The sequence below is a fragment of the Candidatus Pseudomonas auctus genome, assembly GCF_048654275.1.
Classification (GTDB): domain Bacteria; phylum Pseudomonadota; class Gammaproteobacteria; order Pseudomonadales; family Pseudomonadaceae; genus Aquipseudomonas; species Aquipseudomonas pharyngis.
Genome location: NZ_JBJYZK010000003.1, coordinates 188341 through 570009 on the forward strand (window position 1 = coordinate 188341; position 381669 = coordinate 570009).

The 381669-nt window shown below is 60.2% G+C and carries 337 protein-coding genes, 3 tRNA genes, 1 other RNA gene and 6 pseudogenes (1 of these 347 only partly in view); 146 read left to right on the forward strand and 201 right to left on the reverse strand.

Translation table 11 applies throughout. The annotated features are described in order from the left end of the window. The 6 genes from ACKUG4_RS07305 to xerD all read right to left on the reverse strand — a co-directional run. A protein-coding gene (locus ACKUG4_RS07305) for a response regulator (protein WP_064593635.1) crosses the window boundary here: on the reverse strand, window positions 1-103 show its 5' end (the start). Its footprint begins 305 nt before the window's first position; 103 of the gene's 408 nt are visible here — the first part of the coding sequence; its start codon is at window positions 101-103; its stop codon lies off the left edge, out of view. 118 nt (window positions 104-221) lie between these two features. Then, window positions 222-1592 (reverse strand): transporter substrate-binding domain-containing protein, encoded by a 1371-nt coding sequence (locus ACKUG4_RS07310; RefSeq protein ID WP_445433847.1) that lies wholly within the window; start codon window positions 1590-1592, stop codon window positions 222-224. A 119-nt stretch (window positions 1593-1711) separates the two neighbouring features. Then, window positions 1712-3121 (reverse strand): threonine synthase, encoded by a 1410-nt coding sequence (thrC, locus tag ACKUG4_RS07315; RefSeq protein ID WP_221398774.1) that lies wholly within the window; start codon window positions 3119-3121, stop codon window positions 1712-1714. A 109-nt stretch (window positions 3122-3230) separates the two neighbouring features. Continuing rightward, the gene (locus ACKUG4_RS07320) at window positions 3231-4535 is read right to left on the reverse strand and encodes a homoserine dehydrogenase (RefSeq protein WP_011332618.1); all 1305 of its coding nucleotides are present in this window, start codon (window positions 4533-4535) and stop codon (window positions 3231-3233) included. Between the two features lie 132 nt (window positions 4536-4667). Further along, the gene (gene dsbC, locus ACKUG4_RS07325; protein WP_039769559.1) at window positions 4668-5399 is read right to left on the reverse strand and encodes a bifunctional protein-disulfide isomerase/oxidoreductase DsbC; all 732 of its coding nucleotides are present in this window, start codon (window positions 5397-5399) and stop codon (window positions 4668-4670) included. Between the two features lie 143 nt (window positions 5400-5542). After that, on the reverse strand, window positions 5543-6439 hold the full coding sequence (gene xerD, locus ACKUG4_RS07330; RefSeq protein WP_210711064.1) for a site-specific tyrosine recombinase XerD: 897 nt from the start codon (window positions 6437-6439) through the stop codon (window positions 5543-5545). Between the two features lie 107 nt (window positions 6440-6546). Here xerD and ACKUG4_RS07335 point away from each other — a divergent pair, with 107 nt between their 5' ends. Beyond that, window positions 6547-8358 carry a cation:proton antiporter gene (locus ACKUG4_RS07335; protein WP_445433734.1) on the forward strand — a complete coding sequence of 604 codons (1812 nt, stop codon included), beginning with the start codon at window positions 6547-6549 and terminating at the stop codon, window positions 8356-8358. Window positions 8359-8473: 115 nt separating this feature from the next. On the opposite strand, the gene ACKUG4_RS07340 is transcribed toward ACKUG4_RS07335, so the two are convergent. The 6 genes from ACKUG4_RS07340 to ffh all read right to left on the reverse strand — a co-directional run bounded on the left by ACKUG4_RS07340 (window position 8474) and on the right by ffh (window position 12550). Beyond that, window positions 8474-8887, reverse strand: coding sequence for an acyl-CoA thioesterase (locus ACKUG4_RS07340; RefSeq protein ID WP_011332614.1), 414 nt, complete (start codon window positions 8885-8887; stop codon window positions 8474-8476). A 91-nt stretch (window positions 8888-8978) separates the two neighbouring features. Next, on the reverse strand, window positions 8979-9329 hold the full coding sequence (gene rplS, locus ACKUG4_RS07345; protein ID WP_003175895.1) for a 50S ribosomal protein L19: 351 nt from the start codon (window positions 9327-9329) through the stop codon (window positions 8979-8981). 45 nt (window positions 9330-9374) lie between these two features. Next, on the reverse strand, window positions 9375-10127 hold the full coding sequence (gene trmD, locus ACKUG4_RS07350) for a tRNA (guanosine(37)-N1)-methyltransferase TrmD (RefSeq protein ID WP_039769553.1): 753 nt from the start codon (window positions 10125-10127) through the stop codon (window positions 9375-9377). Window positions 10128-10130: 3 nt separating this feature from the next. Next, complete coding sequence (gene rimM, locus ACKUG4_RS07355; protein WP_011332613.1) at window positions 10131-10667, reverse strand: ribosome maturation factor RimM; 537 nt, start codon at window positions 10665-10667, stop codon at window positions 10131-10133. A 5-nt stretch (window positions 10668-10672) separates the two neighbouring features. After that, window positions 10673-10924 carry a 30S ribosomal protein S16 gene (gene rpsP, locus ACKUG4_RS07360; protein ID WP_003185073.1) on the reverse strand — a complete coding sequence of 84 codons (252 nt, stop codon included), beginning with the start codon at window positions 10922-10924 and terminating at the stop codon, window positions 10673-10675. A 249-nt stretch (window positions 10925-11173) separates the two neighbouring features. Continuing rightward, on the reverse strand, window positions 11174-12550 hold the full coding sequence (ffh, locus tag ACKUG4_RS07365; protein ID WP_064593624.1) for a signal recognition particle protein: 1377 nt from the start codon (window positions 12548-12550) through the stop codon (window positions 11174-11176). Window positions 12551-12759: 209 nt separating this feature from the next. On the opposite strand from ffh, the gene ACKUG4_RS07370 reads away from it, so the two are divergent. The 3 genes from ACKUG4_RS07370 to ACKUG4_RS07380 all read left to right on the forward strand — a co-directional run bounded on the left by ACKUG4_RS07370 (window position 12760) and on the right by ACKUG4_RS07380 (window position 16378). Continuing rightward, window positions 12760-13572, forward strand: a complete 813-nt coding sequence (locus ACKUG4_RS07370; RefSeq protein WP_039769548.1) for a cytochrome C assembly family protein — start codon at window positions 12760-12762, stop codon at window positions 13570-13572. A 12-nt stretch (window positions 13573-13584) separates the two neighbouring features. Next, window positions 13585-14826 carry a transporter associated domain-containing protein gene (locus tag ACKUG4_RS07375; protein ID WP_445433735.1) on the forward strand — a complete coding sequence of 414 codons (1242 nt, stop codon included), beginning with the start codon at window positions 13585-13587 and terminating at the stop codon, window positions 14824-14826. Window positions 14827-15061: 235 nt separating this feature from the next. Further along, window positions 15062-16378: an MFS transporter gene (locus ACKUG4_RS07380; RefSeq protein ID WP_134334042.1), complete on the forward strand. Its 1317-nt coding sequence runs from the start codon at window positions 15062-15064 to the stop codon at window positions 16376-16378. A 46-nt stretch (window positions 16379-16424) separates the two neighbouring features. On the opposite strand, the gene purT is transcribed toward ACKUG4_RS07380, so the two are convergent. The 5 genes from purT to ACKUG4_RS07405 form a co-directional block, all read right to left on the reverse strand. Further along, window positions 16425-17606 (reverse strand): formate-dependent phosphoribosylglycinamide formyltransferase, encoded by a 1182-nt coding sequence (gene purT, locus ACKUG4_RS07385; RefSeq protein WP_039769540.1) that lies wholly within the window; start codon window positions 17604-17606, stop codon window positions 16425-16427. A 100-nt stretch (window positions 17607-17706) separates the two neighbouring features. Then, the gene (locus ACKUG4_RS07390) at window positions 17707-18174 is read right to left on the reverse strand and encodes a preQ0 transporter (RefSeq protein ID WP_085611431.1); all 468 of its coding nucleotides are present in this window, start codon (window positions 18172-18174) and stop codon (window positions 17707-17709) included. A gap of 64 nt (window positions 18175-18238) precedes the next feature. Then, on the reverse strand, window positions 18239-18454 hold the full coding sequence (locus ACKUG4_RS07395; protein WP_007954618.1) for a DUF1289 domain-containing protein: 216 nt from the start codon (window positions 18452-18454) through the stop codon (window positions 18239-18241). Next, a complete protein-coding gene (locus ACKUG4_RS07400) occupies window positions 18451-18975 on the reverse strand; it encodes a gamma carbonic anhydrase family protein (protein ID WP_025112181.1) in 525 nt (174 codons plus the stop codon). The genes ACKUG4_RS07395 and ACKUG4_RS07400 overlap by 4 nt, the downstream gene beginning before the upstream one ends. Window positions 18976-19022: 47 nt before the next feature. Continuing rightward, window positions 19023-19622 (reverse strand): CoA pyrophosphatase, encoded by a 600-nt coding sequence (locus ACKUG4_RS07405; protein ID WP_039769535.1) that lies wholly within the window; start codon window positions 19620-19622, stop codon window positions 19023-19025. A 147-nt stretch (window positions 19623-19769) separates the two neighbouring features. Here ACKUG4_RS07405 and ACKUG4_RS07410 point away from each other — a divergent pair, with 147 nt between their 5' ends. The 7 genes from ACKUG4_RS07410 (at window position 19770) to nagE (ending at window position 28429) form a co-directional block, all read left to right on the forward strand. Continuing rightward, window positions 19770-20321, forward strand: a complete 552-nt coding sequence (locus tag ACKUG4_RS07410) for an NUDIX hydrolase (protein ID WP_064593610.1) — start codon at window positions 19770-19772, stop codon at window positions 20319-20321. A gap of 102 nt (window positions 20322-20423) precedes the next feature. Next, window positions 20424-20939 carry a L,D-transpeptidase family protein gene (locus tag ACKUG4_RS07415; RefSeq protein ID WP_007954614.1) on the forward strand — a complete coding sequence of 172 codons (516 nt, stop codon included), beginning with the start codon at window positions 20424-20426 and terminating at the stop codon, window positions 20937-20939. 330 nt (window positions 20940-21269) lie between these two features. Beyond that, window positions 21270-22001 carry a GntR family transcriptional regulator gene (locus ACKUG4_RS07420; protein WP_064593607.1) on the forward strand — a complete coding sequence of 244 codons (732 nt, stop codon included), beginning with the start codon at window positions 21270-21272 and terminating at the stop codon, window positions 21999-22001. Between the two features lie 30 nt (window positions 22002-22031). Beyond that, a complete protein-coding gene (gene nagA, locus ACKUG4_RS07425) occupies window positions 22032-23138 on the forward strand; it encodes an N-acetylglucosamine-6-phosphate deacetylase (RefSeq protein ID WP_085647759.1) in 1107 nt (368 codons plus the stop codon). Continuing rightward, window positions 23119-24141 carry an SIS domain-containing protein gene (locus tag ACKUG4_RS07430; protein ID WP_236189734.1) on the forward strand — a complete coding sequence of 341 codons (1023 nt, stop codon included), beginning with the start codon at window positions 23119-23121 and terminating at the stop codon, window positions 24139-24141. Before nagA ends, ACKUG4_RS07430 begins: the two co-directional genes overlap by 20 nt. 35 nt (window positions 24142-24176) lie before the next feature. Further along, window positions 24177-26690 carry a phosphoenolpyruvate--protein phosphotransferase gene (gene ptsP / locus ACKUG4_RS07435; RefSeq protein ID WP_445433736.1) on the forward strand — a complete coding sequence of 838 codons (2514 nt, stop codon included), beginning with the start codon at window positions 24177-24179 and terminating at the stop codon, window positions 26688-26690. A gap of 23 nt (window positions 26691-26713) precedes the next feature. Further along, window positions 26714-28429 (forward strand): N-acetylglucosamine-specific PTS transporter subunit IIBC, encoded by a 1716-nt coding sequence (nagE, locus tag ACKUG4_RS07440; RefSeq protein WP_085647756.1) that lies wholly within the window; start codon window positions 26714-26716, stop codon window positions 28427-28429. A 689-nt stretch (window positions 28430-29118) separates the two neighbouring features. On the opposite strand, the gene ACKUG4_RS07445 is transcribed toward nagE, so the two are convergent. Together ACKUG4_RS07445 and purL are read right to left on the reverse strand one after the other, a co-directional pair. Continuing rightward, complete coding sequence (locus ACKUG4_RS07445) at window positions 29119-29430, reverse strand: YqfO family protein (protein ID WP_064593592.1); 312 nt, start codon at window positions 29428-29430, stop codon at window positions 29119-29121. Between the two features lie 5 nt (window positions 29431-29435). Next, window positions 29436-33332, reverse strand: coding sequence for a phosphoribosylformylglycinamidine synthase (purL, locus tag ACKUG4_RS07450; RefSeq protein WP_445433737.1), 3897 nt, complete (start codon window positions 33330-33332; stop codon window positions 29436-29438). 285 nt (window positions 33333-33617) lie between these two features. Here purL and mltF point away from each other — a divergent pair, with 285 nt between their 5' ends. Next, the gene (mltF, locus tag ACKUG4_RS07455) at window positions 33618-35078 is read left to right on the forward strand and encodes a membrane-bound lytic murein transglycosylase MltF (RefSeq protein WP_011332593.1); all 1461 of its coding nucleotides are present in this window, start codon (window positions 33618-33620) and stop codon (window positions 35076-35078) included. A gap of 124 nt (window positions 35079-35202) precedes the next feature. Here mltF and pdxJ read toward each other — a convergent pair whose 3' ends face one another. The 8 genes from pdxJ to lptF all read right to left on the reverse strand — a co-directional run bounded on the left by pdxJ (window position 35203) and on the right by lptF (window position 43625). Then, the gene (pdxJ, locus tag ACKUG4_RS07460) at window positions 35203-35946 is read right to left on the reverse strand and encodes a pyridoxine 5'-phosphate synthase (RefSeq protein ID WP_445433738.1); all 744 of its coding nucleotides are present in this window, start codon (window positions 35944-35946) and stop codon (window positions 35203-35205) included. A 47-nt stretch (window positions 35947-35993) separates the two neighbouring features. Then, window positions 35994-36683, reverse strand: a complete 690-nt coding sequence (recO, locus tag ACKUG4_RS07465; protein WP_039769514.1) for a DNA repair protein RecO — start codon at window positions 36681-36683, stop codon at window positions 35994-35996. A 166-nt stretch (window positions 36684-36849) separates the two neighbouring features. Next, the gene (gene era, locus ACKUG4_RS07470; RefSeq protein ID WP_445433739.1) at window positions 36850-37752 is read right to left on the reverse strand and encodes a GTPase Era; all 903 of its coding nucleotides are present in this window, start codon (window positions 37750-37752) and stop codon (window positions 36850-36852) included. Next, the gene (gene rnc / locus ACKUG4_RS07475; protein WP_011332589.1) at window positions 37745-38434 is read right to left on the reverse strand and encodes a ribonuclease III; all 690 of its coding nucleotides are present in this window, start codon (window positions 38432-38434) and stop codon (window positions 37745-37747) included. Before rnc ends, era begins: the two co-directional genes overlap by 8 nt. Window positions 38435-38616: 182 nt before the next feature. Then, window positions 38617-39471: a signal peptidase I gene (gene lepB, locus ACKUG4_RS07480; RefSeq protein WP_064382430.1), complete on the reverse strand. Its 855-nt coding sequence runs from the start codon at window positions 39469-39471 to the stop codon at window positions 38617-38619. 9 nt (window positions 39472-39480) lie between these two features. After that, window positions 39481-41277: a translation elongation factor 4 gene (gene lepA / locus ACKUG4_RS07485; RefSeq protein ID WP_039769508.1), complete on the reverse strand. Its 1797-nt coding sequence runs from the start codon at window positions 41275-41277 to the stop codon at window positions 39481-39483. Between the two features lie 172 nt (window positions 41278-41449). Further along, complete coding sequence (gene lptG, locus ACKUG4_RS07490; RefSeq protein WP_085688950.1) at window positions 41450-42511, reverse strand: LPS export ABC transporter permease LptG; 1062 nt, start codon at window positions 42509-42511, stop codon at window positions 41450-41452. Further along, the gene (gene lptF, locus ACKUG4_RS07495; protein WP_064593584.1) at window positions 42504-43625 is read right to left on the reverse strand and encodes an LPS export ABC transporter permease LptF; all 1122 of its coding nucleotides are present in this window, start codon (window positions 43623-43625) and stop codon (window positions 42504-42506) included. The genes lptG and lptF overlap by 8 nt, the downstream gene beginning before the upstream one ends. 307 nt (window positions 43626-43932) lie before the next feature. On the opposite strand from lptF, the gene ACKUG4_RS07500 reads away from it, so the two are divergent. The 5 genes from ACKUG4_RS07500 to rlmF all read left to right on the forward strand — a co-directional run bounded on the left by ACKUG4_RS07500 (window position 43933) and on the right by rlmF (window position 50517). After that, on the forward strand, window positions 43933-45423 hold the full coding sequence (locus ACKUG4_RS07500; protein ID WP_047292705.1) for a leucyl aminopeptidase: 1491 nt from the start codon (window positions 43933-43935) through the stop codon (window positions 45421-45423). Window positions 45424-45483: 60 nt separating this feature from the next. Next, on the forward strand, window positions 45484-45912 hold the full coding sequence (locus ACKUG4_RS07505) for a DNA polymerase III subunit chi (RefSeq protein WP_064593578.1): 429 nt from the start codon (window positions 45484-45486) through the stop codon (window positions 45910-45912). 8 nt (window positions 45913-45920) lie between these two features. Next, window positions 45921-46313 (forward strand): hypothetical protein, encoded by a 393-nt coding sequence (locus ACKUG4_RS07510; RefSeq protein WP_064593575.1) that lies wholly within the window; start codon window positions 45921-45923, stop codon window positions 46311-46313. 199 nt (window positions 46314-46512) lie between these two features. After that, the gene (locus ACKUG4_RS07515; RefSeq protein WP_445433740.1) at window positions 46513-49359 is read left to right on the forward strand and encodes a valine--tRNA ligase; all 2847 of its coding nucleotides are present in this window, start codon (window positions 46513-46515) and stop codon (window positions 49357-49359) included. A 132-nt stretch (window positions 49360-49491) separates the two neighbouring features. Beyond that, a complete protein-coding gene (rlmF, locus tag ACKUG4_RS07520) occupies window positions 49492-50517 on the forward strand; it encodes a 23S rRNA (adenine(1618)-N(6))-methyltransferase RlmF (protein ID WP_236189742.1) in 1026 nt (341 codons plus the stop codon). 92 nt (window positions 50518-50609) lie between these two features. Here the strand turns inward: rlmF and ACKUG4_RS07525 are convergent, their stop codons facing one another. After that, window positions 50610-50891, reverse strand: a complete 282-nt coding sequence (locus ACKUG4_RS07525; RefSeq protein ID WP_007957357.1) for an HU family DNA-binding protein — start codon at window positions 50889-50891, stop codon at window positions 50610-50612. Window positions 50892-51287: 396 nt separating this feature from the next. Between ACKUG4_RS07525 and yejK the strand changes: the two genes are divergently transcribed. Both yejK and ACKUG4_RS07535 read left to right on the forward strand, forming a co-directional pair. Next, on the forward strand, window positions 51288-52292 hold the full coding sequence (gene yejK / locus ACKUG4_RS07530) for a nucleoid-associated protein YejK (RefSeq protein ID WP_039769496.1): 1005 nt from the start codon (window positions 51288-51290) through the stop codon (window positions 52290-52292). Next, window positions 52292-52642, forward strand: a complete 351-nt coding sequence (locus ACKUG4_RS07535) for a glutaredoxin family protein (protein ID WP_064593565.1) — start codon at window positions 52292-52294, stop codon at window positions 52640-52642. The genes yejK and ACKUG4_RS07535 overlap by 1 nt, the downstream gene beginning before the upstream one ends. Before the next feature lie 31 nt (window positions 52643-52673). On the opposite strand, the gene ACKUG4_RS07540 is transcribed toward ACKUG4_RS07535, so the two are convergent. The 5 genes from ACKUG4_RS07540 to ACKUG4_RS07560 form a co-directional block, all read right to left on the reverse strand. Next, a complete protein-coding gene (locus ACKUG4_RS07540) occupies window positions 52674-53609 on the reverse strand; it encodes a glutathione S-transferase family protein (RefSeq protein ID WP_064593563.1) in 936 nt (311 codons plus the stop codon). Between the two features lie 275 nt (window positions 53610-53884). After that, on the reverse strand, window positions 53885-54187 hold the full coding sequence (locus ACKUG4_RS07545; RefSeq protein ID WP_085611417.1) for a GIY-YIG nuclease family protein: 303 nt from the start codon (window positions 54185-54187) through the stop codon (window positions 53885-53887). Between the two features lie 39 nt (window positions 54188-54226). Next, the gene (locus tag ACKUG4_RS07550) at window positions 54227-54700 is read right to left on the reverse strand and encodes a nuclear transport factor 2 family protein (RefSeq protein WP_064593559.1); all 474 of its coding nucleotides are present in this window, start codon (window positions 54698-54700) and stop codon (window positions 54227-54229) included. Window positions 54701-54800: 100 nt separating this feature from the next. Next, window positions 54801-56105: a CynX/NimT family MFS transporter gene (locus ACKUG4_RS07555; protein ID WP_445433741.1), complete on the reverse strand. Its 1305-nt coding sequence runs from the start codon at window positions 56103-56105 to the stop codon at window positions 54801-54803. Then, on the reverse strand, window positions 56095-56754 hold the full coding sequence (locus tag ACKUG4_RS07560; RefSeq protein WP_236189745.1) for a FadR/GntR family transcriptional regulator: 660 nt from the start codon (window positions 56752-56754) through the stop codon (window positions 56095-56097). The genes ACKUG4_RS07555 and ACKUG4_RS07560 overlap by 11 nt, the downstream gene beginning before the upstream one ends. Before the next feature lie 166 nt (window positions 56755-56920). Here ACKUG4_RS07560 and ACKUG4_RS07565 point away from each other — a divergent pair, with 166 nt between their 5' ends. Next, a complete protein-coding gene (locus ACKUG4_RS07565) occupies window positions 56921-57232 on the forward strand; it encodes a type II toxin-antitoxin system MqsR family toxin (RefSeq protein WP_074691191.1) in 312 nt (103 codons plus the stop codon). After that, window positions 57229-57720 (forward strand): type II TA system antitoxin MqsA family protein, encoded by a 492-nt coding sequence (locus ACKUG4_RS07570; protein ID WP_064593552.1) that lies wholly within the window; start codon window positions 57229-57231, stop codon window positions 57718-57720. Before ACKUG4_RS07565 ends, ACKUG4_RS07570 begins: the two co-directional genes overlap by 4 nt. A 52-nt stretch (window positions 57721-57772) precedes the next feature. Here ACKUG4_RS07570 and ACKUG4_RS07575 read toward each other — a convergent pair whose 3' ends face one another. From ACKUG4_RS07575 to ACKUG4_RS07590, 4 genes are all read right to left on the reverse strand, one after another. Further along, window positions 57773-58537: an amino acid ABC transporter ATP-binding protein gene (locus tag ACKUG4_RS07575; RefSeq protein WP_007957337.1), complete on the reverse strand. Its 765-nt coding sequence runs from the start codon at window positions 58535-58537 to the stop codon at window positions 57773-57775. A gap of 11 nt (window positions 58538-58548) precedes the next feature. Next, the gene (locus ACKUG4_RS07580) at window positions 58549-59646 is read right to left on the reverse strand and encodes an amino acid ABC transporter permease (protein ID WP_007957335.1); all 1098 of its coding nucleotides are present in this window, start codon (window positions 59644-59646) and stop codon (window positions 58549-58551) included. A 10-nt stretch (window positions 59647-59656) separates the two neighbouring features. Then, on the reverse strand, window positions 59657-60838 hold the full coding sequence (locus tag ACKUG4_RS07585) for an amino acid ABC transporter permease (protein WP_039769483.1): 1182 nt from the start codon (window positions 60836-60838) through the stop codon (window positions 59657-59659). A gap of 65 nt (window positions 60839-60903) precedes the next feature. Further along, window positions 60904-61935 (reverse strand): amino acid ABC transporter substrate-binding protein, encoded by a 1032-nt coding sequence (locus tag ACKUG4_RS07590; RefSeq protein WP_007957332.1) that lies wholly within the window; start codon window positions 61933-61935, stop codon window positions 60904-60906. Window positions 61936-62403: 468 nt separating this feature from the next. Between ACKUG4_RS07590 and ACKUG4_RS07595 the strand changes: the two genes are divergently transcribed. From ACKUG4_RS07595 to ACKUG4_RS07615, 5 genes are all read left to right on the forward strand, one after another. Further along, the gene (locus ACKUG4_RS07595) at window positions 62404-63060 is read left to right on the forward strand and encodes an alpha/beta hydrolase (RefSeq protein WP_064593550.1); all 657 of its coding nucleotides are present in this window, start codon (window positions 62404-62406) and stop codon (window positions 63058-63060) included. A gap of 96 nt (window positions 63061-63156) precedes the next feature. After that, window positions 63157-64611 (forward strand): ATP-dependent RNA helicase RhlB, encoded by a 1455-nt coding sequence (rhlB, locus tag ACKUG4_RS07600; protein ID WP_445433742.1) that lies wholly within the window; start codon window positions 63157-63159, stop codon window positions 64609-64611. Between the two features lie 124 nt (window positions 64612-64735). Continuing rightward, complete coding sequence (locus tag ACKUG4_RS07605) at window positions 64736-65680, forward strand: ornithine cyclodeaminase family protein (protein WP_445433743.1); 945 nt, start codon at window positions 64736-64738, stop codon at window positions 65678-65680. A 14-nt stretch (window positions 65681-65694) separates the two neighbouring features. Then, window positions 65695-66822: an NAD(P)/FAD-dependent oxidoreductase gene (locus ACKUG4_RS07610; protein ID WP_445433744.1), complete on the forward strand. Its 1128-nt coding sequence runs from the start codon at window positions 65695-65697 to the stop codon at window positions 66820-66822. A gap of 93 nt (window positions 66823-66915) precedes the next feature. Continuing rightward, complete coding sequence (locus ACKUG4_RS07615) at window positions 66916-67557, forward strand: helix-turn-helix transcriptional regulator (RefSeq protein WP_064593544.1); 642 nt, start codon at window positions 66916-66918, stop codon at window positions 67555-67557. 37 nt (window positions 67558-67594) lie between these two features. Here ACKUG4_RS07615 and aotJ read toward each other — a convergent pair whose 3' ends face one another. The 6 genes from aotJ to ACKUG4_RS07645 form a co-directional block, all read right to left on the reverse strand. After that, window positions 67595-68371, reverse strand: coding sequence for an L-arginine-binding protein AotJ (gene aotJ / locus ACKUG4_RS07620; RefSeq protein WP_445433745.1), 777 nt, complete (start codon window positions 68369-68371; stop codon window positions 67595-67597). Window positions 68372-68647: 276 nt separating this feature from the next. Further along, on the reverse strand, window positions 68648-69100 hold the full coding sequence (moaE, locus tag ACKUG4_RS07625; protein ID WP_011332565.1) for a molybdopterin synthase catalytic subunit MoaE: 453 nt from the start codon (window positions 69098-69100) through the stop codon (window positions 68648-68650). 3 nt (window positions 69101-69103) lie between these two features. Further along, entirely contained in the window at window positions 69104-69346 is a 243-nt protein-coding gene (gene moaD, locus ACKUG4_RS07630) for a molybdopterin converting factor subunit 1 (protein ID WP_064593540.1), read from the reverse strand. Next, the gene (gene moaC, locus ACKUG4_RS07635) at window positions 69343-69816 is read right to left on the reverse strand and encodes a cyclic pyranopterin monophosphate synthase MoaC (protein ID WP_064382454.1); all 474 of its coding nucleotides are present in this window, start codon (window positions 69814-69816) and stop codon (window positions 69343-69345) included. Before moaC ends, moaD begins: the two co-directional genes overlap by 4 nt. A gap of 101 nt (window positions 69817-69917) precedes the next feature. Further along, complete coding sequence (locus ACKUG4_RS07640) at window positions 69918-71312, reverse strand: PhoH family protein (protein WP_011332563.1); 1395 nt, start codon at window positions 71310-71312, stop codon at window positions 69918-69920. 349 nt (window positions 71313-71661) lie between these two features. Then, window positions 71662-72786: a polysaccharide deacetylase family protein gene (locus ACKUG4_RS07645; protein ID WP_445433746.1), complete on the reverse strand. Its 1125-nt coding sequence runs from the start codon at window positions 72784-72786 to the stop codon at window positions 71662-71664. Window positions 72787-72924: 138 nt separating this feature from the next. On the opposite strand from ACKUG4_RS07645, the gene yaaA reads away from it, so the two are divergent. The 17 genes from yaaA to ACKUG4_RS07730 all read left to right on the forward strand — a co-directional run bounded on the left by yaaA (window position 72925) and on the right by ACKUG4_RS07730 (window position 94888). Further along, entirely contained in the window at window positions 72925-73704 is a 780-nt protein-coding gene (yaaA, locus tag ACKUG4_RS07650; protein ID WP_064382456.1) for a peroxide stress protein YaaA, read from the forward strand. Between the two features lie 811 nt (window positions 73705-74515). Continuing rightward, complete coding sequence (locus ACKUG4_RS07655; RefSeq protein ID WP_011332560.1) at window positions 74516-75832, forward strand: nucleotide sugar dehydrogenase; 1317 nt, start codon at window positions 74516-74518, stop codon at window positions 75830-75832. 83 nt (window positions 75833-75915) lie between these two features. Beyond that, window positions 75916-77397, forward strand: a complete 1482-nt coding sequence (gene alg8, locus ACKUG4_RS07660; RefSeq protein ID WP_163974069.1) for a mannuronan synthase — start codon at window positions 75916-75918, stop codon at window positions 77395-77397. 35 nt (window positions 77398-77432) lie between these two features. Beyond that, window positions 77433-78602: an alginate biosynthesis protein Alg44 gene (locus ACKUG4_RS07665; protein WP_039769455.1), complete on the forward strand. Its 1170-nt coding sequence runs from the start codon at window positions 77433-77435 to the stop codon at window positions 78600-78602. A gap of 9 nt (window positions 78603-78611) precedes the next feature. Then, window positions 78612-80018, forward strand: coding sequence for an alginate biosynthesis TPR repeat lipoprotein AlgK (algK, locus tag ACKUG4_RS07670; RefSeq protein ID WP_445433747.1), 1407 nt, complete (start codon window positions 78612-78614; stop codon window positions 80016-80018). Further along, window positions 80015-81502, forward strand: coding sequence for an alginate export family protein (locus ACKUG4_RS07675; RefSeq protein ID WP_085608137.1), 1488 nt, complete (start codon window positions 80015-80017; stop codon window positions 81500-81502). Before algK ends, ACKUG4_RS07675 begins: the two co-directional genes overlap by 4 nt. Before the next feature lie 26 nt (window positions 81503-81528). Then, window positions 81529-83100, forward strand: a complete 1572-nt coding sequence (gene algG, locus ACKUG4_RS07680; protein ID WP_039769710.1) for a mannuronan 5-epimerase AlgG — start codon at window positions 81529-81531, stop codon at window positions 83098-83100. A 10-nt stretch (window positions 83101-83110) separates the two neighbouring features. Further along, window positions 83111-84562 (forward strand): alginate O-acetyltransferase, encoded by a 1452-nt coding sequence (locus ACKUG4_RS07685; protein WP_039769449.1) that lies wholly within the window; start codon window positions 83111-83113, stop codon window positions 84560-84562. A gap of 8 nt (window positions 84563-84570) precedes the next feature. Beyond that, on the forward strand, window positions 84571-85695 hold the full coding sequence (locus ACKUG4_RS07690; protein WP_445433748.1) for a mannuronate-specific alginate lyase: 1125 nt from the start codon (window positions 84571-84573) through the stop codon (window positions 85693-85695). A gap of 363 nt (window positions 85696-86058) precedes the next feature. Further along, complete coding sequence (locus ACKUG4_RS07695; RefSeq protein ID WP_085611402.1) at window positions 86059-87624, forward strand: MBOAT family O-acyltransferase; 1566 nt, start codon at window positions 86059-86061, stop codon at window positions 87622-87624. Window positions 87625-87634: 10 nt separating this feature from the next. Beyond that, window positions 87635-88807, forward strand: a complete 1173-nt coding sequence (locus tag ACKUG4_RS07700; RefSeq protein ID WP_039769444.1) for an alginate O-acetyltransferase — start codon at window positions 87635-87637, stop codon at window positions 88805-88807. A gap of 14 nt (window positions 88808-88821) precedes the next feature. Continuing rightward, window positions 88822-89478 (forward strand): alginate O-acetyltransferase AlgF, encoded by a 657-nt coding sequence (locus tag ACKUG4_RS07705; protein WP_085647734.1) that lies wholly within the window; start codon window positions 88822-88824, stop codon window positions 89476-89478. A 105-nt stretch (window positions 89479-89583) separates the two neighbouring features. Beyond that, on the forward strand, window positions 89584-91035 hold the full coding sequence (locus ACKUG4_RS07710; protein ID WP_064382465.1) for a mannose-1-phosphate guanylyltransferase/mannose-6-phosphate isomerase: 1452 nt from the start codon (window positions 89584-89586) through the stop codon (window positions 91033-91035). A 419-nt stretch (window positions 91036-91454) separates the two neighbouring features. Further along, window positions 91455-92087 carry a hypothetical protein gene (locus ACKUG4_RS07715; protein WP_445433749.1) on the forward strand — a complete coding sequence of 211 codons (633 nt, stop codon included), beginning with the start codon at window positions 91455-91457 and terminating at the stop codon, window positions 92085-92087. Between the two features lie 239 nt (window positions 92088-92326). Beyond that, on the forward strand, window positions 92327-92791 hold the full coding sequence (locus tag ACKUG4_RS07720) for a hypothetical protein (protein WP_007957299.1): 465 nt from the start codon (window positions 92327-92329) through the stop codon (window positions 92789-92791). 34 nt (window positions 92792-92825) lie between these two features. After that, complete coding sequence (locus tag ACKUG4_RS07725) at window positions 92826-93650, forward strand: SDR family oxidoreductase (protein WP_445433750.1); 825 nt, start codon at window positions 92826-92828, stop codon at window positions 93648-93650. A 239-nt stretch (window positions 93651-93889) separates the two neighbouring features. Further along, entirely contained in the window at window positions 93890-94888 is a 999-nt protein-coding gene (locus tag ACKUG4_RS07730; protein ID WP_445433751.1) for an SEL1-like repeat protein, read from the forward strand. Window positions 94889-94909: 21 nt separating this feature from the next. Here the strand turns inward: ACKUG4_RS07730 and ACKUG4_RS07735 are convergent, their stop codons facing one another. Next, window positions 94910-95797 (reverse strand): LysR family transcriptional regulator, encoded by an 888-nt coding sequence (locus ACKUG4_RS07735; RefSeq protein ID WP_445433752.1) that lies wholly within the window; start codon window positions 95795-95797, stop codon window positions 94910-94912. A 110-nt stretch (window positions 95798-95907) separates the two neighbouring features. Between ACKUG4_RS07735 and ACKUG4_RS07740 the strand changes: the two genes are divergently transcribed. Continuing rightward, a complete protein-coding gene (locus ACKUG4_RS07740) occupies window positions 95908-97278 on the forward strand; it encodes an MFS transporter (protein ID WP_445433753.1) in 1371 nt (456 codons plus the stop codon). Continuing rightward, window positions 97275-97673: a DUF4440 domain-containing protein gene (locus ACKUG4_RS07745; protein WP_085611395.1), complete on the forward strand. Its 399-nt coding sequence runs from the start codon at window positions 97275-97277 to the stop codon at window positions 97671-97673. The genes ACKUG4_RS07740 and ACKUG4_RS07745 overlap by 4 nt, the downstream gene beginning before the upstream one ends. 143 nt (window positions 97674-97816) lie before the next feature. Here ACKUG4_RS07745 and ACKUG4_RS07750 read toward each other — a convergent pair whose 3' ends face one another. From ACKUG4_RS07750 to ACKUG4_RS07765, 4 genes are all read right to left on the reverse strand, one after another. Next, window positions 97817-98683 carry an efflux RND transporter periplasmic adaptor subunit gene (locus ACKUG4_RS07750; protein WP_445433754.1) on the reverse strand — a complete coding sequence of 289 codons (867 nt, stop codon included), beginning with the start codon at window positions 98681-98683 and terminating at the stop codon, window positions 97817-97819. Window positions 98684-98693: 10 nt separating this feature from the next. Beyond that, complete coding sequence (locus ACKUG4_RS07755) at window positions 98694-98894, reverse strand: DUF1656 domain-containing protein (RefSeq protein WP_003221811.1); 201 nt, start codon at window positions 98892-98894, stop codon at window positions 98694-98696. Then, window positions 98884-101076, reverse strand: coding sequence for an FUSC family protein (locus ACKUG4_RS07760; protein WP_445433755.1), 2193 nt, complete (start codon window positions 101074-101076; stop codon window positions 98884-98886). The genes ACKUG4_RS07755 and ACKUG4_RS07760 overlap by 11 nt, the downstream gene beginning before the upstream one ends. Before the next feature lie 139 nt (window positions 101077-101215). Continuing rightward, complete coding sequence (locus tag ACKUG4_RS07765) at window positions 101216-102715, reverse strand: efflux transporter outer membrane subunit (protein WP_445433756.1); 1500 nt, start codon at window positions 102713-102715, stop codon at window positions 101216-101218. 181 nt (window positions 102716-102896) lie between these two features. On the opposite strand from ACKUG4_RS07765, the gene ACKUG4_RS07770 reads away from it, so the two are divergent. The 3 genes from ACKUG4_RS07770 (at window position 102897) to ACKUG4_RS07780 (ending at window position 106186) form a co-directional block, all read left to right on the forward strand. Then, window positions 102897-103865 (forward strand): LysR family transcriptional regulator, encoded by a 969-nt coding sequence (locus ACKUG4_RS07770; RefSeq protein WP_445433757.1) that lies wholly within the window; start codon window positions 102897-102899, stop codon window positions 103863-103865. Between the two features lie 684 nt (window positions 103866-104549). Next, window positions 104550-105524: a 2-hydroxyacid dehydrogenase gene (locus ACKUG4_RS07775; protein WP_236189767.1), complete on the forward strand. Its 975-nt coding sequence runs from the start codon at window positions 104550-104552 to the stop codon at window positions 105522-105524. A gap of 152 nt (window positions 105525-105676) precedes the next feature. Beyond that, the gene (locus tag ACKUG4_RS07780; RefSeq protein ID WP_082934356.1) at window positions 105677-106186 is read left to right on the forward strand and encodes a DUF2165 family protein; all 510 of its coding nucleotides are present in this window, start codon (window positions 105677-105679) and stop codon (window positions 106184-106186) included. Window positions 106187-106214: 28 nt separating this feature from the next. Here the strand turns inward: ACKUG4_RS07780 and ACKUG4_RS07785 are convergent, their stop codons facing one another. After that, a complete protein-coding gene (locus tag ACKUG4_RS07785; protein WP_064593500.1) occupies window positions 106215-107117 on the reverse strand; it encodes a DMT family transporter in 903 nt (300 codons plus the stop codon). Window positions 107118-107256: 139 nt separating this feature from the next. Here ACKUG4_RS07785 and ACKUG4_RS07790 point away from each other — a divergent pair, with 139 nt between their 5' ends. Further along, the gene (locus ACKUG4_RS07790) at window positions 107257-108132 is read left to right on the forward strand and encodes a helix-turn-helix domain-containing protein (RefSeq protein WP_445433758.1); all 876 of its coding nucleotides are present in this window, start codon (window positions 107257-107259) and stop codon (window positions 108130-108132) included. Here ACKUG4_RS07790 and ACKUG4_RS07795 read toward each other — a convergent pair whose 3' ends face one another. From ACKUG4_RS07795 to ACKUG4_RS07820, 6 genes are all read right to left on the reverse strand, one after another. Then, window positions 108133-110562, reverse strand: coding sequence for a TonB-dependent siderophore receptor (locus ACKUG4_RS07795; protein ID WP_445433759.1), 2430 nt, complete (start codon window positions 110560-110562; stop codon window positions 108133-108135). 104 nt (window positions 110563-110666) lie between these two features. After that, window positions 110667-111656: a FecR family protein gene (locus tag ACKUG4_RS07800; protein ID WP_445433760.1), complete on the reverse strand. Its 990-nt coding sequence runs from the start codon at window positions 111654-111656 to the stop codon at window positions 110667-110669. Then, window positions 111653-112219: an RNA polymerase sigma factor gene (locus ACKUG4_RS07805; protein WP_074691725.1), complete on the reverse strand. Its 567-nt coding sequence runs from the start codon at window positions 112217-112219 to the stop codon at window positions 111653-111655. The genes ACKUG4_RS07800 and ACKUG4_RS07805 overlap by 4 nt, the downstream gene beginning before the upstream one ends. A gap of 1 nt (window position 112220) precedes the next feature. Next, the gene (locus ACKUG4_RS07810; protein ID WP_064593490.1) at window positions 112221-112547 is read right to left on the reverse strand and encodes a DUF3325 domain-containing protein; all 327 of its coding nucleotides are present in this window, start codon (window positions 112545-112547) and stop codon (window positions 112221-112223) included. Further along, the gene (locus ACKUG4_RS07815) at window positions 112548-114137 is read right to left on the reverse strand and encodes a PepSY-associated TM helix domain-containing protein (protein WP_445433761.1); all 1590 of its coding nucleotides are present in this window, start codon (window positions 114135-114137) and stop codon (window positions 112548-112550) included. Continuing rightward, the gene (locus ACKUG4_RS07820; protein ID WP_039769401.1) at window positions 114134-114439 is read right to left on the reverse strand and encodes a DUF3649 domain-containing protein; all 306 of its coding nucleotides are present in this window, start codon (window positions 114437-114439) and stop codon (window positions 114134-114136) included. The genes ACKUG4_RS07815 and ACKUG4_RS07820 overlap by 4 nt, the downstream gene beginning before the upstream one ends. A gap of 175 nt (window positions 114440-114614) precedes the next feature. On the opposite strand from ACKUG4_RS07820, the gene ACKUG4_RS07825 reads away from it, so the two are divergent. From ACKUG4_RS07825 to fecA, 3 genes are all read left to right on the forward strand, one after another. Next, window positions 114615-115103, forward strand: a complete 489-nt coding sequence (locus ACKUG4_RS07825) for a sigma-70 family RNA polymerase sigma factor (RefSeq protein WP_064600677.1) — start codon at window positions 114615-114617, stop codon at window positions 115101-115103. Between the two features lie 8 nt (window positions 115104-115111). After that, complete coding sequence (locus ACKUG4_RS07830) at window positions 115112-116029, forward strand: DUF4880 domain-containing protein (protein ID WP_445433762.1); 918 nt, start codon at window positions 115112-115114, stop codon at window positions 116027-116029. A gap of 151 nt (window positions 116030-116180) precedes the next feature. Then, the gene (gene fecA / locus ACKUG4_RS07835) at window positions 116181-118514 is read left to right on the forward strand and encodes a TonB-dependent Fe(3+) dicitrate receptor FecA (protein ID WP_445433763.1); all 2334 of its coding nucleotides are present in this window, start codon (window positions 116181-116183) and stop codon (window positions 118512-118514) included. A 71-nt stretch (window positions 118515-118585) separates the two neighbouring features. Here the strand turns inward: fecA and ACKUG4_RS07840 are convergent, their stop codons facing one another. Together ACKUG4_RS07840 and ACKUG4_RS07845 are read right to left on the reverse strand one after the other, a co-directional pair. After that, window positions 118586-118993, reverse strand: a complete 408-nt coding sequence (locus ACKUG4_RS07840) for an HPF/RaiA family ribosome-associated protein (protein WP_011332524.1) — start codon at window positions 118991-118993, stop codon at window positions 118586-118588. 200 nt (window positions 118994-119193) lie between these two features. Then, on the reverse strand, window positions 119194-120141 hold the full coding sequence (locus ACKUG4_RS07845) for a LysR substrate-binding domain-containing protein (protein WP_011332523.1): 948 nt from the start codon (window positions 120139-120141) through the stop codon (window positions 119194-119196). 135 nt (window positions 120142-120276) lie between these two features. Here ACKUG4_RS07845 and ACKUG4_RS07850 point away from each other — a divergent pair, with 135 nt between their 5' ends. The 3 genes from ACKUG4_RS07850 to ACKUG4_RS07860 all read left to right on the forward strand — a co-directional run bounded on the left by ACKUG4_RS07850 (window position 120277) and on the right by ACKUG4_RS07860 (window position 123535). Then, a complete protein-coding gene (locus tag ACKUG4_RS07850) occupies window positions 120277-121653 on the forward strand; it encodes an L-serine ammonia-lyase (protein WP_236189777.1) in 1377 nt (458 codons plus the stop codon). A 63-nt stretch (window positions 121654-121716) separates the two neighbouring features. Further along, window positions 121717-123018: an HAAAP family serine/threonine permease gene (locus ACKUG4_RS07855; RefSeq protein ID WP_445433764.1), complete on the forward strand. Its 1302-nt coding sequence runs from the start codon at window positions 121717-121719 to the stop codon at window positions 123016-123018. A 199-nt stretch (window positions 123019-123217) separates the two neighbouring features. Continuing rightward, a complete protein-coding gene (locus ACKUG4_RS07860; protein WP_445433765.1) occupies window positions 123218-123535 on the forward strand; it encodes a DUF3509 domain-containing protein in 318 nt (105 codons plus the stop codon). Here the strand turns inward: ACKUG4_RS07860 and ACKUG4_RS07865 are convergent. Next, a complete protein-coding gene (locus ACKUG4_RS07865) occupies window positions 123532-124032 on the reverse strand; it encodes a phosphate-starvation-inducible protein PsiE (RefSeq protein WP_007957255.1) in 501 nt (166 codons plus the stop codon). The two genes, ACKUG4_RS07860 and ACKUG4_RS07865, sit on opposite strands and share 4 nt — an antisense overlap. A 293-nt stretch (window positions 124033-124325) precedes the next feature. Here ACKUG4_RS07865 and ACKUG4_RS07870 point away from each other — a divergent pair. Next, window positions 124326-124583 (forward strand): annotated as a pseudogene (locus tag ACKUG4_RS07870) (YebG family protein); the annotation flags it as partial. 167 nt (window positions 124584-124750) lie between these two features. Here the strand turns inward: ACKUG4_RS07870 and ACKUG4_RS07875 are convergent. Next, window positions 124751-125770 (reverse strand): Glu/Leu/Phe/Val dehydrogenase family protein, encoded by a 1020-nt coding sequence (locus ACKUG4_RS07875; protein ID WP_445433766.1) that lies wholly within the window; start codon window positions 125768-125770, stop codon window positions 124751-124753. A gap of 184 nt (window positions 125771-125954) precedes the next feature. Between ACKUG4_RS07875 and ACKUG4_RS07880 the strand changes: the two genes are divergently transcribed. Beyond that, window positions 125955-126758 carry a SirB1 family protein gene (locus ACKUG4_RS07880; RefSeq protein WP_064593470.1) on the forward strand — a complete coding sequence of 268 codons (804 nt, stop codon included), beginning with the start codon at window positions 125955-125957 and terminating at the stop codon, window positions 126756-126758. Here the strand turns inward: ACKUG4_RS07880 and ACKUG4_RS07885 are convergent. The 4 genes from ACKUG4_RS07885 to hmgA all read right to left on the reverse strand — a co-directional run bounded on the left by ACKUG4_RS07885 (window position 126682) and on the right by hmgA (window position 131415). Beyond that, on the reverse strand, window positions 126682-128079 hold the full coding sequence (locus ACKUG4_RS07885) for an MFS transporter (protein WP_445433767.1): 1398 nt from the start codon (window positions 128077-128079) through the stop codon (window positions 126682-126684). The two genes, ACKUG4_RS07880 and ACKUG4_RS07885, sit on opposite strands and share 77 nt — an antisense overlap. 81 nt (window positions 128080-128160) lie before the next feature. Next, window positions 128161-128799, reverse strand: coding sequence for a maleylacetoacetate isomerase (maiA, locus tag ACKUG4_RS07890; RefSeq protein WP_445433768.1), 639 nt, complete (start codon window positions 128797-128799; stop codon window positions 128161-128163). A gap of 12 nt (window positions 128800-128811) precedes the next feature. Then, a complete protein-coding gene (gene fahA / locus ACKUG4_RS07895; protein ID WP_445433769.1) occupies window positions 128812-130116 on the reverse strand; it encodes a fumarylacetoacetase in 1305 nt (434 codons plus the stop codon). A 3-nt stretch (window positions 130117-130119) separates the two neighbouring features. Next, on the reverse strand, window positions 130120-131415 hold the full coding sequence (gene hmgA / locus ACKUG4_RS07900) for a homogentisate 1,2-dioxygenase (protein ID WP_236189788.1): 1296 nt from the start codon (window positions 131413-131415) through the stop codon (window positions 130120-130122). A gap of 162 nt (window positions 131416-131577) precedes the next feature. Here hmgA and ACKUG4_RS07905 point away from each other — a divergent pair, with 162 nt between their 5' ends. Continuing rightward, window positions 131578-132360: an IclR family transcriptional regulator gene (locus ACKUG4_RS07905; protein ID WP_085647708.1), complete on the forward strand. Its 783-nt coding sequence runs from the start codon at window positions 131578-131580 to the stop codon at window positions 132358-132360. Window positions 132361-132372: 12 nt separating this feature from the next. On the opposite strand, the gene ACKUG4_RS07910 is transcribed toward ACKUG4_RS07905, so the two are convergent. The 9 genes from ACKUG4_RS07910 to ACKUG4_RS07950 form a co-directional block, all read right to left on the reverse strand. Next, window positions 132373-135822: a dermonecrotic toxin domain-containing protein gene (locus ACKUG4_RS07910; RefSeq protein WP_445433770.1), complete on the reverse strand. Its 3450-nt coding sequence runs from the start codon at window positions 135820-135822 to the stop codon at window positions 132373-132375. Window positions 135823-135982: 160 nt separating this feature from the next. Continuing rightward, window positions 135983-138529, reverse strand: coding sequence for a LuxR C-terminal-related transcriptional regulator (locus ACKUG4_RS07915; protein ID WP_445433771.1), 2547 nt, complete (start codon window positions 138527-138529; stop codon window positions 135983-135985). Between the two features lie 139 nt (window positions 138530-138668). Further along, a complete protein-coding gene (locus ACKUG4_RS07920) occupies window positions 138669-140036 on the reverse strand; it encodes a DUF1329 domain-containing protein (protein WP_445433772.1) in 1368 nt (455 codons plus the stop codon). A 23-nt stretch (window positions 140037-140059) separates the two neighbouring features. Continuing rightward, window positions 140060-141853, reverse strand: coding sequence for a DUF1302 domain-containing protein (locus ACKUG4_RS07925; RefSeq protein ID WP_440817340.1), 1794 nt, complete (start codon window positions 141851-141853; stop codon window positions 140060-140062). Between the two features lie 558 nt (window positions 141854-142411). After that, window positions 142412-143323 carry an SDR family oxidoreductase gene (locus ACKUG4_RS07930; RefSeq protein ID WP_285412065.1) on the reverse strand — a complete coding sequence of 304 codons (912 nt, stop codon included), beginning with the start codon at window positions 143321-143323 and terminating at the stop codon, window positions 142412-142414. A gap of 151 nt (window positions 143324-143474) precedes the next feature. Then, window positions 143475-144377 carry an alpha/beta fold hydrolase gene (locus tag ACKUG4_RS07935; RefSeq protein ID WP_445433773.1) on the reverse strand — a complete coding sequence of 301 codons (903 nt, stop codon included), beginning with the start codon at window positions 144375-144377 and terminating at the stop codon, window positions 143475-143477. Then, window positions 144377-145159, reverse strand: coding sequence for a class II aldolase/adducin family protein (locus tag ACKUG4_RS07940; protein WP_039769359.1), 783 nt, complete (start codon window positions 145157-145159; stop codon window positions 144377-144379). Before ACKUG4_RS07940 ends, ACKUG4_RS07935 begins: the two co-directional genes overlap by 1 nt. A 132-nt stretch (window positions 145160-145291) precedes the next feature. Then, on the reverse strand, window positions 145292-145978 hold the full coding sequence (locus ACKUG4_RS07945) for an LrgB family protein (protein WP_064593437.1): 687 nt from the start codon (window positions 145976-145978) through the stop codon (window positions 145292-145294). Further along, window positions 145968-146354: a CidA/LrgA family protein gene (locus ACKUG4_RS07950; RefSeq protein ID WP_236195820.1), complete on the reverse strand. Its 387-nt coding sequence runs from the start codon at window positions 146352-146354 to the stop codon at window positions 145968-145970. The genes ACKUG4_RS07945 and ACKUG4_RS07950 overlap by 11 nt, the downstream gene beginning before the upstream one ends. A 95-nt stretch (window positions 146355-146449) precedes the next feature. On the opposite strand from ACKUG4_RS07950, the gene ACKUG4_RS07955 reads away from it, so the two are divergent. Next, window positions 146450-147337: a LysR family transcriptional regulator gene (locus ACKUG4_RS07955; protein WP_445433774.1), complete on the forward strand. Its 888-nt coding sequence runs from the start codon at window positions 146450-146452 to the stop codon at window positions 147335-147337. Here the strand turns inward: ACKUG4_RS07955 and ACKUG4_RS07960 are convergent. Further along, entirely contained in the window at window positions 147327-147782 is a 456-nt protein-coding gene (locus ACKUG4_RS07960; protein WP_064593430.1) for a flavodoxin, read from the reverse strand. The genes ACKUG4_RS07955 and ACKUG4_RS07960 overlap by 11 nt on opposite strands. 153 nt (window positions 147783-147935) lie before the next feature. On the opposite strand from ACKUG4_RS07960, the gene ACKUG4_RS07965 reads away from it, so the two are divergent. Both ACKUG4_RS07965 and ACKUG4_RS07970 read left to right on the forward strand, forming a co-directional pair. Then, window positions 147936-148412: a PAS domain-containing protein gene (locus ACKUG4_RS07965; protein ID WP_445433775.1), complete on the forward strand. Its 477-nt coding sequence runs from the start codon at window positions 147936-147938 to the stop codon at window positions 148410-148412. Between the two features lie 54 nt (window positions 148413-148466). After that, entirely contained in the window at window positions 148467-149072 is a 606-nt protein-coding gene (locus ACKUG4_RS07970) for a hypothetical protein (protein ID WP_039769347.1), read from the forward strand. Between the two features lie 3 nt (window positions 149073-149075). On the opposite strand, the gene ACKUG4_RS07975 is transcribed toward ACKUG4_RS07970, so the two are convergent. Then, window positions 149076-150035 carry a MerR family transcriptional regulator gene (locus tag ACKUG4_RS07975; RefSeq protein WP_064593425.1) on the reverse strand — a complete coding sequence of 320 codons (960 nt, stop codon included), beginning with the start codon at window positions 150033-150035 and terminating at the stop codon, window positions 149076-149078. 224 nt (window positions 150036-150259) lie between these two features. Here ACKUG4_RS07975 and ACKUG4_RS07980 point away from each other — a divergent pair, with 224 nt between their 5' ends. From ACKUG4_RS07980 to ACKUG4_RS08005, 6 genes are all read left to right on the forward strand, one after another. Further along, window positions 150260-150829, forward strand: a complete 570-nt coding sequence (locus tag ACKUG4_RS07980; protein ID WP_064593423.1) for an antibiotic biosynthesis monooxygenase — start codon at window positions 150260-150262, stop codon at window positions 150827-150829. Between the two features lie 56 nt (window positions 150830-150885). Continuing rightward, a complete protein-coding gene (folM, locus tag ACKUG4_RS07985; protein WP_064593421.1) occupies window positions 150886-151596 on the forward strand; it encodes a dihydromonapterin reductase in 711 nt (236 codons plus the stop codon). A 22-nt stretch (window positions 151597-151618) separates the two neighbouring features. Further along, complete coding sequence (folE, locus tag ACKUG4_RS07990) at window positions 151619-152179, forward strand: GTP cyclohydrolase I FolE (protein ID WP_445433776.1); 561 nt, start codon at window positions 151619-151621, stop codon at window positions 152177-152179. After that, on the forward strand, window positions 152180-152551 hold the full coding sequence (gene folX, locus ACKUG4_RS07995) for a dihydroneopterin triphosphate 2'-epimerase (protein ID WP_007957207.1): 372 nt from the start codon (window positions 152180-152182) through the stop codon (window positions 152549-152551). Window positions 152552-152619: 68 nt separating this feature from the next. Next, window positions 152620-152916, forward strand: coding sequence for a DUF1244 domain-containing protein (locus tag ACKUG4_RS08000; protein WP_236189799.1), 297 nt, complete (start codon window positions 152620-152622; stop codon window positions 152914-152916). Then, entirely contained in the window at window positions 152909-153247 is a 339-nt protein-coding gene (locus ACKUG4_RS08005; protein WP_011332495.1) for a HopJ type III effector protein, read from the forward strand. The genes ACKUG4_RS08000 and ACKUG4_RS08005 overlap by 8 nt, the downstream gene beginning before the upstream one ends. Window positions 153248-153311: 64 nt before the next feature. On the opposite strand, the gene trxB is transcribed toward ACKUG4_RS08005, so the two are convergent. Continuing rightward, a complete protein-coding gene (trxB, locus tag ACKUG4_RS08010; protein WP_039769336.1) occupies window positions 153312-154274 on the reverse strand; it encodes a thioredoxin-disulfide reductase in 963 nt (320 codons plus the stop codon). A 310-nt stretch (window positions 154275-154584) separates the two neighbouring features. Here trxB and cysZ point away from each other — a divergent pair, with 310 nt between their 5' ends. After that, entirely contained in the window at window positions 154585-155337 is a 753-nt protein-coding gene (gene cysZ, locus ACKUG4_RS08015) for a sulfate transporter CysZ (protein ID WP_011332493.1), read from the forward strand. 42 nt (window positions 155338-155379) lie between these two features. Beyond that, window positions 155380-156600, forward strand: a complete 1221-nt coding sequence (locus ACKUG4_RS08020; RefSeq protein WP_445433777.1) for a glycosyltransferase family 4 protein — start codon at window positions 155380-155382, stop codon at window positions 156598-156600. On the opposite strand, the gene ACKUG4_RS08025 is transcribed toward ACKUG4_RS08020, so the two are convergent. From ACKUG4_RS08025 to ACKUG4_RS08035, 3 genes are all read right to left on the reverse strand, one after another. Beyond that, the gene (locus tag ACKUG4_RS08025) at window positions 156569-157672 is read right to left on the reverse strand and encodes an NADH:flavin oxidoreductase (protein ID WP_064600676.1); all 1104 of its coding nucleotides are present in this window, start codon (window positions 157670-157672) and stop codon (window positions 156569-156571) included. The two genes, ACKUG4_RS08020 and ACKUG4_RS08025, sit on opposite strands and share 32 nt — an antisense overlap. A gap of 157 nt (window positions 157673-157829) precedes the next feature. Then, window positions 157830-158312: a glutathione peroxidase gene (locus ACKUG4_RS08030; protein ID WP_445433778.1), complete on the reverse strand. Its 483-nt coding sequence runs from the start codon at window positions 158310-158312 to the stop codon at window positions 157830-157832. A gap of 123 nt (window positions 158313-158435) precedes the next feature. Next, window positions 158436-158921 (reverse strand): FKBP-type peptidyl-prolyl cis-trans isomerase, encoded by a 486-nt coding sequence (locus tag ACKUG4_RS08035; protein ID WP_011332490.1) that lies wholly within the window; start codon window positions 158919-158921, stop codon window positions 158436-158438. Here ACKUG4_RS08035 and ACKUG4_RS08040 point away from each other — a divergent pair. Genes ACKUG4_RS08040 through yihG form a run of 3 tightly spaced genes read left to right on the forward strand, consistent with a single transcriptional unit; the run spans window position 158920 to window position 162298 of the window. Beyond that, window positions 158920-159228, forward strand: coding sequence for a DUF3565 domain-containing protein (locus tag ACKUG4_RS08040; RefSeq protein WP_445433848.1), 309 nt, complete (start codon window positions 158920-158922; stop codon window positions 159226-159228). The two genes, ACKUG4_RS08035 and ACKUG4_RS08040, sit on opposite strands and share 2 nt — an antisense overlap. Window positions 159229-159288: 60 nt before the next feature. Continuing rightward, a complete protein-coding gene (gene pta / locus ACKUG4_RS08045) occupies window positions 159289-161388 on the forward strand; it encodes a phosphate acetyltransferase (protein WP_445433779.1) in 2100 nt (699 codons plus the stop codon). Window positions 161389-161392: 4 nt separating this feature from the next. Beyond that, the gene (yihG, locus tag ACKUG4_RS08050; RefSeq protein ID WP_445433780.1) at window positions 161393-162298 is read left to right on the forward strand and encodes a 1-acylglycerol-3-phosphate O-acyltransferase, YihG family; all 906 of its coding nucleotides are present in this window, start codon (window positions 161393-161395) and stop codon (window positions 162296-162298) included. Between the two features lie 485 nt (window positions 162299-162783). Here yihG and cysN read toward each other — a convergent pair whose 3' ends face one another. The 3 genes from cysN to ACKUG4_RS08065 all read right to left on the reverse strand — a co-directional run bounded on the left by cysN (window position 162784) and on the right by ACKUG4_RS08065 (window position 166516). Further along, window positions 162784-164682, reverse strand: a complete 1899-nt coding sequence (gene cysN, locus ACKUG4_RS08055) for a sulfate adenylyltransferase subunit CysN (RefSeq protein WP_445433781.1) — start codon at window positions 164680-164682, stop codon at window positions 162784-162786. 9 nt (window positions 164683-164691) lie between these two features. Next, window positions 164692-165609 (reverse strand): sulfate adenylyltransferase subunit CysD, encoded by a 918-nt coding sequence (gene cysD, locus ACKUG4_RS08060; RefSeq protein ID WP_007912374.1) that lies wholly within the window; start codon window positions 165607-165609, stop codon window positions 164692-164694. A 148-nt stretch (window positions 165610-165757) separates the two neighbouring features. Next, a complete protein-coding gene (locus ACKUG4_RS08065) occupies window positions 165758-166516 on the reverse strand; it encodes a Nif3-like dinuclear metal center hexameric protein (RefSeq protein ID WP_011332485.1) in 759 nt (252 codons plus the stop codon). A 103-nt stretch (window positions 166517-166619) separates the two neighbouring features. Here ACKUG4_RS08065 and algW point away from each other — a divergent pair, with 103 nt between their 5' ends. The 3 genes from algW (at window position 166620) to ACKUG4_RS08080 (ending at window position 170702) form a co-directional block, all read left to right on the forward strand. Further along, the gene (gene algW, locus ACKUG4_RS08070) at window positions 166620-167777 is read left to right on the forward strand and encodes a Do family serine endopeptidase AlgW (protein ID WP_007953548.1); all 1158 of its coding nucleotides are present in this window, start codon (window positions 166620-166622) and stop codon (window positions 167775-167777) included. Window positions 167778-167864: 87 nt separating this feature from the next. Then, window positions 167865-169970 carry a TonB-dependent siderophore receptor gene (locus ACKUG4_RS08075; protein WP_445433782.1) on the forward strand — a complete coding sequence of 702 codons (2106 nt, stop codon included), beginning with the start codon at window positions 167865-167867 and terminating at the stop codon, window positions 169968-169970. A gap of 12 nt (window positions 169971-169982) precedes the next feature. Then, entirely contained in the window at window positions 169983-170702 is a 720-nt protein-coding gene (locus ACKUG4_RS08080; protein WP_445433783.1) for a DUF4198 domain-containing protein, read from the forward strand. Window positions 170703-170750: 48 nt separating this feature from the next. On the opposite strand, the gene hisC is transcribed toward ACKUG4_RS08080, so the two are convergent. From hisC to ACKUG4_RS08130, 10 genes are all read right to left on the reverse strand, one after another. Beyond that, a complete protein-coding gene (gene hisC / locus ACKUG4_RS08085; protein ID WP_445433784.1) occupies window positions 170751-171803 on the reverse strand; it encodes a histidinol-phosphate transaminase in 1053 nt (350 codons plus the stop codon). A 2-nt stretch (window positions 171804-171805) separates the two neighbouring features. Continuing rightward, window positions 171806-173131, reverse strand: a complete 1326-nt coding sequence (gene hisD, locus ACKUG4_RS08090) for a histidinol dehydrogenase (RefSeq protein ID WP_064593403.1) — start codon at window positions 173129-173131, stop codon at window positions 171806-171808. A 125-nt stretch (window positions 173132-173256) separates the two neighbouring features. Further along, the gene (gene hisG / locus ACKUG4_RS08095) at window positions 173257-173892 is read right to left on the reverse strand and encodes an ATP phosphoribosyltransferase (protein ID WP_007953554.1); all 636 of its coding nucleotides are present in this window, start codon (window positions 173890-173892) and stop codon (window positions 173257-173259) included. A 127-nt stretch (window positions 173893-174019) separates the two neighbouring features. Then, window positions 174020-175285 (reverse strand): UDP-N-acetylglucosamine 1-carboxyvinyltransferase, encoded by a 1266-nt coding sequence (gene murA / locus ACKUG4_RS08100; protein WP_445433785.1) that lies wholly within the window; start codon window positions 175283-175285, stop codon window positions 174020-174022. Between the two features lie 22 nt (window positions 175286-175307). Continuing rightward, window positions 175308-175547 (reverse strand): BolA family protein, encoded by a 240-nt coding sequence (locus tag ACKUG4_RS08105; protein ID WP_039769303.1) that lies wholly within the window; start codon window positions 175545-175547, stop codon window positions 175308-175310. A 115-nt stretch (window positions 175548-175662) separates the two neighbouring features. Continuing rightward, window positions 175663-175968 carry an STAS domain-containing protein gene (locus ACKUG4_RS08110; RefSeq protein WP_039769302.1) on the reverse strand — a complete coding sequence of 102 codons (306 nt, stop codon included), beginning with the start codon at window positions 175966-175968 and terminating at the stop codon, window positions 175663-175665. Beyond that, window positions 175965-176615 carry an MlaC/ttg2D family ABC transporter substrate-binding protein gene (locus tag ACKUG4_RS08115; RefSeq protein ID WP_039769300.1) on the reverse strand — a complete coding sequence of 217 codons (651 nt, stop codon included), beginning with the start codon at window positions 176613-176615 and terminating at the stop codon, window positions 175965-175967. The genes ACKUG4_RS08110 and ACKUG4_RS08115 overlap by 4 nt, the downstream gene beginning before the upstream one ends. A gap of 11 nt (window positions 176616-176626) precedes the next feature. Continuing rightward, the gene (gene mlaD, locus ACKUG4_RS08120) at window positions 176627-177094 is read right to left on the reverse strand and encodes an outer membrane lipid asymmetry maintenance protein MlaD (RefSeq protein WP_007953559.1); all 468 of its coding nucleotides are present in this window, start codon (window positions 177092-177094) and stop codon (window positions 176627-176629) included. Continuing rightward, entirely contained in the window at window positions 177094-177891 is a 798-nt protein-coding gene (gene mlaE / locus ACKUG4_RS08125; RefSeq protein WP_007953561.1) for a lipid asymmetry maintenance ABC transporter permease subunit MlaE, read from the reverse strand. The genes mlaD and mlaE overlap by 1 nt, the downstream gene beginning before the upstream one ends. Then, a complete protein-coding gene (locus tag ACKUG4_RS08130) occupies window positions 177891-178703 on the reverse strand; it encodes an ATP-binding cassette domain-containing protein (protein WP_064593401.1) in 813 nt (270 codons plus the stop codon). Before ACKUG4_RS08130 ends, mlaE begins: the two co-directional genes overlap by 1 nt. 274 nt (window positions 178704-178977) lie before the next feature. On the opposite strand from ACKUG4_RS08130, the gene ACKUG4_RS08135 reads away from it, so the two are divergent. The 10 genes from ACKUG4_RS08135 (at window position 178978) to ACKUG4_RS08180 (ending at window position 186004) form a co-directional block, all read left to right on the forward strand. Next, window positions 178978-179952, forward strand: a complete 975-nt coding sequence (locus tag ACKUG4_RS08135; protein WP_064593399.1) for a KpsF/GutQ family sugar-phosphate isomerase — start codon at window positions 178978-178980, stop codon at window positions 179950-179952. Beyond that, window positions 179953-180477, forward strand: a complete 525-nt coding sequence (locus tag ACKUG4_RS08140; RefSeq protein WP_085611339.1) for a KdsC family phosphatase — start codon at window positions 179953-179955, stop codon at window positions 180475-180477. 8 nt (window positions 180478-180485) lie between these two features. Further along, the gene (lptC, locus tag ACKUG4_RS08145; protein WP_007953568.1) at window positions 180486-181058 is read left to right on the forward strand and encodes an LPS export ABC transporter periplasmic protein LptC; all 573 of its coding nucleotides are present in this window, start codon (window positions 180486-180488) and stop codon (window positions 181056-181058) included. Further along, complete coding sequence (gene lptA / locus ACKUG4_RS08150) at window positions 181045-181590, forward strand: lipopolysaccharide transport periplasmic protein LptA (RefSeq protein ID WP_064593398.1); 546 nt, start codon at window positions 181045-181047, stop codon at window positions 181588-181590. The genes lptC and lptA overlap by 14 nt, the downstream gene beginning before the upstream one ends. Continuing rightward, window positions 181590-182315: an LPS export ABC transporter ATP-binding protein gene (lptB, locus tag ACKUG4_RS08155; protein WP_007953572.1), complete on the forward strand. Its 726-nt coding sequence runs from the start codon at window positions 181590-181592 to the stop codon at window positions 182313-182315. Before lptA ends, lptB begins: the two co-directional genes overlap by 1 nt. Before the next feature lie 186 nt (window positions 182316-182501). Further along, a complete protein-coding gene (locus ACKUG4_RS08160; RefSeq protein ID WP_011332472.1) occupies window positions 182502-183995 on the forward strand; it encodes an RNA polymerase factor sigma-54 in 1494 nt (497 codons plus the stop codon). 73 nt (window positions 183996-184068) lie between these two features. Beyond that, entirely contained in the window at window positions 184069-184377 is a 309-nt protein-coding gene (gene hpf / locus ACKUG4_RS08165; protein ID WP_011332471.1) for a ribosome hibernation-promoting factor, HPF/YfiA family, read from the forward strand. Window positions 184378-184388: 11 nt separating this feature from the next. After that, window positions 184389-184853: a PTS IIA-like nitrogen regulatory protein PtsN gene (gene ptsN / locus ACKUG4_RS08170; RefSeq protein WP_007953580.1), complete on the forward strand. Its 465-nt coding sequence runs from the start codon at window positions 184389-184391 to the stop codon at window positions 184851-184853. A gap of 2 nt (window positions 184854-184855) precedes the next feature. Continuing rightward, entirely contained in the window at window positions 184856-185713 is an 858-nt protein-coding gene (gene rapZ / locus ACKUG4_RS08175; protein ID WP_064593397.1) for an RNase adapter RapZ, read from the forward strand. A 15-nt stretch (window positions 185714-185728) separates the two neighbouring features. After that, window positions 185729-186004 (forward strand): HPr family phosphocarrier protein, encoded by a 276-nt coding sequence (locus ACKUG4_RS08180; RefSeq protein WP_064593396.1) that lies wholly within the window; start codon window positions 185729-185731, stop codon window positions 186002-186004. 39 nt (window positions 186005-186043) lie between these two features. Here ACKUG4_RS08180 and ACKUG4_RS08185 read toward each other — a convergent pair whose 3' ends face one another. The 6 genes from ACKUG4_RS08185 to pmbA all read right to left on the reverse strand — a co-directional run bounded on the left by ACKUG4_RS08185 (window position 186044) and on the right by pmbA (window position 191320). Then, the gene (locus ACKUG4_RS08185; RefSeq protein ID WP_445433786.1) at window positions 186044-186937 is read right to left on the reverse strand and encodes a ZIP family metal transporter; all 894 of its coding nucleotides are present in this window, start codon (window positions 186935-186937) and stop codon (window positions 186044-186046) included. Between the two features lie 29 nt (window positions 186938-186966). Continuing rightward, a complete protein-coding gene (locus tag ACKUG4_RS08190) occupies window positions 186967-187578 on the reverse strand; it encodes a superoxide dismutase (protein WP_039769285.1) in 612 nt (203 codons plus the stop codon). A gap of 1 nt (window position 187579) precedes the next feature. Next, window positions 187580-188020: a DUF2753 family protein gene (locus ACKUG4_RS08195; RefSeq protein ID WP_445433787.1), complete on the reverse strand. Its 441-nt coding sequence runs from the start codon at window positions 188018-188020 to the stop codon at window positions 187580-187582. 27 nt (window positions 188021-188047) lie between these two features. Continuing rightward, on the reverse strand, window positions 188048-189424 hold the full coding sequence (locus ACKUG4_RS08200) for a class II fumarate hydratase (RefSeq protein WP_064593391.1): 1377 nt from the start codon (window positions 189422-189424) through the stop codon (window positions 188048-188050). Next, the gene (locus tag ACKUG4_RS08205; RefSeq protein ID WP_085647688.1) at window positions 189405-189812 is read right to left on the reverse strand and encodes a FagA protein; all 408 of its coding nucleotides are present in this window, start codon (window positions 189810-189812) and stop codon (window positions 189405-189407) included. The genes ACKUG4_RS08200 and ACKUG4_RS08205 overlap by 20 nt, the downstream gene beginning before the upstream one ends. Window positions 189813-189973: 161 nt before the next feature. Continuing rightward, a complete protein-coding gene (gene pmbA, locus ACKUG4_RS08210) occupies window positions 189974-191320 on the reverse strand; it encodes a metalloprotease PmbA (protein WP_409348318.1) in 1347 nt (448 codons plus the stop codon). Window positions 191321-191428: 108 nt separating this feature from the next. Here pmbA and yjgA point away from each other — a divergent pair, with 108 nt between their 5' ends. After that, on the forward strand, window positions 191429-191953 hold the full coding sequence (gene yjgA / locus ACKUG4_RS08215; RefSeq protein WP_007953598.1) for a ribosome biogenesis factor YjgA: 525 nt from the start codon (window positions 191429-191431) through the stop codon (window positions 191951-191953). Window positions 191954-192004: 51 nt separating this feature from the next. Here yjgA and tldD read toward each other — a convergent pair whose 3' ends face one another. From tldD to mreB, 8 genes are all read right to left on the reverse strand, one after another. Then, window positions 192005-193447: a metalloprotease TldD gene (gene tldD, locus ACKUG4_RS08220; protein WP_445433788.1), complete on the reverse strand. Its 1443-nt coding sequence runs from the start codon at window positions 193445-193447 to the stop codon at window positions 192005-192007. A gap of 5 nt (window positions 193448-193452) precedes the next feature. Then, window positions 193453-194313, reverse strand: a complete 861-nt coding sequence (locus ACKUG4_RS08225) for a carbon-nitrogen hydrolase family protein (protein WP_445433789.1) — start codon at window positions 194311-194313, stop codon at window positions 193453-193455. Window positions 194314-194371: 58 nt separating this feature from the next. Then, on the reverse strand, window positions 194372-198175 hold the full coding sequence (locus tag ACKUG4_RS08230; RefSeq protein WP_445433790.1) for a YhdP family protein: 3804 nt from the start codon (window positions 198173-198175) through the stop codon (window positions 194372-194374). 75 nt (window positions 198176-198250) lie between these two features. Further along, window positions 198251-199708, reverse strand: coding sequence for a ribonuclease G (gene rng, locus ACKUG4_RS08235; protein ID WP_007953605.1), 1458 nt, complete (start codon window positions 199706-199708; stop codon window positions 198251-198253). A 57-nt stretch (window positions 199709-199765) separates the two neighbouring features. Further along, window positions 199766-200362, reverse strand: a complete 597-nt coding sequence (locus tag ACKUG4_RS08240) for a Maf family protein (RefSeq protein WP_445433791.1) — start codon at window positions 200360-200362, stop codon at window positions 199766-199768. A 202-nt stretch (window positions 200363-200564) separates the two neighbouring features. Next, window positions 200565-201056 (reverse strand): rod shape-determining protein MreD, encoded by a 492-nt coding sequence (gene mreD, locus ACKUG4_RS08245; RefSeq protein WP_064593386.1) that lies wholly within the window; start codon window positions 201054-201056, stop codon window positions 200565-200567. Next, entirely contained in the window at window positions 201056-202186 is a 1131-nt protein-coding gene (mreC, locus tag ACKUG4_RS08250) for a rod shape-determining protein MreC (RefSeq protein WP_221399659.1), read from the reverse strand. Before mreC ends, mreD begins: the two co-directional genes overlap by 1 nt. Window positions 202187-202326: 140 nt before the next feature. Then, window positions 202327-203364, reverse strand: coding sequence for a rod shape-determining protein MreB (mreB, locus tag ACKUG4_RS08255; protein ID WP_002555108.1), 1038 nt, complete (start codon window positions 203362-203364; stop codon window positions 202327-202329). A 211-nt stretch (window positions 203365-203575) separates the two neighbouring features. Between mreB and gatC the strand changes: the two genes are divergently transcribed. The 6 genes from gatC to ACKUG4_RS08285 all read left to right on the forward strand — a co-directional run bounded on the left by gatC (window position 203576) and on the right by ACKUG4_RS08285 (window position 208792). Continuing rightward, window positions 203576-203863, forward strand: a complete 288-nt coding sequence (gene gatC / locus ACKUG4_RS08260; RefSeq protein WP_085698446.1) for an Asp-tRNA(Asn)/Glu-tRNA(Gln) amidotransferase subunit GatC — start codon at window positions 203576-203578, stop codon at window positions 203861-203863. Window positions 203864-203879: 16 nt separating this feature from the next. Continuing rightward, on the forward strand, window positions 203880-205331 hold the full coding sequence (gene gatA / locus ACKUG4_RS08265; RefSeq protein ID WP_134334065.1) for an Asp-tRNA(Asn)/Glu-tRNA(Gln) amidotransferase subunit GatA: 1452 nt from the start codon (window positions 203880-203882) through the stop codon (window positions 205329-205331). Window positions 205332-205341: 10 nt separating this feature from the next. Then, window positions 205342-206787 (forward strand): Asp-tRNA(Asn)/Glu-tRNA(Gln) amidotransferase subunit GatB, encoded by a 1446-nt coding sequence (gene gatB / locus ACKUG4_RS08270; protein ID WP_039769265.1) that lies wholly within the window; start codon window positions 205342-205344, stop codon window positions 206785-206787. Between the two features lie 145 nt (window positions 206788-206932). Beyond that, window positions 206933-207307: a septal ring lytic transglycosylase RlpA family protein gene (locus ACKUG4_RS08275; protein ID WP_445433792.1), complete on the forward strand. Its 375-nt coding sequence runs from the start codon at window positions 206933-206935 to the stop codon at window positions 207305-207307. 46 nt (window positions 207308-207353) lie between these two features. Continuing rightward, entirely contained in the window at window positions 207354-208415 is a 1062-nt protein-coding gene (locus ACKUG4_RS08280) for a calcium/sodium antiporter (protein ID WP_445433849.1), read from the forward strand. Beyond that, complete coding sequence (locus tag ACKUG4_RS08285) at window positions 208412-208792, forward strand: carboxymuconolactone decarboxylase family protein (RefSeq protein ID WP_011332452.1); 381 nt, start codon at window positions 208412-208414, stop codon at window positions 208790-208792. The genes ACKUG4_RS08280 and ACKUG4_RS08285 overlap by 4 nt, the downstream gene beginning before the upstream one ends. A 9-nt stretch (window positions 208793-208801) precedes the next feature. On the opposite strand, the gene ACKUG4_RS08290 is transcribed toward ACKUG4_RS08285, so the two are convergent. The 5 genes from ACKUG4_RS08290 to kdgD all read right to left on the reverse strand — a co-directional run bounded on the left by ACKUG4_RS08290 (window position 208802) and on the right by kdgD (window position 215473). Beyond that, window positions 208802-209743: an AEC family transporter gene (locus ACKUG4_RS08290; protein ID WP_007953620.1), complete on the reverse strand. Its 942-nt coding sequence runs from the start codon at window positions 209741-209743 to the stop codon at window positions 208802-208804. Between the two features lie 288 nt (window positions 209744-210031). Next, entirely contained in the window at window positions 210032-211585 is a 1554-nt protein-coding gene (garD, locus tag ACKUG4_RS08295; protein ID WP_064593380.1) for a galactarate dehydratase, read from the reverse strand. Between the two features lie 11 nt (window positions 211586-211596). Beyond that, window positions 211597-212961 (reverse strand): MFS transporter, encoded by a 1365-nt coding sequence (locus ACKUG4_RS08300; protein WP_039769701.1) that lies wholly within the window; start codon window positions 212959-212961, stop codon window positions 211597-211599. Between the two features lie 99 nt (window positions 212962-213060). Further along, entirely contained in the window at window positions 213061-214500 is a 1440-nt protein-coding gene (locus ACKUG4_RS08305) for an aldehyde dehydrogenase family protein (protein WP_445433793.1), read from the reverse strand. Between the two features lie 61 nt (window positions 214501-214561). Next, a complete protein-coding gene (gene kdgD / locus ACKUG4_RS08310) occupies window positions 214562-215473 on the reverse strand; it encodes a 5-dehydro-4-deoxyglucarate dehydratase (protein ID WP_011332448.1) in 912 nt (303 codons plus the stop codon). 234 nt (window positions 215474-215707) lie between these two features. Between kdgD and ACKUG4_RS08315 the strand changes: the two genes are divergently transcribed. The 4 genes from ACKUG4_RS08315 to ACKUG4_RS08330 all read left to right on the forward strand — a co-directional run bounded on the left by ACKUG4_RS08315 (window position 215708) and on the right by ACKUG4_RS08330 (window position 218237). Next, window positions 215708-217006 carry a phospholipase gene (locus ACKUG4_RS08315; RefSeq protein ID WP_445433794.1) on the forward strand — a complete coding sequence of 433 codons (1299 nt, stop codon included), beginning with the start codon at window positions 215708-215710 and terminating at the stop codon, window positions 217004-217006. Window positions 217007-217017: 11 nt separating this feature from the next. Then, a complete protein-coding gene (locus tag ACKUG4_RS08320; protein WP_064593376.1) occupies window positions 217018-217209 on the forward strand; it encodes a hypothetical protein in 192 nt (63 codons plus the stop codon). Window positions 217210-217311: 102 nt separating this feature from the next. Further along, window positions 217312-217686, forward strand: coding sequence for a hypothetical protein (locus ACKUG4_RS08325; RefSeq protein ID WP_085647679.1), 375 nt, complete (start codon window positions 217312-217314; stop codon window positions 217684-217686). Between the two features lie 197 nt (window positions 217687-217883). Further along, window positions 217884-218237 (forward strand): hypothetical protein, encoded by a 354-nt coding sequence (locus tag ACKUG4_RS08330; RefSeq protein ID WP_445433795.1) that lies wholly within the window; start codon window positions 217884-217886, stop codon window positions 218235-218237. Window positions 218238-218244: 7 nt separating this feature from the next. Here ACKUG4_RS08330 and ACKUG4_RS08335 read toward each other — a convergent pair. After that, a pseudogene (locus tag ACKUG4_RS08335) lies at window positions 218245-218433 on the reverse strand (FCD domain-containing protein); the annotation flags it as partial. On the opposite strand from ACKUG4_RS08335, the gene ACKUG4_RS08340 reads away from it, so the two are divergent. Beyond that, entirely contained in the window at window positions 218398-218661 is a 264-nt protein-coding gene (locus tag ACKUG4_RS08340; RefSeq protein ID WP_445433851.1) for a hypothetical protein, read from the forward strand. The pseudogene ACKUG4_RS08335 and the gene ACKUG4_RS08340 overlap by 36 nt on opposite strands. 103 nt (window positions 218662-218764) lie before the next feature. Further along, on the forward strand, window positions 218765-218968 hold the full coding sequence (locus ACKUG4_RS08345) for a hypothetical protein (RefSeq protein WP_064593370.1): 204 nt from the start codon (window positions 218765-218767) through the stop codon (window positions 218966-218968). Window positions 218969-218999: 31 nt separating this feature from the next. On the opposite strand, the gene ACKUG4_RS08350 is transcribed toward ACKUG4_RS08345, so the two are convergent. The 5 genes from ACKUG4_RS08350 to ACKUG4_RS08370 form a co-directional block, all read right to left on the reverse strand. Further along, window positions 219000-219746, reverse strand: a complete 747-nt coding sequence (locus ACKUG4_RS08350) for a FadR/GntR family transcriptional regulator (RefSeq protein ID WP_175473381.1) — start codon at window positions 219744-219746, stop codon at window positions 219000-219002. Between the two features lie 191 nt (window positions 219747-219937). Then, complete coding sequence (locus tag ACKUG4_RS08355; RefSeq protein ID WP_445433796.1) at window positions 219938-221665, reverse strand: ABC transporter ATP-binding protein/permease; 1728 nt, start codon at window positions 221663-221665, stop codon at window positions 219938-219940. A 96-nt stretch (window positions 221666-221761) separates the two neighbouring features. After that, a complete protein-coding gene (locus ACKUG4_RS08360; RefSeq protein ID WP_003221630.1) occupies window positions 221762-222322 on the reverse strand; it encodes a response regulator transcription factor in 561 nt (186 codons plus the stop codon). After that, window positions 222315-223577, reverse strand: coding sequence for an ATP-binding protein (locus ACKUG4_RS08365; protein WP_445433797.1), 1263 nt, complete (start codon window positions 223575-223577; stop codon window positions 222315-222317). Before ACKUG4_RS08365 ends, ACKUG4_RS08360 begins: the two co-directional genes overlap by 8 nt. 190 nt (window positions 223578-223767) lie before the next feature. Continuing rightward, window positions 223768-223962: a hypothetical protein gene (locus ACKUG4_RS08370; RefSeq protein ID WP_085647675.1), complete on the reverse strand. Its 195-nt coding sequence runs from the start codon at window positions 223960-223962 to the stop codon at window positions 223768-223770. Window positions 223963-224224: 262 nt separating this feature from the next. Between ACKUG4_RS08370 and ACKUG4_RS08375 the strand changes: the two genes are divergently transcribed. Then, a complete protein-coding gene (locus ACKUG4_RS08375; RefSeq protein WP_445433798.1) occupies window positions 224225-224941 on the forward strand; it encodes an SIMPL domain-containing protein in 717 nt (238 codons plus the stop codon). A gap of 187 nt (window positions 224942-225128) precedes the next feature. Here the strand turns inward: ACKUG4_RS08375 and ACKUG4_RS08380 are convergent, their stop codons facing one another. Continuing rightward, complete coding sequence (locus ACKUG4_RS08380; RefSeq protein WP_445433799.1) at window positions 225129-225488, reverse strand: DUF6124 family protein; 360 nt, start codon at window positions 225486-225488, stop codon at window positions 225129-225131. An 851-nt stretch (window positions 225489-226339) separates the two neighbouring features. On the opposite strand from ACKUG4_RS08380, the gene ACKUG4_RS08385 reads away from it, so the two are divergent. The 9 genes from ACKUG4_RS08385 (at window position 226340) to ACKUG4_RS08425 (ending at window position 238976) form a co-directional block, all read left to right on the forward strand. After that, the gene (locus ACKUG4_RS08385) at window positions 226340-227941 is read left to right on the forward strand and encodes an ABC transporter substrate-binding protein (RefSeq protein WP_445433800.1); all 1602 of its coding nucleotides are present in this window, start codon (window positions 226340-226342) and stop codon (window positions 227939-227941) included. 260 nt (window positions 227942-228201) lie between these two features. Then, window positions 228202-229827 carry an ABC transporter substrate-binding protein gene (locus ACKUG4_RS08390; protein WP_064593358.1) on the forward strand — a complete coding sequence of 542 codons (1626 nt, stop codon included), beginning with the start codon at window positions 228202-228204 and terminating at the stop codon, window positions 229825-229827. A gap of 301 nt (window positions 229828-230128) precedes the next feature. Then, window positions 230129-231727 carry an ABC transporter substrate-binding protein gene (locus ACKUG4_RS08395; RefSeq protein WP_445433801.1) on the forward strand — a complete coding sequence of 533 codons (1599 nt, stop codon included), beginning with the start codon at window positions 230129-230131 and terminating at the stop codon, window positions 231725-231727. Window positions 231728-231904: 177 nt separating this feature from the next. Continuing rightward, window positions 231905-233320, forward strand: coding sequence for an OprD family porin (locus ACKUG4_RS08400; protein WP_064593356.1), 1416 nt, complete (start codon window positions 231905-231907; stop codon window positions 233318-233320). Window positions 233321-233398: 78 nt separating this feature from the next. Next, a complete protein-coding gene (locus ACKUG4_RS08405; protein WP_445433802.1) occupies window positions 233399-234994 on the forward strand; it encodes an ABC transporter substrate-binding protein in 1596 nt (531 codons plus the stop codon). Between the two features lie 74 nt (window positions 234995-235068). Further along, window positions 235069-236079, forward strand: a complete 1011-nt coding sequence (locus ACKUG4_RS08410; RefSeq protein ID WP_047597886.1) for an ABC transporter permease subunit — start codon at window positions 235069-235071, stop codon at window positions 236077-236079. 11 nt (window positions 236080-236090) lie between these two features. After that, entirely contained in the window at window positions 236091-237017 is a 927-nt protein-coding gene (locus ACKUG4_RS08415) for an ABC transporter permease subunit (protein WP_039769224.1), read from the forward strand. A 10-nt stretch (window positions 237018-237027) separates the two neighbouring features. Then, the gene (locus ACKUG4_RS08420; RefSeq protein ID WP_011332433.1) at window positions 237028-237996 is read left to right on the forward strand and encodes an ABC transporter ATP-binding protein; all 969 of its coding nucleotides are present in this window, start codon (window positions 237028-237030) and stop codon (window positions 237994-237996) included. Beyond that, the gene (locus ACKUG4_RS08425) at window positions 237996-238976 is read left to right on the forward strand and encodes a peptide ABC transporter ATP-binding protein (protein ID WP_007953682.1); all 981 of its coding nucleotides are present in this window, start codon (window positions 237996-237998) and stop codon (window positions 238974-238976) included. Before ACKUG4_RS08420 ends, ACKUG4_RS08425 begins: the two co-directional genes overlap by 1 nt. Before the next feature lie 107 nt (window positions 238977-239083). On the opposite strand, the gene ACKUG4_RS08430 is transcribed toward ACKUG4_RS08425, so the two are convergent. The 3 genes from ACKUG4_RS08430 to ACKUG4_RS08440 form a co-directional block, all read right to left on the reverse strand. Then, entirely contained in the window at window positions 239084-239344 is a 261-nt protein-coding gene (locus ACKUG4_RS08430; protein ID WP_064593354.1) for a hypothetical protein, read from the reverse strand. Between the two features lie 160 nt (window positions 239345-239504). Beyond that, a complete protein-coding gene (locus ACKUG4_RS08435) occupies window positions 239505-240713 on the reverse strand; it encodes an MFS transporter (RefSeq protein ID WP_085647669.1) in 1209 nt (402 codons plus the stop codon). Between the two features lie 127 nt (window positions 240714-240840). Further along, window positions 240841-242424, reverse strand: coding sequence for a peptide chain release factor 3 (locus tag ACKUG4_RS08440; protein WP_011332431.1), 1584 nt, complete (start codon window positions 242422-242424; stop codon window positions 240841-240843). 516 nt (window positions 242425-242940) lie between these two features. On the opposite strand from ACKUG4_RS08440, the gene ACKUG4_RS08445 reads away from it, so the two are divergent. From ACKUG4_RS08445 to ACKUG4_RS08465, 5 genes are all read left to right on the forward strand, one after another. Beyond that, complete coding sequence (locus ACKUG4_RS08445) at window positions 242941-243630, forward strand: ABC transporter permease (protein WP_172829515.1); 690 nt, start codon at window positions 242941-242943, stop codon at window positions 243628-243630. A 20-nt stretch (window positions 243631-243650) separates the two neighbouring features. Next, complete coding sequence (locus ACKUG4_RS08450; protein ID WP_064593352.1) at window positions 243651-244544, forward strand: glycine betaine ABC transporter substrate-binding protein; 894 nt, start codon at window positions 243651-243653, stop codon at window positions 244542-244544. A gap of 13 nt (window positions 244545-244557) precedes the next feature. Continuing rightward, window positions 244558-245211 carry an ABC transporter permease gene (locus ACKUG4_RS08455; RefSeq protein ID WP_007953690.1) on the forward strand — a complete coding sequence of 218 codons (654 nt, stop codon included), beginning with the start codon at window positions 244558-244560 and terminating at the stop codon, window positions 245209-245211. Beyond that, window positions 245208-246362: an osmoprotectant ABC transporter ATP-binding protein OsmV gene (locus ACKUG4_RS08460; RefSeq protein WP_039769215.1), complete on the forward strand. Its 1155-nt coding sequence runs from the start codon at window positions 245208-245210 to the stop codon at window positions 246360-246362. Before ACKUG4_RS08455 ends, ACKUG4_RS08460 begins: the two co-directional genes overlap by 4 nt. Window positions 246363-247221: 859 nt before the next feature. Further along, a complete protein-coding gene (locus ACKUG4_RS08465) occupies window positions 247222-248385 on the forward strand; it encodes a type III PLP-dependent enzyme (protein WP_039769212.1) in 1164 nt (387 codons plus the stop codon). 58 nt (window positions 248386-248443) lie between these two features. Here ACKUG4_RS08465 and ACKUG4_RS08470 read toward each other — a convergent pair whose 3' ends face one another. Beyond that, a complete protein-coding gene (locus tag ACKUG4_RS08470) occupies window positions 248444-249202 on the reverse strand; it encodes a tetratricopeptide repeat protein (RefSeq protein WP_445433803.1) in 759 nt (252 codons plus the stop codon). Continuing rightward, window positions 249203-249883, reverse strand: a complete 681-nt coding sequence (locus ACKUG4_RS08475) for a Fe2+-dependent dioxygenase (RefSeq protein ID WP_039769208.1) — start codon at window positions 249881-249883, stop codon at window positions 249203-249205. A 207-nt stretch (window positions 249884-250090) separates the two neighbouring features. On the opposite strand from ACKUG4_RS08475, the gene ACKUG4_RS08480 reads away from it, so the two are divergent. Together ACKUG4_RS08480 and ACKUG4_RS08485 are read left to right on the forward strand one after the other, a co-directional pair. Then, entirely contained in the window at window positions 250091-252412 is a 2322-nt protein-coding gene (locus ACKUG4_RS08480) for a TonB-dependent receptor (RefSeq protein WP_445433804.1), read from the forward strand. 132 nt (window positions 252413-252544) lie between these two features. Next, window positions 252545-255073 (forward strand): PepSY domain-containing protein, encoded by a 2529-nt coding sequence (locus tag ACKUG4_RS08485; protein ID WP_445433805.1) that lies wholly within the window; start codon window positions 252545-252547, stop codon window positions 255071-255073. Window positions 255074-255494: 421 nt separating this feature from the next. Here ACKUG4_RS08485 and ACKUG4_RS08490 read toward each other — a convergent pair whose 3' ends face one another. From ACKUG4_RS08490 to ptsP (ACKUG4_RS08520), 7 genes are all read right to left on the reverse strand, one after another. Next, the gene (locus ACKUG4_RS08490; RefSeq protein WP_445433806.1) at window positions 255495-256547 is read right to left on the reverse strand and encodes a reverse transcriptase family protein; all 1053 of its coding nucleotides are present in this window, start codon (window positions 256545-256547) and stop codon (window positions 255495-255497) included. Between the two features lie 270 nt (window positions 256548-256817). Continuing rightward, window positions 256818-257162, reverse strand: coding sequence for a hypothetical protein (locus ACKUG4_RS08495; RefSeq protein ID WP_445433807.1), 345 nt, complete (start codon window positions 257160-257162; stop codon window positions 256818-256820). Then, window positions 257159-258004: a phosphoribosyltransferase-like protein gene (locus ACKUG4_RS08500; protein ID WP_445433808.1), complete on the reverse strand. Its 846-nt coding sequence runs from the start codon at window positions 258002-258004 to the stop codon at window positions 257159-257161. Before ACKUG4_RS08500 ends, ACKUG4_RS08495 begins: the two co-directional genes overlap by 4 nt. Window positions 258005-258358: 354 nt before the next feature. After that, complete coding sequence (locus tag ACKUG4_RS08505; protein ID WP_221615036.1) at window positions 258359-259900, reverse strand: alkaline phosphatase D family protein; 1542 nt, start codon at window positions 259898-259900, stop codon at window positions 258359-258361. Window positions 259901-259959: 59 nt separating this feature from the next. Further along, window positions 259960-261693, reverse strand: a complete 1734-nt coding sequence (locus tag ACKUG4_RS08510) for a PTS fructose-like transporter subunit IIB (RefSeq protein WP_085647665.1) — start codon at window positions 261691-261693, stop codon at window positions 259960-259962. Window positions 261694-261704: 11 nt separating this feature from the next. Then, window positions 261705-262646 carry a 1-phosphofructokinase gene (gene pfkB, locus ACKUG4_RS08515; RefSeq protein ID WP_445433809.1) on the reverse strand — a complete coding sequence of 314 codons (942 nt, stop codon included), beginning with the start codon at window positions 262644-262646 and terminating at the stop codon, window positions 261705-261707. Next, window positions 262646-265507, reverse strand: a complete 2862-nt coding sequence (gene ptsP / locus ACKUG4_RS08520) for a phosphoenolpyruvate--protein phosphotransferase (RefSeq protein WP_445433810.1) — start codon at window positions 265505-265507, stop codon at window positions 262646-262648. The genes pfkB and ptsP (ACKUG4_RS08520) overlap by 1 nt, the downstream gene beginning before the upstream one ends. A 306-nt stretch (window positions 265508-265813) precedes the next feature. Between ptsP (ACKUG4_RS08520) and cra the strand changes: the two genes are divergently transcribed. Then, the gene (gene cra / locus ACKUG4_RS08525; RefSeq protein WP_445433811.1) at window positions 265814-266809 is read left to right on the forward strand and encodes a catabolite repressor/activator; all 996 of its coding nucleotides are present in this window, start codon (window positions 265814-265816) and stop codon (window positions 266807-266809) included. Between the two features lie 3 nt (window positions 266810-266812). Continuing rightward, window positions 266813-267589, forward strand: a complete 777-nt coding sequence (locus ACKUG4_RS08530; RefSeq protein ID WP_236189855.1) for a TatD family hydrolase — start codon at window positions 266813-266815, stop codon at window positions 267587-267589. Here ACKUG4_RS08530 and ACKUG4_RS08535 read toward each other — a convergent pair whose 3' ends face one another. The 6 genes and pseudogenes from ACKUG4_RS08535 to ACKUG4_RS08560 all read right to left on the reverse strand — a co-directional run bounded on the left by ACKUG4_RS08535 (window position 267590) and on the right by ACKUG4_RS08560 (window position 273966). Beyond that, entirely contained in the window at window positions 267590-267979 is a 390-nt protein-coding gene (locus tag ACKUG4_RS08535) for a hypothetical protein (protein WP_039769189.1), read from the reverse strand. Between the two features lie 154 nt (window positions 267980-268133). After that, window positions 268134-268847: a methyl-accepting chemotaxis protein gene (locus ACKUG4_RS08540; protein WP_371916405.1), complete on the reverse strand. Its 714-nt coding sequence runs from the start codon at window positions 268845-268847 to the stop codon at window positions 268134-268136. A gap of 144 nt (window positions 268848-268991) precedes the next feature. Next, a pseudogene (locus tag ACKUG4_RS08545) lies at window positions 268992-270131 on the reverse strand (HAMP domain-containing protein); the annotation flags it as partial. A 190-nt stretch (window positions 270132-270321) separates the two neighbouring features. After that, window positions 270322-271155 carry a regulatory signaling modulator protein AmpE gene (gene ampE, locus ACKUG4_RS08550; protein WP_039769185.1) on the reverse strand — a complete coding sequence of 278 codons (834 nt, stop codon included), beginning with the start codon at window positions 271153-271155 and terminating at the stop codon, window positions 270322-270324. Further along, the gene (gene ampD, locus ACKUG4_RS08555) at window positions 271152-271712 is read right to left on the reverse strand and encodes a 1,6-anhydro-N-acetylmuramyl-L-alanine amidase AmpD (protein WP_011332414.1); all 561 of its coding nucleotides are present in this window, start codon (window positions 271710-271712) and stop codon (window positions 271152-271154) included. The genes ampE and ampD overlap by 4 nt, the downstream gene beginning before the upstream one ends. A 64-nt stretch (window positions 271713-271776) precedes the next feature. Continuing rightward, on the reverse strand, window positions 271777-273966 hold the full coding sequence (locus ACKUG4_RS08560) for a DUF1631 domain-containing protein (protein WP_445433812.1): 2190 nt from the start codon (window positions 273964-273966) through the stop codon (window positions 271777-271779). A 255-nt stretch (window positions 273967-274221) separates the two neighbouring features. Between ACKUG4_RS08560 and nadC the strand changes: the two genes are divergently transcribed. Then, window positions 274222-275070 (forward strand): carboxylating nicotinate-nucleotide diphosphorylase, encoded by an 849-nt coding sequence (gene nadC, locus ACKUG4_RS08565; protein WP_007953729.1) that lies wholly within the window; start codon window positions 274222-274224, stop codon window positions 275068-275070. A 51-nt stretch (window positions 275071-275121) separates the two neighbouring features. On the opposite strand, the gene ACKUG4_RS08570 is transcribed toward nadC, so the two are convergent. From ACKUG4_RS08570 to rlmE, 17 genes are all read right to left on the reverse strand, one after another. Beyond that, window positions 275122-275421 carry a DUF6388 family protein gene (locus ACKUG4_RS08570; protein ID WP_039769697.1) on the reverse strand — a complete coding sequence of 100 codons (300 nt, stop codon included), beginning with the start codon at window positions 275419-275421 and terminating at the stop codon, window positions 275122-275124. Window positions 275422-275655: 234 nt separating this feature from the next. Further along, window positions 275656-275731, reverse strand: a tRNA-Thr gene (locus ACKUG4_RS08575). Window positions 275732-275860: 129 nt separating this feature from the next. After that, complete coding sequence (pnp, locus tag ACKUG4_RS08580) at window positions 275861-277966, reverse strand: polyribonucleotide nucleotidyltransferase (protein ID WP_011332410.1); 2106 nt, start codon at window positions 277964-277966, stop codon at window positions 275861-275863. A 194-nt stretch (window positions 277967-278160) separates the two neighbouring features. Then, entirely contained in the window at window positions 278161-278430 is a 270-nt protein-coding gene (gene rpsO, locus ACKUG4_RS08585) for a 30S ribosomal protein S15 (RefSeq protein ID WP_011332409.1), read from the reverse strand. 141 nt (window positions 278431-278571) lie between these two features. After that, a complete protein-coding gene (gene truB / locus ACKUG4_RS08590; protein ID WP_445433813.1) occupies window positions 278572-279489 on the reverse strand; it encodes a tRNA pseudouridine(55) synthase TruB in 918 nt (305 codons plus the stop codon). 4 nt (window positions 279490-279493) lie between these two features. Continuing rightward, window positions 279494-279895: a 30S ribosome-binding factor RbfA gene (rbfA, locus tag ACKUG4_RS08595; protein WP_007953741.1), complete on the reverse strand. Its 402-nt coding sequence runs from the start codon at window positions 279893-279895 to the stop codon at window positions 279494-279496. 159 nt (window positions 279896-280054) lie between these two features. Continuing rightward, window positions 280055-282571 carry a translation initiation factor IF-2 gene (infB, locus tag ACKUG4_RS08600; RefSeq protein WP_064593340.1) on the reverse strand — a complete coding sequence of 839 codons (2517 nt, stop codon included), beginning with the start codon at window positions 282569-282571 and terminating at the stop codon, window positions 280055-280057. 27 nt (window positions 282572-282598) lie between these two features. After that, window positions 282599-284080: a transcription termination factor NusA gene (gene nusA, locus ACKUG4_RS08605; RefSeq protein ID WP_003221546.1), complete on the reverse strand. Its 1482-nt coding sequence runs from the start codon at window positions 284078-284080 to the stop codon at window positions 282599-282601. Between the two features lie 47 nt (window positions 284081-284127). Further along, entirely contained in the window at window positions 284128-284586 is a 459-nt protein-coding gene (rimP, locus tag ACKUG4_RS08610; RefSeq protein ID WP_039769696.1) for a ribosome maturation factor RimP, read from the reverse strand. A gap of 138 nt (window positions 284587-284724) precedes the next feature. Next, window positions 284725-284801, reverse strand: a tRNA-Met gene (locus ACKUG4_RS08615). Window positions 284802-284898: 97 nt separating this feature from the next. Next, a tRNA-Leu gene (locus tag ACKUG4_RS08620) sits at window positions 284899-284984 on the reverse strand. A 22-nt stretch (window positions 284985-285006) separates the two neighbouring features. Next, on the reverse strand, window positions 285007-285390 hold the full coding sequence (gene secG, locus ACKUG4_RS08625; RefSeq protein ID WP_011332406.1) for a preprotein translocase subunit SecG: 384 nt from the start codon (window positions 285388-285390) through the stop codon (window positions 285007-285009). A gap of 4 nt (window positions 285391-285394) precedes the next feature. Further along, window positions 285395-286150 (reverse strand): triose-phosphate isomerase, encoded by a 756-nt coding sequence (gene tpiA, locus ACKUG4_RS08630; RefSeq protein ID WP_007953744.1) that lies wholly within the window; start codon window positions 286148-286150, stop codon window positions 285395-285397. A 65-nt stretch (window positions 286151-286215) separates the two neighbouring features. Further along, the gene (gene glmM / locus ACKUG4_RS08635; RefSeq protein WP_039769173.1) at window positions 286216-287553 is read right to left on the reverse strand and encodes a phosphoglucosamine mutase; all 1338 of its coding nucleotides are present in this window, start codon (window positions 287551-287553) and stop codon (window positions 286216-286218) included. A gap of 16 nt (window positions 287554-287569) precedes the next feature. Next, window positions 287570-288421, reverse strand: a complete 852-nt coding sequence (gene folP, locus ACKUG4_RS08640; protein ID WP_236189860.1) for a dihydropteroate synthase — start codon at window positions 288419-288421, stop codon at window positions 287570-287572. 8 nt (window positions 288422-288429) lie between these two features. Then, a complete protein-coding gene (ftsH, locus tag ACKUG4_RS08645) occupies window positions 288430-290337 on the reverse strand; it encodes an ATP-dependent zinc metalloprotease FtsH (RefSeq protein ID WP_011332403.1) in 1908 nt (635 codons plus the stop codon). A gap of 202 nt (window positions 290338-290539) precedes the next feature. Further along, on the reverse strand, window positions 290540-291169 hold the full coding sequence (gene rlmE / locus ACKUG4_RS08650; protein ID WP_007953751.1) for a 23S rRNA (uridine(2552)-2'-O)-methyltransferase RlmE: 630 nt from the start codon (window positions 291167-291169) through the stop codon (window positions 290540-290542). 101 nt (window positions 291170-291270) lie between these two features. Between rlmE and ACKUG4_RS08655 the strand changes: the two genes are divergently transcribed. Beyond that, window positions 291271-291579 carry a YhbY family RNA-binding protein gene (locus tag ACKUG4_RS08655; protein WP_007953753.1) on the forward strand — a complete coding sequence of 103 codons (309 nt, stop codon included), beginning with the start codon at window positions 291271-291273 and terminating at the stop codon, window positions 291577-291579. Window positions 291580-291588: 9 nt separating this feature from the next. On the opposite strand, the gene ACKUG4_RS08660 is transcribed toward ACKUG4_RS08655, so the two are convergent. From ACKUG4_RS08660 to grpE, 8 genes are all read right to left on the reverse strand, one after another. Next, window positions 291589-291993 (reverse strand): MFS transporter, encoded by a 405-nt coding sequence (locus ACKUG4_RS08660; protein WP_236189874.1) that lies wholly within the window; start codon window positions 291991-291993, stop codon window positions 291589-291591. Window positions 291994-292021: 28 nt separating this feature from the next. Then, window positions 292022-292498, reverse strand: coding sequence for a transcription elongation factor GreA (gene greA / locus ACKUG4_RS08665; RefSeq protein WP_007953757.1), 477 nt, complete (start codon window positions 292496-292498; stop codon window positions 292022-292024). Continuing rightward, window positions 292495-295716, reverse strand: coding sequence for a carbamoyl-phosphate synthase large subunit (carB, locus tag ACKUG4_RS08670; protein WP_039769162.1), 3222 nt, complete (start codon window positions 295714-295716; stop codon window positions 292495-292497). The genes greA and carB overlap by 4 nt, the downstream gene beginning before the upstream one ends. Window positions 295717-295842: 126 nt before the next feature. After that, entirely contained in the window at window positions 295843-296979 is a 1137-nt protein-coding gene (gene carA, locus ACKUG4_RS08675) for a glutamine-hydrolyzing carbamoyl-phosphate synthase small subunit (RefSeq protein WP_445433814.1), read from the reverse strand. 256 nt (window positions 296980-297235) lie between these two features. Further along, entirely contained in the window at window positions 297236-298042 is an 807-nt protein-coding gene (gene dapB / locus ACKUG4_RS08680) for a 4-hydroxy-tetrahydrodipicolinate reductase (protein WP_007953764.1), read from the reverse strand. A 9-nt stretch (window positions 298043-298051) separates the two neighbouring features. After that, window positions 298052-299176 (reverse strand): molecular chaperone DnaJ, encoded by a 1125-nt coding sequence (dnaJ, locus tag ACKUG4_RS08685; RefSeq protein ID WP_039769159.1) that lies wholly within the window; start codon window positions 299174-299176, stop codon window positions 298052-298054. A gap of 455 nt (window positions 299177-299631) precedes the next feature. Beyond that, the gene (gene dnaK / locus ACKUG4_RS08690; RefSeq protein WP_064593336.1) at window positions 299632-301545 is read right to left on the reverse strand and encodes a molecular chaperone DnaK; all 1914 of its coding nucleotides are present in this window, start codon (window positions 301543-301545) and stop codon (window positions 299632-299634) included. A gap of 102 nt (window positions 301546-301647) precedes the next feature. Beyond that, the gene (grpE, locus tag ACKUG4_RS08695; RefSeq protein WP_039769154.1) at window positions 301648-302217 is read right to left on the reverse strand and encodes a nucleotide exchange factor GrpE; all 570 of its coding nucleotides are present in this window, start codon (window positions 302215-302217) and stop codon (window positions 301648-301650) included. 240 nt (window positions 302218-302457) lie between these two features. On the opposite strand from grpE, the gene recN reads away from it, so the two are divergent. Then, entirely contained in the window at window positions 302458-304131 is a 1674-nt protein-coding gene (gene recN, locus ACKUG4_RS08700) for a DNA repair protein RecN (protein ID WP_085611296.1), read from the forward strand. Window positions 304132-304206: 75 nt separating this feature from the next. On the opposite strand, the gene fur is transcribed toward recN, so the two are convergent. Beyond that, window positions 304207-304611 carry a ferric iron uptake transcriptional regulator gene (gene fur, locus ACKUG4_RS08705; protein ID WP_039769149.1) on the reverse strand — a complete coding sequence of 135 codons (405 nt, stop codon included), beginning with the start codon at window positions 304609-304611 and terminating at the stop codon, window positions 304207-304209. Window positions 304612-304708: 97 nt separating this feature from the next. Between fur and ACKUG4_RS08710 the strand changes: the two genes are divergently transcribed. Continuing rightward, complete coding sequence (locus tag ACKUG4_RS08710; RefSeq protein WP_011332391.1) at window positions 304709-305236, forward strand: outer membrane protein assembly factor BamE; 528 nt, start codon at window positions 304709-304711, stop codon at window positions 305234-305236. Window positions 305237-305297: 61 nt separating this feature from the next. On the opposite strand, the gene ACKUG4_RS08715 is transcribed toward ACKUG4_RS08710, so the two are convergent. The 3 genes from ACKUG4_RS08715 to ACKUG4_RS08725 are packed head-to-tail and all read right to left on the reverse strand — an operon-like array spanning window position 305298 to window position 307450. After that, on the reverse strand, window positions 305298-305612 hold the full coding sequence (locus tag ACKUG4_RS08715; protein WP_064593334.1) for an RnfH family protein: 315 nt from the start codon (window positions 305610-305612) through the stop codon (window positions 305298-305300). Next, window positions 305605-306039, reverse strand: a complete 435-nt coding sequence (locus tag ACKUG4_RS08720) for a type II toxin-antitoxin system RatA family toxin (RefSeq protein WP_003221509.1) — start codon at window positions 306037-306039, stop codon at window positions 305605-305607. The genes ACKUG4_RS08715 and ACKUG4_RS08720 overlap by 8 nt, the downstream gene beginning before the upstream one ends. Window positions 306040-306046: 7 nt before the next feature. Beyond that, window positions 306047-307450 (reverse strand): sodium-dependent transporter, encoded by a 1404-nt coding sequence (locus ACKUG4_RS08725; RefSeq protein ID WP_039769144.1) that lies wholly within the window; start codon window positions 307448-307450, stop codon window positions 306047-306049. Between the two features lie 119 nt (window positions 307451-307569). Between ACKUG4_RS08725 and smpB the strand changes: the two genes are divergently transcribed. Next, a complete protein-coding gene (gene smpB / locus ACKUG4_RS08730; RefSeq protein ID WP_007953781.1) occupies window positions 307570-308052 on the forward strand; it encodes an SsrA-binding protein SmpB in 483 nt (160 codons plus the stop codon). A gap of 50 nt (window positions 308053-308102) precedes the next feature. Here smpB and ACKUG4_RS08735 read toward each other — a convergent pair whose 3' ends face one another. After that, window positions 308103-308870: an FCD domain-containing protein gene (locus tag ACKUG4_RS08735; protein WP_039769141.1), complete on the reverse strand. Its 768-nt coding sequence runs from the start codon at window positions 308868-308870 to the stop codon at window positions 308103-308105. A gap of 262 nt (window positions 308871-309132) precedes the next feature. Between ACKUG4_RS08735 and ACKUG4_RS08740 the strand changes: the two genes are divergently transcribed. From ACKUG4_RS08740 to ACKUG4_RS08780, 9 genes and pseudogenes are all read left to right on the forward strand, one after another. Continuing rightward, window positions 309133-310827 (forward strand): lactate permease LctP family transporter, encoded by a 1695-nt coding sequence (locus tag ACKUG4_RS08740; protein ID WP_445433815.1) that lies wholly within the window; start codon window positions 309133-309135, stop codon window positions 310825-310827. Between the two features lie 150 nt (window positions 310828-310977). After that, a complete protein-coding gene (locus tag ACKUG4_RS08745) occupies window positions 310978-311802 on the forward strand; it encodes a (Fe-S)-binding protein (protein ID WP_445433816.1) in 825 nt (274 codons plus the stop codon). Continuing rightward, the gene (locus tag ACKUG4_RS08750) at window positions 311799-313253 is read left to right on the forward strand and encodes a LutB/LldF family L-lactate oxidation iron-sulfur protein (RefSeq protein ID WP_236189866.1); all 1455 of its coding nucleotides are present in this window, start codon (window positions 311799-311801) and stop codon (window positions 313251-313253) included. Before ACKUG4_RS08745 ends, ACKUG4_RS08750 begins: the two co-directional genes overlap by 4 nt. After that, entirely contained in the window at window positions 313253-313924 is a 672-nt protein-coding gene (locus ACKUG4_RS08755; RefSeq protein WP_011332385.1) for a LutC/YkgG family protein, read from the forward strand. Before ACKUG4_RS08750 ends, ACKUG4_RS08755 begins: the two co-directional genes overlap by 1 nt. Further along, window positions 313921-316743 (forward strand): FAD-binding and (Fe-S)-binding domain-containing protein, encoded by a 2823-nt coding sequence (locus ACKUG4_RS08760; RefSeq protein WP_445433817.1) that lies wholly within the window; start codon window positions 313921-313923, stop codon window positions 316741-316743. The genes ACKUG4_RS08755 and ACKUG4_RS08760 overlap by 4 nt, the downstream gene beginning before the upstream one ends. A 130-nt stretch (window positions 316744-316873) precedes the next feature. Continuing rightward, window positions 316874-317152, forward strand: coding sequence for a PA2433 domain-containing protein (locus ACKUG4_RS08765; RefSeq protein WP_011332383.1), 279 nt, complete (start codon window positions 316874-316876; stop codon window positions 317150-317152). Between the two features lie 95 nt (window positions 317153-317247). Further along, window positions 317248-317637, forward strand: a transfer-messenger RNA (tmRNA) gene (gene ssrA, locus ACKUG4_RS08770). Window positions 317638-317821: 184 nt separating this feature from the next. Then, window positions 317822-318157, forward strand: a pseudogene (locus ACKUG4_RS08775) (Arm DNA-binding domain-containing protein); the annotation flags it as partial. A gap of 409 nt (window positions 318158-318566) precedes the next feature. Further along, on the forward strand, window positions 318567-320420 hold the full coding sequence (locus ACKUG4_RS08780) for a DUF6119 family protein (RefSeq protein WP_445433818.1): 1854 nt from the start codon (window positions 318567-318569) through the stop codon (window positions 320418-320420). Window positions 320421-320550: 130 nt separating this feature from the next. Here ACKUG4_RS08780 and ACKUG4_RS08785 read toward each other — a convergent pair whose 3' ends face one another. From ACKUG4_RS08785 to ACKUG4_RS08805, 5 genes are read right to left on the reverse strand one after another with little or no spacing between them, the layout of a single operon-like run. Then, window positions 320551-323601: a type I restriction endonuclease subunit R gene (locus ACKUG4_RS08785; protein ID WP_445433819.1), complete on the reverse strand. Its 3051-nt coding sequence runs from the start codon at window positions 323599-323601 to the stop codon at window positions 320551-320553. A 12-nt stretch (window positions 323602-323613) separates the two neighbouring features. Continuing rightward, a complete protein-coding gene (locus ACKUG4_RS08790; RefSeq protein ID WP_445433820.1) occupies window positions 323614-324801 on the reverse strand; it encodes a restriction endonuclease subunit S in 1188 nt (395 codons plus the stop codon). Continuing rightward, window positions 324801-326312, reverse strand: a complete 1512-nt coding sequence (locus tag ACKUG4_RS08795) for a type I restriction-modification system subunit M (RefSeq protein WP_445433821.1) — start codon at window positions 326310-326312, stop codon at window positions 324801-324803. Before ACKUG4_RS08795 ends, ACKUG4_RS08790 begins: the two co-directional genes overlap by 1 nt. Before the next feature lies 1 nt (window position 326313). Further along, window positions 326314-326484: a hypothetical protein gene (locus ACKUG4_RS08800; RefSeq protein WP_445433822.1), complete on the reverse strand. Its 171-nt coding sequence runs from the start codon at window positions 326482-326484 to the stop codon at window positions 326314-326316. After that, window positions 326481-327980 carry a type I restriction-modification system subunit M gene (locus ACKUG4_RS08805; RefSeq protein WP_445433823.1) on the reverse strand — a complete coding sequence of 500 codons (1500 nt, stop codon included), beginning with the start codon at window positions 327978-327980 and terminating at the stop codon, window positions 326481-326483. Before ACKUG4_RS08805 ends, ACKUG4_RS08800 begins: the two co-directional genes overlap by 4 nt. Window positions 327981-328496: 516 nt before the next feature. Between ACKUG4_RS08805 and ACKUG4_RS08810 the strand changes: the two genes are divergently transcribed. Continuing rightward, window positions 328497-328865: a DUF6124 family protein gene (locus tag ACKUG4_RS08810; protein WP_221615020.1), complete on the forward strand. Its 369-nt coding sequence runs from the start codon at window positions 328497-328499 to the stop codon at window positions 328863-328865. 94 nt (window positions 328866-328959) lie between these two features. Here ACKUG4_RS08810 and ACKUG4_RS08815 read toward each other — a convergent pair whose 3' ends face one another. Further along, the gene (locus ACKUG4_RS08815; protein ID WP_445433824.1) at window positions 328960-329538 is read right to left on the reverse strand and encodes a GNAT family N-acetyltransferase; all 579 of its coding nucleotides are present in this window, start codon (window positions 329536-329538) and stop codon (window positions 328960-328962) included. 143 nt (window positions 329539-329681) lie between these two features. Between ACKUG4_RS08815 and rimJ the strand changes: the two genes are divergently transcribed. Continuing rightward, window positions 329682-330269, forward strand: a complete 588-nt coding sequence (gene rimJ, locus ACKUG4_RS08820; RefSeq protein WP_445433825.1) for a ribosomal protein S5-alanine N-acetyltransferase — start codon at window positions 329682-329684, stop codon at window positions 330267-330269. A 68-nt stretch (window positions 330270-330337) separates the two neighbouring features. Beyond that, window positions 330338-331771, forward strand: a complete 1434-nt coding sequence (locus ACKUG4_RS08825; protein WP_445433826.1) for an ArnT family glycosyltransferase — start codon at window positions 330338-330340, stop codon at window positions 331769-331771. Between the two features lie 65 nt (window positions 331772-331836). Here ACKUG4_RS08825 and ACKUG4_RS08830 read toward each other — a convergent pair whose 3' ends face one another. Together ACKUG4_RS08830 and pmrG are read right to left on the reverse strand one after the other, a co-directional pair. Then, window positions 331837-332658, reverse strand: coding sequence for a phosphatase PAP2 family protein (locus ACKUG4_RS08830; RefSeq protein ID WP_445433827.1), 822 nt, complete (start codon window positions 332656-332658; stop codon window positions 331837-331839). Beyond that, window positions 332655-333326, reverse strand: a complete 672-nt coding sequence (gene pmrG, locus ACKUG4_RS08835; protein ID WP_445433828.1) for a lipopolysaccharide core heptose(II)-phosphate phosphatase PmrG — start codon at window positions 333324-333326, stop codon at window positions 332655-332657. The genes ACKUG4_RS08830 and pmrG overlap by 4 nt, the downstream gene beginning before the upstream one ends. Window positions 333327-333569: 243 nt before the next feature. Between pmrG and ACKUG4_RS08840 the strand changes: the two are divergent. From ACKUG4_RS08840 to gliR, 4 genes and pseudogenes are all read left to right on the forward strand, one after another. Then, a pseudogene (locus tag ACKUG4_RS08840) lies at window positions 333570-334583 on the forward strand (methyl-accepting chemotaxis protein); the annotation flags it as partial. A gap of 309 nt (window positions 334584-334892) precedes the next feature. Further along, window positions 334893-335489, forward strand: a pseudogene (locus ACKUG4_RS08845) (methyl-accepting chemotaxis protein); the annotation flags it as partial. A gap of 470 nt (window positions 335490-335959) precedes the next feature. After that, a complete protein-coding gene (locus tag ACKUG4_RS08850) occupies window positions 335960-336343 on the forward strand; it encodes a DUF6124 family protein (RefSeq protein ID WP_011332363.1) in 384 nt (127 codons plus the stop codon). 239 nt (window positions 336344-336582) lie between these two features. After that, window positions 336583-337611 carry an AraC family transcriptional regulator GliR gene (gliR, locus tag ACKUG4_RS08855; RefSeq protein WP_445433829.1) on the forward strand — a complete coding sequence of 343 codons (1029 nt, stop codon included), beginning with the start codon at window positions 336583-336585 and terminating at the stop codon, window positions 337609-337611. On the opposite strand, the gene ACKUG4_RS08860 is transcribed toward gliR, so the two are convergent. The 4 genes from ACKUG4_RS08860 to ACKUG4_RS08875 form a co-directional block, all read right to left on the reverse strand. Continuing rightward, the gene (locus ACKUG4_RS08860) at window positions 337608-337976 is read right to left on the reverse strand and encodes a glyoxalase superfamily protein (protein WP_011332360.1); all 369 of its coding nucleotides are present in this window, start codon (window positions 337974-337976) and stop codon (window positions 337608-337610) included. The two genes, gliR and ACKUG4_RS08860, sit on opposite strands and share 4 nt — an antisense overlap. Before the next feature lie 117 nt (window positions 337977-338093). After that, the gene (locus tag ACKUG4_RS08865; RefSeq protein WP_445433830.1) at window positions 338094-339551 is read right to left on the reverse strand and encodes an N-acyl-D-amino-acid deacylase family protein; all 1458 of its coding nucleotides are present in this window, start codon (window positions 339549-339551) and stop codon (window positions 338094-338096) included. Between the two features lies 1 nt (window position 339552). Next, on the reverse strand, window positions 339553-340413 hold the full coding sequence (locus tag ACKUG4_RS08870) for a MurR/RpiR family transcriptional regulator (RefSeq protein WP_007953817.1): 861 nt from the start codon (window positions 340411-340413) through the stop codon (window positions 339553-339555). Between the two features lie 15 nt (window positions 340414-340428). Continuing rightward, window positions 340429-341778 carry a GntP family permease gene (locus tag ACKUG4_RS08875; RefSeq protein ID WP_445433831.1) on the reverse strand — a complete coding sequence of 450 codons (1350 nt, stop codon included), beginning with the start codon at window positions 341776-341778 and terminating at the stop codon, window positions 340429-340431. A 257-nt stretch (window positions 341779-342035) separates the two neighbouring features. Here ACKUG4_RS08875 and ACKUG4_RS08880 point away from each other — a divergent pair, with 257 nt between their 5' ends. Beyond that, window positions 342036-342197, forward strand: coding sequence for a hypothetical protein (locus ACKUG4_RS08880; protein WP_178076178.1), 162 nt, complete (start codon window positions 342036-342038; stop codon window positions 342195-342197). Window positions 342198-342332: 135 nt separating this feature from the next. Here the strand turns inward: ACKUG4_RS08880 and ACKUG4_RS08885 are convergent, their stop codons facing one another. The 3 genes from ACKUG4_RS08885 to mdaB all read right to left on the reverse strand — a co-directional run bounded on the left by ACKUG4_RS08885 (window position 342333) and on the right by mdaB (window position 344892). Next, on the reverse strand, window positions 342333-343226 hold the full coding sequence (locus ACKUG4_RS08885) for an NAD-dependent epimerase/dehydratase family protein (protein ID WP_445433832.1): 894 nt from the start codon (window positions 343224-343226) through the stop codon (window positions 342333-342335). A gap of 103 nt (window positions 343227-343329) precedes the next feature. Continuing rightward, window positions 343330-344241, reverse strand: a complete 912-nt coding sequence (locus tag ACKUG4_RS08890; RefSeq protein WP_064593308.1) for a LysR family transcriptional regulator — start codon at window positions 344239-344241, stop codon at window positions 343330-343332. 60 nt (window positions 344242-344301) lie between these two features. Further along, the gene (gene mdaB, locus ACKUG4_RS08895) at window positions 344302-344892 is read right to left on the reverse strand and encodes an NADPH:quinone oxidoreductase MdaB (RefSeq protein ID WP_445433833.1); all 591 of its coding nucleotides are present in this window, start codon (window positions 344890-344892) and stop codon (window positions 344302-344304) included. Between the two features lie 201 nt (window positions 344893-345093). Here mdaB and ACKUG4_RS08900 point away from each other — a divergent pair, with 201 nt between their 5' ends. Further along, window positions 345094-345408, forward strand: coding sequence for a putative quinol monooxygenase (locus ACKUG4_RS08900; RefSeq protein WP_445433834.1), 315 nt, complete (start codon window positions 345094-345096; stop codon window positions 345406-345408). On the opposite strand, the gene ACKUG4_RS08905 is transcribed toward ACKUG4_RS08900, so the two are convergent. Continuing rightward, entirely contained in the window at window positions 345398-346162 is a 765-nt protein-coding gene (locus tag ACKUG4_RS08905) for a sulfite exporter TauE/SafE family protein (RefSeq protein ID WP_445433850.1), read from the reverse strand. The genes ACKUG4_RS08900 and ACKUG4_RS08905 overlap by 11 nt on opposite strands. 141 nt (window positions 346163-346303) lie before the next feature. Between ACKUG4_RS08905 and ACKUG4_RS08910 the strand changes: the two genes are divergently transcribed. From ACKUG4_RS08910 to ACKUG4_RS08920, 3 genes are all read left to right on the forward strand, one after another. After that, complete coding sequence (locus tag ACKUG4_RS08910) at window positions 346304-347185, forward strand: LysR family transcriptional regulator (protein ID WP_445433835.1); 882 nt, start codon at window positions 346304-346306, stop codon at window positions 347183-347185. Window positions 347186-347357: 172 nt separating this feature from the next. Then, window positions 347358-347867 carry a flavin reductase gene (locus ACKUG4_RS08915; protein WP_007953834.1) on the forward strand — a complete coding sequence of 170 codons (510 nt, stop codon included), beginning with the start codon at window positions 347358-347360 and terminating at the stop codon, window positions 347865-347867. A gap of 59 nt (window positions 347868-347926) precedes the next feature. Continuing rightward, complete coding sequence (locus ACKUG4_RS08920; RefSeq protein ID WP_007953837.1) at window positions 347927-348202, forward strand: LysR family transcriptional regulator; 276 nt, start codon at window positions 347927-347929, stop codon at window positions 348200-348202. Window positions 348203-348254: 52 nt separating this feature from the next. Here ACKUG4_RS08920 and ACKUG4_RS08925 read toward each other — a convergent pair whose 3' ends face one another. From ACKUG4_RS08925 to ACKUG4_RS08955, 7 genes are all read right to left on the reverse strand, one after another. After that, entirely contained in the window at window positions 348255-348812 is a 558-nt protein-coding gene (locus ACKUG4_RS08925; protein WP_445433836.1) for a chorismate--pyruvate lyase family protein, read from the reverse strand. Between the two features lie 74 nt (window positions 348813-348886). Then, the gene (locus ACKUG4_RS08930; RefSeq protein WP_039772921.1) at window positions 348887-349252 is read right to left on the reverse strand and encodes an ArsR/SmtB family transcription factor; all 366 of its coding nucleotides are present in this window, start codon (window positions 349250-349252) and stop codon (window positions 348887-348889) included. 130 nt (window positions 349253-349382) lie between these two features. Beyond that, complete coding sequence (locus ACKUG4_RS08935; protein WP_085611258.1) at window positions 349383-350834, reverse strand: efflux transporter outer membrane subunit; 1452 nt, start codon at window positions 350832-350834, stop codon at window positions 349383-349385. A 9-nt stretch (window positions 350835-350843) separates the two neighbouring features. Then, window positions 350844-353921, reverse strand: coding sequence for a MexW/MexI family multidrug efflux RND transporter permease subunit (locus ACKUG4_RS08940; RefSeq protein ID WP_064593301.1), 3078 nt, complete (start codon window positions 353919-353921; stop codon window positions 350844-350846). Beyond that, window positions 353918-355018, reverse strand: coding sequence for an efflux RND transporter periplasmic adaptor subunit (locus ACKUG4_RS08945; RefSeq protein ID WP_039772925.1), 1101 nt, complete (start codon window positions 355016-355018; stop codon window positions 353918-353920). Before ACKUG4_RS08945 ends, ACKUG4_RS08940 begins: the two co-directional genes overlap by 4 nt. 135 nt (window positions 355019-355153) lie before the next feature. Beyond that, complete coding sequence (locus ACKUG4_RS08950; RefSeq protein ID WP_064593299.1) at window positions 355154-356311, reverse strand: acyl-CoA dehydrogenase family protein; 1158 nt, start codon at window positions 356309-356311, stop codon at window positions 355154-355156. A gap of 231 nt (window positions 356312-356542) precedes the next feature. Next, on the reverse strand, window positions 356543-357448 hold the full coding sequence (locus ACKUG4_RS08955) for an NAD(P)-dependent oxidoreductase (protein WP_256575332.1): 906 nt from the start codon (window positions 357446-357448) through the stop codon (window positions 356543-356545). 125 nt (window positions 357449-357573) lie between these two features. Here ACKUG4_RS08955 and ACKUG4_RS08960 point away from each other — a divergent pair, with 125 nt between their 5' ends. Next, window positions 357574-358710 (forward strand): LLM class flavin-dependent oxidoreductase, encoded by a 1137-nt coding sequence (locus tag ACKUG4_RS08960; protein ID WP_039772929.1) that lies wholly within the window; start codon window positions 357574-357576, stop codon window positions 358708-358710. A gap of 36 nt (window positions 358711-358746) precedes the next feature. Here the strand turns inward: ACKUG4_RS08960 and rfbA are convergent, their stop codons facing one another. The 5 genes from rfbA to ACKUG4_RS08985 are packed head-to-tail and all read right to left on the reverse strand — an operon-like array spanning window position 358747 to window position 365196. Then, complete coding sequence (rfbA, locus tag ACKUG4_RS08965; RefSeq protein ID WP_445433837.1) at window positions 358747-359670, reverse strand: glucose-1-phosphate thymidylyltransferase RfbA; 924 nt, start codon at window positions 359668-359670, stop codon at window positions 358747-358749. Window positions 359671-359712: 42 nt separating this feature from the next. Further along, a complete protein-coding gene (rfbB, locus tag ACKUG4_RS08970) occupies window positions 359713-360795 on the reverse strand; it encodes a dTDP-glucose 4,6-dehydratase (RefSeq protein ID WP_445433838.1) in 1083 nt (360 codons plus the stop codon). A 54-nt stretch (window positions 360796-360849) separates the two neighbouring features. Continuing rightward, on the reverse strand, window positions 360850-363027 hold the full coding sequence (locus ACKUG4_RS08975; protein ID WP_445433839.1) for a prenyltransferase/squalene oxidase repeat-containing protein: 2178 nt from the start codon (window positions 363025-363027) through the stop codon (window positions 360850-360852). Window positions 363028-363049: 22 nt separating this feature from the next. Then, the gene (locus ACKUG4_RS08980; RefSeq protein ID WP_445433840.1) at window positions 363050-364300 is read right to left on the reverse strand and encodes a glycosyltransferase family 28 protein; all 1251 of its coding nucleotides are present in this window, start codon (window positions 364298-364300) and stop codon (window positions 363050-363052) included. Further along, on the reverse strand, window positions 364297-365196 hold the full coding sequence (locus tag ACKUG4_RS08985) for an acyltransferase (RefSeq protein WP_445433841.1): 900 nt from the start codon (window positions 365194-365196) through the stop codon (window positions 364297-364299). Before ACKUG4_RS08985 ends, ACKUG4_RS08980 begins: the two co-directional genes overlap by 4 nt. A gap of 641 nt (window positions 365197-365837) precedes the next feature. Here ACKUG4_RS08985 and ACKUG4_RS08990 point away from each other — a divergent pair. Beyond that, on the forward strand, window positions 365838-366182 hold the full coding sequence (locus ACKUG4_RS08990; RefSeq protein WP_007953863.1) for a cupin domain-containing protein: 345 nt from the start codon (window positions 365838-365840) through the stop codon (window positions 366180-366182). 94 nt (window positions 366183-366276) lie between these two features. Here ACKUG4_RS08990 and mmsB read toward each other — a convergent pair whose 3' ends face one another. Then, a complete protein-coding gene (mmsB, locus tag ACKUG4_RS08995; protein WP_445433842.1) occupies window positions 366277-367164 on the reverse strand; it encodes a 3-hydroxyisobutyrate dehydrogenase in 888 nt (295 codons plus the stop codon). A gap of 9 nt (window positions 367165-367173) precedes the next feature. Beyond that, entirely contained in the window at window positions 367174-368700 is a 1527-nt protein-coding gene (locus tag ACKUG4_RS09000; protein ID WP_445433843.1) for a CoA-acylating methylmalonate-semialdehyde dehydrogenase, read from the reverse strand. Window positions 368701-368849: 149 nt separating this feature from the next. Here ACKUG4_RS09000 and ACKUG4_RS09005 point away from each other — a divergent pair, with 149 nt between their 5' ends. Then, entirely contained in the window at window positions 368850-369797 is a 948-nt protein-coding gene (locus ACKUG4_RS09005) for a LysR family transcriptional regulator (protein WP_039772937.1), read from the forward strand. Here ACKUG4_RS09005 and yfiB read toward each other — a convergent pair. The 6 genes from yfiB to recC form a co-directional block, all read right to left on the reverse strand. Continuing rightward, window positions 369794-370294 carry an outer membrane lipoprotein YfiB gene (yfiB, locus tag ACKUG4_RS09010; RefSeq protein WP_064593291.1) on the reverse strand — a complete coding sequence of 167 codons (501 nt, stop codon included), beginning with the start codon at window positions 370292-370294 and terminating at the stop codon, window positions 369794-369796. The genes ACKUG4_RS09005 and yfiB overlap by 4 nt on opposite strands. Continuing rightward, window positions 370294-371562, reverse strand: a complete 1269-nt coding sequence (dgcN, locus tag ACKUG4_RS09015; RefSeq protein ID WP_210710974.1) for a diguanylate cyclase DgcN/YfiN — start codon at window positions 371560-371562, stop codon at window positions 370294-370296. The genes yfiB and dgcN overlap by 1 nt, the downstream gene beginning before the upstream one ends. Continuing rightward, window positions 371559-372134: a regulatory sequestration protein YfiR gene (gene yfiR, locus ACKUG4_RS09020; RefSeq protein ID WP_064593289.1), complete on the reverse strand. Its 576-nt coding sequence runs from the start codon at window positions 372132-372134 to the stop codon at window positions 371559-371561. Before yfiR ends, dgcN begins: the two co-directional genes overlap by 4 nt. Window positions 372135-372258: 124 nt before the next feature. Continuing rightward, window positions 372259-374361, reverse strand: coding sequence for an exodeoxyribonuclease V subunit alpha (recD, locus tag ACKUG4_RS09025; RefSeq protein WP_445433844.1), 2103 nt, complete (start codon window positions 374359-374361; stop codon window positions 372259-372261). Further along, entirely contained in the window at window positions 374358-378047 is a 3690-nt protein-coding gene (gene recB, locus ACKUG4_RS09030) for an exodeoxyribonuclease V subunit beta (RefSeq protein WP_445433845.1), read from the reverse strand. Before recB ends, recD begins: the two co-directional genes overlap by 4 nt. Next, window positions 378044-381496 carry an exodeoxyribonuclease V subunit gamma gene (recC, locus tag ACKUG4_RS09035; protein WP_445433846.1) on the reverse strand — a complete coding sequence of 1151 codons (3453 nt, stop codon included), beginning with the start codon at window positions 381494-381496 and terminating at the stop codon, window positions 378044-378046. The genes recB and recC overlap by 4 nt, the downstream gene beginning before the upstream one ends. Window positions 381497-381669: the final 173 nt, after the last annotated feature.

Sequence of the window (381669 nt, forward strand, 5' to 3'; positions counted from 1 at the left end):
GCGCGGTCAGCACATCATAGATACCGATGGCGTTGAGCATCTGGTGCAACGCCATCAGCTGGAACGGATTGGGTTCTAGAATCAGGATCTTGAGCGAGCGCATGGGACGACCTCTGTAGCGACAATCGCGGATTCACGCCGCAGTGGCCTGTCACTCTAGGGCAGTCGTCCTAAGCCTCCCATCAGAAAAGGAATCGCGGTTTATAGGACTTTTCCCATCTTTAATGCAGACATTGACACCCGCTCTCCTTCCTCCGCTCGGTGATGTCCGTCCAGCCACCCAGCAGGCCACGCAGTTTTCCATCCGCACTGTAAAACGGCACCGTCCATTGGTAGATCTGACGGGGGCCGCTCTTGAACACCAGCTGCCGTTTGCTGAAACGTGTTTTACGAGTGCCCAGCTGCGCCATGAATTCTTCGTGCAGCATCAGTGCCGTGGCCTGCGGAAGTGCATCGATCTCGAACAGCATCCGGCCCTGTACCTGTTCCAGCCGAACCGACAGCGCATCTTCATAACTGCGATTGCACATGATCAACCGCCCCTGCAGATCGCGAACGAATACGGGATCGGGCATCGCATCGATCAATGCATGTTGGAAAGCCAGTTGATCACTTAGATCCTTTTCAGCCGCCCGTCGCTGCTTTACCTCGGCCGCCAAACGGCGGTTCCACAGCAAGGGCAATAGCCCGAACACCCCAAGCGCACCCATCGCCCAACACCCCCACTTGATCAGGAGCGAGCCGATCGAGGGAACCGGAGCGGGAGCAACGCCATCCAGCCATTTCAGGCGCATGGCACGCAGTTCGGCCGCCGAGAAAGCGCCCAATGCCTTGTTGAGGATGCTCACAAGCTCAGGCAGCCCTTTGCGTACCGCCAGATGATCCGCCTCCCATTTGCCCTCCACCAGACCGCCGACCTTGAGCAGGCCCGAGGGAAACAGCTGAGCCCCGATCTCGTTCTCGATGGTGGCGTAGGCCTCGCCACTCTCGACCAGCGCTCGCGCCTCGGCATACGTTTTCACCGAGCGGATCTGGATCGACGGGTAGTCACGTCGAATGCTGTCCTCCAGCGCATGCCGGGCCGGCAGGACCAATACCCGCTTTGCCAGCGCTTCGAACGACTGTATCGCCGGTTCGCCCGAATGACCGACGAATACCCAGCCAGCACCGCCGAACGCGTGACTGAAGTCCAGGAATGCCTTGCGCTCGTCGTTCATCGCCAGGGTCGTGCTGATATCGGCCACGCCACTCTGAAGCCGTTCCAGCATGTGATCGGTGGAAAACGACTCCTGATGGACGAACTGCAATCCGGTCATGGCGCTGATATGCGTGAGCACATCGTTGTTCAAGCCGCTCCAATGACCATGTTCATCCTGAAACAGATACAACGGGTACTGCACCGAGGCGACCGTCACTCTGGGGTTATCTCGAATCCACTGTCGCTCATGCTCATCCAGCTCGATAGGCTGAACGGTTGTCACCCCATCGGAATGCCTCGCCAGATGGGCCGCTTCGGTCCACTGCGACACCCCGAACATCGCCCACACACACAACCAGCACAGCGCCGGTTTCAATCCTGAAAAAAACCGCATTGCCACATCCTTCGTCATCGACTCACCCGTCCTTCGTGGGTGAAACCCGGGCAGTGTGGCATGCATAAACAAGAAAGCCCGTCAGGAGACGGGCTTCAAAATGTGACAGCTTTGCGGGCTTAGAGGGGCTTGCCTCGGTTGCCATGCTGACTGACAAAGGCTTGCACGGCTTTCAGCTCATTCGGCAGGACGGTGCAGCGCTCTTCTCTCTCAAACAAATCAGAAAGATGTGCAGGTAGTTCGAGAGCTTTTCCTACACCGGCTTTCTCCACCGCGTCCGGGAACTTGACCGGATGCGCCGTGCCCAGAATCACCATCGGGATGTCCAGGCTGCGACGGCATTCGCGCGCGGCTTTCACGCCAATGGCGGTGTGCGGATCCAGCACTTCACCGGTCTGCTCGTAGACTTCGGCGATGGTTTCGCAGGTTTGCGCATCGTCCACGGCCAGCGAGTCGAACAGTTTGCGTGCTTCGGTCCAGCGTTCCTGTTCGACGCTGAAACCGCCGCCCTGCCTGAACGAATCCATCAGCCCGGCAATTGCCGCGCCGTTGCGACCGTGCAGGTCGAACAGCAGGCGTTCGAAGTTCGACGAGACCATGATGTCCATCGACGGCGACAGCGTGGCGTGCAGGGTTTCCTTGACGTACTGGTTGCCACTCATGAAGCGGTGCAGGATGTCGTTGCGGTTGGTGGCGACGATCAACTGGTTGATCGGAAGGCCCATGTTGCGCGCCAGATAGCCGGCGAAGATGTCGCCAAAGTTGCCGGTCGGCACCGAGAACGACACCGAACGCGCCGGGCCGCCCAACTGCAGGGCCGCGTGGAAGTAGTAAACGATCTGGGCCATGATCCGCGCCCAGTTGATCGAGTTCACTGCAACCAGGCGGGTGCCCTTGAGGAAGCTCTGGTCGGCGAAGCTGGCCTTGACCATTTCCTGGCAGTCATCGAAGTTGCCTTCGATGGCGATGTTGTGGATGTTCTCACCGAGGATGGTGGTCATCTGCCGACGCTGCACTTCGGACACGCGGTTGTGCGGGTGCAGAATGAAGATGTCGACGTTTTCGCAGTGCTTGCAGCCTTCGATGGCGGCCGAACCGGTGTCACCGGAGGTGGCGCCGACGATGACCACGCGCTCGCCGCGTTTTTCCAGCACGTAGTCGAGCAAGCGACCGAGCAGTTGCAGGGCGAAGTCCTTGAACGCCAGGGTCGGGCCGTGGAACAGCTCCAGCACCCATTCGTTGCCGTTCAACTGACGCAGCGGCGCAACGGCGTTGTGGGCGAACACACCGTAGGTTTCTTCAAGAATCTTTTTGAAATCGGCGTCCGGAATGCTGCCGGTGACGAACGGGCGCATGACGCGGAAGGCCAGCTCGTGATACGGCAGGCCGGCCCAGGAAGCGATTTCTTCCTGGGTGAAACGTGGCAGGTTTTCCGGGACGTACAGACCGCCGTCGGTGGCGAGACCGGCCAGCAGGACGTCTTCGAAATTCAGGGCCGGTGCCTGGCCGCGGGTACTGATGTAACGCATAGGGGCAAACCTTCGGTTTGAGCTTCAAGCTACGAGTTACAAGCTTCAGGTAAAAGCCGGACTGCTTTTCTCTTGCCGCTTGCAGCTCGAAGCTTGCAGCTGTTTCTGTTTAGTTCAAGTGCTCGACGCGGATCCGCACAACCGGACCGACCACGCCCGCGAGCGCTTCGAGGGCGGCGATCGCGTCGTTGATGTGCTGTTCCAGCACGCGGTGGGTCAGCAGGATCATCGGCACCAGGCCGTCGTGTTCCTCGACTTCCTTCTGCATGATCGACTCGATGTTGATGCCGCGCTCCGAGAGGATGCTCGCCACCTGAGCGAGTACGCCCGGATGGTCCTTGGCCTGAATGCGCAGGTAGTAGGCGCTTTCGCAGGCTTCGATCGGCAGGATCGGATGGGCCGACAGCGAGTCCGGCTGGAAGGCCAGGTGCGGCACGCGGTTTTCCGGGTCGGACGTCATGGCGCGAACCACGTCCACCAGATCCGCGATCACCGACGAAGCGGTCGGCTCCATGCCGGCGCCGGCGCCGTAGAACAGGGTCGAACCGGCAGCGTCACCGTTGACCATCACCGCGTTCATCACACCGTTGACGTTGGCTATCAGGCGATCGGCCGGTATCAGCGTCGGGTGTACGCGCAGCTCGATACCGGCGGCGGTGCTGCGTGCCACGCCCAGATGCTTGATGCGGTAGCCCAGCGCTTCGGCGTAATTCACGTCGGCGGTGGTCAGCTTGGTGATGCCTTCGGTGTAAGCCTTGTCGAACTGCAGCGGAACACCGAATGCGATCGACGCCAGGATCGTCAGCTTGTGCGCCGCGTCGATGCCTTCGACGTCGAAAGTCGGATCAGCTTCGGCGTAACCCAGCGCTTGCGCCTCGGCCAGCACGTCTTCGAAGGTGCGACCCTTCTCGCGCATTTCGGTGAGGATGAAGTTGCCGGTGCCGTTGATGATCCCGGCGACCCAGTTGATACGGTTGGCGGACAGGCCTTCACGGATCGCCTTGATCACCGGAATGCCGCCGGCTACCGCCGCTTCGAACGCCACGATCACGCCTTTCTCGCGTGCCTTGGCGAAAATTTCATTACCGTGAACGGCAATCAGAGCCTTGTTCGCGGTGACCACATGCTTGCCATTCTCGATGGCCTTGAGTACCAGCTCGCGGGCAACGGTGTAGCCGCCCATCAGCTCTATGACGATGTCGATCTCAGGGTTCGTGGCCACTTCGAAGACATCGTTGGTAATCGCAATACCGGTCGTCTGGAACTGAGGCTTTGGCGTGCGCATGGCAATTTGTGCCACTTCGATTCCACGCCCGGCACGACGAGCAATTTCCTCGGCGTTGCGCTGAAGTACGTTGAAGGTTCCGCCACCGACGGTCCCTAACCCACAGATGCCTACTTTGACCGGTTTCACTGTGAACTCCCCATAAAACGGCCGACGCGAGGCCGGCCGTGAAAACAACCGCAGGTTCGCGGCTCTCTGTTGATGGCCCGGCAATCCTGCCGCCGGACCACGCTCGTCAACGCCTGAGCGTGACGATGCGAATTACTTCGCGCCCAGCGCCAGTTTGGCGACTTGTGGCGCAGGCTGGTAGCCCGGAATGACTTGTCCGTCGGCCAAAACGATGGCCGGTGTGCCATTCACGCCGATCGACTGACCGAGGGCGAACTGTTTGGAAACCGGGTTATCGCACTTGGCGGCCTTGATTTCCTTGCCATCGACCATTTTGTCCATGGCCGCTTTCTTGTCTTTCGAGCACCACACCGCTTGCAGCTGTTCGTCACCCGGCGAATTCAGGCCCTGACGCGGGAACGCGACGTAACGCACTTCGATGCCGCGCTTGTTCAACTCGGGCACTTCAGCGTGCAGCTTGTGGCAGTACGGGCAAGTGGTGTCGGTGAAAACGGTGATGTGCGACTTGGTTTCACCCACGGCCGGGTAAACCACGGTCTCGGCCACCGGGATCGCATTGATCAGTTTGGAAATGCCCAGGCGTTCGGTCTTCTCGGTCAGGTTGACCGGTTTGCCGTCCTTGAGCTGGAACATGTAGCCCTGAACGATGTACTGGCCGTCGGCGCTGGCGTAGAGCACGCGACTGCCCTTGAGCTTGACTTCGTACAGGCCCGGCAGCGGACTGGCGGTAATGGTATCGACCGGCACGTCGAGCTGGAGGTTTTCCAGGCTTTGGCGAATCGCTTTGTCGGCCGCGTCATCGGCGACGGCAAAGGTGCTGACCAACGCAATGGCTGCGGCGGCGAAAATCTGGGTCAGACGCATGAGAACTCCTGAAGGCGGACAAATGGAACGATCAGAACGCCCGTGCCGGAACACCGGGTCATAACCGCCCATCGTGCAAACCGGCAAAGCCTACCACATAAGGCTCCCGTGGCCGAATGCGCCTGTCGCAAGACAAACGGCGCTCAGCCGCGCGGGTGATGTTTGGCATGCAGATCCTGCAAACGTGCCCGGGCGACGTGAGTGTAGATCTGCGTGGTCGACAGGTCGCTGTGGCCCAACAGCATCTGCACCACCCGCAAGTCGGCGCCATGGTTGAGCAGGTGGGTGGCAAACGCGTGACGCAAGGTGTGCGGCGACAGTGACTTGCCGATCCCGGCGACCTTTGCCTGATGCTTGATTCGATGCCAGAAGGTCTGGCGAGTCATCTGCTCGCCGCGCTGACTGGGAAACAGCACATCGCTCGGGCGACCGCCGAGCAGCTCGCCGCGACCGTCACGCAGGTAGCGCTCGACCCAGACAATCGCCTCCTCGCCCATCGGCACCAGCCGCTCCTTGCTGCCCTTGCCCATCACCCGCAACACGCCCTGACGCAGGTTGACCTGTTCCAGCGTCAGGCTGATCAGCTCGGTGACACGCAGGCCGCAGGCATACAAGACTTCGAGCATGGCGCGATCGCGCTGGCCGATGGCTTCGCTCAAGTCCGGCGCCTTCAGCAGCGCTTCGACGTCGGCTTCCGACAGGGATTTGGGCAGCGGCCGACCGAGTTGCGGCATATCCACGCGCAAAGTCGGATCAACCGAAATCAGTTTTTCCCGCAGCAGATAGCGATAAAAACCACGCACACCGGAGAGAAATCGCGCGGTGGAACGAGGTTTGTAGTTCTGTTCCAGACGCCAGGCCAGGTGATCGAGGATCAGTTCGCGACCGGCATTGACCAGTTCGAGACCTTTCTCCTGCAACCAGCCGTTGAACAGCGCGAGATCACTGCGGTAGGCGTCGCGAGTGTTGTCGGAGAGACCTTTTTCCAGCCAGAGGGCGTCGAGAAACTGGTCGATCAGTGGGTGGTCGATGGCAGGCATGGGCGCTCAAGACACGCAGGTTTGGCACTGCGCGCAAATAAAGAGTGAACGGTTGAAATGGCCGCTAGTCTTTCATAGCCCGCTATTTCAAGGAACAGGGAGCTTCAATGAACGAGCAGCAAATTCTGTTGGCTTTCGGTGGTATCGGCGCTGCCGCACTGGGCTGCCAATGGCTCGCCTGGCGCCTGAAGCTGCCGGCGATTCTGTTTCTGCTGCTGACCGGCATTCTGGCGGGCCCCGTGCTGGGCTGGCTCGACCCACAGGAAATGTTCGGCCCGTTGCTGATGCCATTGGTGTCGCTGGCGGTGGCACTGATTCTGTTTGAAGGCAGCCTGACCCTGCACCTGTCGGAATGGCGCGAGATCGGCAGCGTCGTGCATCGACTGGTCACAATCGGTGCCCTTTCGACCTGGGTAGTGATTGCGGTCGCGACGCACTGGCTGCTGGGTTTCGACTGGCTGTTGGCGATCCTGTTCGGCAGCCTGACCCTGGTCACCGGGCCGACCGTGATCGTGCCGATGCTGCGCGTGGTGCGGCCGAAGGCTTCGATCGCCAATATCCTGCGCTGGGAAGGGATTGTGATCGACCCGATCGGCGCGCTGCTCGCGGTGGTGGTCTACAGCTTCATCATCGCCCGGGCCGAAGGCCACGGCCTGGAACAGAGTCTGCTGACCTTCGGCGGGGTGATTGTCTGCGGCAGTGGGTTCGGCGTTGCCGGTGGCTGGCTGCTCGGCACGATCATCCGGCGCCAATGGCTACCGGAGTATTTGCACAATCTGGCATCGCTCGCCGCGGTGCTGGGGATATTCATCGCTGCCAACCAGGCTATGCACGAATCCGGGCTGTTGGCGGTGACACTGATGGGCATGTGGCTGGCGAACATGAAGGGTGTGGATGTGCGGCACATCCTGCACTTCAAGGAAAACCTCAGCGTGTTGCTGATTTCCGGGCTGTTCATTCTGCTGGCGGCCCGACTGGATCTGAACGCGTTGATCGGTCTCGGGCCGCTGGTGTTGATCCTGTTGCTGGTGATTCAGCTGATCGCCCGACCGTTGAACGTGGTGCTGAGCACCGCCGGTTCGAGCCTGAGTTGGCGTGAACGTGCGCTGTTGTGCTGGATTGCCCCGCGCGGGATTGTCGCGGCGGCGGTCTCGGCGATCTTTGCGATTCGCCTGGATGAAGCGGGCCATGAAGGCGCGCTGTTGCTGGTGCCACTGACCTTCGCGGTGATCATCGGCACCGTCGTGCTGCAAAGTGCAACCGCCCGGCCACTGGCGCGTTTGTTGAAGGTGGCGGAGCCTGCGCCCAGTGGCTTCCTTATCGTCGGGGCGAACGGGCCTGCGCGCCTGCTCGGCAAGTCGCTGCAACAGCTGGGCAGCCGGGTGCTGCTGACAGATTCAAGTTGGGAAAACATCCGGGCGGCGCGCATGGATGGCTTGCCGACCTACTTTGGCAATCCGGCCTCGCAGCACGCCGATGCGCATCTGGACCTGGTCGGACTGGGGCATTTGCTGGCGCTGTCACCGTCGGGCGAACTCAATACGCTGGCGGCCATGCGCTTTCGTCATGACTTTGGCCATCAGCGGTTGTTCGGGCTGGCCAGCGGTCAGGAAAGCCGGCGCAGCGACAAGCACCGCGCCAGCCTCGAACATCGCGGTAACCAACTGGGGAGCGAGGCGCTGACTTACGCCAGACTCGCCAGTCAACTGGGGCAAGGTGCCGATCTTTACAGCACGACGCTGACGGACGGGTTTGGCTGGGACAATTACCGTGCGCTGCATGGCAATCGCGCGACGCTGCTGTTCATGCGCGATGACAGCGGCTGGGTACATGTCGTGACGCCGGAAACCGTGCTAAAGCCGGGGCCGGGGTGGACGTTGCTGGCGCTGATTCAGCCTGAGGCCAACGCCGCTGCATAAATAGATTCGCGGGCAAGCCCGCTCCCCACAGTGTCCGTGTCGAACACAACATTAGCGGACAACACAAAATCTGTGGGGGCGGGCTTGCCCGCGAATGCCGCGGCTCGGTGCTGGATCAGGCCGCGAAACCCGGCAGCACCGGCACCGGACGCTTGTCATCATCGATGGCAACAAAGCTGAATTGCCCGTGAATGGCTTTCTCACGGCCGTCGCAGCTCATGCTTTCAACGAACACTTCCACCTCGACCTTGAGACTGGTGTTGCCGACCTTGATCACCCGCCCAACCAGTTCGACGATGGAACCTGCCGGGATCGCGTGATTGAAGTCGATGCGATCGGTCGACACGGTCACCAGCGGTAAACGGCAAAACCGGGTGGCGGTGATGAACGACACTTCGTCCATCCAGGCCAGCGCAGTGCCGCCGAACAGGGTGTTGTGGTGGTTGGTGGTCGGCGGGAAAACCGCCTTGGTCACGCGGGTCACCGAGAGTTCGGTGCGGCGTTCGATTTCTTGCTCGCGAGGGGTCATGGGTCAGGCCTGAAACAGAAATGCGGTGGATAAATTGCGGGCAACAAAAAAGCAGCCCGTAGGCTGCTTTTTTCTGCATCGGAAGCTGGACTTAAGCCAGTTTTTCCTTGATGCGAGCTGCTTTACCCGACAGGTCGCGCAGGTAGTACAGCTTGGCTTTACGTACGTCACCGCGACGCTTGACAGCCATGCTGTCGATTTGCGGGGAGTAGGTCTGGAAAGTACGTTCTACGCCAACACCGTTGGAGATTTTACGAACGGTGAACGCACTGTTCACGCCGCGGTTACGCTTGGCGATTACAACGCCTTCGAACGCTTGCAGACGGGAACGATCGCCTTCCTTCACTTTCACCTGAACGACGATGGTGTCGCCTGGGGCAAAGGTAGGGATTTCTTTGGTCATCTGCTCTGCTTCGAGTGCAAGGATGATTTTGTTGGTCATGCTGTGCTCCTAAGGTAAATCGTCTGATCTACCATCGATACGTTGTTAACTATCGTCCCGCTCGCGGATGTATTCCTCGAGCAGCTTCTTCTCTTCTCCAGAAAGCGAGCGGCTTTCCAGAAGATCGGCGCGTCGTTCAAAGGTCCTGCCAAGGGACTGCTGTAAACGCCAACGCCGGATATGCGCGTGATTGCCACTCAGCAACACGTCGGGAACACGCTGATCCGCATACACCTCAGGTCGGGTGTAGTGCGGGCAATCCAGCAGACCATCCGTAAAGGAATCTTCCTCAGCGGAATCCGCATGCCCTAAAGCTCCGGGCAGCAGTCGTGTAACCGCATCGATCATGACCATGGCCGGCAGCTCGCCGCCAGACAACACATAGTCACCAATCGACCACTCTTCATCGACATGAGCCTCAATAAAGCGCTCGTCAATGCCTTCATAGCGACCGGCAATCAGGATCAATGCATCCGATTTCGCCAGTTCGCGTACCGCCGACTGAGTCAGTTGACGGCCTTGGGGGGACAGGTAAATCACCTTCGCCGCCTCCCCGGCTGCTGCCTTGGCCTGAACCAGAGCATCTTCCAGGGGCTTGATCTTCATCACCATGCCCGGACCACCGCCAAACGGGCGATCGTCCACAGTGTGATGTCGATCCGTCGTGTAATCCCGCGGATTCCAACAGGTCAGCTGCAAGAGCCCCTGTTTGACCGCACGACTGGTAATGCCGTACTCACTGATGGCCGAGAACATCTCGGGGAACAGCGTAATGACGTCTACGCGCAGGCTGGCCATTGCTTAGAAGTCCGCGTCCCATTCCACCCTCATCACGCCTGCTTCCAGGTCGATTGCCAGCACGCATTGCTCCGTATAGGGCAACAACCGCTCGCGATCATCCAGGCTGCCAACGCAGGGCTTGACCACCAATACATCGTTCGCGCCGGTCTCCAACAGGTGATCAACCTTGCCGAACAATTGTTCGTCCTGGTTGATGACACTCAGACCTTCCAACTGGTACCAGTAGTACTCGTCGGCGGTCAGGTCGGGCAAAAGGCTTCGCGGGATGCAAATCTCGTAACCGCTCAGAAGACGGGCTTCATCGCGATCGTCGAGGCCTTTGAGCTTCACAACCAGATCCTTTTGAGTGGATCGGCCGCTGACCAGCTCGACCTGTTTCACCACGCCTTCGCGCCGAAGCGTCCAGTTGCGATAGCCCAACAGGTTTTCAATCGGATCGGTAAAGGAAAAGACCTTCACCTCGCCGCGAACGCCGTGAACCGAAAAAATCTTGCCGACAACGATCAGGTCATCAGCTTTTTCTGGCGTCGCGCTCATACTGCTCAGGCTGCAGCCTTGGCAGATTCCTTCAGCAACTGAGCAACACGCTCAGAAGGCTGTGCACCAACGCTCAGCCAGTAGGCAACGCGCTCTTGGTTCACGGACAGACGGATTTCCTGACCACGGGCAACAGGGTTGAAGAAGCCAACCTGTTCTTTGTGGGAACCGTCACGCGGGTTGCGGGAGTCGGTTACGGTCAGGTGGTAAAACGGGCGCTTTTTGGAGCCGCCAAGGGCAAGACGGATTGTTAGCATGTGAACATCGTTCCTGTAGTCGGTGCTGCAAATCTAAATGCACAGCGGGCATGGGTGCCCGAAAGGCCGCATATTCTAAGGAATATCCGGACTTTTGCAAATGACTTTTTCCGGCGCCTGTGGCAGGCCGTGCAGATTTGCATATGGGGCCGTCGTTCAAAACGGCCAGTCAGCTCCCGCCGAGTGCGGGTTTGCTGTGGATCCCGCTTCCTTGCGGGACTGCGCCGGTGCGACGACCGGCGAGTTCTTTTACATCTTTGGCATGCCGCCGCCGGGCAACATTCCGCCCATGCCGCGCATCATTTTCGCCATTCCGCCCTTGGCGGAGAATTTCTTCATCATCTTCTGCATCTGCTTGTGCTGCTTGATCAAGCGACCGATGTCCTGCACCTGGGTGCCGGAACCCATGGCGATCCGACGCTTGCGCGAACCGCTGATCAGCTCAGGGTCGCGGCGCTCGGCCGGGGTCATGGAATTGATGATGGCTTCCATCTGTTTGAACTGCTTCTCTGCGGCGCTCTGGGCATTGCCCATTTGCGAGAGATTGACACCGCCGATGCTCGGCAGCTTGTCCATGAGCCCGCCGAGGCCGCCCATGTTCTTCATCTGTTGCAGCTGATCACGGAAGTCTTCGAGGTCGAAGCCCTTGCCCTTCTTCAGCTTCTTGGCAAGCTTGTCGGCCTTGTCCTTGTCGAGGGTCGCTTCAGCCTGTTCGATCAGGCTGAGCACGTCGCCCATGCCGAGGATTCGCGAGGCGATACGCTCAGGGTGGAACGGATCGAGCGCTTCGCTCTTCTCGCCCATACCGATGAACTTGATCGGCTTGCCGGTGATCGCGCGAACGGACAGCGCGGCACCGCCACGGGCATCACCGTCGACCTTGGTCAGGATCACACCGGTCAGCGGCAGCGCATCACCGAAGGCCTTGGCCGTGTTGGCCGCGTCCTGACCGGTCATGGCGTCGACCACGAACAGGGTTTCAACCGGATTGATCGCGGCATGCAGCGCCTTGATCTCGCCCATCATCTCTTCATCGATGTGCAGACGACCGGCGGTGTCGACGATGACCACGTCGATGAATTTCAGTTTTGCTTCTTTAATAGCTGCGTTGGCGATGTCGACCGGTTTCTGGCTCAGGTCGGACGGGAAGAACGTCACGCCGATGTCGTTGGCCAGGGTTTCCAGCTGTTTAATAGCAGCAGGACGGTAGATGTCCGCCGACACGACCATGACCGACTTTTTCTTGCGCTCTTTAAGGAAGCGCGCCAGTTTGCCGGCGGTGGTGGTTTTACCCGCGCCCTGCAGACCGGCCATCAGAATGACGGCGGGCGGCACGGCGCTCAGGTTCAGGTCTTCGTTGGCCGCGCCCATCAGGCTTTCGAGTTCGGCCTGGACGATCTTCACAAACGCCTGGCCCGGCGTCAGGCTGCGCGACACCTCGGTGCCGACAGCGCGCTCCTTGACCGAATTGACGAAGTCCTTGACCACCGGCAGGGCGACGTCGGCCTCGAGCAACGCCATGCGCACTTCGCGCAGGGTGTCTTTGATATTGTCCTCGGTCAGCTTCGCCTTGCCGGTGACATGGCGCAGCGTCTGCGAGAGACGGTCGGTTAAGTTTTCAAACATTGCGCGATCCTTTCAGGCCCTGTGTAGACCGGGATAATGGCGGCCCAGACCGGAATCAACATGTGCTCGGCGAGCCTGCGGCGTGGGCAGGTCGCGGATTATAGCGAAGACTGCGGCTGGCGGACACCTCGCTGTCAGCTTGCCGGTCTTTCGTGCAACGGCGGTTCTATGCCAAACTCAGCCCCTTTCGGGCTTGCCTAACAGGATTTATGCTCCCCTTGTCACCGAGTTTGCTGACCACCCTCGCCGCCGCCCTTCTCTACGCCGCTGCGACCCTCTATCAGGGCACCCGCCTGGCCACTGGCGCCAAGGCCAACAAGCGCCTGCTGGTCTCGCTCGGCGTTCTCGCCGTGCTGGCCCACAGCGCCAGCCTGCTTACGCATTTATTGACGCCGATCGGTCTGGGCCTGGATTTCTTCAGCGCTTCGAGCCTGATCGCTGCGGCGGTCATTGCCCTGACCCTGCTCGCCTGCTCGCGGATTCCGGTGGAAAACCTGCTGGTGCTGCTGTTCCCGCTGGGTGCGATCACGGTGCTGCTGGCGCAGTTCGCGCCGGCCGGTACGGTGCAGATCATCGATGAAGAACCGGGCATCCTCGCGCACATCCTGTTGTCGATCCTCGCCTACGGCATGTTCACCATCGCGGTGTTCCAGGCCTTGTTGCTGCTGGTGCAGGATCATCAGCTCAAGCACAAGCACCCGTCCGGGCTGATCAAGAACTTCCCGCCACTACAAACCATGGAAAGCCTGCTGTTCGGCTTCCTCTGGGCTGGCTGGACGCTGCTGTCGCTGTCGTTGATCTCCGGCTGGCTGTTCGTCGAGAACCTGTTTGCCCAGCACCTGGTGCATAAAACCCTGCTGGCCTGCCTGGCCTGGATCGTGTTCAGCGTCCTGCTGTGGGGCCGTAACCGCCTCGGCTGGCGCGGACACAAGGCAATCCGCTGGACCCTCGCCGGTTTCTGCCTGCTGATGCTCGCGTATTTCGGCAGCAAACTGGTCCGTGAATACATCCTGCACATCTGACGGGCGGCATAAATGGACGGTTTGCCCATAGGGCCGATGCTCGCGGTATTTGTCCTGCTGATTCTCTGGTCAGGGCTGTTTACCGCCGTCGAAGCGGCGCAACAGCACCTGCTCGCGCAACGCACCGCATCCCGCGCCAGCGACAAGCCCCTGGCCAAGCTCAGCTTCCCGCTCGACAGCCTGATCCTCTGCAATACCCTGTGCCGCGCCCTCGCCGTCATTCTGGCCACGCTGCTGGCAATCTTTCTCTGTGAAGAAAACGGCCCCTGGGCGGCTTGCCTTGGCGCCGGCGCCCTGCTGCTGGTTTTTGCCGACTATTTCCCCCGCGCCCTCGCCCAGCGTTATCCGGATGCGGTGCTGTCGTTCGGCAATACGCTGCTGGCAGTACCGCTGAAGGTCGTTTACCCGCTTGCCTGGCTGCTCAGCCGCGTCAGTGGTTTGCTGATGCGCCCGTTCATCCGCAAGGCCCAGGTGGTGCAACAGAGCGAAGACGATGTGCCGGCGGAGCGTCATGATGACCCCGATCATCCAGTGCGCCCGCACCCGGTTTCGGGCATCCATGCGCTGGATAACATCACGGTCAACGACATTCTGGTGCCGCGCAGCGATGTCGACGGCATCAACCTCGACGATCCGATCGAAGAAATCACCGAGCAACTGCGCCACAACCGTCGTACTCGTCTGCCGCTGTTTCACAGCGATATCAATCAGGTCGAGGCGGTGCTCAACACCCGGCAGGTCCGCCATTTGCTGGACAATGGCAACCTGACCCGCGAAGCCTTGCTGGCGGCCAGTTACGAGCCCTACTTCGTTCCCGAAAGCACCCCGCTGCAACTGCAGCTGCTGAACTTCCACAAGCAGCAGCGGCGGCTGGGCATGGTGGTGGACGAGTACGGCGAAGTGCTGGGGATTGTCACCCTGGAAGACATTCTCGAAGAGATCGTCGGCGAATTCGAAAGCGAGCACAGCCTCGACAACCCGCACATCCACCCACAAGCCGATGGCCGCATGGTGATCGACGGCGCCGCGTCGATCCGCGAACTGAACAAATGCCTGGGCTGGCACCTGCCCAGCGACGGCCCCCGGACCCTCAACGGCCTAGTGACCGAAGCGCTGGAAACCATCCCGGAAAGCGCGGTCTGCCTGAAGATCGGCCGCTACCGGCTGGAGATTCTCGAAACCGAAGAGAACCGGGTCAGCAAGGTCCTGATCTGGCACACCTCCTCGGCCCCTGTGCTCGCCCCTGTCCGCTAGGCAGCCCCTTGTTCAATCGTTAGCCACCTTCCTATAATCGCGGTGCTTACCCAAGCCCCGCCGAACCGCGTGCTTACCCCGCACCCGACTGGTTCCGGCCGGTTCATCGGCAATATCCGCATCACACCGACGACTGTTCCTACCTGAAGCAGCGATCGCGCCTCATCCCACATCCCTGGGTGTTCGACCATAATAATTCGCTCCAACGGAGCTCATGACTGTCAGGGATCACCGCATGACGACCAGTACCGCTTACAGCGACACCACGCCCGCCCAACCGACCAACTCCGCCACCCGCGTGGCCACCGCGAGTTTCATCGGCACGGCCATCGAGTTCTACGATTTCTACGTCTACGCCACCGCTGCCGCGCTGGTGATCGGGCCGGTGTTCTTCCCGCAGACCTCCGGCACGGCGCAGATGCTCTCCGCCTTCCTGACCTTCGGCATCGCCTTCCTCGCCCGACCGCTGGGCTCGGCGCTGTTTGGCCACTTCGGCGACCGCATCGGCCGTAAATCCACGCTGGTGGCCTCACTGCTGCTGATGGGTGTCTGCACCACGCTGATCGGCGTGCTGCCGGGTTATGACACTATCGGCGCCTGGGCACCGATCCTGCTCTGCGTGCTGCGCTTCGGCCAGGGCCTGGGATTGGGGGGCGAATGGGGTGGCGCGGCGCTGCTGGCGACCGAAAACGCCCCGAAAGGCAAACGGGCGTGGTTCGGCATGTTCCCGCAACTCGGCCCTTCGATTGGTTTTCTGGCTGCCAACGGTCTGTTCCTGACGTTGGCCATGAGCCTGAGCGACGATCAATTCCGCAGCTGGGGCTGGCGGATTCCGTTCCTGCTCAGCGCCGTGCTGGTGATGGTCGGGCTGTACGTGCGCCTCAAGCTTCACGAAACCCCGGTGTTCGCCAATGCCATTGCCCGCCAGGAACGAGTGAAAGTGCCGCTGGTCGAGCTGTTCAGCCAATACTGGGCACCGACGCTGCTGGGCGCCGCCGCCATGGTGGTGTGTTACGCGCTGTTCTACATCTCGACCGTGTTTTCCCTGAGCTATGGCGTATCCACATTGGGTTACAGCCGCGAGACTTTCCTTGGACTACTGTGCTTCGCGGTGCTGTTCATGGCGGCCGCGACGCCGCTGTCGGCATGGGCCAGTGATCGTTACGGACGCAAACCGGTGCTGATCGTCGGCGGTGTGCTGGCGATTCTTTCCGGATTTCTGATGGAGCCGTTGCTGACTCAGGGATCGACCTGGGGCGTGGCCCTGTTCCTGTGCATCGAGCTGTTCCTGATGGGCGTGACATTCGCCCCGATGGGCGCTCTGCTGCCGGAACTGTTCCCGACGCACGTGCGGTATACCGGCGCATCGGCGGCCTACAACCTCGGCGGGATTGTCGGGGCCTCGGCGGCGCCGTTCTTCGCGCAGAAACTGGTGGCGATGGGCGGTTTGAGTTACGTCGGCGGGTATGTGTCGGCGGCCGCAGTGCTCAGCCTGATCGCTGTGCTGTGCCTGAAGGAGACGCGCAATAACGACCTGAATCAGGTGGTGTAAGCGCAAAGATCGCTCCCGCGCGGGCGGGAGCGATCAGATGGCGTGATTACAGCTCTACAACAACAGCCTGGGAAGCACGGGTCGCTTTGGCACGAGCAGCTTCAATCGACTCGTCGCGGGCCAGTGCAACACCCATGCGGCGCTGACCGTTGACTTCAGGCTTGCCAAACAGACGCAGCGCGGTATCCGGCTCGCTCAGTGCAGCACCGAGGTTGGCGAATGCGGTCTGGGTCGACTGACCTTCCACCAGAATCACCGCCGAGGCCGATGGACCGAACTGACGGATCAGCGGCACAGGCAGGCCGAGGATCGCCCGGGCGTGCAGGGCGAACTGCGACAGGTCCTGGGAAATCAGGGTCACCAGACCAGTGTCGTGCGGGCGCGGCGACACTTCGCTGAACCACACCTGATCGCCCTTGATGAACAGCTCGACGCCGAACAGGCCACGGCCGCCCAACGCTTCGGTCACGGCTTTGGCTACGCGCTCGGATTCAGCCAGCGCCACCGGGCTCATGGCCTGTGGCTGCCAGGATTCCTGATAGTCGCCCTTCTCCTGACGGTGGCCGACCGGAGCACAGAACGTCGTGCCGCCGACGTGACGCACGGTCAGCAGAGTGATTTCGTAGTCGAAATCGATGAAGCCTTCGATGATCACCCGACCTTTGCCGGCGCGACCACCCTCTTGCGCGTAATCCCAGGCTTTCTGCACGTCATCGGCGCTGCGCAGCAGGCTCTGGCCCTTGCCCGACGAACTCATCACCGGTTTTACGACGCACGGAAAGCCGAGGTCCTGAACGGCCTTGCTGTAATCCTCGAAGGTGTCGGCGAAGTGGTACGGCGAAGTCGGCAGGTCCAGCTCTTCGGCAGCCAGACGACGGATGCCTTCGCGGTTCATGGTCAGTTGCGCGGCGCGAGCGGTCGGGATCACGGTGAAGCCTTCGGCTTCCAGTTCGACCAGAGTGGCGGTGGCGATGGCTTCGATTTCCGGCACGATGAAGTGCGGCTTCTCGGCTTCGATCACGGCACGCAGGGCGGCGCCGTCGAGCATGTTGATCACGTGGCTGCGATGGGCAACCTGCATGGCCGGTGCATTGGCGTAACGGTCAACGGCGATCACTTCAACGCCCAGGCGCTGCAGCTCGATTACCACTTCCTTGCCCAACTCACCACAGCCACACAGCAATACGCGGGTCGCGGTCGGCGACAATGGAGTTCCGATACGGGTCATCTCAGGTCCTCAAAGAAGCGGATCATCGAGGAAAGCAACGCCAGACGCGCTTTCCATGGGGAGAAAGCGCGGCATTTTACATGAACCTGAGGGTTTGGCTTCAGCCGGCGACAGCCTGTTTGCGTTCGCGCCAGGCCATGATCAGCCAGACGGCGGTAACACCGGCGAACTTCGAGGCCAGCGCGGTGATGAGCACCGGCGGTGTCAGCAGGTCGATCATGCCAAAGAAGATGAAGGTATCAAGCGGAATGCTCAGCGCCGAACTGATCCACAAGCGGTCGCGCAACGGGCGCTTGGTAATGGTGAACACCAGCCAGTCGATGCACTCGGAGACCGCGAATGCCGTGGCGCTGGCCAGCGCAATCGACGGATCGGACGTGACATAGGACAGCACCAGCGCTGCCAGCATCGCCACGATCGCGCCATGACCGAAACGGGTCTGCACCATGTCGCGCAGCACGAACACCAGCCCGCCCCAGGCCGACCAGATGATGTCCAGGTGCGGCGCAGTGGAAAAGGCGAAGTTGATCAGCACGACGCTGCTGATGTAAGCGATGAGGAAAATCATGGGCGTGACCTGTCAATTTGGCGCACAGGTTACTTCAGCCCTTCGATGGCGCCAATCAAATCGGCTATTGCCCCGGCGTTTTGCCGATCATCCAGACCAGGCCACTGGCCTTGGCCCGCTCATGACACAGCCCAAGCACAACCCGGCGTTCATCATTGGTCATGCGGCTCCAGCGAGTGATCTCCTCGACCGTGCGCTGGCAACCGGTGCAAATATCGTCTTCGTCCAGCGCGCAAATGCTCACGCACGGCGAGGCGACAGGTCTTTCCGGGGTTGTCATTCTTCCTGCTCGACCAGATCGCGCGCATAGCGCTGGGAGTTATGCACATAGTGCGCGGCACTGGCTTCGAGCATCTTCTTCTGCGGCTCGGTCAGTTCGCGCACCACCTTGCCCGGCGAGCCCATCACCAGCGAGCCGTCAGGAATTTCCTTGCCTTCGCCGATCAGCGAATTGGCGCCGATGATGCAGTTCTTGCCGATCTTCGCGCCGTTGAGGATGACCGCGTTGATGCCGATCAGGCTGTAGTCGCCGACCGTGCAGCCGTGGAGCATGGCGTTGTGGCCGATGGTCACGCCGGTGCCGATGGTCAGCGGATAGCCCATGTCGGTGTGCATCACCGTGCCGTCCTGCACGTTGCTGTTCTTGCCGATCAGGATCAGTTCGTTGTCGCCGCGCAACACGGCGTTGAACCAGACGTTGGCGCCCTCTTCCAGTCTGACCTTGCCCACCAGCACGGCGTTGGGGGCGACCCAGCTCTGCGGATGGGTGTCGACACGGGCGTCGCCCAGGCGGTATTTCATCTTGTTTTCCTCAGGGCTCACGGTGGCTGGCCATTCGAACGATGGCTTCAGGTATTGATGAAGCTTTTGGGCGGTTGATGCAGGCTGATTCTGGCGTCATAGAGCAGGTTGATCAACTCGACGATCATGATCGCCGTCAGCCCCCAGATCTTGTATTCGCCGTAACGATAGCTCGGCACGTACCAACTGCGACCCTGATAGTCGATGCGGTGGGTGTGTTCGCGCGGATCCTTGCGGAAGAACTCCAGCGGCACACTGAACACCGCAGCGATCTCGGCATCATTGGCCTGGTATTCGACAAAATCGGGAATCACCCCGACATACGGAGTGACCTTGATGCCATGCAGGGAAATCAGCGGGCTGAGCGGACCGATCACTTCGACCAGTCCCGGCGGCAGGCCGATTTCCTCTTCGGCTTCACGCAGAGCGGTAAACACCAGGTCCGGGTCTTCCGGATCCCGACGCCCGCCCGGGAAGGCGACTTCGCCGCCGTGGGTCGAGAGACCACTGGCCCGCAGGGTGAGGACAAGTTCGGGTTCGTCACTGCGAGTAATCGGCACCAGGACAGCGGCCTCGGGGAAACGCGTGTCGGTCTCCAGCGTGCGCGGCGTGTGATTGCTTACCCGGTGCAGTAGCTCGTCCAGCATAAGTGTTCTCGATCGGTGCCTTACCCTGCATCATGCACCAATCATTGCGACCGCCCAAGCCCCGAACGGGCGTCATGTCGCGAAACGACAACTTGCCGACTGACACCGCTGCACGCCAAGATAGGCGCAGCATTCAGGAACCCCAGCATGAAATTTTGCAGCCAGTGCGGCAACCCGGTGACCCAGCGCATTCCCGAAGGCGACTCGCGGCTGCGATTCGTCTGCGACAGCTGTCAGACGATTCACTACCAGAACCCCAATATCGTGGCCGGTTGTGTACCGACCTGGGGCACCAAGGTCCTGCTGTGTCGCCGCGCCATCGAGCCACGCCTCGGTTACTGGACGCTGCCTGCCGGTTTCATGGAGAACGGCGAGACCATCGAACAGGCCGCCATCCGCGAAACCGCCGAGGAAGCCTGCGCCCGGGTGCGCAACCTGAGCATCTACACCCTGATCGACGTGCCGCACATCAGCCAGGTGCATGTGTTTTTCCGCGCCGAGCTGGCGGATCTGGACTTCGCCGCCGGCCCCGAAAGCCTGGAAGTACAACTGTTCGACGAAGCCGACATTCCCTGGGACGAGCTGGCTTTCCGCACGGTGGGCCGTACCCTGGAATGTTTCTTCGCTGACCGGCGCGTCGAGGTCTATCCGGTTCGTTCCGAATCGATCCCGCCGCTCACTCAACCAGCCATCACTTGATTTCGACGATGGCCGGCCGATAACCGGCTTACGCAGCCCGCGACAGCGCCTGCACACTATCTATAAATAAAGTATCTGCTTCATTTCTGGGGAATCGTTTCAATGCGCTGGTTGCTTGCCCTGTTCTGCCTGTCGTTCGTCACCGTCTCCCAAGCGTCATTCGTGACCACTGTGACGCCATCGAACACCCCGCTCATCGAAAAAGTACTGGTGCTCAAATCGGCTCATCAACTGCAGTTGATCGCCGACGGCAAGCCCCTCAAGAGCTATCGCATTTCCTTGGGCAAAGGCGCGAAAAAAGGCCCGAAACTGATTGAAGGCGACAAACGCACGCCGGAAGGTTTCTATTGGATCGACTGGCGCAAGACCAGCGACAAATTCAACCTGTCGATGCACATCTCCTACCCGAACATCAGCGACTCCGCCCGCGCCCGCCGCGAAGGCGTCGAGCCTGGCGGAATGATCATGATCCACGGCACGCCGGACTCCGAAGACAACCCGGAACAACTGTTCCACACCCTGGACTGGACCGACGGCTGCATTGCCATGCGCAACGTCGACATGCGCGAAGTCTGGAACCTGGTGCCGGATGGCACGATGATCGAAATCCGCCCCTGATTCCGTAGCCAGGGCACCTGTTCCCTCCGGGCCGCGAAGCGGCCCTTTCTCCTGACCATTGGTCGCCCGTAAAAAATAAATTCAAAAGATCGCAGCCTGCGGCCAGGCCTGAACGGTGATACCACTTTCACCCGCCAGAACGGCCGCAGACTGCGATTTTTTGCGTTTTACAGTCCACCTCTAATACCACTTGAAACCACCCACCTTGAAACCCTCGAAACCATAGGCCTACAGGCATTTCCGACGCGTTGACATGGTATGCAAGTGGTATTAGTTTTCGCCCGACAACCGAGCGACAACAATCCTATATCAGCGCCGGAAAAGCCTTACATGAACGACCTCCACGCCCTACGTCCCGACGACTCCCAGCCGACGCCGCTGTACCTGCAACTGGCGCGCAATCTGGAAGCGGCGATCCATGCCGGCCAGTGGAAAGCCGAACAGGCGATGCCGTCGGAGCGCAGTCTCAGCGAAATGCTGGGGATTTCCCGGGTCACCGCGCGCAAGGCGCTGGAAGTCCTGCTCGATCAAGGTTTGATCCGCCGCCTGCAAGGTTCCGGCACTTTCATCACCCCACGCCTTGAACAACCGCTGTCGCGTCTGTCGGGTTTCAGCGAGATGCTGCGCCTCAAGGGCTTCGTGCCCAGCTCGCAATGGCTTGAGCGGGAAATCACCCTGCCGACCCACGAAGAACTGATCCGCCTCGGCCTGTCGCCAAACGACAAGGTCGCGCGCATGAAACGCCTGCGCAAGGCCGACGACACCGTGATGGCCATCGAGATGAGCACCCTGCCCGCCTCGATCATGCCCAAGCCACAGGTGGTGGGCGATTCCCTCTACGAACACCTCGACAGCATCGGCAAGCCGATCGTGCGCGCCTTGCAGCACATCCAGGCCATCAATGCCTCGGACGAGTTCGCCGCACTGGTCGGCATCGCCCCCGGCACCGCGATGCTGCTGATGACCCGGGTCGGCTACCTGGAAGACAACACGCCGATCGAAGTCACCGACACCTATTGCCGCAACGACTACTACGACTTTGTTGCAGAGCTGCGCCGCTGATCAGCAGCCAGGCCAAACGAGAGAAGCGAAATGTCTGAAGACAACATCCTCACCGCTGACGGCTGGATTCGCGGCCGGCTGATCCACGAACACGGCAGAGTCGTGTCGATCGAAGGCGAGCCTTGCGATCCGGCGACCAATGACCTGCCGTATCTGCTGCCGGGTTTCATCGACCTGCACGTCCACGGCGGTGGCGGCAAGGACATCATGGAGGGCGCCAGCGCCTTCGAGACCATCACCAAGACCCACGTGCGCTTCGGCACCACCTCGCTGCTGGCCACCACGATGACCGCGCCGAGTGCCGAGATTTCCAGCGTGCTCAAGGAAGTCGGCGAGTTCTGTGAACAGCGCCCGAAAGGTGCCGCCCGGGTTCTCGGCGTTCACCTTGAAGGCCCCTACATCAATCCCGGCAAACTCGGCGCACAACCGAACTTTGCCCACACCGCGTTGATGGCCGAGGTCGAAGACTATCTGGCACTGGCGCCGATTCGGGTGATCACCATCGCCCCGGAAATCGCCGGCCATGACGGTTTGATTCGTGAACTCAGCAGCCGTGGCATCCGCATGCAGATCGGCCACACCCTCGGCAGTTACGAGGAAGGCGTCGCCGCCCTCGAAGCCGGCGCCACCAGTTTCACCCACTTGTACAACGCCATGAGTCCGCTGCATCACCGCGAACCGGGCATCGTCGGTGCGGCGCTGGCCCACGCCAAATTCGCCGAACTGATTCCGGACTTGCTGCACGTGCACCCCGGCGCGATCCGGGTGGCCCTGCGTTCGATCCCCTGCCTGTACTGCGTGACCGACTCAACAGCCGCTGCCGGCATGCCCGACGGCGAATACAAGCTCGGCAGCCACACCGTCACCAAATGCCTGGGCGGCGTGCGCCTGCCCGATGGCACCCTGGCGGGCAGCACCCTGACCATGGATCAGGCCCTGCGCAATCTGGTGAAGATCGGTCTGCCGATCGCCGAGGCCTCGCAACGTCTTTCGCAATTCCCCGCCGACTATCTCGGCATCACCGAACGCGGGCGCCTTGCACCTGGCGCCTGGGCCGACTGCGTGCGGCTGGATCGCTCACTCACACTGACCGCCGTCATGGTCGAAGGAGAAGACATTGACTTCAAAAATGCTTGAGGAGGCGCTGTCCTCATTCGAGGCCGTGCAAGCCCAACTGCAACAGCTCGACTCGCCAATGATCGAGATCGCCGGGCGCCTGCGTCGTCAGCCGCCGCAAGTGGCGATGACCGTCGCCCGAGGCAGCTCCGACCATGCGGCGAGCTACTTCGCCTACCTGACCATGCAGCAACTGGGGATTCCGGTGGCGTCGCTGCCGATGTCGGTGGTGACCATGCAACAGGCGCCGTTGAAGGTCAGCGGTCAGGTTGCGTTCGCGTTTTCCCAGTCGGGCCAGAGCCCGGATCTGGTCAACAGCCTGCGCCTGTTGCGCAAGCGCGGCGCGCTCAGTGTGTCGATGGTCAACGCCGCCGATTCGCCGCTGGAGGCTGCGTGCGAATTCAGCCTGCCATTACTGGCCGGCACCGAAAGCAGTGTCGCCGCGACCAAGAGTTTCATCGCCACCCTCAGCGCCAGCGCCCGTCTGATCGCGCACTGGAAAGAAGACGCCGAATTGCTGGAGGCGCACAACGCCCTGCCCGAAGGCCTGCGCGAAGCCGCGCAACAGGACTGGAGCCTGGCCATCGACGCCCTGCGCGATTGCGAACGCCTGATGGTGATCGGCCGTGGCGCCGGTTTTGCCATTGCCCAGGAAGCCGCGCTGAAATTCAAGGAAACCTCGGCGATCCAGGCCGAAGCCTTCAGCAGCGCCGAAGTCCGTCACGGCCCGATGGCCCTGATCGACGAACACTACCCATTGCTGGTGTTCGCCCCGCGCGGCGCCGAACAGGCCGGTCTGCTGAGCCTGGCAGCCGAGATGCGTCAGCGCGGCGCCCGGGTGCTGCTGGCCGCCCCGGATGACGTGAGCGAACGCGACCTGACCCTCAGCCGTGCCGAGCACCCGGCCCTCGATCCGATCCTGGCGATCCAGAGTTTCTACGTGATGGCGGCCGGTCTGGCCGTGGCCCGTGGCATGGACCCGGATCAGCCGCGACACCTGAGCAAAGTCACCCGTACGCACTGAGTCCGAACCGAACGTTTTCCTGATGAGACCGAGCCATGCACAACAACAATAAAGAGCTGACTTTAAGCGCCCCGCTCAGCGGCCCGGTGCTCACGCTCGCCAACGTTCCGGACGCGGTGTTCGCCAGCGGCGCGATGGGCGACGGCATTGCCATCGATCCGCTGAACGACACCCTGTATTCGCCCTGCGCTGGCGTGGTGATCCACGTCGCCCGCACCGGCCATGCACTGACCGTGCGCGCCGACAACGGCGCCGAGCTGTTGCTGCACCTCGGTCTGGACACGGTGGAGTTGCAGGGTGAAGGCTTCTCGATGCTGGTCAAGGAAGGCGCGCGGGTCAGCAATGGCCAGCCGCTGCTGCGCTATGACCTGGACAAGGTCGGCCGCCAGTGCAAAAGCCTGGTCAGCCTGCTGATCCTGACCAACAGCCAGGATTTTCAGGCGCGCCCCATCACCCTGAAAACGGTGAAGGTGGGCGAACCGCTGCTGCACATCGTCGCTCGTCACAGCGCAGCGGCGAACACAGAAGAACTCGGCGGTCCGGAAGTTCTCGGTCACGTGCAGGTTGCCCATCGCGGCGGTCTGCATGCGCGCCCGGCGGCGTTGATCCGCCAGACCGCGCAAGGGTTCAAGAGCCAGTCCGAGCTGCATTTCGCCGGCAAGTCGGCACCGTGCAACAGCCTCACCGGCTTGATGGGCCTGGCGATTGGCGAGCAGGACGAAGTGCAGGTCAGTTGCCAGGGCCCGGACGCACAAGCGGCGTTGCAAGCCTTGCTCACCGCACTGGCCACCGCACTGCCCGAAGACCATCATGCCGCCGCACCGGTTGCCGCCGCTCCACGCAATCGCTCGGCCGAGGCTGGCGTGTTGCACGGTGTGTGCGCCGCGCCGGGACTGGTGGGCGGGCCGCTGTTTCGTCTGAACGCGATCAGCCTGCCGGCCGACACCGGCAATCATCAGCCCGAGCATCAACTACAGATTCTCGACACCGCGCTGAATCAGGTTCGCAGCGAAATCGACGGCACCCTCGTCCAGGCGAAAAAACAGCGCAATGCCGACGAGGAAGCGATCTTCGCCGCGCACCTGGCCTTGCTGGAAGACCCGGCCTTGCTCGACGCCGCCCAGCAATCGATTGAAACCGGCACGGCGGCGACCCACGCCTGGAGCCAGTCCATCGATGCGCAATGCGAAGTGCTGCAAAACACCGGCAGCCCACTGCTGGCCGAGCGCGCCAACGATCTGCGCGACCTCAGGCAACGAGTGCTGCGCGCCCTGCTCGGCGAAGCCTGGCACTACGACGTGCCGGTCGGCGCCATCGTCGCCGCCCACGAACTGACGCCGTCGGACCTGCTGCAACTGAGCGCGCAAGGCGTCGCCGGTTTGTGCATGGCCGAAGGTGGCGCGACTTCCCACGTGGCGATTCTGGCTCGGGGCAAAGGCCTGCCGTGCGTGGTCGCACTGGGCTCGGCGCTGCTCGATCAAGCGCAAGGCCTGTCGGTGGTCCTCGACGCCGACGGCGGTCGCCTCGAGCTGACGCCGAATGCCGAGCGTCTGGCCGAAGTGCAGCAGGCGCAAATCGACCGTCAACAACGGCGCGACGCCCAGCAGGCCCAGGCCCATCTGCCGGCCGAAACCCGCAACGGCGTATCCATCGAAGTGGTCGCCAACGTCGCCTCCAGCCATGAAGCGGCCGATGCGTTTGCCAATGGCGCCGATGGCGTCGGCCTGTTGCGCACCGAATTTCTGTTCGTCGACCGCCAGACTGCGCCGGACGTCGAAGAGCAACGCGCTGCCTATCAAGCCGTGATCGATGCCATGGGCGACAAGTCGGTGATCATCCGCACCATCGACGTCGGTGGCGACAAACAACTCGATTACCTGCCGCTGCCAGTAGAGGCCAACCCGGTGCTCGGCCTGCGTGGCATTCGCCTGGCCCAGGCCCGCCCGGAAATCCTCGATCAGCAACTGCGTGCGCTGCTGCAAGTCAGCCCGTTGCAGCGCTGCCGGATCCTGCTGCCGATGGTCACCGAGGTCGACGAACTGCTGCATATCCGTCAACAGGTCAATGCGTTGTGCCTGGAACTGGGCATCAATCAACGTCCGGAAATCGGCGTGATGATCGAAGTCCCGGCCGCCGCGTTGCAGGCCGAGCAACTGGCCGAACACGCCGACTTCCTGTCCATCGGCACCAACGACCTGTCGCAATACACCCTGGCCATGGACCGCGACCACGCCGGCCTTGCCGCGCGGGTCGATGCCTTGCACCCGGCGCTGCTACGCCTGATCGCCATGACCTGCGAAGGCGCGGCGGTGCATAAACGCTGGGTCGGCGTGTGCGGCGCCCTCGCCTCGGATCCACTGGCGACGCCAGTGTTGATCGGCCTGGGCGTGACCGAACTGTCGGTGAGCCCGGTACAGATCGGCGAAATCAAGGACCGCGTGCGCCAGCTGCACGAAGCCGAATGCCAACGCCTCGCCCGGGACTTGCTCAAGCTGAGCAGCGCCGCCGCGGTGCGTCATGCCTGTCATCAACATTGGCCTCTGCGCTAACAAAAACAACAAGGACAAACGCCATGTACCAACTCTTCATCGAAGGCCTGCAACGCCTCGGCCGCGCGCTGATGCTGCCGATCGCAATCCTGCCGATCGCCGGCCTGCTGCTGCGCCTGGGCGACACTGACCTGCTGAACATCGCAATCATCCACGACGCCGGTCAGGTGATCTTCGCCAACCTGGCGATGATCTTCGCCATCGGCATCGCGGTCGGTTTCGCCCGGGACAACAACGGCACCGCCGGCCTCGCCGGGGTGATCGGTTATCTGGTGATGATCTCCACCCTCAAGGTGCTCGACGCCAGCATCAACATGGGCATGCTCGCCGGGATCGTCAGCGGCCTGATGGCCGGCGCGCTGTACAACCGCTTCAAGGACATCAAGCTGCCGGAGTACCTCGCCTTTTTCGGTGGCCGGCGTTTTGTGCCGATCGTCACCGGGTTCGCGGCGGTCGGTCTGGGCGTGGTGTTCGGCTACATCTGGCCGCCGATCCAGCACGGCATCAACAGCTTCGGCGCTTTGATGATGGAAAGCGGCAGCCTTGGCGCCTTCGTGTTTGGCGTGTTCAACCGCCTGCTGATCGTCACCGGCCTGCACCATATCCTCAACAACATGGCGTGGTTCGTGTTCGGCAACTTCACCGACCCGACCACCGGTGCTCTGGTCACTGGCGATCTGTCGCGTTACTTCGCCGGCGATCCCAAGGGCGGCCAGTTCATGACCGGCATGTTCCCGATGATGATCTTCGGCCTGCCGGCCGCGTGCCTGGCGATGTACCGCAACGCCCTGCCGGAACGCCGTAAGGTCATGGGCGGGATCTTCCTGTCGATGGCCCTGACCTCATTCTTGACCGGGGTGACCGAGCCCATCGAATTTGCCTTCATGTTTCTGGCGCCGCTGCTGTATCTGGTGCATGCGTTGCTGACCGGATTGTCGATGGCGATCACCAATGCGCTGAACATTCATCTGGGCTTCACCTTCTCCGGTGGTTTCATCGACATGGTGCTGGGCTGGGGACGCTCCACCAACGGCTGGCTGGTGGTGCCGGTGGGACTGGTTTATGCCGTCATCTATTACGCGGTGTTCGACTTCTGTATCCGCCGTTTCAATCTGAAAACCCCGGGACGTGAAGACGTGGCCGCTGCCGAGAAATCCGTGCTGACAGAAAACGAGCGCGCCGCTGCGTACATCAAAGCCTTGGGAGGTGCCGAGAATCTGGTCACCGTCGGCGCGTGCACCACGCGGCTGCGACTGGAAATGGTCGATCGCAACAAAGCCTCCGATGCCGATTTGAAAGCACTGGGTGCAATGGCCGTGGTACGTCCGGGCAAGGGCGGCAGCCTGCAGGTGGTCGTTGGGCCGATGGCCGACAGCATTGCCGACGAAATCCGCCTGGCGATGCCCGCATTGGGCCGAGTCGTAGTGGCTGCTCCTGTCACAGTCGTCGAAACCAGCGAGCCCGTTGCTATAGCCGCACCGCAAGCCCAGCAATGGCTGAGCGCCCTGGGCGGCAGCGACAACGTGCTGCAACTCGACTGCATCGCCATGAGCCGCATCCGCCTGCAACTGGCCGATGGCAAAGCGCTGTCGGAAAGCCGATTGAAAGAACTTGGATGTCTGGGTGTGAGCGCGCTGGAGGATGGCGTATGGCACTTGCTGGTAGGTGAGCGGGCGCAGAGTCTGAGTGCGGCGTTGGAGGGGTTGGTCAATCGGAGTGAGGTGAGTGCCAAGGTTTAGGGCGACCTCTGAATCGATGGGTGGGGGTGATTCGATGTATCTTTGTACGGTCGCAGAATTCCCCTCACCCTAACCCTCTCCCGGAGGGAGAGGGGACTGACCGCGTTGTTTGGGAGAGGTACGCCGACGTGACATACCGAGGTGAACTCGGGTAATAAAATGCATGCAACTCGAATCGTGCTTCCTCTATTTCCTCTATTTCCTCTATTTCCTTTGCTTCCTTTGCTTCCTTTGCTTCCTTTGCTTCCTCCCCTTCTTCTGCTCCTGCTCCTGCTCCTGCTTCAGCTTTCGCTCCCCACCACTCAACACGATGAGCGTTAGCTCGAGTAAGGCTTTTGACGTACCGGCCCCATCGGAAGGCTGAGTGGAGGGATTTATCCGGGGGTGGGAGCGCAGCGACCGTGCGGCGCAGCCGCATGCATCGAGAGGAGGTGCAGCGAAGCAAACCGTAGGCGATGCCCCCGGATGAATCCCGGAACGAAGGAACACCGAGCCTAGGCGAGGTGCCGAACGCAGGGGACCAGACCTTTGGTTACTTTGGGGCGTTTGCCAAAGTGACCCGCCGTAAGGGCGGAACCATAAGCCGCCGCACCCGAAGAAACGGATATTCACCCAACCCAAACCCCAAACAACAAAAAACCCGCTGAAATCACTCCCAGCGGGTTTCCCGTATCAGCAGCCAAGGAAGATCAAAAATCCTCCAACCGCCAAACTTCATAAGCCGGTGTCTCGTAGGGATGGCTCAACTTAAGAGCCGCCACTACCGAGCGAATCAACTCATCGCAAACGACAAGCTCAACCTTCCACTCCTCGACCCGCTCAACCTGCCCAGCCTGACCAATGAACGGCTGACTCCCGTCCAGAGGCCGAAACTGACCAGAGCCAAGCACCTGCCAAGCACAGTGGTCATAGTCACCGATCCGCCCACCACCGGCAGCGAACACAGCGTCCTTGACCACCTCGACATGACTGTCAGGAACAAAAAAACCGAGCTTGTACACGACGCTTAGTTCACCCACACACGAGCATTACGGAACATACGCATCCAAGGTGCGTCTTCGTTCCAGTCTTCCGAACGCCACGAGTTCTGCACGGCACGGAACACACGCTCCGGGTGCGGCATCATGATCGTCACGCGACCGTCGCGGCTGGTGAGGCCGGTGATCCCGCGCGGCGAACCGTTCGGGTTGGCCGGGTAGGCTTCGGTGACCTTGCCGTGGTTGTCGACGAAACGCATCGCCACGCAACCCGACAAATCGGCTTCGAGCAGTGCCTCTTCGCTTTCGAATTCGGCATGGCCTTCACCGTGAGCGATGGCGATCGGCATGCGCGAACCGGCCATGCCCTGCAGGAAGATCGAGTTCGACTCCTGAACCTGAACCATCGCCACGCGCGCTTCGAACTGCTCGGAGCGGTTGCGCACGAAGTGCGGCCAGAACTCGCTGCCCGGGATCAGCTCGTGCAGGTTGGACATCATCTGGCAACCGTTGCACACGCCGAGGGTGAAGCTGTCGTTACGTTCGAAGAAGCCCTGGAACGCATCGCGGGCACGGCTGTTGAACAGTGCGGACTTGGCCCAGCCTTCACCGGCGCCGAGAACGTCGCCGTAGGAGAAACCACCGCAGGCCACCAGACCTTTGAACTCGTTCAGGTCGACGCGGCCGGCCAGAATGTCGCTCATGTGCACGTCGATCGCGTTGAAACCGGCGCGGTCGAACGCAGCCGCCATTTCCACCTGACCGTTGACGCCCTGCTCACGCAGTACCGCAACCTGTGGGCGGATGCCTTTCTTGATGTAAGGCGCGGCGATGTCCTGGTTGACGTCGTAGCTCAGCTTGACGCTCAGGCCCGGGTTGTCTTCTTCCAGCAGCGCATCGAACTCTTGCTCGGCGCAGTCGGCGTTGTCACGCAGACGCTGGATCTGGTAGCTGGTCTCGGCCCACTGACGTTGCAGCAGACGACGCTGGCCTTCGAACACGGTGTCACCGTTGAAGGTGATGTTGATCTGGCCATTGTTGATCGGCTGACCGATCACGGAGACGCAGTCGCCCAGACCGGCCGCGCTGAATTGGGCGAGGATGTCCGGGGTGGCGTCCTGGCGAACCTGGATCACGGCACCCAGTTCTTCGTTGAACAGGATGGCGGCGATTTCAGCGGAGCTTTCGGCAACGCTGTCCAGGTTCAGGCTCAGGCCACAGTGACCGGCAAAGGCCATTTCCACCACGGAGGTCAGCAGACCGCCGTCGGAACGGTCGTGGTACGCCAGCAGGTGACCGTCGGCGTTGAGGCCCTGGATCACGGCGAAGAACGCTTTCAGGTCTTCGGCGTCGTCGACGTCCGGAGCCTGCTTGCCGAGCTTGCCGTGAACCTGGGCGAGGATCGAGGCGCCCATACGGTTCTGACCGCGACCGAGGTCGATCAGGATCAGGTCGGTGGTGCCCTTGTCCATGCGCAGTTCCGGAGTCAGAGTCTGACGGATGTCAGCCACTGGCGCGAAACCGGTCACGATCAGGGACATTGGCGAGGTGACGGTCTTGTCTTCGCCGTTGTCGTTCCAGCGGGTGGCCATGGACATCGAGTCCTTGCCAACCGGAATGGTCAGGCCCAGCTCAGGGCACAGTTCCATGCCGACCGCTTTCACGGTGTCGTACAGACGCGCGTCTTCGCCCGGGTGGCCGGCAGCGGACATCCAGTTCGCCGACAGCTTGATGTCGGAGAGCTTGTTGATGCGCGAGGCAGCAATGTTGGTCAGGGTTTCGCCGATGGCCATGCGGCCCGACGCCGGAGCATCCAGCAGTGCCAGCGGAGTGCGCTCGCCCATCGCCATCGCTTCACCGGTGTAGACGTCGAAGCTGGTGGCGGTGACGGCCACGTCGGCCACTGGAACCTGCCAAGGGCCGACCATCTGGTCACGGGCCACGAGGCCGGTGATGGTGCGGTCGCCGATGGTGATCAGGAAGCTTTTGCTCGCCACGGCCGGGTGGTGCAGGACGCGTTCGATGCTTTCGCCGATGTCGAGGTTCGACGGATCGAAGTCATCGCCCAGCTCGGCTTCGCGAACCACCGAACGGTGCATGCGCGGGGCCTTGCCCAGCAACACTTCCAGTGGCATGTCCACCGGGTTGTTGCCGAAGTGGCTGTCGGTCACGGTCAGTTGCGGCTCGGCGGTGGCTTCACCGACAACGGCAAACGGGCAACGCTCACGTTCGCAGATCGCCTTGAAGCGCTCGAAGTCGGCCGGGCCGACTGCCAGAACGTAACGTTCCTGGGATTCGTTGGACCAGATTTCGTGCGGGGCCATGCCCGGCTCGTCGTTTGGAATGTTGCGCAGTTCGAAACGGCCACCGCGGTCGCCGTCGTTGACCAGTTCCGGGAAGGCGTTGGACAGACCGCCCGCACCCACGTCGTGGATGAAGCTGATCGGGTTCTTGTCGCCCAGCTGCCAGCAACGGTCGATGACTTCCTGGCAGCGACGCTCCATTTCAGGGTTTTCACGCTGAACGGAAGCGAAGTCCAGATCCGCCGAGCTGGTGCCGGTGGCCATGGAGGAGGCAGCGCCGCCGCCCAGACCGATCAGCATCGCCGGGCCGCCGAGCACGATCAGCTTGGAGCCGACCAGAATCTCGCCTTTCTTGACGTGTTCTTCACGGATGTTGCCCATGCCGCCAGCCAGCATGATCGGCTTGTGGTAACCGCGAACTTCGTCACCGTGCGGGGTGGTGATCGATTGTTCGAAGGTACGGAAGTAACCGGTCAGGGCCGGACGGCCGAATTCGTTGTTGAACGCGGCGCCGCCCAGCGGGCCTTCGATCATGATGTCCAGCGCGTTGACGATGCGCTCAGGCTTGCCGTACGGCACTTCCCATGGCTGTTCGAAGCCAGGGATCTGCAGGTTCGACACGGTGAAACCGGTCAGGCCGGCCTTCGGCTTGGCGCCACGGCCGGTTGCACCTTCGTCGCGGATCTCGCCACCGGAACCGGTGGACGCGCCCGGGAACGGAGCGATCGCAGTCGGGTGGTTGTGGGTTTCGACCTTCATCAGGATGTGCACCGGCTCCTGCACCGCGCCGTACTGGCGGGTTTCCGGATCCGGGAAGAAGCGGCCGGCGACGTTGCCGACGATCACCGAGGCGTTGTCCTTGTAAGCGGACAGCACGCCTTCGCTGTGCATCTGATAGGTGTTCTTGATCATGCCGAACAGGCTTTTTTCCTGGCTCTCGCCGTCAATATCCCAACTGGCGTTGAAGATCTTGTGGCGGCAGTGCTCGGAGTTGGCCTGGGCGAACATCATCAGTTCGATGTCGTGCGGGTTGCGCTTGAGACCGTTGAAGGCGTTGACCAGGTAGTCGATCTCGTCTTCGGCCAGGGCCAGGCCCAGTTCGACGTTGGCTTTTTCCAGCGCGGCGCGACCGCCGCCGAGGATGTCGATGGCGGTCAGCGGCTTCGGTTCAGCGTGGCTGAACAGACCGGCGGCCTGCTCGAGGTTGGCCAGAACGATCTGCGTCATGCGGTCATGCAGTACGTCTGCAATCTGCTGCGCTTCGGTTTCGCTGAACTGACCGGCCACGTAGAACGCGATGCCGCGCTCCAGGCGCTGGATCTTGCTCAGGCCGCAGTTGCGGGCGATGTCGCTGGCCTTGCTCGACCATGGCGAGATGGTGCCGAAACGCGGCAACACCAGGAACAGACGACCGGTCGGCTCTTGAACCGGAACGCTTGGACCGTACTTCAGAAGGCGCGCTAGCACCTGCTGTTCGTCGCCGGTCAGGACGCCGGTGACTTCGGCGAAGTGAGCGAATTCAGCATACAGGCCACTGACAGCTGGAACCTTCTGGCTCAGTTGCTCAAGGAGTTTGCTGTGGCGAAAGGCAGAAAGGGCAGGAGCGCCGCACAGGATCAACATCTTCGGGACAGCCTCGGGAAGGGGTGTGCTTTGAGGCCGTGCATTCTAGCCTAAACCGCCCTCAACATCACCCGAAACGCTACGCACGGTTGCACCCGGATGTCGAGTGGTGTTCCTGCCTTGAGGGTCAAATTTATGGGGTGTTGCAAGGCGGGTTATTTTTTCTGTCACAAAATGCCTTTCGGGCCCGTTTCTGCGGGGTTTCGCGCGGTTTTGTGATGCCTAGCAGACAACCCCTCGACTGTCGAGATATGGCGCCCGTTGTCCTTTGCGTATACTGCGCACATGTTTTCCCCAACGGCTTTGCGTCCGCGATACGCCAAATGGCTGATCGCTACCGGACTCTTCCTGATGCTCAGTGGCTGTGTTGATAAACCCAACACACTCGAGCGCGTAAAGGAGGATGGTGTGCTGCGGGTGGTCACCCGAAACAGCCCCGCCACCTACTTTCAGGATCGCAGCGGTGAAACCGGCTTCGAATACGAGCTGGTGAAGCGCTTTGCCGACGATTTGGGGGTCGAGCTGAAGATCGAAACCGCCGACAACCTCGACGACCTGTTCAATCAGGTCGGCAAGCCGAACGGTCCGGTACTGGCGGCCGCCGGCCTGGTCAGCAGCGAACAGCGCAAGAAGCAGGTGCGCTTCTCCCGCTCCTACCTCGAAGTCACCCCGCAGATCATCTATCGCAACGGCCAGTCACGCCCCACCGACGCCGGCGATCTGGTGGGCAAGAAGATCATGGTGCTCAAGGGCAGCACCCACGCCGAACAACTGGCGGAGCTGAAACAGAAATATCCTGGCATCCAGTACGAAGAGTCCGATGCCGTTGAAGTGGTCGACCTGCTGCGTATGGTCGATGAAGGCCAGATCGACCTGACCCTGGTCGATTCCAACGAAGTGGCGATGAACCAGGTGTACTTCACCAACATCCGCGTCGCCTTCGACCTCGGCGACGCGCGCAGCCAGAGCTGGGCCGTGGCCGCCGGCGAAGACAACAGCCTGCTCAACGAGATCAACAGTTACCTGGACAAGGTGCAGAAGAACGGCACCCTGCAACGTCTGAAAGACCGCTATTACGGCCACGTCGACGTCCTCGGCTACATGGGCGCCACCACCTTCGCCCAGCACTTGCAGCAGCGGCTGCCCAAGTACGAACAACACTTCAAGGCCTACGCCAAGAAAGAGAAAGTCGACTGGCGCCTGCTGGCGGCGATCGGTTATCAGGAATCGCTGTGGCAACCGGCAGTCACGTCGAAGACCGGCGTGCGCGGGCTGATGATGCTGACCCAGAACACCGCCCAGGCCATGGGCGTGTCCAACCGCCTCGATCCGAAGCAGAGCATCATGGGTGGCGCCAAGTACCTGGCCTACATGAAGGATCAGCTCGACGAATCGATCCAGGAACCGGATCGCACCTGGTTTGCTCTTGCGGCCTACAACGTCGGCAGCGGTCATCTGGATGACGCACGCAAACTGGCGGCCAAGGAAGGGTTGAACCCGGACAAGTGGCTGGATGTGAAAAAGATCCTGCCGCGCCTGTCGCAGAAGCAGTGGTACAGCAAGACCCGCTACGGCTACGCCCGGGGCGGCGAACCGGTGCATTTCGTGGCGAACATCCGTCGCTACTACGACATCCTCACCTGGGTGACCCAGCCGCAGCTTGAAGGCGATCAGGTGGCCGAGGGCAACCTGCATGTGCCGGGGATCGACAAATCGAAACCGGCTCAAGAGCCCGCCCCGTTGTAACAAACACCCCAAAACAAATGTGGGAGCGAGCCTGCTCGCGAAGGCGTCGTGTCAGCCGACATCATCGTTGACTGATACACCGCTTTCGCGAGCAGGCTCGCTCCCACAGCTTCTTTGTCGAGGCTTAGTGCTTGGCGGCGGCCAGGATCAGCGCTTTCATTTCAGAGACAGCAGACTTGAAGCCTACGAACAACGCGTGCGCCACCAGCGCGTGACCGATGTTCAGCTCGTTGATGCCCTTGATTGCGGCAACCGCCTCGACGTTGTGATAGTGCAGGCCATGGCCGGCATTGACGATCAGGCCCTGGGCCAGACCGAAGGCCACGCCGTCCGCCACACGCTTGAGCTCTTCAGCCACTTCGGCAGGCGTTTCGGCATCGGCGTAACGCCCGGTGTGCAGTTCGATGGCCGGGGCGCCGACGCGCTTCGATGCAGCGATCTGCCGCTCGTCGGCGTCGATAAACAGCGACACTTCGCTGCCGATCTTCGACAGACGTTCGACCGCCACCCTGATCCGCTCTTCCTGCCCCGCCACATCCAGACCGCCTTCGGTGGTCAGCTCCTGACGGGTTTCCGGCACAAGACAGATGTGCGCCGGACGAATACGCTCGGCGAACGCCATCATTTCTTCGGTGACGCCCATTTCGAAGTTCATGCGGGTTTGCAGCACGTCCTTGAGCAGCAGCACGTCACGCTCCTGAATGTGCCGGCGATCTTCGCGCAGGTGCACGGTGATGCCGTCAGCGCCCGCCTCTTCCGCGTCCAGCGCTGCCTTGACCGGATCCGGATAGCGCGTGCCACGGGCCTGACGCAGGGTGGCGACGTGGTCGATGTTCACGCCAAGAAGAATGCGATTGCTGGTGGTCACGGATGCGCTCCTGAATGGAAAGATTCGGCGCACAGCATACGGCGAGATCAGGGCTTGCGAAACAGCTCGCGACTGACGAGGGGACGACCGCCCAGATGCACGGCCAATGCCTGGCGCATCAAGCGCTTGGCGGCGGACAGCGCGCCCGGTGCCGACCAGTCGGCTTCGGCCATGGCCAGCAGTTCGGTGCCGTTGAACAGTCCGGGTTGCAGCAGGTAGACCCGTTCGAGCCCGGCATCCACCTGCAAACGGTATAGGCCATCCGCAGCGATGGGTTCGTCGTTGATGTCGGTGTTCAGGGAAAAGCCATAACCGAGGTCGTCGAGCAGCCGCCATTCGAAGGAGCGCAACAGCGGTTCCAGCGGCCGCCCCTCGGCCAATGCCAGCAACGTGGCAGCGTAATGATCGAACACCGCAGGATGCGGATCTTCGGCGGGCAACAGGCGGATCAACAGCTCATTGAGATACAGGCCACTGAACAGCGCCTCGCCGACCATCCACGTGGCGTTGCCGACACTCTCCATGCGCCCGACGTTCTTCAACTCACCCTTGCCGCGAAACTCCACTTCCAGCGGCACGAACGGCCGCGCCAATGTCCCGGCCTTGCCCCGCGCACTGCGCAACACCGCCCGCAGCCGACCTTGCGGCGTGAGGAAGTCCACCAAGGCGCTGGTTTCGCGGTAGGCGCGCGAATGCAGGACGTAGGCGGGTTGGGCGGGAGGCGGGCTTTGCGACATTGAGTTCTCGATGACGAAACGCAGTTTTACACTCAAACCCAAAACTAATGTGGGAGCGGGCTTGCTCGCGATGAGGGTGTATCAGACAACAAGGGTGTCGACGAAATACCGCTATCGCGAGCAGGCTCGCTCCCACAGTGGGTATCGGTGTTCTCGGGATCAGCGCTTACAGGTCGCCGTAACCCAGCGAACGCAGCGCGCGCTCGTCATCGGACCAGCCGCCCTTCACCTTGACCCACAGGTTGAGCATGATCTTGGAGTCGAACAGCAGCTCCATGTCCTTGCGCGCATCGGTGCCGATGCGCTTGATGCGCTCGCCCTTGTCGCCAATGATGATTTTCTTCTGGCCGTCGCGCTCGACGAGGATCAGCGCATGGATGTGCAGCGTCGCCCCCTGCTGCTTGAACTCTTCGATTTCCACGGTGATCTGGTACGGCAGCTCGGCGCCGAGCTGGCGCATGATCTTCTCGCGCACCAGTTCGGCGGCGAGGAAACGGCTGCTGCGGTCGGTGATCTGGTCTTCCGGGAAGAAGTGATCGTTCTCCGGCAGATGGTCGGCGATGACCTTTTCCAGGGCGTCGAGGTTGTGCCCGTGTTGCGCCGAGATCGGAATGATCTGCGCGTTCGGCAGTTGTTCCTGCAACCACGAAAGGTGCGGCATCAGCTCGGCCTTGTCTTCGATGCGGTCGGTCTTGTTCAGTGCGACGATCAGCGGGCCGGTCACGTACTGCACGCGCTCGAGCACCATCTGGTCTTCTTCGGTCCACTTGGTGCGGTCGACCACGAAGATCACCACGTCGACGTCTTTCAACGCCGCCGAAGCGGTCTTGTTCATGTAGCGGTTCAGGGCTTTTTCGCCACCCTTGTGCATGCCGGGGGTGTCGACGTAGATCGCCTGCACATCGCCCTCGGTCTTGATCCCGAGCATGTTGTGGCGAGTGGTCTGCGGCTTGCGCGAGGTGATCGCCAGCTTCTGGCCGAGGATGTGGTTCAGCAGCGTGGACTTGCCCACGTTGGGACGGCCGACGATGGCAACATAGCCACAGCGCGTTGCGTTTGTATCAGTCATTGCCATTCTCCACACCCAGGGCAATCAGTGCTGCGGCGGCCGCTACCTGTTCGGCAATGCGACGGCTCACACCCTGACCCCGGCTTTTTTCATTCAATAGGACAACTTCGCACTCGACGAAGAAGGTACGGCAGTGCGGCTCGCCCTGGATATCCACCACTTCATAACGCGGCAATTCGCAGCCGCGCGATTGCAGGAATTCCTGCAGGCGGGTCTTGGGATCCTTGTTGGTGTCGACCAGCGTCAGGCCTTCGAACTCGCCGGCCAGCCAGGCCAGTACGCGCTCGCGGGCGACTTCCATGCCGGCGTCGAGGTAGATCGCACCGATCAGTGCTTCAAGGGCGTCGGCCAGAATAGACTCGCGACGGAAACCGCCGCTCTTCAACTCGCCAGAACCCAGACGCAGGTAATCGCCCAGATCGAAACCGCGGGCCAGCACCGCCAGCGTCTCACCTTTTACCAGCCGTGCGCGCAAACGCGACAACTGGCCTTCGCGCGCCAGCGGGAAACGGTCGAACAAGGCTTCGCCGGCAACAAAGTTGAGGATCGCATCGCCGAGGAATTCCAGACGCTCGTTGTTGCGTCCGGCAAAGCTGCGGTGCGTAAGGGCCAGGACCATCAGTTCCTGGTCCTTGAAGGTGTAACCGAGCTGACGCTCGAGACGGCTTAGAGAAACGCTCACGGTTTACCCACGCTGAGTTCGTGGCTGGATTCCACTGCCATCGCCGGGATACGGCGCAGGCCTGGGACAATTAACGCTGTGTTCAAAAATGACGTCCTGAATATCGTGGCTTCATGCCCCGGAGCCGGTTGTGCCGACGCCAGAAATGCATTCGGCGCTGTGGTCAACAGCGCCGTGTTTGTTTACTTGATCAGGCCGACCCGCGAGAAGTTCGGCAGGTGGCTGAGTTTCGGTTCCGGCCAGCTCATCCAGACCGCGAAGGCCTTGCCGACGATGTTCTGGTCGGGAACCATGCCCAGCAGATCCTTGGGAATGTTCGGATCATCCCAGTAGCGACTGTCGTTCGAATTGTCGCGGTTGTCGCCCATCATGAAGTAGTGCCCGGCCGGCACGGTCCAGGTATGGTCCGGCGTGGCGCGGTAGCGGCTCATTTCCTTGCGGATCAGGTGCTCGGCGGCGCCGAGTTTTTCCTTGTAGAGTTCCGCGCTGCCCAGCGTACCCGGCTCGGAGCCGACCAGTTGCTCGGCAATCGACTCGCCGTTGACAAACAGGCGCTTGTCGGCGGTGTACCGCACGGTATCGCCCGGCAGGCCGACTACACGCTTGATGTAGTTGACGTTGGGGTCGCTCGGGTAGCGGAACACCATCACATCGCCGCGCTGCGGGTCACCGACTTCGATGATCTTCTTGTCGATCACCGGCAAACGGATCCCGTAGGAAAACTTGTTCACCAGAATGAAGTCGCCGACGTCCAGGGTCGGTTTCATCGAGCCGGACGGAATCTGGAACGGTTCCACCAGGAACGAACGCAGCACCAGGACGATGAACAGCACCGGGAAGAACGACTTGCCGTACTCGACCAGCAGCGGTTCCTTGTTCAGCTTCTCGACCACCACCACGTCAGGCTGGCTGACGCTGCCCTGATAGGAGGCGATGGCGGCACGCCGACGCGGTGCCAGGATCAACAGATCGAGCAACGCCAACAGACCGCAGACGAACACGGCAATGACCAGCAACAGCGGGAAATTTAGTGACATAGGACCTGACTATTCCAACCTGAGCACGGCGAGGAAGGCTTCTTGTGGAATTTCCACGTTGCCGACCTGTTTCATGCGTTTCTTACCGGCCTTCTGCTTCTCAAGCAGTTTTTTCTTACGGCTGACGTCGCCGCCGTAGCACTTGGCCAATACGTTCTTTCTGAGTGCCTTGACGGTTGTCCGGGCGACGATCTGACCGCCAATGGCAGCCTGGATGGCCACGTCGAACATCTGACGAGGAATCAGTTCTTTCATCTTCTCGGTCAACTGGCGACCTTTGAAGTGCGAATTGTCACGGTGCACGATCAACGCCAGAGCGTCGACCTTGTCGCCGTTGATCAGCACGTCCAGTTTCACCAGATTAGCCGATTGGTAACGATCGAAATGGTAGTCCAGCGAAGCATAGCCGCGGCTGGTGGATTTCAGACGATCGAAGAAGTCCAGGACCACTTCGTTCATCGGAAGGTCGTAGGTCACTTGCACCTGATTGCCGAGGAACAGCATGTCGACCTGCACACCGCGTTTCTCGATGCACAGAGTGATGACGTTGCCCAGATGCTCCTGCGGTACCAGGATGTTGGCGCGCACGATCGGCTCGCGCATGTCTTCGATCGACGAGACGTCCGGCAGCTTCGACGGGTTATCGACGTAAATCGTTTCACCGGTTTTCAGCACCAGTTCGAAGATTACCGTCGGCGCCGTGGTGATCAGGTCCAGGTCGTATTCGCGCTCCAGGCGCTCCTGGATGATTTCCATGTGCAGCATGCCGAGGAAGCCACAACGGAAGCCGAAGCCCAGCGCGTCGGAGCTTTCCGGCGTGTATTGCAGCGACGAGTCGTTCAGGGTCAGTTTCTGCAGCGCTTCGCGGAAGTCCTCGAAGTCGTCGGAACTGACCGGGAACAGACCGGCGTAAACCTGTGGCTGGATGCGCTTGAAGCCTGGCAGTACCGGAACGTCCGGAGTGGAGCTCAGGGTCAGAGTGTCACCGACCGGCGCACCGTGAATGTCCTTGATGCTCGCGATGATGAAGCCCACTTCGCCGGCCTTCAGGTCAGCGGTGGCGGTGTGTTTCGGGTTGAACACGCCAACGCTGTCGACCAGATGCACCTTGCCGGTGGACTTCACCAGAATCTTGTCGCCCTTCTTCACGCGGCCATGACGCACACGCACCAGGGAGACAACACCCAGGTAGTTGTCGAACCAGGAGTCAATGATCAACGCTTGCAGCGGATCTTCGATGTTGCCGGTCGGCGCAGGAATGGTAGCGACCAGACGCTCGAGCACTTCGTCGACACCCAGGCCGGTCTTGGCGCTGCAGGTAACGGCGTCGGTGGCGTCGATGCCGATGATCTTCTCGATCTCGTCCTTGACGCGGTCAGGCTCGGCCTGTGGAAGGTCGATCTTGTTCAGCACCGGCATGACCTCGAGGCCCTGCTCGATGGCGGTGTAGCAGTTGGCCACGGACTGGGCTTCAACGCCCTGCCCCGCATCGACCACCAGCAACGCACCTTCACAGGCCGCCAGGGAACGGCTGACTTCGTAGGTGAAGTCGACGTGGCCCGGGGTGTCAATGAAGTTCAGCTGGTAGGTGACGCCGTCTTTGGCCTTGTAATAGAGGGTAACGCTGTGGGCCTTGATGGTGATCCCGCGTTCGCGCTCCAGATCCATGGAATCCAGTACCTGGGCTTCCATTTCACGCTCGGCCAGGCCACCGCACATCTGGATGAAACGGTCAGCCAGCGTCGACTTGCCATGGTCAATGTGGGCGATGATGGAGAAATTGCGGATATGACTCAAATCACTCACGGATCAACACTCAAAAAGGCTGCAGGCTTGGCCCGCCGAAAAATAGCCGGGAATTGTACCTGATACACGGCGCAAGCGTCACGTTCACCTGTCACCCGGATTGCATGCAAAAACGCCCCGGTCTGTCGACCGAGGCGTTTTCAAGGCTAAAGCGTGGGTGAAACCTTGTTCATCAACCGGCTCGGCGCAACAGCCAGACACCTGCCAGCGCACACACGCCAGCCGGCACCAGCACCGCGAACAGCGGCGAGAAGCCGAACACCAAACTGGATGGGCCCAGCAGATCCTGAACGATGCGGAAGGTGAAACCCACCAGCACGCCGGTGAACACCCGCTGACCGAGGGTCACCGAACGCAGCGGACCGAAGATGAAGGAGATCGCCATCAGCACCAGCGCAGCGGTCACCAGCGGCTGCAACACCTTGACCCAAAATGCCAGCCAGTAACGACCGTTGCTCAGGCCCTGATCGGCCAGATAGTGAATGTAACCCCACAGGCCGGTGATCGACAGCGACTCCGGCGCCATCACCACGGTGCTCAGCAGTTGCGGGCTCAGGGAGACATCCCAGCGCTCGACCGGCGTATTGACCACTTCGGTGCTGCGCTCGTGGAATTTGGTGGTGGTCACGTCGGTGAGCTGCCAGTGATCGGTGTCGAACTCGGCGCGCTTGGCGAAGCTCGAGCTCAGCAGATGGCGCTCCTTGTCGAAGTGATAGCGGGTCACGCCGTACAGACGACCGTTGGGTTGCACGGAGTTGATGTGAATGAACTCCTCGCCCTGACGGTGCCACATGCCATGCTTGGCGCTCTGCGCGTCGCCGCTGCCTTGCGCCAGCGAGCGGTTGGCCTGAGCCATGCTTTCGGTGGCCGGTGCCACGTACTCGCCGATCAGCACGCCGGCCAGCATCAGCACCAGCATTGGCTTCATCACCGCCCAGACGATGCGCCCGATGGACACACCGGCGGCGCGCATCACGGTCAGCTCACTGCTGCTCGCCAGACTGCCGAGGCCGATCAGGCAGCCGATCAGCGCCGCCATCGGCAGCATGTCGTAGAGCCGACGCGGCGCGGTCAGGAGCACAAAGCTCAGGACATCGACCAGGGTGTAGGTGTCACTGACATCGCCCATCTCGTCGATGAACGCAAACAAGGTGGCCAGGCCGAGAATGATCGCCAGCACTGCGATGATCGCGATGAACACGCTGCTGCCGATATAGCGGTCGAGTTTAACCACGGGCCACCTCCAGCGCTGCGCTGCGACGGCTGGCCAGTTTCAAGCGCAGAGGCTCCCAGTACAGCAGGCCGAGACCGATGACCAGGAAGATCGCGTGCACCCACCACAAGCCGAGCGCCGGTGGAATCTTGCCTTTCTCGAGGGCGCCGCGGGCGGCAATCAGGATGGTCAGGTAAGCCATATAAAGAAGAATCGCCGGCAGCAGCTTGAGGAAACGCCCCTGACGCGGGTTGACCCGCGACAGCGGCACCGCCATCAGGGTCACGATGAACACCAGCAGCGGCAGCGACAGACGCCATTGCAGTTCGGTTTTCGAGCGAATGTCGTCGCTGCCCAGCAGGGACGAGGTCGGCATGGCGTCACGGTCGGTGACTTCCTCGCTGACATCCGGCTTGGGCAACAGCACGCCGTAGGTTTCGTAGTGGATGGCGCGGTAGTTGGCCTGACCCGGGCTGCCGTCGTAGCGGTAACCGTTGTCGAGGATCAGGTAACGGTTGCCGTCGGGACGCACTTCCTGACGACCTTTCTCCGCCACCAGCACGGAAATCCCGCGATCTTTCTGGTTGGCGCCGAGGTTCTTCTGCGAAATGAACACGCTGCCAAGGTTGACCCGATCGTCGCTCAGGGTTTCGGTGTAGGTCACCCGCGTACCGTCGCGCAGGGCCTGGAAGCGGCCGGGTTCGAGGGTGTCGAACTCAGTCAGGGCGTCCTGCTTGTTCAGCAGCAGCTGGAACTGGTTGGCGCCTTGCGGGGCCAGGCTCAGGCTCAGCCAGGCAACCACCAGTGCCACCAGAGTGGCCGGGAACAGGGTCATGCGAAACAGACGCTGCTGGCTCATGCCGGTGGCCGAGAGCACGGTCATCTCGCTTTCCAGGTACAACCGGCCGTACGCCAGCAGGATCCCGAGAAACAGGCCCAGTGGCAGGATCAGTTGCAGGAAGCCCGGCAGACGGAAGCCCATGATCAGGAACAGTGATCCCGGATCGAGCTGGCCCGCAGCGGCCTGGGCAAGGTATTTGATGAAGCGACCGCTCATGATGATGACCAGCAGCACGGCGCTTACCGCACTCAGGGTCAACAGGACTTCGCGGGACAGATAACGGAAGACGATCAAACCAGACACTCCAGGGTTGTCAGGCTAAGGCGGCCAAACAAGCAAACGTATCGACGGGCCCGCAAGGCAGAGCCGTCGAAAAAAGATGCGGCATTATCCTGTGATTGAGGGCGCCTGTCACTGCGCACACTCACGCAAGCATGCAATCCGTTGAAGATCGTACAACCGAGGGTTGTCAGGCGCGGTGAGCGAGGTTCAAACTGCCGCCTCTGTCGCAGGCACTGGCCTGCGCCTCTTCTCTCTATAAGCAGGCGACGGCGGACACGTCGAACGCCTGCGTGTTGACCATTCATTCAGGGATCCGGACATGGAACTGGTTGTAAAAAGCGTTAGCCCAGAAACGTTGAAAACCGCCACCCTGGTGGTTGCCGTCGGCGAAGGCCGCAAACTCGGTGTTGCCGCCAGGCAGGTCGACGAACTGAGCGGCGGCGCCATCAGCGCCGTGCTCAAGCGTGGCGACCTGGCCGGCAAGGTCGGCCAGAGCCTGTTGCTGCACAGCCTGCCGAACCTGAAAGCCGAACGCGTGCTGCTGGTCGGCGTGGGCAAGGATGAAGAACTGGGCGACCGTCCGTTCCGCAAGATCGTCGCCGGCATCCTCAACACGCTTAAAGGCCTGGGTGGCAGCGACGCCGTGCTGGCACTCGATGAAATCATCGTCAAAAACCGCGACAGCTACGGCAAGACCCGTCTGCTGGCCGAAACCCTGGTCGATGGCGAATACACCTTCGACCAGTTCAAGAGCCAGAAAGCCGAACCGCGCGCCCTGAAGAAAATCACCCTGCTGACCATCAAGGCCGCTCAGGCCGAAGTGCAACGCGCCGTGAACCACGCTACCGCGATCGCCAACGGCATGGCATTCACCCGTAACCTGGGCAACCTGCCGCCGAACATCTGCCACCCGACCTTCCTCGGCGAGCAAGCCAAGAACCTCGGTAAAGAGTTCAAGGATCTGAAAGTCGAAGTCCTCGACGAGAAGAAGATCAAGTCGCTGGGCATGGGTTCGTTCTACGCCGTCGGCCAGGGCAGCGCCCAGCCGCCGCGCCTGATCGTCATGCAATACAACGGCGGCAAGAAATCCGAGAAGCCGTACGCGCTGGTCGGTAAAGGCATCACCTTCGACACCGGCGGCATCAGCCTGAAGCCGGGCGCCGGCATGGACGAGATGAAGTACGACATGGGTGGCGCCGCCAGCGTGTTCGGTACCCTGCGCGCCGTGCTGGAACTGAAACTGCCGATCAACCTGGTGTGCATCCTGGCTTGCGCCGAGAACATGCCGAGCGGCACTGCTTCGCGTCCGGGCGACATCGTCACCACCATGAGCGGCCAGACCGTGGAAATCCTCAACACCGACGCCGAAGGCCGTCTGGTGCTGTGCGACGCCCTGACCTACTCCGAGCGCTTCAAGCCGCAGGCGGTGATCGACATCGCCACCCTGACCGGTGCCTGCGTCGTTGCGCTGGGCGCCCACACGTCGGGCCTGCTGGGCAACAACGACGAGCTGATCGAGCAACTGCTGAGCGCCGGCAAGGCTGCCGACGACCGCGCCTGGCAACTGCCGCTGTTCGATGAATACCAGGAGCAACTGGACAGCCCGTTCGCCGACATTGCCAACATCGGCGGACCGAAGGCCGGCACCATCACCGCCGCCTGCTTCCTGTCGCGCTTCACCAAAAACCTGAACTGGGCGCACCTGGACATCGCCGGCACCGCCTGGACCAGCGGCGGCAAGGACAAGGGCGCCACTGGCCGTCCGGTTCCGTTGCTGACTCAATACCTGCTGGATCGCGCCAAAGCCTGAAACCGATGAACCTGGGCGGCGCTGCCTTCGGGCGGCGCCGTTCAAGGCTCAGGAACCGCAATGACCAAAGTCGACTTTTATATCCTGCCCAGTGCCGATCCTTCGGCGCGTCTGGATTTTGCCTGCAAGCTCACTGACAAGGCTTGGCGCATGGGCCATCGCATCTACCTGCATTGCAGCGATGCCGCCCAGCGTGATGATCTCGATGCGCGACTGTGGGCGTTCAAGGGCGAAACCTTCGTGCCTCACGGCCCGGCTGAGAGCGAACCGGAAGGACTGATCGTGTTGGGACTGGGCGATGACTGCGGCCAGCACGCAGACTTGCTGGTCAACCTCGACCTGAAAGTCCCGGTTTTCGCCAACAAATTCGCCCGGGTGGCGGAGGTTGTGGTGGAAGATCCGGCGATTCGCACTGCGGCGCGGGAGAGTTTCCGTTTCTACCGCGAACAGGGCTATCCTCTGCAAGACCACCGTTTACAGCGACTCTGAGTACGCCGATGGACACTCCAAAACCGCTGCAAAAACCCGCGCATCTGCTGGATGACCTTGAGTCCATCCGCCAGTTGCTCGGCGATGACAACCTGCAACCGCCGCTCTTGACCGACACGGTCGATGATGGCGAACAGGAACAGATTCCGATGTTGTTCGATTCGGTCGACAACACGCCGCACGCCGTCGAAGCTGCACCCGCGCCGACGCCACCCCCGCAACCTGCCGCTGCACCTGTGGATAAAGGTCCCGACGCTATCCTGCACCTGGACAGCGAACTGCGCGCTGCTGCGCAATTGATCATGCAGGACGTGATCGACGATTTCGCGCCGCACATCGAAACCGAAATCAAACGTCGCCTCGAGGCGCGGATGGAACGGCTTCTCGGCCAGTACGAATAATTCCCTGATCTCCTGTGGGAGCCGCCCTGCCAGCGATAGCATCACCGCGCTTTTCCTGAAAAACCGCGGCGCCTGCATCGCTGGCAAGCCAGCTCCCACATTTAAGCCTCCACCCGGCCCGCCCCGCTCGCCCTGCGCCCCTTGCCCCGCTATACTTCCCGGCTTTTCCTGAATAAATGCCAATAGGGTCCCGCCGCGCATGGATAAGACCTACCAGCCGCACGCCATTGAAACTTCCTGGTACAACACCTGGGAGTCCGAGAACTACTTCGCCCCGCAAGGCGCGGGCGACTCCTACACCATCATGATCCCGCCGCCGAACGTCACCGGCAGCCTGCACATGGGTCACGGTTTCAACAACGCGATCATGGACGCCCTGATCCGTTTCCGCCGCATGCAGGGTCGCAACACCCTGTGGCAGCCGGGCACCGACCACGCCGGTATCGCCACGCAGATGCTGGTGGAGCGCCAACTCGAAGCCCAGGGCCAGAATCGCCACGATCTGGGCCGCGAAAAATTCCTCGAGAAAGTCTGGGAGTGGAAGGATCAGTCCGGCGGCAACATCAGCCGTCAGATCCGCCGTCTCGGCTCTTCCGTGGACTGGAGCCGCGAGCGCTTCACCATGGACGACGGCCTCTCGGAAGCCGTTAAGGAAGCCTTCGTGCGCCTGCACGAAGACGGTCTGATCTATCGCGGCAAGCGTCTGGTCAACTGGGACACCAAACTGCACACGGCGATTTCCGACCTCGAAGTGGAAAACCACGACGAGAAAGGTTTCCTGTGGAATCTGAAATACCCGCTGGCCGACGGCGCGAAAACCGCTGAAGGCAACGATTTCCTGATCGTCGCGACCACCCGTCCGGAAACCATGCTCGGCGACTCCGCCGTCGCGGTGAACCCGAACGACGAGCGCTACAAAGCCCTGATCGGCAAATTTGTCGAGCTGCCGCTGGTCGGCCGCCGCATTCCGATCATCGCCGACGATTACTGCGATCCTGAATTCGGCACCGGCTGCGTGAAAATCACCCCGGCCCACGATTTCAACGACTACGAAGTCGGCAAGCGCCACAACCTGCCGCTGCTGAACATCTTCGACAAGAACGCCAACGTGCTGCCGGCAGCGCAGGTGTTCAACCTCGACGGCACGCTGAACGACAGCATCGACGGCAAGATTCCGGCCGAGTACGCCGGTCTCGAGCGTTTCGAAGCGCGCAAGCAGATCGTTGCCGCGTTCGACGCCGCCGGCCTGCTGGTCAGCGTCGACGACCACAACCTGAAAGTGCCGAAAGGCGACCGCTCCGGCACCGTCATCGAGCCGTGGCTGACCGACCAGTGGTACGTGTCCACCAAGCCGCTGGCCGAGCCTGCGATTGCTGCCGTTGAAGATGGTCGCATCCAGTTCGTGCCGAAGCAGTACGAAAACATGTACTTCTCGTGGATGCGCGACATCCAGGACTGGTGCATCAGCCGTCAGCTGTGGTGGGGCCACCGGATTCCGGCCTGGTACGACGAGTCGGGCAAGGTTTACGTCGGTCGCGACGAAGCCGAAGTACGTGCCAAGCACAACCTCGGCCCGGACGTTGCGCTGCAACAGGACAACGACGTTCTCGACACCTGGTTCAGTTCGGGCCTGTGGACCTTCTCCACCCTGGGCTGGCCGGAAAAGACCGAGTTCCTGAAGAAATTCCACTCCACCGACGTGCTGGTCACCGGTTTCGACATCATTTTCTTCTGGGTTGCCCGGATGATCATGCTGACGATGCACCTGATCAAGAACGAGGACGGTACGCCGCAGGTTCCGTTCAAGACCGTTTACGTGCACGGTCTGGTGCGTGATGGCCAGGGTCAGAAGATGTCCAAGTCCAAGGGCAACGTCCTGGACCCGCTGGACATCATCGACGGTATCGAGCTCGAAACCCTGGTGCAGAAACGCACTTCCGGTCTGATGCAGCCGAAACTGGCGAAGAAGATCGAGAAGCAGACCCGCGACGAGTTCGCCGACGGCATCGCCAGCTACGGCACCGACGCACTGCGCTTCACCTTCTGCTCGCTGGCGTCCACCGGTCGCGACATCAAGTTCGACATGGGCCGCGTCGAAGGCTATCGCAACTTCTGCAACAAGATCTGGAACGCCGCGCGTTATGTTCTGGACAAGGGCGAAGACTGCGGCCAGAACGGCGAAGCCTACGAGCTGTCGCTGGCGGATCGCTGGATCATCTCGCAACTGCAACGCACCGAAGCCGAAGTGACCCGTCAACTGGATCAGTTCCGTTTCGACCTGGCGGCGCAAGCGTTGTACGAGTTCATCTGGAACCAGTACTGCGACTGGTACCTGGAACTGTCCAAGCCAGTGCTGTGGGACGAAAACGCGCCGGTCGAGCGTCAGCGCGGTACCCGCCGCACGCTTGTTCGGGTACTGGAAGTGGCGCTGCGTCTGGCGCATCCGTTCATGCCGTTCATCACTGAAGAAATCTGGCAGCGCATCGCGCCGCTGGCCGGCATTCAGGGCAAGACGATCATGCTGCAACCTTGGCCGGTGGCCAACGAAGAGCGCATCGATCCGGCGGCCGAAGACGACATCGAATGGCTCAAGGGCCTGATGCTCGGCACGCGTAACATCCGTGGCGAAATGAACATCGGCCCGGGCAAGCCACTGCCGATCTACCTGAAAAACGTCACCGCTGAAGACCAGCGCCGCCTGACCGAGAACGAAGCGCTGCTGAAGAAGCTGGCGCGTCTGGAATCGATCACCGTACTGGCCGCCGGCGAAGAAGCGCCGTTGTCCGCCACCGCGCTGGTCGGCGAGATGGAAGTGCTGGTGCCGATGGCCGGTCTGATCGACAAGAACGCCGAGCTGGCGCGTCTGGACAAGGAAATCCTGCGTCTACAGGGCGAAGTCCAGCGGGTTGGCGGCAAGCTGTCCAACGCCGGTTTCGTTGACAAGGCCCCGGCCGAAGTCATCGAGAAGGAGCGCGCCAAACTGGCCGAGGCTGAACAGGCCTTGGGCAAACTGGCCGAGCAGCACGCGCGGATTGCCAGCCTGTAACGGCGTATCGCACTGAAAAGGGAGGCCCGCACCGGCCTCCCTTTTTTGTGCCCGGCACTTTTCCGGCCAACAACATGGCTCCCTGTGGGACAATGGCCGCCACTTTCAGCCCTACCCGAATCGACCACGCCCATGAACGCCCCACGTACACCGAAACCTGCGCGCAAGAAGCCTGACTCCGCCACCCCGGCCAAGCCCGTGGCGCCGCGTAAAGAGGCCAGCCTGCATCCGCGCAATCGCCATCAGGGTCGTTACGACTTCCCGGCGTTGATCAAGACCACGCCGGAACTGGCAAAGTTCGTGATCACCAACCCGTACGGCAAGGAAAGCATCGACTTCGCCAGTCCCGATGCAGTGCGTGTGTTCAACCGGGCGCTGCTCAAGTCGTTCTACGGCATCCAGCATTGGGACATCCCGGCCGATTATCTGTGCCCACCGGTGCCGGGCCGTGCCGACTACATCCACTTCCTGGCTGACCTGCTGGCCAGCAACAACGACGGCGTGGTTCCGCGCGGCGCCATCGTCAATGTGCTGGATATCGGCATGGGCGCCAACTGCGTGTATCCGCTGATCGGTAACAGCGAATATCGCTGGCACTTCCTCGGCTCGGAGATCGATCCGACCGCCGTGGCCGCCGCCAAGGCTATCGTCCAGTCCAACGACCTGAACAAGGTCATCCAGCTGCGCCAGCAGGAGAACCGCAAGCACATCTTGATCGGCCTGCTGGAGCCAGGCGAGCGCTTTGACCTGACCATGTGCAACCCGCCGTTCCACGCCTCGATGGAAGAGGCCACCAAGGGCAGCGAGCGTAAATGGCGAGCCCTGGGCAAGGCCGACCCGAAACGCAAACTGCCGGTACTGAACTTTGGCGGGCAGTCGGCCGAACTGTGGTGTGAAGGCGGCGAAGCGCGTTTCGTGACGCAACTGATCGCCGAAAGCGCGAACTTTGCGCACAAGGTGTTGTGGTTCAGCACCCTGGTCTCGAAAGCCTCGAACCTGCCTGCCATCGAAACCGCACTGAAGAAGGCCGGCGCGCTGGAAAGCCAGGTGGTGGAGATGTCCCAGGGCCAGAAGCAGAGCCGCTTCGTCGCCTGGACCTTCCAGACCAAGTCCGAGCAGCAGATCTGGCGGCGCGAACGCTGGGTGCGCAAGAGCTGAATTCGTCCGCGCGATTCAGCAGTCACTGAATCGCAGACATAAAAAAACCGTGCCCGGATCGCTCCGGTGCACGGTTTTTTTATCGCTGCGTCTTACTTGTTTACAGCGTCGGTCAGGCCTTTGGCCACAACCAGCTTGATCACTTTCTTGGCAGGGATTTCGATGGCAGCGCCAGTCGATGGGTTACGGCCAGTGCGGGCAGGACGCTCGGTCACTTTCAGCTTGCCGATACCTGGCAAAGTGATTTCGGCACCGTTTTCCAGCTGATCGGCAACGATTTGGCCCAGTTGGTCCAGAGCGGCACGCGCGGTGGTTTTCGGCGCGTCGATAGCTTCAGCGATGTCGGCGATCAGTTGGTCTTTAGTAAGAGCCATGTAGTGTTCCTTCCCTATCAAATTCATATGGATTGCAGAGTGCAGTGTCAGCCATCGAGCCCGATCTTCTGGATCTGGCACCCTCGGCGATAACCACGACGAGTCGGGGTTATAGATGCCGAAATCAAGGTTTGGTTCGACCTGACAAAAGCTGAATGCATGCTTGTCGCGGTGACTTCGCACAAGACCGGGCAAAACTAGCACAGAGACAAGGAAATATCCGCCTCTAGCTAGCCAAATGGTCAGGTTTATTGCGCTAAATCGGTAAATAAATGCATAAGGACCGCCGGGTGACCCGGATTTGCCCTTCACCCCGCGCCAAATCCAGTGGTTGCGGTACACTGGGCGCTTTTTCGGGGGAGCCCGCCCTCCTCCCTTCCACCAGCCGAGAAGCCTATGCCGATCCGTCATTGCATCGTCCATTTGATCGACAAAAAACCCGACGGCACACCCGCAGTCCTGCACGCCCGTGACTCCGAACTGGCTGAGTCCGCAGCCATCGAGAACATGCTCGCCGATCTCAACGAGAGCTATAACGCCAAACAGGGCAAAGCCTGGGGGCTGTTCCATCCGGAGTCCGGTGCATTCCCGTTCAGCGGCTGGCTGAAGGAATACATGGAAGGCGGCAAGGACTTCACCGCGTTCAGCAAGGTCGCGGTCGAGCACCTGCAAAAGCTGATGGAAGAATCGAACCTGTCGGTCGGCGGCCACGTGTTGTTCGCCCACTATCAGCAAGGCATGACCGATTACCTGGCCATCGCCCTGCTGCACCACAGCGAAGGCGTGGCGGTGACCGATGAACTGGATGTGACGCCTTCGCGCCACCTCGATCTCGGTCAACTGCACCTGGCGGCGCGGATCAACGTTTCCGAGTGGCAGAACAACAAGCAGTCCAAGCAATACATCTCGTTCATCAAGGGCAAGAACGGCAAGAAGGTTTCGGAGTACTTCCGCGACTTCATCGGCTGCCAGGAAGGGGTCGACGGCCCGGGCGAGACCCGCACCCTGCTCAAGGCCTTCAGCGACTTCGTCGAGAGCGAAGACCTGCCGGAAGATTCCGCCCGCGAGAAGACCAAGACCCTGGTCGACTATGCCAGCAGCCAGGCCAAGCTCGGCGAACCCATGGGGCTGGAAGAACTGTCTGAGCTGATCGACGAAGAACGCCCGAAGGCCTTCTACGATCACATCCGCAACAAGGATTACGGCCTGTCGCCGGAGATCCCGGCGGATAAGCGCACGCTCAATCAGTTCCGTCGCTTCACCGGTCGCGCCGAAGGCCTGTCGATCAGCTTCGAAGCGCACCTGCTGGGCTCGAAAATCGAGTACGACGAAGAAGCCGGGACCCTGGTCATCAAAGGCCTGCCGACCTCGCTGACCGATCAACTGAAGCGCCGCAACTGATGCTCGGCAATGTGCTGAAAAAGGTTCTGCTGGTTCTGCTGGTGGTCGTGGTCTATCAGAACTGGGGCAAGATCGAGCGGGTGTTCAACCCGTCGCAGATGGCGTCCGAGCAGGTTCGCGCCAACGCCAGGGTTGTGCTGTACGCCACAGACTGGTGCGGCTACTGCAAGCAGACCAAGCGCTTTCTCGATCAGAAAGGCATTGCGTTCAAGGAATTCGATATCGAGAAGGATGCCGAAGCACGCAAGGCGTATGAAGCGCTGGGCGGACGCGGGATTCCGCTGATCGACGTCAATGGCACGTTGATCCGCGGGTTTGATCCCGACGAGATTCTCGCTGCACTGAAATGAACGAGGGAGCCAATCGGCTCCCTCAGTTGTTTCAGCGTTTCTCGATCCGGAAACCGAAACGCGGGAAGTGCACATGCACCACTCCGCCGCGTTCGTCTTCACGGCGCAGGATCAGCTCCTCGCGACCGGCAAACACCAGCTCACCGGCCACCGGATCAACACCGTAGTCTGTCGCTGCGATCAGCACCTGTTGACCTGCCACGAACCCGTTCGGATCAGTGAACACCTCATCCGGCAACGCTACGGGCTTAGAGCTGCGCGCGATCTCCAGTGCTTCCTCCGAACTCATCTCGCTGGCCGCGCCATGGCCAAAACCGAGCACCCGACCCAGCCACGCCGACACTGCCGGATAAGCATCCACCAACGGCGCCGTCACGTGCGTGGCCTTGAGAAACCACAGTGGATGGGCCATGGCGAAGTCGGCAATCGAAGGCTCACCGAACAGGAAGTCACCGTCTTCACGCTGCAACTGTTGCTCCAGACGTGCCATGACAGTCGGCCAGTTGTGTTTGGCCTGCTCGGCCGACAGCCTGGTCGCGCTGCCACCGCTGAACAGTCCGGCCCGATCGGCGAGGAAGGCCTTGATCGCTTCCGGCGGCAACTTGCCGAAACGCACCGCTACCGATTCCGGCTGGAACACCAGGCTCACCGCATGCTGGAACACCACCGAATCGGCCCAGGCGGCGAAACTGGCGGCGATCATCTCCTGGCCTTCCGGGAAGAACGAAGGCTGGGCCTTTTCCTGCTCGAGGCGGCGGGCGATCAGCGCGGTGTCGCAGTAGATATCGGCGCCGATCTGCAGCACCGGGGTCTTGCGGTAGCCACCGGTCAGGGCAGTCAGGTCCGGTTTCGGCATCACCGGCGAGATGTGCACCGAGCGCCAGGACAAGCCCTTGAAACCCAACAGCAACCGGGCCTTTTCGGCGAATGGAGAGGTCGGGTAATGATGCAGAATCAACTCGGACATGCTCGGCTCCGCCGCACAGAAAGTGAGACCGCAGCTTAGCGTGCAATTCGTTCGCAGCCTACGGATCCGGCTGATGGGAACTGATCAGTCAGGTTGATAATGGGCGCAAAGCCGAATAATCTTCGTCCACGCTAGTGTGTCCATTGAGATGCAGTAAACCCGGCCGCAAACCGGCGTTTACAAAAAAAACCGCCCCGCAAAGGCGGTTTTTTTTCGCCTGTTCTGTGCCCGAGGCAGTGCTTCGACATCCAGTAATTTCTACCGTTTGCACCTGATCAATCAGGCCGATAAGACGCCACCAGACATTCCTTCGCACTCTTCCTGAGCTTCTTGATCAATCGCTCCTGGCGCAACGCATCACTTTTGTCGCGACAACGCTCGGTGTAGACCAGCGCCATCGCCGGGCTTGAGAGAAAGAACCGCGCGCCCTTGCCGCTCTGGTGCTTGGCAAAACGGCGCACGGGATCATTGCTGATCCCGCAGTACAGCGAGCCGTTGGCGGCGCGTACGAGGTAGACGAACCAGGACTTGCTCACTGGAACGTCGGCATCGGGAGGATTTTCGCTGAGGCTGGTCACGGGGCAATTCAGGCGTAAGGAAAATAGGCCGCGATCTTATCAGCGACTCGCCTGAAATGCCTTCAGCCCTTTCAGCGCCTGGGCGCGGACGGCGTTGCGCACCAGTGGCGTCCAGCCCAGCAGCAGGCCCTTGAAGCCCAGCGCCTGACGCGACCAGCGCCACAGATCGAAGTGGTCGTGGTGTTCGCAGATCTTGCCGTCGCGGAAGACGAAGCGTGCCTGGATGTCGTTGATCACAACGTTGCCGGTCTGGCTGAACAGGTAGGTCGCCACCCAGTGGGCGCCGCCGCTGCGTTCGTCGGCGCGGACGTTGTCGAAGGTCAGGGAGAAGTCCTTGGCGCGGGTGGTGAGCATGCGCCACATGTCGCCGGCATCGCGCCCGCGCAGCTCGCCGAAGGCCGGATCGCTGAACACTACGTCGTCGGTGTAGCAGGCGGCCATGGCCTCGGCGTCGAGGCGCTGGAAAGCCTGGTAGAAACGGGTGATCAGGGCGCTGTGGGCTTCTTCACTCATGGGCAATCTCCAGGAAATGTACAGATTGCCAGCACGATAATCCGCAAACGCCCGAAACACTATCGGCATTCGCATTCCGAATACCGACAATGTGTGCGCGTCAGACCTTTTCGCTTGTCACCTGCACGTACAGCGCGCGACCGGCACCGAGGCCGGCGAGGACCGCCCCGGCACCGATGATGCCGAAGATCCAGCCCACGGCGTTCCAGCCGCCGGTCCAGTCGTGCACCACGCCGACCGCGAATGGCCCCATCGACGCGAGGGTGTAGCCAAAGCCCTGGGACATGCTCGACAGGTTGGCCGCGACATGGGAATCCCGCGAGCGCAGCACGATCAGGGTCAGCGCCAGGCTGAACGTACCGCCCTGCCCCAGGCCCAGCAGGATCGCCCAGCCCCACAGGCCTTCGATCGGCGCGTACAGGCAACCGAACAGGCCGCCAAGGGTCAGCGCCATTACCACCACGATCGCCAGCCGCTGATCCTTGCCGCGGGTGGCCAGCCACGGTGCCGCCAGGGAGCTGGCGAGCTGGATGATCACCGAGCCGGACAGCACCAGACCGGCCTGGGTTGGCGTCAGCCCGCGACCGATAAGGATCGACGGCAACCAGCCGAACACGATGTAGGCCAGCGACGATTGCAGGCCCATGTACAAGGTCACCTGCCAGGCCAGCGGATCCCGCAGCAGACCGCGTACCCGGTAGGCAACGTTGTGCGCACCGTGCTTCTGGCCGATTTGCGGCAGCCAGAAAACCGCGGCAACCAGCGCCGGAATCACCCAGAACCCCAGGCCCATGGCCCAGCTATGGTTGAAGTGCTCACTCAGTGGCACGGTAGACCCCGCCGCCATCGCCGCACCCAGGCACAGGGCCATGGTGTAGACACCGGTCATGGTGCCGGCATGTTTGGCGAAGTCGCGTTTGACGATGCCCGGCAGCAACACGCCGATGATGCCGATGCTCGCGCCACCCAGCACGCTGCCGGCGAACAGACCGATCTCACCGAAATTGCTGCGCAGGATAATGCCGCCGGCCAGTGTCAGAAGAATCCCCAAGACCACCCGCTCGGCACCGAAACGCCGCGCGAGTATCGGGGCCAGCGGGGCGAACAGACCGAGGCAGAGCACCGGCAACGTCGTCAACAAACCCGCTTGAGCGGCGGACAAACCGAGGCTTTTCGACACCTCACTGAGCAGCGGCGCCATGCTCGACAGCGCCGGACGCAGGTTCAACGCCACCAGAATCAACCCCAGCAGCAACAGCCACGGGCGCCGTACCGGCGGATGGCTTTGCTGCACCTGTTCGTCATCGGCTTCGGCATCGATCAACAACTCTTCGAGCTCGGCCTTGCGAACGGGTGCTGTGGAGACTTCTGGGCGGGACATGGTTTTCTCGGTTTCAAGGTTCATTGATCAGTTGCCTCGACAGGGCTTTTGCTCGCTCCGGGTCGCGTTGCTCGACGGCCTCCAGCAAGGCGACATGCAAATCGAAGACTTCCTGTCGACGGGGGACGATGTTCAGGGTCTGGCGCAATTGCGCGCCGACGATGCTGGAAAAATAGCGATACAGCTCGCTGAGGGTCGGGTTGTGCGCGGCGTCCACCAGACGGCGGTGGAACACCAGATCGCAGGCGATGTAGCTGTCGAGGTCGCCATGGTAGTGACTGCCGGCGTGCCCCAGTGCCTCGCGCAGAGCCACAAGGTCGTCGTCGGTCCGGCGCATGGCCGCCAGGCCAATGGCCTCGACTTCAAGGATGTGCCGGGTTTCCCGAGCCTGATCCAGCGAGCATCTGGACAGCGCCTTGAGCGTATCCATCGGATCGACCACCGCCCGCAGGTAACTGCCGTCACCCTGACGGATTTCGATCAACCCGGAAAATGCCAGCACCCGCATCGCCTCGCGCACGGTGTTGCGGCTGATGCCGAGCTCGGCACACAGCTCGGGCTCGGTCGGCAAACGCTGACCGACCTGCCACGTGCCGTCGGTGATGCGTTGGCGCAACTGATCCAAGGCCTGATCGACCAGGGATCGCTTAATAAGTGGAGAAATGTCTGACATAGGATTCGCCCTTTCATCCAATCATGGGATGAATTTTCTGACATGTTAGTCAGCTCCGTGTAGGACAGCAACCACCTAGGGTCAGAGAGAGGCAAATGGAGCGGGATTTTCGATTAGTCAAAATTACCCTTTAAGGGTAATTTCAGGGACAGGGTTTTGGTTTCTTATGGAAAAGAACACACCCCATTACGACTTGGTGGTGATCAAGGCTGAGGTCAGGCGACGGGGAAGACAGGCATTCACCAAGAGCGCAGAAAAAACCGGACTGGATCTCGGCTTCAGCATCATAGAGATGCAAGAAATCGTTTTCGAACTGCAGAACAGGATGTTGTACAAGTCGATGACCACCTATGACGATCATCGAGTCTGGCAAGACGTTTATCACACGCACTCACACGATCTGGAGATTTACATCAAGGTGACATACCGCCCCGAAGGTGGCCCACCGGTAATCTCCTTCAAGGAGAAAAACCAATGAAGACCCGACAATGTTTCAGCTGCGGTGCACGTGAGGGAATGACACATTTCGAGGGCCGCGGCGAAACCATCAGTGTCAAAGGCATGGAACGTCGTATCGATGACCTTGCTGGCTGGGAATGTCGCAAATGCGGTGAGGTCGAGTGGGACGCCGATACCGATAGTGCAGAACGCTACACGCAAGCCGGTGATGATCTGGTGATTGCTGCCCGACAAATGATCGGTAACGAGATGAAGCGCATCCGGCGCAAGTTGCACCTGACGCAAAAAGAAACGGTGCAACTGCTTTCTGGTGGCGGACACAACGCATTTTCCCGCTATGAGCGCGGCGAAGTGCTTCCGCCGAAGGCGTTGATGCTGCTGATGCGCCTGCTCGATCGCTATCCGCACTTGCTCGCCGATGCGAAAGCCCTGGGTGAAGGGGCGGATCTGAGGAACGCCTTCAAGTTCACCGAGCACAAAGAACAAGAAGCTCTCACCGTTTCCTGACTCCCAAAAAACAAACCCGGCACAAGGCCGGGTTGGTTTTATTCATCAGATATCAATGCAGAATCTGACTCAGGAACAGCTTCGTCCGGTCATTCTGTGGATTGTCGAAGAAGTCGTTCGGTGCCGCCTGCTCGACGATTTCGCCCTTGTCCATGAAGATCACGCGGTTGGCCACGGTGCGGGCGAAGCCCATTTCGTGGGTTACGCAGAGCATGGTCATACCGTCTTCGGCGAGGCCGATCATGGTGTCGAGTACTTCTTTCACCATCTCCGGGTCGAGTGCCGAGGTCGGTTCGTCGAACAGCATGATTTTCGGTTTCATGCACAGCGCGCGGGCAATCGCCACACGCTGCTGCTGACCGCCGGACAGTTGCCCCGGGTACTTGTGCGCCTGCTCCGGAATGCGTACGCGTTCCAGGTAATGCATGGCGATTTCCTCGGCCTTGCGCTTGGGCATCTTGCGCACCCACATCGGCGCCAGAGTGCAGTTCTGCAAAATGGTCAGGTGCGGGAACAGGTTGAAGTGCTGGAACACCATGCCGACTTCACGGCGGATCGCTTCGATCTGCTTGAGGTCGTTGGTCAGCTCCACGCCATCGACCACGATGCGGCCCTGCTGGTGCTCTTCCAGACGGTTGAGGCAGCGGATGGTGGTGGACTTGCCGGAGCCCGACGGACCGCACAGCACGATACGCTCGCCCTGACGCACGTTGAGGTTGATGTCTTTCAGCACGTGGAACTGGCCGTACCACTTGTTCACGCCCTGCATCTGAATGATGCCTTCAGGGCCCACTGGCTTTTTGATTGCTTCGCTCATCGAAAAAACTCCTAACGCTTGTGGCCAGTGTCGAGCTTGCGTTCCAGGTGCATGGAATAGCGCGACATACCAAAACAGAAAATCCAGAACACCAGGGCGGCGAACACGTAGCCTTCGGTGGCCATGCCCAGCCATTTCGGATCGGCAGCGGCTTGCTTGACGCTGTTGAGCAGGTCAAAGAGGCCGATGATGATCACCAGGCTGGTGTCCTTGAACAGCGCGATGAAGGTGTTGACGATGCCGGGAATCACCAGCTTCAGGGCTTGCGGCAGAATCACCAGGCCCATGGCGCGCCAGTAACCGAGACCCATCGCGGCCGCGGCTTCGTACTGGCCCTTGGGGATCGCTTGCAGACCGCCACGCACCACTTCGGCGACGTACGCCGACTGGAACAGGATCACGCCGATCAGCGCCCGCAGCAGCTTGTCGAAGTTCATGCCTTCAGGCAGGAACAGCGGCAGCATCACCGAGGACATGAACAGCACCGTGATCAACGGCACTCCGCGCCAGAACTCGATGAAGGTCACGCAGACCACACGGATCGCCGGCATGTTCGAACGCCGGCCCAGCGCCAGGACAATCCCCAGCGGCAACGCACCGGCGATGCCGACAGTGGCGATCACCAGGGTCAGCATCAGACCGCCCCACTGGCTGGTCGCCACGGTGTCGAGGCCGAAGACGCCGCCATGCAGCAGGCACCAGGCAACGATCGGGTAGACCACCAGGAAGCTCAGGCCGTACACCGCCTTGTGCGCCACGCGCTTGATGAACAGCGGCGCCACGCCGATGACCGCCAGCCAGACCGTCAGGTCCACGCGCCAGCGCAGTTCCGGCGGGTAGTAGCCGTACATGAACTGGCCGAAACGCTGCTGGATGAAGACCCAGCAGGCGCCGTCCTTGGTGCAGTCGGCACGGGTGGTGCCGACCCAGTTGGCATCGATGATCGCCCAGCTGAGGATCGGCGGAATCACCAGATAGATCAGGTAAAACGCGAACAGGGTCAGCAGGGTGTTGAGCCAGCTGGAGAACATGTTCGCGCGGATCCACGCCATCGGGCCGAAGACCTTGGCCGGCGGTGGCATGTCGGGTTTGAAAGTATGAGTACTCATGCGCTATTCCTTACCGCTCGATCAGCGCGATGCGCTTGTTGTACCAGTTCATCAGCAGGGAAATGCTGATACTGATCGCCAGGTACACGCTCATGGTGATGGCAATGACTTCGATCGCCTGACCGGTCTGGTTCAACACGGTGCCGGCGAACAGCGAAACCATTTCCGGATAACCGATACCGGCCGCCAGCGAGGAGTTCTTCGCCAGGTTCAGGTATTGGCTGGTCAGCGGCGGGATGATGACCCGCAGCGCTTGCGGAATGATCACCTTGCGCAGGGTCGGGCCGTTGCGCAGGCCGAGCGAATGCGCCGCCTCGGTCTGGCCGTGGCTGACCGACTTGATGCCCGAACGCACGATCTCGGCGATGAACGCGGCGGTGTACACCGTCAGCGCCAGGGTCAAGGCCAGCAGTTCCGGAATCAGCACCCAGCCACCGACGAAATTGAAGCCCTGCAGTTTCGGCATTTCCCAGTGCACAGGTGCACCGAAGATCAGCGCGCACAGCGCCGGGATCACCAGGAACAGCGCCAGACCGGCCCAGAACTTGTGGAACGGCTCGCCGGTGGCTTCAAAGCGCTTGTTGGCCCAGCGGCTCATCAGCACGATGGCGACGATGGCCACCACGATGCTGATCACGAACGCCCAGAAACCGTCGGCCATTTGCGCGGCCGGCATGTTCAGGCCACGGCTGCTGACGAAGAAGGTATCGCCGAAGTTGTGGCTGTTGCGCGGCCCCGGCATGGTCAGGAACACCGCGAAGTACCAGAACAGGATCTGCAGCAGTGGCGGGATGTTACGGAACACCTCCACGTACACCGTTGCCAGTTTGGCGATGATCCAGTTCTTCGACAGGCGCGCGACGCCGACGATGAAGCCGAGGATCGTGGCCAGGATCACGCCGATGAAGGTCACCAGCAGCGTGTTGAGCAGGCCGATGACAAACACCCGGGCATAACTGTCCGCTTCGGTGTAGGAGATCAGGTGTTGAGCGATGCCGAACCCGGCACTGCGCTCCAGAAAGTCGAACCCCGAAGTGATACCCCGGTGTTGCAGGTTGGTCTGGGTGTTATCGAACAGATACCAGCCCAGGGAGACCACCGCCACGATGGTGATGATCTGAAATACCCACGCACGCACTCGTGGATCGCTGAGGCTGAGCCTCTGCTTTGGTGCGCCGATTGAATTTTGCATGAAGTGCCCCGGAAATAATGGAACAGAACGTCACCCGGCAGTTGGCCTGCCGGGTGACAGAACCATCAGCGCACTGGTGGTGCGTATTGAATGCCGCCGTTGTTCCACAGCGCGTTCAGGCCGCGGTCGATTTCCAGCGGAGTGCTCTTGCCGAGGTTTTTCTCGAAGATTTCGCCGTAGTTGCCGACTTGCTTGACGATCTGAACGACCCAGTCCTTCGGCAGTTTCAGGTCTTTGCCGTATTCGCCGTCTGCGCCGAGCATACGAGCGACATCCGGGTTCTTGGTCGCTTTGGCTTCGGCTTCGACGTTCTTCGAAGAGATGCCCGCTTCTTCAGTGTTCAGCAGCGCGTAGCCAACCCAACGCACGATGGCCAGCCACTCGTCGTCGCCGTTACGCACGACCGGGCCCAGGGGTTCCTTGGAAATGGTTTCCGGCAGAACCACGTAGTCCTTCGGCGAAGCCAGCTTGCTGCGCTGGGCGAACAGCTGCGACTTGTCGGAGGTCAGCACGTCGCAACGACCGGATTCCAGCGACTTGGCGCTTTCATCGGAGGTGTCGAAAGTGATCGGGGTGTATTTCAGACCGTTGCCGCGGAAGTAGTCGGAAACGTTCAGCTCGGTGGTGGTACCGGCCTGGATGCAGATGGTTGCACCGTCCAGCTCTTTGGCACTCTTCACGCCCAGCTTGTTGTTTACCAGGAAGCCGATACCGTCGTAGTAGGTAATGAAGCCCGGGAATTTCAGGCCCATGCCCGCGTCACGGGAACTGGTCATGGTGGTGTTGCGCGACAGGATGTCGATCTCGCCCGACTGCAGCGCGGTGAAACGCTCCTTGGCGTTCAACTGACTGAACTTGACCTTGGTCGCATCGCCGAACACGGCAGCGGCCACGGCGCGGCAGACATCAGCATCGATACCCACGATCTTGCCGGTGGAATCCGGAACCGAGAAACCTGGCAAGCCATCGCTGACGCCACACTGCACGAAACCTTTCTTCTTCACTGCATCCAGGGTTGCACCCGCCTGAGCGAACCCGCTGACACCCAGTACTGCAGCAGCAGTCACGATCGCCAGAGTGGATTTCAACATCTTCATTCAAACCTCCAGTTTTGCTCTTGTTGTGTCGGAGCTTGAGTCCAGTCGCACCCTTTTGAGGCGTTGTTGACCCGTGTTGGCTTTTTTTGGGGTCAACCGACGCAGGACCTTCGCTATGAGTCTAGTAGGAGACAATCCACATCATGGACAACTCACTTCTCACCAGTCGGCCGAACGGGCGGTAGCCCTTTCACGTTCGCTAAGCCCGTTGCGGCCATTGGCGAACATCCATCACCGGATTCGTTGCCATCCCGTCGCGGGTCATACACTGATAGTGTTACCGCCACGCGTAGGATGTTTCGTACAGAAACTTCCATAGCAAAGCCCGTACCACACCTGTCGCGGAATCGATTCGGCGACAGGTCAATAGCAAAACTTGTAACCTTGCGACATCTTCTTAACGGATCAACCGGACGCGCACTCGAACCACGCACTTAATGAGAGCGCCCGCACATTTTTGGAGCAGACATGACCGAGCCCTTGATTCTTCAGCCTGTTAAGCCCGCAGACGCCTGCGTGATCTGGCTGCACGGCCTCGGCGCCGACCGCTACGACTTTCTGCCGGTGGCCGAAGCGCTTCAGGAAAGCCTGCTGAGCACGCGTTTCGTCCTGCCCCAGGCGCCGACCCGTCCAGTGACGATAAATGGCGGATATGCCATGCCGAGCTGGTACGACATCAAGGCCATGAGCCCGGCCCGGGCGATCGACCGCGATGAGCTGGAAGCCTCCGCCGACCGCATCATCGAATTGATCGAAGAACAGCGAAGCAGCGGAATAGACGCCTCGCGAATTTTTCTCGCCGGTTTTTCCCAGGGTGGCGCCGTGGTCTATCACACCGCGTTTCTGAAATGGCAGGGGCCGTTGGGCGGGGTGCTGGCACTATCGACATACGCGCCGACGTTCAGCGATGAACTGGAGTTGTCCGCCAGCCAGCAGCGGATTCCGGTGCTGGCGCTGCACGGCCAGTTTGACAACGTGGTGCAGAACTCCATGGGACGCACGGCTTATGAGTATCTCAAGGCCCATGGTGTCACCGTGACATGGCAGGAATACCCAATGGAGCACGAAGTGTTACCCGAAGAAATTCGCGACATCGGCGCATGGTTGAGCGAACGCCTGCGCTGACAATTGCGACAGGGGTCGCCCTTTGATCATCCCACTACGCCGCGCCCGTTTCTTGCATTACACTGGCCGGCGTACATTCCTTAACCAATTGATGAGATGACCGTGCTCAAAGCACTCAAGAAAATGTTCGGTAAAAGCGAGGCTGAGCAGCTCGCGCCAGTCCCCACTGCGCCGTCGCACGCCCCCGGTCATCGCAACGATGCCAGCCAGGCCGACCGCCAGACGCCCAAACGCGAACCGAAACCCGCGCCCGCTACCGAGCCGGCCCGCAGCGAAACACCGAAACCGGCCAAACCACGTCGCGAACCCAAGCCCAAGGCGCCGGTGATTCCCTGGAAACTCGAAGACTTCGTCGTCGAGCCGCAGGAAGGCAAGACCCGCTTCCACGATTTCAAGCTCGCCCCGGAACTGATGCACGCCATCCACGACCTGGGTTTCCCGTATTGCACACCGATCCAGGCCCAGGTGCTGGGTTATACCCTCGCCGGCAAAGACGCCATCGGCCGCGCCCAGACCGGCACCGGCAAGACCGCCGCGTTCCTGATCTCGATCATCACCCAGCTGTTGCAGACCCCGCCGCCGAAAGAGCGCTACATGGGCGAGCCACGTGCGCTGATCATCGCGCCGACCCGCGAGCTGGTGGTGCAGATCGCCAAGGACGCCGCCGACCTGACCAAATACACCGGCCTCAACGTCATGACGTTCGTCGGCGGCATGGACTTCGACAAGCAGCTCAAGCACCTCGAAGCGCGCCATTGCGACATCCTCGTCGCGACCCCGGGCCGCCTGCTGGACTTCAACCAGCGTGGCGACGTGCATCTGGACATGGTCGAAGTGATGGTGCTGGACGAAGCCGACCGCATGCTCGACATGGGCTTCATCCCGCAGGTCCGGCAGATCATTCGCCAGACCCCGCCGAAAAGCGAACGCCAGACTCTGCTGTTCTCCGCGACCTTCACCGATGACGTGATGAACCTCGCCAAGCAGTGGACCACCGATCCTGCGATCGTCGAAATCGAAGTCACCAACGTGGCCAACGAGAACGTCGAGCAGCACATCTACGCGGTGGCCGGTGCCGACAAATACAAACTGCTGTTCAACCTGGTCAACGACAACGGCTGGGAACGAGTGATCGTGTTCGCCAACCGCAAGGACGAAGTGCGCCGCATCGAGGAGCGCCTGGTGCGTGACGGCATCAACGCCGCGCAACTGTCCGGCGACGTGCCGCAGCACAAGCGGATCAAGACGCTCGAAGGCTTCCGCGAAGGCAAGATTCGGGTACTGGTTGCCACCGACGTGGCCGGTCGCGGTATCCACATCGACGGCATCAGCCACGTGATCAACTTCACCCTGCCGGAAGTCCCGGACGACTACGTGCACCGCATCGGCCGTACCGGTCGTGCTGGCGCCGACGGCGTGTCGATCAGCTTCGCCGGTGAGGACGACTCCTATCAGTTGCCGTCCATCGAAGAAAAGCTCGGTCGCAAGATCAGCTGCGAAACACCACCGACCCATCTGTTGCGGGCGGTTGAGCGCAAGCGTCCACAGTAAGCGACGCTATAAAGCGAAGCGCAGCCGGCAACGGACTGCGCTTTTTTTTCGCCCGGATATTGTTCAATAAAACCAAAAGTCCATAATGGACAAATTAGTTTATAAACTGCATCCGGAGTCCGACATGTCCAGTACGCCTTACGTGATCGACCAAACCCAGGCCCGCGAGCTGCTGGCCCGGATCGATGTGCCGCAGATCCTGCGCAAGCTGTTCCGCGATCTGGCGGCCGGGCATGCGGTGCAACCGGCGCAGCAGCTGGTGGAATTCCCTCAGGGTGCCGGGGACTTCATCAACTATCTCGGCGTGCTGGCGGAAGACGGCGTGTACGGAGTCAAGACCTCGCCGTACATCGTTCGCGAACAAGGCCCGCTGGTGACGGCGTGGACATTGCTGATGTCGATGCACACCGGCCAGCCGCTGCTGCTCTGCGATGCCGGCGAACTGACCACCGCTCGAACCGCTGCGACCACCGCCGTGGCGGTCGATGCCCTCGCCTCGTTGAAGGGCGCGCGTCTGGCAATCATCGGCAGTGGCAAGGTCGCCCAGGCGCATCTGCATTACGTCAAAACCTTGCGCGACTGGCAGAGCATCAGTGTGTACTCGCCCACCTTAAGCGAAGACCCGGCAACCGCCCGCCAAGTGCAAGCCCTCGATCCACGGGTGAACATCGCCGACAGCCGCGAAACCGCCATCGCCGGTGCCGACCTGATCATGCTCTGCACTTCGTCCGCAGGCCCGGTGATTGACCCGGCAACCTTGAGCAAACCGGCGCTGATCACCTCGATCAGCACCAACGCACCGCGCGCCCACGAAGTGCCGCCGCAAAGCCTCAACGACATGCAGGTGTTCTGTGATTATCGTCTGACCACCCCGGGCTCGGCCGGCGAGATGCTGATCGCCAGCGAACAACATGGCTGGGACACCAGCGCGATCCTCGGTGACCTGGCGGATCTGCTCAGCGAAAAAGTGCAGCGTCCCGATTACCACCGTCACGTGTTTTTCCGCTCCATCGGTCTGGGCCTGGAAGACATCGCCCTGGCCAACGCCGTCTATCAATTGCAGCGCTGACACCGGAGATTTTCATGAGTCATGCAGATTTCATCATCATCGGCGGCGGGATTGCCGGCGCTTCCACCGGTTTCTGGCTGTCGCAGCACGGCAAGGTCGTGGTGCTGGAGCGCGAGTCGCACCCGGCCTATCACTCCACCGGGCGCTCGGCCGCATTGTTTACCGCCGCGTACGGCACGCCACAGGTTCGGGCGCTGACCCAGGCCAGCCGCGAATTCTTCGACCATCCGCCCAGCGGCTTCTGCGAGCACCCGCTGCTGACCCCGCGCGGCGAAATGACCGTGGATTTCACCGGCGACGCCGCCGAGCTGAACAATCAATACCTCAGCGCCAAGGCCACGGTGCCGCAGATGCAGTTGCTCAGCGCGGATGAAGCCTGCGCGCGGCTGCCGATCCTGCGTCGGGAGAAAGTCCATGGCGCGATCTACGACCCGACCGCCAGCGACATCGACACCGACGCCCTGCATCAGGGCTATCTGCGCGGTATCCGCCGCAACAACGGCCAGGTGCAGACCGATTGCGAAGTGCTCGGCCTGAGCCGCGATGCCAACGGTATCTGGCAAGTGCAGACCAACGGCCAGACCTTCAGCGCTCCCGTCGTGATCAACGCCGCCGGCGCCTGGGCCGACAAGATCGCTGCCCTGGCCGGTGCCCGGCCGCTGGGCCTGCAACCGAAACGCCGGGCCGCGTTCATTTTCGCCGGCCCGGAGGGCGTCGACATCCACCATTGGCCGATGCTGGTCAGCCTCGACGAATCCTTCTATATGAAGCCCGACGCCGGCATGTTCCTCGGCTCGCCGGCCAACGCCGACCCGGTCGAACCCCACGACGTACAGCCCGAAGAACTGGACATTGCCATGGGCATTTACCAGATCGAGGAAGCGACGACCCTGACCATCCGCCGTCCGACCCGCACCTGGGCCGGCCTGCGCAGTTTCGTCGCTGACGGCGATTTGCTGTCCGGGTTCGATCCGCAGGTGCCGGGGCTGTTCTGGGTCGCGGCCCAGGGCGGTTACGGCATCCAGACTTCGCCGGCGATGGGCCAGGCCAGTGCGGCGCTGGTGCGTGGTGAATCGTTACCCGAACACCTTCAGCAATTCGGCCTGACCGCCGCCATGCTCGCCCCTGCCCGCCTGACCTGACCGTCCACCCGGATGACGCGCCCGACGGATTGCGGCACACTCGCAACGCCCCCGGATCACGGGGGCGTTGACGTTGCCTGGAGCTCCACAGTTATGACCGCCCCCGAACACACGCCCGAGCTGCATGACGCCGCGCTGGATAACTACCACGCCATCGCCGACGCCATTGCCACGCTGTTCTTTCCCCACGCCGAAGTGGTGTTGCACGACCTGCGCACGCAGAAGGTCGACTATATCGCCAACAATCTGTCGAAACGGGTGATCGGCGATGAGTCGTCGCTGGAAGACATGCTCAGCGAAGACGTCAGCGAACGGAACATCGGCCCGTACGAAAAGCTCAACTGGGACGGCCAGAAAATTCGCAGCCTGAGTACCGTGCTGCGCGACAGCGAAGGGCATCCGCTGGCGGTGCTGTGCATCAACCTGAATATTTCGCTGTTCGAGAACGCCAAGGCTGCGCTGGACCTGTTCCTCTCGCCGAGCAAACTGATCCCGCAACCGGACTCGCTGTTTCGCGATGACTGGCAGGAGCGGATCAACACCTTCCTGCACGCCTGGCTACGGGAACGGCAACTGAGCCTGAACCTGCTGACCCGCGATCACAAACGCGAACTGGTGCTGGCGCTGCACGCCGAAGGGGCATTCAAGGGCAAGAGCGCCTCGAACTATGTGGCCAATGTGCTGAACATGGGGCGGGCGACGGTGTACAAGCATTTGAAGGAATTGAAGGGCTGAAACCGTGCAGCCTGCGAAGGCTGCACGGTTTTCAGACTCAGTCGCCGTAGATATCGGACTTGAAGTACTTCTCGGAAATCTTCTGATACTCGCCACTGGCGCGAATGCCGTCGATGGCGGTATTCAACTGGCTGACCAGTTCGGTATTGCCCTTGCGCACCGCGATCCCCGCGCCCTCGCCCACGTACTTCGGATCCTTCAGCTCAGGCCCGACAAAGGCGTAACCCTTGCCGCGCGGCATCGACAGGAAGTCGTTCAGCGGGATGGTGTCGGCGAAGATTGCATCGAGACGCCCGGCCGCCAGGTCCATGTAGATTTCTTCGTTGTTGCCATAGCGTTTGACGTTGATGCCCTTGGGCTCGAACACCTCGGTGGCGTAACGGTCGGTGGTGGTTGCACGCTGCACGCCGACGGTCTTGCCTTTGAGGCTGGCGTACTGGTCATCGACGCTCGCGCCTTCCTTCATCACCAGCCGCGACGAGGTGAAATAGTACTTGTGGGTGAAGTCCACCGACTTCTTGCGGTCTTCGTTGATGGTCATGGACGACAGCGCCATGTCGATTTTCTTCACTTTCAGGGAAGGAATCAGACCGTCGAACTCGCCCTCGACCCACACGCACTTGACCTGCATCTGCGCGCACAGGGCATTGCCGATGTCGTAGTCAAAACCGACGATTTCACCCTTGTCGGTCTTAGAGGCGAAGGGCGGATACGCCGCTTCGATACCGATGCGCAGGGTTTTCTCGGCGGCGAACGCGCTGCTGCAGGCCAACAGGCCCAATGCCAGACCGGTGATGAGGGGAAATTTCTTCATGTTCGTTCTCTCGCGGGTTGTTGTTGGTTTGGCAAGACAGAAGAAAAAGCTGGAAAGGGGAAAAACCTTTTTTGTACTTGTAAATCCATACTGGACTTTTACGTACAAGCCGTCAATCAGGCAAGCGGGATTGCATTCGGCCGGTGGTCGGGACGAAACATGTGGAGTAGCGGTGTAGCAGATGGCGCCATCGCGAGCAGGCTCGCTCCCACAGGGGAACGCATGCCAAAGTGGGAGCCAGCCTGCTGGCGATGACTACTGAAGGGCGCTGTGGGATTACTGCTTCCAGCGATCCGCCGCCGCATGATCGCTGTCGCGACCCTCGACCCAGCGCGGGCCGTCGCTGGTGTTCTCTTTCTTCCAGAACGGTGCGCGGGTTTTCAGGTAATCCATGACGAAGGCGCAGGCGTCGAACGCCGCCTGGCGGTGGGCGCTGGCGGCGGCGACAAACACGATCGGCTCGCCCGGTTCCAGCGCGCCGATGCGGTGCAGCACTTCCAGCTTCAACAACGGCCAACGCTGCTCGGCCTCCAAGGCAATCTTGCCGAGGGCCTTTTCGGTCATGCCCGGATAGTGTTCGAGGAACATTCCGGCGACATCGAGGCCATCGTTGAAGTCGCGCACGTAGCCGACAAAACTCACCACCGCGCCGACGCCGACATTGGCCGCGTGCATCGCGTTGACTTCGGCACCCGGATCGAACGGTTCGGATTGCACCCGAATCCCCATGGCTCAGCCTCCGGTCACGGTGGGGAAAAACGCCACTTCGTCGCCGTCCACCACCGGCTCGTCGAGCTGGCAGAGGTCTTCGTTGCGCGCACACATCAGGTTCTGTTCGCTCAGCACCTCGGCGCCCTCTCGCTGCGCCAGCAACGCACGAACGTCATCGACGGTGGCGAAATCACCCTCGACCTCCACCGAATCCACGCCCAGCGCCTCGCGGTAACGGGCAAAAAACTTCACGGTCAGGTTCATGGCTGCTCCGCCTGGAAATGCCCGCTCTTGCCGCCGACCTTCTCCAGCAGACGCACGCTTTCGATGGTCATGCCACGGTCCACGGCCTTGCACATGTCGTAGATGGTCAGGGCGGCGACGCTGGCGGCGGTCAGTGCTTCCATCTCGACGCCGGTCTGCCCGGACAGTTTGCAGCGGGCCACGATGCGTACCGTGTCATCGCCTTCGGCGCTGAGTTCGACCTTGACGCCGGTCAGCATCAACGGATGGCACAGGGGAATCAGATCACTGGTTTTCTTCGCCGCCTGAATGCCGGCAATGCGCGCCACGGCGAACACGTCGCCCTTGGGATGGCCGCCGCTGACAATCATCTGCAGGGTATCGGGCAGCATGCGCACCAGCGCTTGGGCCGTCGCCTCACGGAACGTCACGGCTTTTTCGGTGACGTCGACCATGTTGGCGCGACCTTGGGAATCGAGATGAGTCAGCACGGGATTACTCCTGATCAGGAGCGCCGATTGTAAACCTGGGGGTCAGAATTGCGCACATAAAAAACCGGGCGACTTTGCAGTCGCCCGGTTCGGTTTGACGGTTACAGATGCGATTCGGCGTATTCGGCCAGGATCGAGCGAGGCACCCCTTGCAGGGTGATGTGCACACCATTGGGGAAATCCTTGAAGCGTTCGGTCAGGTAGGTCAGCCCGGAGCTGGTCGCGGACAGGTAAGGGGTGTCGATCTGTGCCAGGTTGCCCAGGCACACCACTTTGGAACCGGCGCCGGCCCGGGTGATGATGGTTTTCATCTGGTGCGGCGTGAGGTTCTGGCATTCGTCGATCAGGATCAGGCTCTGCTGGAAGCTGCGACCGCGAATGTAGTTGAGCGATTTGAACTGCAACGGCACTTTGCTGAGGATGTAGTCGACGCTGCCATGGGTGTTTTCGTCATCCATGTGCAAGGCTTCGAGATTGTCGGTGATGGCGCCGAGCCAAGGCTCCATTTTTTCCGCTTCGGTGCCGGGCAGGAAGCCGATTTCCTGGTCCAGGCCCTGCACGCTGCGGGTGGCGATGATGCGGCGATAACGCTTGCTGACCATGGTCTGCTCGATCGCAGCGGCCAGCGCCAGAATGGTTTTACCCGAGCCGGCGGCGCCGGACAGGTTGACCAGGTGAATGTCCGGATCCAGCAGCGCGTACAGCGCCAGGCTCTGATAGATGTCCCGTGGCTTGAGGCCCCAGGCTTCCTGGTGCAGCAGCGGTTCCTGGTGCAGGTCGAGGATCAGCAGCTTGTCCTCTTCGATCTCCTTGATCCAGCCGACGAAGCCCTGCTCATCGATGATGAACTCGTTGATGTGCACGGCAGGCAGGTTGTCGATCAGCTGCACCTGATGCCAGGTGCGACCGTGGTCCTGACGGGTTTCGACCTTGCTCACGCGGTCCCAGAAAGAGCCGGTCATGTTGTGATAGCCGTTGGGCAGCAGGGACACGTCGTCGACCAGTTGGTCGGTGCTGTAGTCCTCGGCGTCGATCCCGCAGGCGCGCGCCTTGAGGCGCATGTTGATGTCTTTGGTGACCAGCACCACCGGTTTGCTCGGTTCGCGGGTGTGCAGGTCGATCAGTTGGTTGATGATTTTGTTGTCGTTCAGATGCTCGGGCAGAATCAGGTTCGATTCGGCCTGCTTGCTCATCAGAATCGACAGCAAGCCCTTCGGACCGCCCTTGCCACGCTGGATCGGCACGCCCTGTTCGACATCATCGGGTGAGGCATCGCCCAGGGTCTTGTCGATCAGCCGGATCGCCTGACGGCATTCGGCGGCCACGCTGTGATGCCCGCTCTTGAGCTTGTCCAGCTCTTCAAGCACGGTCATCGGGATCGCGACGTGGTGTTCTTCGAAATTCAGCAGGGCGTTCGGATCGTGAATCAGTACGTTGGTATCGAGTACATAAAGGATTGGCTGGTTGGAGGAAGGGCTACGTCCGTGATCATCCATACTCGGTCACCTTTGTGGGAGCCATTCGACGCAATACCTCGGCGGTGCTGCGCCTCGAAGTGACTGCCGAATCCACCTGCACAGCTTTTGTCGGGATAGCAGGTGAACCGCACACAAAATGGGTCTTGGAAGACGCCACCTGTGTTGCAGGTTTCGGCGGTCTGACTTCGTAATACTCCAAAACCCGTGACAGAAAAAAGCACTTTGACGCTTTTTTGAAGTTTATTTTGCAAAGTGACGAAAAGCCCTTGGCGGACCGCCCTGCCCCCGTTAGAGTCGGAAGTCCGCCTGCATCGAATTCTGCAAAAAATTCACCCCAAGCCCAATGTTTCCGGGCTCTTGCCGTTTTTCAGCGAAACGCGTCCTGACAGTCTTCCCAGCCGATGCCGCTTTGCGCGGTTTGCGTGATCAGCCACGGCAACGCAGTCTTCACTGCATCCTGCTTCATGTTGAAATTGATCACCCCGTGCCGCCACAGCAGCATCAGGGTCAGCACCCGCTGCGCGCTCGGAGCGCCCTTGAGCTTGCCGGCGCCGTCCTGGGCATCGATGTCCCACAGCGCCACTTGCAGACCCTGACTGTTGAAGAACCCCCGGGCATCGCTGCGACGTTGGCCTTCCGGTGGACGGAACAGCGGCACGTAGTTTTCCGGCAGTTTGTTGCGGACCAGGTCGGCACTGCGCCGCACCGAATCCTGCCAGTCCTGCCAGTGGCTGTGGGACCTGAATTCCCAGCCTTGCACGCCGACGCACTGCTGCGAAAATGCCGCTTGCAGGCTGCTGACGGAACGCTCGGCCAACCGCGCCTGAACATCCTTGCCCAACATGAAGAAGGTGCCGCTCAGGTTCGACTTGCGCAGGTACTCGGTGAGCCAGTCAGTGTTGTCCGGCTGCAGGTTGGCGGCGCTGTCGAAAGTCAGCAGAAACAGGCGATCGTGCATGTCGTCGCCGTTGCGCTCGTAGTCACCGAAATGATCGATTTCGCTGCTGGTCTGCGGTGACAGCGCAGCCTTGCGCATCAGTTCATCGAGATATTGCAGATGGAAGATCCGGCTCGGCTCGGCCCATTTGGTGTAATAGCTTTCGTCGCTGACCACGAATTTGGCGGCCTGCTCGCGCAGGGTCGGCAGGTCTTCGACGAGGAAGCAGAACGAGGCGTCCTGATCGCAGCTTTGCTGGGCGAAGTTGTAGTTGGCGAGCAGACGCTGCCACAGCCGCTCGCGCAGGCTGTTGATCGCATCCAGATTGACCGTGCGCAGTCCCAGACGCTGGGCCAGCGCCGCTTCATCCAGCGCTTCGGTGCCGAGCAGGCCTCGGGCGAACATCAAAATTTCCGCTCGCGAGGCGACGTCGAACAGGGTCGGATTATCGAGCTTTTCCGGCCAGGTGCTGCGATCCAGCGTCGCGATATCGCCCGGCGCCGCAACGGCACCGACGCTCAACAGCCACGCGGTGAAGAAAAGAACAATGCGCAAAGGGTGTCTCCATAACAAAACCCGCGCCGCACTATAGCCGATCCGGCTGGCAAACCGCCGATCACCTATGGACGTGATAGCTGGAGTGATCCGCCCCAACCCCCTAGAATCGCCCCCACGATTAAAGGAGACGACTTCATGCTGATGGTGATTTCCCCCGCCAAGACACTCGATTACGAAACACCGCCGGCGACCCAGCGCTTCACTCAGCCGCAATACCTCGACCATTCCCAGGAACTGATCCAGCAACTGCGCGAACTGAGCCCGGCGCAGATCAGCGAACTGATGCACGTGTCCGACAAGATCGGCGGCCTCAACGCCGCGCGCTTCGGCAGCTGGACACCAGCGTTCACGCCGGAAAACGCCAAGCAGGCGCTGCTCGCGTTCAAGGGTGACGTCTACACCGGTCTCGACGCCCAGTCGTTCAGCGAAGCCGATTTCGACTACGCGCAACAGCACCTGCGCATGCTTTCCGGCCTCTACGGCCTGCTGCGCCCGCTCGACCTGATGCAGCCGTATCGCCTGGAAATGGGCACCAAACTGGCCAACGCCCGAGGCAAGGACCTGTACGCCTTCTGGGGCACGCGCATCAGCGAATGGCTGAACGAAGCACTGGCCGATCAGGGCGACGACGTGCTGCTCAACCTCGCGTCCAACGAATACTTTTCGGCGGTGAAACGCACAGCCCTGAATGCGCGGATCATCAACACCGAGTTCAAGGACCTGAAGAACGGCCAGTACAAGATCATCAGCTTCTACGCGAAAAAGGCCCGAGGCCTGATGAGCCGTTTCGTGATCCAGGAAAAAATCAACGATCCGGCCCTGCTCAAACAGTTCGATGTGCAGGGTTATCGCTACAGCGCCGAGCAATCGAAACCGGATAATCTGGTGTTTCTACGCGATCACGCCCCCGAATAAAGCATGCCTAATGCACGACTCTTTATATGAAGAGTCGTGCAGCTCGCACGATGTCAAAAATCCCTCGCCACATTTCGCCATTTTACTGGCGCCAGAAAAACCTCCCTGTCTTTTCTAAGATTAGTTTCACTCGACACTGATCATTTTTTTCAGTAGTGGCACCTAAATTTTTTCACCGTAGTGGCACAAAACTATCTAACGTGATTTTTCGCCTGTTATTAAAGGTCGAAAACGAAACTGCTATCAAATTGATACTGGTGCCATCTCTGACAATATTTCAAGAAATTTCAGATTTCGCGATGAGCGGACAGGAACTTCGTCCGAATGCATAGCTCATACCACCGGTAACGATTCTCGCCGAGTTTGTACGAGATAACTTACGCGGAGCAGATAGCCATGTAACCAAGTTGTCACAGCAACTTGCCTAGATGACTAACTAGTCTCAAAGCAGACGATGGACAGGAGATACGCACCATTAATATCCCCTACAAAGGCCATGGCCGCGCCCTTATAAACGTGCTCATCTGAGCACCCAACCGCTTGATTTACGAGACTTTCATCCTGACATCGAGCGCGCAAGACGATTGCACAAGAGTCTTCTCCAAAGAAGATCGGCTGCATAACAGGGCACGTCATAACAACAAGGCCTGGTTGCGCACATCTTGAGTGCACTTATTTAGACACTCGGAACTTAAGTATGCCTGCACACGGCATTGTGGCGCCTGTATGCCGCACTTTCGAGTGCACTAATGAACGCTGAACACCATTAACTCCGGCCCTCTAAGGCCTGATATATACAGAGGTAATTGCGATGCGCATCAGCATATTTGGTTTGGGTTACGTTGGCGCAGTATGTGCCGGTTGCCTGTCTGCTCGGGGCCACGACGTAGTGGGCGTCGATGTTGCCAAAGACAAGATCGACATGATCAACGCTGGCAAATCTCCCATTGTCGAACCGGGCCTGGGCGAGTTGCTGGCACAAGGTATTCAGACCGGTCGTCTGCGCGGCACGACCAACTTCGCCGAGGCGATTCGCGACACTGACCTGTCGATGATCTGCGTCGGCACGCCGAGCAAGAAGAACGGCGACCTGGAACTGAACTACATCGAAGCGGTATGCCGCGAGATCGGTTTTGTCCTGCGTGAAAAGTCCACCCGCCACACCATCGTGGTGCGCAGCACCGTATTGCCGGGCACCGTGGCAAACGTTGTCATCCCGATTCTCGAAGACTGCTCCGGCAAGAAGGCCGGCGTCGATTTCGGCGTGGCGGTCAACCCTGAGTTCCTGCGTGAATCCACCGCAATCGCCGACTACGACCTGCCACCGATGACCGTCATCGGCGAGTTCGACAAGGCGTCGGGTGACGTTCTGCAATCGCTGTACGAAGAACTCGACGCACCGATCATCCGCAAGGACATCGCCGTCGCCGAGATGATCAAGTACACCTGCAACGTCTGGCACGCCACCAAAGTGACCTTCGCCAACGAGATCGGCAACATCGCCAAAGCGGTGGGCGTCGATGGTCGCGAAGTGATGGACGTGGTCTGCCAGGACAAGACCCTCAACCTGTCGCAGTACTACATGCGCCCGGGCTTCGCCTTCGGCGGCTCGTGCCTGCCGAAAGACGTGCGCGCCCTGACCTACCGCGCCGGTTCCCTGGACGTCGAAGCGCCGCTGCTCAACTCGCTGATGCGCAGCAACGAATCGCAAGTGCAGAACGCCTTTGACATCGTTGAAAGCCACGACAAACGCAAAGTCGCCCTGCTCGGCCTGAGCTTCAAGGCCGGCACCGACGACCTGCGCGAAAGTCCGCTGGTGGAACTGGCCGAGATGCTGATCGGCAAAGGCTACGACCTGAGCATCTACGACAGCAACGTCCAGTACGCCCGTGTCCACGGCGCGAACAAGGACTACATCGAGTCGAAGATCCCGCACGTATCGTCCCTGCTCAATTCGGACTTCGATTCGGTGATCGACAACTCCGACGTGATCATCCTCGGCAACCGCGACGAGAAGTTCCGCGCCCTCGCCGAAGAAGCGCCGCAGGGCAAGCAGGTGATCGACCTGGTGGGCTTCATGTCCAAGGCCACCAGCGCCGGTAGCCGCACCGAAGGGATCTGCTGGTAACGCAGCAGCAAGCCTCGAGCTTCAGGCCGCACGCCGTGAATCGGCGAGCGGCTTGAAGCCCCCATCACCTTCGGATGACGGTCATGTCCAAGCTCAAACATTTTTTTCTGCAATCCGCCGGCTGGCTTTTGTTTCTGAGCCTGCTGATGGGCCTGGCCCTGATGCTGCCCACGTCCACATTCGACTCCGAGTCGAAGGACTTCATTTTCCTGATTGGCGCCGTAGGTATCTGGCGCTACTCGATGGGTGCCACGCACTTTGTGCGCGGCATGATTTTTCTCTACATCGTCTACCCGCACCTGCGCCGCAAGGTTCGCAAGCTGGGTAAGGCGGCGGACCCATCCCATGTGTTTCTGATGGTCACCAGTTTCCGCATCGACGCGTTGACCACCGCGCAGGTTTACAGCTCGGTGATCCGCGAAGCCATCGACTGCGAACTGCCGACCACCGTGGTCTGCTCCATCGTCGAAATGTCCGATGAGCTGCTGGTCAAGGCACTGTGGGCGCGGATGAATCCGCCAGACCGCGTGAAACTCGACTTCGTACGCATTCCCGGCACCGGCAAACGCGATGGCCTGGCCTATGGTTTCCGCGCGATCTCCCGTCACCTGCCGGACGACCGTGCCGTGGTGGCCGTGATCGATGGCGACACCGTGCTCGGCGAAGGCGTCGTGCGCAAAACCGTGCCGTGGTTCCAGATGTTCGGCAACGTCGGCGGCCTGACCACCAACGAGTTCTGCGAAGTGCGCGGCGGCTACATCATGAGCGAATGGCACAAGCTGCGTTTCGCCCAGCGCCACATCAACATGTGCTCGATGGCCCTGTCCAAACGCGTGCTGACCATGACCGGGCGCATGTCGGTGTTTCGCGCCACCGTGGTCACCAACCCGGAATTCATCGCCGACGTTGAAAGCGACTCGCTGCAACACTGGCGCCTGGGCCGTTTCAAATTCCTGACCGGCGACGACAAGTCGAGCTGGTTCAGCCTGATGCGTCTGGGCTACGACACCTTTTACGTGCCGGATGCGGCGATCAATACCGTTGAACACCCACCGGAAAAGAGCTTCATCAAGGCCAGCCGCAAACTGATGTTCCGTTGGTACGGCAACAACCTGCGCCAGAACTCCCGAGCGCTGGGCCTGGGTGTGAAACGCCTCGGCGCCTTCACCTCGGTGGTGCTGTTCGACCAGCGCGTATCGATGTGGACCTCCTTGCTCGGCCTGACCGTGGCAATCATCGCCAGCTTCAAGTACGGCACCGCGTTCATCCTGGTTTACCTGCTGTGGATCGGCATCACTCGTCTGATTCTGACGCTGCTGCTGTCCTGCTCCGGCCACCGGATCGGCCCGGCTTACCCGGCAATTCTCTATTACAACCAGATCGTCGGTGCGCTGGTGAAGATCTACGTGTTCTTCCGCCTCGACCAACAATCCTGGACTCGCCAACCCACTTCCCTGACCCGTGATCTCGCCAGCTTTCAACGTTGGTTCAACACCTGGTCGTCTCGGACCATGACCTTCTCCGCCGGCAGCATTTTCGTCGCCGTGCTGCTGATGATGGTCTGACCTGCCCCTATTGAATTAACAAGGAAATCGCCCCCATGAATACCGCCGTCAACGCCAACGTAGTGCATGAATCCGAAGCCCAGCGTCAGCACGCCCGTGTGAAAATCCCGGCCAAGCTGCGTTTCTTCGGCCCCGACCGGACTCCGGTTGAAGCGCGGGTCCTCGACCTGTCCGCCGGTGGTCTGGCGTTCAACGCCGGACAACTGCCGCTGACCGTCGGCGAGGTGTACAAGGCGCGTCTGCAGTTCGTCATCGACAACCTCGGCCTGGCCATGGACGTTGAACTGCAAGTGCGCTCCTACGACCGCCAGACGGGTCGTGCTGGCTGCCAGTTCCAGAACCTCGAGCCGCAGGACATTTCCACCCTGCGCCACCTGATCACTTCGCACCTGGCCGGCGACATCGTCAGCATCGGCGAAGTGCTGGCAACCCTGCAGCGCGACAACTTCACCAAGGCCCGCAAGGTCAAGGACGGCGACTCCGGCATGACCCCGTTCGGGCGTCTGAAAGCGGTGACGTTCAGCGCCGGTATCTTCGCGGTCGGGCTGGTGGCGGCGGGTTTCATTTTCAAATCGGTGTACAGCATGTACTTCGTCAGCCATGCGCAGGCCGGTCTGGTCAGCGTGCCGGGGATGAACATCACAATGCCGCGCGACGGCACCGTGCAAAGCCTGGTGAAGTCCGACGGCGTCGCCGCCAAGGGCGCACCGCTGGCGACGTTCAGCACCAGCATGCTCGACGTACTCAAAGGTCACCTGGAAGAAGATCAACTGTCCCCGGCCAAGGTTGAAGAACTGTTCGGCAAACAGATGACCGGCACCCTGACCTCGCCGTGCGATTGCACCGTGGCCCAGCAACTGGTGGCCGACGGTCAATACGCGAGCAAGGGCGACGTGATCTTCCAGCTGGTGCCGCGCAACACCCAGGCCACCGTCGATGCGCGCTTCTCCTATCGCCAGTTCGGCGACGTGCGTCCGGGCACCCCGGTGAGCTTCCAGATCGCCGGCGAAGACAAGACCCGCACCGGCAAGATCGTCAGCAGCACCAGCCTGAAAAGTGCCGACCTGTCCTCCGACATCCGTGTGCAGATCCAGCCGGACGAGCCGCTGGACAGCCGCTTCGCCGGCCGCCCGGTGGAAGTCAACAGCGACCGTGGTCCTAACCTGAACTGGCTGATCGACAAAGCCATGGCTGCCGGTCTTTAAGTCGAGGACATGCCTGTGACGAGCCCTATCAGAATCCTGCCGGTCCCGCTGACCCTGGCCATGGCAATCGCCCTTGCCGGTTGCGCCGGCCTGCCTGACCAGCGCCTGGCCAACGAAGCGCTCAAGCGCGGTGACACCGCGACCGCCGCGCAGAACTACCGTGCGCTGGCCGATCTGGGTTACAGCGAAGCCCAGGTGGGCCTCGCCGACATCCAGGTCGACAGCCGCGATCCGGAACAAATGAAACAGGCCGAAGCCACCTACCGCGCCGCCGCCAGTGTTTCGCCGCGTGCCCAGGCCCGACTCGGTCGTCTGCTGGTGGCCAAGCCCGGCTCCACCGAAGCCGAGCATCAGGAAGCCGAAAGCCTGCTGAAGAAAGCCGCCGCCAGTGGCGAAGGCAACACGCTGATCCCGCTCGCGATGCTGTACCTGCAATACCCGCACAGTTTCCCGAACATCAACGCCCAGCAGCAGATCGACCAATGGCGCAAATCCGGTTACCCGGAAGCAGGTCTCGCACAAGTGCTGCTGTATCGCACCCAAGGCACGTACGACCAGCATCTGGATGACGTGGAAAAAATCTGCAAGGCCGCGCTCAACACCACCGACATCTGCTACGTCGAGCTGGCCACGGTCTATCAGAAACGTGGCGCGCCGGAGCAACAGGCCGAGCTGATCAAACAACTGCAGACCGGTTACGGCCGCGGCACCGTCAGTGCTCAGCGGGTGGACTCCGTGGCCCGTGTGCTGGCCGATTCGACCCTGGGCAAGACCGACGAAAAAACCGCGCAGTCGCTGCTCGAGCCGATCGCGCCGGGTTACCCGGCGTCGTGGGTCACCCTCGCGCAACTGCTCTACGACTTCCCGGAACTGGGCGACGTCGACCAGATGATGAAGTACCTGGACAACGGCCGCGCCGCCGACCAGCCGCGCGCCGAACTGCTGCTGGGCAAGCTCTACTACGAAGGCAAACTGGTCCCGGCCGACGCCAAAGTCGCCGAGGAACATTTCCAGAAAGCCGTCGGCCGCGAAGTCGCCGCCGATTACTACCTCGGCCAGATCTACCGCCGTGGCTACCTGGGCAAGGTCTATCCGCAGAAGGCCCTCGACCATCTGCTGACCGCTGCGCGCAACGGCCAGAACAGCGCCGACTTCGCCATCGCCCAACTGTTTTCCCAAGGCAAGGGCACCAAGCCCGACCCGCTCAATGCTTATGTGTTCAGCCAGTTGGCCAAGGCGCAAAACACCCCGCAAGCCGATGAGCTGGCGACCACCCTCGCCGCGCAACTGCCGCCCGAGCGCCTGGCCGAAGCCCAGCGCCTGCTGCAACAGGAACAGGCGACCCGTGGCGCCCTGAGCCAGAACACGCTGCAACTGCACGCCCTGCAAGAAGAAGACGGCGAGGAAAAACCATGAAATTGAATCCCTTTGTGAAGGCCGGCATTGGCCTCACGTTCGCGCTGATCTGGTCTTGTCCGACCCTGGCCGCGATGACTGAATCGAAGAACTTCGGCCTCGAAGTGAAAATCACCGGCCAGTCCGAAGACGACCGCGACCTCGGTACCGCCAGCGGCGGCGACGTCAACGGCGTCGGCCTCGACCTGCGCCCGTGGGTCTACGGCGAAAGCGGCGCGTGGAGCGCCTATGCCATGGGCCAGGCCGTGACCTCGACCGACATCATCGAGACCGACACCCTGCAGCAGTCCGACAGCGAGGGCACCCAGACCACCGACAACGGTGACCGCAAGACCAAGAAGAACTACCTGGCGATGCGCGAATTCTGGGTCGGCTACAGCGGCCTGACGCCCTACCCCGGCGAGATCCTCAAGTTCGGTCGCCAGCGCCTGCGCAATGACGACGGCCAGTGGCGCGACACCAACATCGAAGCCCTGAACTGGACCTTCGACACCACCCTGCTGCGCGCCAACGCCGGTGTCGCCGAACGCTTCAGCGAATACCGTACCGACTTGAAAGAGCTGGCCCCCAAAGACAAGGATCGCCTGCACGCCTACGCCGACGCCGCTTACCAGTGGACACCGGGCAACTGGGTCGGGATTCGCGGTCACCACACCCACGACGACGGCAAGCTCGACTATCCGGAGCCAGGCGTGGCCGGCGATTCGCTGGACAAGAAAGAAAACGGCGATATCAGCTGGCTCGGCCTGACCGCAGACAGCGACGCCTACAACTGGCGCAACACCAACACCGTCAACTACTGGGGCAGCATCACCGGCATGAGCGGCGACCGCGACACGGTCAACGCCCTCAACGCCGACGGCACCCGCCCGGCCCAGGCCAAGCGCAGCGACAACGTCGACGGCTGGGCCACCGACATCGGTGTGCGTCTGCGCCTTGATCCGCAATGGCAGGTCGGTGCGGCGTATGCCCGTGCGAGCGCCGATTACGAACAGAACGGCCTGGAAAGCAACCGCTCGAACTACACCGGTACTCGCTCGCGGGTTCACCGTTTCGGCGAGGCCTTCCGTGGCGAAATGAACAACATGCAGACCGCCACCCTGTTCGGTTCGTGGATGCTCAACGACCAGTACGACGCCAGCCTGATCTACCACAAGTTCTGGCGTGTGGACGGCAACAAGCCGGTGGGCAGCAACGGCATCAATGCCGTGGAGAACAACACCGACGATGTCACTGGCGCGATCCTTTCCAGCACTTCCCTGCCACTGCAGGACGGCAACAAGGATCTGGGCCAGGAAATGGATCTGGTGGTCACCAAGTACTTCAAGCAAGGCTTGCTGCCGGCGGCGCTGAGCCAGTCGATCGACGAACCGTCGGCGCTGGTGCGTTTCCGTGGCGGCGTGTTCAAGCCGGGTGACGCCTATGGCAGCCAGGTCGATTCGTACATGCACCGCGCGTTCATCGACGTGATCTGGCGCTTCTGATGCTGACCGCCAAGGGAGTGCCCGACATGAACAGTGCCCGCAAAGGCTCACTCAGCCTGCTGGCCGGCGCGATGCTGCTGGCCTCGGCCGGCGCCTTCGCCAGTGTGGAACCGGCCAAACCCGCGACCACCGCCAAGGAGCTGCAACAGGCCAAGACCTACACCGTCAGCAGCGCGCCGACCGAAGCGCTGGAACTGGCCAAGCCGAAATTGCCCGACCTCTCCGGCTACACCGCCGAAGCCGCCGCCGCGAAAATCGTGCGCAGCAAACCGGGCAAGATCAGCGTGCGCCGGATGATGCAGGAAGACGCCCTGAAGGACTTCATCGGCGGCGACAACAAGATGGCCGAATGGGTGGTGCGTCAGCACGGCATCCCGCAGGCGATCTTCGTCGACGACGGCTACATGAACCTGAAAGAGCTGGCGCAGAAACTGCCCAAGCAGTACTTCAGCGAAACCTCGCCGGGCGTCTACCTGGCCAAGTTGCCGATCGTGGTCGGCCGCAAAGGCATCCTTGAGATCGACGGCCAGACCCAGGAATTGCGCCTGTCCCAGGAGGCCGGTTCGTTCCTGGTCAACGACGGTCAGCTGTTCGTGCGTGACACCAGGGTCACCGGCTGGCGCGAGAAGGAAAACGGCCCGGCGACCTTCCGTTCGCCGAAGGAATTCCGCCCGTTCCTGCTGGCCTGGGGCGGCACCGAGACCTACATCGTCAACAGCAAGATGGCCAGCTTCGGCTACGCCAACAGTAAGTCCTACGGCGTGAGTATTTCCCAGTACACGCCGAACATGGCCAAGGTGCTCAAGCGTCCCGAGCCGACCGGCTGGATCGTCGGCTCCGAGTTCTCGGACATGTGGTACGGCTTCTACTGCTACGAGACCCGCGACTTCGTGGTCAAGGGCAACACCTACAAGGACAACATCGTCTACGGCATCGACCCGCACGACCGTTCCCACGGTCTGATCATTGCCGAGAACACGGTGTACGGCACGAAGAAGAAGCACGGGATCATCATTTCCCGTGAAGTGAACGACAGCTTCATCTTCAACAACAAAAGCTACGACAACCACCTCTCGGGGCTGGTGATCGACCGTAACAGCGTGAACAACCTGATCGCCTACAACGAGATCTACAAGAACCACACCGACGGCATCACCCTCTACGAGTCCGCCGACAACCTGCTGTGGGGCAACAAGGTCATCAGCAACAAGCGCCACGGCATCCGCATTCGTAACAGCGTGAACATCCGCCTCTACGAAAACGTCGCCATGGCCAACGGCCTGACCGGCGTCTACGGGCACATCAAGGACCTGACCGACACCGACCGTGACATCAAGCTCGACCCGTTCGACGCCCAGGTCTCGCTGATCGTGGTCGGCGGTGAACTGGCGGCTAACGGCAGCGGCCCGCTGTCGATCGATTCGCCCCTGAGTGTCGAGCTGTATCGCGTGTCGATGCTGGCGCCGACCAAATCCAGCGGCATCAGCTTCAACGGCATCCTCGGCGAGCGCCAGGATGAAATTCTCGACCTGCTGGTGCGCCAGCAGAAAGCCGTGCTGATCGACCCTGTCGAACGCCAGACCGAATTGCAGGACTGAGGATAATTTTATGCACCCACACCTGATCAAATTACTCAGCCTGTCGGCCCTGACCGTGGGCATCCTGGCAGCCAGCAACGGCGCCCGCGCGGACGAAGTGAAAGCGCCAACGTTCACCGCCGAACCGTGCTGCAGCCTGTGCCCGGCCGCCCATGACGCGAAGAACTACACCACGCGCTATCAGCAAAACTTCACCACTCTGGTGCAAGCGCAGGGCGACTGGTTGTTCCGGACCCAGGAAGACTTGCGCACCGAGTTCAACACCACCCCGGCCGGCTACAAGCGCCTGCAACAACTGCACGATGCGTTCAAGGCCAAAGGCGTCGAACTGGTGATCGTCTATCAGCCGACCCGTGGCCTGGTGAACCGCAACAAGCTCAACCCGGCGGAAAAAGCCGCGTTCGATTACGAGAAAGCGCTGGGCAACTACAAGACCATGCTCGGCCGTTTCGCCAAAATGGGTTACGTGGTGCCGGACCTGTCGCCGCTGACCAACGAATCGCTGCCGGAGACCCTGCCCGCCCACGATTTCTACTTCCGCGGCGACCAGCACTGGACGCCATACGGCGCCCAGCGCACGGCAAAAATCGTCGCCGAGAAGGTCAAGCAGATTCCGGCCTTCGCCGACATTCCCAAGCGTGAATTCGAAACCAAACGCTCCGGACGCATGGGCAAAACCGGCACCCTGCACAACATGGCCGGGCAACTGTGCGGCACCAGTTACGCGATCCAGTACATGGACCAGTTCACCACCGAGCCGAAAGGCGAAGCGGGTGACGGCGATCTGTTCGGTGACTCCGGCAATCCGCAAATCACCCTCGTGGGTACTTCGCACAGCGGCAAGAACTACAACTTCGCCGGCTTCCTCGAAGAAGCCATCGGCGCCGACATTCTCAACGTCGCGTTCCCCGGCGGCGGTCTGGAAGGTTCGATGTTGCAGTACCTGGGCAGCGACGAATTCCAGAAGACGCCGCCGAAAATCCTCATCTGGGAATTCTCGCCGCTGTACCGCCTCGACCAGGAAACCATCTATCGCCAGATGATGGCGCTGCTCGACAACGGCTGCGAAGGCAAAGAGGCGCAAATGTCCGCCAGCACCACGCTCAAGCCGGGCGGCAAACAAGAACTGCTGGTCAACAGCAAGAACCTGAACCTGCAGAACAGCAGCCATCAGGTCGACATCCGCTTCGCCGACACCTCGGTGAAAACCCTGCAAGCCACCCTCTGGTACATGAACGGTCGCCACGAGGACATCAAGATCGAGAAACCGGAAACCTCCGATACCGACGGTCGTTTCGCCTTTGAGTTGCGCACGGACGAAGACTGGGCCTCGCAAAACCTGCTGGCGGTCGAAGTCCAGGGCCCGGAAGCGGGCACCGCGCCACAGAAAGTCGAAGCGAAAATCTGCAAACGCAACGTATTCCCGGGCGCTGGGCAACAAACCGCTCAGGTCGGGCAATGAGGTCTGCTATGCGAAATCCGAAACTGAAAACTCTTTTGGCGCCGACGCTGCTCGGGCTGGCGATCTTCGCCGGTACCGCGCAGGCCGCCGCACCACTGCGTCCGCCACAGGGCTATTTTGCGCCTGTGGATAAATTCAAGACCGGCGACAAGAGCGAAGGCTGCGATGCGATGCCGACGCCCTACACCGGCCCGCTGCAATTTCGCAGCAAGTACGAAGGCTCGGACAAGGCTCGCGCGACGCTGAACGTGCAGTCGGAAAAGGCCTTCCGCGACACCACCAAAGACATCACCACCCTGGAGCGCGGCACCGCCAAGCGGGTGATGCAGTTCATGCGCGACGGTCGCCCGGAACAGCTCGATTGCACACTCAACTGGCTCACCGCGTGGGCCAAGGCCGATGCGTTGATGTCCAAGGACTTCAACCACACCGGCAAGTCGATGCGCAAATGGGCGCTGGGCAGCATGGCGTCTTCGTACATTCGCCTGAAGTTCTCCGACTCCCATCCCCTGGCCCAGCACCAGCAGGAAGCCCAGGTGATCGAAGCCTGGTTCAGCAAAATGGCTGATCAGGTGGTCAGCGATTGGGACAACCTGCCGCTGGAAAAAACCAACAACCACTCGTACTGGGCCGCGTGGTCGGTGATGGCGACATCGGTCGCGACCAACCGCCGCGACCTGTTCGATTGGGCAGTCAAGGAATACAAGGTCGGCGTCAATCAAGTCGATGCCGACGGTTTCCTGCCGAACGAACTCAAGCGTCAGCAACGCGCCCTCGCCTATCACAACTACGCCCTGCCGCCGCTGGCGATGATCGCCAGTTTCGCCCAGGTCAACGGTGTGGATCTGCGTCAGGAAAACAACGGCGCGCTGAAACGCCTGGGTGACCGGGTGCTGGCCGGAGTGAAAGACCCGGATCAGTTCGAGAAGAAGAACGGCAAAGAGCAGGACATGACCGATTTGAAAGAGGACATGAAATTCGCCTGGCTCGAACCGTTCTGCACCCTCTACACCTGCCCGCCGGATGTGATCGAGAAAAAGCATGGCATGCAGCCGTTCAAGACCTTCCGCCTCGGCGGCGACCTGACCAAGGTCTACGACCCGTCCCATGAAAAGGGCAACAAGGGATCGTGAAAAGCGAAAGGCAAAAGCCCCTCACCCTAGCCCTCCCGAAACGTCGGACCGCCCGGAGGGAGAGGGGACTGACCGAGGTGCTTTTGAGAGATCCGCCGACCTGAGCTACCGAGTGGTTCTCAGGTTTTGAAAGCGATCGAAACAAGGGGCCATTGGCTGCAATAGGAAAGACCGAGCCGATCTCAATTTTGGCAACAACCGAGATCAGGCTCCCTCTCCCTCCGGGAGAGGGCGGGGGGTGAGGGCTACGGTCGCAAGGCCACCCACAACCTTCGAAGAAACACCGTTTCACCCCTCCAACACCACGGGGGGTTTGGGGGGGCTTTGGCCCTTGACTGTTGGTTCAAACGTGGAGAGATCGGGATGGTATTTTCATCCAACGTGTTCCTGTTTCTGTTCTTGCCGATCTTTCTCGGCTTGTACTACCTGAGCGGGCAACGCTATCGCAACCTGCTGCTGCTGATCGCCAGCTACGTGTTCTACGCGTGGTGGCGGGTGGACTTCCTGGCGCTGTTCGCCGGCGTCACCCTGTGGAACTATTGGATCGGCCTGAAAGTCGGCGCCGCCGGCGTGCGCACCAAACCGGCCCAGCGCTGGCTGCTGCTCGGCGTGGCGGTGGACCTGTGCATCCTCGGCTACTTCAAGTACGCCAACTTCGGCGTCGACAGCATCAACGCGATCATGACCTCGATGGGCCTTGAGCCGTTCATCCTGACCCACGTGCTGCTGCCGATCGGTATCTCGTTCTACATCTTCGAGTCGATCAGCTACATCATCGACGTCTACCGCGGCGACACCCCGGCCACCCGCAACCTGATCGACTTCGCGGCGTTCGTGGCGATCTTCCCGCACCTGATTGCCGGTCCCGTGCTGCGTTTCCGTGACCTGGCCGACCAGTTCAACAACCGCACCCACACCCTCGACAAGTTCTCCGAGGGCTGCACGCGGTTCATGCAGGGTTTCATCAAGAAGGTGTTCATCGCCGACACCCTCGCCGTGGTAGCCGACCATTGCTTCGCCCTGCAAAACCCGACCACGGGCGACGCCTGGCTCGGCGCGCTGGCCTACACCGCGCAGCTGTATTTCGACTTCTCCGGTTACAGCGACATGGCTATCGGCCTGGGCCTGATGATGGGTTTCCGCTTCATGGAAAACTTCAAGCAGCCGTACATCAGCCAGTCGATCACCGAGTTCTGGCGCCGCTGGCACATCAGCCTGTCGACCTGGCTGCGTGACTACCTGTACATCACGCTTGGCGGCAACCGCAAAGGCACGCTGATGACCTATCGCAACCTGTTCCTGACCATGCTGCTCGGTGGTCTGTGGCACGGCGCGAACATCACCTACATCGTCTGGGGTGCGTGGCACGGCATGTGGCTGGCGATCGAAAAAATGCTCGGCCTCAACACCGCGCCGCGCAGCCTCAACCCGATCCGCTGGGCGCTGACGTTCCTGCTGGTGGTCATGGGCTGGGTGATCTTCCGCGCCGAGAACCTGCACGTTGCCGGCCGCATGTACGGCGCGATGTTCAGCTTCGGCGACTGGTCGCTGTCGGAACTCAACCAGGCCAGCCTCACCGGTCTGCAAGTGGCGACACTGGTGGTGGCTTACGTGACCCTGGCGTTCTTCGGCCTGCGCGATCTGTACACCAACCAGCCGCCGGCCAAGAGCAAGCCTGAAGTCAACGTCGAGGCCAACGGCCCGGCCACGGCGACTCCGGGAATGATCAAGGCAGCCCCGGGCGAAAACCCGGCGAGCATCCACGAGCCTGGCTACACCGTCGGCGTCGAGGCCCAGGTGCAACCGGCCTACTGGACCGCGGACTGGTCGCGCTACGTGATGCGCGGGTTGATCCTGCTGCTGTTCATCGCCTCGATTCTCAAACTCTCGGCGCAAAGCTTCTCGCCGTTCCTTTACTTCCAGTTCTGAGGGATCTGACATGACCCGCTCATTACGCATCTTCTACATCGCGCTGTTTCTGGTGACCCTGCTGGTGCTCGGTCTGTGGTCGGTGCGCAGCTTCTTCGGCTTCAGCACCAACGCCGATGCGACGGTGCTCAACGGCCGCTGGACCAAAGCCGTGGAAACCCACTACGACGATGAGTTCCCGATCAAGCGCCTGGGCACCAATCTTTGGGCCGCGCTGGATTTCAAACTGTTCAACGAAGGTCGTCCGGGCGTGGTGCTCGGTCGCGATCAGTGGTTGTACAGCGATGAGGAATTCAACCCGATCGTCAACGAAGAGCTGAACCTGCAAGGCAACTACGCGCTGGTCGAAGGCGTGCGTCAGACCCTGAAAGAGAAAGGCGTGAAACTGGTGATGGCGATCGTGCCGGCCAAGGCTCGCCTGTACCCGGAACACCTGGGTGAAGTGAAACCGGCAAGCATCCACGCCAACCTCTATCAGGACTTCCACGCCCGTGTCGCGGCGGACAAGATTCTCGCTCCCGACCTGCTCGGCCCGCTGCAAGCGGCCAAGCAGAACGGTCAACAAGTGTTCCTGCGCACCGACACCCACTGGACCCCTGAAGGCGCGGAAATCGCCGCCAACACCCTGGCCAAAACCATCGCCGACAAGTTCCCGCTCAGCGGCGAGCCACAGCGCTTCGTCACCACCCCGGCGGAGAAGGTCACGCACAAGGGCGACCTGCGTCTGTTCCTGCCGCTGGATCCGCTGTTCGAAAACCTGATGCCGGCCAAGGAACCGCTGCAAAAGCGCAACACCGTGGCCGTCGAACAACCCGCCGGGGACGACGCCCTGTTCGCCAACAGCGAAGTGCCGGTGGCCCTGATCGGCACCAGCTACAGCGCCAACCCGAACTGGAACTTTGTCGGTGCGCTCAAGCAAGCGCTGCACAGCGACGTGGTCAATTACGCCGAAGACGGCCACGGCCCGATCCTGCCGATGCTCAGCTACCTGAAAAGCGATGACTTCAAGAACAGCCCGCCACAGGTGCTGATCTGGGAGTTTCCTGAACGATATCTGCCTGTGAACAACGAAATCGGCGACGCCGACCCACAGTGGGTCGCAGAGCTCAAACAAGCCGGTGCTCGCCAACAAAACGTAGCCATCAACACTAAATCCGAGACGCCCGATCGGGCGCAAAACTGAAAGAGAGGTACACCATGACTTTCACTACAACTCCTCGTCGTCTCGCCAAACGCATTGCTCTGGTTGCGGGTCTGAGCGTGCTGTCGGTCCAGGCCTTCGCCGGTGGCGACGCTGCGCTGTACGGCCCGACTGCACCGAAAGGCTCGACCTTCGTGCGCGTCTACAACGCCAGCAACGCTGAAGTCAGCGCCACCGTCGGCAGCACCAATCTGAGCGACGTCGCGCCGCTGGCCAGCAGCGACTTCAGCTTCATGCCGGGCGGTGATTACAGCGCCAAGGTCGGCAGCCAGACCCTGCCGGTGAAACTCGCCGGTGACCACTACTACACCCTGGTCAACAACGCTTCCGGCGCGCCGCAACTGATCGAAGAACCGCCGTTCAAGAACAAGCAGAAATCCCTGGTGCGCGTGCAGAACCTCAGCGACAAGTCGCTGACCCTGAAGACCGCCGACGGCAAGACCGACGTGGTGCCGAACGTGGCCGCCAAGGGCCGTGGCGAGCGTGAAATCAACCCGGTGAAAGTCAGCTTGGCGCTGTACGAAGGTGACAAGAAAGTCGGCGACGTCAAACCAGTCGCCCTGGAGCGCGGTGAAGCAGCCGTGCTGTACGTCACCGGAAACGGCAGCAACCTGTCGCCAGTCTGGGTGAAACGCCCGGTGTCGACTCGCTAAGCACATGAAACCGGGCAGCCGTCGCTGCCCGGTACGGAACAACAACAAGAGTGAAACGACACAGCGTTCGTGCCTCTAACCAATCGATTTTATGGAGTAAACAATATGATTCCGGTGATCTTGTCAGGTGGTAGCGGCTCACGTCTTTGGCCGCTTTCGCGCAAGCAGTTTCCCAAGCAGTTCCTCGCCCTGACCGGCGAACACACACTGTTCCAGCAAACCCTCGAGCGTCTGGTGTTCGAAGGCATGGACACCCCGATCGTGGTCTGCAACAAGGATCACCGCTTCATCGTCAACGAGCAGTTGGCCAGCCGCAATCTGGAATGCCAGCGCATCCTGATGGAACCCTTCGGTCGCAACACCGCGCCGGCCGTGGCCCTGACCGCGATGATGCTGGTCAATGAAGGTCGCGACGAACTGATGCTGGTGCTGCCGGCCGACCACGTTCTGGAAGACCAGAAAGCCCTGCAACGTGCCCTCGCTCTGGCCACCGTCGCCGCCGAAAACGGCGAGATGGTGCTGTTCGGCGTGCCGGCCACCAAACCGGAAACCGGTTACGGCTACATCAAGTCCACCGGTGATTCGCTGCTGCCGGAAGGCGTCAGCCGCGTCTCGCACTTCGTGGAAAAACCCGACGTCAAACGCGCCACCGAGTACGTAGAGTCCGGCGGTTATTACTGGAACAGCGGCATGTTCCTGTTCCGCGCCAGCCGCTTCCTCGAAGAACTGAAAAAGCATGATCCGGACATCTATGATACCTGCCTGCTGACCCTCGAGCGCAGCCAGCAGGATGCCGACACGGTCACCCTGGACGAAGCCACCTTCGCCTGCTGCCCGGACAACTCCATCGACTATTCCGTGATGGAAAAGACCCAGCGCGCCTGCGTGGTGCCGCTGACCGCCGGCTGGAGCGATGTCGGCTGCTGGTCGTCGCTGTGGGAAGTCAACGAGAAGGACGCCAACGGCAACGTCAGCAAGGGCGACGTGGTGATCCAGGACAGCAAGAACTGCATGATCCACGGCAACGGCAAACTGGTGTCGGTGATCGGTCTGGAAAACATCGTGGTGGTCGAAACCAAGGACGCCATGATGATCGCCCACAAGGACAAGGTCCAGGGCGTCAAGCAGATGGTCAACACCCTCAACGCCCAGGGCCGCAGCGAAACCCAGAACCACTGCGAGGTGTACCGTCCGTGGGGCTCGTACGACTCGGTGGACATGGGTGGCCGCTTCCAGGTCAAGCACATCTCGGTCAAGCCGGGCGCGTGCCTGTCGCTGCAGATGCACCACCACCGCGCAGAACACTGGATCGTGGTCAGCGGAACCGCCGAAGTGACCTGCGACGAGAACGTGTTTCTGCTCACTGAAAACCAGTCGACCTACATCCCGATCGCCTCGGTGCATCGCCTGCGCAACCCGGGCAAGATCCCGCTGGAAATCATCGAAGTGCAGTCGGGCTCATACCTGGGCGAAGACGATATCGAGCGCTTCGAAGATATCTACGGTCGCTCCACCCCGGTCGAACGCGGAGTGTCGGTGAAAACCATCGCGCAGTAAGCGTTCCGTAAAACAAGAAGCCCCCGTCCAGCCCGCTGCGTCCCCTATCCGCAGTGGGTTGGGCGGGGGCTTTTTTTGGCCGCCTCAAAGTTTTTAATCGTGAAATTGGTGCTCCGATCCCAGGCTCTGGCCTCCCTTAACAATCCCACAGAGCACACGAGAACAACGAGCACAGCGAGTACGGGAGGACAGACGAGCACACCAAAAACATTTAACTCATTGAAAAATAATATTTTTAAACAAAAAAACGCGTTATATGGCGCAACTCACCCGCTTCCACTTTAGTGATATAGCGCAAATTTAACTGCACAAAAAACGCTTTGACACACCTTTGCTTGCATTAAAACGTGCGTAAAGACGGTTCGTTTTTTCGTTCAGGATGGGCAATAGTTCACCCATCAACGACGGTAGGACTGATCATGATCAACGTAAAGCAGAGCAAAGCCAAGAAAGTGAAAATGGCCGAACGTGCAGCGGCCCAAATGGATATCCACTTCCCCGACTACCCAGAGGTACTGGTGTGGCGAAGAGGCTCTAACAACGGTTTTACCACCCTACCCAGATCTCTCCCCATTGCAATGCAGGCCGTTGATGCTCTAACGAAGGGCAAACCAGCAGGGCATACTCTATTTTGCCTATGGGCCCGCTCGCCAGATCATCCTTTAATAGTGATCGAAAATCAGGCAACTTTTGCTGGAGAAGCTGGCTTTACTGGCGCCCGGGCCGTTGATACATGGCGTCGCAGGATGAAAATCCTAAAACAACATCGGTTTATCGACACCAAGCCTGGCACATCCGGAGAGTTTCATTATGTCTTGCTTCTCAACCCCAACGTGGCTGTGGAGAACATGCGTCAACAGAAAATCATCCAGGATGAGCTTTACGGGCGATTCATTGATCGTGTCGCAGAAATCGGAGCATCTGCGGACTTGAGCTCCGCGAAAGATTATTGGCTTGCGGAGGAAAAGAGAAAGCTTCCTGAAAAGGCTAAAGCTAAGACTAAAAGCCCGGGCGGCTCCGGATCAAAGCCCAAGAAGGTACCTCTTACGTAGTTTTTTCAATTAAAAGCCAGTAAATCAGTTCCGCTAGCAACTCAAGGGGTACTAACTATGTCTCGCTTTCTAGCCGACTTTTTAATCGAAGTATTTGTACAAATTTTTGCGAGCTTATTACTTCAGATTCTAGAAAAAATTGCTCCAGGCCCTTGGCTTCACTGACCTAGTTGAGTCTGCTTTGGCCTTTGAATAACGCTTAGGTAGGATACCTTTCTACTCCATCGAGGTTTCGCGACATGTTCATCGGCGTCTTGCTGGTCATCACCTGGCTGATCCTGCTGTTGCGCTACCCGGCCAAGGCCTTGCCGGTGTCCATGGCCGCCGCCGTCGGCCTTGGGCTCGTGGCGATGTGGGTGGTGTGGCTGGACAACCGCGAGGTCAAGCAACTGGCGCGCCTGGAACTGCGCATCGTCTATGCCCCCGAACACTGCCCCGCCGACCGCCCGCTGCTGCTCAAGATGAACAACGGCAACGACGTGCCGCTGACCGAACTGCGCTGGCGCATCGCGGCGTACGCGCCGGGCGACACCGTGAACCTGGCCGACAATCAATACGCCGCCCCGCGCTATCGCGGCCCCGGCGAATTGCAGCCCGGCGGCAATTGGGAAGACTGCCTGCCGATGCCGCCGTTGCGCCCTGGTTATCGCCCGCAAACCCTGGAGTTTCGCGCCGAGCGATTGCAGGGTAGTTTCTCCGACTGATCCCTCCCCTCACACTTTGCACAAGGAATGCGCCATGCCCGTTGCGTTGATTACCGGTTGTTCCAGCGGCATCGGCCGCGCCCTCGCCGATGCCTTCAAAGGCGCCGGCTACGAGGTCTGGGCCAGTGCGCGCAAGGCTGAAGATGTCGCGGCACTCGACGCCGCCGAGTTCACGGCGGTGCAACTCGACGTCAATGACAACACGGCGCTGGAACAACTCGCCGAGCGGATCAATCAGCAACACGGCGGCCTCGACGTGCTGATCAACAACGCCGGTTACGGCGCCATGGGGCCGCTGCTCGACGGCGGTGTTCCGGCCATGCAGCGCCAGTTCGAAACCAACGTGTTTTCGATTGTCGGCGTGACCCGTGCGCTGTTCCCGGTGCTGCGCCGGGCGAAGGGATTGGTGGTGAATATCGGCAGCGTTTCCGGGGTGCTGGTCACGCCGTTCGCTGGTGCGTATTGCGCGTCGAAAGCGGCGGTGCACGCGTTGAGCGATGCGTTGCGCATGGAACTGGCGCCGTTCGGGATTCGCGTCATGGAAGTGCAGCCGGGGGCGATCCAGTCCAGCTTCGCCAAGAATGCCGGGCATGAGGCCGAACAACTGATCAACGAACAATCACCGTGGTTTCCTTTGCGTGAAGGCATTCGGGCGCGGGCCAAGGCGTCCCAGGACAAACCGACGCCGGCCAGCGAATTTGCCGCCGAACTGCTCAAGGCTGTGCAGCAGAGCAAGCCGCCACGGCTGATCCGCATCGGCAATGGCAGCCGGGCGTTGCCATTACTGGCGACCTTGCTGCCGAAAGGGTTGCTGGAGTCGACGTTGATGAAGCGCTTCGGGTTGCGCGGGCAACTTTGATTACAAGCGGTGAAATTGCCAATTCGGTCGATCTAAGTAGAATGCCTCGCACTTGAAGCATCCGACGCTTCAAGTGAACCCGCTAGCGCATGGAGTCGCCGGGGCAAGCATCCAGGCAAGGGAATTGCTGAACATTCATCTCCCCCTCCCGACTGTTCCCTCCCGGAACGGTCGCTGCTTTGTTGACCTGCCTGACGCGAGCTCTGTTCATAAGCTCCCATCCAGATCAGGAAAACCGTTTGAAAGTCTCCTATATACTGCCTCTCGCATTGCTCACGGTGCTGTCCGGTTGCGTCATTCAGGAACCGTCCCTCAACGACACACTACCGAAACTGACCCAGCAGAGCGTTTTGCCGAAAGTTACTGCCAACGAGTACTGCGACATGCAAATGAGCAGCGACATTCTGTTTGGCACAGGTCTGCTGTTGTATGAAGACCGAGAATATAAAAAAGCCAAAACCTGCCTGGTCATGGCTGCGCCAAAACACCCTCGTGCGCTTTGCTATCTCTCCAGAATGGTTCACGAGGAGGACGATCTAACCAGCGAGCAAAGCAGTACCACTGCTTTCAACTACACGGCTTACGCGGCCATCCAAAATGACTGGTGCGCGGAGTACGGCATATATGAGGTGTTCGAGTATGGCACCTATGGAGTAAGAAAAGACCCCGCAATCGCCCTTCGCTGGCTGGAACGTTCTTCGTTGCACGGTTATCCCGAAGCCCAAAAGGAGCTGATCAAGCAATACAAAGAACGGGGCAACCTGACTGATGCCTATGCCTGGACCAGAGTTATGGCCAATGCAGATGACGCCCAGGCCGCTGACACGCTCAAAACCCGAATGACCCCGATGCAGATTGCAGAGGGTGAAAAGCGCTTCGCAGAACTTGCCGCTCAGGTCACCAGCAAGGCAGCCATGCAAGCCGAGGAACGGGAAGAAGACGTCGCTCGCTACTCCGCTCAGGTCTATCAAAACTATCCGGATACGTTCAAAGGTCTTTCATCTGCCGAGCGCTACGACTACGTAAAGCAGGCGGTGCATCAAGCCAAGGAGTTGCCGTTCACTAAAGGCCCCGATCATGTGATCGGCTACATCGTGATCAATCGGGCCGCTCAGCTGAAATTACCCGGCGCAAACATCGCGAATGACCAACGGATCGTCAGCCTCATGGAAGATGAAGCGTTATCTGTTGACGAAATCATCGAGTCCGGCCTGCTAGTGGTTAACAAGTTCTACTGATCGCCCTTATTGCGAGCAGGCTCACACCTGGCCCCACTCTTTCATGAAATCAATGAACGCCCGCACCTTCAACGGCAGGTGCCGGGTGTCCGGGTAAAGCGCGTACACGCCTTGCCGGGCGAAACGGTAATCCGGCAACAATCGTTGTAATCGCCCGGCATCCAGGTCTTCCTGAATCAGCCACTGCGGCAGAATCGCCACGCCTTGCCCGGTCAGTGCAAAGGCACGGAGAGTCGCGGAGTTGTCCGCGACGATGGCGGTGGTTCCCGGTTTTGGCTGATAGATATGCTCGGTGCCGGCGGGGTCGCTGACCGTCATTTCCGGCACTCGCCCATGCCCCAGCGTCGGCATCGACTCCAGCACCGCCAGCGTGTTGACCGGCGAAAATCGCTCAATCAGCCCCGGCGCCGCGACGGCAAACACCTCGAACGTCGACAACTGCACGGCCCGCAGATTGGAGTCGTGCATGCGGCCCAGGCGGATCGCCATGTCAAAGCGTTCGGAGATCAGATCGGCATGGGTCGAAGACGTGGACAGGTGAATGTTCAGTTGCGGCTGCTGCTGTCGAAACACCTCCAGCGCCGGTACCACCTGAGCCAGCGCGAACTCCACGGTCGTGGTGATGCGCAGCGTGCCCTTGAGTTGCGAGTGTTCCGAACGTGCTTCTTCGATCGCCAGCCGCGCTTCGTCCAGCGTACGCAGGCAACGACGATAAAAACGTTCGCCGGCATCGGTCAGGGCCAGTTGCCGGGTGTTGCGGGTGAGCAGGGTGACGCCCAACTCTTCTTCCAGCCGCTTGAGGTTGAAGCTCACCACCGCCCGCGTCTGCCCCAGCGTATCGGCGGCAGCGGTCAGCGAGCCGGCCTCGACCACGGCCTTGAAGGTATCGAATCGATCCAGGCTGACCATGTTTCGCTGCACTCCCTGTCAAAATATTTTTGACAAACTAGCAGTCAAACCAGCGTATTTCTATCGCCCCATGCGCCCTACCCTGCACGCCTCATCACAGGGAAGCTGCCATGGCCTATCGCTCGAAAGTTGCGCTGGTGTATCTGTTGGGGTTCGCCCTCGACCTGCTGAACATGTTCGCCGCCAGCATTGCCTACCCGGACATCGCCGCGCAGTTGCACGCTTCGGTGACGCAACTGGCCTGGATCACCAACGCCTACATGCTCGGGCTGACGCTGATCATTCCGATGAGTGTGTGGCTGGCTGCACGGGTCGGCGAGCGGCGGCTGATTCTCGGTTCGCTGCTGCTGTTCGGGATCGCCTCCGGGCTCATCGCTCAGGCCGGTTCGATTGAAAGCCTGATCGGTTGGCGACTGCTGCAAGGGCTGGGTGGTGGATTGCTGCTGCCGGTGGGCCAGGCGCTGGCCTATCGAGAGTTTCCGGCGACACAACGTGCGCACTTCACGGGGGTGGTTTTGCTCGTGGCGCTGATGGTGCCGGCGCTGTCGCCGGCGGCGGGTGGTCTGATCGTCGAGGCGTTGTCGTGGCGCTGGATTTTCTACCTGAACCTGCCGGTAGCGCTTTTCGCTTTCGGCCTGGGCCTGCTCTGGTTGAAAGCGGATCAGCCAGCAAGTGAACGCCCGGCACTGGACGCACGCGGCCTGCTGCTGGCGGCGTCCGCGCTGTGTCTGTTGCTGATCGCCGTCAGCCTGGCGAGCGCCCCGGCGACCCGCCATCTCGCGGGTGGTGTCCTGCTGCTCAGCGTCATGACGATGTGCATCTACCTGCGCGATGGCTGGAACAAACCGGGTGCGGTGCTTGATCTGCAACTGATCAAGAACCCGTCATTGCGTCTGGCGATGCTGATCTACCTGTGCGTGCCCGGCATCTTCACCGGCACTCACATGATCGCCGTGCTGTACCTGCACGACCTCGGCTTCAGTGCGGCGCAAATCGGGGCGCTGATGCTGGCCTGGGCGGCGGCCTCGGGTGTGGCGATCATGCTGGGCAAACGCTGTTTCAACCGGACCGGCCCCAAGCCGTTGCTGATCGCCGGCATGCTGCTGCAATCCCTGGGCATCGTCGTGCTGATGCAGATCGACCAGCCCGCCAGCGGCACGTTGATCCTCGCCTACGCTTTGATGGGGCTGGGCGGCAGTCTGTGCAGCGTCACCGCACAAACTCTGGCATTTGTCGGCATCACGCCGGAGAAAATGGGCCACTCCAGCGCCCTGTGGAACATCAATCGGCAGCTTGGTTTCTGCCTCGGCGCGGCGCTGCTCAGTTCATTGCTGGGTGCCTTGGGCGTCAACGGATTCAAATACTGCTTTCTCGCCGCCGCGCTGCTCACCCTGTTGCCGATGGCCGCCGTGCTGCGTTTCGACTCGACGACAGTGCTCAGCCTTCTGTGCGCACCTCACCTTCAGGAAAAATCCACATGACTGACTACACCGACTATTTTGACGAAGTGATCCAGGCCCATGAGGCCATCGAGCGATGGTTTGCGGTGGAGGAAGACGAGGCAGCGCTGGAGCGATTGCTGACGCGTTTTTCGCCACGGTTCTCCATGGTGACGCCACTGGGACGCGTGCTGGATTCCGAAGCCTTGCGTGCGTTGTTTCAAATGGCGGGCGGGAAGAAGAGCGGGTTCCGCATCGAACTCGGCGAACTTACGGGGATTGCCTTGCATGAAGGGGGTGCGACGGTGAGTTACCGCGAACAGCAGACCGATGCAGGCGGGTTGCACACGGATCGGCGCTCGACCGTGGTGTTTGAAAAAACCGAATCCGGACGCGTGATCTGGCGGCATCTGCACGAGACGTTTTGCAGCGAATAGAAGCTGAATATTCCCTCGTAAGACCGAGTCGCCTGCATCGCGGGCAAGCCCGCTCCCACAGGTATCGTGGCGTACTCAGGTTACCTGGACGCCGCGATATCTGTGGGAGCGAGCCTGCTCGCAAATGGCAACAACACGGTCTGTCAGTTATCTACTGCGTCCTGCTTCACCACCACGGTGCAAGTGATCCCCGCCGCCAGCAGCACACCCTCCGGCACTTCATCGATGTGAATCCGCACCGGCACCCGTTGCGCCAGGCGCACCCAGTTGAAGGTCGGGTTCACATCGGCGATCAGCTCGCGGCTTTCCGGGTTGTCGCGGTCGTAGATGCCACGGGAAATACTTTCCACGTGGCCCTTGAGGACTTCGCCACTCATCAGCTGCATGTCGGCTTTGTCGCCAACGCGCACGTGAGGCAGTTTGGTTTCTTCGAAGAAGCCGTAGACCCAGAACGAGTTCATGTCGACCACGGCCATTTTCGCTTCGCCGATGCGCGCGTAGTCGCCGCGATGGACGTTGAGGTTGGTCACGTAGCCGTCCACCGCCGCCCGCACTTCGGTGCGTTTGAGGTTGAGTTCGGCGGCTTCCAGTTGTGCCTGAGCGTGTTGGTAATCGGCCAGCGCCGAGTCGGCGATATTGCTGGCGTCGTCGCGGTTTTCCTTGGAGATCACCAGGTTGTCGAGGTCGGCGCGGCGATGGGCGTTGACCTTGCGCATCTCCCACGTGGCCTTGCGCGAAGCGACCAGGGACTGCGCCTGTTTCACCGCCAGGCGGTAGTGCTCGGGGTCGATCTGCATCAGCAGATCACCTTTCTTCACCAACTGGTTGTCGCGTACCGGCACGTCGACCACTTCGCCAGTGACGTCGGCGGCGACGTTGATGATGTCGGCGCGCACCCGGCCGTCGCGGGTCCACGGGGTGTTCATGTAGTGCTCCCACAACGTGCGGCCGATCCACAGCGCCAGGGCCAGCACCAGCAGGGTCGCGAGCAGGCTGAAAAACTTTTTCATCAGAGCGTTCTCAACGGTAGACAGTCAGCGCCATCGCGCCGAACAGACAGGTAAACAGGCTCAGGCGCAGCAGCGCCGGGTGCCAGAAGAAGCGGTACAGATCGAACCCCGACAGAAACCGGTCCAGCGCCCAGGCCAGCGCCGCAGCGACGAAAAACATCAGGGTCATGGTCGGCATGTACACGCCGTGGAAGGCGATTTCACGAGGCATGGGCAAGTCCTTCGGGCTTGGCGATGGCGTAGGCAGCAAGGGGCGATTGCGGGTCGAGCAGCGAGGTGCGGATGAAGTGCAGGTAGCTTTTCACCCGCCGCAGTGCCGAGGTATCGAAGTGCGGGGCGAACGGCTCATCGGTGGCGGCGACCCGGCTGATCGCGTGATCGACCGCGACCAGTGCGCGCTCCAGATTGCTCGAATTCGGCTGCAGGAACAGCCGCACCAGCGAGCGCCCCATGACCCGGATTGCCTGGCGCCACGGCTGGGATTCGGCATACGCCGGGTGCACCGGCAGGATCGCCTGTTCCTTGCGCAACTCGATGATCGCGTGGCCGACTTCCAGCACCACAAACATCCAGCGCAGCAGGTTTTTCTGCACCTGCGGCTGACCGGCCGCCAGCCCATAGGCCTGATGCATCAGGTCGCGGGTACGGCTTTCGAAACTCGACGCCAGGCCTTTGAGCTTGCCGCTGATCGCGTACACCACTTGCCCGCGCAGATCCTGCTCCAGGCGCTGCCACAACCAGCGGCTGTTCGGCGGCAGAATGATCGCGCCCGCCGCTGCGCAGACCAGCATGCCCATGACCATGGCGATGTAGTCGTTGATGAAGGTGTAGGGGTTGTAGATCGTCAGGTTGTCCGGCACCGAACCGGTGCTGAAAAAGATCAGCAGACCGAGGCCGACGCCGGCGTATTGCGGCCGCGATGCGAGGAACGAGCCGAGCACGATCACCGGCGCGAGCATCACGCACAGCAGCGGGAAGCCATCGATCCACGGGAAGATGAAAAACATCTCGACGAAGCCGATCAACGCCCCGAGGAACGTGCCGCAGGCCATCTGGAACGCCATGCGTTTCGGATTCGGTGTGGCGGCGGACAGACCCACGGTGGCCGCGGCGATCAGGGTCATGGTCGCGCCGCTCGGCCACGCAGTAGCGACCCAGTAACTGCCAAGCACGATCAGGATGAATGACGCACGAATCCCCGAAGCCGCTGCGGCCCACCAACTGGTTTGCGGGGTGAACGGCTCGTCCCAGCGCTCGCGTTCGTGGCGGTGATCGGCGAGCGAGGCGTGGGTCTGTGCATAACTGTGCAGGTCATCGACGAAGCGATAGAGCAACTCGTATGCGGTGTGGAAATCCAACTGCTCGGCATCGCTCGGTTCACTCTCCTGGAAGAGCGCCCGCAGGCTGCGCACCCGCGCCGGCAAACCTTCCTTGTACGCCGCCAGCGCCAGCACCAGACGCGCCGCATCCGGGCTGGTCAGGGCGCGGCCGCTGAAACCGTCGAGCACTTCAGCAAGGTCCTGCAGGCCCGGTTTGATCGCCGCTTCCACATGATCGGCACCGTTGCGGCGCAGGCGTTCGAGCAACTGATGCAAGGCGTTGAAACGGGTGGTGATGCCCATGAACTCGCTGTTCAGGCGACTGAGCCGGCCGTTGCGTCGACGCATGTGCGGGTCTTCGAACACGGTCACACTGCGCAGCCCTTCCAGCCCCACCGCTTCGGCGATGAAGCGCACGTTGCTGGCCTCGAACGCCTCCGGTTTGCTGCGCCCGCGCAGGCCGTCGGTGACGAACAGGGCGAACACACCGAAGCGCTGATACAAGGCGTTGCGCATCGCGGCACTGGCGGTCTGCGGCAGGATCGCGGCGCTGACCAGGGTCGAGCAGAGAATCCCAAGGGAGATTTCCAGCACTCGCCACACCGCCGCCATGAATGCACCGTCAGGATGAGCGAGCGCCGGCAGGCCGACCATCGCCGCCGTGTAGCCGGCCAGCACGAAACCGTAGGCGCGGAAGTTACGGCAACGGGCGGCCCCGGCCGAGCAGATGCCGACCCAGATCGCCAACGAGCCGAGGAACAGTTCAGTGTTCTGGGCGAACAGGGAAATCAGCGTGACCATCATTGCCGACCCGGCCAGAGTGCCGAGAAAACGGTAGAAACTCTTGGCGAACACCTGGCCGCTCTGCGGCTGCATGACGATGAACACGGTGATCATCGCCGTGCGCGGCTGCGGCAGTTCCAGACGCATCGCCAGCCACAGGGTCAGGAATGCGGCGATCAACACCTTGAAGATGTAGACCCAGGTCACGCCGTCGCTGCGCGCCCAGTCGAAGAAACCCCGGCGCCATTCCAGGGAGTAGAGCCAGCGTAAAGGTGCGGGCAAGGGAGTCATTTGGTCGTGCTCAAAAATTCAGTCGAACCGTAGAAACTGTGGGAGCGGGCTTGCTCGCGAATACGCTGTGTCAGACAACACATGGGCTGCCTGACACTCCCTCTTCGCGAGCAAGCCCGCTCCCCCAGGGGTTGTGTGTTCAACGCAGGAGGGCCGGGGTTTTCGGTGCCTGGGTTTGTTGTGCCGTCGGCACGTCTTTACCCGCGCCAAGGCCACCGCCCAAGGCCGTCACCAGTTCTGCGTGGGCACTCAATCGCGCCGCCTGCACTTGCTGCTGAACCTGCTGCTGTTTGAACAGCAAGGTCTGCGCATTGAGCACGTTGAGGTAATCGGTGAGCCCGCGCTGGTAGGCGATCATCGCGATGTCGTAGGTCTTCTGCGCCGTGGCCACGGATTCGGCGGCGAATGTCTGCTGCTTGTCCATCGACTCGCGGCGGATCAACTGATCCGAGATGTTCTTCAGCGCATTGACCAGGGTCTGGTTGTAATGCGCGACGGCGATGTCATAACCCGCCGACGCTTCGCCAAGCTCCGCACGCAGTCGCCCGCCGTCAAAGATCGGCAGCGAGATCGCCGGGCCGACGTTGTAGTTGAGCTTCTTGCCGGTCAGGAACTCCAGCGCCCCGCCGCCGGTGGCCATGTAGCCGAGGCTGCCGACCAGATCGACGTTGGGGTAGAACCCGGCATGCGCGACATCGATTCCGCGCGCCTGCGCCGCCACTTGCCAGCGACTGGCGACCACGTCCGGACGCTGGCCGAGCAGTTCGGCGGGCAGTGCCGACGGCAGTTTGAGCGCCGCGCCAAGGGACAGGGTCGGCCGCTGCAATTGCGTCCCGGCGCCCGGCCCCTTGCCGGCCAGTGCGGCGATCTGGTTGCGGCTCAGGGCGATTTCTTCGTCCAGCGCATCCAGCTGCCGATGGGTTTCCGGCAGCGGGGTTTCGGCCTGGCTGACTTCGAAGTGGGTGCCGATCCCGCCGTCCAGGCGTTTCTGCGCCAGCTCGAGAATCTGCTGTTGCTGTTTGAGCGTCGCCGCCACGATATCGCGCTGGGCGTAATGCAGCGACAGCTCGATATAGGCGCGCACGATGTTGTTCTGCAATTCGAGCTGCGCCTGACGCGCCTCGGCCGCGCTCATGTGCGCCAGATCCACCGCACGCTCGGTGCTGTTGCTTTCACGCCCCCAGAGGTCGAGGGCGTAACTGAAACCCAGCGCGGCGTTGTTGTCCCAGGTGGTGCTGTTGGCCAGCTCACCGGGGCCGTAGAACTGGTCGGTCGGCCAGTTGTGGCGCTTGAGGGTCGACTCGCCATTGATCTGCAACGACTCGGCGGCTTCGGCGACACCGGCCATGGACCGGGCCTGACGCACGCGCGCGGCGGCCATGGCCAGGGTCGGGTTGCCTTGCACGGCAAGATCGATCCAATGGTTGAGTTGCGGGTCACCGTAGGCTTGCCACCATTGGGCGGTGGGCCAGTTTGCGTCACGGGCGGCGTGGGCGATGGCCTCGTCGGTGGCCAGTTCATTGGCCTCCAGAGCCTTGCCCTGCGGGGCAATCCCTCCGGTTCCGATGCAGCCGCCAAGACCTAACGAAAAAGCCAGAACACTGAGCGGCAAAAGCGCTCTGTTGATGCGACGCGGCACTGCTGCGAATTCCTGAGGTGGGGGATGTTTCGAGGTGGGCGCAATTCTAGGGGGGCGCAATAACGGCGATAAGCTGGGATTCCTGTGAATCTTTGTTACCGTTAACGAGATAATCCCTTGGTCGGGGTCTCAGACCCTGAAACTTCGTGTCACAATTTGCCATCTCCCTTGAGAGCACCCCATGGACACTTTGCAAAACATGCGCGCCTTCAGTTGTGTGGCCGAAGCCGGCAGCTTCACAGCCGCCGCCGTGCAGCTCGACACCACCACCGCCAACGTCTCGCGCGCGGTCTCCAACCTTGAGGCCCACCTGCAAACCCGCCTGCTCAATCGCACGACCCGCCGCATCGCGCTCACCGAAGCCGGCAAGCGCTACCTGCTGCGCTGCGAGCAGATCCTCGCCTACGTCGAAGAGGCAGAAGCCGAAGCCAGCGAGGCCCACGCCCGCCCGGCCGGACAATTGAAAGTGCACACCATGACCGGCATCGGCCAGCACTTCGTGATCGACGCCATCGCCCGTTATCGCAAGACCCACCCGGACGTGACCTTCGACCTGACCATGGCCAACCGCGTGCCGGACCTGCTCGACGAAGGCTACGACGTGTCCATCGTCCTCGCTCGCGAGCTGCCGGACTCGGGCTTCGTCTCGCAACGCCTGGGCATCACCTACAGCATCGTCTGCGCCTCCCCGGCCTACGTGAAAGCCAACGGCTGCGCACAAAAACCCAGCGACCTGCTGAACCACGCCTGCCTGCGCCTGGTGAGCCCGGTGATCCCCCTGGAAAAATGGGCCTTCGACGGCCCGGACGGTCAGGAAGTGGTCACTATCAACAGCTCCCCTTTCCTGGTGAACTCCGCCGACGCGATGAAAAGCGCGATCACCAGTGGGATGGGAGTCGGCGTGTTACCGGTGTACGCCGCGATTGAAGGCTTGCGCAACGGCTCGTTGGTGCGGGTGATGCCGAACTACCGCTCGCAGGAACTGAACCTGTACGCGATCTACCCGTCGCGGCAGTATCTGGATGCGAAGATCAAGACCTGGGTTGAATACCTGCGTGGTTCGCTGCCGGAGATATTGGCGGGGCATCAGGCGGAACTGGCGGCTTATGAGATGAGTGGGAGTCTGGCGGGGGTTCGGGTGGCTAATTGAGTTGGCCGGCCTGTAAATAGGGTGATGCTGAGGGCCCCCCTCACCCTAACCCTCTCCCGGAGGGAGAGGGGACTGACCGAGTTGTTTGCAAGAGGTACGCCGACGTGACATACCGAGGTGAATTCGGATTTCAAGATCCACGCAACTCGACTCATGCTTCCACATCCACATCCACATCCACATCCACATCCACATCCACATCAGCTTCCACTTCTACTTCCACAGCTTTTGCCACATCTGCTTCCGCTTCCACCACTCAACACGATGAGCGTTAGCTCGAGTAAGGCTTTTGACGTACCGGCCCCATCGGAAGGCTGAGTGGAGGGGTTTATCCGGGGGTGGGAGCGCAGCGACCGTGCGGCGCAGCCGCATGCATCGAGAGGAGGTGCAGCGAAGCAAACCGTAGGCGATGCCCCCGGATGAATCCCGGAACGAAGGAACACCGAGCCAAAGCGAGGTGCCGAACGCCGGGGCCCAGCGTTTTGGTTACTTTGGGCTGGGCCGGCATTCCGGCGTTTGCCAAAGTGACTCGCTGTAAAAGCGAAACCGCCAGCGGGTGCACCCGCAGAAACGGATATTCACCCAAAACCCCAAAAGTCTGGTCGGCCCGGAGGCCGCCAAGACAACCCAAAACAGAAATGTTAGCTTGCTTGGCAATAAAGCCCCGAAGCCGAGCCCATAGCGATGAAAAAAACAGTCCTGGCCTTCAGCCGCATCACCCCCCCAATGATCGAACGCCTGCAACAAGAGTTCGACGTCATCGTCCCCAACCCGAAAAACGGCGACATCAACGCCCAGTTCAACGAAGCCTTGCCCCACGCCCACGGCCTGATCGGCGTCGGTCGCAAACTCGGCAAGGCCCAACTGGAAAACGCCGCCAAACTCGAGGTGGTCTCCAGCGTCTCCGTCGGCTACGACAACTACGACCTCGCCTATTTCAACGAACGCGGGATCATGCTCACCAACACCCCTGACGTGCTCACCGAAAGCACCGCCGACCTGGCCTTCGCCCTGATCATGAGCAGCGCCCGCCGCGTCGCCGAACTCGACGCCTGGACCAAGGCCGGCCAATGGCAGGCCAGCGTCGGCGCACCGCTGTTCGGTTGCGACGTGCACGGCAAGACCCTGGGCATCGTCGGCATGGGCAACATCGGCGCTGCCGTCGCCCGTCGCGGCCGCTTCGGCTTCAACATGCCGATCCTCTACAGCGGCAACAGCCGCAAGACCGAACTCGAACAGCAGCTCGGTGCACAATTTCGCAGCCTTGACCAACTGCTGGCCGAGGCCGACTTCGTTTGTCTGGTGGTGCCGCTCAGCGACAAGACCCGCCACCTGATCAGCCACCGCGAACTGGCGCTGATGAAGCCGGATGCGATTCTGGTGAACATCTCCCGTGGCCCGGTCGTCGACGAGCCGGCACTGATCGAGGCATTACAGAACAACCGGATTCGCGGTGCCGGTCTGGACGTTTACGAGAAGGAACCGCTGGCCGAATCACCGCTGTTCCAGCTGAAAAACGCTGTGACCCTGCCGCACATCGGCTCGGCCACTCACGAAACCCGCGAAGCCATGGCCAATCGTGCCCTGGCCAACCTGCGCAGTGCCCTGCTCGGCGAGCGTCCGCAGGATCTGGTGAACCCGCAGGTCTGGCGCGGATAAACAAGTCGGGCAAGTACTGTAAAGTGCTTGCCCGTTCAACTTTCAGCCAATACATACTTTGCAAATCAACACGCCAACGAAATAAACCATCCCGCTATAAACTTTCCCGGCTTTATCCAATACAAAGATAAACACACCGGAGAATAGTAACCGTGAGAATTTCCAATACCGATCAATTAATCCGTTACAGCAAAGTCTGCCTGATGGCTTACATCAGCTTCTTTGGACTACTGGTGATGTACGGAAATGTGACCGACTACTCGGCAAACTATGAGTACGTCGGACACATCCTGAGCATGGATACGACACAGATCAACGAGAACATACGTTACAGGGCGATTGAATCGCCGATGATGCACCACCGGATCTATTGGTTCATCATCACCACGGAAGCGATCTACACCGCTTATTGCCTGCTCGGTACTTATTATCTCTACCGCAAAGTCAACGAGTCCGCGGCTGTCTTTCACGAGGCAAAAAGGTTCTCGATCATTGGCTTGCTGATTGCGATCTTCACCTATTATGTTTGCCTGCAAACCATCGGTGTTGAATGGTTCGACATGGACACTTCACAAGTATGGAATGCGAAAGACTGGGCACGGCACATTGTCGATTTCATGTTACCGGTACTGATTTTCATAACATTGAAAAACGAGCGTTGAATAATCAACGCTCAAGATTCAATCAATCTCAGGCCAACTTTCCATGCTTCGCCACAACCGCAACTTCGGGTTTACGAAACACCAGCACATTCCCCAGCATCACCAATACCAGCCCCGCCAATGCCGGTGCCGTCCATTGATAGCCTTCGGCGAAGGCCGAGACATTCAGCGCCACCACCGGGAACAGCACCGTGCAGTAGGCGGCGCGCTCCGGGCCCATGCGGCCGACCAACGTCAAGTAGGCGGTGAAGCCGATCACCGATCCCGGAATAACCAGATATAGAAGCGCGCCAATGTAGCGCGACGTCCACTCCATCTCGAATGGAATGCCCTTGACCAAGCACCACACCGAGAGCATCGCCGCACCGTAGGCCATGCCCCAGGCATTGGTGGTCAGCGGCTTGAGACCGGCCTTCTGTTGCAGGCTCGAGAGCATGTTGCCCGCCGAGAAGCACAAGGTGCCGCAGAGTGCCAGACCCAGGCCCAGCAGGGTTTGCGGACTGGCGTGATGCCCGGCCAGCTCCGGCCAGAACAACAGGCCCAGGCCAGACAGCCCCAGCGCCCCGCCCATCAGCACATTGCGCGCGATGCGTTGGCCGAAGAACACCCGCGCATTCAGCGCGTTCCACAACGTCGCCGTGGAAAACACCACCGCCACCAGACCGCTGGGGATCCATTGGCTGGCAGTCAGGAAACACATGAAGTTGACGCAGAACAGGCACAACCCCTGCGCCACACAGATCAGATGCCCGCGCCGGTTCATCGGTTGCAGCCGACGGCTGAGCAGCAACAGCGCAAACAACACCAGCGCCGCGAGACCAAAGCGGTAGACGATCGACACCGGAATCGCCACCACGCCCAGTTGCCACTTCAAGGCTATCCAGGTGGTGCCCCAGATCAGCACGGTCAACAAATACAACGACAGGTTCATGGCAGACACTCCTCGATTGGGTTTCAGTGTCCGCCTGCGCCTTCACCCCTCGCTTGCATAAACTTGCGCTTTTGTCGGCGTGCAGGCTGGCAGCGCAACATCTACGGAGTAGGATGCAAGGCGTTGAAGAGAACCGACCATGGCCGCCATCGATACCCTGCAAGTCTTTCAAGCCTTGAACAGCTCGCCCAACGCATGCCTTGTGCGCAGCGCCGAGCTGGGGGACGGCCTGTCCGCAGCCTTGTGGACCAACCACCACGACGCCCGCGACTATGACGCGCCGAGCCATCACACGCTCTCCTGCTACATCGCTGGCGGCACCGGCACGTTCCGCCGTGGCGCCCCCGCAAACAAAGGCAGTCCGGACAAGTTGTGCATCCTGCCAGCCGACCACGAGTCGGGGTGGGTGATCAATGGCGACATTCGCCTGGCCCACCTGTATTTCAGCGCCGAACAATTTGCCTTGGGTTGCGTCACGCTGCTGGATCGCGAGCCCCGGGAAATGCAGCTGCGCGAACAGACTTTTCTGGAAGATCCGCAACAGGCCCGACGGTTTCGCCAGTTACTCACTCTCAATTGGGACGAGCCTGGCGAGCGTCTGCTGACCAGCAGCCTGGCCCACGAACTGATCAGCCAAACCTTGTTGAGCCAGGTCGGCGTACGCCACGGCTTGCGCCTCAAGGGCGGGCTGGCGCCGCATCAGCGCCGGCAATTGGTGGAGTTCATCGACAGCCAACTGGCCGAGCCGATCAGTCTCGGGCAACTGGCGGGGTTGTGTGCGTTGTCGGAATACCACTTCGCGCGGATGTTCCGGGTGAGCTTCGGACTGCCGCCACATCAGTATGTGCTGGCGCGGCGTTTGAGTCGGGCGCGGGAGTTGTTGCGGGGCACGGCGTTGCCGCTGGGGGATATTGCCCTGGCGTGCGGATTTGCCAGTGCCAGCCACTTCACCAACCGCTTTCGCCAGGTGCTGGGTGGAACGCCCGGCGAGTATCGCCAGGCGTTTTTGCGCTGATCAGAACTCCAGCGTGCTCGACAACGAAATCTGCCGCGAATCGCCCATCGACACGAAGAAACGGCTCGCCGCCGAGGTGTAGTAGGTGCGATCGAACAGGTTCTTCACGTTGAGCTGGAACTTGACCTTCTGCCCCTCGACCCGGGTGTCGTACGTGGCGAACGCATCTGCCACGGTGTAGCTCGGCAGATCGAAATCGTTGACCGCGTTACCCGCTCGTTCACCGACATAGCGCGCGCCGGCGCCGACCCGAAGCTGATCACCACCGATCACGCTGCCGAAGTCGTAGACCGCCGACAGCGAGCCGGTATTTTTCGCCACGTTCTGCAGCCTGTTGCCTTTGTAGTCTGGATCTTCCGTAACCTCGGCGTCGGTATAGGCGTAGCTGCCGATCATGCTCCAGCGGTCGCTGAGCTGGCCGGTCAGGTCCACTTCCAGGCCCCGGGAACGCACTTCGCCGGCGGCGCTGTAAATCGTCGTCGGGCCTTCGGAATTGGCCACCAGCACGTTGCGTTTCTTGATGTCGAACAGGGCGATATTGCCGGTGACACGCCCCGGAATGTCGAGGCGTGCGCCCAGCTCCCAGGACTTGGCTTCTTCCGGCGCGATGCTGCCATCGAGCACGGTGCTGCTGCCGCTCAGCGGCGCGATGGTCGAGTTGGGTTTGAACGATTCGGTGTAACTGCCGTAGAACGACAACGCGTCGGTATAGCGATACACCAGACCCGCGCGCGGCACCCACTTCTGGCCGTTGCTGTCGGTGTTGGCCTTGAACGGCACGCCTTTGCCGGCGTACTGGTCGTATTCCTGGAAGCGCCCGCCGACCACCAGAATCCACTGGTCGTTGAGGTGGATGGAGTCCTGCAGGAACACCGAGTCGCTGCGCAGCAGATCGGTTTGCGCACTGTCCGCCGGGCTGACGGTGGTGCCTTCAACTTCGCGGCCGTAGACCGGGTTGACGTAACTGAAGGTGCTCAGGCTTTTCTGGCGGATCAGGTCGGCGCGGTAGATCTTGCGGTACTCGTCGTCGACGCCGAACACCAGATCATGCTGCATGCCCAGCACATTGACCTTGCCTTCGAGGCTGGCCGTGGTGAAGCGGTCGGTGCTGATCGCGCCTTGCGTGCCATCCATGCTGCGGGTCAGGGTGCCTTTTTTGGTGTCGATAGCGGTTACGCGGACCTGGCTGGCGTCGTAGGTTTCGCGATTCCAGCTGTAGCCGAAATGGGCTTTCCAGTCGTCGTTGAGTTCGTGATCGGCCTCAAAGTGATAGAGATCGGAACGCCCTTCCATGTCGTTGAATTTCTCGTCGAGCCGCTCGTTGCGCGAGATATCCAGCGGATGGTTGGTGCGTGGATCGATCAGGGTTCCACGATCAAACGGGGTCAGGAATTCACGGTGCTCGTAAGCGAACAACAGCTTGGTGCGCTCGCCGTACCAGGCCAGCGACGGTGCAACCAGGGTTTCGCGGTGGGTGCCGAAATTGCGCCAGTAATCTTCGTCTTCGTGGTCCAGCACCATGCGATACGCGAGGCCGGAATCCCCCAGCGCACCGGTGCTGTCGAACGAGCCGCCGCTGCCATTCTTGCCGTCGCCGTAGGTCGAGCCGCGCAGGGTCAGCGCGTTGTACTGGGTCAGTTCGGGCTTCTTGCTGACCATGTTGACCACGCCGCCCGGGTCCTGAATCCCGTAGAGCAGCGAGGCCGGGCCCTTGAGCACCTCGACGCGATCCACGGTGGCGTTCATGCCACGGCCCTGCACCACCGGCATGCCGTCGCGCATGATCGAGCCGTTGCGGTTGTCACCGAAGCCGCGGGTCATCACCGAATCCTGGGTGCTGCCCAAGGTGTTGCCCTGGGTGATGCCGCTGACGTTGGCCAGTGCATCATCAAGATTGCGCGGAGCCTGATCGCGAATAACCTGAGCCGGAATCACGTTGACGGTCTGGGGGATTTCCTGAAGCGAAGCGGAAGAGCGCATCACCGAACTGGTTTCCGGTGGCTGGTAGCTCATCGGCTGGTCGACCACCGAGGTGATGTTCGTCGCGCCGAGGTTCAACGCGCCTGCGGTCGGTTGCGGTTCGAGCGCCAGGGTATGGCTGTCGGTGCGGCGGAAGGTCAGGCCGGAGCCGGTGAGCAGACGTTGCAGCGCCTGTTCGGCACTCATCTGGCCGTTGATCGCTGGAGCGGTGAGGCCATACGGCGCTTCATCGGTGTAAACCACGCTCTGCCCGGTGACGCGGCTGAAGTCGCTCAAGGCCTGAGGCAACGGCTTGGCAGCCAGGGAAAAACTGAATTGCTTTTGCGGCTGGCTGCTGACGGATTCAGCGGCCAGCGCCACGCTCAGCGGCAACAGGGCCAATGCCGAAAAACTCAAGGCTGAAACGCCCAACCACTGTTTGACCGAACCCGATTTTGCCCTGGACTTCATTGCTCATGACCTGTGTAGAACCGCAACGGATGCGAATGACTCGCAGTTTCAGTCACTACACGGATGGCGTCCGGGTTTACCTCACCACAAAGTTGAAAATATTTTCAGCGCAGGATGATCAGCTTGCCCAACACCTGATGCTGCTCGAATCCCAACACCCCTTGCAGCGAATTCAACACGGCTTGCGGATCCTTGCTCGGAAAGCTGCCGCTGACCTTGCGCGCACCCAGTTCGTCGTTGAGCAACACGATCCGTCCCGGGTAATAACGCCGCAGATCCTGCACCACATCGGCCAGTGTCGACTTGTAGTAAGTCAGCCAGCCCTGGCGCCAGGCCAGTTGCGCTTCGCTGTCCACCGCGTGGAGTTTTTCTGCGGTGCCGGCGCCGTACGCCACTTGCTGCCCGGCAGTGAGAATCTGTTGCTGGCCGTCACGGGATGCCGTCACGCCGACGCGTCCGGACAGCACCGTCACCTGGGCGCCTTGAGGTTGCAGGCGCACTTCGAACTGAGTGCCGAGCACCCGCGCCTGGCCCTTTTCAGCCTCGACCACAAAGGGATCCCCCGTGTGAGTCACGCTGAAAAATCCGGCCCCTCGGCGCAATTGCACATGCCGCTCGCCATGACTGAAATCCACGGCGATGGCACTGTCCGCATCCAGCGTGACCTGCGATCGATCGGCCAAGGTCACGGTGCGAATCTCGCCGGGTGCCGACACGTAATCGGCGCCCAGATCATCGATCCAGCGCTGCGGCTGCCAACCACTGCCGAGGCTGATCATCAACAGCAGGCAGGCCGCCATGGCCAGCGCGCCGGCCCAGCGTCGAAGCGATGCACGGCGCGGTCGATCCATCGCGTTGAGCAAACTCTGCAACGCCAGCGCGTCTTCATCGGCCAGGGTGCGCGCCGGTCCTTCGCTCAACTCCCACACCACTTGCGCCTGGGCGTAGGCCTCGGCGTGAGCCGGATCGGCATGCAGCCATTGACTGAAGGTCAGTTGATCGCCGGTGCTGGGGCGGTCGTGCAACAGGCTCAACCAGGCAAAAGCGGCCTGTTCCTGCGCGGGCGTCGGGATGACGCGGTCGGTGTGATTCACGGTGCTTTCCCTGGCAGGCGTGGCGCGGGTTCGCGCAAGCTGGCCTTGCAGGCCTCGAGGGCGCGCATCATATGTTTTTCCACAGCACTTTGGGACAGGCCCATGGCCTTGGCGATCTCGGCGTACTTGCGCCCGTGAATGCGATTGAGCAAAAAGATCTGCCGCGTGCGCTCGGGCAAGGCGCGCAAGGCCGCTTCGACGTGGCGCAAATCGTTGCCCGCTTCGAGCGCCGCCTGCGGTTCGCTGGCGCTGCTGTCCGGCTCGTCCGGTTGCCAGCCTTCGTTGACCCGCACCCGCGCGCCTTCGCTGCGCAAATGATCGATGGCGATATTGCCGGCGCAGCGCAACAGATAAGTGCTGAGCTCTTCGACCTGCACCAGCGGCCGACGCCAGAAACGCAGAAACAGATCCTGCACCAGATCCGCTGCCGTCGCCCGGCAACCGACGCGCCGGCTCACCAGCGCTTCCATCTGCGAACGCTGGGACAGGAACACTTGAAGAAAATGCGCGCGGGCGCCGTGGGGTTCGTCGTCGCGGTGCTCGGGAGGATGGCCGATCAGCATGTCAGTTCAAGGCCCATGCAGCGACCGGGCTGGCGAGCAGGCTCAGTCCGGCCATGGTCAAGGCCAGGCGTGGGCGATAGGGCAACAACAGCACCAACGTCAGCGCACTGAGCATCAACACTGCGCACCAGTCGACCAGACCAAAACTCCAGCCCTTCATGGCAACCGCCGCCCACAGCGACAGCCCCAGCAACAGCCAGCCTGCGAGTTTCAAACCTTGTCGACGGCGGGTCGAAGGTTTTTGACCCAGCAGCTCTTCGTGATGCCGAGGCATCGCCAGGCACAGCGCCGTGAAAGCGCAATAACAAAGCAACAGCGCCAGCAGCATTCAGTTCGTCCCATGCTCAAGGGTGATCGGCCGGGCCGTTTCGCGGGCTGGCTTTTGCACGCTGACGATGTGTCCAGCGCGCTGCATTTTCCGCGCGGCCCAGGCGAGGAAGAGACCGCTGCCCAGACACGTCAGGTCGAAACCGGCCAGAGCCCAGTCACCTTCGGGCACTGTTACGCCGAGGTGGTAAGAAGAGGTCAAGCCATTAAGAACCGGCACCGCGACAAACAGCGCGGCTCCGAGCGACAGCTGTTCGACCCAGGCCTTGCGCCCCGGACGCAACATCGCATGCACCACGCTTAAGCCCCAGGCGATGAAGAACGCGTTCACTTCCCAGTCGGCACGCCCGGCCAGATTCACCGGCAGCAGACGATTGGCCCAGAAGAACACCGCAACAGCCGCCACCAGTCCGGCCATGCTGGCAATGTTCAGCACTTGCACCAGCCGCAACTCGAAGGGCATCACACCGCTTTTGATGTGTTTGAGCTGACGCTTGCCGAGCCAGATCACCAGCCCGGTGCCGATCATCGCCGTGCCCGCCAGACCACAGATGAAATACAGCCAGCGCAGCACCGGTCCGGCAAAGTGGCCCATGTGCAAACCGTAGAAACTGCCAGCAACCGCCATCGCCATCGGCTGATCGGGCGTTGTGCCGATGACTTGTCCGCTGACACCGCTGAAGGTCACGGCGCTGCCGGAATCATTCACCACTCGGTCGGAACCCGCGCGGGACATCACCACCGAGGCATTGGCATCGCCCGGATTGTTCACGCTGATACGCCCGACATGTCCACCCGACCATTGCTCGCTGGCCGCCAGCAACAGGGGCGCCAGCGGTGCCAGTGTCGCCGGTTGATTGGCCCGTTCAGGAATGCTGGATTCGGGAAAAACCTCGTCGTAAAACGCTCGAACGTTGTTGCCGTACGAAGCCAGGATGCTCGCCGGCATCACCATCGACATGAAGATCACCAGACTGCTGTAGGTGATCATCAGATGAAACGGCAACACCAGCACAGCCACCGCGTTGTGTCCGTCGAGCCACGAGCGCTGGCCCTTGCGCGGGCGGAAGGTGAAGAAGTCCTTGAAGATTTTCTTGTGGGTGATGATCCCGGTGATCAATGCGACAAACATCACCATCGCGGCGATGGTCGAGAGCCAGCGGCCCCACGGATAAGGCATTTGCAGCTGGAAGTGGAAGCGGTAGAAAAACTCGCCGCCCATGCTTTCCCGGGCCTGCACTTCGACACCGGTCTGCGCGTCGAGCGTCTTGCGGGTGAATGCGCCGCGTTCGCCGGGCTTGGCTGGCGTCTTCTGCCAGCCCACGCTCAGACCGGGATCGCGGGCGTCGGGCAGGCCAATGATCCAGCGCGAAGCGTCGGGGGCGTTTTGTTGCAGATAGTGCTGGGCCAGCGTCAGGCTTTTTTCGGCATCCAATGGGTGCGCCTGGATTTCCGGCTGCATCCAGTGACTGGTTTCGTCCTTGAAATAGGCCAGGGTTCCGGTCAGAAAAATCGCAAACAACAGCCAGCCGAAAACCAGCCCGGTCCAGGTGTGCAGCCAGGCCATCGCCTGCCGGAAGCCCTCTTTCATGCCAGACCCAAACCGCGCGCTGCCCCGGAAACGGTCGCCAGGATCACGCTTGGCACCAGCAGACCAACCCACGCCGACCACGCTGTGCGACAGGCGAAACACCAGAGCACCGCCACCAGATAGACCAGGAACGAAACGGTCATGCCGGTCACCACTGCCTCGGCGCGGTTCAGCGGCAGCCACAACGTCAGCGTCACGCTGGCCAATGCCGCGACCAGATAGCCGCCGAACACCGCCGCGAGCACCCGCGAAGTGACGGCCAGACGATAGGACAGGGGAAGTGTGGCGAGTTTGGCTTTCATGTTTCGACCCTGAAACGATTAACGTCCGACCAAGACGCCGAACGACAGGCGAGCAATATTAATGATAAATATTCTCATACGCAAAAGAGTCTGATTGCCGGGCACCCTTCGCAGCCCTACAATGCGAACCATTCTTGTTCTCTAACGCATCCTGCATGCGCCCGGAGTGATGCCGTTGCCGTCCGCCCATCCTGTCGAATCGCTCTATCAGGCCCACCACAGTTGGCTCACCGGCTGGCTGCGGCGCAAACTCGGCTGCCCGGACAGCGCCGCCGATCTCGCTCAGGACACCTTCATCCGGGTGCTGACCGCCCGCGAGCCGCCAGTGATTATCGAACCGCGCGCATTCCTCACCACCCTGGCCAAGCGCGTGCTGTTCAACCATTACCGCCGCCAGGACCTGGAGCGCGCCTACCTCGACACGCTCGCGCAGATACCGGAAATGGTTGCGCCTTCGGAAGAAGAGAAAGCCATCATCCTGCAAACCCTGATGGAGCTGGATCAGTTGCTTGATGGCCTGCCGCGCGTCGTCAAACGCGCATTTCTGCTGGCGCAGGTCGATGGCCTGACCTATCCGCAGATCGCCGCCGAACTGGGCATTTCCGTGGCCACGGTCAAACGTCATCTGAACAAGGCAGCGATGCGCTGCTACTTCGCCCTGTGAACCCGTCGATGGATTTTTCCGCGCAGGTCGCCGAACAGGCGGTGCACTGGTTGCTGGAAATGCAGCAAGGCCCGTTGAACCCGCGCCAGCAACAAGCCTGGCAGCAATGGATCGATGCCCACAGCGAACACCGCCGCGCGTGGGAGCACATTCAGCGGGTCAATTCGCGGTTGCGCGGGTTGTCGTCGCCACTGGCCCACGCCGCACTGAATGCGCCGAAGTCCGGCAGCCGTCGTCAGGCGCTGAAGGTGTTGCTGATTCTCGGCGCCGGTTCGGCGGTCACCTGGGGCATGCGCGAGCACAATCCGTTGCCATCGCTGCTGGCCGATTACCGCAGCCCGATTGGTCAGCGGCGCAAGATCTCGCTCGGCGCCGACGGCCAGTTGCAACTCAACACCGCCAGCGCGGCGGATGTCCGGGGCGATGGTTTGATCCGTCTGCTCGAAGGCGAAATGCTGCTGACCGCCACGCAATCCTTCGACGTGCAAACCGCCCAAGGCGTGCTGAAAACCCAGGGTGCGCGAATAAACGTACGGCAGTTTGCCGACCGCACGCAGATTGCACTGTTTGAAGGTCGGGTCGAATTGAACGCACAAGGTCGCGCGCCGATGCTGCTGCCGGTCGCCCGACAACTGAGTTTCAGCACCACCGGCGTCAGTGCGGCAAAACCGCTTGACGCCAACAGCGGTGCCTGGGCCGACGGCATGCTGGTGGCCGCGCACATGCGTCTGGGCGACTTCCTCGATGAACTCGGTCGCTACCGTCGCGGGCAGCTCCATTGCGATGCGAAAGTGGCTGACCTGCTGATTTCCGGGACTTATCCACTGGACGACAGCGAGCGGATTCTCGATCTGCTGGAAATCAGCCTGCCGGTAAAAGTGAGGCGCTTCACCCGTTACTGGGTGACGGTCGAAGCTAAAGCCTGATCGTTCCCACGTCGAAGTGTCGAACCGTCCGCGTGGGAATGCAGCCCCGGGACGCTCCGCGTCCCCTGCAAAAATAAATGAGCCGTTTTTCAGATCTGGCGTGACAGAGAAGGAAAGCCCCCTTGATTCAACCTTCTCAGGACCGTCCTCCATGCACCCCACTCGCCTCACGCCGCTGGCCCGAACCCTGCGCAACCTCGTCCTCGGCGCCAGCCTGAGCTTCAGCGCCCTGCCCCTTGCGCAGGCCGCCGAAACCAAGGCTTATCACATCGCCCCGTCGACGCTGGAAAATGCCCTCAACCAGTTCGGCCGTGAAGCCGGTGTGCTGATTTCGTTCGGCTCGCAAGTCACCAGCGGTGTGCAAAGCCGTGGACTGGAAGGCAACTACACAGCGGAACAAGGTCTGAACGCGCTGCTCGAAGGCACCGGCCTGCAAGCCCGCGCCGAGGGTGGCAATGCCTTCAGCCTGCAACCTTCGAACGACAGCGCACTGGAGCTGGACACTTCGAAAGTGGTCGGCGACTGGCTGGGTGAGGCTGCGCAGGTCAACGTCTTCGAACATCCCGGTGCCCGTGACGTGATCCGCCGCGAAGAGTTCGAGCGCCAGGGCGCGACCCAGGCCCGCGATGTGCTCAACCGCATTCCCGGCGTCAACGCACCGGAAAACAACGGCACCGGCAGCCACGACATGGCGCTGAACTTCGGCATTCGCGGCCTCAACCCGCGCCTGGCCGCACGCTCGACGGTGTTGATGGATGGCATCCCGGTGCCGTTCGCCCCTTATGGCCAGCCTCAGTTGTCGTTCGCGCCGATCAGCATGGGCAACATGGATGCGGTGGACGTGGTGCGCGGTGGCGGCGCCGTGCGTTACGGCCCGCAGAACGTCGGTGGCGTGGTCAACTTCGTGACCCGGGCGATTCCGGACGAGCCGACCGTCAAGGGCGGTTTCCAGACCGAAACCAGCCCATCGTCCAGCCATGACGGCTTCAAGACCAGCGCCAACCTGCTGGCCGGCGGCACCAATGCCAACGGTCTGGGTGGCGCGCTGTTGTACTCCGGCACTCGCGGTGGCGACTGGCGCGAACACAGCGATACGGAAATCGACGACCTGATCCTCAAGGGCAAATACCAGCTCGACGAGGCCAACAGTTTCAACGCCATGGCTCAGTATTACGAAGGCAAGGCCGACATGCCCGGCGGTCTGAATGTCGCCGACTACGATGCCGATCCGTATCAGTCGACCCGGCCGAAGGACCAGTTCTGGGGCCGTCGCACGATGTTCAATGTCGGCTATCGCTATCAGGAAGATCGCCGCGAGTTCACCGCCAATACCTTCTTCACCAAGACCCTGCGCAGCGGTTACCTGGACCAGGGCTCCTTCCTCTCGCTGTCGCCGCGCGAGTATTGGGTGCGCGGTCTGGAAACCCGCTTCGCTCAAGGCTTCGACCTCGGCGCCACCAGCCATGAAGTCGGCGTCGGTTATCGCTACATCAACGAAGCCGGCCACGAACTGCGCTATCGCACCCCGATTGCCAGCAACGAGTATCCGACCACCAACAGCCGCAATGACCGCGACACCCGTGGCGGCACGGAAGCCAATGCATTTTTCGTCGATGACCGGATCGACATCGGCAAGTGGACCATTACCCCGGGCGTGCGCTACGAGATGATCGAGTCGCAGCAGACAAACAATCTGACCAACGTCAAATACAAGGGTGACTACAACACCGCGCTGCCGGCGCTGAACGTGCTGTATCACCTGTCCGACAGCTGGAACCTGTACGCCAACACCGAAGGTTCGTTCGGTAGCGTGCAATACAGCCAGATGCCCAACCGCGTCAGCAGCGGCGAAGTGAAACCGGAGAAGGCCCGCACCTGGGAACTCGGCACCCGTTACGACAACGGTGCGCTGCGAGCGGAGATCGGCGCATTCCTGATCAACTTCGACAACCAGTACGAAAGCAACCAGACCAATGATTCGGTAATCGCCCGTGGCGAAACCCGGCATCAGGGCATCGAAACCAGCGTCAATTACGCTCTCGACGACTTTAGCCCGGCGCTGGCCGGCTTCGATGTCTATGCCACTTACGCCTATGTCGACGCAACCATCCGCGAAGATGGGCCAAACAAGGGCAATCGTGTGCCGTTCTCGTCGAAACACAAAGGCACGATCGGCGTCGGTTACACCGAAGGGCCGTGGAAACTGAACCTGGACAGCAGCTTCCAGAGCGACCAGTTCGCCGACAACGCCAACACCTCGAAAGAAAGCGCCGACGGCAGCACCGGCAAGATCCCGGGTTACATGCTGTTCAGCAGCCGCGCCGGTTATGACTTCGGGCCGCAGCTGTCGGACCTGAACGTGGCGGTGGGGGTGAAGAACATCTTCAACACCCAGTACTTCACCCGCTCGTTCGATGACAACAACAAGGGCAAGTATGTCGGTGAGCCGCGCACGGTGTACGTGCAGACCTCCGTCGCTTTCTGATCCCTGCTGAAAACAGAAAGGGCCTGCAATTGCAGGCCCTTTCTCATTGGGTGGCTTGGAAAATCAGCGCATCAACTGTTGATCGCTGCCTGTTCGTTCTCGTCAAACTCTTCCGCCAACAGCTTGTCATTGGCTTTGCTTGTGAATGGCACCACAGCGGCTCGCGGTTTGCCGCGCAGTTTGCCAAACAGGTGCTCCAGCGCGTGCTCCAGTTTTTCGGCTGCACCATCGATCGCCTGTTCCAGCGAATCGGCTTTGTGGGTGACGGAAATCGGTTGATGGCCTTTTGGCCGCGCTTCCAGTTGGCAGCGCAAATCATGAGGACCTGGTTTGTCACCGTTCTCGTCGCTCAGATGGACTTCGACACGGGTCAGGTCTTCCTCATAACGGTCGAGCGTGCTCTCAATTGTGGTTCGTACCCACTCCTCCAGTCGTTTGCTGCTTTGAATATGGTTGTCGCTGTTGACTTGGATTTGCATAGTTCATCCCTTATTTCAGCTAGCTCGCAAGAGGCCTGGAACAGGATTTCGTGACCTCTTGATTACAACAATCGGCCCGCCGGACGAACATTTCAACCCCTTAAAAAAGATAAATATTCATTCGCAAAAAAAGCCGGACAACCGAGTAAAGCGCTGGTAAGGTCGGGAGTTGGGTCGCCCCACCACCCCGAAAAATCTGCTCACAATTGGCCATCACCCAACGGGTGCAGGCTGCGAAAAATCCCCGCCTCTTCCACCAGCCAGTCATGCACCGCCCGCACGCCCGGATGGCTCAGGGCCCCCGGCGCATAAAGCAATACATAGCGCTTGTGATTGGGCACCGAAATCCCGAACGGCACGATCAACGTCCCCCGCTCCAGCTCGTCGTTGAGCAACGTGCGCCGGGCAATCGCCACGCCCATGCCGGCAATCGCCGCTTCGATGGTCAGGTGGTTGCGATTGAACGTGTGCCCGCGCCGCACATCCGCGCCCTCGAAACCGATGGCATTGAGATAAAACTCCCACTCCGCGTATTCATAGCTGCCGCGCCAGGCGGTGATGTCGTGCAGCAGCGGAAAATGCACCAGATCCGCCGGCCCGTGCAGCGGCGGCCGTCCGCGCAGCAGGCCCGGCGCGCACACCGGGAAAATCTGCTCGTCGAGCAAGGCTGTGGATAACAGTCCCGGATAACTGCCGTCGTTCAGGTCGATGGCCAGGTCAAAATCCCCTTCATGCAACGGCACGCTGCTGTCCTCGGCCACCAGCCGCAACTGGATGTCAGGGTAACGCTGTTGCAGGCGTGGCAAGCGCGGGGTCAGCCATTTGCTGAGGAACGACGGAATCGAGCGCACTCGCAGAATCCCGCTGATCATCCCCGCGTCGAGGCGACGCAATTCCGCGTCGATGCTGCCGTAAGCCTCGTTGACCGTGATCGCCAGTCGCTGCCCTTCCGCGCTCAACTCCACGCCCCGCGCACGGCGATGAAACAGGCGAAACCCCAGTCGCTCTTCCAGCTGTCGGATTTGCTGACTCACCGCCCCCGGCGTGATGTGCAGTTCCTCGGCACAGCGGGTGAATGACAGGTGCCGCGCGGCACAGGAAAACACCTGCAGCCAGACGTAAGTCTGGGCATGCAATTGACGACTCATGGTTTAGTCCTGCTAAAGGCTTACTTAGGAAATTTCGTTAGTCACGTTGAAGCGAGGTAGGCAGTATCGCCGACATTGCGCTTGTCCTACAAAAAATGGCAGCAATTCCTACTCCATTGCTTGTAAGGGTTTAGCATGGCTATCAGTGTTTTCGATCTATTCAAAGTCGGCATCGGTCCGTCCAGTTCCCACACCGTCGGCCCGATGCGCGCCGCCGCGACCTTCGCCCAGGCCCTGATCGACCAGCATTTGCTGAACGATGTGCAGCGGGTGGAAATCCGCTTATATGGCTCGCTTTCGGCCACCGGCGTCGGCCATGCCACCGACCGCGCAACGGTCATGGGCTTGATGGGCGAATGGCCGGACAGCATCGATCCGTCGACCATCGAGCCGCGCATCCAGCAAGTGCGCGAGACCGGCCAACTCTCTCTGGCCGGTAAACGCTCGATCACCTTCAACTGGCAGCACGATCTCCTGCTGCTGGACGAGAGCCTGCCCTACCACCCCAACGCCATGTCGCTGACAGCCTTCGGTGCATCCGGCCAATTGTTCGAGCAGACGTACTACTCGGTCGGCGGCGGTTTCATCATCGAAGCGGCCGAAGCCGAATCCGGCGCAGCGCCGGCCGGCGACGTCGAGTTGCCTTACGAATTCTCCAGCGCCGTCGAACTGCTGGCGCTGTGCAAGCAGCACAACCTGCGGGTGTCCGAACTGATGATGGCCAACGAACGGGCCTGGCGCAGCGACGCCGAGATCCGCCAGGGCCTGCTGCACATCTGGTCGGTGATGCGCGAATGCGTCGAGCAAGGCTTGCGCCACGAGGGCATCCTGCCCGGCGGTCTGAATGTGCCGCGTCGTGCGGCGAAATTGCACCGCAGCCTGCTGGAAATCGGCAAGCCGAACGTCATCAGTTCGACCCTGTCGGCGATGGAGTGGGTCAACCTGTTCGCCCTCGCCGTCAACGAAGAGAACGCCGCCGGCGGGCGCATGGTGACCGCGCCGACCAACGGTGCCGCCGGGATCATCCCGGCCGTTCTGCACTACTACATGAAATTCAATCCGGATGCGTCGGACGACGACGTGGTTGCGTTCTTTCTGGGCGCGGCAGCGGTCGGCATCCTGTGCAAGAAAAACGCCTCGATTTCCGGCGCCGAAGTCGGCTGCCAGGGCGAAGTCGGCTCTGCCTGCGCCATGGCCGCTGCGGGTCTGGCCGATGTGCTCGGCGCCACCCCGGAGCAACTGGAAAACGCCGCCGAAATCGGCCTGGAACACAACCTCGGTCTGACCTGCGACCCGGTCGGCGGCCTCGTGCAAGTGCCGTGCATCGAGCGCAATGCCATCGCTGCGGTAAAGGCGATCAACGCTACACAAATGGCCCTGCGCGGCGACGGCAAACACTTCATTTCCCTCGACCGGGTGATCCGCACCATGCGCGATACCGGCGCCGACATGCATGACAAATACAAAGAGACTTCACGGGGCGGCCTGGCCGTGAGCTGGGTGGAGTGCTGAGGAGCACTCCCTGACCGCCCGTAACACGTGAGCCCGAGCAAGAATAATAACGAGGCAAAAACGATGACCGATGTACGCACACCCGCTGCCGAAAATCCCGCTATAGACCGCACACGCAATACCGAAACCGCCCACAAGGGCTGGAGCAAATTCGACACCACCTGGATGCTCGGCCTGTATGGCACCGCCATCGGTGCCGGCACCTTGTTCCTGCCGATCAACGCTGGTGTCGGCGGCTTCTGGCCGTTGCTGATCCTGGCATTGTTGGCGTTCCCGATGACCTTCTTCGCGCACCGGGGCCTGACCCGCTTCGTGCTCTCGGGCCGCTCCGGTGACATCACCGAAGTGGTGGAAGAACACTTCGGCATCGGCGCCGGCAAACTGATCACGCTGCTGTATTTCTTCGCGATCTTCCCGATCCTGCTGGTGTACAGCGTGGCGCTGACCAACACCCTCAGCAGCTTCCTCGAACATCAATTGCACATCGCCCCACCGCCACGCGCGGTGCTGTCGCTGGCGCTGATCCTCGGCTTGATGGCCATCGTCCGTTGCGGTCAGAGCGTGATCGTCAAAGCCATGAGCGTGCTGGTCTATCCGTTCGTCGCCGCGCTGCTGTTGCTCGGCATCAGCCTGATTCCGAACTGGAACGGCGCATTCTTCGCCAGTGCTCAAGAACCGATGGAAATGTCGGTGCTCCTCAAGACCCTGTGGCTGGCGATCCCGGTGATGGTGTTCTCGTTCAACCATTCGCCGATCATTTCCGCGTTCGCCGTCGAGCAGAAACAGCGCTACGGCGAGCAGTCCGAACGCAAGAGCAGCGGCATCCTCGCCATGGCTCACGGCATGATGGTCGTCACGGTGATGTTCTTCTGCTTCAGTTGCGTGCTGGCGCTGTCGCCGGCGGATCTGGCAGCGGCCAAGGCGCAGAACATCTCGATCCTGTCGTACCTGGCCAACCACTTCCAGACCCCGGTCATCGCTTACGCTGCGCCGCTGATTGCGTTGGTGGCGATCACCAAGTCCTTCCTCGGCCATTACATCGGCGCCAGCGAAGGCTTCCAGGGCATGATCGTCAAAAGCCTGCGCAGCCGTGGCCGGGTGATGTCGGCGAGCTGGCTGAACCGTGCGACCGCGCTGTTCATGATCCTCAGCTGCTGGGCCGTGGCGACCTTCAACCCGAGCATCCTCGGCATGATCGAAACCCTCGGCGGGCCGGTGATTGCCTGCCTGTTGTTCCTGATGCCGATGTACGCCATCCGCCGTGTGCCAGCCTTGCGCCAGTATTCGGGCCAGGCATCCAACGTGTTCGTGGTGCTGATCGGCCTGATTGCACTGTCTGCGATCATCTACTCGGTTCTGCCCTGAAACGGGCCGCAAACGAAGAAGGCGAGCCAGGTGCTCGCCTTCTTTTTGGCCGGATTCATTGTTCGACAATATTCCCGGCATGTCCCTTGCTACATCGCTGAAGGAGACAGGACCACGGAAAGGCCGATGGTCAGGTTTGGCGAACCAACCCAATCAAGGCCGGTCAACAACTGCACGTTCAATCAGGCGGTGACGCATCATGGACAATCCTTTTCAGATCATTACCGATGCCTTCGCGCCGGACTATCAGATCAATCTGAGCATTCAGGGCCTCGACGGCAGCATCATGCTGACCCTCTCCAAAAGCGGGCGGATCGTCGCCAAACGGATGATCAGCGCCGAACAGCGCAATGACCCCAAGCGCCTTAAACGCCTGGTGCAAAGCATTCAGTTCGGCATCGCCATCGAACAGGGCCACAGCGCCATGGCGGTACTCGACGCCATGACACGCGGCGACGGAATCGCTCCGCCACCGCGCGGGGTCAAGCACCAGCCCCGGCCAACGGCCGGCCTTTAGAGTTCGCCCTTCTCCACTTCCGGATGTTCACTGGAGCCCGTGCCGATCTTGCGGTGCGGATTCTCGATTTTCACCGAAGGGAATTGCGACGAGGCGTAACGCACCACCAGGATCGAGAATGCGAGCAGCAGAATCCCGCCGCACAGGTAAATGATCCCCATGTCCGGCGGATTGTGGTGCGAGACGTTGGAGATCAGCAGGCGCGTCAGTGCCGTGATCGCCACGTAGATCAGGAAGCGCACCGGCATGTGGTTGGTCTTGAAGTAAATCCCGACCATCGCCCCCAGTTCCAGATAGATGAACAGCAACAGAATGTCATCGATCTTGATGTGCCCTTCCTCGAGCATCCCGAGAAACTCCATCACCGCCGCCCATGCGGTTACCGCACCAATGGCGAACAGCGCCAGGTAGTGGAAAGTCTCGACGAACAGGTTGCCCAGGGACTCGGCCAGTTGATGCACGTTTTGCCGCAGTTTCTCGGCCCAGTTGATTTTCACGATGAAGGTTCCTTAGCCCGGTTCGAGCGGATGTTGCTTGCTGGACGTGACGGTTATTGCGCACGTACGCAGATGCATGCAGAAAAGAGGCCACGCCATCATGGCGAGCCGCCGCGAAACCTGCGCCGTGGCGTTTGGTCGCACCTGTGCGCAGACGTCGGGCTGACAAAATCCGAATCCGGTCTACATTGAAAAGCCACTACCCAAAGCGCAGGGATTCGCTTATCCTTTTCGCTGTATATAGATACAGTAGTCGCAAAGACAACTTAATGTGAAGGCATGTGAGGTGGTGAATGGCCGTCGAAGTGGTATACCGCAGCAGCCGAGATCTGGAGCGCTTGTTCATGGATAAAGCCGAAGCTGACCGTCATGACAAAATGCTCGAACTGGCCGAACTGTTGGCCGAAGTGCTGGAAAAAGCCGTTCCTTCGTTGAGCGAGCAGCAAGTGGAAGAAGTCGGGATCTTCATGGCGAAGAACCGCGATGTGTTCGCCCGGGCGTTCAAGAGCCAGCCTGATGCCCTGTCGGAGCTGATCAACGCACCGGCGGCACCGGTTGTGGCGACCGAAACGGCCGAAGTGGCCGAACCGGCAGAAGCGCCAGCCAAACCTGCAAAAGCGGCGAAGGCTGCGAAGTAATCGGCATCTGAATTGAAGCCTCTGAATTGAATAGCCCCTGAGTTGAAAGACTCAGGGGCTTTTTCATGTCCGGACAAACCTCAGCGGTACAACACCTTTTCCGCCAGCTCGTCTGCCACCCGCGCGGGTGAACGTTTTTCCGCCTGGGCGTGGGCGAAGACTTCGGTCAGGCGCGAACTGATCTTCGACAGGTGCGCGGTGATGGTTGTCAGTTCGTCGCCCCGATGCTTGAGGGAAACGTAGATCAGCCCGCCGGCATTGATCACGTAATCCGGCGCATACAGGATGCCCCGCCGCTCCAGTTGATCGGCGACGTCCAGGTGCGTCAGCTGATTGTTGGCCGAGCCCGCCACCGCCGAGCAGCGCAACTGGGTGACCGTGTGGCTGTTGAGCACCCCGCCGAGGCCGCACGGCGCGAGGATGTCGCACGGCGTACTGAGCAAAGCGTCGTTGGCAATCGGATGGGCGTTGAGCTGCTCCATCGCCAGTTGCACCTTGCCGTGGTCGATGTCGCTGACCAGCAGTTCGGCACCGGCAGCGTGCAGCTGTTCAGCGAGGGCATAACCAACATTGCCCAGTCCCTGGATCGCCACGCGCAAGCCTTCGAGATTGTCGCTGCCCAGCCGCGCCATGGCCGTGGCGCGAATCCCGGTGAACACACCCATCGCCGCATGCGGCGCGGGGTCGCCGGCCGAGGTGGTGCTGGTGACATGCTGGGTCTGCTGGGCAATGCAGTCCATGTCCGCCACCGAAGTGCCGCTGTCGATGGCGGTGATGTAGCGCCCGTCGAGTTGATCGATGCAACGGCCGAACGCCTCGAACAGTGCGGCGCGGTTTTCCACATGGGCCGGCCGCACGATCACGGCCACCCCGCCACCCTGGGCGAGACCGGCCAGTGCAGCCTTGTAGCTCATGCCCTGGGCCAGGCGTATGGCGTCCTCGACTGCGGATTCGTCGTTCGGGTAGGCAAGATAACGACACCCGCCCAGGGCAGGCCCGAGGCGACTGTTATGAATGGCAATGACCGCCTTCAATCCGGACACCGGATCAACGCTAAGGTGCAGCGATTCCAGGCGAGTGCTTTGCATGAGAGCGAACATCGGCAGGCTCCCGAATCACTTCTGGTAGACGCCAGTATAGGCTTGCGCCTGAAAATTGCTGAAGCGCGCCGGAATAAGCGCCGCCACTGATCACCGGGTTGTGGCATAACCCGATGGCAGAGCGGCCCGGCACTGGACGAATGGCAAAGACGGGGCTAAAACGAGGCATGCCCCGGAGATTGAGATGAGTCCGCGCCAACGTTTTTTCGAATGTCTGCACCGTTCACCGCCCGCGCTGTTCGAAGCCGCGTTGTGGATGGCCGCCGAACACGACAAACAAGTCGATCCCGAAGCACTGCTGCAGGACTTCAAGGAGCTGCAACAGCGGGTCAGCTATGGATTGCCGTTGCTGCCGGTCAGCGAGCTGGCGCAACCGTTGTTGCGGCGGATGACCGATCTGGGCTTCGCGCAAGATGATTTCATACCGCTGCGCCCACAGGCCGCAATGGTGCACAAAGTCATGCAGACCCGACGCGGCCAGCCGCTGGCGCTGGCACTGATCGCTCTGGAACTGGCCCGTGGCCTGGAGATTCCGCTGGTCGGGGTGAACTTCCCCGGGCATTTCCTGCTCAAGGTGCCCGGGGCCGATCACCTGCTCGATCCGTGCGGCGGACGACGTCTGTATCCAAACGACTGCCGCGAACTGCTGCACCGCCAGTACGGCCACCAGATGAAACTCAGCGCTGACCATCTGCTGACTGCCGAACCGGTGCAGATGCTTCAGCGCCTGTCACGCAACCTGCGCCAGTTGCACCTGACCCACGACGACTTCATCGCCGCGTTGATCGATGCCGAGCGCGTGCTCGAACTGGGTAACGCCAGCGCCGCCGACTATCTGGCCCGGGCCAGTCTGTACCAGCGCCTCGATTGCCCGAACGCCGAGCGTTTCGATCTGGAGCACGCGCTATTGCTCAGTGACGACCCGATTCAGCGACTTCGCCTGACGGAACGGCTGGGGCATCTGCCGCCGAACTCAGTCGTCCACTGAGCAGGGCAGTGGCTGGCGAACGCACCTGAATGATCAGCAACGCCGCAATCACTGCCGGAATCGCGCAGAAGAAGAAAATCTGCTCCACCGGAATGTGCATTGCCAGCAACAGGCTGCCGAACAGCGGCCCGAGAATCGAGCCGAAGCGCCCTACCCCCAGCGCCCAACCGGTGCCGGTGGCGCGCACGTGGGCCGGATAGAAATTGCTGGCGAACGCATTGAGCGTCAGTTGCCCGCCGATGATGCAGAACCCTGCCGCGAACACACAGGCCACCAGATAGCGCGGGTTGTCGTGATTCAGGCCCAGCAGGATCGTGCACAGCGCCGCGCCAGCCAGCACACCGGACAGCAGCCTCACCTTGCTTTTCAACCGGTCGGCGAACCACGCCATGCAGATTGCGCCGAGTGTGCCGGCGAACAGGAACATCGACGTCACCAGGTTCGCTTCGTTGAGCTTCAGGCCACTTTCCAGCAGCAGCGACGGCAGCCAGCTGATCATGAAATACAGCAGGATCAGGCTGACGAAAAACGTGGCCCAGATCAGCAAGGTCGGGCGGGCGTAACCGTTGCGGAACAACTCCACCACGGTCAGTTTGCTGCCCTGCTCGCGCTCGTTCTGCTCGACCGATGCGGCGGGCGGTTGCCAGTCCAGCAGCATCCGCGCGGTGACCTTGCGCAGGCGCGCATACGGTGGAGGGTCACGCAGCAGCCGTGGCAGGGATTCCGGCAGCATCCACCAGAGAAACGGAAACAACAGCAGCGGCGTGACACCACCGGCAAGGAACACCGCTTGCCAGCCGAAACGGTCGATAAAACCCGCCGCGACAAAACCACCCGCCGCCCCGCCGAAGGAAAAACCGCAGGCCGCCAGCGTCACCATCAGCGTGCGCAGGCGTGGCGGCGAATATTCCGACATCAACGCCATGGCGCTGGGCATCGCACCGCCCATGCCGATGCCGCAGATGAAGCGCGCAATCATCAGGGTATTCAGGGAATCGGCGAACACCATCAGCACGGTGAGACTGGCATAGATCAGCACACAGGCGAGCAAAATCCGTCGAACGCCGAAGCGGTCGGCCAGCGGCGTCACAGCAAGGGAGCCGAGGGTCAGCCCCAGCAGGTTGGCGCTGAACACCGGGCCGAATGCGGACTTTTCCAGGCCCCAGTCCTGCGCCAGCGCCGGCACCACGTAACCGAGCACCTGGGCGTCATAGCCGTCGGTAACCAGCAGCAAGGCGAGAAGCATCAGGAGCAACCACTGAAAGCGGGACACAGGACGGGCGTCGAGTGCCGCCCGGAAGCTGGCAATCTGGTTGTGCATCGCAAGGTACCTGTTTTGTTTTTATGATTTTTTGCGGGTAACCGGAATGGCTCCCGTGCGCTGCACGGGAGCCATCAAATGCTACTTCGGCGTGTCCGGCTGATTCGCCGGATGCGCTGCAATGAACGCCGGATGCTCAGCGGCCAATGCGGCCACCCGACGAATCCGTGGATACGCCTCCAGCGATACGTTGAACCGCTCGGCCGCGTACAACTGCGGAATCAGGTAAACGTCCGCCACGCACGGCCACTCGCCGAAACAGAAGCCGCTGTCGCCGATCAACTGCTCCACCGTCGCCAGCCCCTGACTGATCCAGTGGCCGATCCACTCGTTGACCTGCGGCTCGTCATGCCCCAGACCGCGCAGGCGATTGAGCACGCTGACGTTGTGCAACGGATGCACATCGCAGCCGATCACCGCCGCTACGCCGCGCACCTGGGCACGGGCAACGAAGTCTTCGGGCAGCAGCGGCACCTGTGGATAACGTTCTTCCAGATACTCGATGATCGCCGGTGACTGAATCAGCAACTTGCCTTCGTCAGTACGCAGCGCCGGCACCCGGCCCTGGGGATTGATCGCCAGGTACACGGGTTGCCGATGCTCGCCACCGGGCGGTGCGATCAGGTTGACCGGCAACGCCTGATAGTCGAGGCCCTTGAGTGCCAGCGCGATCCGCACCCGGTACGACGAGGTGGAACGGTAATAGGTATAGAGATCCATGAGCCGCTCCTGTCAGCGTGCCGCCAGCACGGTGCCACGGCATTCGCCGAAGCCGATCGAAGCAAAACCTTCGCGGGCGCAGCGGGCGCGCAGGATGATTTCGTCGCCGTCTTCAAGGAACTTGCGCACTTCACCGGACGCCAGCTCGATCGGCTTTTTACCGCCCTCGGTGATTTCCAGCAGGCTGCCGAACTGACCGTTTTCAGGGCCGGACAAGGTGCCCGAACCGAACAGGTCACCGGCCTGCAACTGGCAACCGTTGACGCTGTGGTGTGCAACCATTTGCGCGACGGTCCAGTACATGTAGCGGGTGTTGCTCAGGGTCAGGCGATGGGCCGGCAGATTCTGCTCGCGCATTTTTTCGGTGAGCAGCAGCACTTCCAGCTCGATGTCGAAACCACCGCCATCCTGATCGCGCTTGTCGAGCAGGTATGGCAGCGGCTGCGGGTCGCCTTGCGGACGCGCCGGTTGCGCGGTACGGAATGGCGCCAGCGCTTCGGCAGTCACCACCCATGGCGAAACACTGGTGATGAAGCTCTTGGACAGAAACGGACCGAGCGGCTGGTATTCCCAGGCCTGGATGTCACGGGCCGACCAGTCGTTGAGCAGGCAGAAACCGGCGATGTGTTCAGCGGCGTCACCGATGGCGATCGGCTCGCCCATCTCGTTGCCCTGACCGATCCAGATCCCCAGTTCCAGCTCATAGTCCAGCCGTGCGCACGGGCCGAAGGTCGGCTCGGTCGCGCCGGCCGGCAGGGTCTGGCCTTTCGGACGACGCACGTCGGCACCGGAGGCGCGCACGGTGGAGGCACGACCGTGGTAGCCGATCGGCACGTGTTTGTAGTTCGGCAGCAACGGGTTGTCCGGACGGAACAGTTTGCCGACGTTCTGCGCGTGTTCGATGCCGACGTAGAAGTCGGTGTAGTCGCTGATGCGCGCCGGCAGGTGCAGCTGGCAATCGGCGGCCAGTGGCAGCAGTTTCACGCCCTGGGCTTCAATGTTGCCGCGATGAGTGCTGCCCTCGCTGAACAGTTCCAGCAGACGTTCGCGCAAGGCAACGCGGGCGTCGCGGCCGAGTTCGAAGAACGCGTTCAACTGACCGCCGCGCATGGCTTCTACGGCATTGCGCGCGACGCCGTCGAACAGCCCGGCCTCCAACGCCACTTGCAGATCGAAGATGTGTTCGCCAAGCGCCACGCCGGCGCGCGGTGCCGAACCGTCGTTGCTGAACACGCCCAGCGGCAGGTTCTGCAACGGGAAATCCGCGTGACCGTTGGCCGAGGCGACCCAGCTGCGGGTGATGGAATTCTGAGTCATGGGTTATCTCCGGGTCGGGTCGAACGTGGCGGGCAGCGTGGCCCAACAGGCGTCGTAAGTGGATTGCAGTTGCGGGCAGTCGAGGGCGAAGCGGCTTGGGCGCAGTACCTGGCTGGTCTCGAACATGAAGGCCATGGTGTTGTCGATCTTCGCCGGTTTGAGGTCCGCGTTGATGGCTTTGGTGCAGGTCTCGCCGTCCGGGCCGTGGGCGCTCATGCAGCTGTGCAGGGACGCGCCGCCGGGCAGGAAGCCCTCAGCCTTGGCGTCGTACTCGCCCTGGATCAGGCCCATGAACTCGTTCATCAGGTTGCGGTGGAACCACGGCGGACGGAAGGTGTTCTCGGCCACCATCCAGCGCGGCGGGAAGATCACGAAGTCGAGGTTGGCCAGACCGTGGACGCTGGTCGGCGAGGTCAGCACGGTGAAGATCGACGGGTCCGGGTGATCGAAACTGACGGTGCCGATGGTGTTGAAGCGGCGCAAATCATATTTGTACGGCACGTTGTTGCCGTGCCAGGCGACCACGTTCAGCGGCGAGTGATTGAGTTCGGTGCCCCACAACTGGCCGAGGAATTTCTGCACCAGGGTGGTCGGTTGTTGCAGGTTTTCGTAGGCGGCGACCGGGGTCAGGAAGTCCCGCGGATTGGCCAGACCGTTGCTGCCGATCGGTCCCAGATCCGGCAGGCGCAGCGGCGCACCGTGGTTCTCGGCGACATAACCGCGCGCTTGCGGATCGAGCAGTTCGACACGGAATTTCAGGCCCCGTGGCAGCACGGCGATTTCTAGCGGCGCCACTTCCAGCACACCCAGTTCGGTGGCGATGCGCAGGCGACCCAGTTGCGGCACCAGCAGCAGCTCGCCATCGGCATTAAAAAAAACGCGCTCCATCGAACGGTTGGCGCAATAGTGATAGATGCTGATGCCGGCCGGTTTTTCGGCAGCGGAGTTGGCTGCCATGCTCACCAGACCGTCGATGAAATCGGTCGGCTCGGTCGGGATGTCCAGTGGGTTCCAGCGCAGGCGATTGGGGGTGACTTCACCCAACGGGCCGCCCGCCAATTGCCGCTCCAGTTTAACGAATGCCGGGTGATTGGCCGACGGCTGGATCCGGTACATCCAGGTGCGCCGCGCTTCGCTGCGGGTCATGGTGAATGCGGTGCCGGAGAACAGTTCGGTGTACAGACCGTACGGGGCTTTCTGCGGGGAGTTCTGGCCGACGGGCAGCGCGCCGGGCAACGCTTCGGAGCTGAATTCATTGCCGAAACCGGACTGGTAAGCCAGGGCTGAATCGAGGTTCATGGAGCCTCCTGAACAGGGAGTCGGCATGGCCGGACGCTCTGGATCGGAGGTCTTGGCACGCCGGGGTTATTTTTATCGTAATTCAATTACGCATAACGTAATTTGCTCGCTATCGAGCGTCAAGCTATAAAGACGCCCATTCGTTCCGGGACACGCAGCACCATGGAAAAAACCAGCGACAGCAACGGCAAACAGAAAGTCCGCTCCGCCGAAGTCGGCACCGACATCCTCAAGGCCCTGGCCGAGTTGTCGCCGTCCACTTCGCTGTCGCGTCTGGCCGAACATGTGCAGATGCCGGCGAGCAAGGTGCATCGCTATCTCCAGGCCTTGATTGCCTCGGGCTTTGCCGAACAGAACACCGCCACCAACCACTACGGCCTCGGCCGCGAAGCGCTGCGCGTGGGCCTGGCCGCACTCAACAGTATGGACGTGCTGAAAGTCGCCGCCCTGCCGCTGGCCGAGCTGCGCGACGAACTCAACGAAACCTGTTTCCTGGCGGTGTGGGGTAATCAGGGCGCAACCGTGGTGCACATCGAACCGGCGGTGCGCGCAGTGACGGTGGTGACGCAACTGGGCTCGGTATTGCCGTTGCTCAGTTCCTCCACCGGTCTGGTGTTCGGCGCCTACCTGCCGCATCGGGAAACCGATGAATTGCGCGAACAGGAAATCGCCGTCGGCGGCCATCCGCTGGCGGACGAAAAAGCTTATGAGGCATTGTGCGAACAGATCCGCGAACGCGGTCTGCATCATGTCCACGGCTTGCTGATGCCCGGCGTCGATGCCCTGTCGGCACCGGTGTTCAACGCCCTCGGGCAGGTCGCGGCGGTATTGACCATCGTCGGCCCGACATCGTTGTTCCACGCCGACGAAAACGGCCCGGCGGCGCAGCGGTTATTGGCTGCGACGCGGGCCGTGAGTTGGCGGATGGGTTATCAGCCAGATTGACGAGGCAAGGGGTCAGCCGATGATTCGGGTTTTACTGTCCGCGATCACGTAGGGAGAAGCCACGGCGGTGACATAACCAATCCCCACCGGCACCCCGGTCACGGTCGACACGATCTCGGAAATATCCTTGACTCGCGACAGCAGCCCCACCGCCGAAACAGATCCGCCAACGCCTGCCACAATTCCCACATACAAGAGAATGGAGCTTCTCCACGCCGAGGCGAGATGGTTCTTGCCGGCTTTCTCATCTCCCAGACTGTAGGCAACGATGCCCTGGACGATCGAACGTGTGATGCGCACGATGCTGCTCACCAATCCCACCGGCGGGACAAACAGCGAGACGATATCCACCGCAAGCTCGGTGATCACCATGACCGTGTTCCAGAATCGCTCGGCAGGTGTGGTGGTTTGATAGTCAACGTCGCTGAGCACACGGGAAATCATGCTGTCGAATTCGAACTTGAAATGAGTCACGGCATAACTGTTGTTCAACGCAGGGACCGGGAGAGCGCCTGAAGCGTTTTGGCAGCGAATGACAAAGTTCTGTACGACACCCCTGTGTTCGAGCCTGGTCAGTGCAATGACGTGATTTCCCAGGCCGGCGTCCTTGAGCCCCAGTGTCAAGGATTCGAGCGGGCGGAAACTCAGCCCGTCCGGAGCCTTCGGAATATAGACCAGCAGCTGCAGCCTCCCTGCCACCCGCCGTCCAAACGTATAAGCGCCCTCGATGCGGCGCCCTTCAAGATTCAGCTCGTAGATACCCTCCTGCGGGGTAGTGCCCGACTTGAACGGTTCCAGTTGATGAGGACGGTCATGATCGAGCCCATCGACCAGTCCCGTCAGCCAGTTGAACTGCTCGGAGGACAGAGAGCCCTGCATCTTCTGGGTCAATGCGGCCCTGAGCATTTCGTTCTGCTTGAGCTTGCAGAACAGCTTCGCCTTGAGATCCAGCGACGGACCGTTGGCGAAACGGTCGACCAGATGCCACTCATACATCATGCCCGGCCGCAAACCGATCAACGATTTGACGACCGTCGCATTCAGATTTCCCAGTGAAGAACCATCCCTGGAGACGAATGCCACCTGATCATCACCAGGCCAAAGCTGCCATTGAATGAAGAGCTGGGTAAGCGTCATCCAGTCCTGCCCTTTCACCTTGACATTAACGCGATCAGGATCGATCAAGGGGTGGTTCGGGTCAGAACGACGCAGGTGACTGTTTAACCGTTCCATCACCTGGTCTCGCGAATAAGAAACCAGCGTGGGGATATTCAGCTCGTCTTTCGACAGTTCGTAGAGCGCCTTGAAATCCGTGTTCACTCGGGTAAGCATCTCGCGATCCCCCGACGCCGCATTCCTGTACCAAACGGGCGTGGCCACCTGTTCCTCAGCGATTTCCCAATCGATGATTTCATGGATGGCCCCCATCAGTGGCCCTTCACCGCGCCCCCGAGTCCACTCGACCAAGGTGACGCGCCCCCACCACCCCGGATGAAACACAGGGCGTGGCTCGACATAAGAGAGCTCGTCTTTCACGAAGGCAGCGCGATCCTTGCTGAAAGCCTGAGCGGTCAGGAACTCACGATCACGTGGCTCGAAACCCCAGGAGATGAACTGTCGTTTCAATCCGGTCAGATCGGAGAATTCGTACCATTGCTGCCCGGTCGGGGCACCCGGCGCATACAGCACATGTAACTGGAGGTCTGGCGCAGCACCCCTTGCACGAAACGCAATCATGTCCTTGAACGGCTTGTAGTCTTGACGAAACGCAACGCCAAACGCTTCGACTCCCGAATCGCCATGCAGATACCGCTGCACCAAATTCTGCCCTTGCGGGCCGATGTGTTTTTGCAGGACGGCGGCGAAGTGGCTGAGCGCAATTTCCTGCCCCAGGACTTCGCGCATGGCTTCGCGAATCCGCGCCTGTGCGAAACGCTGATTGCGCTGATTGGCATATTGCACACGCAGATCAAACTGGCGGATGGCGAGTTCGATATTCGAAGCTGTCAGTCGAGGATTGTTGTGAAAGGCTTCGAGCTTGATCGTGTAGGGAGCCGCCGTGTCATGCACGCCGTACATGAACAACTGAGTCAGGGTTTTACGCTCGACATGTTCAATACGCCGCGTGCCAATGCGCAAAGAATATTCCACTTTTACCCAGACAGTATCAGGGTCCACTCGCCGGGTATCGCCCGCGCTGATGTGGGTTTCGACGACTCCGCGCACGTAGTCCTGAAAAGAAGATACCCCTCCCAAGGCCTCATGCAGGTTCACCTGCCCTCTGAGCAGTTCCTTTTCCAGAGAAGCGAATACTTCCTGATGGTTGGCAGTGGCATCCTTCAACCATTGCGGTCGGGCGTTTCGTTTCATCAGGGCCAGTAGTCTGGCGACCCGTCCTCTGGCAGCGTCGATGACCGCCTGCTGCTGAAGGGCGCTCTCGACCGAACGCACGAGAGCAGGCCGATCCCCGCCCGGCACCTGTAACCGGCGAAGAAAGTAAGCAACGTCACGCATTTGTTTATCAAGAAGCTGGGCGGTGAGGGTCTGGAAGATTTCGCCTTGAATGTTCAGGTAACGGATATCCGGAACGCTGCCGACCTGCTCGGCATCTTCCTGTGAAACGCTCCTGAGCAGTTGTGCCCGGGTTTCTGCATTGCCCAGGCGTTGCTGCAACGTTTGATGCATCAAGGCGGGTGTGCGGAATGTTTCCAGGCCGTTCACGCAAGTGTAGAGGACAACCCATTCGTCATCGTCCAGAACCAGTTCGGGGATAGAGCGCCCCGTGAGGTACGTGACAAAGCAGCCGGCCAGCGTTGCGAATCGACCGTTTTCCAGTTGCAGTGAAATACTGTAGGCCGGAGTCAGGGACGTGCCCCTGATGTAAATTGCATAGCTTTCCTCTACCTCCGGCCTGACGCCTTGCATCTGCACCGTTGCGCCAAATTCCTGCCAGAACAGCGCTGCATAGACATCCTGCAGCTGAAGACTGCGCGAAGCCAGATCACGCCCCAAGCCGTCCTTCCCCGAAGAAGCAGCCCAGTATTGCGCCAGCAAAGGCGTGTACTTCTGCGCCAGCGATCCCAGCACATTACCGATCAACGAACCGACGGCTACTACATCCAGCCCGTGAATCCGGTCTTCTTCATCCGTGGAGTCAGGCCAATCGTAGACGCCGTACAGACTGGCGTCATAGACGGGCGCATTGCCGGACACCAGGCACTGCATGAACACGTCCATCAACAACCCGGTCGGTTGTGGATTCGCAATCTCTGGACGCTGGGCGGTAATGTACGTTTTGCTGATATAAATATTCGGTGATAACTGTTGAAGTTCTTTTAACACCAGATCCTGCAAAAGCGATTTGAACGACGGTAGTGCACCCAGCAAACCTTCCAGGCCGTACCTGAGTTTATTGATTTCACTCAGATGGTTTTCTGCCGAAAACCTTTCAACTGTATTCATGATAAAACTCCGTTATTACACAGGATAACCAGACGACAAAACATCGTCCAAGCAGTGCAAACAACTTAACCGGAGCAAAACCAATAAAAAACCCACTGTCCATTGCAAGACATTTAAAAGGACCAGACTTAAAAAAAACAACATACTTATTAACTGACAATTAACAACACAAACCGAGAACTCTCGCGCGCGCCACGGCATGCGTCCGGCGTTCAACGCCCAACTTTGCATGAATTCGCCGGACATGAGTTTTAACGGTATGCAATGAGATGAACAACTTGTCCGCTATTTGTTGATTGGAACTTCCCGCCGCAATCAACCCCAACACTTGCGATTCTCTCAGGCTCAATGAACTTTCATTGTCACCGCCATCAAGAAACGGATGTTCGGGTGATGACTCGGGGCGAATATCCGAAGCGGCTTCGTCAAATTTCATGACCAGACGCTGCAAGTTGAACTGGCAGGCCAACTTGCGCCCCCTGTCGAAATACTGTCGGGCAGAATCCCGATCATTGAGGATCGATGCCACCTCGCTCATTGCCAGCCACTGCTCGGCTTCCAGAACGATCATCCGGCAAGACTGAGCCTGCTCGAGCAGGGACTGCAGCCGCGCCACCGGCTGGTGCGCCTGCTTCAAGCGGGTCTCGGCCAGAATCAGCAAATACTCGATACGCGGGATCAGCTCCAGCGTCGCCGGCGGCGCCTGCCGTCCACGCGGGCCACGATAGTGCCTGAGCACTCGACTCAACGCTTCACGAGCCAGTTCGGGTCGTCCCTGTTGCAACCAGAACTCACTGCTGACCTGCAACAGAACACCGCGATAAACCGTTTCTGGAATTTGCCGCTGCTGCATCAACCGTTCGGCATCGCGCAGGTGCATGAATGCTTGCGAATAATCACTCTGATCAGCGGCCAGCTGCGCCTGACCGAGAAAGCCGTACAGCACGCGCTTGTCAAAGCTGCGCAGGCAGTCGTCGAGCCCCTGCTGAAAGAGTTCGGCAGCCCGCATTGATTGACCCATGCTCAGCGCCAGTCGCCCCCGACGCAAGGCGATACGGCCCAACAGCGGCGTCGGTCGCTCGACGGAGGACGCGAGCATTGCGCAAAGATTGGCCAGCAACTCTTCGGCGCGAGCCAACGCGCCCCGTTGCTCCAGCAGTTGGGCGTGATCGAGTTCCAGCAACGCTTCGAACAGCAATGAGCCTTCCGCCCGGGCCAGGCACAGCGCTTCACGATTTATCGAATGAGCCAGTTCCAGCTCACCACACAGCAACGCTTGCTGAGTGCGGCCCGACAGGCATAACAGACGCGCCGTCCAGGCCTGCGGTGACAAGTCGTTCAAGGCTTGCTCGAAATGTTCGCGCGCCTCGTCCATGCGCCCTTGCAAGTGCAACAACCACCCTTGCTGGGCCTGCCATCGGGCGATCAACTGGCGCTGCTCATCCGCCGACCGTGGCGGCAGGAAGCGGGACAGTTGCGCGATGCACTCACCGGCCTGTTCGAAACGCCCGGCGAACAGCAGCGCCGCCGTGATCAACCCGACCAGTTGCGCAGACCCCACTAACAGTTCCTCGCCGCGTTGCTCGTAAAGACGCAACAACAGCACGACCGTCTGCTCCTCGAACAGTTGCTCGAAACTGAAGTGCTGCAACAGGCTCACCGCGACTTCGTACTCTTCAGCCAGCAGCGCCTGTTCAAAGGCGCATTTCCAATGGCGTCCGGCGGTGAACCACTGACAGGCCCGGCGATGCCAGGAACGCCCGGCAGGCCACGGCTCGCTGCGCATCAGGCGCGACAGCGGGGAACAGACTTGCAACCATTCAGACGAGGCCCGCCAGGGTTCGATAAAGCATCCCAGCGTTTGCAGATCGCGCATCCATTGCGCCCCTTCGCCGGCGCCGAACAAGTGGTCGCACAGGCTGGCATTGAACCGCGGCAAATGCGCCAGCACTCTCCAGGCCTCGGCCAGTTCCGGACTCAGACCGCTGAACAGTTCGTGTTGCAGGTAGTCCAGCAAGGTGTCCATGCGTTGCTGCGGCAAAGTCTTTTGCGACCAGTCGCATTTTTGCATCAACAACATCCGCACCCCGGCGCACCAACCGCCGCTGCGCCGAAAGATGCGTCCGGCCACGCTATCGGCCTGGGCCGGGGACAAGTGGCGCAACACCTGTGCGATCTCGTCACGGGTCAGCGCCAACGCCGCGGCTTCACATTCGTACAACGCATCATCGAGCAACAGGCGCGGCCAGTTGCAGGGCGGACGCCTCCGAGTACCGATCCACCACGTCAGGGCCGGGCTGCTGACCGCCAGCATTCGGTCGAGAAATGCGTCCAGCGCAGGCTCCGGGTATCGGCAGTAATCGTCGAGCAACACCCAGGTCGACGAAGTCCGTCGCGACAGTTCATGCAGCAGTGACGATTCGTCCGATGCGGCCAGCCCCATAGCGTGTGCAAGCCGCTCGCAAAACTCGCCAGTGCCAAGGGACGCACCTGCCAGCGGCAACCAGCACACGGTGCAATTGACCGGCGCCTGTAGCAGGCATTCGGTGAGCAGCGCGGTCTTGCCGCTGCCGGCTGGCGCACAGATCAGTTTGACCCGCGCCGCTGACTCAAGCAGAGCCGCGCAAAGGCGAGGCCGCGCAAGGTGATGGGAAGACAGTCTCGGGAGAAAATCCGCTCGATCCGGAGCGTGGGTCATGGCGGTCATCGGGTACGCCTTTTTATCGTTGTGCGCTCACCCTAGCCCTCTCCCTGCTGCTTGTTGACGAGTATTCAGTACGCTGATTGGCGCCCATAAAAAAGGCGACCGTGCGGTCGCCTTTTGCCTTGCCAATGTATCGAAACCCTTACCGTACGCCCTCGGCGCGCAAGGCCGACGGGGTATAGTCGGCAGCCTTGGCTTCGAAGCCGAATTCGAAGCTGTGCTTCTCTTCGTTCTTCATCCCCAGGGCAATGTAGCGGCCGGCGATGATGTCGTAGAGCGCTTCGAGGGTGTAGGCCTGGGCCTGGTGATCGTAGTAGTACTGAGCATGTCCCTCGGCCACTCGCCACAGCTGTCCGCGACCGTCGTAATGATCGGCCAGCGCCACTTGCCAGCTGTCCTCGTCGATGTACATGTGGCGTTTGGCGTAGATGTGCCGCTCGTTCGGTTTCACCGTACCGACCACTTCCCAGACCCGATGCAGCTCATAACGCGTCAGGTCCTGGTTGATGTGCCCGGCCTTGACGATGTCGTCGTACTTGAGGCTCGGCGAGTCGAGCTTGTAGCTGTTGTACGGAATGTACATTTCCTTCTTGCCGATCAGTTTCCAGTCGTAGCGGTCCGGCGCGCCGGAGAACATGTCGAAGTTATCCGAGGTGCGCAGGCCGTCGGCAGCGGTGCCCGGACCGTCATAGGCAACCTGCGGCGCACGGCGCACCCGGCGCTGACCGGCGTTGTAGATCCACGCCAGACGCGGTTCCTTCACCTGATCGAGAGTCTCGTGCACCAGCAGCACGTTACCGGCCAGACGCGCCGGAGCCGTCACCGACTGCTTGAAGAAGGTCAGGACGTTGGCGGCTTTTTCCGGATCGAGATCCTTCATCAGTTGCGGCACGGCGACCTCTTCTTCGAAGCGGATCGGCGTGTAGCTGCCGTTGGTTTGCGGCGTCACCTGCGTGATGATCCGCCGCAGGTTGCCGCCGTGATAACGGGTGATGTGGTTCCACAACACCTCGACGCCATTTTTGGGAATGGGGAACGCGTAGTAGCGGTTACCGGTGAAATTGGCCAGGCCGTTGCCGTCGTTGATGCTGGTGACGTTGAGCGCGCTGCGTTTGGCCGACTCGTAGATTTCCGGCGGTGCGGCCACGGTGCGATGGCTCGGGTAGACCGGGATCCTGTAGGTTTCGGGGTAGCGCTTGAACATCGCCACCTGGCCGTCGGACAGCTTGTCCTTGTACTTGTCGACGTTGGCGGCAGTAATCGTGAACAACGGTTTTTCGCTGGCAAACGGGTCAGCCAGAAAGCCCTTGCTGTCGACTGCTCCGGCGTTTTTCGGGATACCGCCGGTCCAGGCCGGAATCGAGCCGTCGGCGTTGCCGGCCTTCTCGGCGCCCAGCGGCGTCAGGCTGGTGCCGAGCTTGTTGGCTTCCTCCGGCGACACCGCCGCGATCACATTGGCGGCCAGCAGGCTCAGGGCCAAGACACCGCATTGCAGAATCATCTTGCGCATTGCATTCATCCTTCTCGGGCAGATCAGAAGTTCACACCGAAGCTCAGGGCCACGAAGTCACGGTCTTCGAGGGTGTTGTAGTCACCACCGAAAAAGTCGGTGTAACTGAGGCTCGCGGTATAGGTGTTGCGGTAGTCGGCATCGACACCGACGCTGACAGCCTTGGCGCCTTCGTTGAACAGGCCGTTAGGGCCATAGCCGGCGACGTCGTGGGACCAGGACAGGTTGGGCTTGAGGTTGATCCCACCGATCACGTTGGCGTAGTCGAGGATCGCCCGGGCGCGATAGCCCCAGGAGGTGGAGGTGACGAAACCGTCGGTGTCGCCGCCGAAACCGTACTGGCCGTACACCGAGTCGCGGCCGTAACGCAGCTTGCTGCGCGACTCCAGTCCGCCGACCCGCACCACGGCGGCCTCGCCCACCAGGGTCAGGCGCTCAGCGCCCCAGACCTGATCGAAAAAGTGCGTCAGCGTGCTCTGGATCTGCGTCACTTCCTTGCGTCGGTAGCCCTTGTTGTCGGCCCCCGGCGAGGTAACCAGCGGCGACGCCGTACCGCCGGCAATCGGATTGACCAGCGCCAGGGTCAGGTCGTTGGTGTTGACCTGCACCGGCGCATTGGGCCGATAGCTGATCTCGCCGGTCCAGGCGGTGCCGGTCGGCAACGTGGTGGAGAAACTCGCGCCGTACAGGCGAATGTCTTCCGGGTATTCGAGGTAGTACTGGCCGCGCCCGAGCATCACGCTTTGCGCCAGTCCCGAACCGCTGCCGGGGGCCAGCCGATTGGCGATCCCGACCATGCCCGGCAGCGCCGCGAGGGTCGACAGACCGGCGGTACTGGTGCCGACGGTCGGCGTGCGGCTGTGGTAGTTCATGAAGTAAAGGCCGTACTCGGTGTCATCGCCGAGCCAGCGCAACGCCGTGCCCCATTGCCCGGAATCCCGCGCATCGCGATCACCGCCACGGGGCACGATCACGCCTTCGCGGGTCACCTGAATCGGCTGGCCGAAGGCTGCCGCCAGCGGTGCCAACGGGGCGATCGCCGGGCTGCCGACGGTGTAGCCGTTGTTGCAACCGTCCGCCGCCACGTCGACACCGAAGAAGGTGCCGCAGTTGTCGAGGACGGTCTGATCCCATTCCAGTTGATAGAAGCCCTCGACCGTCAGTTGGTCGGTGAGCCCCTGAGAGGCGAACAGCATGTTCACCGGAATCAGCCCTTCCTTGATCTCCGCACCTGGCCGGCGGAACGCCGAGACGTCGATCGGGTTGATGCTGTTGATCGAGTTGCCGATGAAGGTACTTTCGCCCCAGCTCACCACCTGTTTGCCGGCGCGCACGGTGCCCGGCAGGTCGGCGATGGAATAGTTGTGATAGACGAAGGCGTCGAGGATCTGCGCGCCGGAAGACTTCGCGCCCTCCTTGCGGCCCTTGTCGCTGATCTGTTTGAACTCGCGGTCTTCGTCCTTGAGTTCGAAGTCGTACCAGTACTTGCCGCGCACGAACACACCGGTGTCGCCGTATTTCAGTTCGAGGTCGTGGATACCTTTGAAGATCTTGGAAAAGGTCTCGCCCTTCTTGAAGTTCAACCGCCCGTCATCACCGGTGGACGACTGGCCGGTGCCGCCGTTGACCGTACCGACCAGCGACTTGTCGGCATCGCGCATGCCCCAGCTCGCCCCGACCGACAGCGACGAGTCGAAGGTGCCTTCGATTTCCCCGATATTGAAAGCGACCGCGTGCGCCTGGGCACAGCAACCCAAGGCCACCGCAGCGGCCAGCGCCTGCGGCGTGAAGATGGCGCGCATTGTTGTTTTTGTCATGCGTCTTCCCCGGTGAGTGACAGAAGGCCCCACCCTACTGCCGCGCCACGGCGAGGATAAGCGCACCAAGGAGGTATTCGCGCTGTCGCTCGAAAGGATGAATCCCCGCCTGCGACAAGGCTTTGCGCCCGCCATGAACAGGGTGGATGAACCACTATCAACACAACGGATAATGACTAGGCCAGTGCGCGCCACTGTTACATGCCCCGTAACAGTGCATGTCCGGAATCGCTATTTTTCCCTGAAGCGCCAGCCCTTATTCTGTGCGGGCTTTCACGGCAGACCGCCAGCAAGCACAAAGTCCGCGACCGAGTCGTCGGCAATGATTTCTGATCGATCGAAGCGTTTTTCGATCCCTCACCCCGGTGTTCACTGACGTTGATTTGTAGCTCCTTGATCCAACGTCTTACCTTGGCCGCTGCGTTTGCAGCGGCCTTTTTTATGGGCGGAGCTTTTTATGGACAGAGCTTTTGGCTGGAAGTCAGCGGCAGAGGCTCACGAGGCGAGCGCTCGAAGGGGTAAGCAGGACCGGGAAAGTCCTGCCGAATAACTCAAGAATCAGAGCGAATACTTCTGCAGATTCCCCATCATTTCCTTCAGCGCTTCGATGTTGTCCTTCGGATGCGCCGCGCCTTCGAAATCACAGATCTGCTGCCAGTGCGCCGCGACATCTTCCGGGGAAAACCCGACGCGAGGATCGAACCCGGCACCGAGGCTGCGCTCCCAGCGCACCTTGCCCATCCAGCCGCCGCCGACTTCGAACAGGCCGGAAGTTTCCTGGCACTGTTCGCTGGCCAGGTACACCACCAACGGGCTGACCAGTTCCGGTTTGAGTTGTTCGAACACCTGGGGCGGGATCAGGCCTTCAGTCATGCGCGTACCGCCGGTGGGGGCAATGGCGTTGACCAGGATGTTGTTCTTGCGACCTTCGATGGCCAGGGTGCGGGTCAGGCCGTAGAGACCGAGTTTGGCCATGCCGTAGTTGGACTGGCCGAAGTTGCCGTAGATGCCCGAGGTCGAGGCGGTGAAAATCACTCGCCCGTAGTTTTGCTCACGCATGTGTGGCCATGCGGCGCGGGTCACCTTGTAGGCGCCTTCGACGTGGACGCGATAGACCAGATCCCAGTCGGCGTCTTCCATTTTGTGGAAGGTCTTGTCGCGCAGGATCCCGGCGTTGTTGACCACCACATCGACGCGGCCGAACACATCGAGCGCGTTCTGCACCAGTTTGTCGCCGTCGGTGACCGAGTCATGGTTGGCTTCGGCGATGCCGCCGGCCTCGCGGATTTCCGCCACCACGCGATCAGCGGCCGAAGCGTTGGCGCCTTCACCCTGGGTCGAGCCGCCGAGGTCGTTGACCAGCACTTTGGCGCCCTGTTTGGCGAACAGCAAAGCGTGAGCGCGTCCCAGGCCACCACCGGCTCCGGTGACGATCACGACTTTATCTTCGAAACGCACAGAATCATTCATCGGGGCAACTCCAGCAGACCTGAGGGACAGTGTCCCTGAGTGTCAGGCACAGAGCGTGCGGTCACAACGAACACGGCTGAGGCTGAATGGTGCGCGATAAGGCTGGGGGATGATGAAACGTGCCGAGGCGTCAGGCGCCTCGGGCACCAAGTCAGGAGCACGCCACCTTGCGCGGCGGCAACACGAAGTGATCGCGAAATTCGAGGTAGTGTTTGAGCACCTGCACCGGCGCTTCGCTTTGCGGGTAATGGCCGATGCCTGGCAACAGCACGGTGTCGGCGTCGGGGATCAGCTCGCGATAACGCTCGACCATGTGCGCCCCGGAAATCGGATCGACTTCGCCATCGATCACCCGCAGCGGCACCTCGCCGCGCTGCATCGCCGCGACCCAGCGATCACGCTGAACCCGGCGCTCGGGAATGTAGTGAATCAGCTTGTGCATGACGCGTTGCCCGCGATTGCATTCGATCAGGCTCCAGAAATCATCCATTTCGCTTTCGCTGGGCCGGGTGTCCGGGCCGAAAATCTGCTGGAAGCTCTTCACCAGCGCATCGCGGGTGAATGCCCGACCGATCATCCAGCCCAGAGGGCTGAGCAGCAGTTTTTGCGCCAGCAGCGGTCGATGAGTTTCCGGGAACAAACCTCCGTTGAGGAACACGCAACTGGCCACTTCGATCAGGTTTTCGTAATGCCGGGCCAGCAACTCCTGGGCAACACTGTCACCGTAGTCGTGGGCCAGAATGTGCACCGGTTGTTCGACCGACAGATGCGCCAGCAAGGCCTGTTGCAGATCGGCCTGCTCCAGCAGGCTGTAAATGTGATTCAGCGGCTTTGCCGAGTCGCCGAAGCCGAGCATGTCGCAGGCAATCACCCGGTAGCGCTGGGACAGCGGCTGCCACAGGTAATGCCAGTCCCAACTGGCCGTCGGAAAGCCATGGATCAGCAGCAGCGGATCACCCTGCCCGGCCGTCCAGTAACGGATCGGCTGACCACGGAAGACAAACGTCTGGCCGCGTTTGCGCCAGACACTCAGAGGGATCTCGGCGAGAGGCATTAGAGTCTATATCCCGGGTCTTGTTTATCGAGTTTGCGCAGCAGCGCCGGCCAGGCCAGCGCGCCACCCATGCCTTGAGCACTTTTGGTGACGCCGGCGATCATCGCCTTGGCGCCAGCCAGAATCTGCGGTTCGATGGCGATCAGTTCGGCACCGCCAGTCTGCGCCATGACCTGGATGTCGCAGGCGCGCTGGAAGGTGAACATCATCAGGAACGTGTCGGCGATGGTGCCGCCGCAGGTCAGCAGACCGTGGTTGTGCAGCATCAGGAAATTGTTGTCGCCCAGATCCGCCTGCAACCGCGCTTTCTCTTCATGGTTGAGCGCCACACCTTCGTAAGCGTGAAAGGCCAGGCTCGACAGCACGAACAGCGATTGCTGACTGATCGGCAACACGCCCTGCTTCTGCGCCGACACCGCGACACCGGAGGCAGTGTGGGTGTGCAGCACGCAGGCCACGTCGTGCCGCACTTCATGAACGGCGCTGTGAATCGTGTAGCCGGCGGGATTGATTTCGTAGGGGCTGTCCATGAGCTTGTTACCGGCCTGGTCGACCTTCACCAGACTGGACGCGGTGATCTCATGGAACATCAGACCGAACGGGTTGATCAGGAAATCTTCGGTGCCGGGCACCTTGGCGGAAATGTGAGTGAAGATCAGATCGTCCCAGCCATGCAGCGCGACCAGACGATAACAGGCGGCCAGATCGACCCGGGTCTGCCATTCCGCGGCACTGACCTGATCTTTGACGTTCACGGACGAAGGGACGGGGGCTACGCTCACTGTATGCACCTCTGCGTTCTTATTGTTTTTGCGTGTGTCAGCAGTCTAGTCAGCCCCGGACGGTCGCGTAGTTGCATTGGCAGCCAGCTTGATGACTGAACGAGTCAGCGACGCAATCTGCTTGGATCCATGTCAAAGCAACGACGCCAACAAAGGCGCGGCGAACAGATTGAGCAGTCCCGTCAGCACCATCACCAGCCCCGCGACCGAGCCCTCTTCGCCGCCCACTTCATGGGCGCGGCTGACGCCCGCACCATGAGCACCCACGCCGAACAATGCACCGCGCGCCAATGGGCTGCGCAGTGGCAGCCACTTGAGCAGCACACCGCCGAGCATGGCGCCGAACACCCCGGTGAACATCACGAACACCGCTGTCAGCTCAGGCACGCCACCGAGGTCCTGCGCCAGCGGCATGGCGAACGGCGTGGTGATCGAGCGCGGCACCAGCGACAGCGTCACCGAACTGTCCAGCGCCAGCGCTTTCGCGAGGCCGAACGACGTGGCAATCGATGCCGCACTGCCGGCCAGCATGCCCAGCAGCAACGCCGACCAATGCCGCACCAGCAATCGCCGCTGTTGCCAGATCGGCACCGCAAACGCCACGGTGACCGGCCCGAGTACCAGCATCAGCCAATGGGTGTTGCTCGAATACTCGGCGTAAGCGGTGTGCAACGGCACGGCAAGCGCGAGCAGCAACGCGGGAACCAGAATCAGTGGCGACAGCACGTAACGTCCGGTCCGCCGATACAGCCAGCGACTGAACAAATAGGCCAGCAAGGTGAACGCCAGCCAAAACATCGGCATCAGCTCAAGCTTCATGGGACCGCCTCAGGCGCACGGCCAGCTCCACGGTGAACGCGGTCACCAGCATCACCATCAGGGTACTGGCCGCGATCACCAACAAGATCCGCCAGCCGTCATCACGCAGCAATGTGCCGTAATCCAGCAGGCTCATCAGCGCCGGAATGAAGAACAGCAGCATCTCGGCCATCAACAGGCCGGCGCCCATTTGCAGCGCCGCCGGTTTAATCCAGCCGAACGCAAAGCCCAGCAGCAATAGCGCCATGCCGATCACGCCGCCGGGAATCGGCCAGGCCAGCCACGCTGCGATCTGGCAGCCGAGCAGGTAAAGAGCGAGCAGCACGGCCAGTTCGGCCAGCAGCCGAGAGAGGTATTTGAGGGTCGAGGCTTTCATCGATGGGCTCCTTTCAGGTGGCTATCTTACGAACCCGGCTACCATCTCCGAAGCGAATTGTTAGACTCAAAGCCATTCCAATCTGGAATCAGGCCATGGAATTCAAACAACTCAGAAGTTTCGTCGAAGTCATGCATCAGGGCGGTTTCACTCAAGCTGCAAAAAACCTGCACATCAGTCAGTCCGCCGTGAGCAAGCAGATCGCCCAGCTCGAACAGAGCCTCGGCACGCCTTTGCTCGAACGACTCGGCTCGCAGATACGCCTGACCGCTGCCGGCAGCGTGGTGCTGCACCGGGCCGAAGGCATGCTGCGGTTGCGCAATGAATTGCTCAGCGAACTGGATGACCTCAGCCAATTGGCACGCGGCGAGTTACGTCTCGGGTTGCCCTTGCTGGGCAGCGATGCATTGTTTGCCGGGCTGTTTGCCGAATACCGACGGCGCTATCCGAACATCAGCGTGCAGTTGCTTGAGGGTGGCAGCCGCAATATCGAACAGGCGGTGCTCAGCGGCGAGCTGGAGTTGGGTGGCAGTCTGCTGCCGAAGGATCCGCAATTCGACTTTCAGCCATTCTGCGATGAACCGCTGGATGCGCTGTTACCGGTGGATCACCCACAGGCGGCAAAAGGTGAAATCGGTCTGGAGGAGTTGGCCGATACGCCGTTCCTTTTGTATCAGCGCAGTTTCGTGCTCAACGATCGCTTGCTCCAGGCGTGCCAGCAGATGGGCTTCACCCCGAGGGAAGGCGGACGCAGTGGGCAGGCGGATTTTCTTGCGGCTCTGGTCGCCGCCGGACAAGGCGTGGTGCTGCTGCCCAGCGTGGTGGCACGCGGTCTGGTGCGGCCAGGCGTGGTGCGCCTGACCCTGAATGCGCCGGACTACTTGCGCTGGGACATCGCTTTCATCTGGCGCCGGGGCGCCTATCTGTCGAAGGCTGCGCAGGCCTGGCTGGCGCTGTTGCGTGAACGCGGGATCAGCCCTTGAGCGTGGCGATCAACTGTTCCAGCCACGGTTCGGCGTCGGTTTCCGGGGTGACGCTTTCGCTGGCGTCGATGCGCAGCATGTCCTGCACTTCGCGCACGCCCAGCTCGCCGAACAATTCGCGCAGTTGCTCGCCGCCGCCGCAGAAGGTGTCGCCGTAGCTGGCGTCACCCAGTGCGATCACCCCGCCGGGCAAACCACGCCAGGCCGCCGGCAGTTGATCGCGAATGGCCGAATACAACGGTTGCAGGTTGTCCGGCAGCTCGCCCATGCCGGTGGTCGAGGTCACGCCGAGCAAGGCTTCAGGGCCAAACGCCTGGAGATCGGCGAGGCTGGCGCGGGAGTTGTAGAAGGTTTCAAAACCGGCGGCGTTCAACAGGCTCTGAGCGTGGCGAGCGACTTCTTCGGCCGTGCCGTACACCGAGCCGGAGAGGATGGCGACTTTCATCAATCTGATCCTGAAACTGAAAAAAAGAGCGGCGATAGTAACAGCCAGCGGCGCCCTGTTGCGATTGGCTCTCGATAAGGGCTGGTGGCCAGTAGACAGCGCCAGTCGATCTTCTAGAATGCCTGCCATCGAACTCCTTGTAAGGCTTCATAGATGATCAATGCCAGTCTCCTGCAAATGGTGATCAACGCGTCGAACGATGGAATCGTGGTGGCAGAAAAAGAAGGTGATCAGGACAACATCCTGATCTACGTGAATCCGGCTTTCGAAAAACTGACCGGCTACACCAGCGAAGAAATTCTCTATCAGGACTGCCGTTTTCTGCAGGCCGGGGATCGCGACCAGGCCGGTTTAGGGGTGATTCGCGAGGCGCTGAAGAACGGTGGTTCCTGCCGCGAAATCCTGCGCAACTACCGCAAGGACGGCATGCCGTTCTGGAACGAACTGTCTCTTTCGACGGTAAAAAATGCCGACGACGGGCAGACCTACTTCGTAGGTGTGCAAAAGGACGTTACGGTTCAGGTCAAGGCGCAGCAGCGGGTGGCGCAACTGGAAGCCCAGGTTGCGGCACTGGAAGCAGAAATTGCTGCCTTGAAAGCGACGAACGGCGAAAACAAAACAACGAACTAATTGTCATTAACTACAATCACCAATGACTTTGTAATTATTCATTTCGAGTTAGCCATGCAGCGTGACGCCCTCCTGACCCAGGATGAGCTGGATTTCATCCAGACCATGCAACACAACCCGCAACTCAATGTACGGGATGCGACGTCGAGCCTGCTGGTCAATGGTGGTTCACAGATCCGTGATTTGCTCACGCGTCTGGCGGCCCATGAGCAAGTCACCATTCAGGCTAACTTCGAAAATCAGCAGATGACTTTCCCGCTGCATCTGGTGGAAGACGAATTCCACGCCCTGCATCTGCGTCTTGGGGTGCCGAGCATTTATGAAGACGGGCCGATGGTGCGTCCATGGCGCCTGACCCTGGAAGAGCCGGTGGCACTGGAAAACGCCAAGGGCCAGCCAGGTACGCTGTGGGTGCACGAGGTGTCGCACAAAGGCGTGCTGCTGGAAGTGCGCAACAAGACCAAGCCGCCGAAGCACTTTGCCTTGTGGTTCAGCCCGTCGGGCTATGAGCGGATTGCCCTGCGCGGGACGTTCGAACGGGAAACCGAAAGCGGCTTTTATGCTTACGAGCTAAGCCAGAGCGATGCCGACGAAACCGAGCGTCTGCGTCAGTTCATCCTGCAACAGCATCGTCTGACCCACCCTGCCCTGCACACCTGATTCTCAGGTATCCAGCGTCCCTGCGAGGAACTGATTCATGCGCTGGCGCATGGTCGAACCTTCATTGCCCAGACAGCCGACCGATGATCCGGCCAGGCTGTCCTGTGCCAGATCGGCAGCATCCCCCGCCAGCATCAACTGACAATCAAGACTCAGCGCCAGACGATTCAGTCGACGCGGCAGCTCGGGTGCCGGGGCGTGATTGGAAAACAGCACCAGCGCCTCGGGCTTGATCTTCTCGCACACCAGCGTCAGCTCATCGAACGGTTGACCGGTGGTGAGCACACGAACCCCCGCGTCATTGCCGCTGAGAAACAGCGCTGCCACCAACAACTCAAGCTCGCGACACTGACCGGCCAGCGCGCTGACGATCACCTTGCGCGGTTGCGAGCCCCGCAGCACGACGATGCGCTGCAGCACTTTCGCTCGCAAAAAACCATCGAAGAACAGCCACTCGCTGGTTTGTCCGAACGCATCCTGACGCTGGAGCATTTGCAGCCACAGCGGCATCAGAATGTCTTGAAACACGACAGGCAAGGCATAGGTGGAGAAAATCTGACCGTAGACCCGATCAAGCAACTGATCGTCAAACGAACTGACTGCCTGCCGAACCTGTTCCTGCCACTGGAGATAGTCCGCCTGCACCAGATCATCGGGAATGAAGTGGGCCAGCACTTTCATTGGCTCGGTCTTGGCCAGGATCTTGCCGACCTTGCTCACCGAAACGCCCCGATCGATCCAGTCGACGATGCTGCGAACGCGCTCGATATCGGTCATCGAATACAGGCGATGCCCACTCTCGGTGCGCGTTGGCTGGATCAATCCGTATCGTCGCTCCCATGCGCGCAACGTCACCGGGTTCACGCCGGTCAGGCGCGCCACTTCACGTATAGGAAAAAGCTCCTCGCGATCCAGCGCTACGGATGCCTGCGAAGCAGGACGAACGTCTGTAATGACAGGCATTTGTGCGGACACGTCCTTGTTGGAAGAGTTTGTGGGCGAAGTTGGATCCATTCTACTCCTGATGCCCCCGAACGGTTCAAGCGATCAAATGGAACGAAAGTATCGGGTTCGTCACGAAAATAAGGAATAATCCTTGCTTGTCAAAGAACGCAGCCCTCTACCCCGGCGCTGCGTCAGGCGAAACTCCTACCCGGAGCGACGCACCTGCAATACGGAGATACACAATGTCTACTTCCCCCGTCACGCTGATGGTCGCGCGTCGTGTCGCCAATGGTCGTTATCAGGACCTGATCGCCTGGTTGCGAGAAGGCGAACAACTGGCCACCGACTTCCCCGGTTACCTCGGCTCCGGCGTACTGGCCCCGCCTCCCGGCGACGATGAATTCCAGATCATTTTCCGCTTCGTCGACGAACAGACCCTGCACGCCTGGGAACATTCGGCTTCGCGCACCGCATGGCTGGCCCGTGGCAGCGATCTGTTTGCCCACCCGACGGAACATCGGGTCAGCGGGATCGAAGGCTGGTTCGGTGCTGCCGGTCATCGCCCGCCGCGCTGGAAACAGGCCGTGGCGATCTGGCTGGCGTTCTTCCCGGTGTCGCTGCTGTTCAATTTCGTGCTGGGCCCGCTGCTCGCTGAAATGAGCCTGTTGCCGAGAGTCTTCATCAGCACGCTGTGCCTGACCCCGTTGATGGTCTACTTCTTCATTCCGCTGTCGACCCGCCTGCTGGCCGGCTGGCTCAACCCGGCGCCTGCTCGCCCATTGCCTGCCACGCCGTCCACACAAAATCGCTGAAGCCGTCGCTCGCGTCGCTGTTATAGTTTTTGCTCTGACTTCGACGCGAGCCGTACATGACTTCTCCCACCGCTCCCATCCTCATCACCGGCGCCGGCCAGCGGGTCGGCCTGCATTGTGCGCAGCGTCTGCTGGAAGATGGCCATCGGGTGATCTTCACCTACCGCAGCGAACGCCCGGGGGTGAAGACGTTGCGGGATCTGGGCGCCCTCGGGTTGCATGCGGATTTTTCCAGCGAAGCCTCGATCCTCGCGTTCATCACCGAACTGAAGTCCCGCACCGACAGCCTGCGCGCCATCGTGCACAACGCCTCGGAATGGCTGGCGGAAACCGACGACGGCGAAGCCGAAGCCTTCAGCCGGATGTTCAACATTCATATGCTGGCGCCCTACCTGATCAACCTGCATTGCGCCGAACTGCTGCAACGTTCGAGCCCTGCCGACATCATCCACATCAGCGATGACGTCACGCGCAAGGGCAGCAGCAAACACATCGGCTATTGCGCCAGCAAGGCCGGGCTCGACAGTCTCACGTTGTCCTTCGCTGCGCGCTACGCGCCGACAATCAAGGTCAACGGCATCGCACCAGCCCTGCTATTGTTCAATCCCGACGACGACGCGGCGTACCGCGCCAAGGCGCTGGCAAAGTCCGCACTGGGCATCGAACCCGGCAGCGAAGTGATTTATCAGAGCCTGCGTTACCTGCTCGACAACCCGTATGTCACCGGCACGACCCTGACCGTCAACGGCGGGCGGCACGTCAAGTAATACGCCCCCGCGAGGATGCTCCATGACCCGTTCCCTGCCCGAGCATTACCGCGAGATCCTGATCGGTCTCGGTGAAAACCCTGACCGCGAAGGACTGCTAGACACACCGGCGCGGGCGGCCAAGGCCATGCAGTATCTGTGTGACGGCTACGAACAGAGCGTTGAAGAGATCGTCAATGGCGCGCTGTTTGCCTCCGACACCGACGAGATGATCATCGTCGCCGACATCGAGCTCTATTCGTTGTGCGAACATCACCTGCTGCCCTTCATCGGCAAGGCCCATGTGGCTTATATTCCGACGGGCAGGGTGCTGGGGCTGTCGAAGATCGCGCGACTGGTGGACATGTTCGCCCGCCGCCTGCAGATCCAGGAAAACCTCACCCGCCAGATCGCCGAGGCGGTCCAGCAAGTCACCGATGCCGCCGGTGTCGCGGTGGTCATCGAAGCCCGGCACATGTGCATGATGATGCGCGGTGTCGAGAAACAGAATTCGACCATGAACACCTCGGTCATGCTCGGCGCCTTCCGCGAGTCGAGCAACACCCGCCAGGAGTTCCTGCAATTGATTGGACGGAGCAAATAAATGCCACAACTTCAACCGGGAATGGCGCGCATCCGGGTCAAGGATCTGCGCCTGCGCACCTTTATCGGGATCAACGAGGACGAAATCCTCAACAAGCAGGATGTGCTGATCAACCTGACCATCCTGTACGCCGCGCAGGAAGCGGTGCGTGACAACGACATCGACCACGCGCTGAACTACCGCACCATCACCAAGGCGATCATCGCCCACGTGGAAGGCAACCGCTTCGCGCTGCTCGAACGCCTGACCCAGGAGCTGCTGGATCTGGTGATGGCCAACGAATCGGTGCTGTACGCGGAAGTCGAAGTCGACAAACCGCATGCCTTGCGTTTTGCCGAGTCGGTGTCGATCACCCTCGCCGCCAGCCGCTGAACGTGTCTGGCGCTCCGGGCGTCAGACTTTTATCATCCGCGCCACGATTTGACTGCACAGAGCCCATCATGACCGAGCAACAACGCCTCGAACTCGAAGCCGCCGCCTTCCGCCGGCTGGTCGCCCACCTGGACAGCCGCAAGGACGTGCAGAACATCGACCTGATGAACCTCGCCGGGTTCTGCCGCAACTGCCTGTCCAAGTGGTACAAGGCCGAAGCCGACCAACGCCAGATCGAGATCAGCCTCGACGATGCCCGTGAAGTGGTTTACGGCATGCCGTACGCCGAGTGGAAAGCCCAATATCAGCAAGAAGCCAGCGCCGAACAGCAAGCGGCGTTCGCCAAAGGAAAACCCCATGAGTGATCTGAACACCCTGCGCGCCAGCCTCAAGAGCGGCGAACACGTTTTTGCCGACACCCTGTCGTTCATCGCCGCCGGTTACGACTACCAGCCGCAGGCGTTCAACAACGGCGGCGTGGAGAACGCCGCCGGGCAGAACGAAGGTTCGTGCAAGACCCTGGGTCTGGCGTTGCTGGAAGGCTTGAGCGATGAAGAAGCACTGCTGGCGTTCGGCGAACACTACCGTTCGGTCGTGGCAACGCCTGAAGGCAGCGATCACGGCAATATCCGTGCGCTGATCCAGCACGGTCTGGCGGGCGTGAAATTCGAAGCGCAACCGCTGACCCGCCGCTGATTCCCGAGCGAATCGCAGGCATGAAAAAACCGGCCAATTGGCCGGTTTTTTCGTTTCTGCGATCTTAGAACGAAGCGTTCTGCAGACCGTCCAGGTAACGCTCGGTGTCCAGTGCCGCCATGCAACCGGCGCCGGCCGAGGTGATAGCCTGACGGTAAACGTGGTCGGCCACGTCGCCGGCAGCGAAGATGCCTTCGACGCTGGTCGCGGTGGCGTTGCCTTCACGGCCGCCCTGAACGACGAGGTAACCGTCCTTCAGCTCCAGCTGACCTTCGAACAGCGAGGTGTTCGGGGTGTGGCCGATCGCGATGAACACGCCGTCGACCTTGATTTCGTCGAAGCTGCCGTCGTTGTTCTTCAGACGCGCACCGGTCACGCCCATGTTGTCACCCAGCACTTCGTCCAGGGTCGCGTTCAGCTTCAGCTCGATCTTGCCTTCGGCCACACGGGCGTTGAGCTTGTCGATCAGGATCTTCTCGGCGCGGAAGGTTTCGCGACGGTGAATCAGGGTGACCTTGCTGGCGATGTTCGCCAGGTAAAGCGCTTCTTCCACAGCAGTGTTGCCGCCACCGACCACGGCCACCGGCTTGTTGCGATAGAAGAAACCGTCGCAGGTCGCGCAGGCCGAAACGCCTTTGCCCATGAACGCTTCTTCCGACGGCAGGCCCAGGTAACGAGCGCTGGCGCCAGTGGCGATGATCAGCGCGTCGCAGGTGTAGGTGCCGCTGTCGCCGGTCAGGCTGTATGGCTTGGAAGCGAAGTCCACAGCGTTGATGTGATCGAAGACAATCTCGGTTTCAAAACGCTCGGCGTGCTCGCGCATGCGCTCCATCAGCACCGGACCGGTCAGGCCGTGGACGTCGCCCGGCCAGTTGTCGACTTCGGTGGTGGTGGTCAATTGACCGCCGGCCTGCATGCCGGTGATCAGCAGCGGCTTGAGGTTGGCACGGGCAGCGTAGACGGCAGCGCTGTAACCGGCAGGGCCGGAACCGAGGATGATCACTCGCGAATGACGGACTTCAGACATGAACCTGCTCCTGTTGACCGGCCAAGACACCTGGCCGGACGCCGGACTGCCGGCGGGAATAAAAAAGGACTGTGGATAACCTTGGGGAAGGCGTGAGCTCGACAGTCCTGTAAAAAGTTGGGTGCAGCGTATCGAGGGGGGCAAGATTAAGGAAATACGGTTTAACAATCCAGCTCATAGGTGGTCTCTATGCCGACACACTGACGAGATGGACGTCTTTGTTACAGTGAATGTCGATCCCCCTGCCGCGCTTTCACAGGTTCTGCAAAGTCGGTAAGGTCGGCGCGTTTTCCCTTGCTCGGAGCACCTTATGCCCGCCCCTGTTCTGTCCGGCCCGCAATACCTGCGTGAGGGCCTCAAACTGGTCTTGAGCCCTGGCCTGCGCCTGTTCGTGCTGCTGCCGCTGGCCATCAATCTGGTGCTGTTCGTCGGATTGATCTATTTGGCTGGTCACCAGTTCAGCCTGTGGGTCGACACGCTGATGCCGTCGCTGCCCGAATGGCTGAGTTTCCTCAGCTACATCCTGTGGCCGCTGTTCGTGGTGCTGGTGGCGCTGATGGTGTTCTTCACCTTCACCATGCTGGCCAACGTGATCGCCGCACCGTTCAACGGTTTCCTCGCGGAAAAGGTTGAAGTGGTGGTGCGCGGCACCGACGACTTCCCGGCCTTCAGTTGGGGCGAACTGATCGCCATGATCCCGCGCACCCTCGCCCGGGAAATGCGCAAACTCGGTTACTTCCTGCCCCGCGCCATCGGCCTGTTCATTCTCTCGTTCATCCCGGTGGTGAACATCGTCGCCGCGCCGCTGTGGCTGCTGTTCGGGGTGTGGATGATGGCAATCCAGTACATCGACTACCCGGCGGACAACCACAAGCTCGGCTGGAACGAGATGCTCGCCTGGCTGCGGCAGAAACGCTGGCAGAGCATGAGCTTCGGCGGAATCGTCTATCTGGTGTTGCTGATTCCGGTGGTCAACATCCTGATGATGCCGGCGGCTGTGGCTGGCGCGACACTGTTCTGGGTGCGTGAGCGCGGGGCCGAGAATCTGGTGACGCAACGCTGAGGCCGCGTCACAAATCCATCATCCGAACGTCACAACCACGACATGGCCTCAGCCGACACTGAGGCCATGACGACAGCTCTACATATCACCCTCATCAGCGAAACTTTCCCACCGGAAATCAACGGCGTGGCCAATACCCTTGGCCGCTTGTGCGACGGTTTGCGCGCACGCGGGCATCGGGTGGAACTGGTACGACCGCGTCAGGCTGACGATCCGCAGCGAAGTGAAGATGACTCGCTGCTGCTGTGCCGAGGCTGGCCGTTGCCGGGTTATCCGGGGCTGCAATGGGGGCAGTCGTCGATGCACAAACTGCTGCGACGCTGGACGCGCCAGCGCCCGGACGTACTCTATATCGCAACCGAAGGCCCGCTCGGGCTGTCGGCACTGCGCGCGGCACGCCGACTCGGTATTGCCGTGGTCAGCGGCTTTCACACCAATTTCCAGCAATACACCCACCAGTACGGGCTGGGTTTGCTGACCCGCGTGCTCACCCACTATCTGCGCTGGTTTCACAATCGTTCGGCCCTGACCCTGGTGCCGAGCGTCAGCCAGCGCCTGGAGCTGGAGCGTCGCCACTTCGAACGCCTCGCGCTACTGTCCCGGGGTGTCGACAGTCAGTTGTTTCACCCGGCCAAGCGCCTGAATACCTTGCGTGAGCAATGGGGTCTTGGCGAGCAGGACATTGCGGTCATTCACGTAGGACGCTTGGCGCCAGAGAAAAACCTCGGTCTGCTCAAGCGCAGTTTCGAAAAGCTCGCCGGCACTTACCCACAACGTAATCTGAAGCTGATCGTGATCGGCGACGGGCCGCAACGAATGGCATTGGAAAAGGAACTGCCCGAGGCGATTTTCTGCGGCTCGCAACGTGGCGAAGCACTGGCGGCGCACTACGCATCGGGGGATGTGTTTCTGTTTCCGAGCCTGACCGAAACCTTTGGCAACGTCGTGCTGGAAGCGCTGGCCTCAGGCCTGGGGGTGGTGGCTTACGACCAGGCCGCGGCGGCCCAGCATATTTGCCATGGCTACAACGGTGTGCTGGCGATGCCCGGGGATGAAGAGGCGTTCTGCGAGGCAGCAGCGTGGCTGCTGGAAGAAGACGAAAGGTTGCGCTGCGTGCGCCTGAATGCACGCCAACACGCCAGCCGCCAGGGTTGGGCGGCTATCGTCGAACAGTTTGAAAACCATTTGTTGGGGGCTTGCCGCGACCTGCGCGACAAGCCTCCCACAACGATCAAACCAGCGTCATCAACGCCTCACGGCTGAACGGCAGAATGTCCTGCTCGCGGCCTTCGCGCACTTTCTGCGCCCAGTCCGGATCCACCAGCAGCGCACGCCCCACCGCCACCAGATCGAACTCGTCGTTGTTCAGACGCTCCAGCAGTTTTTCCAGACTGGCCGGTTGCGCGACCTTGTCGGTGTTGACCATGAACTGGAGGAACTCGCCGTCGAGGCCGACGCTGCCGACGGTGATGGTTGGTTTGCCGGTCAGCTTGCGTGTCCAGCCGGCCAGGTTCAGGTCGGAACCGTCGAATTCCGGCTCCCAGAAACGGCGCGTCGAGCAATGGAAAATGTCCACGCCAGCGTCGGACAACGGTTTGAGGAACTCGCCCAGCGCTTCGGCTGTTTGCACCAGACGCGCGGTGTAGTCCTGCTGTTTCCACTGCGAGAAACGGAAGATGATCGGGAAGCCTTCGCCCACCGCCGCGCGTACGGCCTGGATCAGCTCGATGGCGAAACGCGAACGGTTGGCCAGGCTGCCACCGTATTCGTCAGTGCGCTGGTTGCTGCCTTCCCAGAAGAACTGGTCGATCAGGTAACCGTGGGCGCCGTGGATTTCCACGCCGTCCATGCCAATGCTCTGGGCATCTTTCGCCGCTTGGGCGAAGGCTGCGATCACGTCCTGAATGTCCTGCTTGGTCATGCCGTGCACCACGACCTGACCGTCCTTGAGTTTTTCCGACGGGCCGTAACCCGGCACGCTCGCGTCCGGTTCGGTACCCAGACGGCGCACATTGCCGACGTGCCACAGTTGCGGAACGATCTTGCCGCCTTCGGCGTGAACCGCGTCCACGACTTTTTTCCAACCGGCCAGCGCGGCTTCACCGTAGAAGTGCGGCACGTTCGGGTAACCGTTGGAAGCCTGATGGCCGACGGTGGTGCCTTCGGTGATGATCAGGCCGACACCGGCCGCCGCACGACGACGGTAGTACTCGATCACTTTGGAATTGGGCACACCGCCTGGAGAAAACGAGCGGGTCATGGGCGCCATGACCACGCGGGTCGGCAGTTCGAGGGCACCGAGCTGAAAGGGTTTGAACAAGGCTTGAACAGGCATGGGAGGCTCCACGAAAAATTGATCGACGGTCATGCGATTCATATGACGGCGATAATATGTTTAGTTCCACCCAGCCGCTAGCACTATTGATCTGAATGATTAAGGGTCAAAAGGCAGGCGACAAAAATCGCAGCTCGATGGCTGCGATTTTTGTGTTTCAGCTCAGGGCTTTTTCAATCGCCGTGATCACCGAAGGATCATCCGGCGCCGTGCGCGGCGAGAACCGGGCCAGTACCCGACCGTCCTTGCCGAGCAGGAATTTCTCGAAATTCCAGGTGATGTCACCGGGAAACTCCGCGCCCTCGCCCGCCAGCAGACGGTAGAGCTGATGGCGGGCGTGACCGTTGACTTCGAGCTTTTCCGACAATGGAAAACTCACGCCATAGTTGAGGCTGCAGAATTCCTGGATCTCCTGCTCACTGCCCGGTTCCTGGCCGGCAAACTGGTTGCACGGCAGGCCCAGCACACTGAAGCCTTTGCCTTTGTATTGCTGATAAAGGTTTTCCAGCGCCGCGTACTGTGGGGTCAAGCCGCATTTGGAGGCGACGTTGACCACCAGCACGACTTGGCCCTTGAAGGGTGCCAGCGGTAGCTCCTGGCCATCCAGGGCTGTCAACTTAAGGTCGTGAAAAGCACTCATGACGAACTCCAGATTCCCGTTTTCTACTCGAAACAGCCACTTGGCGAGACCACCAAGGACAGCCGCGGACTAAAAAGGCGCCCTCGGGCGCCTCTCCAGTACTCGAAAGCTTAGCGCAGAAAATCAGTGGTGATGGCCACCTTCGCCATGGACGTGACCATGAGCGATTTCTTCCTGGCTGGCGTCACGGATGGCAACGACCTTCACCTTGAAGTTCAGGCGCTGACCGGCCAGCGGGTGGTTGCCGTCGACAGTCACGTCGTCGCCGTCCAGGTCACGAATGGTGACGATCTGCATCTGGCCGTCCGGCGCCGAAGCGTGGAACTGCATGCCGACTTCCAGCTCGTCAACGCCTTCGAACATGCTGCGGCTCAGGGTGCTGACCAGTTCGGCGGCGTATTCGCCGTAGGCATCTTCCGGCTCGACGGACACTTCCAGATCGTTGCCGACTTCTTTACCTTCCAGGGCTTTTTCCAGGCCCGGGATGATGTTGCCTGCGCCATGCAGGTAGACCAGCGGAGCGCCGCCGGCGGAGCTGTCGATGACCTCACCAGCGTCGTTGGTCAGGGTATAGTCGATGGAGACAGCCTTATTGGCGGCGATCAGCATGGGGCGAGACCTTTTGCATAAGAATGAAGAACGGACAAGTCTAAACAAGGATTTGCCCGAAAGCGAACAGAACCCGGACAGACGGGACGGATTGGCGCCCGTGACCGTCCGCGGATTCCATCAGGACGAGGACGGCCACTGGGTCGCCGAGCTGTCCTGCGGCCACACCCAGCACCTGCGCCACCTCCCGCCCTGGCAGTCCCGGGCTTGGGTCCTGGACGCCGCGCAACGTATTGAAAAAATAGGCCAACCCTTTGCTTGCGGTTGGTGCGCACAAGGCTCGGTTAGCGATAACCTTGGCGACTGAATTGCGGCAGATCGGCACACAGAGACGATCGCCATTGCCATGCACCCTTAGAGAATCCGCATGCAAACTTTTTTTATCGCGCCCACCGACTTTGGTGTGGGTCTGACCTCCATCAGCCTCGGGCTGGTGCGTACGCTGGAGCGTGCCGGGCTGAAAGTCGGCTTCTTCAAACCGATTGCCCAGCCGCATCCGGGTGACACCGGCCCTGAGCGTTCGACTGAACTGGTAGCGCGCACCCACGGCCTGAAACCACCGCAGCCCCTGGGCCTGGCCCACGTCGAGCGGATGCTCGGCGACGGTCAGCTCGACGAGTTGCTCGAAGAAATCATCACCCTCTACCAGCAGGCCGCCATCGGCAAAGACGTGCTGGTCGTCGAAGGCATGGTGCCAACCCGCAGCGCCAGCTACGCCGCGCGGGTCAACCTGCACCTGGCCAAGAGCCTGGATGCCGAGGTGATTCTGGTCTCGGCGCCGGAAAACGAAGTGCTGACCGAACTGTCCGGCCGCGTCGAGTTGCAGGCGCAGTTGTTCGGCGGGCCGAAAGACCCGAAAGTCCTCGGCGTGATCCTTAACAAGGTCAAGACCGACGAGAGCATGGACGCCTTCGCCGCGCGTCTGAAAGAGCACTCGCCGTTGCTACGCACAGGTGATTTCCGTCTGCTCGGCTGCATTCCGTTCCAGCCCGAACTCAACGCTCCGCGCACCCGCGACGTCGCCGACCTGATGGGCGCCCAGGTGCTCAACGCCGGCGACTACGAAACCCGGCGCATGACCAAGACCATCATTTGCGCGCGCACCATGCGCAACACCGTGGATCTGCTCAAGCCCGGCGTGCTGGTGGTGACCCCCGGCGATCGCGACGACATCATCCTCGCCGTCAGCCTCGCGGCCATTAACGGCGTACCGCTGGCCGGCCTGTTGCTGACCAGCGACACCCTGCCCGACCCACGCATCATGGACTTGTGCCGTGGCGCATTGCAGGCTGGCTTGCCAGTGCTGTCGGTGAGCACCGGCTCCTACGACACGGCCAACCTGCTCAACGGCCTGAACAAGGAAATCCCCGTCGATGACCGCGAACGTGCGGAGATCATTACCGACTTCGTCGCCAGTCACCTCGATGCCAACTGGCTGCACCAGCGCTGTGGCACGCCACGGGAAATGCGCCTGTCGCCGGCGGTGTTCCGTTATCAATTGATTCAACGCGCGCAGGCCGCCAACAAACGTATCGTCCTGCCCGAAGGCAGCGAGCCGCTCACCGTACAGGCAGCGGCAATCTGTCAGGAACGCGGGATTGCCCGTTGCGTGCTGCTGGCCAAACCGGCGGACGTCGAAGCTGTCGCACGTGCTCAGGGCATCACGCTGCCGCCGGGGCTGGAAATCCTCGATCCGGACCTGATCCGTGAGCGCTACGTCGAGCCGATGGTCGCGCTGCGCAAGAGCAAAAGCCTCAACGCGCCGATGGCCGAGCAGCAACTGGAAGACACCGTGGTGATCGGCACCATGATGCTGGCACTGGATGAAGTCGACGGCCTGGTCTCCGGCATCATCAACACCACGGCCAACACCATCCGCCCGGCGCTTCAACTGATCAAGACCGCTCCGGGCTGCACACTGGTGTCGTCGGTGTTCTTCATGCTGTTCCCGGAAGAGGTGCTGGTCTACGGCGACTGCGTGATGAACCCGCATCCGAGCGCCAGCGAACTGGCGGAGATCGCCCTGCAAAGCGCCGACTCGGCCGCCGCATTCGGTATCACGCCACGAGTGGCGATGATCAGCTACTCCAGCGGCGAATCGGCCACTGGCGAGGAAGTCGAGAAAGTCCGCGAAGCCACCCTGCTCGCCCATGAACAACAGCACTCGCTGCTGATCGACGGGCCGTTGCAGTACGACGCCGCCGCCAACGAAACCGTGGCCCAGCAACTGGCGCCGAACAGCCAGGTGGCAGGTCGCGCCACGGTGTTCGTATTCCCCGACCTGAACACCGGCAACACCACCCACAAGGCCGTTCAACGCAGTGCCGATTGCGTGAGCCTCGGCCCGATGCTGCAAGGCCTGCGCAAACCGGTGAACGATCTGCCGCGCGGCGCGCAGGTCGACGACATCGTCTACACCATCGCCCTGACCGCGATTCAGGCTGCCAACCGACCTCTGGATATCTGACCCGATGCTGGCTTTTCTCCCTGCCCCCCTGCGCGGCGTGATCGCCGCGCTGCTGCTGGCGCTGAACACGATCCTGCTGTGCTCGTTCCTGTTTCTTGTGGCGCTGATCAAAGTGCTGCCGTTCGACCTCGCACGCCGCGCCTCACGCTGGCTGATGAGCCACACCCACGAGGCCTGGATCAGCAACAACAAAGGCTGGATGAACCTGGTCCGCCGCACCCGCTGGCACCTCAGCGGTCTGCAGGGCTTGGACTACCAGCACTCGTACCTGATCACCAGCAACCATCAGAGCTGGGTCGACATTCTGGTGCTGCAATACGTGCTCAACCGGCGCATCCAGCCGTTGAAGTTCTTTCTCAAGCAGGAACTGATCTGGGTCCCAATCATCGGCCTGGCGTGGTGGACACTGGGCTTCCCGTTCATGAAGCGCTATTCAAAAGCCTATCTGGAAAAACACCCGGAAAAGAAAGGCAAAGACCTCGAAACCACCCGCAAGACCTGCGCGAAATTCCGCGACAACCCGGTAGGCATCTTCAACTTCGTCGAGGGCACACGCTTTACCGAAGGCAAGCATGCGCAGCAGCAATCACCGTTCAAATACCTGCTCAAGCCCAAGGCCGGCGGCATTGCCTTCGTACTGGACGCGATGGGCGAACAACTGGAATCAATCGTCAACGTCACCATCCACTACCCGGGCGGACGCCCTGGCTTCTGGGATCTGCTGTGCGGCAACGTCCGAGACGTAGTGGTGCACTTCGAAGAACTGAAAATCCCACCACAGTTCATCGGCAGGAACTACGACCAGGACGGCGAATACCGCCTGCAATTCCAGGGCTGGATCAACCAACTGTGGCAAGACAAGGATGCATTGCTGGAACAGATGCACCGCGATTATCCCAACCGACGCTGATCCCCCCTGTGGGAACACCTGACAGAAATTGGTCGTCTGTCAGGTCGCCATCGCCAGCAGGCTGGCTCCCACAGGAAAACAGTTCGCTTTTAGCTTCCCACCACTCAACACGATGAGCGTTAGCTCGAGTAAGGCTTTTGACGTGCCGGCCCCATCGGCAGGCTGAGTGGAGGGATTCATCCGGGGGTGGGAGCGCAGCGACCGTGCGGCGCAGCCGCATGCATCGAGAGGAGGTGCAGCGAAGCAAACCGTAGGCGATGCCCCCGGATGAATCCCGGAACGAAGGAACACCGAGCCAAAGCGAGGGGCCGAACGCCGGGGCCCAGCGTTTTTGGTTACTTTTTTGGCGTTTGAAAAAAGTGACTCGCCGTAAGGGCGAAACCATAAGCCGCCGTTACCGCAGCAACGGAAATTCACCCCAAACAACCCCAAAAAAAACCCGCCGATGATCACTCATCGGCGGGCTTTTCATTGGCAGCTAACGCTTAAATCGCGCCACGCTTACGCAACAGATCCAACACCTGCTTCACACTTTCATCCAGCGACAACGACTGGGTGTCGATCACCAGATCAGCATCCAGCGGCACGTCATACGGGAAGGATTCGCCCGGAATGTTGTCGCCACCCGCAGCATACAGACCTTGCGGATCACGCTCGGCGCACACAGTAGGCGAAGCCTGAACATAAACCGTCAGCAGACGCTCCTTGCCGATCAGATCCTTCGCCTGTTCACGACCTTCGGCACTCGGCGCCACAAACGCCGCAAGCGTCAGCAGACCCGCTTCGTTGAACTGACGCGCCACATGCGCGGCACGACGCCAGTTCTCGGTGCGACCGGCGCGATCCTGCGGCAGACCCTTGTTGAGATCGTGACGCAGGTTCTGGCCATCCAGCACAAACACCGCACGACCCAGATCAAACAGCTTGCGCTCGACCGCGTATGCCAAGGTGCTCTTGCCAGCGCCGGACAGGCCGCTGAACAGCACGGTAGCCGGTTGCTGACCGAAACGCTGAGCGCGTTCTTCGGTCGCAACATGGGCCAGTTTGCCGTGATGCGTAGCCGTACCGTGGGTCGCCGGCTGAGCGACGATCATGCCGGCGCCGACGGTGCCGTTGGTCAAACGGTCGATGACGATGAACGCGCCGGTGGTGCGATTGCTGTCGTAACCATCGAGGGCGATCGGCGCGTCGAGCGCGATCTTCACCTTGCCGATTTCGTTGAGCTGCAACGCGCTCGCCGGGCCTTCTTCGAGGGTGTTGACGTCGACCTTGTTGACGATGCTGGCGATGGAGCCCGGCACGTAACTGGTGGCGCGCTTGATGTCGTATTTCTTGCCCGGCAGCATCGGCTCTTCGGCCATCCACACCAGCATCGCTTCGAAGCTGTCGGTCACTGGCGGAACGTTGTCGGCGTGAACCAGCAGGTCGCCACGGGAGATGTCGATCTCGTCTTCCATGGTCAGCGTTACCGCCTGGCCAGGACCTGCATGCTCCAGCTCACCTTCGAAAGTGACGATGGATTTCACACGGCTGCTCTTGCCCGACGGCAGGACCACGACTTCGTCGCCCTTCTTGACGATGCCGCTGGCCAGGGTGCCGGCGAAACCGCGGAAGTTCAGGTTCGGACGGTTGACGTACTGCACCGGGAAACGCAGATCGGTGAAGTTGCGGTCACCCGCCACTTCCACGGTCTCGAGGATTTCCATCAGCGACTGGCCGGTGTACCACGGCGAGCGCTCGGACTTGTTCACCACGTTGTCGCCCTTCAGAGCGGACATCGGCACGAAGTGCATGCTGGTCGGCTTCATCTTCAAGCCTTCGGCGAACTTCAGGTAGTCGGCCTTGATCGACTCGAACACGCCCTGATCGAAGCCCTTGAGGTCCATCTTGTTGATGGCGACAACGATGTGCTTGATGCCCAGCAACGAGGCGATGAAGCTGTGGCGGCGGGTCTGGGTCTGCACGCCGTAACGGGCATCGACCAGGATGATCGCCAGGTCACAGGTGGACGCACCGGTGGCCATGTTGCGGGTGTACTGCTCATGGCCGGGGGTGTCGGCGATGATGAATTTGCGCTTGGCGGTGGAGAAATAGCGGTAGGCGACATCGATGGTGATGCCCTGCTCGCGCTCGGCCTGCAGGCCGTCGACCAGCAACGCCAGGTCGATGTCGTCACCGGTGGTGCCGACTTTCTTCGAATCGCGGGTGATGGCTTCGAGGTGATCCTCGTAGATCATCTTCGAGTCGTGCAGCAGGCGCCCGATCAGGGTGCTCTTGCCGTCATCGACGTTACCGCAGGTCAAAAAGCGCAGCAGCTCTTTACGTTCGTGCTGGCCCAGGTAGGCGAGGATGTCCTCGCTGATCAAATCAGATGCGTGCGACATGACAACCCCTTAGAAATAACCCTGACGTTTCTTGTCTTCCATCGAGCCTGCGCCATCGTGGTCGATGACCCGGCCCTGGCGCTCGGAAGTTCGCGTCAGGAGCATTTCCTGAATGATGTCCGTCAGGCTTTCGGCCTCGGACTCCACCGCGCCCGTCAACGGGTAGCAGCCAAGGGTACGGAAACGCACTTTCTTTTTGACGATGCGCGCCTTGTCCTCGTCGGACAGGTGCTCGAGGATGCGCTCGTCGTCGATCATGATCAGCGTGCCGTTCTTCTCGATCACTTCGCGTTCGGCGGCGAAGTACAGCGGTACGATCGGGATGCCTTCGAGGTAGATGTACTGCCAGATGTCCAGCTCGGTCCAGTTCGACAGCGGGAACACACGAATGGATTCGCCCTTGTTGACCTTGCCGTTGTAGACGTTCCACAGCTCGGGACGCTGGTTCTTCGGGTCCCAGCGATGTTTGCTGTCACGGAACGAGTAGACGCGCTCCTTGGCGCGGGACTTCTCTTCATCGCGACGGGCACCGCCGAAGGCTGCGTCGAAACCATGCTTGTCGAGTGCCTGCTTCAGGCCCTCGGTCTTCATGATGTCGGTGTGCTTGGCGCTGCCGTGGGTGAACGGGTTGATGTTCTGCGCCACGCCATCGGGGTTGATGTGAGTGATGAGGTCCAGGCCAAGCTCTTCGACCATCTTGTCGCGGAACTTGTACATTTCCTGGAATTTCCAGCGGGTGTCGACGTGCATCACCGGAAACGGCAGTTTGCCCGGGAAGAACGCCTTGCGTGCCAGATGCAGCATCACGGCGGAGTCTTTACCGATGGAGTACAGCATCACCGGGTTGTCGAACTCGGCGGCCACCTCGCGGATGATGTGGATGCTTTCCGCCTCCAGCTGTTTCAGATGCGTCAGTTTGTCGACCATGGCTACTCACGAAAGCTTTCTTATGAACGGCCAGCGGGCCGTGTTCGAGCGGGGAATCCTAGCACAGCGCCCCCTTCTAATCAGGACGCCAACTAGATCGAAAGGGTATATGAATATGCCTGCCCGTTCGGGTGCTTTCAGGCAAAAGTCAGATCGGATTCGGGCAGTCGATAAAGATGTGCTCGAGAGCAAAACGTTTCGCCAGATAATCGCCCAGCGCCTGCACGCCATAGCGTTCGGTGGCGTGGTGGCCGGCGGCGATGAAGCTGATGTCGTTTTCCCGGGCGCTGTGGAATGTCTGCTCGGAGGCTTCACCGCTGAGGAACAGATCGACGCCGGCAGCGATGGCGTTGTCGATGTAACCCTGCCCGCCACCGGTGCACCAGCCGACCCGACGGATCATCGCACTGCCTTCGACCAGCAGCGGTTCGCGGCCCATGACTTCCTGCACTTTGCGAGCGAAGTCACGCGGAGTCATCGGCTCGCTCAGTGAACCGACCAGACCGACGATCTTCAGGTTGTCCGGGTCCAGCGGCCCTTCGACGGTGATGTCCAGTTGACGGGCCAGTTGCACGTTATTGCCGACATCCGGATGCAGATCCAGAGGCAGGTGATAACCGAGCAGACTGATATCGTGCTTGAGCAGCGTCTTCAAACGGCGCTGCTTCATGCCGGTGATGCACGGGTTCTCGCCCTTCCAGAAATAACCGTGATGCACCAGCACCAGATCGGCTTCGGCTTCGACGGCGGCATCGAGCAACGCCTGGCTGGCAGTGACGCCGCTGACAATACGCATCACTTGCGGGCGGCCCTCGACCTGCAGGCCATTGGGGCAATAATCGGCAATTTTCGCACTGCCAAGGTAACGGTCGGCTTCTTCGACCAGGGTGCTCAGGGCGACGGCCATGAAAGACTCCTAAATATCCCGTTCAGAGGCGCGCGCGGCCTCGTATAATGCGCGACATTATGGGCGGTCTGACCCCGCCTGCAACTTTTCCAGGACGTGCTTAATGCTCAAGGCGCTGCGTTTTTTCGGCTGGCCGCTGTTGGCCGGCGTGCTTATCGCTCTGTTGATTATTCAGCGTTACCCGCAGTGGGTCGGGCTTCCGAGCCTCGACGTCAACCTGCAACAGGCCCCGCAGACCACCAGCGTGCAGCAGGGGCCGGTGTCCTATGCGGACGCGGTGACCATCGCCGCGCCTTCGGTGGTCAACCTCTACACCACCAAAGTCATCAACAAGCCGAGCCATCCGCTGTTCGAGGATCCGCAGTTCCGCCGCTTCTTCGGTGACAATTCGCCGAAGCAGAAGCGCATGGAATCGAGCCTCGGCTCCGGCGTGATCATGAGCCCGGAAGGCTACATCCTGACCAACAACCACGTCACCAGCGGCGCCGACCAGATCGTCGTGGCGCTCAAGGACGGTCGCGAAACCCTGGCCCGAGTGATCGGCAGCGATCCGGAAACCGACCTCGCGGTCCTGAAGATCGACCTGAAAACCCTGCCGTCGATCACCGTCGGCCGCTCCGACAACATCCGCATCGGCGACGTCGCACTGGCCATCGGCAACCCATTCGGCGTCGGCCAGACCGTGACCATGGGCATCATCAGCGCCACCGGCCGTAATCAGTTGGGCCTGAACAACTACGAAGACTTCATCCAGACCGACGCGGCGATCAACCCGGGCAACTCCGGCGGCGCGCTGGTCGACGCCAACGGCAACCTCACCGGCATCAACACCGCGATTTTCTCCAAGTCCGGCGGCTCCCAAGGCATCGGTTTTGCGATCCCGGTGAAACTGGCGATGGAAGTGATGAAATCGATCATCGAGCACGGCCAGGTGATTCGTGGCTGGCTCGGTATTGAAGTGCAACCGCTGACCCAGGAACTGGCCGAGTCGTTCGGCCTGTCCGGGCGTCCGGGGATCGTGGTGGCGGGGATTTTCCGCGATGGTCCGGCGCAGAAGGCCGGCCTGCAACTGGGTGATGTGATCCTCAGCATCGACGGCGAACCGGCCGGCGATGGCCGCAAGTCGATGAACCAGGTGGCGCGGATCAAGCCGACCGACAAGGTCACGATTCAAGTGATGCGCAATGGCAAGGAATTGAAGCTGACGGCTGAAATCGGGCTGCGTCCGCCGCCAGCGCCGGTGAAGGAAAAAGAAGAGTAAGACTTTCTTCACGTCATTGGCGCGAATAACAGACATTCTCAACAGGCATGTTATATTGTTTCAATTCGAACATTGGAACAACATAACATGTCGTCTCGAAAAAAGGCCTCCCTCCTCGGCCTGACCCTTGGCCTGCTTGGCGATCCCGTGTTTGCCGATGAACCGCAAACGCTCGAACTCGACGCCATAAGCGTCACCTCCGATTACGAATCCCCTACCGGTCCGGTCAAAGGCTACCGCGCTACCCGCTCGTCCAGCGCCACCAAAACCGACACCGCAATCCGCGATATTCCGCAGGCCATCAGCGTGGTGCCCGCCAGCGTACTGAAGGATCTGGGCAGCACCAGCGTCGAACGTGCGCTGGATTTCGCCGGTGGCGTGTCGAAGCAAAACAACTTCGGCGGCCTGACGCTTTACGAATACAGCGTGCGCGGCTTCACCACCTCCGAGTTTTACCAGGACGGCTTCAGCGCCAACCGTGGTTACCCGAGCACACCGGACGCTGCCAACATCGAGCGCATCGAAGTGCTCAAAGGACCAGCCGCCAGCCTGTACGGCCGAGGCGATCCGGGTGGCAGTGTGAACATCGTCACCAAGAAACCGCAGCCCGAAGCGTTCACTACCCTGCAAACCAGTGCCGGCAGTTGGGATCGTTATCGCACCGCGCTGGACGTCAACACGCCGCTGGATGATCAGGGTGATGTGCTGTCGCGGATCAACCTCGCGGTCGAGGACAACAACAGCTTTCGCGATCACGTCGACAGCAAACGCGTGTTCGTCGCCCCCTCTTTCAGTTGGCAGTTGAACCCGGACACCAGCCTGCTGGTGGAGAGCGAATTCGTGCGTCATAGCTCGACCTTCGACCGCGGCATCGTTGCGCCAAACAATAAATGGAGCGGCGTCTCGCGCTCGACATTCCTGGGTGAGCCGAACGACGGCAACATCGACAACCACAACAACAGACTGCAAGCCACGCTTGAGCACCACCTCAACGATGCCTGGAAACTGCGCCTGGCCAGCCATTACAAGGAGGGCAAACTGTGGGGATTCGCCTCCGAAAACCGCCCTTTGAATGCCGATGGCCACACAGTCAACCGCCGCTATCGCGAACGCGATACCAACTGGCACGACAGCATCACCCAGCTGGAACTGCACGGCCTGTTCGACCTCGGCACCTGGCAGCACGAACTGCTGATCGGCAGCGAGTACGAGAACTTCCGCAAGAACGAGCGCGTCACCACCATCGCCGGCGGGCCTTACGCCATCGATATCTATAACCCGGTGTACGGCCAGCCTAAACCCAACGGCGCACGCTCCGGCACAGACTTCTTCGAACACGTCGAAAGCCATGCGCTGAACCTGCAGGATCAAATCGTCTTCAGCGAAAAACTGCGCGGGATGATCGGGGCGCGATTCGAGCACTTCGAGCAAACCATCGATGACCACAGCCGCAACACCACCAGCCGCCAGACCCACGACGCGCTCACCCAACGTGCCGGCCTGCTCTATCAACTGACACCGGACACCGGCCTGTTCGCCAACGCCTCGACCTCATTCAAACCGAACAACGGCCTCGATGTGGCTGGCAAATCCTTCGATCCGGAAGAAGGCGTGGGTTACGAAATCGGGATCAAGAACGAGCTGTTCGACGAACGTTTAAGCAGCACCCTCGCCTTCTTCCATATCGACAAGGAAAACGTCCTCGCCCTCGACCCGGGCACCGATACCAGCCGCGCCATGGGCAAGGCCCGCAGCCGGGGTTTCGATCTGCAGGTCACCGGGCAAGTCACCGACGCCGTCAGGGTGATCGGCGCTTTCGCCTGGATCGACGCCGAAGTGACCAAGGGGGATGCCGCGATCCCCGCCGGTAGCCGCATCCTCGGGGTCGCCAAACGCAGCGGCAGTGTGCTGGGTGTCTACGAGTTTCAGGACGGCCGCTTGCGCGGCTCGGATATCGGCGCGGCGTTCACTTACGTCGGTGACCGCTCAGGTGAGTCCGGCAGCGATTTCGAGCTGCCGGCCTATCACACCGTCGACCTGCTGGCCCATTACAAGGCCAGCGACACCGTCACTCTCGGCCTGAACCTGAACAACCTGTTCGACGAAAAGTACTACGAGCGCTCGTACAGCAACTATTGGGTCAACCCCGGCGAGCCGCGCAATTTCGCGGTCAGCCTGACATTCAACCTGTAAAAGGACGTCACCATGCATTTCGGCAAACTCTTATTGATCATCGCTGCGTTGTTCGCTGGCCAAGCATCAGCGCATGGTTTGTGGACCGAACAACGACGCGGCAATATCGAAGTGATCTACGGCCACGGCGCAGAAGACAACGCGTTCAAAGCGCAGAAAATCAGCGGTGCATGGGCATATGACGTCAGCGGCAAGATGATCCCGGTCAACGTGCAACGCCTGACCGATCATGCACGTCTGCAACCGCTGAAACCGCCGGCGGTAATGGCCGTGGCCCTGAACAATGGCATGTGGTCGCAAACCGCCGACAAGAAATGGATCAATGAGGGACGCAGCAAGGTACCGGGCGCCATCGAGTCGACCGAGACCCTCAAGTACAGCCTGGCGATTTATCAGCCGGGAGCGAAGTTGCCCAAACTCAATCAGATCAAATTGCTGATTTTGCCGGAGGTCGATCCTCTGACCGTCGGCCCGGGGAAATCATTGCCGGTGCGGGTGTTGCTGGATGGAAAACCGGCAGCGGGCGTGAAGTTGATCGGTGACTACCGCAGCGCGCCGAATACCTTGAGCACTGAAACCGACAAGGACGGCCGCGCTCAGGTGCTGGTGCGTAACGAGGGATTGAATGTGATTGCGGCGCAGGTGGAGGTGCCGGTGAAGGACAATGCAGAGGTGAGCAGTCGGGGGTTATTCAGTTCGTTGACGTTCCTGGGCGAACCGCATCACGAATGAACCAACGCTGATCCCTGTGAGACGAAACCCACAGGGATCAGCGTCGTTTCAGAGTTCGCCCAGACCGTCGATCAACGCCTGATTCTGCTCCGGCGTGCCGATCGAGATCCGCAGGAACTGGGCAATCCGTTCCTGCTTGAAGTGGCGCACGATAACACCCTGCTCCCGCAGCTTGGCCGCCAGCCCTGCCGCATCGTGCTGCGGATGCCGGGCGAAGATGAAGTTTGCCGCCGACGGCAGCACTTCAAAGCCCTTGGCCTGCAACTGCGCAACCACCCATTCGCGACTTTCGATGACTAATGCGCAGGTCTTGTCGAAGTACTCGCGATCTTCGAACGCCGCCGCCGCACCGACATTCCCCATGCGATCGATCGGGTAGGAGTTGAAGCTGTTCTTGATCCGCTCCAGCGCCTCGATCAGGTCTGGATGACCGACCGCCAGACCGACCCGCAGGCCCGCCAGCGAACGGGACTTGGACAGGGTCTGGGTCACCAGCAGGTTAGGGTAACGATCGACCAGACTGATCGCGGTTTCACCGCCAAAGTCGATGTAGGCCTCGTCGACCACCACCACCGAATCCGGGCTGCCCTTGAGGATCTGCTCGACCGCTTCCAGCGCCAGCAGGCAACCGGTTGGTGCGTTCGGATTGGGGAAGATGATCCCGCCGTTCGGCTTGGCGTAGTCCGCCGGGTTGATCTGGAACTGCGCATCCAGCGGCACCGCGTCGAACGTGATGCCGTAAAGGCCGCAGTAAACCGGATAGAAGCTGTAGCTGATGTCCGGGAACAGGATCGGCTGATCGTGTTGCAGCAGACCGTGGAAGATGTGCGCCAGCACTTCGTCCGAACCGTTGCCGAGGAACACTTGATTGCTTTGTACGCCGTAGTACTTGGCGACGGCGTTTTTCAGCAGATCGCTGTTCGGGTCCGGGTACAGGCGCAGGTTGTCGTTGAGTTCGGTCTGCATCGCCGCCAGGGCTTTTGGTGACGGGCCGTACGGGTTTTCGTTGGTGTTGAGCTTGACCAGACGGGTCAGCTTCGGCTGCTCGCCCGGCACGTAAGGCACCAGATTCTTGACGAACGGGCTCCAGAATTTACTCATGTTCAGTTCCCCTTCACTTCGTCTTTGATGCGGTATTCGGCGCTGCGCGCGTGGGCGCTCAGCGATTCGCCACGAGCCAGGATCGATGCAGTCTTGCCAAGCTCGGAAGCGCCGGCCTCGGAGCAGAAGATGATCGACGAGCGTTTCTGGAAGTCGTACACGCCCAGCGGCGAAGAGAAACGCGCAGTGCCGGAGGTCGGCAGCACGTGGTTCGGACCCGCGCAGTAGTCGCCCAGCGCTTCGGAAGTGTGGCGGCCCATGAAAATCGCGCCGGCGTGGCGGATCTGCGGCAGCCAGGCCTGCGGGTCGGCGACCGACAGCTCAAGGTGTTCCGGGGCGATGCGGTTGGCGACTTCGATGGCCTGGGTCATGTCACGCACGTGGATCAGGGCACCACGGCCGTTGATCGAGGTTTCGATGATGGTTGCGCGATCCATGGTCGGCAGCAGTTTGTCGATGCTCGCGGCGACCTTGTCGAGGAACTCGGCGTCCGGGCTGACCAGGATCGCCTGGGCGTCTTCGTCGTGCTCGGCCTGGGAGAACAGGTCCATGGCGATCCAGTCCGGATCGGTCTGGCCGTCGCATACCACGAGGATTTCCGACGGGCCGGCGATCATGTCGATGCCGACCTGACCGAACACGTGACGCTTGGCGGTCGCCACGTAGATGTTGCCCGGACCGACAACCTTGTCCACCTGCGGCACGCTTTCGGTGCCATAGGCCAATGCGGCAACGGCTTGCGCGCCGCCGATAGTGAACACCCGATCAACGCCGGCGATGCACGCCGCCGCCAACACCAGCTCGTTGACTTCGCCGCGCGGAGTCGGCACCACCATGACCACTTCGGTCACGCCGGCGACCTTGGCCGGAATCGCGTTCATCAACACCGACGACGGATATGACGCCTTGCCGCCCGGCACGTACAGACCGGCGCGATCCAGTGGCGTGACCTTCTGACCCAGCACGGTGCCGTCGGCTTCGGTGTAGCTCCAGGAGTCCTGCTTCTGTTTTTCGTGATAGCTGCGTACGCGGGCGGCGGCTTTTTCCAGCGCTTCGCGTTGCGGCACGGTGATGCGGGTCAGGGCCAGTTCCAGACGCTCGCGCGGCAGGATCAAGTCCGCCATCGAGGCGACTTCGAGGCCGTCGAATTTCTGGGTGAACTCGACCAGCGCCGCGTCACCGCGCTCGCGCACAGCCTTGATGATGTCCAGCACCCGCTGATTGACCGAGTCGTCAGACACACTTTCCCAGCTCAGCAGATGATCCAGATGATGCGCGAAATCCGGGTCAGCAGCGTTGAGTCGGCGAATTGCAGTCGGTGCGGTCATAGCGAGAGCCTCATAGGAATGGCAAAAAACTCAGGCGCCCGAAATTACCATTCGATCCGCTTGGGCACCTGAGATTCTGGCTATGAGGCGGATAGACGGGCGCGACTTAACGTCGCGCAGGTACATCAGCCGCGGTGTCGAGACTCCACTGCTTTGCGCAGGGTGTCGATCAACGCCTGAATTCGGGCGTGTTGCATTTTCATCGAAGCTTTATTGACGACCAGACGCGAGCTGATCGTGGCGATCAGTTCCTGGGGTTCCAGGCCGTTGGCGCGCAGGGTGTTGCCGGTGTCGACCACGTCGATGATCTTGTCGGCCAGACCGATCAGCGGCGCCAGCTCCATCGAGCCGTAGAGCTTGATGATGTCGACCTGACGGCCCTGCTCGGCGTAGTAACGCTTGGCGACGTTGACGAATTTGGTGGCGACGCGCAGGCGGCCCTTGGGCTCGACCGCGCCGACCTTGCCGGCGGTCATCAGCTTGCACTGGGCAATCTGCAGATCCAGCGGCTCGTACAGGCCTTGGCCGGTGTATTCCATCAGCACGTCTTTACCGGCAACGCCGAGGTCGGCCGCGCCATGCTCAACATAGGTCGGCACGTCGGTGGCCCGCACGATCAACAGGCGAACGTCTTCCTGGGTCGTGGGGATGATCAGCTTGCGGCTCTTGTCCGGATTCTCGGTCGGCACGATGCCCGCTTCGGCCAGAAGCGGCAGGGTGTCGTCAAGGATGCGGCCCTTGGACAGTGCGATGGTCAACATGGGAAACGTCAGTCCTTATCAAGGTACTCATGTCCGGTCGCAATCGGCGCCGGACATACATCGAGGGCGTTGCCACCCCCGATCAAAACGAATTCAACGGACACTTCCCTGTGTCCAGATGCAGCGATCAGCCCGGAACGCGACGGATCTTGGCGCCCAGCATCTGCAGTTTTTCCTCGATGCACTCGTAACCACGGTCGATGTGGTAGATGCGGTCGATCAGGGTATCGCCTTCAGCCATCAGGGCCGAGATCACGAGGCTGGCCGAAGCCCGCAGGTCGGTAGCCATGACTGGCGCGCCCTTGAGGATTTCAGTACCGGTCACGATGGCCGTGTTGCCCTCGACCTGGATCTTGGCGCCCATGCGATGCAGTTCGTAGACGTGCATGAAGCGGTTTTCGAAGATCGTCTCGATCACGGCACCGGTGCCTTCGGCAATGGCGTTGAGCGAGATGAACTGCGCCTGCATGTCGGTCGGGAACGCCGGGTATGGTGCCGTGCGCACGTTGACCGCTTTCGGGCGTTTGCCGTGCATGTTCAACTCGATCCAGTCTTCACCACAGGTGATTTCTGCGCCGGCTTCACGGAGCTTGTCCAGAACGGCTTCGAGGATGGTCGGATCGGTGTCCTTGACCTTCACGCGGCCACCGGTAACCGCAGCGGCCACCAGGTAGGTACCGGTTTCGATACGGTCAGGCATGACCTTGTAGAAAGCCGAACCCAGACGCTCGACGCCGTCGATGGTGATGGTGTCGGTGCCGGCACCGGACACCTTGGCGCCCATGGCGTTGAGGAAGTTCGCCAGGTCGACCACTTCCGGCTCACGGGCGGCGTTCTGCAACACGCTACGGCCTTTGGCCAGAGCGGCGGCCATCATGATGTTCTCGGTACCGGTCACGCTGACGGTATCGAAGAAGAAGTGCGCGCCGCGCAGGCCGCCTTCAGGGGCCTTGGCCTTGATGTAGCCGCCTTCGACGTCGATGACCGCGCCCATGGCTTCCAGGCCACGGATGTGCAGGTCGACCGGACGCGAACCGATAGCGCAACCACCAGGCAGAGCGACTTCGGCTTCACCGAAACGCGCGACCATCGGGCCCAGCACCAGGATCGACGCGCGCATGGTTTTCACCAGCTCGTACGGGGCGATCAGGGTCTTGATGGTGCGCGGATCGATTTCGACGCTGAGCTTCTCGTCGATCACAGGCTCGATGCCCATGCGACCGAACAGCTCGATCATGGTGGTGATGTCGTGCAGGTGCGGCAGGTTGCCAACGGTAACCGGGCCATCGCACAGCAGGGTGGCGGCCAGGATCGGCAGGGCGGAGTTCTTCGCCCCGGAGATGCGGATCTCGCCATCAAGACGAGCGCCACCGGTAATAATCAATTTATCCATAAGAATCTCGACGCCCTAGGGCTCAGGTGCGCTCGGCCCAGGCCGCGCTGCTGAAAAATTTCATAGTGACCGCGTGGATGCTGCCATCGGCGATCCAAGGGTTCAAATGGGCATAGATGCTTTGCTGACGCTTGACCGGGCTCAACGCCGCCAGTTCATCACTAATCACGTTCAGCTGAAAGTTGCAGCCTTCGCCTTCAACTTCCACCAGCGTTCCTGGCAGCTTTCCTTCAAGGAAGCTCTTCACTTCTACGGCCTGCATGCTCAACCTCAATCGGCGCCCTGTGCGCACGGGTCGGACATCATACAAAAAAGCCCCGCGCCTGCGAACCCCGCTGCGCAGGACTCTGACGGGGGGCTTCTCTATTGATGCGGGTTCAGGGTTGCGCCAACAGCTCGGTCAGTTCGCTGACCTGAGCAATTTCGCGCATGTCTTCAGGCATCCCGCGGATGCTGACCGCCTTGCCGGCGGCCTTTGCATCGCGAATGAAGCACAGCAGCAGCGACAGACCGACGCTGCTGGACTTCTCCACCGCCGAGCAATCGATCACCAATGCCGGGGCGGTGCACGACTTGATCAGCGCCCGGCCCTGTTCCCGAAGATCCGGGCCGGTGCGGTAATCCAGCACGCCGCTGAGCTGCAGCTCACTGGCTTCGTCCAGACGAATGGCCGACTCGGTCATTGGGCTGGCTTCTCGTTCTGCTCGGCCGACTGCTTGGCCTTGGCGACTTCACCGGCCCAGCCGTTGATGGTCTTGTCCAGATCATTGCCATTGCGTTGCATCGCGTCGGCGAACTGGTCACGGAACAGCTTGCCGATGTTGATGCCGTTGATGATCACATTGCGCAGCTTCCACTCGCCGTTGATCTTCTCCAGGGTGTACTGCACAGGGTAGATCGCGCCATTGTTGCCTTTGACGGTCATGCCGACACTGGTGCGGTCGCCCGATTCATCCTTGGGCGCATCGACAGTGATGCCCTGGTTGTTGTACTCGAGCAAGGCGTTGCCGTAGAACTGGAACAGACCGCGCTTGAAGTTTTCCTCGAAGGTCTTCATCTGCGCCGGGGTTGCCTTGCGCGAATACTTGACCGTCATGATGCTCTTGGAAATACCTTCGGCATCGACCACAGGGCCGACGATGGTGTTCAGCGCCGTATAGAAATCCTGCGGATCCTGCTTGTACTTCTCTTTATTGGCCGCCAGGTCGGCGAGCATCCGGTTCGTGGTGTCCTGAACCAGATCGTGCGCCGATTGTGCCGCCACGGCGTTAGCCACCAGCGGCAGTGCCGCAAGCAACACCAACAGGCCACGTCGCAAGGTAGAGATCATTCAAAAGCTCCTCATTTGGCGTCTTTGCTAACGGTATTGAGCAGGAATTTACCGATCAGGTCTTCCAGTACCAGAGACGACTGCGTGTCGTGGATGGTTCCACCATCCTTGAGGCGGGTGTCTTCCCCGCCCACGCTGATACCGATGTATTTCTCGCCCAGCAAACCCGCTGTCAGGATAGATGCTGTGGAGTCGGTCGGCAGATTGTCGACGCTTTTATCCACTTGCAGGGTTACCCGACCGGTGAAGCTGTCGCGATCCAGATCGATTGCGGTGACCTTGCCGATGGTCACGCCCGCCATGGTCACTTTGGCTCTGACCGTCAAACCGGCGATATTGTCGAAATACGCGTAAAGCTTGTAGGTATCGGTGGTCGAAGTCGGAGACAGGCCACTGACCCGCAGGGCCAGCAGCAACAAAGCCAGGATCCCTGCCAGCAGGAACAGGCCGACACCGATTTCCAGGGTGCGGTTTTGCATCAGAAATCTCCAAACATCAAAGCAGTCAGAATAAAGTCCAGGCCGAGTACTGCCAGCGAGGCGTAAACCACGGTCTTGGTGGTGGCACGGCTGATCCCCTCGGAAGTGGGTTCGCAGTCATAGCCTTGAAATACGGCGATCCAGGTGACGACAAAAGCGAACACTGCACTTTTGATGATGCCGTTGAGCACATCGTCACCGAAGCTCACGCTGTTCTGCATGTTCGACCAGTAGGAACCTTCGTAGACACCCAGCCAGTCGACGGCGACCCATGAACCGCCCCAGATGCCGACCACGCTGAAGATCATCGCCAGCACCGGCAGGGAAATGAAGCCTGCCCACAGACGCGGGGCAATGATGTATTTGAGCGGGTCGACCCCGATCATTTCCAGACTGGACAACTGTTCGGTGGATTTCATGTTGCCGATTTCCGCCGTCAGCGCCGAGCCGGCACGACCGGCAAACAACAGCGCGGTCACCACCGGTCCCAGCTCACGCAGCAGGGTCAGCGCCACCATCTGGCCGACGGCCTGTTCCGAGCCGTAACTCGACAGGATATTGAAGCCCTGCAGCGCCAGCACCATGCCGATGAAAATCCCGGACACCACGATGATCACCAGCGACATCACGCCGACGGAATGCAACTGCTTGACCAGCAGGCCAAACCCGCCGCCGATGCCGCCACGCCCGAGCAGGGCATGAAACAGGAACAGGGTCGAACGCCCGAACACTGCGACGCTGTCGATTCCGGCGAGGCCGAAACGACGCACACGCTCCATTAATGTAATTCTGCGCATCAGCGGCGCTTCCCCAGAAGATCTGCGCGGTAATCCGGCGCTGGAAAGTGATACGGCACCGGGCCGTCGGGTTCACCGGTCATGAACTGGCGGATACGCGGATCGTCCGAGCCCATCAGTTCGTCCGGCGTGCCCTGCCCCAATACCTGGCCATCACCGACCACATAGATGTAGTCAGCAATACTCGCGGTTTCGGCGAGGTCGTGGGACACCACGATGCTGGTGATTCCCAATGCATCGTTGAGCAGCCGGATCAGGCGAACCAGCACACCCATGGCGATCGGATCCTGGCCGACGAACGGTTCGTCGTACATGAGGATCTGCGGATCGAGGGCAATGGCCCGGGCCAGGGCGACCCGGCGCTTCATGCCACCGGACAGCTCGTCAGGCATCAGCTCGATCGCACCGCGCAACCCCACTGCCTGCAATTTGAGCAGGACGATGTCACGGATCATCTCCTCCGGCAGGTCGGTATGAACACGCAGCGGGAAGGCGACGTTCTCGAACACATCGAGATCGGTGAACAGGGCGCCACTCTGAAACAGCACGCCCATGTGCTTGCGCGCATCGAACAGATCGCTGCGCGACAGCTTCGGCAGGTTCTGGCCGTTGACCCAGACCTCGCCCTTGGATGGCCGCAACTGGGCGCCCATCAGGCGCAACAGTGTGGTCTTGCCGCACCCGGAAGGCCCCATGATGCCGGTGACCTTGCCGCGCGGGATGCGGATATCGACGTTATTGAAAATGCTCCGCGCACCGCGCTTGAAGGAGACTCCCTTCAGCTCGACCGCGTAGGCGTTATCGGCACTCATCTAAACTCCTTGCGATGCAGCCTCTCACTCGGACGCCTGGCTTTCTGAGGAAAGCCCCTACATCCCGGGCAGGCCGAACTGGCGGCGAACTATATCACTGCAAAGGGCAAGCGCCCAAGGCCTGCACCGGCCCGGATCTGCGAGCTGAGGGGCTTGAAGGTATATTTGGAGCGTTTTGGTAACGAGGAATGACAAAGCACGACGAACTTGCGTGAGGCTTTTCAACATAACCGCTATAATCGCCGCCTTTTCATCGGGCTATACGATTTCTGACATGAGCCAAACCAGCGACCTGATTCAATCGGCACAACGCACCATTCGCCTCGAAGTGGAAGCCGTACAAGGCTTGTTGCCCCATATCGACGCCGATTTCGTACGCGCTTGCGAGATGATTCTGGCCAGCAAGGGCCGTGTTGTCGTGGTCGGCATGGGCAAGTCCGGGCACATCGGCAACAAGATTGCCGCGACCCTGGCCAGCACCGGCACCCCGGCGTTTTTCGTGCACCCGGCCGAAGCCAGCCACGGCGACATGGGCATGATCACTCGCGATGACGTCATTCTGGCCCTGTCGAACTCCGGTTCCACCAACGAAATCGTCACTCTGCTGCCACTGATCAAGCGCCTGGGCATTCAGCTGATCAGCGTCACCGGCAACCCGCAATCGCCGCTGGCCAAGGCCGCCGAGGTCAACCTCAACGTTCACGTCGAGCACGAAGCCTGCCCGCTGAACCTGGCGCCGACCTCCTCGACCACCGCCGCACTGGTCATGGGCGACGCCCTGGCCGTGGCGCTGCTGGAAGCGCGCGGCTTCACTGCCGAAGACTTCGCCTTTTCCCACCCCGGCGGCGCACTGGGCCGACGCCTGCTGCTGAAAGTGGAAAACGTCATGCACGCCGGCCAGGAACTGCCGCAGGTACAGCGCGGCACCCTGCTCAAGGACGCGTTGATGGAAATGACCCGCAAGGGCCTGGGCATGACCGTCATCCTGGAAACCGACGGCAAGCTGGCCGGGATCTTCACTGACGGCGACCTGCGTCGCACCCTGGATCGCAGCATTGATATCCACAGCGCCACCATCGACCAGGTGATGACCGTGCACGGCAAGACCGCCCGCGCCGAGATGCTTGCCGCCGAAGCCCTGAAAATCATGGAAGACCACCGAATCAACGCGCTGGTTGTCGTGGATGAAGAGGATCGCCCGATCGGCGCCTTCAACCTCTCCGACCTGCTGCGCGCAGGAGTGATGTAAATGAGCAACGATCTGCTGCAACGCGGCAAGGCCATCAAACTGGCGGTTTTCGACGTCGACGGTGTCCTCACCGACGGGCGCCTGTACTTCCTTGAAGACGGCAGCGAGTTCAAGACTTTCAATACACTGGATGGCCAGGGCATCAAGATGCTGATGAACGCCGGCGTACAGACCGCCATCATCAGCGGTCGCAAGACTCCGGTGGTCGAGCGTCGGGCGAAGAACCTGGGGATCCCGCACCTGTTTCAGGGCCGTGAAGACAAACTGGTCGTTCTCGACGGTCTTCTGGAGCAACTGGGCCTAAGCTATGAACAAGTGGCTTACCTCGGCGACGACCTGCCGGATCTGCCGGTGATCCGCCGTGTAGGCCTGGGCATGGCCGTGGCCAACGCCGCACCTTTTGTTCGCGAACACGCTCATGGCGTCACCCAGGCTCGTGGCGGCGAAGGTGCCGCCCGCGAATTCTGCGAACTGATCCTGCGCGCCCAAGGCAGCCTCGACGCCGCCAACAATGCGTATCTGTGAGTCCAACCATGTTTAGCAAAAAGTTTCGCAACATCCTGCTGTTCGGTTGCATCGCGGCGATTTTCGGTGCGGTCGGCTACTGGAACATCAGCCCGGAACGCTTCCTCGACAAACCGCCGGTTTCGGCAGAGGAAAGCCCGATCGACTGGTACGCGACCAATACGCACACGATCCAGTACCTCGAAGACGGCAAAGTGCAGTACGAAATGACGTCCGACAAGGCCGAGCACGTCAAGGCGACCGACATTACACTGGTCACCAAGCCTGATCTGAACATGTTCCGTGGCACCGACTTCCCGTGGCACGTGACCAGCGAACGCGGTGAAGTGAACTCCGGTGGCACCGAGGTCGAGCTGATCGACTCCGTTCGGGTCAAGCGCACCGACGAAAAGAACCGCGACACCCTGATTACCAGCACACGCATGACCGTGTTCCCTCAGCAGCAATATGCGCAGACCCAGCAACCCGTTAGAATCGACGGCGCTGGCGGTGTATCGACTGGCGTAGGAATGAAAGCGTATTTGAAGGAAAGCAGGATACACCTGCTATCGAACGTAAGAGGACAGTATGAGGCTCGTTAAAACCCTCCCTATTTTGCTCAGTCTGGGCGCAGCACTGGGAAGCGTGAGCGCCTGGGCTCTGCCGAACGATCAAGAGCAGCCAATCCGCATTCAGGCCGACGATGCCCAACTGGACGACAAGAACGGCGTTGCCACCTACAAAGGCGACGTGATCATCACCCAGGGTTCGATGATCGTCAAAGGCAACACCGTGACCATGACCCGTGCGCCTAACGGCGACATCGACGTCGTGACCTCGGTCGGCAACCTCGCCTACTTCGAACAGTTGCAGACTGCCGGTGATGCCAAACCCGTTCAGGGCTGGGGCGTGACCATTCAATACCACGCACAGCAGAACCGCGTTGTTCTGATCGACAAGGCCAAAGTCGTCGACAAGGACAACAACACCACTCAGGGCGAAAAAATCGTCTATGACACGGTGAAGAAACTGGCCAGCGCCGGTCGAGCCACTGGCAGCAAGGTCACCGAAGCGCGTCCGCGCATCGACATGGTGATCCAGCCGAAGAAGAAAACCGACGAGAAAACCCAGTAATGGCAACTCTGAAAGCTCAACACCTGGCCAAGGCCTATAAAAGCCGCCAGGTCGTGCGCGACGTCAGCCTGTCGATCGACAGCGGCCAGATCGTCGGCCTCCTCGGCCCGAACGGCGCCGGCAAGACCACGTGTTTCTACATGATCGTCGGCCTGGTTCAGGCCGATCAGGGTCGGGTACTGATCGACGACCTGGACGTCAGTCACCAGCCAATGCACGGTCGTGCAAAGGCCGGTATCGGCTATCTGCCGCAAGAAGCGTCGATCTTCCGCAAACTGTCGGTGGCCGACAACATCATGGCCATCCTCGAAACCCGTCAGGAGCTCGACAAGGCCGGTCGTCGCAAGGAGCTGGAAAGCCTGCTGCAGGAATTCCACATCAGCCACATTCGCGACAACCTCGGCATGAGCCTGTCCGGTGGTGAGCGCCGCCGGGTAGAAATCGCCCGCGCACTGGCCACGGCACCGAAATTCATCCTGCTCGACGAACCGTTCGCCGGTGTCGACCCGATCTCGGTCGGCGACATCAAGCAGATCATCCATCACCTCAAGGCCAAGGGGATCGGCGTACTGATCACCGACCACAACGTCCGTGAGACGCTGGATATCTGCGAAACCGCCTATATCGTCAACGACGGCCAGTTGATCGCCGAAGGCGACTCCGCGACCATCCTCGCCAACGATCTGGTGAAGGAAGTCTATCTGGGTCACGAGTTCCGCCTGTAAGCGCGACAGCATCCGACCAGTCGTCCGGGTGCTGTAACGTTGAAACGCCTTTTTATACGCTTTTATTGTTACAGCGCTCTAGGCAAACACGACAGTTTCAGGCATATAATTTGCTTAAGTTTGGCGCTCCGGCGCCCTGTAGTGGATGGCGCATAGCGCCGGCGAATAAGGTGTTAAGCCCCTGCCATGAAACCATCGCTAGTCTTGAGAATGGGCCAGCAGCTGACGATGACACCGCAGCTGCAACAGGCCATCCGCCTGCTCCAATTGTCGACCCTGGATCTGCAACAGGAAATCCAGGAGGCTCTGGAATCCAATCCGATGCTCGAACGCCAGGAGGACGGAGACGACTTCGACAACTCCGACCCCATGGCCGACAACGCCGAACAGAAGCCCAACACCGAGATCCAGGAACCCTCCTATCAGGAGACCGCGCCGACAGTCGATAACCTCGAAGACGGCGAATGGAACGAGCGAATCCCCAACGAATTGCCGGTAGACACCGCCTGGGAAGACGTCTACCAGACCAGCGCCAGCAGCTTGCCGAGCAGCGACGATGACGAGTGGGACTTCACCACCCGCACCTCCGCCGGCGAGAGCCTGCAAAGCCACCTGCTGTGGCAGTTGAACCTGGCACCGATGTCCGACACCGATCGCCTGATCGCCGTCACCCTGATCGATTGCATCAACAATCAGGGCTATCTGGACGAAACCCTCGAAGAAATCCTCGACGCCTTTGATCCGGAACTCGACATCGAGCTGGACGAGATCGAAGCCGTCCTGCACCGCATCCAGCAGTTCGAACCGGCCGGCATCGGCGCACGTAACCTGGGCGAATGCCTGCTGCTGCAATTGCGCCAGCTGTCGGCCAAGACCCCTTGGCTGGCCGAAGCCAAGCGCCTGGTCACCGATTACATCGACTTGCTCGGCAGCCGCGACTACAGCCAGTTGATGCGGCGCATGAAGCTCAAGGAAGACGAGCTGCGGCAGGTCATCGAACTGGTGCAGAGCCTGAACCCGCGCCCCGGTTCGCAGATCGAATCCACCGAAGCCGAGTACGTGGTGCCTGACGTCATCGTGCGCAAGGACAACGAGCGCTGGCTGGTCGAGCTGAACCAGGAGTCGGTGCCGCGCCTGCGGGTCAACGCTCAGTACGCCGGTTTCGTGCGCCGCGCCGACACCAGCGCCGACAACACTTTCATGCGCAATCAGTTGCAGGAAGCCCGCTGGTTCATCAAGAGCCTGCAGAGCCGCAACGAAACCCTGATGAAAGTAGCCACCCAGATCGTCGAACACCAGCGCGGGTTTCTGGAGTACGGCGACGAAGCCATGAAGCCGTTGGTCCTGCACGACATTGCAGAAGCGGTTGGCATGCACGAGTCGACGATTTCCCGCGTAACCACGCAAAAATTCATGCATACCCCACGGGGCATATATGAACTGAAATACTTTTTCTCCAGCCACGTCAGTACCTCCGAAGGCGGCGAATGCTCGTCCACGGCGATCCGCGCGATCATCAAAAAACTGGTTGCCGCGGAAAATCAGAAAAAGCCGTTGAGTGACAGCAAGATCGCTGGTTTACTGGAGGCACAAGGCATTCAGGTGGCTCGCCGCACCGTCGCCAAGTACCGCGAATCCCTCGGAATCGCGCCTTCGAGCGAACGCAAGCGGTTGATGTAAGCCACGTTACAGCGTTCCAGTGGCAGGCTCTTCGGCCTGCCGCTTTATGCACTGGCAACGAAGGAGAAGCTGTATGCAAGTCAACATCAGTGGACACCAACTGGAAGTTACCCAGCCTCTGCGCGAGTACATCGAGCTCAAGCTCAAGAAGCTCGAAGGGCATTTCGACAAGATCACCAACGTGCAAGTTACGATGTGCGTCGAAAAACTGAAGCAGAAAATCGAAGCCACGCTGCATATTCCCGGCAATGAGGTCGTCGCAAACGCGGAACATACCGATATGTACGCTGCGATCGACGCGCTGACCGACAAGCTTGATAAACAACTCAAAAAGCATAAGGAAAAGACCCAGAGCCTGCTTCAGGGCGCTACCGGTCGATAACCCCCACCCCCATGATCCGACTTGAAAGTATCCTGACCCCCGGCCGTTCCCTGGTGAACGTGCCGGGCGGCAGTAAAAAGAAAGCCCTGGAACAAATTGCCAACCTGATCGCCCGGGAAGTCCCGGATCTGGAGATGCAAGATGTCTTCGAGGCATTGATTGCCCGTGAAAAACTGGGTTCCACCGGTTTTGGCAACGGCATCGCCATTCCCCACTGCCGCCTCAAGGGCTGCGAAGCGCCGATCAGTGCGCTGATGCACCTTGATGCCCCTATCGATTTCGACGCTATCGACGGCGCGCCTGTGGACCTGCTGTTCGTCCTGCTGGTGCCGGAAGCCGCCACCGATGCGCACCTGGAGCTGTTACGCCAGATCGCCAGCATGCTCGACCGCAAGGACGTGCGCGACAGACTGCGCAGCGCGCCAAGCAACGAAGCCTTGTACCAGGTTGTACTGGAAGAACAGAACAGGCCGTAACCATGCGCTTGATCATTGTCAGTGGCCGTTCCGGCTCGGGTAAAAGTACTGCCCTGGATGTCCTTGAGGACAACGGCTACTACTGCATCGATAACCTGCCGGCCGGTCTACTGCCGGAACTGGCCGAACGCGCCCTGATTCACACCGAGCTGGCGCAGCCACTGGTGGCGGTATCGATCGATGCACGCAATTTGCCGAGCCATCTGACCCGATTTCCGGAATTGCTCGAGGACGTACGCGCCAAGCACATTCAATGCGATGTCCTGTATCTGGATGCCGACGAAGAAACCCTGCTCAAGCGTTTCTCCGAAACTCGCCGCCGCCACCCGCTGAGCAACGCCAATCGTTCGCTGGCAGAAGCCATTCAGGATGAAAGCGCCCTGCTCGGCCCGATTGCCGATCTCGCCGACCTGAAAATCAACACCACCAACCTCAATCTCTACCAACTGCGCGACACCATCAAGCTGCGCCTGTTGAACCAGCCGGAGCCGGGTACCGCGTTTCTGGTGGAGTCTTTCGGTTTCAAACGCGGCATGCCGGTGGATGCGGATCTGGTGTTCGATGTACGCTGCCTGCCGAACCCGTACTGGAAACCGGAACTGCGCGCGCAATCCGGTCTCGATCAGCCGGTCGCCGAGTATCTGGCGGCGCAGCCGGAGGTCGAGGAGATGTACCAGGATATTTACACGTACCTGCACAAATGGTTGCCGCGCTTTGCCGCGAGTAACCGCGCTTACGTCACCATTGCCATCGGCTGCACCGGCGGGCATCACCGTTCCGTTTACCTGACCGAACGTCTTGGCCAGGCGCTGCAGAAGACCCTGAAGAACGTCCAGGTTCGCCACCGCGACCTCAGCTAAAGGATTCACACCGCGATGCCTGCTCGTGAAATCGAAATCATCAACAAGCTGGGCCTGCACGCCCGCGCATCTGCAAAGTTCGTCGGGGTGGCGGGTAAGTTTCCCGATTGCACGATCAAAGTGGGCCGCACTCCGGAAACCACGGTTGACGGTAAAAGCATCATGGCGATGATGATGCTCGCTGCGGGCAAGGGCACGAAAATCTATCTGAGTACCGAAGGCCACCAGGAAGAGGAAGCCATGCGCGCGCTGGTGGAACTGATCGAAAACTACTTCGACGAAGGCGGTTGAAACGCCTGAGGCGAAAGTAGCCCGCTCCCTCCTCCCGGTTCAGCCCAACGCGGTATCCATCACCATCATCAGACAGAAGCCGATCAGCAATCCCAGACTGGCCAGCTTCTCGTGACCATTGCGTCGCGACTCGGGGATGACCTCGTGCGTCACCACCAGCAGCATGGCGCCAGCCGCCAACGCTAATCCCAAGGGCAGCAATAGTTCGGCAAGACTGACCAGCCACGCACAGAGCAGCGCGAACATTGGTTCGACCAGACCTGACGCTGCGCCAATCAAAAACGCCTTGACCCGCGACATACCGGCACCAGCCAGTACCAGGGCAATCACCAGCCCTTCGGGCACATCCTGCAAGGCAATGCCCATGGCCAGACTGTCTGCGTCCGGCATTCCACCGCCCGCCGAGACACCGACCGCCATGCCTTCCGGGATGTTATGGGCAATGATGGCGAACACGAACAGCCAGATTCGCGGCGGAATGACCGGATGCTCGACAGTGCCGATGAGCATTTCCGGCGAAGCGCCCGACACCCGGCGATCAACCAGATAAAGGCCGAAGGCGCCGAGCATGATGCCGAAGCAAATCAGGCCGCTGGCGCCCCATGGGCTCAGTCCCAGACTTTCGGCGGCGGCGATTCCCGGCACGATCAGTGAAAACGCGGTCGCCGCCAGCATTACACCGGCGCCAAAACCCAACAGCGTATCGCCCAGCGCCTGGGGCATGTTGCGGATCACCAGCACCGGAACTGCCCCGAGTGCGGTGCCGAGGGCGCAAATCGCGCCGCCTTGCAACGCCCGCAACAACCTCGGCTCCAGATTCAGCCAATCGAGTCCGTGTGCGACCAACAGGGACATGCCCGCCAACAGCAGCAGCGAACCGATTGCGTAACGAAACATACGCCCACTTCCGATCGCCAGTGTTTCAGTGCCCATAGTCAGCCTTGGATTGTTTTTATAGGGACTTAAACCATCGCGGCCTGATAGCGCGCAGCAACTTGCGGCCAGTTGATCACGTTGTAGAACGCGCTGATGTATTCCGGCCGACGGTTCTGATAACGCAGGTAGTACGCGTGTTCCCACACGTCGAGCCCGAGAATCGGCGTGTTGCCGTTCATCAGCGGGCTGTCCTGGTTGCCGCTGCTTTCCACCACCAGTTTCTTGTCGGGCGTGACGCTGAGCCACGCCCAGCCACTGCCGAAACGGGTCAACGCGGCTTTGGTGAAGGCGTCCTTGAAGCTGTCGAGGCCACCCAGCTGCTCATCGATCGCCCTGGCCAGCGCACCGTCCGGTTTGCCACCGCCGTTGGGCACCATCACTTCCCAGAACAGCGAATGGTTGGCATGACCGCCGCCCTGGTTAATCACCGCCGCGCGCAGTTTTTCCGGCAGTTGCTGGACGCTGGCGACCAGTTTTTCCACCGGCCATTCCGCGAATTCGGTGCCCTCGACCGCAGCGTTCAGGTTGTTGATGTAAGTCTGATGATGCTTGGTGTAGTGGATCTCCATGGTTTGCGCATCGATGTGCGGCTCCAGTGCGTCGTAGGCGTAAGGCAAGGCTGGCAGGGTAAAAGCCATTTCAATGGACTCCATGGTGATGTGGGGCAGGCGCGCGGCGCGCGTTGCCGGTATCCGGGTGCAGCAAACGCTGGGTGCGCGGGTATTCGCCGTGTTCGCTGATGAAATTGAGCAGCTCGATATAGGTCTTGCTGCTCTGGCGCAGCGCCGCTTCACGCAGGGCCGGGCGCAGGCGCTCGTCCTGCATGGTCTGCAACAGCCGTTGATGGATCGCGCACAGGTACTCGGCGCTCTCCTCCGGCTGATTCAGGCGCAGATGCAGATCGGCCAGGTTGTGGTGGGAGATGACGCAGGCCGCCACCGCTTCGTCGGCATCGGCCCAGCGCTCGAACAACACTTGCGCCAGAGCCAGGGCTTGCAGGTAGGCCTCTCGGGCATCGATCAGCTCGCCCAGGATGAAGCAGCGATTGGCCCGTTCGATCGTGCGTTTCCAGTGCTCCATGGTGAACCTCCAAAGCGGTTGCGGTGCTTACACGCCGCCGGCGGTGAGTTTCTCGGGATTGAGCAACTCTTCCAGCTGGCTGCGCGACAGGTCGGTGTGCTCCAGCGCAACGTCGATCACCGGGCGACCCTGCTTGTAGGCCTGCTTGGCGATCTCGGCAGCTTTCTGGTAACCGATGATCGGGTTGAGCGCGGTCACCAGAATCGGGTTGCGCGACAGCGCTTCCTTGAGGCGCGACTCGTTGACCTTGAAGGTGGCGATGGCCTTGTCACCCAGCAAACGGCTGGAGTTGGTCAGCAACTCAATGCTGCTCAGCAGATTCTGGGCAATGATCGGCAGCATCACGTTCAGCTCGAAATTGCCTGATTGACCGGCGATGGTGATCACCGAGTCATTGCCGATCACTTGCGCAGCTACCATGGCGGTGGCTTCCGGGATCACCGGGTTGACCTTGCCTGGCATGATCGATGAGCCCGGCTGCAGGCCCTCAAGCTCGATTTCACCGAGCCCGGCGAGCGGGCCGGAGTTCATCCAGCGCAGGTCGTTGGCAATTTTCATCAATGAAACGGCGGTGGCCTTGAGCTGGCCCGATACGGCCACAGCGGTGTCTTGCGAGCCGATCAGGGCGAACAGATCCTTGCCCGGCGTGAACTGGACGTTGGTCAACTGGCTCAATTGGCGGCTGAAACGCGCAGCAAATTCCGGATGCGCGTTGATTCCGGTGCCGACCGCCGTGCCGCCCTGGGCCAGGGATTGCAGGCTTGGGAGCAAATCCTGCAGGTGACCGATATTGGCCTTGAGCTGCTGCGCCCAGCCGTTGAGCACTTGGCTCAGGCGTACCGGCATGGCGTCCATCAAGTGGGTGCGACCGGTCTTGACGTGATGATGGACCTGTTCGGCCTTTCGCTCGATCACCTGCACCAGGTGCAGCAGCGCCGGCAGCAGTTGTTCGTGCAGGGCCAATGCGGCGCTGACGTGGATAGTGGTCGGAATGATGTCGTTGCTGCTCTGCCCACAGTTGACGTGGTCGTTGGCGTTCACCGGTTCGTCGAGCAAGCGGCTGGCCAGGGTGGCGATCACTTCATTGGCGTTCATGTTGGAGCTGGTGCCGGAACCGGTCTGGAAGATGTCCACCGGGAAATGCCGCATGAAGTCGCCTTCCAACAACCCTTGGGCGGCATCGCTGATGGCTTTGCCTTGCGCTGCGCTGAGCTGGTTGAGTTCAACGTTGGCGCGCGCGGCGGCCGCTTTGGCCAGAATCAGGGCGCGGATGAACTGGGTCGGCATCGGCTTGCCGCTGATCGGGAAGTTATCCACTGCGCGCTGGGTCTGCGCGCCGTAGAGAGCGTCCACCGGCACCTGCAGTTCGCCCATGCTGTCGCGCTCAATACGTGTCTTGGTCATCGGTAAATCCTTGGACTAATTCAATGAGAGGAATCGAGGGTTGCAACTCGCAGGTGGCGAGCTGCCAGGTGTAGCTTTGCCAGCGCTTGAGCCGGCACTTGCACAGCGACAGGCGCTCCATTTCACGCAAGGGGCGCCAGGCTTGATCGAGACACAGGCTGCGCCAGTGCCACGGCAACGCGATATCGGTGGCCGTGTCGAGCAGCAGACGGAAGGAGGTTTCAGCGATCATCCAGGGCGAGGTCGCCGTGCAGCAGGCCAGATACCGGCCTTCGGCCAGGTAATGTTCGATCAGTCGTGGTTCGTCGGGATCCATCGCGCAACGGATCTGGCGACTCATCCAGCGCCAGCTTTCGAGGTACGGCTGCTCGTGCAAGGCAGAACTCATGATCCTGGGCTCATCCGATAATGAGATTTATTATTAGATGATAATGAGAACCAAAACAAGGGTGGCTTTTCAGCTGCCCTGAGCAGCCCAAAAAATATGCAGACATGAAAAAGGCGCGCCACCCAATCGGGTGACGCGCCTTTTTGTGTACCGGCCTGGGCTTAGCTGCCAGCGACAGTCATCTTTTCGATCAACACCGAACCGGTGCGAATGTTGCTGCGCAGTTCCAGATCGTTACCCACCGCGACGATCTGCTTGAACATGTCGCGCATGTTGCCGGCGATGGTCACTTCCTGCACTGCGAACTGGATTTCACCGTTCTCGACCCAGAAACCTGCCGCACCACGCGAGTAATCCCCGGTCACCATGTTCAGACCATGACCCATCAATTCGGTGACCAACAGGCCACGACCCATGCGTCGCAGCAAGGCGGCCTGGTCTTCATCGCCATGGGTGACGAACAGGTTATGCACACCGCCCGCGTTGGCGGTGCTCGGCATGCCGAGTTTGCGACCGGAATAGGTGCCGAGGATGTACGAGACCAGCTCGCCTTTCTCGACGAACGGTTTGGCATAGGTCGCCAGGCCGTCACCATCGTAGGAAGCACTGCCCATGGCACGCATCAGATGCGGACGCTCGTCGATGGTCAGCCATTCCGGGAACAGCTTCTGCCCCAAAGTGCCTTCGAGGAACGACGATTTGCGGTACAGACTGCCGCCGGAAATCGCCGACAGGAAGCTGCCGAACAACCCACCCGCCAGTTCCGCCGAAAACAATACAGGCACTTCGCAGGTCGGCACCGGGCGCGCACCCAGGCGACTCGCCGCGCGCTGTGCCGCACGCTGGCCAATGCTCACCGGATCCGCCAGCAAACTGCCCTGGCGGTTCACGTCATACCAGTAGTCGCGTTGCATCTGGCCATCGGCCTCGGCGATCATCACGCAGCTCAGGCTGTGCCGGGTCGACGCATAACCGCCGATGAAACCATGGCTGTTGCCATACACGCGGCAGCCCTGATGAGTGCTCAACGTGGTGCCATCGGCATTCTTGATGCGCGCATCGGCGTCGAACGCAGCGGCTTCGCAGAGCAACGCCTTCTCGATGGCCTGCTCCGGCGTGATGTCCCATTCGTGGAACAGGTCGAAATCCTGAATATCCCTGGCCATCAGCGCGGCATCGGCCAGCCCCGAGGCTTCGTCTTCCGAAGTGTGCTTGGCAATCGCCAGCGCGGCGGCGACGGTCTCGCGAATCGCATCCGGCCCGGTGGCAGACGTGCTGGCAGAACCCTTGCGCTGGCCGACATACAACGTGATGCCAAAACCCTGATCGCGGTTGAACTCGACCGTTTCGACTTCACGCTGACGCACCGACGTCGACAGGCCCTGCTCCAGCGACACCGCCACTTCGCAGGCACTGGCACCCTGACGCTGGGCTTCGGCGATGATCTGCTCGACCTGTTCCTGCAGTGCCGGCAATGCCTGTGGGCCGACGCTTTCAACTGCACTCATGCTCATCTCCACTCAAATTCTGCTTTCGGCTGGGGCCTTCGAGCGACCGGGCCGGACAAGCGGCCCCCGACTGGTTATCATGGCGGCGTTTCTTTGCGGACTGCCACCATGGTTGATTCTTACGACGACTCCCTCGATACGGGAGAAAAAAGCAAATCCCAGGTCAAACGCGAGCTGCATGCTCTGGTTGACCTTGGCGAGCGCCTTACAACGCTCAAGCCCGACTTGCAGGCAAAACTGCCATTGACCGACGCTTTGCGCCGGGCCCTGGCCGATGCGCCCAAGCACACCGCGAACATCGCGCGTAAACGGCACTTGCAGTTCATCGGCAAACTGATGCGCGATCAGGACACTGACGCGATTCTCACCCTGCTCGATCAACTCGACGCCTCTACCCGTCAGTACAACGAGCGTTTCCACAATCTCGAACGCTGGCGTGACCGCCTGATCGCCGGTGACGATGCCGTACTGGAGAAATTCGTCGTCGATTACCCGGACGCCGACCGCCAGCAACTGCGTTCCCTGATCCGTCAGGCCCAGCACGAGGTTGCGCAAAACAAACCTCCTGCGTCGAGCCGCAAGATCTTCAAGTACATCCGTGAGCTGGACGAGACTCAACGCGGTCTGCGCTGATATTCGCCACCGGGTGGCCGCACCGCGCGCCACCCGAAGCTCCATCCCTTCTTATGCGCCCGTGCCACCCACGGTGATCGCATCGATTTTCAGGGTCGGCTGGCCTACGCCCACCGGCACTGACTGCCCGTCCTTGCCACACGTGCCCACACCGCTGTCCAGCGCCAGATCGTTACCGACCATCGACACCCGGCTCATCGCTTCCGGACCGTTGCCGATCAACGTTGCGCCTTTGACCGGTGCAGTGATCTTGCCGTCCTCGATCAGATAAGCCTCGCTGGTGGAGAACACGAATTTGCCGCTGGTGATGTCGACCTGACCGCCGCCGAGGTTGGCGCAGTAGATGCCCTTTTTCACCGAGGCGATGATTTCCGCCGGATCGCTCTGGCCGCCGAGCATGTAAGTGTTGGTCATCCGAGGCATCGGCAGGTGCGCGTAGGATTCCCGGCGACCGTTGCCGGTGCGGGCCACGCCCATCAGCCGCGCGTTGAGCTTGTCCTGCATGTAGCCTTTGAGCACGCCGTTTTCGATCAGCGTGGTGCACTCGGTCGGGGTGCCTTCGTCGTCGACGCTCAGGGAGCCGCGACGACCGCTCAGAGTGCCGTCATCGACAATGGTGCAAAGTTTCGAGGCAACCATTTCGCCCATGCGTCCGCTGTAGGCTGAACTGCCCTTGCGGTTGAAATCGCCTTCCAGGCCGTGGCCGACCGCTTCGTGCAGCAGCACGCCGGACCATCCCGAGCCCAGAACCACCGGCAAGGTCCCGGCCGGTGCCGGAATCGCTTCCAGATTCACCAGCGCCTGACGCAACGCCTCACGGGCATAACCCATGGCACGGTCTTCGGCGAGGAAATAACGGTAGTCGGTACGCCCGCCGCCGCCATGTCCGCCGCGCTCGCGACGGCCGTTCTGCTCGACGATCACACTGACATTGAAACGCACCAGCGGACGCACATCGGCCGCCAGGCCGCCGTCGGTCGAAGCCACCAGAATCCGCTCCCAGACCCCGGCCATGCTTACGCTGACCTGCTGGATACGCGGGTCGAGGGCGCGGGTCGCCACATCGATGCGTTTGAGCAGTTCGACTTTTTCAGCGCGGCTCAAGACTTCCAGCGGGTTATCCGGCGCGTACAACTGGGCGACGTCCTGGGTGCTGAACGCCTGCACCGTGCCGTGCTGCCCGGCGCGGGAAATCGAACGGGCCGCACGGGCCGCTGCGCCGAGGGCTTCCAGGGTGATCGCGTTGCTGTAGGCAAAACCGGTTTTCTCACCGGACTGCGCACGCACGCCAACACCCTGGTCGAGGTTGAAACTGCCTTCCTTGACGATGCCGTCTTCCAGCGACCAGGACTCGGAAATCTGCCCCTGGAAATACAGGTCGGCCGCATCGATGCCTGGACCCGCCAGATCACCGAGCACGCCTTGCAGGCTCTCGATCGTCACGCCGCCGGGCGCCAACAGGTGATCACTGACTGAGGACAACAACTCGCTCATAGGTTTTACGCCTTAAATTCGTGTTCTGAAGCAGGTCGCTGTGCGCCCTGCGAAAAAAACCGCCGATGACCGGTCACCGGCATTCGCGCCCGGATGGACGCTTGTTCATTGCTGTCGCGCTCGGCCAGCAACACGGCTTCGCCTTGTTCCTGCTGCGCCAGCACGCGGCCCCACGGGTCGACAATCGCCCCGTGGCCAAAGGTTTCCCGCGGCCCCGGATGCGTTCCGCCCTGAGCTGCCGCCAGCACGTAGCACTGGGTTTCAATGGCCCGCGCGCGGATCAGTACATCCCAGTGCGCCGCCCCGGTCACCGCAGTGAAGGCCGACGGTGCGGTAATCAGTTCAGCCCCGGCAGCGCGCAGTTCGCTGTACAGCTCCGGGAAGCGCAGGTCGTAGCACACCGTCAGGCCCAATCGCCCGACCGGCGTGTCCGCGACCACCACGCCACTGCCATAAGCATAGTCATCGGATTCGCGGTAACGGCCGCGATTGTCCGCTACGTCGACATCGAACAGGTGCAACTTGTCATAGCGTGCAACGATTTCGCCCTGCTCGTTCACCAGCAGCGAGCAGGCATGGGACTTCGCCTCAGGCTGACCCACCGGCGGCAACGGCAAGGTGCCGGCCACAATCCATAACCTGAGGTCGCGGGCGGTCTGTTTCAACCACGGCAGGATCGGGCCTTCGCCGATCGCTTCGGCGCGGCCGATGTCGGCGATGTCGCGACGGCCCATGGCCGCGAAGTTTTCCGGCAACACCGCCAGCTTCGCGCCGGCGCTGGCTGCCTGTTCGAGCAAACGTCGGGCATCGCGCAGATTGGCCAGCACATCGCTCTGGCTGACCATTTGAATCACCGCTAAAGACATGGCGCACTCCGCAAGAGGTATGCGGCCATGCTACTCCATCGGTTCAGGGGCTGGCTGTTCAAAAAGGCTTGTCGAAGGTGATTTTCGGCTCTTTCCACGGGCCTTTGACGGTGTATTTGACGCTGGCGAACCGCGCCACGCGATCGCCGATCAGCTTGTCGATCAGGAACAACGCACCGCCGACGGCCGGCGCGCCGACAATCAGCGCGGCAATCGGCAGGTTGTTGGTCACAGGCAAAGTCACCAGCAATTTGGCATCTACCTTGTCGCCCACCAGATCCAGCGTGCCGTCCAGTTCCAGGTTGCTCGAGGGGCCGGTCAACTTGATTGGCTCTTTCGTCACATAAACGCCATTGGTCGCCACCAGCAAACCCTTGACCCGGTCATAGCTCAAGCCTTTGCCGAACAGGTCGGAGAAGTCGAGACGCAAACGCCGGCCAATCGAGTTGAAGTTGAGCAGGCCGAACACCCGCAACGCCTGAGCGCCGCCCTCGACTTCGACGAACTGGCCTTTGTTAAGGGACGCGTCGAGTGTGCCGGAGAAGCGCTTGGTCGCCAGCCACGCCGGCGAGCCCGGCCAGCGGCCATCGACATCCATGTGGAATTCTTCGCTGGTCACGCTCGGCGCAAAACCCCAGCCCTTGAGCACATCGGCGAGGTTCTTGCCGCCGATCCGCCCCTTGTACCAACTGGTCGTGGCACCGGGCGCTCCCTCCCAGCCACCGCTGCCCTGCAAGAGGATGCCCTTGAGGCCCAGATCGAGGTTGTTCAGGGCAATGCCCTTGCCGGTCGGTCGAACCTTGAGCGACCAGCCACCGACCAGATCCTGGCCCTGGAACAATTGATTGATGGTGATATCCAGCGCCGGAATCTTGCTGGGATCGACCGAGGCCAGTGGATCCGGCGCGTTCTCGTCGGCCTGCACCGTCGGGTCCGGCGCTGGCAATCGCACGTATTGCAGGTTCACCGCAATCGGCGCGCCCTTGGCGTCGGGAATGCCGGCCGTGCCTTTGGCCTGCTGACTGTCGAGCGCCAACGCCCAGGCACCGGACTTGCGATTCACCTGCACGGCTGCCTGATCCAGGGTGGTGCCGAAGGCGGTGAGTTTGCCGATCTTGAAATCTGCGCTGCTGAGCAACTGTTTGGCGTTGCCGCCTGGATCCTGGCCGGCGTATTTGTCCAGCAGATCCTGCCACGGCTTTACGTCCAGCTCCGACAACACGCCACGCACCCGCAGGCCTTTGCTGCCCGGCAACACCGCTTCGCCAGCGCCGAGGAACAGCTCACCCCGACCATCGGCAAAATTGCCCGGTGGCGCGGCGAAGGTGAAGTTGGCCAGTTGATCGTAATTGACCCAGTAACGCCGTTCCTGCCCCTGCAATGTCATCCGGAACACCGTGTCACGCCCGACATCGGCGGCCATACCGAACGGCGCCGGCAGATCCACCGCCACGCCTTTCAGACTGGAGCTGACCATCAATTGGCTGTCGGCACCGTCCAGATTCACTTGCAGCTGATACGGAATCGTCCCGGACACCGGCAAAGGCTGAGTCACGCCCAGCCAGTCGGTGAGTTTCTTGACCTCGACCTGTCCTGACGCCGCGACCCGGGTCTTGAGTTTGCCGGGGGCGCCGTCGGCGAAGATTTGCGCGGTCACCGGTTTGTCAAAGGCCCGGGCACTGATGTTCTGCCCGCTCAGCCCCTTGGCGCTGTCGAAGCGGAAGTCGCCCTTGAGCTGGCTCAGTTCGAGCTTCGGCTCCGCCAGCTTCAAGCGCGCATTGGCGGTTTTGAAGTCGACGAGGATTTTCGGCTGATCACCCTTGGCCAACGGCACATCGAGTTTGAGCTTGCCTTGCAGGTCACCCTCGCCTTCCCAGCCGGCAAAAGTATCGGCAGTGCCGATCGGCGCCTCCTGAAGAATCTTCAGGCCATCGCCCAGCCCGCCGGCAAAGCTGCCGTCGAGGAACATATGGCTGTGCTCGCCGCTCGGCACGTGGGGAATATTGACGAAGACATCGCTGACCTGGGTGTCGAGCAACTGACCCTTGCTGGCCAGAATCCGCACGCCGCTGTCTTCGATGAACACATCACCGTTGACCTTGCTCACGTGCGGCCAGCCTGGCTGGAACGCCAGTTCGGCGTCGTGCACCTTGAAGAACAGACTGATGCTGCGATCCGCTTCCCCGGCGTTCTTGTTCAGCGAACCCTGATACTGGAAGAAACCCTGATCCACCGCGCCCTTGAGAATCGCCGTACGCAGCCATTCATCGAGGGCCGGGCTCAGGACCTGCGGCAGGTACTTGGCGGTGTAGCGACCGTCGCCATCCACCAGACCGACCCGCAGATCCATGTAGTCTTCCTGGCTGTGGTCGAAGTGCAGGCGGATCAGGAAGTCGCCGGCAATCTTGCCTTCCTCGCCGAGCACCTTCAGGTACGGCGCGATCAGGGTGAAACCTTCTTTATCGAGCTTCCAGGTCAACCGGGCGTTGGCCTGAATGTATTGCCATGGCTTGGCGAAGATCGGATCGAGGTGCAGGACGAAGTCCTTGCTGTCCATGCGCAGCTCGCCGCCACCGAGATTGCCGGTAAGACTGCCGCTGACATTCCGTGCCGCCGGCGCGCCGTGGTAGGCATCGAAGCCGACTTGATCGAGGTTGGCGGCGAAGCTGAATTTGCTGTCGTCGGTGGCGTTCGGCCGGAAATCCAGCAGCACGTTACGCAGACCGCCGGTTACTTTCAGGCGCTCGACCACGGTGGCGACGCCTTGGGGCAAAGGTCCGAGGGCATTGAGCAAAGGCGTGATCGGCGTCAGGTCGAGCCGGTCAGCCTGCAGATGCCAGAGTTCTTCGTTCTTGTCGGTGGCGGCAGTCTGTTTGATCTGGACATGGGATTCCCAACGGGTTTCGCCGAAATTCATCGCCAGCGAATCAAGTGTGACAATGGCTCCCTCGGAACCGCGCTGGAAATAGCCATTGAGCGCCAGATTGTTGATCTGGATCGGCTTGCGTTCAGCGTAGGCGCCGGTCAGTTGCGGCGCATTGAGACGGATCGCCGCGCTCTGCAAAGCCCCCTCTCGCCAGTTGACCCACAGCTCGCCACCGGCCTTGATCTCGGAGAAATTCCATTGTTGGGTCAGGCGCTCAGGCAGCCACTTCGACCAGTCGCTCTGCGGCAGGCTGGCATAACCGTCCACTTCGCTGTTCTGCCACTGATTCGGACGAAGTCGCATGCGCAGGCTCAGCGCCACAGGCTGACCGTCGGGCAGGGTCAGGCGCGCATCGAGGCGTTGGCGGCTGGACCCGGTCTTCAGATTGAGACCGACATAAGTGAGGGTCAGCGGCGCCTGCTCCAGCGGCTGCAACGTCACCTGACTGTCGAGCACCGACAGTTGCTGAATCATTTGCATGCGGTTGAACAGTTGCTCGGGATCCATGGGCTGGTCCTGCTGCACCGGCAAGCCTTCCAGCGCCCACTTTCCGTCTTCGCCTTCCTTGAGGCTGATCTTCAGACCATTGAGTTCCAAATGGGCGATGCGCACTTCGCGGGCCAGCAGACTGGCCCAAAGATCCGGCACCGCGCGCACCCGATCCAGGCGCAGGGCATTGGCGCCGCTGCCGACCATCACGTCGTGGGCCAGCAGGATCGGGGCAAACCCGCTCCAGTTGCCTTCCAGCTCGCCGATCTGCAGCGGCATGCCCAGGGCGGCACTGGCCTTGTCTTCGATATCGGCGCGGTATTCGGCCACCAGTGGCGTGAGTTCCCGGCCGAGACTGACGTACAACGCCATCAATACCAGAACCAACGCGCACAGGCCCAGACCCCAGCGGGTCAGTGCGGCCAAAATGCGTGTCAGACGTTCCATGTCAGTTGGCTCCCATGGCAAAAATACTGCAAAAAGCTGAGGCCAGCCGTTTCAGGAAAAAGGTGATGCAGGGGTTCAGAGCAGCACCACGTCATATTGTTCCTGGGAATACATGGTTTCGACCTGAAAGCGTATGGTGCGCCCGATGAAACCTTCAAGTTCGGCCACGTTACCGGACTCTTCATCGAGCAGCCGGTCGACGACTTTCTGGTTCGCCAGCACCCGATAACCCTCGGCCTGATAGGCCCGGGCTTCACGCAGGATCTCGCGGAAAATCTCGTAGCAAATGGTTTCCGGAGTTTTCAGCTTGCCCCGGCCCTGACAGCTGCTGCACGGTTCGCACAACACTTGCTCGAGGCTTTCGCGGGTGCGCTTGCGCGTCATCTGCACCAGGCCCAACTCGGTAATGCCGATGATGTTGGTCTTGGCGTGATCGCGCTCCAGCTGTTTCTCCAGGGTACGCAGCACCTGGCGCTGATGCTCTTCGTCTTCCATGTCGATAAAGTCGATGATGATGATCCCGCCCAGATTGCGCAGGCGCATCTGCCGGGCAATCGCGGTCGCGGCTTCGAGGTTGGTCTTGAAGATGGTTTCTTCAAGATTGCGATGACCGACGAACGCCCCGGTGTTCACGTCGATGGTGGTCATGGCTTCCGCCGGATCGATGACCAGATAACCGCCGGACTTCAGCGGCACCTTCCGTTCCAGAGCTTTCTGGATTTCGTCTTCGACGCCGTACAGGTCGAAGATCGGCCGTTCACCCGGGTAGTGCTCCAGACGATCGGCGATTTCCGGCATCAGTTCGGCGACGAACTGCGTGGTTTTCTGAAAGGTTTCCCGGGAGTCGATGCGGATCTTCTCGATCTTCGGGCTGACCAGGTCGCGCAGGGTGCGCAGCGCCAGGCCGAGGTCTTCGTAGATCACACTCGGTGCGCCGATGGTCTTGATCTGCTCGTTGATCTGATCCCACAGGCGGCGCAGGTAGCGGATGTCCATCAGGATCTCATCGGCCCCGGCACCTTCGGCAGCGGTACGCAAAATGAAGCCGCCAGCCTCCTTGATGCCTTCTTTGGCCACGCAATCGCTGACCACCTGCTTGAGGCGTTCGCGCTCGGCTTCGTCTTCGATCTTCAGGGAAATGCCGACGTGGGCGGTGCGCGGCATGTACACGAGATAACGCGACGGGATCGACAGTTGCGTGGTCAGCCGCGCACCTTTGGAACCGATCGGATCCTTGGTGACTTGCACCACCAGGCTCTGGCCTTCGTGTACAAGCGCACTGATGCTTTCCACCGCAGGACCTTCGCGCAGGGAAATTTCCGAGGCGTGAATGAAGGCCGCGCGATCCAGGCCGATGTCGACGAAAGCCGCCTGCATGCCCGGCAGAACCCGCACCACCTTGCCTTTATAGATGTTGCCGACGATCCCGCGCTTTTGCGTACGCTCGACGTGCACTTCTTGCAGCACACCGTTTTCGACCACCGCCACGCGCGATTCCATCGGCGTGATGTTGATCAGAATCTCTTCACTCATGGCAGGGTCTCGTTCAGGCATGTTCACGATAATGGCCGCATCTGGTCCGTTCGACGCTTATTGCGCGTTCAGGGTTTGCCAACAGGGTATGCCGAAATGGCCGAGCAGTTCTGCGCTTTCGCACACCGGCAAGCCGACGACCGCCGAGTAACTGCCGTTGAGGCCGGCGACGAACACCGCACCGAGCCCCTGAATGCCGTAGCCACCCGCCTTGTCCCGGGGTTCGCCGCTGGCCCAGTAGGCGGCGGCTTCTTCGCGACTGATCGAACGGAACCGCACCCGACTGCGCACAACCCGCGACTCGCAGCGCTGGCCGTCGAGCACGGCAATCGCCGTCAGCACTTCATGCTCCTTGCTGGACAACATCATCAGCATGGCGCATGCATCGGCTTCGTCCACCGGTTTGCCAAGAATTTTGCCGTCCAGCACCACGGCGGTGTCGGCGCCCAGTACGCAAAACTCTAAGTCGCAAACGACGGTGCGCCGCCCTGCCTCGGCCTTGCCGCGCGCCAGGCGCTCGACGTAGGCCGATGGGGATTCATTGGCGAGAGGGGTTTCATCGATGTCCGCGCTGATGGCGGTAAACGGGATGCCGATCTGCGTGAGCAACTCACGCCGACGCGGCGATCCTGAGGCGAGGTAAAGCTTTTTCATCAAGACATCTCCCTGTTTGGTGCCCTGCCTCACAAATGCTGTTCCCTTTGGTCGGCGTCTGTTGTTGCCATACTGCGTTGCCGTTCCTCGCCATAGCACGCTATGACTCGTCACGGCGCCTTGTCTGGCAACAACAGCCGCTCGCCCAAAAAGAACTTCATTTGCGAGGCAAGGCACTGGTACGGGCAAATGCCTGACCGAATCAGTTGATTTTGTAGCGCCGGCGCAATCCACGCAAAGCGAAGCTGACCCATGGCCAGAGCAAGGCACTGACCAGTGCCGGCAGGACCAGCGCAAGGGTCGGCTGACGGTTGCCGGTCAAGGCACTGAGCCAGAGTTGTACGAGCTGGGCGAGGCCGAAGATCACCAGAATCACCAGGCTTTGCTGCCACATCGGGAACATCCGCAGGCGTTGCTGCAACGACAGCACCAGGAACGTGATCAGGGTCAGGATCAATGCATTCTGACCGAGCAGATCGCCTTGCAGCACGTCTTCGGCCAGCCCCAGGCAGAACGCCGTGACCATGCCGACCGTATGCGGCAGGTACAAAGCCCAGAAAGTCAGGAGCAAGGCCAGCCACAGCGGGCGCAGGATTTCCATGAAAATTGGCAATGGCGACACGCTGAGCAGTATGCCGACGATAAACGTCAGCCAGACGATCCAGCCGTTACGCGATGCGGTAGCTCCGACCATTATTCTTGCCTCCCGGTGGTCGCCGGCGCAGTGACAGGCGGCTTGGCCGCTGGTCGAGCAGCGGGCTGATTGGCCGGTGGCTTGCTGACCGCGGGTGTGGCTGCAGGCGGTTTGCTCGCAGCGGGTTTGGCCGGCGTGGTGCCGGCGGCAGGCGTAGCCGGCGCTGTCGTCGTGGCAGGGGTTGCGGCTGCGGCTGCGGCAGGCGGGGTGACGATTTTCGGCACCGTGGCCGGAACCACCGGACCGCCACCAAAGGCATCGAGGTTTTCCTGAGCCTGCGCGGCATCGTTGGCACGTTCTTCGGCGGTGCGGTTGTCACTGAATACCAGCAGCAGGTAGCGGCTGCGGTTCAATGCGGCGGTCGGCACGGCGCGAACAATGGCGAATGGCTGGCCGGAATCGTGGATCACTTCCTTGACCGTCGCCACCGGATAACCGGCCGGGAAACGCTGACCGAGGCCCGAACTGACCAGCAGATCACCTTCCTTGATATCGGCGGTGTCCGCCACGTGGCGCAACTCCAGACGCTCAGGGTTACCGGTGCCGCTGGCAATCGCCCGCAGACCGTTACGGTTCACTTGCACAGGAATGCTGTGGGTCGAGTCGGTCAGCAGCAGCACACGTGAGGTGTACGGCATCAGTTCGACCACCTGCCCCATCAGGCCACGAGCATCGAGCACGGGCTGACCGAGCACCACGCCATCGCGCTCGCCTTTGTTGATGATGATGCGATGGGTGAAGGGGTTGGGGTCCATGCCGATCAGCTCGGCCACTTCGACCTTCTCGTTGACCAGCGCGGAGGAATTGAGCAACTCGCGCAGACGGACGTTCTGCTCGGTGAGGGCGGCAAGCTTCTGCATGCGACCCTGCAACAGCAGGTTCTCCGACTTGAGTTTTTCATTTTCGGCGACGAGCTCGGTGCGACTGCCGAACTGGCTGGCGATACCTTCCCACAACCGTCCGGGCAGGTCAGTAATCCAGTAGGCATCCATCAGCACCAGCGAGGCCTGGCTGCGTACGGGTTTAAGCAGGCTGAAGCGCGCGTCAACGACCATCAGCGCGACCGACAGTACGGCCAGCACCAACAAGCGCACGCCCAGTGAGGGGCCCTTGGCGAAAAGCGGTTTAATAAGCCGCTCCTCCCAGGCAAATGTTCTGTTTATTCATACGGCATCAAACCGGCCTGGATGAAGACTGACAGAAGATAAACGCCAACAGGCAGCACTGCAAAGTGCTGCCTGTGCGCTCACCCACGTATTGCACCCGGCGATTATTCGCTGGAGAGCAGGTCCATGGTGTGCTTGTCCATCATTTCCAGTGCACGGCCACCACCGCGAGCGACGCAGGTCAGCGGATCTTCGGCAACGATCACCGGCAGACCGGTTTCCTGGGCCAGCAGCTTGTCGAGGTCACGCAGCAGCGCGCCACCACCGGTCAGCACCAGGCCTCGCTCGGCGATGTCGGAAGCCAGTTCCGGCGGCGATTGCTCCAGGGCACTTTTCACGGCCTGAACGATGGTTGCCAGGGACTCTTGCAGAGCTTCCAGCACTTCGTTGGAGTTCAGGGTGAATGCGCGTGGAACGCCTTCGGCCAGGTTGCGACCGCGAACGTCGACTTCGCGAACTTCGCCGCCCGGGTAGGCCGTACCGATTTCCTGCTTGATGCGCTCGGCGGTGGATTCGCCGATCAGGCTGCCGTAGTTGCGACGCACGTAGGTGATGATCGCTTCGTCGAAGCGGTCGCCGCCAACGCGTACGGATTCGGCATAGACCACACCGTTCAGGGATATCAGCGCGATTTCGGTGGTACCACCACCGATATCCACGACCATCGAACCGCGAGCTTCTTCAACCGGCAGGCCGGCACCGATCGCAGCGGCCATCGGCTCTTCGATCAGGAACACTTCACGGGCACCGGCACCAAGGGCCGATTCACGGATGGCACGACGCTCAACCTGGGTGGACTTGCATGGAACGCAGATCAGCACACGAGGGCTGGGCTGCAGAAAGCTGTTTTCGTGAACCTTGTTGATAAAGTATTGCAGCATCTTTTCGCAGACGCTGAAGTCGGCGATCACGCCGTCCTTCATCGGACGAATGGCAGCAATGTTGCCCGGCGTACGGCCGAGCATGCGCTTGGCCTCGGTGCCGACAGCGACGACACTTTTCTGGTTACCGTGTGTCCGAATGGCCACAACCGATGGCTCATTCAGGACGATACCGCGCTCGCGCACGTAAATAAGGGTGTTGGCAGTGCCCAGGTCAATGGAAAGATCGCTGGAAAACATGCCACGCAGTTTCTTGAACATGGGAAAGGGACCCTAGGCAACGCGTGGGTAAAAAAGTGCGGCAAACTCTAACAACGACAGGGATTTTGGGCAAGGCGCCAATATGTTAAATTGGCCGCTTTTCTGTGCACCAAGCCCCACAATCGCGGCCTTATGACCGTAGAAGTGCGGTAGTGTTCCGACAATCTAACACACGGACGCCGTCCGTCCTGTTTTCCACTGGAGAAACCCGATGGCGCTAGAACGCTCCGACGTGGAAAAAATCGCTCATCTGGCCAGCCTTGGCCTTAATGACGCCGATCTTCCACACATCACTTCGGCCCTCAACAGCATTCTCGGGCTGGTCGACGAAATGCAGGCGGTCGATACCGACGGTATCGAACCGCTGGCCCACCCGCTGGAAGCCAGTCAGCGCCTGCGCGCCGACGTCGTGACCGAAAGCAATAACCGCGAGGCTTATCAGTCCATCGCACCAGCGGTCGAAAACGGCCTGTACCTGGTTCCGAAAGTCATCGACTAAAGGGAAAGAGCCTGCAATGCATCAATTGACTCTGGCCGAGATCGCCCGCGGTCTCGCCGATAAAAAGTTTTCCTCCGAAGAGCTGACCAAAGTCCTGCTGGCACGCATTACCCAGCTCGATCCGCAGCTCAACAGTTTCATCAGCCTCACCGAAGAACTGGCCCTCGAGCAGGCGAAAGCCGCCGACGTGCGCCGGGCCAATGGTGAGAGCGGCGCCCTGCTCGGCGCGCCGATCGCCCATAAAGACCTGTTCTGCACCCAGGGCATCCGCACCAGCTGCGGCTCGAAGATGCTCGACAACTTCAAGGCCCCATACGACGCCACCGTGGTGTCGAAGCTGGCCGCCGCCGGCACCGTGACCCTTGGCAAGACCAACATGGACGAATTCGCCATGGGTTCGGCCAACGAGTCGAGCTGGTACGGCGCGGTGAAAAACCCGTGGAACCTGGAACACGTGCCGGGCGGTTCGTCCGGTGGTTCGGCTGCCGCGGTTGCCGCTCGTCTGTTGCCTGCCGCAACGGCCACCGACACCGGCGGTTCGATCCGTCAGCCAGCTGCATTCACCAACCTCACCGGCCTGAAACCGACCTACGGTCGCGTGTCGCGCTGGGGCATGATCGCTTACGCCTCCAGCCTCGATCAGGGCGGCCCATTGGCTCGCACCGCCGAAGACTGCGCGATTTTGTTGCAAGGTATGGCCGGCTTCGATCCGAACGACTCCACCAGCATCGATGAGCCAGTGCCAGACTACGCCGCTGGTCTTAACGGTTCGCTGCAAGGCCTGCGCATCGGTGTGCCGAAGGAATACTTCGGTGCAGGTCTCGACCCGCGCATCGCCGACCTGATCCAGAACAGCATCAAAGAGCTGCAGAAGCTCGGTGCCGTGATCAAGGAAATCAGCCTGCCGAACATGCAGCACGCGATTCCTGCGTACTACGTGATCGCCCCGGCAGAAGCCTCCTCCAACCTGTCGCGTTTCGACGGCGTGCGCTTCGGCCACCGCTGCGCAGACCCGAAGAACCTGGAAGACCTGTACAAGCGCTCCCGTGGCGAAGGTTTCGGGCCTGAAGTACAGCGCCGGATCATGGTCGGTGCCTACGCGCTGTCCGCCGGTTACTACGATGCCTACTACCTCAAAGCCCAGAAGATCCGTCGCCTGGTGAAGAACGACTTCATGACCGCATTTAATGAAGTCGACATCATCCTCGGCCCGACCACGCCAAACCCGGCCTGGAAACTCGGCGCCAAGAACAGCGACCCGGTCGCTGCCTACCTGGAAGACGTCTACACCATCACCGCCAACCTCGCGGGCCTGCCGGGTCTGTCGATGCCGGCCGGTTTTGTCGACGGTCTGCCGGTTGGCGTGCAACTGCTCGCGCCGTATTTCCAGGAAGGCCGTTTGCTCAACGTTGCGCATCAGTATCAGTTGAACACTGACTGGCACACTCGCACCCCAACCGGCTTCTGAGGAGACACACATGCAATGGGAAGTCGTGATCGGTCTGGAGATTCACACCCAGCTCACCACCCGGTCGAAAATCTTTTCCGGTAGTTCCACCCAGTTCGGTTCCGAGCCGAACACCCAGGCCAGCCTGATCGACCTGGGCATGCCCGGCGTGCTGCCGGTGCTCAACCAGGAAGCGGTGCGCATGGCGGTGATGTTCGGTCTGGCGATTGACGCCGAGATCGGTCAGCACAACGTGTTCGCCCGCAAGAACTACTTCTACCCGGACCTGCCGAAGGGCTACCAGATCAGCCAGATGGAATTGCCGATCGTCGGCAAGGGCCACCTGGACATCGCCCTGGAAGACGGCACGGTCAAACGCGTCGGTATCACCCGTGCGCACCTGGAAGAAGACGCCGGCAAGAGCCTGCACGAAGAATTCAGCGGTGCCACCGGCATCGACCTGAACCGTGCCGGCACGCCGCTGCTGGAAATCGTGTCCGAGCCGGACATGCGTAGCGCCAAGGAAGCGGTGGCCTACGTCAAGGCGATCCACGCGCTGGTACGTTACCTGGGCATCTGCGACGGCAACATGGCCGAGGGCTCGCTGCGTTGCGACTGCAACGTGTCGGTACGTCCGAAAGGCCAGGTCGAGTTCGGCACCCGCTGCGAGATCAAGAACGTCAACTCGTTCCGCTTCATCGAGAAGGCGATCAACTCCGAGATCCAGCGTCAGATCGACCTGATCGAAGACGGCGGCAAAGTGATCCAGCAGACCCGTCTGTACGATCCGAACAAGGACGAAACCCGTCCGATGCGCAGCAAAGAGGAAGCCAACGACTACCGTTACTTCCCCGATCCGGACCTGCTGCCGGTGGTCATCGAGGATTCGTTCCTCAACGACGTGCGCGCCACCCTGCCGGAGCTGCCACCGCAGAAACGCGAGCGCTTCCAGAGTGCCTTCGGTCTGTCGGCCTACGACGCCAACGTGTTGGCCACCAGCCGTGAGCAGGCGGACTACTTCGAGAAAGTCGCGAGCATCGGCGGCGACGCCAAACTGGCGGCGAACTGGGTGATGGTCGAGTTGGGCAGCCTGCTCAACAAGCAGAACCTGGACATCGAGGATTCGCCGGTTTCCGCCGAGCAACTGGGCGGCATGCTGCAGCGCATCAAGGACAACACCATCTCCGGCAAGATCGCCAAGGTGGTGTTCGAAGCGATGGCCAACGGCGAAGGCAGCGCAGACGAGATCATCGAAAAGCGCGGCCTGAAGCAGGTTACCGACACCGGCGCGATCTCGGCGGTGCTGGACGAAATGCTCGCGGCCAACGCCGAGCAGGTCGAACAATACCGCGCGGCAGACGAAGCCAAGCGCGGCAAGATGTTCGGCTTCTTCGTCGGTCAGGCCATGAAAGCCTCCAAGGGCAAGGCCAACCCGCAGCAAGTGAACGAACTGCTGAAAAGCAAGCTCGAAGGCTGACGATGGCCCCGCGCCTGAGGATCGTTCCCACGCTCTGCGTGGGAATGCCGCCTCGGACGCTCCGCGTCCATTGCGGTGTGACGCAGAGCGTCACGGGTTGCATTCCCACGCCGGAGCGTGGGAACGATCACTTGGGAGCTTATGAATGAAACGTCTGCTCGGCGCCTGCGCCCTGCTCTCCTTGCTGGCCGGTTGCGCCAGCACCGACACCATCGACCCGCACGGTTACGACCAGACCGGCGTCGCCTCCTATTACGGAGCCAAACACCACGGTAAACGTACCGCCAGCGGCGAAGCGTTCAACCAGAATTCCCTGACCGCCGCCCACTGCCAGTTGCCGTTCGGCACTCGGGTGAAGGTCACCAACCTGAAAAACGATGAATCCGTCGTGGTCCGCATCAACGACCGTGGCCCGCACACCCGTGGCCGCCTGATCGATGTTTCACGTGCGGCGGCCGAACAGCTCGGTATGCTGCGCAGTGGAACCGCCCGGGTTCGGGTGCAGGCCCTCGACGACTGATGGAGCGTCCACCATTTTCGGACTGACCGACTTGCCGCTGATCAGCGTGATCGAATTGCTCAGCGGGCTGTTCCTGCTGATCGCCGGCGCCGAACTGATGGTGCGCGCCGCCGTGCGCCTGGCCGCGCGCCTGCATGTACGACCGCTGATCATCGGCCTGACCATCGTCGCCCTCGGCAGCAGCGCCCCGCAAATGGCCGTCAGCCTGCAAGCCGTGCAGGCGCACACGCCGGACATCGCGGTCAGCAGCGTGATCGGCAGCAGCATTTTCAACATTCTTGTCACCCTCGGCCTGTCGGCGCTGATCATTCCGCTGCGGGTGTCGCGGCAACTGGTACGCCTCGACATCCCGTTGATGATCGGCGCCAGCATGCTGGTATTCGTGCTGGCGTGGAATGAAGAACTCGGGCGCCTCGACGGCATTCTGTTGCTCGGCGCCCTGGCGCTTTATCTTGGATTACTGCTGCGCCAGTCGCGGCACTCGACCCGCCCGCATTCCGATCAACCCCACGATCCGCAGGCCCCGTGGTTTACCAGTCTGCTGATGATTGTCGGCGGTCTGGGCATGCTGGTGTTCGCCGGGCACTTGCTGCTGGGTGCAGCCGTGGTCGTCGCCACTGACCTGGGATTCTCCGAGCGGGTGATTGGCCTGACCGTGGTCGCGGTCGGCACTTCGCTGCCGGAACTCGCCACCTCGCTGATCGCCGCGCTGCGCGGTCAGCGGGACATTGCAGTCGGCAACGTGATCGGCGCCAACCTGTTCAACCTGCTTGGGGTGCTGGGTTTCACCGCTTTGATCGCGCCGACACCGCTGTCGGTCTCGCCCAATGCGCTGGATTTCGACCTGCCGGTAATGCTCGGCGTCGCGTTGCTGTGCCTGCCGGTGTTCTATTCCGGCTACCGCGTGACCCGGGCCGAAGGCCTGTTGCTGCTGGGTTTGTACCTGGCGTACGGGCTGCACGTGGTGTCGTTCACCACCGGCATGCCACTGGCCGGCAAGCTCGAGCGATTGATGCTGTTTTATGTGCTGCCGACGCTGCTGACGTTTCTGTTTTTCACGTCCGTGCGCGCCTGGCACCGCCAACACCACAAGAGGGATGTGCCATGACCGAATCGAAGAAATCCGGGGTTGAAGTCCGCCGTCAGGTAATGGGCGACGCGTTTGTCGACCGCGCGCTGGGCAACGCCACCGAGTTCACCCAACCGCTGCAGGATTTCGTCAACGAACACGCCTGGGGCGGCGTGTGGAATCGCGAAGGTTTGCCGCTGAAAACCCGCAGCCTGATCACCCTTGCCGCGCTGACCGCATTGAAGTGCCCGCAGGAATTGAAGGGTCACGTGCGCGGCGCGTTGAACAATGGCTGCACGGTCGATGAGATCCGTGAAGCGCTGCTGCATTGCGCGGTGTATGCCGGCGTGCCGGCGGCGATCGATGCGTTCCGCGCGGCGCAGGAAGTGATCGACAGTTACCAGAAGCCTGAGTAACCGCCGGCCTCAGATCCACCCGCCCCACTGCAAGAAGAAGATCCCGATGTTGGTGGTGATCGCCGCCATCAACGTGGTCAGCACAATGATCGCCGCCGCCAGTTCATGATTGCCCTGCGCCGCACGGGCCATGACAAAACTGGCAGCGGCAGTCGGGCTGCCGAAGTACAGAAACAGAATCCCCAGCTCCGCCCCGCGAAAACCCCACAGCCATGCACCCAGCGTGGCGATCACCGGCAGGCCGACCATCTTCACCAGACTCGAACTGAGCGCCATGTTGCCGCTCTTGCGCAGCGCCGCCAGCGACAGCGTGCCGCCAATACAGATCAGTGCCAGCGGCAGCGTGGTCTGTGCCAGGTACTGGCCGGAGGTTTCCAGCCACCCCGGCAGACCGATCTTGAAATAAGCGAACGGCGCCGCCGCGATCACGCTGATGATCAACGGATTGCTGACCACGCTTTTGCAGATGCTCCACGGGTCCGACTTGATCACCGGGCTGTAGACCGCCAGCACGATGGTCGACAGGGTGTTGTAGAACAGGATGACCAGCGCCGCGAGAATCGCGCCGAGGGAAATCCCGTAGTCACCGTACATGCTCGCCGCCAGTGCCAGGCCGATCACCCCGTTGTTGCCGCGAAACGCGCCTTGCGTATAGATGCCGCGATCTTCACGCGGGCAGCGGAAAATCGCCCAGCCCCAGGCCACGGCAAAACTGACCAGCGTGGCGAGGGCGAAATAGATCAGCAGCGCCGGTTGCAGCGCGGCGTGCAGGTCGGCATGAAGAATGCCGAGAAACAGCAGCGCCGGCATGGTGACGTTGAACACCAGCGACGAAGCGGTGTGGATAAAGTTGTCGTTGATCCAGTCGATGCGCTTGAGCAGCACACCGAGAAACAGCATGGCAAACACCGGCGCGGTGATGTTCAGGGTTTCGAGGAAGATTGCCAGCATGCCGGGGAGCCTTGGAGGTGAGCGTCGTTAGGGGGCTAATGATAAGCCAAAACCTTCAAAAGCCCCTCATCGGAGCGCCGCCCGCCTAACCCTCTCCCGGAGGGAGAGGGGACTGATCCGGGGATGCTCCAGAAAATTATCGACCTGAAACTACGTCGCCGAATCCATAATCAATTCGATTTTTCAGGTCGATGTAAAACGAAAGACAACTCGGTCAGCCCCCTCTCCCCCCGGGAGAGGGTTGGGGTGAGGGCATGGCCAGTACAGGCACCACACCCCTCAAGCAGATCAAGTAATCGGCGCCGGATTGAACAACGTAATGTCGTTATGCAGCTTGTGCTTCTCCGCCCACGTCTGCTGCTTGCCGCTCGCCACATCCAGGTAGTAGTGGAACAACTCCCAGCCCAACTCCTCGATGCTCGCGCGCCCAGTAGCAATCCGCCCGGCATCGATATCGATCAGATCCGGCCAGCGCTGCGCCAGTTCGGTACGAGTCGAAACCTTCACCACCGGCGCCATGGCCAGACCATAAGGCGTGCCACGACCGGTGGTGAACACGTGCAGGTTCATCCCCGCCGCCAGTTGCAACGTACCGCAGACAAAATCACTCGCCGGCGTCGCACAGAAAATCAAACCCTTCTGCTTGAAGCGCTCCCCCGGGCCGAGCACACCGCTGATCGCGCTGCTGCCGGACTTCACGATCGAGCCCAACGACTTCTCGACGATATTCGACAACCCGCCCTTCTTGTTGCCCGGCGTGGTGTTCGCGCTGCGATCCGCTTCGCCCTTGGCCAGATAACGGTCGTACCAGTCCATCTCGCGCACCAGTTCCTCGGCAACGGTTTTGCTCTGCGCCCGAGAGGTCAGCAGGTAAATCGCATCACGCACTTCGGTGACTTCGGAAAACATCACCGTCGCGCCCGCCCGCAGCAGCAAGTCTGAGGCGTAACCCAGCGCCGGGTTGGCGGTGATGCCGGAAAACGCATCGCTGCCGCCGCACTGCATACCGAGGATCAGCTCGGACGCCGGCACGGTTTCCCGGCGGCGCTGGTCGAGCTTCTTCAGGCGGACTTCGGCCAGTTCCATGATCTGCTCGATCATCTCGGTGAAACCGTGACTGGAATCCTGCAAGCGATACAGCCACGGCTCGCTCAGATCAACCGACGCATCGTCTTCATGCATCACCTGCCCGGCCTGCAATTTCTCGCAGCCCAGACTGATCACCAGCGCCTCGCCACCGAGGTTCGGGTTGCGCGCCAGATTGCGCACGGTGCGGATCGGGATGTAGGCGTCGGTGGCCGTAATGGCCACGCCGCAACCGTAACTGTGGGTCAGCGCCACCACGTCATCGACGTGCGGGTACTTGGGCAACAGTTCGTCCTTGATCCGCTTCACCGCGTGATCCAGCACCCCGGTGACACATTGCACAGTGGTGGTGATCCCGAGGATGTTGCGCGTGCCGACAGTGCCGTCGGCGTTGCGATATCCCTCGAACGTGAAGCCTTCCAGGGGCGCCTGGGCGTCCGGCACTTCGGTGGACAGCGGCAGGCTGTCCAGCGGTGGCGCGGTCGGCATGCGCAGTTGATCTTCCCTGACCCAACTGCCACGGGGAATCGGCTGCAACGCGTAGCCGATGATCTGGCCGTAGCGAATCACCGTGCCGCCCTCGGGGATATCCACGAGGCTGACCTTGTGACTCTGCGGCACGAAATCCACCGTCACCAGGCCATCGGCAAATGCGGTGCCGGCCGGCACGCCCTGGTCGTTGACCACTACCACTACGTTGTCCCGCTCGTGCAGGCGGATGTAGCGCGGCGAGTCGGAATGTTCAATCAACTGCATGACGCCGCTCCTCAGGAATGCGCTTGAGACAATTTGCCGGTGGCTTCGGAACCGCCCTGGGTTGGCGGCTCTTTAAGGACCACACGTTTGATCGGGCCGACGATCACCAGGTAGCTGAACACCGCCACGAGTGCGTTGGCACCGACGAACACCAGCGCCCATTTGAACGAGCCGGTCGAACTGATGATGTAACCGATGACGATCGGAGTGGTGATCGAGGCGATGTTGCCGAAGGTGTTGAACAGGCCACCGCTCAGACCGGCGATCTGTTTCGGCGAAGTGTCGGACACCACCGCCCAGCCCAGCGCGCCCACGCCTTTGCCGAAGAATGCCAGGGCCATGAAGCCGACCACCATCCATTCAACGTCGACATAGTTGCACGCCACGATGCTGCTCGAAACCAGCAGACCGGCAATGATCGGCGCCTTGCGGGCAAAGGTCAGCGAATGGCCCTTGCGCAGCAGGTAATCGGAAATCACCCCGCCGAGCACGCCGCCGATAAAGCCGCAGATCGCCGGCAACGAGGCGATGAAACCGGCCTTGAGGATGGTCATGCCGCGTTCCTGCACCAGGTACACCGGGAACCAGGTCAGGAAGAAATAGGTGATGCCGTTGATGCAGTACTGGCCCAGGTAAACGCCGAGCATCATGCGATTGGTCAGCAACTGGCGGATGTAATCCCACTTCGGACCGTCAGCCTTTTTGCCTTGTTTCTGGTCCATGTCGACCATGCCGCCGTTGTCGGCGATGAACTTCACTTCCGCTTCGTTGGCCATCGGGTGTTGGCGCGGGCTGTGGATAACCTTGAGCCAGACCAGCGAGAACACGATGCCGAGCAGGCCCATGACGATGAACACGTGCTCCCAGCCAAAGGAGAACACGATCCAGCCCATCAGCGGCGCGAACAACACGGTGGCGAAGTATTGCGCCGAGTTGAAGATCGCCGAAGCAGTGCCGCGCTCGGCGGTCGGGAACCAGGCCGCCACAATGCGTGCGTTGCCGGGGAACGATGGCGCCTCGGCCAGACCCACCAGGAAGCGCAGCATGAACAGCGCGACGATGGCCGTGGACATGCCGAATTCACCGACGAAGCCTTGCAGCACGGTGAACAGCGACCAGGTGAAAATGCTCAGGGCATAGACTTTTTTCGAGCCGAAGCGATCGAGCAGCCAGCCGCCGGGAATTTGCCCGGCCACGTAGGCCCAACCGAAAGCAGAGAAGATGTAGCCGAGGGTGACCGCGTCGATGCCGAGGTCTTTTTGCAAACTGGAACCGGCGATCGCGATGGTGGCGCGGTCGGCGTAGTTGATCGTGGTCACCAGAAACAGCATGAGCAGGATCAAATAGCGGACGTGAGTCGGCTTGGACGATTGCATGTAGATGTACTCCCACTGATTATTTTTATGCGGGTAAAACATTCTTTGGTCTTGTGCCGCGCAGGGCCTCAGGCGAAGGCCCGGCGCGGGTGCAGCGATTTACGAACCGATGTAGCTGGTCTTCACGACCGTGTAGAACTCTTGCGCATAGCGGCCTTGCTCACGTGAGCCATAGGATGAACCCTTACGGCCACCGAACGGAACGTGGTAATCGACACCGGCGGTCGGCAGGTTGACCATCACCATCCCGGCCTGGGAATGACGCTTGAAGTGGTTGGCGTACTTCAGCGACGTGGTGGCGATACCCGCCGACAGACCGAATTCGGTGTCGTTGGCCATGGCCAGTGCAGCCTCGTAATCGGCCACGCGAACGATGTTGGCCACCGGGCCGAAGATCTCTTCGCGGCTGATGCGCATCGACGCTTCGCTGTCGGCAAACAGGGTCGGCGCAAGGAAGTAACCCTCGGTGTCGCAGGTCACCAGACCACCGCCGCTGACCAGACGCGCACCTTCGGACTGACCGATGTCGATGTACTTCATGTCCTGTTCAAGCTGCGCTTGCGAAACCACCGGACCGATATCGGTGCCGGTCTTCAGCGCGTGGCCGACCTTGATCGACTTCATGCGCTCGGCCATGGCTTCGACGAACTTGTCGTGAATCCCGGCAGTGACGATCAATCGGCTCGAAGCCGTGCAACGCTGGCCAGTGGAGTAGAACGCGCTCTGCACCGACAGCTCGACCGCCTGCTTGAGGTCGGCGTCGTCGAGAATGATCTGCGGGTTCTTGCCGCCCATCTCCAACTGAACCTTGGCCTGGCGCGACACGCAATTGACCGCGATCTGCCGACCCACACCGACAGAGCCGGTGAAGCTGATGCCGTCGACTTTCGGGCTGTTGACCAACGCTTCGCCAACCACGCGGCCGCTGCCCATCACCAGGTTGAACACGCCGGCAGGGAAACCTGCGCGGGAGATGATTTCAGCCAGGGCCCAGGCGCAACCCGGCACCAGATCCGCTGGCTTCAACACCACGCAGTTGCCGTAGGCCAGGGCCGGGGCGATTTTCCACGACGGGATGGCAATCGGGAAGTTCCACGGGGTGATCAGGCCGACCACACCCAGGGCTTCGCGGGTGACTTCGACGTTGACGCCCGGACGCACCGACGGCACGTAGTCGCCGGACAGGCGCAGGCACTCGCCAGCGAAGAACTTGAAGATGTTGCCGGCGCGGGTCACTTCGCCGATGGCTTCGGGCAAGGTCTTGCCCTCTTCCCGGGCCAGCAGGGTGCCGAGCTCTTCGCGGCGGGCGAGGATTTCGGTGCCGACTTTGTCCAGCGAATCGTGACGGGCCTGAATGCCCGAGGTCGACCACGCCGGGAACGCGGCGCGCGCGGCGTCAATGGCGGCGTTGACCTGAGCCAGGTCAGCCTTGGCGTAATCGCCGATGGTGTCGCTCAGTTCGGACGGGTTGATGTTCGCCGAGTAATCGTTACCGGCGACCCATTCACCGTTGATGTAGTTGTCATAGCGCTTGGTCACGAATCATTCTCCTGACGCAAAAGGCCGCTGATTGCTCAGCGGCCTTGTTTATAGAGGTGTGTTACTGCGCACCTTGCTTGTCGATCAGCGCAGCGAGCATTTCGTACTCTTCGCCGGTCAGGTCAGTCAGCGGCGCCCGCACCGGGCCTGCGTCATAGCCGGCGATCTTGGCGCCTGCCTTGACGATGCTCACGGCGTAACCGGCCTTGCGGTTGCGGATATCCAGGTACGGCAGGAAGAAGTCGTCGATGATCTTGCCGACGGTGGCGTGATCTTCGCGGGCAATCGCGTGGTAGAAGTCCATCGCGGTTTTCGGGATGAAGTTGAACACCGCCGACGAGTAGACCGGCACGCCCAGGGCCTTGTAGGCAGCAGCGTAGACTTCGGCGGTCGGCAGACCACCGAGGTAGCTGAAGCGATCGCCGAGACGACGACGGATCGACACCATCAGCTCGATATCACCCAGACCGTCCTTGTAACCGATCAGGTTCGGGCAGCGTTCGGCCAGACGCTCCAGCAGCGGCGCGGTCAGGCGGCAGACGTTGCGGTTGTACACCACCACACCGATGTTGACCGATTTGCACACCGCTTCAACGTGGGCGGCGACACCGTCCTGGCTGGCTTCGGTCAGGTAGTGCGGCAGCAGCAACAGACCTTTGGCGCCCAGACGCTCGGCTTCCTGAGCGTATTCGATGGCCTGGCGGGTCGAACCACCGACACCGGCGAGGATCGGCACGCTGCTGGCGCAGGTGTCGACGGCAGTCTTGATGATTTCCGAGTATTCGCTGGCAGCCAGGGAGAAGAATTCACCGGTGCCACCGGCGGCGAACAGGGCTGAAGCACCGTACGGGGCCAGCCATTCCAGGCGTTTGATGTAGCCAGCGCGGTTGAAATCGCCCTGGGCATTGAAATCGGTCACCGGGAACGAGAGCAGGCCGGCGGAGAGGATGGACTTCAGTTCTTGTGGATTCATTATTCGAACACCCTGGTAGCAACGTTTTTTTGTGAGTGGACCGTTCAGCCTTCGCCGAAGTTGTAGGTCATCGTACAACTTAAAATATAACCGTCAACTGCATTTCATCGTTGGAGGGCATTTTTGTCGGACAGGATTTCTTTTTGACGTAGGAAATTTCTCGACTAGGCTGAACTTAACTGTATATACGTACAGTTAAATACAACCTGCCGACGACATATCAAGGAGAAAGAAATGTCCGGTCTACAAACAAAATGCCCCGAAAAACCTGCACCGGTCATCGCTCGTTTTGATGACTTGTTTACCCCCGGCGGCATCGCGTTCAATGCCGAAAACCCGCACTTGCTGTTGCACACCGCCGACTCGCACAGCGATGTCGAACCCGTGACCACCCTGCCCGCTCAAGCCTTGAAAGGCAAGCCGCAACTGCGCTTCGAAGGTGCGGAACACACGGCTATCGGCGATAACACCCAGCTGCGTTTCGTTGAAAATGCCGAGCCGGTACTCGCGCAAAACGTGCCCCTGCATCTGCCGAACGGGTTGGCGCTGACCTACGGCCAGGTGCTGGCACTGGGTGGTGATTTCTATGGAATCGTCGACCGCCCGATCAATGAAGGATCGACCCCGGCTGATCGCCTTCAGCGCTTCACGGCAGCCTTCGACAGCCTCGCAGCGCTGCCCGCTTCTAAAGTTGAAGCGACGCAAATTCTCGCGATCATGCAAAAAGAGATCGACGCGGTTAAACAGGCAATCAAGGACGGCAAGCAGCCTCATGAGGCCTACGACGCGTTAGGAGATACGTTGTCGGAAGAGTGGAACAAAATCACCGGCGGCGGCAGTTTCGTCTCGGCGCTGTTTCCGCTCGGTCGCTATCTGAAACTGGCGGCGAACAACGCCGACCATTTCGGCGAATGGGCCCGACAAGCCTACATCGCCGGGCACACCGTTGCCCTGCAAAACGCCGCTGCCGCCCACGCCAGCCAAGACGAACTGCAACTGGAACGGGCCTACGCGATGAACGCTTTTGCCGACCACTACCTCACCGACCTGTTCTCCTCCGGACATTTGCGAGTGCCGCGCAAGGCCATGGCCGCCGCGGTGACGCCGAGTGACCTGGGCTCGTTGATCACCCGCTTCATGCACGACGAAGACAGCAAGTTCGGCCTCAAGGTACGCAACGGCCATGGCGAGCAATGGCGGGCGTTCGGTGACAAGCGCTACTTCGATGCCACGGATGCCGACAACCGCAATCAGGTGAATCAAGCCGTACAGGATTCGGCGGACGAGGTGTATGCCGCGTATTCAAGCGGCAACGTGCCGACCACCTTCAACGCGCTGCAACGGCTGCCGGATCTGACCGCCGTGCTGGACCCGGCCAACAACTTCTCGCCACTGTTCCGCGTCGAGGGCAACAAAGTCCTGCGGCGCAAGGACGTCAACAACCTCAACGACACCGCCACCGTCGACGACTGGTGGGGCTGGAGCACTTACCTGCTGCTCAAGGACTATCACCCAACCGGCAACACGAATTAAGGAGCGATTCGATGACCCTCAAATTGAAACTGGAACTGGCCTCGGGCCAATCATTGAAAGGTGCGCCGCTGCAATTGCTGCGCGATGGCGTGGCTATCGCCCGCGCGTCGGTGGATGCTCATGGCCAGGCGACGTTCGACGTCAAGCCCGGCCCGGGAAAACTGGCGGTCAGGGTGGATCGTTCGATTCTGCCCCACAGCTGAAATGCCCGGACAAGATTGCTCCGGCGCGCGTCACCGATTCGCCGGGTAAAGTGCGACGACTGCCGCGAAGGATCGCGGCAGATCTTTCAAGGAGAGCGAAACATGACGTTTGCCGCTGCACACCTTCCACAATTCCCCGATCACGCCAGCGACTCGATCATCCTGCGGTTATCGACGCTGGATGACGACCTGATCGTCCGTGTACCCGATGGCCAGAACACACCGCCGAACTGGGATGTGTACCCGATCCTCGGTGACGACCCGGAAGAGCCCGAATGGCAAGGCTTGTCGGAGCAGACCGGCGTCTGGGATGACGCACTCGATGACATGGTCGGCCTGACCGGGATCGAACTGAGCATCCCGAGATTCGAGCTGGAAAAGTACCTGAACAGCACCGTTGAACTGCGCTACAAGTTTGCTGATGAGGCCAGTCTGGAGCCTTCCTCCGAACCGTTGACGCTACATATAGAGACCTGAAGCCAGCCGTTTTCCCGCAGACCAGGCATACCTTTCCGAAGGCATCGACCGTTCGTCGAAACTGTTATTTCTAACAGGTGCCGTGCACATCCATTCCCGGCTTCAATCGCTGAGGAGTTAACGAACCGGCTCCGTCAGCGCAACAACATGGCTGCGCTCTGAACAGGGTTCAAATGGATGTGAAAAGGAGTTTGATCATGACTGCACAAGTCAAAGCCTTGGCGGCACCGGATCTCGAAGAAGCCGTGAATGGTGTGCTCCACGTTGGCAAACTGAAGGGAGACGCTCACAGCGTTGTAGCGCCTTTCTCCCAGGCCGTTGTTGGCGACGTGATTAACATGCACGTAAGGACCTCGACCGGTAACGAATGGCAAGGGACCCGTGTACTGACCGCAGCCGAGGTGGGAAGGCCAGTGATCTTCGCCATCTCCAAAGATGTCTTTGAGAAAAAACTTGTTCCCGGTGCCAAGGCCGAATTGCATTACACCGTCACCAGATACACCGGTAGCGCTGTGTCATCCCCATTGCTGACAGTTCAACTCGAACGATAAGCAACAATCACCCCTGCGCCTGTGCCTCTTCATGAGCCTGGCGCAGCCGTTCGCGGCTGTTGGTCAGGTGCAGGCGCATGGCCGCGCGGGCGGCATCGGAATCCTGACGGGCGATGGCGTCGTAGATTTCCTCGTGCTCGCGACTCAGGCGATTCATGTAGTGCTGCTTATCGTCATGGGCCAGTCGTGCCGAGTTATAGGTGACGCCCCGGAAGAGCCCGAATGGCAGGGTTTGTCGAAACCGACCGGCACTTGGGATGACGCCCTCGATGACATGGTCGGCCTGACCGGGATCGAACTGAGCATCCCCAGATTCGAACTGGAAAAGTACCTGAACAGCACCGTTGAACTGGGCTACAAGTTTGCTGATGAGGCCAGTCTGCAGCCTTCCTTCGAACCGTTGAAGCTCTACGTTGAAGCCTGAGACCAGCCAGCACCGCTCGTCGAAACTGTTAGTTTTTACAGGTGCGCCGACAGAATGACTGCTCCTAGGCTGAGACTCAATTCTCAGTCCAGGAGCTGCAATCATGAAAGTGACCTACACGCTTAAGAACCCCGTGGGCAATCGGCGGTATTTTATGTTCGAGGGGATTGTCAATTTGTCCGACATTCTGAAGTTCGCGGGTGTCGACCAGCAGTACATCGTCACCAAAAAAATCCTGTCTGTGCCCTTCGATATCGAAGAGCCCATCACCGATGTCATGCTCGAGACCGAGGTTTATAAACCTTGAAACAATCGACAACTCGAACGATAGGCAACAATCAACCCTGCGCCTGCGCCTCTTCATGAGCCTGACGCAGTCTTTCCCGGCTGTTGGTCAAATGCAGGCGCATGGCCGCGCGGGCGGCATCGGAATCCTGACGGGCGATGGCGTCGTAGATTTCCTCGTGCTCGCGACTCAGGCGATTCATGTAGTGCTGCTGATCGTCATGGGCCAGTCGCGCCGAGTTCAGGCGAGTGCGCGGAATGATGCTGGTGCCCAGGTGGGTCATGATGTCGGTGAAGTAGCGGTTGCCGGTGGACAGCGCGATTTGCAGATGGAACTGGAAGTCCGACGCCACTGCATCGCTGGCGTGGGCCACGCTGTCATTCAGCGCATCAAGGGCCGCGCGCATCGCAGCGAGTTGCTCGGTGCTGCGCCGCTGCGCGGCAAGGCCGGCGGATTCGACTTCGAGGCTGATACGCAATTCGAGAATGGCCAACACGTCCCGCAGGGTGACCACGGTGGCTGGGTCGATCCGGAAACCGCTGGGGCTCGGGGTGTCGAGCACGAAGGTGCCGATGCCATGACGGGTTTCCACCTGCCCCGCCGCCTGCAAACGGGAAATTGCCTCGCGCACCACGGTGCGGCTGACGCCATGGGCTTCCATGATCGCCGACTCGGTGGGCAACTTGTCGCCGCGCTTGAGCAGACCGTCGCGGATCTGCTCGGTCAGCACCGTCACCAGTTCCTGAGCCAGGCTGCGGCGCTTGCGAGGGAGTCGCGGGGTGTCGATCAGGTTTTCCATGGTCTGCATCTTGTCTCGAAAATTCGGCTTGTGGGCATCATAGCTCAAGCGGGTTGTACGATCACTTTCCGTTTCCACACAAATACTGTGGGAGCTGGCTTGCCAGCGATGAGGCCATACCCGTCGATAAAGATGTCGACTGAACCGACGCCATCGCTGGCAAGCCAGCTCCCACATGGGCTGTGTATCGATCAGGCAGTCACGGTTTGCTCTACCAGATGACCGCTGTCGATCCGCACATGCCGTGGGTGGAAACGCTTCAGACTGCTGCGATGGCCGACGCTGACAATGCTCAGCCCCGGTATCTGATCGATCAGCGCCTGATACAGCGTCGCTTCGTCTTCCTCATCCATCGCTGAAGTCGCCTCATCCATGTACAACCACTGCGGTGCGTAAAGGAGCGCGCGGGCGAAGGCCAGACGTTGCTGTTCACCCGGCGACAACATGCGCTGCCAGTGGTTGGCTTCGTCCAGTCGAGCCACCAGATGCGGCAGACGGCAGGTTTCCAGCACTTGTGCATAACGTTCTGGTGCGTAGGTGTCGCCCGGCTGTGGATAACTCAAGGCGTCGCGCAGGGTGCCGATCGGCAGATACGGCTTTTGCGGCAGGAACAGATAACGCGAAGCCGGCAGGCGAATGCTGCCGTGCCCGGCCGGCCACAAATGACCCATCGCCCGCAGCAGCGTGGATTTACCGCTGCCGGAACGACCGCTGAGCATCACCCGATCACCCTGCTCCACGGTCATGTCGGCGCTGGTCAGCAGGTGACGACCGTCGGCCAGATCAAGGCCCAGGTTATGAACCTTCAGCTCATTGCCCTGATTCTGCACGTCGATGGCCGGTGCACGTTCTTCGTTGTCGGTCATGGCCTGGCGGAAACTCAGCAGACGATCACAGGTGGCGCGCCACGCGGCGAGGTCCGCATAGGCGTTGATGAACCAGCTGAAGTTCTCCTGCACGTTGCCGAACGCCGAGTTGATCTGCATCAGCTCACCCAGCTCGATCTTGCCGGTCAGGTAACGCGGGGCCGCGACGATGAACGGGAAGATGATTGCGATCTGGCCGTAACCCGAGGTGAAGAACGTCAGGCGCTTGGACACCCGCATGATGTCCCAGAAGTTGTGCCAGACCAGCCCGAAGCGGTTGCTCAGGCGACGATTCTCGTTCGGCTCGCCGTTGTACAACGCAATACTCTCGGCGTTCTCACGTACTCGCACCATGGAGAAGCGTAGGTCCGCTTCGAAGCGTTGCTGCTGGTTGTTCAGGCCGATCAGGCGTCGACCGATCAGGTGCGTCAGCCAACTGCCGACCGCTGCGTACAGCAGCGCACACCAGAACATGTAGCCGGGAATCTCGATACCAAACACTTCGATGCTGCCGGACACGCCCCACAGAATGATCGAAAACGACACCAGGCTGACCACCGTGCGGATCAGGCCCAACGCGAGATTCAAGGTGTTGGTGGTAAAGGTATTGAGATCTTCGGAAATCCGCTGGTCAGGGTTGTCGGTGTAGCCGCCCTGCTCCAGCTGGTAGTAGTTCTTGTGCCCGAGCCAGCGTTTGAAATGGTTCTCGGTGAGCCACGCACGCCAGCGGATGGTCAGCATCTGCGTCAGGTACAGGCGATACACCGCGCCAAGAATCGCCACCGCCGCAATGCCGCAGAAATACAGGATCAACTGCCAGAACGCCGCCTCGTCCTTCTTCTGCAGGGCGTTGTAGAAGTCCTTGTACCAACTGTTGATCCACACCGAGATCGCCACGCTGAACAACGTCAGCGCAATCACGGCGATCAGCAACGTCCAGGCCTTGCCCTTCTCTTCGCTGCGCCAGTAAGGCGTGATCATGGCCCACACCTTGCGAAAAAACTGCCCGCGCACAGTATCGTTGACCGCGGAATATTCAGCGTTCTGATTCATGGAAAAGGCTCGATAAAGAAAAGAACAGACACGCACCGATCATAGATGATCGGCGCGCTTCATCGCGAGGGCTGGCGATGGTCGTTCAGCGCAGGTTCAGCGACGAACCGGACGCTTCTGCAGTTTGCGCTGCAGGGTGCGGCGGTGCATGCCCAAGGCGCGGGCAGTGGCGGAAATGTTGCCTTCGTGCTCGGTCAGCACGCGCTGGATGTGCTCCCACTGCAGGCGATCCACCGACATCGGGTTTTCCGGCACCAGGCTGTCGAGGTCGGCGTGTTCGGACAGCAGCGCTGCCAGCACATCGTCGGCGTCGGCCGGTTTGCACAGATAGTTGCAGGCGCCGCGCTTGATCGCCTCGACCGCGGTGGCAATGCTCGAGTAACCGGTGAGGATCACCACGCGCATTTCCGGGTCCAGCTCCAGCAGTTTCGGCAGCAGGACCAGACCGGAATCGCCGTCCATCTTCAGGTCCAGCGCGGCATAGTCCGGCAGATCGGCCTGGGCGATGGTCAGGCCTTCTTCGGCGGAACCGGCGGTGCTGACGCGGAAACCACGACGGGCCATGGCCCGGGCCATCACCCGGGTGAAGGTCGCGTCGTCATCGACCAGCAGCAAATGCGGCAGTTCTTCGCCTTCGACTTGGATTTCGTCACTCATGTTGCTCTCCTCGGGCGCCGTGGGGCAGGCGCAGCTCGGTGAGCGTGCCGCCTTCCTCATGACTATAGAGTTTCACTGAGCCGCCGGCGCGTGTCACGCTGGCCTTGCTCAAAAACAGGCCCAGGCCGAAACCTTTGCCCTTGGTGGTAAAAAACGGTTTGCCGATCTGCTCGGCGATGGCCAGCGGCACACCGGCGCCATGATCGCGGATGCTGATGGTCAGGTCTTCGGCGGTCCAGTCCAGGGTCACCTGAAGGTTTTCCGGGCAGGCATCGGCGGCGTTGTTCAACAGATTCAACAAGGCCTGGGTCAGATCCGGCGGCGGTGCTACACGCGGCAATGGGCCCTGGCCCAGACGCTGGAATCGATAACTGGCTTCCGGGCGCATCAGGTGCCAGCGGTTGAGCGCCTCGTCGAGCCACTCGGTGACGTCCTGCATCTCCACCGCCATCCGGCGATTGGCTTCGGCGGCGCGCACCAGTTGTTGCAAGGTCTCCTTACAGAGCTTCACCTGATCCTTCAACACCTTCAGGTCTTCCTGCAGCATTGGATCGGGGTGATCCCGCTGCATTTCGTTGAGCAACACACTCATGGTCGCCAGCGGTGTGCCCAGTTCATGGGCGGCACCGGCGGCCTGAGTCGCAACGGCCAGCAATTGCTGGTCGCGCAGGCCTTCTTCCCGGCGGATCGCGCGCAACTCTTCCTGGCGGCGCAGCTCTTCAGCCATGCGCGCGGCGAAGAACGTAATCACTGCCGCCGCCAGGGCAAAGCTCAGCCACATGCCGTAGATCTGCAGGTTTTCCCGCGCGACCGGCAGGGTTTCCAGCGGATAGAAGTGCGTCAGCATTAGGGTGTACAAGGCCAACGCAATGCCCGACAGCACTACCGAATAACGCCACGGCAGCGTCACCGCAGCGATGGTCAGCGGCACCAGATAATACGAAACGAACGGGTTGGTCGAACCACCGGAGAAATACAGCAAGGCACTGTGGATAACCAGATCGCAGGCCAGTTGCAGCGCGTATTCGAGCTCGGTCACCGGCCACGAAGTGCGCAAACGCACGGCGGTGAACACACACAGCAGAATCGAACAGCCGAGGGTCATCACCAGTTGCACCCACGGCAACGGCAACAGATCCAGCCAGTAAGCCAGGCCCACGGAACCGGCCTGTGCGGCGAGCACCAGGGTGCGGATGAAAGTCAGCCGCCAGAGGTTCTGGCGAGTGGCGGAAGTCAATTGTACGGGGGCGAGCATGAGCTCTCCTGATGAGCGCTCCAGGCGGATCGCACGGAGTATAACCAAGGCGCGAGCTCGAGAGGCGAAAGTGCGGCAAACGACCACATGGCAGAAAGTTGTGTGACAGCTATAAGGCTGCCGTCACGAGTGGTATTCGAAAAGCGAAAAAACCGGCGATCTATTTGAGATAACCGGTTTGAAGGCTCAGTCAGTTCCCAATTCCGTAGGAATCCCTGTTAATCAACTCCTGGACCTTGTTCCAGCCTTCCTCGATCGTGCCGAACCGAAATCCTTGTTGCGTGCCATGGATAAAAACGTCGACCCATTGCTGATCATGGGGTCCATTGACAAAAAGGACATCAAAACCGCGTTGGTTTGCATCTGTTTTCGCTTCCGGTGTCATGACTATTTCCTTATAGGATGGAGTTCATCGAAGCCGATCACTCGGCCAGTTGATGGCTATGGCGAAGGGCTTAGTGATGCTCGACCAACACGTTGAACATTTCTACTGTCAGAACTAACAGGTAACGCCACCTCTCCGACGGATGGACGTCAGCGTGATCTGTATAGAAGTTGTAACTGGGCGAACCGGATCACAGAAGCTAGAGTCTGATGGTTTCACGCAGGCCCCCGAACATCACCTGCGCCCTCATCAAGGAGCTTTCATGCACACATTTCGCCGCAGCGCCGCCCTTCTCGCCCTGACCGTCGGCAGCGCCGCCAGCCTTCCGGCCCTGGCCGCCGATGAGCTGCACTACAACCAGATTTCCCTGCGCGCCGAAGTCAGCCAGGAAGTGGCCCGCGACCTGATGATCGTGACCCTCTACACCGAAGAACAAAACACTGACCCTGCCAAACTCGCCGCCGACGTCAGCACCACCATGAACAAGGCCCTGGCCCAGGCCAAGCAGGTCAAAGACATCACCCTGCGCCAGGGCAGCCGCAACAGCTACCCGATCTACGACACCAAAGGTCAGAAAATCACCGGCTGGCGCGAACGCGCCGAACTGCGCCTGGAAAGCGCCGACTTCGCCGCCCTATCCAAACTCACCGGTGAGCTGCTGACCGACCTGAAAATGGGCGGCATGGACTTCGCCATCGCCGACCCGACCCGCAAGGCCAGCGAAGACAAACTGCTGAAAGAAGCCGTCACCGCCTTCAAGGCCCGCGCCCAACTGGCCACCGACGCCCTGGGCGGCAAGGGCTACAAAATCGTCAACCTGAACCTCAACAGCAACGGCTTCCCGCAACCGTACATGCGCGCCCCGATGATGATGAAAGCGGCGGGCATGGATTCGGCGCCCGTCACGCCTGAAGTCGAAGCCGGCACTAGCCAGGTCAGCCTGACCGCTGATGGTTCGATTGAAGTGTTGATGCAGTGATTGAATGACAGCTGAATGAAAAACCGGCGATCAGTGATGATCGCCGGTTTTTTTTGTGCCCGGGATTTGTGTTGTCAGCTCTGCCGTCATCGCTGGCAAGCCAGCTCCCACCAGTTCTGCGCATTTATTGAAATCGCGTACGACCCTGTGGGAGCGGGCTTGCCCGCGATGAACGATGACGCGGTCGTCAGGTTTGCGGATCAACCCGGTCCAGCGCGCGGTTCACCGCCAGCTCGGCCAGCATGATGATCTGCTGGATCCCGAGCGCCGTACTGCGCTGCGAACCGCTGAGCTCATTGGCGAAATTGCTCGCGATGGTACTGGCCGACGCCAGGGACTCGCAGGCGTTGGCCAGCAGGCTTTCGGTGTCGACGTTGGGAGTGACCATGTACATCGTGCTCGGGCGCGGTTTGGAAGGATTGGGGCACAGGTAATAGTCGAGGGCGCGTTTGATGGCTTCGCGGTTGCGGGCGAGGTCTTCGGCGCGCATGGCTTCTTCTAGGGGGGTGGGTGATTCGAGGGGTGGGTCGGGTATCAGCTTATCCATGTAGCAATTTCTCCAGGTTATGGAGCCACTTTTCCCGATCTCACTCGAAGAAGAGGTGGCAGCTATGTACGGGGTGAGATCACCGGTATGGATACCCGGCAGGACATTCGTCCACCCGTACACAGCCGCCATAAAGAATCGCTGACAGTCTAAACTGGCGGCGATTATGAAGGGGCTCGCACAAGTATCCAAATGAATAGCCGGGATCTCACTCCCGGTCGCTGAATTGGCAGCGACAACCAAAGACTAGAGAGCGTACTTCCGACGGACAACCTGAAAACATTGTGGGAAGGTTCGGTGAATCACACACATCTTTAAACATTCGAAAATGGAACGCGGAGCGTCCCGGGCTGCATTCCCACGCGGAGCGTGGGAACGATCAAGCAGTCCGCAGTTGCTTTCCGCTTTCCGCTTCCCACCACTCAACACGATGAGCGTTAGCTCGAGTAAAGCTCTTGATCTTTTGGCGACGTCGGAAGGCTGAGTGGAGGGATTTATCCGGGGGTGGGAGCGAAGCGACCGTTTGGCGAAGCCAAACACATCGAGAGGAGGTGCAGCGAAGCAAACCGTAGGCGATGCCCCCGGATGAATCCCGGAGCGAAGGAACCCCGAGCCTTAGCGAGCGGGCCGAACGCAGGAGCAAGCGTTTTTGGTTACTTTTTAGGCGTTTGTAAAAAGTGACCCGCCGTCAGGGCGGAACCATAAGCAGCAGCACCCGAAGAAACGGATATGCCCAAAAACCCGCCAGATATACCGAGATAGACGCATCCCCTCAAAAAACGATATTTCCGAACACCCCCAAATCCCCGCTAACCTCAAGGATCAACCACCTAAAAACCCACGGGCCAGACATGCAAAGATCCACCCTAAAACCACTCCTGATCACCCTGGCCCTGACCGCCATAACCCCAATCGCCAACGCAGCCACAACCCTCGTCTACTGCTCCGAAGCCAGCCCCGCAGGCTTCGACCCCAGCCAATACACCAGCGGCACCGACTTCGACGCCTCCGCCGAAACCGTCTTCAACCGCCTCACCCAATTCAAACGCGGCGGCACCGAAATCGAACCCGGTCTGGCGACCAAATGGGACGTAAGCCCGGACGGCCTCCAGTACACCTTCCACCTGCGCCAAAACGTAAAATTCCACACCACCGACTACTTCACCCCGACCCGGACCTTCAACGCTGACGACGTCCTGTTCACCTTCCAGCGCCTGCTCGACCCGGACAACGCCTTTCGCAAGGCCTACCCCGCCGAGTCCCCGTACTTCACCGACATGGGCCTGAACACCACGATCAAATCCGTGGAAAAACTCGACGACAACACCGTGCGCTTCAACCTGAACAACGTCGACGCCGCGTTCGTGCAAAACCTCGCCATGAGCTTCGCCTCGGTGCAATCGGCCGAATACGCAGCCCAATTGCTGAAGGAAGGCCACGCCGCTGACCTCAACCAGAAACCGGTCGGCACCGGCCCGTTTGTGTTCAAGCGCTACCAGAAGGACGCGCAGATCCGCTACGCCGCGAACAAGGACTACTGGAAACCCGAGGACGTGAAGCTCGACAACCTGGTGTTCTCGATCACCCCGGACGCCGCCGTCCGCCTGCAAAAGCTCAAGACCGGCGAATGCCAGGTCAGCGGCTACCCGCGCCCCGCCGACATCGAAGTGATGGAAAAAGACCCGAATCTGCGGGTGTTGAAACAGGCCGGTTTCAACCTCGGCTTCCTCGCCTACAACACCACTCATCCACCGCTGGATCAGCTCAAAGTGCGCCAGGCGCTGGACATGGCCATCGACAAACCGGCAATCATCAAAGCGGTTTATCAGAGTGCCGGACAGCTGGCGCAAAACGCCTTGCCGCCAGCGCAATGGTCGTTCGATCCGAACATAAAAGACGCACCGCATGACCCTGTGAAAGCCAAAGCGCTACTCAAGGAAGCCGGGGTTGCACCGGGTACAACCATCAACCTCTGGGCCATGACCGTGCAGCGCGCTTCGAACCCGAATGCGCGGATGTCGGCACAGATGATCCAGCAGGATTGGGAGAAGATCGGTATCAAGGCCAACATCGTCAGCTATGAATGGGGCGAGTACATCAAGCGCGCCAAGAATGGCGAACATGACGCGATGATCTACGGCTGGACCGGTGACAACGGCGACCCCGACAACTGGCTGGGCGTGCTTTACAGCTGCGCGGCGGTGAAGGGCAGCAACTACGCCAAATGGTGCGATCCGGCGTACGACAAGCTGGTGCAACAGGCCAAGGTGTCAACCGATAAATCGCAACGGGTAAAACTGTATCAACAGGCGCAACTGATCCTTAAACAGCAGGTGCCGATCACGCCGATCGCCAACTCCACGGTGTTCCAGCCGCTGCGCAAGGAAGTCAGCGACTTCAAGATCAGCCCGTTCGGTCTAACCCCCTTCTATGGCGTGGGTATAAATAAGTAACACCCGGCCCCAATCCGGCGCGCACAGCGTGACCAATGCACCGTTTTGGGGCTCCATTTGCACCGTAAAAACCGCCCGCAAACGGTCAAATGCGTCAGAAGTTATACGGATGCGACATTAAGGTACGTTCGTGCCACGCTTTGACGCCGCCGAGCGCTCTGGATCTTGCATTGGGTATGGGCCCTGCATAAGTATCCGCAGGCACGACTCACGAGGTCGTACCTCACTACTAAAAAATGACAACAAATCATGAGGCCAACATGCTTAAACACGCGGTCATTCCGTTTTTAGTCGGCGCAGGCTTGTTAGCCTCCGCACCTTTCGCCACCGCTGCGACTAACCTGGTGTTCTGCTCCGAAGGCAGCCCGGCCGGTTTCGATCCAGGCCAATACACCACCGGAACCGACTTCGACGCCTCAGCCGAAACCATGTTCAACCGTCTGACCCAGTTCGAGCGTGGCGGTACCGCCGTGATTCCTGGTCTGGCGACCAAGTGGGACATCTCGGATGACGGCCTGACTTACACCTTCCACCTGCGTGAAGGCGTCAAGTTCCACACCACCCCGTATTTCAAGCCGACTCGTGAGTTCAACGCCGACGACGTGCTGTTCACCTTCAATCGCATGATTAACAAGGATGACCCGTTCCGTAAGGCGTACCCGACCGAATTCCCGTACTTCACCGACATGGGGATGGACACCAACATCACCAAGATCGATAAAGTCGACGACCACACCGTCAAGTTCACTCTGAAAGAAGTCGACGCCGCGTTCATCCAGAACATGGCCATGAGCTTCGCGTCGATCCAGTCCGCCGAGTACGCAGCCCAGCTGCTGAAAGAAGGCAAGGCTGCCGACATCAACCAGAAGCCGATCGGCACTGGTCCGTTCGTGTTCAAGAGCTACCAGAAAGACTCCAACATCCGCTACACCGGCAACAAGGAGTACTGGAAGCCTGAAGATGTGAAGATCGACAACCTGATCTTCGCCATCACCACCGACCCGTCGGTACGTATCCAGAAGCTGAAGAAGAACGAGTGCCAGGTCACCCTGTTCCCGCGTCCGGCCGACCTCGCAGCACTGAAAGCCGATCCTGCGCTGAAGATGCCTGACCAGGCCGGCTTCAACCTGGGCTACATCGCCTACAACGTGATGGACAAGGTCAAGGGCAGCAACGAGCCTAACCCGCTGGCCGACCTGCGCGTTCGCCAGGCGCTGGACATGTCGGTCAACAAGCCACAGATCATCGATTCGGTTTACCAGGGCGCCGGACAACTGGCCGTCAACGCCATGCCTCCGACCCAGTGGTCCTACGACACCACCATCAAGGACGCCAAGTACGATCCTGAGAAAGCCAAGCAGCTGCTCAAGGAAGCCGGCGTCAAGGAAGGTACCGAGATCGTCCTGTGGGCGATGCCGGTTCAGCGTCCGTACAACCCGAACGCCAAGCTGATGGCCGAAATGCTCCAGTCCGACTGGAAGAAAATCGGTCTGAACGTGAAGATTCAAAGCTACGAGTGGGGCGAGTACATCAAGCGCTCCAAGGGTGGCGAGAACCAGGGCATGCTGATTGGCTGGAGCGGTGACAATGGTGATCCGGACAACTGGCTCAACGTGCTGTTTGGTTGCGACTCCCTGAGCGGCAACAACTTCTCCAAATGGTGCGACAAGAAATTCGACGGCCTCGTGAAAGAAGCCAAGCGCACCACTGACCAGGCCAAGCGCACCGAACTCTACAAAGAGGCGCAGCACGTCCTCAAAGATGCAGTCCCTATGACACCTATCGCTCACTCGACGGTGTATCAACCCATGCGCGCCAACGTGCAGGACTTCAAGATCAGCCCGTTCGGCTTGAACTCCTTCTACGGCGTCAGCGTCAGCAAATAAAAGAGGCAGCGGCGACGTTTTCAGCGTCGCCGCTGTTTTTTTTGCCGAGAAGTAAGGAATTTGCCTACAACCTTTTCCAGCCCGTCTGACCGGGATGGTTTAGGACGTGTCGCCTTTTCCTACGAGTCTTTAGGACTCAGCGCATTTACTGCCAGACCCACGGCCCCTACCGTCGGGTTCTGACCAGTGACTGCGTGGGCTTTCGGTTTTTGCTGTTCGTTTCGGTTTGAGCTCAATGCAGCTACAACGTCCCTGGACGGGATCGCGGCGCATTGAAAAACACTAAAAAAGAGGGAGCGTCATGCGCCATACCTTGGTTTTTTCCGCATTGCTGGGCGCCGGCCTGTTGGCTGCCACGTCCGCCAGTCATGCCGCCAGCGACAGCCTGGTGTTTTGCTCCGAAGGCAGTCCGGCCGGTTTCGATACCGCGCAGTACACAACGGCGACCGATAACGACGCCGCCGAACCGCTGTACAACCGACTGGCCGAGTTCGAAAAAGGCGCGACCGGTGTAGTACCGGGCCTCGCAACCAGCTGGGATATTTCCGAGGACGGCCTCAAGTACACCTTTCACCTGCGTGAAGGGGTGAAATTTCATACAACCCCGTACTTCAAACCTACACGCGATTTCAACGCCGACGACGTGCTGTTCACGTTTAACCGCATGCTCGATCCGCAACAGTCTTTCCGTAAGGCTTATCCGACCGAGTTCCCGTATTTCAACGGGATGAGCCTCAACAAGAACATCGCCAAGGTCGAGAAGACCGGGCCACTGACCGTGCAGTTCACGCTCAACAGCGTCGACGCCGCGTTCATCCAGAATATCGCCATGAGCTTCGCCGCCATCCTGTCCGCCGAGTACGCCGACAAACTGCTGGCCGAAGGCAAGCCGAGCGACATCAACCAGAAGCCAATCGGCACTGGCCCGTTCGTGTTCAAGAGCTACCAGAAAGACTCGAACATTCGCTACACCGGCAACCCGCACTACTGGGATCCGAGCCGGGTGAAGCTGAAGAACCTGATTTTCGCGATCAATACCGACGCCTCGGTACGTGTGCAAAAGCTCAAGGCCGGCGAATGCCAGGTCACCCTGCACCCGCGTCCGGCCGATGTGCCGGCACTGAAGAACGACCCGAAACTGCAATTGATCGAGAAGCCGGGCTTCAACCTCGGCTATATCGCCTACAACGTGCGCCACAAGCCGTTCGACCAGCTCGAAGTGCGTCAGGCGCTGGACATGGCGGTGAATAAACAGGGCATTCTCAACGCTGTTTATCAAGGCGCCGGTCAACTGGCCGTCAACGCCATGCCGCCGACCCAGTGGTCCTACGACGACACGATCAAGGACGCCGCCTATAACCCGGAGAAAGCCAAAGAGCTGCTCAAGGCTGCCGGCGTCAAGGAAGGCACCGAGATCACCCTGTGGGCGATGCCGGTACAACGGCCGTACAACCCGAACGCCAAACTGATGGCCGAAATGCTCCAGGCCGACTGGGCCAAGATCGGTCTGAAAGTGAAGATCGTCAGCTACGAATGGGGCGAGTACATCAAGCGCACCAAGAATGGCGAGCACGACGTGAGCCTGATCGGCTGGACCGGTGACAACGGGGACCCGGACAACTGGCTCGGCACGCTCTACAGCTGCGATGCCATCGGCGGCAACAACTACTCCATGTGGTGCGATCCGGCTTACGACAAGCTGATCAAACAGGCCAAGGTCGTCACCGACCGTGACCAGCGCACCGTGCTCTACAAACAGGCCCAGCAACTGCTCAAGCAGCAAGTGCCGATCACGCCTGTCGCCCACTCGACGGTCAACCAGCCGCTGAGCGCCAAAGTCGAAGGGTTCAAGGTGAGCCCGTTCGGTCGCAACGTGTTTTCGGGTGTCAGCATCGATTAAACAAAAAACCGATTAGCCGCAATGCTGAGGGGGCCGTCTAACCCCTCACGCAAGCGCTTTGCCGAAATTCGCCAATCAGGCGTTTTGCAAACGTTTGCGATGTGTGAATGAGTTCTAAACCAATAACCGGCCAACCCAAAAAAGCCGGCATAAAAAGAAAGTAAAGGAGCTTCACCCATGAAACTGAGCAATACCGCGATACTGGCCCTGGCCATCAGCAGCATCACCGCCACGGCTTATGCGGAAACCCAAAGCCAGGCGTTCACCCCGGTGACCGTCAACGAGAAGAGCGCCCAGGCTGAAGCCACCGGCTTTCTCGAAGGCTCCACAATCAGCGGCACGACCCGAAACTGGTACGCCAACGAACAACTGAAACGCGGCGGCAAGTTCACCTATCGCAAGGATGGCGTGGCCACCCCGACCGACCGCCGTATCAACTGGGTGCAAGGCACCATCGTCAAGTACAACTCGGGCTTCACCGAAGGCACCGTCGGTTTCAGCACCGAAGTGGCGGCGTACAACGCCATCGCGCTGGAGCGTGACCGCGAGAACCTGGCGGCCAACAACGGCGGCGCACCGGGAACCCGTCCAGGCGCGGGCAACAACCGTACCCTGACCCGTGAAGGCGGCGAAGCCCAGGGCCAGTGGAGCAAAGTCGGCCTGGCCAACGTCAAGGCGCGGATCTCCAACACCACCCTGACCGCCGGTCGCATGAACTTCAGCAGCCCGCAGGTCGATGTGATCGGCAACCGTCCACTGCCATCGAGCTTCGAAGGTCTCGCGATCCACAGCGAAGAACTGAACAACCTGTCCTTCGACCTGGCTTCGTTCGACCGCGTGTCGCCGCGTACCGAAGAAAGCCTGAGCAAATTCCGCTCCGAATACGGCGCGATCGATGCCGAAGCCGACCACGTTCACACCGGCGGTATCTCGTACCAGCCGTTCGCCAGCCTGACCACCAGCCTGTGGGGCACCCAGGCCGAAGACCTGTGGAACCAGTACTACTTCGGCGCCACCCACGTACTGGGGGACAGCTCGGTTCTGGCCCTGACCACCGGTCTGAACTACTACAAGACCGTGGACGAAGGTAAGAAAAAACTCGGTGAAATCGACAACGACACCTACTCCCTGTCGTTCGGTCTGACCCACCAGGCGCATACCCTGACCTTCTCCTACCAGGAAGTGAACGGTAACGAGTACTTCGACTACCTGCACGAAACAAACGGCATCTACCTGGCCAACTCCCTGCTGTCGGACTTCAACGGCCCGAACGAGAAATCCTTCCAGGTGGCCTACGGTCTGAACATGGCCGAATACGGCGTGCCAGGCCTGAAGTTCAACATCTACCAGGCCCGCGGCTGGGGCATCGACGGCACTCACTACAAGGGTGGCGGCTACGATGGCGTGCAGTCGATGGACGGCGAGCATCACTATGAATACGGGATCGGTGCCGCTTATGCCGTACAGAGCGGTCCTCTGAAGGCAACCACCGTTCGCGCGACCTACACCGCGCACCGCGCCAGCGAAAACCAGGCTGACGGCAGCATCAACGAGTTCCGTCTGGTGACCACCGTTCCATTCAACATCCTGTAAAACCGCCAGCCGACGGCTGACTCAGTGACGAGTCGGCCGTTCGGCTTTTTGTCTTCAACCGATTGCAGAGGGTTCTTGATGAAAATGCTTCCCCTACGTGCGGCCATCGCGGCTGCGTTGCTGAGTGTCGCTGTCGGCGTCTCGGCCAAACCCTTGGTGGTCTGCACCGAAGCCAGTCCGGAAGGCTTCGATATGGTCCAGTACACGACTGCAGTCACTGCCGACGCGGTGGCCGAAACCATCTTCAACCGTCTGGCGGACTTCAAGCCCGGTACCACCGAAGTGATTCCGGCGCTGGCCGAGTCGTGGGACATCAGCGAAGACGGCCTGACCTACACGTTCCACCTGCGCAAAGGCGTCAAGTTTCACACCACCGAATATTTCAAGCCGACCCGCGACATGAACGCCGACGACGTGGTCTGGAGTTTCCAGCGTCAGCTGGACCCGAATCACCCGTGGCACAAGCTGTCGAGCGTGGGCTTCCCGTACTTTGAAAGCATGGGCTTCAAGGAACTGCTCAAAAGCGTCGAGAAAGTCGACGACAACACCGTCAAGTTCACCCTGACCCGACGCGAAGCGCCGTTCCTGGCCGACATCGCCATGGCGTTCTCCTCGATCTATTCGGCCGAGTACGCCGACCAGTTGCTCAAGGCCAACAAGACCGGCGACCTGAACAGCAAACCGGTCGGCACCGGGCCATTCATCTTCCAGCGCTACAACAAGGACGCCCAGGTACGCTTCAAGGCCAACCCGGACTACTTCCGCGGCAAGGCGCCGGCTGACGCGCTGATCCTGGCGATTGCCACCGACAACAACGTGCGCTTGCAGAAACTCAAGGCCAATGAGTGCCAGATCGCGCTGTACCCGAAACCGGATGACATCCCGAGCATCAAGAAAGACAGCAACCTGAAAGTCGATGAACTGGATGCGATGACTGTCTCCTACGTCGCCATGAACACCCAGCACAAGTACATCAGCGACGTGCGGGTGCGTAAGGCGATCGACATCGCCTTCGACAAGGAAGCCTACGTCAACGCCCTGTTCGGCAAAGGCAACGCGACGGTTGCGGTCAACCCGTACCCGCCAACCCTGCTGGGCTATAACCACGAGCTGAAAAACCCGCCACGTGACCTCGACAAGGCCCGTGCCCTGCTCAAGGAAGCCGGAGTACCGGAAGGCACCACGTTCACCCTGTTCACCCGCAACGGCGGTGGCCCGACCAACCCGAACCCGATGCTCGGCGCGCAGATGATGCAGGCTGACCTGGCGAAAGTCGGGATCAAGATCGACATCCGCGTGATGGAATGGGGCGAGATGCTCAAACGCGCCAAGGCCGGCGAGCACGACATGGTCTCGGCCGGATGGGCGGGCGACAACGGCGACCCGGATAACTTCCTGACGCCTATGCTCAGTTGCGAAGCCGCCAAGAACGGCGAAAACTACGCGCGCTGGTGCAACGAGAAATTCCAGGCCCTGCTCGACGAAGCACGGGCTAAAGTAGATCCGGCCGAACGCGCCAGGCTGTATGAACAGGCTCAAGTGCTGTTCAATCAGGATCAGCCGTGGATCAGCATGGCCCACACCCGCATGTTCACCGCAATGCGCAACAACGTAGAGGGTTATCACATCAGCCCTCTGACAACCAATAACTTCGCCACCACCCAGGTGAAGTAGATAAGAAAACTCCCGGTTTCCCTGACCCCAGGGAAACCGGGCACGCCTAACCGGCTGATGAGGTACCACACACGATGTTTAGTTTTATTGCCCGCCGACTGGGGTTGTTGATCCCCACGTTTTTCGGCATCACCTTGCTGACTTTCGCGTTGATTCGCATGATTCCCGGCGACCCCGTGGAAGTGATGATGGGCGAACGTCGGGTCGACCCCGAAATGCACGCTCAGGCAATGGAACGCCTCGGTCTGAACAAACCGCTGTACGCCCAGTACCTGGACTACATCGGCAAACTGGCCCACGGCGATCTCGGCGAATCCCTGCGCACCCGTGAGAGCGTATGGACCGAGTTCACCTCCCTCTTCCCGGCGACCCTGGAACTGTCCATGGCCGCCCTGCTGTTCGCTGGCATCCTGGGCCTCTTGGCCGGGGTGATCGCGGCTCTCAAGCGAGGATCCCTGTTTGACCACGGGGTGATGGGCATCTCCCTCGCGGGTTACTCGATGCCGATCTTCTGGTGGGGCCTGATCCTCATCATGTTCTTCTCGGTGAGCCTGGGCTGGACCCCGGTGTCCGGGCGGATCGACCTGCTCTACGACATCGAGCCGCGCACCGGCTTCATGCTGATTGACACCCTGCTGGCCGATGACATGGGCGCGTTCCTCGATGCCCTGCACCACCTGATCCTGCCGGCCATCGTGCTGGGCACCATTCCGCTGGCGGTGATCGCGCGGATGACCCGTTCGTCGATGCTCGAAGTGCTGCGTGAAGACTACATCCGTACCGCCAGGGCCAAAGGCCTGTCGCCGTCGCGCGTGGTGTTCGTCCACGGCCTGCGCAACGCGCTGATTCCGGTGCTGACCGTGGTCGGCCTGCAGGTCGGCACTCTGCTGGCCGGTGCGGTCCTGACCGAAACCATCTTCTCCTGGCCCGGCATCGGTAAATGGCTGATCGAAGCCATCGGCGCCCGGGACTACCCGGTTGTGCAAAACGGCATCCTGTTAATCGCCTGCCTGGTGATTCTGGTCAACTTCGTGGTGGACATCCTCTACGGCTTTGCCAACCCACGCATCCGTCATCAGCGCTGAGGTCAATACCCATGAGCACTCCAACTTCCTCAGTAGTCACCGCCGCCACCGCCGTGGATCAAAGTCTGCTGTACCCGTCACCGTACAAAGAGTTCTGGCAGGCTTTCGCCAAGAACAAGGGCGCCGTCGCCGGCCTGCTGTTCATGCTGCTGGTGATTTTCTGCGCGATCTTCGCGCCGTGGGTCGCCCCGCATAACCCGAGCGAGCAATACCGTGACTTCCTGCTGACGCCGCCGGCGTGGCTCGAAGGCGGTCAGATGCAATTCCTGCTCGGCACCGATGAACTGGGTCGCGACCTGCTGTCGCGTCTGATCCAGGGTTCGCGCCTGTCGCTGCTGATCGGTCTGTCGTCGGTGGTGATGTCGCTGATCCCGGGGATCCTGCTGGGTCTGTTCGCCGGTTTCTTCCCGAAAGTGGTCGGTCCGACCATCATGCGTCTGATGGACATCATGCTGGCTCTGCCATCGCTGCTGCTGGCCGTGGCGATCGTCGCCATCCTCGGCCCTGGCCTGATCAACACCGTGATCGCGATTGCCGTGGTGTCCTTGCCGTCCTACGTGCGTCTGACCCGTGCCGCCGTGATGGGTGAGCTGAACCGCGACTACGTGACCGCCGCGCGCCTGGCCGGTGCCGGTCTGCCACGCCTGATGTTCATCACCGTGCTGCCGAACTGCATGGCACCGCTGATCGTTCAGGCGACCCTGAGCTTCTCCTCGGCGATCCTCGATGCCGCCGCCCTGGGCTTCCTCGGCCTCGGCGTCCAGCCGCCAACCCCTGAGTGGGGCACCATGCTGGCTTCGGCCCGCGACTACATCGAACGCGCCTGGTGGGTGGTGAGTCTGCCTGGTTTGACCATTTTGCTCAGCGTGCTGGCAATCAACTTGATGGGCGACGGCCTGCGCGATGCGCTGGACCCGAAACTCAAGAACGCCGCCTGAGGAGATTCCCATGTCACTGTTAGAAATCAAGAATCTCAACGTTCGCTTCGGCGACAAGAACGCCACCCCGGTCGTCGACGGCCTCGACCTGAAAGTCGACAAGGGCGAAGTCCTGGCGATCGTGGGCGAGTCGGGTTCCGGCAAGTCCGTGACCATGATGGCGCTGATGGGCCTGATCGAGCACCCGGGGATCGTCACCGCCGATTCGCTGAGCTTCGACGGCAAGAACATGCTCAAGCTGAACAACCGCCAGCGTCGGCAGATCGTCGGCAAAGACCTGGCGATGGTGTTCCAGGACCCGATGACCGCGCTGAACCCAAGCTACACCGTCGGTTTCCAGATCGAAGAAGTGCTGCGCCTGCACCTGAAAATGTCCGGCAAGCAAGCGCGCAAGCGTGCGATCGAACTGCTGGAAAAAGTCGAGATCCCGGGCGCCGCCAGCCGTATGGACGCCTACCCGCACCAACTGTCCGGTGGCATGAGCCAGCGTGTGGCAATTGCCATGGCGATTGCCGGCGAGCCGAAACTGCTGATCGCCGACGAGCCGACCACCGCACTCGACGTAACGATTCAGGCGCAGATCATGGATCTGCTTCTGGCGTTGCAGAAAGAGCAGAACATGGGCCTGGTGCTGATCACCCACGACCTCGCCGTGGTGGCCGAAACCGCTCAGCGCGTGTGCGTGATGTACGCCGGCCAGGCCGTTGAAGTCGGGCAGGTGCCGCAACTGTTCGACATCCCGGCCCACCCGTACAGCGAAGCGCTGCTCAAGGCGATTCCGGAGCACAGCCAGGGTGCCGAGCGTCTGGCGACGCTGCCGGGCATCGTTCCCGGCCGTTACGACCGCCCGCAAGGCTGCCTGCTGTCGCCGCGCTGCCCGTACGTGCAGGACAGCTGCCGCGCGCAACGTCCGACCCTTGACCCGAAAAGCCACAGCCTCGCCCGCTGCTTCTATCCGCTGAACCAGGAGGTGGCGTAATGGCCGTCGTACTTACCGCCCGCGACCTGACCCGTCACTACGAAGTCTCCCGTGGCCTGTTCAAGGGCCACGCCACCGTGCGCGCCCTCAACGGCGTGTCGTTCGAGCTGGAAGCGGGCAAGACCCTCGCCGTCGTCGGTGAATCGGGCTGCGGCAAATCCACACTCGCCCGCGCCCTGACCCTGATCGAGGAGCCGTCATCCGGCTCCCTGAAAATCGCCGGGCAAGAAGTGGCCGGTGCCGACAAGGCTCAGCGCAAGCAACTGCGCAAAGACGTGCAGATGGTGTTCCAGAGCCCGTACGCATCGTTGAACCCACGGCAGAAAATCGGTGATCAGCTGGCCGAGCCGCTGCTGATCAACACCAACCTGTCGGCCGCCGAGCGTCGCGAGAAAGTCCAGGCGATGATGAAGCAGGTCGGCTTGCGTCCCGAGCACTACCAGCGTTATCCGCACATGTTCTCCGGCGGTCAGCGTCAGCGTATCGCGCTGGCCCGCGCCATGATGCTGCAACCGAAAGTGCTGGTGGCGGACGAACCGACCTCGGCGCTGGACGTGTCGATCCAGGCGCAGGTGCTGAACCTGTTCATGGACATGCAGCAGGAGTTCAACACCGGTTACGTGTTCATCTCGCACAACCTGGCGGTGGTGCAGCACGTGGCCGATGACGTGATGGTGATGTATCTCGGTCGCCCGGTGGAAATCGGTCCGAAGCACGACATCTATGCCCGTCCTCTGCACCCGTACACCCAGGCGCTGTTGTCGGCGACCCCGACCATCCATCCGGATCCGGACAAGCCGAAAATCAAGATCGTCGGCGAGTTGCCCAACCCGCTGAACCCGCCGCCTGGCTGCGCGTTCCACAAGCGCTGCCCATACGCCACCGCGCGTTGCAGCAGCGAAGAGCCGGCCCTGCGCCAGCTCGACACGCGTCAGGTCGCGTGCCACTACGCCGAGCAGTTCCTCGACGGCGCGGCCTGAAAAAAACCGCCCCGTTTCCCGGGGCGGGTTGTTGATGAGTTGACCAAACCCCTTCTGCCTCGATTGCGCATCAGTCGAGAAAGAAGGGGTTTTCTTTTGTCCGGAATCTACGTCTGGCTGTCGCCTTCATCCGGATCATCAGAGTCCGGCTCGTCGGTGGTCGAGTCGTCATCGTCGGCGCTGCCACCCTGGCCCTGATCGCCCGGCTCGGACTCGGACTTGGCCAGCATCAGCGCGCTGTGCCCCACCTGCCCGCTGGACGCCTGGGTATCGTGATCCTCGCACTCGGCCCAGGCCGTCGCGGTGCCGAGGGACAGCATCACCATCACTTTCAATAGCAGCAAAATCCGTAGCAACCTGCTTTTCATAGCCGAGTCCATCCTGTTCCAGGTGAGAAATTCATGCTGACCTGACGCTGATTGAAATCTAGTTCCGATCCGCCGGGTTCACCAGATAGGACGCTGACCAATGCCCGGAAATGCCATGCGTGGACAGACCGCTTTCGAATAACGCTCATAACCGGATCGGCTAAGCGTCTGCACCTTGCGTGGCTCGAATGCGCGTTGCCTGATAAATCAGCGGCACTGACAGCAAGGCCAGCACGGCACTCGCCAGCCAGACACTGTGACCGCCGAACTGGCCATAGAGCTGCCCACCCAGCACCGGCGACAGCAGCGAACTCGCACTCCAGGCCATGAAAAACAGACCAAAATAGCGACCGCTTTTTCCGGTTTGCGCATGCTGCATCACTAGCACGTTCAACGGTGGCATGAACAACGCCTCCCCCAGCGTCCAGATCACGGTCGAGAGGCAGGCATAAAACAACCCGGAACCCAGCGGCAACATGCCGAGTCCGACCGCCAGCAGCACACAACCGGCGATCAATGGCCGACGCGCGCCCCAGCGTTCCCCCCAGTGCGACATGGGAATCTGCAGCGCTACCACCAGAATCGCGTTGATCGCGAACTGCCAGCCGATGGCCTCGGTGCTCAAACGGTAATAGTCGCGAAGATAGTTGCCCAAGGTGCTGTAGACCGTGTCGAACGCCATGCCAAGAAGGACGGTCGCCGCCAGCAGCCAGAGGAAGGGTTTGTCGCGATAGGGAAGGCCCGAACTCGATTGCGCCTGTGGCGCCTCGTCAGCGATCAGCACCGGCCGGCGCCAGGTCGTGCGGACAAACCAGAGCAACGCCAGCAGCGTGAGCCCGGCGCTGATGAAAAACACCCAGCGAAAATCCACCTGTGCCAGAACACCGCCCGCCACACCGGCAGCGGCCATCCCGAGGTTCCGGGCAATGCGACTCAAGGCCTGCGCCCGTGGGCGATGCGCAACCTCGCAATACTCCATGATCAGTCGCTGATGCAGGGTGCGAATCGCCCCATCGAGAGTGCCGCTGAGCAACAGCAACCCGGCCAGGAATGGCACTTGCGTGACCAGCCCCAGCAAGACCAGAACCCAAGCAGAGACAAAGAACAGCGCCGCCGTCAGTCGCGCCGTGCGGACGTGGTCACTGAGCCATCCGCCGAGCATCGAGCCGATCAGCAGACCTCCGCCATACGCCGACAGCAGCCAGCCGACCGTTTCGATCGCCAGCCCCAACTCTTGCCGCAAGTACAACGCCATGAACAGCTTGACCATGCTGCTCAGGCGATTGATGAACAGCAGCGCCGCCAGCACCCAGGCCATCAGGCTGAAATAGCCGTTGGGCCGAAGCAGATGAGCGAGCCTCCCTGTCATTCGATTGCTCCCTTGGTGATCGGACCAGACGCCTGCGCCCGACTTGAATGAGTTCGCATACTTGATCAACACGCAAAAAAAAGCCCACTGTTTTATCAGTGGGCTTTCGGGTGTCGCCAATCAGCGCTTAGTGGTGCTCACGGGTCGCACGGAATTTCACGTCCGGCCAGCGCTCTTCCATCAGGGCCAGGTTGACCCGCGTCGGCGCGAGGTAGGTCAGGTGACCGCCGCCGTCCAGTGCCAGGTTTTCCACCGCCTTGTTGGAGAATTCCTCGAGCTTCTTCTTGTCGCTGCATTCGATCCAGCGCGCGGAGTACACGGTGATCGGCTCGTAGGAGCACTCGACCTTGTATTCCTCTTTCAGGCGGCTGGCGACCACATCGAACTGCAGCACACCGACGGCGCCGAGGATGATGTCGTTGCTGCGCTCCGGGAAGAACACCTGGGTCGCGCCTTCTTCGGCCAGCTGCTGCAGGCCCTGGCGTAGTTGCTTGGATTTCAGCGGGTCGCGCAGGCGTACGCGACGGAACAGTTCCGGGGCGAAGTGCGGGATACCGGTGAAGCCCAGGGTTTCGCCTTCGCTGAAGGTGTCGCCGATCTGGATCGTGCCATGGTTGTGCAGACCGATGATGTCGCCGGCATACGCTTCTTCCAGCTGTTCACGCTCGGAGGAGAAGAACGTCAGGGCGTCGCCGATGCGCACGTCCTTGCCGGTACGCACGTGACGCATTTTCATGCCTTTCTCGTACTTGCCGGAGCAGATACGCATGAAGGCGATACGGTCGCGATGTTTCGGGTCCATGTTCGCCTGGATCTTGAAGATGAAGCCCGAGAACTTCTCTTCCACCGGCTCCACGGTGCGCTCATTGGCCACGCGCGGCAGCGGACGTGGGGCCCAGTCGACCACAGCGTCGAGCACATGGTCGACCCCGAAGTTGCCCAATGCAGTACCGAAGAACACCGGGGTCAGTTGACCGTCGAGGAACTCCTGCTGGTTGAACTCGTGGCAGGCGCCCTGCACCAGTTCCAGCTGTTCGAGGAAACGCTCGTACTCGTCGCCCAGATGCGCGCGTGCTTCGTCGGAATCGAGCTTCTCGATGATCTTGGTTTCGGTGCGTTCGTGACCGTGACCGGCGGTGTAGACAATGATGTAGTCGTCGGCCAGGTGGTACACGCCTTTGAAGTCGCGGTAGCAACCGATCGGCCAGGTGATCGGCGCGGCCTTGATCTTCAGGACGGCTTCGATTTCGTCGAGCAGTTCGATCGGGTCGCGGATGTCACGGTCGAGTTTGTTGATGAAGCTGACGATCGGCGTGTCACGCAGACGGCAGACGTCCATCAGCGCGATGGTACGTGGCTCTACACCTTTACCGCCGTCGAGAACCATCAATGCCGAGTCCACCGCAGTCAGGGTGCGGTAGGTGTCTTCGGAGAAGTCTTCGTGGCCCGGGGTGTCGAGCAGGTTGATCATGTGTTCGCGATACGGGAACTGCATGACCGACGTGGTGATCGAGATGCCCCGCTGCTTTTCCATCTCCATCCAGTCGGATGTCGCGTGGCGGTCGGATTTACGGGATTTCACCGTACCGGCCACGGCAATCGCCTTGCCCATCAGCAAGAGCTTTTCGGTGATGGTGGTTTTACCGGCATCGGGGTGGGAAATAATGGCGAAAGTGCGGCGTTTCGCGACTTCGGCGGCCTGTCTGGTCATGGGAAATCGCCTGGCGGTGATTCAAAAAAGGGCGGCGATTATAGCCCAACTCGATTCAATAACCGAACCGTTGAGCACATTAAGGGTGGCCAAATGCTGCCTCGGATGGGAACCTTTTAAAGCACGGAGACGTCCATCCCCTGTTACGACAATTCGTCAGGGGCTGAAAAATCAGCAAGTTAGCCTGACGAGGCTGCGCTCATGGCTCGCTTTCAGACCGCTTTTGCCGGGCTGAAAAAAAGCTGCTTCTCGCGAACGACTCTCCCGGCAGCCAAGGCTTGGCAGGTGGCCGGGGTGGTCAATTTTGTTGGCTCAAATTTGGATGCCAGCAGTTCATAGCCAAGGCGCTGTGACGAGTCATAGCTCGCTATGGCGAGGAACAGCAACGCAGGATATGAACTTCTGGCGCCGAAGTTGGGCTAACAAAATTGACCACCCCGGCCACTGAACACGGGACTGCGTTCGCCGACTAAAAAAAGGAGTCCGCCTGTGGCTATCCGCTATGGCAAAGGGCTGATGGGAGGTGCGGTGGTGATCGCGCTCCTGGCCCTGCTGGTCCACTGGATCGGCATCAACACGATCGAACACTACCGCGACGATTTGTTGTTTTACCTGCAAGCTCATCTGATTCTCGTCCTCGCCTCAATGCTGGCCGCCCTTGTCGTGGGCCTCCCCGCCGGTATCTTCCTGAGCCGCCCGACCATGGTCGGCCGCGCTGAACGCTTCATGCAGATCTTCAACATCGGCAACACCGTGCCGCCGCTGGCCGTGCTGGCGATTGCCCTGGGGATTCTCGGCATCGGCAGCGGTCCGGCGATCTTCGCTTTGTTCTTAGCCTCGCTGTTGCCGATTGTGCGCAACACCTACGAAGGCCTGAAAAACGTCCAGGGCTCGCTGAAAGAGGCCGCTGTCGGCATCGGCATGACCCCGCGCCAGGTGCTGTGGAAAGTCGAATTGCCCAACGCCGTGCCGATCATCGTCGGCGGTGTGCGAGTGGCTTTGGCGATCAACGTCGGCACCGCGCCGCTGGCCTTCCTGATCGGCGCCAACAGCCTCGGCAGCCTGATCTTCCCCGGCATCGCCCTGAACAATCAGCCGCAACTGCTGCTCGGCGCCGCGTGCACTGCGCTGCTGGCCCTGCTGCTCGATGGCGTGGTCACCCTCGCCAGCCGTCTCTGGCTGGAACGCGGTTTGCGCCCGTCTTGAGGCTTTGCGAAGGAATATTTATGAAAAGACTTAGTTTGATTCTGGGCTGCGTGCTGCTCTTCGCAGGGATCGCCCAAGCCGCCGACAAACCGGTGATTCGCCTCGGCGCCCGAGTATTTACCGAGCAGACCCTGCTCGCGGAAATCACCGCGCAATACCTGCGCAGCAAAGGCTACGACGCGCAGATCACCGGTGGCCTGGGCAGTAACCTGGCCCGCAGCGCCCACGAAACCGGACAACTGGACATGCTCTGGGAGTACACCGGCGTGTCGCTGGTGGCCTACAACCATGTCACCGAGAAACTCGACAGCGCACAGTCCTACGCCCGGGTCAAAGAACTCGATGCGAAGAAAGGCCTGGTCTGGCTGACACCGTCGAAATTCAGCAACACCTACGCCCTCGCCCTGCCGAAGACCGTGGCCGAGGAATATCCGCAGATCCACACCATCAGCCAGTTGAACGAAGTGCTGCGCGCTGAAGCCAAAACTAATCATCTGGTGGCGCTGGACACCGAGTTCGCCAACCGCTCCGACGGTCTGGACGGCATGGTCAAGCTCTACGACATGAACCTGACCCGCAAGAACATCCGGCAGATGGACGCGGGGCTGGTCTACACCGCGCTGCGTAACGGTCAGGTGTTCGCCGGTCTGGTCTACACCACCGACGGTCGCCTCAACGCCTTCGGCCTGAAGCTTTTGGAAGACGACAAGCATTACTTCCCGGACTACACCGCCGCACCGGTCGTGCGTCAGGCCTACCTCGACGCCCACCCGCAACTGGCGGAGCAACTCAAGCCGCTGGCCGAGCTGTTCGACGACGAAACCATGCGCCAGCTCAACGCGCGGGTCGATGTCGATCACGAGAGCCCGTCGAAAGTCGCTGCCGACTTCCTGCGCCAGCATCCACTGAACTAAAGGAGGAAAAGCCATGGAATTCCTGAACGCCTTTTCCCACCTCGACTGGCAGCAGGTGATGCACCTGACCTGGCAGCACATCACCCTGGTCGGCATTGCCGTCAGCCTGGCAATCCTCATCGGCGTGCCGCTGGGCATCCTGATGACACGTTTCCCGAGCCTCGCCGGCCCCTTGCAGGCCAGCGCCACGGTGCTGCTGACCGTGCCGTCGATTGCCCTGTTCGGCCTGCTGCTGCCGTTCTACTCGAAATTCGGCCAGGGCCTCGGCCCGATGCCGGCGATCACCGCCGTGTTCCTTTATTCACTGCTGCCGATCATGCGCAACACCTACCTTGCCCTGACCGGCGTCGAGCCGGGCATTCGCGAAGCCGCTCGCGGCATCGGCATGACCTTCGGCCAACGCTTGCGCATGGTCGAGTTGCCGATCGCCGTGCCGGTGATCCTCGCCGGCGTGCGCACCGCCGTGGTGATGAACATCGGCGTGATGACCATCGCCGCGACTATCGGCGCCGGCGGCCTCGGTGTGCTGATCCTCGCTTCCATCAGCCGCAGTGACATGTCGATGCTCATCGTCGGCGCGCTGCTGGTCAGTCTTCTGGCGATCTTCGCCGACCTCATTTTGCAGTGGCTGCAACGTTCGCTGACTCCAAAAGGACTCCTCAAATGATCGAACTTCAAAACCTCAGCAAGACCTTCCAAAGCAACGGCAAAGATGTGAAAGCCGTGGACTCGGTAAGCCTGACCGTCAATGAAGGCGAAATCTGTGTGTTCCTCGGGCCATCGGGTTGCGGCAAAAGCACCACGCTGAAAATGATCAACCGCCTGATCAAACCGACCTCGGGCAAGATCCTGATCAACGGCGAAGACACCACCGACCTCGACGAGGTGACGTTGCGCCGCAACATCGGCTACGTGATCCAGCAGATCGGTCTGTTCCCGAACATGACTATCGAAGAGAACATTGTCGTCGTGCCTAAACTGCTCGGCTGGGACAAACAGAAGTGCCACGACCGCGCCCGCGAACTGATGAGCATGATCAAGCTTGAGCCCAAGCAGTATCTGCATCGTTACCCGCGTGAGCTGTCCGGCGGCCAGCAGCAACGGATCGGAGTGATCCGTGCGCTGGCGGCGGATGCACCGTTGTTGCTGATGGACGAACCGTTCGGCGCGGTGGACCCGATCAACCGCGAGATGATCCAGAACGAGTTCTTCGAGATGCAACGCGCACTGAACAAGACCGTGATCATGGTCAGCCATGACATCGACGAAGCGATCAAGCTCGGCGACAAGATCGCGATTTTCCGCGCCGGCAAGCTGTTGCAGATCGACCATCCGGACACCCTGCTCGCCCATCCGGCGGATGATTTCGTCAGCAACTTCGTCGGTCAGGACAGCACCCTCAAACGCCTGCTGCTGGTAAAGGCCGAAGATGCGGCGGACAACGCGCCGTCGGTCAGCCCGGAAACCCCGGTGGCCGACGCGCTGGAGTTGATGGACGAACATGACCGTCGCTATGTCGTCGTCACTGACGCTGAGAACAAGGCGCTGGGGTATGTGCGCCGTCGTGACCTGCACCGTCAGACCGGCACTTGTGCGCAGTTCCTGCGCGAGTTCAACGCCACGGCTGCCTACGACGAGCATTTGCGCATCCTGTTGTCGCGCATGTACGAGTTCAATCGCTCATGGCTGCCGGTGATGGATGCCGAGCGTGTGTTCCTCGGCGAGGTTACGCAAGAGTCGATTGCGGCGTACCTGAGTTCCGGTCGATCGCGCGGAATGAAGACCAATATTGTGTCGCCAGCCGAGGCGGTGGCCTGATCAAACGCAAAAGGGCTGTTCGACAGCCCTTTTTTTCGACCACCGGAACCTGAGAGCCGTGATTTTTTTGCCGACGATTAGCCGGCAAGAAATATCAACACGCCAGAGGGCTCAACCCGGCCGACGATGTCAGCGTTAACCCGCAACTTCCCCCTCACCTCCCCTTCTCGCCGCCAACGTCGCCGATGTTGAAGTGATCGTACTTATCTGAGACTTGGCACACATCACCGTCGAACGTGCAGGTATTTTTAACACCTGAAAATTATTGCGGAACATCTGCCCGTCATCTCGGTCGGGTACAAAGAGTGATATCCGCGACGTACGTCAGAAGCGTGCAAAAACGCGACATTTTTAGTTGATCTCATGCCCCTCACGCCCTAAAGTTCGCGCCGAACGTCCATGCTGGAAACGATCCATCCGGCTCAAGTACTGACGACGAGACAGCAAGGCCAAGGGAAAGAAAGACTACATTTCCCATGGCCTTTTTGCTTTCGGCGACATGCCTTGGGAAGTAGGCGAACCAAAGTGGGGATACGGAGGACGTTCAGGAGGGTGTGTCATCAATGAATTCACGAGTGCGCCGGGCATGCTTTTGCGCAGGGCAAGGCGCGAGGCCCGCAGTTTGGTTGTTCCAAATAAGGGACGAGCAACGCAGCCCTGCGCAAAAGCAGGCCCGGCCCTTCGGGTTGTGCCTGAGCGCGCCCCATGCTGCGTTGCAGGCCTTGCGAAGGGAGCAACCATTAGCTGCGGCCTGCGCCTTGCCTGGCACGCGCTCAGGCACAACGCACTCGCGAATTCATTGATGACACACCCTCGCACCCATTGATTAACTTTGTTTGCCAGTAGGAGAGTTCCCAGCATGTCGATCCAGGTCGAAGACTATTTCGCGCGCGAAACCTTTCAGAAAATGAAGGCGTTCGCCGACAAACAGGAAACCCCGTTCGTAGTGATCGACACCGCGATGATCGCCCAGGCCTACGATGACCTGCGCGCCGGTTTCGAATTCGCCAAGGTCTACTACGCGGTCAAGGCCAACCCGGCCGTCGAGATCATCGACCTGCTCAAAGAGAAAGGTTCGAGCTTCGACATCGCCTCGATCTATGAGCTGGACAAAGTGCTGAGCCGTGGCGTCAGCCCGGACCAGATCAGCTACGGCAACACCATCAAGAAGTCCAAGGACATTCGCTACTTCTATGAGAAGGGCGTGCGCCTGTTCGCCACCGACTCGGAAGCCGACCTGCGCAACATCGCCAAGGCCGCACCGGGCGCCAAAGTCTATGTGCGCATCCTGACCGAAGGCTCGACCACCGCCGACTGGCCGCTGTCGCGCAAATTCGGCTGCCAGACCGACATGGCCATGGACCTGCTGATCCTCGCCCGCGACCTGGGCCTGGTGCCATACGGCATCTCGTTCCACGTCGGTTCGCAACAGCGTGACATCAGCGTCTGGGACGCGGCGATCGCCAAGGTCAAAGTGATTTTCGAGCGCCTGAAAGAAGAAGACGGCATCCACCTGAAGCTGATCAACATGGGCGGTGGCTTCCCGGCCAACTACATCACCCGCACCAACAGCCTGGAAACCTACGCCGAAGAAATCATCCGCTTCCTCAAGGAAGACTTCGGTGATGACCTGCCGGAAATCATTCTGGAGCCGGGCCGTTCGCTGATCGCCAACGCCGGCATCCTGGTCAGCGAAGTGGTGCTGGTCGCGCGTAAATCCCGCACCGCCGTCGAGCGTTGGGTGTATACCGATGTGGGCAAGTTCTCCGGCCTGATCGAAACCATGGACGAAGCGATCAAATTCCCGATCTGGACCGAGAAGAAAGGCGAGATGGAAGAAGTCGTGATCGCCGGCCCGACCTGCGACAGCGCCGACATCATGTACGAGAACTACAAGTACGGCCTGCCGCTGAACTTGGCGATCGGTGATCGCCTGTACTGGCTGTCGACCGGTGCGTACACCACCAGTTACAGCGCGGTAGAGTTCAACGGCTTCCCGCCGCTGAAATCGTTCTACGTGTAAATATTGCTGCGGTAAGCAAAAGCCCATGACGTGTCATGGGCTTTTTTGTAGCTGCGATTCAGGTGTCCTGTAACTCGGCGCAACGGTGAGTGTAGGCCTGCGCCAGCGCCTGGATTCTCGGATCGGTTGCGCTCGCCAGCGTCTGGCTGGCCACGCGCAGAAAATTCAGGTTGCCGCCGGCCAGCGCTTTCTCCAGCCAGGCCAGTGCCTCATCGACGCGCCCCTCAGCCGCCAGCACCGCCGCATAACTGAACTGCCCACGAAAGTCTCCGCCTTCGGCCGAACGTCGATACCAGTCACGGGCCGCTGCCGGATTCGCCGGGCACACTTGCCCCTCTTCCAGATAACGCCCGAGCAGGTTCATTGACTTGGCATGCCCGGACTCTGCCGCGCGTTGATACAGCGCCATGGCCTGAAGATGATCGACCGCGACACCGCGCCCGGTCGCCAGCAGGTTGGCCAGGTTATACATCGCCCAATCCAGCCCGCCGGCGGCAGCGATTCGATAATGTTGCACAGCATTGGCGGCATCGACCGGGCATCCCCAACCGTGCTCATGACAGCGGCCAAGCATGTTGCGCGCCATCAGATGACCTTGCCCTGCGGCGATTTCAAACCAGCGCAATGCCAGCGGCTGATCCTGAGCAATCCCGTGACCATCGAGCAGGATCTGCCCAAGCAGCGCCTGCGCTTCCAGCACGCCCTCACCCGCCGCCAGCAGAATCGCCTGAGCCGCGCGGGCCGGACTTTCTTCGAGCATGGCCGTGAGGCGTTCGCCGTCGAGGACTTCCTTGCGGCGCAACCGAAAGTCCGCCACTTACACCTCGACCCAGCGACGCAGCAGGTTGTGATAGGTGCCGGTGAGGCGGATCAGCGAAGGGTGATCGGGCATGTCCTGGGTAAGCTGCTGGATCGCACCGTCCATCTCGAACAGCAACGCGCGTTGGCTGTCCTCGCGCACCAGGCTTTGAGTCCAGAAGAACGAGGCATAGCGCGCACCGCGAGTCACCGCGTTGACCTTGTGCAGGCTGGTGCCGGGGTACAGCACCATATCGCCAGCGGGGAGTTTTACCCGCTGGGTGCCGAAGGTGTCCTGGATTTCCAGCTCGCCGCCGTCGTAGTCCTCGGGTTCGCTGAAGAACAGCGTGGCCGACAGATCAGTGCGTACCCGTTCGATGCTGCCCTTGGGCTGGCGTACGGCATTGTCGATGTGAAAATCGAAACTGCCACCCGCCGTGTAGCAGTTGAGTAACGGCGGGAACACTTTGTGCGGCAGCGCGGCCGACATGAACAGCGGGTTTTTCCACAGGCGTTCAAGCATCGCGGCGCCGATTTCCTTGGCCAGCGGATGGCCTTCCGGAAGCTGCAGATTGTGCTTGGCCTTGGCCGATTGATAGCCGGCGGTGATCTTGCCATCGGCCCAGTCCGCCTGTTCCAGCGCCTCGCGAATGCGCTGCACTTCGTCTTTCTCGAACAGCGCGGGGATGTGCAGGAGCATGGCGACGTCACCAGATGGCAAAAGGATGCCAATGGTATTGATTCTTATTGACTGTGTAAAACCCGCTAGACGAATGAACTGGTAAAAACCGTAAGGTTAAATTGTAAAGAATGTAAATTTGTCGCGAATAGTAATGTTTCGCAATTGATACGAATACCTGTTTACCCTATATTCCGCCGCCTCAAATCCTTGGGGAGGGGAATAAAAATGGCACGTCAACCAGCACAAGTACCGGTCAGTTCACCACGTCTGCTCGCTTCCGCCATCGGCGTGGCAATCACCGCCGGCTCCGCAGGCCACATGGTGTTCGCCGCCGAAAAAACCGACAGCAAAGCCACCGGCAATGCCATCGCCCTGGACGCCACCGCCATCACCGGCGAAGCCCAGGACTCGACCTCCTACCAGGTCGAGAAAGCCTCCTCGCCCAAGTACACCGCGCCGCTGGTCGACACGCCGCGCTCGGTCACCGTTATCCCGCAACAAGTCCTCAAAGACACCGGCGCCCTGAACATGCAGGACGCACTGCGCACCGTGCCGGGCATCACTTTCGGTGCCGGTGAAGGCGGCAACCCGCAGGGCGACCGTCCGTTCATCCGTGGTTTCGACGCCCAGGGCGACACCTACCTCGACGGCGTGCGCGATACCGGCTCCCAGAGCCGCGAAATCTTCGCCGTGGAAAACATCGAAGTCAGCAAGGGCCCGAACTCCGCCATCGGCGGTCGTGGCGCAGCCGGCGGCAGCATCAACCTGGTGAGCAAGAAAGCGCACTTGGGCAACTCGTTCGACGGTGGCTTCACCTGGGGCTCCGACCAGACCCAGCGCTACACGATGGATGGCAACTACCAGTTCAGCGACACCGCTGCCGGCCGTCTGAACCTGATGAGCCACGAGAGCAACGTCGCCGGTCGCGACAAGGTCGACTACGACCGCTGGGGCATCGCGCCATCCCTGGCCTTCGGCCTGGGTACCGACACCCGCGTCAACCTCGATTATTACCATCTCGAAAGCAACGACACGCCGGATTCGGGCATCCCTTACACCATTCCGGCCGGCGGCTCGGCGGCGCGCACCAAGTCCAACCCGGACAAGCCGTACGCCGGCGGCGATCACAGCAATTTCTACGGTCTGGACCGCGACTTCCGCAAGGGCCGCACCGACACCGCGACCTTCGCCATCGAGCATGACCTGAGCGACTCGCTGACGATCAAGAACACCCTGCGTCACGGCACCAGCATGCAGGATTACATCCTGACCCAGCCGGACGACAGCAAGGGCAACGTCAACAACGGCAGCGTCTGGCGTCGTGCGAACACTCGTGTGAGCAACACCGAGACCACCACCAACCAGACCGACCTGTTCGGCAACTTCTACGTCGCCGGCTTCAAGAACAGCTTCTCCACCGGTGTCGAATACACCCGTGAGGAAAGCAGCAAATCCTCGTACAACGTCAACACCGACACCACGCCGCGCACCTCGGCCGTGACCACCAACTGCAATCCGGCTCTGATCGGGGCTGCCAGCGGCTACAACTGCACCTCGCTGTCGAACCCGAACCCGAACGATCCGTGGAACGGCGCGATCTCGCGCAACTACGCCGGCACCGACACCCAGTCCGATACCTACGCGCTGTATGCGTTCGACACCCTGGAGCTGTCCGAGCAATGGCTGGTGAACATGGGCCTGCGTTACGACCACTTCGAAACCGGCTACAAGACTTACAACAACGCTGGCCGCACCACCTCCAAGGGTGCTGACACCAGCGAGTTCGTCACCGGCCAGTTCGGCATCGTCTACAAACCGGCAGAGAACGGCAGCATCTACGCGTCCTACGCCACCTCCGCCACTCCGCCGGGCAACACCCTGGGTGAAGGTCAGGAAGGCAACCCGCTGGGCGGCACGCCGGATCGTAATGGCAACCTGCTCAAGAGCGACATGGAGCCGGAAACCACCAAGAACTACGAAATCGGTACCAAGTGGGATTTGCTGAACGATCGCCTTTCGCTGACCGCCGACATCTTCCGCACCGAGAAAGAAAACGCGCGTGTCCAGGTCGATACCACCTCGTACGAAAACGCCGGCAAGACTCGTGTACAAGGTATCGAGTTGTCCGCCAGCGGCAAGATCACCGACAAGTGGCAAGTGTTCGCCGGCTACGCCTACATGGACAGCGAACAGGTGGACGGTGGTGACCTGCCGGCCAACAAGGCCAACAACGGTAACGAGCTGCCCAACACGCCGAAAAACAGCGCCAGCCTGTGGACCACTTACCAGGTCACGCCGAAGCTGACCATCGGTGGCGGTGCGTTCTACGTGGATGACGTGTTCGGCAGCGTGGCCAACACCACCATGGTCGATTCCTATGTTCGCTACGACGCGATGGCGGCGTACAAGCTGAGCAAAAACGTCGACCTGCAACTGAACGTGCAGAACCTGACCAACGAGACCTACTACGACAAGGCCTTCTCGACCCACTTCGCCAACCAGGCGGCGGGCCGTACGGCATTGCTGAGCACCAACTTCCACTTCTGATCGAAGAGGGAAGGACCGAGCCCCGTTCATTCATTTGAGCGGGGCTTTTGTGCGTAATAAAGAACGTTTCTCGATAAGCCACGGCATAATGCACGCCGTGAACACAACCTCCAAACGGACAAGGCAAGCAACGTGTTGAAGAAAACCCTGTTCCAGTTGCACTGGTTTTTTGGCATCACTGCCGGGCTGGTGCTGGCCCTGATGGGCATCACCGGCGCTGCCTATTCGTTTCAGGACGAAATTATCAAAGCCCTCAACCCTTCGGTGTTGCAGGTCGAGAAGCAGGTCGCCGGCGTTCTGCCGCCCGCCGATCTGGTGGTGCACATCGAAGCGGCCTCGGGCAAGAAAGTCTCGATGCTCTCGGTCGAAACCGAAAGCGGCAGCGCCGGCCGCGTCTGGTTCACCCCGCCCAAAGGCGAGCGCCGGGGCGAGATGCGCTACTTCGATCCCTACACCGCCGAGTTCAAGGGCGAGGCCACCGGCCAGGATTTCTTCGGCCTGATGCTGCAACTGCACCGGTTCCTCGCCATGGGCGATACCGGTCGCAACATCACCGGCGCCTGCACCCTGATGCTGCTGTTCTTCTGCCTGTCCGGCCTGTACCTGCGCTGGCCGCGCCAGTGGAACAGCTGGCGCGTATGGCTGACCCTCGACTGGAAGAAAAAGGGCCGCAGCTTCAACTGGGATCTGCACTCGGTGTTCGGCACCTGGTGCATGTTGGTGTATCTGCTGCTGGCACTGACCGGACTGTCCTGGTCCTACGAGTGGTACAACAAGGGCCTGACCCGACTGCTTTCCGATGCACCGCAAAACGAGCGCGTGCGCGGCGGTCGTGGCCCGGCCCCTGAAGGTCCGGCGCCGACTGCCGATTACGCCGCCATGTGGCTCAGCATCTACAGCACCGCCGGCCCGGGCCTCGCCGCCTACAACATCCGCATGCCGCCAGTGGCCGGTCAACCGGCGACCGTGTTCTACCTGCTCGACAGCTCGCCCCATGACCGCGCGCTGAACCAGATCACCCTCGACCCGGCCACCGGCGTGGTCAAGCGCGTCGACCGCTACGCCGACAAAAGCTTCAAGGCGCAATTGCTGACCAGCATTTACGCGCTGCACGTCGGCAGTTATTTCGGACTGGTCGGGCGGATCATCGTCACCGTGGCGGCGGTGTTGATGCCGTTGTTCTTCATCACCGGCTGGCTGTTGTACCTGGATCGCCGGCGCAAGAAAAAACAGATCAAGGATGCCCGCAAAGGCCTCGACCAACCGGCCGGCGATACACCGGCGTGGCTGATCGGTTTCGCCAGCCAGAGCGGTTTTGCCGAGCAACTGGCGTGGCAGACCGCCGGGCAATTGCAGGCCGCCGGATTGCCGGTGAAGGTGCAGCCGCTGGCGAATGTCAGCGAGCAGGATCTGCGCGAATCGAACAACGCGCTGTTCGTGGTCAGTACCTTCGGCGACGGCGAAGCGCCGGACAGCGCGCGCGGTTTCGAACGCAAAGTGCTGAACAACGCCTCGACCCTCGACAGCCTCAACTATGCCGTACTCGGCCTCGGCGATCGGCAGTATCAACACTTCTGCGGTTTTGCCCGACGCTTGCATCAATGGCTCGGCGAACACGGCGGCAAGACCCTGTTCGCCCCGGTCGAAGTCGACAGCGGCGACCCTTACGCCCTGCGTCACTGGCAGACCCAGCTCGGCCTGCTCACCGGGCAAGCACCGGTCGACACCTGGCAGGCACCGAGCTACGAGAACTGGACACTGGTGCGCCGCGAGCTGATGAACCCGGACAGCGCCGGCGCACCGGTCTATCTGCTCGGTCTGACCGCACCGACCTCCCGCAGCTGGCTGGCCGGCGATCTGGTGGAAGTGCTGCCGCGTAATTGCCCGTGGGCAATCGAGCATTTCCTCGACGGCCTCGGCATCCGTGGCGAAACCAGCGTCAAGGTCAACGGCCTGCAAGAGTCGCTGGAAGTGGCCCTCGCCAGCCGCCAGTTGCCCGAGCACCGCGCCCATCTGGTGGGCCTGCACGCCCAGGCGCTGGTCGATGCGATGGTGCCGTTGGCAATGCGCGAATACTCGATCGCCTCGATTGCCGCCGACGGCGTACTGGAGCTGATCGTGCGTCAGGAACAGCATGCCGATGGCAGCCTCGGCATCGGCTCCGGCTGGCTGACCGAGCATGCGCAGATCGGCGGCAGCATCAGCCTGCGGGTCCGCCGCAACAGCGGTTTCCACCTACCGAACGCGCCGGTGCCGATGATCCTGCTGGGCAACGGCACCGGCCTTGCCGGGCTGCGCAGCTTGCTCAAGGCACGGATCGCCGACAATCAACAGCGTCACTGGCTGCTGTTTGGCGAACGCAATCGCGAGCACGATTTCCTCTGTCGCGCGGAGCTGGAAGAGTGGTTGATCAATGGCGATCTGGAACGCCTCGATCTGGCGTTCTCGCGAGATCAGGCCGAGAAGATTTACGTGCAGGATCGCCTGCGCGAATCGGCCGGCGAGTTGAAAAAATGGCTGGCGGACGGTGCAGTGATCTACATCTGCGGCAGCCTTCAAGGCATGGCTTCGGGGGTGGATCAGGTGCTCAATGAAGTACTGGGCGCCGCAGAAGTCGAACGCCTGATCGAACAGGGTCGTTATCGTCGCGACGTTTACTGAAGGGAACCACTCACTTTAGCCCTCCCTGGATACAGCTCAAGATTCAGAGAGGGCTGAGGTGACGTTTCCGCTGAATTAGGTTGGATGAAGATCTTTCTTCTAACCACCAAACTGAGGCACCGTAGCGTCGCCGTGGGGACGCTTTGACGTTAGCGGCACCGCATACTTAAGTAACTCTTCCAACGGCCTTTCGACGATTACTGCCAACGCATTGGCAACAGCTATAAACACTGCTAGGTGTTTATGAGAAATTAACGCAGTGTATGTGGCAATGGACTATCCTTTAGGAAAAGTAATAGCGCACTTTCATACAACTTTGTTTGGGATAAAAACTTTTATGCTATGGCACTTGATGGACGACACACTCATGCTTAAAGTAGCGCCCATACAAGTGGCAAATATTCACGGCTAGATGAAAATCTCAGCCAACGCTCACTCGACTACCTTCAGCAAAGCGATTACGACCGAAATGCGGAGCTAGTATTTCTCGACAAATCAAAGCGTCGTTATTTGCGGGCTCAGCCTGCAGCCAAAAATTAACTTTTCCATAGATAGAATCCAAGTAAAAAGGATCTTTGATTCTCTGCTGAGAAAGGTGAGAAATAAGCCCATACCTTTCTATATAAAAAACTTCTTTTTTTATATTCCTTCGAAGATCTCTTGTAATTCTAAGGTTACTTCCAGAGACAGAGAGACCAGTAACAATTTTCTTATTTTTGTTTATCAACAAGCGTGTTTTAGAGTCGTTTACAGCCAACCCATACTCAGAAACTATCGTGCAAATAAGTTTCGGAAAATTACTAGAAATATATCCACCAGAAAATGTAAGATCATCTGCATACCTAGTGAACCTCAGACCATTCTTCTTGGCCAGCGCTGTCAATCTCTTATCTAATTTATTTAGAAGAATATTAGAAAGGTACGGACTAGTTGAGGCCCCCTGCACCAACACCCCATCTTTACAGCAAAGCGCTGCTAATGAGTATGCGACATCTTTTGAATAACCAAGATCAGAGAATAAATTTACTACCCAACCAATTCCTATGGATGGGAAAAAATTTTTCAAGTCCATTTTCAATAGAGTTTTACAGTTCAAATGAACAGATGCATTAGTAAAAATAGATCGTCCTGGCACGTAACCATGCGCAGAATCATGAACGGGATATTTGATCAGGATATTCCTGTATATCCAAGCTTGGCAATGTAATAGACTTGGATAAGGCGCATCAATTTTTCGCTCCCCGCCAGATCGCTTTGGAATAGTGAATTGACGATAGAATCGTCTCGGAGCATTTATCATTGACAAAATAGTAGGATAGTCAATGCCCATTAGTAGCGACAGGTGCTCAAGCTCAAAAATAATCGGAGCGCCTGAGTTCACCAGCAAACTAACTTGACGAATATGATGATCTACATATTTAGGTGACACTCCTCGGCTTTGAAAGAAGTGCTGCCACTCAACAATTGTATTCATAAAAAACCCACAGAAGACTACCTTCTAGACTCGCGCTCGAAACCGCAAGGCGTTGGAAGTGGGCGAAGCCCGCTTTTGACGCCTTGCGGTTTGCGGAAACGCGAAGCGTTGTAGCATTGCAGCTACCGGCACGCTTTACCGCCGGTGGCGCAATATCGGTTATCGAACACCTTAACCTTGGGAGCGACTACACTCCAACGTACTAGCCTCTGTGGGTAAGCCGAGATTACTACAAGAGAATAAAAAAGCAACTCTGGAAGTGACTTTTACTCACTGATTTAACAAAAAAACATTAGGGATGTAAAAACTATCTACTGCAATGGTGCGACCACGCATTCTTTCAGGGACATCTCGCCAATGCTTTTTTCCCGACAGCACCATTCCTGATCCGGCCAAAAAAACTTCCCGCCCGAGCTCACTCAAATAAATTAACGAGTTGTGGTCGACAACTAAATTCTTGGCAGCTAAAGCACTATATGCTTTAAGAAAAATTTCACCAGAAAGTTTGCTCCGCTGGAGAATTGTGTATGGCTGCAGTCCTGATACTGACTCATACAGAATTCGCATGATGACAAAATCGGCGCGAAGTAAGTTAGAGCGCTTATAAGGTATCATGCGTCCCTCATTGCTCTGTGAAGCATCGTTTTACGCGGGCTATTGCCGTTGTAAAATGGCCACCAGAATACTGGAAAAACACTATTCGGAGTATTTGCGGACTGCCGACAATAGGCCGCTTGTGCACCATTGTATCCTAGACTTGGCAGTTCAATCCCCTCATGGTCTTGCGACAATCCCGACTCCAACAGAACCATAAGGGCACGATATTGCTCCGCGATCTCAACGGGAAAACAACCATCAATTGCTTTTTTTATAACAACCTGCGCAGATATATTTATTCCTTCATCCCTCACTGCCTCCAATCCATGACTTGTGGAAGTAAGCACTTTAAATGAAACACTAAAACCTTCTACAGATGCCTCTTGAAACGTACTCACTAACTGTCGATGCCTGCCAATTACTGTTTGCCCAGAGCCCACAAAATCGTCTACGACATAGATACTTCTTCGGCCGGTTTTTTTGTAGTTCTTATACGCACCGCCAAAAGTATTAACCAAGCTGGCACTATTCCAACCCATTTTACTAAATAAAAATTTTAAATTATACAATAACTCTTGTGAGCTATCCGAGCCGGAGTCTGCTGCCATTGCCACAACTTGCGCATTTTCCTCATAACCGTCTTCGCTCATTATTTCTTTAGCAAGGGCTTCAAGCTTTTCCATATAATCTTGACTTGAAAGATAATAAAAATTATCTATTATCTTTATCAACATTTCCCGAGCGTCGGCAGATGGGCACTCCTCATAGAGCATGTGTGCTAACTCATCAGTCTTTTCGCTGATCCACGGCTGGCGAGTGACTAGATTAATTACAGTGTTGAATATATCTTTTCTATCCATAGTATCTTTTGTAATTTTCTGGCTCGCGACGTCGCTCGGAATTGCATCGTTACGCGTGATAGTAGAATGTATCCTTGCTGGCGATGTGTTATCAAGAGGGCATTTCGCATCGTAGCGGGGCGCGAATATCGCGACCATCTGCGGCGAGAGTTGGAGATGGCCTCGACTCGGCTTCAGTGTTGGAGATGAAGCTGACCTTCTCATACGCTCATTACATCGAACCCGCGCCAGACTACCGCACACAGGTCTTTTGCAATCCAGGCCGACATGTGCCCCTTTCTGGGTAAGCCGACGTTTCGAGAGGGACTGGAGTGAATGGGTTTGGGTTTGGGTTTGGGTTTGGGTTTGGTACTTTTAGACCGGCTGCAGCTTCTGCTCAAACACCGCCACCCCCTCCAGATCCCGCAACACCACGCTCATCTCCCCGCTCTGCCCCTCGATGTTCACCTCGCCGAAAAACTGAAACCCGGCAAACGGTGAAGCGTTTTGCGTCGGGGGCGCTTTCTGAAATACCACTTGCGGGCCGAAGGTCTTGTCCAGCGGATTGGGGCCGAAACTGCCAGCGTTCAACGGCCCTGCGACAAACTCCCAGAACGGTTCGAAATCCTGGAACGCCGCGCGATCAGGGTGATAGTGATGCGCCGCGCAGTAATGCACGTCCGCCGTCAGGAACACGAAATTGCGCACCTGATGTGCCCGCAGGAACCCGAGCAATTCGGCCACTTCCAGTTCGCGCCCCTGGGCCGGGCCGGGATCGCCGTTGGCCACCGCTTCCCAGCGAGCAACACCAGGACTGACTTCGCCGTCGGGCACGCCGAGACCGATCGGCATGTCGGCGGCAATCACTTTCCACTGGGCTTTCGAGGCCTTCAATCCACGCTTGAGCCAGTTCAGTTGCTCGCGTCCGAGGAACGGTTTTTCCGCCCCGAGATTGTCGTCGTTGGCGCCGCGATAACTGCGCATGTCGAGCACGAACACATCGAGCATCGGCCCATAACTGAGCTTGCGATAAATCCGCCCGCCGCCATCGGCGGCCTGCAAACGCATCGGCGAATATTCGAGCCAGGCCTGACGCGCACGGCCGACCAGGGTGTGGATATTTTTTTCCTGATAACGCTCGTCGAGCTGCTTGCCCGGCGACCAGTTGTTGACCACTTCATGGTCGTCCCACTGCCAGATCTGCGGCACTTCGGCGTTGAAGCGACGGACGTTTTCGTCCATCAGGTTGTAGCGGTAATTGCCGCGATAATCGTCTAGGGTCTGGGCGACCTTGCTCTTGGCTTCGGTGGTGAGGTTGCGCCAGATCCGGCCACCCTCGGTGGTCAGTTGCGCCGGCACCGGGCCGTCGGCGTAGATGGTATCGCCGCTGTGGATAAAGAAGTCCGGCAGGCGCATGCGCATCGCTTCATAAATGCGCATGCCGCCGATATCGGGGTTGATGCCGAAGCCCTGGCCGACGGTGTCGCCGCTCCAGACAAAACGGAGATTGCGCCGCGCCGTCGGTGCACTGCGCAAGTGGCCGAGCCACGGCTCGCTGGCAACGCCGGTGCGGGCGTCCTTGAAATACACGCGATAGAAAATCGCCTGATCAGCGGGCAACCCGGTGAGTTCGACGCGTGCGGTGAAATCGCTGCGGGCATCGGCCAGCGCCGAAACCACGCGGCGCGGATGGCGGAACTGGCTGCGGGTGTCCCATTCCACCACCATCTGCGCCGGGCGGTCGGCGCGACTCCAGATCATCGCCCGGTCACCCTGCAGGTCGCCGGATTGCACGCCGTCAGTCAGTTGCGGTCGATCCTTGACCGACGCGATCACGGCCGGCGCCAGCCCCGGCATCAGCAGTCCGGCGCCGACGGCTTGCATCACGCGCCGGCGACCGGGATTGAAATCGCTCATGGTGTTCTCCCTGAAAAAAGGAAAACTTAAGCACCGCTAGATGAAAGCGGTGTGACACCTCACGCCTTCGCGGGCTCCAGCGCCAGTTCCACGGCCTCCGGCCGCTTGACCAGCGCGTACACCACCGCCGTCAGCAGACTGCCCGCGACAATCGCCAGCAGGTACAACAGCGCATGGTTGATCGCATTCGGAATCGCCAGCACGAACAGGCCACCGTGGGGCGCCATCAGTTTGCAGCCGAAGTACATCGACAGCGCACCGGTCAGCGCACCGCCGGCAATGCTCGCCGGAATCACCCGCAAAGGGTCTTTCGCGGCAAACGGAATCGCCCCTTCGGAGATGAAGCACAACCCGAGCACCAGCGCCGCTTTACCGGCCTCGCGTTCGGTCTGGGCAAACTTGCGTCGGGCGATGAAGGTGGCGATACCCAGACCGATCGGCGGCACCATGCCGGCGGCCATGGTCGCGGCCATCGGTGCATAACTCTGCGAGGCGAGCAGCCCCACCGAGAACGCATACGCGGCCTTGTTGATCGGCCCGCCGAGGTCGACGCACATCATGCCGCCCAGCAGCACACCGAGCAGGATCGCATTGGTGGTGCCCATGCTGTCGAGGAAATGCGTCAGCGCCGCAAGCATCCCGGCCACCGGTTTGCCGACCACGTAAATCATCACCAGTCCGGTGAACAGACTGGCGAACAACGGGATGATCAGAATCGGTTTCAGCGCTTCGAGACTTTGCGGCAGCGCCACATAGCGACTGATTGCTTTGGCGGCATAGCCTGCGATAAACCCGGCAACGATCCCGCCGATGAATCCGGCGCCCAGGGTGCTCGCCAGCAAACCGCCGATCATCCCCGGTGCGAGTCCGGGACGGTCGGCAATCGACCAGGCGATGTAACCGGCCAGCAGCGGCACCATCAATTTGAACGCGGTCTCGCCACCGATCTGCATCAGCGCCGCCGCCAGCGTGCCCTCTTCCTTGAACGCGGTGATGCCGAACACGAACGACAAGGCGATCATCAGACCGCCCGCTACCACCATCGGCAGCATGAACGACACACCGGTCAGCAGGTGTTTGTAGACGCCGCTTTTCTCTTGTTTGGCAGGGGCCTTGCCGTCGCCGGCAGCGTTTTCAACGACACCTTCGGCCAGGGCTTTTTTCAGCGTGGCTTCGGATTGCTTCAACGCAATGCCGGTGCCGCAGCGGTAGATTTTCTTGCCGGCGAAACGCTCGGTGGCGACTTCAATGTCAGCCGCCAGCAGCACTACGTCAGCCTCGGCAATCGCTGCCGCGCTCAGCGGATTTCGCGCGCCGACCGAGCCCTGGGTTTCGACTTGCAGGTCGTAGCCCAGACGCTTGGCGGCTTGCTGCAAGGCTTCGGCAGCCATGAATGTATGAGCGACGCCGGTCGGGCATGCAGTGACCGCGACCAGACGCGGCGCTTGCGCGCTGGCAACCACGGGCGGCGTTTCGTCAGCGACGTAAACCTGCGCCTCGACGGCGCCACGCCGCAGCACGTCTTCAACATCCTGCAGGGCTTGCGCCGGCGCAATCCGAAAGACTTTCTTGCCGATGAACCGGGTCATGTCCACCGGTCCCGTGGTCACCAGCAACACCCACTCGGCGGCTTCGATGGTGGCCGCTGACAACTCGCGTTCCGGGTGCGCGGCATCCACCACTTCGACGCTGGTGCTCCAGCCCTGACGCTGGGCCGCGGCATCCAGCAGCCGGGCGCACAGCACACTGGTGACCATGCCGTTAGGGCAGGCCGTGACAATGGCTAACTTCATGACAAACCCTCTTATTGTTCTGTCAGGGGGCGCACGCGCACACCCTGTTCGAGCTGCGTCAGTTGCGCAGCATCGTGAATACCGAATCCGATCTGGGTCACTGCCTGCGCCGCAATCGCCGTGGCCGTGCGCAGGGTCTGTTCCGGCGTGTCGGCGCTGAGCAGACCGTGGAGCATGCCGGCCAGCAGCGAATCGCCGGCACCGACCGTACTGGCGACGCTGACCTTCGGCGGCGTCGCATGCAACGCCGAGCCGACGCTGAACCAGTTCACACCTTCGGCACCGTGGGAAATCACCACGTGCTCGATGCCCTGAGCGTGCAGCCGATTGGCCGCTTCAGCCTGAGACGCGTGGGACACCACTTCACAGCCCAGCGCATCGGCCAGCTCTTCGGTGTTCGGCTTGATCAGCCACGGGCCGGCCTTGAGCGCCGCGCGCAAGGCGTCGCCGCTGGTGTCCAGGGCGACTTTCAGGCCCAACGTTTTCAAGCGTTCGACCAGTTCGCGCAACCACTGTGCAGTGACGCCGCGCGGCAAACTGCCGGCGACCACCACCGCGTCATGCCCCGGCGCGATCTGCACCAGTCGATCCAGCAACGCCTGTTGCGCCACTACGCCGACCACCGGCCCCGGGCCGTTGATGTCGGTGATGCGCCCGTCCTGCTCAGCGACCTTGATGTTGCTGCGGGTCTCGCCGGGCACCCGGATAAACGCATCGGTAAAGCCGCGTTTGGCGAACAGGGTTTCGAACGCTTGCAGATTGTCTTCGCCGAGAAAGCCGCTGACCGTCAGTTGATGACCGAGGTCGGCCAGCACCTGCGCGACGTTGACGCCCTTGCCGGCGGCGTGGGTGTGCATCTCGTCGCTGCGGTTGACCTGACCGGCCTCAAGACGTGGCAACTGCACCGTGAGGTCCAGCGCCGGGTTGAGGGTCAGGGTGAGAATCTTGGCCATTACAGGGCCTCCACTAATGCGCGCACTTCGTTGGCGCTGCCCACGGCCAAGGCTTGTTGAGCAAGGGTTTGCGTTTGCGTCAGGCTGAGTTCGCGGATGCGTGCCTTGACCTCGGCGATGCTGCGCCCGGAGACGCTCAGTTCATCCACACCTAGGCCGACCAGCACCGGCACCGCCAGCGGATCCGCCGCCAGCTCGCCGCACACGCCGACCCATTTGCCATGGGCATGGGCCGCGCGCACAGTGATGTCGATCAGTTGCAGCACCGCCGGGTGCAGGCCGTCAGCCTGGGCGGACAGGGTCGGATGACCACGGTCGATCGCCAGCGTGTACTGGGTCAGGTCGTTGGTGCCGACGCTAAAGAAATCCACCTCTTTGGCCAGCACCGGCGCCAGCAAGGCGGCGGACGGCACTTCGATCATGATCCCCAGTTGCAGGTCGGCAACCGGGATTTCCAGACGCAGGCGTTCGGTCATGTCGCGGGCCTGACGCCACTCTTCGACGCTGCCGACCATCGGGAACATGATCCGCAAAGGACGGTTGTCCGCCGAACGCAGCAAGGCGCGCAACTGCGCTTCCATGATCTGCGGACGCTGCAAGGTCAGGCGAATCCCGCGCACGCCGAGGAACGGGTTTTCTTCCTTGGCGATCGGCCAATACGGCAGCGGTTTGTCGCCGCCGACATCGAGGGTGCGCACCACCAGTGGCCGACCGGCGAGACCGTCGAGGACGCGGCGGTATTCGGCTTCCTGAGTCGCCTCGTCCGGCGCCTGTGGATGAGCCATGAAAATCAGTTCGGTGCGCAACAGACCGATGCCTTCGGCGCCCTGCTCCACCGCGCTGATCACACCGGCGCTTTCACCGATGTTGGCGAACACTTCCACGGCGTGGCCGTCGGTGGTGTGTGCCGGCTGATGGCGTTGTTCGGCGGCGGCTTTCAAGCGTTGTTCGCGGGTGTCGCGCTCTTCGCAGGCGCGCTGCAGGGTCGCGGCATCCGCGTCCACATGCAGGCGACCGCGCTGACCATCGAGCAGCAATGGCGTACCCGGTTCCAGCAGTAACACGGCAGCGCCCGCACCGACCAGCGCCGGAATCCCCAGCGCGCGAGCCACGATGGCGCTGTGAGCGGTGGCGCCGCCACGGGCAGTGAGAATCCCCGCGACCCGCGCCGGATCCAGCCGCGCAACGTCGGACGGGCCGACCTCATCCATCACCAGAATGTACGGTTGCTCGGGCTCGGCGGGCGTCTGCACACCACACAGTTGCGCCAGCACCCGACGACCGATGTCGCGCAGGTCGGCGGCGCGTTCGGCGAGCAACGCGTCCTGCAACGATTCCTGTTGTTTTGCGGCGGCCTCGATCACGGCCATCCACGCCGCTTCGGCGCTTTCACCCTGCTTGAGGCGGGTGTCGACTTCGTCGGTGAGTTCCGGGTCGTCGAGCATTTCCTGGTGGGTAATGAAAATCTCGCGGATCGCCTTGGCCTTGCTACGCTCGATCAGGCCCTGAATGTCCTGACGCACGTCGGCCAGCGCTTGCTTGAGACGTTCGCGCTCGATGGCGGCAGACTCGCCGCGCAACGGGTAATCGATGGCTTGCTGGACCTGAATGTGCGCCGGGCCGATAGCGATGCCAGGGGCGGCAGGGATCGCTTGCAGCAGACTGCCGGAGGCCGGGGCGGTCAGCACTTCTGCGATGTCCGTAATCACTTCGCGCTGTTGACTGACTGCGGGCAACGGTTCGACTTCTTCGCCGAGGCCTTCTTCGATGGCGGCGAGCAAGGCCGGCAAGGCATCGGCGGCAATGCTCGGCTCGGCGATGATTTCCAGCACCTGGCCACGACGGGCGCCGAGGCTCAGCAGTTTGCTCAGGCTTTTCACCGATACGGCGCTGTCCTGACTGTCGACGATGCGCACACGAATCTCGCCGTCAAAACTTTTCGCCAGTTGCGCGAGGATCTTCGCCGGCCGCGCATGCAGACCATGGGCGTTGGCCAATGCGATACGTGCGCTCGGCCAATCGGCCGGCAACTCACCGCCAAGCACTTCGAGGACTTTACGGCTGCTGGTGGCGCGGCCCAGTTCATGGCCGCGACCTTCGATCAGCAACGCGCACAACCGCTCGAGCAACGCCTGATGCGCTTCACCCAGACTGGCCAGACAGAACAGACCGCTGAGCGGTTGGCCGAGGTAGCGCATCGGTTTGTCCGGTGTCACGAAGGCCAGGCCTGGACGCTTCACGGTCTGTTCGCTGTGCAGCCACCACAGGCCATCGCCCAGCGGCAGCGCTTCGACTTGCTGCAGCACGCCGGCGAAACCGTTGCTCACGCAATCGGCCTGGCGCAGCAGACGCGCACCACGCCAGACCAGTTCTTCGAAATCGTCGGCGGATACGCCGAGGCCAATCATCTGCGCATCCAGCGCCAGCTCTTGCGGCGCGCCTTGCAGCAGTTTCAGCAGCGCTTCCGGCGAGCTCGCGCGGCGCAGTGCCTGGCCCAGATCGGTCTCGCCGAGGGCGCGGGTCAGCAGTTGCAGCAGGCGCAGGTGTTCGTCGGATTTGGCGGCGATGCCGATGGCCAGATAGACGATCTGGCCATCGCCCCAGTCCACGCCGTCGGGGAACTGCATCAGGCGCACGCCGGTGGCGAACACCTGATCACGGGTTTCAGGGGTGCCGTGGGGGATCGCAATGCCCTGGCCGAGGAAGGTCGAGCCCTGAGCCTCCCGGGCCTGCAGGCCGGCGAGGTAGCCGTCGGCGACAAGTCCATCGGCGACCAGATGACTGGCCAGCAATTGCAAGGCGGCGGGTTTATCCACAGCCGACTGGCCCATGGATATCTGCTCTACAGTGAGCTCGAGCATGCGATCTCCTTTTTGGCGCGGTGGCGCGCCAGGTATTGTTTTGAATGGTTGCAGCTTAGGCGCTGTGGGCCATCCTTTTCAGGAGGCAGTTTTGGCGGTTTCACGGCAGAACCGGCCAAAGGCGTCTAAAACATAGAAAATACGCTTGCTGAAACGTTTAATCTAGATTGATCGGCACGTTACTCGATAATGTCCCATCCTTGAAGTCCAACTTGTCGGATGCGCTGAGACAATGGTCGCCTGCCTGAATCGGGTAGGATTGGCGAAAATGTCGCGGCAAGCTCGAAAAAACAAGGAAATCCCGGGTTGAAACTCAGTGATATCGCGCGGTTGGCCGGAGTGTCCGTGACCACCGCCAGCTACGTCATCAACGGCAAGGCCGAACAGCAACGCATCAGCACCGCCACCGTCGAGCGGGTGCGGGCGGTGGTCGATCTGCACGGCTTTACCCCCAATCCACAGGCGGCCGGGCTGCGCAGTCGGCACACCCGAACCCTGGGTTTTATCCTGCCGGATCTGGAAAACCCCAGTTACGCGCGGATCGCCAAACTGCTGGAGCAAGGCGCCCGGGCGCGGGGTTATCAGCTGCTGATCGCCAGCTCCGACGACGCGCCGGACAGCGAGCGACAACTGCTGCAACTGTTCCGCGCCCGGCGCTGCGATGCATTGATCGTCGCCAGTTGCCTGCCGGCCGGTGACGACAGTTATCGTCAGTTGCAGGCCAAGGGCTTGCCGATCATTGCCATCGACCGGGTGATGGATGCCGAGCATTTCTGTTCGGTGGTCAGCGATGACCGCGAAGCCAGCCTGCACCTGACCGAAAGCCTGCTCGACCCGCAGCCGAAGCAGATCGTGCTGCTGGGCGCCCGCCCGGAACTGAGCATCAGCCAGGAACGTGCGGCCGGGTTCAAGCAAGCCCTGGCCGGGTTCAAGGGCGAAGTGCTGATCGAGCACGCCGAGTCCTTCAGCCGCGAGTGCGGCAAGCAGTTGATGGACGAACTCCTGCAACGCCTCGGGCATTTGCCGGATGCGCTGGTGACCACGTCCTACGTGCTGCTGCAGGGCGTGTTCGACGCGCTGCATGACTTCCCGCTCAAATCGCGCCCACTGCGTCTCGGCACATTCGGTGACACCCAGTTGCTCGACTTCCTGCCTCTGCCGGTCAACGCCATGGCCCAGCAGCACCAGTTGATCGCCGACAAGGCGCTGGAACTGGCGCTGGCGGCGGTCGAACAATCGGATTACCAGCCTGGCGTGCAGGCCATCGCCCGTACCTTCAAGCAGCGTATTCACCGGGACTGAGCCGTGGAGCTGATCGACAGCCATACCCATCTGGACTTCCCCGACTTCGACGCCGACCGCGCGGCGCTGCTCACCGAAAGCCGCGCCCTCGGGGTGCGGCGAATGGTGGTGCTCGGGGTCTACGAGGGTAACTGGCAACGGGTGTGGGATCTGGTGCAAAGCGATGCCGATCTGTACGCGGCCTTCGGTTTGCACCCGGTCTATCTCGATCAGCATCGGCCGCAAGACTTGCTGGCACTGGGCGACTGGCTGACACGGCTAAAGGGTCATAGGCAGCTGTGCGCGGTCGGTGAAATCGGCCTGGATTACTTCATCGAAACCCTCGACCGCGAACGCCAGCAGGCGCTGTTCGAAGCGCAGCTGCAACTGGCGGCGGATTTCGAATTACCGGCGCTGATCCACGTACGGCGCAGCCATGCGGCAGTGATCGCCACGCTCAAGCGCTTCAAGCTCAAACGCGCCGGGATCATCCACGCCTTTGCTGGCAGCCGTGAAGAGGCGCGGGAATACATCAAGCTTGGTTTCAAACTTGGCCTCGGGGGTGCACCGACCTGGCCGCAGGCGTTGCGCATGCACCGGGTGCTGGTCGACTTGCCGCTGGATTCGGTGGTGCTGGAAACCGACTCACCGGACATGGCGCCCGCCATGTACCCCGGCGTGCGCAATACGCCGGCGCATCTGCCGGCGATCTGCGACTCACTGGCCACTTTGATGAACATCAGTGCGCAACAACTCGCTGCCGCCAGTACCGCCAACAGCTGCGACGTGTTCGGCTGGTAGTCAGTCGGCGTGAGCCTTGGCCGCGTCGAGAATCAGCGTCAGGTGCTGGCGCTGCCGGGCATAACGAATCACCGCGAAGTACACGAAAATCGCGATCAGCGATCCGTTCAACTGCTCGGTGACGCTGAGCAGGCCCACCCATTCCATCACCAGGGCCACCAGCAGCGCGGTGCACACCGTCACCAGCGCACTGGCGCGCAGCAGGCCAAGTGAATCGAGCGAACGAAAGCGTTTGATCTGCTTCGGGCAGCGCAGCTCCAGGCTTTTTTGGCAGTGGGCGCAGGTGAACGCTTCGTGAATCGAAATGGCATTCAGCTGCCAGGGTTTGAGTGCCAGCGTGGTCTGGCAGTGGGCGCAGCGGCCCTGGACGCCCAGGGTTGCGACGGACATGTGCGATCTCCTCCAAGTGGTCAATGAATTGATCTTGGTTCATTGAAGCCGAAAAACCAGCGCCTGGAGGAAAACAGGATTGGGCTTACAGATGTAGGCAAAAAAGTACTACAAGCCATTCCGAAAAAACCTGCCTCACAGGAGGCAGGTCGCTTCAAACTCGGAACGCGCTGATCAACTGCTTCAACTCGACCACCTGCGCCGACAACGCACGGCTGGCGTCTTCGGTCTGATGCGCACCTTCTGCGGTGCGCTCGCCGGCACGGTTGATCTCGACGATGTTCTGGTCGATATCGTGGGCCACGGCGGTCTGCTGCTCGACAGCGGCGGCGATCTGCTGGTTCTGGTCGACGATCATGCCGACAGCGCCGAGGATGTTTTCCAGCGCCTGCTGGACTTTCTCCGACTGCCCCACCGTGCCGTTGGCCATCTGATGGCTGACGCCCATGGCCTTCACTGCCGCGCCGACGCCGCCATGGAGCTTGGCGATCATCTGCTCGATTTCTTCGGTCGATTGCTGAGTGCGCTTGGCCAGCGTGCGGACTTCGTCGGCGACCACGGCAAAACCGCGCCCCTGCTCACCGGCCCGCGCAGCCTCGATCGCGGCGTTGAGCGCCAGCAAATTGGTCTGTTCGGCGATGCTCTTGATCACTTCCAGAACGCGGCTGATCGCCTGGCTGTCGCTGGCCAACTGGTTGATCACCAGCACCGATTGATCAATTTCGCTCGCCAGTGCCGCGATGCTGCCCTGCTGCGATTCCACCAGTCCGCGCCCGTTGATGGTCTCATCGTTCACGCTGTGGGCGCTGCTGACCGCTGCCGCCGCACTGCGTGCCACCTCCAGCGACGTTGCCGACATCTGGTTCATCGCCGTCGCCACTTGTTCGATCTGTGTGCGTTGCCCGGCGACCGCCTGATTGCTTTGCGCCGAGACGTTTTCCACCTGCCCCGCCTGCCGCTCGACCTCGCCAACGGTGTGGCCGACCCGTTCGATCAGGTCATGGATTTTCCTCACCGTACCGTTGAACACTTCGCCCAACTCGCCGAGTTCATCGCGGCTGTTGGCGTGGAAATTCACCGTCATGTCGCCTGCCGCGACTTTATCCATCATGGCGCCGAGGTTTTTCAGGGTGGCGCGGGTCGAGGCATAGAAGCCACCGTAGAGATAGAAAATCAGCACGAACACCAGCGACAACGCCACGGCTTGCAGCACCATGTGCGTACGGTTTTGCCCCAGGCGCTGTTGCAATTGGGTGTCGAGGAATTTCAGGGTGGCGTCGTTGAGCTGATAGGTCTGGTCCATCAGCCCGGTGAGCTGGTCATAAAAACCCTGCCATGGGGCGTCGAGGGTTTCGGCCATCACCACTTGTTCTTCGATCAGGGTGCCGGCCTGTTTCAGCGACGCCTTGCTGGCATCGGCCGGGGCGCTCAGGGAGTCACGGGCGGCTTTGCTCGAACCCAGCGCATCCTGCAATTTCAGGCCATATTCGGCCTGAAGCTTTTCGATCTGCACCAGCAACTCGTCGAAACGGGTGCTCGACGAACTGTTGAGAAAGCCCTGGCCCAATGAATACGAGCCCATCGCCCGACCTTCGCCCAAGGCCTGGGTGACGGCCGGCGTGATCGCGGTGATCAGCTCGCTGAGCTGGCGTATATCGCTCTGGTTGTCGCGACTCAATCCGGCCTGACTGGCCACGATCTGGCTGAAAATCTGCGCATTGCCGAGCAATTTGCCAATCAGCGCACTTTTGCTTTGCAGAGAGTTTTCCGCCTGCTGGGCCTTGAAAGCGGCGATCATTTCATCGCGCTTGGCCTCGAAGAATTTGATCTGCTCCGGATCCTCGGTCATGGGCGTCAGCCCTTGCAGGCGCGCCAGAACGTTTTGCTCAAGACTGGTGATCTGCGCCTCGACATTGCCGGCCTTGCCGGACTGGCCGAGGGTGACGTTGATCTGCACCAGATTGTTGAGGGTTTCCAGATCCCGGCGCAGGGTCAGGCTGCTGCCCAGCAGGTCGAGGCTCTGCAGCTCCACCCGGGTGCCCTGGAATTCGCGATAGGAATCGCGCACCAGATAGAAATTGGTCACCAGCATCGGCACCAGGAACAGCACGCTGATCAGGCTGAACTTCATGCCGAAGCTCAAGCGGTTCATCAGCGAGACGGCGGGATAGAGCAAGCTCTTCACTGGAAGTCTCCCTTGGTTTTTTCTTGTTTTTATTGGCAGGCGCGGGGCGACAGCAGATAGCCACTATCGGGCGCTATCTCTGTATAGCTCAAATCGAAGGGAGGTTTTGTAACTTAAGGTTAACGAGGGGGATTGCCCCCCTCGTCACTCGAACGGCCTACGCCAGCACTGTCCACAGGGCAAATCCGGCATACCACAGCACCGCCGCCCGCAGCAGCAACTCCCACAGGCAGTCGAGGGTGTTGATGCCTTCGGGGCCGACAGCGGCCGGCGGGATTTCCCCGGCCGCGAGCCCGACCCTGTTGATCAGTTGCGCGGCGCTGATGTTCCAGTTCAGCAGCTCGTGCAGCATCACCCGACTGACCGCGACGAAATTGCCGACCAAGGCGAGGCTCGCCGCCAGCAGGCGCACCGGCACCCAGTCGAAGGCGTGACGCAGTTGCCCTGCCCGTTCGGCCACCGCCGGGTTCTGGGCGTTTTCCTCCGCCAGCGCCAGCAAGCGGTAACTCAGTGCCGCCACCGGACCGAGCAGGAAGTACCAGAAAATCACCGCAAAAAAGCTCTGGTAGGCCTGCCACAACAGATGCCGCTGCACTTGCTCCAGCAATTGTTCTCCGCTTTCGGCGCAGATGTTCAGATCACGCTTGGCCACATGGGCGGCGGCCTGCAGGTCCTCACGGCGCCAGGCGTCGCGAAACGGCCCGAGTTCGCCGAGCAGGTCACCCCGCCCCAGGCTGTAAATCACCACCAGCAAATGCACCGGCAATGCCAGCAGACCATAGGCCACCGGCTCCAGCACCAGCAGCAACAAGCCCAGCAATGCCACCGGCAGCAGCACCAGAACAATCAGCACCAGCCACGGCTGTTTCGCCAGCCCACCGGTTTCAAGCTTGTGCAGTTCGCGGATCCATCCGCCATCGCGTTGCACCCGTTGGCGCAGAGCCGAGAACTTCTCGATCCATACCGCCAGCAGTAACACCAGAAAACTCATTGTCCTTCCTCTTGTGCCAGGGCGGCGCGGTAGCGTGCCCAGTCGAATGCGGGTCCGGGGTCGGTCTTGCGTCCGGGGGCGATGTCGCTGTGCCCGCAGATGCGCTCGACGGTGATCGCCGGGAACGCCGCCTGTATCTGCCGGGTCAGCACGGTCAACGCCTGGTACTGCGCATCGGTGAACGGCAGATCATCGGTGCCTTCCAGCTCGATGCCTACGGAAAAATCGTTACAGGTTTCCCGTCCCTCGAACACCGAAACACCGGCATGCCAGGCACGCTCAAGACAGGAGACAAACTGGGTGACCTTGCCGTCACGTTCGATCAGAAAATGCGCAGACACGCGCAGGTCGGCGATCCCCGCAAAGTAGGGATGTTCCGTGACATCCAGACGATTCTGGAAAAATTCCTGGACCTTGCCGGTGGCGAACTGTGCCGGCGGCAGGCTGATGTTGTGGATGACCAACAGGGAGACTTCGCCCGCCGGGCGTTCATTGAAGTTGGGCGAAGGGCAGACCTGCACCCCGTGACACCACCCGCTTGCGGGATCCAACTGCATACCGATTCCTTCAACGCCGACTGTGTTGGCGACCAGTATGCCGTGATCGGCCCCCGGCGCGCGATCACTTGCCGCGATTGAGCCGCCGCAGATTGCCGAGCACCGACTCCAGCGCCCGGTCGAACAGCAAGGTGTCGTCCAGCGCCCGCACCGCGCCGCGACGAAACGCCAGGGCCAGTTCCGTGCGGTCGCGCTCCAGCACTTTCATGCCGGTGCGGTCGACGAACACGTACTTGCCGGTAGCCTCGATGATCGCCGCCAGCTTGCAGCGCAGAGTGTGTTCTTCGTCCTCCTCGAACGCCACCCAACTGCCCAGACGCAACTGTTCGACCTGGCGCAGACCGACATCGTCGGCTGGCAAACGCGCTGGCGTGCGTGGTTTGAGACCGTCGTCAGCCATCTGCAGGACAATCGTCTGCGACACTTCGATCATTTCCGGCAGCACGGACTGATCCGGTGCGCTGGACGGTTCGAGCAGCCGCACATGCAGCGCTTCCAGCTCACTGAAAAAACCGCTGGTGGCAAACGGATCGAAGGCCGAAGTGCTCAGGCCGTCGCGCAATGACTTGAGCAATCCCGGCACCAGCGCCAGCAGACGCAGACCGGCTTCGGCGTCGTCGTGGCGCTGCACGCTCCAGATCAATTGCTCCATGGTCTGCACGTCGGCCTGCCATTCGGCGGACTGATCGCCGTGCTTGAGGCAGGTCAGCAGCAACACCTTGCTCCAGGCGTCTTGCACGAACGTCACCACCGACGGTGGCAGGACCTTGCCCAGCAAAGCCTGATTGAGCGCCTGCTCGACCCGCTGGCGAGCCAGTTCGGTTTTCGCCCGGCCCTCTTCGGCATCGCGCAAACGCTGTTCAAGCAATTCGCTGCGACGGCGCTCGTCACTGGTGAAGGCGAGGAAGTCCGCCAGCAACTCGGAAAAAATCGCCGGGTCATCGACGAAATCCGTCAGCAGGCGCTGCACCACTTGCTCGATGCGCAGGTACAGGCTGTCGCGCGCATTACCGTCGCACTCGCCCCAGCCCATCGCCGCCTCGGCGATTTCGTTGAGCAGGCGGCGCGCCGGATGGCTGCTGCGGCTGAAGAAGCTTTTGTCGATCACCGCGACCTTCAACATCGGGATCTGCAACCGGGCAATCAGCGCCTTGAGGGAATCCGGCAGGTTGCGATCATCGAGAATGCAGTCGAAGACCATGGCCACCAGATTGATCACGTCCTCGTCAGCCCCGCCGACAATTCGCGACTTGCCGCTGCGCACGCTGACCCGCGTCAGCAGTTGTTCAAGTTGATGACGCAGATCGAAGTCGTCCTGCACCGCCAGCGCCGGCACGTATTGCTGCAGGTGCGAGAGCAGGCGCAGCAGGTCGCGGGTGGAAATTGGTTGGGCGGGAGCGCTGGGTTCCAGGGTCGGCGCAACGGTACCGCGCACATGCAGCAGCAACTCCTGCAACGCGGCGAAGACGTCCTGCACGCCCGCATCCGTCTGAGGTTTGTCGACGCCCTTGAATTCACTCTGCACGCTGGCCACGGCCTGATCGATGGCACGACGGGCCGGTGCCGGCTTGAGTTCGGGCAACACGCCCGTGGCGATCAGCAGTTGGTTGGCTTCGGCGTAGAGTTGATCGGTATCGGCCAGCACATAGCGCTCGAACAATTTGAGCAGGATCAGCTTGACCTTGATCTCCACCCCCAGATTGCGCCCGGCCTGCAGGAAGTACTCGCAAAGCATCGCCGGGCCCAGCGGGTTGTAATGATCGCTCAGAGTCTTGCCCAACAACGCATTGAACCGCGCGGTCAGTTGATCGAGGGCGAAGCCGTCGCGATTGAGTACGCGGCCGACCATGGTTTCGACCGCGACGCTGCGCTCCATGTCATCAGTGCGCGCCGAGGTGTCCCCATATTGCAAGGCGTGAGACAGGACGGTGGGGACGGGATCGAATTGAGTGAGGCCGACAAAGGCTTCGAAGAACTGCTCGAGAAAACCGCGCTCGATGTTCTTGCGCTTGAGGCGCAGGTCGCGCATGGCTTCGAAAAAGATGTTCTGTTCGACGTCGTTACGCGCCCGATCGGCCATTTCGAACAGGGTGTCGTCGGCGTTATCGAACAGCTCCTGCAAACCGTTGCGCAGGCGCTGGGCAGCCTTGTCGCGAACCTGAAGCAGAATCACAGGCAGGCGGGCGAGCGGCGAGTGAGGCGCCTGATCGGTAGTGGCCTTGTGCAGAGGCACTACATTCCCGTCGTTGTGCATCCAAGCCTCCTGAAACGGTGATTTGCCGACGTCAAACTCATGGCGTCAAATGCAAGGCGGATTATCTTGCAAAAGATGTCCCCGGCGCCAGAGCCGTCAGGGTTTCCCCTATGCGCCGGCACCTTGAAGTGACCACGACAGAATCGGGTTTGCTCAAAGAAAATCGACCGGATGCAGCGCTGCGTGGCTGTTCTCGCCTTGGGTTGGCCGACGCCATGCCCCTATAATCGGACCACTTAGTTTGTGGAGCCCGTTATGCCGAATCTACGTCTCGCCGATTTGACCGCCGAAATCGAAGCCAACGTGCGCCGTGCGTTGCTCGAAGACATCGGCAGCGGCGACATCACCGCGCAACTGATCCCGGCCGAACGCCTGGCCAAAGCCACCATCATCACCCGTGACGCCGCCGTCATCAGTGGCACGGCCTGGGTCGATGCGGTGTTCCGCCAGCTCGATCCGCGGGTGGCGGTGCATTGGCAGGTGCGCGATGGCGAACGGGTTTCGCCGAATCAGCCGTTGTTTCATCTGGAAGGCCCTGCCCGGTCGCTACTGACCGGCGAGCGCAGCGCCCTGAACTTCCTGCAATTGCTGTCGGGCGTGGCGACCCGCGCGCAGTACCTGGCGGACTTCGTCGCCGAGACCTCGGTAAAACTGCTCGACACCCGCAAGACCCTGCCGGGCCTGCGTCTGGCGCAGAAATACGCGGTCACCTGCGGCGGTTGCCATAACCATCGCATCGGTCTCTACGACGCGTTCCTGATCAAGGAAAACCACATCGCTGCCAGCGGCGGCATCCCGCAGGCCATTGCCGCTGCGCACAAGATCGCCCCGGGCAAGCCGGTGGAAATCGAAGTGGAAAGTCTGGAAGAGCTGAAGGAGGCGCTGGCCGCCGGTGCCGACATCATCATGCTCGATGAGCTGAGCCTCGACGACATGCGCGAAGCCGTGCGCCTGAACGGCGGCAAGGCAAAACTGGAAGCCAGTGGCGGCATCAACGAAAGCACGCTGCTGCCGATCGCACAGACCGGGGTGGATTACATCTCGATCGGCGCGATGACCAAGGACGTGAAGGCCGTGGATCTGTCGATGCGCCTGAGCATCTGAGTCGATCACGCAATAAAAAACGCCAGCCCTTTCGAGGCTGGCGTTTTTGTTTCAGACCACCAGATTGTTCATCTCGCAGTACTCTTCCCACTCGACGCCCAACACTTCGGCCGCTTCCTTGTGCAGCTCCAGGCGCTTGGCCTCGAACTCCTCAGGCGTGCTGGTGTACTTGAGGGTCAATTCCCACGGCTGCAGGCCCTGGGCTTCGGCTTCATCTTCGAACGCCCACTGGATCTGGTCTTTCTGATCATCGGGACTCAGGTCCTTGATCTCTTCCTTCAGATCCGGGACATCCAGAATGTATTTTCTAAGCGCTTCTTCGTGACGTTGCTCTTGAGTTAATTCGGTCATGGCGTTCTCGCTGATCATAGGAATGGAGGATGGATCTGGATCATCAAGGATCTCTCTGACGCGGACTGTCCGGCCTTCGGAACCATTCGGGATCATCTGAAAACTGCTGGGCGATGCTCATGCAGGCACCGAATATAGGACGTTTGCATGACGAATTACACGGCTCTTTACATCTCTCCCACAAAAAGTTGACCTGTGGAACATAAATGCCGGTTCAAAAGGATAAGGGAGAGGTGGTGCCCGAGACAGGAATCGAACCTGCGACCTTCGCGTTACGAGTGCGCTGCTCTACCGGCTGAGCTACACGGGCGGTGGGCTAAACCTAGCACCGGTCTTGCAGGTCGGCAACTTCGCCGAATGACTCGATATTTCACGGACAAAAAAATACCCCGCCGTTTTCACGGCGGGGCATTTTCATTGCGCTGGAGCTGCGGGGTGATTAAACGCCCGAAGCCTTCGCAGCGGCCACGTCTTTGATGGACAGCTTGATACGGCCGCGGTTGTCCACGTCCAGTACCAGCACTTCCACTTCCTGGCCTTCTTTCAGGATGTCGGTCACTTTCTCTACGCGAGCGTCGCTCAGCATCGAGATGTGAACCAGACCGTCCTTGCCCGGCAGGATGTTGACGAATGCGCCGAAGTCGACGATGCGCTCAACCTTGCCGACGTAGATCTTGCCGATCTCGGCCTCTGCGGTGATACCCAGAACGCGCTGACGTGCTGCTTCAGCCGCTTCCTTGGTTTCGCCGAAGATCTTGATCGAGCCGTCGTCTTCGATGTCGATCGAAGCCTTGGTTTCTTCGCAGATCGCACGGATGGTCGCGCCACCCTTACCGATAACGTCACGGATCTTGTCGGTGTCGATCTTCATCGCGATCATGGTCGGAGCGTTGGCCGACAGTTCGGTACGCGACTGGCCGATGATCTGGTTCATCTGGCCGAGGATGTTCAGGCGCGCTTCCAGGGCTTGGCCCAGAGCGATTTCCATGATCTCTTCGGTGATGCCCTTGATCTTGATGTCCATCTGCAGCGCGGTCACACCTTTGGCGGTACCGGCTACTTTGAAGTCCATGTCGCCCAGGTGGTCTTCGTCACCCAGGATGTCGGTCAGGACGGCGAACTTCTCGCCTTCTTTAACCAGACCCATGGCGATACCGGCAACCGGTGCCTTCATCGGAACACCAGCGTCCATCAGGGCCAGGGAAGCGCCGCAAACGGAAGCCATCGAGCTCGAACCGTTGGATTCGGTGATTTCCGATACCACACGGATGGTGTACGGGAACACATCAGCGGCAGGCAGCATGGCCGAAACCGAACGACGGGCCAGACGGCCGTGACCGATTTCGCGACGACCGGCGCCACCCATGCGACCACACTCGCCCACCGAGAACGGAGGGAAGTTGTAGTGCAGCATGAACGGGTCTTTTTTCTCGCCTTCCAGGGTATCCAGCAGTTGCGCGTCACGGGCGGTGCCCAGCGTCGCGACAACCAGAGCCTGGGTTTCGCCACGGGTGAACAGTGCTGAACCGTGAGTCTTCGGCAGAACGCCGACTTCGATGTTCAGCGGACGTACGGTGCGGGTGTCGCGACCGTCGATACGTGGCTTGCCGTTAACGATGTTTTCGCGAACGGTGCGGTATTCGATTTCACCGAAAGCGGCTTTGACGTCGGCAGCCGAAGGCTGGCCTTCTTCACCGGAAAGCTTGGCCACAACCTGGTCACGCAGCTCGCCCAGACGCGCGTAACGGTCGGCCTTGATGGTGATGGTGTAAGCCTGGGAGATCGCTTCGCCGAACTCGGAACGGATAGCGGCCAGCAGCTCGGTGGCTTCTGGAGCAGGTGCCCAGGTCCAGGTTGGCTTGGCAGCTTCGGCAGCCAGTTCCTTAACGGCGTTGATCACGACCTGGAATTCGTCGTGAGCAAACAGTACTGCGCCCAGCATCTGGTCTTCGGTCAGCTCTTTGGCTTCCGATTCAACCATCAGTACGGCGTCCGAAGTACCGGCAACGACCATGTCCAGGCTCGAGGCAGCCTGCTGCTCGTAGGTCGGGTTCAGCAGGTAGCCGGTGCTTTCGTGGAAAGCAACGCGAGCGGCGCCGATCGGGCCGTCGAACGGAATGCCGGAGATCGCCAGGGCAGCCGAGGTACCGATCATCGCAGCGATGTCCGGATCGGTCTTCTTGCTGGTGGAAACGACGGTGCAGACAACCTGCACTTCGTTCATGAAACCTTCCGGGAACAGCGGACGGATCGGACGGTCGATCAGTCGGGAAGTCAGGGTTTCTTTCTCGGAAGGACGGCCTTCACGCTTGAAGAAACCGCCAGGGATCTTGCCGGCAGCGTAGGTCTTTTCCTGGTAGTGAACGGACAGAGGGAAGAAGCCCTTGCCCGGATCGGCTTGCTTGGCACCGACTACGGTCACCAATACGCTGACGTCGTCGTCAACGGTGACCAATACTGCGCCGGAGGCCTGACGGGCGATACGGCCAGTCTCGAGGGTAACGGTCGACTGACCGAACTGGAATTTTTTGATTACCGGGTTCACGGTGTCCTACCTTCTTTGTGGCTCTTGGGGGAACTGGTTTCTTGCGAAATTCTTGGGCAATGCCGGGAATCGGCCCGACGCCTGTCCAGGGTAAAACGTGTATCCAGATAAAACTTGAGGCTGGGAGCCTGCCGGACGCCGGCGGAAACCCGCTGACGTCTGACAGACAACCAACCTCATAGCGCAATCGCTGATTAGCGACGCAGACCCAGGCGAGCGATCAGAGCGCTGTAACGGCTCACGTCCTTGCCTTTCAGGTAGTCCAGCAGCTTGCGACGCTGGTTAACCATGCGGATCAGACCACGACGGGAGTGGTGGTCTTTACCGTTGGCCTTGAAGTGACCTTGCAGTTTGTTGATGTTGGCGGTCAGCAGTGCAACTTGCACTTCTGGCGAACCAGTGTCACCAACAGCTTGCTGGTAGTCGGCAACGATTTGAGCTTTTTCTTGAACGTCGAGAGCCATGAGGCAATCCTTTTATCAGGAAACTGTTTCAAAAACAGTTTCAACAGGCCAGGGACAAATCCCTGTATCTATAAATGAGTAGTGACCGTGCCTGTTGACAGCCACACTCGCCGGCCTGCTGTTACACAGACCGGTTTCCGGTCATTCTGACCGAATCAGTCGACGCGGCGCGATGCGCCCGTCTTCGCTCACTTCACCGATACCGATGAAGCGACCGTTGTGATCCTGTACCCGCACCATGCCGAACTTCGGAGCATCCGGGGCACGTACCGGCTGGCCGTTGAGCCAGTAGAACGCGCTCGCTTCCGAGAACTGCAGCAGCGGCCAATCCTGCAGGCCGCTGTCCGATGGCATCAGGAAGCGGTCGACCGCTTCGTTGCCGCCTTCGGCATGTACCGCTTCCAGCTCTTCGAGGGTCACGGTCTGCGCCAGGGTGAAAGGCCCGGCCTGTGTACGACGCAATTCAGCGACGTACGCACCACAACCGAGTTGCTCACCGATATCCTCCACCAGGGTGCGAATATAGGTGCCCTTGCTGCAATCCACCGCGAGTCGCGCAGTATCGCCTTCGAAGGCCAGCAATTCCAAGCGCGCAATAGTAACAGAACGCGGTTCGCGCTCCACTACTTCGCCTGCACGGGCCAACTTGTACAGCGGCTGGCCATCACGCTTGAGAGCGGAGTACATCGGCGGTATCTGACTGATTTGGCCGCGAAATTTCGGCAGAACCGCTTCAATGTCGGCCTGACCAACGGTCACCGGGCGCTCATGCAAAACCTCACCCTCGGCGTCCGCCGTGGTGGTGGTCTTGCCCAGTTGCGCCAGGGTTTCGTAACCCTTGTCGGAATCGAGCAGGTACTGCGAGAACTTGGTCGCCTCGCCAAAGCACAGCGGCAGAACGCCGGTGGCCAGAGGATCGAGACTGCCGGTATGACCGGCCTTCTCGGCGTTGAGCAGCCAGCGAACCTTCTGCAACGCGGCGTTGGAGGTGAACCCCAACGGCTTGTCGAGCAGGATGATGCCGCTGACGTTACGACGGATACGTTTGACCTGAGCCACCGAGTTACTCCTTGGTGTCTTCGGGTTCTGCCGCAGCCACGTGCTGATTGTCCTCAGCCACGGCGCGCTCGATCAGGGCCGACAGGTGCGCACCCCGCACGACACTTTCGTCGTAGTGGAAGTGCAATTGCGGCACGCTGCGCAGCTTCATTTCGCGGGCCAGCTGCATGCGCAGGAAACCGGCGGCAGCGTTGAGCACCTTGATGCTTTGCGCGATGTCTTCGGCGTTGTCCTGCCCCATCACGGTGATGAAGATCTTTGCGTGACCGACGTCACGGCTGACTTCCACAGCGGTAATGGTGACCAGGCCGACGCGCGGGTCTTTGACTTCACGACGGATCAGCTGGGCCAGCTCACGCTGCATCTGATCGCCGATACGTTGGGTACGGCTGTATTCTTTTGCCATGATTTGTTACCTGTTACTGCCCTGCGGTGAAACCCGCAAGGTCTGAAAGCGGCAAACGCCCGGCCTGACAAAAGCCAGACCGGGCGTTGCGTTTAGAGTCCTGACGCCGTGCCGCGCACTTGCATGCGGCGGCCCGACGTGGCCCTTGAAGTGCGCGAGTCAGAGGCTGCGAGCAACTTGAACCTTCTCGAAGACTTCGATCTTGTCGCCGACTTTGACGTCGTTGTAGCTCTTCACGCCGATACCGCATTCCATGCCGGCACGTACTTCGGAAGCGTCATCCTTGAAGCGGCGCAGGGATTCCAGCTCGCCTTCGAAGATCACGATGTCTTCACGCAGTACACGGATCGGACGGTTACGGTGCACAACACCTTCGATCACCATGCAACCAGCGATCGCGCCAAACTTCGGCGAACGGAACACGTCACGGACTTCGGCCACACCGAGGATGTTCTCGCGAACGTCGCTGCCAAGCATACCGGTCAGGGCTTTCTTGACGTCTTCGATGATGTCGTAGATCACGTTGTAGTAACGCATGTCCAGACCTTCCTGCTCGACGATCTTCCGTGCGCCGGCATCGGCACGCACGTTGAAGCCGAACAGTACAGCGTTGGAAGCCAGTGCCAGGTTGGCGTCGGATTCGGTGATACCACCGACACCGCCACCGACCACGCGCACTTGCACTTCGTCGTTGCCCAGGCCGTTGAGAGCGCCCTGCAAGGCTTCCAGCGAACCACGGACGTCGGATTTGAGGACGATGTTGAGCGTCTTCTTCTCTTCCTGGCCCATGCTTTCGAAGATGTTTTCCAGCTTGCCGGCGTGAGCGCGAGCCAGTTTGACTTCGCGGAACTTGCCTTGACGGAACAGAGCCACTTCACGGGCTTTCTTCTCGTCGGCAACCACGCTCATTTCGTCGCCGGCGTCAGGCGTACCGTCCAGGCCGAGGATCTCGACCGGAATGGCCGGACCCGCTTCCTTGATCGGCTTGCCGTTCTCGTCGAGCATGGCGCGCACGCGGCCATAGTTCGAGCCGACCAGCACCATGTCGCCTTGACGCAGCGTACCGTCCTGAACCAGAACGGTCGCCACCGGGCCACGGCCCTTGTCGAGACGCGATTCAACCACGACACCGCGGCCAGGAGCCGAAGGAGTGGCGGTCAGCTCGAGAACTTCAGCCTGCAGCAATACAGCTTCAAGCAGCTCGTCGACGCCGGTACCCATCTTCGCGGAAACCGGAACGAATGGAGTGTCACCACCCCAGTCTTCAGAGGTCACGCCGTGAGCCGACAGTTCGCTGCGGATGCGATCGAGATCTGCACCCGGCTTGTCGATCTTGTTCACCGCAACCACCAGCGGAACGCCAGCAGCAACAGCGTGCTGAACGGCTTCGATGGTTTGTGGCATCACGCCGTCGTCCGCCGCAACCACCAGGATCACGATGTCGGTCGCCTTGGCACCACGGGCACGCATGGCGGTAAACGCGGCGTGACCAGGGGTGTCGAGGAAGGTGACCATGCCGCGTTCGGTTTCAACGTGGTATGCACCGATGTGCTGGGTGATACCGCCGGCTTCGCCAGCAGCTACCTTGGCACGACGGATGTAGTCGAGCAGCGAGGTCTTACCGTGGTCAACGTGACCCATTACGGTCACGACCGGCGCACGAGGAACCGCTTCACCTTCGAACTTCAGGGACTCGGCCAGGGAATCTTCCAGGGCGGTGTCGCTGACCAGGGTCACTTTGTGGCCCAGTTCTTCTGCGACCAGCTGGGCAGTTTCCTGATCCAGTACCTGGTTGATGGTGGCCGGGGTGCCCAGCTTGAACATGAACTTGATGATTTCGGCAGCCTTGACCGACATCTGCTGGGCGAGATCGCCAACAGTGATGGTTTCGCCGATCTTCACTTCACGCACGACAGGGCCGGTCGGGCTCTGGAAACCGTGGGCGTTGCGTTTCTTCAGCTTGGCCTTGCCGCGACCGCCGCGACGGAAGCCATCGCTCTCTTCGTCGGTAGTGCGTGGCGCCACACGTGGAGCCGGAGCCTTTTCCTTGACCGATGCGCGATGCGGAGCGTTTTTGCGCTCGCCATCACCACCGCCACGACGGTTGTTGTCGTCAGCACGTGGTTTGTCCGGACGGCGCTGTTCGTCACGCTTGCGAGTGTCGGCAGCTGGCGCAGCAGCCACAACCGGCGCAGCTTCGCGCACTGGTTCGGCCACTGGCGCAGGGGCAGCGACGGCTTCGGCAGGAGCGGACGGCGCAGCAGGCTGGCGACGCGCTTCTTCTTCGGCGCGCACGCGGGCTTCTTCTTCAGCCTTCTGACGGGCAGCATTTTCTACTGCGCGACGTTCATCCAGTTCACGCTTGCGCTCGGCTTCGATTTCTTCCGGGCTACGCTGTACGAAAACTTTCTTCTTGCGGACTTCAACGCTGATGCTTTTGCTGCCAGCCACACGCAGGGTGCTGGTGGTTTTACGCTGCAGCGTGATCTTGCGTGGTTCTTCCACTTTCGCCTTGTGGCTGCTTTTCAAGTGGGTCAGCAGGGATTGCTTCTCACTGTCAGTCACATTTTCTTCGGCGGCGGTGTGCGGCAGACCTGCCTCACGCATCTGCTGCAACAGGCGCTCTACCGGTGTTTTGACCTCATCGGCCAGTTGTTTCACCGTGACTTGCGTCATGCACTTCTCTCCTCAGGCCGCGCCTAATTACTCGAACCAGTGGGCTCGGGCGGCCATGATCAACTTGCCGGCACGATCATCGTCAATGCCGTCGATGTCGAGCAGATCGTCAATAGACTGCTCGGCCAGGTCTTCGCGGGTAATTACGCCGCGCACCGCCAGTTCCATCGCCAAATCCTTGTCCATACCCTCAAGCGAGAGCAGGTCTTCGGCCGGATGGGCGTCTGCCAGCTTTTCCTCAGTAGCGATGGCTTTGGTCAACAAGCGATCCTTGGCACGAGCGCGAAGCTCGTTGACGATGTCCTCGTCAAAGCCGTCGATGTTGAGCATTTCTTCCAACGGTACGTAGGCAATCTCTTCCAGGCTGGTGAAGCCTTCGTCTACCAGCACCTGAGCCAGTTCTTCGTCGACTTCCAGCTCGTCGATGAAGTTGCGCAGGATGTCGCCGGTTTCCGCTTGTTGCTTAGCCTGGATGTCCGATTCAGTCATCACGTTCAGGGTCCAGCCAGTCAGCTGGCTCGCCAGACGCACGTTCTGACCACCACGACCGATGGCCTGAGCCAGATTGTCTGCGCCAACGGCGATGTCCATGGCATGGGCATCTTCGTCAACGATGATGGCCGCCACTTCTGCCGGCGACATGGCATTGATCACGAACTGTGCCGGGTTGTCGTCCCACAGGACGATATCGACACGCTCGCCACCCAACTCGCCCGACACGGCCTGGACGCGCGAACCGCGCATACCGATGCACGCGCCTTGCGGGTCGATGCGTTTGTCCTTGGAGCGGACAGCGATCTTGGCACGCGAACCCGGATCACGGGAGGCGGCCATGACTTCGATCAGACCTTCAGCGATTTCCGGCACTTCGATACGGAACAGCTCGATCAGCATTTCCGGCGCGGTACGCGACAGGATCAACTGAGGGCCGCGGTTCTCGGTGCGGATTTCCTTGAGCAGCGCACGCAGACGCACGCCAACACGGAAGGTTTCGCGAGAGATGATGTCTTCACGGGCCAGCAACGCTTCAGCGTTATTACCCAGGTCGACGATCACGTTGTCGCGGGTCACTTTCTTCACGGTGCCGGAGATGATTTCTCCCAGGCGCTCGCGATAAGCGTCAACCACTTGAGCGCGCTCGGCTTCGCGCACTTTCTGCACGATGACCTGTTTGGCGGTCTGCGCAGCGATGCGGCCGAACTCGATGGACTCGATCTTTTCTTCAACGACGTCGCCAACCTTGGCGCCAGGGTGCGTTTCAGCAACCTTGCTCGGCCAGGTTTCGATGGCCGGATCATCGAGATCATTCTCTTCGACGACCGTCCAGCGACGGAAAGTTTCGTAAGAACCGGTGTGGCGGTTGATTTCCACACGCAGATCAACTTCGTCTTCAAAACGCTTTTTGGTAGCAGTGGCCAGAGCCAGCTCCAGCGCTTCAAAAATTACGCTTGCCGGTACACCCTTTTCATTGGATACCGACTCAACAACCAGCAGTACTTCTTTGCTCATCGTACGCCTCGCCTTTCGCAAGCCATTGGATCCGCGGGATCCGCGTCTCAGTCAAAACTGGGAATAATGTTGGCCTTGTCGATCATATCGATCGGCAACAGGAACTCATGGTCATCTACCTGCACCACGACGTCCTGTTCTTCTACACCGCGCAGAAGGCCCTGAAAGTTGCGTCGACCTTCAAAAGGCGAGCGCAGCTTGATCTTCACTTGTTCACCGACATATTTGGCAAACTGCTCAAGAGTGAACAGTGGGCGTTCCATGCCTGGCGAGGAAACTTCAAGGGTGTATTCAACGGAGATCGGATCTTCAACATCCAGCACACCGCTGATCTGACGGCTGACGATGGCACAATCGTCCACCAGTACGCCGCCTTCCTTATCGATATAAACGCGCAACATTGAGTGGCGACCTTGAGCCGAAAACTCAATACCCCAGCATTCATAGCCTAGGGCCACGACCACCGGGGCCAGCAAGGCCTGCAACTCTTCTAGCTTGCTCGACACCTGAACCCCCTCGTGCATGTATGTGCATGCTATGCAAAATAAAAAAATGGGCGAAACGCCCATCCTTGAAACGCCGTCGAACAGCGGCGTTGAAAGTGTCCAGCTAACAAAAAGCCCCTTAAAAGGGGCTCCTTAAACTGGTTGCGGGGGCCGGATTTGAACCGACGACCTTCGGGTTATGAGCCCGACGAGCTACCAGACTGCTCCACCCCGCGACAAAGCTGGGGCGGAAGTATACGACCGATCCCTTTTAGGGTCAATGTAACCTTCCACCTGCAAGAAAGCCCGCAACAGCGGGCTCTCCTGACTAATTGGTACCGAGAAGGGGACTCGAACCCCTACACCCTATGGGCACAACCACCTCAAGGTTGCGTGTCTACCAATTCCACCACCTCGGCAATACTACGTTTGAAACCCTTCTTACTTCTGCTCTTGAGCTGGAGGTACGTCAGTCGCTGGAGTAGCCGACTTTTGCTCTTGAAGCACCGGGACATCATCAGAAGCCGGTTGTTGCTTTGGAACTTCCAACACTGCCGGGTTTGGCAAACCTGCTTGAGTCAGCTGATGAGCCTTCTCTTTAGCAAAGTATCCTAACCCCAAGCTGGTTATGAAGAAACCGGCGGCAAGTATAGCAGTAAACTTACTAAGAAAGGTAGAGGAACCTTGGCTTCCGAACACAGTATTTGAAGCACCTGCTCCGAAAGACGCGCCAGCGTCCGCACCTTTACCCTGCTGCAGCAAAACCAGAGCAACTACGCCCAATGCACCCAGCAGATGAAAAACGACTACGACTGTTTCCAGCATTTTTTCAGTTTCCCGCGGCGCGACAAATCGCACCGAACTCATCTGCATTCAGGGAAGCTCCACCAATGAGCCCCCCATCGATATCCGGCATGCCGAACAGTTCGACCGCATTGGCCGCCTTCACGCTGCCGCCGTATAGAAGCCGCACACCTCGTGCCACTTCAGAATTCTCTGCCGCCAACTGCTCGCGAATGGCTTTATGCACATCCTGAGCCTGTTGCGGCGTTGCAGTCAGCCCGGTACCAATCGCCCAGACCGGCTCGTAAGCGATCACTGCGTTGGCAAAAGCACCGACACCCAGCTCCTCGATGATACTGCCCAGCTGACGCCCGACAACCTCAAGAGTCTTTCCGGCTTCGCGCTGCTCCAGGGTCTCCCCTACACACAACACCGGAATCAAGCCACATGCCTGTGCCGCTGCGAACTTGCGATTCAGCATTCCGTCTCGCTCACCCATGATCTGGCGGCGTTCGGAGTGCCCGACAAGCACCAGGGAACAACCTGCATCCACCAACTGACTCGGCGCAATCTCGCCCGTCAATGCACCTTGCATGGATTCCACCGCAGAATTCTGCGCACCGACCGAAATCGATTTGCCTTTCAAGCCATCAATCACTTGATTGATATACAAGCAAGGCGGGAATACCGCGACATCAACACCGCTTGGCAAGGCCAGATGACGAAGGCCGTTGATCAGCTCAGCGACGCTGGCGCGGGTACCGTGCATCTTCCAGTTACCAGCTACCATAGGGCGACGCATGCTGTACCTCGTCGGTCAAAGTGGGCGCAGATGTTACCCAACACAATCATGGCTGGCAAGCCGAATCAGGCAGAAACTTCAGTTACCAGTTTTGCCAGTTCTTCGGCATAGCCACGAACCTGGATTTCGTCCTCGCCTTCGACCATCACACGTACCAGAGGCTCTGTCCCGGACTTGCGCAAAAGCACACGCCCGCGCCCCGCCATAGCCTGGGTTACGCGTGCGCTCGCCTCCTTGACAGCCGGGTGCTCCAGCGGGCTGTCGCCACCGCCGAAGCGCACGTTGATCAGCACTTGAGGACACTTACGCAGGGCCTGACGAGTTTGCGCCAGTCCTTCGTTGCGTGTTTTCAATGCCATCAGCACCTGCAACGCCGCAATGATCGCATCGCCAGTCGTCGTGTGGTTGAAGCAAACGACATGTCCGGAGTTCTCGCCCCCGACCAGCCAATCGCGCTCCAGCAATTCAGCAATCACATAGCGGTCGCCGACATTTGCACGCACAAAAGGAATACCCAGATCCGCCAGAGCCAACTCCAGGCCCAGATTGCTCATCAGCGTACCGACCACACCGCCCTGCAATTTGCCTCGCTCATGCAGATCGCGCGCGATGATGAAAATCAGCTCGTCACCATCGACTATCGCCCCGGTGTGGTCGACCATCAGCACCCGATCACCATCACCATCGAAGGCGATACCCAGATCCGCATGCTCGGACAACACCGCCGCCTGCAATTGCCCCATGTGCGTGGAGCCACAGTTGTCGTTGATATTCAGACCATTGGGCTGCGCGGACAGAACCACAACTTCGGCACCCAACTCACGGAATACGCTCGGCGCGACCTTGTAGGTAGCTCCGTGCGCGCAGTCGATGACAATCTTCAGTCCGGAAAAACTGGTGCCGGTCGGCACAGAGCTCTTGCAAAACTCGATATAGCGACCGGACGCATCATTGATTCGCGACACCTTGCCAATCTTGCTCGACTCCACAACAGTCATTGGCGTATCGAGCAATTCCTCGATCATCAGTTCCAGCTCATCGGGCAGCTTGGTGCCCTTGCCGGAGAAAAACTTGATGCCGTTATCGTCATGCGGATTGTGCGATGCACTGATCACGATTCCGGCCTCAGCCTGGAATGTACGCGACAGGTAGGCGATGGCCGGAGTCGGCATCGGACCGAGCAGCATTACATCGGCGCCCGCCGATGTCAGGCCAGCCTCAAGTGCCGATTCGAACATGTAGCCGGAAATTCGCGTGTCCTTGCCGACCAGCACCTTGCAGGCACCCATCTTGCGAAAGGCCATACCGGCAGCCCAGCCGAGCTTGAGCATGAAGTCCGGAGTGATCGGGTATTCCCCGACGCGACCACGAATCCCGTCGGTACCAAAATATTTCTTGCTCATAAGTGCTCCATCATTCTTATTCGGCTGATTCCACGGCTGCGAGCATTCGCACCACGTCCACCGTTTCCGCCACATCATGGACGCGCAATATACGCGCGCCTTTCACCGATGCCAGTGCAGCCAGTGCCAAACCGCCATACAGACGCTCACCCACGGGGCGATTCAATGCATGGCCGATCATGCTTTTGCGCGAAACGCCCACCAATAGCGGCCGCCCCAACGCATGCAGGGCTTCCATATGCTTGAACAAGCTTAGATTGTGCTGCAGGGTTTTGGCGAAGCCGAAGCCCGGATCAAGAATGATCCGCTCGGCCGGAATGCCTGCCTCCTCGCACTGAACCATGCGTTCGGCAAGAAACTCACCCACTTCCCGGGTGACATCCTGATAACGCGGATCATCCTGCATATCGCCAGGCTCGCCGAGCATGTGCATCAGGCACACGGGCAATCCCGTGGCCGCCGCCGCATCAAGCGCGCCATCCCGCCGTAGCGAACGAACGTCGTTGATCAAGCCAGCACCCAAACGCGCTGTTTCGCGCATGACCGCCGGAGTGGACGTATCGACCGATATGACCACATCCAGTTCGCGATTGATAAGCTCGACGACGGGAGCGACACGTTCCAGCTCCTCCAACGGAGAAACCGCCCGCGCGCCCGGGCGGGTCGACTCGCCGCCCACATCGATCAGCGTTGCACCCGCCGCAACCATGGCTTCGGCATGACGCAAGGCCGCGTCGAGCTGGCTGTATCGGCCACCGTCGGAAAAAGAATCAGGAGTGACATTGAGAATGCCCATGACATGCGTCCGGGCCAAATCAAGAACCCGGTTGCCGCAAGGCAACCGGGTCAGGGACTGTACAGAAGTCATTTCAAACCTTAAACGTCGGCAGCCGGACCGCCAATCGGTGTTTCCGGACGCTCGCCCTGAATGACAGGCGGTGTGCCAGTACCGGTGCCGCCCGACCAATCGCGAGGCTCGCGAGGTGTACGACCAGCCATGATGTCGTCGATCTGCTCGGCATCGATCGTCTCGTACTTCATCAGTGCATCCGCCATGGCATCGAGCTTGTCGCGGTTGTCCGTGAGGATCTGTTTGGCCGTGCCGTAGCACTGATCGATGATGCTGCGTACTTCAGAGTCGATCAGCTTGGCTGTCTCACCGGAGAAGCTGGCATTCTGACCGCCACCGCCGCGACCGAGGAATACTTCCCCCTCTTCTTCGGCGTACATCAACGGACCGAGTTTTTCCGACAGACCCCACTTGGTCACCATGTTCCGCGCAATCTGACTCGCACGCATGATGTCGTTGGAAGCACCAGTCGTCACACCGTCAAAGCCCAAAGTCATCTCTTCAGCAATACGGCCGCCGTACAGCGAGCAGATCTGACTGATCAGCGCACGCTTGGACAGGCTGTAACGATCCTCTTCCGGCAGAAACATGGTCACACCCAACGCACGACCGCGAGGGATGATCGACACCTTGTAGACCGGATCATGCTCGGGCACGACGCGACCGACAATGGCGTGGCCTGCTTCGTGATAAGCGGTGTTCTGCTTTTCCTTCTCGGACATGACCATGGATTTGCGCTCGGCGCCCATCATGATCTTGTCTTTGGCCAGTTCGAATTCTTTCATTTCGACGATGCGCTTGCCGGCACGGGCAGCGAACAGCGAAGCCTCGTTGACCAGGTTCGCCAGGTCGGCGCCGGAGAAACCCGGAGTACCACGTGCGATAACAGCCGGAGCAACATCATCACCCATTGGCACTTTACGCATGTGAACCTTGAGGATCTGCTCGCGACCACGGATGTCCGGCAAGCCGACCACCACCTGACGGTCGAAACGACCCGGACGCAGCAAAGCAGGGTCCAGCACGTCAGGACGGTTAGTCGCGGCGATGACGATGATGCCGTCGTTCATTTCGAAACCGTCCATCTCCACCAGTAACTGGTTGAGAGTCTGTTCGCGCTCGTCGTGACCGCCGCCCATACCGGCGCCACGATGGCGACCAACGGCGTCAATCTCGTCGATGAAGATGATGCATGGTGCGTGTTTCTTGGCCTGTTCGAACATGTCACGAACGCGGCTGGCACCGACACCGACGAACATTTCGACGAAGTCGGAACCGGAAATGGTGAAGAACGGCACCTTGGCTTCGCCGGCAATCGCCTTGGCCAGCAAGGTTTTACCTGTACCCGGAGGACCAACCATCAGCACGCCGCGAGGAATGCGGCCGCCCAGGCGCTGGAACTTGCCCGGATCACGGAGGAACTCGACCAGTTCGCCCACTTCTTCCTTGGCTTCGTCGCAACCGGCAACGTCAGCCAGTGTGGTTTTCACCTGATCTTCGGACAGCAGACGCGCCTTGCTCTTGCCGAAGCTCATCGGCCCGCCCTTGCCGCCAGCGCCGCCCTGCATCTGGCGCATGAAGAACATGAACACCGCGATGATCACCAGGATCGGGAAGCTGGCTACCAGAAGCTGGGTCCAGATACTTTGCTGCTCAGGCTGCTTGCCTTCGACCACGACGTGGTTGTCGACCAGGTCGCCGATCAAGCCATTGTCCTGGATTGCCGGACGAATGGTCTTGAAGCTGTCGCCATCGTTGCGCTTGCCGGTAATCACGTAGCCGTCGACAGCCACGCGCTCGACCTTGCCATCCTTGACCTGCTGGATGAAGTCGGAATAGTTGAGGGTCTGCGGCTCGTTAGGGCTGGAGAAGTTGTTCATCACCGTCACCAGGACTGCCGCGATGATCAACCACAGGATCAGATTCTTTGCCATATCGTTCAATTAACTACCCTCTGAAGCAAGCTCCGCTACTGGCGCGCGCTTCGCATGATATTCACCGGCCTAACTTACTACATTACCTACAGCTCTGGCAGGCGCCGTCTGTAACCCTTTGTGAAACACTTTCTACACAATATTCGCTTATGCGCGCGGGGCGAAATACGAAAAACCTATCACCCCGCCAAAAAACCTCGTTTTACTCGCTACGACCGCGGTAGCCCCATGCCAGCATATATTGCTCACGAGAGCTGCCACGAGAGGAGTCCGGCTTGATCATCTGGATCTTGTCGAACTTCTTGCGAGCATCCTTCAGGTAGACATCGAACCCTTCGCCCTGAAAAATCTTGATCACGAAATTGCCACCCGGCTTGAGTATCCGTTCCGCCAGATCAAGCGCCAGCTCGCAAAGGAACATGGCTTTTGGCATGTCCACTTCAGGCGTACCACTCATATTGGGGGCCATATCGGAAATCACAAGGTCCACCTGCGAATTACCCACAGCCTCAAGGATCTGAGCGAGCACTGCATCCTCGGTGAAGTCACCCTGGATGAAAGTCACGTCCGGGATGCTGTCCATTTCCAGGATGTCCGAGGCGATCAGTCGCCCCTGACCACCGATCAGCCGGCTGGTGACCTGCGACCAGCCGCCAGGCGCCGCGCCCAGGTCGACGACGTTCATGCCCGGACGGATCAGTTTGTATTTCTCCTGGATCTCCAGAAGCTTGTAACTCGCACGCGAGCGGTAGCCATCCTTCTGCGCTTGCTTCACATAGGGATCATTGACATGTCTTTTCAGCCAACCAAGGCTTGTCTTGGAACGCGCCATTGGGCACCTCGTTGATTAGGGTCGTGATTAATTGGGCGGATCCACGAGCCCTCGGGTAAAATGGCCGCCATTTTACAGAATCCAGACGAAAGGGTCAGATTATGCCGCTCACTCCAGAGCAGAAGAAACAGTACAAATCCATTGGTCACCACCTGAAACCAGTTCTGACTGTGGCTGACAACGGTTTGACTGAGGGTGTTTTAGCCGAACTCGAACGCGCATTGGCAGATCACGAGCTGATCAAGATCAAGCTCAACATCCTCGATCGCGAGGCGCGCCTGGCGTCCGTTGCAGAGCTGTGCAAGACCGGCAAGGCCGATCTGGTTCAAGTCATCGGCAAGATGGCACTGATTTACCGCAAGAACTTCAGCGTCAACAAGCAGCTGTCGAACGTCCATCGCTTCAAGTGATGGCAAGGGTCAAGGGTGTGCTTCGCGCACCCTGCCACTCCATCCCGGCACCGGCTGCAATACCAGCACCAACCCGGAAAAACCCAACACAAGAAAGCTGAACACCTGCCAGCGCTGCGCATCCGGCCAGCCGACACGCACTGCGACAAACATCGCACACGCATACAACGCCATCAGCAATACCTGCCCGCGAAAATCCCGCCATAGACTGGCAATGCCCTCGGCCTGTACCAGCACCAAAGCCTGAAATATCACGCACGCGACGGCAAAACCCACTACCGCCACTTCAAACGTACTTGCAACCTCATCGATCAGCAGCGGAGCCAGGCCAATCTGACCCAGCACCGGCCGCAGACCGAGGTGTACCAGCCACAGGCCACCGACCCACAACATCTGGGCCAGTTGCCAGAGCATCGCGCCCGCACGCAACGGGCGCCCACCCTCAGATGTGACGGACTTCGACAATCTCGTACTCGATATCGCCACCTGGCGTTTTCACGACGACCGTATCGCCCTCTTCCTTGGCAATCAAGGCGCGGGCGATTGGGGAACCTACCGAAATCTTGCCGAGCTTGATGTCCGCTTCGTCCTCACCCACGATCTGGTAAGTGACGCTTTCATCAGTCTCGACGTTGGCGATTTCGACGGTGGTGCCGAAAATCACTTTGCCGGTGTGCGGAATGGTCGTCACATCGATGATCACCGCGTTCTGCAGGCGACCTTCGATGTCACGGATCCGCGCCTCGACCATGCCCTGCTGTTCGCGCGCAGCATGGTATTCAGCGTTTTCTTTCAAGTCACCCAACTCGCGGGCCGTACCGATGTCCTGGCTGAGCTTCGGACGAACGACCTTGGTCAGGTGAGCATGCTCTTCTTCCAGGGCCTTGGAGCCCTGAACGGTCATTGGGTATTTATTCATGCCTTCAATCCTGCGTGTAGATCCTGCAAGCGGCGTACGGTCTTCTCGGGACCGAACTTCAGCGCTTCGCAGATAGCTTCGCCAGCAGCAATGGTGGTGGTGCAGTAAATCTTGTGCTGCAAGGCGTTACGGCGAATGGAATAGGAATCGGCGATCGATTGACGACCTTCGGTGGTGTTGATGATCAGAGTGACTTCGTCATTCTTGATCATGTCGACCACATGCGGACGACCCTCGGTCACCTTGTTCACGCGACGCACTTTCAGACCTGCGGCTTCGATCAGCTTGGCAGTGCCGGCAGTGGCGACGACTTCGAAGCCCAAGTTGATCAGATCACGAGCCACGCCTGCAACCAGCGGCTTGTCATCGTCACGCACGCTGATGAATGCGGTACCGCCGGTCGGCAGCACTTCGCTGGCGCCCATCTGGGCTTTGGCAAAGGCTTCGCCGAAGGTGTCGCCGACGCCCATCACTTCACCAGTGGACTTCATCTCAGGGCCGAGGATCGGGTCAACGCCAGGGAATTTGGCGAACGGGAACACCGCCTCTTTCACGCTGTAGAAGTTCGGAATGATTTCCTTGGTGAAGCCGATTTCCTTCAGGGTTTTACCGGCCATCACACGAGCCGCGACCATGGCCAGGGAAATCCCGATGCACTTGGACACGAAAGGCACGGTACGGGAAGCGCGCGGGTTGACTTCGATGACGTAGATGTCTTCGCCTTGCAGCGCCAACTGAACGTTCATCAGGCCGACCACACCCAGTTCCAGGGCCATTTTTTTGACCTGTTCACGCATTTCGTCCTGGATGTGCGCCGGCAGCGAATACGGCGGCAGCGAGCACGCGGAGTCACCGGAGTGAACGCCCGCCTGTTCGATGTGCTGCATGATCGCGCCAATCACGACGTCCTTGCCGTCGCAGACCGCATCCACGTCCATCTCGATGGCGCAGTTGAGGAAGTGGTCGAGCAGCACCGGGCTGTCGTTCGACACTTGCACCGCGTCACGCAGGTAACGCTTGAGCTCTTCTTCCTTGTAGACGATTTCCATCGCCCGGCCGCCCAGTACGTAGGACGGACGCACCACCAGCGGGTAACCGATCTTCGCGGCAGCGCGAACAGCTTCGTCTTCGCTGCGCACGGTGGCGTTTGGCGGCTGACGCAGGTTCAGGCGCTCGACCATTTGCTGGAAGCGCTCACGGTCTTCGGCGCGGTCGATGGCATCAGGGCTGGTGCCGATGATCGGCACGCCGGCTGCTTCCAGGGCGCGAGCCAGCTTCAGAGGCGTCTGGCCGCCGTACTGGACGATCACGCCTTTCGGCTTCTCGACGCGGCAGATTTCCAGGACGTCTTCCAGGGTCACCGGCTCGAAGTACAGACGGTCGGAAGTGTCGTAGTCAGTGGAAACGGTTTCCGGGTTGCAGTTGACCATGATGGTCTCGTAACCGTCATCGCGCAGCGCCAGTGCCGCGTGAACGCAGCAGTAGTCGAACTCGATGCCCTGACCGATACGGTTCGGGCCACCGCCGAGGATGATGATCTTGTCGCGACCGGACGGCGCGGCTTCACATTCTTCCTCGTAGGTCGAATACAGGTAGGCGGTGTCGGTGGCGAACTCGGCCGCGCAGGTGTCGACGCGTTTGTAGACCGGGAACACTTCCAACTTGTGGCGGTGAGTGCGCAGGTTCTTCTCGGTGACGCCCAGCAGCTTGGCCAGACGCTGGTCGGAGAAACCTTTGCGCTTGAGCTTGTACATCAGATCGCGGTCGATAGCGGACAGACCGAGGGTCTTGACCTTCTCTTCGTCCTTGATCAGATCTTCGATCTGCACCAGGAACCACGGATCGATCATGTTCATGCCGAAGATTTCTTCGACGGTCATGCCGGCGCGGAAGGCGTCCGCCACGTACCAGATACGCTCGGCGCCCGGCACGGTCAGCTCGCGCTTGAGCACGCTCATGCTTTCCGGGTTGCTCAGGTCGACCTTCTCGTCCAGACCGCAAACGCCCACTTCCAGACCGCGCAGGGCTTTCTGCAGGGATTCCTGGAAGGTACGGCCGATGGCCATGACTTCACCGACCGACTTCATCTGAGTGGTCAGGCGCGCGTCAGCGTTGGCGAACTTCTCGAAAGCGAAGCGCGGCAGCTTGGTCACGACGTAGTCGATGGACGGCTCGAAGGACGCCGGGGTACGGCCGCCGGTGATGTCGTTCTGCAATTCGTCGAGGGTGTAACCGACGGCCAGCTTGGCCGCGATCTTGGCGATCGGGAAACCGGTGGCTTTCGAGGCCAGAGCCGACGAGCGGGATACACGCGGGTTCATCTCGATCACGACCATGCGGCCGGTGTCTGGGCAGATACCGAACTGAACGTTGGAACCACCGGTCTCGACGCCGATCTCACGCAGTACCGCCAGCGAGGCGTTACGCAGGATCTGGTATTCCTTGTCGGTCAGGGTCTGAGCCGGGGCAACAGTGATCGAGTCACCGGTGTGCACGCCCATCGGGTCGAAGTTTTCGATCGAGCAGACGATGATGCAGTTGTCCTTTTTGTCGCGGACAACTTCCATTTCATATTCTTTCCAGCCGATCAGCGATTCGTCGATCAGCAGCTCTTTGGTTGGCGACAGGTCCAGACCACGGGCGCAGATTTCTTCGAACTCTTCACGGTTGTAAGCGATACCGCCACCAGTGCCGCCCATGGTGAAGGACGGACGGATGATGCACGGGAAGCCCAGGCGCTCGAGCACCGCGTTGGCTTCTTCCATGCTGTGGGCGATCCCCGAACGCGGGCATTCCAGGCCGATGGCTTTCATCGCCTTGTCGAAACGCGAGCGGTCTTCAGCCTTGTCGATGGTGTCGGCATTGGCACCGATCATCTCTACGCCGAACTTTTCCAGAACACCTTCGCGCTCCAGGTCCAGGGCGCAGTTCAGAGCAGTCTGGCCGCCCATGGTTGGCAGCACGGCATCCGGACGCTCTTTTTCGATGATCTTGGCAACGGTCTGCCACTTAATCGGCTCGATGTAGGTGGCGTCGGCCATGTCCGGGTCGGTCATGATGGTGGCCGGGTTGGAGTTCACCAGGATGACGCGGTAACCCTCTTCGCGCAGGGCTTTGCAAGCCTGGGCGCCGGAGTAGTCGAATTCGCAGGCCTGGCCGATAACGATCGGGCCAGCGCCGAGAATCAGGATGCTTTTAATGTCTGTACGTTTTGGCATGGGTTTGTCACTCAAATCCGCAGGTCAGTCGGCAAGCCGTCTTGATCGATTTCTGAAGTCCCGAGGGGGCCGCCGGTTCCGGGGCCGCCCTCGAGGGGCTTCTCGCTACAGTCTCAAGGCGAGCGCTTAGCGTCGCTTGGCCATCTCGTTGATGAAGCGGTCAAACAGGGGGGCTACATCGTTCGGGCCCGGGCTCGCTTCAGGGTGACCCTGGAAGCTGAACGCGCTCTTGTCGGTACGCTCGATGCCTTGCAGAGTGCCGTCGAACAGCGATTTATGGATCGCGCGGACGTTGGCTGGCAGGGTCGCTTCGTCAACCGCGAAACCGTGGTTCTGGCTGGTGATCATCACGACGCCAGTGTCCAGATCCTGAACCGGGTGGTTGGCACCGTGGTGGCCGTGGCCCATTTTCAGGGTCTTGGCGCCGGAGGCCAAGGCCAGCAGCTGGTGACCGAGGCAGATGCCGAAGACCGGAATTTCGGTTTCCAGCACTTCCTTGATGGCCTTGATCGCGTAGTCGCAAGGCTCCGGGTCACCAGGGCCGTTGGACAGGAACACGCCGTCCGGCTTCAGAGCCAGTACGTCGGTAGCCGGGGTTTGCGCCGGAACCACGGTCACGCGGCAACCGCGCTCGACCAGCATGCGCAGGATGTTGACCTTGACGCCGTAGTCGTAGGCAACCACGTGGTATGGCAGCTCGGAGGCTTCGATGGTCGCGTGGCTGTCGGTTTTCAGATCCCAGACAGTGGAGCGCCATTCGTATTGGGTCTTGGTGCTGACGACTTTCGCCAGGTCCATGCCCTTCAGGCCCGGGAAGCCTTGCGCAGCGGCGATGGCCGCCTCTTCGGAAATGTTGTCGCCGGCCATGATGCAGCCGTTCTGTGCGCCTTTTTCACGCAGGATGCGGGTCAGGCGGCGGGTGTCGATACCGGCGATCGCCACAACATTATTGGCTTTCAGGTAATCGGACAGGGACATCGTGTTACGCCAGTTGCTCGCTACCAGCGGCAGGTCACGGATGACCAGACCAGCGGACCAGACGCGGTCGGACTCGGCGTCTTCCGGCGTCGTGCCGGTGTTGCCGATGTGCGGGTAAGTCAGGGTAACGATCTGTTGGGCGTAGGAAGGATCGGTAAGGATTTCCTGATAGCCGGTCATTGCGGTGTTGAACACCACCTCACCAACGGTCTGACCGTCGGCTCCAATGGCTTCGCCGCGAAAAATGCTGCCATCAGCAAGGGCGAGTATGGCTGGCTTAGTCAAGAAGACCTCCCGTAAATAACGCATGAAAGGGCAATCGCAGGTTGTAAAAAAGCGGAGTGACGTATGGACACGTCACCCCGCTTCTTCACTGAATTATTCTGCGCGCTTTTAGTGGACACACTAAAGCTGTAGCTTACAGAAAAAGGGATTTTTGGTCTACCGCCAATGAGCCTGAAAGGCCGGAGAATGCGACAGGGCGTCGCTCAGCGGATTGAAACCGGCACAAACAGGGCGTTTGCGCCGGATTCATAACATCTCAATGCAGGTCGAGCACGTCCTGCATGTCGTACAAACCAGGCTCGCGAGCATCCAGCCACAACGCCGCACGCACCGCGCCCTTGGCAAACGTCATGCGACTCGAAGCCTTGTGCGTGATCTCCAGACGTTCGCCTTCGCAGGCAAACAACACCGTGTGATCGCCCACTACATCACCACCGCGAACAGTGGCGAAGCCGATGGTCTCACGCTCACGGGCACCGGTGTGGCCTTCACGACCATAGACCGCAACCTTCTGCAGATCACGATCCAGCGCATTGGCGATCACTTCACCCATGCGCAGGGCCGTGCCCGACGGCGCATCGATCTTGTGGCGGTGATGGGCCTCAATGATTTCGATGTCCGCATCTTCCGCCAACACCCGTGCCGCCATGTCGAGCAGCTTCAGCGAAAGGTTGACGCCGACACTGAAGTTGGCGGCGAACACGATCGGAATATCCTTGCCCGCCTCGGCCAGCAACTGCTTCTGCGCAGCATCCAGCCCGGTCGTGCCAATCACCATCGCCTTGCCGGCCTTGCGGCAGAAGGCCAGGTTTTTCAGCATCACTTCCGGCAAGGTGAAGTCGATCAACACATCGAACTCTTCCGCCACCGACTCCAGATTCCCGGACAGCGGCACGCCGATTCGACCGAGCGAAGCCAGCTCACCGGCATCCACACCGATCAGCGTACTGCCAGGACGAACAATCGCAGCCGTCAAACCGGTCAGCGGCGCGCGCTGCTGCACCGCCTCGACCAGAATCTTGCCCATGCGCCCGGCAGCGCCCATCACAGCTATACGTCGCATGCCGACTCCTTACAGATCGCCGAAGAAGCGTTTCACACCGTCGAACCAACCGGTGGTTTTCGGGGAGTGGCTGTTGTCGTCCGCCAGGGAACTGCGGAACTCTTCCAGCAATTCACGCTGACGACGGTTCAGATTGACCGGCGTCTCGACGGCCACACGACACATCAGGTCGCCCGCACCACCGCCACGCACTGGCGCAACACCTTTACCGCGTACGCGGAACTGCTTGCCGGTCTGTGTCCCTTCCGGAATCTTCAGTTTGACGCGACCGTCGAGGGTCGGAATTTCCAGCTCGCCACCCAGGGCCGCGTCGACAAAGCTGATCGGCACTTCGCAGAACAGGTGCTTGCCGTCACGCTGGAAGATGTCGTGTTCGCGGACGTTGATCACCACGTACAGGTCGCCGGTCGGACCACCCTGAGTGCCCGCTTCGCCTTCGCCGGACAGACGAATGCGGTCACCAGTGTCGACACCGGCCGGCACTTTGACGGAGAGGGTTTTGTACTCTTCGACGCGACCGTCGCCGTGGCAGGAATCGCACGGATCGGAAATGATCTTGCCCTGGCCATGACAGCGCGGGCAGGTCTGCTGCACCGAGAAGAAGCCTTGCTGCATACGCACCTGACCGATGCCGCCGCAAGTCGGGCAAGTCGATGGCGACGAGCCTTTCTTGGCGCCCGAACCGTCGCATGGTTTGCAATTGACCAGCGTCGGAACGCGGATATTCACGGTCGTACCGCGTACCGCTTCTTCCAGGTTCAGCTCGAGGGTGTAACGCAAATCGCTGCCGCGCTGCGCGCCGCCACGGGAGCCGCCGCGACCGCCACCGAAGAAGTCACTGAAGACATCACCGAAGATGTCGGAGAAGTTCTGACCGCCGAAGCCTGCACCGCCGCCACCCATGCTCGGATCGACGCCGGCATGACCGTACTGATCGTACGCTGCACGCTTGCTGGAATCGGACAGCACTTCGTAGGCTTCGTTGGCCTCCTTGAACAGATCTTCCGACGCCTTGTCACCGGGATTACGGTCCGGGTGGTGCTTCATCGCCAGACGGCGATAGGCCTTTTTCAGGTCTGCTTCGCTTGAGCCGCGCTCAACACCCAACACTTCGTAATAGTCACGCTTAGCCATAAGTTCTTCATACTCTTGAGGACGTTCGGCAAACCCCTCCTGAGCTTCGCCAAACTCGTTGAGCCCCAATACAGGCCCGGACCCAACTCACGTCAATTCAACGATCCTGGTCTTTGGTTCATGCGGTATTTACGGCGCGAAAAGCAGGAGCATTCCCGGCCATACCGCCAGCACCCTGGGGCGGACTGAATGACTTGTTCGTTAGGCAATTTCGATGCCTGAGTACCATACCCTGCGTTGCTGCTCCTCCCCATAGCGCGCTATGAGTCGTCGCAGCGCCTTGGTTATGGAGCCCAGTCATCTGAACTTGCTCTAACGAACAAGTCACTCAATCCGCCGTTGTCGCATGCTGTAAAAATTCGCGTATTCCAGATACGCCAACGCGGGAGCAAGCTCCCGCGCGGCGACATCCTACCAGTCACCGCCGCAAGGCAGTCAACCGGGCGACCAACAACTTACTTGTGGTCTTTGACTTCTTCGAACTCGGCATCGACAACATCGTCAGCCTTTTCAGCTTTCTCGTCGTGCGGTGCCGCGCCTTCAGGCTGAGCCTGTTCGGCGTACATCTTCTGAGCAACCGGCGCAGAGACTTTCGACAGCTCTTCAACCTTGGCGTCGATGGCAGCCTTGTCGTCGCCTTTGACGGCAGCTTCCAGGGCAACCACGGCCGCTTCGATTGCAGTCTTCTCTTCTGCAGTCACTTTGTCGCCAGCGTCAGCGATCATCTTGCGAGTCGAGTGAACCAGTGCATCACCCTGGTTACGGGCAGCGGCCAGCTCTTCGAACTTGCGGTCTTCCTCGGCGTTCAGCTCGGCGTCGCGCACCATTTTCTGGATTTCTTCATCCGACAGACCAGAGTTGGCCTTGATGGTGATCTTCTGCTCTTTGCCGGTTGCCTTGTCCTTCGCACCTACGTGCAGGATGCCGTTGGCGTCGATGTCGAAGGTCACTTCGATCTGCGGAACGCCACGTGGAGCTGGTGGAATGTCGGCCAGATCGAACTTGCCCAGGGACTTGTTCTGTGCGGCTTGCTTGCGCTCGCCTTGCAGGACGTGAATGGTCACGGCGCCCTGGTTGTCGTCGGCCGTCGAGAACACTTGCGATTTCTTGGTAGGAATCGTGGTGTTTTTCTCGATCAGCGCGGTCATCACGCCACCCATGGTTTCGATACCCAGGGTCAGCGGGCTGACGTCAAGCAGCAGAACGTCTTTCACGTCACCGGCCAGAACGGCGCCCTGGATCGCAGCACCCATGGCAACAGCTTCGTCCGGGTTCACGTCTTTACGTGCTTCTTTACCGAAGAAATCGGTAACTGCCTTCTGCACCAGTGGCATACGAGTCTGACCACCAACCAGAATGACGTCGTCAATTTTGCTGACGTCGATACCGGCGTCCTTCAGAGCAATACGGCATGGCTCGATGGTACGGTTCACCAGATCTTCGACCAGCGACTCGAGCTTGGCACGAGAGATCTTCACGTTCAGGTGCTTAGGACCAGTCGCGTCTGCTGTGATGTACGGCAGGTTGACGTCGGTCGACTGCGAAGAAGACAGCTCGATCTTGGCTTTCTCAGCGGCTTCTTTCAGACGCTGCAAGGCCAGAGGATCGTTCTTCAGGTCCATGCCGGACTCTTTTTTGAACTCGTCGACGAGGTAGTCGATCAGGCGCATGTCGAAGTCTTCACCACCCAGGAAGGTGTCACCGTTGGTGGCCAGCACTTCGAACTGGTGCTCGCCGTCAACTTCAGCGATTTCGATCACGGAAACGTCGAAAGTACCACCACCCAGGTCGTAAACGATCACGGTGTGATCGCCCTTGGCCTTGTCCATGCCATAAGCCAGAGCGGCTGCGGTTGGTTCGTTGATGATACGTTTTACGTCCAGACCGGCGATGCGACCAGCATCTTTAGTCGCCTGACGCTGACTGTCGTTGAAGTAGGCCGGAACGGTGATCACCGCTTCGGTGACCGCTTCGCCGAGGTAGTCTTCGGCGGTCTTCTTCATCTTTTTCAGGACTTCGGCGCTGATTTGCGGCGGAGCCATCTGCTTGCCGGAAGCCTCGACCCAGGCGTCACCGTTGTTGGCCTTGACGATCTTGTAAGGCACCAGCTTGATGTCTTTCTGTACAACTTCTTCGTCGAAGCGGCGGCCAATCAGGCGCTTCACTGCGAACAGCGTGTTGTGCGGGTTGGTCACAGCCTGACGCTTGGCGGACTGACCTACCAGAATTTCACCATCATTGGCGTAAGCGATGATCGACGGCGTTGTACGCGCGCCTTCGGCGTTCTCAATAACTTTGGCCACGCCGTTTTCCAGCACGGAGACGCAGGAGTTGGTAGTCCCCAGGTCGATACCGATAATTTTGCCCATGTTCACTCTCCCGAAACTTTGGATTTTTTTGCCGCAGCAGTGGTGGCTAACTGCGGTAATACTTAAACGCTTGACTTCTAAATGGGGGCCTTGCGGCTAATTTCAAGCCTTCTCGTCAATCGAAGGCGAAACTGGCGCCGGCGCCTTGCTGACCACGACCATCGCCGGACGCAGCAGGCGACCGTTGAGCTGGTAGCCCTTCTGGAACACCTTCAGAATGCTGTTCGGCTCCAGGACATCACTTTCCTGCATGGCCATTGCCTGATGTTCCACGGCGTTGAACGGTTCGCCTTCCTGCGGGCTGACAGCTACAAGCTGATAACGCGTGAGGGTGTCGTGAAACATTTTCAGGGTCAGCTCGATGCCTTCGCGCATCGGACGGATGCTTTCGTCATCCGGGCTCGACAGCTCGAGGCCGCGCTCCAGGCTGTCGACGATCGGCAGCAGGTCGCCGGCGAATTTTTCCAGCGCAAACTTGTGCGCCTTTTCGACATCCTGCTCGGCACGGCGGCGGACGTTCTGCAGATCGGCAGCTACGCGCAGCGATTGATCCTGCGCGGCGGCCAATTGCTCTTCGAGCACTTGTACACGGGTCGCCAGGTCATCACCCGAAGTCTCGGGCGCCTGATTGGCTTCTGGGTTTTGCGTATCTACTGTCTGTTCGTCAGCCATAGAATTCTCCTTTCAATATCGTCCGCGAGTTCGATTCGCGCTTCTGCCCGGGTATATGGGGCCGCAAAATCAGGCTTCAAGGGCTGACAACGATTAACCCTACAAAAAAGTGCTGCATTGGCATTCCTGCGCGCGACAAGCATTTGATCGGATCTTCTCCATTGAGCTGAGCGAGGGCATTGTCAGCCCGAAACAAAACACTGTATAAATAACCAGACCTAAAGCCTGGGAGCGGCCTTTATGCTGGTGCACCTGTCCGTACACAACTACGCCATCGTTGAACATCTCGATCTCGAACTCGATCGCGGCATGAGCGTGATTACCGGGGAAACCGGCGCCGGCAAATCGATCATGCTCGACGCCCTGGGCCTGACGCTCGGTGATCGCGCCGACAGCGGCGTAGTGCGACCGGGCGCCGACAAGGCCGATATCCTGGCGACCTTCGATCTGGCGGATATCCCCGAGGCCAGTGCCTGGCTGGCGGAACGCGACCTGGAAACCGACGGTCCATGCATCCTGCGCCGGGTCATCACGTCCGAAGGTCGCTCACGCGGCTATATAAATGGCACGCCCTGCCCGCTCGGTGACCTCAAGGCACTCGGTGAACTGCTGATCGATATCCACAGCCAGCACGAACACCAATCCCTGCTCAAGACCGACACCCACCGGCGCCTGCTCGACGAATACGCCGGGGCCACCGATCTGGCACGCCAGGTTCACCTGGCCGCCCAGCGCTGGCGCCAGACCCGTCAGGAGCTGGAACGCCTGTCCAACTCCGGCGACGAACAGCGTGCACGCCATCAATTGCTCAGCTACCAGCTCGAAGAACTGGAAAACCTCGGCCTCGGGGAAAACGAGCTGGAAGAACTGGAGCAGGAACACAAGAACCTGACCAACGCAGAAACCCTGCTCGGCATCTGCCGACAAGTGGTCGAGCAATGCAGCGAAAGCGATTCCGGCAACGTGCTGAATGCCCTGACGGCCAGCCTCAATCGACTGTCGAGCGTGAACAATTCGGTCGGCGCGCTGGGTGAGGCGAGCAGCCTGCTGACCAGCGCGCAAATCCAGGTCGAAGAGGCCGTCGGCGAGCTCAATCGTTTTCTGGACAACTTCGATGCCGATCCGGCGCGCCTGCAATATCTGGAAGAACGTCTGGACTCCATCTACACGCTGGCACGCAAACACCGCATTCAGCCGACAGAAGTGGCGGAGATGCAGCAGAAGCTGCTCGACGAAATCGAAGCCCTCGACGCCAACGATGAATCCATCGAACGCCTCGCCGAAGAGCTCGCTTCCTATGCCCGCCACTATCAGGAAAAGGCTCAGGAACTGAGCGAGCTGCGTCATCAGGCAGCCGGCAGCCTGGCCAGCGCGGTGGAACAGGAGATTCAACGCCTGGGCATGCCCGGCGGTCGCTTCACCATCGAATTGCGCGCCAACAACAGCAGCGAGCTGCAACCCAACGGCCTCGAACAAGTCGAGCTGCTGGTGAGTGCCAACCCGGGCCAACCCTTGAAAGCCTTGGCCAAAGTGGCGTCCGGCGGTGAGCTGTCACGGATCAGCCTGGCCATCCAGGTGATTACCGCCCAGACCTCTCGCGTACCGACATTGGTATTCGACGAAGTGGACGTGGGGATTGGCGGTCCAACGGCTGAAATCGTCGGTCAACTGTTGCGCCGCCTCGGAGATCGCGGACAGGTACTGACGGTTACGCACTTGCCGCAAGTCGCGGCTCAGGGGCATCAGCATCTGTTCGTGCACAAGGTGCGAGGCGAGCAGGCCACTCACACGGCTGTTTCGAAGCTGAGCAAGAATGACCGTATAGAAGAAGTCGCACGCATGCTTGGCGGCATCGATCTGACCAAAGAGTCTTTGGCGCACGCGAAAAAGATGGTCGTCACCGCAAAGGTTTAAGCACGCCAGAAAGCACGAAGGCGACCCTTGGGTCGCCTTCGCTCGTTTCGCGAACCTGAAATTCGCGCGACATGCTTACTTTTTGTTGCGTACGTACAGTACGAGATTGTGATCAACCATCTCGTAACCGTGCTTCTCGACGATCGCCTTCTGAAGTTTTTCGATTTCTTCGTCGAAGAATTCGATGACTTCGCCCGACTCCACGTTAACCATATGGTCGTGGTGGCCACCGTCGGCCAATTCGAATACCGCGTGGCCGCCGTCGAAGTTGTGACGGACCACGAGGCCAGCCGCTTCGAACTGGGTCAGAACACGGTAGACCGTGGCCAGACCGACGTCCTCGCCAGCTTCCATCAACGCCTTGTAGACGTCCTCGGCACTCATGTGACGCTGCTCTGTAGAGTCGAGCATTTGCAGGATCTTGACCCGTGGCAGGGTCACTTTGAGGCCGGCTTTGCGTAGTTCGCTATTTTCAACCATGGTCAGCTTTCTCGCGATGCTGCTTCGCAGCTTCTCTTAATGCGGGTATGATCGGCGTTTACGTTGTCCCAGCCAAGATAGTGGAAGTCGCCCACCGATGCAAAACACCAAGCTCTTGCTAACCAGTTTCACCTTTGTGGGACTGCTCGCACTCGCCGGTTGTTCATTCCCCGGGGTTTACAAAATCGACATCCAGCAGGGCAATGTCGTCACGCAGGACATGATAGACCAGTTACGCCCGGGAATGACCCGGCCGCAAGTACGGTTTATCATGGGCAACCCTCTGCTTGCCGACACGTTCCACGCCAACCGCTGGGATTATCTGTACAGCCTGCAACCTGGTGGCGGTGAACGCCAGCAGGAACGCATGAGTGTCATTTTCGACTCGAATGACCGCCTTGTCAGTCTGTCCGGTGACTTCATGCCGGGCGTCAGCCGTGACGAAGCCATTCTCGGCAAGGACAGTGGCACCAGCGTGACCGCTCCTGCTGAGAACACCGAGCAGCCGAAACCGGAAAAACCGGCCAAGCCTGGCTCCTTGCTGGATCAGATCCAGAAGGACGTCGATGGTGTGGAAACCGTTCCGGTTCCAACGCCAGAACCGCTGGACACCTCGCCGCAATAATTTGCGACGCAATAAAAAACCCGGAAATTCCGGGTTTTTTATTGCCTGCCGTTTTGCCAGCCTATTGGTTTCGCGCCTTGGCCTCGGCGGCTTTGGCGGCACGCAGACGACGCACTTCTTTCGGATCAGCCAACAGTGGTCGATAGATCTCGATGCGATCACCTTCCTGAACCTGTCGAGTATCCGGATCAGCGATCACTTTGCCGAAAATCCCCAAGGGACAACTGCTCAGATCCAGCCCCGGAAATTCAGCATCAATCTCCGACGCCATCAGCGCCGCACGCACCGTCGTACCCTCAGCAACACTGATTACACGCAAAACCTGACGATCAACCGCCGCATACACCACTTCGACTTCGATCACCGGCTCAACCATGCATCTGCTTGGCGCGCTGGCAGAACGCGTCCACCAGCGTATTGGCCGCCTGATTGAACAAAGGACCGAGCGTCGCGCGGACCAGCGGCCCGGCGTAGTCGAAGGACAGATCCAGACTGATCTTGCAGGCCTTCTCGTTCAGCGCCTTGAATACCCAGACGCCGTGCAGCTGATTGAACGGTCCCTCCTCCAGGTTCATCTCGATCGACTGCCCCGGCACCAGCGTATTGCGTGTCACGAAGTGCTGACTGAGGCCGCCCTTGGCCACGCCGACACTGGCGCGCATGTGCTCAGGCGAGCTTTCCAGGACTTCAGCAGACGAGCACCACGGCAGAAATTCCGGGTAACGTGCCACGTCATTGACGAGGTCGTAGAGAAATTGCGCCGGATAAGGCAGCAGCGCCGATCGTTGAATATGTGTCGTCATGTAAGCGTCACTTCCAGAGCTGGGCGGCAAACACTACAAGAATGCCGATGGGCGCCACATAGCGCATCAAAAACAGAGACAGGGCGAACAGCGCCGGGCTGCGAATCGACAATTCATCACGTACCGCCTCACGCCCCATCACCCAACCGGCAAACAGCACAAAGCACAGCCCACCGAGCGGCAACATGATGCGCGAGGTGAAGAAGTCGATCACGCCAAAGAAGTCCAGGCCACCGGCCGCACCCCACTGGTAGAGATGGAACACCCCACCATCGTTCACGAAAAATTTGGCTTCCTTCCAGATATTGAAGGAAAACACCGTGCCCAGGCCAACGAACCAGCAGGTGAACGCCAACCAGAATGTCACCCAGGCACGGCTGATTTTAGTCCGCTCGACCAGATAGGCGACCATTGGCTCCAGCAGGGAAATCGCCGAGCTCCAGGCCGCAATGGCCACCAGAACGAAGAACACCACGCCCATCAACTGGCCGAACAGCACGTTACCGAAAGCAAATGGCAGGCTGACAAACATCAGCCCCGGGCCTTCGCTCGGGTTCAAACCACCGGCGAACACAATCGGAAACAAGGCCAGACCGGCCACCAGCGAAACAAAGGTATCGAGCAGCGCCACACCGACGACCGTGCCCGACAGCGAGGCTTCCTTGGTCATGTAGGCGCCGTAGATCATGATCGAGCCCACGCCCACGCTCAGGGAGAAGAACGCGTGGCCCATGGCCGGCAGCAAGCCGTCGAGGACTTTTTCCGGGTGGAAGTCGAACATGAAATGTACGCCTTCCATGAAATGCCCGGTGGTCATGCTGTAACCCAGCAGCACCAGCACCATCACGAACAGCAGCGGCATCATGATCCGCAGGCTGCGCTCGAGCCCGGCGACCACACCCTTGGCAATCACCACCGCCGACAACAGCATGAAAACCGTGTGCCACAGCGTGATACGCCACGGGTCGGCGATGACATTACCGAAGTAGGCTCCGACCTGATCAGCCGTCGCGCCCTGGAAGTCTCCGCGCCCCATATCAATGATGTAATCCAGCGACCAGCCGCCGACCACACTGTAGAAAGACAGGATCAGCAGCGCCGTGATCATCCCGGCGAACGCGCCCCACGACCACTTGCCCGAGTGCCCGGCTTCCCGCGCCAGCACCTTCAGGGCATTCGCCGGACTCTGGCGGGCACGGCGGCCGATCAGGGTTTCGGCGAGCATTACCGGGATGCCGATCAGCGCGATACATGCCAGAAACATCAGCACGAAGGCGCCGCCACCGTAGACCCCAACCATGTAGGGGAATTTCCAGATGCTGCCCAATCCCACGGCCGAACCGGTCGCGGCGAATATGAAAACCCAGCGGCTAGCCCAACTGCCGTGGACAGAAACCTTGTCTGTCGACATCGTTTATCACGCCCAAGCGTTAGAAAAAGAGGCCGCATTGTCCGGGATTCACTCAACCTGCTCAAGCACGCAGCATCACCGTAGCCGACAGCCGTTTATCTCCATATAATGCCGCCCCTATGGCTAAACAGAAGAAACACCCAACAGGGACCATCGCGCAAAACAAAAAGGCGCGACACGATTACTTCATCGAGCACAAGTTCGAGGCTGGTCTGGTCCTGGCCGGCTGGGAAGTAAAAAGTCTGCGGGCAAGCAAGCTGCAACTGGTCGACAGTTACGTGTTGCTCAAGGATGGCGAGGCCTGGTTGCTCGGCAGCCACATCACGCCTCTGATGACCGCCAGCACCCACGTCATTGCCGACCCGGTGCGTACCCGCAAGTTGCTGCTCAACCGCCGCGAGCTGGACAAGCTCGCCGCCGCCGTGCAGCAGAAGGGTTACGCCTGCGTGTGCCTGTCCTGGTACTGGAGCAAGCACATGGTCAAGTGCGAGATCGCGCTGGGCAAGGGCAAGAAGGAATACGACAAGCGTGATACCGAACGCGAACGCGACGCCGGTCGCGAGTTGCAGCGTGCGGTGCGCAACAAGGGCAAGGAAGACTGATTCTTCTGCCTGAATGACCGTTCCCGCGCCTGGCACGGGAGCGGTCTTTTTTACATCCCTTTGCGTCGCTCGGCGCGAGCCATGCGCTGTACTTCCTGCCGCACTTCTTCCAGCACTTCCTGCACATACAGAATGTGTCGGCTGGACACCTCACGCGCCTGTTCCGCGCGCCCCTCGATAATCGCCAGATACAACTCCCGATGCTGGGTGATCAGCATGTCGCGGGTTTCCGTGCGCTGCTTGTACATGCCACCGATGTTGGTCACCACGTTGCGCTTGAGCAGATCGAACAGCCCGCGAATGGTGTGCAGCAACACCGCGTTATGACTGGCTTCGGCAATCGCCAGGTGGAATTTCGCATCCGCCGCGCCCTCTTCCGCCCGGCTCACTTCGTCATGACGCGAATAGCAGTCCTGTAACTCTTCAAACGCAGCCGTCAGCCGTTCACGATCCACATCCGTGGCGCGCAATGCTGCGTAATAGGCACACGATGCCTCCAGCGTGTGGCGAAATTCCAGCAGATCGCGCTGCGCCTCGGGATTGCTTTCCAGCAATTGCAGCAGCGGATCGCTGAACGTCGAACCGAGACTTTCCACGACATAATTGCCACCGCCCTGCTTGCTGACCAGCAAACCCTTGGCTGCCAGTTTCTGAATCGCTTCACGCAACGAGGGCCGGGAAACGCCGAACTGTTCCGCCAGTGTCCGCTCGGCTGGCAGGCGCTCGCCGGACTTCAGCGTGCCCTCGAGAATCATCCCTTCCAGTCGCTCGACAATGTCGTCAGACAAACGGCGCTGACGTATCTGATCAAACCCCATCACTCAACTCTCCACCATCCCGACCGCTCGCCGGGCTCTCTATTCTGGCCTATCGACGCTGCGCCGACACCTGCCAGATGACGCCAATTCAACCGGTGCAATCCGACTCGCCGTCCGGTTGTTCGACAAAAGTTTTAGGGCGGCAAATTGACACACCGACATCAAGGCTTTTACCCTAGCCGACAGCACTTGTAAATTGGTCTTACCAATTAACCAAGTACGCTGACAGTGCCTGACCAACAACAATTAGGGGCCACCCCATATGCAAACCTGGCAACAGCTCTACAGCCCGCTCGGCAGTCTCGGCGTGTCCGCACTCGCGGCCGTCATCCCCATCGTTTTCTTCTTCCTCGCCCTGGCGGTGTTCCGCCTCAAAGGTCATGTGGCCGGCAGCATCACGCTCGCCCTGGCCATCGCCGTGGCGATCTTTGCGTTCCAGATGCCGGTCGACATGGCGTTCGCCGCTGCCGGATATGGCTTCGCCTATGGTCTGTGGCCGATTGCCTGGATCATTGTGGCAGCGGTGTTCCTGTACAAACTGACGGTCAAGAGCGGTCAGTTCGAGGTCATCCGCAGCTCGGTGCTGTCGATCACTGACGACCAGCGTCTGCAGGTGCTGCTGATCGGTTTCTGCTTCGGTGCATTCCTGGAAGGCGCCGCCGGTTTCGGCGCGCCGGTGGCGATTACCGCTGCGCTGCTGGTTGGCCTGGGTTTCAACCCGCTGTACGCCGCCGGCCTGTGCCTGATTGCCAACACCGCACCGGTAGCGTTCGGCGCGCTGGGGATTCCGATCATCGTGGCCGGGCAAGTCACCGGCATCGATGCGTTCAAGATCGGCGCCATGACTGGCCGCCAACTGCCGTTGCTGTCGCTGTTCGTGCCGTTCTGGCTGGTGTTCATGATGGACGGCCTGCGCGGCGTGCGTGAAACCTGGCCGGCGGCGCTGGTCGCAGGCTTGAGCTTTGCCGTCACCCAATACTTCACGTCGAACTTCATCGGCCCGGAACTGCCGGACATCACGTCGGCCCTGGCCAGTCTGATTTCGCTGACCCTGTTCCTGAAGGTCTGGCAACCGAAACGTGCCGCCGGCCAGCACATTGCCGGCGCCGTGTCCGCTTCGGTGGTCTCCGCCAGCGTCGGCGGTTTCGGCCAGAAGCGCACCACCGTCGCTTCGCCTTACAGCCTCGGGGAAATTTTCAAGGCGTGGTCGCCGTTCCTGATCCTCACCGTACTGGTGACCATCTGGACCCTCAAGCCTTTCAAAGCCATGTTCGCTGCCGGCGGTTCGATGTACGCCTGGGTGTTCAACTTCGCGATTCCGCACCTTGATCAACTGGTCATCAAGACCGCACCCATCGTTGCCGCACCCACCGCGATCCCGGCCGTGTTCAAACTCGATCCGATTTCCGCGACCGGCACGGCGATTTTCTTCTCCGCGCTGATCTCGATGCTGGTGCTGAAGATCAACTTCAAAACTGGTCTGACCACTTTGAAAGAGACCTTCTACGAACTGCGCTGGCCGATACTGTCGATCGGCATGGTGCTGGCGTTTGCCTTCGTCACCAACTATTCCGGCATGTCCTCGACCATGGCCCTGGTGTTGGCGGCAACCGGCGCGGCATTTCCGTTCTTCTCGCCGTTCCTCGGCTGGCTTGGCGTGTTCCTCACCGGTTCCGATACTTCGTCCAACGCCCTGTTCAGTTCACTGCAAGCGACCACCGCACACCAGATCGGGGTCAACGACACCTTGCTGGTGGCCGCCAATACCAGCGGCGGCGTGACCGGCAAAATGATCTCGCCACAATCGATCGCCGTGGCCTGCGCAGCAACCGGCCTGGTGGGCAAGGAATCCGATCTGTTCCGCTTCACCCTCAAGCACAGCCTATTCTTTGCAACGATTGTCGGTCTGATCACTTTGGCTCAGGCCTACTGGTTCACCGGCATGCTGGTGCATTAAGCCGACAAGCAACATGGAAAAAACCGACACCGGTTCGTGATTCCGGTGTCAGCAATTCACAACCCGGTCTGTAAGGCTGCTGAAAGCAACGCGCTCTATATTCGGCAGCCTCAACAGACGGATAACCGGGCCCACCCGGAGACACGCCTGATGAGCGAGCTTTTTTACAACGCTGTGCCCAACGCCACTCGCGTCGCACCGCCACTGCCCGAACCCCGGCAATACCCGAGCGAGAAACCGTCGCGGATCTACCTGTTCGGCACGTGCGTGGTCGACCTGTTCTACCCGGAAGCCGGGATGGACGCGATCCACTTGCTGGAGCGCGAAGGCATCCGGGTCGACTACCCGCAAGGGCAGAGCTGCTGCGGACAACCGGCCTATACCTCGGGTTACACCGAGCAGGCACGGACGGTGGCGCGCTCGCAACTGGCGCTGTTTGCCGGGGACTATCCGGTAGTGGTGCCGTCGGGTTCGTGCGCCGGAATGATCCGCGAGCATTACGCCGACTTGTTCAAGGACGAGCCGGAAACGTTGAAACAGGTTCAGGCCCTCGCGGCCCGTACCTATGAGCTGGCCGAGTTTCTGCTGTTCGTCTGCAAGGTGCAGCTCAAGGACAGCGGCGAGCCGGTCAAAGTGGCGCTGCACACTTCGTGTTCGGCGCGACGGGAAATGAACACCCACCTGCACGGCCGCGAGTTGTTGGCGCAGTTGAGCAACGTGGAACGGGTCAACCACGATCACGAAAGCGAATGCTGTGGCTTCGGTGGGACATTCAGCGTCCGTATGCCAGACATTTCCGGCGCGATGGTGGCTGACAAGACCCGCGCGTTGAAGGAATCCGGCGCGCATCAGGTACTCAGTGCCGACTGCGGCTGCCTGATGAACATCAACGGCTCGCTGGAAAAACAGCAGGAAGCACTGCGCGGGCAACACCTGGCGAGCTTCCTCTGGCAACGAACCGGAGGTGCGCGATGAGCACTTCCACGATTATTCCTACGGTTGCCGTAGAAGAAGATTTCCGCACCCGGGCACACAACGCCCTGGGCGACTCGCAGTTACGGAACAACTTCCGCACCGCGATGGATTCATTGATGACCAAGCGGGCAGCGGCTTTCAGCGATGCCCACGAAAGAGAACACTTGCGCGCCCTGGGCAACTCGATCAGGGCGCGTGCGCTCTCCAAGTTGCCCGACCTGCTCGAGCAACTGGAACAGAACCTGACCCGCAACGGTGTGACAGTGCACTGGGCGGAAACGGTGGACGAGGCCAATGGCATCGTCCTTTCGATCATCCGCGCTCACGAGGCGCGGCAAGTGATCAAGGGCAAATCGATGGTCAGCGAAGAGATGGAGATGAACCATTTCCTCGAGGCTCGGGACATTGAATGTCTGGAGTCCGACATGGGGGAGTACATCGTCCAGCTCGACCACGAGAAGCCTTCTCACATAATCATGCCGGCAATCCACAAGAATGCCGGTCAGGTCGCGTCCTTGTTCCACGACAAACTTGGCGTGGAATACACCAAGGACGTTGACCAACTCATTCAGATCGGTCGCAGGGTCCTGCGGCAGAAATTCTTCGAAGCGGACATCGGCGTCTCCGGCGTCAACTTCGCCGTGGCCGAAACCGGCACCCTGCTGCTGGTGGAAAACGAAGGCAACGGCCGCATGACCACCACCGTGCCGCCGGTGCACATCGCCGTTACCGGTATCGAAAAAGTCGTGGAAAACCTGCGCGACGTAGTGCCGCTGCTGTCATTGCTGACCCGCTCGGCGCTGGGCATTCCGATCACCACCTACGTCAACATGATCTCCGGCCCGCGCAAAGAACACGAACTCGACGGCCCGCAGGAAGTGCATCTGGTACTGCTCGACAACGGTCGCAGCCAGGCCTTCGCCGACAGCGAACTGCGCCAGACGCTGAACTGCATCCGCTGCGGCGCCTGCATGAATCATTGCCCGGTCTACACCCGCGTCGGGGGCCATACCTACGGCGAGGTTTACCCCGGCCCGATCGGCAAAATCATTACTCCGCACATGGTCGGCCTGGCGAAAGTCCCGGATCACCCGAGCGCTTCTTCGTTGTGCGGCGCCTGCGGTGAAGTGTGTCCGGTAAAAATTCCTATTCCCGCACTGCTGCGCCGCCTACGCGAAGAGAACGTCAAAGCCCCCGACAGTCCTCATCAAGTGATGCGCGGCCAAGGCAGCAAGTATTCGCGCAAGGAACGCTTCATCTGGAACGCCTGGGCGAAGCTCAACAGCTCGCCGCCCCTGTATCGACTGTTTGCGTTTTTCGCCACACGCCTGCGCGCGCTGGCGCCGAACAACGTCGGCCCGTGGACGCAGAATCACAGCGCACCGAAACCCGCCGCCCGCTCATTGCATGACATGGCTCGCGAACACCTGGCCAAACAAGGAGACCGTTGATGAGCGCCAAGCAAAATATCCTCGGCAAGTTAAGGAAAAGTCTGACCGGCACCACGCCGATTGCCGACAACTTCGATGTCGACCTGGTGACCCAGCCTTACACCTACAGCGCCGAACAACGGATCCCGCAACTGCGCAAACTGATGGAAGCGGTGCACACCGAAATCCACCTGACATCCGCTGATGGGTGGCCGGCGCTGCTGGCGCAATTGCTGCGCGACCGTCAGTTGCCGAGCCTGCTGATCGCACCGACTACGCCGCACGGGCAGCGCATCACACAACACTGGGCGAACAATCCTGATCTGCCGGCGCTGAAATCCTACGACCGGCCGATGGAAGAGTGGAAAGCCGAGTTGTTCAACGACACCCCGGCTAGCCTCACCGGCACCCTCGGCGCCATCGCCGCCACCGGCAGCCTGATTCTCTGGCCGACCCGCGAAGAGCCACGGTTGATGAGCCTGGTGCCGCCGGTGCATTTCGCCCTGCTCAAGGCCAGCCAGATCCGCGACAACTTCTATCAGGTGCAGCAGGAATTCGAGTGGGCCCAAGGCATGCCGACCAATGCATTGCTGGTGTCCGGCCCGTCGAAAACCGCCGACATCGAACAAGTGCTGGCCTACGGCGCCCACGGCCCGAAAGACCTGGTGGTGTTGATCCTGGAGGACCAATGACCTTACCGGCGACTTTCCTGCGCGATGCGCAGCAATTGATTCCTGCCGAACGGCGTTTCGACGATCCGCTGTCGACCCTGGCTTTCGGCACCGATGCCAGTTTCTACCGGTTGATTCCGCAACTGGTGATCCGCGTCGAATCCGAAGATGAAGTGGTAGCGCTGCTGAAACTGGCCCAGCGCGATCAGGTCCCGGTGACCTTCCGCGCCGCGGGCACCAGCCTGTCCGGACAGGCGATCAGCGATTCGGTGTTGATCGTGCTGGGGGATAACTGGAACGCCCGGGAGATCCGAGGGCAAGGCACACAAATCCGCCTGCAACCGGGGGTGATCGGCGCCCAGGCCAACGCGTGGCTCGCGCCATTCGGGCGCAAGATCGGTCCGGATCCGGCGTCGATCAATGCCTGCAAAATCGGTGGCATCGTCGCCAACAACGCCAGCGGGATGTGCTGCGGCACTGCGCAAAACACCTATCACACGCTGGCCGGGATTCGTCTGGTGCTGGCCGACGGCACCCGCCTCGACACCGAAGATGCAGCCAGCGTTGCGGCGTTTCGAGCCAGCCACAGCGAACTACTGGAACGCCTGGCGACATTGGGCCGCGAAACCCGCGCCAATGCCGAACTCGCCGCGCGAATCCGCCACAAATACCGTCTGAAAAATACCACCGGCCTGTCGCTCAACGCCCTGGTGGATTTCGATGAGCCTGTGGATATCTTGAGCCACTTGCTAGTCGGTTCCGAAGGCACCCTCGGCTTCATCAGCGCCGTGACTTACGACACAGTGATCGACCACCCGAACAAGGCCTCGGCGCTGATCGTATTCCCGGATGTGGAAACCTGCTGCAACGCCGTCACCGTACTGAAAAGCCAACCGGTGTCGGCCGTGGAACTGCTCGACCGCCGCAGCCTGCGCTCGGTGCAGGACAAACCCGGCATGCCGGCTTTCGTACAGCAGCTGTCGACCAATGCCTGCGCGCTGTTGATCGAATCCCGCGCAGCCTCTTCCACTTTGCTGCAGGAACAACTGGCGCAGATCATGGCGTCGCTCAGCGGCTTCCCGGTGGAGAAACAGGTCGACTTCACCGAAGACCCGGTCGAAAACGCCCGCCTCTGGGCGATCCGCAAAGACACCTTCCCCGCCGTCGGCGCCGTACGCAAGACCGGCACCACGGTGATCATCGAAGACGTCACCTTCCCGGTGGAACAACTGGCCATCGGCGTGAACCGTCTGATCGAGCTGTTCGACAAACATCACTACGACGAAGCGATCCTTTTCGGACACGCGCTGGAAGGTAATCTGCACTTCGTCTTCACCCAAGGCTTCAACAGCGCGGAAGAAGTCGCACGCTATCAGGCGTTCATGGACGACGTGGCGCAACTGGTGGCCGTGGAGTTCGGCGGCTCGCTGAAGGCGGAGCACGGCACCGGGCGCAACATGGCGCCCTTCGTCGAACTGGAATGGGGCAGTGACGCCTATCAATTGATGTGGCAGCTCAAACGCCTGCTCGACCCCAACGGCATTCTCAATCCGGACGTGGTGCTCAGCGAAGATCCGCAGATCCACCTCAAGCACCTGAAACCGCTGCCGGCGGCCGACGAGATTGTGGATAAATGCATCGAGTGCGGTTTCTGCGAGCCGGTCTGCCCCTCGAAAGGCCTGACCCTGAGCCCGCGCCAGCGCATCGTGATCTGGCGCGATATCCAGGCGCGAAAACGCGCCGGAATCGACACCACCGAACTGGAAAAAGCCTACGACTACCAAGGCATCGATACCTGCGCCGCGACCGGTTTGTGTGCGCAACGTTGCCCTGTAGGCATCAACACCGGCGAGCTGGTGAAAAAGCTTCGCGGCCGTCACGCGACACATACGAAAACCGCCAACCTGATCGAAGGAAATTTCGCCACCACCCTGCAAGGTGCACGTTTCACCCTGCATGTGGCCAACGGTGCGCGGATGTTGTTGGGGGCACCGCGGCTGGCGAAGCTTTCAGCGACCCTGACGCGGCTGTCCAAAGGTCAAGTGCCGCTGTGGACCCACGCGATGCCGCAGCCGGAAAAAGCCATTCGCTTCAGCCCGGCCGTGTCGGACGAGCGCCCGCGCGTTGTGTATCTGGCGGCCTGCGTCTCGCGTGTGATGGGGCCGGCGGCGGGCGACAAGGAGCAGATGTCGCTGTACGACAAAACCCGTGGTCTGCTGGAAAAGGCCGGTTATCAGGTGGTGTTTCCGGACAATCTGGACAACCTCTGCTGCGGCCAGCCCTTCGCGTCCAAAGGCTATTCCGAACAGGCCGAACACAAGCGTCAGGAGCTGATCGGCGCACTGCTCCAGGCTAGTCGCGGCGGGCTCGATCCGATCTATTGCGACACCAGCCCTTGCACCTTGCGGCTGGTGCAGGATGTGGGAAATGTTCGCCTGGATCTGTATGACCCTGTGCGCTTCATCCGTACGCATCTGATGGACCGGCTCGACTTCACACCGCAGGAAGCACCGATTGCCGTTCACGTGACCTGCAGCACTCAGCATCTGGGGGAAAGCCAGGCGCTGATCGACCTGGCACGCAAATGCAGCAAGACGGTAGTGATCCCGGAAGGCATTCACTGCTGCGGTTTCGCCGGCGACAAGGGTTTCACCACCCCGGAGCTCAACAGCCATTCCCTGCGAACGCTCAAGGATGCGGTGCAACAGTGCAGCGAGGGGATTTCCACCAGCCGCACCTGTGAGATCGGTCTGACGCAACATGGCGGCATCGACTACCACGGTCTGGTGTATCTGGTGGACCGGGTAACCCGGGCCAAAGCCCCCGCAACCGCCGTCTGAAGAAAAATAGAACCCTTGCGAGCGACCGCAGTCCACAGAACAGGCCCCGAACAATCGGGGCTTGTCCTCCATTCGGTTGCCCGTCCTGACGGCCAGCGAAGTCTGGATCCCTCAGTTCAAGGAGATTCATATGAAACGTTCTGTACTGTTAGGTCTGTTCGTTACTGCCTCGATGATGGCGTCGGCTTCGTTCGCTGCCGACAAGCCCGCTGACTTGTGTGATGCCAATCTGCAAACCATCAACAACGCCAAGGCGCAGGCAATGGCTTCACCCGACCTGAGTCAGCGGGTAGAAGCCAGTGTGCAAAAAGCCCAGGCACTCAAGGCCCAGGGCAAGATCGACGAATGCGTGGCTGAAACCCAGCAAACCATTCTGGAAATCCGCAAAACCAGCGGAACCAACAACTGATCGAAGCTCAGGCCAACCTTCGGGTTGGCCTTGTGAGCCGTTTGGCGTACACTGCGCAGGCTTGTTGCTCATAAGCCACACAGAGCGCCAGGCTCGGGGCCGTTTAGGATTCGACGCCGGTTGCGAAACTCTAGGTGCATGCCGACTTGGTAACAGAAGTCGTAAATCCACTGTTGCAACTACTTATAGTTGCCAATGACGACCAATACGGTGCTGCTCTCGCTGCTTAATTGCAGCTGACATGCACTCCTGGTACCTTCGGGTCCAGCAATCATCAGGGGATGTCTGTAAACCCAAAATGATTGTCATATAGAACAGAATCGCCGTGCAGTACGTTGTGGACGAAGCGGCTAAAACTTACACAACTCGCCCAAAGCACCCTGCCCGTCGGGTCGCTGAGGGTTAACTTAATAGACACGGCTACGCATGTAGTACCGACAGCGGAGTACTGGCGGACGGGGGTTCAAATCCCCCCGGCTCCACCAAATAGACAAAAAAGACGTCCATGGACGTCTTTTTTTGTGCCTGCGATTCAGTGAATACGCCGCTTCCAGCGCTTTTGCGGTCTTTGAAGAGTTTTTGAGCTCCAGCCATTCGGGTATTCCAGAAGGTATTTCAGCCCATCCGTTGCTCATTTGGAGTACCGAATCAGCACTTGAGGATACCCTCATCCCTGCTCAAAATCTCCGTCTCTCCCATTGACAGCTCAAGGCAGTCAAACCCGCGTCCAAGGACTACTTCCTTACTGAAAGTGAAGGTTTGCAGCTCCGAGTACGCAGCAACGGTTCGTTGCTGTGGAATTTCAACTACCGCGATCTGTTCGCCAAGAAGCGCATCAACATCGGCCTCGGGACCTACCCCGAACTGACATTGATGAATTCGCGAAAGATGGCTGTCGACCCGCGCGAGCTGCTCGCACAGGGCATGGATCCGAAGGTGCGACGCATCACTATGGATGAAGCCAAGCGCGCAGAAACGGAACACACCTTCGAGAATGTGGATACCACCTAGCCCGGTCTCAAAAAAGACTCAGTTATCCAAGGGACTATCGCAAAGCGATTGCAGCGAGAGACACCTTGGGCGTGGCAGAAGAAGCAACCTGTTTGCCAGGTTGCAGTGACGCGACGCACTATTACTATCTGCTAACAGTTTGACTGCTCGCGAAACGCCCGGGAAATAATGGTTCTTACAATTATTAATTCCCGCACCAATCATCACAAACGACAGCATTAGATACGTCAAAAAACCGTCGAGGCCATTTTTCAGAACAGCACGACGCCTGAATAAAGGAAGACTTGCAATTGGGAGAAATCCCAGTCATATAATAAAATGATGGCAATATTCCAATTGCAGCAAAAAATATATCTCTGCTCAAAACAAAATTAAATCAACGCCAAACGAAGGGATTCAGCAATTGAAAAGTCGTCCTTTTACCATATTCCTGTTGAAACAAGGATTCAACGCCACTAACTCGCTAAAAGAAGAGCACGAATTAGGTCAGGTCGTAGCATCAGATCGTCTTCCTAGAAAATCGAGCGTTTATATTCTAGACGGCCAGCCAAGAGAGCCTTGGTGGCGTCAATATTTCAATATCGCCAACCCTCTCCAACAATCAAACAAAGGCGCACTAGTCTTCATACCAGTAGCAGACAGATGGTTTGCCCTTTCGTTTGGACATGTATTTCATAAGCTTCGCGATAACTGCTACGAGTATGACTTCGGACTGCTAGTAACACTTAACAGTCTCGATCCAAAAAAACTGAAGAGTGCAGATGTAATGGATCCTGGCGCTTCAAGAAGGAAGAGAACCCAGATCCCAGCGGCTGCAGATATAACGTTCCTTGACTTTGACAGCAATACAGAAATTGTTCGAAGCCTTACAGGGGCTGTCAGGGAGGATCTAACTGGACTTTTTAAAAGCGCGACAGGCTCAGCTAGTCTCAAAATCAGTTTAAAGCTCGCTCCTGAGGAGCTTCATAACCTTTGCACTAACCTACTAGCGTTGTACAACAGCAATGACTACCTGAACACTTTTCCAAATGTTGGGAAAATCTCACCTGAAAATGATCCTGACATTGTGCGCACCCTAGATGACAAACTGCTCAAGTGTTTTATTTCCCAAGATCCGTCGCTCTCCATTTGTATCCCTGATATCGTAGATTATCGAGACAACACTTCCTGCAGATTTCAAGGACGTGGTGGAGTGGCGGAAATCTATACAGACATATCGCTGGAAGCATTTTACGACTACCTTGGCGAAAAAATCGATCTGACTGATTTCACTATAGACAAATTAAAATCTTTTAGCGTTGCATTGTGCGATACAGATGGAAACATTAACAAAGCCTATAATATATATAACTGCCTACTGCTTGACATTCATGAGCAAGCAGAAATTTATCACATATGTGAAGGCTCATGGTATCGAGTAGAGCGAGAATACGTAGAGCTACTTAAAGAATACCTCGACACAAAATTCGAGCGTACGGATTTATTTGATTACAATCACGACTTTACAAAGGACGGGATCAGCCATTACAGCGAAGAATCTTATAATACTGCTGTATCTGAAAGTCTACCCGCGTTTATATGTTTGGACCAAACAAATATGAGCCTTGATGGGCAGACTGCCATTGAGCCTTGTGACTTATACACTCTGAGCAGGGCTGATAACGGCGAACAAGAGCTGGCCAAGCTTTACCACTTAAAGATATCCACTAGATCATCTCAACTCAGTCATTTATTCAACCAGGGCATAAACTCAGCTGAGCTAATAATTTTGGAGCCAAAATGCCGGGAAAAGCTAAAGGAATTGATCACAGAACGAATCGGCCAAAATAACTTACAGCAATACTGCGACGCAATCGAAAACATTAACATAAAAATAATCTATGGAATCATAACAACCAAAGACCCAAACCTTCTTTCGGAAAACCTGCCGCTTTTTTCTAAAATCAGTCTAATGCGTTGCCTCAAGAGCTTGGAATTGATGCAGATCCCGTCTGCGATCACTTACATTCCCGACGTAAGTCCGGCAAAAGGAAAATTCAGTGCCCTCCCTTCCGTAATTGTGGAGGTGGTGCATAGAAAGAACAAAACCGAAGCGTGTGTAATTGCCGGTCAAACTCTACAACAAGGGACTAAAGTTAGTCGCTGCCCCACCGCCATCACGGATAGTGCGGCAGGGTCTCATTTCAGAATTTTTTATAAACTTAACAACGCGGGGGCGCCTTACTCAAGTCATCTCTGGCCCTATGAGGCACTTTAAATAATGAAAGATCTTCAGACATAACAATAGACTTCCGTATCAACTGTACTTACATGTAAAATAAGCGGCTCCTGAGCACATCTCAGGAGCTTAGCATCAAAGGTGATGATCACGGCGGTACGTCATCGACTTAGTAATGTTCTTCGATATAGGCATACGCCTTCTCAAAAAGGTCTTTGTCTTTGCTTAGTCCAAACTGCGCCAAGGTCAGCATAAGTGCTTTCTGGATTTCGCGAGGACCACTGTTGGAGTTCTGCCAGCCCTCAAAGCGGGTAGCGTTCACAATTTTGTCGATCTGCTCGACCACATCACCAATCAGCTTCGGCGTTGTTTCCGGGCGCGTTTCTAGGAAGAGTTTGGTCAGCGCCTGCTTGTTGTCTGCCACCGTAACCACATGGTCACCAGTTTCACGCTCAGCCTGCACCGTATCTTTGGCGGCATCCAATAGGCCCTTGAGCCAGTCAATGGCCTTGATTACACCCGCTTCATATTCTCGGCGCAGTTTCTCTAGGCGCTCGCCCAGCTCGACGAACACGGCCTCGCCATGGCCGCGCAGACGCCCCATCAAGTCTATTTCCATTCGGCGGGCACGTTTTTCCTGCTCTTTTTCGGTCAGGGTGAAGATTGCGTGTTCATCCATAATTAGCTCATCGATGTCATCGCGTATGCGACTGATATCGGTGTGCTCGTGAATCATCTTTATGGTCTCGGGTCCTAACGCGGCCCAGACCAGCGCCCCCGTTTGACCAACCGGGCGTACTGATTCATAGATTTGCGCCAGCCATTTGTAATCCTGGCGGTAGGGTGTAAGGAAAGGGTCGGGGTTGATGGCCGACCAGAGTTTGGCCAGCACGCCAAAGGCTACGGCAAACTCATCGCGACTTTTATTGTCCGGCAAGCATTCCTGTGCGGCCAGGATGCCGTCGAAGCCTGCCAGGGTGCGGTCCACGTTCGGGAAGAAAGCCAGACACAGCTTCAACTGCTTTGGCAGCAACTCCTTGAATTTCTCGATGCCTTCGACAATCCCGTCGATCTCTTCCGGGTTATAGGCCAGCGCCGTGCGCAGGTTTTCGAATACACCCAGATAATCGATGATCAGGCCCATACGCTTGACCACCCCGTCCGCCTCGTACAGGCGGTTGGTGCGGCACATGGCCTGCAACAAGGTGTGGTCACGCAGCGGTTTATCCAGGTACATGCAGTAGCAGATCGGCGCATCGAAACCGGTCAGCAGCTTGGCAGTCACGATCAGCAATTGCAGGGACTGTTTCGGGTCTTTGTAGGTTTCCAGCAGATTTTTCTGCGCCTGCTCTTCACCATCGAATTTCTGCCAGCGCTCAAAGTCGGCTTGCTTGATTGGTAGATCGAGCTCCTCCTTCCACTTGTTCCAGTCCTTGTTGAGCTTACCGTTCTCATCCTTCACCGGAGCCTGGTCGAGATTCATGACCACCTCTAGTGCGTCGAAACCCAACTTGTTACCAAGTAGGTAATACATCTGCACGCAGGCATCGCGGTCATAGACCACCACCATGGCCTTCATCTTTTTCGGCTGCACATGGCTGGTGAAGTGTTCGGCAATGTCGGCGCTGATGGCCTCCATGCGTTTCGGTGCCTTGAGCATCACGGCCAGCTTACCGGCGCGTTTGGACAGGACGGCTTTTTCGTCCTCGTCCAGGTTGTTGTTTTTGACCAGTTGCTCGAACTCTTCGTTGATCGCCTCACGGTCGACCCGCAATTCGGCCAAACGGGGCTCGAACTTAACCGGGTTAGTGGCACCGTCGCGGATCGACTGTTTGTAGCTGTAGCGGTTCATATAGCGGCCGGGGTCTTCATTGGCGCCGAACAGCTTGAAAGTGTTGCGTTCGATGCCGGAGATCGGCGTACCGGTCAGGCCGTAGAAGTGAGCATTGGGCAGCGCCCAGCGCATCTTCTCGCCCAAGCCGCCTTCCTGGGTGCGGTGGGCTTCATCCACCAGCACGATGATGTTGTCGCGATTGTTCAGCCCATCCGGGTTGAGTTCATCAACCTCGACATCCTTGAACTTGAAAATGGTCGTAATCAGAATCCCGCGGCTGTCTTGCTCGATATGTTCACCGAGCTTTTTGCAGGTCTGCACCTTGATCAGGTTTTTCACATCGGCGCCGCCGAAAGTCTCGCTAATCTGGCTGTCCAGGTCACGGCGGTCGACCACGATCAGCACGGTGGGGTTTTTCAGCTCGTTGTCGGCACGCAGCATCTTGGCCGCGTAGAGCATCAGCAGCGACTTGCCCGAGCCTTGAAAATGCCAGATCAGGCCTTTTTTTAGGTAACCCTGTTTGACCCGCTCAACAATCTGCTTGGCCGTCTCGAACTGCGGGTAACGCGGCAGCAATTTGATGCGTTTGGGTGGTGTGTCTTTACCGGTTTTATGGGTAGAGAACAGCGCAAAGGAGGCCAGCAGTTGCAGTAGGGTTTGTGGGTTCAGTAGCCCTTCGGTGCTCGCCAGCACGGAGGCCAGGGTAGCGGGAATATCCTCACGCTGATCGGTGTGGTGCCAGGGGCCCCAATCCTTGACACGGGCATTAATCGCTCCGTAGGCAAAGGTTTTACCCTCACTGGCGAAGCACAGCAGGTTGGGTACGAAGAAGGCTTTTGCATGCTGCCAATAGTGCTTTTTACCGCCCATAAAGTCAGCGGCACCATCCTGCCAACTGACGCTGGGGCGAGTGGCGCTTTTCACTTCACCTACCACCAGAGGGATGCCGTTCACATACAGCACAATATCGAAGAACACCTCGCCAGCCGCTACATAGTGCACCTGCTGGGCCACCACAAAGTGGTTGTTGTCGAGGTTGTCGAAGTCGATCAGATTGATGGTGACGTGCTCACCGTTCTCGCCAAAGGCCAGGGTTTTTTCGGCCAGCAGCCACGCTTGGAGATTTTCGTTGGCCCTGACCAAGCCACTGTGCGACGCCTCCAACAGGACACCGCGCAGCTTGTGGATCACCTCATCGGCATAATCCGGCTGTTTTTCGATAGCTGGGTTTAACAAACATAACGCGTCTTTTAGCCACTCATCGACAAAGATATCCTGCGCCTTCTTGGGCAGGCTTTCGCCGTGGCAGTAAGTCCACTTTACCCCGCTTAAATTTCTTAAACGGTCGATAATTCCATTTTCGGTGACGGTTTGCTCGTTAAACATAACGGCCTCGGACTAGGAGATAATTGTTTCAATAATGCGACTTCTTAAAGTCGAATGAGATTTTGACAAATAAGTCAATTGCTCGCGAACCTCCAGGAAAGACGACATGGTCGAAAAAATCAGTGTTTGCTCTTCCGTCGGCGGAACTGGAATATTAATTTTTGATAATGTCTTCTTATTTATCTTCTTCATGCTAGCGCTAGTGCCAGCAGCCACGCGCTGTATTGATCTTCGGCCATACGGAGAAAGAAGATATGCTTCGAGATATTCTTTAACAATCAACTTTTCATTCAGCCTTAACCGCATCATCGTGTCTGGAAAAATAACTTTATCTTTACGAGACTTATAAATACCGACAAGGCCAACCAAGTCTTGAGTGTTCGCCCTGGATATTAGGAAATCGCCTTCCTTAAGTTCTAGGTCAGCGTCATAATCTGACATAGCGATTGGCTTCAACTCCCCGTCCAACACATATCCATCAGGCGACAAATTATTTAAGTTTAAGACGTAGCTCCCTGTATCACTTGAAACCTCATTAGCCGAGAATCCACTTTCAGGAACACATGTCAGTAGATCCCCAAGGAGCATTGTTTTCCAATTGCAAGGCAGAGCAACCTGGGTTGCCCCTCTCTCATAAAAATTCTGAAAAAAGCTTAAATATAAACTTCTTATATTTTCCGTGGAGGATATCTGCAGATCAATTAGCTTTTCGCTTGCTTCTTGGGATTTGACCAGCAAGTTAAGAATTTCTTCTTGCGCGAAAGAGCAATTGACAGTGAACTCCCAAGAGGCCAACGCTGAAAATTTGGTTCTAGGCGACAAAGATCCAGATGACGTAGCAATGGCGACTCGCCAAAAAGCATCGGATTGAATTATAAATCTTAACAAGCCAGGCATTATCTTCGAAGGCTTTGGCTCTAAAACAATAATATCTCCCGAGCAGATACCATCAAACTCTGCTACTGCAGACTTCTTTAAGTAAGGGCGACGCTTTCCAAGAAGAATTTGCCCTTTTTTAAATACACGAGTGAAACTCGGGCTATCTACAGCCACAGAGCCCCAGCGCTTTATTTTTAACGAGCCAGAGTCTAAATGCTCTAAGCCGATATAGCGATCATATCCATCCGCAATCGGCGCCCTTGTTGTAGCTTTAACCTCACGACAAATATCGCCAAATCGTATACTGAAGACGTCACTCATTATTTACTCACCCCGACGCTTAAGATTTCGAGGCTTTTAAATAGCTGTCTAGTTTTGTTTTTTAATTTCACTCGGCCAACTTTCCAAACTTCAATGGCATGTTCAATATCATGTGATTCGTCTTCGTCGCGGGCCTGCACATAGAGCGGTATCGATAAATTGTGCTGATTCTCGCGAATCGTCTCGATTTCCACCAGCGCGGTAATGGCCGGCAGCTTGTCCGGTGCACAGTAGGCTTCGATCAGCACAGCTAGATCGTCATCCGAAAGTCGGCTATGGGCACGCTCACGGGTGACATTCTCGACGCCATTGATGAACAGGACTTTGCCTTTGCGCTCAGTGGGTTTGTTGCAGTTGAGCACCACCACGCAGGATTCCATCGGCGAGTTATAGAAGAGATTGGGGCCAAGGCCGATCACTGCTTCGATAATGTCCGACTCGATTACCTGTTTACGGATTGCCTGCTCCGAGTCGCGGAACAGCACACCGTGGGGCCAGAGCATGGCGGCGCGGCCGGTGTCGGGCTTCAGGCTTTTGATGATATGGGTGTAAAAGCCATAGTCGGCACAGCCCTGGGGTGGCACGCCGTAAAAGTTACGGCCATAAGGGTCGGCAGCGAACTTGTCGCGATTCCATTTTTTGATGGAGTACGGCGGGTTGGCAAAGATCACGTCGAACTGCTTGAGCTGGTCGTTATCGATAAACTTGGGCTCGGCCAAGGTATCGCCTCGCAGCACTTCAAACTCTTCGATCTCGTGCAGGAACATGTTCATACGGGCGATGGCGGAGGTGAGCAGGTTCACTTCCTGGCCATAGAGTTTGACGCTACGCCATTCTTTACCTTCGTCCCGCAGATCCATCACCGCGTTGAGCAACATGCCGCCGGTGCCGCAGGTGGGGTCATAGGCAGTTTCACCGGGTTTGAGACCCATGATGCGGGTCATCAGGTGCACCACGGTGCGATTGGTGTAGAACTCGGCGGCGGTGTGGCCAGAGTCGTCGGCGAACTTCTTGATCAGGTATTCGTAAGCTTCGCCCAGGTCGTCCTGGGCCACCGACTTGATGCCCAGAGGAATCTTGCTGAAGTGCTGAATCAGGTCGGCCAGCAGGTGGTCGGGTAGACGCTCTTTGTTGGTCCACTGGGCATCGCCGAATACGCCGTGCAGGCGTTCGTTGTGGGTCTCGATCAGGCGCAAGGCATTCTGGATGGCTTCGCCGATGTTCTTGCTGGTATGGCGAACCTTTTCCCAACGCGCCTCCTGGGGAATATGGAAGCGGTGAAACATGGGCATGACGGCGTAGTCGGCATCGCCCTCGTTGACTTCCATGGCCTCGACATACTCTTCCAGGTAAACGTCGGACAGGCGTTTATAGAACAGTAGCGGGAAGATGTACTGCTTGTAGTCGGAGGCGTCGATCTGCCCGCGAAGAAACTCGGCCGCTCCCCAAAGGAGGTCTTCGAGTTTCTTTTTGCCAAGTTGGGAGGCTTGGTTTTTCTGGTACTCAATCATTCTAACGAGTCTTATCTAATAGCTGATGAGCAAGTTGGCTCAGGTCGACGAGGCGTTTGTCTGCGCCGGCGGCATCTTTATGTTGGCGCTGCTGGTGAAACTGCTCGTACTGCGACTCGGCGTGTTGCTTGATGAACTGCGAGGTGTTGCTGTCGGCGCTATCCGTGCTCATAGCTCAAACCCTTCCTTGATCAGCAGTTCTTCCAGCTCCTGCTCGGCCTGCTCCAGTGCGGCGAGTTTCTGCTGAAAGTCTTTCAGCGCCTCTTCGACGGTGATGGTTTCTTCTTCCAGTGGTTTTTGCACATAGCGGGCAATGTTCAGGTTGAAGTCGTTTTCGGCAATTTCGCCCACCGGCACCCAGCGCGCTACGCCTTCCAATACTATGGCAGAGGGGCCTTGCTGATACTGCTCTAGGTAGATATGGTAAATCTGATCCGCCTGGGCATTGCTGAGGGTGTTTTGCGCGCGGCCTTTGGTGAAAATCTCCTCGGCATTGATGATAAGCACATGGTCACGATGCTCATCAGGGCGCTGCTTGCGCAGCAACAGAATGCAAGCCGGGATAGCGGTGCCGTAAAACAGGTTGGGCGCTACGCCGATAATGGCTTCAATGCGGTTTTCTTGGAGCAGGCTGGTGCGGATTCGGTCCTCTGCCGCACCACGGAACAGCACGCCATGAGGCAGCACAACCGCCATTCGCCCATCGGCATTGAGGGAGGCGAACATGTGCTGTACCCAGGCAAAGTCACCGTTGGTTTTCGGGGCCAGGCCGTGACTGTTGCGGCTGTAGGCGTCCGCCGCCCATTGTTCATGACCCCACTCACTGAGGCTGAACGGTGGATTGGCGATCACACAATCAAAGGTTTCGAGCCGGTCGTAGATCAGAAACTTGGGCTCACGCAGGGTATCTCCACGAACAATCTCAAAGTCTTCCTGGCCGTGGAGGAACAGGTTCATGCGGGCAATGGCTTCAGTAGTTAAGTTCTTTTCCTGACCTTTGAGCTTCAGCAGCCGGGGATCACCCGCATTTTCTCGAACGTGGTGAATGGTCTCCAGCAACATGCCGCCCGTACCGCAAGCCGGGTCATAAACGCTTTCACCCGCTTTGGGGTCAAGAATGTTGACCATCAGCCGCACAATAGTGCGCGGGGTGTAGAACTCACCGGCTTTCTTGTTGGCTTTGTCGGCAAAGCGCTTGATCAGGTATTCGTAGGCGCGACCCATATCGTCGTTACGAACGCTGGCAACCCCGAGATCGACTTTGTTGAAGTGGTTGAGCAGCGTAGCTAGCAGCTCATCCGGCAAGCGCTCTTTATTGGTCCAACTGGCATCGCCGAAGATGCCATGCAACTGGGTGTTGGCTTGCTCTATGCCTAGAAAAGCATCCTTAAGTGCCTTGCCGATATCGTGGGACTTGGCGAAGACGTCATCCCAGTGGCTGCCAACAGGAATCTGGATGCGATGGAAGATTTTCTCCCGCGCCAGCTCCGCGCTTCCGACCTTGGCCAGCACCTCTTCAAACTCTTCGTCATATACATCGCAGATCCGTTTGAAGAATAGGATCGGGAATATGTAGGTTTTGTAGTCGGAGGCGTCAATGGGGCCGGTGATGATGTGTGCGGCGTGCCATAGGTGCGCTTCAAGGTCTTTTAATTTAATCAGGGTCATTTTTACTCGAAAAAATCTTGAGCAGCTGTTCGGGTAGCCTGCTCCGCTGGCAGGCTAGAGATGGGGCAAGTGTACTGGATATCACCGAATCGAAGGTCCGCATGTCGAAACTACGGAGGCCTTAGCGCTGTGAGGGTGGAAGCGCTTCAGCTTAGTCAAGACAACTGGCAGAGATATCGCTGAAAATCTCAACAACCTGCGGAAACCTCTGGCATTCCAAAAGGTATTCCACACAAATCTCTAAAAGAAAATAACCTATCAAAATCAACAATTTAGCAATCCTGTTCAACTTACCCCGGCCCGACAAGGCCCGCCCAGTGCGGGCCTTGTCGCATCTGCAATTCAGCATCCGCATGATGCCTCCAGCCACCGTCCTAGGAAATTTCCCGCAACCCGCGTCGACTTTCATGAACTGGTTCAAGATGCTTCCAAACGCTAGTCTTCGCGCTCCGCTGCAACCCGGCAGATGGTTTACCAAAGGGATTCGCCGGGAGCCTGAAACCATGGAGCCTCGTCATGAAAAAAGACACCCCAAGCCTGCCTGATCAAACACCGTCTCACGAGTCCGAATCGAAAGAACCCGCTGTGCTTGCCCAGCCTCAGGAATACGTGAGAAAGCCGCGTCGCACCCTGCCTTTCAACGAGATTTTCTCCGTGCGCACCGATGTGGATACGGCCACTCTGCTGACCCATGCCTGTGAAACCCTCGCGGCGCTCAACATGATGACGGCGAACATCGCCGATGATTTCACAGGCTCTCAGCGCAGCCGGTTGCTGGCGATCCGGCAGCTGTCGATCATGACCGAAATGCTGGTCAATCGCGCCGTGGAGAACCTGGATCCAGTGAATCTGGTGCCCCGTACGACGGCGCCTGTCGTGCACTGAAAACGACCGTTCGTCGATGACGCAAGTCGTTCATCGACATGAACTTTTCTTCACCCCGGCGGCGGTGATGGCCGTGTACATTGGCCTCGCTCATTCAAGAAACTACGGTTCGCCCGCGCTCCTGCGGGCTTTTTTTCGCCTGCGCTTTGCCTGGCAGGCGATAGACGCAGGTGTCTTGCTCGCCGTGCCGTTCCGATTGCCGGGCCCCTGGGTGGATCCTGATCAACACAAACCCGACAGCCTCGGCCAGACGCCGGCTTCGCGCATTGGCAGAGGACGCCGTCAGGTAAAAGGTGAATTCAGGAAGGTTGTTGAGCAGATGCGTGAGGGCGGCGCGCATGTAGCCCTTGCCCGATTGCTCGGTGTTGGCCCAATAACCCACGACGTAGCGGTTGCGCGAGCGGGGCTTGAGTCCGATGCAACCGATTAGCGCTTGCCCGTCCTCGGTCACGATCAGCCATCGTCGCTCGCCGGTTTCGCTGTTGAATTCTTTTCGAGCCTTCAGCAGAAACTCGAGCGCCTGCTCCGCGTTGGTGTACTCACGCGGCCAAGGCAGAAATTCCGAATGATCGAGGTAACTGGCGCTCAGCGCCTGCTGAAACAACGAGTAAAACGCCGGATCCGCCGGTATCAGTCGCAGCGACCGCTCCCCCGCGTTGAATGCCCATTCCATCATGTCCTCCTTGAACGACGAATCTCATAACCGGATGTGAAGTGAATCAGGGAAATTTATAGGGCTCTGCGTTCGGCGATCCAGTTGTGTTTTCCGTCCGGCCGGACAATTCTGTCAATCATCCCCTGCCTCCGGAGCACCCGATGCCGCTGCTGACCCTGCCCTGTCAACGCCTGACGCTCGCGGTACTCGACCCGGATCAGGCGCCGCTGGAAAGCGCGTTCTACCAGCGCAATCAACGTCACCTCGCGCCGTGGTCACCGATTCGCACCACCGATTACTTTTCCACTGAACAGATCCGCCGACGCCTTGAAATACAGGCCAGTGCCTTCGAAGCCGGGCTGGCGGTGCATATGGCGTTGCTGACCCCGGACGGCGCGCAAATGATCGGGGCCTGCAATTTCAGCGGGATCATCCGCGGTGCGTTTCAGGCGTGTTATCTGGGTTATCACATCGACGAGGCGCATCAGGGCAAGGGTTTGATGCAGGAAGCGCTGGAGGCGGCCATCGCCTATATGTTCGACACCCAGAACCTGCACCGGATCATGGCCAACTACATTCCCGGCAATGAACGCAGTGCCCGGTTGCTGGAGCGCCTCGGGTTCGAGCGTGAAGGCTATGCCAAGGCGTATCTGAACATTGCCGGGCGCTGGCAGGATCATGTGCTGACGGCGCGGGTCAATCCGCGTTTCGAAACGTCGGAGCAACGCTGGTCGCGACCGCTGTCGTGACGTTCACAAATTATTAAGGAATGGCCGCGTAAGCTCGGGTTTCCGCTCACTTCCGGTTGCCTGAACCCATGTCGCGTGCCGCCTCTTCTCTGCTTCTGCTTGCCGCCCTGCTGTTCTTTTTCGCCCTCGGCAGCCATCAACTGCAAGGCTCCACCGAGGCCCGGGTTGCGGGCATTGCGATGGAAATGCACCTGGACAATGACTGGGTGACGCCGCGCCTGTTCGGCGAGCCCTTTCTGGAAAAACCGCCCCTGAGTCTGTGGCTGGATGCCGGCGCCCTGCGGGTTTTCGGTGTCTCGCCCTGGGCGGTGCGACTGGCGTCGGCGGTGGCCGGGTTGCTCAGCGTGATGCTGCTGTACGCCATGTTGCGCCGCTTCGAACGCCCGAAGGCCATCGCCTGGACGGCGGGGATTCTGCTGGCGACCATGGCCAGTTACTGGAGCAACGTGCGCGGCGTCGGCGAGGATGCGTTGCTCGCACTTGGAGTGACCACGGCACTGTTGGCGTTCTTTCAGGCGCAGCGAACATCGACCCCAGGCAATTCGTTGCTGTTTGTAGTCGGGATTGCGATCGCTACGTTGAGCAAAGGCGTGCTCGGCCTGGCGATGCCGGGCGTGGTGATTTTCGCTTTTCTGCTGGCCGACAACCTGATGGGCAAGCGCTTCAAGCTGACGGACTGGCTGCGTCCGGGTTTGCTGACCCTTATCGGCCTGATCCCGCTGATGATCTGGCTCGCCGTGCTCTATCAGCGCGGCGGCGTCCAGGCCGTCAGCGAAGTGTTGTTGACCAACAGCGTCGGACGTTTCAGCGGATCGTTCGTCGAAGCCGGCCACTACGAGCCGTTTTACTACTACCTCGCCAAACTGCCGCAGGCGTTTCTGCCCTGGAACATTCTGGTGTATCTGGGGTTGTGGCATTTTCGCAAGGAGCTGAAGGCCAATCGTTACCTGCTGTTTTTCAGCCTGTGGATAATCGCGCAATTCATCCTGCTGACCCTGGCCTCAAGCAAACGCACGGTGTACCTGATGTCGATGACACCCGCAGCGGCAGTGATCGCGGCGGAATATGCAGGCGTGCTGTTCGAAAGGTTGAAGGATCACAAGAACGGTTTTGTCGGACGAATCGCCCGGCATCGTCAGACAGTGGCGGCGGGGATACTGGCGGTGGTCATCGCCAGCTACCTTGGCGCCGCGCAATGGGCACTGCCGAACGCCGATAAACACCTGTCGTTCCTGCCGCTGACCGAACACATTCAGGCCCTGCAGGCGAGCGGCAATCAGGTCGCGCTGTTTCAAGCCAACGAACGGGTCGGCGGCGCCAGCGTGTTCTACACCCAAAGCGTACTCAAGGGCCTGGACACCGATGCGCAGCTACGGGAGTTTCTCAGTGCATCGCCCTCGCACATCGCCGTGATGTCGGGAGACAGCGAACCCGCCGCCCCGCTGAAAGTCCACAAGACCATGATGGTCGGGCGCCAGGCGTATTACTTCGTGGGCTATTGAAGCCACGACAGCACAAACGAAAAACCCGCCGGTGATGGCGGGTTTTTCATTTCAGCGGCGAGGACTCAGAGAGAAACCTCAGGCTGTGCGCCGAACACCTTCCGCTCTCGCTTGCTCAACACCGGCAACTCCAGACGAGCCCGCTCGTAGAACGCCAGCGCCGTCAGCAAACACGCCAGCCACACGAAGATGCCGGCCCAGAACGTGTGGGACATGTAGTGCCAGCCCTGTAGGACCCGCGTAGTGCCGTAGACAAAACCGAGCAGCAGCGAGCCCCACAGCAACGCGCTGGAGAAACGCCACTGGTAACGACGCGCCACGAAATACAGCGCCAGCATGGTGAAGCCACCGGAAGCATGACCGCCCGGCCAGCAACGCCCTTCACCCGCTTCGTGGAACAGCTGGAAATTGTTGTACCACTCGATGTGCGGCATCTTTCCGCCGTACAGCGTGGTCTCGATCGGGCAGTAGACGCTGGTGTGTGCCTTGAGGAAATGGATCACCCCGGTGCAGACCGCGAAAGCCACCACCACAAACAGAAAATCCCTACGGTGCTCGGCGGCAAAGCGCAGCACCGGGGCGACTTTACTGCGCTCAAGAAACCCGCCCAGGCGCGGATGCTTTTGCGGTTTCAGCAGCGGCCAGACAAACGACAACATGGCGCCGATCAAGGCGATTTCCGCCGTCCAGTTCGGAATGATCCGCGCCCACTTGTGGGTCAGTTTTTCAAAAAAGTGAATCTTGTCGAGCGGAAAGGTGTGGGTCAGTGGATCGAACAGCAGATTGCTGAAGGCGATGTCGATATTGGTCATGTCGAACATCAAAAAAACCACGGCTGCGCAGAGCAGCGGGATGCCGAAGTTGTAAGCGTAAAAGCGTGATTTCATTGGGTGGTCACCGTGCGCCAGTCGGAGGCTTCAATGAAGCCGAGCATCTGTGGGGCCGCCGGGCTGGCGGCGGAAACAAACAGCGACGCGCCGTACCCGAGGGTCGAGGCCGGCACCTTGAGGTCTTTTTCCAGCTGCGCCATGCATTCGCTGTGGGTCACCAGAATCAGGTTGCGCCCCGGGACTTTGTGCGCGAGCGCATCCTGCAACATCCGGCCCTTGCAACTGATCAACCAGTCTTCGCCGGTCGCGGCCTTGTTGAACATGTAGCCGGCGGTCTGCACCGTGCGCACCATCGGGCTGTTGTAGACGTCGGCCTTGTCCAGGCCCAACTGCTCGAACTGCGCGCCGACGCTCACCGCGACACTGCGCGAGCGATCGGTGATGCCATCGTGGCCGCTCAGGCAAGCGGCTTTCGAGTGGTCGCAGCGCTCGACGTGGCGCACCAGCACGATGATGTCGCCTTTGTTCCAGCCCTCCTTGAGCGCCTGCGCCCCGGCCACATTGCCATGGGCAAGGTCAGGCACCGCCGCCGGTGCCAGCAGCCAGAGGGTCAAAGGGATCACCAGCACCGAGGCCGCCAATACCACCCAAGTGTTTCGAAAACGGGCCAGACCGCTCAGATCAATCGAGCGCTTGACGCCGAACAGACTCAGTCGCAATTCCACAAAAAGCCGCCATCACTTGTCATTCGATGCGACGAGGTTAGAGAGCACGGCGTGGGCAGGCAGTGAAACCCATGTGAAAAAAGTCTTGTGAGTGCCTGTTACAAATTCCGTAGGACAAAATCCTTTCAGCTCTCGGATTTGCGGCCGATACAGTCCTGCTTACACCCTTGCTGGCGCAAAAAAACAACAATCTTCCAGCCTGACCGACGATCAAGACGCACAACGTTTTCTGGAGGATTTGTGATGAATAGCTGGTTCGGCAACATCAGCGTGAACCTGAAACTGGGGCTCGGATTCGGCCTCGTCCTGGCCCTGACCTGCATTCTGGCGCTCACTGGCTGGACCAGCCTGGGCGGCCTGATTGACCGCAGCAACTGGATGAGCGACATCACCCAGCTCAACGCTGGCCTGACCAAACTGCGCGTGGTGCGCCTGCAATACATGCTGACCAACGGCGATGAAACCGCCGCGCAGAACGTGCAGACCACCCTCGACGGGTTCGCCGCCCAACAGCAGAAGCTGATCAGCAGCTTCAAGAGCCCGGAAAACGTCAAACTGCTCAAGGAGCAGGCGGCGACCATCGCCGAGTACCAGACGTCCTTGAACAAGATGCGTAACGCCTACCGCACTGGCAACACGGCGCGCGACTCGATGGCCTCCAGTGCCACGACGGCTTACGGCCTGATCGAAGCGCTGAGCAACCGCGTCCAGCAAATGCCGCTGAGCGATGAGCGTTTCGAGCAGTTCCAGGCTGTCACCGCCGCCAAGGAAGCGTTTATCCTGGCGCGCTACGAAGTGCGCGGCTACACCGCCACCGCCAACGCCGAGACCGAGCAGAAAGCCGTCGGCCAACTGGATGCGGCCATCGCCAGCCTCAAGCCACTGAACATGCATTTCGCCAGCACCCAACAGGACGCCCTGCGTCAGCTGGAAACCGCACTGACCAACTACCGCAGCGCCTTGCAGGCCTTCAAGAACGCCAACACCGATGCGGTGCAGGCGCGCAAGGAAATGACCGATCAGGGCAACCTGATCGTATCGCTGAGCGAGCAGCTGTATCAGATCCAGCTGGATCGTCGTGACGCGGAAAGCGCCCAGGCCCGCACACTGCAACTGATCAGCACCCTGCTGGCGTTGCTGGTCGGCATCATCGCTGCCTTCATCATCACCCGTCAGATCACCCGTCCGCTGCAGGAAACCATGGCCGTGGTCGACCGCATCGCCAGCGGCGACCTGAGCCAGAACGTGATCGTCACCCGCCGCGACGAACTCGGCGTGCTGCAACAAGGCATCGCCCGCATGGGCGTGACCCTGCGCGACCTGATCAGCGGCATCCGCGACGGCGTGACCCAGATCGCCAGCGCCGCCGAAGAACTGTCGGCCGTGACCGAACAGACCAGTGCCGGCGTGAACAGCCAGAAGGTCGAGACCGATCAGGTCGCCACCGCCATGCACGAAATGACTGCCACTGTGCAGGAAGTCGCGCGCAATGCCGAAGAAGCCTCGCAAGCCGCAGCCGCCGCTGACGGCGAAGCCCGCGAAGGCGACAAAGTGGTGAACGAAGCCATCGCCCAGATCGAGCGTCTGGCCAGCGAAGTGGTGCGTTCCACCGAAGCCATGAGCGTGCTGCAACAGGAAAGCGACAAGATCGGCAGCGTCATGGACGTGATCAAGGCTGTGGCCGAACAGACCAACCTGCTGGCCCTCAACGCCGCCATCGAAGCCGCCCGTGCCGGTGAGGCCGGTCGCGGTTTTGCCGTGGTCGCCGATGAAGTCCGTGGCCTGGCCCAGCGCACGCAGAAATCCACCGAGGAAATCGAAGGTCTGGTGGCCGGTCTGCAGAACGGCACGCAGCAAGTGGCTGCCGTCATGAACAACAGCCGCGCCCTGACCGACAGCAGCGTCGCCCTGACCCGCAAGGCTGGCGACTCCCTGGAAAACATCACCCGCACGGTGTCGAACATCCAGTCGATGAACCAGCAGATCGCCGCTGCCGCCGAACAGCAAAGCGCCGTGGCCGAAGAAATCAGCCGCAGCATCATCAACGTCCGCGACGTGTCGGAACAGACCGCGGCGGCGAGTGATGAGACCGCCAAGTCCAGCGTTGAACTGGCGCGGTTGGGTGGGCAGTTGCAGCAGATGGTGAGTCATTTCCGCGTGTAAACCCCGCACACGAACGCCGATGTACAAAGAAGGGCAGCTGAAAAGCTGCCCTTCTTTTTTGCCCGGAAATTGCCAACTTCAGGAAGTGGATGACGCGTTCTGAAACGCAATTACACACGCTTGATCAGGGGTGTTTAAGGACACGCCGTGATACGTCCCGAAGCCCACAAAACCTTGCGCCGTTGCCTACGGCTACGCCAGAATCCGCCGGCTTGTGCGCCTTGGGCTGGCTGCGTAATTTGATTGCGTCACTGATTTCCAGTGATCGAACTTAGCGGTTCGGAATGTCCCCCAACGGTTGCACATGTCGAATCCAGTCAGGCGCCAGCCTGCACTTGATGGTGGCTGTGCGCATGGCACCTTCGGGTGCGCCGGGTTTTGGGTGACTTACCGGTCCGCTAACTTGCGCACAGCTGCCACCCTTTCGCTTAGCGGCGAAAAGGTGCGGCCTAACCAGAGGTTAGTCACCCATGTTCAAGGTAACGCCAAACCCACCGCTCACCGAACCCACAACCCTCCCGGATCCAGCATCCCCCTACGAATGCCCCGGCTCGAAACGCTTCAACGAAGCCGCCGAGCGCGCCCTCGATTATCACCTGGGTCCACTCAGCGCCCACATCATGGCCGCGCCCTACAAACCCAACACTCTCTATCAGGCTCATCCCGAAGCCGACACCGAATCCCTGCTGGTCGACGCCAGCGAATCCCTCGGCTCCGCCACCGTCATGCTCAACAATCATGTGGCGCTGGTCGAGGGCAGCCACCGCAAGACCCTGCAAGGCATCGCCCAGATCGTGATGATCGCCGAACTGGCCGTTAACCGTGCGCTGGACAAGGTCGTGCCGACGGATTGATGCGGGAGGTGGCGAGTGCGGTGCACTCGCCGCTTCTTATTGATCGTTCAATGACAAAGCCCGCAGGACGCGGGCTTTGTCACAAAGACTTTAGGCTTGTCTCGCTCAAATTCTCCAAGGGTTGATCACCTCAACCCCCAACGTCGCGCAAGCGTCAGCCATTTACTTTATTCGCGGATTCAAATTACCTTTCAGAGCGCTCATCCGCCCACGGCGGCCTCGATAAAGAGGATTCGGTCATGCAATCGCTCGGCTTCACCTCCGTCCCACCGCTGCTCAAGTACCTGCGCCATGCCGAACATCTGGGCATGGCCATCGAGCCTGCGTTGGCGGCGGCCGGGTTGCAGGCGCAGCAGTTGAGCGACAACAGCCTGCGCTTGCCGGGTGAAACCCATGAGCGGTTGCTCGATTACTTTTGCGAACACTCGGGCGATCCGCTGTTCGGCCTCAACGCGGCGAATTTCGTCCTGCCCAACTCGTGGAGCGTGCTGGGTTACATCACCATGAATTGCGCGACATTGGGCGATGCCATGAGCCGCATCATGCCGTTCGAAAAACTGGTGGGCGACATGGGCGTCAGCCGCGCCGAGGTGCACGACAGCCACGTACACCTGATCTGGAGCTGTCGCTTTGAGCGGCCGCGGATTCGCCGGCATCTGGTGGAAAACGTGCTCGGCTCCTGGCTGCAATACGCGCGCTGGATCGCCGATACCCGACTGTCGCCGGCCGCGGTGTGGCTGGAACACTCACTCCCGGCGGGCACGACGCTGACGCAGTACGAACAGTTTTTTGAATGCCCGGTGCTGTTCGATCAGGCGTATTCCGCACTGATCGTGCCGCTACCGTATTTGCAGTTGCCGTTGCGCCAGGCCGATGCGCATTTGCTGCGCACCCTGGAAGAGCACGCGCAGAGTTTGATGGCGACACTGGAGGATGCGTCGCTGGAGCAGCGGGTCAAAAGCATTCTGCGCCAGTTGCTCAAGGAAGGCCTGCCGCGCAAGGAACAAGTGGCCGAACATCTCGCCGTGTCGGTGCGCACACTGCAGCGCCAGTTGCATCAGGCCGGCACGTCGTATCAGCAGATTCTCGATGAACTGCGCCAGGAACTGGCCGAGCATTACCTGCTCAACAGCACCCTGCCGATTCAGGACATCGCCCAGTATCTGGGCTTCAGCGAATCACGCTCCTTTCACCGCGCCTTCAAGAGCCGACGCGGCATGCCGCCCGGTGAGTTTCGGCAGGCTCACCGGGTCTCGAACGACGGCTAGAGGCTGATCGCGTTGGTGAACACCAGACGATTGCCGAACGGATCGGCGATGGTCATGTCCTGGCTGCCCCACGGCATGGCCTGAATCTGTGGATGCGAAAACTTGTATTCCTTGGCCAGCAACTGCTGCTGAAACGCCTCCAGTTCATCGGTCTCGATCCGCAGAGCCGAACCCGGTGTGGCATCGCCGTGGTGTTCGGACAGATGCAGCACACACTCGCCACGCGACACTTGCAGGTACAACGGGAAACCGGGTTCGAAACGGTGCTGCCAGTCGATCTTGAATCCGAGGAAGTCGACGTAGAACTCCACGGCTTTGGCTTCATCGAAAATCCGCAGGATCGGGGTGGTTTTGCCGAAGCTCATGGGTTGCTCCCTGACTGATTGGCCCCAGAGTGTAGCCGGGGTGGATGTCAGCAATTCGGCTTGGTGATGGCTTTCTTTAATTGCAATGTGCCATCACCGTGACGCAGTCAGCAAAATTCAACGAAAGCCGTCGCGCAGATCGCCCTGGCGCGCCAGGAACCGCCCTGCTGTTTGCCCGTTGGCCTGGCCGTCGCGATAACTCAACACGCCATTGATCCACACGCCATCAATGCCTTGGGCGGCACGTTGCGGGTCGTTGAAATCCGCCACGTCACGCACGGTCGCCGGGTCGAACAACACCAGATCCGCCCAGTGTCCTTCACGAATCTCGCCCCTTTCCTTCAAGCCAAAACGCGCGGCCGACAGACCGGTCATCTTGTGCACGGCGGTGTGCAGCGGAAACAGGTCGACATCACGACTGAAATGTCCGAGCACCCGTGGGAAAGCACCCCACAGACGCGGGTGCGGGAACGGGTCTTCCGGCAGGCCATCGGAGCCAACCATCGACAGCGGATGGGCGAGGATCCGGCGCACGTCGTTCTCGTCCATGCCGTAATACACCGCGCCCGCCGGTTGCAGGCGTCTGGCGGCGTCGAGCAATGACAGGTTCCATTCGGCGGCGATGTCCATCAGGTCGCGACCGCCCATTTCCGGATGCGGCGTCGACCAGGTGATGGTGATGCGGTGGGCGTCAGTGACCTGCTTCAGATCCAGGGTCGAAGAACTCGCCGCATACGGGTAGCAATCGCAGCCGACCGGGTGGGTTTTCGCCGCCTCCTCCAGCGAGGCGAGCAACTGCGGACTGCGCCCCCAGTTACCGGCGCCGGCACATTTGAGGTGGGAAATGATCACTGGCGATCGGGCGTGGCGGCCGATGCGGAAGGCCTCGTCCATTGCTTCCAGCACCGGTTCGAATTCACTGCGCAGGTGGGTGGTGTACACCGCGCCAAATGCATTCAACTCTTCGGTCAATTGCATGACTTCATCGGTGGATGCCGAGAACGCGCTCGCATACGCCAGCCCTGTGGATAAACCAAGGGCGCCCGCCTCCAGGCTTTCACGCAACTGCTCGCGCATGGTGGTGATTTCAGCGTCGGTGGCGGTGCGAAACAGATCATCAAGATGATTGCTGCGCAGCGCCGTATGCCCGACCAGCGCCGCCACGTTCAACGTGGTGTTGGCCGCTTCGACCGCCGCCCGATAATCGCTGAAACGCGGATAGACGAACGCTGCCGCCGAGCCGAGCAGGTTCATCGGATCCGGCGGATCGCCGCGCAAGCTGACCGGCGCCGCACTGATCCCGCAGTTGCCGACAATCACCGTGGTCACGCCCTGGCTGAGCTTGGGCAGCATCTGCGGCTGGCGGATCACCACGGTGTCGTCGTGGGTGTGCACGTCGATGAAACCCGGCGCCAGCACACGGCCAGCGGCGTCGATTTCATCGGTGGCGCGGGCATCGCGCAAGTCGCCGATCTGCGCGATGCGGCCATCGAGGATCGCCACGTCGGCGGCGTAACCGGGGCTGTTGCTGCCGTCGATGACCAGCGCGTTGCGAATCAGAGTGTCGTACAGCATGTCAGTCTCCCAGCGGCAGGTGATCGTCGCCGCCACGGTATTCGTCGAGGGCGAGTTTGATCCGCCGCAGACGTTCTTGATTGTCTTCAGGATTGGCCAGCGCAAGCTCGGTGGCCAGCACGTCGATGGCCAGCAGCATGCCGTAGCGCGCCGCCGTCGGTTTGTAGATGAACGAGGTCTCGGCGCCTTGCAGCGGCAGGACGATGTCGGCCAGTTCCGCCAGCGGCGAGTCGGCGCGGGTGATGGCGAGAATCCGTGCGCCGTAGTTGCGCGCCAGCGCTACGGTCTCCAGCAACTCCGGGGTGATGCCGGTCAGCGAACAGACGATCACCACCTGCTCGGCGCTGAGGCTGGCGGCGGTGACGCGCATCATCACCGCATCGTGGCACACCGCAATCGGGTAGCCGAGGCGTACCAGTCGCACCTGCAACTCATCGCTGCACAGGGTCGAGCAACCGCCGATGCCAAAGGCGTGGATCATCCGCGCCTGGCCCAGCAGTTTCACCGCATCGGCGAAGCGCGATTCGTCGAACGCCGCCAGATGCTGGCGCAGTGTGGTTTCAATATCGCCGACGATCTGCCCGTAAAACGCCGACTGTTCGGGCGTGCCCGCCGGGTCGAGAAAACGGCTGCCGACGCCGCTGGCCTGGGCCAGTTGCAGTCGCAGATCGCGCAGGTCGCGACAACCGACGGTGCGGGCGAAGCGCGACAGCGTGGCGGTGCTGACTTCGGCCCGCTGCGCCAGCTCTTCGAGGCTGGCGGAAGCGGCAAATCCTACGTCGTCGAGCATCAGACGGGCGATGCGTCCTTCACCGGCGCTGAAGGAATCCTGACGGGCGCGGATCTGATAAAGGATGTCCATGGCGGATAACTCCGACTACAGCAGGTAAGAAAGACCGACGGTCAGGGCGAAAGCGACAACCGAGATCAGGGTTTCCAGCACCGTCCAGGTCTTGAACGTCTGGGCCACGGTCATGTTGAAGTATTCCTTGATCAACCAGAAGCCGCCGTCGTTGACGTGGGAAAAGATAACCGAGCCCGCGCCGGTCGCCAGCACCAGCAGTTCCGGGTGTGGATAACCCAGACCGATGGCCACGGGCGCGACCACGCCGGAAGCCGTGGTCATCGCGACCGTGGCCGAACCGGTGGCGATGCGCATCAACGCGGCGAACAGCCAGCCCATGATCAGCGGCGACAGGTGAAATTCGTGGGCCAGACCGACGATCTGATCGGTGACGCCGGCGTCCACCAGAATCCGGTTCAGACCGCCACCAGCGCCCACCAACAAGGTGATGCTGGCGGTCGGCGCCAGGCATTCGTTGGTGAACTTGAGGATCGATTCGCGGTTGAAACCCTGCGCAATGCCGAGCGTCCAGAAACTCAACAGCGTCGCCAGCAACAGCGCGATCACCGAATTGCCGATGAACAACAGGAACTGATTGAAAGCGCTGCCCGGCGTGGAAATCAGGTTGGCCCAGCCGCCGATCAGCATCAGCACCACCGGCAACAGAATGGTGGCCATGGTGATGCCGAAACCCGGCAGGCTGTCGCGGGGTTCGCGTTCGAGGAATTGTTTTTCCAGCGGGTTATCCGCCGGCAACTGAATGCGCGGCACGATGAATTTGGCGTACAGGGGGCCGGCAATGATCGCCGTCGGAATGCCGATGGCAATTGCGTACAGCAAGGTCTGCCCGACCGACGCCTGATAGGCCTGCACCGCCAGCATCGCCGCCGGGTGCGGCGGCACCAGCGCATGCACCACCGACAGCCCGGCGACCATCGGCAGACCGACCATCAGAATCGACACGCCCACCCGCCGCGCCACGGTAAAGGCAATCGGCACCAGCAACACGAAACCGACTTCGAAAAACAGCGGCAGCCCCACCAGAAATGCAATGCACACCATCGCCCAGTGCGCGTTCTTCTCGCCAAAGCGCTCGATCAGCGTGCGCGCCATCTGCTCGGCGCCACCGGACTCGGCCATCATCTTGCCGAGCATCGTCCCCAGCGCCACCACCAGCGCAATGTGCCCCAGCGTCTTGCCCACCCCGGCCTCGTAAGCCCCCACCACCCCGGACGGCGGCATCCCCGCCACCAGCGCGAGGCCAATGGAAATCAGGGTGATGACAATGAACGGATTGAGCCGGTAACGGGCGATCAGAACGATCAGGTTGATGATGGCAACGGCGGCGTACACCAGCAGCCAATAGCCGAAGGACGGTGTCATGCGGTACTCCTCGAAAGGGTCACGTTCGAATGGGTTGTGAAACTCATAAATCATTTCGAGATCGAGTTTTCAAACCAAGTGAAAGTAATTTTCGTGGAGGGACAAGGGTTGTCGTTTTTTGATATGTCTTGTCGCGAATAATGAAAATCGCGGGGTAGGATTTTCATGACCCGGCTGAAGGTTTCGCCCAGACCACAAGGTTTTCAACATCAGTCCAGGCGCTATACTCGGCAGACGCTTTCTATAGAGTTCCTGCCATGACTGCTCCGCGCCGCCGCCCCAAAAAGCTCACTGCCGAAGCGTTGATACGCGCGATTGCCAGTTCGACAGCCATCGAAACGGGTCAGAGCGTTGAATCGATTGAACGCAAGCTGAAGCTCAAGGACAGCAAGTTTCTGCATCTTTCTCTGGCCGAATAGAGTCGTCATTCAGTTTCTGAAAAAGTGGCGAATTCACTCAATCTCGGCGCCAAGACAAATCCAAAAACACAAACGGCTGCCCAAAGGCAGCCGTTCACAGGTTAGTCGCAAAGCCCTCTCGGGTTTAATCAACCCTCACACCATTTCGTTACGAATCCATTCAACCACCGACGTGCGCTTCGGCGCCCAGCCCAGCAGTTCGCGGGCGTGTTTGCCGCGTACGCGGCTGTTGGAGCCGAGGCCGTAGTTGGCCATCTCGTAGCCCCACTCGGCTTCGGCATCTTTCAGTGGCCAGTCTTGTGGCTGGCCCAGATTCAGCGCTTCGGCCATGGCGGTGGTCATGTCGATGAACGACGCTTCGCCGCTTTCGACGAAGTAGAAGGTGCCCGGGACGTTTTTGGTCAGGGCCAGCAGGTACAGCGCCACGACATCTTCGATGTGCACGTTGGACCAGATGTTCTGACCGGTGCCGACGTGACGAACCACGCCGCTTTTACGTGCCTGTTTCAGCAGGCGCGGCAGTTGCACGCTGTCGCGATTGACGCCCAGGCTGTGGCCGTAAATCAGGGTGTTGCAGATGACGGCCGAGTTCACGCCGTCCTGCGCTGCGGCGAGGATCAGATTGTCGATGGCCACCCGTGCGGCCTTGTCGACGGTCGGCTCCGGCAGGTTGTCTTCGAAGTAGATGACATCGCTGGATTTGCCGCCGGACGCATCGCCGACGATGCTCGAACCGCTGGTGTGCAGGAACACTTTGTTCGAGCCGCGCAGGGCATCGAGCAGGGCTTCGACCGCACCGCGATGGTCGCTGCTGGCGGCGTTGATCACGGCGTCGGCGGCGCGAGCCTGTTCGGCCAGCAGTGTCTTGTCGTCGAGGGTGCCGATTACCGGGGTGATGCCCAGCGCTTTCAGCTCATTGGCCTGTTCGGCGCTGCGCACCAGACCGATGACGGTGTGGCCGGCCTGGACCAGACCGGTGGCGATGGAGCCGCCGATAAAACCGGCAGCGCCGGTGACGAATACGTTCATGGAGAAACTCCCTGCGTGAGTAAGTGATGGAGCGAGTATCGACCGGCGAGTTCTGTGGAAAAACCCGCCCACAACCAAATCACTGTTGCGCAGGGATCACGAATCAGCCCTTGAAATCAGCGCTGGCGTAAGCCGCCAGTTTGCTCTGGATGAAGTCCAGGAAGCACTGGATGCGCAGCGCCAGCTGCGAGTTGCGGTAGTACACCGCGTTGATCGGCTGGCGATAACCGCTGTTGAATTCCGCCAGCAACACCTTGAGGCGCCCTGCGCGAATGTCGTCGATGGTCATGAAGTGCGAGAGGCAGGCGATGCCCTGTCCCTCCAGCGCCAGATGGCGAACCGTCTCGCCGCTGGAGGCGCTGATCGCCGGAGTGATCGGCCAACGGTCGCCGTGCACGTAACGCAGAGGCCACTGGTTGAGGCCTTCGTTTTGGGTGAAGCCAAGCAAGGTGTGCTCGCTCAGATCGGCCACTTCGCGCGGCGCACCGTGTTTTTCCACATACGCTGGACTGGCGACGATCAGCAGCGGACTGCAACCCAGCGAGCGGGCATGCAACGTCGAATCGGCGAGGGTGCCGATGCGGATAGCAACGTCGGTGCTTTGTTCCAGCAGGTCAATGATCAGGTCATTGCTGTTGAGTTCGAGCTGGATGTCCGGGTACAGCCGGCGGAATTCGTCGATGTACGGCACGACGGCGTGGAGCATGAACGGCGACGCGGCGTTGATCCGCAGTCGCCCTGATGGCGTCTGCTGGCGCGAAGACAGGCGCTCTTCGAGCTGGTCCATCTGGTCGAGGATCAGCTTGGCCTGTTCGAAGAAGTACTTGCCCTCCTCGGTCAGGTCCATGCGCCGAGTGGTGCGGTTGATCAGCGTGGTGTCGAGCTTGGCTTCCAGTCGCGACAGCGTGCGGCTGACCGCCGACGGCGTCTGTCCGACCTGCTCGGCGGCGGCGGAAATCGAACCGCATTCGATCACGCAGACGAAAATCTGCAACTCATCGGATCTGGCTTTCACGGGTGTCCTCGAATCGAAAGGCCTGCTGCGCAAGCTCAGGCCTTCGATAGTAGCCGAGCGTCAGGCCTTGAGGCCAAACACCTCGGTCAGATGCTGCTCGTAACGCGCCACATCAGCTTCGATGTTCGGGCGTTTCATCACGTCCACACAAAGGAACGTCGGCAGGCCGGTCATGCCGAGGAACTGGTTGGCCTTGTGGAACGGGAAGTACACGGCGTCCACGCCTTTGGCTTCGAAGAAGTCGGTCGGGTCATCGAACGCCTGCTGCGGTGCGTTCCAGGTCAGCGACAGCATGTATTGCTTGCCGTGGATCAGACCGCCGCTGCCGTACTTCTGCGAGGAATCGGAACGGGTACGGCCGTCGCTGGCGTAGAGGCTGCCGTGGCCTTCGGTGAAGACTTCGTCGATGTACTTTTTCACGGTCCACGGTGCGCCCATCCACCAGCCCGGCATCTGATAAATGATCACGTCGGCCCAGAGGAATTTGGCGACTTCTTCGGCGATGTCGTAACCCTCGTCGATGAAGGTGGTCTTGACGTCGAGACCGCCACGATCCAGCACGCTCAACGCCGATTCGTGCAGGGTGGTGTTGTAGCGACCGTCGGAGTGGGCGAATTTTTTACCGCCATTGAGCAACAGCACTTTTTTCATGGGAGAGCCTCGATCGGATTCCGATGCGCAGCGCAGAGCGCTGGATGGAGAAGGGGAAAAATGCAATGGCGGCAGATTAGCGATCCGTCTCGCGCGGAATAAGCACCGATGGCGCAAAAATCATTTGAGTAAAACGCACGAATCGATTGCCGATTGTTGCCGTAGGATTGGCCGCCATCTGAATCTGAGGAGTTTTTTGCGATGAGCGAACGCCAGGGTTTCATCCTGCACGCCAAGACCCGCCCGGAAAAAGCCGAGGCTTTCGAAGCGTTTTTCCGCGCCTACGTCGAGCCGAGCCGCGCCGAATCCGGCTGCATCGAGTACCACATGCTGCGCGACAAGGAAGACCCGACCCTGTTCATCTTCTACGAGATCTGGGAAAGCCAGGCGCATCTGGACGTGCACTCGAACCTGCCGCACATGCAGCAGTTCCTGGCCCAGCGCATGGAATACCTGGAGCGGGATTTCGATATCCGCCCGATTGAAATGCTCAGCGATTCGTCCGCTAACCGCTGATCAGCAGATGGGCGCCGAGCGCGCCCAGACCGATGAAAAACACCCGCCTGAACAGCACGGCGCTGATGCGCTGGCGCAGCCATTGGCCGAGCCACATGCCGAGGACAGCGGGGATCAGCGCCAGCAGCGAAGCACTCAGTTCCGCGCCGCCGAGCGACCCGCGCCAGAGCAATCCGCCGGCCAGCGCCAGGGTCGACACGGTGAAGGACAGCCCCAGCGCCTGCACCAGTTCATCGCGGCTCAAGCCCAGGGCCTGCATGTACGGGACGGCGGGAATCACGAACACCCCCGTCGCCGAAGTGATGACGCCGGTGATCACGCCACACAGCGGCCCCAGCCATGGTTCATGGCGGCGACTGACACTCAGCGTCGGCAGGAACAATCCGCTCAACGCATAGAGCAACAGCGCCGCGCCAAGTCCGCGCACCACCCAATGCCCGCCTGCCATGCCGATCCACAAGGTGCCGATGGCCGTGCCGAGGAAGATCGCCAGCAGCATCGGCCACAAGCGTTTCACCAGCCCCTGCAAATGCCCGCCGAACGCCAGTTGCCAGACGTTGGTGAGGGTCGCCGGAATGATCAGCAACGCCGCAGCCTGCGACGGTGCCATAGCCAGACCGAGCAGCCCCATGGCGACGGTAGGCAGGCCGAGGCCGATCACGCCCTTGATCATGCCGGCGACGACGAAGGTCACCATCACCAGCAATGACAGGGTCAGACCGAGGTTTTGATAGAAATCGGCGAGTGCATTCATGGCCATACTGTGCGCCTGCGAGGATCAACTGAAAATCTGTCATACACTGAGGCAGCCTCTTTCAACACAAGAGGCTTGTAGATTTTTTGCGGCCACTGGCCTCTTCGTCGGGACCGACACCACTGATATTGAGGCTGCCCCATGCACTTCGACCTCACCGACCTGCGCCTCTATTTGCACATCCTCGACAGCGGCAACATCACCGCCGGCGCCGCTCGCAGTCATCTGTCGCTGGCGGCGGCGAGCGCGCGTATCAGGGCAATGGAAGCTTCATTGGGTACCGAATTCCTCGAGCGCGGGCGCCGTGGTGTCACGCCGACGCCGGCCGGCAAAGCCCTGGCGCAACATGCGCGGGTGATGCTGCAACAGGCTGAACGTCTGCAACAGGATCTGGCCGAATATGCCCGCGGCGTCAGAGGCCAGGTGCGTCTGCTGTGTAACACCACGGCGCTCAGCGAATACCTGCCGGAGGTGCTGGCGGATTTCCTGCGTGAACATCCCAATCTCGACATCGATTTGCAGGAACTGCCCAGCGCTCGCATCACCCATGCCTTGCGTCAGGGCGCGGCGGATCTGGGCATTGTGTCCGACGCGATCGACACCACCGACTTGCAGACCCTAGCCTTTCGCGATGATCCGCTGGTGCTGATTCTGCCTTTGGAACATCCACTGTCTGACGCAACTGAAGTCAGTTTCAGCGACGCTCTGCGCCATGACTTTGTCGGGCTGCAGGCCGACAGCGCTTTGGCGATTTACCTGGAAGAGCAGGCGCTGCACAGCGGCTCGCGGATGCAGATCCGCATCCGTGCCGATGGCTTCAACGGCGTGATGCGCATGGTGGCCCGAGGTGCCGGCCTGGGCATCGTGCCGCTGGCGGCGGTTCAGCGCGCTGCGCCGCAAGCCTTCAAGACCCTGCCAATGAATGAAGGCTGGGCCAGGCGCAAACTGTTGCTGTGCGCCCGCGACTTCGCCGCGTTGCCGCCCTATGCCACAGCCTTGTTGCAAGCCTTGGCACTCCCGTAAACATGTTTTTTTCTTCGGCAAAATAAGCACAAGGAATAGCTTGCAAGGTACGTATACATACGTACTATATCGCCAGAGCGAACGTGTTGCCCGATACCCGTTTTCGCACAACGACAACGGACAAGGAAGAACGGATCGGCTCCATTAAACCTACATGGAATGAGGTGACGCGATGGTTGATTCAACGGAGTTTCGTAATGCAATGGCGATGCTGGGGAGTGCCGTCACCATCGTCACGACCGATGGCCCTGCGGGGCGTTTCGGCTTTACCGCCTCGGCGGTGTGCAGCGTGACGGATTCACCGCCGACGCTGCTGGTGTGCGTCAATCGCTCGTCGTCCAATCACGAGCATTTCAAGACCAATGGCGTGCTGTGCGTGAACGTGCTGACTGGCGACCACCAGTCGACCTCCGGCGCATTCGCCAATCGGCAGTTGAGCATGCAGGAGCGTTTTTCCAGCGTGAACTGCCAGACCCTCAAGACCGGTTCGCCGGTGATCGAGGAGGCGCTGGTCAGCCTCGATTGCCGAGTCAGCAAGGTCGACGAGGTCGGCACCCACAGCATCTTCTACTGTGAAATTCTCGAGCTGCAGCAACACAGCGAGGCCACGGAAGGCCTGGTCTATTTCAACCGCAGTTACTACCGTCTGAACGACGAACTGCGCCTGGCACCCGAGCAGTGATCCAGACACCCGCCGGCCTCGGCTGAAGCCGGCCGGCGGGTCATGACAGGGATGTAACCATGCTATTCAATGAAGATAACTTCGCGGATATCGACCTGAACCTGATCATCATTTTCCTGGTGCTGTTCCGCGAACGCAGCGTGTCCCGCACGGCCGAACGTCTGCACGTCAAACAACCCGCCATCAGCGGATCGCTGGCACGGCTGCGCAAGCGCTTCGATGATCCGTTGTTTCTGCGCTCGTCGAGAACCATGCGCCCGACCTCGAAAGCCGAGCAACTGGCGCAAGCGCTGACGCCGGCCATCAAGCAAATCGAAGCGGTGATCCGGCTCTGAAAAACCGGCGAAAAAAAACCTGCGGGGGTTCGCTTCCGCAGGTTTCATTTCATCAGGCCGACTTGAGCGCCTGAGCGTACTCGACCCGAGCCCAGAACGCCGGCAGGAAGCACTCGCTGACCAGCAGCGCCGAACCATTGCGGGTGAAACGCGAACGCCGGGCCAACAGACGTTCGGCTTGCGGCGCGTAGCGATAGGACAGCGCGGCCAACGGCGCACCGGGCGGCAGCAAGGCACATTGGAAGGGTTCGCGCAGGGTCTGCTCCGAGGTGTAGAGAATCTCGGCCAGCGGTCGACGGCCGTAGCCGTTCAGCTCCGCCCAGTCGCCATTCAGCGCCGGCACGCTGGTCAGGCTGCGCGCCGTGACACATGCCTCGCCATCGAGCTTCATCACCACTTCGCGCACCCAGCCAATGGTGTTTGGCGGCACGTTCAGCGCTTGCGCTTCTTCAGGGTCGAGCGGGCCATGGGACTGCTCGACGACTTCGATTGAATAATCGCCCATGGCTTTCAGACGTGGGGTCAGTGCCCCGGGCAAAAACAGCCAGTGATGCTCGGAGCCGGTCAATTCCGACAGCGGTCGCGATGACCAGTAATGACTTGTATCCATACCCGCTCACACCTTCCTGGTGATGGTGAATTGTTGGTTGCCGTGGAAGGCCAACCCTTCACCGGCGGTGTCTGTCACTCGGCTCCGACTTCTTCGGTCACTTCGTGTTTGCTGATGACGCTGATGGTCTGTTCATCGGTCTTGACTGCCGACAGCAGCGAGTCGAGCAGGCCCGGAAAACGCACGTCCATGTCTTCACGACGCAGGGACAGCAGGTTTTCCCGACCGTAAGGGCGCTGCCAAATCAGACCGCTGTCACGCAGAACCCGCCAGTGGTGGGTCATGGTCGACTTCGATGCACCCTTGAGGATCCGGCCGCACGGATGTTCCTGGCCATCGGCCAATACTTTCAACACGGTCAGGCGCAGCGGGCTTCCCAATGCGGACAGCACATTTTCCAGAAGGATCTGATCCTGATTGGGATGATTCGGGACGTTCATAGGTAGGTACCCTTGATGATATAGGCGGGAAAAATCCGTCTTGTATTCGTCTATACGAGAACAGTAAGACTATACACAAGATGTTTTTTCCCCGCGACAGCCGCCCCGGAGGCGGCGTCCCGCAAAACAACTACAAATCGCTGCTCTGCGCGGTCTCCAGCGCAGGCGCCTGGAACCCGCCGCCCAGCGCTGCCATCAACGAAACCGAGCTGTCGATGTGCTTGCTGTTGAGGAAGGCCAGGCGCATTTCGTCCTGAATCAATTGTTGCTCGATGTTAAGCGCATCGAGGAACGTGTCCTCCCCGGCCTTGTAGCGCGACTGCGACAGATCGTAGGACGACTGGGCAATCGCACAGGCATCGCGCTGCACGACGATCTGCTGCTCGAACGAACGCAACTGCGTCACCGAAATCGCCACCTCGTGCAGGGCCGAATTCAGCACCCGGTTGTACTGTGCGATGGAGCTGTCGAGTTCGGCATTGCCGGCCTTCAGATCCGAGCGCAGACGCCCGGCATCGAAGATCGGCAGCGACACCGTCGGCGCCACGTTCCAGAACTTGCTGACCCCGGCGAACAGCGCATCACCGGTCAATGCATGGGACCCCGCCGCCGCCACCAGATTGATGTTCGGGTAGAACGTGGTCTTCACCGCCTCGACGTTTTTAGTCTCGGCCTCCACGCGCCAACGTGCGGCGACGATGTCCGGACGGCGGCCCAATAGTTGAGCCGGCAACTGCGCCGGCAATGCCACCACGCTCGCTTGCAGATTCGATGGGCGCTCGAGCGTGTGCGCACGATCGACGCCCTTGCCGATCAGCGCCGACAACTGCAGGCGGGCGATTTCGATGTCTTCGTTGGCGCCGATCAGCGTCGATTCCGAACGCGCCTTGAGGCTCTGCACCTGCTTGAGTTGCGACAGATTGTCGAGGCCCGAGCCGTAACGTGAATCCGTCAGGTCCACCAGTTTGCTCAAGCGTTCCAGATCCCGTTGATTGAGCTCCGAGACCTGCCACGCATACGCCAACTGGTTGTAAGCCTTGACCACGTTGACCGCCAGAATCAGCCGCGACGATTGCAGATCGACTTCCGCCGCTCTCGCGCTGTTCAGCGCCGATTCCCAGGCGGCACGCTGGCCGCCCCAGAGGTCGAAGGTGTAGCTGAAATTCACCGCCAGATTGCGTGCGGTGAAGTACTTGTGTCCCTCGCCGCTGTAGTCCTCGAAGCGCGACAGCCGACCGCGAGTGACACCCGCCGATGCGTCCATTTCCGGATAGCGCTCGGCGTCGCGCAGGTCGAGAAATGCGTTGGCCTTCGCGACCCGGGCAGCGACTTCCTGCAAGTCCGGGTTGCTGGCGTAAGCCTCTTCGATCAGAGCACCCAGACGTGGGTCGCCCAGCGATGTCCACCAGTCCGCACGCGGCCATTGAGCCGGCGGCAGTTTGTCTTTCAGGCTGTCGGACGGCGCATCGCCGACCGCCAGCAATTTGCCCTGATGATCGATCCCGGCGTAGTTCACACAACCGGCCGCCAACAGGATGGACGCCGCCAGCGGCGCCAGCATCAAACGTGTAATCGAATGCATGTCACGTCCTCACAGGATGGGTTGCGGCACGCCGGCCGGCTCGGCTTCGGGTGCGTGGCTCGGTTGCTTGATCGAACTGAGCAGCGTGTACACCGACGGCAGAATGAACAGGGTGAACAAGGTGCCGATCAGCATCCCCACCACAATCACCAGGCCCAGGCCGAAGCGGCTGTTGGCGCCGGCACCGCTGGCGAACAACAGCGGCGCGAGGCCGACCACCATTGCCGCAGTGGTCATCAGGATCGGCCGCAGACGCACCTGCGCGGCGTGCTGGATCGCTTGCACGCGGTCCATGCCTTGCTGGCGCTGCAACTCGTTGGCGAACGCGACCATCAGGATCCCGTGCTTACTGATCAGACCGATCAGCGTGATCAGGCCGATCTGGGTGTAGATGTTCATCGACGTCATGCCCAGCGCCAGCGGCACCAGGGCCCCGCAGATCGACAACGGCACGCTGATCAGGATGATGAACGGGTCGCGGAAGCTCTCGTATTGCACGCTCAGCACCAGATAGATGATCACCAGGGCCAGGCCGAAGGTGAACGCCAGGCTGTTGCCTTCCTGCACGTATTGGCGGGCGTCGGACTGCCAGTCGAAACTGAAGCCGGCGGGGAAACCTTCCGATTGTTTTTGCAGGAAGCCCACTGCATCACCCAACGTCACGCCCGGCGCCGGGATGGCCTGGAACGTGGCGGAGTTCTGCTGGTTGAACTGGGTCAGGCGATTCGGCTCGACCTTGACGCTGAGAGTGGCCAGTGTCGACAGCGGCACCGGATTGCCCTTCTGGTCCTTCACGTAATACAGCTTCAGGGTTTCCGGAGTCAGGCGATCCGCCGACACCGACTGCGGGATCACGTCGTAGGAGCGACCATGGAACGAGAACCGGTTGACGTACTTCTCACCGATCAGGCTGTTCAGCGTTTCGCCGATGTCCTGCATGCGGATGCCCAGGGCGTTGGCCTTGGCCCGGTCGACCTGGATTTCCACCACCGGGTTGTTGAAGTCCAGATCACTGTCGACCACCGCGAACAGACCGCTGGCCTGCGCGGCTTGCTTGAGCTGATCCATCACGTTGTACAGCGCCAGGTATTCCTGATCGCTGCGGATCACCATCTGCACCGGCAGGCCACCGGTGGAGCCCGGCAGCGGCGGCATCTGGAACACGAAAATGCTCGTGCCTTCGATCTGGTTCACCCGCGCCTGCAAGTCAGGCTGGATGGTGTTGGCATCGCGACCGCGTTTTTCCCAGTCCACCAGGTTGATCCCGCCGACGCTGTTGGACAGACCGTCGGAACCGTTCGCCACCCAGTTGCTGTAACCCTCGGGGATTTCGTTGAAGGTCTTGTACAACTCGTGGGCGTAGGCCTCGAGGTAATTCAGGTTGGCGTGCTGCGGCGCCTTGATTGCGGTCAGCAGGATGTTCTGGTCTTCCAGCGGCGCCAGTTCGGTCTGCGCCGAGCGATAGAGGAACGGCAGGCTGAAGAAGATCACCAGCGCCACGCTCAGGCTGATCCAGCGCCGGGCCAGCGAACCGCCGAGCAGCGCGCCATAACGACGGGACAGGTACTGGAAGAATCGATCTGCCTTGACCGCCATGAAACCTTCGCTGGTTTTCGCGTCCAGCAGACGGGTACTCATGATCGGCGACAGGGTCAGCGCGACGATGCCGGAAATCACCACGGCGCCGGCCAGGGTCAGCGCGAACTCCTTGAACAGCGTGCCGGTGAGGCCGCCCATCAAGCCAATTGGCGCGTACACCGCCGCCAGGGTGAAGGTCATCGCCACCACCGGCCCCGCCACTTCACGGGCGCCGATCAGCGCAGCGTCGAACGGCGTCTTGCCCTCTTCGATGTGACGGTGGACGTTTTCCACCACGACGATGGCGTCGTCCACCACCAACCCGATGGCCAAAACCATCGCCAGCAAGGTCAGCAGATTGAGGCTGAAGCCGAACATCTGCATCAGCATCGCTGCGCCGAGCATCGACAGCGGAATCGTCACCAGCGGAATCAGCACGGTGCGGAACGTACCGAGGCACAGGTAGATCACCAGCACCACGATCACCAGCGCTTCGAGCAGGGTGTAGCTCACCTCGTCGATCGACGACTGAATGAAGTGCGCCACTTCGAACGGGATCTGCACGGTCACGCCCGGTGGCAGGGTTTCCTGGATCTGCGGCAGCAATTCGCGCACGCGTTTGACGATGACCAGCGGGTTGCCGGTCGGTGCGGCGTCCAGGCCAAGGAACAGCGCCGGTACGTCGCTCATCGCGCCGCTGGTGTCGGTGGAGGCTGCGTTCAACTCCACGGTGCCGACGTCACGCACACGGATGATGTGGCCGTTGTCGTTGCGCAGCACCATGTCGCGGAAATCTTCGACGCTGTTCAGGTCAGTGTTGACCCGCAGGTTGCTGACCACGTACAGGCCTTTGACCTGACCGGGAGCCGCCTGGAAGTTGTTGCCCTCGATGGCCGCCGACACGTCCTGCCCGGTCATGCCGTAACCGGCCAGACGCTGCGGGTCGAGCCACAGGCGCATGGACAGTTTCTGCTCGCCCATGATGTTGATCTTGGCCACGCCTTCGATGCCGGCGAACATCGGCTCGACGACGCGGGAGATGTAGTCGGACATCTCCGGAATGGTCAGGTTGGAGCTGGCGAACGCGACGTAGGCCACGCTGGTGAAGCCGCCGGACGTGCGTTCCACCACCGGGTCGTACGCGTCCTTCGGCAAGCGGTATTTGATCTGGTTGACCTTGGCCATGACCTCGGTCAGCGCCGCGATGGAGTCACTGTTGAGTGCCATGCGGATCGTCACCTGGCTGCGGCCCTGGGTCGAGGCCGACGACAGATAGTCGATGCCCTCGACCGAGGCCACGGCCTGGCTGATCGGCTGCGTGACGAAGCCTTGCATCAGTTCCGAAGAGGCGCCGGGATATTGGGTCGTAACCGTGATGGTCGACGTTTCCAGCATCGGGTACTGGCGGATCGGCAGGTTCATCAGCGCGCGCACCCCGAACAGCAGGATCAGCGTGCTGACCACCACGGCCAGCACCGGGCGGCGAAGAAAGAGGTCGGTGAAATTCATTTTTCCAGCCCACTGAGTTTAAGAGCAATCGTGTCCGGGACACCTTCCACCGCCACGCCGTCGTGGAGCTTGAGCTGGCCGGACGTCACCACTTGCACGCCTTCGGTCAGGCCCTTGTCGACCACCGCCCAGCCATCGCGGCGCTCGCCGACCTTGATGCTTTCACGCTTGACCTTCTGCACGCCGGCCTCGTCGGTGTAGACCGAGAACACGCTTTCGCCGTAGGCGTTGTAGGTGATCGCGGTTTCCGGAATCAGCAGCTCGGCGGTCTGCGGCAGGGTCACCGAGACCCGTGCATACATGCCGGGACGCAGGCGTTTTTGCGTGTCGGTAATGACCGCTTGCACGTTGATGGTGTGGGACTGGTTGATCTGCGGATCGACCGCGACGATCTTGCCGGCGAAAGTCACATCACCCCAGGCATCGACCTTGGCCTGCACGGTCTGGCCCAGTTGCACTTGCGAGCCATCGCGCTCGGCGAGGGTGAAGTTGACGCGCAGCACGCCCGGATCGGTCAGGGTTGCCACCGCGCTGCCGGCCTGCAGGTATTGGCCCAGGTGCGCCTGGCGAATGCCGAGGGTGCCGGCGAACGGCGCGCGGATATGGCGTTGAGCGATCTGCGCCTGCATGCGCTCCATGTCGCCTTTGGCCGCGTCGTATTGAGCGCGGGCACTGTCGAAGGCGCGACGACTTTCGGCGCCGGTCTTGGCTAGCTCCTGGACACGGGCGAACTGGGCCTTGGCCGATTCGTACTCGCCTTTCAGGCGCACCAGTTCGCCTTGCTCCGGCGCGTCGTTGAGCTTGAGCAGCACTTGCCCCGCCTTCACTTCATCGCCGGACTCGAAATCGATGTCCACCACTTTGCCGCTGACTTCAGCCGACACCAGCACCTGACGCTGGGCTTCGAGTTTGCCGATGGCCTCGAGGTAGTAGGTGTAAGGCTGCTTTTTGACCACGGCCAGACCGACCCGGGTGCTGGGGATCCGTTGCTCGGCCGCCGCCGGTGGCGGCGACCAGAAACGCCAGCCCAGTGCAGCGGACAACACCACCACAAGAACAATAAAGATCAGCGACTTGATAATGTTTCGAGCAAGCATGTGGCACTCCCTTGACTCTTTGCTGCGAGCACAAAAGTTTGAGTTTTAAGAAAATAAAGGTGCAACTAAAGACGGGCGCGTTATCGATCCCTGTGAACTTTCACTTGTAAACGCGCCCGCTTTATTTATCCGCTGTTACGCCGCGGCCAGTACGTTGGTTTTATCCAGGTAATACTTGCCGATACCGTGCAAGTTCAAAGGCGACAACGTGAAGTGCTTCGAACCGGTGTGGATATCGCGGAAGCAACGCTCCAGGAAGTGCGACTTGTAGACGGCTTTGGAACCGGCCATCGAGTAGATCTGGTTGACCGCATTGACCGAGTTCTCGGTCAGCACCGAGGCTGCCAGGCCGACGCGGGCGCTGACCGGTTCGCCGATGGTTTCACCCCGGTTGATCACCTGATGGATCGCATCTTCCAGCAGCAGTTGTGCGGTATGCACCGAGGAGATGGCGCGACCGGTCTTCTCGAAGATCACCCCTTCCAGGCCCGGGTCGGTGTTCACGGCGCGGTCATTGCGGAAGTGATCGACCGCAGCCCGGGCCACGCCGAGCACGGTGGACATCGCCGCCAGGGTGCCGAACTCGTAGTAACCGGTGGCATAGGCCCGGGAATTGCGCGCTTCGGGGGATTGCTTGAGGGTTTCGACATCCAGCGAGAAAGACTTGTGGACGATCACGTTGGAGCACTGGAAGTGATGGCTGCCGGTGCCGCGCATGCCCAGGGTGTCCCAGGTCGGCAGGATGGTGCACTGGCTGGCGGGCACGAAGAACATCCGCACTTCCGGATTAGTGTTGTTTTCAGTGCCTTTGACGGTCGCGGTGCAGACCAGCCAGTCGGCGTGGGCCGAGCCGCTGGCGAACGCCCATTTGCCGCTCAGCAGGTACTCGTCGCCCATCGGCAGCGCTTCGCCACCGGAGTGGATGGCGCCGATCACGAAGCCGTCGCAGTGGTTGTAGATCGCTTCGGAAGTGGCTTCCGGCAGGTAGTCCGACAGGCGCCCCATCGCCACTTGCACTGCCAACTGCCAGGACAGCGAGGCGTCAAACCGGGCGAATTCCAGCAGCAGGGCCGAGGTGGTCTGGATATCGACCTGGGACCCGCCGAACGCCTTGGACACCGAGGTCCGGCCAAAACCTTCCTTGAAGAATCGGGACATCACATCCTTGTGCGTCGCATTGGTCTGCTCGCTGTAATCGCGGTGCTGAATAATCAGCGGATTCAGTGCACGCACCTTCTCGAGCCATTCATTGGATTCGGAGGGAAGGCTGTTCCATTGCATTAGATTTTTCATAACGGCTCCTAGCTATTATTTATTTACGATCAGCAGACGAAAAAACAGACAGAACTTTTTATTGTTGTTAAACCCCGATAAAAATGTACGTCTACAGTCGTACATTTTACAAGCACTATTATCAGACTTCTTTCATTTCCCAATAAAAGAGCAATCACTGTCCGACAATAACGCAAGGCGCAAAAGGCCAACGTAACTTGCGCACAAGTTACGTTGCTTGAAACTTTTGGATTACTTCACGCCGGCACGCCGGTCACTGACTTTCGACAGCGAGGCCCAGTCCTGATCGGCCTGACCATGGGCCATGCCGTCCAGAAGGTTGTCCTTCAACACGCTGGCAAACGGCAGCGGCACCTGCGCCGCTTCACCAGCTTCCAGCGCCAGGCGTACGTCCTTGAGACCCAGCGACAACTTGAAACCGGCCGGCTCGAATGTTTCATCGACCATCAGCTTGCCGTAGCCCTGATAAACCGGCACGGCAAACAGGGTCGAGGTGATCATCTCGATGAACGCCTCGCGACTGATACCGTAGCCGCCGGCCAGGGTCGAGGCTTCGGCCATGGATTCGATTGCCGAGGCGATCATCAGGTTGGCCGACAGTTTGGCAGCGCAGGCCACCTCGGCCATGTCGCCGAGCCTCCAGGTCTTGCGCCCCAGCACATCGAACAACGGCTGTACCCGAGCCAGTGCTTCGGCGGGCCCGGAGGCGAGAATGTTCAGATTGCCGGCAGCCGCCACATCGACCCGCCCCAACACCGGTGCCGACACGTAACCGACGCCACGCGCTGCGTGCACGGCCGCCAGTTCCCTGGCCAGCGCCACGGACACCGTGGACATGTTGACGTGCACGCTGCCGGCCCGCAGACCGTCCAGCGCCTTGGCGTCGAAGAACACCGAGCGGATTGCCGTGTCATCGCCGAGCATCGAGATCAGCACCTCGGCCTGGGCCGCCAGCGCCGGTGTCTCGACAGCTTCGGCGCCGGCCGCGGCCAGTGCCTCCAGCGGTGCCGTCGAACGATTCCACACGCGGACCCGATGCCCGGCTTTCAGCAGGTTCAGCACCATCGGTGCGCCCATCGTGCCCAGACCGATAAATCCCAGTTCCATGTCGCGTTCCTCTCTCGATGAGGTGTTCAAAGCCGTTCAGAAGATGATGCAGAATTGCGATTGTACGTGTACAGGCGTACATTTCAAGTGCCGCGACGATTCATTCTTCGCGGCGAGGGTTTCAAACACACCTTTACCCAAGGCAAGGAGGCTTTATGCAATTCGGGATCTACACCGTTGGCGACGTCACACAAGACCCTACCAACGCCCGTACCCCCAGCGAATCCGAGCGCATCCAGGCCACCCTGCAAATTGCGCAGAAAGCCGAAGACATCGGACTGGACGTGTTCGCCACCGGCGAGCACCACAATCCTCCGTTCATCACCTCCTCTCCCACCACGCTGCTGGCCTACATCGCAGCCAAGACCCAACGCATCATTCTCTCGACGTCCACCACCCTGATCAGCACCAACGATCCGGTGCGCCTTGCCGAAGAATATTCGCTGCTGCAAAACCTCTGCGGCGGCCGCATGGACCTGATGCTCGGCCGGGGCAACACCGCACCGGTCTATCCCTGGTTCGGCAAAAGCATCGCCGACGGCCTGCCACTGGCGATGGAGAACTATCGCCTGCTGCACCGGCTCTGGCGCGAAGAAGACCTCAACTGGAGCGGACGCTTTCGCACCCCGCTGAAAAACTTCACCTCGATCCCCAGGCCCCTCGATGACCTGCCGCCCTTCGTCTGGCACGGCTCGATCCGCACCCCGGAAATCGCCGAGCAGGCGGCGTATTACGGCGACGGTTTTTTCGCCAGCCACATCCTCTGGCCCCGTGAGCATTTCATGGCGCTGGTCGAGTTCTACCGCGCGCGGTTTGCCCATTACGGTCACGGCACGCCGGAGCAGGCGATCGTCGGTCTCGGCGGGCACATTTTCATGCGCCGCAACTCGCAGGATGCGCGCCGGGAGTTCCGTCCCTACTTCGACAACGCCCCGGTGTACGGCCATGGCCCGTCGCTGGAAGAGTTCATGGAAATGACCCCGCTGGCCGTCGGCAGCCCTCAGGAAATCATCGACAAGACCCTGACCTTCCGCGAGTACTTCGGCGACTACCAGCGCCAGCTGTTCCTGTTCGACCATGGCGGCATTCCGCTGAAAACGGTGCTGGAACAACTCGACATGTTCGGCAAGGAAGTGTTGCCGGTGCTGCGTGAAGAAACCCGCAAACGCCGTTCGCCGCTGGCGGCCGAAGCGCCGACGCACGCCAATCGCCTGGCCCGTTTGCAAACTCCGTCGGCCGATCCACGCGCCACGGTCAAAGCTGCCCAACTCGACAGCGTGACTGGCCACTGAACCTGGGGGAGCGAGCAGGCTCGTTCCCACACTTGATCAGGCAGCGCCTTTCAACTGGCGCTGCGCATCCATCGCCACCACCACGTCATCGTGAATCAAACGGGCCAGATACTGACCGTAACCGGTCTTGCTCATGCTGCCCGCATGCACCAGCAACTGCGCGTCGTCGATCCAGCCCTTGTGATAGGCGATTTCTTCGAGGCAGGCGATTTTCAGGCCCTGGCGTTTCTCGATGGCCTGCACGAAATTGCCGGCCTCCATCAACGCATCGTGGGTGCCGGTATCCAGCCACGCCATGCCACGGCCCATCACCGACACGTTCAATTTGCCTCGTTGCAGATAGACGTTGTTGACGTCGGTGATCTCCAGCTCGCCGCGCGGCGACGGCTTGATGTCGGCGGCAATCTGCAGCACTTCGTTGTCGTAGAAATACAAGCCGGTGACGGCGTAGTTGGACTTTGGATCGCTCGGTTTTTCGCAGATGCTCAGGGCCTTGCCGGCAGCATCGAATTCCACCACGCCAAAGCGCTCGGGATCGGCCACGTAGTAACCGAACACCGTCGCACCTTCATCACGCGCCGCCGCTTGCAGCAGGGTTTCACCGAAACCGGCGCCGTAGAAAATGTTGTCGCCGAGCACCAGGCAGACGTTGTCTTCACCGACGAATTCGCGACCGATGATGAACGCCTGGGCGAGGCCGTCCGGGCTCGGTTGCACCGCGTAGCTCAGGCTCAGGCCCAACTGGCTGCCGTCGCCGAGCATGCGCTGAAAGCCCGGCAGATCTTCCGGGGTGGAGATGATCAGGATCTCGCGGATTTCCGCCAGCATCAGCACCGACAGCGGGTAGTAGATCATCGGTTTGTCATACACCGGCAGCGACTGTTTCGAGACGCCCAAAGTGATCGGGTGCAGACGCGAACCCGCGCCGCCCGCCAGCAGAATTCCTTTGTACTTGGCCATGCTTTTTTCCTTTCAAGCAGTGAGATTTGAATGACGGAATGTTCAGGCCACGAGGGCTTCGTCGCGTTGCTCGCCGAGGCGCTCCAGCGCGTAGGCACCGGACATCACCCGCACCCACCAGGCACGGTTATCCAGATACCAGTCGACAGTTTTCTGCATGCCGCTTTCGAAGGTTTCCTGCGGCGTCCAACCCAGCGTCGCGTGAATTTTTCCGGCATCGACGGCATAGCGTTTGTCGTGGCCCGGACGATCCTTGACGAAGGTGATCAGGTCGCGGAAGTGCGCAACGCCTGCCGGTTTCTCCGCACCGCGTGCCTCCAGCAAATCGCACAGGGTGTGCACCACTTCCAGGTTGGTCTTCTCATTGTGGCCACCGATGTTGTAGGTCTGCCCGACCTCACCACGGGTGACCACCGCATACAGGGCCCGGGCGTGATCCTCGACGAACAGCCAGTCGCGGATCTGCGCGCCATCGCCGTACACCGGCAATGGCTTGCCTTGCAGCGCATTGAGAATGACGTGGGGAATCAGTTTTTCCGGGAAGTGATACGGCCCGTAATTGTTCGAGCAGTTGCTCATCACCACCGGCAAGCCAAAGGTGCGATGCCAGGCGCGAACCAGATGATCGGAACCGGCCTTGGTCGCCGAGTACGGCGAGCTTGGCGCATACGGCGTGCGCTCGGTGAACGCCGGATCTTCGGGTTCCAAGTCGCCATACACCTCATCGGTGGAAATGTGATGGAAACGGAACACCGCCTGACGCGCCGCGTCCAGTCGGTTCCAGTAACCTCGCGCCGCTTCGAGCATCGTGTAGGTGCCAACGATGTTGGTTTCGATGAAGGCTTGCGGGCCATCTATCGAGCGGTCCACGTGGGACTCGGCGGCCAGATGCATCACCGCATCCGGTTGCAGCCGTGCGAGCAGTTCGTCCAGCGCCGGCTTGTCGCAGATGTCGACCTGGCAGAAACGGTAACGCGGCGAATCGGACACCTCAGCCAGAGATTCGAGATTGCCGGCGTAGGTCAGTTTGTCGACGTTGATCACTTCACATTCGGTCTCTTCGATCAGAAACCGCACCACGGCCGAGCCAATGAAGCCCGCGCCCCCTGTCACTAAAATTTTCATCAGCGCCTCCCCTGGCAAAATGATGATTGAACGTCCTTCGATGCTGTGTGCGGATCAGTTCAACAACGCGACCCAGTATTGCGACAGCCCTTGCTCGAGAATCAGCAGCGTCTGGATGCAGACGAAGCTTTCGTCGGTGGTCGCCGAGGTCGCGTTGAGCGGGCCGAATCCACCGTCCTGCTTCTGATGGGCAGCGATCCAGTCTTTCGATTCCTGCAGATACGTCGGCTGCGCGTCGAGCAAATACATTGCTGCGATGGCCATGTAGGTACCCACCAGGCTGACCGCTTTGCCCGGCCGGTAATGGAACGATCCGTTGGACAGTTGCAGGCTCTGGAGCCAGGCGACGGTCTGTTCCGCATCAACGATGCGTCGGTTGAGAATGAACAGCGTCGACACCACGCGGTACACCGAAAACGCATCCGGCGGATAGCCGGGCTTGTTGGAGAAACCGCCGTCGGCCGAGCGGCAGCGCAAGGCGAACGCCATCACGCCCTGCTCGTCCGGCGCCTTGGCTTCAAGGGCGTGCAGCGACAGCACCGCCAGGTTGGTGTGCCAGATGTCCGAGCCGAAACCCGGCACATCGCCGAACCCGCCATCGGGGTTCTGGCACGCTTGCAGGTAACGCACGCAACCACCGATATCGTTCGGCAACGCGCCCAGCACTCGCAGCGACAACACCGCGCAGTAGGTGGCGAACACGTCGCTCAGATGCCCTGGCTGTTCGGCAAATCCGCCGTCGGTGTTTTGCGAGGCCCTGATGCAATCGATCAGGCTGGCCTTGTTTTCGATTTGCAGACCCAAGGCATGCAAGTCCGAAATCACATGCAGCCCGGAAAAAACCTGCCAGGTCTTGTCGGCACGGAAACCCAGCGGCGCGGTTTCGGCGGTCAGCCCGTAGGGCGTTTCATTCGACGCCCGGGCCTTGGCCAGCCACGCCAGATAACGCTGCAGATCGACATTGATGGTCGGCACGCCATTCGGGTGAATGCGCTGCACATCACCACCGCCATCGATCACTTGCAGCTCCCGGTTTACCAACGCCGCATCGTCATGATGAGTGACGGCAACGACCGGCTCGATGGACTGCAAGGCGTGGGCGGCGGCGAGCTGGGTTTTCAGGCTTTTCAGGTGCAACGGCAGGTACGTCAGGTTGCCGATACTGAAAATCCCCGGCTGACGCGGCGGCGCCCAGAACTGCCGAATGAACGGTACGGTCGGGTCATCCGGGGTCGACCAGAAATAGCCCTTGCCCATGAACAGCCCACCATTACGGGTGTCATGGAATTCCAGCAACGCTGCCGTCACCGAAGCCCGATCCGCTTCGCTCGCGCCGGACGGCAAGGCCTGAATCGCCTGCAACAGCAACGCTACGTCGTAGGCGGTCTTGATCGGGAATGGCGACTCGTGATTTTTGTACGAGGTGTGCCAGTCGCAACGCACTTTGCCGTTGATCCCGACCCGATCCCAGTAACCGCCGTACGCCGGATCGCGAAACAGCGCCAGGGTTTGCAGCAGGAATGAACGGGCCAGATTCGACAACGCATTGTCGTCGCGCGCATCGGCCAGGCGCGCCAGCACCAGGCTGACCTGAGCACGCACGCCGCAACGGGTCAGCGCCACATCGACACAGGATTGGCTGTCGCTGCCGGCCACCCGGCCGATCAGGTTTTCTGCATGAATCTGCAAGTGCCCGACCAAGCCGAGGCCCAACGGCTGATTGTCGATACGCGCCAGCAAGGCCGTGGCGCTGATGTCGAGATCGATCGAGGTCGCCAGCTCCAGCGGCGTCGACCAGTCGCTGCTGTACAGACCGGCGATGGTGGAGCGGGCGTAGAGCGCTTCGACCTTTTCCAGCAGGCCGTGGATCGCGGCATTGTTCGCCGCGTCCTGCGGCACCCGGCGCTGATAGGCAATCAATGCCGCCAGTGCGTCCAGTTGCAATGCCAGCGTGCGGCAGCGCCCGGAGCCGTGCGGCGTCCAGTAACGGTCGGCCAGTTCGTGAAAACCGCCATTCGACGCATCATGCAAACGCATCAGCCCGTCATGGGCAAAACGCAGTTCGACATCGTCGCCGTGCTCGGCCTGATAAAGCGTCGCGGCGACCTGATCCTGCAACTGCTTGTCGCTGGAAATCGCCACCTCGCCACTGGCATCGGTCACGGCGAAAAAGCCGCCGTGGTCGATGTCCTTGAGGCCTTGATCAAATAGAAACTGCGGATGCAGTGACATGGTAAATCCCTCTTCCTTGAGGTTAAGCGGCTTTGCTTTCGGCCAGCGACACAACGCTGCCCTGGCACAACTCGATGATGCGCGTCGCGGCGCGGGCGGCACCTTCGCCATCCGGCGCGGCCACTTGCTGATGCGGTGCGTAATAGGTCGAAGCTTCGGTGTCTTTTTCCAGTTCGCCCTGGATCAGATCGACGATACGATCACGGTCGTATCCGATATGCGTCGGGAAGCCCAGCAACTCCAGACGACGCAGAGCTTCCAGTTCGTGGTATTCGGACTTGGACGACAACAGGAACAGGGTCGGAATATTCATCGCGGCGATTTCAGTCACGGTGATCCAGCCCGGCGCCGAAATCAGCAGGCTGGCTTCGCGCAGCAGGCCCATCCAGTCCGGGTAGTACGGCACGCAGACGACGCCGTCCTGAGCCTGGATATCCTGACGGCCCAGCAACACCAGTTTCAGTTCCGGATTGCGCTCGCGCAGGATCTTGAAGCTGTCCAGATATGCGGCAAGCAATGCGTCCTTGTTCTCCGCGAACATGGTCGTGCCGCTGATCGAGGCGACAATGAACGGCGAGTCGCCGAGGTTCAGTTGCTCGCGCACGTTCAAACCGGTCTGCACATTGATGTCGCGGATCATCGGGCCGACAAAATGCGCCTTGCCGCTGACCAGTGCTTCGGCCACCGGCGTGCCCTGATCGAGAGAGGCCACATAGGGTTTGTCGGTCAGCACCAGTTGGCTCTGATTGATCATCCAGTTGAACTGGCTGTGCAGCGCGGTTCGGGCGCGGGCCATTTCCAGCGCGTTGACTTCGAAACCGCCGTCGGCCAGATCATGGTCTTCGAGCTGGCAAAGGGTGAAGTCGTAGCGCTCGGTGACGAACACCAGCGGCGTACCGCTGAAAATCGCGGCCAGGCAGGCGGCCATGTTGTAGTCCGACACCAGGGCGGTCGGCTTGTATTCGGCGATCAAGGCCAGGTAAGACAAAATCCGCTCGCCGGACAAGAAGGTGTTGGCGATATAACCGCCAATGTAATTATTCCAGTCGAGTTCTTTCGACAAGTTGCTCTTTTTCGAGTAATCGACCAAACGGCCGGCAATATCCACAACTTCAACGCCGGACTTTTCGAACATCGGCGTGAAGGTCGGCTGCAAGGAAGCCAATGCCACGGTCAATGGCATGTCCGGGCGCTGCTTTTTAATCGCCTGAGCGATGGACAGCGCGCGCATGTTGTGACCGGAACCGGTTGGATTGGGGGCAAATAAAATCATTCTTGAATCTCCATTAGTTGAACAACGCCATGAACCACAGTGTTTTCCAATACATCCCTTATAACCACCGAGTACGGCTTGATAACGGCACCGTCACCAATATTCAGTGGACCTACCAAGATGGCGCCCTCGCCAATAACGCAACGACTTCCAATGCGCACCGGTGCCTCCTCCCAAGGCAGTGAGCGGAACGAATGATCATGAGTGGACGCGACAATCGTGACGCCTTCGGCCAGCTCGCTGAAGGCACCGATGGTCACTCCGCCGGCCGCTTCGATCACCACGCCCGGCGCCAGTCGAGCGCCAGTGCCCAGTTCAATGCCGCCCAGTTGTGACATGCCGCCCTGACGGTTGCTGCGCCCGATCAGGATGCAGTCCCGGGCGATCTCCACCGACGCCCCTCCGCGCAATTCGGCATCGATCAAGGCGTCGTCGCTGATGTCCCAGGTCAGGGTGTCGGGGTTCAGCGACTTGAGCCGCGCGACCGACTGCGTGGACCGATCGAGCATCGACGGCAAGCCCTGGCGCGCCCGGTCCCGGACTTTGACCAGCACCGGTTCCGGGCTCGGCCGGCCGTCCTCGACCACAGTGCGCTGGGCAATGACCCGCGCCGGGCGACCGACGACGATTGCGTCCGGCGGCACATCGGCGGTCACCAACGCGCCAGCCGCCACCACGGCCCCGGCACCGATGGAAACACCGGCAGTCACGGTGGCCTTGGCGCCCACCCAGACGTTTTCGGCAATCCGAACCGGCGACTGCGCCGTCCCCAGGCACTGCGCACCGGTGGCGAACATGCTGGACTTGCCGACCGACGCGTGCTGCAAATCGCATCTGAAACCGATGAAGCAGTCATCGCCGATCTGCACGTTTGTCAGGCGACTGCCGGCACGCACCCAGACGTGCCGGCCAAGCTCACTTGAACTATCAACAGTCGTCGAAACTTCAATTACGTTTATGTCGTCCACAATAAAGCCTCATTCCATTGATGCCGGGCACATAAAATTCCGATAGGCGTGCGTATCCCGCAGATATAAATCCGCCAGTGCACAAATAATTAATTAACTGTTCATTTAAGGCTTCAACTCAAAGCACGCGAGACATTGCGTCCGCGCCACTTATTAACTGTCCGGTTCATTCAACTGTCATTATTCATTAACAACAGATAAAGGTTCACACTTGAGCCAAAGGCCAAGTCAGTTGTCGAGATGAGAAAAAGCCGATTCAAGTCTGTCCGTGACTCAGATGAAGCTCCGTTTTGAGGAATAGTTCTTTAGTACGAATGTTATAGTACAGACGATTTTGTTTTGCAATAGGTGTCAGAATGGTTATCTCGTTTTAGTCTAAAAATTGATTGAACTTTTATAGTGCACGCTTGTACTAAAACCGTCTGATATGCACAGCGATGGTGCGCATTCGCGAGTCACGCAGACTTGCCCCCAGCGCTTACAGGCATCTGGAGGTCGACCCCAGACATTCCGACAGTACCCGCGAAAGCTACGGTGACGGCTCCAATCCCCTTTGGCCTGGAGCCGTCATGCCCGCACCTATCACCGTTCTGCGCGACACCCATCCCCTGCCCGTACTCGACGCCTGTAAATGGGAAAAACTCGAGGGCGACCCGCACACCGTCAACCTCAACGCCTACACCAGCGAAGACGGCAGCAAGATCATGGGCACGTGGATCTGCACGCCGGGCAAGTGGCGGGTGGATTACGTGAAGTGGGAGTACTGCCATTTCCAGGAAGGCTACTGCGTGATTACCCCGGACGGCATGGAGCCGATCCACCTGCGCGCCGGCGACATCTTCGTGGTCGAGCCCGGCATGAAAGGCACTTGGGAAGTCGTCGAGACCGTGCGCAAATATTTCGTGTTCGCCTGATACAAAAAAGCCGGGAAACCACCCGACGTGATTTCCCGGCAACACCTACTGCATTGGATGTGCAGACCTGTGGCGAGCACAGGCCTGACGACGATTACTGCGGCTTGCGATAGCTGTTGATGATCGCCGAGAAGTCCTTGCCACCTTCCCCGCGCTGACTCATCGCCTGATACAACTGCTGCGCCACCGCGCCCAGCACCACTGGCTGATGGGCCTGACGCGCCGCTTCGGTGGCCAGCCCCAGATCCTTGAGCATCAGCTCGGCGCCGAAGCCACCCGTGTAGCCGCGTGAGGCCGGCGCCGTTTCGACGATGCCCGGCCACGGGTTGTACATTTCCGAACTCCAGCAACGCCCGGTCGAGCTGTTGATGATCCCGGCGAGCACGCCAGTGTCGATCCCCAAAGCATCACCCAACGCCATGGCTTCACTGACGCCAACCATAGAAATGGCGAGCAACAGGTTGTTGCAGATCTTGGCGATCTGGCCGGTGCCGACCTCACCGCAATGCACGATGTTGCGGCCCATCTGCGCCAGCACCGGTTGCAGGGTGGCGAACAGTTCCGGGGTAGCACCGACCATGAAGGTCAGCGTCCCGGCCGTGGCGCCGCCAGTGCCGCCGGACACCGGAGCGTCGGCCATGGCCACGCCTTGTTTGGCAGCAGCCGCCGCGACATCGCGTGCCGTCTGCGGATCGATGGTGCTGCAATCCACCGCCGGCACGCCTTTGTCGATCCCGGCGAGCACGCCGTCTTCACCGAGCCAGACGCTGCGCACATGCACCGCCGCCGGCAACATGGTGATCACCAGTTCAGCATCTTCAGCAGCTTCGCGAGCCGAAGCGCGGATGGTGCCGCCCAGTTGCTCGAGTTCCGCCAGCACGGTCTTGTTCAGGTCCACCAGGTTCAGCGAATGCCCGGCCTTGATCAGGTTGCGCGCCATCGGCGCGCCCATGTTGCCCAGCCCGATAAATGCGATTTTCATGACCATTCCTCAACGCAGGTTGATGGTGGTGTTCACGCCGTCGTTGACGCTGTCGTCATCGAACCAGCGCGCCGTGACCGTTTTGGTCTGGGTGTAGAACTGCACCACTTGCTTGCCGTACGGGCCGAGGTCGCCGAGTTTCGAACCGCGCGAACCGGTGAAGCTGAAGAACGGAACCGGTACCGGAATCGGGATGTTGATGCCGACCTGGCCGACGTCGATTTCAGTCTGGAACTTACGCGCCGCCGCACCGCTCTGGGTGAACAGGCCGGTGCCGTTGCCGAACGGGTTGGCGTTGACCAGCGCGATGGCCTGATCGAGGGTGTCGACTTCCAGCACCACCAGCACCGGGCCGAAGATTTCCTGGGTGTAGATCTGCATGTCGGTGGTGACCCCGGAGAACAGGGTCGGACCGACGAAGTTGCCGTGCTCGTAGCCCGGCACGCTGATGTCGCGACCGTCCAGCTCGAGTTTCGCGCCTTCCTTGATGCCGCTTTCGATCAGATCGAGAATTCGCGCCTTGGCCTTTTTCGAAATCACCGGGCCGACGTCGGTGCCCGGCTCGTTGCCGGCGTTGACTTTGAGTTTCTGCGCCAGCGCTTTCAGATCCGGCAGCCACTGTTTGGCCGCGCCCACCAGCACCACCACCGAAGTGGCCATGCAACGTTGACCCGCCGCACCGAAACCGGCACCGACCAAGGCATTGAGCGCTTGCTCGCGATTGGCATCCGGCAGCACCACCGCGTGGTTCTTCGCGCCCATCATCGATTGCACGCGTTTGCCGTGTTTACCGGCCAGGTCATAAACGTGGGTGCCGACGGCGGTCGAACCGACGAACGAAATCGCCTTGATGTCCTTGTGGGTGCACAGGCCGTCAACCACGTCCTTGCCACCATGAACGACGTTAAGTACGCCTGCCGGAATGCCGGCTTCAATCGCCAGCTCCACCAGCAACATGGTCGACAGCGGATCCTGTTCGGATGGTTTGAGGACGAAGGTGTTGCCGCAGGCAATGGCCATCGGGAACATCCACAGCGGAATCATTGCCGGAAAGTTGAACGGGGTGATGCCGGCGCAGACGCCGATCGGCTGACGCAGGGTGTAGGTATCGACGCCGCCGGCGACGTTCTCGGCGAACTCGCCCATCTGCAGGCTGCCGATGGAGCAGGCATGCTCGACCACTTCCAGGCCACGGAAAATATCGCCCTCGGCATCGGCAATGGTCTTGCCCTGCTCGGCACTCAGCACCACGGCGATGCGTTTGGAATGTTCGCGGATCAACGCCTGCAGCTTGAGCATGATGCGCATGCGCGCGCCGATCGGGGTCAGCTTCCAGGTCTGGAAGGCGCGCTGGGCGGCGCTGACGGCAGCGTCGACTTCAGCAGCGGTGGCGAACGGGACTTTGGCCAGCACTTGCTGGGTCGCCGGGTTGACGATGTCGTGCCACTCGGTGGTCTGCGACTCGACCCACTCGCCGTCGATCAGCAGCTTGACCTTCTGGATCGTGGTTTCGTTGGGCGTAAGCGATGCGTTCATGCTGGTCTCCAGAACTTGTTTTTATCTTAGGAGCCAAGGCGAAAGGTTCGCCTTGAGATGAGGCGTGTATCACGAATTGGTTGTCGGACTGTTTTTGGAGTATAGATGTGCAAACTTCTAATAAGAACGCACATATAAGCCCGTCCATCATGCAAAAAAACATCACCTCTCTAGGCTCGCTGAATTGGGATGACCTCAAGTTTTTCCTTGAAGTCGCCCGTACCCGCAAGGCCAGCACGGCGGCCAAACGCCTGGCAGTGGACTACACCACCGTGTCGCGGCGGATTAGTTCGCTGGAAGCGGCGCTCGGTACCTTGCTGTTCGAAAAGTCGCGCACCAGCGGTTTCGTGCTGACTGCCGAAGGCCAGCGCCTGCTGAGTTATGCGGAGTCGATCGAAAGCACGCTGCACATGGCCTGCGAGCAAGTTTCGGGCTCCGGCGTCGCACTGTCCGGGCACGTGCGGATGGGTTGCACCGAAGGTTTCGGCAGCTTCTTCATCACCCCGCAATTGAGCCATTTCGTCGACGCCTACCCGGCGATCTCGGTGGATATCCTGCCGCTGCCGCACTTCATTAGCCTGTCCAAACGCGAGGCCGATATCGTCATCGCCCTCGAGCGCCCGGAACACGGGCCGTACGTGTGCTGCAAACTCTGCGACTACCGCTTGCAGCTGTACGCGACCCAGGAATATCTCGACAAACACCCGCCGATCCGCCGCCCCGCCGACCTGGGCAAGCATCAATTCATCAGTTACGTGGATGACCTGGCGTTCAGCTCGGAGCTGCTGTATCTGGCGAACGTGTTGCCCGGTGCCAGCGCCAATTTACGCAGCACCAGCGTGATTGCGCAGTTCGTGGCGGCGCAGCAGGGGCGCTCATTGGCGATTCTGCCGTGCTTTCTCGCGGCTCAGGATCCGCGCCTGTTGCCGGTGCTGCCGGAGGAAATCGATATCACCCGGCAGTTCTGGATGTACTGCCGGGAGGATCTGCGCAAGCTCAAGCGGATCACCCTGTTGTGGGATTACATCCGTGAGGTGACCGAGCGCAATCAGGCGCTGTTGATGGGTGAAACTCGCGAGATGCAGTTCGCCGACTAATCGGCGCTGACCACGATCGACACCCGGCGGTTTTCGGTGCGGCCGGCGGCGGTATCGTTGGAGGCGACCGGTTCGCGGCTGCCGAGGCCTTGCAACTGGATGTTCTCTTCTTTCATGCCGACCGAGGTCAGCACTTTGCCGACGCTTTTCGCGCGACGCAATGACAGCTGCTGGTTATAGGTTTCCTTGCCCGAAGCGTCGGTGTGGCCATCCACTCGTACCCGTTCGATGCCGACACCCAGCAAGGCTTTACCGATACGCTCGACGATTTCGGTACTTTGCTGATTCAGGCTTTCGACATCGCTGCCAAACAATACTTTGCCCGACAGGCCAAACTCCCAGCCGTCATCGGTCAGCTCGAAGCCTTGCTGCTTGAGAACCGCGACCTGGGCCGGCGTCAGGCCTTTTTGCGGGGCGGTCTGGCAACCGGTCAGGGCCAGCATGGCCGTCAGCAACAGGGTGGAAAACAGTCGAAAGGAAAGTGAGGACACGGGCATCAGCTCCTGGTTTGAACGGAATCGACCGGGTACTCCGTCCCGGCCGTGAATTGGGCGCCGCGCGACAAACGCTTGGCTTGATACATCGCGGCATCGGCCGCATCAAGCAAGGTGCCAGGCGTGACGCCATGATCGGGGTAAACCGCGATGCCGATACTGAGCGACGTCACGACACTGCTGTCGCCCGGCAGCGCAATCGGGGTGTCCATGCTGGCGAGGATCTTGTCGGCAATGCGTTCGGCGTCTTCGGTCTTGTGCAAGGGCGTGAGCAGAACGGCGAACTCGTCACCGCCCAGACGCGCCACCAGATCCTCTTCACGCAACTGCGCCCGCACCCGATTCGCCACCGCCACCAGCACGGCATCGCCAGCGGCATGACCGAAGTTGTCGTTGATGTCCTTGAAACGGTCGCTGTCGAGAAACAGCACCGCCACTTGCTCATTCAACTTGTGGGCATTGCGCAGAGCACGGATCAGGCGGCCTTCGAAAAAGGCCCGGTTCGGCAACCCGGTAAGGCTGTCATGGCTGGCCTGATGGGCGAGGGTTTCGTTCTCGCTCTGCAAGTGGGTTTGCCAGGATTCGAGTTCATCGAGCAGGGCATTGAAGTCGGTGCCGAGGTTGTCCAGTTCGGCAATTTTTGCCCGTGGCACCCGTCGATCCAGTGCCCGCTCGCTGCGGGCCGCATGCGCCACCGCCGCCAGGCTGTGCAACGGGCCGATGATCCTGCGCAACTGACGCTGCGCCAGGTACAGCGCGACCCAGGCGCTGATCGCCGTGCAGAGAATGATCCCCGCCAGACCGCTCAACAGAAAACGCATCAGGCTGCCACCGTGGCCGATCAGCAAGATCCGCCCGATCTCGCGATCCTGATGCTGGATCGGCAGGTTGATGGGTTTTTCCAGAATGACTCGCGCGACCTGCATCTCCAGCTCGGAAATCAGGCCGTTCTCCGGACGCTGCCAGCGTGCGAGCAATTGGCCCTGAGTGTCCAGCACCTGGGCATCGGCCACTTCTTCGGTCGAGGCGATCAACGCCAGCGCTTCGGTCGCGGCGGCCTTGTCGTTGAACACCACGGCGGCTTCCACGGTGTAACTGATCGAGCGGGCGATCAAGTGCAGGTTGTGATCGGCATAGACCCGCAGCGCCAGCACCCCGAGCAGCGTCAGCGACACACTGGCCATTGCCACGGCGACCAGCGCCACAATCAGGTTGCCACGGCCGATGACCGAGCCGAGGGTCGGGCGCCCTGTGGATTTGTCGCGTCTCATGGCACCGCCGGTTTGCGGCGCGACAACTGCAGCACGCTGGGGTGAATGCGCACACCGCTACGAGCGACGGAGTCGAGATTGACCTCGAACGACACTTGTTCATCACCAACCCGCAGGCAGAACAGACTGCCGACCGTGCATTGATCGCCGCCTTCGCTGATGCTCAGCACCGGATGGCCGATCAGGGACGCGAACAGCCGGCTGCGTTCGTCTGTGGTGAGTTTGCCGATATAGACCGCGTCGCACTCGCTGACGATGGCTGGATTGTCGGCCAACAACCGGCGCACGATGACCGGACGGCCCGTGGCCTGGGTCGTGCCCTTGACCAGGTCATCGGTGTATTCGGTCGGGCCGACGATGCACAGGCGCAACTGCGCCGGCTCTACCGGCCAGCGCGCGTAACTGAGGATACCGAGGACAACCTGAGTGACGGATTTGGCCCGCTGTTCGGCCATCCCCGCAGGGGCTGGAGTCTGGGCAGCGGCCACACCCGTGAGCAAACAGAGTGCAACGGCAAGCAATGCCGGCTTGCAGACAACTACGCGCTCTGTCGCCCAGACAGCCACCTTCATGCAGGGATTCTCTTGGATCGTTACGAAATGATGCCGCAACGATAGCACAGCGCTGGAACACCAGCGATACAGCGACCTCTGACCGGTCGGTCAATAATCGTCAGTCATCCAGGCACCTTCATCCTCAAGGCGCCCCTGCTTCTTCCAGTTCCAGCATCAGTCCGCTCAAGCGCTTCACCTTGCGTTGTACTGCCTCTTCAAATACGCCATTGCGGGGTTCGATCAAGGTGAACCAGTCCTTGGCCCGAGTAATTCCGGTGTATATCAGTTCCTTGGTCAACACGGGGTTCAGGGCGTCCGGCAGGATCAGCGCGGTATGGGCAAACTCCGAGCCCTGTGACTTGTGCACGGTCATGGCGTACACGGTCTCGACATCATTGAGCCGGCTCGGCAACACGAAACGCACCCCACCGCGCCCGTCGTTACGCGGGAACGCCACTCGCAACACCGACTTACCGGCATCCGGGCCATCGCGCTCGGGGAGTTTCAAGGCGATACCGATGTCACCGTTCATCAGCCCGAGGCCATAGTCGTTTCGAGTCATCAACACCGGCCGGCCTTCGTACCATTGCTGGTCGCTCTCGATCAGCCGCGCCTTGAGCAATGCATCGGTGATGCGCTGATTAAGCCCCTCAACACCCCACGGCCCTTTGCGCACTGCGCACAACAACTGGAAGGTATCGAAGGCCCGCAGGACGTCACGCGCCCAATCGACCCAACCCGGGTTCTCGAGCGGCGTTCCGCTCACCGGACGTCGATCGCGCAAAATGCTCAGATAGTGTCGATAACCGTGGGGGCCTTCGCCGTGTCCATCGAGCACCAGGTGCTCAAGTTTCCGGTCGTGCTCGTTCTGAAGTGGCAACGAAAACACATCGCCATGGGTTTTGGCATCCAGCAACTGGCGAGCCTCGTCCGAGAGTTGCTTATTCACCCGTCGCGCCAGTTGACCGATGCCGCTGCCCTCGCCGAAACGCCGTGAGTGACGCAACATCACCACTTGCTGGGCCAGCGGGTGCGAGCTGTCACTGCCTTCTTGCAAACCGCTGTCCTGCAGGGATTCGCCGCTCACCTGCTCCAGCCACTGGCGAGTCTGCGGACTGTACCAACCCGCTTCGGCATCACGGCACAAATCGCCCAGCACCGCGCCAGCCTCCACCGAGGCCAGTTGATCCTTGTCGCCCAGCAACACCAGTCGAGCATGAGGCGGCAAGGCATCAAGCAGATTGGCCATCATTTCCAGGTCGATCATGGATGCTTCATCGACCACCAGTACATCCAGTGGCAGGCGGTTACCGGCATGGTGGCGAAAGTGCCGCGTGCCGGGACGGCTGCCAAGCAGGCGGTGTACCGTGGTCACCTCGGTCGGGATTTTTTCCCGGACACTGTCAGCGACCTTCAGCGACTGCACCTGCTGACTGATGGACTCGGTCAGCCGCGCCGCCGCTTTACCGGTAGGCGCCGCGAGCCGAATGCGCAGTGGCTGATGAGCCTCGACCGCAGGTGCCTGGAGCAACGCCAGCAAACGGACCACCGTCGTCGTCTTGCCGGTGCCCGGGCCGCCCGTGATGATGCTGAAGGCACTCCGAGTAGCCAGGGCGCAGGCGAGTTTCTGCCAGTCGATGACATCCGCACGCTGGGCCGGATCGAACAGTGCGTCCAACCGCCGAGCAAGATCGGGTGGTGTCGCTTCCTGCTCCGCGAGTCGCTGACGCAGTGCGCTGTCGATACGCCGCTCGTAGGCCCAATAGCGCCGCAAGTACAAGCGTTTGCCGGACAACACCAGCGGGCGCTCCTGAGCCAACGCACCTTCGTCGGCGGCCAGTGCCACCAGCGAACTGCCGGCCAGTACATTGCACCAGTGCGCCCCGTCGAGTGTTTCAAGCAGCTGCGATGGCAGCAGCAATGCACCGGGTTGCATGTCCCCTTCCGGAGGCAAAGACAGGGCGAAATCCGGCGCCTTGAGGGTTTCAAACAGATCCAGGCACACATGTCCATGGCCGAGCTGGTGACTGGTCAATGCGGCGGCGAGCAACACCAGCGGATCGACATCGGGTGCCAATTCATGAAGAAAAGCCACGAATGCCTTGTCCAGTGCCCGCAGCCATCCGCGCTCGACCCAGCGGGTGAGCAATAGCAGCAGATCATCGGCACAGGTGAGAGGTGTCAGCTGCGCGAGGCTGTCGGCGGTCAGCGGCGTGGGCAGCAGGTCGGCGAACGTCCGATTCATAGCAATTCTCCCTGCACCCACGCGGGCTCGGCCCTGGGTTGCGGTTTACCCTGGAACATGATGTCCAGACGCTCGATCAGCTCCCGTGGTGGGCGTGCGAAGTAAACGCCACCACCAGGCGCCCGAGTTCCACGCAGAAACAGATACAACGCGCCGCCGATATGCCGGTCGTAGTCGTAATCGGCGAGCCGCGCCTTGAGCTGACGATGCAGTGCCAACAGGTACAGCACGTATTGCAGGTCGTAACGGTTGTCGAGAATTGACTGCTCCATGGCCCGTTCGGTGTACGCGGCGTCATCGACGCCCAGCCAGTTGGATTTGTAATCGGCCACGTAGTACCGGCCCTCGTGCTCGAACGTCAGGTCGATAAAGCCTTTGAACATACCATTGAGTTGCACCGCTTCGGCGCCGACCCGGGCCACACCGTTGTGAGTGAATTGACGCACCTGTTCGTCGAGCTTGAGCACGTCGACCTTGTGGCTGGCGAACCAGAACTCCATCTCGACCCGATATTGCTTCAATTGCTCAAGCACCACTGGCGGTTGGTCGAGGCCCGCAGGCAGTGGCAGTTTGAGCAAGTGTTGCAACCAGTCGCCGAGGGTGGTGATCCAGCCCTCCCAGCCCCGTCGATTGCAACGCCGGGCGATCGCATCATCGAGCGACTCGCGGGTGACCGCGAAGCCCTCCTCACCCGCCCACTCGAGCAAACCGTGAAGAAACGTTCCCGGATTCGGTCCACGAGGGAAACGGTGAATATCAGCTCCGCCGGCGATGATCTCGCGCGGTGCTTCAGGATCGAGGCGTTCGTCGTCGAACAGCTTTTGCGCTTGCGGACTGTCGGGGGCTTCGTCGTTGCCAACGCTCAGCACGTCACTGATGCGCAAGGCACTGTACGAAGCGATCCACCAGTTCTCGCTGGCCCTGCGGCTCGGTAAAAGGGTGGCACGCAGCGTGGCTTCGTTACGCGGAGGCTGGTAAACCTCGCTGGTGGCTTGTGGCATTTCAACAACGCTCAGCGCCGAACAATCCTGTTGCAGATCGTCCAGCCAGCGGGCCAATCCGCTGGATTCATTCAACGTTACGCCGCCGCCCAACAGATAGCCCAGTGCAGAAAGGTGCAGCACCGAGCTGCTGTGATTGCCTCGCTTGAGATCCGTCACCCCAAGCCAGCAAGCGTGTTGTGCGCGGGTCAGCGCGACGTAGAGCAAACGCAGATCCTCTGCCAGGCGTTCGGTGTCCGCCACAGCGATCAGTTCCGCGTCGGGCTTCAGGCTGATGCGAGCCTTGCCGGATTCATCGTGGTAGTGCAGCGGCAATCGACTGCCATCCACCGGCTTAGCCGAACAGATGAAAGGCAGGAACACCAACGGGTACTCGAGCCCCTTGGATTTGTGAATGGTCACGACCTTGACCAGTTGTTCGTCGCTTTCAAGACGCAGGATCTGCTCTTCACCTGCCTGCCCAGACAGCGACAGATGCTCGGCCAGATGGCGGATCAGTGCCTGCTCGCCATCGAGTTCCGACGCGGCCTGTTGCAACAACTCCGACAGGTGCAAAAGGTTGGTCAGCACCCGCTCACCATCACTGCGGGCAATGAGCATCTGCGGCAGTTGAAAGTCGTGCAGCAGGCGCCGCAGCATCGGCAGCACCCCTTGCTTGCGCCACAGTTCACGATAACCGCGGAACTGCATGACCCGGGTTTCCCAGACCAGTTCGTCCTGATTCAGACGCTCCAGCTCAGCCAGCGGCAGATTCAGCGTGATGCACGCCAGCGCCGCTTTCAGGGAGCGCTCGACATCCGGCTCGGCGCACGCCTTGAGCCACGACAACAGGTCATGGGCTTCCTGTGCGGCAAAGACCGAGTCCTTGTCCGACAGATAAACGCTGCGGACTCCACGCGCTGCGAGCTCACCGCGTATCGCCTGCGCCTCTTTACCGTCGCGCACCAGGATCGCAATGTCCGCTGGCCGCAGTCCACGCCAATCCTTGCCCTCCTGCGCAAACCCGACGCGACCGGTCTGCCCGCCATTGAGCAGGGCTGTGATCTCACTGGCGCAGGCTGCCGCCAACTGCTGGCGATAAACTGCCCCGGACAGTGGCTTGTCGGTAGATAGATGCCAGATGTTCAGCGCCGGTACGTCCAGCCCGGCTACCTGCAAATGTTCTTTGCGTCCCTGCGCCTCCACAGGCTGGAACGGCACCGGGTTATCGCCGTTTTTCTCTCGGAACAGAAACGCCCCGCGCCCTTGCTCACGGGCCTCGGCACGCTCGAACACATGGTTGACCGCACGGACCATCCCGTGACTGGAACGGAAGTTCGTGCCCAGGGTATGCAGGCGTCCGGTTGTGGCCTGGCGGGCTCGCAGGTAGGTGTAGATATCCGCGCCACGGAAGGCATAGATCGCCTGCTTGGGGTCGCCAATCAGGAACAGCCCGGTCTCGGGGTTATTCTCTTCAATGCGATAGATGCTTTCGAAAATCCGGTACTGCACCGGATCCGTGTCTTGGAATTCATCGATCAAAGCTACGGGGAACTGCTCGCGAATAAGCGTGGCGAGACGCTCCCCGCCGTCGGACTGCAAGGCCGCATCCAGACGCAGCAGCATGTCGTCGAAACCCATTTCGGCTCGACGGCGCTTCTCATCTTCAAAGCGAGCACCGACCCATTTGGCAGCATGCTGCAGCACCGCCGCATCGGGCGTCGGCAAATTGTCGAGACTCGACTTGAGCACAGGCATGGCATCCAGGCCCGGGTGACTCGGCGGCTCGCCCTTCCAGGCTTCAGCCATGCCCTCCGGTGTGAGCCGGGCGAACCCGGTGCCGATATCCAATTGTTCGAGCGTCTCGTCCTCAGCCCAGGCCTTGAGCTTTTCAAACCAGGGTTCGAAATAGCGGGCCTGCATCTTGCGCCCATCCACCGTTTTGTTGGCGACACCCTGATGGCAGATAGCGAGCAACTCATCGGACCACTGCCGCCATGGTCCCTTCAACTCCACCAATGCCGCACGGCGTTCCTGCTGGCATTCTTCGATCAGTTCGGATGGCGTCTGGTCTGAGTTCCCTTCGCGCTCGGTGCCAAACAGCCCCCGTATACGCGGCAACAGGGCCGCCGGCCCTCCCCAGTGACTGCGGACCCAGCTCAAGGCGTCGCCCTGCATCGGGTAGCAGAACAGCCGCCAATAATCGCGCAACACTTCGCCGAGCAGGTCGCTGTGATCGGTTTCCAGGGTCTGGGTAAACAGACTGCCGCTGTCGAACGCATGCTCGCGCAGCATTCGCTGACACCAACTGTGGATCGTCGAGACCGCGGCCTCGTCCATCCATTGCGCAGCGATGTCCAGGCGATTGGCGCAGCCGGGCCATTGTTGCGGATCGAACTCTGCACGCAGTTCATCGATCAGCGCATCAGGGGCAGGCGTCTCGTCACGAAAGAAACGGGCGGCCTCGGCCAGACGCGTGCGTATGCGCTCGCGCAGTTCTTTGGTGGCTGCGTCGGTGAAGGTCACCACGAGAATCTGCGGGGGCAACAGCTCTCGACCGAAACCACTCGCCTCGCCTCCGTGGCCAAGGATCAACCGCAGATACAACGCCGAAATAGTAAACGTCTTGCCAGTGCCCGCGCTGGCTTCGATCAGTTGGCTGCCCCTTAACGGGAATGCCAGCGCGAGCGGCTGTTGATTGCTCATGCGCCTGCCTCCTCGAGGGTCCATGAGCGCCAAGGTGCCTCGAGCAGCGGGCGATAAAGCGCATCACACCAACCGGAGAAGGTTTCATCCGCCTGCAGTGCATCGTAGTCGGGGAACTGTCGGGCCAGAGCCGGGCTTTCGCGACGTTCACCTTCGCTGGTCTGACCATCCCCTTCATAGGCTTTACGGGCAGCCGCTTCAGCCTTGACCGGATCGGTCTGTGCCAGCCACGCAAAAGCCGTTTTCACCGCGACCGGCAGCGGCTGGCGCATGCCCGTCTGCCAGGCGAGCAGCAGATCCTCAAGAATTCGCCCCGCTCGAGTTGGTTCCAGAGGATCAAGAAGGAGCGTGTCATCACTGGCCACCAGTGCGGTCGTCAGGGAAAGCCCACTGGCACACGCGACAAGGTGACTGACCCATGATTTGGTCATGCGATGCCATTTGCGGCTCTTGATCGAGCCTATGCTGTTGGGGATCGTCGTGACCGACAGCACGCCGCCATCGGCGCGCCGGTGCAAACTGCCCAGCCATCCCTCCAGACGCAGTTCCTGCCATTCAAAATTGACCGGTAGCGCGTTGGTCAATGGCATTGGCCATAACGCCAACAGCTGTTGATAGCGTTGCAACAAGTCTGGCAAAGGTTCGATCAACTCTCGCTGAAGGCACTCACCGAATCCGGCCATGGGCAACAGTCCGCTGTTTTGCAGGCGACGGGCCTGAGACTCGAGTGCCTGACCAACATTGTCCGGGTGTCTCAAGGCGGCCCCGAGCAAGCTGTCGCTGAGCATGTATCGCTGCAACGCATCCAGCACAAAGGGTTCCTCGTCAGCCTGAGGTACCTGCGCCGCTTCGAAGTAAACTTTGAGGCGCTGAGTGAAAAAGTGTCGGACCGGATTGCGCAGGAAGTCCTGCAACAGCTCCAGGCTCAACGGCTCCTCCTGGACATGCGGGTCAAGCATTGTTACGACGTCGTTCCGTTCGTGACGTTGATGCAGCACCTGCCATTCGCTGGCGTAGCTGAACAATTTGTCTTCGTCGTGGAAGTAGCGCGAACTGAATGGCTGCAACGGATGCTCCTGGGTCATGGCAATCAGGAGATCCTCGTTGTCGTCAGCCGATCGCCATCCATTGGCGAGATGATCGCGCAACTGGCCGATCAACACAGAGGCTGGCCGATCACTGTTGTCGCGAATGCTGCGACCGACCCAACTGATGTAGAGCTGATGACGAGCGGACAAGAGTGCCTCTAGCAGAAGATAACGATCATCCTCACGACGGGAACGATCTCCCGGCCGGTAGTCGCTGCCCATGAGATCGAAGTCCAACGGTGGTTGAGCGCGTGGATAATCGCCATCGTTCATACCCAACAGACAAACCAGTCTGAACGGAATCGCGCGCATCGGCATCAGCGTGCAAAAGTTAACGGCTCCGGCCAGAAAGCGCTGCGACAGACGCCCCTGATCCAGCCCTGCCAGCCAGGCCTCACGGACGACGGTCAGTGGCAGCTCGTCCAGCAGACCGACGGCTTCGCAGGTTTCCAGCCAGGTTTCGCGCAACTCCTCGAGTTGAGCCAGCAGGTAGTCGTCATGCTCGTCTTCGGGTTTGAAAAAAAGCTGCATCAACGCCTGAAGCCGATACCCCCACTCCTGTGGCTGTGCAGGCCTCATCAGTTGCTGATACGAGAGTTCCAGTGCATCCAGCAATGCTACCAACGGGCCGATCAGCGCGGCATCGAGACCACCGATTTCGTCGTACGGCTCGATATCCCCACAGGCGCCGGAACTGCCGACGGCATAACCGAGCAGCATCCGGCGCAAGCCAAAGCGCCAACTGTTTTGCTCCAACTCGTCGGGCAATCCCAGCTCGGCACGTTGCCCGGCATCGATGCCCCAACGCACCCCAGCCCCCTCGATCCAGCGATGCAGGGTCGGCAAGTCTCGCTCCTGCACACCAAACCTGGCGCGTAACGCAGGAACGTCGAGCAAGTCGAGGATCTCACTGACGGGAAAACGGCTATCCGGCAGCTTGAGCAGATGCTCGACCGCGATCAGCAATGGATCTCGTCCGCGTTGCCCCTGATCGGCCATGGTGAAGGGAATGAAGCGTGGGTCATGACGATCCAGCTGACCAAAGACGGCGCGGATATGCGGCGCATAGCTATCGATGTCAGGCACCATCACGATCACGTCGCGCGGGCGTAATTGAGGGTTGGCACTGAAACGTGCCAGCAACTGGTCGTGGAGAATCTCCACTTCGCGCTGGGCGCTATGGGCAATATGAAAGCGGATCGAATCGTCTTGAGTCAGATCGACTGCCGGCCAGCGCGCTCGAGTCTCGCTGAGTGGCCGCAGTTCCAGAATATCGTCCTGTAACTGATTGAGCATGTTCTCCGGCTGGGTTTCGCTGAACAGATCGATACGCCCGTTACGAAATGCTGCGCGATAGCTGTCAGGCTCGTCGTAGCTGTCGAGAAGGTTGATGTAATCACGACCTTGCTTACCCCATGCAGCGAGGAGCGGGTGAGCATGTTGGTGGAGTGATTCCGAGTCCAGCACCACAGGCATGCCGTTTTTGCGGGCTTGTCGCTTGTACTGATGACGTAGTAGATCCTTGTCGGCAACGATATCGGCCCAGTGATAACGACAGGGGTTATGGACGCACAACAAAACCTGGCTGAAACGGGAAAGCCCGGCCAACGCTTCCAGTACTTGTGCGGGCAACGAGGAAATTCCAAAAACGATCACTCGCTGGGGAAGTCCGGACGGTGCGCTTTCAAGACTGTTGATGCGCTCCATGAATCGCTGGTGCACGCCTGCCCGACTTTGGGCCATGCCTTGCTCGCCCACATCGTCCAGCAGGGCGCGCCACAACTCTGCCTGCCAGCAACTGGACGCTGGGAGCGGCTTCGCTTCACCTCTTACATTGCGAAGCTGATGATGCCCCTCTGCCCAGTCCTCAAGCCAATCAGCGCGGTAAACCTGATATTGGTCGAAGAGGTCAGCCAAGCGTTCGGACAACTGGTAACGCTTGCGCAGATCGGTGTCATGGGTGAGAAAGCGTTGCAGCGGTTCGAAATGCGGCCGGTTGATGACCTGTGGCAACAGGCGCATCAGACGCCAGGTCAACGGTGCCTTGTCGAGCAGCGACTTTGCCGGAATTTCCTCTCGGCCCAGCACCATCCGGTAAAGCTGCCACATGAAACTGCCCGGCAGTTGCACATCAATTGCGGCGGCGATACCACAGCCGCCTAAGTCGTCTGCTTCAGGATCCTCAGCCAGTGCCAGCTTGAGCCATTGAGCGATGCCGTTGCTCTGTACGAGTGCAATTTCGTTCTCCAAGGGAGCCAGTGGATAACGCCTCATGATGCTGATCACAAGGCTGCGCAGTTCATCCAGGCTATTGCTCTGAACGACCATGAATGCAGCGTTGAGGGACTGGGTGTCCGGCATGAAGGCTTCCTTGGAAAAGTACAAAAGCTAGGACTGAACCTTAGCATTGTCGGCTGGCGAGGACAGCCGCAAGGCGTCCGAGAATGCCGTACGAACTTTCCTGCGGGCAAAACAAAACCCCAACTGCTTTCGCAATTGGGGTTTCGGAATTTAATCTTGACGATGACCTACTC

Excerpts from the sequence above, each read along its gene's own strand:
- ACKUG4_RS07310 (WP_445433847.1), bottom strand. The coding sequence starts at position 1,592 with ATGCGGTTTTTTTCAGGATTGAAACCGGCGCTGTGCTGGTTGTGTGTG.
- thrC (WP_221398774.1), bottom strand. The coding sequence starts at position 3,121 with ATGCGTTACATCAGTACCCGCGGCCAGGCACCGGCCCTGAATTTCGAA.
- dsbC (WP_039769559.1), bottom strand. The coding sequence starts at position 5,399 with ATGCGTCTGACCCAGATTTTCGCCGCCGCAGCCATTGCGTTGGTCAGC.
- xerD (WP_210711064.1), bottom strand. The coding sequence starts at position 6,439 with ATGCCTGCCATCGACCACCCACTGATCGACCAGTTTCTCGACGCCCTC.
- ACKUG4_RS07335 (WP_445433734.1), top strand. The coding sequence starts at position 6,547 with ATGAACGAGCAGCAAATTCTGTTGGCTTTCGGTGGTATCGGCGCTGCC.
- ACKUG4_RS07340 (WP_011332614.1), bottom strand. The coding sequence starts at position 8,887 with ATGACCCCTCGCGAGCAAGAAATCGAACGCCGCACCGAACTCTCGGTG.
- rplS (WP_003175895.1), bottom strand. The coding sequence starts at position 9,329 with ATGACCAACAAAATCATCCTTGCACTCGAAGCAGAGCAGATGACCAAA.
- trmD (WP_039769553.1), bottom strand. The coding sequence starts at position 10,127 with ATGGCCAGCCTGCGCGTAGACGTCATTACGCTGTTCCCCGAGATGTTC.
- rimM (WP_011332613.1), bottom strand. The coding sequence starts at position 10,667 with ATGAGCGCGACGCCAGAAAAAGCTGATGACCTGATCGTTGTCGGCAAG.
- rpsP (WP_003185073.1), bottom strand. The coding sequence starts at position 10,924 with ATGCTAACAATCCGTCTTGCCCTTGGCGGCTCCAAAAAGCGCCCGTTT.
- ffh (WP_064593624.1), bottom strand. The coding sequence starts at position 12,550 with ATGTTTGAAAACTTAACCGACCGTCTCTCGCAGACGCTGCGCCATGTC.
- ACKUG4_RS07370 (WP_039769548.1), top strand. The coding sequence starts at position 12,760 with ATGCTCCCCTTGTCACCGAGTTTGCTGACCACCCTCGCCGCCGCCCTT.
- ACKUG4_RS07375 (WP_445433735.1), top strand. The coding sequence starts at position 13,585 with ATGGACGGTTTGCCCATAGGGCCGATGCTCGCGGTATTTGTCCTGCTG.
- ACKUG4_RS07380 (WP_134334042.1), top strand. The coding sequence starts at position 15,062 with ATGACGACCAGTACCGCTTACAGCGACACCACGCCCGCCCAACCGACC.
- purT (WP_039769540.1), bottom strand. The coding sequence starts at position 17,606 with ATGACCCGTATCGGAACTCCATTGTCGCCGACCGCGACCCGCGTATTG.
- ACKUG4_RS07390 (WP_085611431.1), bottom strand. The coding sequence starts at position 18,174 with ATGATTTTCCTCATCGCTTACATCAGCAGCGTCGTGCTGATCAACTTC.
- ACKUG4_RS07395 (WP_007954618.1), bottom strand. The coding sequence starts at position 18,454 with ATGACAACCCCGGAAAGACCTGTCGCCTCGCCGTGCGTGAGCATTTGC.
- ACKUG4_RS07400 (WP_025112181.1), bottom strand. The coding sequence starts at position 18,975 with ATGAAATACCGCCTGGGCGACGCCCGTGTCGACACCCATCCGCAGAGC.
- ACKUG4_RS07405 (WP_039769535.1), bottom strand. The coding sequence starts at position 19,622 with ATGCTGGACGAGCTACTGCACCGGGTAAGCAATCACACGCCGCGCACG.
- ACKUG4_RS07410 (WP_064593610.1), top strand. The coding sequence starts at position 19,770 with ATGAAATTTTGCAGCCAGTGCGGCAACCCGGTGACCCAGCGCATTCCC.
- ACKUG4_RS07415 (WP_007954614.1), top strand. The coding sequence starts at position 20,424 with ATGCGCTGGTTGCTTGCCCTGTTCTGCCTGTCGTTCGTCACCGTCTCC.
- ACKUG4_RS07420 (WP_064593607.1), top strand. The coding sequence starts at position 21,270 with ATGAACGACCTCCACGCCCTACGTCCCGACGACTCCCAGCCGACGCCG.
- nagA (WP_085647759.1), top strand. The coding sequence starts at position 22,032 with ATGTCTGAAGACAACATCCTCACCGCTGACGGCTGGATTCGCGGCCGG.
- ptsP (WP_445433736.1), top strand. The coding sequence starts at position 24,177 with ATGCACAACAACAATAAAGAGCTGACTTTAAGCGCCCCGCTCAGCGGC.
- nagE (WP_085647756.1), top strand. The coding sequence starts at position 26,714 with ATGTACCAACTCTTCATCGAAGGCCTGCAACGCCTCGGCCGCGCGCTG.
- purL (WP_445433737.1), bottom strand. The coding sequence starts at position 33,332 with ATGTTGATCCTGTGCGGCGCTCCTGCCCTTTCTGCCTTTCGCCACAGC.
- mltF (WP_011332593.1), top strand. The coding sequence starts at position 33,618 with ATGTTTTCCCCAACGGCTTTGCGTCCGCGATACGCCAAATGGCTGATC.
- recO (WP_039769514.1), bottom strand. The coding sequence starts at position 36,683 with ATGTCGCAAAGCCCGCCTCCCGCCCAACCCGCCTACGTCCTGCATTCG.
- era (WP_445433739.1), bottom strand. The coding sequence starts at position 37,752 with ATGACTGATACAAACGCAACGCGCTGTGGCTATGTTGCCATCGTCGGC.
- lepB (WP_064382430.1), bottom strand. The coding sequence starts at position 39,471 with ATGTCACTAAATTTCCCGCTGTTGCTGGTCATTGCCGTGTTCGTCTGC.
- ACKUG4_RS07500 (WP_047292705.1), top strand. The coding sequence starts at position 43,933 with ATGGAACTGGTTGTAAAAAGCGTTAGCCCAGAAACGTTGAAAACCGCC.
- ACKUG4_RS07505 (WP_064593578.1), top strand. The coding sequence starts at position 45,484 with ATGACCAAAGTCGACTTTTATATCCTGCCCAGTGCCGATCCTTCGGCG.
- ACKUG4_RS07510 (WP_064593575.1), top strand. The coding sequence starts at position 45,921 with ATGGACACTCCAAAACCGCTGCAAAAACCCGCGCATCTGCTGGATGAC.
- ACKUG4_RS07515 (WP_445433740.1), top strand. The coding sequence starts at position 46,513 with ATGGATAAGACCTACCAGCCGCACGCCATTGAAACTTCCTGGTACAAC.
- rlmF (WP_236189742.1), top strand. The coding sequence starts at position 49,492 with ATGAACGCCCCACGTACACCGAAACCTGCGCGCAAGAAGCCTGACTCC.
- ACKUG4_RS07525 (WP_007957357.1), bottom strand. The coding sequence starts at position 50,891 with ATGGCTCTTACTAAAGACCAACTGATCGCCGACATCGCTGAAGCTATC.
- yejK (WP_039769496.1), top strand. The coding sequence starts at position 51,288 with ATGCCGATCCGTCATTGCATCGTCCATTTGATCGACAAAAAACCCGAC.
- ACKUG4_RS07535 (WP_064593565.1), top strand. The coding sequence starts at position 52,292 with ATGCTCGGCAATGTGCTGAAAAAGGTTCTGCTGGTTCTGCTGGTGGTC.
- ACKUG4_RS07540 (WP_064593563.1), bottom strand. The coding sequence starts at position 53,609 with ATGTCCGAGTTGATTCTGCATCATTACCCGACCTCTCCATTCGCCGAA.
- ACKUG4_RS07550 (WP_064593559.1), bottom strand. The coding sequence starts at position 54,700 with ATGAGTGAAGAAGCCCACAGCGCCCTGATCACCCGTTTCTACCAGGCT.
- ACKUG4_RS07555 (WP_445433741.1), bottom strand. The coding sequence starts at position 56,105 with ATGAACCTTGAAACCGAGAAAACCATGTCCCGCCCAGAAGTCTCCACA.
- ACKUG4_RS07560 (WP_236189745.1), bottom strand. The coding sequence starts at position 56,754 with ATGTCAGACATTTCTCCACTTATTAAGCGATCCCTGGTCGATCAGGCC.
- ACKUG4_RS07565 (WP_074691191.1), top strand. The coding sequence starts at position 56,921 with ATGGAAAAGAACACACCCCATTACGACTTGGTGGTGATCAAGGCTGAG.
- ACKUG4_RS07570 (WP_064593552.1), top strand. The coding sequence starts at position 57,229 with ATGAAGACCCGACAATGTTTCAGCTGCGGTGCACGTGAGGGAATGACA.
- ACKUG4_RS07575 (WP_007957337.1), bottom strand. The coding sequence starts at position 58,537 with ATGAGCGAAGCAATCAAAAAGCCAGTGGGCCCTGAAGGCATCATTCAG.
- ACKUG4_RS07580 (WP_007957335.1), bottom strand. The coding sequence starts at position 59,646 with ATGAGTACTCATACTTTCAAACCCGACATGCCACCGCCGGCCAAGGTC.
- ACKUG4_RS07585 (WP_039769483.1), bottom strand. The coding sequence starts at position 60,838 with ATGCAAAATTCAATCGGCGCACCAAAGCAGAGGCTCAGCCTCAGCGAT.
- ACKUG4_RS07590 (WP_007957332.1), bottom strand. The coding sequence starts at position 61,935 with ATGAAGATGTTGAAATCCACTCTGGCGATCGTGACTGCTGCTGCAGTA.
- ACKUG4_RS07595 (WP_064593550.1), top strand. The coding sequence starts at position 62,404 with ATGACCGAGCCCTTGATTCTTCAGCCTGTTAAGCCCGCAGACGCCTGC.
- rhlB (WP_445433742.1), top strand. The coding sequence starts at position 63,157 with ATGACCGTGCTCAAAGCACTCAAGAAAATGTTCGGTAAAAGCGAGGCT.
- ACKUG4_RS07605 (WP_445433743.1), top strand. The coding sequence starts at position 64,736 with ATGTCCAGTACGCCTTACGTGATCGACCAAACCCAGGCCCGCGAGCTG.
- ACKUG4_RS07610 (WP_445433744.1), top strand. The coding sequence starts at position 65,695 with ATGAGTCATGCAGATTTCATCATCATCGGCGGCGGGATTGCCGGCGCT.
- ACKUG4_RS07615 (WP_064593544.1), top strand. The coding sequence starts at position 66,916 with ATGACCGCCCCCGAACACACGCCCGAGCTGCATGACGCCGCGCTGGAT.
- aotJ (WP_445433745.1), bottom strand. The coding sequence starts at position 68,371 with ATGAAGAAATTTCCCCTCATCACCGGTCTGGCATTGGGCCTGTTGGCC.
- moaE (WP_011332565.1), bottom strand. The coding sequence starts at position 69,100 with ATGGGGATTCGGGTGCAATCCGAACCGTTCGATCCGGGTGCCGAAGTC.
- moaD (WP_064593540.1), bottom strand. The coding sequence starts at position 69,346 with ATGAACCTGACCGTGAAGTTTTTTGCCCGTTACCGCGAGGCGCTGGGC.
- ACKUG4_RS07640 (WP_011332563.1), bottom strand. The coding sequence starts at position 71,312 with ATGGATGATCACGGACGTAGCCCTTCCTCCAACCAGCCAATCCTTTAT.
- yaaA (WP_064382456.1), top strand. The coding sequence starts at position 72,925 with ATGCTGATGGTGATTTCCCCCGCCAAGACACTCGATTACGAAACACCG.
- ACKUG4_RS07655 (WP_011332560.1), top strand. The coding sequence starts at position 74,516 with ATGCGCATCAGCATATTTGGTTTGGGTTACGTTGGCGCAGTATGTGCC.
- alg8 (WP_163974069.1), top strand. The coding sequence starts at position 75,916 with ATGTCCAAGCTCAAACATTTTTTTCTGCAATCCGCCGGCTGGCTTTTG.
- ACKUG4_RS07665 (WP_039769455.1), top strand. The coding sequence starts at position 77,433 with ATGAATACCGCCGTCAACGCCAACGTAGTGCATGAATCCGAAGCCCAG.
- algK (WP_445433747.1), top strand. The coding sequence starts at position 78,612 with ATGCCTGTGACGAGCCCTATCAGAATCCTGCCGGTCCCGCTGACCCTG.
- ACKUG4_RS07675 (WP_085608137.1), top strand. The coding sequence starts at position 80,015 with ATGAAATTGAATCCCTTTGTGAAGGCCGGCATTGGCCTCACGTTCGCG.
- algG (WP_039769710.1), top strand. The coding sequence starts at position 81,529 with ATGAACAGTGCCCGCAAAGGCTCACTCAGCCTGCTGGCCGGCGCGATG.
- ACKUG4_RS07685 (WP_039769449.1), top strand. The coding sequence starts at position 83,111 with ATGCACCCACACCTGATCAAATTACTCAGCCTGTCGGCCCTGACCGTG.
- ACKUG4_RS07690 (WP_445433748.1), top strand. The coding sequence starts at position 84,571 with ATGCGAAATCCGAAACTGAAAACTCTTTTGGCGCCGACGCTGCTCGGG.
- ACKUG4_RS07695 (WP_085611402.1), top strand. The coding sequence starts at position 86,059 with ATGGTATTTTCATCCAACGTGTTCCTGTTTCTGTTCTTGCCGATCTTT.
- ACKUG4_RS07700 (WP_039769444.1), top strand. The coding sequence starts at position 87,635 with ATGACCCGCTCATTACGCATCTTCTACATCGCGCTGTTTCTGGTGACC.
- ACKUG4_RS07705 (WP_085647734.1), top strand. The coding sequence starts at position 88,822 with ATGACTTTCACTACAACTCCTCGTCGTCTCGCCAAACGCATTGCTCTG.
- ACKUG4_RS07710 (WP_064382465.1), top strand. The coding sequence starts at position 89,584 with ATGATTCCGGTGATCTTGTCAGGTGGTAGCGGCTCACGTCTTTGGCCG.
- ACKUG4_RS07715 (WP_445433749.1), top strand. The coding sequence starts at position 91,455 with ATGATCAACGTAAAGCAGAGCAAAGCCAAGAAAGTGAAAATGGCCGAA.
- ACKUG4_RS07720 (WP_007957299.1), top strand. The coding sequence starts at position 92,327 with ATGTTCATCGGCGTCTTGCTGGTCATCACCTGGCTGATCCTGCTGTTG.
- ACKUG4_RS07725 (WP_445433750.1), top strand. The coding sequence starts at position 92,826 with ATGCCCGTTGCGTTGATTACCGGTTGTTCCAGCGGCATCGGCCGCGCC.
- ACKUG4_RS07735 (WP_445433752.1), bottom strand. The coding sequence starts at position 95,797 with ATGGTCAGCCTGGATCGATTCGATACCTTCAAGGCCGTGGTCGAGGCC.
- ACKUG4_RS07740 (WP_445433753.1), top strand. The coding sequence starts at position 95,908 with ATGGCCTATCGCTCGAAAGTTGCGCTGGTGTATCTGTTGGGGTTCGCC.
- ACKUG4_RS07745 (WP_085611395.1), top strand. The coding sequence starts at position 97,275 with ATGACTGACTACACCGACTATTTTGACGAAGTGATCCAGGCCCATGAG.
- ACKUG4_RS07750 (WP_445433754.1), bottom strand. The coding sequence starts at position 98,683 with ATGAAAAAGTTTTTCAGCCTGCTCGCGACCCTGCTGGTGCTGGCCCTG.
- ACKUG4_RS07755 (WP_003221811.1), bottom strand. The coding sequence starts at position 98,894 with ATGCCTCGTGAAATCGCCTTCCACGGCGTGTACATGCCGACCATGACC.
- ACKUG4_RS07760 (WP_445433755.1), bottom strand. The coding sequence starts at position 101,076 with ATGACTCCCTTGCCCGCACCTTTACGCTGGCTCTACTCCCTGGAATGG.
- ACKUG4_RS07770 (WP_445433757.1), top strand. The coding sequence starts at position 102,897 with ATGGACACTTTGCAAAACATGCGCGCCTTCAGTTGTGTGGCCGAAGCC.
- ACKUG4_RS07775 (WP_236189767.1), top strand. The coding sequence starts at position 104,550 with ATGAAAAAAACAGTCCTGGCCTTCAGCCGCATCACCCCCCCAATGATC.
- ACKUG4_RS07785 (WP_064593500.1), bottom strand. The coding sequence starts at position 107,117 with ATGAACCTGTCGTTGTATTTGTTGACCGTGCTGATCTGGGGCACCACC.
- ACKUG4_RS07790 (WP_445433758.1), top strand. The coding sequence starts at position 107,257 with ATGGCCGCCATCGATACCCTGCAAGTCTTTCAAGCCTTGAACAGCTCG.
- ACKUG4_RS07795 (WP_445433759.1), bottom strand. The coding sequence starts at position 110,562 with ATGAAGTCCAGGGCAAAATCGGGTTCGGTCAAACAGTGGTTGGGCGTT.
- ACKUG4_RS07805 (WP_074691725.1), bottom strand. The coding sequence starts at position 112,219 with ATGCTGATCGGCCATCCTCCCGAGCACCGCGACGACGAACCCCACGGC.
- ACKUG4_RS07810 (WP_064593490.1), bottom strand. The coding sequence starts at position 112,547 with ATGCTGCTGGCGCTGTTGCTTTGTTATTGCGCTTTCACGGCGCTGTGC.
- ACKUG4_RS07815 (WP_445433761.1), bottom strand. The coding sequence starts at position 114,137 with ATGAAAGAGGGCTTCCGGCAGGCGATGGCCTGGCTGCACACCTGGACC.
- ACKUG4_RS07820 (WP_039769401.1), bottom strand. The coding sequence starts at position 114,439 with ATGAAAGCCAAACTCGCCACACTTCCCCTGTCCTATCGTCTGGCCGTC.
- ACKUG4_RS07830 (WP_445433762.1), top strand. The coding sequence starts at position 115,112 with ATGGATTTTTCCGCGCAGGTCGCCGAACAGGCGGTGCACTGGTTGCTG.
- fecA (WP_445433763.1), top strand. The coding sequence starts at position 116,181 with ATGCACCCCACTCGCCTCACGCCGCTGGCCCGAACCCTGCGCAACCTC.
- ACKUG4_RS07840 (WP_011332524.1), bottom strand. The coding sequence starts at position 118,993 with ATGCAAATCCAAGTCAACAGCGACAACCATATTCAAAGCAGCAAACGA.
- ACKUG4_RS07845 (WP_011332523.1), bottom strand. The coding sequence starts at position 120,141 with ATGAGTCGTCAATTGCATGCCCAGACTTACGTCTGGCTGCAGGTGTTT.
- ACKUG4_RS07850 (WP_236189777.1), top strand. The coding sequence starts at position 120,277 with ATGGCTATCAGTGTTTTCGATCTATTCAAAGTCGGCATCGGTCCGTCC.
- ACKUG4_RS07855 (WP_445433764.1), top strand. The coding sequence starts at position 121,717 with ATGACCGATGTACGCACACCCGCTGCCGAAAATCCCGCTATAGACCGC.
- ACKUG4_RS07860 (WP_445433765.1), top strand. The coding sequence starts at position 123,218 with ATGGACAATCCTTTTCAGATCATTACCGATGCCTTCGCGCCGGACTAT.
- ACKUG4_RS07875 (WP_445433766.1), bottom strand. The coding sequence starts at position 125,770 with ATGTTCGCTCTCATGCAAAGCACTCGCCTGGAATCGCTGCACCTTAGC.
- ACKUG4_RS07880 (WP_064593470.1), top strand. The coding sequence starts at position 125,955 with ATGAGTCCGCGCCAACGTTTTTTCGAATGTCTGCACCGTTCACCGCCC.
- ACKUG4_RS07885 (WP_445433767.1), bottom strand. The coding sequence starts at position 128,079 with ATGCACAACCAGATTGCCAGCTTCCGGGCGGCACTCGACGCCCGTCCT.
- maiA (WP_445433768.1), bottom strand. The coding sequence starts at position 128,799 with ATGGATCTCTATACCTATTACCGTTCCACCTCGTCGTACCGGGTGCGG.
- fahA (WP_445433769.1), bottom strand. The coding sequence starts at position 130,116 with ATGACTCAGAATTCCATCACCCGCAGCTGGGTCGCCTCGGCCAACGGT.
- hmgA (WP_236189788.1), bottom strand. The coding sequence starts at position 131,415 with ATGAACCTCGATTCAGCCCTGGCTTACCAGTCCGGTTTCGGCAATGAA.
- ACKUG4_RS07905 (WP_085647708.1), top strand. The coding sequence starts at position 131,578 with ATGGAAAAAACCAGCGACAGCAACGGCAAACAGAAAGTCCGCTCCGCC.
- ACKUG4_RS07910 (WP_445433770.1), bottom strand. The coding sequence starts at position 135,822 with ATGAATACAGTTGAAAGGTTTTCGGCAGAAAACCATCTGAGTGAAATC.
- ACKUG4_RS07915 (WP_445433771.1), bottom strand. The coding sequence starts at position 138,529 with ATGACCGCCATGACCCACGCTCCGGATCGAGCGGATTTTCTCCCGAGA.
- ACKUG4_RS07920 (WP_445433772.1), bottom strand. The coding sequence starts at position 140,036 with ATGCGCAAGATGATTCTGCAATGCGGTGTCTTGGCCCTGAGCCTGCTG.
- ACKUG4_RS07925 (WP_440817340.1), bottom strand. The coding sequence starts at position 141,853 with ATGACAAAAACAACAATGCGCGCCATCTTCACGCCGCAGGCGCTGGCC.
- ACKUG4_RS07930 (WP_285412065.1), bottom strand. The coding sequence starts at position 143,323 with ATGAATGATTCTGTGCGTTTCGAAGATAAAGTCGTGATCGTCACCGGA.
- ACKUG4_RS07935 (WP_445433773.1), bottom strand. The coding sequence starts at position 144,377 with ATGCCTCTCGCCGAGATCCCTCTGAGTGTCTGGCGCAAACGCGGCCAG.
- ACKUG4_RS07945 (WP_064593437.1), bottom strand. The coding sequence starts at position 145,978 with ATGAAGCTTGAGCTGATGCCGATGTTTTGGCTGGCGTTCACCTTGCTG.
- ACKUG4_RS07950 (WP_236195820.1), bottom strand. The coding sequence starts at position 146,354 with ATGAAAGCCTCGACCCTCAAATACCTCTCTCGGCTGCTGGCCGAACTG.
- ACKUG4_RS07955 (WP_445433774.1), top strand. The coding sequence starts at position 146,450 with ATGGAATTCAAACAACTCAGAAGTTTCGTCGAAGTCATGCATCAGGGC.
- ACKUG4_RS07960 (WP_064593430.1), bottom strand. The coding sequence starts at position 147,782 with ATGAAAGTCGCCATCCTCTCCGGCTCGGTGTACGGCACGGCCGAAGAA.
- ACKUG4_RS07965 (WP_445433775.1), top strand. The coding sequence starts at position 147,936 with ATGATCAATGCCAGTCTCCTGCAAATGGTGATCAACGCGTCGAACGAT.
- ACKUG4_RS07970 (WP_039769347.1), top strand. The coding sequence starts at position 148,467 with ATGCAGCGTGACGCCCTCCTGACCCAGGATGAGCTGGATTTCATCCAG.
- ACKUG4_RS07975 (WP_064593425.1), bottom strand. The coding sequence starts at position 150,035 with ATGCCTGTCATTACAGACGTTCGTCCTGCTTCGCAGGCATCCGTAGCG.
- ACKUG4_RS07980 (WP_064593423.1), top strand. The coding sequence starts at position 150,260 with ATGTCTACTTCCCCCGTCACGCTGATGGTCGCGCGTCGTGTCGCCAAT.
- folM (WP_064593421.1), top strand. The coding sequence starts at position 150,886 with ATGACTTCTCCCACCGCTCCCATCCTCATCACCGGCGCCGGCCAGCGG.
- folE (WP_445433776.1), top strand. The coding sequence starts at position 151,619 with ATGACCCGTTCCCTGCCCGAGCATTACCGCGAGATCCTGATCGGTCTC.
- folX (WP_007957207.1), top strand. The coding sequence starts at position 152,180 with ATGCCACAACTTCAACCGGGAATGGCGCGCATCCGGGTCAAGGATCTG.
- ACKUG4_RS08000 (WP_236189799.1), top strand. The coding sequence starts at position 152,620 with ATGACCGAGCAACAACGCCTCGAACTCGAAGCCGCCGCCTTCCGCCGG.
- ACKUG4_RS08005 (WP_011332495.1), top strand. The coding sequence starts at position 152,909 with ATGAGTGATCTGAACACCCTGCGCGCCAGCCTCAAGAGCGGCGAACAC.
- trxB (WP_039769336.1), bottom strand. The coding sequence starts at position 154,274 with ATGTCTGAAGTCCGTCATTCGCGAGTGATCATCCTCGGTTCCGGCCCT.
- cysZ (WP_011332493.1), top strand. The coding sequence starts at position 154,585 with ATGCCCGCCCCTGTTCTGTCCGGCCCGCAATACCTGCGTGAGGGCCTC.
- ACKUG4_RS08020 (WP_445433777.1), top strand. The coding sequence starts at position 155,380 with ATGGCCTCAGCCGACACTGAGGCCATGACGACAGCTCTACATATCACC.
- ACKUG4_RS08025 (WP_064600676.1), bottom strand. The coding sequence starts at position 157,672 with ATGCCTGTTCAAGCCTTGTTCAAACCCTTTCAGCTCGGTGCCCTCGAA.
- ACKUG4_RS08030 (WP_445433778.1), bottom strand. The coding sequence starts at position 158,312 with ATGAGTGCTTTTCACGACCTTAAGTTGACAGCCCTGGATGGCCAGGAG.
- ACKUG4_RS08040 (WP_445433848.1), top strand. The coding sequence starts at position 158,920 with ATGGGGCGAGACCTTTTGCATAAGAATGAAGAACGGACAAGTCTAAAC.
- ACKUG4_RS08035 (WP_011332490.1), bottom strand. The coding sequence starts at position 158,921 with ATGCTGATCGCCGCCAATAAGGCTGTCTCCATCGACTATACCCTGACC.
- pta (WP_445433779.1), top strand. The coding sequence starts at position 159,289 with ATGCAAACTTTTTTTATCGCGCCCACCGACTTTGGTGTGGGTCTGACC.
- yihG (WP_445433780.1), top strand. The coding sequence starts at position 161,393 with ATGCTGGCTTTTCTCCCTGCCCCCCTGCGCGGCGTGATCGCCGCGCTG.
- cysN (WP_445433781.1), bottom strand. The coding sequence starts at position 164,682 with ATGTCGCACGCATCTGATTTGATCAGCGAGGACATCCTCGCCTACCTG.
- cysD (WP_007912374.1), bottom strand. The coding sequence starts at position 165,609 with ATGGTCGACAAACTGACGCATCTGAAACAGCTGGAGGCGGAAAGCATC.
- ACKUG4_RS08065 (WP_011332485.1), bottom strand. The coding sequence starts at position 166,516 with ATGGCCGTCGCCCTGAGCACCCTGGTCGAAGAAGCCGACCGTTACCTT.
- algW (WP_007953548.1), top strand. The coding sequence starts at position 166,620 with ATGCTCAAGGCGCTGCGTTTTTTCGGCTGGCCGCTGTTGGCCGGCGTG.
- ACKUG4_RS08075 (WP_445433782.1), top strand. The coding sequence starts at position 167,865 with ATGTCGTCTCGAAAAAAGGCCTCCCTCCTCGGCCTGACCCTTGGCCTG.
- ACKUG4_RS08080 (WP_445433783.1), top strand. The coding sequence starts at position 169,983 with ATGCATTTCGGCAAACTCTTATTGATCATCGCTGCGTTGTTCGCTGGC.
- hisC (WP_445433784.1), bottom strand. The coding sequence starts at position 171,803 with ATGAGTAAATTCTGGAGCCCGTTCGTCAAGAATCTGGTGCCTTACGTG.
- hisD (WP_064593403.1), bottom strand. The coding sequence starts at position 173,131 with ATGACCGCACCGACTGCAATTCGCCGACTCAACGCTGCTGACCCGGAT.
- hisG (WP_007953554.1), bottom strand. The coding sequence starts at position 173,892 with ATGTTGACCATCGCACTGTCCAAGGGCCGCATCCTTGACGACACCCTG.
- murA (WP_445433785.1), bottom strand. The coding sequence starts at position 175,285 with ATGGATAAATTGATTATTACCGGTGGCGCTCGTCTTGATGGCGAGATC.
- ACKUG4_RS08105 (WP_039769303.1), bottom strand. The coding sequence starts at position 175,547 with ATGCAGGCCGTAGAAGTGAAGAGCTTCCTTGAAGGAAAGCTGCCAGGA.
- ACKUG4_RS08110 (WP_039769302.1), bottom strand. The coding sequence starts at position 175,968 with ATGACCGAGTCGGCCATTCGTCTGGACGAAGCCAGTGAGCTGCAGCTC.
- ACKUG4_RS08115 (WP_039769300.1), bottom strand. The coding sequence starts at position 176,615 with ATGATCTCTACCTTGCGACGTGGCCTGTTGGTGTTGCTTGCGGCACTG.
- mlaD (WP_007953559.1), bottom strand. The coding sequence starts at position 177,094 with ATGCAAAACCGCACCCTGGAAATCGGTGTCGGCCTGTTCCTGCTGGCA.
- mlaE (WP_007953561.1), bottom strand. The coding sequence starts at position 177,891 with ATGCGCAGAATTACATTAATGGAGCGTGTGCGTCGTTTCGGCCTCGCC.
- ACKUG4_RS08130 (WP_064593401.1), bottom strand. The coding sequence starts at position 178,703 with ATGAGTGCCGATAACGCCTACGCGGTCGAGCTGAAGGGAGTCTCCTTC.
- ACKUG4_RS08135 (WP_064593399.1), top strand. The coding sequence starts at position 178,978 with ATGAGCCAAACCAGCGACCTGATTCAATCGGCACAACGCACCATTCGC.
- ACKUG4_RS08140 (WP_085611339.1), top strand. The coding sequence starts at position 179,953 with ATGAGCAACGATCTGCTGCAACGCGGCAAGGCCATCAAACTGGCGGTT.
- lptC (WP_007953568.1), top strand. The coding sequence starts at position 180,486 with ATGTTTAGCAAAAAGTTTCGCAACATCCTGCTGTTCGGTTGCATCGCG.
- lptA (WP_064593398.1), top strand. The coding sequence starts at position 181,045 with ATGAGGCTCGTTAAAACCCTCCCTATTTTGCTCAGTCTGGGCGCAGCA.
- lptB (WP_007953572.1), top strand. The coding sequence starts at position 181,590 with ATGGCAACTCTGAAAGCTCAACACCTGGCCAAGGCCTATAAAAGCCGC.
- ACKUG4_RS08160 (WP_011332472.1), top strand. The coding sequence starts at position 182,502 with ATGAAACCATCGCTAGTCTTGAGAATGGGCCAGCAGCTGACGATGACA.
- hpf (WP_011332471.1), top strand. The coding sequence starts at position 184,069 with ATGCAAGTCAACATCAGTGGACACCAACTGGAAGTTACCCAGCCTCTG.
- ptsN (WP_007953580.1), top strand. The coding sequence starts at position 184,389 with ATGATCCGACTTGAAAGTATCCTGACCCCCGGCCGTTCCCTGGTGAAC.
- rapZ (WP_064593397.1), top strand. The coding sequence starts at position 184,856 with ATGCGCTTGATCATTGTCAGTGGCCGTTCCGGCTCGGGTAAAAGTACT.
- ACKUG4_RS08180 (WP_064593396.1), top strand. The coding sequence starts at position 185,729 with ATGCCTGCTCGTGAAATCGAAATCATCAACAAGCTGGGCCTGCACGCC.
- ACKUG4_RS08185 (WP_445433786.1), bottom strand. The coding sequence starts at position 186,937 with ATGGGCACTGAAACACTGGCGATCGGAAGTGGGCGTATGTTTCGTTAC.
- ACKUG4_RS08190 (WP_039769285.1), bottom strand. The coding sequence starts at position 187,578 with ATGGCTTTTACCCTGCCAGCCTTGCCTTACGCCTACGACGCACTGGAG.
- ACKUG4_RS08195 (WP_445433787.1), bottom strand. The coding sequence starts at position 188,020 with ATGGAGCACTGGAAACGCACGATCGAACGGGCCAATCGCTGCTTCATC.
- ACKUG4_RS08200 (WP_064593391.1), bottom strand. The coding sequence starts at position 189,424 with ATGACCAAGACACGTATTGAGCGCGACAGCATGGGCGAACTGCAGGTG.
- ACKUG4_RS08205 (WP_085647688.1), bottom strand. The coding sequence starts at position 189,812 with ATGAGTTCTGCCTTGCACGAGCAGCCGTACCTCGAAAGCTGGCGCTGG.
- pmbA (WP_409348318.1), bottom strand. The coding sequence starts at position 191,320 with ATGAGTGCAGTTGAAAGCGTCGGCCCACAGGCATTGCCGGCACTGCAG.
- yjgA (WP_007953598.1), top strand. The coding sequence starts at position 191,429 with ATGGTTGATTCTTACGACGACTCCCTCGATACGGGAGAAAAAAGCAAA.
- tldD (WP_445433788.1), bottom strand. The coding sequence starts at position 193,447 with ATGAGCGAGTTGTTGTCCTCAGTCAGTGATCACCTGTTGGCGCCCGGC.
- ACKUG4_RS08225 (WP_445433789.1), bottom strand. The coding sequence starts at position 194,313 with ATGTCTTTAGCGGTGATTCAAATGGTCAGCCAGAGCGATGTGCTGGCC.
- ACKUG4_RS08230 (WP_445433790.1), bottom strand. The coding sequence starts at position 198,175 with ATGGAACGTCTGACACGCATTTTGGCCGCACTGACCCGCTGGGGTCTG.
- rng (WP_007953605.1), bottom strand. The coding sequence starts at position 199,708 with ATGAGTGAAGAGATTCTGATCAACATCACGCCGATGGAATCGCGCGTG.
- ACKUG4_RS08240 (WP_445433791.1), bottom strand. The coding sequence starts at position 200,362 with ATGAAAAAGCTTTACCTCGCCTCAGGATCGCCGCGTCGGCGTGAGTTG.
- mreD (WP_064593386.1), bottom strand. The coding sequence starts at position 201,056 with ATGGTCGGAGCTACCGCATCGCGTAACGGCTGGATCGTCTGGCTGACG.
- mreB (WP_002555108.1), bottom strand. The coding sequence starts at position 203,364 with ATGTTCAAGAAACTGCGTGGCATGTTTTCCAGCGATCTTTCCATTGAC.
- gatC (WP_085698446.1), top strand. The coding sequence starts at position 203,576 with ATGGCGCTAGAACGCTCCGACGTGGAAAAAATCGCTCATCTGGCCAGC.
- gatA (WP_134334065.1), top strand. The coding sequence starts at position 203,880 with ATGCATCAATTGACTCTGGCCGAGATCGCCCGCGGTCTCGCCGATAAA.
- gatB (WP_039769265.1), top strand. The coding sequence starts at position 205,342 with ATGCAATGGGAAGTCGTGATCGGTCTGGAGATTCACACCCAGCTCACC.
- ACKUG4_RS08275 (WP_445433792.1), top strand. The coding sequence starts at position 206,933 with ATGAAACGTCTGCTCGGCGCCTGCGCCCTGCTCTCCTTGCTGGCCGGT.
- ACKUG4_RS08285 (WP_011332452.1), top strand. The coding sequence starts at position 208,412 with ATGACCGAATCGAAGAAATCCGGGGTTGAAGTCCGCCGTCAGGTAATG.
- ACKUG4_RS08290 (WP_007953620.1), bottom strand. The coding sequence starts at position 209,743 with ATGCTGGCAATCTTCCTCGAAACCCTGAACATCACCGCGCCGGTGTTT.
- garD (WP_064593380.1), bottom strand. The coding sequence starts at position 211,585 with ATGCAGTTGATTGAACATTCCGACTCGCCGCGCTACATCCGCCTGCAC.
- ACKUG4_RS08300 (WP_039769701.1), bottom strand. The coding sequence starts at position 212,961 with ATGCAATCGTCCAAGCCGACTCACGTCCGCTATTTGATCCTGCTCATG.
- kdgD (WP_011332448.1), bottom strand. The coding sequence starts at position 215,473 with ATGAATCCACAAGAACTGAAGTCCATCCTCTCCGCCGGCCTGCTCTCG.
- ACKUG4_RS08315 (WP_445433794.1), top strand. The coding sequence starts at position 215,708 with ATGTCCGGTCTACAAACAAAATGCCCCGAAAAACCTGCACCGGTCATC.
- ACKUG4_RS08320 (WP_064593376.1), top strand. The coding sequence starts at position 217,018 with ATGACCCTCAAATTGAAACTGGAACTGGCCTCGGGCCAATCATTGAAA.
- ACKUG4_RS08325 (WP_085647679.1), top strand. The coding sequence starts at position 217,312 with ATGACGTTTGCCGCTGCACACCTTCCACAATTCCCCGATCACGCCAGC.
- ACKUG4_RS08330 (WP_445433795.1), top strand. The coding sequence starts at position 217,884 with ATGACTGCACAAGTCAAAGCCTTGGCGGCACCGGATCTCGAAGAAGCC.
- ACKUG4_RS08345 (WP_064593370.1), top strand. The coding sequence starts at position 218,765 with ATGAAAGTGACCTACACGCTTAAGAACCCCGTGGGCAATCGGCGGTAT.
- ACKUG4_RS08350 (WP_175473381.1), bottom strand. The coding sequence starts at position 219,746 with ATGGAAAACCTGATCGACACCCCGCGACTCCCTCGCAAGCGCCGCAGC.
- ACKUG4_RS08355 (WP_445433796.1), bottom strand. The coding sequence starts at position 221,665 with ATGAATCAGAACGCTGAATATTCCGCGGTCAACGATACTGTGCGCGGG.
- ACKUG4_RS08360 (WP_003221630.1), bottom strand. The coding sequence starts at position 222,322 with ATGAGTGACGAAATCCAAGTCGAAGGCGAAGAACTGCCGCATTTGCTG.
- ACKUG4_RS08365 (WP_445433797.1), bottom strand. The coding sequence starts at position 223,577 with ATGCTCGCCCCCGTACAATTGACTTCCGCCACTCGCCAGAACCTCTGG.
- ACKUG4_RS08370 (WP_085647675.1), bottom strand. The coding sequence starts at position 223,962 with ATGACACCGGAAGCGAAAACAGATGCAAACCAACGCGGTTTTGATGTC.
- ACKUG4_RS08375 (WP_445433798.1), top strand. The coding sequence starts at position 224,225 with ATGCACACATTTCGCCGCAGCGCCGCCCTTCTCGCCCTGACCGTCGGC.
- ACKUG4_RS08380 (WP_445433799.1), bottom strand. The coding sequence starts at position 225,488 with ATGGATAAGCTGATACCCGACCCACCCCTCGAATCACCCACCCCCCTA.
- ACKUG4_RS08385 (WP_445433800.1), top strand. The coding sequence starts at position 226,340 with ATGCAAAGATCCACCCTAAAACCACTCCTGATCACCCTGGCCCTGACC.
- ACKUG4_RS08390 (WP_064593358.1), top strand. The coding sequence starts at position 228,202 with ATGCTTAAACACGCGGTCATTCCGTTTTTAGTCGGCGCAGGCTTGTTA.
- ACKUG4_RS08395 (WP_445433801.1), top strand. The coding sequence starts at position 230,129 with ATGCGCCATACCTTGGTTTTTTCCGCATTGCTGGGCGCCGGCCTGTTG.
- ACKUG4_RS08400 (WP_064593356.1), top strand. The coding sequence starts at position 231,905 with ATGAAACTGAGCAATACCGCGATACTGGCCCTGGCCATCAGCAGCATC.
- ACKUG4_RS08405 (WP_445433802.1), top strand. The coding sequence starts at position 233,399 with ATGAAAATGCTTCCCCTACGTGCGGCCATCGCGGCTGCGTTGCTGAGT.
- ACKUG4_RS08410 (WP_047597886.1), top strand. The coding sequence starts at position 235,069 with ATGTTTAGTTTTATTGCCCGCCGACTGGGGTTGTTGATCCCCACGTTT.
- ACKUG4_RS08415 (WP_039769224.1), top strand. The coding sequence starts at position 236,091 with ATGAGCACTCCAACTTCCTCAGTAGTCACCGCCGCCACCGCCGTGGAT.
- ACKUG4_RS08420 (WP_011332433.1), top strand. The coding sequence starts at position 237,028 with ATGTCACTGTTAGAAATCAAGAATCTCAACGTTCGCTTCGGCGACAAG.
- ACKUG4_RS08425 (WP_007953682.1), top strand. The coding sequence starts at position 237,996 with ATGGCCGTCGTACTTACCGCCCGCGACCTGACCCGTCACTACGAAGTC.
- ACKUG4_RS08430 (WP_064593354.1), bottom strand. The coding sequence starts at position 239,344 with ATGAAAAGCAGGTTGCTACGGATTTTGCTGCTATTGAAAGTGATGGTG.
- ACKUG4_RS08435 (WP_085647669.1), bottom strand. The coding sequence starts at position 240,713 with ATGACAGGGAGGCTCGCTCATCTGCTTCGGCCCAACGGCTATTTCAGC.
- ACKUG4_RS08440 (WP_011332431.1), bottom strand. The coding sequence starts at position 242,424 with ATGACCAGACAGGCCGCCGAAGTCGCGAAACGCCGCACTTTCGCCATT.
- ACKUG4_RS08445 (WP_172829515.1), top strand. The coding sequence starts at position 242,941 with ATGGGAGGTGCGGTGGTGATCGCGCTCCTGGCCCTGCTGGTCCACTGG.
- ACKUG4_RS08450 (WP_064593352.1), top strand. The coding sequence starts at position 243,651 with ATGAAAAGACTTAGTTTGATTCTGGGCTGCGTGCTGCTCTTCGCAGGG.
- ACKUG4_RS08455 (WP_007953690.1), top strand. The coding sequence starts at position 244,558 with ATGGAATTCCTGAACGCCTTTTCCCACCTCGACTGGCAGCAGGTGATG.
- ACKUG4_RS08460 (WP_039769215.1), top strand. The coding sequence starts at position 245,208 with ATGATCGAACTTCAAAACCTCAGCAAGACCTTCCAAAGCAACGGCAAA.
- ACKUG4_RS08465 (WP_039769212.1), top strand. The coding sequence starts at position 247,222 with ATGTCGATCCAGGTCGAAGACTATTTCGCGCGCGAAACCTTTCAGAAA.
- ACKUG4_RS08475 (WP_039769208.1), bottom strand. The coding sequence starts at position 249,883 with ATGCTCCTGCACATCCCCGCGCTGTTCGAGAAAGACGAAGTGCAGCGC.
- ACKUG4_RS08480 (WP_445433804.1), top strand. The coding sequence starts at position 250,091 with ATGGCACGTCAACCAGCACAAGTACCGGTCAGTTCACCACGTCTGCTC.
- ACKUG4_RS08490 (WP_445433806.1), bottom strand. The coding sequence starts at position 256,547 with ATGAATACAATTGTTGAGTGGCAGCACTTCTTTCAAAGCCGAGGAGTG.
- ACKUG4_RS08495 (WP_445433807.1), bottom strand. The coding sequence starts at position 257,162 with ATGATACCTTATAAGCGCTCTAACTTACTTCGCGCCGATTTTGTCATC.
- ACKUG4_RS08500 (WP_445433808.1), bottom strand. The coding sequence starts at position 258,004 with ATGGATAGAAAAGATATATTCAACACTGTAATTAATCTAGTCACTCGC.
- ACKUG4_RS08505 (WP_221615036.1), bottom strand. The coding sequence starts at position 259,900 with ATGAGCGATTTCAATCCCGGTCGCCGGCGCGTGATGCAAGCCGTCGGC.
- ACKUG4_RS08510 (WP_085647665.1), bottom strand. The coding sequence starts at position 261,693 with ATGAAGTTAGCCATTGTCACGGCCTGCCCTAACGGCATGGTCACCAGT.
- pfkB (WP_445433809.1), bottom strand. The coding sequence starts at position 262,646 with ATGGCCAAGATTCTCACCCTGACCCTCAACCCGGCGCTGGACCTCACG.
- ptsP (WP_445433810.1), bottom strand. The coding sequence starts at position 265,507 with ATGCTCGAGCTCACTGTAGAGCAGATATCCATGGGCCAGTCGGCTGTG.
- ACKUG4_RS08535 (WP_039769189.1), bottom strand. The coding sequence starts at position 267,979 with ATGTCCGTCGCAACCCTGGGCGTCCAGGGCCGCTGCGCCCACTGCCAG.
- ACKUG4_RS08540 (WP_371916405.1), bottom strand. The coding sequence starts at position 268,847 with ATGAACCAGATGTCGGCAACGTCGCTGGAGGTGGCACGCAGTGCGGCG.
- ampE (WP_039769185.1), bottom strand. The coding sequence starts at position 271,155 with ATGAGTTTTCTGGTGTTACTGCTGGCGGTATGGATCGAGAAGTTCTCG.
- ampD (WP_011332414.1), bottom strand. The coding sequence starts at position 271,712 with ATGCAGTTGGATCCCGCAAGCGGGTGGTGTCACGGGGTGCAGGTCTGC.
- ACKUG4_RS08560 (WP_445433812.1), bottom strand. The coding sequence starts at position 273,966 with ATGCACAACGACGGGAATGTAGTGCCTCTGCACAAGGCCACTACCGAT.
- nadC (WP_007953729.1), top strand. The coding sequence starts at position 274,222 with ATGCCGAATCTACGTCTCGCCGATTTGACCGCCGAAATCGAAGCCAAC.
- ACKUG4_RS08570 (WP_039769697.1), bottom strand. The coding sequence starts at position 275,421 with ATGACCGAATTAACTCAAGAGCAACGTCACGAAGAAGCGCTTAGAAAA.
- rpsO (WP_011332409.1), bottom strand. The coding sequence starts at position 278,430 with ATGGCTCTCGACGTTCAAGAAAAAGCTCAAATCGTTGCCGACTACCAG.
- rbfA (WP_007953741.1), bottom strand. The coding sequence starts at position 279,895 with ATGGCAAAAGAATACAGCCGTACCCAACGTATCGGCGATCAGATGCAG.
- infB (WP_064593340.1), bottom strand. The coding sequence starts at position 282,571 with ATGACGCAAGTCACGGTGAAACAACTGGCCGATGAGGTCAAAACACCG.
- nusA (WP_003221546.1), bottom strand. The coding sequence starts at position 284,080 with ATGAGCAAAGAAGTACTGCTGGTTGTTGAGTCGGTATCCAATGAAAAG.
- secG (WP_011332406.1), bottom strand. The coding sequence starts at position 285,390 with ATGCTGGAAACAGTCGTAGTCGTTTTTCATCTGCTGGGTGCATTGGGC.
- tpiA (WP_007953744.1), bottom strand. The coding sequence starts at position 286,150 with ATGCGTCGCCCTATGGTAGCTGGTAACTGGAAGATGCACGGTACCCGC.
- glmM (WP_039769173.1), bottom strand. The coding sequence starts at position 287,553 with ATGAGCAAGAAATATTTTGGTACCGACGGGATTCGTGGTCGCGTCGGG.
- folP (WP_236189860.1), bottom strand. The coding sequence starts at position 288,421 with ATGACTTCTGTACAGTCCCTGACCCGGTTGCCTTGCGGCAACCGGGTT.
- ftsH (WP_011332403.1), bottom strand. The coding sequence starts at position 290,337 with ATGGCAAAGAATCTGATCCTGTGGTTGATCATCGCGGCAGTCCTGGTG.
- rlmE (WP_007953751.1), bottom strand. The coding sequence starts at position 291,169 with ATGGCGCGTTCCAAGACAAGCCTTGGTTGGCTGAAAAGACATGTCAAT.
- ACKUG4_RS08655 (WP_007953753.1), top strand. The coding sequence starts at position 291,271 with ATGCCGCTCACTCCAGAGCAGAAGAAACAGTACAAATCCATTGGTCAC.
- ACKUG4_RS08660 (WP_236189874.1), bottom strand. The coding sequence starts at position 291,993 with ATGCTCTGGCAACTGGCCCAGATGTTGTGGGTCGGTGGCCTGTGGCTG.
- greA (WP_007953757.1), bottom strand. The coding sequence starts at position 292,498 with ATGAATAAATACCCAATGACCGTTCAGGGCTCCAAGGCCCTGGAAGAA.
- carB (WP_039769162.1), bottom strand. The coding sequence starts at position 295,716 with ATGCCAAAACGTACAGACATTAAAAGCATCCTGATTCTCGGCGCTGGC.
- dapB (WP_007953764.1), bottom strand. The coding sequence starts at position 298,042 with ATGCGACGTATAGCTGTGATGGGCGCTGCCGGGCGCATGGGCAAGATT.
- dnaJ (WP_039769159.1), bottom strand. The coding sequence starts at position 299,176 with ATGGCTAAGCGTGACTATTACGAAGTGTTGGGTGTTGAGCGCGGCTCA.
- dnaK (WP_064593336.1), bottom strand. The coding sequence starts at position 301,545 with ATGGGCAAAATTATCGGTATCGACCTGGGGACTACCAACTCCTGCGTC.
- grpE (WP_039769154.1), bottom strand. The coding sequence starts at position 302,217 with ATGGCTGACGAACAGACAGTAGATACGCAAAACCCAGAAGCCAATCAG.
- recN (WP_085611296.1), top strand. The coding sequence starts at position 302,458 with ATGCTGGTGCACCTGTCCGTACACAACTACGCCATCGTTGAACATCTC.
- fur (WP_039769149.1), bottom strand. The coding sequence starts at position 304,611 with ATGGTTGAAAATAGCGAACTACGCAAAGCCGGCCTCAAAGTGACCCTG.
- ACKUG4_RS08710 (WP_011332391.1), top strand. The coding sequence starts at position 304,709 with ATGCAAAACACCAAGCTCTTGCTAACCAGTTTCACCTTTGTGGGACTG.
- ACKUG4_RS08715 (WP_064593334.1), bottom strand. The coding sequence starts at position 305,612 with ATGGTTGAGCCGGTGATCGAAGTCGAAGTGGTGTATGCGGCGGTTGAT.
- ACKUG4_RS08720 (WP_003221509.1), bottom strand. The coding sequence starts at position 306,039 with ATGACGACACATATTCAACGATCGGCGCTGCTGCCTTATCCGGCGCAA.
- ACKUG4_RS08725 (WP_039769144.1), bottom strand. The coding sequence starts at position 307,450 with ATGTCGACAGACAAGGTTTCTGTCCACGGCAGTTGGGCTAGCCGCTGG.
- smpB (WP_007953781.1), top strand. The coding sequence starts at position 307,570 with ATGGCTAAACAGAAGAAACACCCAACAGGGACCATCGCGCAAAACAAA.
- ACKUG4_RS08735 (WP_039769141.1), bottom strand. The coding sequence starts at position 308,870 with ATGGGGTTTGATCAGATACGTCAGCGCCGTTTGTCTGACGACATTGTC.
- ACKUG4_RS08740 (WP_445433815.1), top strand. The coding sequence starts at position 309,133 with ATGCAAACCTGGCAACAGCTCTACAGCCCGCTCGGCAGTCTCGGCGTG.
- ACKUG4_RS08745 (WP_445433816.1), top strand. The coding sequence starts at position 310,978 with ATGAGCGAGCTTTTTTACAACGCTGTGCCCAACGCCACTCGCGTCGCA.
- ACKUG4_RS08750 (WP_236189866.1), top strand. The coding sequence starts at position 311,799 with ATGAGCACTTCCACGATTATTCCTACGGTTGCCGTAGAAGAAGATTTC.
- ACKUG4_RS08755 (WP_011332385.1), top strand. The coding sequence starts at position 313,253 with ATGAGCGCCAAGCAAAATATCCTCGGCAAGTTAAGGAAAAGTCTGACC.
- ACKUG4_RS08760 (WP_445433817.1), top strand. The coding sequence starts at position 313,921 with ATGACCTTACCGGCGACTTTCCTGCGCGATGCGCAGCAATTGATTCCT.
- ACKUG4_RS08765 (WP_011332383.1), top strand. The coding sequence starts at position 316,874 with ATGAAACGTTCTGTACTGTTAGGTCTGTTCGTTACTGCCTCGATGATG.
- ACKUG4_RS08785 (WP_445433819.1), bottom strand. The coding sequence starts at position 323,601 with ATGTTTAACGAGCAAACCGTCACCGAAAATGGAATTATCGACCGTTTA.
- ACKUG4_RS08790 (WP_445433820.1), bottom strand. The coding sequence starts at position 324,801 with ATGAGTGACGTCTTCAGTATACGATTTGGCGATATTTGTCGTGAGGTT.
- ACKUG4_RS08795 (WP_445433821.1), bottom strand. The coding sequence starts at position 326,312 with ATGATTGAGTACCAGAAAAACCAAGCCTCCCAACTTGGCAAAAAGAAA.
- ACKUG4_RS08800 (WP_445433822.1), bottom strand. The coding sequence starts at position 326,484 with ATGAGCACGGATAGCGCCGACAGCAACACCTCGCAGTTCATCAAGCAA.
- ACKUG4_RS08805 (WP_445433823.1), bottom strand. The coding sequence starts at position 327,980 with ATGACCCTGATTAAATTAAAAGACCTTGAAGCGCACCTATGGCACGCC.
- ACKUG4_RS08810 (WP_221615020.1), top strand. The coding sequence starts at position 328,497 with ATGAAAAAAGACACCCCAAGCCTGCCTGATCAAACACCGTCTCACGAG.
- ACKUG4_RS08815 (WP_445433824.1), bottom strand. The coding sequence starts at position 329,538 with ATGGAATGGGCATTCAACGCGGGGGAGCGGTCGCTGCGACTGATACCG.
- rimJ (WP_445433825.1), top strand. The coding sequence starts at position 329,682 with ATGCCGCTGCTGACCCTGCCCTGTCAACGCCTGACGCTCGCGGTACTC.
- ACKUG4_RS08825 (WP_445433826.1), top strand. The coding sequence starts at position 330,338 with ATGTCGCGTGCCGCCTCTTCTCTGCTTCTGCTTGCCGCCCTGCTGTTC.
- ACKUG4_RS08830 (WP_445433827.1), bottom strand. The coding sequence starts at position 332,658 with ATGAAATCACGCTTTTACGCTTACAACTTCGGCATCCCGCTGCTCTGC.
- ACKUG4_RS08850 (WP_011332363.1), top strand. The coding sequence starts at position 335,960 with ATGTTCAAGGTAACGCCAAACCCACCGCTCACCGAACCCACAACCCTC.
- gliR (WP_445433829.1), top strand. The coding sequence starts at position 336,583 with ATGCAATCGCTCGGCTTCACCTCCGTCCCACCGCTGCTCAAGTACCTG.
- ACKUG4_RS08860 (WP_011332360.1), bottom strand. The coding sequence starts at position 337,976 with ATGAGCTTCGGCAAAACCACCCCGATCCTGCGGATTTTCGATGAAGCC.
- ACKUG4_RS08865 (WP_445433830.1), bottom strand. The coding sequence starts at position 339,551 with ATGCTGTACGACACTCTGATTCGCAACGCGCTGGTCATCGACGGCAGC.
- ACKUG4_RS08870 (WP_007953817.1), bottom strand. The coding sequence starts at position 340,413 with ATGGACATCCTTTATCAGATCCGCGCCCGTCAGGATTCCTTCAGCGCC.
- ACKUG4_RS08875 (WP_445433831.1), bottom strand. The coding sequence starts at position 341,778 with ATGACACCGTCCTTCGGCTATTGGCTGCTGGTGTACGCCGCCGTTGCC.
- ACKUG4_RS08880 (WP_178076178.1), top strand. The coding sequence starts at position 342,036 with ATGACTGCTCCGCGCCGCCGCCCCAAAAAGCTCACTGCCGAAGCGTTG.
- ACKUG4_RS08885 (WP_445433832.1), bottom strand. The coding sequence starts at position 343,226 with ATGAACGTATTCGTCACCGGCGCTGCCGGTTTTATCGGCGGCTCCATC.
- mdaB (WP_445433833.1), bottom strand. The coding sequence starts at position 344,892 with ATGAAAAAAGTGCTGTTGCTCAATGGCGGTAAAAAATTCGCCCACTCC.
- ACKUG4_RS08900 (WP_445433834.1), top strand. The coding sequence starts at position 345,094 with ATGAGCGAACGCCAGGGTTTCATCCTGCACGCCAAGACCCGCCCGGAA.
- ACKUG4_RS08905 (WP_445433850.1), bottom strand. The coding sequence starts at position 346,162 with ATGAATGCACTCGCCGATTTCTATCAAAACCTCGGTCTGACCCTGTCA.
- ACKUG4_RS08910 (WP_445433835.1), top strand. The coding sequence starts at position 346,304 with ATGCACTTCGACCTCACCGACCTGCGCCTCTATTTGCACATCCTCGAC.
- ACKUG4_RS08915 (WP_007953834.1), top strand. The coding sequence starts at position 347,358 with ATGGTTGATTCAACGGAGTTTCGTAATGCAATGGCGATGCTGGGGAGT.
- ACKUG4_RS08920 (WP_007953837.1), top strand. The coding sequence starts at position 347,927 with ATGCTATTCAATGAAGATAACTTCGCGGATATCGACCTGAACCTGATC.
- ACKUG4_RS08925 (WP_445433836.1), bottom strand. The coding sequence starts at position 348,812 with ATGGATACAAGTCATTACTGGTCATCGCGACCGCTGTCGGAATTGACC.
- ACKUG4_RS08930 (WP_039772921.1), bottom strand. The coding sequence starts at position 349,252 with ATGAACGTCCCGAATCATCCCAATCAGGATCAGATCCTTCTGGAAAAT.
- ACKUG4_RS08935 (WP_085611258.1), bottom strand. The coding sequence starts at position 350,834 with ATGCATTCGATTACACGTTTGATGCTGGCGCCGCTGGCGGCGTCCATC.
- ACKUG4_RS08940 (WP_064593301.1), bottom strand. The coding sequence starts at position 353,921 with ATGAATTTCACCGACCTCTTTCTTCGCCGCCCGGTGCTGGCCGTGGTG.
- ACKUG4_RS08945 (WP_039772925.1), bottom strand. The coding sequence starts at position 355,018 with ATGCTTGCTCGAAACATTATCAAGTCGCTGATCTTTATTGTTCTTGTG.
- ACKUG4_RS08950 (WP_064593299.1), bottom strand. The coding sequence starts at position 356,311 with ATGAAAAATCTAATGCAATGGAACAGCCTTCCCTCCGAATCCAATGAA.
- ACKUG4_RS08960 (WP_039772929.1), top strand. The coding sequence starts at position 357,574 with ATGCAATTCGGGATCTACACCGTTGGCGACGTCACACAAGACCCTACC.
- rfbA (WP_445433837.1), bottom strand. The coding sequence starts at position 359,670 with ATGGCCAAGTACAAAGGAATTCTGCTGGCGGGCGGCGCGGGTTCGCGT.
- rfbB (WP_445433838.1), bottom strand. The coding sequence starts at position 360,795 with ATGAAAATTTTAGTGACAGGGGGCGCGGGCTTCATTGGCTCGGCCGTG.
- ACKUG4_RS08975 (WP_445433839.1), bottom strand. The coding sequence starts at position 363,027 with ATGTCACTGCATCCGCAGTTTCTATTTGATCAAGGCCTCAAGGACATC.
- ACKUG4_RS08980 (WP_445433840.1), bottom strand. The coding sequence starts at position 364,300 with ATGATTTTATTTGCCCCCAATCCAACCGGTTCCGGTCACAACATGCGC.
- ACKUG4_RS08990 (WP_007953863.1), top strand. The coding sequence starts at position 365,838 with ATGCCCGCACCTATCACCGTTCTGCGCGACACCCATCCCCTGCCCGTA.
- mmsB (WP_445433842.1), bottom strand. The coding sequence starts at position 367,164 with ATGAAAATCGCATTTATCGGGCTGGGCAACATGGGCGCGCCGATGGCG.
- ACKUG4_RS09000 (WP_445433843.1), bottom strand. The coding sequence starts at position 368,700 with ATGAACGCATCGCTTACGCCCAACGAAACCACGATCCAGAAGGTCAAG.
- ACKUG4_RS09005 (WP_039772937.1), top strand. The coding sequence starts at position 368,850 with ATGCAAAAAAACATCACCTCTCTAGGCTCGCTGAATTGGGATGACCTC.
- yfiB (WP_064593291.1), bottom strand. The coding sequence starts at position 370,294 with ATGCCCGTGTCCTCACTTTCCTTTCGACTGTTTTCCACCCTGTTGCTG.
- dgcN (WP_210710974.1), bottom strand. The coding sequence starts at position 371,562 with ATGAGACGCGACAAATCCACAGGGCGCCCGACCCTCGGCTCGGTCATC.
- yfiR (WP_064593289.1), bottom strand. The coding sequence starts at position 372,134 with ATGAAGGTGGCTGTCTGGGCGACAGAGCGCGTAGTTGTCTGCAAGCCG.
- recD (WP_445433844.1), bottom strand. The coding sequence starts at position 374,361 with ATGAATCGGACGTTCGCCGACCTGCTGCCCACGCCGCTGACCGCCGAC.
- recB (WP_445433845.1), bottom strand. The coding sequence starts at position 378,047 with ATGAGCAATCAACAGCCGCTCGCGCTGGCATTCCCGTTAAGGGGCAGC.
- recC (WP_445433846.1), bottom strand. The coding sequence starts at position 381,496 with ATGCCGGACACCCAGTCCCTCAACGCTGCATTCATGGTCGTTCAGAGC.